At 73.9% G+C, this 451,109-nt stretch carries 440 protein-coding genes and 5 tRNA genes (1 of these 445 running past the window's edge); 236 read left to right on the top strand and 209 right to left on the bottom strand.

Annotation, left to right across the window (positions count from 1 at the left end):
* Positions 1–145: 145 nt before the first annotated feature.
* The 12 genes from LN652_RS12880 to LN652_RS12825 all read left to right on the top strand — a co-directional run bounded on the left by LN652_RS12880 (position 146) and on the right by LN652_RS12825 (position 10,860).
* Positions 146–721 carry a TMEM165/GDT1 family protein gene (locus LN652_RS12880; RefSeq protein WP_230441035.1) on the top strand — a complete coding sequence of 192 codons (576 nt, stop codon included), beginning with the start codon at positions 146–148 and terminating at the stop codon, positions 719–721.
* A gap of 110 nt (positions 722–831) precedes the next feature.
* Positions 832–1,650, top strand: a complete 819-nt coding sequence (locus LN652_RS12875; RefSeq protein WP_230441034.1) for a hypothetical protein — start codon at positions 832–834, stop codon at positions 1,648–1,650.
* Between the two features lie 136 nt (positions 1,651–1,786).
* Entirely contained in the window at positions 1,787–2,362 is a 576-nt protein-coding gene (locus tag LN652_RS12870) for a hypothetical protein (protein WP_230441033.1), read from the top strand.
* A gap of 16 nt (positions 2,363–2,378) precedes the next feature.
* The gene (locus tag LN652_RS12865; protein ID WP_230441032.1) at positions 2,379–3,662 is read left to right on the top strand and encodes a sensor histidine kinase; all 1,284 of its coding nucleotides are present in this window, start codon (positions 2,379–2,381) and stop codon (positions 3,660–3,662) included.
* Positions 3,659–4,294: a response regulator gene (locus LN652_RS12860; protein WP_230441031.1), complete on the top strand. Its 636-nt coding sequence runs from the start codon at positions 3,659–3,661 to the stop codon at positions 4,292–4,294. Before LN652_RS12865 ends, LN652_RS12860 begins: the two co-directional genes overlap by 4 nt.
* Before the next feature lie 10 nt (positions 4,295–4,304).
* A complete protein-coding gene (locus tag LN652_RS12855; RefSeq protein WP_230441030.1) occupies positions 4,305–5,174 on the top strand; it encodes an aldo/keto reductase in 870 nt (289 codons plus the stop codon).
* Positions 5,174–6,154 carry an SDR family NAD(P)-dependent oxidoreductase gene (locus LN652_RS12850; RefSeq protein ID WP_230441029.1) on the top strand — a complete coding sequence of 327 codons (981 nt, stop codon included), beginning with the start codon at positions 5,174–5,176 and terminating at the stop codon, positions 6,152–6,154. The genes LN652_RS12855 and LN652_RS12850 overlap by 1 nt, the downstream gene beginning before the upstream one ends.
* Positions 6,155–6,346: 192 nt before the next feature.
* Complete coding sequence (locus LN652_RS12845; RefSeq protein ID WP_230441028.1) at positions 6,347–6,901, top strand: GNAT family N-acetyltransferase; 555 nt, start codon at positions 6,347–6,349, stop codon at positions 6,899–6,901.
* A 192-nt stretch (positions 6,902–7,093) separates the two neighbouring features.
* A complete protein-coding gene (locus LN652_RS12840) occupies positions 7,094–7,558 on the top strand; it encodes a Fur family transcriptional regulator (protein ID WP_230441027.1) in 465 nt (154 codons plus the stop codon).
* Between the two features lie 11 nt (positions 7,559–7,569).
* Positions 7,570–9,828, top strand: coding sequence for a catalase/peroxidase HPI (gene katG / locus LN652_RS12835; RefSeq protein ID WP_407941496.1), 2,259 nt, complete (start codon positions 7,570–7,572; stop codon positions 9,826–9,828).
* 101 nt (positions 9,829–9,929) lie between these two features.
* The gene (locus LN652_RS12830; protein WP_230441026.1) at positions 9,930–10,481 is read left to right on the top strand and encodes a phosphotransferase; all 552 of its coding nucleotides are present in this window, start codon (positions 9,930–9,932) and stop codon (positions 10,479–10,481) included.
* A 16-nt stretch (positions 10,482–10,497) separates the two neighbouring features.
* Positions 10,498–10,860 (top strand): bleomycin resistance protein, encoded by a 363-nt coding sequence (locus LN652_RS12825; protein WP_230441025.1) that lies wholly within the window; start codon positions 10,498–10,500, stop codon positions 10,858–10,860.
* A gap of 10 nt (positions 10,861–10,870) precedes the next feature.
* Here LN652_RS12825 and LN652_RS12820 read toward each other — a convergent pair whose 3' ends face one another.
* The gene (locus LN652_RS12820) at positions 10,871–11,308 is read right to left on the bottom strand and encodes an MOSC domain-containing protein (RefSeq protein WP_230441024.1); all 438 of its coding nucleotides are present in this window, start codon (positions 11,306–11,308) and stop codon (positions 10,871–10,873) included.
* Between the two features lie 74 nt (positions 11,309–11,382).
* Between LN652_RS12820 and LN652_RS12815 the strand changes: the two genes are divergently transcribed.
* Entirely contained in the window at positions 11,383–12,102 is a 720-nt protein-coding gene (locus LN652_RS12815; protein WP_230441023.1) for a Pr6Pr family membrane protein, read from the top strand.
* A gap of 39 nt (positions 12,103–12,141) precedes the next feature.
* On the opposite strand, the gene LN652_RS12810 is transcribed toward LN652_RS12815, so the two are convergent.
* Positions 12,142–12,582 (bottom strand): MarR family winged helix-turn-helix transcriptional regulator, encoded by a 441-nt coding sequence (locus LN652_RS12810; RefSeq protein ID WP_230441022.1) that lies wholly within the window; start codon positions 12,580–12,582, stop codon positions 12,142–12,144.
* Positions 12,583–12,712: 130 nt separating this feature from the next.
* On the opposite strand from LN652_RS12810, the gene LN652_RS12805 reads away from it, so the two are divergent.
* The 4 genes from LN652_RS12805 (at position 12,713) to LN652_RS12790 (ending at position 18,970) form a co-directional block, all read left to right on the top strand.
* The gene (locus LN652_RS12805; RefSeq protein ID WP_230441021.1) at positions 12,713–13,918 is read left to right on the top strand and encodes an MFS transporter; all 1,206 of its coding nucleotides are present in this window, start codon (positions 12,713–12,715) and stop codon (positions 13,916–13,918) included.
* Between the two features lie 79 nt (positions 13,919–13,997).
* Positions 13,998–14,936 (top strand): homocysteine S-methyltransferase family protein, encoded by a 939-nt coding sequence (locus LN652_RS12800; RefSeq protein WP_230441020.1) that lies wholly within the window; start codon positions 13,998–14,000, stop codon positions 14,934–14,936.
* Between the two features lie 37 nt (positions 14,937–14,973).
* The gene (locus LN652_RS12795; RefSeq protein ID WP_230441019.1) at positions 14,974–16,392 is read left to right on the top strand and encodes an MFS transporter; all 1,419 of its coding nucleotides are present in this window, start codon (positions 14,974–14,976) and stop codon (positions 16,390–16,392) included.
* Between the two features lie 121 nt (positions 16,393–16,513).
* Positions 16,514–18,970 carry an immune inhibitor A domain-containing protein gene (locus LN652_RS12790; protein ID WP_230441018.1) on the top strand — a complete coding sequence of 819 codons (2,457 nt, stop codon included), beginning with the start codon at positions 16,514–16,516 and terminating at the stop codon, positions 18,968–18,970.
* Between the two features lie 74 nt (positions 18,971–19,044).
* On the opposite strand, the gene LN652_RS12785 is transcribed toward LN652_RS12790, so the two are convergent.
* Both LN652_RS12785 and LN652_RS12780 read right to left on the bottom strand, forming a co-directional pair.
* Positions 19,045–19,470 carry a hypothetical protein gene (locus LN652_RS12785; protein ID WP_230441017.1) on the bottom strand — a complete coding sequence of 142 codons (426 nt, stop codon included), beginning with the start codon at positions 19,468–19,470 and terminating at the stop codon, positions 19,045–19,047.
* Between the two features lie 35 nt (positions 19,471–19,505).
* Positions 19,506–20,645, bottom strand: coding sequence for an alpha/beta hydrolase family protein (locus LN652_RS12780; protein WP_230441016.1), 1,140 nt, complete (start codon positions 20,643–20,645; stop codon positions 19,506–19,508).
* Between the two features lie 107 nt (positions 20,646–20,752).
* On the opposite strand from LN652_RS12780, the gene LN652_RS12775 reads away from it, so the two are divergent.
* On the top strand, positions 20,753–21,637 hold the full coding sequence (locus LN652_RS12775) for a sigma-70 family RNA polymerase sigma factor (protein ID WP_230441015.1): 885 nt from the start codon (positions 20,753–20,755) through the stop codon (positions 21,635–21,637).
* Between the two features lie 148 nt (positions 21,638–21,785).
* Entirely contained in the window at positions 21,786–22,022 is a 237-nt protein-coding gene (locus LN652_RS12770; protein WP_230441014.1) for a DUF1059 domain-containing protein, read from the top strand.
* 18 nt (positions 22,023–22,040) lie between these two features.
* Here LN652_RS12770 and LN652_RS12765 read toward each other — a convergent pair whose 3' ends face one another.
* The gene (locus LN652_RS12765) at positions 22,041–22,352 is read right to left on the bottom strand and encodes a hypothetical protein (protein WP_230441013.1); all 312 of its coding nucleotides are present in this window, start codon (positions 22,350–22,352) and stop codon (positions 22,041–22,043) included.
* An 80-nt stretch (positions 22,353–22,432) separates the two neighbouring features.
* On the opposite strand from LN652_RS12765, the gene LN652_RS12760 reads away from it, so the two are divergent.
* A complete protein-coding gene (locus tag LN652_RS12760; RefSeq protein ID WP_230441012.1) occupies positions 22,433–22,726 on the top strand; it encodes a putative quinol monooxygenase in 294 nt (97 codons plus the stop codon).
* Between the two features lies 1 nt (position 22,727).
* Here the strand turns inward: LN652_RS12760 and LN652_RS12755 are convergent, their stop codons facing one another.
* Together LN652_RS12755 and LN652_RS12750 are read right to left on the bottom strand one after the other, a co-directional pair.
* Positions 22,728–22,955, bottom strand: coding sequence for a hypothetical protein (locus LN652_RS12755; RefSeq protein ID WP_230441011.1), 228 nt, complete (start codon positions 22,953–22,955; stop codon positions 22,728–22,730).
* Between the two features lie 35 nt (positions 22,956–22,990).
* Positions 22,991–24,109, bottom strand: a complete 1,119-nt coding sequence (locus tag LN652_RS12750; protein ID WP_230441010.1) for a beta propeller repeat protein — start codon at positions 24,107–24,109, stop codon at positions 22,991–22,993.
* Positions 24,110–24,193: 84 nt separating this feature from the next.
* Here LN652_RS12750 and LN652_RS12745 point away from each other — a divergent pair, with 84 nt between their 5' ends.
* Complete coding sequence (locus LN652_RS12745) at positions 24,194–24,793, top strand: mycothiol transferase (RefSeq protein WP_230441009.1); 600 nt, start codon at positions 24,194–24,196, stop codon at positions 24,791–24,793.
* Positions 24,794–24,797: 4 nt separating this feature from the next.
* Here the strand turns inward: LN652_RS12745 and LN652_RS12740 are convergent, their stop codons facing one another.
* On the bottom strand, positions 24,798–25,007 hold the full coding sequence (locus LN652_RS12740; protein ID WP_230441008.1) for a hypothetical protein: 210 nt from the start codon (positions 25,005–25,007) through the stop codon (positions 24,798–24,800).
* A 107-nt stretch (positions 25,008–25,114) separates the two neighbouring features.
* On the opposite strand from LN652_RS12740, the gene LN652_RS12735 reads away from it, so the two are divergent.
* The gene (locus LN652_RS12735; RefSeq protein WP_230441007.1) at positions 25,115–25,492 is read left to right on the top strand and encodes a DUF1304 domain-containing protein; all 378 of its coding nucleotides are present in this window, start codon (positions 25,115–25,117) and stop codon (positions 25,490–25,492) included.
* Positions 25,493–25,501: 9 nt separating this feature from the next.
* Here LN652_RS12735 and LN652_RS12730 read toward each other — a convergent pair whose 3' ends face one another.
* From LN652_RS12730 to LN652_RS12705, 6 genes are all read right to left on the bottom strand, one after another.
* Positions 25,502–27,160, bottom strand: a complete 1,659-nt coding sequence (locus tag LN652_RS12730) for an FAD-dependent oxidoreductase (protein WP_230441006.1) — start codon at positions 27,158–27,160, stop codon at positions 25,502–25,504.
* A gap of 103 nt (positions 27,161–27,263) precedes the next feature.
* The gene (locus LN652_RS12725; protein ID WP_230441005.1) at positions 27,264–29,108 is read right to left on the bottom strand and encodes a Na+/H+ antiporter; all 1,845 of its coding nucleotides are present in this window, start codon (positions 29,106–29,108) and stop codon (positions 27,264–27,266) included.
* A 48-nt stretch (positions 29,109–29,156) separates the two neighbouring features.
* Positions 29,157–29,720, bottom strand: coding sequence for a dihydrofolate reductase family protein (locus LN652_RS12720; protein WP_230441004.1), 564 nt, complete (start codon positions 29,718–29,720; stop codon positions 29,157–29,159).
* A gap of 39 nt (positions 29,721–29,759) precedes the next feature.
* Positions 29,760–30,257 carry an SRPBCC family protein gene (locus LN652_RS12715; protein ID WP_230441003.1) on the bottom strand — a complete coding sequence of 166 codons (498 nt, stop codon included), beginning with the start codon at positions 30,255–30,257 and terminating at the stop codon, positions 29,760–29,762.
* 3 nt (positions 30,258–30,260) lie between these two features.
* Positions 30,261–30,614 carry an ArsR/SmtB family transcription factor gene (locus LN652_RS12710; protein WP_230441002.1) on the bottom strand — a complete coding sequence of 118 codons (354 nt, stop codon included), beginning with the start codon at positions 30,612–30,614 and terminating at the stop codon, positions 30,261–30,263.
* 152 nt (positions 30,615–30,766) lie between these two features.
* On the bottom strand, positions 30,767–31,447 hold the full coding sequence (locus LN652_RS12705) for an alpha/beta fold hydrolase (RefSeq protein WP_230441001.1): 681 nt from the start codon (positions 31,445–31,447) through the stop codon (positions 30,767–30,769).
* Positions 31,448–31,555: 108 nt separating this feature from the next.
* Here LN652_RS12705 and LN652_RS12700 point away from each other — a divergent pair, with 108 nt between their 5' ends.
* Positions 31,556–32,524, top strand: coding sequence for a helix-turn-helix transcriptional regulator (locus tag LN652_RS12700; protein WP_230441000.1), 969 nt, complete (start codon positions 31,556–31,558; stop codon positions 32,522–32,524).
* Here LN652_RS12700 and LN652_RS12695 read toward each other — a convergent pair.
* Positions 32,514–33,146, bottom strand: coding sequence for a hypothetical protein (locus LN652_RS12695; protein ID WP_230440999.1), 633 nt, complete (start codon positions 33,144–33,146; stop codon positions 32,514–32,516). The two genes, LN652_RS12700 and LN652_RS12695, sit on opposite strands and share 11 nt — an antisense overlap.
* Positions 33,147–33,196: 50 nt before the next feature.
* Here LN652_RS12695 and LN652_RS12690 point away from each other — a divergent pair, with 50 nt between their 5' ends.
* Entirely contained in the window at positions 33,197–33,379 is a 183-nt protein-coding gene (locus LN652_RS12690) for a hypothetical protein (protein ID WP_230440998.1), read from the top strand.
* A 19-nt stretch (positions 33,380–33,398) separates the two neighbouring features.
* On the opposite strand, the gene LN652_RS12685 is transcribed toward LN652_RS12690, so the two are convergent.
* Together LN652_RS12685 and LN652_RS12680 are read right to left on the bottom strand one after the other, a co-directional pair.
* Positions 33,399–33,791, bottom strand: coding sequence for a DUF1801 domain-containing protein (locus LN652_RS12685; protein WP_230440997.1), 393 nt, complete (start codon positions 33,789–33,791; stop codon positions 33,399–33,401).
* Positions 33,792–33,839: 48 nt separating this feature from the next.
* Positions 33,840–34,442 (bottom strand): LysE/ArgO family amino acid transporter, encoded by a 603-nt coding sequence (locus LN652_RS12680; RefSeq protein WP_230440996.1) that lies wholly within the window; start codon positions 34,440–34,442, stop codon positions 33,840–33,842.
* A 97-nt stretch (positions 34,443–34,539) separates the two neighbouring features.
* Here LN652_RS12680 and LN652_RS12675 point away from each other — a divergent pair, with 97 nt between their 5' ends.
* From LN652_RS12675 to LN652_RS12665, 3 genes are all read left to right on the top strand, one after another.
* Positions 34,540–35,319: an ABC transporter ATP-binding protein gene (locus LN652_RS12675; RefSeq protein ID WP_230440995.1), complete on the top strand. Its 780-nt coding sequence runs from the start codon at positions 34,540–34,542 to the stop codon at positions 35,317–35,319.
* The gene (locus tag LN652_RS12670; protein WP_230440994.1) at positions 35,319–37,871 is read left to right on the top strand and encodes an ABC transporter permease; all 2,553 of its coding nucleotides are present in this window, start codon (positions 35,319–35,321) and stop codon (positions 37,869–37,871) included. Before LN652_RS12675 ends, LN652_RS12670 begins: the two co-directional genes overlap by 1 nt.
* 63 nt (positions 37,872–37,934) lie before the next feature.
* Positions 37,935–39,413 (top strand): peptide MFS transporter, encoded by a 1,479-nt coding sequence (locus LN652_RS12665; protein ID WP_230440993.1) that lies wholly within the window; start codon positions 37,935–37,937, stop codon positions 39,411–39,413.
* A 147-nt stretch (positions 39,414–39,560) separates the two neighbouring features.
* On the opposite strand, the gene LN652_RS12660 is transcribed toward LN652_RS12665, so the two are convergent.
* A complete protein-coding gene (locus LN652_RS12660; protein WP_230440992.1) occupies positions 39,561–40,601 on the bottom strand; it encodes a DNA polymerase IV in 1,041 nt (346 codons plus the stop codon).
* 347 nt (positions 40,602–40,948) lie between these two features.
* On the opposite strand from LN652_RS12660, the gene LN652_RS12655 reads away from it, so the two are divergent.
* Both LN652_RS12655 and LN652_RS12650 read left to right on the top strand, forming a co-directional pair.
* Positions 40,949–41,686: an SPFH domain-containing protein gene (locus LN652_RS12655; protein WP_230440991.1), complete on the top strand. Its 738-nt coding sequence runs from the start codon at positions 40,949–40,951 to the stop codon at positions 41,684–41,686.
* A 179-nt stretch (positions 41,687–41,865) separates the two neighbouring features.
* Positions 41,866–42,105, top strand: a complete 240-nt coding sequence (locus tag LN652_RS12650) for a hypothetical protein (protein ID WP_230440990.1) — start codon at positions 41,866–41,868, stop codon at positions 42,103–42,105.
* Here the strand turns inward: LN652_RS12650 and LN652_RS12645 are convergent.
* The 6 genes from LN652_RS12645 to LN652_RS12620 all read right to left on the bottom strand — a co-directional run bounded on the left by LN652_RS12645 (position 42,090) and on the right by LN652_RS12620 (position 47,877).
* A complete protein-coding gene (locus tag LN652_RS12645; RefSeq protein WP_230440989.1) occupies positions 42,090–43,124 on the bottom strand; it encodes a hypothetical protein in 1,035 nt (344 codons plus the stop codon). The genes LN652_RS12650 and LN652_RS12645 overlap by 16 nt on opposite strands.
* A complete protein-coding gene (locus tag LN652_RS12640; RefSeq protein ID WP_230440988.1) occupies positions 43,117–43,461 on the bottom strand; it encodes a PadR family transcriptional regulator in 345 nt (114 codons plus the stop codon). The genes LN652_RS12645 and LN652_RS12640 overlap by 8 nt, the downstream gene beginning before the upstream one ends.
* 125 nt (positions 43,462–43,586) lie before the next feature.
* Complete coding sequence (locus LN652_RS12635; RefSeq protein WP_230440987.1) at positions 43,587–44,783, bottom strand: cysteine desulfurase-like protein; 1,197 nt, start codon at positions 44,781–44,783, stop codon at positions 43,587–43,589.
* Positions 44,784–44,843: 60 nt separating this feature from the next.
* Positions 44,844–45,656: an ATP-binding cassette domain-containing protein gene (locus LN652_RS12630; RefSeq protein WP_230440986.1), complete on the bottom strand. Its 813-nt coding sequence runs from the start codon at positions 45,654–45,656 to the stop codon at positions 44,844–44,846.
* Positions 45,653–46,714, bottom strand: a complete 1,062-nt coding sequence (locus LN652_RS12625; RefSeq protein WP_230440985.1) for an ABC transporter permease — start codon at positions 46,712–46,714, stop codon at positions 45,653–45,655. Before LN652_RS12625 ends, LN652_RS12630 begins: the two co-directional genes overlap by 4 nt.
* 80 nt (positions 46,715–46,794) lie before the next feature.
* Complete coding sequence (locus LN652_RS12620) at positions 46,795–47,877, bottom strand: substrate-binding domain-containing protein (protein WP_230440984.1); 1,083 nt, start codon at positions 47,875–47,877, stop codon at positions 46,795–46,797.
* Positions 47,878–48,064: 187 nt separating this feature from the next.
* On the opposite strand from LN652_RS12620, the gene LN652_RS12615 reads away from it, so the two are divergent.
* Entirely contained in the window at positions 48,065–49,087 is a 1,023-nt protein-coding gene (locus LN652_RS12615) for a LacI family DNA-binding transcriptional regulator (protein ID WP_230440983.1), read from the top strand.
* Between the two features lie 3 nt (positions 49,088–49,090).
* On the opposite strand, the gene LN652_RS12610 is transcribed toward LN652_RS12615, so the two are convergent.
* The 6 genes from LN652_RS12610 to LN652_RS12585 all read right to left on the bottom strand — a co-directional run bounded on the left by LN652_RS12610 (position 49,091) and on the right by LN652_RS12585 (position 55,117).
* Positions 49,091–50,038, bottom strand: coding sequence for a succinylglutamate desuccinylase/aspartoacylase family protein (locus LN652_RS12610; protein ID WP_230440982.1), 948 nt, complete (start codon positions 50,036–50,038; stop codon positions 49,091–49,093).
* 111 nt (positions 50,039–50,149) lie between these two features.
* Positions 50,150–50,650, bottom strand: a complete 501-nt coding sequence (locus tag LN652_RS12605) for a hypothetical protein (protein ID WP_230440981.1) — start codon at positions 50,648–50,650, stop codon at positions 50,150–50,152.
* 45 nt (positions 50,651–50,695) lie between these two features.
* Positions 50,696–52,225 carry a carbohydrate-binding domain-containing protein gene (locus LN652_RS12600; RefSeq protein ID WP_230440980.1) on the bottom strand — a complete coding sequence of 510 codons (1,530 nt, stop codon included), beginning with the start codon at positions 52,223–52,225 and terminating at the stop codon, positions 50,696–50,698.
* Positions 52,226–52,280: 55 nt separating this feature from the next.
* A complete protein-coding gene (locus LN652_RS12595) occupies positions 52,281–53,390 on the bottom strand; it encodes a glycosyltransferase (protein WP_230440979.1) in 1,110 nt (369 codons plus the stop codon).
* A 4-nt stretch (positions 53,391–53,394) separates the two neighbouring features.
* Entirely contained in the window at positions 53,395–54,327 is a 933-nt protein-coding gene (locus tag LN652_RS12590; RefSeq protein ID WP_230440978.1) for a phosphodiester glycosidase family protein, read from the bottom strand.
* 274 nt (positions 54,328–54,601) lie between these two features.
* A complete protein-coding gene (locus tag LN652_RS12585) occupies positions 54,602–55,117 on the bottom strand; it encodes an ATP-dependent zinc protease family protein (protein ID WP_230440977.1) in 516 nt (171 codons plus the stop codon).
* A gap of 61 nt (positions 55,118–55,178) precedes the next feature.
* Between LN652_RS12585 and LN652_RS12580 the strand changes: the two genes are divergently transcribed.
* Positions 55,179–56,369 (top strand): RimK family alpha-L-glutamate ligase, encoded by a 1,191-nt coding sequence (locus tag LN652_RS12580; RefSeq protein ID WP_230440976.1) that lies wholly within the window; start codon positions 55,179–55,181, stop codon positions 56,367–56,369.
* 59 nt (positions 56,370–56,428) lie between these two features.
* Positions 56,429–57,853, top strand: coding sequence for a calcium-binding protein (locus LN652_RS12575; RefSeq protein WP_230440975.1), 1,425 nt, complete (start codon positions 56,429–56,431; stop codon positions 57,851–57,853).
* Between the two features lie 4 nt (positions 57,854–57,857).
* Here LN652_RS12575 and LN652_RS12570 read toward each other — a convergent pair whose 3' ends face one another.
* Positions 57,858–58,280, bottom strand: a complete 423-nt coding sequence (locus LN652_RS12570) for a CHRD domain-containing protein (protein WP_230440974.1) — start codon at positions 58,278–58,280, stop codon at positions 57,858–57,860.
* A 57-nt stretch (positions 58,281–58,337) separates the two neighbouring features.
* On the opposite strand from LN652_RS12570, the gene LN652_RS12565 reads away from it, so the two are divergent.
* Positions 58,338–59,315, top strand: coding sequence for a haloalkane dehalogenase (locus tag LN652_RS12565; protein ID WP_230440973.1), 978 nt, complete (start codon positions 58,338–58,340; stop codon positions 59,313–59,315).
* 140 nt (positions 59,316–59,455) lie between these two features.
* On the opposite strand, the gene LN652_RS12560 is transcribed toward LN652_RS12565, so the two are convergent.
* Complete coding sequence (locus LN652_RS12560) at positions 59,456–59,758, bottom strand: hypothetical protein (RefSeq protein ID WP_230440972.1); 303 nt, start codon at positions 59,756–59,758, stop codon at positions 59,456–59,458.
* A 75-nt stretch (positions 59,759–59,833) separates the two neighbouring features.
* Here LN652_RS12560 and LN652_RS12555 point away from each other — a divergent pair, with 75 nt between their 5' ends.
* Positions 59,834–60,253, top strand: coding sequence for a hypothetical protein (locus tag LN652_RS12555; RefSeq protein ID WP_230440971.1), 420 nt, complete (start codon positions 59,834–59,836; stop codon positions 60,251–60,253).
* On the opposite strand, the gene LN652_RS12550 is transcribed toward LN652_RS12555, so the two are convergent.
* Both LN652_RS12550 and LN652_RS12545 read right to left on the bottom strand, forming a co-directional pair.
* Positions 60,228–60,641 carry a hypothetical protein gene (locus LN652_RS12550; RefSeq protein WP_230440970.1) on the bottom strand — a complete coding sequence of 138 codons (414 nt, stop codon included), beginning with the start codon at positions 60,639–60,641 and terminating at the stop codon, positions 60,228–60,230. The two genes, LN652_RS12555 and LN652_RS12550, sit on opposite strands and share 26 nt — an antisense overlap.
* The gene (locus LN652_RS12545) at positions 60,638–60,997 is read right to left on the bottom strand and encodes a hypothetical protein (RefSeq protein WP_230440969.1); all 360 of its coding nucleotides are present in this window, start codon (positions 60,995–60,997) and stop codon (positions 60,638–60,640) included. Before LN652_RS12545 ends, LN652_RS12550 begins: the two co-directional genes overlap by 4 nt.
* Positions 60,998–61,084: 87 nt before the next feature.
* Here LN652_RS12545 and LN652_RS12540 point away from each other — a divergent pair, with 87 nt between their 5' ends.
* The 3 genes from LN652_RS12540 to LN652_RS12530 are packed head-to-tail and all read left to right on the top strand — an operon-like array spanning position 61,085 to position 63,842.
* The gene (locus tag LN652_RS12540; RefSeq protein WP_230440968.1) at positions 61,085–61,684 is read left to right on the top strand and encodes a DUF4956 domain-containing protein; all 600 of its coding nucleotides are present in this window, start codon (positions 61,085–61,087) and stop codon (positions 61,682–61,684) included.
* Positions 61,681–62,451 (top strand): polyphosphate polymerase domain-containing protein, encoded by a 771-nt coding sequence (locus tag LN652_RS12535; protein ID WP_230440967.1) that lies wholly within the window; start codon positions 61,681–61,683, stop codon positions 62,449–62,451. Before LN652_RS12540 ends, LN652_RS12535 begins: the two co-directional genes overlap by 4 nt.
* A complete protein-coding gene (locus LN652_RS12530) occupies positions 62,448–63,842 on the top strand; it encodes a CotH kinase family protein (RefSeq protein WP_230440966.1) in 1,395 nt (464 codons plus the stop codon). The genes LN652_RS12535 and LN652_RS12530 overlap by 4 nt, the downstream gene beginning before the upstream one ends.
* Before the next feature lie 235 nt (positions 63,843–64,077).
* On the opposite strand, the gene LN652_RS12525 is transcribed toward LN652_RS12530, so the two are convergent.
* The 8 genes from LN652_RS12525 to LN652_RS12490 all read right to left on the bottom strand — a co-directional run bounded on the left by LN652_RS12525 (position 64,078) and on the right by LN652_RS12490 (position 70,973).
* Positions 64,078–64,797, bottom strand: coding sequence for an EcsC family protein (locus LN652_RS12525; protein WP_230440965.1), 720 nt, complete (start codon positions 64,795–64,797; stop codon positions 64,078–64,080).
* A 68-nt stretch (positions 64,798–64,865) separates the two neighbouring features.
* On the bottom strand, positions 64,866–67,196 hold the full coding sequence (locus LN652_RS12520; RefSeq protein ID WP_230440964.1) for a heavy metal translocating P-type ATPase: 2,331 nt from the start codon (positions 67,194–67,196) through the stop codon (positions 64,866–64,868).
* Positions 67,186–68,118: a hypothetical protein gene (locus tag LN652_RS12515; RefSeq protein ID WP_230440963.1), complete on the bottom strand. Its 933-nt coding sequence runs from the start codon at positions 68,116–68,118 to the stop codon at positions 67,186–67,188. The genes LN652_RS12520 and LN652_RS12515 overlap by 11 nt, the downstream gene beginning before the upstream one ends.
* Before the next feature lie 5 nt (positions 68,119–68,123).
* Positions 68,124–68,330 carry a heavy-metal-associated domain-containing protein gene (locus LN652_RS12510; RefSeq protein WP_230440962.1) on the bottom strand — a complete coding sequence of 69 codons (207 nt, stop codon included), beginning with the start codon at positions 68,328–68,330 and terminating at the stop codon, positions 68,124–68,126.
* A gap of 13 nt (positions 68,331–68,343) precedes the next feature.
* Positions 68,344–68,646 (bottom strand): metal-sensitive transcriptional regulator, encoded by a 303-nt coding sequence (locus tag LN652_RS12505; protein WP_230440961.1) that lies wholly within the window; start codon positions 68,644–68,646, stop codon positions 68,344–68,346.
* Between the two features lie 105 nt (positions 68,647–68,751).
* Positions 68,752–69,549, bottom strand: coding sequence for a glycerophosphodiester phosphodiesterase (locus LN652_RS12500; RefSeq protein ID WP_230440960.1), 798 nt, complete (start codon positions 69,547–69,549; stop codon positions 68,752–68,754).
* Between the two features lie 156 nt (positions 69,550–69,705).
* The gene (locus LN652_RS12495) at positions 69,706–70,092 is read right to left on the bottom strand and encodes a tetratricopeptide repeat protein (protein ID WP_230440959.1); all 387 of its coding nucleotides are present in this window, start codon (positions 70,090–70,092) and stop codon (positions 69,706–69,708) included.
* Positions 70,093–70,211: 119 nt separating this feature from the next.
* Positions 70,212–70,973: a hypothetical protein gene (locus LN652_RS12490; RefSeq protein WP_230440958.1), complete on the bottom strand. Its 762-nt coding sequence runs from the start codon at positions 70,971–70,973 to the stop codon at positions 70,212–70,214.
* Positions 70,974–71,095: 122 nt separating this feature from the next.
* On the opposite strand from LN652_RS12490, the gene LN652_RS12485 reads away from it, so the two are divergent.
* The 8 genes from LN652_RS12485 to LN652_RS12450 all read left to right on the top strand — a co-directional run bounded on the left by LN652_RS12485 (position 71,096) and on the right by LN652_RS12450 (position 81,015).
* A complete protein-coding gene (locus LN652_RS12485) occupies positions 71,096–72,238 on the top strand; it encodes an LLM class flavin-dependent oxidoreductase (protein WP_230440957.1) in 1,143 nt (380 codons plus the stop codon).
* Positions 72,235–72,897, top strand: coding sequence for a CE1759 family FMN reductase (locus tag LN652_RS12480; RefSeq protein ID WP_230440956.1), 663 nt, complete (start codon positions 72,235–72,237; stop codon positions 72,895–72,897). Before LN652_RS12485 ends, LN652_RS12480 begins: the two co-directional genes overlap by 4 nt.
* A 35-nt stretch (positions 72,898–72,932) precedes the next feature.
* Positions 72,933–73,100, top strand: coding sequence for a VOC family protein (locus tag LN652_RS12475; RefSeq protein WP_230440955.1), 168 nt, complete (start codon positions 72,933–72,935; stop codon positions 73,098–73,100).
* Between the two features lie 172 nt (positions 73,101–73,272).
* Positions 73,273–73,605, top strand: a complete 333-nt coding sequence (locus tag LN652_RS12470; RefSeq protein ID WP_230440954.1) for a hypothetical protein — start codon at positions 73,273–73,275, stop codon at positions 73,603–73,605.
* A 77-nt stretch (positions 73,606–73,682) separates the two neighbouring features.
* On the top strand, positions 73,683–76,457 hold the full coding sequence (locus LN652_RS12465) for an SWIM zinc finger family protein (RefSeq protein ID WP_230440953.1): 2,775 nt from the start codon (positions 73,683–73,685) through the stop codon (positions 76,455–76,457).
* Complete coding sequence (locus tag LN652_RS12460; protein ID WP_230440952.1) at positions 76,454–77,557, top strand: ATP-binding protein; 1,104 nt, start codon at positions 76,454–76,456, stop codon at positions 77,555–77,557. The genes LN652_RS12465 and LN652_RS12460 overlap by 4 nt, the downstream gene beginning before the upstream one ends.
* A gap of 7 nt (positions 77,558–77,564) precedes the next feature.
* Entirely contained in the window at positions 77,565–79,841 is a 2,277-nt protein-coding gene (locus tag LN652_RS12455) for a DUF5682 family protein (protein ID WP_230440951.1), read from the top strand.
* On the top strand, positions 79,825–81,015 hold the full coding sequence (locus LN652_RS12450) for a VWA domain-containing protein (protein WP_230440950.1): 1,191 nt from the start codon (positions 79,825–79,827) through the stop codon (positions 81,013–81,015). Before LN652_RS12455 ends, LN652_RS12450 begins: the two co-directional genes overlap by 17 nt.
* A gap of 13 nt (positions 81,016–81,028) precedes the next feature.
* Here LN652_RS12450 and LN652_RS12445 read toward each other — a convergent pair whose 3' ends face one another.
* From LN652_RS12445 to LN652_RS12425, 5 genes are read right to left on the bottom strand one after another with little or no spacing between them, the layout of a single operon-like run.
* Complete coding sequence (locus tag LN652_RS12445) at positions 81,029–81,424, bottom strand: VOC family protein (RefSeq protein ID WP_230440949.1); 396 nt, start codon at positions 81,422–81,424, stop codon at positions 81,029–81,031.
* A complete protein-coding gene (locus LN652_RS12440; RefSeq protein ID WP_230440948.1) occupies positions 81,421–82,059 on the bottom strand; it encodes a hypothetical protein in 639 nt (212 codons plus the stop codon). Before LN652_RS12440 ends, LN652_RS12445 begins: the two co-directional genes overlap by 4 nt.
* 29 nt (positions 82,060–82,088) lie before the next feature.
* Entirely contained in the window at positions 82,089–82,976 is an 888-nt protein-coding gene (locus LN652_RS12435) for a hypothetical protein (RefSeq protein WP_230440947.1), read from the bottom strand.
* A 55-nt stretch (positions 82,977–83,031) separates the two neighbouring features.
* Positions 83,032–84,558, bottom strand: a complete 1,527-nt coding sequence (locus tag LN652_RS12430) for an SDR family NAD(P)-dependent oxidoreductase (protein WP_230440946.1) — start codon at positions 84,556–84,558, stop codon at positions 83,032–83,034.
* A gap of 60 nt (positions 84,559–84,618) precedes the next feature.
* Complete coding sequence (locus tag LN652_RS12425; RefSeq protein ID WP_230440945.1) at positions 84,619–85,269, bottom strand: response regulator transcription factor; 651 nt, start codon at positions 85,267–85,269, stop codon at positions 84,619–84,621.
* 59 nt (positions 85,270–85,328) lie between these two features.
* Here LN652_RS12425 and LN652_RS12420 point away from each other — a divergent pair, with 59 nt between their 5' ends.
* The 4 genes from LN652_RS12420 (at position 85,329) to LN652_RS12405 (ending at position 92,430) form a co-directional block, all read left to right on the top strand.
* Positions 85,329–86,216, top strand: coding sequence for an ABC transporter ATP-binding protein (locus LN652_RS12420; RefSeq protein ID WP_230440944.1), 888 nt, complete (start codon positions 85,329–85,331; stop codon positions 86,214–86,216).
* Positions 86,213–86,917 (top strand): ATP-binding cassette domain-containing protein, encoded by a 705-nt coding sequence (locus LN652_RS12415; RefSeq protein WP_230440943.1) that lies wholly within the window; start codon positions 86,213–86,215, stop codon positions 86,915–86,917. The genes LN652_RS12420 and LN652_RS12415 overlap by 4 nt, the downstream gene beginning before the upstream one ends.
* A 10-nt stretch (positions 86,918–86,927) precedes the next feature.
* The gene (locus LN652_RS12410; protein ID WP_230440942.1) at positions 86,928–89,285 is read left to right on the top strand and encodes a hypothetical protein; all 2,358 of its coding nucleotides are present in this window, start codon (positions 86,928–86,930) and stop codon (positions 89,283–89,285) included.
* Positions 89,286–89,349: 64 nt separating this feature from the next.
* Positions 89,350–92,430: an FtsX-like permease family protein gene (locus LN652_RS12405; protein WP_230440941.1), complete on the top strand. Its 3,081-nt coding sequence runs from the start codon at positions 89,350–89,352 to the stop codon at positions 92,428–92,430.
* Between the two features lie 3 nt (positions 92,431–92,433).
* On the opposite strand, the gene LN652_RS12400 is transcribed toward LN652_RS12405, so the two are convergent.
* From LN652_RS12400 to LN652_RS12390, 3 genes are all read right to left on the bottom strand, one after another.
* Entirely contained in the window at positions 92,434–93,207 is a 774-nt protein-coding gene (locus LN652_RS12400; protein ID WP_230440940.1) for a response regulator transcription factor, read from the bottom strand.
* 145 nt (positions 93,208–93,352) lie between these two features.
* A complete protein-coding gene (locus tag LN652_RS12395) occupies positions 93,353–94,177 on the bottom strand; it encodes a response regulator transcription factor (protein WP_230440939.1) in 825 nt (274 codons plus the stop codon).
* Between the two features lie 151 nt (positions 94,178–94,328).
* Positions 94,329–95,285, bottom strand: a complete 957-nt coding sequence (locus LN652_RS12390) for a GNAT family N-acetyltransferase (protein ID WP_230440938.1) — start codon at positions 95,283–95,285, stop codon at positions 94,329–94,331.
* A 105-nt stretch (positions 95,286–95,390) separates the two neighbouring features.
* Between LN652_RS12390 and LN652_RS12385 the strand changes: the two genes are divergently transcribed.
* Positions 95,391–97,139, top strand: coding sequence for a DEAD/DEAH box helicase (locus tag LN652_RS12385; RefSeq protein ID WP_230440937.1), 1,749 nt, complete (start codon positions 95,391–95,393; stop codon positions 97,137–97,139).
* Between the two features lie 166 nt (positions 97,140–97,305).
* On the opposite strand, the gene LN652_RS12380 is transcribed toward LN652_RS12385, so the two are convergent.
* From LN652_RS12380 to LN652_RS21925, 3 genes are all read right to left on the bottom strand, one after another.
* Positions 97,306–97,812: a DoxX family protein gene (locus LN652_RS12380; RefSeq protein ID WP_230440936.1), complete on the bottom strand. Its 507-nt coding sequence runs from the start codon at positions 97,810–97,812 to the stop codon at positions 97,306–97,308.
* 193 nt (positions 97,813–98,005) lie between these two features.
* Positions 98,006–98,575, bottom strand: a complete 570-nt coding sequence (locus LN652_RS12375) for a YceI family protein (protein WP_230440935.1) — start codon at positions 98,573–98,575, stop codon at positions 98,006–98,008.
* 164 nt (positions 98,576–98,739) lie between these two features.
* Positions 98,740–98,865, bottom strand: coding sequence for a hypothetical protein (locus LN652_RS21925; RefSeq protein WP_268932169.1), 126 nt, complete (start codon positions 98,863–98,865; stop codon positions 98,740–98,742).
* 247 nt (positions 98,866–99,112) lie between these two features.
* Between LN652_RS21925 and LN652_RS12370 the strand changes: the two genes are divergently transcribed.
* On the top strand, positions 99,113–99,373 hold the full coding sequence (locus LN652_RS12370) for a hypothetical protein (protein WP_230440934.1): 261 nt from the start codon (positions 99,113–99,115) through the stop codon (positions 99,371–99,373).
* A 9-nt stretch (positions 99,374–99,382) separates the two neighbouring features.
* Positions 99,383–101,206: a glutamine--fructose-6-phosphate transaminase (isomerizing) gene (gene glmS / locus LN652_RS12365; protein ID WP_230440933.1), complete on the top strand. Its 1,824-nt coding sequence runs from the start codon at positions 99,383–99,385 to the stop codon at positions 101,204–101,206.
* Positions 101,207–101,617: 411 nt separating this feature from the next.
* Here the strand turns inward: glmS and LN652_RS12360 are convergent, their stop codons facing one another.
* Entirely contained in the window at positions 101,618–103,159 is a 1,542-nt protein-coding gene (locus LN652_RS12360; protein ID WP_230440932.1) for a glycerol-3-phosphate dehydrogenase/oxidase, read from the bottom strand.
* The gene (locus tag LN652_RS12355) at positions 103,159–103,761 is read right to left on the bottom strand and encodes a TetR/AcrR family transcriptional regulator (RefSeq protein ID WP_230440931.1); all 603 of its coding nucleotides are present in this window, start codon (positions 103,759–103,761) and stop codon (positions 103,159–103,161) included. Before LN652_RS12355 ends, LN652_RS12360 begins: the two co-directional genes overlap by 1 nt.
* A 17-nt stretch (positions 103,762–103,778) precedes the next feature.
* On the opposite strand from LN652_RS12355, the gene LN652_RS12350 reads away from it, so the two are divergent.
* A complete protein-coding gene (locus LN652_RS12350) occupies positions 103,779–105,362 on the top strand; it encodes an FAD-binding oxidoreductase (RefSeq protein ID WP_230440930.1) in 1,584 nt (527 codons plus the stop codon).
* A 340-nt stretch (positions 105,363–105,702) separates the two neighbouring features.
* Here LN652_RS12350 and LN652_RS12345 read toward each other — a convergent pair whose 3' ends face one another.
* On the bottom strand, positions 105,703–106,401 hold the full coding sequence (locus LN652_RS12345) for a pirin family protein (protein ID WP_230440929.1): 699 nt from the start codon (positions 106,399–106,401) through the stop codon (positions 105,703–105,705).
* A gap of 37 nt (positions 106,402–106,438) precedes the next feature.
* Between LN652_RS12345 and LN652_RS12340 the strand changes: the two genes are divergently transcribed.
* From LN652_RS12340 to LN652_RS12310, 7 genes are read left to right on the top strand one after another with little or no spacing between them, the layout of a single operon-like run.
* Complete coding sequence (locus LN652_RS12340; RefSeq protein ID WP_230440928.1) at positions 106,439–107,371, top strand: hypothetical protein; 933 nt, start codon at positions 106,439–106,441, stop codon at positions 107,369–107,371.
* Between the two features lie 60 nt (positions 107,372–107,431).
* On the top strand, positions 107,432–108,781 hold the full coding sequence (locus tag LN652_RS12335; protein ID WP_230440927.1) for a GH1 family beta-glucosidase: 1,350 nt from the start codon (positions 107,432–107,434) through the stop codon (positions 108,779–108,781).
* 21 nt (positions 108,782–108,802) lie between these two features.
* On the top strand, positions 108,803–109,318 hold the full coding sequence (locus LN652_RS12330) for a hypothetical protein (RefSeq protein WP_230440926.1): 516 nt from the start codon (positions 108,803–108,805) through the stop codon (positions 109,316–109,318).
* Between the two features lie 23 nt (positions 109,319–109,341).
* Positions 109,342–110,457, top strand: coding sequence for a sulfotransferase family protein (locus LN652_RS12325; protein ID WP_230440925.1), 1,116 nt, complete (start codon positions 109,342–109,344; stop codon positions 110,455–110,457).
* Entirely contained in the window at positions 110,390–111,328 is a 939-nt protein-coding gene (locus LN652_RS12320; RefSeq protein ID WP_230440924.1) for a glycosyltransferase family 2 protein, read from the top strand. The genes LN652_RS12325 and LN652_RS12320 overlap by 68 nt, the downstream gene beginning before the upstream one ends.
* Positions 111,325–113,139 (top strand): hypothetical protein, encoded by a 1,815-nt coding sequence (locus LN652_RS12315; RefSeq protein ID WP_230440923.1) that lies wholly within the window; start codon positions 111,325–111,327, stop codon positions 113,137–113,139. Before LN652_RS12320 ends, LN652_RS12315 begins: the two co-directional genes overlap by 4 nt.
* A gap of 4 nt (positions 113,140–113,143) precedes the next feature.
* Entirely contained in the window at positions 113,144–114,745 is a 1,602-nt protein-coding gene (locus tag LN652_RS12310; protein WP_230440922.1) for a glycosyltransferase family A protein, read from the top strand.
* Between the two features lie 327 nt (positions 114,746–115,072).
* Here LN652_RS12310 and LN652_RS12305 read toward each other — a convergent pair whose 3' ends face one another.
* The gene (locus LN652_RS12305) at positions 115,073–116,197 is read right to left on the bottom strand and encodes a nucleotide sugar dehydrogenase (protein WP_230444735.1); all 1,125 of its coding nucleotides are present in this window, start codon (positions 116,195–116,197) and stop codon (positions 115,073–115,075) included.
* 135 nt (positions 116,198–116,332) lie between these two features.
* Here LN652_RS12305 and LN652_RS12300 point away from each other — a divergent pair, with 135 nt between their 5' ends.
* Positions 116,333–117,250, top strand: coding sequence for a DUF2510 domain-containing protein (locus tag LN652_RS12300; protein WP_230440921.1), 918 nt, complete (start codon positions 116,333–116,335; stop codon positions 117,248–117,250).
* On the opposite strand, the gene LN652_RS12295 is transcribed toward LN652_RS12300, so the two are convergent.
* From LN652_RS12295 to LN652_RS12280, 4 genes are all read right to left on the bottom strand, one after another.
* Positions 117,247–118,275, bottom strand: a complete 1,029-nt coding sequence (locus LN652_RS12295) for a hypothetical protein (RefSeq protein ID WP_230440920.1) — start codon at positions 118,273–118,275, stop codon at positions 117,247–117,249. The two genes, LN652_RS12300 and LN652_RS12295, sit on opposite strands and share 4 nt — an antisense overlap.
* Complete coding sequence (locus tag LN652_RS12290; RefSeq protein WP_230440919.1) at positions 118,248–119,738, bottom strand: WXG100 family type VII secretion target; 1,491 nt, start codon at positions 119,736–119,738, stop codon at positions 118,248–118,250. Before LN652_RS12290 ends, LN652_RS12295 begins: the two co-directional genes overlap by 28 nt.
* Positions 119,722–120,006, bottom strand: coding sequence for a hypothetical protein (locus LN652_RS12285; RefSeq protein ID WP_230440918.1), 285 nt, complete (start codon positions 120,004–120,006; stop codon positions 119,722–119,724). Before LN652_RS12285 ends, LN652_RS12290 begins: the two co-directional genes overlap by 17 nt.
* A 155-nt stretch (positions 120,007–120,161) precedes the next feature.
* A complete protein-coding gene (locus LN652_RS12280) occupies positions 120,162–120,896 on the bottom strand; it encodes a major capsid protein (protein ID WP_230440917.1) in 735 nt (244 codons plus the stop codon).
* A 118-nt stretch (positions 120,897–121,014) separates the two neighbouring features.
* Here LN652_RS12280 and LN652_RS21920 point away from each other — a divergent pair, with 118 nt between their 5' ends.
* Positions 121,015–121,146 carry a hypothetical protein gene (locus LN652_RS21920; protein ID WP_268932168.1) on the top strand — a complete coding sequence of 44 codons (132 nt, stop codon included), beginning with the start codon at positions 121,015–121,017 and terminating at the stop codon, positions 121,144–121,146.
* Between the two features lie 2 nt (positions 121,147–121,148).
* Here the strand turns inward: LN652_RS21920 and LN652_RS12275 are convergent, their stop codons facing one another.
* On the bottom strand, positions 121,149–121,751 hold the full coding sequence (locus LN652_RS12275; protein WP_230440916.1) for a DUF998 domain-containing protein: 603 nt from the start codon (positions 121,749–121,751) through the stop codon (positions 121,149–121,151).
* A gap of 77 nt (positions 121,752–121,828) precedes the next feature.
* On the opposite strand from LN652_RS12275, the gene LN652_RS21915 reads away from it, so the two are divergent.
* Both LN652_RS21915 and LN652_RS12270 read left to right on the top strand, forming a co-directional pair.
* Positions 121,829–121,957: a hypothetical protein gene (locus tag LN652_RS21915; protein WP_268932167.1), complete on the top strand. Its 129-nt coding sequence runs from the start codon at positions 121,829–121,831 to the stop codon at positions 121,955–121,957.
* A gap of 28 nt (positions 121,958–121,985) precedes the next feature.
* Positions 121,986–122,990, top strand: a complete 1,005-nt coding sequence (locus LN652_RS12270) for a beta-ketoacyl-ACP synthase III (protein ID WP_230440915.1) — start codon at positions 121,986–121,988, stop codon at positions 122,988–122,990.
* A 274-nt stretch (positions 122,991–123,264) separates the two neighbouring features.
* Here the strand turns inward: LN652_RS12270 and ddaH are convergent, their stop codons facing one another.
* Genes ddaH through LN652_RS12250 form a run of 4 tightly spaced genes read right to left on the bottom strand, consistent with a single transcriptional unit; the run spans position 123,265 to position 127,395 of the window.
* The gene (gene ddaH / locus LN652_RS12265) at positions 123,265–124,029 is read right to left on the bottom strand and encodes a dimethylargininase (protein WP_230440914.1); all 765 of its coding nucleotides are present in this window, start codon (positions 124,027–124,029) and stop codon (positions 123,265–123,267) included.
* A 31-nt stretch (positions 124,030–124,060) separates the two neighbouring features.
* On the bottom strand, positions 124,061–124,765 hold the full coding sequence (locus tag LN652_RS12260; RefSeq protein WP_230440913.1) for an alpha/beta fold hydrolase: 705 nt from the start codon (positions 124,763–124,765) through the stop codon (positions 124,061–124,063).
* A gap of 53 nt (positions 124,766–124,818) precedes the next feature.
* Positions 124,819–126,855 (bottom strand): NADPH-dependent 2,4-dienoyl-CoA reductase, encoded by a 2,037-nt coding sequence (locus LN652_RS12255; protein ID WP_230440912.1) that lies wholly within the window; start codon positions 126,853–126,855, stop codon positions 124,819–124,821.
* Positions 126,856–126,858: 3 nt separating this feature from the next.
* Positions 126,859–127,395, bottom strand: coding sequence for a PadR family transcriptional regulator (locus tag LN652_RS12250; protein WP_230440911.1), 537 nt, complete (start codon positions 127,393–127,395; stop codon positions 126,859–126,861).
* Positions 127,396–127,631: 236 nt separating this feature from the next.
* On the opposite strand from LN652_RS12250, the gene LN652_RS12245 reads away from it, so the two are divergent.
* The 7 genes from LN652_RS12245 (at position 127,632) to LN652_RS12215 (ending at position 135,229) form a co-directional block, all read left to right on the top strand.
* Positions 127,632–128,780, top strand: a complete 1,149-nt coding sequence (locus tag LN652_RS12245; protein WP_230440910.1) for a CaiB/BaiF CoA transferase family protein — start codon at positions 127,632–127,634, stop codon at positions 128,778–128,780.
* Positions 128,777–129,511: a glutamine amidotransferase gene (locus LN652_RS12240; RefSeq protein ID WP_230440909.1), complete on the top strand. Its 735-nt coding sequence runs from the start codon at positions 128,777–128,779 to the stop codon at positions 129,509–129,511. Before LN652_RS12245 ends, LN652_RS12240 begins: the two co-directional genes overlap by 4 nt.
* 55 nt (positions 129,512–129,566) lie before the next feature.
* Positions 129,567–130,004 carry a pyridoxamine 5'-phosphate oxidase family protein gene (locus LN652_RS12235; protein ID WP_230440908.1) on the top strand — a complete coding sequence of 146 codons (438 nt, stop codon included), beginning with the start codon at positions 129,567–129,569 and terminating at the stop codon, positions 130,002–130,004.
* Positions 130,005–130,071: 67 nt separating this feature from the next.
* Positions 130,072–131,514 carry a flavin-containing monooxygenase gene (locus LN652_RS12230; RefSeq protein WP_230440907.1) on the top strand — a complete coding sequence of 481 codons (1,443 nt, stop codon included), beginning with the start codon at positions 130,072–130,074 and terminating at the stop codon, positions 131,512–131,514.
* 59 nt (positions 131,515–131,573) lie between these two features.
* Positions 131,574–132,629, top strand: a complete 1,056-nt coding sequence (locus LN652_RS12225; protein WP_230440906.1) for an LLM class flavin-dependent oxidoreductase — start codon at positions 131,574–131,576, stop codon at positions 132,627–132,629.
* Between the two features lie 112 nt (positions 132,630–132,741).
* A complete protein-coding gene (locus LN652_RS12220; protein WP_230440905.1) occupies positions 132,742–134,193 on the top strand; it encodes a GH1 family beta-glucosidase in 1,452 nt (483 codons plus the stop codon).
* Positions 134,194–134,203: 10 nt separating this feature from the next.
* Positions 134,204–135,229: a LacI family DNA-binding transcriptional regulator gene (locus LN652_RS12215; protein WP_230440904.1), complete on the top strand. Its 1,026-nt coding sequence runs from the start codon at positions 134,204–134,206 to the stop codon at positions 135,227–135,229.
* Positions 135,230–135,232: 3 nt separating this feature from the next.
* Here the strand turns inward: LN652_RS12215 and LN652_RS12210 are convergent, their stop codons facing one another.
* The 3 genes from LN652_RS12210 to LN652_RS12200 are packed head-to-tail and all read right to left on the bottom strand — an operon-like array spanning position 135,233 to position 137,060.
* Entirely contained in the window at positions 135,233–135,628 is a 396-nt protein-coding gene (locus LN652_RS12210; RefSeq protein ID WP_230440903.1) for an arsenate reductase ArsC, read from the bottom strand.
* On the bottom strand, positions 135,625–136,656 hold the full coding sequence (gene arsB, locus LN652_RS12205) for an ACR3 family arsenite efflux transporter (RefSeq protein ID WP_230444734.1): 1,032 nt from the start codon (positions 136,654–136,656) through the stop codon (positions 135,625–135,627). The genes LN652_RS12210 and arsB overlap by 4 nt, the downstream gene beginning before the upstream one ends.
* A 47-nt stretch (positions 136,657–136,703) precedes the next feature.
* Complete coding sequence (locus LN652_RS12200) at positions 136,704–137,060, bottom strand: ArsR/SmtB family transcription factor (RefSeq protein ID WP_230440902.1); 357 nt, start codon at positions 137,058–137,060, stop codon at positions 136,704–136,706.
* A gap of 77 nt (positions 137,061–137,137) precedes the next feature.
* On the opposite strand from LN652_RS12200, the gene LN652_RS12195 reads away from it, so the two are divergent.
* The 4 genes from LN652_RS12195 to LN652_RS12180 all read left to right on the top strand — a co-directional run bounded on the left by LN652_RS12195 (position 137,138) and on the right by LN652_RS12180 (position 141,190).
* Positions 137,138–137,542, top strand: a complete 405-nt coding sequence (locus tag LN652_RS12195; protein ID WP_230440901.1) for an ArsI/CadI family heavy metal resistance metalloenzyme — start codon at positions 137,138–137,140, stop codon at positions 137,540–137,542.
* Positions 137,543–137,738: 196 nt separating this feature from the next.
* Positions 137,739–139,286 carry a DEAD/DEAH box helicase gene (locus LN652_RS12190; RefSeq protein WP_230440900.1) on the top strand — a complete coding sequence of 516 codons (1,548 nt, stop codon included), beginning with the start codon at positions 137,739–137,741 and terminating at the stop codon, positions 139,284–139,286.
* 69 nt (positions 139,287–139,355) lie between these two features.
* The gene (locus LN652_RS12185) at positions 139,356–140,486 is read left to right on the top strand and encodes a carboxylate-amine ligase (protein WP_230440899.1); all 1,131 of its coding nucleotides are present in this window, start codon (positions 139,356–139,358) and stop codon (positions 140,484–140,486) included.
* A 20-nt stretch (positions 140,487–140,506) separates the two neighbouring features.
* Entirely contained in the window at positions 140,507–141,190 is a 684-nt protein-coding gene (locus tag LN652_RS12180) for a CPBP family intramembrane glutamic endopeptidase (protein ID WP_230440898.1), read from the top strand.
* A 10-nt stretch (positions 141,191–141,200) separates the two neighbouring features.
* Here the strand turns inward: LN652_RS12180 and LN652_RS12175 are convergent, their stop codons facing one another.
* Genes LN652_RS12175 through LN652_RS12165 form a run of 3 tightly spaced genes read right to left on the bottom strand, consistent with a single transcriptional unit; the run spans position 141,201 to position 144,089 of the window.
* Positions 141,201–142,109 (bottom strand): NAD(P)H-binding protein, encoded by a 909-nt coding sequence (locus LN652_RS12175; RefSeq protein ID WP_230440897.1) that lies wholly within the window; start codon positions 142,107–142,109, stop codon positions 141,201–141,203.
* Between the two features lie 35 nt (positions 142,110–142,144).
* On the bottom strand, positions 142,145–143,467 hold the full coding sequence (locus LN652_RS12170; protein WP_230440896.1) for a cation:proton antiporter: 1,323 nt from the start codon (positions 143,465–143,467) through the stop codon (positions 142,145–142,147).
* 7 nt (positions 143,468–143,474) lie between these two features.
* Positions 143,475–144,089 (bottom strand): helix-turn-helix domain-containing protein, encoded by a 615-nt coding sequence (locus LN652_RS12165; RefSeq protein WP_230440895.1) that lies wholly within the window; start codon positions 144,087–144,089, stop codon positions 143,475–143,477.
* Between the two features lie 100 nt (positions 144,090–144,189).
* On the opposite strand from LN652_RS12165, the gene LN652_RS12160 reads away from it, so the two are divergent.
* The 19 genes from LN652_RS12160 (at position 144,190) to LN652_RS12070 (ending at position 167,534) form a co-directional block, all read left to right on the top strand.
* Positions 144,190–145,401 carry an acetyl-CoA C-acetyltransferase gene (locus tag LN652_RS12160; protein ID WP_230440894.1) on the top strand — a complete coding sequence of 404 codons (1,212 nt, stop codon included), beginning with the start codon at positions 144,190–144,192 and terminating at the stop codon, positions 145,399–145,401.
* Between the two features lie 121 nt (positions 145,402–145,522).
* Entirely contained in the window at positions 145,523–147,748 is a 2,226-nt protein-coding gene (locus LN652_RS12155) for a 3-hydroxyacyl-CoA dehydrogenase NAD-binding domain-containing protein (protein WP_230440893.1), read from the top strand.
* Positions 147,749–147,930: 182 nt separating this feature from the next.
* Complete coding sequence (locus tag LN652_RS12150) at positions 147,931–148,626, top strand: ABC transporter ATP-binding protein (protein WP_230440892.1); 696 nt, start codon at positions 147,931–147,933, stop codon at positions 148,624–148,626.
* Positions 148,610–150,178 (top strand): hypothetical protein, encoded by a 1,569-nt coding sequence (locus LN652_RS12145; RefSeq protein ID WP_230440891.1) that lies wholly within the window; start codon positions 148,610–148,612, stop codon positions 150,176–150,178. Before LN652_RS12150 ends, LN652_RS12145 begins: the two co-directional genes overlap by 17 nt.
* A gap of 120 nt (positions 150,179–150,298) precedes the next feature.
* Positions 150,299–150,919 (top strand): PadR family transcriptional regulator, encoded by a 621-nt coding sequence (locus LN652_RS12140; protein ID WP_230440890.1) that lies wholly within the window; start codon positions 150,299–150,301, stop codon positions 150,917–150,919.
* A complete protein-coding gene (locus tag LN652_RS12135) occupies positions 150,916–151,635 on the top strand; it encodes an ABC transporter ATP-binding protein (protein ID WP_329958428.1) in 720 nt (239 codons plus the stop codon). Before LN652_RS12140 ends, LN652_RS12135 begins: the two co-directional genes overlap by 4 nt.
* Positions 151,632–154,265 (top strand): ABC transporter permease, encoded by a 2,634-nt coding sequence (locus LN652_RS12130; protein WP_230440889.1) that lies wholly within the window; start codon positions 151,632–151,634, stop codon positions 154,263–154,265. The genes LN652_RS12135 and LN652_RS12130 overlap by 4 nt, the downstream gene beginning before the upstream one ends.
* Before the next feature lie 148 nt (positions 154,266–154,413).
* Positions 154,414–155,013, top strand: coding sequence for a TetR/AcrR family transcriptional regulator (locus LN652_RS12125; RefSeq protein WP_329958427.1), 600 nt, complete (start codon positions 154,414–154,416; stop codon positions 155,011–155,013).
* Entirely contained in the window at positions 155,010–155,798 is a 789-nt protein-coding gene (locus tag LN652_RS12120; RefSeq protein WP_230440888.1) for a TIGR03084 family metal-binding protein, read from the top strand. Before LN652_RS12125 ends, LN652_RS12120 begins: the two co-directional genes overlap by 4 nt.
* Positions 155,795–157,558, top strand: a complete 1,764-nt coding sequence (locus LN652_RS12115; RefSeq protein ID WP_230440887.1) for an acyclic terpene utilization AtuA family protein — start codon at positions 155,795–155,797, stop codon at positions 157,556–157,558. Before LN652_RS12120 ends, LN652_RS12115 begins: the two co-directional genes overlap by 4 nt.
* A complete protein-coding gene (locus tag LN652_RS12110) occupies positions 157,555–158,688 on the top strand; it encodes an acyl-CoA dehydrogenase family protein (protein WP_230440886.1) in 1,134 nt (377 codons plus the stop codon). The genes LN652_RS12115 and LN652_RS12110 overlap by 4 nt, the downstream gene beginning before the upstream one ends.
* 55 nt (positions 158,689–158,743) lie before the next feature.
* On the top strand, positions 158,744–159,214 hold the full coding sequence (locus tag LN652_RS12105; protein WP_230440885.1) for an SRPBCC family protein: 471 nt from the start codon (positions 158,744–158,746) through the stop codon (positions 159,212–159,214).
* Positions 159,211–160,854 carry an acyl-CoA carboxylase subunit beta gene (locus tag LN652_RS12100; protein WP_230440884.1) on the top strand — a complete coding sequence of 548 codons (1,644 nt, stop codon included), beginning with the start codon at positions 159,211–159,213 and terminating at the stop codon, positions 160,852–160,854. The genes LN652_RS12105 and LN652_RS12100 overlap by 4 nt, the downstream gene beginning before the upstream one ends.
* Complete coding sequence (locus LN652_RS12095; RefSeq protein ID WP_230440883.1) at positions 160,851–162,836, top strand: acetyl/propionyl/methylcrotonyl-CoA carboxylase subunit alpha; 1,986 nt, start codon at positions 160,851–160,853, stop codon at positions 162,834–162,836. The genes LN652_RS12100 and LN652_RS12095 overlap by 4 nt, the downstream gene beginning before the upstream one ends.
* Positions 162,833–163,993, top strand: a complete 1,161-nt coding sequence (locus LN652_RS12090) for an acyl-CoA dehydrogenase family protein (protein WP_230440882.1) — start codon at positions 162,833–162,835, stop codon at positions 163,991–163,993. Before LN652_RS12095 ends, LN652_RS12090 begins: the two co-directional genes overlap by 4 nt.
* Before the next feature lie 83 nt (positions 163,994–164,076).
* Positions 164,077–165,288, top strand: a complete 1,212-nt coding sequence (locus tag LN652_RS12085) for a ScyD/ScyE family protein (RefSeq protein ID WP_230440881.1) — start codon at positions 164,077–164,079, stop codon at positions 165,286–165,288.
* A 132-nt stretch (positions 165,289–165,420) separates the two neighbouring features.
* Positions 165,421–165,945 carry a hypothetical protein gene (locus tag LN652_RS12080; RefSeq protein ID WP_230440880.1) on the top strand — a complete coding sequence of 175 codons (525 nt, stop codon included), beginning with the start codon at positions 165,421–165,423 and terminating at the stop codon, positions 165,943–165,945.
* Between the two features lie 36 nt (positions 165,946–165,981).
* Positions 165,982–166,365 carry an MmcQ/YjbR family DNA-binding protein gene (locus LN652_RS12075; RefSeq protein WP_230440879.1) on the top strand — a complete coding sequence of 128 codons (384 nt, stop codon included), beginning with the start codon at positions 165,982–165,984 and terminating at the stop codon, positions 166,363–166,365.
* A 32-nt stretch (positions 166,366–166,397) separates the two neighbouring features.
* A complete protein-coding gene (locus LN652_RS12070; RefSeq protein ID WP_230440878.1) occupies positions 166,398–167,534 on the top strand; it encodes a heparan-alpha-glucosaminide N-acetyltransferase domain-containing protein in 1,137 nt (378 codons plus the stop codon).
* An 11-nt stretch (positions 167,535–167,545) separates the two neighbouring features.
* Here LN652_RS12070 and LN652_RS12065 read toward each other — a convergent pair whose 3' ends face one another.
* The 11 genes from LN652_RS12065 to LN652_RS12015 form a co-directional block, all read right to left on the bottom strand.
* Positions 167,546–168,025 carry a cupin domain-containing protein gene (locus LN652_RS12065; RefSeq protein ID WP_230440877.1) on the bottom strand — a complete coding sequence of 160 codons (480 nt, stop codon included), beginning with the start codon at positions 168,023–168,025 and terminating at the stop codon, positions 167,546–167,548.
* Positions 168,022–168,480 carry a VOC family protein gene (locus LN652_RS12060; protein WP_230440876.1) on the bottom strand — a complete coding sequence of 153 codons (459 nt, stop codon included), beginning with the start codon at positions 168,478–168,480 and terminating at the stop codon, positions 168,022–168,024. Before LN652_RS12060 ends, LN652_RS12065 begins: the two co-directional genes overlap by 4 nt.
* A gap of 10 nt (positions 168,481–168,490) precedes the next feature.
* Positions 168,491–168,943 carry a helix-turn-helix domain-containing protein gene (locus LN652_RS12055; RefSeq protein ID WP_230440875.1) on the bottom strand — a complete coding sequence of 151 codons (453 nt, stop codon included), beginning with the start codon at positions 168,941–168,943 and terminating at the stop codon, positions 168,491–168,493.
* A 61-nt stretch (positions 168,944–169,004) separates the two neighbouring features.
* Complete coding sequence (locus LN652_RS12050) at positions 169,005–169,781, bottom strand: DUF1295 domain-containing protein (protein ID WP_230440874.1); 777 nt, start codon at positions 169,779–169,781, stop codon at positions 169,005–169,007.
* A gap of 1 nt (position 169,782) precedes the next feature.
* A complete protein-coding gene (locus LN652_RS12045; protein ID WP_230440873.1) occupies positions 169,783–171,105 on the bottom strand; it encodes an SAM-dependent methyltransferase in 1,323 nt (440 codons plus the stop codon).
* A gap of 8 nt (positions 171,106–171,113) precedes the next feature.
* Positions 171,114–172,463 carry an SAM-dependent methyltransferase gene (locus tag LN652_RS12040; protein ID WP_230440872.1) on the bottom strand — a complete coding sequence of 450 codons (1,350 nt, stop codon included), beginning with the start codon at positions 172,461–172,463 and terminating at the stop codon, positions 171,114–171,116.
* Positions 172,460–174,469 (bottom strand): FAD-dependent oxidoreductase, encoded by a 2,010-nt coding sequence (locus LN652_RS12035; RefSeq protein ID WP_230440871.1) that lies wholly within the window; start codon positions 174,467–174,469, stop codon positions 172,460–172,462. Before LN652_RS12035 ends, LN652_RS12040 begins: the two co-directional genes overlap by 4 nt.
* Complete coding sequence (locus LN652_RS12030; RefSeq protein ID WP_230440870.1) at positions 174,466–175,194, bottom strand: anti-sigma factor; 729 nt, start codon at positions 175,192–175,194, stop codon at positions 174,466–174,468. Before LN652_RS12030 ends, LN652_RS12035 begins: the two co-directional genes overlap by 4 nt.
* A complete protein-coding gene (gene sigK, locus LN652_RS12025) occupies positions 175,191–175,796 on the bottom strand; it encodes an ECF RNA polymerase sigma factor SigK (RefSeq protein ID WP_230440869.1) in 606 nt (201 codons plus the stop codon). Before sigK ends, LN652_RS12030 begins: the two co-directional genes overlap by 4 nt.
* Before the next feature lie 37 nt (positions 175,797–175,833).
* A complete protein-coding gene (locus LN652_RS12020) occupies positions 175,834–176,493 on the bottom strand; it encodes a fasciclin domain-containing protein (protein ID WP_230440868.1) in 660 nt (219 codons plus the stop codon).
* Between the two features lie 223 nt (positions 176,494–176,716).
* Entirely contained in the window at positions 176,717–178,270 is a 1,554-nt protein-coding gene (locus LN652_RS12015; protein WP_230440867.1) for a molybdopterin-dependent oxidoreductase, read from the bottom strand.
* Between the two features lie 65 nt (positions 178,271–178,335).
* On the opposite strand from LN652_RS12015, the gene LN652_RS12010 reads away from it, so the two are divergent.
* The 4 genes from LN652_RS12010 to LN652_RS11995 all read left to right on the top strand — a co-directional run bounded on the left by LN652_RS12010 (position 178,336) and on the right by LN652_RS11995 (position 182,614).
* Positions 178,336–179,094, top strand: a complete 759-nt coding sequence (locus LN652_RS12010) for an enoyl-CoA hydratase-related protein (protein ID WP_230440866.1) — start codon at positions 178,336–178,338, stop codon at positions 179,092–179,094.
* 190 nt (positions 179,095–179,284) lie between these two features.
* Positions 179,285–179,866, top strand: coding sequence for an SDR family NAD(P)-dependent oxidoreductase (locus tag LN652_RS12005; protein WP_407941553.1), 582 nt, complete (start codon positions 179,285–179,287; stop codon positions 179,864–179,866).
* Positions 179,863–180,288 carry a DUF1772 domain-containing protein gene (locus LN652_RS12000; RefSeq protein ID WP_230440865.1) on the top strand — a complete coding sequence of 142 codons (426 nt, stop codon included), beginning with the start codon at positions 179,863–179,865 and terminating at the stop codon, positions 180,286–180,288. Before LN652_RS12005 ends, LN652_RS12000 begins: the two co-directional genes overlap by 4 nt.
* A gap of 148 nt (positions 180,289–180,436) precedes the next feature.
* Entirely contained in the window at positions 180,437–182,614 is a 2,178-nt protein-coding gene (locus tag LN652_RS11995; protein WP_230440864.1) for a HelD family protein, read from the top strand.
* A gap of 31 nt (positions 182,615–182,645) precedes the next feature.
* Here the strand turns inward: LN652_RS11995 and LN652_RS11990 are convergent, their stop codons facing one another.
* The 3 genes from LN652_RS11990 to LN652_RS11980 form a co-directional block, all read right to left on the bottom strand.
* Positions 182,646–183,374, bottom strand: a complete 729-nt coding sequence (locus tag LN652_RS11990) for a polyprenol monophosphomannose synthase (protein WP_230440863.1) — start codon at positions 183,372–183,374, stop codon at positions 182,646–182,648.
* Between the two features lie 191 nt (positions 183,375–183,565).
* A complete protein-coding gene (locus LN652_RS11985; protein WP_230440862.1) occupies positions 183,566–185,362 on the bottom strand; it encodes a glycosyltransferase family 39 protein in 1,797 nt (598 codons plus the stop codon).
* 58 nt (positions 185,363–185,420) lie between these two features.
* A complete protein-coding gene (locus LN652_RS11980) occupies positions 185,421–186,131 on the bottom strand; it encodes a class I SAM-dependent methyltransferase (protein ID WP_230440861.1) in 711 nt (236 codons plus the stop codon).
* A gap of 45 nt (positions 186,132–186,176) precedes the next feature.
* Between LN652_RS11980 and LN652_RS11975 the strand changes: the two genes are divergently transcribed.
* The 3 genes from LN652_RS11975 to LN652_RS11965 all read left to right on the top strand — a co-directional run bounded on the left by LN652_RS11975 (position 186,177) and on the right by LN652_RS11965 (position 190,092).
* The gene (locus LN652_RS11975) at positions 186,177–188,249 is read left to right on the top strand and encodes a glycosyltransferase family 4 protein (RefSeq protein WP_230440860.1); all 2,073 of its coding nucleotides are present in this window, start codon (positions 186,177–186,179) and stop codon (positions 188,247–188,249) included.
* A 35-nt stretch (positions 188,250–188,284) separates the two neighbouring features.
* Entirely contained in the window at positions 188,285–189,160 is an 876-nt protein-coding gene (locus LN652_RS11970; protein ID WP_230440859.1) for an NAD-dependent epimerase/dehydratase family protein, read from the top strand.
* A gap of 119 nt (positions 189,161–189,279) precedes the next feature.
* Complete coding sequence (locus LN652_RS11965) at positions 189,280–190,092, top strand: LamG domain-containing protein (protein WP_230440858.1); 813 nt, start codon at positions 189,280–189,282, stop codon at positions 190,090–190,092.
* On the opposite strand, the gene LN652_RS11960 is transcribed toward LN652_RS11965, so the two are convergent.
* Positions 190,085–191,059: a DMT family transporter gene (locus tag LN652_RS11960; RefSeq protein ID WP_230440857.1), complete on the bottom strand. Its 975-nt coding sequence runs from the start codon at positions 191,057–191,059 to the stop codon at positions 190,085–190,087. The genes LN652_RS11965 and LN652_RS11960 overlap by 8 nt on opposite strands.
* An 81-nt stretch (positions 191,060–191,140) precedes the next feature.
* Here LN652_RS11960 and LN652_RS11955 point away from each other — a divergent pair, with 81 nt between their 5' ends.
* From LN652_RS11955 to LN652_RS11935, 5 genes are all read left to right on the top strand, one after another.
* Complete coding sequence (locus LN652_RS11955) at positions 191,141–192,217, top strand: NAD-dependent epimerase/dehydratase family protein (RefSeq protein WP_230440856.1); 1,077 nt, start codon at positions 191,141–191,143, stop codon at positions 192,215–192,217.
* 44 nt (positions 192,218–192,261) lie between these two features.
* Positions 192,262–194,175 (top strand): anthranilate synthase family protein, encoded by a 1,914-nt coding sequence (locus LN652_RS11950; RefSeq protein WP_230440855.1) that lies wholly within the window; start codon positions 192,262–192,264, stop codon positions 194,173–194,175.
* A gap of 197 nt (positions 194,176–194,372) precedes the next feature.
* A complete protein-coding gene (locus LN652_RS11945; RefSeq protein ID WP_230440854.1) occupies positions 194,373–196,064 on the top strand; it encodes a sulfatase-like hydrolase/transferase in 1,692 nt (563 codons plus the stop codon).
* 15 nt (positions 196,065–196,079) lie between these two features.
* On the top strand, positions 196,080–196,640 hold the full coding sequence (locus LN652_RS11940) for an anthranilate synthase component II (protein ID WP_230440853.1): 561 nt from the start codon (positions 196,080–196,082) through the stop codon (positions 196,638–196,640).
* Entirely contained in the window at positions 196,637–197,914 is a 1,278-nt protein-coding gene (locus LN652_RS11935) for an anthranilate synthase component I family protein (RefSeq protein ID WP_230440852.1), read from the top strand. The genes LN652_RS11940 and LN652_RS11935 overlap by 4 nt, the downstream gene beginning before the upstream one ends.
* Here the strand turns inward: LN652_RS11935 and LN652_RS11930 are convergent.
* From LN652_RS11930 to LN652_RS11910, 5 genes are all read right to left on the bottom strand, one after another.
* Positions 197,911–199,308 carry a sensor histidine kinase gene (locus tag LN652_RS11930; protein WP_230440851.1) on the bottom strand — a complete coding sequence of 466 codons (1,398 nt, stop codon included), beginning with the start codon at positions 199,306–199,308 and terminating at the stop codon, positions 197,911–197,913. The two genes, LN652_RS11935 and LN652_RS11930, sit on opposite strands and share 4 nt — an antisense overlap.
* Before the next feature lie 19 nt (positions 199,309–199,327).
* Complete coding sequence (locus LN652_RS11925) at positions 199,328–200,023, bottom strand: response regulator transcription factor (protein ID WP_230440850.1); 696 nt, start codon at positions 200,021–200,023, stop codon at positions 199,328–199,330.
* 171 nt (positions 200,024–200,194) lie between these two features.
* Entirely contained in the window at positions 200,195–201,058 is an 864-nt protein-coding gene (locus LN652_RS11920; protein WP_230440849.1) for a fructosamine kinase family protein, read from the bottom strand.
* Complete coding sequence (locus LN652_RS11915; protein WP_230440848.1) at positions 201,058–201,564, bottom strand: low molecular weight protein-tyrosine-phosphatase; 507 nt, start codon at positions 201,562–201,564, stop codon at positions 201,058–201,060. Before LN652_RS11915 ends, LN652_RS11920 begins: the two co-directional genes overlap by 1 nt.
* A gap of 4 nt (positions 201,565–201,568) precedes the next feature.
* Positions 201,569–201,958 (bottom strand): phage holin family protein, encoded by a 390-nt coding sequence (locus LN652_RS11910; RefSeq protein ID WP_230440847.1) that lies wholly within the window; start codon positions 201,956–201,958, stop codon positions 201,569–201,571.
* A gap of 148 nt (positions 201,959–202,106) precedes the next feature.
* On the opposite strand from LN652_RS11910, the gene LN652_RS11905 reads away from it, so the two are divergent.
* Positions 202,107–202,682, top strand: a complete 576-nt coding sequence (locus tag LN652_RS11905) for a VanZ family protein (protein WP_230440846.1) — start codon at positions 202,107–202,109, stop codon at positions 202,680–202,682.
* A 10-nt stretch (positions 202,683–202,692) separates the two neighbouring features.
* Positions 202,693–203,772: a histidinol-phosphate transaminase gene (gene hisC / locus LN652_RS11900; RefSeq protein WP_230440845.1), complete on the top strand. Its 1,080-nt coding sequence runs from the start codon at positions 202,693–202,695 to the stop codon at positions 203,770–203,772.
* 133 nt (positions 203,773–203,905) lie between these two features.
* Here the strand turns inward: hisC and LN652_RS11895 are convergent, their stop codons facing one another.
* Together LN652_RS11895 and LN652_RS11890 are read right to left on the bottom strand one after the other, a co-directional pair.
* Positions 203,906–205,168 (bottom strand): MFS transporter, encoded by a 1,263-nt coding sequence (locus LN652_RS11895; protein WP_230440844.1) that lies wholly within the window; start codon positions 205,166–205,168, stop codon positions 203,906–203,908.
* Complete coding sequence (locus LN652_RS11890) at positions 205,165–205,725, bottom strand: ArsR/SmtB family transcription factor (protein WP_230440843.1); 561 nt, start codon at positions 205,723–205,725, stop codon at positions 205,165–205,167. Before LN652_RS11890 ends, LN652_RS11895 begins: the two co-directional genes overlap by 4 nt.
* Before the next feature lie 152 nt (positions 205,726–205,877).
* Between LN652_RS11890 and LN652_RS11885 the strand changes: the two genes are divergently transcribed.
* On the top strand, positions 205,878–206,867 hold the full coding sequence (locus tag LN652_RS11885; RefSeq protein WP_230440842.1) for a glutathione S-transferase family protein: 990 nt from the start codon (positions 205,878–205,880) through the stop codon (positions 206,865–206,867).
* Here LN652_RS11885 and LN652_RS11880 read toward each other — a convergent pair.
* Positions 206,797–207,960, bottom strand: coding sequence for a family 43 glycosylhydrolase (locus LN652_RS11880; protein WP_230440841.1), 1,164 nt, complete (start codon positions 207,958–207,960; stop codon positions 206,797–206,799). The two genes, LN652_RS11885 and LN652_RS11880, sit on opposite strands and share 71 nt — an antisense overlap.
* Positions 207,961–208,213: 253 nt before the next feature.
* On the opposite strand from LN652_RS11880, the gene pdhA reads away from it, so the two are divergent.
* The 7 genes from pdhA (at position 208,214) to LN652_RS11845 (ending at position 216,869) form a co-directional block, all read left to right on the top strand.
* The gene (pdhA, locus tag LN652_RS11875; protein ID WP_230440840.1) at positions 208,214–209,386 is read left to right on the top strand and encodes a pyruvate dehydrogenase (acetyl-transferring) E1 component subunit alpha; all 1,173 of its coding nucleotides are present in this window, start codon (positions 208,214–208,216) and stop codon (positions 209,384–209,386) included.
* Positions 209,386–210,369: an alpha-ketoacid dehydrogenase subunit beta gene (locus LN652_RS11870; protein WP_230440839.1), complete on the top strand. Its 984-nt coding sequence runs from the start codon at positions 209,386–209,388 to the stop codon at positions 210,367–210,369. Before pdhA ends, LN652_RS11870 begins: the two co-directional genes overlap by 1 nt.
* A 64-nt stretch (positions 210,370–210,433) precedes the next feature.
* The gene (locus LN652_RS11865; protein ID WP_230440838.1) at positions 210,434–211,972 is read left to right on the top strand and encodes a dihydrolipoamide acetyltransferase family protein; all 1,539 of its coding nucleotides are present in this window, start codon (positions 210,434–210,436) and stop codon (positions 211,970–211,972) included.
* Positions 211,973–212,194: 222 nt separating this feature from the next.
* The gene (locus LN652_RS11860) at positions 212,195–213,646 is read left to right on the top strand and encodes a GntP family permease (protein WP_230440837.1); all 1,452 of its coding nucleotides are present in this window, start codon (positions 212,195–212,197) and stop codon (positions 213,644–213,646) included.
* Entirely contained in the window at positions 213,634–214,965 is a 1,332-nt protein-coding gene (locus tag LN652_RS11855; protein WP_230440836.1) for a four-carbon acid sugar kinase family protein, read from the top strand. Before LN652_RS11860 ends, LN652_RS11855 begins: the two co-directional genes overlap by 13 nt.
* Positions 214,966–215,010: 45 nt before the next feature.
* Entirely contained in the window at positions 215,011–216,066 is a 1,056-nt protein-coding gene (pdxA, locus tag LN652_RS11850) for a 4-hydroxythreonine-4-phosphate dehydrogenase PdxA (protein ID WP_268932165.1), read from the top strand.
* A 17-nt stretch (positions 216,067–216,083) separates the two neighbouring features.
* Entirely contained in the window at positions 216,084–216,869 is a 786-nt protein-coding gene (locus LN652_RS11845; protein WP_230440835.1) for a DeoR/GlpR family DNA-binding transcription regulator, read from the top strand.
* A 19-nt stretch (positions 216,870–216,888) separates the two neighbouring features.
* Here LN652_RS11845 and LN652_RS11840 read toward each other — a convergent pair whose 3' ends face one another.
* Complete coding sequence (locus tag LN652_RS11840; RefSeq protein WP_230440834.1) at positions 216,889–217,839, bottom strand: NAD-dependent epimerase/dehydratase family protein; 951 nt, start codon at positions 217,837–217,839, stop codon at positions 216,889–216,891.
* 143 nt (positions 217,840–217,982) lie between these two features.
* Here LN652_RS11840 and LN652_RS11835 point away from each other — a divergent pair, with 143 nt between their 5' ends.
* Positions 217,983–219,467 (top strand): hypothetical protein, encoded by a 1,485-nt coding sequence (locus LN652_RS11835; protein ID WP_230440833.1) that lies wholly within the window; start codon positions 217,983–217,985, stop codon positions 219,465–219,467.
* Positions 219,460–220,575: a coiled-coil domain-containing protein gene (locus LN652_RS11830; protein ID WP_230440832.1), complete on the top strand. Its 1,116-nt coding sequence runs from the start codon at positions 219,460–219,462 to the stop codon at positions 220,573–220,575. Before LN652_RS11835 ends, LN652_RS11830 begins: the two co-directional genes overlap by 8 nt.
* Positions 220,576–220,751: 176 nt before the next feature.
* On the opposite strand, the gene LN652_RS11825 is transcribed toward LN652_RS11830, so the two are convergent.
* The 3 genes from LN652_RS11825 to LN652_RS11815 are packed head-to-tail and all read right to left on the bottom strand — an operon-like array spanning position 220,752 to position 224,355.
* Positions 220,752–222,224: an acetyl-CoA carboxylase carboxyltransferase subunit alpha/beta gene (locus LN652_RS11825; protein WP_230440831.1), complete on the bottom strand. Its 1,473-nt coding sequence runs from the start codon at positions 222,222–222,224 to the stop codon at positions 220,752–220,754.
* A 32-nt stretch (positions 222,225–222,256) separates the two neighbouring features.
* The gene (locus LN652_RS11820; protein WP_230440830.1) at positions 222,257–223,780 is read right to left on the bottom strand and encodes a M1 family metallopeptidase; all 1,524 of its coding nucleotides are present in this window, start codon (positions 223,778–223,780) and stop codon (positions 222,257–222,259) included.
* Entirely contained in the window at positions 223,777–224,355 is a 579-nt protein-coding gene (locus tag LN652_RS11815) for an RNA polymerase sigma factor (RefSeq protein ID WP_230440829.1), read from the bottom strand. The genes LN652_RS11820 and LN652_RS11815 overlap by 4 nt, the downstream gene beginning before the upstream one ends.
* Positions 224,356–224,375: 20 nt before the next feature.
* On the opposite strand from LN652_RS11815, the gene LN652_RS11810 reads away from it, so the two are divergent.
* Entirely contained in the window at positions 224,376–225,827 is a 1,452-nt protein-coding gene (locus LN652_RS11810; RefSeq protein WP_230440828.1) for a serine/threonine-protein kinase, read from the top strand.
* Between the two features lie 23 nt (positions 225,828–225,850).
* On the opposite strand, the gene LN652_RS11805 is transcribed toward LN652_RS11810, so the two are convergent.
* On the bottom strand, positions 225,851–226,483 hold the full coding sequence (locus LN652_RS11805) for a hypothetical protein (protein ID WP_230440827.1): 633 nt from the start codon (positions 226,481–226,483) through the stop codon (positions 225,851–225,853).
* 10 nt (positions 226,484–226,493) lie between these two features.
* A complete protein-coding gene (locus LN652_RS11800) occupies positions 226,494–227,147 on the bottom strand; it encodes a hypothetical protein (RefSeq protein WP_230440826.1) in 654 nt (217 codons plus the stop codon).
* A 63-nt stretch (positions 227,148–227,210) separates the two neighbouring features.
* Between LN652_RS11800 and LN652_RS11795 the strand changes: the two genes are divergently transcribed.
* The 5 genes from LN652_RS11795 (at position 227,211) to LN652_RS11775 (ending at position 233,852) form a co-directional block, all read left to right on the top strand.
* Entirely contained in the window at positions 227,211–228,704 is a 1,494-nt protein-coding gene (locus LN652_RS11795; RefSeq protein ID WP_230440825.1) for an amidohydrolase, read from the top strand.
* 117 nt (positions 228,705–228,821) lie between these two features.
* The gene (locus LN652_RS11790) at positions 228,822–230,282 is read left to right on the top strand and encodes a pyridoxal phosphate-dependent decarboxylase family protein (protein ID WP_230440824.1); all 1,461 of its coding nucleotides are present in this window, start codon (positions 228,822–228,824) and stop codon (positions 230,280–230,282) included.
* The gene (locus LN652_RS11785; protein WP_230440823.1) at positions 230,279–231,556 is read left to right on the top strand and encodes a lysine N(6)-hydroxylase/L-ornithine N(5)-oxygenase family protein; all 1,278 of its coding nucleotides are present in this window, start codon (positions 230,279–230,281) and stop codon (positions 231,554–231,556) included. The genes LN652_RS11790 and LN652_RS11785 overlap by 4 nt, the downstream gene beginning before the upstream one ends.
* Positions 231,553–232,110, top strand: a complete 558-nt coding sequence (locus tag LN652_RS11780; protein WP_230440822.1) for a GNAT family N-acetyltransferase — start codon at positions 231,553–231,555, stop codon at positions 232,108–232,110. Before LN652_RS11785 ends, LN652_RS11780 begins: the two co-directional genes overlap by 4 nt.
* Positions 232,098–233,852, top strand: a complete 1,755-nt coding sequence (locus LN652_RS11775; RefSeq protein ID WP_230440821.1) for an IucA/IucC family protein — start codon at positions 232,098–232,100, stop codon at positions 233,850–233,852. The genes LN652_RS11780 and LN652_RS11775 overlap by 13 nt, the downstream gene beginning before the upstream one ends.
* Here the strand turns inward: LN652_RS11775 and LN652_RS11770 are convergent.
* Positions 233,849–235,000, bottom strand: coding sequence for a PucR family transcriptional regulator (locus LN652_RS11770; protein WP_230440820.1), 1,152 nt, complete (start codon positions 234,998–235,000; stop codon positions 233,849–233,851). The two genes, LN652_RS11775 and LN652_RS11770, sit on opposite strands and share 4 nt — an antisense overlap.
* A 135-nt stretch (positions 235,001–235,135) precedes the next feature.
* Here LN652_RS11770 and LN652_RS11765 point away from each other — a divergent pair, with 135 nt between their 5' ends.
* The 4 genes from LN652_RS11765 (at position 235,136) to LN652_RS11750 (ending at position 240,010) form a co-directional block, all read left to right on the top strand.
* The gene (locus LN652_RS11765) at positions 235,136–236,266 is read left to right on the top strand and encodes a ferredoxin reductase (RefSeq protein ID WP_230440819.1); all 1,131 of its coding nucleotides are present in this window, start codon (positions 235,136–235,138) and stop codon (positions 236,264–236,266) included.
* Between the two features lie 34 nt (positions 236,267–236,300).
* Positions 236,301–237,542 (top strand): fatty acid desaturase family protein, encoded by a 1,242-nt coding sequence (locus LN652_RS11760; RefSeq protein ID WP_230440818.1) that lies wholly within the window; start codon positions 236,301–236,303, stop codon positions 237,540–237,542.
* 644 nt (positions 237,543–238,186) lie between these two features.
* Positions 238,187–238,426, top strand: a complete 240-nt coding sequence (locus LN652_RS11755; protein ID WP_230440817.1) for a hypothetical protein — start codon at positions 238,187–238,189, stop codon at positions 238,424–238,426.
* A gap of 90 nt (positions 238,427–238,516) precedes the next feature.
* Entirely contained in the window at positions 238,517–240,010 is a 1,494-nt protein-coding gene (locus LN652_RS11750; RefSeq protein ID WP_230440816.1) for an NHL repeat-containing protein, read from the top strand.
* Positions 240,011–240,023: 13 nt separating this feature from the next.
* Here the strand turns inward: LN652_RS11750 and LN652_RS11745 are convergent, their stop codons facing one another.
* The gene (locus tag LN652_RS11745) at positions 240,024–240,956 is read right to left on the bottom strand and encodes an oxidoreductase (protein ID WP_230440815.1); all 933 of its coding nucleotides are present in this window, start codon (positions 240,954–240,956) and stop codon (positions 240,024–240,026) included.
* Positions 240,953–241,768 (bottom strand): maleylpyruvate isomerase family mycothiol-dependent enzyme, encoded by an 816-nt coding sequence (locus LN652_RS11740; RefSeq protein ID WP_230440814.1) that lies wholly within the window; start codon positions 241,766–241,768, stop codon positions 240,953–240,955. The genes LN652_RS11745 and LN652_RS11740 overlap by 4 nt, the downstream gene beginning before the upstream one ends.
* Before the next feature lie 188 nt (positions 241,769–241,956).
* On the opposite strand from LN652_RS11740, the gene LN652_RS11735 reads away from it, so the two are divergent.
* Complete coding sequence (locus LN652_RS11735) at positions 241,957–243,336, top strand: MSCRAMM family protein (protein WP_230440813.1); 1,380 nt, start codon at positions 241,957–241,959, stop codon at positions 243,334–243,336.
* Positions 243,337–243,445: 109 nt separating this feature from the next.
* The gene (locus tag LN652_RS11730; RefSeq protein ID WP_230440812.1) at positions 243,446–243,658 is read left to right on the top strand and encodes a DUF6458 family protein; all 213 of its coding nucleotides are present in this window, start codon (positions 243,446–243,448) and stop codon (positions 243,656–243,658) included.
* Between the two features lie 9 nt (positions 243,659–243,667).
* Here the strand turns inward: LN652_RS11730 and LN652_RS11725 are convergent, their stop codons facing one another.
* From LN652_RS11725 to LN652_RS11705, 5 genes are all read right to left on the bottom strand, one after another.
* Complete coding sequence (locus tag LN652_RS11725) at positions 243,668–244,273, bottom strand: response regulator transcription factor (RefSeq protein ID WP_230440811.1); 606 nt, start codon at positions 244,271–244,273, stop codon at positions 243,668–243,670.
* Positions 244,270–245,340, bottom strand: coding sequence for a sensor histidine kinase (locus tag LN652_RS11720; protein ID WP_230440810.1), 1,071 nt, complete (start codon positions 245,338–245,340; stop codon positions 244,270–244,272). Before LN652_RS11720 ends, LN652_RS11725 begins: the two co-directional genes overlap by 4 nt.
* Complete coding sequence (locus tag LN652_RS11715; RefSeq protein WP_230440809.1) at positions 245,337–246,152, bottom strand: ABC transporter permease; 816 nt, start codon at positions 246,150–246,152, stop codon at positions 245,337–245,339. The genes LN652_RS11720 and LN652_RS11715 overlap by 4 nt, the downstream gene beginning before the upstream one ends.
* Positions 246,149–247,054 (bottom strand): ABC transporter ATP-binding protein, encoded by a 906-nt coding sequence (locus LN652_RS11710; protein ID WP_230440808.1) that lies wholly within the window; start codon positions 247,052–247,054, stop codon positions 246,149–246,151. The genes LN652_RS11715 and LN652_RS11710 overlap by 4 nt, the downstream gene beginning before the upstream one ends.
* A gap of 280 nt (positions 247,055–247,334) precedes the next feature.
* Positions 247,335–249,209 carry an acyl-CoA dehydrogenase gene (locus LN652_RS11705; RefSeq protein ID WP_230440807.1) on the bottom strand — a complete coding sequence of 625 codons (1,875 nt, stop codon included), beginning with the start codon at positions 249,207–249,209 and terminating at the stop codon, positions 247,335–247,337.
* A gap of 331 nt (positions 249,210–249,540) precedes the next feature.
* Here LN652_RS11705 and LN652_RS11700 point away from each other — a divergent pair, with 331 nt between their 5' ends.
* Entirely contained in the window at positions 249,541–250,443 is a 903-nt protein-coding gene (locus LN652_RS11700) for a sulfite exporter TauE/SafE family protein (RefSeq protein WP_230440806.1), read from the top strand.
* Between the two features lie 119 nt (positions 250,444–250,562).
* Positions 250,563–251,021, top strand: coding sequence for an RrF2 family transcriptional regulator (locus LN652_RS11695; protein WP_230440805.1), 459 nt, complete (start codon positions 250,563–250,565; stop codon positions 251,019–251,021).
* A gap of 15 nt (positions 251,022–251,036) precedes the next feature.
* Here LN652_RS11695 and LN652_RS11690 read toward each other — a convergent pair whose 3' ends face one another.
* Positions 251,037–251,573 carry a hypothetical protein gene (locus LN652_RS11690; RefSeq protein WP_230440804.1) on the bottom strand — a complete coding sequence of 179 codons (537 nt, stop codon included), beginning with the start codon at positions 251,571–251,573 and terminating at the stop codon, positions 251,037–251,039.
* A gap of 155 nt (positions 251,574–251,728) precedes the next feature.
* Here LN652_RS11690 and LN652_RS11685 point away from each other — a divergent pair, with 155 nt between their 5' ends.
* Together LN652_RS11685 and LN652_RS11680 are read left to right on the top strand one after the other, a co-directional pair.
* Positions 251,729–252,235 carry a SigE family RNA polymerase sigma factor gene (locus tag LN652_RS11685; protein ID WP_230440803.1) on the top strand — a complete coding sequence of 169 codons (507 nt, stop codon included), beginning with the start codon at positions 251,729–251,731 and terminating at the stop codon, positions 252,233–252,235.
* A gap of 8 nt (positions 252,236–252,243) precedes the next feature.
* A complete protein-coding gene (locus LN652_RS11680; RefSeq protein WP_230440802.1) occupies positions 252,244–253,023 on the top strand; it encodes a hypothetical protein in 780 nt (259 codons plus the stop codon).
* Here the strand turns inward: LN652_RS11680 and LN652_RS11675 are convergent.
* The 5 genes from LN652_RS11675 to LN652_RS11655 all read right to left on the bottom strand — a co-directional run bounded on the left by LN652_RS11675 (position 253,020) and on the right by LN652_RS11655 (position 257,284).
* The gene (locus tag LN652_RS11675) at positions 253,020–253,658 is read right to left on the bottom strand and encodes a DUF2461 domain-containing protein (protein ID WP_230440801.1); all 639 of its coding nucleotides are present in this window, start codon (positions 253,656–253,658) and stop codon (positions 253,020–253,022) included. The genes LN652_RS11680 and LN652_RS11675 overlap by 4 nt on opposite strands.
* 1 nt (position 253,659) lies before the next feature.
* Positions 253,660–254,760 (bottom strand): hypothetical protein, encoded by a 1,101-nt coding sequence (locus tag LN652_RS11670; protein WP_230440800.1) that lies wholly within the window; start codon positions 254,758–254,760, stop codon positions 253,660–253,662.
* Between the two features lies 1 nt (position 254,761).
* On the bottom strand, positions 254,762–256,015 hold the full coding sequence (locus tag LN652_RS11665; RefSeq protein ID WP_230440799.1) for a hypothetical protein: 1,254 nt from the start codon (positions 256,013–256,015) through the stop codon (positions 254,762–254,764).
* A gap of 389 nt (positions 256,016–256,404) precedes the next feature.
* A tRNA-Gly gene (locus tag LN652_RS11660) sits at positions 256,405–256,480 on the bottom strand.
* Positions 256,481–256,522: 42 nt separating this feature from the next.
* Positions 256,523–257,284 carry an SGNH/GDSL hydrolase family protein gene (locus LN652_RS11655; RefSeq protein WP_230440798.1) on the bottom strand — a complete coding sequence of 254 codons (762 nt, stop codon included), beginning with the start codon at positions 257,282–257,284 and terminating at the stop codon, positions 256,523–256,525.
* A 56-nt stretch (positions 257,285–257,340) separates the two neighbouring features.
* Between LN652_RS11655 and dcd the strand changes: the two genes are divergently transcribed.
* The 6 genes from dcd to LN652_RS11625 all read left to right on the top strand — a co-directional run bounded on the left by dcd (position 257,341) and on the right by LN652_RS11625 (position 263,090).
* Entirely contained in the window at positions 257,341–257,916 is a 576-nt protein-coding gene (gene dcd, locus LN652_RS11650; RefSeq protein ID WP_230440797.1) for a dCTP deaminase, read from the top strand.
* A gap of 252 nt (positions 257,917–258,168) precedes the next feature.
* Positions 258,169–259,206 (top strand): iron-siderophore ABC transporter substrate-binding protein, encoded by a 1,038-nt coding sequence (locus LN652_RS11645; protein ID WP_230440796.1) that lies wholly within the window; start codon positions 258,169–258,171, stop codon positions 259,204–259,206.
* Positions 259,203–260,237, top strand: a complete 1,035-nt coding sequence (locus LN652_RS11640) for a FecCD family ABC transporter permease (RefSeq protein ID WP_230440795.1) — start codon at positions 259,203–259,205, stop codon at positions 260,235–260,237. The genes LN652_RS11645 and LN652_RS11640 overlap by 4 nt, the downstream gene beginning before the upstream one ends.
* Positions 260,238–260,239: 2 nt before the next feature.
* Positions 260,240–261,307, top strand: a complete 1,068-nt coding sequence (locus LN652_RS11635) for a FecCD family ABC transporter permease (protein ID WP_230440794.1) — start codon at positions 260,240–260,242, stop codon at positions 261,305–261,307.
* Entirely contained in the window at positions 261,304–262,155 is an 852-nt protein-coding gene (locus LN652_RS11630) for an ABC transporter ATP-binding protein (RefSeq protein WP_230440793.1), read from the top strand. Before LN652_RS11635 ends, LN652_RS11630 begins: the two co-directional genes overlap by 4 nt.
* A complete protein-coding gene (locus LN652_RS11625) occupies positions 262,152–263,090 on the top strand; it encodes a siderophore-interacting protein (protein ID WP_230440792.1) in 939 nt (312 codons plus the stop codon). The genes LN652_RS11630 and LN652_RS11625 overlap by 4 nt, the downstream gene beginning before the upstream one ends.
* 148 nt (positions 263,091–263,238) lie before the next feature.
* On the opposite strand, the gene LN652_RS11620 is transcribed toward LN652_RS11625, so the two are convergent.
* From LN652_RS11620 to LN652_RS11600, 5 genes are all read right to left on the bottom strand, one after another.
* On the bottom strand, positions 263,239–264,087 hold the full coding sequence (locus LN652_RS11620) for a DUF4097 family beta strand repeat-containing protein (protein WP_230440791.1): 849 nt from the start codon (positions 264,085–264,087) through the stop codon (positions 263,239–263,241).
* Between the two features lie 94 nt (positions 264,088–264,181).
* Positions 264,182–264,727 carry a toxin-antitoxin system HicB family antitoxin gene (locus LN652_RS11615; RefSeq protein WP_230440790.1) on the bottom strand — a complete coding sequence of 182 codons (546 nt, stop codon included), beginning with the start codon at positions 264,725–264,727 and terminating at the stop codon, positions 264,182–264,184.
* Positions 264,728–264,930: 203 nt separating this feature from the next.
* Positions 264,931–268,470 (bottom strand): heterodisulfide reductase-related iron-sulfur binding cluster, encoded by a 3,540-nt coding sequence (locus LN652_RS11610; RefSeq protein WP_230440789.1) that lies wholly within the window; start codon positions 268,468–268,470, stop codon positions 264,931–264,933.
* Between the two features lie 126 nt (positions 268,471–268,596).
* Positions 268,597–268,896, bottom strand: coding sequence for a hypothetical protein (locus LN652_RS11605; RefSeq protein ID WP_230440788.1), 300 nt, complete (start codon positions 268,894–268,896; stop codon positions 268,597–268,599).
* Positions 268,893–269,213: a WXG100 family type VII secretion target gene (locus LN652_RS11600; RefSeq protein WP_230440787.1), complete on the bottom strand. Its 321-nt coding sequence runs from the start codon at positions 269,211–269,213 to the stop codon at positions 268,893–268,895. The genes LN652_RS11605 and LN652_RS11600 overlap by 4 nt, the downstream gene beginning before the upstream one ends.
* A 123-nt stretch (positions 269,214–269,336) precedes the next feature.
* Here LN652_RS11600 and LN652_RS11595 point away from each other — a divergent pair, with 123 nt between their 5' ends.
* The 4 genes from LN652_RS11595 to LN652_RS11580 are packed head-to-tail and all read left to right on the top strand — an operon-like array spanning position 269,337 to position 272,637.
* Entirely contained in the window at positions 269,337–269,660 is a 324-nt protein-coding gene (locus LN652_RS11595; RefSeq protein ID WP_230440786.1) for a hypothetical protein, read from the top strand.
* A 1-nt stretch (position 269,661) separates the two neighbouring features.
* Positions 269,662–271,407 (top strand): putative T7SS-secreted protein, encoded by a 1,746-nt coding sequence (locus tag LN652_RS11590; RefSeq protein ID WP_230440785.1) that lies wholly within the window; start codon positions 269,662–269,664, stop codon positions 271,405–271,407.
* Positions 271,407–271,805, top strand: a complete 399-nt coding sequence (locus tag LN652_RS11585; protein ID WP_230440784.1) for a hypothetical protein — start codon at positions 271,407–271,409, stop codon at positions 271,803–271,805. Before LN652_RS11590 ends, LN652_RS11585 begins: the two co-directional genes overlap by 1 nt.
* Positions 271,798–272,637: a hypothetical protein gene (locus tag LN652_RS11580; protein ID WP_230440783.1), complete on the top strand. Its 840-nt coding sequence runs from the start codon at positions 271,798–271,800 to the stop codon at positions 272,635–272,637. Before LN652_RS11585 ends, LN652_RS11580 begins: the two co-directional genes overlap by 8 nt.
* 25 nt (positions 272,638–272,662) lie before the next feature.
* Here LN652_RS11580 and LN652_RS11575 read toward each other — a convergent pair whose 3' ends face one another.
* From LN652_RS11575 to LN652_RS11560, 4 genes are read right to left on the bottom strand one after another with little or no spacing between them, the layout of a single operon-like run.
* Positions 272,663–275,245, bottom strand: a complete 2,583-nt coding sequence (locus tag LN652_RS11575) for an amidohydrolase family protein (RefSeq protein WP_230440782.1) — start codon at positions 275,243–275,245, stop codon at positions 272,663–272,665.
* 46 nt (positions 275,246–275,291) lie between these two features.
* On the bottom strand, positions 275,292–276,077 hold the full coding sequence (locus LN652_RS11570; protein ID WP_230440781.1) for an IclR family transcriptional regulator: 786 nt from the start codon (positions 276,075–276,077) through the stop codon (positions 275,292–275,294).
* Complete coding sequence (locus LN652_RS11565; protein ID WP_230440780.1) at positions 276,074–276,349, bottom strand: hypothetical protein; 276 nt, start codon at positions 276,347–276,349, stop codon at positions 276,074–276,076. The genes LN652_RS11570 and LN652_RS11565 overlap by 4 nt, the downstream gene beginning before the upstream one ends.
* A gap of 8 nt (positions 276,350–276,357) precedes the next feature.
* A complete protein-coding gene (locus LN652_RS11560) occupies positions 276,358–276,657 on the bottom strand; it encodes a hypothetical protein (RefSeq protein WP_230440779.1) in 300 nt (99 codons plus the stop codon).
* Between the two features lie 149 nt (positions 276,658–276,806).
* On the opposite strand from LN652_RS11560, the gene hutH reads away from it, so the two are divergent.
* The 6 genes from hutH to LN652_RS11530 all read left to right on the top strand — a co-directional run bounded on the left by hutH (position 276,807) and on the right by LN652_RS11530 (position 283,571).
* Positions 276,807–278,369 (top strand): histidine ammonia-lyase, encoded by a 1,563-nt coding sequence (hutH, locus tag LN652_RS11555; RefSeq protein ID WP_230440778.1) that lies wholly within the window; start codon positions 276,807–276,809, stop codon positions 278,367–278,369.
* Positions 278,366–280,105 (top strand): urocanate hydratase, encoded by a 1,740-nt coding sequence (hutU, locus tag LN652_RS11550; RefSeq protein ID WP_407941491.1) that lies wholly within the window; start codon positions 278,366–278,368, stop codon positions 280,103–280,105. The genes hutH and hutU overlap by 4 nt, the downstream gene beginning before the upstream one ends.
* Before the next feature lie 35 nt (positions 280,106–280,140).
* Positions 280,141–280,719 carry a DinB family protein gene (locus tag LN652_RS11545; RefSeq protein ID WP_230440777.1) on the top strand — a complete coding sequence of 193 codons (579 nt, stop codon included), beginning with the start codon at positions 280,141–280,143 and terminating at the stop codon, positions 280,717–280,719.
* Between the two features lie 149 nt (positions 280,720–280,868).
* Positions 280,869–281,897 (top strand): M48 family metallopeptidase, encoded by a 1,029-nt coding sequence (locus LN652_RS11540; RefSeq protein WP_230440776.1) that lies wholly within the window; start codon positions 280,869–280,871, stop codon positions 281,895–281,897.
* A gap of 133 nt (positions 281,898–282,030) precedes the next feature.
* Complete coding sequence (locus tag LN652_RS11535; protein ID WP_230440775.1) at positions 282,031–282,606, top strand: PAS domain-containing protein; 576 nt, start codon at positions 282,031–282,033, stop codon at positions 282,604–282,606.
* Positions 282,603–283,571, top strand: a complete 969-nt coding sequence (locus tag LN652_RS11530; RefSeq protein ID WP_230440774.1) for a methyl-accepting chemotaxis protein — start codon at positions 282,603–282,605, stop codon at positions 283,569–283,571. Before LN652_RS11535 ends, LN652_RS11530 begins: the two co-directional genes overlap by 4 nt.
* 111 nt (positions 283,572–283,682) lie before the next feature.
* On the opposite strand, the gene LN652_RS11525 is transcribed toward LN652_RS11530, so the two are convergent.
* From LN652_RS11525 to LN652_RS11495, 7 genes are all read right to left on the bottom strand, one after another.
* Positions 283,683–283,826 (bottom strand): hypothetical protein, encoded by a 144-nt coding sequence (locus LN652_RS11525; protein WP_230440773.1) that lies wholly within the window; start codon positions 283,824–283,826, stop codon positions 283,683–283,685.
* 120 nt (positions 283,827–283,946) lie between these two features.
* Complete coding sequence (locus LN652_RS11520; RefSeq protein ID WP_230440772.1) at positions 283,947–284,921, bottom strand: hypothetical protein; 975 nt, start codon at positions 284,919–284,921, stop codon at positions 283,947–283,949.
* On the bottom strand, positions 284,921–285,430 hold the full coding sequence (locus tag LN652_RS11515; protein WP_230440771.1) for a hypothetical protein: 510 nt from the start codon (positions 285,428–285,430) through the stop codon (positions 284,921–284,923). Before LN652_RS11515 ends, LN652_RS11520 begins: the two co-directional genes overlap by 1 nt.
* Positions 285,427–286,341, bottom strand: a complete 915-nt coding sequence (locus LN652_RS11510) for a hypothetical protein (protein ID WP_230440770.1) — start codon at positions 286,339–286,341, stop codon at positions 285,427–285,429. The genes LN652_RS11515 and LN652_RS11510 overlap by 4 nt, the downstream gene beginning before the upstream one ends.
* Position 286,342: 1 nt before the next feature.
* Positions 286,343–286,666, bottom strand: a complete 324-nt coding sequence (locus tag LN652_RS11505) for a hypothetical protein (RefSeq protein ID WP_230440769.1) — start codon at positions 286,664–286,666, stop codon at positions 286,343–286,345.
* Positions 286,667–286,751: 85 nt separating this feature from the next.
* Complete coding sequence (locus tag LN652_RS11500) at positions 286,752–287,618, bottom strand: HpcH/HpaI aldolase/citrate lyase family protein (RefSeq protein WP_230440768.1); 867 nt, start codon at positions 287,616–287,618, stop codon at positions 286,752–286,754.
* A 1-nt stretch (position 287,619) separates the two neighbouring features.
* The gene (locus tag LN652_RS11495; protein ID WP_230440767.1) at positions 287,620–288,699 is read right to left on the bottom strand and encodes an HpcH/HpaI aldolase/citrate lyase family protein; all 1,080 of its coding nucleotides are present in this window, start codon (positions 288,697–288,699) and stop codon (positions 287,620–287,622) included.
* A 219-nt stretch (positions 288,700–288,918) separates the two neighbouring features.
* On the opposite strand from LN652_RS11495, the gene LN652_RS11490 reads away from it, so the two are divergent.
* Positions 288,919–289,473: a DinB family protein gene (locus LN652_RS11490; protein WP_230440766.1), complete on the top strand. Its 555-nt coding sequence runs from the start codon at positions 288,919–288,921 to the stop codon at positions 289,471–289,473.
* A 3-nt stretch (positions 289,474–289,476) separates the two neighbouring features.
* On the opposite strand, the gene LN652_RS11485 is transcribed toward LN652_RS11490, so the two are convergent.
* Positions 289,477–290,049 carry a DnaJ family domain-containing protein gene (locus tag LN652_RS11485; RefSeq protein WP_230440765.1) on the bottom strand — a complete coding sequence of 191 codons (573 nt, stop codon included), beginning with the start codon at positions 290,047–290,049 and terminating at the stop codon, positions 289,477–289,479.
* Between the two features lie 148 nt (positions 290,050–290,197).
* Here LN652_RS11485 and LN652_RS11480 point away from each other — a divergent pair, with 148 nt between their 5' ends.
* Positions 290,198–290,452, top strand: coding sequence for a PspC domain-containing protein (locus LN652_RS11480; protein WP_230440764.1), 255 nt, complete (start codon positions 290,198–290,200; stop codon positions 290,450–290,452).
* Positions 290,453–290,530: 78 nt separating this feature from the next.
* Here the strand turns inward: LN652_RS11480 and LN652_RS11475 are convergent, their stop codons facing one another.
* Positions 290,531–291,997, bottom strand: coding sequence for an MFS transporter (locus tag LN652_RS11475; protein WP_230440763.1), 1,467 nt, complete (start codon positions 291,995–291,997; stop codon positions 290,531–290,533).
* Positions 291,994–293,340: a M20/M25/M40 family metallo-hydrolase gene (locus LN652_RS11470; protein ID WP_230440762.1), complete on the bottom strand. Its 1,347-nt coding sequence runs from the start codon at positions 293,338–293,340 to the stop codon at positions 291,994–291,996. The genes LN652_RS11475 and LN652_RS11470 overlap by 4 nt, the downstream gene beginning before the upstream one ends.
* Before the next feature lie 131 nt (positions 293,341–293,471).
* On the opposite strand from LN652_RS11470, the gene LN652_RS11465 reads away from it, so the two are divergent.
* The 3 genes from LN652_RS11465 to LN652_RS11455 all read left to right on the top strand — a co-directional run bounded on the left by LN652_RS11465 (position 293,472) and on the right by LN652_RS11455 (position 296,294).
* Positions 293,472–293,609, top strand: coding sequence for a hypothetical protein (locus LN652_RS11465; RefSeq protein WP_230440761.1), 138 nt, complete (start codon positions 293,472–293,474; stop codon positions 293,607–293,609).
* Positions 293,610–293,700: 91 nt separating this feature from the next.
* Entirely contained in the window at positions 293,701–295,443 is a 1,743-nt protein-coding gene (locus tag LN652_RS11460) for an ABC transporter ATP-binding protein (RefSeq protein WP_230440760.1), read from the top strand.
* A complete protein-coding gene (locus LN652_RS11455; protein WP_230440759.1) occupies positions 295,440–296,294 on the top strand; it encodes a serine/threonine-protein kinase in 855 nt (284 codons plus the stop codon). The genes LN652_RS11460 and LN652_RS11455 overlap by 4 nt, the downstream gene beginning before the upstream one ends.
* On the opposite strand, the gene LN652_RS11450 is transcribed toward LN652_RS11455, so the two are convergent.
* Complete coding sequence (locus tag LN652_RS11450) at positions 296,241–296,837, bottom strand: nitroreductase family protein (protein WP_230440758.1); 597 nt, start codon at positions 296,835–296,837, stop codon at positions 296,241–296,243. The genes LN652_RS11455 and LN652_RS11450 overlap by 54 nt on opposite strands.
* 146 nt (positions 296,838–296,983) lie before the next feature.
* Here LN652_RS11450 and LN652_RS11445 point away from each other — a divergent pair, with 146 nt between their 5' ends.
* The 7 genes from LN652_RS11445 to LN652_RS11415 all read left to right on the top strand — a co-directional run bounded on the left by LN652_RS11445 (position 296,984) and on the right by LN652_RS11415 (position 306,371).
* A complete protein-coding gene (locus LN652_RS11445) occupies positions 296,984–298,207 on the top strand; it encodes an allantoate amidohydrolase (protein WP_230440757.1) in 1,224 nt (407 codons plus the stop codon).
* Entirely contained in the window at positions 298,204–299,508 is a 1,305-nt protein-coding gene (locus LN652_RS11440) for a formimidoylglutamate deiminase (RefSeq protein ID WP_230440756.1), read from the top strand. The genes LN652_RS11445 and LN652_RS11440 overlap by 4 nt, the downstream gene beginning before the upstream one ends.
* Positions 299,505–300,680, top strand: a complete 1,176-nt coding sequence (hutI, locus tag LN652_RS11435) for an imidazolonepropionase (protein ID WP_230440755.1) — start codon at positions 299,505–299,507, stop codon at positions 300,678–300,680. Before LN652_RS11440 ends, hutI begins: the two co-directional genes overlap by 4 nt.
* Positions 300,681–301,098: 418 nt before the next feature.
* Positions 301,099–302,586: an ATP-binding protein gene (locus LN652_RS11430; RefSeq protein ID WP_230440754.1), complete on the top strand. Its 1,488-nt coding sequence runs from the start codon at positions 301,099–301,101 to the stop codon at positions 302,584–302,586.
* 1,195 nt (positions 302,587–303,781) lie between these two features.
* Positions 303,782–304,045, top strand: coding sequence for a response regulator transcription factor (locus tag LN652_RS11425; RefSeq protein ID WP_329958493.1), 264 nt, complete (start codon positions 303,782–303,784; stop codon positions 304,043–304,045).
* A gap of 227 nt (positions 304,046–304,272) precedes the next feature.
* Positions 304,273–305,028, top strand: coding sequence for a sucrase ferredoxin (locus LN652_RS11420; protein ID WP_230440753.1), 756 nt, complete (start codon positions 304,273–304,275; stop codon positions 305,026–305,028).
* A gap of 50 nt (positions 305,029–305,078) precedes the next feature.
* A complete protein-coding gene (locus LN652_RS11415) occupies positions 305,079–306,371 on the top strand; it encodes an MFS transporter (protein WP_230440752.1) in 1,293 nt (430 codons plus the stop codon).
* A 1,022-nt stretch (positions 306,372–307,393) separates the two neighbouring features.
* Here the strand turns inward: LN652_RS11415 and LN652_RS11410 are convergent.
* From LN652_RS11410 to LN652_RS11400, 3 genes are all read right to left on the bottom strand, one after another.
* Entirely contained in the window at positions 307,394–307,714 is a 321-nt protein-coding gene (locus LN652_RS11410; protein WP_230440751.1) for a hypothetical protein, read from the bottom strand.
* 105 nt (positions 307,715–307,819) lie between these two features.
* Positions 307,820–308,329, bottom strand: a complete 510-nt coding sequence (locus tag LN652_RS11405) for a DUF1648 domain-containing protein (protein WP_230440750.1) — start codon at positions 308,327–308,329, stop codon at positions 307,820–307,822.
* Positions 308,326–309,111, bottom strand: coding sequence for a hypothetical protein (locus LN652_RS11400; protein WP_230440749.1), 786 nt, complete (start codon positions 309,109–309,111; stop codon positions 308,326–308,328). The genes LN652_RS11405 and LN652_RS11400 overlap by 4 nt, the downstream gene beginning before the upstream one ends.
* Positions 309,112–309,227: 116 nt before the next feature.
* Between LN652_RS11400 and LN652_RS11395 the strand changes: the two genes are divergently transcribed.
* Entirely contained in the window at positions 309,228–309,758 is a 531-nt protein-coding gene (locus LN652_RS11395) for a hypothetical protein (RefSeq protein WP_230440748.1), read from the top strand.
* Here the strand turns inward: LN652_RS11395 and LN652_RS11390 are convergent.
* Entirely contained in the window at positions 309,745–310,956 is a 1,212-nt protein-coding gene (locus LN652_RS11390) for an MFS transporter (protein WP_230440747.1), read from the bottom strand. The genes LN652_RS11395 and LN652_RS11390 overlap by 14 nt on opposite strands.
* Positions 310,957–311,006: 50 nt before the next feature.
* On the opposite strand from LN652_RS11390, the gene LN652_RS11385 reads away from it, so the two are divergent.
* Positions 311,007–312,233: an FAD-binding domain-containing protein gene (locus LN652_RS11385; protein WP_230440746.1), complete on the top strand. Its 1,227-nt coding sequence runs from the start codon at positions 311,007–311,009 to the stop codon at positions 312,231–312,233.
* 66 nt (positions 312,234–312,299) lie between these two features.
* Complete coding sequence (locus tag LN652_RS11380; protein ID WP_230440745.1) at positions 312,300–314,231, top strand: M3 family metallopeptidase; 1,932 nt, start codon at positions 312,300–312,302, stop codon at positions 314,229–314,231.
* 48 nt (positions 314,232–314,279) lie between these two features.
* On the opposite strand, the gene LN652_RS11375 is transcribed toward LN652_RS11380, so the two are convergent.
* The 3 genes from LN652_RS11375 to LN652_RS11365 all read right to left on the bottom strand — a co-directional run bounded on the left by LN652_RS11375 (position 314,280) and on the right by LN652_RS11365 (position 318,719).
* On the bottom strand, positions 314,280–315,704 hold the full coding sequence (locus LN652_RS11375; RefSeq protein ID WP_230440744.1) for a M28 family metallopeptidase: 1,425 nt from the start codon (positions 315,702–315,704) through the stop codon (positions 314,280–314,282).
* An 85-nt stretch (positions 315,705–315,789) separates the two neighbouring features.
* The gene (locus LN652_RS11370) at positions 315,790–317,808 is read right to left on the bottom strand and encodes a M4 family metallopeptidase (protein WP_230440743.1); all 2,019 of its coding nucleotides are present in this window, start codon (positions 317,806–317,808) and stop codon (positions 315,790–315,792) included.
* Positions 317,809–318,008: 200 nt separating this feature from the next.
* Complete coding sequence (locus tag LN652_RS11365; protein ID WP_230440742.1) at positions 318,009–318,719, bottom strand: SGNH/GDSL hydrolase family protein; 711 nt, start codon at positions 318,717–318,719, stop codon at positions 318,009–318,011.
* Between the two features lie 120 nt (positions 318,720–318,839).
* Between LN652_RS11365 and LN652_RS11360 the strand changes: the two genes are divergently transcribed.
* From LN652_RS11360 to LN652_RS11330, 7 genes are all read left to right on the top strand, one after another.
* Complete coding sequence (locus LN652_RS11360) at positions 318,840–319,625, top strand: GNAT family N-acetyltransferase (RefSeq protein WP_230440741.1); 786 nt, start codon at positions 318,840–318,842, stop codon at positions 319,623–319,625.
* Positions 319,626–319,882: 257 nt separating this feature from the next.
* Positions 319,883–321,745, top strand: a complete 1,863-nt coding sequence (gene dnaK / locus LN652_RS11355) for a molecular chaperone DnaK (protein ID WP_230440740.1) — start codon at positions 319,883–319,885, stop codon at positions 321,743–321,745.
* A complete protein-coding gene (gene grpE / locus LN652_RS11350) occupies positions 321,742–322,395 on the top strand; it encodes a nucleotide exchange factor GrpE (protein ID WP_230440739.1) in 654 nt (217 codons plus the stop codon). Before dnaK ends, grpE begins: the two co-directional genes overlap by 4 nt.
* 33 nt (positions 322,396–322,428) lie before the next feature.
* On the top strand, positions 322,429–323,607 hold the full coding sequence (dnaJ, locus tag LN652_RS11345) for a molecular chaperone DnaJ (RefSeq protein ID WP_230440738.1): 1,179 nt from the start codon (positions 322,429–322,431) through the stop codon (positions 323,605–323,607).
* A gap of 10 nt (positions 323,608–323,617) precedes the next feature.
* Complete coding sequence (locus LN652_RS11340; RefSeq protein WP_230440737.1) at positions 323,618–324,034, top strand: heat shock protein transcriptional repressor HspR; 417 nt, start codon at positions 323,618–323,620, stop codon at positions 324,032–324,034.
* Between the two features lie 241 nt (positions 324,035–324,275).
* Entirely contained in the window at positions 324,276–325,586 is a 1,311-nt protein-coding gene (locus tag LN652_RS11335; RefSeq protein WP_230440736.1) for a reverse transcriptase family protein, read from the top strand.
* A gap of 59 nt (positions 325,587–325,645) precedes the next feature.
* On the top strand, positions 325,646–325,903 hold the full coding sequence (locus tag LN652_RS11330) for a hypothetical protein (RefSeq protein WP_230440735.1): 258 nt from the start codon (positions 325,646–325,648) through the stop codon (positions 325,901–325,903).
* A gap of 6 nt (positions 325,904–325,909) precedes the next feature.
* Here the strand turns inward: LN652_RS11330 and LN652_RS11325 are convergent, their stop codons facing one another.
* The 3 genes from LN652_RS11325 to LN652_RS11315 all read right to left on the bottom strand — a co-directional run bounded on the left by LN652_RS11325 (position 325,910) and on the right by LN652_RS11315 (position 328,298).
* Positions 325,910–326,689, bottom strand: a complete 780-nt coding sequence (locus LN652_RS11325) for a lysophospholipid acyltransferase family protein (protein WP_230440734.1) — start codon at positions 326,687–326,689, stop codon at positions 325,910–325,912.
* Between the two features lie 152 nt (positions 326,690–326,841).
* Positions 326,842–327,687: an aldo/keto reductase gene (locus LN652_RS11320; RefSeq protein ID WP_230440733.1), complete on the bottom strand. Its 846-nt coding sequence runs from the start codon at positions 327,685–327,687 to the stop codon at positions 326,842–326,844.
* A 74-nt stretch (positions 327,688–327,761) separates the two neighbouring features.
* Entirely contained in the window at positions 327,762–328,298 is a 537-nt protein-coding gene (locus LN652_RS11315; RefSeq protein WP_230440732.1) for a pentapeptide repeat-containing protein, read from the bottom strand.
* Positions 328,299–328,803: 505 nt separating this feature from the next.
* On the opposite strand from LN652_RS11315, the gene LN652_RS11310 reads away from it, so the two are divergent.
* Positions 328,804–329,304 carry a general stress protein gene (locus LN652_RS11310; RefSeq protein WP_230440731.1) on the top strand — a complete coding sequence of 167 codons (501 nt, stop codon included), beginning with the start codon at positions 328,804–328,806 and terminating at the stop codon, positions 329,302–329,304.
* A gap of 88 nt (positions 329,305–329,392) precedes the next feature.
* Complete coding sequence (locus tag LN652_RS11305) at positions 329,393–329,668, top strand: Fe-S cluster assembly protein HesB (protein ID WP_230440730.1); 276 nt, start codon at positions 329,393–329,395, stop codon at positions 329,666–329,668.
* A 64-nt stretch (positions 329,669–329,732) separates the two neighbouring features.
* Here LN652_RS11305 and LN652_RS11300 read toward each other — a convergent pair whose 3' ends face one another.
* Complete coding sequence (locus LN652_RS11300) at positions 329,733–330,128, bottom strand: hypothetical protein (protein ID WP_230440729.1); 396 nt, start codon at positions 330,126–330,128, stop codon at positions 329,733–329,735.
* Between the two features lie 154 nt (positions 330,129–330,282).
* Here LN652_RS11300 and LN652_RS11295 point away from each other — a divergent pair, with 154 nt between their 5' ends.
* Both LN652_RS11295 and LN652_RS11290 read left to right on the top strand, forming a co-directional pair.
* Complete coding sequence (locus LN652_RS11295) at positions 330,283–330,927, top strand: response regulator (RefSeq protein WP_230440728.1); 645 nt, start codon at positions 330,283–330,285, stop codon at positions 330,925–330,927.
* A complete protein-coding gene (locus LN652_RS11290; RefSeq protein WP_230440727.1) occupies positions 330,924–332,699 on the top strand; it encodes a sensor histidine kinase in 1,776 nt (591 codons plus the stop codon). Before LN652_RS11295 ends, LN652_RS11290 begins: the two co-directional genes overlap by 4 nt.
* Here LN652_RS11290 and LN652_RS11285 read toward each other — a convergent pair.
* Positions 332,696–333,133: a hypothetical protein gene (locus tag LN652_RS11285; RefSeq protein WP_230440726.1), complete on the bottom strand. Its 438-nt coding sequence runs from the start codon at positions 333,131–333,133 to the stop codon at positions 332,696–332,698. The genes LN652_RS11290 and LN652_RS11285 overlap by 4 nt on opposite strands.
* A 196-nt stretch (positions 333,134–333,329) precedes the next feature.
* On the opposite strand from LN652_RS11285, the gene clpB reads away from it, so the two are divergent.
* The 3 genes from clpB (at position 333,330) to LN652_RS11265 (ending at position 337,945) form a co-directional block, all read left to right on the top strand.
* Positions 333,330–335,915: an ATP-dependent chaperone ClpB gene (gene clpB / locus LN652_RS11280; protein ID WP_230440725.1), complete on the top strand. Its 2,586-nt coding sequence runs from the start codon at positions 333,330–333,332 to the stop codon at positions 335,913–335,915.
* Between the two features lie 151 nt (positions 335,916–336,066).
* Complete coding sequence (locus LN652_RS22150) at positions 336,067–337,044, top strand: peptidoglycan-binding domain-containing protein (RefSeq protein WP_407941490.1); 978 nt, start codon at positions 336,067–336,069, stop codon at positions 337,042–337,044.
* A 64-nt stretch (positions 337,045–337,108) separates the two neighbouring features.
* A complete protein-coding gene (locus tag LN652_RS11265; protein ID WP_230440724.1) occupies positions 337,109–337,945 on the top strand; it encodes a CPBP family intramembrane glutamic endopeptidase in 837 nt (278 codons plus the stop codon).
* A 19-nt stretch (positions 337,946–337,964) separates the two neighbouring features.
* On the opposite strand, the gene LN652_RS11260 is transcribed toward LN652_RS11265, so the two are convergent.
* The 4 genes from LN652_RS11260 to LN652_RS11245 all read right to left on the bottom strand — a co-directional run bounded on the left by LN652_RS11260 (position 337,965) and on the right by LN652_RS11245 (position 342,974).
* Positions 337,965–339,812, bottom strand: coding sequence for a reprolysin-like metallopeptidase (locus tag LN652_RS11260; protein ID WP_230440723.1), 1,848 nt, complete (start codon positions 339,810–339,812; stop codon positions 337,965–337,967).
* A gap of 73 nt (positions 339,813–339,885) precedes the next feature.
* Positions 339,886–341,097 carry an MFS transporter gene (locus LN652_RS11255; protein ID WP_230440722.1) on the bottom strand — a complete coding sequence of 404 codons (1,212 nt, stop codon included), beginning with the start codon at positions 341,095–341,097 and terminating at the stop codon, positions 339,886–339,888.
* A complete protein-coding gene (locus LN652_RS11250; RefSeq protein ID WP_230440721.1) occupies positions 341,094–341,531 on the bottom strand; it encodes a DoxX family protein in 438 nt (145 codons plus the stop codon). The genes LN652_RS11255 and LN652_RS11250 overlap by 4 nt, the downstream gene beginning before the upstream one ends.
* Before the next feature lie 9 nt (positions 341,532–341,540).
* Positions 341,541–342,974: an FAD-binding oxidoreductase gene (locus LN652_RS11245; protein WP_230440720.1), complete on the bottom strand. Its 1,434-nt coding sequence runs from the start codon at positions 342,972–342,974 to the stop codon at positions 341,541–341,543.
* Between the two features lie 192 nt (positions 342,975–343,166).
* Between LN652_RS11245 and LN652_RS11240 the strand changes: the two genes are divergently transcribed.
* Positions 343,167–345,023, top strand: a complete 1,857-nt coding sequence (locus tag LN652_RS11240) for a sensor histidine kinase (protein WP_230440719.1) — start codon at positions 343,167–343,169, stop codon at positions 345,021–345,023.
* On the opposite strand, the gene LN652_RS11235 is transcribed toward LN652_RS11240, so the two are convergent.
* Positions 344,998–345,459, bottom strand: a complete 462-nt coding sequence (locus LN652_RS11235) for a GNAT family N-acetyltransferase (protein WP_230440718.1) — start codon at positions 345,457–345,459, stop codon at positions 344,998–345,000. The genes LN652_RS11240 and LN652_RS11235 overlap by 26 nt on opposite strands.
* 77 nt (positions 345,460–345,536) lie before the next feature.
* On the opposite strand from LN652_RS11235, the gene LN652_RS11230 reads away from it, so the two are divergent.
* Positions 345,537–346,913, top strand: a complete 1,377-nt coding sequence (locus tag LN652_RS11230; RefSeq protein ID WP_230440717.1) for an NAD(P)-binding protein — start codon at positions 345,537–345,539, stop codon at positions 346,911–346,913.
* Positions 346,914–346,925: 12 nt separating this feature from the next.
* Here the strand turns inward: LN652_RS11230 and LN652_RS11225 are convergent, their stop codons facing one another.
* Together LN652_RS11225 and LN652_RS11220 are read right to left on the bottom strand one after the other, a co-directional pair.
* On the bottom strand, positions 346,926–347,354 hold the full coding sequence (locus LN652_RS11225) for a hypothetical protein (RefSeq protein WP_230440716.1): 429 nt from the start codon (positions 347,352–347,354) through the stop codon (positions 346,926–346,928).
* A 56-nt stretch (positions 347,355–347,410) separates the two neighbouring features.
* Positions 347,411–348,220 (bottom strand): Rossmann-fold NAD(P)-binding domain-containing protein, encoded by an 810-nt coding sequence (locus tag LN652_RS11220; RefSeq protein ID WP_230440715.1) that lies wholly within the window; start codon positions 348,218–348,220, stop codon positions 347,411–347,413.
* 134 nt (positions 348,221–348,354) lie between these two features.
* Between LN652_RS11220 and LN652_RS11215 the strand changes: the two genes are divergently transcribed.
* Positions 348,355–348,846, top strand: a complete 492-nt coding sequence (locus LN652_RS11215) for a pyridoxamine 5'-phosphate oxidase family protein (RefSeq protein ID WP_230440714.1) — start codon at positions 348,355–348,357, stop codon at positions 348,844–348,846.
* Positions 348,847–348,955: 109 nt separating this feature from the next.
* On the opposite strand, the gene LN652_RS11210 is transcribed toward LN652_RS11215, so the two are convergent.
* From LN652_RS11210 to LN652_RS11195, 4 genes are all read right to left on the bottom strand, one after another.
* Entirely contained in the window at positions 348,956–349,912 is a 957-nt protein-coding gene (locus LN652_RS11210) for a PfkB family carbohydrate kinase (protein WP_230440713.1), read from the bottom strand.
* Positions 349,909–350,460: a cysteine hydrolase family protein gene (locus tag LN652_RS11205; protein ID WP_230440712.1), complete on the bottom strand. Its 552-nt coding sequence runs from the start codon at positions 350,458–350,460 to the stop codon at positions 349,909–349,911. The genes LN652_RS11210 and LN652_RS11205 overlap by 4 nt, the downstream gene beginning before the upstream one ends.
* A 165-nt stretch (positions 350,461–350,625) precedes the next feature.
* Positions 350,626–351,456, bottom strand: a complete 831-nt coding sequence (locus tag LN652_RS11200; protein ID WP_230440711.1) for an ABC transporter permease — start codon at positions 351,454–351,456, stop codon at positions 350,626–350,628.
* Positions 351,453–352,358, bottom strand: coding sequence for an ABC transporter ATP-binding protein (locus LN652_RS11195; protein WP_230440710.1), 906 nt, complete (start codon positions 352,356–352,358; stop codon positions 351,453–351,455). Before LN652_RS11195 ends, LN652_RS11200 begins: the two co-directional genes overlap by 4 nt.
* Before the next feature lie 580 nt (positions 352,359–352,938).
* Here LN652_RS11195 and LN652_RS11190 point away from each other — a divergent pair.
* A complete protein-coding gene (locus tag LN652_RS11190) occupies positions 352,939–353,583 on the top strand; it encodes a hypothetical protein (RefSeq protein ID WP_230440709.1) in 645 nt (214 codons plus the stop codon).
* A 45-nt stretch (positions 353,584–353,628) separates the two neighbouring features.
* Positions 353,629–354,444: a hypothetical protein gene (locus tag LN652_RS11185; protein WP_230440708.1), complete on the top strand. Its 816-nt coding sequence runs from the start codon at positions 353,629–353,631 to the stop codon at positions 354,442–354,444.
* A 1-nt stretch (position 354,445) separates the two neighbouring features.
* Here LN652_RS11185 and LN652_RS11180 read toward each other — a convergent pair whose 3' ends face one another.
* Positions 354,446–355,639 (bottom strand): pyridoxal phosphate-dependent aminotransferase, encoded by a 1,194-nt coding sequence (locus LN652_RS11180; RefSeq protein ID WP_230440707.1) that lies wholly within the window; start codon positions 355,637–355,639, stop codon positions 354,446–354,448.
* Positions 355,640–355,692: 53 nt separating this feature from the next.
* On the opposite strand from LN652_RS11180, the gene pyrE reads away from it, so the two are divergent.
* Complete coding sequence (pyrE, locus tag LN652_RS11175) at positions 355,693–356,220, top strand: orotate phosphoribosyltransferase (RefSeq protein WP_230440706.1); 528 nt, start codon at positions 355,693–355,695, stop codon at positions 356,218–356,220.
* Between the two features lie 39 nt (positions 356,221–356,259).
* On the opposite strand, the gene LN652_RS11170 is transcribed toward pyrE, so the two are convergent.
* On the bottom strand, positions 356,260–357,006 hold the full coding sequence (locus LN652_RS11170; protein WP_230440705.1) for a DedA family protein: 747 nt from the start codon (positions 357,004–357,006) through the stop codon (positions 356,260–356,262).
* Between the two features lie 92 nt (positions 357,007–357,098).
* Between LN652_RS11170 and LN652_RS11165 the strand changes: the two genes are divergently transcribed.
* Positions 357,099–357,776, top strand: coding sequence for a TrmH family RNA methyltransferase (locus tag LN652_RS11165; protein WP_230440704.1), 678 nt, complete (start codon positions 357,099–357,101; stop codon positions 357,774–357,776).
* Between the two features lie 35 nt (positions 357,777–357,811).
* Here the strand turns inward: LN652_RS11165 and LN652_RS11160 are convergent, their stop codons facing one another.
* From LN652_RS11160 to LN652_RS11150, 3 genes are all read right to left on the bottom strand, one after another.
* A complete protein-coding gene (locus tag LN652_RS11160) occupies positions 357,812–358,552 on the bottom strand; it encodes a septum formation family protein (protein ID WP_230440703.1) in 741 nt (246 codons plus the stop codon).
* A 68-nt stretch (positions 358,553–358,620) separates the two neighbouring features.
* Entirely contained in the window at positions 358,621–359,112 is a 492-nt protein-coding gene (locus tag LN652_RS11155) for a SigE family RNA polymerase sigma factor (protein WP_230440702.1), read from the bottom strand.
* Positions 359,109–360,047 carry a hypothetical protein gene (locus tag LN652_RS11150; RefSeq protein WP_230440701.1) on the bottom strand — a complete coding sequence of 313 codons (939 nt, stop codon included), beginning with the start codon at positions 360,045–360,047 and terminating at the stop codon, positions 359,109–359,111. The genes LN652_RS11155 and LN652_RS11150 overlap by 4 nt, the downstream gene beginning before the upstream one ends.
* Positions 360,048–360,244: 197 nt before the next feature.
* Between LN652_RS11150 and fbaA the strand changes: the two genes are divergently transcribed.
* Positions 360,245–361,279: a class II fructose-bisphosphate aldolase gene (fbaA, locus tag LN652_RS11145; protein ID WP_230440700.1), complete on the top strand. Its 1,035-nt coding sequence runs from the start codon at positions 360,245–360,247 to the stop codon at positions 361,277–361,279.
* 198 nt (positions 361,280–361,477) lie between these two features.
* On the opposite strand, the gene LN652_RS11140 is transcribed toward fbaA, so the two are convergent.
* The 4 genes from LN652_RS11140 to LN652_RS11125 form a co-directional block, all read right to left on the bottom strand.
* Entirely contained in the window at positions 361,478–363,007 is a 1,530-nt protein-coding gene (locus tag LN652_RS11140; protein WP_268932164.1) for a DHA2 family efflux MFS transporter permease subunit, read from the bottom strand.
* 128 nt (positions 363,008–363,135) lie between these two features.
* Positions 363,136–364,854 carry a monocarboxylate uptake permease MctP gene (mctP, locus tag LN652_RS11135; protein ID WP_230440699.1) on the bottom strand — a complete coding sequence of 573 codons (1,719 nt, stop codon included), beginning with the start codon at positions 364,852–364,854 and terminating at the stop codon, positions 363,136–363,138.
* Entirely contained in the window at positions 364,851–365,066 is a 216-nt protein-coding gene (locus LN652_RS11130) for a DUF3311 domain-containing protein (RefSeq protein ID WP_230440698.1), read from the bottom strand. The genes mctP and LN652_RS11130 overlap by 4 nt, the downstream gene beginning before the upstream one ends.
* 153 nt (positions 365,067–365,219) lie before the next feature.
* On the bottom strand, positions 365,220–365,642 hold the full coding sequence (locus LN652_RS11125; RefSeq protein ID WP_230440697.1) for a DUF3151 domain-containing protein: 423 nt from the start codon (positions 365,640–365,642) through the stop codon (positions 365,220–365,222).
* A 50-nt stretch (positions 365,643–365,692) separates the two neighbouring features.
* Here LN652_RS11125 and LN652_RS11120 point away from each other — a divergent pair, with 50 nt between their 5' ends.
* Positions 365,693–366,157: an acyl-CoA thioesterase gene (locus tag LN652_RS11120; RefSeq protein WP_230440696.1), complete on the top strand. Its 465-nt coding sequence runs from the start codon at positions 365,693–365,695 to the stop codon at positions 366,155–366,157.
* 155 nt (positions 366,158–366,312) lie between these two features.
* Here LN652_RS11120 and LN652_RS11115 read toward each other — a convergent pair whose 3' ends face one another.
* Positions 366,313–367,344, bottom strand: coding sequence for a type IV toxin-antitoxin system AbiEi family antitoxin domain-containing protein (locus LN652_RS11115; protein ID WP_230440695.1), 1,032 nt, complete (start codon positions 367,342–367,344; stop codon positions 366,313–366,315).
* A gap of 263 nt (positions 367,345–367,607) precedes the next feature.
* Positions 367,608–369,317 (bottom strand): lysine--tRNA ligase, encoded by a 1,710-nt coding sequence (gene lysS / locus LN652_RS11110; RefSeq protein ID WP_230440694.1) that lies wholly within the window; start codon positions 369,315–369,317, stop codon positions 367,608–367,610.
* A 284-nt stretch (positions 369,318–369,601) separates the two neighbouring features.
* On the opposite strand from lysS, the gene LN652_RS11105 reads away from it, so the two are divergent.
* Positions 369,602–370,582: a helix-turn-helix domain-containing protein gene (locus LN652_RS11105; protein WP_230440693.1), complete on the top strand. Its 981-nt coding sequence runs from the start codon at positions 369,602–369,604 to the stop codon at positions 370,580–370,582.
* Between the two features lie 16 nt (positions 370,583–370,598).
* Here LN652_RS11105 and LN652_RS11100 read toward each other — a convergent pair whose 3' ends face one another.
* On the bottom strand, positions 370,599–371,510 hold the full coding sequence (locus LN652_RS11100; RefSeq protein WP_230440692.1) for a diacylglycerol/lipid kinase family protein: 912 nt from the start codon (positions 371,508–371,510) through the stop codon (positions 370,599–370,601).
* 187 nt (positions 371,511–371,697) lie between these two features.
* Between LN652_RS11100 and LN652_RS11095 the strand changes: the two genes are divergently transcribed.
* Genes LN652_RS11095 through purB form a run of 3 tightly spaced genes read left to right on the top strand, consistent with a single transcriptional unit; the run spans position 371,698 to position 375,738 of the window.
* Positions 371,698–372,981, top strand: coding sequence for an adenylosuccinate synthase (locus LN652_RS11095; RefSeq protein ID WP_230440691.1), 1,284 nt, complete (start codon positions 371,698–371,700; stop codon positions 372,979–372,981).
* Positions 372,978–374,273, top strand: a complete 1,296-nt coding sequence (purD, locus tag LN652_RS11090) for a phosphoribosylamine--glycine ligase (RefSeq protein ID WP_230440690.1) — start codon at positions 372,978–372,980, stop codon at positions 374,271–374,273. The genes LN652_RS11095 and purD overlap by 4 nt, the downstream gene beginning before the upstream one ends.
* A gap of 46 nt (positions 374,274–374,319) precedes the next feature.
* Positions 374,320–375,738, top strand: coding sequence for an adenylosuccinate lyase (gene purB, locus LN652_RS11085; protein ID WP_230440689.1), 1,419 nt, complete (start codon positions 374,320–374,322; stop codon positions 375,736–375,738).
* A 116-nt stretch (positions 375,739–375,854) separates the two neighbouring features.
* Here the strand turns inward: purB and LN652_RS11080 are convergent, their stop codons facing one another.
* Positions 375,855–377,294: an MFS transporter gene (locus LN652_RS11080; protein WP_230440688.1), complete on the bottom strand. Its 1,440-nt coding sequence runs from the start codon at positions 377,292–377,294 to the stop codon at positions 375,855–375,857.
* Between the two features lie 74 nt (positions 377,295–377,368).
* On the opposite strand from LN652_RS11080, the gene LN652_RS11075 reads away from it, so the two are divergent.
* The 8 genes from LN652_RS11075 to LN652_RS11040 all read left to right on the top strand — a co-directional run bounded on the left by LN652_RS11075 (position 377,369) and on the right by LN652_RS11040 (position 384,051).
* Positions 377,369–378,547, top strand: coding sequence for a sensor histidine kinase (locus LN652_RS11075; RefSeq protein ID WP_230440687.1), 1,179 nt, complete (start codon positions 377,369–377,371; stop codon positions 378,545–378,547).
* Entirely contained in the window at positions 378,544–379,233 is a 690-nt protein-coding gene (locus LN652_RS11070) for a response regulator (RefSeq protein WP_230440686.1), read from the top strand. The genes LN652_RS11075 and LN652_RS11070 overlap by 4 nt, the downstream gene beginning before the upstream one ends.
* 109 nt (positions 379,234–379,342) lie before the next feature.
* Positions 379,343–380,287, top strand: coding sequence for an ABC transporter ATP-binding protein (locus LN652_RS11065; protein ID WP_230440685.1), 945 nt, complete (start codon positions 379,343–379,345; stop codon positions 380,285–380,287).
* A complete protein-coding gene (locus LN652_RS11060; RefSeq protein ID WP_230440684.1) occupies positions 380,284–381,141 on the top strand; it encodes a hypothetical protein in 858 nt (285 codons plus the stop codon). Before LN652_RS11065 ends, LN652_RS11060 begins: the two co-directional genes overlap by 4 nt.
* Before the next feature lie 83 nt (positions 381,142–381,224).
* Positions 381,225–381,494, top strand: a complete 270-nt coding sequence (locus tag LN652_RS11055; RefSeq protein WP_230440683.1) for an acylphosphatase — start codon at positions 381,225–381,227, stop codon at positions 381,492–381,494.
* A gap of 64 nt (positions 381,495–381,558) precedes the next feature.
* Positions 381,559–382,125, top strand: a complete 567-nt coding sequence (locus LN652_RS11050; protein WP_230440682.1) for an RNA polymerase sigma factor — start codon at positions 381,559–381,561, stop codon at positions 382,123–382,125.
* Positions 382,122–383,117 carry a hypothetical protein gene (locus LN652_RS11045; protein ID WP_230440681.1) on the top strand — a complete coding sequence of 332 codons (996 nt, stop codon included), beginning with the start codon at positions 382,122–382,124 and terminating at the stop codon, positions 383,115–383,117. Before LN652_RS11050 ends, LN652_RS11045 begins: the two co-directional genes overlap by 4 nt.
* A 55-nt stretch (positions 383,118–383,172) precedes the next feature.
* The gene (locus LN652_RS11040; protein ID WP_230440680.1) at positions 383,173–384,051 is read left to right on the top strand and encodes a hypothetical protein; all 879 of its coding nucleotides are present in this window, start codon (positions 383,173–383,175) and stop codon (positions 384,049–384,051) included.
* Here LN652_RS11040 and LN652_RS11035 read toward each other — a convergent pair.
* Complete coding sequence (locus LN652_RS11035; protein WP_230440679.1) at positions 384,035–385,036, bottom strand: sulfotransferase family protein; 1,002 nt, start codon at positions 385,034–385,036, stop codon at positions 384,035–384,037. The genes LN652_RS11040 and LN652_RS11035 overlap by 17 nt on opposite strands.
* Positions 385,037–385,168: 132 nt before the next feature.
* Here LN652_RS11035 and LN652_RS11030 point away from each other — a divergent pair, with 132 nt between their 5' ends.
* On the top strand, positions 385,169–385,717 hold the full coding sequence (locus LN652_RS11030; RefSeq protein WP_230440678.1) for an antibiotic biosynthesis monooxygenase: 549 nt from the start codon (positions 385,169–385,171) through the stop codon (positions 385,715–385,717).
* Between the two features lie 22 nt (positions 385,718–385,739).
* Here the strand turns inward: LN652_RS11030 and LN652_RS11025 are convergent, their stop codons facing one another.
* Together LN652_RS11025 and LN652_RS11020 are read right to left on the bottom strand one after the other, a co-directional pair.
* Positions 385,740–386,246: a hypothetical protein gene (locus LN652_RS11025; protein ID WP_230440677.1), complete on the bottom strand. Its 507-nt coding sequence runs from the start codon at positions 386,244–386,246 to the stop codon at positions 385,740–385,742.
* The gene (locus LN652_RS11020; RefSeq protein WP_230440676.1) at positions 386,243–386,392 is read right to left on the bottom strand and encodes a hypothetical protein; all 150 of its coding nucleotides are present in this window, start codon (positions 386,390–386,392) and stop codon (positions 386,243–386,245) included. Before LN652_RS11020 ends, LN652_RS11025 begins: the two co-directional genes overlap by 4 nt.
* 124 nt (positions 386,393–386,516) lie before the next feature.
* On the opposite strand from LN652_RS11020, the gene LN652_RS11015 reads away from it, so the two are divergent.
* From LN652_RS11015 to LN652_RS10980, 8 genes are all read left to right on the top strand, one after another.
* On the top strand, positions 386,517–386,657 hold the full coding sequence (locus LN652_RS11015) for a hypothetical protein (protein ID WP_230440675.1): 141 nt from the start codon (positions 386,517–386,519) through the stop codon (positions 386,655–386,657).
* Between the two features lie 9 nt (positions 386,658–386,666).
* The gene (locus LN652_RS11010) at positions 386,667–387,563 is read left to right on the top strand and encodes a phosphoribosylaminoimidazolesuccinocarboxamide synthase (protein ID WP_230440674.1); all 897 of its coding nucleotides are present in this window, start codon (positions 386,667–386,669) and stop codon (positions 387,561–387,563) included.
* Positions 387,452–388,000, top strand: a complete 549-nt coding sequence (locus LN652_RS11005) for an SRPBCC family protein (RefSeq protein WP_329958492.1) — start codon at positions 387,452–387,454, stop codon at positions 387,998–388,000. The genes LN652_RS11010 and LN652_RS11005 overlap by 112 nt, the downstream gene beginning before the upstream one ends.
* A gap of 32 nt (positions 388,001–388,032) precedes the next feature.
* Entirely contained in the window at positions 388,033–389,598 is a 1,566-nt protein-coding gene (locus LN652_RS11000; protein WP_230440673.1) for a long-chain-fatty-acid--CoA ligase, read from the top strand.
* Positions 389,598–389,783, top strand: a complete 186-nt coding sequence (locus LN652_RS10995; RefSeq protein ID WP_230440672.1) for a hypothetical protein — start codon at positions 389,598–389,600, stop codon at positions 389,781–389,783. Before LN652_RS11000 ends, LN652_RS10995 begins: the two co-directional genes overlap by 1 nt.
* 89 nt (positions 389,784–389,872) lie before the next feature.
* Positions 389,873–390,154 carry a phosphoribosylformylglycinamidine synthase subunit PurS gene (gene purS, locus LN652_RS10990; protein ID WP_230440671.1) on the top strand — a complete coding sequence of 94 codons (282 nt, stop codon included), beginning with the start codon at positions 389,873–389,875 and terminating at the stop codon, positions 390,152–390,154.
* Positions 390,154–390,822, top strand: coding sequence for a phosphoribosylformylglycinamidine synthase subunit PurQ (gene purQ / locus LN652_RS10985; protein ID WP_230440670.1), 669 nt, complete (start codon positions 390,154–390,156; stop codon positions 390,820–390,822). Before purS ends, purQ begins: the two co-directional genes overlap by 1 nt.
* Positions 390,819–391,262, top strand: a complete 444-nt coding sequence (locus LN652_RS10980) for a DUF3817 domain-containing protein (protein ID WP_230440669.1) — start codon at positions 390,819–390,821, stop codon at positions 391,260–391,262. The genes purQ and LN652_RS10980 overlap by 4 nt, the downstream gene beginning before the upstream one ends.
* A 117-nt stretch (positions 391,263–391,379) precedes the next feature.
* On the opposite strand, the gene LN652_RS10975 is transcribed toward LN652_RS10980, so the two are convergent.
* The 3 genes from LN652_RS10975 to LN652_RS10965 form a co-directional block, all read right to left on the bottom strand.
* The gene (locus LN652_RS10975) at positions 391,380–392,756 is read right to left on the bottom strand and encodes a glycoside hydrolase domain-containing protein (RefSeq protein ID WP_230440668.1); all 1,377 of its coding nucleotides are present in this window, start codon (positions 392,754–392,756) and stop codon (positions 391,380–391,382) included.
* 125 nt (positions 392,757–392,881) lie between these two features.
* Positions 392,882–393,283 carry a hypothetical protein gene (locus LN652_RS10970; RefSeq protein ID WP_230440667.1) on the bottom strand — a complete coding sequence of 134 codons (402 nt, stop codon included), beginning with the start codon at positions 393,281–393,283 and terminating at the stop codon, positions 392,882–392,884.
* Positions 393,280–394,380 carry a hypothetical protein gene (locus LN652_RS10965; protein ID WP_230440666.1) on the bottom strand — a complete coding sequence of 367 codons (1,101 nt, stop codon included), beginning with the start codon at positions 394,378–394,380 and terminating at the stop codon, positions 393,280–393,282. The genes LN652_RS10970 and LN652_RS10965 overlap by 4 nt, the downstream gene beginning before the upstream one ends.
* Positions 394,381–394,530: 150 nt before the next feature.
* Here LN652_RS10965 and LN652_RS10960 point away from each other — a divergent pair, with 150 nt between their 5' ends.
* The 4 genes from LN652_RS10960 (at position 394,531) to LN652_RS10945 (ending at position 399,554) form a co-directional block, all read left to right on the top strand.
* Entirely contained in the window at positions 394,531–394,905 is a 375-nt protein-coding gene (locus LN652_RS10960; RefSeq protein ID WP_230440665.1) for a hypothetical protein, read from the top strand.
* A gap of 1 nt (position 394,906) precedes the next feature.
* The gene (locus LN652_RS10955) at positions 394,907–396,061 is read left to right on the top strand and encodes a hypothetical protein (RefSeq protein ID WP_230440664.1); all 1,155 of its coding nucleotides are present in this window, start codon (positions 394,907–394,909) and stop codon (positions 396,059–396,061) included.
* A gap of 46 nt (positions 396,062–396,107) precedes the next feature.
* Positions 396,108–398,423, top strand: coding sequence for a phosphoribosylformylglycinamidine synthase subunit PurL (gene purL, locus LN652_RS10950; protein WP_230444726.1), 2,316 nt, complete (start codon positions 396,108–396,110; stop codon positions 398,421–398,423).
* Positions 398,424–398,522: 99 nt separating this feature from the next.
* Positions 398,523–399,554 carry a glycosyl hydrolase family 18 protein gene (locus LN652_RS10945; RefSeq protein ID WP_230440663.1) on the top strand — a complete coding sequence of 344 codons (1,032 nt, stop codon included), beginning with the start codon at positions 398,523–398,525 and terminating at the stop codon, positions 399,552–399,554.
* A gap of 97 nt (positions 399,555–399,651) precedes the next feature.
* Here the strand turns inward: LN652_RS10945 and LN652_RS10940 are convergent, their stop codons facing one another.
* Positions 399,652–400,398 (bottom strand): ABC transporter permease, encoded by a 747-nt coding sequence (locus LN652_RS10940; protein ID WP_230440662.1) that lies wholly within the window; start codon positions 400,396–400,398, stop codon positions 399,652–399,654.
* Entirely contained in the window at positions 400,395–401,435 is a 1,041-nt protein-coding gene (locus tag LN652_RS10935) for an ATP-binding cassette domain-containing protein (protein ID WP_230440661.1), read from the bottom strand. Before LN652_RS10935 ends, LN652_RS10940 begins: the two co-directional genes overlap by 4 nt.
* A 62-nt stretch (positions 401,436–401,497) precedes the next feature.
* On the opposite strand from LN652_RS10935, the gene LN652_RS10930 reads away from it, so the two are divergent.
* On the top strand, positions 401,498–402,454 hold the full coding sequence (locus LN652_RS10930; protein ID WP_230440660.1) for a helix-turn-helix transcriptional regulator: 957 nt from the start codon (positions 401,498–401,500) through the stop codon (positions 402,452–402,454).
* Positions 402,455–402,647: 193 nt separating this feature from the next.
* On the opposite strand, the gene LN652_RS10925 is transcribed toward LN652_RS10930, so the two are convergent.
* Entirely contained in the window at positions 402,648–403,892 is a 1,245-nt protein-coding gene (locus tag LN652_RS10925; RefSeq protein WP_230440659.1) for an MFS transporter, read from the bottom strand.
* A gap of 68 nt (positions 403,893–403,960) precedes the next feature.
* On the opposite strand from LN652_RS10925, the gene LN652_RS10920 reads away from it, so the two are divergent.
* The 8 genes from LN652_RS10920 to LN652_RS10885 all read left to right on the top strand — a co-directional run bounded on the left by LN652_RS10920 (position 403,961) and on the right by LN652_RS10885 (position 410,517).
* Complete coding sequence (locus tag LN652_RS10920; RefSeq protein ID WP_230440658.1) at positions 403,961–404,530, top strand: winged helix-turn-helix domain-containing protein; 570 nt, start codon at positions 403,961–403,963, stop codon at positions 404,528–404,530.
* Entirely contained in the window at positions 404,527–405,366 is an 840-nt protein-coding gene (locus LN652_RS10915) for an alpha/beta hydrolase (RefSeq protein ID WP_230440657.1), read from the top strand. Before LN652_RS10920 ends, LN652_RS10915 begins: the two co-directional genes overlap by 4 nt.
* Before the next feature lie 140 nt (positions 405,367–405,506).
* Positions 405,507–405,836 (top strand): sterol carrier family protein, encoded by a 330-nt coding sequence (locus tag LN652_RS10910; protein ID WP_230440656.1) that lies wholly within the window; start codon positions 405,507–405,509, stop codon positions 405,834–405,836.
* Positions 405,833–406,735, top strand: a complete 903-nt coding sequence (locus LN652_RS10905; RefSeq protein ID WP_230440655.1) for a 2-hydroxyacid dehydrogenase — start codon at positions 405,833–405,835, stop codon at positions 406,733–406,735. Before LN652_RS10910 ends, LN652_RS10905 begins: the two co-directional genes overlap by 4 nt.
* Before the next feature lie 10 nt (positions 406,736–406,745).
* Positions 406,746–407,552 (top strand): GNAT family N-acetyltransferase, encoded by an 807-nt coding sequence (locus LN652_RS10900; protein ID WP_230440654.1) that lies wholly within the window; start codon positions 406,746–406,748, stop codon positions 407,550–407,552.
* A 23-nt stretch (positions 407,553–407,575) separates the two neighbouring features.
* A complete protein-coding gene (locus LN652_RS10895) occupies positions 407,576–408,922 on the top strand; it encodes a dipeptidase (protein WP_230440653.1) in 1,347 nt (448 codons plus the stop codon).
* A 90-nt stretch (positions 408,923–409,012) separates the two neighbouring features.
* Complete coding sequence (locus tag LN652_RS10890) at positions 409,013–409,480, top strand: SRPBCC family protein (protein ID WP_230440652.1); 468 nt, start codon at positions 409,013–409,015, stop codon at positions 409,478–409,480.
* On the top strand, positions 409,480–410,517 hold the full coding sequence (locus LN652_RS10885) for an NAD(P)H-binding protein (RefSeq protein ID WP_230440651.1): 1,038 nt from the start codon (positions 409,480–409,482) through the stop codon (positions 410,515–410,517). Before LN652_RS10890 ends, LN652_RS10885 begins: the two co-directional genes overlap by 1 nt.
* Before the next feature lie 28 nt (positions 410,518–410,545).
* On the opposite strand, the gene LN652_RS10880 is transcribed toward LN652_RS10885, so the two are convergent.
* Positions 410,546–412,309 (bottom strand): ATP-binding protein, encoded by a 1,764-nt coding sequence (locus LN652_RS10880; protein ID WP_230440650.1) that lies wholly within the window; start codon positions 412,307–412,309, stop codon positions 410,546–410,548.
* A gap of 164 nt (positions 412,310–412,473) precedes the next feature.
* Here LN652_RS10880 and LN652_RS10875 point away from each other — a divergent pair, with 164 nt between their 5' ends.
* Genes LN652_RS10875 through LN652_RS22145 form a run of 5 tightly spaced genes read left to right on the top strand, consistent with a single transcriptional unit; the run spans position 412,474 to position 418,321 of the window.
* Entirely contained in the window at positions 412,474–414,807 is a 2,334-nt protein-coding gene (locus tag LN652_RS10875; RefSeq protein WP_230440649.1) for a molybdopterin cofactor-binding domain-containing protein, read from the top strand.
* Positions 414,808–414,817: 10 nt separating this feature from the next.
* Complete coding sequence (locus tag LN652_RS10870) at positions 414,818–415,312, top strand: (2Fe-2S)-binding protein (protein WP_230440648.1); 495 nt, start codon at positions 414,818–414,820, stop codon at positions 415,310–415,312.
* A 24-nt stretch (positions 415,313–415,336) separates the two neighbouring features.
* Positions 415,337–416,881, top strand: a complete 1,545-nt coding sequence (gene purF / locus LN652_RS10865; protein ID WP_230440647.1) for an amidophosphoribosyltransferase — start codon at positions 415,337–415,339, stop codon at positions 416,879–416,881.
* A 28-nt stretch (positions 416,882–416,909) separates the two neighbouring features.
* Positions 416,910–417,983 (top strand): phosphoribosylformylglycinamidine cyclo-ligase, encoded by a 1,074-nt coding sequence (gene purM, locus LN652_RS10860; protein ID WP_230440646.1) that lies wholly within the window; start codon positions 416,910–416,912, stop codon positions 417,981–417,983.
* Complete coding sequence (locus LN652_RS22145) at positions 417,902–418,321, top strand: DUF3073 domain-containing protein (RefSeq protein WP_407941487.1); 420 nt, start codon at positions 417,902–417,904, stop codon at positions 418,319–418,321. Before purM ends, LN652_RS22145 begins: the two co-directional genes overlap by 82 nt.
* Before the next feature lie 205 nt (positions 418,322–418,526).
* Here LN652_RS22145 and LN652_RS10850 read toward each other — a convergent pair whose 3' ends face one another.
* From LN652_RS10850 to LN652_RS10820, 7 genes are all read right to left on the bottom strand, one after another.
* Positions 418,527–419,618, bottom strand: a complete 1,092-nt coding sequence (locus LN652_RS10850; RefSeq protein ID WP_230440645.1) for a Glu/Leu/Phe/Val family dehydrogenase — start codon at positions 419,616–419,618, stop codon at positions 418,527–418,529.
* Positions 419,619–419,745: 127 nt separating this feature from the next.
* On the bottom strand, positions 419,746–420,690 hold the full coding sequence (locus tag LN652_RS10845; protein ID WP_230444667.1) for a hypothetical protein: 945 nt from the start codon (positions 420,688–420,690) through the stop codon (positions 419,746–419,748).
* A gap of 101 nt (positions 420,691–420,791) precedes the next feature.
* The gene (locus LN652_RS10840; protein ID WP_230444666.1) at positions 420,792–421,091 is read right to left on the bottom strand and encodes a hypothetical protein; all 300 of its coding nucleotides are present in this window, start codon (positions 421,089–421,091) and stop codon (positions 420,792–420,794) included.
* Positions 421,092–421,167: 76 nt separating this feature from the next.
* Positions 421,168–421,244, bottom strand: a tRNA-Phe gene (locus tag LN652_RS10835).
* Positions 421,245–421,295: 51 nt separating this feature from the next.
* A complete protein-coding gene (locus LN652_RS10830; RefSeq protein ID WP_230444665.1) occupies positions 421,296–422,624 on the bottom strand; it encodes a sensor histidine kinase in 1,329 nt (442 codons plus the stop codon).
* Complete coding sequence (locus LN652_RS10825) at positions 422,621–423,721, bottom strand: cytochrome P450 (protein ID WP_230444664.1); 1,101 nt, start codon at positions 423,719–423,721, stop codon at positions 422,621–422,623. Before LN652_RS10825 ends, LN652_RS10830 begins: the two co-directional genes overlap by 4 nt.
* Before the next feature lie 238 nt (positions 423,722–423,959).
* Positions 423,960–424,352 (bottom strand): response regulator, encoded by a 393-nt coding sequence (locus LN652_RS10820; protein ID WP_230444663.1) that lies wholly within the window; start codon positions 424,350–424,352, stop codon positions 423,960–423,962.
* A 175-nt stretch (positions 424,353–424,527) separates the two neighbouring features.
* Here LN652_RS10820 and LN652_RS10815 point away from each other — a divergent pair.
* The 3 genes from LN652_RS10815 (at position 424,528) to LN652_RS10805 (ending at position 425,210) form a co-directional block, all read left to right on the top strand.
* Positions 424,528–424,603 (top strand) — tRNA-Glu (locus tag LN652_RS10815).
* An 82-nt stretch (positions 424,604–424,685) separates the two neighbouring features.
* Positions 424,686–424,759, top strand: a tRNA-Asp gene (locus tag LN652_RS10810).
* Between the two features lie 97 nt (positions 424,760–424,856).
* Positions 424,857–425,210: a metallopeptidase family protein gene (locus LN652_RS10805; RefSeq protein ID WP_230444662.1), complete on the top strand. Its 354-nt coding sequence runs from the start codon at positions 424,857–424,859 to the stop codon at positions 425,208–425,210.
* A gap of 4 nt (positions 425,211–425,214) precedes the next feature.
* On the opposite strand, the gene LN652_RS10800 is transcribed toward LN652_RS10805, so the two are convergent.
* The 3 genes from LN652_RS10800 to LN652_RS10790 are packed head-to-tail and all read right to left on the bottom strand — an operon-like array spanning position 425,215 to position 426,889.
* Positions 425,215–425,565 carry a fluoride efflux transporter FluC gene (locus tag LN652_RS10800; protein WP_230444661.1) on the bottom strand — a complete coding sequence of 117 codons (351 nt, stop codon included), beginning with the start codon at positions 425,563–425,565 and terminating at the stop codon, positions 425,215–425,217.
* A complete protein-coding gene (locus LN652_RS10795; RefSeq protein WP_230444660.1) occupies positions 425,562–425,963 on the bottom strand; it encodes a fluoride efflux transporter FluC in 402 nt (133 codons plus the stop codon). Before LN652_RS10795 ends, LN652_RS10800 begins: the two co-directional genes overlap by 4 nt.
* Entirely contained in the window at positions 425,960–426,889 is a 930-nt protein-coding gene (locus tag LN652_RS10790) for an ATP-binding protein (RefSeq protein WP_230444659.1), read from the bottom strand. The genes LN652_RS10795 and LN652_RS10790 overlap by 4 nt, the downstream gene beginning before the upstream one ends.
* A gap of 206 nt (positions 426,890–427,095) precedes the next feature.
* On the opposite strand from LN652_RS10790, the gene LN652_RS10785 reads away from it, so the two are divergent.
* The gene (locus LN652_RS10785; protein WP_230444658.1) at positions 427,096–428,565 is read left to right on the top strand and encodes an NAD(P)/FAD-dependent oxidoreductase; all 1,470 of its coding nucleotides are present in this window, start codon (positions 427,096–427,098) and stop codon (positions 428,563–428,565) included.
* Here LN652_RS10785 and LN652_RS10780 read toward each other — a convergent pair.
* The 5 genes from LN652_RS10780 to LN652_RS10755 all read right to left on the bottom strand — a co-directional run bounded on the left by LN652_RS10780 (position 428,487) and on the right by LN652_RS10755 (position 432,694).
* The gene (locus tag LN652_RS10780) at positions 428,487–429,107 is read right to left on the bottom strand and encodes a copper resistance CopC family protein (protein WP_230444657.1); all 621 of its coding nucleotides are present in this window, start codon (positions 429,105–429,107) and stop codon (positions 428,487–428,489) included. The two genes, LN652_RS10785 and LN652_RS10780, sit on opposite strands and share 79 nt — an antisense overlap.
* A gap of 13 nt (positions 429,108–429,120) precedes the next feature.
* Positions 429,121–429,558: a response regulator gene (locus tag LN652_RS10775; RefSeq protein WP_230444656.1), complete on the bottom strand. Its 438-nt coding sequence runs from the start codon at positions 429,556–429,558 to the stop codon at positions 429,121–429,123.
* Positions 429,559–429,601: 43 nt separating this feature from the next.
* A complete protein-coding gene (locus tag LN652_RS10770; RefSeq protein WP_230444725.1) occupies positions 429,602–431,023 on the bottom strand; it encodes a sensor histidine kinase in 1,422 nt (473 codons plus the stop codon).
* A complete protein-coding gene (locus tag LN652_RS21910) occupies positions 431,020–431,679 on the bottom strand; it encodes a response regulator transcription factor (RefSeq protein WP_268932251.1) in 660 nt (219 codons plus the stop codon). Before LN652_RS21910 ends, LN652_RS10770 begins: the two co-directional genes overlap by 4 nt.
* A gap of 124 nt (positions 431,680–431,803) precedes the next feature.
* Positions 431,804–432,694 carry an AfsR/SARP family transcriptional regulator gene (locus LN652_RS10755; protein WP_230444655.1) on the bottom strand — a complete coding sequence of 297 codons (891 nt, stop codon included), beginning with the start codon at positions 432,692–432,694 and terminating at the stop codon, positions 431,804–431,806.
* A gap of 179 nt (positions 432,695–432,873) precedes the next feature.
* Between LN652_RS10755 and LN652_RS10750 the strand changes: the two genes are divergently transcribed.
* Entirely contained in the window at positions 432,874–434,760 is a 1,887-nt protein-coding gene (locus LN652_RS10750) for a cytochrome c oxidase assembly protein (RefSeq protein ID WP_230444654.1), read from the top strand.
* Here LN652_RS10750 and lepB read toward each other — a convergent pair.
* The 4 genes from lepB to LN652_RS10730 all read right to left on the bottom strand — a co-directional run bounded on the left by lepB (position 434,694) and on the right by LN652_RS10730 (position 440,582).
* Complete coding sequence (gene lepB / locus LN652_RS10745; protein ID WP_230444653.1) at positions 434,694–435,194, bottom strand: signal peptidase I; 501 nt, start codon at positions 435,192–435,194, stop codon at positions 434,694–434,696. The two genes, LN652_RS10750 and lepB, sit on opposite strands and share 67 nt — an antisense overlap.
* A 7-nt stretch (positions 435,195–435,201) precedes the next feature.
* Positions 435,202–436,902 (bottom strand): multicopper oxidase family protein, encoded by a 1,701-nt coding sequence (locus tag LN652_RS10740; RefSeq protein WP_230444652.1) that lies wholly within the window; start codon positions 436,900–436,902, stop codon positions 435,202–435,204.
* A gap of 161 nt (positions 436,903–437,063) precedes the next feature.
* The gene (locus LN652_RS10735; RefSeq protein WP_230444651.1) at positions 437,064–439,289 is read right to left on the bottom strand and encodes a PKD domain-containing protein; all 2,226 of its coding nucleotides are present in this window, start codon (positions 439,287–439,289) and stop codon (positions 437,064–437,066) included.
* Between the two features lie 108 nt (positions 439,290–439,397).
* Positions 439,398–440,582, bottom strand: coding sequence for a phosphatase PAP2 family protein (locus LN652_RS10730; protein ID WP_230444650.1), 1,185 nt, complete (start codon positions 440,580–440,582; stop codon positions 439,398–439,400).
* 223 nt (positions 440,583–440,805) lie between these two features.
* On the opposite strand from LN652_RS10730, the gene LN652_RS10725 reads away from it, so the two are divergent.
* Positions 440,806–441,828 carry an NADPH:quinone reductase gene (locus LN652_RS10725; protein ID WP_230444649.1) on the top strand — a complete coding sequence of 341 codons (1,023 nt, stop codon included), beginning with the start codon at positions 440,806–440,808 and terminating at the stop codon, positions 441,826–441,828.
* Positions 441,829–441,853: 25 nt separating this feature from the next.
* Here the strand turns inward: LN652_RS10725 and LN652_RS10720 are convergent.
* From LN652_RS10720 to LN652_RS10690, 7 genes are all read right to left on the bottom strand, one after another.
* A tRNA-Lys gene (locus LN652_RS10720) sits at positions 441,854–441,926 on the bottom strand.
* Positions 441,889–443,124 (bottom strand): MFS transporter, encoded by a 1,236-nt coding sequence (locus LN652_RS22140; protein WP_407941550.1) that lies wholly within the window; start codon positions 443,122–443,124, stop codon positions 441,889–441,891. Before LN652_RS22140 ends, LN652_RS10720 begins: the two co-directional genes overlap by 38 nt.
* 44 nt (positions 443,125–443,168) lie before the next feature.
* Positions 443,169–444,053: an ATP-grasp domain-containing protein gene (locus LN652_RS10710; RefSeq protein WP_230444647.1), complete on the bottom strand. Its 885-nt coding sequence runs from the start codon at positions 444,051–444,053 to the stop codon at positions 443,169–443,171.
* Complete coding sequence (locus LN652_RS10705) at positions 444,050–444,895, bottom strand: ATP-grasp domain-containing protein (protein ID WP_230444646.1); 846 nt, start codon at positions 444,893–444,895, stop codon at positions 444,050–444,052. The genes LN652_RS10710 and LN652_RS10705 overlap by 4 nt, the downstream gene beginning before the upstream one ends.
* The gene (locus LN652_RS10700) at positions 444,892–445,119 is read right to left on the bottom strand and encodes a hypothetical protein (protein ID WP_230444645.1); all 228 of its coding nucleotides are present in this window, start codon (positions 445,117–445,119) and stop codon (positions 444,892–444,894) included. The genes LN652_RS10705 and LN652_RS10700 overlap by 4 nt, the downstream gene beginning before the upstream one ends.
* A complete protein-coding gene (locus LN652_RS10695) occupies positions 445,116–446,060 on the bottom strand; it encodes a mannitol dehydrogenase family protein (protein WP_230444644.1) in 945 nt (314 codons plus the stop codon). The genes LN652_RS10700 and LN652_RS10695 overlap by 4 nt, the downstream gene beginning before the upstream one ends.
* Entirely contained in the window at positions 446,057–446,968 is a 912-nt protein-coding gene (locus LN652_RS10690) for an ATP-grasp domain-containing protein (protein ID WP_230444643.1), read from the bottom strand. Before LN652_RS10690 ends, LN652_RS10695 begins: the two co-directional genes overlap by 4 nt.
* Positions 446,969–447,069: 101 nt before the next feature.
* Between LN652_RS10690 and LN652_RS10685 the strand changes: the two genes are divergently transcribed.
* Entirely contained in the window at positions 447,070–447,807 is a 738-nt protein-coding gene (locus tag LN652_RS10685) for a copper homeostasis protein CutC (protein WP_230444642.1), read from the top strand.
* Position 447,808: 1 nt separating this feature from the next.
* Here the strand turns inward: LN652_RS10685 and LN652_RS10680 are convergent, their stop codons facing one another.
* On the bottom strand, positions 447,809–449,314 hold the full coding sequence (locus LN652_RS10680) for a M81 family metallopeptidase (protein ID WP_230444641.1): 1,506 nt from the start codon (positions 449,312–449,314) through the stop codon (positions 447,809–447,811).
* Positions 449,315–449,608: 294 nt separating this feature from the next.
* Here LN652_RS10680 and LN652_RS10675 point away from each other — a divergent pair, with 294 nt between their 5' ends.
* Complete coding sequence (locus tag LN652_RS10675) at positions 449,609–449,812, top strand: cold-shock protein (RefSeq protein ID WP_045548871.1); 204 nt, start codon at positions 449,609–449,611, stop codon at positions 449,810–449,812.
* Between the two features lie 192 nt (positions 449,813–450,004).
* Positions 450,005–450,169, top strand: a complete 165-nt coding sequence (locus tag LN652_RS10670; RefSeq protein ID WP_230444640.1) for a hypothetical protein — start codon at positions 450,005–450,007, stop codon at positions 450,167–450,169.
* Between the two features lie 17 nt (positions 450,170–450,186).
* On the opposite strand, the gene LN652_RS10665 is transcribed toward LN652_RS10670, so the two are convergent.
* Positions 450,187–451,109, bottom strand: partial view of a hypothetical protein gene (locus LN652_RS10665; RefSeq protein ID WP_230444639.1) — the 3' portion only. Its footprint extends 124 nt past the window's final position; the window shows 923 of its 1,047 coding nt (coding positions 125–1,047); its start codon lies off the right edge, out of view — the gene reads right to left on this strand; its stop codon occupies positions 450,187–450,189.

Below are 451,109 nucleotides of genomic sequence, written 5' to 3'. Positions count from 1 at the left end.
CGGGTCCGGTGCAGCCGGCCACCGTCACGGTGGCGGACGAGACTTTCGACCAGCACACGACCCTGTTGATGGACGTGCCTGGTCGAAGGCGCGTCCACCCTGGTTCTCCCTGGGACACACCTCCGGCCGGGCCGGAGAGGAACCCATGGATGCGCTGCTCCTGAGCACCGCCGTCATCTTCGTCGCCGAGCTCGGCGACAAGTCCCAGCTCATGGCGATGACGTTCGCCGCCCGCTACCGCGCCCGCGACGTGCTGATCGGCATCACCGTCGCGACCGCGATCGTGCACCTCGCCTCCGTCGGCATCGGCGCGGCGATCGGGTCGGCGTTCGGCGACTACCAGGCCGCGATCAACGTCGTCGCCGGCCTCGCCTTCCTCGGCTTCGCCGCCTGGACCCTGCGCGGCGACGAGCTCACCGAGGAGGAGGCCGACAAGGCGCGCAGCAGCCAGGGTGCGGCGATCCTCGCCGTCAGCGTGGCGTTCTTCCTCGCCGAGCTCGGCGACAAGACCATGCTCGCCACGATCACCCTCGCCACCCACGAGGGCTGGTTCGGCACCTGGATCGGCTCCACCGTCGGCATGGTCGCCGCCGACGCGCTCGCCATCGGCGTCGGCGCCGTCCTCGGTCGCCGGCTGCCGGAGAAGGCGATCCGCTACGGCGCGACCGCGGCCTTCGTCGTCTTCGGCCTGCTGCTGCTGGTGCAGGGCCTCACGGCCTGAGCCCCCCACCTGGTCCGTGGCGTCGGATCGGACAGGTCTGCAGCGCGCGCCGGCGCGCTTGCCTAGTCTTCTCCCACCCGGCACCGAGGCCGGTCCACGAGGGGGACGTCATGATCGCGCGCCAGACCAGCCGAGGCTTCGGCCGACTCACCACCCTGATCGGTGCGGCGGCGGCGTCGACGCTCGTCGTCGGCGCGGCCGCCGCCCCCGCGTCTGCGGTGCCCGTTCCGGAGGCCGAGACCCTCGTGCTCTACGACGTGTCGGCGCAGGAGCTCCTCTCCACGTCGAGCCTCGCGGGCATCCAGTTCTCCCTGCACCCCTTCGGGGGCACCCCGACCACGGTGATGACCAGCGAGACCAAGGACACCACGCTGCGCGCGGTGCTGTCGTCGTGCGGAGAGGTGGTCACCGAGCGCACCTCGACGCTGCGCGGCTTCGACGCCTTCATCTACGTCGGGTTCGGCGAGGACCCGCGCTACGCCACCCATCGCCCGTCCGCGATCAGCGACCGTCTCGGTCCCTCGATCGACTACACGCTCACCGTCACCAAGCCCGGCTACGACCCCTACACCTACACCGGGTCCACCAGCGGGTACACCACCCGCCCCTCCTGTGAGGACCTCGCCGGAGACAACAGCGCACGCATCCCCGTGCAGGCGTGGTCGTACGCGTACGCGCAGCCGACAGCGAAGATCGGCTCGAACCTCACCATCTCCGAGACCCGCGCCGCCGGCACCCACGTCGCGTACGTGTGGACCGTGAAGGCCAAGGGCAAGCCCGCGCAGGTCGTGTCGCGCGGCTATCGCGCCCTCAAGGTCAAGCGCGGCTGGAAGGGCAAGCAGGTCACGGTGACCGTCACCGTCACCAAGGGCACCGGCAAGCGCGCGAAGTCCCTGGCCAGGACCATCCGCTACGGCAAGGCATCCTGAGGCCATGCCCGTCCCGGCTGGCGCGCACGAGCCGCGACCACCGGTCGGGCGCTCCCGGCCGTCGGGGTACTAGCACCATCGGACACCTTCTGCGCCGGGCCGGGCTGCGGCACGCTTGTCCCGACAAGGAGGACCTGTGCTCAACCGACCCCATCTCGCCCGCGCCACGGCGGCCGTCGTCGTGGGTGCCGTCGCGCTCGTGACGCCGCTCGCCGCGCCCGCCTCCGCCCACGGCGGCGGCGACTCCGCCGTGCGGTTCGACCCGGGCGGCGGCGAGGGCGGCGACGACTCGGGCGGCTCGGGAGGGTCGGGCGGTTCGGGCGGGGGCGGCGCGGACGACGGCGTGGACGACAGCGCCTCGGGCGGCTCCGGTGGCGGCTCGACGAGCAGCGGTTCCGGCCGCGCCGGCGACGACCGGGTCGAGGCGCGCGGCTCCTGCCGCGGCGGAGGCACCGAGTGGAAGGTCAAGGTCAAGTCCGACGACGGCAGGCTCGAGGTCGAGGGCGAGGTCGACAGCGGCCGCTCCGGCCAGCAGTGGGACTGGAAGCTGCGCCACAACGGCTCGGTCACCGCGCGCGGCCGGGGGCGTACGTCCGGGCCGAGCGGCTCCTTCGACGTCGAGCGCACGATCGTCGACCTCGCCGGCACCGACAAGGTCGCGTTCCGCGCGACGTACGGGGGACAGGTCTGCCGGGGTGTGGTCCACTACTGACCACACAGGAGGTCGCATGCGCTGGCTCACCCACCCCGTGGTGCAGTTCCTCGCCGCGGGCGTCGTGGTGCTGGTGCTCGTCGGGGTCGCGACCAGCTGGCTGAGCCGCGACGCCGCCGACGAGGAGGCGATCGACGACGCCCGCACCCTCACCCAGGTGCTCGGTCGCTCGGTGGCGCAGCCGGCGGTGCCGCGCGGCCTGGTGAGCGCGGACCCGGCGGCGATCGACCGGCTCGACCGCAAGGTGCTCGACCGGCTCCTGGTCGGCGACGTGCGCCGGATCAAGATCTGGAAGGCCGACGGCACCATCGTCTACAGCGACCGCACCGAGCTGATCGGGTCGGTCTACCCGCTCGACGAGGACGAGCTCGAGGCGCTGCGCGAGGGGCGCACCGACGCCGAGCTGTCCGACCTCTCCAAGCCCGAGAACCGATTCGAGCGCGAGCTCGGCCCCGACCTGCTCGAGGTCTACACCCAGATCTGGTCGCCCGAGGGCGAGCCCCTGCTCTTCGAGGCCTACTTCACCGCCGGCCAGATCGGCCGGCAGCGCGAGGCCGTGCTGGCCCGCTTCCTCCCGATCACCCTCGGGTCGCTCATCGTCCTGCTCGCCCTCACCACCCCGCTCGTGCTGCTGCTCGCGCGGCGCATCGCGCGCGGGGCGCGGGTCCGCGAGGAGCTGCTGCAGGCGGCGGTGCGCGCCTCGGACGCCGAGCGCCTGCGGATCGCGCGCGACCTGCACGACGGCGTCGTGCAGGACCTCGCCGGCTCGTCCTTCGCCCTCTCGACCGTCTCCTCGTCCGGCTCCCTGGCCCCGCAGGTGCGGGGCGAGCTCGACGAGGTGAGCCGGTCGCTGCGCACCAGCATGCGCTCGCTGCGGTCGCTGCTGGTCGAGATCTACCCGCCCGACCTGCACGCGGGCGGGCTGTCCGCCGCGCTGCACGACCTCGCCGCCCCCCTCACCGCGACCGGGACGGCCGTCGACGTCGACGTGTCCGGCGACGACGGCGCCAGCGAGGGCGTCGTCGCGCTCACCTGGCGGGTCGCGCAGGAAGCGGTGCGCAACGTCGTCCACCACGCCTCCGCCACCCGGGTGTCGGTCACGGTGCGCCGCGAGGGCGACACCCTCGTGCTGGAGGTCGTGGACGACGGCCGCGGCTTCGACCCGGACGCCGAGGGACCCGAGGGACACTTCGGCCTGCGCAACCTCGAGGGCCTGGTCCGGGAGTCGGGGGGCACACTGGAGGTCGAGTCGGCTCCGGGGGACGGGACCGCGCTGCGCATGGAGGTGCCGGTCCGATGATCCGAGTGGTGGTGGCCGACGACCACCACGTCGTACGACGTGGGCTCACCGGCCTGATCGACTCCACCGACGACCTCGAGGTCGTCGGCGTGGCGACCAACGGGGCCGAGGCGATCGAGATGGTCCGCGAGCACCGGCCCGACGTGGCGCTGATGGACCTGCAGATGCCGGGCGTCGACGGGGTGGAGGCGACCCGCGCGATCCTCGCCGAGGCGCTCGGCACGGAGGTGCTGGTGCTGACGTCGTTCTCCGACCAGGCGCGCATCCACGCCGCGATCGACGCCGGCGCGGTGGGCTACCTGCTCAAGGACGCCGAGCCCGAGGTGCTGCTCGACGGCATCCGCGCGGTCGCGCGCGGGGAGTCGCCGATCGACCCGCGCGCCGCCCGGCGGTTGCTGGCGGCCCGGGCCGACGCCGCGCCCGACCCCACCGCCGGCCTCTCGCCGCGCGAGACCGAGGTGCTGCGGCTGGTGGTGCAGGGGCTGCTCAACAAGCAGATCGCCCAGCGGCTCGGGGTCACCGAGCGCACCGTGAAGGCCCACCTGACCTCGGCCTACCAGCGCATCGGCGTCGCCGACCGCACCCAGGCGGCGCTTTGGGCCCAGCGCAACGGGTTGGTCGACCCCTCGTAGTCTCGGGGGCATGCAGACACGCACCCTCGGCAGCCACCAGGTCGGCGCGATCGGCCTCGGCCTGATGACCTTCGACCAGACCGGCGCGCAGCCGCGCCAGCAGCTCCTCGACACCGTGACCGCCGCGCTCGACGCGGGCGTCACCCTCTTCGACACCGCCGACGCCTACGGCCCCGGCGAGGAGCTGGGCGCCGACGCCCAGGGCGCCAACGAGCGGCTGATCGCCTCGATCCTCGACGAGCTCGGCGTCCGCGACCGCGTGCTGCTGGCCACCAAGGGCGGCCACGTCCGCACCGAGGGCGGCGGCTGGGGGCTCGACAGCTCCGCCGACCACCTCCGCGGCGCCGTCGACGCCAGCCTCCAGCGCCTCGGCGTCGAGCAGATCGCGCTGTGGCAGCACCACCGTCCCGACCCGGCGGTGCCCTACGACGAGGTGATCGGCACCATCAAGGAGATCGCCGACAGCGGCAAGGTCGCGGGCGTGGGCCTGTCCAACGCCGACCCCGACCAGATCCGCGCGGCACACGCCGTGCTCGGCGACGCGCTCGTCAGCGTGCAGAACCAGTTCAGCCCGAAGTTCCGGTCCAGCAAGCCGGAGATCGACGTGTGCGACGAGCTCGGCATCGCGTTCCTGCCGTGGAGCCCGCTCGGCGGCCTGTCGGACGCCAAGGAGCTGGCCGAGAAGCACCCGGCCTTCGCCGAGGTCGCCTCCGAGCGCGGCGTGAGCGCCCAGCAGGTCGCGCTGGCCTGGGAGCTGGCGCAGTCGCCGGTCGTCATCCCGATCCCCGGCGCCAAGCGGCCGTCCTCGATCACCGACTCGGCCGCGGCGGCCGCCCTCGACCTCACCGCCGACGAGCTCGCGCGGCTCGACGCGAGCTGATGGCCGTGGCGCCTCCGGCGGGCCGTCCGCTGCTCTCGCGCGCCGTCGACTCGGTCCTCGACCGGTCGCTGGTGCTCGGCTACACCACCATCGGCCTCGCCGTGCGCAAGAAGCTGCCCGGCTGGCCGGCCGACCCCGCACCCGGCGTCCTCGCCGGGCGGGACGTGCTGGTCACCGGCGCGAGCTCGGGCCTCGGCATCGCCACCGCGGCCGGGCTGGCCGACCTCGGCGCGACGGTCCACCTGCTGGTGCGCGACGAGACGAAGGGCGAGCGGGCGGCCGACCGGATCCGGACGGAGCAGCCGGCTGCGCAGCTGCGGCTGTGGCGCTGCGACGTCGGCGACCTCGACGACGTGCGCCGCTTCGCCGACGCCTTCGCCGCCGAGGTGCCCGAGCTGCACGCGATCGTCCACAACGCCGGCGTGATGCCGCCCGAGCGCACCGAGTCCGCCCAGGGCCACGAGCTCAGCATGGCCGTGCACGTCCTCGGTCCGGTCGTCATGACCGAGGCGCTGCGCGGCCCGCTCGCCGGCGGACGGGTCGTGCTGGTCAGCAGCGGCGGGATGTACGCCCAGTCGCTGCGGGCCGACGACCCCGGCTACCTCACCGGCGACTACTCGCCCACCACCGCCTACGCCCGTTCCAAGCGAATGCAGGTCGAGCTGGCGCCGCTGCTCGGCGAGCGCTGGGCGGGCGACGGCATCACCGTCGCGGTGATGCACCCCGGCTGGGCCGACACCCCCGGCGTGCAGGAGTCCCTGCCGACGTTCCAGAAGATCACCCGGCGGGTGCTGCGCGACGACGCCCAAGGCGCCGACACCAGCGTCTGGCTCGCCGCCGTCGAGCCCGCGCCGCCCACCGGTCGGTTCTGGCACGACCGGGTCCCGCGCCCGACCAGCCTGCTGCCCACCACCCGCCCCTCGGCCGACGCCCTCGCACGGGCCTGGGCCTGGCTGGAGGACGCCGCCGGGCTGCCGTGACGGCCGGCGGCCGCGGGCGTAGGTCTGGCCGCGGGCGTTCGCCTGGCCCTGCGCGCTCGGGCCCGGGGGTAGTCCAGTGACGGATGGCTGTCCTCGTCGGGTAGTCCAGTGACGGTTGGCTGTCCGTGAGGCCTTCCGACAGCCATCCCTCACTGGACTACCCCGGGGCGGACGTCGCCTAGGGTGGCGCGCGTGCTGAGCCTGCCGATCGACGACGACGTCCACCTCGCCGACCTCGAGCCGTGGCACGCCGAGCAGCTCGCCGGGCTCTTCCGGGCGCACGGCCCGGACTTCTACGACTGGCTGCCGTGGCAGGGCTTCGAGGAGGTCGACGGCGCCCGCGGCTTCGTCGACGGCTTCGTCCGCGGCCGTGCGGACGGCGCGCGGCGGCTGTACGGCGTGTGGGTCGGCGGCGAGCTGATGGGCGGGACCCTCTTCCCGAGCATCAACGCCCGCTCCGGCATCGCCGAGGCCGGCGCCTTCCTCGCCTCGCCGGCGCGCGGTCGCGGGATCGTGACCCGCGCGGTCGCCGCGATGCTCGACTGGGCCTTCGACGAGCGCGGCCTGCACCGCGTCGAGTGGCGCTGCGCGCCGGGCAACCTCGCCAGCCGGCGCGTCGCCGAGCGCCTCGGGCTCACCCACGAGGGCACCCTCCGCGAGGTCTTCCGGGTGGGCGAGGAGCGCCAGGACCTCGAGGTCTGGGCCGTGCTCGCGGGCGACTGGCACGGGCTGCCCGCGCGCCCCTGACCGCGCCGCGCGGACACGCCCGGCAGCCCCGACGGCGTACGCCCCTCGCTCGTCAGACCGTCCGGCGGGGGGTGGTAGTCCAGTGACGGTCGGCTGCCCGTGAGGCCGTCCGACAGCCATCCCTCACTGGACTACACCCGGCCGCCCGAAGAAAACTTGACTCGTTCAAGAAACGCGGGCAGGGTGGTGGCGATGGACGACCACACGACCGAGCCGGGTTTCGACGACCTGCTCCGCGGCGCCGACCTGCGGGTCACCCGCCCGCGCCTGGCCGTCCTGCGTGCCGTCCGCCGCCACCCCCACGCCGACACCGGCACGGTGCTGGCGGCCGTCCGCACCGAGGAGGCGACCGTCTCCCACCAGGCGGTCTACGACGTCCTCGGCGCCCTCACCGACGCGGGCCTCGTCCGCCGGATCCAGCCCGCCGGCTCGGTCGCCCGCTACGAGCTGCGCGTCGGCGACAACCACCACCACGTGGTCTGCCGCTCGTGCGGCACGGTCGCCGACGTCGACTGCGCCGTCGGCCACCGGCCGTGCCTCGACGCGTCCGACGACCACGGCTTCGTCATCGACGAGGCCGAGGTCACCTACTGGGGCCTGTGCCCCGCCTGCGCCAGCACCCCGTCCACCTCCCCCACCACCGCCAACCCCACCTGAAGGGAACCCGCATGTCCGACGACCTGCCCAACGACTCCTCCCGCTCGACCGACACCTCGGCGAGCAACGAGGCCAACGCCGAGGTCGGCGAGATGAACGAGCAGGGCGGCGCCACGTCCTGCCCCGTCCTGCACAGCGGCAACGTCCACCCCACCCAGGGCGACGCCAACAGCGAGTGGTGGCCCGAGCGGCTCAACCTCAAGATCCTCGCGAAGAACCAGCCGGCCATCAACCCGCTCGGCGCCGACTTCGACTACGCCGAGGCGTTCTCCGCCCTCGACCTGCCGGCCCTCAAGGCCGACATCGCCGCGGTCCTCACCGACAGCCAGGACTTCTGGCCGGCCGACTTCGGCCACTACGGCCCGCTGATGATCCGCATGGCGTGGCACAGCGCCGGGACGTACCGCGTCCAGGACGGCCGCGGCGGCGCCGGCACGGGGCAGCAGCGCTTCGCCCCGCTCAACTCCTGGCCCGACAACGGCAACCTCGACAAGGCGCGCCGCCTGCTGTGGCCGGTGAAGAAGAAGTACGGCAACGCGATCTCGTGGGCCGACCTGATGGTGCTGACCGGCAACGTCGCGCTCGAGTCGATGGGCTTCGAGACCTTCGGCTTCGCCGGCGGTCGCGTCGACGCCTGGGAGCCGGACGCCGACGTCTACTGGGGTCCGGAGACCGAGTGGCTCGGTGGCGACCAGGGCGGCGCGCAGCGCTACAAGGGCGACCGCGAGCTCGACAACCCGCTGGCCGCGGTCCAGATGGGCCTGATCTACGTCAACCCCGAGGGCCCGGAGGGCAACCCCGACCCGGTCCTCGCCGCCCACGACATCCGCGACACCTTCGCCCGGATGGCGATGAACGACGAGGAGACCGTCGCGCTGATCGCCGGCGGCCACACCTTCGGCAAGACCCACGGCGCGGCCGACCCGGAGGAGCACGTCGGCCCCGAGCCCGAGGGCGCGCCGATCGAGACCGGCGGCATGGGCTGGCTGTCGACCTACGGCACCGGCGTCGGCAAGGACGCGATCACCTCGGGCCTCGAGGTCACCTGGACCGACGTCCCGACGCAGTGGAGCAACCGCTTCTTCGAGATCCTCTTCCAGTACGAGTGGGAGCTCACGAAGTCGCCGGCCGGCGCCGCGCAGTGGGTGGCCAAGGACGCCGAGGCGATCATCCCGGCGCCCGACGAGGGCGGCGCGAAGCGTCTCCCGACGATGCTCACCACCGACCTCGCGCTGCGGATGGACCCGGCGTACGAGGCCATCTCGCGCCGCTTCCTGGAGAACCCCGACGAGTTCGCCGACGCCTTCGCCCGCGCGTGGTTCAAGCTGACCCACCGCGACATGGGCCCGGTCGCGCGCTACCTCGGCCCCGAGGTCCCGAGCGAGGAGCTGCTCTGGCAGGACCCGATCCCGGCGCCGGCCCACGTGGCCACCGAGGAGACGGTCGCCGCGGTCAAGCAGGCGATCGCCGACGCCGGCCTGACCGTCAGCCAGCTGGTCTCGACCGCCTGGGCCGCCGCGTCGTCGTACCGCCACTCCGACAAGCGTGGCGGCGCCAACGGCGGTCGCATCCGCCTCGAGCCGCAGCGCAGCTGGGAGGCCAACGACCCGCGCCAGCTGGCCGGCGTCGTCACCGTCCTCGAGGGCATCGCCGACGCCCACGACATCACCTTCGCCGACACGGTCGTCCTGGCCGGCAACGTCGGCGTGGAGCAGGCTGCTGCGGCCGCCGGCGTGAGCGTCGAGGTGCCGTTCACCCCGGGTCGCGGCGACGCCACCCAGGAGCAGACCGACGTCGAGTCGTTCGCCTGGCTCGAGCCGCAGGCCGACGGGTTCCGCAACTTCAAGCGGTCCGACGCCAAGCTGCCGGCGGAGTACCTGCTGGTCGACAAGGCCAACCTGCTCAACCTCACGGCGCCGGAGATGACCGTGCTGGTCGGCGGCCTGCGGGTGCTCGGCGCCAACACCGCCGCGTCCACCGACGGGGTCCTCACCGAGCGTCCGGGCCAGCTGACGAACGACTTCTTCGTCAACCTCCTCGACCTCGGCACGGTCTGGAGCCCGGCCGGCTCCAACGACCGCTTCGAGGCGAGCGTCGGCGGCAACGCCTGGACCGGGACGCGCGCGGACCTCGTCTTCGCGTCGAGCTCCGAGCTGCGCGCGGTCGCCGAGGTCTACGCCCAGGACGGCTCCCACGAGCGGTTCGTCCGCGACTTCGTGGCCGCGTGGGCCAAGGTCATGGACAACGACCGCTACGACGTCACGGCCTGACGCCACCGTCGTACGCCCGCGGCCCGGGTCCCCGTCGTGGGGCCCGGGCCGCGGTGCGTCCGGGCGGTGGCACGGCGGCCGCGGGCGGTGATACTGGCCGGGTGGAGGAGGTCGAGGTCGTCGTCGCGCACCGGGAGCGGGCCACGCTCCGCGTCGGCGACGTGTTCGTGAAGGTCGACGCCGACCCGGACCGGTCCGCGCGCGAGGTCGAGGCGATGCGGCTGGCGCCGGTGCCGACGGCGCCGGTGCTGTGGCACACCCCGCCGGTGCTCGCGCTCGGCCGGCTGCCCGCCGACCTGGTCGAGCGCAACCTCGAGGTGGCCCGACCGGCGCTGCGACCCCACGACCCGGTGTTCGCCCACGGAGACCTGCAGACGATGCACGTCTTCGTCGACGGCGACACCGTCACCGGGGTGCTGGACTGGTCGGAGGCCGGCCCGGGCGACGGGGCGTACGACCTCGCCGTGCTGACCCTGGGCCACGAGGACCGGCTCGCCGACGTCGTGTCGGGCTACGGCGGCGGGGTCGACGTCGACGTCGTCACCGGCTGGTGGTCGGCCCGGAGCCTGCTCGCGGCCCGCTGGCTGCTCGAGCACGGCTTCGACCCGGACTCGCCCGGGTGCGAGTTCGACGTGCTGCGCGCACGGATGTGACCTCTAGCGTGGCTCCATGGCCGACCACGCGACGCCCAACCTCCCGTCCCGCGACCTCGACGCGAGCGCCGCGTTCTATGCCGCGCTCGGGTTCGTCGTGACCTACCGCGACCCGGGCTGGATGATCCTCGAGCGCGGCGGCCTGGCCCTCGAGCTGTTCCCCGACCCCTCGGTCGACCCGGCCACGACCGCGGCGGGCTGCTGCCTGCGTGTCGACGACCTCGACGGGTTGTACGCCGCGTGCGTGCGCGCCGGCCTGCCCGAGCGGCGTACCGGCTGGCCGCGGCTGCACGCCCCGACGGTCGAGGCCTCCGGGATGCGGATCGGCTACCTCGTCGACCCCGACGGCACCCTGCTGCGGCTGGTGCAGAACCCCTGATACTCCCGGTCTACTGCCAGGTGGCGGGGTCGCCGACGCGGATCGTGCCGGACGTCAGCAGCCGGAAGACGGTGCCGCCGCGGGGCGACCTGAGCGCGGCCATCGCGCCCTCGCCGAGCCAGTCGTCGAGCAGCCGGCAGGGGGCGGCGATCCGGACCACCTCCAGCTCGACGTCGCCGATCGTCATCCGCTCGCCGGGACGCGTCGGCAGCGGTCCGCGGTCGACGGTGACGTTGCGCCGGGTCAGGCCGGGGTCGATCGGGCGGCCGAGGACCTCGGCGGCGGTCTCGAGGTCGTCGAGCGCCTGCACGGTGACGTGCCGGTGACGGCTGCCGTGGTAGCGGTCGCCGACCAGGCCGGCGCCCGCCTCGGCGTCCACCGAGTCGACCGACTTCGTCGGCAGCCGGCGGCCGGGGGCGACGTGGAGGGCGTGGACGTGCGGGCTCACGGGGAGACGGTACGTCGCCCGGTTTCGGCAGGTCGCGGAGTCCCTCCCGCCCGCCTGAGCGCCATACTCCGACCGTGACCACCACGCCTGCCGCGAGCGAGACCGAGCCGACCACCGCCGCCCGCGCGGCGTACGCCCTCAACGCCGGGGTCGCCTGGCTCGGGGTGGCGGCGACGCTGGTGGTGTCGGCGCTCGACGGCTACGACCGGGTGCCGGTGGAGGCCGGGCTCTACGGCGACACCGCGCGGGGTGCGGCCGGCACCGTCGCGCGGGTGGTCGACACGCTGAGCTACTTCACGATCTGGTCCAACGTCGTGGTCGCGGTGTCGGTGACGCTGCTGCTCGCCCGGCCGCTGCGCGCGACCCGCGTGGTCCGGGTGCTGCGCCTGACCGGCCTGCTGATGATCACGGTGACCGCGATCGTCTACCAGGTGCTGCTGGCGCCGTCGGTCGACGTGACCGGCTGGTCGCTGCTGACCGACCCGGTCCTGCACGTCGTCACGCCGGCCCTCACCGTGCTGGTGTGGGTGGTGTGGGGCCCGCGCGGGTGGATCACGCTGCGGGAGGTGCCCCTGGCGCTGGTGGTCCCGCTGGCGTGGATCGGGTGGATGCTGGCGCGCGGCGCGGTCGTGCACGCCTACCCCTACGGCTTCGCCAACGTCGAGGAGTTCGGCTACGCCTCGGTGTCGGTGACGCTGCTGGTCATCCTGCTCTTCGGCCTCGTCGTCGCGGCCGTGTTCTGGGGCGTCGAGCGTCGCCTGCAGCGCCGGGCTGCGCGACCGACCCTGGACTGAGCCCGTCGCGAGCCCGGCGGGTCCTCGGCCGGCGCCGGCTCAGACGAGCTCGACGACGGTGCGCGCGAGGTCGCTGAGCTCCGGGGTCTCGCCCGCCTCGCGCAGCGCCTCGTCGAGGACCTGGTCGTGGGTGGGCCGGGCGGCCCGGAGCAGTGCCCGGCCGGCGTCGGTCGGCTCGGTGTAGATCCCGCGGCGGTCGTCCTCGCACAGGATGCGGGTGATCAGGCCTCGGCCCTCGAGCCGGTTGACCAGCCGGGTGGTGGCGCTCGGCGAGAGGCCGGTGGCGCGGGCCAGCTGGGCCATCCGGAGGTGCCAGCCGTCCTGGCGCGACAGCGCGTCGAGCACGGTGAACTCGACCACCGACAGCTCGTGCCCGGCCTGCAGCGCGCGCTCGAGCCGCGCCTCGATCAGCTGGTGCAGCGCGGCCAGCCGCCGCCAGCCGCGGGCGCGCACCTCGACGGCGTCGTCGCTGATGCCCATCGGTTCCTCCGTGGTCGGGATGTCGTCGGTGTCACTTTACCAGCGTTTGCAACATGCAGCGTGTGCAACTAACCTCGACCAAGAAGTTGCACACGCCTGTATTTGCACACGCTCACCACTGGAGGACACCATGAAGCCAGGACTGCTGGCACTCGCCGTCGGGGGATTCGGCATCGGCCTGACCGAGTTCGTCATCGCCGGCCTGCTCCCCGAGGTCGCCGCCGACTTCGCCGTCGACGAGGCGACCGCCGGGTGGCTGATCTCGGGCTACGCGCTCGCCGTCGCCATCGGCGCCATCCCGCTCACCGCCGGCGTCACCCGCCTCCCGCGCAAGCAGGTGCTGCTCGGGCTGATGGGCCTCTTCGTCGTCGGCAACGCGCTGAGCGCGCTCGCCCCGACCTACGACGCCATGCTCGTCGGGCGCGTCGTCGCCGCGCTCTGCCACGGCGCGTTCTTCGGCATCGGCTCGGTCGTCGCGGCCGACATGGTGGCTCCGGACAAGAAGGCCGGCGCCATCGCCCTGATGTTCGGCGGGCTGACCCTCGCCAACGTCCTCGGCGTCCCGGCCGGCACGCTCGTCGGCCAGCAGTGGGGCTGGCGTGCGGCGTTCTGGGCGATCACCGTCATCGGCGTCCTCGCGCTGGTCGCGATCGCGGTGCTCGTCCCTGCGCAGCGCGGCGACGCCGGCGCCGACCTCCGCCGCGAGGTCCGGGCGTTCGCCGAGCCGCAGGTCTGGGTCTCGCTGCTGCTCACCGTCCTCGGCTACGGCGGCATGTTCGGCGCCTTCACCTACATCGCCTTCACCCTGACCGGCGTCAGCGGCTTCGCGCCGTCGGCGGTGCCGTGGCTGCTGGTGCTCTTCGGTGTCGGCCTGGTCGCCGGCAACGTCCTCGGCGGGCGTGCCGCCAACCGCTCCGTGCGCGGCACGCTGCTCGTCGCGCTGTCCGCGCTCGTCGTGGTGATGGCGGTCTTCGCGCTCACCGCCTCGAGCCAGGTGATGACCGTGCTCGGTCTGGTGCTGATGGGTGGCTTCGGCTTCGCGACGGTGCCGGCGCTGCAGATGCGGGTGATGACCCACGCCGGCGGCGCACCCACGCTCGCCAGCGGCGCCAACATCGCCGCCTTCAACGTCGGCAACGCGCTCGGCGCCTGGCTCGGCGGCGTGACCATCGCGGCCGGCCTGGGCTACGTCTCCCCGATCTGGGCCGGCGCCGGGCTGACCGCGCTCGCGCTGGTGCTGCTGGTCCTCGCCGACCCGCGCGGGCGCGGCGCCGACGCCTCGCCGGAGGCCGTGCCGGACGAGGGCGCCGTACGCCCCGAGGTGCCGGTGCCGTGACCCCCGGCCACCGGTCCAGACCGCGGTGACGCGCGACGTCGGCGGTGCTAGACCGGGAGGTCGACCCGCGGAGGTGCCCATGACCACGACCTGGAAGCTGCCGGCGACGGACCGGGGCTGGGTGACCGACGGCGGCCTCGAGACCGACCTGCTCTTCCACCACGGGATCGACCTGCCCGACTTCGCGGCGTTCCCCCTCCTCGACGACGCCGACGGTCGCCGGGTCCTCGCCGACTACTACCGGGCCTACGCCGACGTCGCCGCGCGCGCGGGGGCCGGCCTGCTGCTGGAGACCCCTACCTGGCGCGCCAGCACGGACTGGGGGCAGCGGCTGGGCTACGACGCGGACGCGACCGCGCGGGTCAACCGGGACGCCGTCGAGTTCCTGCGCGGCCTGGCCGGCGACGCGGCCGGCGAGGTGGCCGGGATGCTGGTGGGCGGGTCGGTCGGCCCGCGGGGCGACGGCTACACCGCCGGCGACCTCGACGCCGACGCCTACGCCGCCTACCACCGCCACCAGGTCGGCGCGTTCGCGGAGGCGGGCGCGGACCTGGCGACGGCGTACACGCTCACCACGGTCGCGGAGGCCGTCGGCGTGGTGCGCGCGGCGCAGGACGCCGACCTGCCGGTCGCGGTGTCCTTCACCGTCGAGACCGACGCCCGCCTGCCCGACGGGACCCCGCTGGGGGAGGCGGTGGCGGCGCTCGACGCGGCGACCGGCGCGGGCGCCGCCCACCTGCTGGTCAACTGCGCGCACCCCGACCACGTGGCCCCGGCCCTCGACGGCGGGGCGTGGCAGGACCGGGTCGCGGGGCTGCGGGTGAACTCCTCGCGGCTCAGCCACGCCGAGCTCGACGAGGCCGAGGAGCTCGACGAGGGCGACGTGCCCGACCTCACCGCCCGTACCCGCGCCCTCGCCTCGGCGCTCCCGGCGGTCCGGGTGGTCGGCGGCTGCTGCGGCACCGACGCGCGCCACGTCGCGGCGATGTGGGACGGGTGGTCGCCGACCGGAAAGTAGCAGGCGCGGTGTCGGTGGTGACGCCTACGCTCCTCGGGTGCCCCTCGACGACCTCGACCCCATCCCGGCGGACCCGGCCGCGCCGCAGCTCGAGGCTCACCTGCCGCCGGGCGTGACCCGCGGCCCGGAGACGCTCCGTGCGTTCCGCCAGGTCCTCGGCAACACCCTCGTCGCCAACGTCACCTCGAGCTACCTCTGGTTCGCGCTCACGTTCTGGGCCTACCTCGAGACCCGCTCGGTGATGGCCACCGCGATCATCGGCGGCGGCTACATGCTGTTCACGGCCGTCCTCGGCACCTTCTTCGGCACCCTGGTCGACCACCACCGCAAGAAGCAGGTGATGGTCACCTCCTCGACCATCACCCTCGTCGCCTACGCCGCGTCGGGCGGGCTGTGGCTGCTGCTCGGCGAGGACCGGCTCGCCGACTGGGGCAGCGCCTGGTTCTGGCTGTTCACCGCGGTGATCCTCGTCGGTGGCGTGGTCGAGAGCCTGCGCAACATCGCGCTGTCGACGACCGTGACGCTGCTCGTCCCGGAGGACGGTCGCGACAAGGCCAACGGCCTGGTCGGCACCGTCCAGGGCATCGCCTTCATGATCACCAGCGTCTTCAGCGGCCTCAGCGTGGGGCTGCTCGGGATGGGCTGGACCGTCGGCATCGCGGTCGCGCTCACCGGCCTCTCGCTGCTCCACCTGCTCCCCATCGAGATCCCCGAGCTGCCCCCCGACCCGGAGGCCGGCGGCTCGCGCTTCGACGTGCGCGGCGCGGTCGCGGCGATCACCCCGGTGCCCGGACTGGTCGCGCTGATCGCCTTCTCCACGTTCAACAACCTCGTCGGCGGCGTCTACATGGCGCTCATGGACCCCTACGGCCTCGAGCTGTTCAGCGTCGAGGCGTGGGGCCTGGTGCTCGGCGTCACCGGCCTCGGCTTCGTGGTCGGCGGCGGCCTGGTGGCCCGGTTCGGCCTCGGCGCCAACCCGGTCCGCACGCTGCTCCTGGTCAACCTCGGCGTCGCCGTGCTCGGCATGACGTTCACGGTGCGCGAGTGGGCCTCGCTCTACGTCCTGGGCATCTTCGTCTTCATGGCGATCATCCCGGCCGCCGAGTCCGCGGAGCAGACGATCCTGCAGCGGGTGGTGCCGTTCCGCACCCAGGGCCGGGTCTTCGGCTTCGCGCAGAGCGTCGAGGTGGCCGCCAGCCCGTTCTCGGCCTTCCTCATCGGGCCGATCGCGGAGTTCGCCCTCATCCCCTACATGGAGTCCGAGCAGGGCCGCGACGCCTGGGGGTGGCTGGTCGGCGACGGCGACGCCCGCGGCATCGCCCTGGTGTTCATGCTGGCCGGCGCGATCATGTTCGTGACCGTGCTGCTGGCGCTGGCCTCCGCGCCCTACCGCCGGCTGTCGTCGGCCTACGCGGCCGCGCCCCCGCAGCAGGTGGAGGCGCAGCCCGGCGCCTGAGCCGACGAGGGACCGGGACGAGGGTCTGGTCAGTGTCGTAGGTCACGCCTAGGGTTTCGACCGACAGCAGGTTCTCGGGGCGGACCCGCCCGACCGGCTGTCTCTCGGAAAGGAAAGACTCGTGAGATCCACGACCCTCGGGCTGTCCCTTGCCCTGATCACCGGAGCCGGGGCGTTGTCCCTGGCTCCCTCAGCAGCCGCACCGCAGTCGGCTCACCGCAGCGTCGGGGAGGCGCATGCGGCGAACACCGAGCACGTGCTGCCCAACCCGGAGGCGGAGAAGCAGGCCGCGCTGCGCCAGCAGGCCTGGGCCGACGTGCTCAGCGGCGAGGCCTCGCCGCAGACGATCGCCGGCAACCGCGTGCTCAAGGTCGGCAAGGAGCCGGCCGCGGCGGGCAGCACGCAGGCGCGCCGGAAGGCGGCCGCCACCCAGGACCAGTACGTCGAGCTCAGCAACGAGCGCACCGACAAGGTCTTCGTGTTCCTCGTCGACTTCGGCAACCAGCGCCACCCCGACTACCCCGACCGCGACACCGATCCGGCCGTCGCGGGCCCGACCACGTTCGAGGGCCCCGGGTTCAACGAGATCCCGAAGCCGGGGGCCGACGACAACTCCACCCAGTGGCGCCGGACCTACACGAAGAAGTACTACAAGGACCTCTACTTCGGTGACGGCGAGCTGGCCGACTCGCTCAAGAGCTACTACGAGCGCCAGTCCTCGGGCCGCTACAGCGTCGAGGGCATGGTCACCGACTTCACGACCGTCCCCTACAACGAGGCCCGCTACGGCCGCAGCAACGGCTACCCGTGCGCCGGCAACGTCTGCAACAACACCTGGAACCTCGTCTCCGACGGCATGACCCAGTGGGTCGCGGACCAGAAGGCCGCCGGCAAGACCGACGCCCAGATCAAGCGCATCGTGTCGCAGTACGACATCCGCGACCGCTACGACTTCGACGGCGACGGCAACTTCGACGAGCCCGACGGCTACATCGACCGCTTCCAGATCATCCACTCCGGCGGCGACCAGGCCGACGGCGACCCGATCTACGGCGAGGACGCCATCTGGAGCCACCGCTGGAAGGCGTTCCAGGGCACCGGCCAGGGCCCGACGGTCGCCGGCGTGGCCAACCCCGACGGCGGCACCCAGATCGGCAACACCGGCATCTGGGTCGCCGACTACACCGTGCAGCCGGAGAACGGCGGCATCTCGGTGGTCGCCCACGAGTACGGCCACGACCTCGGCCTGCCCGACCACTACGACACCGCCGCCTCGGGCGACAACCCGGTCAGCTGGTGGACACTGATGGCGCAGAGCCGCGTGTCGGCCGCGGGCGACCAGGGCATCGGCACCCGTGCCGCCGACCTCGGCGTCTGGGACAAGCTCCAGCTCGGCTGGCTCGACTACGAGACCGTCGTCGCGGGCCAGGACCGCACCGTCGACCTCGGCCCCCACGAGTACAACTCGGCCAAGGCGCAGGGCGTCGCGGTGGTGCTGCCCGACAAGCAGGTCACCACGAACCTGGTGACCCCGGCCGAGGGCACGAAGCAGTGGTTCTCCGGCTCCGGTGACGGCTACTCCGCCTCGATGTCGCGCGCCGACCTCGCGGTCCCGGCCGGCACCACCACGCTGTCGCTCAAGGCCGCGTGGAACATCGAGGAGGACTACGACTTCGGCTACCTCGAGGTCGAGGCGCCCGCCGGCAGCGGCACCTGGACGCCGCTCGACACCTCCGCGATCGACCCCGACACCGACGGCGACACCAACCCCGCCAACGACCCGGCCAAGGAGGCCGGCATCGACGGCGTCAGCAACGGCTACGTCGCCGCGACCTTCGACCTGTCCGCCTACGCCGGCCAGACGATCGGGCTGCGCGCCCGCTACGTCACCGACGGCGCGGTGCAGGGCCAGGACGCGAGCCTGGGCTGGTCGGGCCTGCTGGTCGACGACATCAAGGTGACCAACGGCGGCACCACGGTCTTCGCCGACGGCGCCGAGACCACGCCCAACGGCTGGACGCTCGACGGCTTCCGCTCGATCGGCGCGGGCTACGACACCGCCTACGACCAGTTCTACCTGGCCAGCAACCGCACCTACACCTCCTACGACCAGTACCTCCAGACCGGGCCGTACAACTTCAGCTTCCCCGACACCCGGCCCGACTTCGTGGAGAAGTTCCCCTACCAGGACGGCCTGGTGGTCAACTACTGGGACTCGTCCTACACCGACAACAACACCAGCCAGCACCCCGGTGGTGGCCTGGTGCTGCCGGTCGACGCCAACCCGCAGGCCCACTACAACCTGCAGGGCACGGCGTGGCGCGGTCGCATCCAGACCTACGACGCGCCGTTCGGCCTGCAGAAGTCGGACTCGTTCTACCTCACCGCCGGTGGCCAGCGCTCCTACGTCCGGGGCCGTGCCGCCAACCCGCTGTTCGACGACAGCGACCCGAACCGGTACTTCCAGCCCTTCGTCGACGCGGGCCTGCCGCGCGTCGGGGTCAAGGTCGCCGGCGTCGGGGTGAAGATCCGGGTGCTGTCCCAGAGCGGCACCGGGATGCGGATCCGCGTGCAGTGACCTGACGCAGACCTGACGCACCACCGGAGGGGTCGGGAGCCGTGGGCTCCCGGCCCCTCCGTCGTGTCCGCGACCTACTCCGGGAGGGGCAGGACCGTGACGCGCGCGACCTCGACGGGCGGCCCACCGCACCCGGTGGCCGCGAGCAGCGGAGTGCCCGTGACCTGGACCTGGTCGTCGAGGACCAGCTCGCGTGCGAGGTCGCCGGTCATCGTCCAGGCCGTCCCGTTGTCGTCGCGCACGACCACGCAGTCACCGACCTCGACGACCTGCCCGACGACGCGCAGCTTCTCCAGGCCCTCGGTCGGCGGCTTGGTCGGGCTGTCGGTCGGGCTGTTGGTCGGGCTGTTGGTCGGGCTGTTGGTCGGGCTGCTGGCGCCGGTCGTCGCCGACGGCGGGGGCCCGTCCGGCTGCAGGACGACGTCACGCGGGTCGTCCCCGCAGCCGGTCGCGCAGGCGAGGACGGAGCAGGCGAGGACGGTCCCGAGGAGGTGGCGCACGGGGATGGGACGTCCGGTGGCGCCGGTCGGCTCCTTCAGGCGGGCATGCGCGCGCGGAGGAAGCGGACCGTGCGGTCCATCGCGGCGACGAACGCCGGCCCGAACGCGTGCCCGTCGTCGTACCACTCCAGCGTGCTGTCGACCCCGGCCGCGGTCAGCGCGCGCTGGGTGGCGCGGGCCCACGGCGGCGGGCAGGTGTCGTCGAAGCGCCCGTGCACCATCAGCACGGGCTCGGTGATGTCGCCGAAGACCGGCCGCGGCGAGACGCCGCGCCAGAAGGCGGGGTCCTCGTCGGGCAGGCCGTGCCGGCCGCGGAACCCGGCGCGCAGGGCGTCGACCGGTGCGTCCGGGCGCTGGAAGTGGTCGAAGTTCTGCCCCTCCAGGCTCGAGACCGAGGCCCAGCCGACACCGGCGGCGAACAGGCCGGGATCGGCCGCCAGCGCCTTGAGCATCACCCCGCCGCCCATCGACCGACCGAAGAGCGCGATCCGGTCGGGGTCGACCCGGACCTCGCGGGACGCGGCGAGGGCGCGGGCCGCGGCGGCCACGTCGGCGGCGTAGCCGAGCCGGACAGCGGTCTCGATGCGCGGGTCGTCGGTCGACTCGGCGTGGTTGCGGTAGTCGACGTGCAGGGCCACGAAGCCGCGCTCGGCGAGGAAGCCGCGCTCGCGGGTCATCCCCTGGCCGCGGACGTAGTAGGCGGGGTCGATGTAGCCGTGCGCGAGCACGACGGCGGGGAAGGGACCGCGCCCGGACGGGACGTTGAGCACCCCGCTGATCCGCAGCGGGGCGGTGCCGGCCCCGGCCGTCGTCGAGCGGAACGTCACGTCGTACGAGGTGTAGGTCGCGGTGCGCTCGCGGACCGCGCCCAGGCGCAGCCCGCCACCGGTGAGGTCGGCCTGGGCGAGCGCGGCCAGCGAGATCGGGCGCGGCTGCTCGGTCGCCTCCTCGGTCGCCTCCTCGGTCGGCTCCTCGGTCGGCTCCTCGGTCGACTCCTCGCTCGGGTCCGGCTCGGCGGGCTCCTCCGACGGCGCCGGGTCGGACGGGGACGAGGACGGTGCGGGTCCGCTCGTCGCCGGGTCGTCGTCCGGGGTCGAGGAGCAGCCCACGAGCAGGACCAGGGCCGTCGCCGCCGAGGCGAGCCGGCCCGCGTCCCTCGCGCGCAGCGTCGTCATCGCTCCAGTGTGCGCGACGATTCCCAGAAATGGGTCGCGGCATCCGGTCACACCGGGTCGCGCCCGTACGTCACAGGGGTGAGGATGCCGGACGAGAGGCGGGGGACATGGAGCACACGGACGACCGGGCGGCGCGCGTCGCGGAGGACTTCGAGTCCGAGCGACCGCGGTTGGTGGGCCTCGCCACGCGGGTGCTCGGCGACCACGCCGAGGCCGAGGACGTCGTGCAGCAGGCCTGGCTCCGGCTGGACCGCGCGCGCCGGAGCGACGCGGACGCGATCGAGAGCCTCCCAGCCTGGCTGACCACCGTGACCACCCGCCTGTGCCTGGACCGGCTGCGCTCGAGGACGCCGGTGCCGGTGGACGACGACGCGCTGGCCGACGCCGCAGCGGTGTCGTCGTCGGTGGACCCCGCCGACGACGTCGCCCTCGCCGACACGGTCGGGATCGCGCTGCAGGCGGTGATCGACCGGCTCACCCCGCGCGAGCGGGTCGCGTTCGTGCTGCACGACAGCTTCGGCTTCGAGTTCCCCACGATCGCCGCCCTCCTCGACACCACCCCGGCCGCCGCCCGCAAGCTCGCCTCGCGGGCCCGGGCCAAGGTCGCCCAGCCTGCCTCCGCCGACGCGCTCGCCGACTGGGAGGTCGTCGACGCCTTCATGGCCGCGGCGCGCGGCGGCGACCTGCCCCGGCTGCTGCAGCTGCTCGCCCCCGACGCGGTCGTCGGCGCCGACGAGGCCGCGGTCCTGGCCGGCACCCCGGCGCGCATCGAGGGTCGCGACGAGGTCGCGGCCTTCTTCAGCGGCAGCGCGCAGTCCGCGTTGCCGGTCCTGGTCGACGAGCGGCCCGCGTCCGCGTGGTTCCTGCGCGGCGAGGCCAGGGTGGTCTTCGACTTCGAGGTCGCCGGCGGCCGGGTCCGCGCGATCACGTTCCGCGCAGCGCCCGACCTGCTGGCCCGCGTCGTGCGCCGCGACGGTCCGGACCGGCGGTGAGGGCCCGCGTCCTGCCCCCGGGGTGGGTCACGTCCGGGGACACCCACCGCCTCGTGGCGACACGGCCCGTGACGCACCAGGCCCCGCGCCGCCCTGGGAGATGGCTCGGGGTGTGACACCACCAGGTTTCACCACAGAAGGAGACACGATGAAGACGATGACCTGCCGCCAGCTCGGCGGCCCGTGCGACCTCGCCCACCGCGGCGAGACCCACGACGACGTGATCAACGCGCAGGACCAGCACCTCAAGCAGGCCGAGAAGGACGGCGACGCCGCCCACCAGCCCGCCCGTGACGAGATGAAGGCTCGCTGGCGCCACCCCCGGAAGTCGCTCGGGTGGTACCGCGACATGAAGGCGGCCTTCGCCGCCCTCCCCGACGACTGAACCGGACGGGCCCGGGGCTCAGGCCCGGCGGTCGGCGAGCGCGTACGCCGCGCCGGCGGCCGCGGCGGTGACGCCGAGCACCGACGGCCAGGTGCCGATCTTCCGGGCCAGCGGGTGCGAGACGCCCATCGCGGCCCAGTAGGCCGCGCTGAGGCCGGCGGTCAGCGGCGCACCGCCGACGGCGTACCACTGCCGCGCGGCGAGGGCGTTCGCGCCGAGCATCGCGGCGCCGCCGAGGGGGCGGACGCCGGTGCGCTGGGCGAGGGTGAAGCCGCCCACCAGGCCGGCGGCGAGCAGGGGGGCGGTGGGGAGACGGGAGAGGTCGGGCACGGTCCGAGCCTAGCCAGCCGGGGGATGGCCCCGGGCGGCCGCGGCGGGCAGACTGGCGGTCCGCCTGCGAGAGGGAACCCATGAGCGAGCTCCACGTCGTTGCCACCATCCCCGTCAAGCCCGAGGCCGTCGACCAGGTCCGGCCGGCGCTCACCGAGCTGGTCGCCGCGACCCGCGGCGAGGAGGGCTGCCTGGCCTACGACCTGTTCGAGTCGGCGGCCGCGCCCGGCACGTTCGTGACCGTCGAGCGGTGGACCGACCAGGCGGCGCTCGACGCGCACATGGCGACGCCGCACGTGGCGGCCGCGTTCGCGGCGGCTGGCGGCGCGCTCGACGGCGAGGTGGCCATCCACCCGCTGCGCCCGGTCGAGTAGGTCAGTCCGGGACCCGCGCGGCGTCACGCACCGCGCAGGTCTGCGCGAGGCCGAGCGCCCAGCAGGTCGGGCAGCCCCGCAGCAGCACCGCAGCCGGCACCGCGAGCAGCAGCGCCAGCGGGCCCCACCACGGCACCAGCACGAACGCGGCCACCATCAGCGGCAGCCCGAGCGCCCCGCGGACGAGGTGCCGCGGGACGCTCCGGCTGGCGAAGAAGGTGTCGGTCACGCGGGTGGTTCGAGGCCCGCGGGGGACCGGATGGGTCAGCCGCGCCCGACCCGGCCCACGCTGCCGGCTGCCCAGCAGACCTTGGCCACGCAGTCGACGACGTGGTAGCCGAGGTCGCTGACCCGCTTCCAGGTGCGCCCGCCGTCGGTGGTGAGGCTGGAGCCGACCGAGCCGTCGTAGTCGCCGGTGGCGAGTGCGACCTTCCAGCCGCGGACGAACGTGACGTCCTCGCCGACGTGCGTCAGGTCGGCGCCGAGGGTCCAGGAGCGGCCGTCGCGGGTATACGCCGTGGTGTCGGCGGTGTCCGACGCGTCGGCGAAGTCGCCGCCGACGACGATGCCGCGGCGGGGCGAGGCGAAGGCACCGGCGAAGCCGCCGGCGGACTCACCCGCCGGGATCCCGGACTCGACGGCCGTCCAGGTGAGGCCGCGGTCGTCGCTGCGCAGGACGCGGCTCTGGGCGCCGCCGGTGACGATGAACGCCGCCTTGCCGGCGGTGACCAGGCAGTCGCCGCTGGCCGCGAAGCCGAACTCGTCGGCGCTGTCGGGCATGCCCGCCGACGGCAGCACCTTCCAGCTGCGGCCGCGGTCACGGGTGGAGAGGATGCGCAGCTTGCCGTCGACCGGGTCGCTGACCGCGAGGCCCCTGCGGCCGCCGGGGTAGAACGCCATGCAGTCGTAGAACGCGTTCTCGTCGTCGTTGCGGAAGGCCTCGGTCCAGCTCCGGCCGCCGTCGGTGGAGCGGTAGATCCGCGACGCCTCGCCGGGTCCGATCGCGAGCACGTGGGCGACCTTCCCGTCCACCTCGACGTCGCGGAACGACAGGCCCTCGGTGTCGGCGGGGGTGACGTCGACCCAGGTCGTCCCGCGGTCGGTCGTGCGGAAGACCTTCGCGGCCGCACCGTCGGTGAGGCTCTCGCCGGTCACCCACGCCTCCTTCCGCGAGACCGCGTCGAGGCCGCGGAAGTTCTGGTCGGCGTCGAGCACCTTCTCCTCCCAGCCGTGCCGGAACGGGTCAGAGGTCTTCGGCCCGTGGCCGTTGCCGTTGCCGTGCCCGTTGCCGGGGCCGGCGGTCGCGGGCACCGCGAGGGCGAGGGCCGGGAGGAGGGCGGAGAGGAGGAGGGCGGGGGTGCGGAGGGGTCCGAGTCGTCGCATCCGGCCAGCCTGCTGGGCCGCGGTGCGGTTGTCCAGAGGTGCCAGCGGAAGCCGATCGTCCGGAACCGGGTGCACGATGGGCCCATGAGCGAGACCGACACCGACCACGCCCCGGACGCCTGGGTGCCGCCCCCGTGGGAGCCCCCGATCGACGGCACCGAGGCCGAGCACCTCACCGGCGCGCTGGGCCGGATGCGCGCCACGCTGCGGTGGAAGGCCGACGGCCTCGACGAGGCCGGCCTGCGCCACCGCATCCCCTCGTCGGCGCTGTCGCTGGGCGGGCTGCTGCTCCACCTCGCGCTCGCCGAGGACTACTACCTGACGACGAAGCTGCGCGGCGAGGAGCTCGTCGAGCCCTGGCGGTCGCTGGGCCACGACGGCACCGACGAGTGGGAGTTCGAGGCCGGCGTCGAGGCCCTCACCGCCGCGGAGACGTACGCGGTCTTCGACGAGGCGGTCGGTCGCAACAACCGCCGGATCGACGAGGCTCTCGCCGAGGGCGGGCTCGACCTCGTCGCCCACGTCGACGACGGCAACGGCAACCACCCGCGGCTGCGGCGCCTGCTGTGCGACCTGCTCGAGGAGTACGCCCGCCACACCGGCCACGCCGACCTGCTCCGCGAGGCCGTCGACGGTCGCGTCGGCGAGGACCCGCCGGCGGACTGGGTGCTGCCCTGGCGGTGAGGCCCTACTGCGACGGCTCGGGGACCTCGACGTCCGGGCAGTCGGTCTTGGGGTTGATCCCGGTGTAGTTGAGCGGGCCGGCGACGATGTTGAGCACGATGTCGCTGGTCTCCGAGCAGTTGGTGTCGGCGTCGTCGAAGTAGCCGCGCTGGTAGGCCGCGAACGCTCCGATCACGAGCCACACGACGAGCAGGATGCCGATCAGTCGTCCCACGCTGGACCTCCTCGATCCTCACGGCGGGGATCGCCGTGCGCCTCACTCTCCGCCCACGGCCGCCGTCGTGCCACCCACGGAGGGGTAGGGCGCCCTAGGGTGCGTCCATGACGATCCTCGCCGAGGTGCTCGCGGCCGGCGCCGCGTTTCTCCACGTCTACATCTGGGTGCTCGAGTCGTTCCGCTGGACCGAGCCCGCGACCCGCAGGACCTTCGGGACGTCCGAGTCGGACGCCGAGATCACGAAGCCGCTGGCCTACAACCAGGGCTTCTACAACCTCTTCCTGGCGGTCATGGTGATCGTCGGCATCCTGGCGGGGGGAGCCGACACCACCGTCGGAGCCACGCTCATCCTCGCCGGGACCGGGTCGATGCTCGCGGCCGCGCTCGTGCTGGTCACCCACGACCGGTCGATGGCCCGGGCCGCGGTCACGCAGGGGACGCTGCCGGCCCTCGCCGTGCTGTTCGTGCTGCTGCAGCTCTGACGGCGGGCCTCACGCCAGCCAGGCGTGCACCGCGGAGACGACCGACGCCCCCTCGCCGGTCGCCGACGCGACCCGCTTCATCGAGCCCGAGCGGATGTCACCGGCCGCGAAGACGCCGGGGACGGTGGTGCCGAGGTCGCTGGGCGGGACGTCGTGGACCCACAGCTCGCGCGGCACGTCGCGGCCGGTGAGCACGAAGCCGCGGGCGTCGCGCAGCACCTCCTCGGGGAGCCAGCTGCACTCGGGCTCGGCGCCGAGCAGCAGGAAGAGCCCGCGCGCCTCGACCCGGTCGCGCTCCCCGGTGAGCTGGTCCTCGACCTCCAGCCATGCGAGGTGGCCCACGTCGTCGGGCCCGCCGTCGACGACGCAGGCCGAGCCGCGCACCTCGATGCGCGGGTTCCACTCGATCTCGTCGATGAGGTAGGACGACATGGTCTCCGCCAGGCCGGGGCGGCGGACCAGGATCGTCACCCGGCTCGCGAACCGGGCGGCGTGGATCGCGGCCTGGCCGGCGGAGTTGCCGCCGCCGACGATCACCACGTGGTCGCCGGCGAGCTCACGGGCGGCGGCCATCGCGGCCCCGTAGAAGACACCCCGCCCGACCATCTCCTCGATCGCCTCGACCCCGAGCCGGCGGTAGTCGACGCCGGTCGAGACCAGGACCGAGCGCGTGTGCACGTCGCCGCCGTCGGTGTGCACGACGTGGTGCCCGCCGTCCTCGCACGGCGAGATCCCGGTGGCCGGCCAGCCGGTGAAGAAGCGGGTGCCGAAGCGCAGTGCCTGACCGCGGGCCCGCTGGGCCAGCCGCATGCCGGAGATACCGCGCGGGAAGCCGAGGTAGTTGCGGATCATCGAGCTCGTGCCGGCCTGGCCGCCGATCGCCTCGGCCTCGAGGCAGATCGTGCGCAGGCCCTCGCTCGAGGCGTACACGCTCGCCGCCAGCCCGGCGGGTCCTGCGCCGACCACCACCAGGTCGACGACCTCGTCGACGTCGATCTCGTCGGGACGTCCGTAGAGCTGGTTGGCCAGCGACCGCACGTCGGGACAGTGCCCGCACCAGCCGGCGAGCGACGAGACGACCGGCCAGCGGCCCTCGTCGTCGGGGCAGTCGGCCATCACCGCGCGCCCGACCTCGCTGTCGGGGTGGTGCACCCCGGCGGGGAGCCCGACCCGGCTGAGGTAGTCGAGCAGCTCGCGGGTGAGGGCGTCCTTCTCGGGGGTGATGATCCGGACGTTCTCGACCACCGGGGCGGCGACGGTGGCGTTCCACTCGTTGAGCAGCTCGCCGACGGCACCGTGGAACTCCTCGTCGCGCGGGCCCTGCGGCATCAGCAGCAGCGCGTCGACCTTGCCGGCGGCCACGGCGTGGCGGAAGGTCGGGTTGTCGGCGCGGAACCGGCTGATGTGCGAGACGAGCAGCCGGCGCGCGGTCGGCACCGCCTTGCGGGTGCCGCCCAACAGCGCGAACAGCATCTGCTCGTCGTGGTCGGTGTCGATCACGAACAGCGCCACCTGGTGCCCGGTGGCCACGAGGTCCTTCGCCGTCTGCTTCGCGCTGGCCTCGTCGCGGACCAGCCGGACGTCGTACTCCCGCTCGTAGCGGGCGAAGGTGTCGGCCAGGACCTCACCGTGGTTCGCCGACGCGACCACGATCGCGGGTGCTCCCATGCCGCCAGCCTAGTGCCGGGTCCCGTCCTGGTATCTACGGACGTTGTGGTGGGTGTTCAGGCCATTTCGCCCACCAGAACGTCCGTAGATACCAGGGACGACGTCAGCCGGTGAGGTTGTGGACGTAGCACCAGCGCCACTGCTCGTCCGGCTCGGCGGACTGCATGACCGGGTGGAGCGTGTCGTGGAAGTGCGCGGTGGCGTGCCTGCCGACCGAGGAGTCGCAGCAGCCGACATGGCCGCAGGTCAGGCACTGGCGCAGCGACACCCAGCGGGTGCCGTCGGCCAGGCAGGACGCGCACGCCGGGTCGGCGACGGTCTCGATGGCCGGCTGCTCGGCGAGGTCGTCGCAGACCCGGCCGGCGGTGAACGCCATCGAGGTGTTGCGCACGCTCGCGCGCGCCTCGGTGCCGGCGTCGAGCATCGACTCCTCGATGTCGAGCATGCCGAGCACCTCGCTGACGACCTCCGAGGCGAGCCTGCCCTTGCTCCGCACCAGCAGCACCTTGGCGCGCTCCGCGGCGATCATCTCCCGGCGCACGCGGGTGTAGAGCTCGGACGGCGTCTCCTCGCCCTCGGCGGTGGAGAGCTGCTCCCAGGCCGCGAACGTGCGCTGGTCGATCCGGGCGCGCACCTGCGCGTCGACGCCGTGGTGGTCGTCGAAGTCCAGCTCCTCGAGCTTGGCCAGGCCGGCGTCGGCCGCCTGCTGCAGCAGCCCGGCACGCGACAGGGCGTCCTCCGCGGGGTCGGGGGCGGGCACCCGCAGCAGCCGGGTCAGCGGCGGCAGGGTGAGCCCCTGGACCAGCAGGGTGCCGGCCACCACGGTGAAGGCGACCAGCAGCAGCACCTCGCGGTGCGGCGCGTCCTCGGGGATGACGAAGGCGGCGGCCAGCGTCACCACGCCGCGCATCCCGGCCCAGCCGATGAGGAACGTCCACGACGCCGGCAGCGGGTCCGAGCCCAGCCGGCGGAAGAGCAGCGTGCCGAACACCCAGGCCATGCGGACGGCGATGACCGTGGCGAAGGTGGCGGCGCAGACGAGGGCGATCCGGGCGCCGGTCAGGGTCGACTCGGCGACGTCGGCGAGGATCCAGTCGAGCTGGAGCCCGATCAGCAGGAAGACGGTGTTCTCCAGGACGAACGCGACCGTGCGCCACGTGATCCGCTCGGTGATCCGCGACTGGGCGGTCTGGATGATCGGCGCCTTGTGGCCCAGCAGCAGGCCGGCCACCACCACCGCGATGACGCCCGAGGCGTGGATCTCCTCGGCCGCGACGAATGCCGCGAACGGGGTCAGGAAGGACAGCGCGGTGTCGAGCAGCGGGTCGGTCAGCCGCTTGCGCAGCCAGGCCACGACCACGAAGAACAGCACGCCGATCGCGGTGCCGCCGCCCGCGGCGAGCAGGAAGTCGAGCCCGACCGCGCCCATCGTGACGCTCCCGCTCAGTGCGGCGGTCGCGGTGCCGAGCGCGACGAGCGCGGTCGCGTCGTTGAGCAGCGACTCGCCCTCGAGGATCGTCACCACGCGGCGGGGGAGCCCGATCCGGCGCGCGACGGCGGTCGCCGCGACCGCGTCCGGCGGCGCGACCACGGCCCCGATCGCGATCGCCGCGGCCCAGCCGATGCCCGGCACCAGCCACTCGACGACCGCCCCGACGACGAGCGAGGTGATCACCACCAGGACGACCGACAGCCGCAGGATCGAGCCGCGGTTGGCGTTGAAGTCGACCAGCGAGGTCTGGATGGCGGCGGCGTAGAGCAGCGGCGGCAGCAGGCCGAGCAGCACCACCTCGGACTCGAGGTGGATGGTCGGGACGCCGGGGACGTACGACGCCACGGCCCCCACCACGACGAGCAGCAGGGGGGCCGGGACGTGCAGGCGGTCGCTCACGGCGGTCGCGGCCAGGACGACGGCCGCCATCGAGACGAGCAGCAGGGCGAGTTCCACCGGACGAGTCTGGCGGGTCGGGCCCTCCTCAGGCGAGGTCGTTCGCGATCAGCGGACGACCTCGAGCACCTGCAGCGTGATCCCGTTGGCGTAGGCCGCGTGCTCGGTGAGCCGCAGCGAGGTCTTCGCGCCGTCGCCGAACAGCTTCTTGCCGCTGCCGAGCAGCAGCGGGAAGACCAGGAGGTGGTAGCGGTCGACGAGGCCGGCCGCGGCGAGGCCCTGCGCCAGCGTGGGGCTGCCGTGGACGTGGATCTCGCCGCCGTCGGACTCGCGCAGGGCGGCCACGTCGTCGAGGGAGCGCAGCACGGAGACCTCGCCGTCGCCCCACGGCGCGGTGTCACCCTCGAGCGTGGTCGACACGACGTACTTGGGCATCGCGTTGTAGGTGGTGAACTCCTCCATCGAGGGCCAGACCGGGGCGAACTCGTCGTAGGACTGCCGCCCGAGCAGCAGGGCGGAGGCCTGCTCGGTCTCGCGGCCCTTGATGTCGTAGGCGGCCTCCTCGAAGGCGACGTCCTTGAAGGTCCAGCCGGCGTGGGGGTGGTCACCTCCGCCGGGGGCCTCGACGATCCCGTCGAGGGTGATGAACTCGGTGACGACGATGGGGCGCATGCGGTGGGTCCTCTCGGTGCAACGGGTGGTGGGGCGGGCTCAGGCGGCGTCGGCCGCGAGCAGGTCGTCGATCTGGTTGATGGCGGCCGTCGATCCTTCGACGACGCCCATGTCCAGCACCTGCTGGAGGTCGTCGGCGCTGGCGTAGGACGTGACGAAGGTGGCGTGGGTGCCGTCGTCGGTCGCGACGAACGCGTAGTCGGCGTGCGACTGCGGCATCGAGGTGTTGGGGGCGAAGGTCTCGTCGAGCGCGAACCCGTCGTCGAAGGTGAACCCGTCCGGCCCCGCGACGCTGGTGACGTCCCAGTAGGCGTAGAAGCGCTGACCCTCCGGGCTGGTCATGTAGTAGGTCGACCGGCTGCCCGGCTCCAGGGCGTGGTCGACGAAGGTGGCGGGGTAGCCCGGCGGCCCCCAGACCCGCTCGAGCTGGCGCGGGTCCTCGTAGATCGCCCACACGCGCTCGGGGGGAGCGGCGAAGTCGGCGGTGATGGTCAGGGTGAGCGCGTCGAGGTCGTGCTGGGTGCTGGTGACGGGCATGGGTCAGTCCTCCTCGGGTCGGTGGTCGGCGGGGTCGAGGGCGAGGAGCTCGTCCATCCGCGAGATCCGGCCGCGCCAGAGGTCCTCGAGCTCGGTGAGCATCACGCCCACCGAGCGCACGGCCTCCACGTCACCGCTCGCGAGCGCCTCGCGGCCCTGCCGACGCTTGGTCAGCAGGCCCGCCCGCTCGAGCACCGCGACGTGCTTCTGGACGGCGGCGAAGCTCATGTCGTAGCTCTGCGCCAGGGTCGAGACCGAGTGCTCCCCGGACAGCACCCGGCGCAGGATGTCGCGCCGGGTGCGGTCGGCGAGCGCGTGGAACCAGGCGTCCGCCCGGTCCTCCGCGTCCTCGATCACGGGACCAACGTACAACCAACTGGTTGTACGTTGTCAACCCCCACGCCATCTGAGGACGTCCTGCAGCCGATCCGGTGGTCCGGAGCTGCAGGACGTCCTCAGATGACCGGGGTCGGGGGGGTGGGGCCCGACCCGATCCGACCCCTCCCGGCTCAGCGGCGGGCGGCCCCGTCGAGCAGCGCGGCCAGCGCGGCCGGCTGGGTCCACATCGGCCAGTGGCCGGAGTCGAGGTCGACCAGCTCGAGGGCGGTGGCCGCGCCCAGCTCGGGCACGTCGCCCGACCCGATCCACTCGCGTGCCTGCTCGGGGCTGAACTCCGGGCACACGAGGGTCAGCGGTACGTCGTGGCGACGCGTGTCGGTCCAGTGCACGACGCCGCGGGTCACCCCGACCGGCACCGCGTGCGCGCCCGCGGCGACGGACGCCTTGAGCTCGGCGGACATGTCGTCGGAGTCCGGTCCCTCGAACGGCTCCCAGCCCGGGAAGGCCATCAGGCCGTCGACCGGCTCGAAGAAGTCGGCGTAGGCGTCGCCCTCGGTCGAGGGGAAGCCGCCGATCAGCGCGACGCCGGTGATCGCGTCGGGCCGCTGGTCCGCCGCCGTCCACGCCAGCGTGCAGGCGGCCGAGTGGCCGACGACCAGCGGCCGGTCGGCCGCGTCGACCGCGGCGAGCACCGCGGCGACCTGGTCGTCGTAGGTCGCGGTGGTGTCGCCGTCGCCCTGGCCGGGCAGCGCGACCGGGATGCCGCGGTGGCCGAGCCGCTCGAGCTCGGGCAGCACCTCGTCCCAGGCCGAGGCGTCCAGCCACATCCCGGCGATCAGCACGATGTCCATCCGTCGTTCTCCCTCGTTCGGTGTCGTTGCGTGTCGTTCGACCCTCGGGCACCACCGTAGGACCGGTTCCGGACGGAAGGCGTCCGGAACCGGTGCGACGATGGATCCATGAGCGAGATCAGCCCGACCGCGCGGGCGCTGCGGGCGCTCGACGTCCTGCAGTCACGACCCGGGGTCACCGCCGCCGAGCTCGCCGCCCGGCTCGGGGTCACCGAGCGCGCCGCCCGGCGCTACGTCGCGATCCTGCGCGAGGCCGACATCCCGGTGGAGTCGACCCGCGGCCCCTACGGCGGCTACACGCTCGGTCGCGGGCTGCGGCTGCCGCCGCTGGTGTTCTCCGCCACCGAGGCGCTCGGGCTGGTGATGGCGGCGCTCGACTCCCAGCACCGGGTCGCCGACCCCGACGACCCGGTCGGCTCTGCGCTCGGCAAGATCCTGCGGGTGCTGCCGACCAACGTCGCGCGGCAGGCGGTCGCGGTCCGCGAGACCGCGCGCACGGTGCCGGAGCGCTTCCCCGCCAAGCCCGACCCGGAGGTCACCAGCTCGCTGGTGGCGGCCGTGGCCGCGCAGCGCCAGGTCCGGATCGGCTACCGCACCGCGGCCGGCAACCCGCGCACGTTCGAGGTCGACCCGTGGTCGGTCGTCGTGCGCTACGGCCGGTGGTACCTGCTGTGCCACTCCCACCACGCCGACGCGCTGCGGACCTTCCGCGTCGACCGGATCACCTCGGTCGAGGAGCTGGAGGGGACGTTCACCGTGCCCGCCGACCTCGACCCGGCCGCAGAGCTCGAGGCCAACCTCGGCAGGGGCTGGGAGCACGACACCCACGTCGTCTTCGACCTCCCGATCGAGGAGGTCCGCCCGTGGATCCGCCCGACCCTCGGCGACCTCCGCCCGCTCCCGGACGGCGGCTGCGAGCTGGTCGGCTCGACCAGCAACCCCCAGGCGTACGCCGGGGAGTGGCTGGCCGGCGTGCCGTTCCCGTTCACGGTGGTGGGTGGACCGGAGCTGCGAGCCGCGGTCGGCGAGGTCGCGGACCGGCTGCGCGCGTCGCTCGAGGCGCCGGTCAGCGGCTGACCGCGACCTCCTTGCCGAGGGTCCAGCCGTCGGAGATGGGCAGGAAGTCGCCGCTCCAGAACTTGCCGGGGTCGTACCAGGTGGCGCGGCGGTCGTCGAGCAGGATGCCCATCTCGATGTAGCAGGTCGCGACGATCTCCGCGCAGAAGGCGGCCTCCGGCGTGACCCGCCGACCGCGCTTCTTGCGCGGGACGTACGCGTCGCGCCCGCGCAGCCAGCGCGACGCGAGCCTGGTCATGCTCGGGAACGAGACGCCGTCGAGGCGGGCGACCGCGCGCAGCATGCCGTCCTCCTCGTCGCGACCGATCTCCGGCTCGAGCTGGCGGAGCCAGGCGTCCTGCTTGTACTCGCCCTGCCAGCGCGCGACCGCCTCGCGCAGGTCGTGCAGCTGGACGCCGCGGTGGTGAGCGCCGGTCCACATGTCCTTCTGCTTCTTGCCGAGCTCGGCGTGGAAGATGAGCGGCGGCAGGTCGTCGACCACGACCGCCATCCCGACGTGGTTGACCGGCGAGTTGGTCACCGCCCGGATCGCGCGGTCGGGCGCGCGCCGTCCGCGGAAGAGCCAGATGTCCCCGCTGCGGGTGAGGTCCACTGCCTCGTCGAGCGTCAGCGCCGGTGCCATGCGCGGAAGTCTGCCGCACCGGCGTGCGCGGCGGGGACTACGCTGCCCGCATGCGCGCGTGGAAGCTGCTCGGACTCGCCGGTGTCCTGGCCGGCGTCGCCACCGGCGCCGCCGTCGCCCGCGACGAGCGCGTCCGCCGCCACTACGACGCCACCGAGATCCGCGAGCGGCTGCACAAGCGGCACGACGAGGCGCTCGCCCGCGCGGCAGCCGCGCCCTCGTCGGACGACTGACCGCCCCGCGGGGAGGTCCTCAGTGGGGTACGTGCTTCTCCCGCCAGGCCCGCGCGACGATCTCGCCGAGCACGGCGGTGTCGATGGCGTCGAGGCGCTTGACGTAGAGGCAGCCCTTGCCGGTGGTGTGGGGTCCGAGCAGGTCGAGGAGCTCGTCGGGACCGTCCTGCAATAGGCCGTAGAAGGTCAGGGCCGCCTTGCGCGGCGAGAGCCCGACGGCGAACCAGTCGTGCACCTTGGCGTCGGCGGTCGTGTACGGCGCGTGGCCGAAGCCGACGATCGACGGTCCCCAGACCCGCGCCTCGGCGCCGGTCGTCCGGGTGATGAGCTCGATCGCGGCGCGGGCATCGTCGCGGCGCCGCTCGTCGGCGGTGGCGGACAGGATCTCGTCGACGGAGGGCAGGTCGCTCATCGGGACATCATCGCCCAGCTGGGTCGGGGTGGGGGGCGACCGCCGGGGTCAGGCGCCGAGCGCGAGCCGCGCCGCGATCGCCAGCATCACGAGCCCGACGGCGACGTCGAGGACCTGCCAGGCGCGGGGGCGCGCCAGGCGCGGCGCGGCCAGCCGCGCGCCGTACCCGAGCCCGGCGAACCACAGCAGGCTCGCGACGCACGCGCCGAGGGCGAACCACCAGCGCCCCGGGTCGCCGTGCGTGCCGGCGACCGAGCCCAGCAGCAGCACGGTGTCGAGGTAGACGTGCGGGTTGAGCCAGGTCAGCGCGACCGCGCGGCCGAGCACGCCGCGGCGTGACTCGACGACGCCGTCGCCCACCGCCAGCGCCTCGGGTCGCCGGGCCCGCAGCAGGGACAGCACGCCGTAGGCGGCGAGGAACGCGACGCCGAGCCAGCGCACCACCTCGACCGCCCACGCGGCCCGGTCCAGCACCACCCCGATGCCCGCGACGCCGGCGAGGATCAGCACGACGTCGGACAGCGCGCACACCGCGACCACCAGCCCGACGTGGCTGCGGCGCAGCCCCTGCCGCAGCACGAACGCGTTCTGCGCACCGATCGCGACGATGAGCGACAGCCCGGTCAGCAGCCCGGCGACGACGTCTCCCACCCGCCCAATCTAGGGCCGACGACCCTGACGGATGTCAGGGGTGACTAGGGGCGATATCCCATGGCAGGCCACTTCGCCGGACTGGGACACTTCCCCCATGACTGAGCAGCCCCGGGAGGGCGTGGCGACCGACGTCGCCGCAAGCGCACGAGACCTGGTGAAGACCTACGGCAAGGGCGAGGCGGAGGTACGCGCGCTGGACGGCGTGTCCGTCGACCTGATGCGCGGCGAGTTCACCGCCGTGATGGGCCCCTCGGGGTCCGGCAAGTCGACGCTGATGCACTGCCTCGCGGCGCTCGACACCCCGAGCGGCGGCGAGGCCGTCGTCGACGGCACCGCGCTGGGCCGGCTCAAGGACAAGGACCTGACGACGCTGCGTCGCGAGCGGATCGGCTTCGTCTTCCAGTCGTTCAACCTGGTGCCGACGCTCAGCGCGGAGGAGAACATCCTGCTGCCGCTGAGCCTGGCCGGGCGCAAGCCCGACCGCGCGTGGTTCGACCAGGTCGTCGACGCCGTCGACCTGCGCCCGCGCCTGGGCCACCGGCCGAGCGAGATGTCCGGCGGCCAGCAGCAGCGCGTCGCCTGCGCCCGCGCGCTGGTCAGCAAGCCGTCGATCGTCTTCGCCGACGAGCCCACCGGCAACCTCGACTCCACCAGCAGCGCCCAGGTGCTCGGGTTCCTGCGCCGCAGCGTCGACGAGTTCGCCCAGACCGTCGTGATGGTGACCCACGACCCGGTCGCGGCGTCCTACACCGACCGGGTGCTCTTCCTCGCCGACGGCAAGATCGTCGACGAGCTGCGCCAGCCCGACCGCGACCAGATCCTCGAGAAGATGGCCCGCCTGCAGGACGTCGCGATCCGCAAGGCGGCCGGCTGATGCTCCGCCTGACCTGGCGCAACCTGCTCGCCCGCAAGGTCCGCCTCCTGATGAGCACGCTCGCGATCGTGCTCGGCATCGGCTTCCTCGCCGGCGTGATGACCTTCAGCACCGGCCTCAACGCCACCTTCGACAACATCGTCAAGGGCTCCACCCCGGACGCGCAGGTCCGCCCCGCCGGCGACGTGCAGGGAGCCAACGCCGGCGTCGGCACCACCGCGCTGGTCACGCCCGCCGACGTCGACAAGCTGGCCGCGCTGCCCGAGGTGGCGCAGGCCGACGGCTCGGTCGACGGGCTGGGGTCGTTCCTGCTCGGCAAGGACGACAAGCTCGTCGGCGGCCAGGGCGCCCCGACGCTGGCCTTCAACTACGCGCCGGGCGAGAACATGCAGGGCGAGCCGGTCCTCGAGCTCAACCAGGGCGGGTGGCCCGAGAAGCCGGGCGAGGTCACGATCGACACCTCGTCGGCCGAGCGCGGGTCGTACGAGGTGGGCGACACCGTGACGATGATCGTGCCCACCGGCGAGCCCCGGCGCACCTTCACCCTCGTCGGCACGGCCGACTTCAACGGCGGCGGCACCGCCGGCGCCACCCTCGTCCTGATGGACACGAAGGAGGCGCAGGAGATCTTCCTCGACGGCCAGGACGGCTTCACCAGCGTCTCGCTAACCGCCGCCGACGGCGTCTCCCAGACCGAGCTCGTCGACGCGGCGAAGGCCGTCACCCCGGAGGGCTTCACGGCCGTCACGGGCGACAAGGTGGTCGAGGAGACCCAGGACCAGATCGGTCAGTTCCTCGACGTCATCTCGATCTTCCTCACCACCTTCGCGGTGATCGCGATCGTCGTGGGCGCGTTCATCATCTTCAACACCTTCTCGATCCTCGTCTCCCAGCGGGTGCGCGAGTCGGCGCTGCTGCGCGCACTCGGCGCCAGCAAGCGCCAGGTCACCCGGGGGGTGCTGGTCGAGGCGTTCCTCATGTCCGTCGTCGGCGCGACCCTCGGGCTGCTGCTCGGCCTCGGCCTGTCGCGCGGTCTGGCCGGGCTGTTCCGCTCCTTCGGCCTCGACATCTCCGGCGACGTGCTGACGCTCACCCCGTTCACGGTCGCGGCGGGCTACGTCGTCGGCATCCTCGTCACGATGGTCGCCGCCTTCGTGCCGGCACGCCGCGCGGCGAAGGTGCCGCCCGTGGCCGCGATGCGCGACGACCTGGTCGTGCAGGAGAAGGGCATGGGTCGGCGCCTGGTCCTGGGCACGATCGCGATGGTGGTCGGCATCGCGCTGGTCGCGGCCGGCCTCGTCGGCGCTCCCGGCACCGACGCGATCTGGATCGGCGCCGGCGCGGTGATCTGGGTGGTCACCACCGCCGTCCTCGCCCCGGTCCTCGGCAAGCCGGTGCTGCTCGCCTGCCGCGGCGTGTTCGGCCGGCTGTTCGGCACGCCCGGGCGGCTGGCCGGCGAGAACGCGCTGCGCAACCCGCGGCGTACGGGCGCGACCGCCTCCGCGCTGATGATCGGCCTCGCCGTCGTCTCCGCGGTCGGCGTCCTCGCCTCGTCGCTCAGCGCCACCCAGGACAAGATCGTCGACGACCAGTTCACCAGCGACTTCCTCGTCCAGCTGCCGACGTTCCAGGGCTTCCCGACGCAGTACGGCGACCAGATGGAGCAGGTCGACGGCGTCGACGTCGTCTCGCGCCAGCAGGGCATCCCGGTGAGCGTCGAGGTCGACGGCAAGCCCGACCAGGCCTTCGCCAACGGCGTCGACGCGGCGTTCACCGACGTCTACACGCTCACGATGCTCGACGGCACCGAGGAGCTCAGCGGCGACCAGGTGCTGCTGAGCCAGGGCCGCGCCGACGACCTGGCCGCGAGCGCGGGCGACACGATCGACGTGGAGTTCCCCGGCGGGAAGACCATCCCGCTCGAGGTCGCCGGCGTCTTCGAGGACACCCCGGTCACGAGCGGCATCACGGTGCCGTTCTCGGTGCTGGAGGAGGCCGGCGTGAAGCGCAGCGACTCCTCGCTGTCCATCAACGTCACCGACGGCGCCGACCTGGGAGCGGTCAAGCAGGACCTCGACGACGTGGTCAAGGACCTGCCGATCCTCTCGGTGCAGGACAAGCAGGAGTTCAAGGAGCTGATCAGCGGGCAGGTCAACCAGCTGCTCTACGTCATCTACGGCCTGCTCGCCCTCGCCGTCGTGATCGCGGTGATCGGCATCGTCAACACCCTCGGCCTGAGCGTCCTCGAGCGGACCCGCGAGATCGGCCTGCTGCGCGCGGTCGGGCTGTCGCGGAGCCGGCTGCGGCGGATGATCACCCTCGAGTCGGTCACCATCGCGCTGCTCGGCGCCGTGCTCGGGATGGTGCTCGGCCTGGTCATCGGCGTGGTGCTGCGCGAGTCGTTGAAGGACGACCTGACCGAGCTCTCGCTGCCGATCAGCAGCCTGCTGGTGTTCCTCGTCGTGGCCGTGATCTTCGGCGTGCTCGCGGCGATCGTCCCCGCCGTCCGCGCGTCGCGGATGAAGGTGCTGGACGCCATCGCCAGCGAGTGAGCCGGGTCACGCCCCAGACCCCCGGGTGGTGACACGCCCGGGGGTCGGTGGCACCGTGACGAGGTGAGCCAGACACCAGACACGACGCAGGCGCCGGCCCGGCGCAGCGACTCCGACACCCGCTTCTTCGGCCAGCCCGGTGTGCTGGCGAACCTGTTCGGCGTGGAGCTGTGGGAGCGGTTCAGCTTCTACGGCATGCAGGGCATCCTGCTGATCTACCTGTACTACTCCGCGGCCCAGGGCGGCCTCGGCATCGACGAGGGCGTCGCCACCGGCATCGTCGGCGCCTACGGCGGTGCGGTCTACCTCTCCACGATCCTCGGGGCCTGGCTGGCCGACCGGCTGATCGGCCCGGAACGGACGCTGTTCTACTCCGCGATCGCCGTGATGGCCGGACACGTCGCCCTCGCCCTGCTGCCCGGCCTGACCGGCGTCGGCGTCGGCCTGGTCCTGATCGCCCTCGGCTCCGGCGGCGTGAAGGCCAACGCGACCTCGCTGGTCGGCTCGCTCTACGACGAGCACGACACCCGCCGCGACGCCGGCTTCTCGCTGTTCTACATGGGCATCAACATCGGCGCGCTGATCGGCCCGCTGCTGACCGGCCTGCTGCAGAAGGAGGCCGGCTTCCACTGGGGCTTCGGCGCCGCGGCGGTCGGCATGGCGCTCGGCCTGACCCAGTACGCGCTGTTCCGCAAGAACCTGCCGGCCGAGACCAACCACGTCGCGAACCCGCTGCCCCAGGGCAAGCTCGCGACCTACGGCATCGCGGCCGCGGTCGTGCTGGTGGTCGTCGGCGTGCTCACCTGGGTCGGCGTCATCACCGCCGACCGCCTCGCCAACATCGTCATCGGCATCAGCGCGGTGGCGGCCGTGGCCTACTTCGCCCTGATCCTCCGCGACCGCGAGGTGCAGGGCGTGGAGCGCAGCCGGATCTTCGCGTTCGTGCCGCTCTTCGTCTGCAACGTCGTGTTCTGGTCGCTCTACCAGCAGCAGTTCACCGTCGTGACGATCTACGCCGACAAGCGCCTCGACCGGGACCTGTTCGGCTGGGAGATGCCGGTGTCGTGGGTGCAGTCGATCAACCCGGTCTTCATCATCGTGCTGGCCGGCGTCTTCGCCGCGCTCTGGACCAAGCTGGGCGACCGCCAGCCGGTCACGCCGTTCAAGTTCGGCGCCGGCACCGCGCTGATGGGCGTCGCGTTCTTCTGCTTCCTGCCCATGCCGGGCGGGGAGAACACCGCGCCGCTGCTCGGCCTCGCCGGCATCCTGCTGGTCTTCACCCTCGCCGAGCTGCTGATCTCGCCGGTCGGCCTGAGCGCCACCACCAAGCTCGCGCCGAAGAAGTACCGCACCCAGATGGTCGCGCTCTACTTCCTCTCGATCGCGCTCGGCACCGCCCTCGCCGGCGTGCTGGCGGGCTACTACGACGACACCAACGAGAGCCCGTTCTTCATCTGGGTGGGTCTCGCCTCGGTCGTCACCGGCGTGGTCGTGATGCTCGCGTCGAAGCCGATCCACAAGCTGATGGCGGGCGTCGACTGACGTGCTCGCGGGCTCGCTGCTCGGCTAGTGAGGAGCCTCGGGGCCCGAGCTGGCTGGCCCTCCAGCCGGTGTCGGCGTGTCGCCGTCCGACACGCCGACGGTGGAGCCTGCGGCCCGACCTAGCGGCCCTGCGCTCCACGGTCGGGCTCAGTAGCCGCCCTCGGGCGGGACCATCTCGCCGCGCACCCCGAGAAGCCGGACCGGACGCTGGTCGTCGAGGGCGAGGAAGAGGTCGAAGGCGGTCTGCGTGATCACCTCGACGTCGAAGGTCGGCTCCGTCAGCTTGCGGACCTTCGTGAAGGTGATGAACGGGGCGAAGCGGACCTTGAGGTGGACCCGCTGCACCGCGCGGTCCTCGCGGCGTACGTCGTCGACGACCCGGGTCGCGAGCTCGGCCAGCGCGGCGCGGACCGCCTCGGCGGTGAGCAGGTCGGCCTGGTAGGTCGTCTCCCGGCCGTGCGCGCGGGCGACCCACGGGGTGTCGTCGGGCCACGCCCGACCGCCGCCGCGGCCGAGCCTGCCGAGGTGGCCGCCGCTGGCCGGACCGAAGGCGGCGACCAGCGCGTCCTCGTCGGCCGCGGCGAGGTCGGCGACCGTACGGATCCCGATCGCCTCGAGCCGGGCACCGATCCGGTTGCCGACGCCCCACAGCGCCGTGGTCGGCCGCGCGCCCATGACCTCCGTCCAGTTGTCGCGGGTGAGCCGGAAGGTGCCCTGGGGCTTGCCGAAGTCGGTGGCGATCTTGGCGCGCACGAGGGTGTCGCCGATGCCGACCGAGCAGTGCAGCGACGTCGCCTCGAGCACGGCCGCCTGGATCGCGTGGGCCGCGGCGAGCGGGTCGTCGGTCTCGACCCCGACGAACGCCTCGTCCCAGCCGAGGACCTCGACGACCGCTCCCGGCATCGCCCGCAGCGTCTCCATCACCCGCGCCGACGCCTCCTCGTAGACCGGGAAGTCGACCGGCAGGAACACCGCGTCGGGGCAGCGCCGCTGGGCGAGCTTGAGCGCGAGGCCGGAGCGTACGCCGTGGGCGCGAGCCTCGTAGGACGCCGTCGACACCACCGCGCGCTCGGTCGGGTCGCCGCGCCCGCCGACCACGACCGGAAGGCCGACCAGCTCGGGCCGGCGCAGCAGCTCGACCGCGACCAGGAACTGGTCCATGTCGACGTGCAGCACCCAGCGGCCCATCCGCCCATTGTGGGGGAGCCCTCCGACAGGCCGGCCGGAAAACCGGGTGCGGCCGGGACCGCGCAGCGCCTACCGTTGTCCGCGGCGGGATCAGCGGCAGGGCCCGGAGTTCCGGGGCCCGGTTCCGCGCGTCGTACCCCGCCACACGCCCTCCACGGCAACGGCATCGGAGCTGTTCACTCCTGTGAGTTCGACTCTCACACCTCACGGGTGGTGGCCGGTGACGGGTCGCACCTGCATGCCCTGAGGCCGGACCGGTCCGCACGACGGTCCGTGTCCCCGCACGCCGGTGCGGTCGCCGACCACCACCCCACACACCCACCCCAGCGACCCGAAGGAGGATCGCCATGACCATGACCACCTACGTCTCCCGCCCCGACCGGCTCGTCACCAGCCGCTCGCTGCGCCACGGCCTGCGCCCCACCTTCGCGGTCCAGCCGTGGCAGGTCGCGCTCGAGCGCCGCGACGGCGAGCCGACCCGCGTCCTGCCGGCCGGCCGGCACGTGCGCCGGACCCGTGCGACCTACCAGGTCGTCGACCTGCGCGAGCGCATCGACGTCGTGCCCGCGCAGGAGGTGCTGACGGCCGACGGCGTCACGGTCAAGGTCTCCGCCGTGTGGACCTGGGCCGTCGCCGACGCGGTCGCCCACACCGAGCGGGTGCACGACCCGGTGCACACCGTCTACGTCGCGGTGCAGCGCGCCCTGCGCGACGCGCTGTCCGGGCTCGAGGCCGAGGCGCTCGTCCGCTCGCCCCGCACGGGGCTGGCGCCCGGCGCGCGGGAGGCGGTGGCCGAGGTCGCCGCCGGGGTCGGCATCCGGCTGCTCGACGTCGTCGTGAAGGACGTCGTGCTGCCCGCCGACCTGCGCGCGGCCCACGCCGAGCTCGTCGTCGGCCGGCACCGGGCGCAGGCGCAGCTCGAGGCGGCGCGCGCCGAGACCGCGGCCCTCCGGTCGCTCGCCAACGGCGCCAAGCTGCTCGACGACCACCCGGCGCTGGCGCAGCTGCGGCTGGTGCAGGCGCTGCCGCCCGGCTCGCGGGTCGAGGTGGTGGCGCCGGGGCGTACGCCCTCGCGCGAGGACTGAACCCGGGTCGGGGTGGCGGACTGCTGTCGTGCGGTCCGCCACCAGTCGGAGACGCGCAGGCATTGGTGTCCGTGCGCCCGGTCCGCCACGCTCGGCGCCCTCGACCGGTCGGAGGAATGCCTGCGCGTCTACCCCTGCGGGCGGGTCGGGCGCCGGTCGTGCGGCGTAGCGTCGATCGCATGACCAGCGACCAGCCCGAGCAGGACGCGTACGCCGAGCACCCCGAGGAGTCGGCCTTCCCGGCGGCCGGCGAGCGGGTCAGCGACGCCGACCGGCAGCGGGCCCTCGACGCCCAGCCCGGCGGCAACGCCTCGGTCGGCGACACGGTCGACACCTCCGACGTCGACTCGCAGGCCGAGGAGGGGACCTCCGGCGAGGAGGTCGCCCAGCAGGCGCGGGGTGCCTACCGTCCGGACTGACCGTCCTCCTTGTCGTCGCGGTGCAGCAGTCGCCACGCGAAGACGAGGCACGCCGTCGCGGCGGTGGCACGGAACCAGTCGAAGTCTCCGAGCAGCCACACGCCCTGCCCGACGGCCATGACCGCCCAGAGCGAGGCCTCGATCCGGCGCTGGCGGGCGTGGTCCGGCACGAAGCCGGCGGCGAAATCCTCGGGCGTGCCGCACTCCTCCTGCACGGTGCGGCCGGCGTCGGCGGCGATCGCGTGCGCGTCACCGATGATCTTCGCCACCCGCGCGTCGGCGAGGTGGTAGCGACCGCGCAGGATGGCGCCGACCTGGCGCGACCACTCGTCGACGTCGGCGATGGCGGGAGCGGGCGTGGGACGCGCGTCGGCCCACCGGCCCGCCGCTGCTGCGAGGAGCGCGCAGGCGGCGGCGAGCCAGAGGTACGACCAGGTGCTGGCCGTGCCGAGCGGGTGGGCCTTCGCCCACTCGTTGGCAAGGGCGAGCGTGGACGCACCGACCACGATCGACGCGAGCGTGCCGGCGACGGCGACGGCCGTGCCCCGGGCGCGCAGCAGCGTGTCCGACGTCGCCCACACGACGGCCTTGAGCACGCCGATCCCGACCGGCAGCAGGACGTAGCCCGCCGTCCAGGTCAGGCTGGTGCGCCCGTCGGCGAGGAGGACCACCATGAAGGCGAGCGACACGAAGGACGCGATGCCGAGCCCCCACGCGGGGACCTCGCGCCACGTCATGCTCGACGCGTCCCACAGGTGCAGCCGGCCCTCGTCGACCCACCGGTCGTAGAGCGCGTCGGAGTGCTCCTCCGGCGTGCCGAAGAGCTCCTCGGGCGACTCCTGCGTCTCCCGCACCAGCGCGAGCGCCTCCTCGAGCCCCTCGCAGACCTGGTGCGGCTCGACGTCGCGGCGCAGCAGCCGCCACGAGACGGCGAATGCCCACGCGCCGTCGCTCTCGTCACCACGCGCCCGGTCGAACTCCTCGTGCAGCGCCGCCAGCGGTGTCGTCTGCTCAGCCATGTCTCGTCGCCCCCGTGCTCATCGTCGTCATCGTGTCCCCGAGCTGCCGCCAGGCAGCCAGGTCGTGTGCCAGCCGTTCGCGGCCCTGCGCGGTCAGCTCGTACGCCTTGCGCCCCGGGCCGCCGTGCCCCTCGACCCACGTCGCCTCGACGTCGCCGCCCTCCTCGAGCCGGCTGAGCACGGGGTAGAGCGAGCCGCCCTTGAGCAGCCCGAACCCGCGCTCCGCGAGCGCCTGCGCGACGGCGTACCCGTGCAGCGGGCCGCCGTCGAGGGTGGCCAGGACCGCCACGTCGAGCGCGGCCCGCACCCACGGTGCGGGCCAGAGGGCGTCGGTCATGGGACTAAGTACAGCACATACCTAGATACGGACGACTGGTCGACCGTCGTGGTCGCTTGTCGCCCGATATGGCGGGCGTCGAGCGGACAGTGGTCCGCTCGACCCCGGCGATGGTCGCGCGGGCCTCAGCCGAGGAACGCCCCGAGCCCGTCCAGCAGCCGGTCGACCTCGGCGTCGTCGTTGTAGGCCGCGAGCCCGATCCGCAGGCCGGAGTCGACGGGGAGGTCGAGGGCGCGGAAGGTCTCCACGGCGTAGAACGTGCCGGGCGGCACCATCACGTCGCGCTCGGCGAGGAAGGCGTGGGCGTCCTTCGGGTCGCGGTCGCGCAGGGTGAGGAACAGCGTCGAGGTCCGGTCGGCGGCGCGCGAGTGGAGCGTGAGGTGGTCGGCCAGGTCGGCCAGGCCGTCCTCGATCCGCTGCCGCAGCCGCAGCTCGTGGTCGGCGATCGCTGCGGCGGCCGAGACCAGCCGCTCCCGGCGCGAGGAGCCGGTCCCGAGGGAGGCGATCAGGTCGACGGCCGCGGTGACGCCGGCGAGCAGCTCGTAGGGCAGCGTCCCGAGCTCGAAGCGCTCGGGCACCGCGTCGGACGACGGCACGAGCTTGTCGGGCCGCAGCGTCTCCAGCAGCGACGGATCGGCGACCAGCGCGCCGCAGTGCGGGCCGAAGAACTTGTAGGGGGAGCAGACCAGCAGGTCCGCGCCCATCGCGGCCAGGTCGGGCGCAGCGTGGGCGGTGTGGTGGACCGCGTCGACGTGGACCAGCGCACCGACCTCGTGGGCGCGGGCCGCGACCGTGGCGACCGGCGGGCGGGTGCCGAGCAGGTTGGAGGCCGCGGTGAGCGCGACCAGCCGGGTCCGGTCGGTGATCGCGTCGAGCGACGACAGGTCGAGCTCGCCGGTCGCCGGGTCGAGGCGCAGCCAGCGCACGGTCACGCCCGCGCGCTCGGCGGCCTGGATCCACGGCCGGACGTTGGAGTCGTGGTCGAGCTCGCAGACGACCACCTCGTCACCCGGCTCCCAGGTCTTCGCCAGCGCCCGCGAGACGTCGTACGTCAGCGCCGTCGCGCTGCGCCCGTGCACCACGCCGCCGGGGACGCCGCCCACCAGGTCGGCGATCGCCGAGCGGAAGCCCGCCACCGCGTCCTCGGCGTTGCGCTGGCTGACCAGGAGCGAGCCGCGCTGCGACAGCGGACCGGTCAGTGTGCGGGCGATCGCCTCGCCGACGACGGCGGGCGTCTGGGTGCCGCCGGGGTTGTCGAAGTGGGCGATGCCGGAGGCCAGGGAGGGGAAGCCGGAGCGGAAGGACGCGACGTCGAACGACATGGCACGAGCCAACCAGACGCCCGGCCGGCGCGCCCCGACCGGGCTCCCGTCAGGCCGTGGTCACGCCGTCGTCACGCCCGGCGTCTGCTCGAGCGTCGTGGCGCCGGTCATGATCGCGACGACGTCGTTCATCGAGTGCGTCTGCGGCGTCACCACGCCGGCGCACCCTCCGAGCCGCTGGATGTGGATGCGGTCGGCGACCTCGAAGACGTGGGGCATGTTGTGGGAGATCAGGATGACCGGCTTGCCGCTGTCGCGGACCTGCTTGATCATCTTGAGGACCTGGTTGCCCTCCTTGACCCCGAGCGCGGCGGTCGGCTCGTCGAGGACGATGAGCTTGTCCGCGAACGCGGCCGCGCGGGCCACGGCCACGGCCTGCCGCTGGCCGCCGCTGAGGGTCTCGACGGCCTGCGACATGTTCTGGATCGTGCCGATGCCGAGCGCCGACAGCGACGAGCGGGCGTCCTCGCGCATGCCCTTGTAGTCGAGCATGCGGAGCACCGATCCCAGCGGGCCGGGCCGACGCCGCTCGCGGCCGAGGAACATGTTGGTCGCGATGTCGAGCGCGGGCGCGACGGCGAGGGTCTGGTAGACGGTCTCGATGCCGGCGTCGCGCGCGTCCTGCGGTCGCTTGAAGCTGATCGGGCTCCCGTCGAGGCGGATCTCGCCCGCGTCGGGCTCGACCGCGCCGGTGAGGCACTTGATGAGCGTCGACTTGCCGGCGCCGTTGTCGCCGACGATCGCGAGCACCTCGCCCGGGTAGAGGTCGACGTCGACACCGTCGAGGCCCACCACCCGGCCGAAGGTCTTGACCAGGCCGCGCGCGGAGAGCACCGCGGTCCTCTGGGTCGTGGGGCTCGTGGGGGCGTTCATGCGCGCACCTTCCTGATCCACTGGTCGATGGACACGGCCACGATGACGAGCACGCCGATGGCCAGGATCCGGTAGTTCTGGTCCACCCCGGCGAGGGACAGGCCGCTGTTGAAGGCGTAGACGATGAGGGCTCCGACGGCGGTCCCGGCGAGGGTGCCGCGGCCGCCGAAGAGGCTGGTCCCGCCGATCACGACGGCGGTGATCGACTCCAGGTTGGCCTGGGGCACGGCGTTGGTGCCGGCGGCGCTGGCGCGGCCGATCATCAGCCAGGCGGTGAGGCCGAACACGAGGCCGGCCACCGCGTAGACGCTGAGCAGCACCCGGTCGACGCTGATGCCGGCGAGCCGCGCGGCCTCCGGGTCGTCGCCCACGGCGTACACGTGGGTGCCCCACCGGGTCTGGGTCAGCGCGAAGTGGAAGGCGAGGTAGAGCACGACCACGATGACGACGCCGTAGGTGATGGTGAAGTCGCCGAAGCGGATGACGTTGCCGGTCCAGAGCATCAGGTCGTCCATGTCGGAGGCCTGGATGCTCTGGCCCTTGGTGTAGAGCAGCGTCAGGGCGGTGAAGACCGACAGCGTGCCGAGGGTCGCGATGAACGGTGGCAGCTTGAGGCGCGTGACCAGCAGGCCGTTGAGGGCGCCGCACGCGGTGCCGATCGCGATGCCGAGCAGGATCGCCACGGGCGCCGGCAGCCCGGACTCGGCGTGGAGGGTGGCCGAGACCATCATCGCCAGCACCATCACCGCGCCCACGGAGAGGTCGATCCCGGCGGTGAGCACGATGAGCGTCTGCCCGATCGCGAGGGCGGCGATGATCGCCGCCTGCTGCAGCACGAGCGAGATCGAGCCCGCCTCGGCGAAGCGCGAGTTGAGGGAGGCGAACACCACCGACGCCATCGCGAGCACCAGCAGCGGGCTCAGCGCCGGGTGGCCGTGCAGGACGTGCTGGATGCGTTGGAGCGGCGTGCGGCCGCGCGCGGCGAAGACGTCCGCCGCCGTGGCCGGCGTGCTGTCGTCGTCGACCGCCGCGGCTTCGGGCGGGGTGGTGGTGCTCACGATGTCCTCCTGGTGTGGGGTGGCCCGACGGGGACCGGTCTGGATCCGGTCCCCGCCGGGTCGTTCGACCTGCGGGGGTGTCAGCCCCAGCAGAGGTCGGCGCCCTCGGTGGTGTCGATGCTCTCGACGCCGTCGGCGGGCGAGTCCGTCACCAGCTTCACGCCGGTGTTGAAGAAGTCCAGGCCCTCGGAGGGGGCCGGAGCCTCCCCGCCGCGCGCGATCGCGGCGATGGCCTCGACGCCCTTCTCGGCCATCACGAGCGGGTACTGCTGGGAGGTCGCACCGATGATGCCGTCGGCCACCTGCTGCACGCCGTCGCAACCGCCGTCGACCGAGACGATGAGGACGCCCTCGGCGCCGCCGGCCTGCTCCAGCGCGGCGTGCGCGCCCACGGCGGCGGGCTCGTTGATCGTGTAGACGACGTTGATGTCGGGGTTCTTGTTGAGGCAGGTCTCCATCGCCGTGCGGCCGCCGTCCTCGGCGCCGTTGGTCGGCTCGTTGCAGACGATCTCGTAGTCGCCGCCCGAGTAGGAGCCGGTCGGCTCCTCGTCGCCGTTGACCTGCTCGTCCGCGACGTCGATGCCCATGCCCTCGAGGAAGCCCTGGTCACGGTTGTAGTCGACCGACACGACCTGGTCGTTGAACAGGTCGAGCAGCGCGATGGTGGCCTTCTCGCCGTCGAGCTGCGCGGCGGTCCACTGGCCGATCAGCCGGCCGGCCTCGACGTTGTCGGTGGCGAACGTGATGTCCGCGGTCTCCGGCGGGTCGGGCGGCGTGTCGAGCGCGATGACGTAGAGCCCCGCCTCGCGGGCCTTGTCGAGCGCCGGGTTGACGTCGGGGCCGCTGGGGGTGATCAGGATCCCGTCGTCACCGCGGTTGACGGCCTCCTCGATCGCGGCGATCTGGCCGGCGGTGTCGCCGTCCTCCTTGCCGGCGGCGGTCGTGATGTCGACGCCCTCGGCCTCGCCGGCCTTCTTCGCGCCGTCGGCCATGGCGACGAAGAAGGGGTTGGAGGTGTTCTTGGTGATCAGGGTGACGGCGATGGTGTCCTCGCCGCCCTCGGAACCGGCGTCCCCGGAGTCGTCGCCGCACGCGGCGAGCCCGAGGGCGAGGAGCGTCGTGATGGAGGCCACCGCGAGCGGGCGGCGCAGACGGTTGGTCAAGGTCTTTCCCTTTCGGACGACAGGCGTCACCGCGCGGCGTTGGCGTGCAGCTGACAACGTTGTCATCCGCCAGAGTGAGCGCCCCGACACAGGTGTGTCAAGGGTCACACGTACCCTTTGACATCGTTGTCTAGTCCGTGGACGAGGTGAGGCTGCGCGATGGCACGCGGTGGTGGAGGATCTGCGCGTGAATGAGGGACGCGCCACCATGCAGCACGTCGCGACGCTCGCCGGGGTGTCGCTGAAGACCGTGTCGCGCGTGGTCAACGGCGAGACCGGGGTGTCCGAACCGCTGGTCGCGCGGGTCCAGGAGGCGGTCGAGCGCCTCGGCTACCGGCACAACCTCACCGCCAGCAACCTGCGACGGGGTCGACGCACGGCGTCGATCGGCATGCTGGTCCAGGACCTCAGCAACGACTACTGCGGCCAGCTGCTCGGGGCGGTGGAGGCGGTGGCCCGCCAGCGTGGGGTGGTGGTGATGTCGGCGAGCCTCGACGAGGAGCCCGAGCGCGAGCGCGAGCTCGTCGCCCGCCTCGTGGCGCGCCGCATCGACGGGCTGATCCTGATGCCGGCCACCGAGGACCAGCGCTACCTGCTGCCCGAGATCATGGCCGGGCTGTCCGTGGTGGTCGTCGACCGGGCGCCGCGGGGCATCGCGCTGGACTCGGTCAGCGTCGACAACCGCACCGGCGCGGCCGACGCGGTGCGCCACCTCGCCGGCTTCGGGCACCGGCGGATCGCCTTCCTGGGCGACGACAGCCACATCAGCACCGCCCTCGACCGGCGCGCGGGCTACCGGTCGGCGCTCGCGGAGCTCGGGCTGGAGCCCGACCCGCACCTCGACCGGCTCGGCATCCGCAACGACGTCGACGCGGAGGAGGCCGCCCGTGCCGTCCTCGCGCTGCCCGAGCCGCCCACGGCGATCTTCACCGGTCGCAACACGATCACGGTCGGCGTGGTCCGCGCCCTGCGCGCGCTCGGCCTGTCCCGCGACGTCGCCCTGGTCGGCTTCGACGACTTCTTCACCGCCGACCTCCTCGAACCCGGCGTGACCTGCGTCCGGCAGGCGGTCCGCGAGCAGGGCGAGACCGCGATCGACCTGCTCCAGTCCCGCCTCGACGGCGAGCAGGGGCCGCCACGCGAGGTGGTGCTGGCCACCACGCTCGTCGCACGCGGGTCCGGTGAGATCAGGGGCCCCCACCCGGCGTGAGGCTCAGCTGGCGATGTGCACCACGGCGTCGCCGGAGTTGACGAGCGGCGCCTCGGTCCGGCCGATCACGATGCCGTCGCGGTTGGCGTAGACCGCGCGCAGGGTCTTGCCGAAGGAGTCGAAGAGGGTGCCGAGCCGCTCGCCGTCGCTGACCTTCTGCCCGAGCTGGACGTCGAGGTGCAGGATGCCGGTGCGGCGGGCCCGGACCCAGCCGCTGGAGCGGCACTCCAGGCTCGGCTCGACCGACGGCTCGTCGACCGGCTCGGTCATCCCGAGCGCGGCCAGCACCCGACGTACGCCCAGCACGCCGGCGTCGACGGCGTAGGCGTCGAAGCGCAGCGGCTCGCCGGCCTCGTAGAGCAGGACCTTGGCGCCCTGCTCGCGCGCGGCGTGCCGCAGCGAGCCGTCGCGGATCTTGGCGTGGAGCATCACCGGGGCGCCGAAGGCGGCGGCGAGGTCGCGGGTGCCGGGGTCGTCGAGGTCGGCGCGCACCTGCGGGAGGTTGCTGCGCCGGTCGGAGCCGGTGTGCAGGTCGATGCCGACCTCGCAGCCCGACACGATCTCGCGCATGAACAGGTGCGCGATCCGGCTGGCCAGCGACCCGCGCGCCGACCCGGGGAACGAGCGGTTGAGGTCGCGGCGGTCGGGGAGGTAGCGGTCGCCGGTCATGAAGCCGAGCACGTTGACGATCGGCACCGCGACGAGCGTGCCGCGGAACGTCTTGGGGTCGAGGCCGGCCATCACCTGGCGCACCACCTCGACGCCGGCGACCTCGTCGCCGTGGATGGCGGCGTCGATCCACACCGCCGGTCCGTCCTCGCGGCCGTGCACCACCCGCACGGGGAGCGTCACGTCGGCGCCGGTCACCAGCCGGGTGATCGGCAGCTCGAGGGCTCGCGCCGAGCCGGACCGGATCCGGACGCCGCCGATCGCGAACGACTCCCGCGCCACTAGCGGGTGCTCCGGGCGGTCGGGGTGCTCACGACCTCAGGGTAGTGGGCACGGGGCCCGCCCCGACGCCTCCCGGGGGATGGGGAGGCGCCGGGGCGGGCGGTCGGGGGGTCAGCTGTTCTGGCTGGAGCCGGAGGCCGAGCCGTCGTCGGTCGACCCGCTGTCGGTGTCGGGCTGGCCGTCGCCGTCGAAGTCGGGCGCCTGGCCGGTGGTGCCGCCCTGGTCGGTGCCGGTGCTGCCGGGCGGGGCGCCCATCTGCCCTCCCATCTGCCCTCCCATCTGGCCGGGCCCGTCGCCGTCGCCGTCCATGTCCCCCATCGGTCCGCCGTGGCCGCCGGGGAAGCCCTGCTGGCCGGTGAGCCCGGTCTGGTCGGTGGTGGACGTGGTCGTGCCGGTGGTGCCGTCGTGGCCCGCGGCGTAGCCGGCTCCGAAGCCGGCGCCGCCGACCGCGAGCCCGGCGACGACCGCCCCGGCCGCGACGAGGCGGCGGCCCTTCGCCACGCGCCAGGAGCGCGAGCGGGCCGGGGTGACGTCGGCGTCGAGGGCGGGCTGGTCGGGGGCGTACGCCGGGGTGGCCGGCGTGGCGTCGGGGTGCGGGGTGCTGCTGCTCATGGTGGTGCCTCTCGTGGGTGGGGTCGGGGTGGGTGAGGGGAGGGGTCAGCCGCCCATCGGGCCTCCCGGGCCGCCGGTGCCCGCGGGGGCCTCTCCGGCGGTGACGGTCGTGGACGTGCCGCCGACGGTGACGGTGTAGGTCGCGCCCTGCTCGAGGTCGGCCGAGGACCAGACGACGGAGGCGTAGTCCTTCTCCGGCGTCCACGACGCGACCTCCGCGCCGTCGGCGTCGGTGACGACGACCTCGGTGCCGGCGGCGGTGGTGCCGAGCGTCGCGGCGATCCAGGCCTGCGCGGAGTCGGTCGAGGGGGCGACCACCATGCCGGCGCTGCCGGTCGCGACGAGGGTGCCGCCGGAGACGTCGAGGGTGCCGTTGACGTCGAGCGCGCCGTTGCCGTCGGAGGTCGGGCCGTAGACGGTGACGTCGCCGCCGGTGATCGTCGCGTCGCCGTTGGAGTCGAGGCCGTCGCCGCTGGCCCACATCTCGAGGGTGCCGCCGTTGACGTAGAGGTGCAGCGAGCTGTCGGCCGCCATCTCCCCGCCGCCCATCCCGGCCTGCCCGTCGGTGGCGGCACTGTCGTCGGACGAGCTGACGTTGACGCCGTCGTCGGCGGAGTGCAGCTCGATCTCGCCGTCGTCGACGACGACCAGGGATCCCTCCATCGCCTCGTTGGAGCCCGAGACCAGCACGGTGCCGCCGGCGACGAGCACCTGGACGCCCTTGATGCCGTCGTCCTGCGAGGCGACGGTGAGCGCGCCGCCCTCGATCAGCACGAAGCCGGCGCCGGCGTCCTCGGTGTTGTCGGACTTGAAGGCGTCGCCCACCGCGTCGACGGTGACGGTGCCGTCGGCGAGGACGAGGTAGTCCTTGCCGATGATCCCGTCGTCGACGGAGGTGACGTCGATGGTGCCGCCGGTGATGACCAGGCCGTCCTTGCCGACGATGCCGTTGTTGCTGCTGCCCGTGACGGTGAGCGAGCCGGTGCCGCCGATGGTGAGGTCGGCGCTCGACCACAGCGCGCCGGTCGGCGCGTCCTCCGACGTGTCGGCGTACGTCGTCGCGTCGGTGAGGGCGTTGTCGCTGCCGTCGGCGAGCACCACGACGACCGACTCGGCGTCGGTGACCGCGATCGCGGCGGAGGTCTCGGACGTGATGGTCGCGTCGTCGAGCACGAGGCGCACGACGCCGTCGCCGGCGCTGTCGACCACCACCTGGCCGGTGAGGTCGCCGGTCAGGACGTAGGTGCCGGCGGCCGAGATCGTCACCGTGCCGTCGGCCGAGGTGACGGCGTCGGAGTCGGAGGTGGCCGACGTGCCGTCGAGGGTGACTGTCGTCGCGGACGCCTCGTCGTAGGACGTGTCCCCGGTCTCGACGGCGAGGTCGTCGGCGAGCACCTCGTCGACGGCGGTGCCGTCGCTGCTCGCGACCGCGCTGGTCGTGGCGCTCGACCCGGACGACGTGGTGGAGGTCGTGTCGCTGGCGACGGAGGCGCCGCAGCCGGCGAGCAGGACGGTGGCGGCGACGCCGGCGACGGCGTGGCGGAGTCGGGGCCAGCGGGACGGGAGGTGGCGCATGGGAGCGGCCTTTCGGTCGGGTCGGGACGGGGTCAGGTCGGGGGGTGGGGCCGGCTCAGCGACCCGGTGCCTCGATCGTGCGGGCCGCGCCTGTCGCGGACGTGGGGTCGTCCTGTCCGTCTCCTGTGAGCCCGCGTCGGGGCGCGAAGACGAACGCCCGCTGCGCCGCGAAGCTCGACGAGACCAGCGCCACCTCGGTCACGAGCTTGGCCGGGAGCAGCGCCAGGCCGGCGGCGTGCAGGGTGCTGAGCAGGAGGTAGTTGGCGCCGAGCAGGACGCTGGCGAGCGCGGCGTAGCGCCAGGCCGCGGTGCGGGTGCGGACGCCCCGTCCGCCGTCGAAGACCAGGCTGCGGTTGACCGCGAAGTTGATCCCCGCGCTGGTGAGGCGGGCGCCGACGACCGACACCAGCAGGTCGCCGGTCAGCGCCTGGAGCGCCAGCAGGGCGGCGGTGTCGATCACGAAGGCGGCGAGCGACGAGCAGAGGAATGCGAGCAGGGGGAGGTAGACCCGCAGCGAGTCGACGACCGGCCGGAAGTGCGACGAGGCGTTGTCGTCGAGGTAGATCGTCGCGATCGGGACCTCCTCGAGCGCGATCCCGGCGCGGGCGGCGCGCAGCAGGACCTGCAGCTCGTACTCGTAGCGCTCGCCCGGCACCGCGCACGCCCAGGCCAGGACGCCCGCCGGGAGGCCGCGCAGCCCGGTCTGGGTGTCGGTGAGGCGCGTACGGGTGGCGGCGGCGAACAGCCAGCGGGTGACCGTGTTGCCGATCCGGCTGCGCAGCGGGACCCGACCGTCGAGGGTGCGGCTGCCGAGCACGATCCGGCGTGCGGCGGGGTCGGCGAGCAGCCGCTCGCCCACCGCGACGACGTCGTCGAGGGCGTGCTGGCCGTCGGCGTCCGCGCACACCACGGGCGAGCCCGGTCGAGTGGCGGCGACGTGGGCGAAGCCGGCCTTGAGGGCCGCGCCCTTGCCGCGGTTGACCGGGAGGGCCAGCACCTCGGCGCCCGCGGCGAGCGCCAGCGCGAAGCGGTCGGCGTACGCCTCTCCCGACCCGTCGTCGACGACGAGCAGGTGCCAGTCGGGGCGGGCCGCGCGGAGGTCGGCGAGGGTCTGCAGGAGCGCCGGTCCGGGCCGGTAGGCCGGGACCAGGACGGTGGGGGCCACCTCGTCAGCCCTTGACGTAGAGGATGTCGGAGGTGCCGCGCTCGCCGCCGTTGCTCGGGCGGTTGACGACCTCGCCGTCGAAGAACATCGTCGAGGAGCCGCCGCCGTCGATGTTGTAGGCGGTGACCGCGCCGAGGCCCTTCATCAGCGTGGCGAGCTCGGTCATCGTCGCGCCGGCGCTGTAGCCGGCGGAACGGCCGTCGACCACGACGAGCAGCAGGTGGTTGTCGGCGATGACGCCGATCGCGGTGCGCGGCTGGTCGCCCTGGATCGAGTGGTTGCCGAAGTTGGTGTCGACCTCGACGTCGTCGATGCCGTCCAGCACCTCGCCGTCGGCGACGAGGGCGGGGCCGAAGGACAGCGTGTTCCAGACGCCCGCGTCGACGAGCGCGTCGGCGCTGGTCGCGGTCTCGTCGTAGAGCTCGACGTGGCCGTCGCGGTAGAACGCCAGCCCCTCACGGGCTCCGGCGTCGCGCCAGGCCACGCCGTTGCGCACGACGATGCCGGTCTCGCGGAAGCCGTAGTAGTCGCCGTTGATCGCGAGGATCGCGCCGTTCTGCGCGGCGATGTCGGAGGTCTCGTCGACGATGTTGGTGCCGAAGGAGTCCTGGGCGAACGCAGACCGCAGCACGGTCGCGTCGCTGAGCACGAGGTCGGCGACGAAGTAGGTCACGGTCGCGTCGCCGCTTCCGGTCGTCACCTTCTTCACGGTGATCGTCGTGCCGTCGGCGCTCCAGCTGTCGTCGGTCACGACGGCGTCGGAGGTGTCGAGCACGGCGCCGTCGCTGCCCTGGCTGGCCTCGTAGGCCGACGCGTCCGCGACCTCCACGTGGTCGACGACGTAGCGGTCGAGCGCCCACGCGCCGCCGCCGGTGGTCAGGGTCAGGGTGGTGAGGCCGCCGAGGAGGACGGCGCGGCGGGAGGGCCTGGTCGGCATGGGGGCTCCAGTCGTCGGGGTCGTCCTCGACGATCGGCGGCCTCGCTGTCCGCGCGCTGTGGTGTGCCTCGGGATCAGGTGTGGGTCGGGTCGTCACCCGGTACGCGCCGGAGAACTGCGGCCGGACGACGACTCGCAGGGCTCCCGGACGGTCGTGCGGCCGCAGTTCTTCCGGGCCGCTCCCTGTCGCCTCCGTCCGCCGACCGTGGCGGCGTACGACATCGGTGGCGGGTGGTCGGGTGTCGTCTGCCGCCACCCTCGGCGGCAGGCTGGCTCAGCGACCCCAGTTGCGGCGGCGTACGGCCCGCTTCGGCCGGCCGCCGGCGTAGGAGAGCGACGCGTCGACGAGGAAGCCGCGCTCGAGCGCCTCGCGCCCGATCAGCATCCGGAAGCCCATCTCGTCGCGGTTGCTGAGCGTCATGACGGTGGTGACGGTGCGCCCGGCGAGGGTGACGTCGAGGGCGACGGCGTAGCGCTGCTCGACCTGGCCGTTGCTGGAGCGGACCTCGCGCCGGTCGAGGACCGCGAGGCTGAGCTCGACGTGGTCGTCGTCGGACTTCTGCCACGGGTGGATCGAGAACCGCACCCACTCCTGGCCGTCGCGCTCAAAGGCCTCGAGGTCGAAGGCGTGGATCGAGGACGAGCGGGCGCCGGTGTCGACCTTGGCCTTCATCCACTCCACGCCGGCCTGCGGCAGCGCCACCCACTCGCGCCAGCCGACGACCACCTTCGGCGCGATCTCCTGCGCGGCGGCGTCGTCCGGGGGCTCGGGCGGCTGGGGCGTGGGCACCTGTCCATCCTGTCAGGAGGGTGGGGTCGGGCCCGGGGTCGAGGTGGTTGTATGGCCCACCATGAAGCTCGCCATCCTCTCCCGGGCGCCCCGGTCCTACAGCACGCAGCGCCTGCGCACCGCGGCGATCGACCGGGGCCACGACGTGAAGGTGCTCAACACGCTGCGCTTCGGCATCGACCTCTCGGGGGACGAGCCCGACCTGCTCTTCCGCGGCAAGCAGCTCTCGACGTACGACGCGGTGCTCCCGAGGATCGGCAACTCGATCACCTACTTCGGCACCGCCGTCGTGCGGCAGTTCGAGCAGATGGACGTCTACACGCCCAACACGAGCTATGGCATCGCCAACAGCCGCGACAAGCTGCGCGCCACGCAGATCCTGTCGCGCCACAAGATCCCGATGCCGGCGACGACGTTCGTGCGCGACCGCGCCGACGTGATCCCGGCCATCGAGCGGGTCGGCGGCGCGCCGGTCGTGATCAAGCTGCTCGAGGGCACCCAGGGCATCGGCGTCATCCTCGCCCCGACCATCAAGGTCGCCGAGGCGATCATCGAGACGCTGCAGAGCACCCGGCAGAACGTGCTGATCCAGCGCTTCGTGAAGGAGAGCAAGGGCCGCGACATCCGCGCCCTCGTCGTCGGTGACCGCGTGGTCGCGGCGATGCGCCGCGTCGCGCAGGGCGACGAGTTCCGCTCCAACGTGCACCGCGGCGGCAGCGTCGAGTCCGTCGAGCTCGACGAGGAGTTCGAGCGCGTCGCGGTCCGGTCGGCGCAGATCATGGGACTGCGCGTCGCCGGTGTCGACATGCTCGAGGGCCGCAACGGCCCGCAGGTGATGGAGGTGAACTCCTCGCCCGGCCTGGAGGGCATCGAGGCCGCCACCAAGCTCGACGTCGCCGGCGCGATCGTCGACTACATGGCCAACCAGGTCGCCTTCCCCGACATCGACGTCCGCCAGCGGCTCACCGTCTCGACCGGCTACGGCGTCGCCGAGATCGTCGTGCACACCGGCTCCGACATGGTCGGCAAGAAGCTCGGCGAGTCCGGACTCGACGATCGCGACATCACCGTCCTCACCCTCCACCGCGGCCCGCAGGTGATCCCCAACCCGCGCAACAAGACCGTGCTCGAGGGCGAGGACCGACTGCTCTGCTTCGGCAAGCTCGAGGAGATGCGCTCGATGATCCCCGACCGCAAGCAGAAGCGGGTCCGCAGGCTGATGAAGAAGCACCTGCCGCCGGAGAGCAGCTGAGCAACTTTTCCCGGGGTGGGCGCGTCCCACCGGCGCCGTCCCGAACCCCAGGAGCCCTCGTGAACCGCCTCCCCGTCCTGTCCGTCCCGCTCGCCGCTCTGCTCGCCGGCAGCGCGCTGGTCGCCGTCGCCGGCACCGCGTCGGCCGACGAACCGACCTGCCAGGGCAGGGCGGCGACGATCGTCGGGCCGACCAACGGCCGCAACACCGACGGGACCGACGGTGACGACGTCGTCGTGACGACGGCCGACGGCTTCGGCGGGACCGGCTACATCCGCACCGGGGCGGGCGACGACCTGCTCTGCATCGTGGCGGGCGACGGCCGGATCCCTGACCCGCGCGTGGACTCGACGTTCTCCGTCTCGACAGGCGCGGGCGACGACAGCGTCGTGGTCGAGGAGGAGCGCAACACCAGCTACCTCCGGGTCGCGCTCGGGGCGGGCGCGGACACGTTCCTCGGCTCGAGCCGCCCGGAGCACGTGTGGGCGGGCGACCAGGAGGTCTACCCGGCCCGGCTCGGGGCCGACGCCGACGTCGACCGGATCAGCACCGGCGACGGCGCCGACACGATCGCCACCGGCTCCCCCGACCCGTCCGTCGTCAACGACGACGTCGTCGACTCGGGCCCCGGCGGCGACACGATCCACGTCGGCGGGACCGGCACCGCGCTCACCAACGGCGGCGCTCCCGGCGAGCTCGGCGACGGCATCTCGCTCCACCGACCCGGCTGGGCGCAGTCCCGGGTGACCATCGACAACGTCGCGCGGCAGGCGTCGGCGGACGCCGGTGTGTTCCTGCGGTGGACCAACGTGAGCGGGTTCTCCGTCGTCGTCGACTCGCCCGTGACCTACGTGGGGTCGGCGGCGAGGGACTTCCTCGACGTCCGCACGACCGTCCCCGTCGGCCTCCTCGACACCGTCCCGGTGGACGTCGCCATGGCAGGTGGCGACGACATGTTCAGCTCCAACGGCGAGCCCGTCGTCGGGCGCGTGGACGGCGGCACCGGCACCGACGAGCTCTACCTCCCCGTGTGCTCCCGCATCGACTACCGGATCGGCGCGACCGTGGACTGCAAGGCGCGTACGTCGTCCGGCGACCTCGTCGCGCACCGCGCCCTCGTGCCGGGCTGGGAGGGCCGGACCTTCGTGCTCGCGAGGAAGTGGGCGTCCGTGACCGGCACGTCCGGCGACGACACGATCACGGTCAAGGCGCCACGCATCCGGGTCTCGGCGCGCGGCGGTGACGACGCCGTCACCGTCGCTCCCGACGCGCACGCGGACGCGGTCCTGCGCGGTGGCGCCGGCCGTGACGTCCTCACGGGCGGCACCCGCAACGACACCTTGGTCGGAGGCCCCGGTCGCGACCGGCTGGTCGGGCTCAAGCGCAGCGATACCCTCATCGGCGGACCGGGCCGCGACGTGGCCCGCGGTGGCACCGGTGGGGACCGGTGCTCCGCCGAGGTCACCCGCAGCTGCGAACGCTGACTCCTCAGCCGTGCAGGGTGCCCTGCACGGCCCCGGCGGGGTACGTCGCGTTGTGCACGTTGACGTAGTAGCGACCCGGGTGTGCCGCGATGCGCTTGATGACCTTCTTCGACGCCGCGGTGCAGCGAGCGCCGCCGGTCACCGCGCCGGTCAGGTCGACCAGGACGAACCCGTCGGACGCGCGGTGGATGTGGGCGGCCGTCGGGTCGCCGATGTTGTTCCAGCTGATGGTCGCGCAGACCTTGCGGGCCTTCGGGCGCAGCGTGACGCGGGCGTTGCCCGATCCGTCGGTGTCACCGCTCGCCTTCAGGCGGGTGGTCAGGACGGTCGGGCCGTCCTCGGGCGCGCTCGCCGTTGCCGCCGGGGCGAGGCAGAGCGTGATCAGGGCTGCGGCGAGGGCTGCCGCCGTGCGGTGGGGGGTGGGCATCCTCCGATGGTGCTCCGCCGCGGCGAGGTTGGGAAGGGGCGCCGAGGACGCCCGGCGATGCCCCACCGCGCCTGGGCGCACCCCCTCCTCGAGACCTGCTGCCAGACTGGCGCGATGGAGGTCTACCGCACCCCGGACCACGCCTTCGACCACGTGCCGGACTTCCCGTGGGAGCCGGCGTACGTCGAGGTGGCCGACCCCGACGGCGGGACGCTGCGGATGGCGTACGTCGATGCGGGGCCAGCGGACGGGCCGGTGGCGCTGCTGCTCCACGGCGAGCCGTCGTGGTCGTTCCTCTACCGGCACGTGATCGAGGTGCTCGTCGACCGCGGGATCAGGTGCGTCGCGCCGGACATGGTCGGGTTCGGGCGCTCCGACAAGCCGCTGTCGGCGGACGACTACTCGTTCGCCCGGCTGGTCGAGTGGACGCGCGAGCTGGCGTTCGACCACCTCGACCTGCGGGAGGTCACGATGGTCGGGCAGGACTGGGGCGGGCTGGTCGGGCTGCGCCTGGTCGCCGAGCACCAGGACCGGTTCAGTCGGGTGGTCGCGGCCAACACCGGGCTGCCGACGGGCGACTTCGACATGCCGGAGGTCTGGTGGCGGTTCCGCCGTGCGGTCGAGACCGCGGAGACCGTCGACGTCGGGCGGCTGGTCGCGGCCGGCTGCGTGCGGCCGATGTCCGACGAGGTGCGGGCGGCGTACGACGCGCCCTTCCCCGAGGAGCGGACCAAGGCGGGCGTCCGCGCCCTGCCCACGCTCGTACCGACGCGTCCCGACGACCCGGCCACGGAGGCCAACCGGGCGGCGTGGGAGGTGCTGTCGAGGAGCGACCTGCCGTTCCTCGTCGCCTTCAGCGACAGCGACCCGATCACGGGCGCGATGGCGCCGATCCTGCGCAAGCTGGTCCCCGGCACGCAGGGCCTCGACCACCCGACGATCCGCGGCGCCGGTCACTTCCTGCAGGAGGACGCCGGCACCGAGCTCGGCCGGATCGTCGCGGACGTCGTGCCCGGCGCGGTCACCCGCGCGTAGGACTCGTCCTCGCTACTGTCGGCCGACGTACGCACCGACGACAGGGGGATCGTGATGGAGCAGCAGCTGCAGTGCCGCCACGTCCTGCACTTCTCCGACGGCCACTCGATCTTCGACTTCGACTGACCGAAAGTTTTCGGTCAGGGCTGGTAGAGCTTGTCCTTGCTGCGCGGGTCGAGGCTCGGATAGCCGGCCTTCGGCACGATGCCCTCCGGCTGCGGCTCGTCGCCGCCCTCGTCCTGCTCCGGCGGTACGTCGTCGGGCGCCTGGACGACGCTGGTGTCGCGCAGGCCGTCGGCCCCGACCTGCCCGGGTCCGGTCGGGCCGACCCACTCGCTGCTCGAGCCCATGCCGCCGGCCGCGCCCTCCGGGCCGTCGGCGTTCGGCGTACCGCGCCGGGCTTCGGTCGCAGGCTTGTCGGTCGTCTCGTCCGGGTCGGTCATGGGCGGGTCCCCTCGTCGGTGGTGGTCCCTTCCCGTTCCCCGGCGGGTGTCACCCATGCGCACTAGCCTGCGCCCATGTCGCCCGAGGACTACTTCGTACCGATCAGCACCGCGTGGATCAGCATGCGGCTCTACCGCGTCGTCGCCGACCACGGGGACCGGGGGAAGATCGTCGAGGTCGACGGCTGGCACGAGGCCAAGCGCGACGCTTGGCGCGGGATCGTGGACGACCTGCCCGAGGGATCGACCTGGGTGAAGGACTACCGCGCCGCGTCGGCCGACTGCTCGCTCGGCGTGACCATCAACGACGTCACCCGCGTGTCAGGGCGACGAGGTTACGGCGGATTCAACGTCAGCTACCCGGCCGACCTGCTGCTCGAGGGCAGCGACAAGGTCGCCTCGATGCGGACGATGATCCTCACGGCGATCGACCGGCACGTCGACCGGTGCGAGCTCGGCGTGCCGCTGCTCAGCGAGGCCTTGAGGGGTGCCTGACCGTCCTCGTGCGCCACAGCCACGCGAGCCCGACGAACGGCAGGACCAGCGGCAGCCAGCCGTACCCGGCGCCGTAGTCCGACCACACGGTCTGGTCGGGGAAGAGCTCGGGGTCGAGGAGGGTGAGGGTGCCGACGGTGAGCACGCCGACGAGCTCGAAGCCGACGGCGGCGACGGCGAGGCGGCGGGGGGAGGGGCCGACTTCGGCGAGTCCGACGGTGGCGGCGATGTAGACCAGCGCGGCGATCGCGGACAACGTGTAGGCCAGCGGCGCCTCGGAGGCCTTGGTGCCGAGCTGGACCAGCGAGCGCGCGGTCGCGGCGAGGGCGAAGACGCCGTAGACCGCGACGAGCGCGCGGCCCGCGCCGGACTTGGTCGACGCGCTCACGAGGGCCACACCTGCTCGACGCGGAGGATGACGAACGCCTGCGCGAGGCCGGCGACCATGAGCACCGCGGTGGCGCCGCGGCTGCGCTCGGCGAGCGACCAGACGAAGCCGATCGGCAGCAGGACGAGCCCGGCGAGCAGGTAGCCAAAGAGCGTGACGGTCGCGCCGCCCGAGAGGTCGACGCCGCCGACCTGGACCGCCGCGACGACCAGCAGGACCAGCGTCGCGGCCTCGATCAGGCCCGCGAACCCGAGCAGGCCCCAGTCGGGCGTGCGGTCGAGCACGACGTAGACCAGCACGACCACCGCGAAGAGAAGCGAGGCGGCGAGCACGACGAGGGGGAGGGGTCCGTCCACGAGGTCTGATTCTCCCAGAGGGCTGCTCATAGACCGGCCACAGGTTCGGTGCAGGTTCGCGACAGGTCCACGCGCGAACCTCGCGGCATGAATCCCACCTACCTGCTCGCCGGCGTCGACCTGCTCGCCGTCCTGGTGCTCGCCCTCGCCGTCTACTACCCGCGCCACCGCCGCGCCGACCTCGTCACCGCGTTCGTCGCGGTCAACGTCGGCGTCCTGTCGGTGACGATCGTGCTGTCCAGCAGCGCGGCCACGGTCGGCCTCGGGCTGGGGCTCTTCGGCGTGCTGTCGATCATCCGGCTGCGCTCGGACGAGCTCGGCCAGCACGAGATCGCCTACTACTTCGCGGCCCTCGCGATCGGCCTGATCGGCGGCCTCGGCACCGGCGACACCGCGCTGTCGATCACGCTGATGGCCGCGCTGGTCGGGGTGCTCGCCGCCGCCGACAGCCGGCTGCTGCACCGCACCGGGCTGCGGCAGGTCGTCGTGCTCGACTCCGCGATCACCGACGAGCCGACCCTCGTCGAGCGCCTCGAGCTGCTCCTGGACGCCCGGGTCACCCGGGTGACCCCGATCCGCGTCGACCTGGTCAACGACACCACGACCGTCGAGGTCCACTACGCGCCCACACCCGCGCCGGCGATGCCCAGCGCCGAGCGCCACGACGCGGCGGTGCTGACCCGATGAACGCCCTCCACGACCTCCCCGCCGTCGGCCTCGACGAGCTCAACGCCGCGGCCGCGCTGCTCACCCGAGTCGACCGGAAGTACGTCGTCCCCGTCGCCGACCTCGACGCCGTCCTCACCGGCATCCCGGGCCTCCGGGCGCTCGAGGTCGAGGGCCGGCGCTGGTCGCGCTACGAGTCGACCTACCTCGACACCGTCGCGCTCGACTCGTGGACCGGCGCCGCTCACGCCCGCCGGCGCCGCTGGAAGGTGCGGACCCGCACCTACGCCGACACCGGCGAGTGCTGGCTGGAGGTGAAGACCCGCGGCCGCCGCGGCGCGACCGTCAAGGAGCGGCTGCCGCACGACGGGACCGACGTCGCCGGCGCCGCCTCCGACTGGGTCTCCGAGCGGCTCGCCGCCGCGCACGTGTTCCACGTGGAACCCCGCGGGCTCGTCCCCACGCTGCACACGGCGTACGCCCGGAGCACCCTGCTGCTCCCCGCCGGCGCCGGCCGCGCCACCGTCGACCGCGACCTGCGCTGGGTGTCCGGGCACGGCACCGCCGAGGTCGCCGACGTCCTCGTCGTCGAGACGAAGTCGGCGTCGATGGCCCCCGGTCCGCTCGACCGCCGGCTCCGCGAGCTCGGGCACCGGCCGGTGCGGATCTCGAAGTACGGCACCGGGCTGGCACTGCTGACGCCCGGGCTGCCCGGCAACCGCTGGCACCGCGTCACCTCGCGGCACCTCGCCGACCACCTCACCCTCGACGCGGGGGTGCTCGCATGAGGCGGCGCACGACCGGCGTCGCCGCGTGGGCGGTCGTCGCCGCGCTCGGCCTCGCCGGGTGCTCCTCGTCGGACCCGACCGCGTCCACCGCCGCGGTCGCGACCGCCGCGAAGGACGTGGCCGACGGCACCGGTGTCTGGGACGAGTCCCGGCTCCACGAGATCGGGATCGAGGTCGACCCGGACGCGGTCGCGACGATGATCGACACCTACCAGCAGTCGGGTGAGAAGGACTGGGTCGAGGCCACGGTCACCATCGACGGCGAGACCTACGAGCGCGTCGGCATCCGGCTCAAGGGCAACTCCTCGCTGCGCGGCGTCTCCGACGACTCCGACCCGGCCGACCTGCCGTGGATGATCCGCCTGGACAAGTTCGTCGACGGGCAGTCGCTCGAGGGTTGGACGTCGTTCGTGGTGCGGTCCAACAGCTCGGAGACCGCGCTCAACGAGGCGGTCGCGCTCGACCTGCTCGCCGAGGCCGGACTGGCCAGCGAGCACGCGATCTCGACGGCGTTCAGCGTCAACGGCTCCGGTGCGCGGCTGCGGCTGGTCGTGCAGGACCTCGACGAGGCGTGGGAGGCGGAGAACTTCTCCACCGACGGCCTGCTCTACAAGTCCGAGGCCGAGGGCGACTGGTCGTGGCGCGGCGACGACCCGGACGCCTACACCGACGTCTTCGACCAGGAGACCGGCGACGACGACCTCACGCCGCTGATCGACCTGCTCGACTTCCTCAACAACAGCAGCGACGCCGACTTCGAGGCCGAGCTCGCCTCGCACCTCGACGTCGAGGCGTTCGCGCGCTACCTCGCCTTCGAGGAGCTCGTCGACAACTTCGACGACATCGACGGGCCGGGCAACAACTCCTACCTGCGCTACGACGCGACGTCCGGAGGGTTCACCGTCGTGGCGTGGGACCACAACCTCGCCTTCGGCGGGGCGCCGGGCGGCGGTCAGGGCGGCGGCCCGGGTGGCGGGGGTCCGGGTGGCTTCCCCGGTGGCCTCCCCGGTGGTGACGGCGAGAGGCCCGAGGGGATGCCCGAGGGGATGCCCGAGGGGATGCCGACCGACCTGCCGAGCGGGATGCCGACCGACCTGCCGAGCGGGATGCCGACCGACGGCGTACGCCCCGAGGGCGGGCCCGGAGGTGGTGCCGGCGGTCCGGGCGGCGGGTCCAACGTGCTCGTCGAGCGGTTCACCGCGGTGGACGCGTGGGCCGACCTCGTCGAGCAGGCGAAGGCCGACCTGACCGCGGAGCTGGTCGACAGCGGCTTCGCCGAGGACGTCCTCGCCGCGCGGGTCGCGGTGCTCACCGAGCAGGCCGGCGACCTGGTCGACGCCGCGACGGTGCAGGAGGAGGCCGACGCGATCCGCTCGACCCTCGGTGGTTGAGGTGCGCACGCGGCCTCGGCCCACCCCGACTCCCCACGACCCCGACTGTCCACACCCCCGCCGATAGTCCGCTGCGAACGGCCGGTCCCAGCCCCGGTCTGACCGGCCGACTGCAGCGGACTACCGGGAGGGGGTGTGGACGGGAGGGGGTGTGGACGGGAGGGGGTGTGGACGGGAGGGGGTGTGGACGGGAGGGGGTGTGGACGGGAGGGGGCGGACGAGCCCGGCGCCGGGGTCAGGCGGGCTGGTCGCCGCCGACGGCCGGGAACTCCTTCATCGCCTGGTCGGCGATCTTCTTCATCATGAAGCCGTCGATGCCGCCGCCGACGACACCGCCGGCGAAGGGGATCCCGCGGCCGAAGCGGGCGAGCACCTTCTCGCTCACGCCGCGCATCAGCCGGAAGCCGACCGCCTTGTTGACCACCATCAGCGCGGCCGGCGGCAGCCCCTTGAGGGCGTACGTCGTCGCGCGGGAGCCAGCCGACGCCATCCCGGCCTTCTTGAGCACCTCGTCGGAGTCGGAGCCGACGAGGGTGAGCAGGACCGCCGTGCGGACCCGCGGCTCGGCGAGGTCGTAGCCGCGGAGCGTGGCGATGGCGCCGACCATACGAGTGGCGAGGAGGTAGAACTCCGCGACGTTGACCGGCAGCGAGACCGGCATCGTCACGAAGCCGCCGACCCCGGTGAGGAACCCGCCGGCCGCGCCGGTCGCGGTGGCACGGCGGGCCAGCGCCGAGATCGCCTTGTCGGTGTCGCCGCCGGCCTTCTCGAGGGCGTCACGCGCGACCTCCTCGGCCGGGCGCAGCGGGCCGCGGCCCTTCAGCCCGGCCTCGACCAGCATCGACACCAGGCGGTCGATGGCGCCCGGGTCGTCCTGCTCCTGCGCCGCCTCGAGCGCGGCGCGGGTCTTCTCGGTCTCCGACGAGCCCGGGGTGATGAGGTCCTTGAGTCCCATGGGCACACAGTAGGAGTCCCGCCCCAGCGACCGTCCCGCCCGCAGCGGTGAGCAGCCCTCCTCGTACGTCAACCAGCGATCGCCGAGCGGAAGCCCCGCAGCCGCAGCGAGTTGGTGACCACGAAGACGCTGGAGAACGCCATCGCGGCGCCGGCGAGCATCGGGTTGAGCAGCCCCGCGGCGGCCAGGGGGAGCGCGGCGACGTTGTAGGCGAACGCCCAGAACAGGTTGCCCTTGATCACCGCGAGCGTGCGCCGCGAGAGCCGGATCGCGTCGACCGCGACCAGCAGGTCACCGCGGACGAGGGTGAGGTCGCTGGCCTCGATCGCGACGTCGGTGCCGGTGCCCATCGCCAGGCCGAGGTCGGCGCGGGCGAGCGCGGCCGCGTCGTTGACGCCGTCGCCGACCATCGCGACGACCTTGCCCGCGGCCTGCAGCCGCTCGACCTCCGCGACCTTGTCGGCCGGCAGCACGTCGGCCACGACCTCGTCGATCCCGACCTGCGTGGCGACGTGGCGCGCGGCGCGCTCGTTGTCGCCGGTGAGCAGCACCGGCGTCAGCCCGAGGTCGCGCAGCCGGGCGACCGCCTCGGCCGACGTCGGCTTCACGGTGTCGCCGACGACGACCACGCCGCGGGCGCGACCGTCCCAGCCGACCGCGACCGGGGTCAGCCCCCCGGCCTGCGCCCGGTCGACGACCGCGGCGAGGTCGGCCGGCAGCGGCTGCGACCAGTCCTCGAGCAGGCTCGGTCGCCCGACGACGACCGCGTGGCCGTCGACGACGCCCTCGACGCCGAGGCCCTCGCGGTTGGTGAACCCCTCGACGGCCGGTAGTCCGGGACGTTCTGGGTGGGAGACGGCGTCCTGGCCACCCGGAACGTCCGTAGATACCGAGGAGGAGGCGGGGGCGGGGACCGTGGCGTACGCCGCGATGGCCCGGCCGATCGGGTGCTCGGAGGCCGACTCGAGCGCGGCTGCGAGGCGGCGTACGTCGTCGACGGACTCGCCCTGCACAGCCACGACCTCGTGGACGGTCATCTCGCCGGTGGTCACGGTGCCGGTCTTGTCGAGCACGATCGCGTCGACGCGGCGGGTCTGCTCCAGCACCTCGGGACCCTTGATCAGGATGCCCAGCTGGGCGCCGCGGCCGGTGCCGACCATCAGCGCCGTCGGCGTCGCGAGGCCGAGCGCGCACGGGCAGGCGATGATCAGCACCGACACGGCGGCGGTGAAGGCAGCGGTCGCGCCGCCGCCCGACCCGAGCCAGAAGCCGAGCGTGGCGACCGCCAGGCCGATCACGACCGGCACGAAGACGCCGGAGACCCGGTCGGCGAGGCGCTGCACCTCGGCCTTGCCGTTCTGGGCGTCCTCGACCAGGCGCGCCATCTGCGCGAGCTGGGTGTCGGCGCCGACGCGGGTCGCGCGGACCAGCAGCCGCCCGCCCGCGTTGACGGTCGCGCCGACGACGTCGTCGCCCGGACCGACCTCGACCGGCACGGACTCGCCGGTGAGCATCGAGGCGTCGACCGCGCTCGTGCCCTCGACGACGGTGCCGTCGGTGGCGACCTTCTCCCCGGGGCGTACGACGAAGGTGTCGCCGACCGCGAGCTGGTCGACCGGGACGCGCGTCTCGCTCTGCCCACCAGAAGCGTCCTCGCGCAGGACCGCGACGTCACGCGCCCCCAGCGACATGAGCGCCCGGAGCGCGGCGCCCGACTGCCGCTTGGAGCGGTGCTCGAGCCAGCGTCCGGCGAGCAGGAAGGTGGTCACGCCCGCGGCGGCCTCGAGGTAGATGTTGCCCGCGCCGTCGGTGCGCTCGACCGAGATCCGGAACGGGTGGGTCATGCCGGGCTCGCCGGCGGTGCCGAGGAACAGCGCCCACAGCGACCAGCCGAACGCGGCGAGCACGCCGACCGACACGAGCGTGTCCATCGTGGTCGCGCCGTGGCGCAGGTTGGTCCAGGCGGCGCGGTGGAAGGGCAGCGCGCCCCAGACCACGACGGGCGCGGCCAGCGCGAGCGAGGCCCACTGCCAGTAGGTGAACTGCCAGGCCGGCACCATCGCGAGCAGCACGACGGGCACGCTGAGCACCGCACTGACGAGGAGCCGCTGGAGCAGCGGGTCGCGCTCGGGGACGTCGTCGGCAGCCTCCTCGGACGCCGGCGGGGTGGGCAGCGCGGCGGCGTAGCCCGCGGCCTCGACCGTGCGCAGCAGGTCGTCGGTGGAGACGGTGCCGGGGTAGGACACCTTCGCCTTCTCGGTGGCGTAGTTGACCGTCGCGGTGACGCCGTCGAGCCTGTTGAGCTTGCGCTCGATCCGGTTCGCGCACGACGCGCAGGTCATGCCGGTGATGGCCAGCTCGACGTCGGTCGTCGGGCCGGGTGCGGTGTCAGTGCTCATGGCCACCCTCCGCGTCGTGGTCGCCCGACGGCGCGCCGCCGGAGACGACGGTGAACGCCGCGGTCCGGACCTTGCCGCCGTGCCTGAAGTCGAGGAACAGCCGGTAGGTCCCCGGCGTCGGGAACGCGGTCGCGAAGTCGATCGGTCCCGGCGCGCCCTCCTCGGGGTGGACGTGCAGGTAGCCCAGGTCGCCGGCGCGGATCGCGACGAGGTGGCCGTAGGCGCCGAGGTAGGGCTCGAGGTCGCTCACCGGGGTGCCGTCGCGCTCGACGCTCGCGGCCAGCACCGTGCTCGCGCCGGGGGCGGTCTCGCCGGCGAGGGTGACGTCGTACGCCCCGACCTCGGCGGTGCGGTCGTCGTCGGGCAGCGCCACCGGGCGGTAGTCGCCGGCCACCGACACGTCGTCGGCGAGCGTGATGCCGTCCCAGCCCTCCGGGGTCAGGTCGGCGATCACGCGCCACACGCCCGGCGTGAGGCGTACGTCGACCGACCAGGTGCCGCTCGCGCGGTCGAGGCGCGGGTGGACGTGCTGGAAGCCGGTGAGGTCGCGGCGCACGACGACGAGGTGCAGGTCCTTCTCGTGCTCGCGGGTGTAGTCGAGCAGCGGGCGGCCGCTGGAGGTGAGCACCCGGAACGCCAGCCGCGTGCGCCCGGCGGGCAGCTCGCGGTCGGCGAGGTCGAGGGTGAAGCCGTCGGTCTGCGCGGTCAGCCCGGTCGCGTCGGCGACCGCCCCGTCGTGGCCGTCGTGGTCGTCTCCGGCGTGGTCGTCACCGCCGGCGTGCGCGGGGTCGGCCATGCCGTCGTGGGCGGCCGGGGCCGGCTCGGCCTCCACCGGCCCGACCACGCGACCGGCCCCCCACGCCACCGCGAAGGCGGCGGCGAGGGCGGCGACGAACGCGACGACGCGGACCGGGGTGCTCATGGTCGTCACGCCAGGGCGTACCCCGCCTCCTCGACGGCGGCGCGGACGGCCGACTCGTCGAGGGGCGTGGCGCTGGTGACGGTGACGGCGCCGGTCTCGACGACGACGTCGACCTGCTCGACGCCGTCGATCTCGGAGATCTCCTCGGTGACCGAGGCGGCGCAGTGGCCGCAGGTCATGCCGGTGACGGTCCAGGTGGTGGTCTCGCTCATGTGCGTCTCCTTCTCACGACCTCACGAGGCGGGCGATCGCCTCGGAGGCCTCCTTGAGCTTCTGCTCCTGCTCGAGCCCGCCCTGGCGGGCGGCGTCGACGAGGCAGTGGGCCATGTGGTCGTCGAGCAGCGACAGCGCGAGGGCCTGCAACGCCTTCGTGGCCGCGGACACCTGGGTGAGGATGTCGATGCAGTACTTCTCGTCCTCGACCATCCGCTGGATGCCGCGGACCTGCCCCTCGATGCGGCGCAGCCGCTTGAGGTGGGCGGCCTTGGCCTCGTCGTTGCCCTCGAGGTGGCCGTGCTGCTCGCTCATGCTCCCGACGATACCCCTAGGGGGTATGCGTTTCAACAGGCCCCTTCAGTAGTCCGCTGCGATCGACCGGCGGATCCCGGCCCGGGACCGGCCGATCGCAGCGGACTACCGGGGGAGGGAGGTGGGGGCTGTGGACGACGGGCCCGGGCGGACCCACTCCTGCCGCGCCACCAGCACCTCGCGCAGCAGGTCGGGCCGGTCGGTGATGATCCCGTCGACCCCGGCGTCGAGCAGCGAGCGCATCGTCGCCGGGTCGTCGACGGTCCACACCACGACCCGGATGCCGAGGTCGTGGGCCCGCGCGATGACCCGCTCGGAGTGGACCGGGAGGCGACCGAGCCGCAGCGGGACGTGCGCGAACGCGCCCGACCGCACGCCGAGCGGGCGTACGCCGCCGCGCGCGCACGCGACCAACGAGGTCAGCGAGCGCCAGCCCAGCGCCGTCGTCACGCCCGGCGCCTCGTCCTGGAGCCGCCGCAGCCACCGGTTCCACGCGCCCGCGACGAGCACCCGGTCGGCCCAGCCCGGTCGCGTGCGCAGCAGCCGGGCCATCGGCGCGATCGCCCGCTCGTCCTTGAGGTCGACCGCGAACCGCGCCTGCGGGAACGCCGCCATCGCCTCGGCCAGCGTCGGCACCGGCTCGCTCCCGTGCACCCGCAGGCGCTGCAGGTCGGCGAGGTCCAGGTCGGCGACCCGGCCCGGGTGCCCGGTCACCCGGGCCAGCGTCGCGTCGTGGAAGCAGACGACGTGGCCGTCCCGGGTGACGTGGACGTCGGTCTCGAGGTGGGTCAGGCCCAGGGCGGTCGAGCGTCCGAAGGCGGCGAGGGTGTTCTCGGGGGCGAGCCCCGCGCCGCCGCGGTGCGCGATGGCGAGGGGTCCCGTGTGGTCGCCGTAGCTGGTCACGGGTCCAGCATCAGCGCCCCGACCGGCCGCTGTCGCGGGTGCTCGCGAGTGTTCACCGGACCGACGGACTAGGACACCCTCGTGGTCGCTGGACGCACGCCATGGCGGGGGTCGAGCGGACATTGGTCCGCTCGACCCCCACCGTGGACGGGGCCCTCAGCTCCGGTAGCCCCCCAGCAGCTCGGCGAGCCGCAGGTGCGGCTGCGCCTCGTCGCGCCGGCCCTTGCGCTGCAGGGCCCGGCCGAGCAGCAGGTGGGCGTAGGGCTCGTTGGGGTCGTGGTCGAGCAGCTCGGTCGCGACCCGGATCGTGCCGTCGAGCTGGGCGGAGTGGAAGAGCGCGCGCGCCAGCAGCAGGCGTACGTCGGTGAGCTCGTGGCGCACGTCGCCCGGGTCGTCGAGCAGCTCGGTCAGCAGCACGGCGGCCTCGCGGTAGGCGCGCTCCTCGAACAGCGCCTGGGCGCGGACCCAGCGGTCGTGGGTCGAGTCCTCGAGCAGGCCCGCGTGTCCGCGGAGCAGCTCCTCGAACGGAGTGAAGTCGGTCATCGTCGCTCCTCTCGCGACTGACGTCGGCCCGGTGCCTTCGATGGTGCCCCTCCCAACACGCCGATCGCGGCAGGCATTCCGCCGGGCGCGTCGCGCCGCTCTCGTGCCCGCGGTGCGGCTCAGCCGGGGAGCTCGCCGCTCCAGCTCGCGCGGAACGGCTTCATCACCAGGCGTACGCCGTCGAGGGCCAGGCGGTAGGTCCGGCGGGCGTCGCGTCGGTCCGCAGCCGTGCTCGCGAGGGCCAGGTCGCGCTCGAGCCGGCGCGCGGCGGCGGCGCGGGTGGCGGGCGTGACGGTGAAGCGCTTCTCCACGCCCTTGCGGAGCCGCAGCGTCAGCGAGGCGGTGGTGCTGGTGTGGGTGAACGTGTAGGGCTGGAGCTGCCACTCGGGCGGGATGCCGGGGAGCGGGGGCATCGTGCCCGACTCGACCGGGACGTAGACGACGGCGCCGAGCACCTCGTCGTCGAATCCGTGGAACGGGCTGCTGCTCCGCGTGCTCCGGCCGATGCCCTGGTGCTCGGTCTCGTCCCGGGTTGTCCCGGCGACGGCGAGCGTGCCCCGCTCCGACAGCTCGGCGTCGTAGCCCTTCATGTCGTGGCCGAACGGCAGCCGGCCGTCCACGGTCACCACGTCGCAGCGCGCGCCGTTGGCGTAGGTGAGCCGGACGCCCGTCACCTCCAGCGAGCCGAGCCGGCGCAGTCGCTCACGCAGCACCGTCGTCGCCGTGGCGGCCCCGGAGGCGACGTCCGCGGCGTCGGCGACGCGGCAGGTCTCGGCCAGCGCGTCGTTGGGCGCCGTGGCGCCGGCAGCGGCCGGGGCGAGGGGCGCGAGGACGGCCAGGGCGGTGGCGGCGGTCAGGGTCGAGAGGGTCGCGGCACGCATGGCAGCGGAGCCTAGGTCGGGACGAGCACCCGGGTGCGCGGAACGCACGGAATACTGGGGGCATCTGCCCCGTTGGAGGTCGTAGAAACTTCAACCAACAGTTGACCTGGGAAGAGGACACCATGCAGTTCGGCATCTTCAGCGTCGGTGACGTCACCACGGACCCGACCACCGGGCGCACGCCGTCCGAGGCCGAGCGGATCGCCTCGATGACGCAGCTCGCGCTCAAGGCCGAGGAGGTCGGCCTCGACGTCTTCGCGACCGGCGAGCACCACAACCCGCCGTTCGTCGTCTCCTCGCCGACCACCCACCTCGGCTACATCGCGGCGAAGACCGAGAAGCTGCTGCTCTCGACGAGCACCACGCTCATCACGACCAACGACCCGGTGAAGATCGCGGAGGACTACGCCTTCCTCCAGCACCTCTCCGGCGGCCGCGTCGACCTGATGATGGGCCGTGGCAACACCGGCCCGGTCTACCCGTGGTTCGGCAAGGACATCCGCGACGGCATCAAGCTCGCGGTCGAGAACTACCACCTGCTGCGCACGCTCTGGCGCGAGCCCGTCGTCAACTGGCAGGGCCAGTTCCGCACCCCGCTGCAGGGCTACACCTCGACGCCCGCGCCGCTCGACGGCACGCCGCCGTTCGTGTGGCACGGCTCGATCCGCAGCACCGAGATCGCCGAGCAGGCGGCCTACTACGGCGACGGCTTCTTCCACAACCACATCTTCTGGAACAAGGAGCACACCGAGGCGATGGTGAAGCTCTACCGCCAGCGCTTCGAGCACTACGGCCACGGCGCCGCCGACCAGGCGTACGTCGGCCTCGGCGGGCAGGTCTTCATGGCCGGCAGCGAGGCCGAGGCCAAGCGGGTCTTCCGTCCCTACTTCGACAACGCCCCGGTCTACGGCCACGGGCCGTCGCTCGAGGACTTCTCGCAGATGACCCCGCTGACCGTCGGCACCGTCGAGCAGGTCATCGAGCGCACGCTCGGGTTCGCCGACTACGTGGGTGACTACCAGCGCCAGCTGTTCCTCGTCGACCACGCGGGCCTCCCGACGTCGCTCGTGCTCGAGCAGGTCGAGATGCTCGGCACCGAGGTCGTGCCCGTGCTCCGTGCGGAGTTCGAGCGTCGCCGCCCGGCCCACGTGCCGAGCGACCCGCCCACCCACGCCTCGCTGGTGGCCGCCGGGCCCGAGGCGCCGCACCACCTCGTCGAGCCCGCCCGGGCACGCGCCGAGGAGCTCGCGGCGGCGCAGGCATGAGCCGTCGCATCGTCGTGGTGACGGCGGGACTGACCGTCCCGTCGTCCACCCGGCTGCTCGCCGACCAGCTCGCCGAGGCCACCTCCGCGCAGGTCACCGCGCGCGGCGAGGCGGTCGACCTCGAGTTCGTCGAGCTGCGCGAGGTGGCCGGCGAGCTCGCCTCCTTCATGGTGACCGGGGGCGTGCCCACCCCGCGGCTGACTGGCCTGCGCGAGCAGGTGGCGTCGGCCGACGGGCTGATCGCCGTGACCCCGGTCTTCAGCGCCAGCTTCAGCGGGCTGTTCAAGATGTTCTTCGACGCCCTCGACCCCGACGCGCTCACCGGCACGCCGGTGCTGGTCGCGGCGACCGCCGGCAGCGCGCGCCACCAGCTGGTCCTCGACCACGCCATGCGCCCGCTCTTCGCCTACCTCCGCGCGGTCGTCGTCCCCACCGGCGTCTTCGCCGCGACGGAGGACTTCGGCAGCCACGGCCTCGCCGACCGGATCACCCGCGCGGCCGCCGAGCTCGCCGCCGCGGTGCTGAGCCAGGGGGCGTACGCCGTGGGCGGGTTCGCGCCCGACCTGGCCGCGCGCCCGCGGCGCTCCTCCGGCACGCGGGTCGAGACCGACGTGACACCGTTCGGCGACCTGCTGCGCGGTCACTCCGGCACGGACTGACGAGCCCCTTCCCGCCGTCGGTGGTCCGTCCTGGCGTGGGCGGGACCACCCGGCGACATGGGCACCGAGGTTCCGCTCGCGTCGCCGAGGGCGGCGAGGTACGCCAGCCGCTCGAGGCGGCGCCGTGGGGCGACGAGTTCGGGATGCTCACCGACCGGTTCGGGATCGGCTGGCTGGTCAACATCGCCGGCGCCGGTTCCTGACACGTCGTGGGTCGGGACCCGGTGCGGGGTGCGCTCTGACCTGGCACGTCGTGTGCCGCAACAGGGCGCTCCGCGTCGCGGGTGGCGGCACACGCCGGGTCATCACGGGTCCCCTGACGTCGTGACGGGGCGAACCTCTGGCGGTGGGCGGCCGGCGGGGCCATACTGAGCCATGCGCACCCTGACGAAGCGACTCGCGCCCCACGCCCGCACGGCGTGGCTCGTCCTGCTCGGGACCGTCGCGGTCGCGGTGGCGGTCGCGGTGGCGACCGTCCTGGCGACCGGGGGTGGCCGGGTCGGCGTCGTGATGACGCTGTTCACCGGCCTGGTCGCGTTCGGCGTCCTGGCCGCTGTCCTCGACGCGATCCTCGTGCCCGGCAACCCCGACGTCCGTCGCAGGCCCGGGGCGGGCATGACCACCGCCGCGTGGGTGGGCATCGGCTCCGGCGGCGCGGTCGGCTCGGGCGGCGGCGACTGCGGTGGCGGGGGCGGCGACTGCGGCTGAGGGCCCGCGACTGACCTCCCGGCCGCTCCGGGATTCCGTCCCGCGGCGTCGGTGCTCCGTGGTGTGATGACCGCGCCATGACCCGTTGGAGCGCCAGCCAGGTGACGGAGGTCGCGCCCGACGCGTCCTCGCTGACGGCCGCGCGCAAGCTCGCCAGGCCCGGTCCCTGGCGCGAGACCGGCTGCAGCGACGTGCTGGTCTGGGGCCAGTGCCAGGGCAGCGGCAAGACGCCCTACCAGGTCAGCGTCGACCTCGTCGGCCCCGCCTACCGGTGCTCGTGCCCCAGCCGGAAGTTCCCGTGCAAGCACGCGCTCGCGCTGCTGATGCTGTGGTCCGAGGGGGTCATCGACGAGTCGGGACAGATCGCGGCGTTCGCCGAGGAGTGGGCGACCCAGCGCGCCGAGCGCGCTGCCGGGCCGGCCCGCGCGGCGACCGAGGCTGCGCCCGACCCGGCGGCCCGGGCCAGGCGCCTCGAGCAGCGCCTCGAGCGGATGGACGCCGGCGTCGAGGACTTCCGGCTCTGGCTCGCGGACCTGGTCCGCGGCGGCCTCGCGGCCGCCCGCACCCAGCCGTACTCCTTCTGGGACACCGCTGCCGCGCGACTGGTCGACGCCCAGCTGCCCGCGCTCGCCGAGCGCGTACGCGAGGCGGGGTCGCAGGTGCACGCGCGCCGCGAGTGGGCGGCGTACCTCCTCGCCGAGGTGGGCCGGTGGTGGTCCGTGACCTGCGCGTGGCAGGCGCGCGAGCAGCTCGACGAGGTGGCGCTGGCGGACGTCCGGGTCACGGTCGGCTGGGCCCAGTCCAGCGAGGACGTGCGCGACGGCGACGACCGGCCCGGACCCTGGACGGTGCTCGGCGCGGTCCGCACCGACGACGGCCGGGTCCAGCAGCAGCGCACCTGGCTGGCCCACGACGACGGCGAGGTCGTCGCGGTGCTCGACTTCGCCGGCTACGGCCAGGCCCTCGCGGTCCCGCAGCTCAGCGGCGCGCCTCGACGTCGTCGTCTCGCGCTACCCCGGCTCGGCGCCGCGGCGCGCGCTCTTCCGCGACCCGCCGACGGGCGCGGTGCGGTCACCGGCCTCCGGTCGGACCACCCTCGCCGCGGTGCACGCGGCGGCGGCCGAGCGCCTCGGCCGCACCCCGTGGCGCGACCTCCACCCGGCCGCCGTCGCTGGCCTCACCGTGGCGCGCGACGGGGAGGAGTGGCGCGTCGGCGACGCGACCGGGTCGATGCCCCTCGCCGACGGCGCGGCCGTGTGGACCCTGCTGGCGCTGGGCGGCGGCGCGCCCGTCGACGTGTTCGGCGAGGTCGAGGCGGGCGCCTTCCGCCCGCTCGCGGTGTGGCTGGACGACCAGGTGGTGGGCCTGTGAGCCGGGCCGAGCGCTGGGTGGCCGACGTGGCCACCGCCGCCCTCGTGGGCACCTCCCGGCGCGACACGCCCGAGGTGCCGGGTGCCCTCGGGCTCCGCGCGGGCGCAGGGCCCGCCGAGCACCGGATGCTGGCCAGCGCTGCCGTGGTGGACGCGCTCTCCCGGGCCGGCACCCCGCTGCCGCCCCCCGTCGACCCGCTCCGGCCGGCCGACGAGGAGGTCCGGCCGCCGCCGTCCGACCGCGCACGCCAGCTGCTCGCGCTGCTCCTCACCCAGCCGCCGGTCTCCCAGGGCTCGCGCGACGAGCTGCTCGCGGAGTGGCTGCGACTCGCCGACCGCGCCGGCCAGCGGGTGCCGTGGTCGCTGCTGCCAGCCCTGCTCGACCTCGCGGTCGGGCGGCGCCGGGTGGTCGCGTCGCTCGGCGGCGTGCTCGGCGAGCGCGGCCGCTGGCTCGCCTCCCTCAACGAGGCGTGGGCCGGGGTGCTCGCCGACGGCGACGCGGCCCCAGCCCCCTCCGACGGCGACGACTGGGCCGAGGACTGGCCGACGATGACGGGCACCGCCGCCGCGGCCGCGTTCGCCCTCGGCCGCCGCACCGACCCCGCCCGGGCGCGCGACCTGCTCGACGAGCACTGGACGACCGCGTCCGCGAAGGTCCGCGCCGACGCGCTGCGCGCGCTGGGCCCCGGCCTCTCCGCCGCCGACGAGCCGCTGCTCGAGCGGGCGCTCGACGACCGCGCGAAGACGGTGCGGGAGGCGGGAGCCGCGATGCTCGACCGGCTGCCCGGCAGCGCCCGCGCGACCCGCATGGCCGAGCGGCTGCGGCGGCTCGTGCAGGTCAGGGGCATCCTCGCCCGCCACCTCGAGGTCGACGTCCCGGACGCCCCCGACGACGCGGCGGTGCGCGACGGCCTGACGCCGCCGGGCGCCGGCGTGACACCGACGGCGTGGCTCGCCCAGGTCGTGCGGGGCGCGCCGCTGTCCACCTGGACCGACGTCACCGGCCGTGGTCCGGCCGCCACCCTCTCGATGGTCCGCGACGCCGACGTGCTCGGCTGGATCGTCGAGGCGGTCGTCGAGCGCCGCGACACGGAGTGGGCGGTGGCCTGCGTCGACCACGGCGTCCGCGACCAGCGTCTGGTCTGGCTGCTGCCCGACGACCGGCGCGCGCGGCTGCTCGCCGAGTGGGTGGAGCGCCCCGCCGGCCGCGACCTGCGCGGCCTGCTCACCGAGGCCCCGCGGCCCTGGCCCGACGACCTCGGCCGCGCCGTGCTCCGCCGCATCCAGGGCGACACCGCCGACCGCGCCCTGGGCCACGCCGCCGCGCCGCTGCTGCCCGTCGCGCTCGGCGCGTCGCTGGCGCCGGAGATCGAGGCGGCGCTGTCCCGCCTGCCCGACGACTCGGCCCACCTGCGCCGCGCCCTCACCGAGACCCTTCAGCTCCACGCGTTCCGCACATCCCTGACGGAGGCCTTCAGATGACCGCCACGACCACCACGCCCGCGCCCGACGTGCTGCGCCAGCACGCCGAGGTCGCCCACGCCGACGAGCTGGCTGCCCTCGCCGCGGTCGACGACCGGCCGCGACCTCCCTCGTGGCAGCTCTCGCCGTGGGCCGTCGCGACCTACGTCCTCGGCGGCGAGCTGCGCGACGGGACCGTGATCACCCCGAAGTACGTCGGCCAGCGCCGGCTCGTCGAGGTCGCCGTCTCCTCGCTCGCCACCGACCGCGCCCTGCTGCTGCTCGGCGTCCCCGGCACCGCCAAGTCCTGGCTGGCCGAGCACCTGGCCGCCGCGATCAGCGGCCGGTCCACGCTCGTCGTGCAGGGCACGGCCGGCACCCAGGAGGAGGCCCTGCGCTACGGCTGGAACTACGCCCGGCTGCTGGCCGAGGGGCCCTCGCGCGACGCGCTCGTCGCGGGTCCGGTGATGCGCGCGATGGAGGCGGGCGCGATCGCCCGCGTCGAGGAGCTCACCCGGATCCCCTCCGACGTGCAGGACTCGCTCATCAGCATCCTGTCGGAGAAGACGCTGCCGGTGCCCGAGCTCGACGAGGAGGTGCAGGCGCGCCCGGGGTTCAACCTGATCGCGACCGCCAACAACCGCGACAAGGGCGTCAACGACCTGTCGTCGGCCCTGCGCCGCCGGTTCAACACCGTCGTGCTGCCGCTGCCGGACTCGCTCGAGCAGGAGGTCGAGATCGTCCGCACCCGGGTCACCGCCCTCGGCGCCTCGCTCGAGCTGCCGGCCGATCTCGCGTCGCTCTCGGAGATCGAGCGCGTCGTCACCGTGATGCGCGAGCTGCGCAGCGGCGTGACCACCGACCAGCGCACCACCATCAAGTCGCCGAGCGCCACCCTGTCCACCGCCGAAGCGATCTCGGTGATGACCAACGGGCTCGCGCTCGCCGCCCACTTCGGTGACGGCACGGTCCGCGCGGAGGACGTCGCGGGCAGCCTGCTCGGCGCGGTCGTCAAGGACCCGGTGCAGGACCGGCTGGTGTGGCAGGAGTACCTCGAGACGGTGGTGCGCAACCGCAAGGAGTGGAGCGACCTCTACCGCGCCTGCCGGGACCTCGGCTGAGCCCGCCGTGCCCGTCGACGTCTACGGCGTACGCCACCACGGCCCCGGCTCGGCCCGGGCCGTGCGCGCCGCCCTCGAGGAGCGGCCGCCCGACCTGGTGCTGATCGAGGGCTGTCCCGAGCTCGACGCGATCGTCGACCTGCTCGGGGAGCCCGACATGGTGCCGCCGGTCGCGGCGCTCGTCCACGCCGCCGACGAGCCGCGACGGGCCGTGTTCTACCCCCTCGCGCACTTCTCGCCCGAGTGGGTCGCGGCCCGCTGGGCGCTCGGGAGGGGCGTCCCGGTCCGGTTCCTCGACCTGCCCGCGGCCCACGCGTTCGCGCTCGAGCAGCAGGAGGAGGCCGGGACCGATCCCGCGCCGAGCGTCCCGGCCGCCCGGCTCGACCCGATCGGCACGCTCGCCGCGACCGCGGGCTACGACGACGCCGAGCGCTGGTGGGAGGACGCGGTCGAGCAGCGCCACGACTCGCCGGCCCAGCGATTCGCGGCGATCAGCGCGGCCATGGCTGCGGTCCGTGACGCCGACGACCGCCCCGCCGACGACCCCGACGTACGCCGCAACGCGCGACGCGAGCAGTGGATGCGCAAGGTGCTGCGCGCCGAGGTCAGGGCAGCGCCCGAGGCGCGGATCGCGGTGGTGTGCGGCGCCTGGCACGCACCGGTGCTGGAGCCGGGTTCCTTCCCGCCCGCCAGCCGCGACACCGACCTGGTGAAGGGGCTGCCCCGCACCAAGGTGGCCGCGGCCTGGACGCCGTGGACCGCCGCGCGGCTGGGCTACGCCTCGGGCTACGGCGCGGGCGTCGCCGCGCCCGGGTGGTACCAGCACCTCTTCGAGCACCTGAGCCGGCCCGACCCGGACCCCCGCGACCTCGCGACGTCCTGGCTGGTGCGCGTGGCGCGGACGCTGCGCGAGGAACGGCTCGACGCCTCGACCGCCTCCGTGGTCGAGGCCGCGCGCCTCGCCGAGACCCTCGCCACGGTGCGCGGTCGGCCCTCCGTCGGGCTGAGCGAGCTCGACGACGCCGCGCAGAGCGTGCTCTGCGAGGGCTCGCGGCTCCCGCTCGACCTCGTCCACCAGCGCCTCGTGGTCGGCGAACAGCTCGGGTCGGTGCCGGATTCGGCGCCGCTCGTGCCGCTCGCGGCCGACCTCGCGCGCCAGCAGCGCACCCTGCGCCTGAAGCCGTCGGCGACGGTCCAGCAGCTCGACCTCGACCTGAGGCGCGAGAGCCAGCTCGCCCGGTCGGTCCTGCTCCACCGCCTCCGGCTGCTCGGCGTGGCCTGGGGCGAGCCCGCCGACACGGGACGCACCACCGGCACCTTCCGGGAGAGCTGGACGCTGGAGTGGCGGCCCGAGCTCGCGGTCGACCTCGTCGAGGCGGGTGTCTGGGGCACGACCGTGGCCGCGGCCGCGGCGGCCCGGGCGGCGGACCGCGCGACGCGCTCGGGCGACCTCGCCGAGCTGGCCGGGCTGGTCAGCACCTGCCTGACGGCCGACCTCCCCGACGGGGTCGAGGCGGTCCTCGACGCGCTGGACGCCCGCGCCGCCGCGCAGCACGACGTACCGGCGCTGCTCTCGACCGTCGAACCACTGGCCCGCACCTGCCGCTACGGCGACGTGCGCGGCGTCGACACCGACCGCGTGCGCCGCGTGCTGGCCGCGACCGTCGTCCGCGCCTGCGTCGGCCTGCCGATGGCCTGCGCGAGCCTGGACGAGGGCGCGGCGGCCGAGATGGTGACGGCGGTCGCGGCCGCCCAGCGCGGGCTGTCCCTGCTCGCCGACCCCGGGCTGGACGACGCGTGGGCCGCGGCCCTGGAGTCCGTCTCGACGCCCGACCACGTCGCCGGCGGGGTCGCCGGTCGCGCGACCCGCATCCTGCTCGACGGGGGGCGGCTCGACTCCGCCGACGCCGCCACCCGGATGGGCCGGCGGCTCTCGCTCGCCGCACCCGCGATCCAGGCAGCGGCGTGGCTCGACGGCTTCCTGGCCGGCGACGCCGTGCTGCTGGTCCACGACGACACGCTCCTCGGGCTCGTCGACACGTGGGTGGCCGAGCTCGACGAGCAGGTCTTCGAGGACCTGCTCCCGCTCGTCCGGCGGACCTTCTCCGCGTTCAGCGCCCCGGAGCGCCGCACCATCGGCGAGCAGCTGTCCCGCCTGGGCCGGTCCGACGCCGCGAGCGGCGCGACCGCCGGCGGCCCCGACCTGGAGCAGGCCGCACCGGCGCTGCGGGCGGTCGCGCGGCTCGTGGGGTGGGAGGTGGTGGAGCATGACGGAGCAGCCTGAGGGACGCGACCGGTTGACGCGGTGGCGCCTGGTCCTCGGCGGCGACGAGGCCGACGGGCTCACCCGGGCCGACGGCGCGGCGATCGGCCTCGGCGAGGACGACACCCGGCGCGACGGTGCGCTCGCCGCGCTCTACGACGGAGGGCGGCGCGGGGGTCTCGGCGGGTCCTCGCCGCGGGTCTCGCGGTGGCTCGGCGACATCAGGACCTACTTCCCGTCCTCGGTCGTGCAGGTGATGCAGGGCGACGCGATGCAGCGCCTGGGGCTGCGCCAGATGCTGCTCGAGCCCGAGACCATGCGCGCCGTGCAGCCCGACATCGCGCTCGTCAGCACCCTGATCGGGCTGGGTCGCGTGATCCCCGAGCACTCCCGCGACACGGCGCGCGCCGTCGTCCGCCAGGTCACCGACGAGCTCGAGGAGCGACTGCGCCAGCGCACCGTGCAGGCGGTCACGGGGGCGCTCGACCGCTCCGCGCGCACCCGCCGCCCGCGCCTGCGCGACGTCGACTGGCGGCGTACGGTCGCCGCCAACCTCAAGCACTACCTGCCCGAGCACCGCACGGTGGTGCCCGAGCGGCTGGTGGGCTACGCCCGGCGCTCGACGCAGGTCGAGCGGGAGATCGTGCTGTGCATCGACCAGTCCGGCTCGATGGCCGAGTCGATCGTGTACAGCTCGGTCTTCGGCGCGGTCCTGGCCTCCATCCGCTCGGTCAGCACCCGGCTCGTCGTCTTCGACACCGAGGTCGTCGACCTCACCGACGAGATCGACGACCCCGTCGACGTGCTGTTCGGGGTCCAGCTCGGCGGGGGCACCGACATCAACCGGGCCATCGCCTACTGCCAGGACCGGATCACGGCGCCGGCCGACACCGTGGTCGTCCTGATCAGCGACCTCTACGAGGGCGGCATCGCCGAGGAGATGGTGCGCCGCGCGCGCTCGATCGTGGAGTCGGGCGCGACGATGATCGCCCTGCTCGCACTCAGCGACTCCGGCCAGCCGTCCTTCGACGCCGACCACGCCGCGGCGCTCGCCGAGGTCGGGGTGCCGTCGTTCGCCTGCACGCCCGACCTGTTCCCGGACCTGATGGCCGCCGCGATCGAGAAGCGCGACATCGGCGAGTGGGCCGCCGCCCACGACGTGGTCACCACCCACGAGACGACCCGCCCGGCCTGACCGGGCGGGCGGGTCAGCGGCGCTGGCAGACCATCAGCGGGTTGCCGTCCGGGTCCTCGAACTGGACGAACGCGACGCTCCCGATGTCCTCCACGTCGCTCGTCACCGTGACCTCGAGGTCACGGAGGTGGCGCAGGGTCGCCTCCATGTCCTCGGTCCAGAAGAAGAAGCGCGGCGGACCCGTGGTGTCGAAGTCGTCGCGGTTCGCGTCGAGGGCGAGCCGGGTCGGGCCGTCGGTCGGGATGTCGGAGATGGTGCCGCCGTGGCTGCTCCCGACCGGCTCGAAGCCGAGCAGGTCGGCGTACCACCGGATCGACGCAGACATGTCGCGCACCGGGATGAACACCTGACCGACGATGCGCTGGATCGGGCTGCTCGAGCCGCGATGACCTCCGGGGTGCACGCTCACGCCTCCCAGGCGGGACCAGATCCGCCGAGCCGCTCGACGAGCGCGCGGCCCACGAACCCGGCGTTCGCGAGGCGTGCGTCGTCGGGCAGGTCGGGGAGGTTCTCCTCCCAGTCCAGGACGCAGGAGCCGCGCAGCTGCGGCATCCGGGTCGGGCGGCCGAAGAAGAACGGGTGCAGGTGGGCGCCGCCGTCGCCGTAGCGCCCGACGTGGCAGCGGCCCACGCTCGGCAGGCTCTCGACGGCGGCGCTGATCGCCACCATCAGCCGGCCCATCTCGGAGGCGAGGTCGTCGGGCAGGTCGGCGAGGTCGTGGTGGGCGCGCGGCTTGAGGATCAGCGTGACCGGCAGCTTCATCCCGGCGTCGGAGACGACCCAGCGCTCGTTGCTCCACACGGTCCGCGCCTCCTGCTCGGGCGTCGCGGGCGAGGCGCACGGGCAGTCGGCCGGGTCCTCGCCGCGCCGGTCGGCCTCGACGTCGGCCAGCGGCTCGAGCGGCTTGACCCGCAGCCCGTCGAGCTCGAACGGGAAGATGTCCCAGCCCGGCATCGCCTCGATCGCGACCGGCAGCCGGCCCTCGTCGTCCGTCGCCGCCGCGACCCGGGCGTAGAAGTCCTCGATGCTCTCCGGCTCGCTCATGGGGTGGAGTCAACCAGTCGACGCGGTGCTCAGGCCGGCGGCAGGGTGCCCTTCACCGTGGCGTCGAAGTCCCGGACGACGAGCCGGACTCCGCGGAGGGCCAGGTGCCGCACCCGGTGCGCAGAGGCGACCGCGTCGCGACGCTCCTTGCGGGCCTCCTGGGTCTCGAACATCTTCCAGCCCAGCGAGCGGTGGCTCGCGTCGATCTCGGCCTTGCGCTCCTCGAAGGCACGCGTGATGCGGGCGACCTTCCGGGCGTACGCCTCGCGCGCCGCGCGGTCGGTCGCGCGCGAGCGGTCGAAGTCGTGGCGCCGCCCCGTGGTGCCCGAGAGGTGCACGTTCCACGTCGAGCCCGTGTGGTCGGTGGCGAGCGTCCGGCCGACCCAGCTCCGTGGGTATCCCCGGCCGGCCTCCACGACCTCGGACGAGTGGGGGTCGAACGGCGTCACGGCCAGCGCCAGGGTGTCCCGCGGGGCGTCCACCCACGAGTTCCTGTAGAGCCGCGACGGGCTGCCGGTGGACGAGCACATCTGGCCGTCGCCCTGCTCCGCGCCGTCGAGCGTGTCGGTGAACGACGCGCACCACTCGTTGCGCGTGACGTCGATGACGGCGTCGCGTGGCAGCCGGCCGTCGACGTAGAACACCTCGCAGGCGACGCCGGAGAAGTCGAGCCGGTCGACGCCGACCAGCACGCCGGGCAGGCCCTCGACCGGGACCCGGTCGCTCGCCACCAGGGTCGACGGGCCGGAGGCCTTGGCCCCCTGCGGCGGACCGTCCCGCCCGAGGTCGGGGACTTGGGTGCAGGCCGTGGCCCGCCAGTCGTCGGCGGGCAGGGTGCCGGTCGGCTCGGCCGCGTGGGCGGCGACGGGCGACAGCAGCGTGGCGGCGACGAGGGCCGTGAGGGTCAGGGTGCGCACCGCGCGGAGTCTAGGCACGCCCGCGCCGCGGGGCGGGGTGAATCGCTCGACCCGCTCACCAGGGCGCGGGCTGGTAGTCCTTGAGGAAGCAGCCGTGGACGTCCTCGCCCTGCTCGCCGCGCACGATCGGGTCGTAGACCCGGGCCGCACCGTCGACGAGGTCGAGCGGCGCGTGCCAGCCCTCGGCGGCGATCCGGAGCTTCTCGTGGTGCGGACGCTCGTCGGTGATCCAGCCGGTGTCGACGGCCGTCATCAGGATGCGGTCGGTCTCGAACAGCTCGCCCGCGGAGGTGCGGGTCATCATGTTGAGCGCCGCCTTGGCCATGTTGGTGTGCGGGTGCCCGGCGCCCTTGTAGCGGCGGCCGCCGAACTGGCCCTCCATCGCGGAGACGTTGACGACGTAGGCCCGACGGGCGCCGGCCTGCACCGCCGCGCGCATCGCCGGGCGCAGCCGGGAGTTGATGAGGAACGGGGCGATCGAGTTGCAGAACTGCACCTCGAGGAGCTCCAGCGGGTCGACCTCGTCGAGGACCTGGGTCCACGAGTTGTTGTCCTGGATGTCGGGGATCAGCCCGCCCGCGTCGATGGCCGTGCCGGCGAGGTGCGCCTCCAGCGACGCGCCGCCCGCCTTGAGGGCGAGGGCGGTCAGCGACGCGGCGTTGTGGGCGGCCAGGGCGTGCTCGGGCGACTCGCCGTCGTGGTGGGCGACCGCGGTGGCGGACAGCGCGCCGGCGATCGCGGCCGGGTGCGCCTCGGAGATCCGGTCGAAGGTGACCATCTCGGGCAGCGCCGGCACCCCGAGCGAGTCGGCGGTCGGCAGCGGGGTGTTCTCGCCGTCGATGAGGTGGGAGTACGCCCCCGGCAGCCGGCGCACGGTCTGGCAGGCGTTGTTGATGATGATGTCGAGCGGTCCGTCGGCCGCGACGTCGTCGGTCAGCGAGATGACCTGGGTCGGGTCGCGCAGGTCGATGCCGACGACCTTGAGCCGGTGCAGCCAGTCGGCCGAGTCCTCCATCGCGGCGAACCGGCGCACGGCGTCGTGCGGGAAGCGGGTGGTGATGGTCGTGTGCGCGCCGTCGCGCAGGAGCCGCAGCGCGATGTACATCCCGATCTTCGCCCGGCCCCCGGTGAGCAGCGCCCGCTTGCCGGTGAGGTCGGTGCGCTGGTCGCGCTTGGCGTGGCTCATCGCGGCGCACGACGGGCACAGCCAGTGGTAGAACGCGTCGACGAGGGTGAAGTCCTGCTTGCAGATGTAGCACCCGCGCGCGGTGATCAGCTCGCCGGCGAAGGCGCCGGGCGCGGTCGAGACCAGCGGGATCCCGGCGGTCTCGTCGTCGATCCGCATCGGAGAGCCGGTCGCGGTCCGGGCGATGATCGCGAGGTCGTGCTGGAGCCGCTCCTGGCGGATCTCGGCGCGGCGCTGCTTCTTGATCAGCTTGTACATGTGCGACGCGGCGCGCTTCATCGTGCGTACGTCGTCGTGCTCGGGCGGCAGGTCCGCCACCTCGCGCAGCACCTCGAGGGCCACCGCCAGCTTGTCGGGATCGATGCCCGCGACGGGGCGGTCCTGCTGCTCGTTCACCGGAGAAGCGTAGGTGCGTGCCGGGGAACCGCGGTCATCCGCGGATCGCTGGGAGGACCGTCACGCCTCCCGCGCGGGCGAGCCGTTGATCCGGACCCGGTCGGCGCGCATGCCGTGCGCGAGCCCCCAGAGGACCGCCTTGGAGCGGGAGTCGACCTCGATCTTGCGGTAGGCCGAGCGGATGTAGGACTTGATGGAGTTGAGCGAGAGGAGCGTGCGGTCGGCGATCTCCTGGTTGCTCAGTCCCATCGTGATCAGCGAGATCACCTCGGCCTCGCGCGCCGTCAGGCCTTCCTCGCGTCCGGGCCAGTCGCCGCCCACGAGCGCGGAGCGTCCGCGCGAGGGCGAGACCACTACCTGTCCGGCGGAGATCGCGGCGAGGGCCTCGACGAGGCGGGAGGCGGGCAGGCTCTTGGACAGGTAACCGCGCACGCCGCGGTCGAGGGTCTCGCGGGTCAGCCAGGGCTGGAAGTTCCAGGTGTAGACCGCCACCCGGCGCACCTGCGGGTTCTCCACCAGCCGGCGCACGGAGTCGCCGTTGCCCTGCCCCATCCCGAAGGTGTCGTAGAGCGCCACGTCGACCGGCTGCGACACCGGTTTGCCTGCGACGAGCTCGACCACCTCGACGCGGTTGCTGTAGCTGCGCAGCATCGCGTCGAGCCCGCGGACGACGACCTCGTCGTCGTTGACGAGCGCGACTCGGATGACCATGCGCTCAACGTACTGCGGTTTATGTATGTTGTTGCCTCTGTTCAGTCGAAGGGGGAGACGTGCAGGACAGCACGGCGGTGGTCGAGGAGACCCGGACGGGCGGGCTCGGCATCCGCTGCGAGGGCGTCGTCCACCTCTACAAGACCTTCGGCGGCCACGACGTGGTCGCCCTGCGAGGCGTCGACCTCACCATCCGACCGGGCGAGCGCGTCGCGTTCCTCGGTCCCAGCGGCTCGGGCAAGTCGACCCTCCTGGCGCTGCTCGGCGGCATCCAGCGCCCCAGCGCCGGACGGATCTTCCTCGGCGACGAGGAGATCTCCCGGATGGGTGAGCGGTTCCTCGCCCGGATCCGCTCGCGCCAGGTCTCGACGATGCTCCAGGGCTCGACCCGCAACCTGCTGCCCTACGCCACGGCGCGGCAGAACATCGCCTTCGCCCGCCTCTCGCTGAGCGGTCGCGAGCGCGCGGACGCCCTCGTCGACACCGAGCTGCTCGACCGGGTCGGGCTCCTCGACCAGGCCGACCAGGTCGTCTCCACGATGTCCGGCGGCCAGCGCCAGCGCCTCGCGCTCGCCTGCGCGGTGTCGACCTCGCCGCGGCTGCTGCTCGCCGACGAGCCCACCAGCCAGCTCAGCCACGCCGACCGCGACCACGTCCTCCACCTCGTCCACTCCCTCGGCGACGACTTCGGCACCACGATCGTGGTGGTGACCCACCAGCCCGAGGTGGCGGCGACGTTCCCGCGCACGGTCACGATGAAGGGCGGGCGGGTCGGCGCCGAGGGCCACGGCGGCTCGGAGTACGCCGTCGTCGGCGAGGACGGCGTGCTCCACCTGCCTGGCCACATCGCCGCCGAGTGGCCGCCCGGCACGCTCGTGCGCTTCGAGGACGACGAGCAGGGCCGGATCGTCGTCACCCGCGCCAGCACCGAGGGGAACCCCGCATGAGCACCTCCGGACCCGGGCCCGGCACCGGCACGCTGGGCGGCTTCAGCGGCCGCCACGCCTCCGCCGCCGGCCTGCACCTCGACTCGGTGACCTACGTCGCCGGGCGCACGCTGCTCGACGACGTCAGCGTGGTGTTCCCCGCCGGCAAGGTCACGGCGCTGTCGGGCCCGAGCGGCTCGGGCAAGACGACGCTGCTCTCCATCGCCGGTGGCCTGCTGCAGGCGACGTCCGGCACGGCCGAGCTCGACGGACGCGAGACCTGGACCGGCGGCGGCGACCCGCTGCCCGAGGTCGCGTTCGTGCTCCAGGTCTACGGCCTGGTCCCGATCCTCTCGGCGCGCGAGAACGTCTCCATCGCCTTGCGCGCCCGCGGCGTCGCGCCGGCCGACGCGGACGAGGCCGCCGAGGCCGCGCTGGCCCGGTTCGGCATCGCCGACCTCGGCGAGCGGCAGGTCGAGGAGCTCTCCGGCGGCCAGATGCAGCGCGTCGCCTGCGCCCGCGGCTTCGTGGTCGGCGCGGCCGTGCTGCTCGCCGACGAGCCCACCTCCGAGCTCGACGAGGGCAACCGCGCCGTCGTGCTGCAGGAGCTGCGCGAGGAGGCGGCCCGCGGCGCCGTCGTCGTGGTCGCGACCCACGACCCGGCGGTCGTCGAGGCCTGCGACCTGCACATCGCCCTCGACGAGGGCCGGGTCCTGCAGTGAGGTCACCCGCGTGAGCCGTGTCCTGCGCGGCGCCTGGAGCCGTCGGGGAGCCCTGACGACCCTGGTGCTGATGACCCTCGTCGTGGTCGGCGGTGCCGTGACGGTGCTGCAGTTCGCCGTCGCCGCCGGCACCTCGCCGTGGCTGACCGCGCCGCTGCTGCTGATCGGGGCCGTGTCGGTCCCGAGCCTCGGCGCGGAGCTCGCCGCCGCGCGCCGCGAGGAGGTCGGCCTGGCCAGGCTGCGCGGCATCCACGGCCTGCGGCTGTGGCGCTTCGTGCTCGTCGAGCCGCTGCTCGCGATCGTCCTCGGCGCCCTGCTCGGCCTCGGCGTCGGCGCCGCCGGCACCGTCCTCGCCACCTCGACCTGGCTCGACGCGGCCGCCGATCCGATCGGTCGGCGGGCGCTGCTCGCCACCCTCGCCATCGCCGGCGTCGGCCTGGTCATCGTCTCGCTCGCCGCCGCGGCGGCCCTGCGCGAGCCGCTCGCCGTCCAGGTCGCGACCAGGCGCCGTCCGCGGCGTGCCACCACGCTCGTGGTCTTCCTGAGCGTGCTGGTCTTCGTGGGCGCGGGCGTCGCGGCCTACCGCAGCCGCGTGGCCGACGGCGAGCCCGACCTCGTGGTGCTCGTCGGCCCCGCGCTCGTCGGTCTGGCCCTCGGCCAGCTCGCGATCTGGGTCGTCCGCGTCGCCGCGCGCGGGCTCACCCCCGCCACCGAGAAGCGCGGGATCGGCGCCTTCCTCGCCGCCCGGCGCCTCGCCCGTGCCGACGACCTCGTCACCCCCGTACGCCTCGTGGTCGCGGCCGCGGTGGTCGGCACGCTCGCGCTCACCGGCGCCGTCGCGGTCGACGACTGGACCGGCGAGCAGTCGGCCGTGCAGGTGCCCGGCGTCCGCACGATCGACGCCACGGACCTCGGCGCGATGGGCGCCGCGGACCTCACCGACCGCGTCGACCCCGAGGGCGAGCACCTGATCGCCACCGCCACGGTCCCCAACGAGACCCGCCTCGCCGAGCGCCGGGCCTACGTCGACGCGGACCGCTGGGACGGCGTCGTCGGCGACTTCTACGACGGCACCCCCGCCGGCCCGGCGTCCACCGCCGTCCACCGGCTGGCCGGCGACGCCGAGCCCCTCCAGGTCTCCGGCAGGCGCCTCACCGTCACCGCCAGCGGGATCGAGGTGCCGCCACCGCGGAGGTTCGTCGGGGGTGGCGGCCAGACGACCACCTCCGGCGGCGGGCCGGCCGAGCTGGTGTTCAGCTACGTCACCTCGACCAACTCCTCCGGGAGCGCGACGGTGCCCTTCCGGGTCACGGCCGACGGCAGCCCGGTCACCCGCTCGGTCAGGCTCGCGGACTGCGTGGACGGGTGCACGGTGACCGGCCTGGGCCTGGGCCGCGACGACCAGTCGTTCTTCGACCGGCGCGACTTCGTGGTGCTGCTGGGCGGCGTGACGGTCGGCGACGTCGACCTCGTCGGCCAGCCGTGGATCCCCGACCCCGCCTCGCTCGAGGCCTCCCTGGCCAACCGGTTCTTCCCGGGCTACCGACCGCCGGACCCGCTGGTGGTCAACCGGCCCGACGGCCTGCAGGTAGCCCTGCTGCCGGACGCGGCGCTCGAGCTCCGCCTCGACCTCGGCGACTCCGCCGTTCCCGTGCTGGCGGCCGGCGAGGACCAGCCGCAGGCCCTCGACCTCGGCGGCGACGACCGCACCACCGAGGTGCTCGCGGAGGCCGACAACCTGCCGCTGGTCGGCAGCGTCGGGACGCTGTCCGACATCCGCACCTCCGCGATCGGCTCCGGACCGACCGTCCCGTCGGCCGAGGTCCAGGTCGTCGCGGCGCAGGGCACGCCGTCGGCGATGCTCGACGCCGTCGCCGAGGCGACCGGGTCGTCCTGGCGCACCCGCGACTCGGTCCGCTCCAGCCTCAGCGACGCCAACGGCGGCGCCCAGGCCGTGGCGTACGCCCTCACCGCCCTCGCCTGCGCGCTCGTCGCGCTGCTCGCGCTCGGCGCCGGCGTCGCCCGGCACGTGCGCGACTACCGCCGCGACGTCGCGGCGCTGCGGGTCGTCGGCATCTCCTCGGGCACCGCCCGCCGGGCCGGGCGTGCCGAGCTCACCGCGCTGACCGCGATCGTGCTGGTCGCCGTGGTCGCGGGCGGCTGGCTCGCCGTGGACCTGCTGCTCGGCGGACTGCCGCTGCTCGACGTCCCGGTCGCCGCGATCCCCCTCGACACTGCGCCCCGCGCGTGGCCGCTGGTCGTGCCGGCCGTCGTCGCGGCCCTCGCGGTGGTGCTGGTCGGCGGCCGCGCCCGCGGGGTGCGCGCCGCGACCACCCGACCCAGCCTGCTGCGGGAGGAGGAGGGATGACCTCACCCCACGACGTCCTCATCCTCCGCTCCGCTCCCCCGAACAACGCCGTAGGGACCCCGAGATGACCCAGCTCTTCGGTGCGATCGTCCGCGGCCTCCGGGCGCGCGCGCTGCTGTCCGCCGGCTCGGTGCTGCTCACCGCGCTCGCGATCGGCTCCGCCGTGCTCGGCCCGGTGTTCTCCGAGGCGGTCACCAACTCCTACGTCGTCACGCGCCTGCAGGAGACGCCCGCCGGCCTCACCGGCCTGAGCCGGGTGTTCACGCCCGACGAGGACTCCGACATCGCGACCGCCGAGGCCGACGCCGTCGCGGCGTCCCGCGGCCTCACCGAGGGCCCGTGGCAGGACCCGGTCACGATCGTGCAGTCCGAGCGGTTCAGCGCCCTGCGCGGCGTCGTGACCTTCTGGGCGCGCGCCGACGCCTGCGACGCGCTCGACGTCGAGGGCCGCTGCCCGGAGAAGCAGGGCGAGGTCCTGATGCTCACCGGCGACCTCGCGAAGACCGGGGCCGAGATCGGGGAGCCGCTGCGGCTGCCGATCTACGAGCCCCCCGGCGTCCAGGACCTCGGCCTGCCACGACCCGGCCTCGACGAGGTGGTCGTCGTCGGCACCTACGACACGCCGTCCGACGACGACGGCTGGCTGATCCCCGGTCGGCTGTCGAGCACCAACGAGCAGACGAGCATCCAGGGCGGCTACCGCCCGTACGCGCCGGGACCCCTCATCACCACCCCCGAGACGGTCGCCGCGACGGGCGACTGGACGGTCCGGGTCGACACCCGCCTCGACGTCGAGCCCGACCTGCTGCCGGCCGACCTCGACGTCGCGGCCCGCTCGGCCGCCGCGGTGCCGAGCGACGCCGCGATCCCGGTCGACGGCGGCACGCTGCGCGCCGACGACACCAACGACCTCACCGGCGTGCTCGACGAGGTGCGCTTCCAGCAGTCCACCGCCCGCAGCTCGATCGCGCCCGCGGTGCTGTCCCTCGTGCTGGTGGCGCTCGCCCTGCTGATGCGCCTGCTCAACGCGGCCAGCGAGCTGAGGGTCCCCGAGCTCGCGCTCGCGTCGCTGCGCGGCGTGACCGCGCGGCGGCTGTGGGGCCTCGGGCTCGCCGAGCCGCTCGTGCTGCTGCTCGTGTCGGCCCCGCTCGGCGCCGCGCTGGGGCTCGGCATGTCGGTGCTGCTGGTGCGGAGCTGGCTGGTCCCCGGGCTCCCGCTGCCGCTCCCGCTCGCCAGCTGGCTCGCGGCCGGACTCGTGCTCGTCGCAGCGTTCGTGGTCGCGTGCGTGGCGGTCGGCCTGGTGGTGCGCGAGTCGCTGGCCTCCCAGCTCTCGGGCGTACGCCGTCCGGTCGCCGCCCGGCGCTGGTCGGTCGTCGCCCAGCTCACCCTCGTGGCGCTGGCCGCCTCCACCCTCGTCAGCAAGCTCTCCGGCGGTTCGCCCGGCGAGCCCGACGCCACCGACCTGGTCCTCCCGGTCCTGCTCGCGGTGGTGGCCGGTCTCGGTGCCACGCGCGCCGCGGCGGCGCTCGCGACGTGGTGGACGCGCCGCTCGCGCGGGCGCTCGCTGAGCGGCTTCGTGTCGTGGCGGGCGATCTCGCGACGCCAGGAGGGCACGCTCGTCATCCTGCCGATCACCGCGGCCATCGCCGTCGCGGTCTTCGGTGCGGGCGTCTACGACTCCGCCGCCACCTGGCGCACCAGCGTCGCCGCCACGGCGTCCCCCGCGACCACGACGTGGTCGACGACGCTGTCGCTGCCCGACGCGGTCGAGCTCACCCGGAGCCTGGACCCCGAGGGGGAGTGGATCATGGCGGCCGCGAGCGTCGCCTACCCCGGCGCGAACTTCTCGGTCGTCGACAGCAGCCGCCTGGAGCGGGTCGCGACCTGGCCGCCGACCTGGACCCCCGGGCGCGACGTCGCCCAGGTCGTCCGCGACATCGAGCCGGACGGCACCGTCCCCACCTTCTCCGGCACCCGGCTCAGCCTCACCATCGACAACGAGGCCGAGGTCGACGGCGGCCTGACCGCCGAGGTGCGCTTCGGCTCCCGGGCCGGCGTGCCGCAGAAGGTCTACCTCGGACCGTTCCGCGCGGGGGAGACCACCCGCACCGCGAAGGTGCCGTTCTGCCGCGAGGGCTGCCCGCTGGAGGGCATGACCCTCGGCGGCGGCGCCGGCACCAACACCGCCATGACCGGCACGCTGCGCGTGGTCGAGGTCGCGGTCGACGGCGCGCCGCTGGCCAGCGCGATCGACGGCGCGGTGTGGCGGCCCACCCCGGACGACGCCGTCCGCTCCTCGATCACCGACCTCCGCGAGGTCGACGGCGGGCTCGAGATGGACGTCGACACCGGCGGCTCGGTCGGCATGGCGCGCCTCACCTCCGGCGGCATCGACCCCCGGCGGCCGACCCTGGCCGGACCCGGCGTCGAGGCCGACGCGGTGCAGAAGCTCAACCAGGACTTCGGGTTCCTCCCCGTCGACCCCATCGGCGGCATCGGCGCGGTCGAGGGCATGCCGTTCACCGGGCCCTCCGGCCTGCTGATCGACTACTCCTCCTTCATCACCGACCGCAAGGTCTCCGACTCGCTGATCACGACCCACGTCCTGGCCCGCGACGGCACCCCGTCCTCGATCACCCGGCAGCTCTCCGAGGCCGGGCTCACGGTCGGCACCACGCTGGCCCAGGAACGCCGCGTGCTCGACCAGAGCGCGTACGCCCTCGCGCTGCGGCTCTACGCCGTGGTCGCCGCGCTGGTCGTGCTGATGGCGCTGGCCGGGCTGTTCGTCAGCGCGGCCGTCCAGCTGCCCGCCCGCCGGCGCGACGCCGCGGCGCTGCGGGTGGTCGGTGTGCCGCGTGGCTCGGTGATGGTGGCCGTGGTGCGCGAGCTCGGGGTGGTCCTCGGCAGCGCGGCGCTCGCGGGCATCCTGGCCGGGTCGCTGGCGCAGTGGGTGGTGCTGCGCACGATCACCCTGGGCTACGCCGACGCCTCCACCACGCCCGCGCTCGTCGCCGCGATCTCCCCGCTGCGCCTGGTCGTGCTGGCGCTGCTCGCCGCCGCCGTCTTCGGCGCCGTCGCCCTGGTCAGCGCGTCGATGACCGTGCGCGGGGCACGCGGGGCGACGCTGCGCGAGTCGGCGCGCTGAGCCTCAGCCGCAGCAGGGGTCGAACCGGAAGCCCACCCCGCGGATCGTGCGGATCCACTCGTGGTCGGCGGCCCCGCGGCGCAGCTTGCGGCGCAGGTTGGCCAGGTGGACGTCGACGACGTGGGTGCTGTCGGGGACGAACTCGGTGGCCCAGACGGCCCGGAGCAGGTCCTCGCGGCCGACCACGACGCCCGGCTTGCTGGCGAGGTGGGCGAGCAGGTCGAACTCGGTCCGGGTGAGGTCGACCTCGCGGCCCCGCACCCGCACCTCGCGGGCGTCGGGGTTGAGCTCGAGGTCCTCGCAGCCCAGCTCGGGGTCGGCGGTGACGGTGCCGCGGATCACGCTGAGCGGCGTACGCGCGACCGCGGCGGCCACCGAGTGCGCCGGGGCGGCCTCGGTGGTGGTCGCGCGCGGGCGTCGGAACAGCGCCGCGACGCGGGCCTGCAGCTCGCGCATGGAGAACGGCTTGACGAGGTAGTCGTCGGCGCCGACCTCGAGCCCGACCAGCCGGTCGACCTCGCCGGTGCGCGCGCTGACCACGATCACGTAGCAGTCGGACAGCAGCCGGATCTGCCGGCAGACCTCGACGCCGTCGATGTCGGGCAGCGACATGTCGAGCGTGACGAGGTCGGGCCGGGTGTCGCGGACGACCGCGAGCGCCTCGACGCCGGTGCGCGCCACGTGGACCTCGAAGCCGACCTGCACCAGCAGGCCGGAGATCAGCTCGCCGACGTCACCGTCGTCCTCGACGACGACTGCCGTTCGTTGGTTGTTCATTCAATTGCCCCTGAGCTCGAGTGTAGGCCGCAGGCTCGCCTGCTGCCAGTGGCGACGCGCCCCGTCGTGGAGACGGGTCTCGCCGGCTCGTCGTCCGCCCCCACGGCGGTCGGCGAGGTGGTGCGCCGAGAGATCGGGTCCGGGCTCAGAAGTCGAGCCCGCGGGCCCAGTCCTCGGAGTCGAACCGCGCCACGAGGTACGGGCCGCCGCCCGTGCGGCGCCCCTCTCCCTCGCGGTCCATCCGGTAGCCGATGCCGCGGATGGTGTGGATCCAGGTGGCGTCGGAGTGCCGGCGCAGCTTGCCGCGCAGGTTGGCCACGTGCACGTCCACGAGGTGGTGGTCGTGGGTGAGGGCGCTGCTCCAGATCGCCAGCACCATCTCCTCGCGGGTGCAGACCCGCGACAGGTGGGTGGCGAGGTACTCCAGCACGTCGTACTCGATGCGGGTCAGCTCGACGATGGTGCCGTCGACCTGCACCTCGCGACGCGCGGAGTTGATCACCAGGCCGGCGCCGCACGCGATCGTCGTCGCCTCGTCGGCCGGCTGCGACGGCGCCGGGACGCGCGGGGCCTGGGCCTGCGCCTCCTCGACGGCGGAGGCCGTGCGCGGGCGGCGGAACAGCGCCGCGACCCGGGCCCGCAGCTCGCGCGGCGAGAACGGCTTGAGCACGAAGTCGTCGGCCCCGACCTCGAGGCCGATCAGCTTGTCGACCTCGTCGGAGCGGGCGGAGACGATGACGATGTAGCAGTCGCTCGCCTCCCGGATGCGCCGGCAGACCTCGATGCCGTCCATGTGCGGCAGGGTGAGGTCGAGCGTCACCAGGTCGGGCGGATCGGCCGCCGCGATGTCCACGGCAGCACGTCCGTCAGGCGCCGAGCTGACCCGGAAACCGGCGCCCTCGAGCGTCTCCACCAGTGCTGAAGAGATGTCCGGATCGTCCTCGACGACCAGAGCATGTAGATCCTGCATGTCGAACCCCCACACCTTTGCTGGGCGGTGACCCCACGTCCCGCCGCGCCTCCCGAACAAGCGTCGTTCGAATGGTAAGGGCACCGTTCCCCGTCACGGGAGATCAATGTCATACGTGGGATCAAGGTCTAGACCACCCACTATCGCGGATTCAATGGAGGTGTGGTAGAGATTCCGCTTTTTCCTTGGTCGCGCCCAGGTCGACGGCGCGATTGACCCAGACGCTGACCTCCTGCATGCCGACACGCCGGTAGAGGCCGAGGGCCCCGGTGCGCGAGTCGGTGCTGAGCTCGGAGGTCGTGGTGCCGTGCTCGCGGGTGCGGGCGAACGCGTCGACGAGCAGGGCCTGGGCCAGCCCCTCGCCGCGCCGGTCGCGGCGCACGGCGAGCCGGTCGACGTAGCCGGTGCGGCCGTCGTCGGAGACGAGCACCACCGCGACGCCGACGACCACCCCGTCGGGGTCGAGCACCACCCGCAGGTTCCACGGCTCGAACCCGGGCCGGCCGGTGGTGACCGCCTCGAAGTCCTCGAAGCTCTCGCGCTCGCGCTCGGACCACTCGAGGAAGGCGTCCTCGAGCACGGCGTGCGCCGCGCGTCGCTCGTCGGGCTCCGCCGCGCGTACGACGTGGCCCGGCGGCAGCGGCCGCTCGGCGATGGTGGCGCCCTCGGGCAGCCGGAGCACCCAGCTGGTCCACCGGACGCGGAAGCCGAGCGCCTCGAGCAGCCGGTCGCCCGGCGACCCCTGCGGGACGGGCATGCCCACGACGCTCGAGCCGAGCGCGCGGGCGCGCTCCTGCAGCCAGTGGGCGAGCCAGGTCCCGATGCCGCGCCCGCGGTGCGACGGCAGCACGGCGGTGTCCGCCCGGTCCGCGCCCATCAGCTCGGCGTAGCCGACGATCGCGGCGCCGTCGAGGACGGCCACCGAGCGCGCGGCGAGGTCGTGGCTCGGGCGCGCCCAGTCGCCGACGATGTCGGCCTCCTCGATCGCCACCTCGCCGGTGTCGGCGAGCTCCTGGGCGGCGATCACCTCGTACACCGCGCGGGCGTCGTCGAGGCGCAGCGGGCGGGTGGTGAGGCCGGCGGGCAGCGTGGGCGGGTTCGCGGGCATGGCAGGAGTGTGCTGCCTCACGTCACGCGTTGTCGCCCGCTTATCCGGGCCCCGGAGGCCCGCCGTGGAATGTCCTGATCGCCCGCGAGGCCCTACCGTTGACGGGTGAGTGACGACCAGCCCGCAGCGCCCGCACAGAACTTCTCCGACCTCGGCCTCGCGCCGGAGGTCCTCAAGGCGCTGGCCGACGTCGGCTACGAGACGCCCTCGCAGATCCAGGCCCTGACCATCCCGCCGCTGCTCGCGGGCCGCCACGTGGTCGGCCTCGCCCAGACCGGCACCGGCAAGACGGCCGCCTTCGCGCTGCCGATCCTGTCGCAGCTCGACCACTCGCAGCAGGGCAAGTCGGGCCGCGCACCGCAGGCGCTCGTCCTCGCGCCCACCCGCGAGCTCGCTCTCCAGGTGTCGGAGGCGTTCGAGAAGTACGCCGCCCACATGAAGGGCGTGCGGGTGCTGCCGATCTACGGCGGCCAGGGCTACGGCGTCCAGCTGTCCGCGCTGCGCCGCGGCGTCGAGGTCGTCGTCGGCACCCCGGGCCGGATCATGGACCACCTCGAGAAGGGCACGCTCGACCTCTCCCAGCTGCGCTTCCTCGTCCTCGACGAGGCCGACGAGATGCTGAAGATGGGCTTCGCCGAGGACGTCGAGACGATCCTGGCCGACACCCCCGACGACAAGCACGTCGCCCTCTTCTCGGCCACCATGCCGGCCCAGATCCGCCGGATCTCCAAGAAGTACCTCGCCGACCCGGTCGAGATCACGGTCAAGAACAAGACGACGACGTCGTCCACGATCACCCAGCGCTACCTGATCGTGTCCTACCCGCAGAAGGTCGACGCGCTCACCCGGATCCTCGAGGTCGAGAACTTCGAGGGGATGATCGTCTTCGTCCGGACCAAGAACGAGACCGAGACGCTCGCCGAGAAGCTGCGCGCCCGCGGCTACTCCGCGATGGCCATCAACGGCGACGTCGCGCAGGTGCAGCGCGAGCGCACGGTCAACCAGCTCAAGGCCGGCAAGCTCGACATCCTCGTCGCCACCGACGTCGCCGCGCGCGGCCTCGACGTCGAGCGGATCAGCCACGTCGTCAACTACGACATCCCCACCGACACCGAGTCCTACGTCCACCGGATCGGCCGCACCGGCCGCGCCGGCCGCACAGGCGACTCGATCGCCTTCGTCACCCCGCGCGAGCGCCACCTGCTGCGCGCCATCGAGAAGGCCACCCGCCAGCCGCTGACGCAGATGCAGCTGCCGACCGTCGACGACGTCAACGCCACGAGGCTCTCGCGCTTCGACGACCAGATCACCGAGGCGCTGACCCAGCCCGAGCGGATCGACTTCTTCCGCGACGTGGTGGCCCACTACGTCGCCGAGCACGACGTGGCCGAGGTCGACGTCGCCGCCGCGCTGGCCGCGGTGATGCACGGCGAGCAGCCGCTGCTGCTCGAGCCCGAGCCCGAGCCGCGGCAGGGCTCCTTCGAGGAGCGCGCGACCCACGCCGGCAAGGCCGGGCGCGGGCCGCGCGAGTCGCGCAGCGGCCAGCCGATGGCGGCGTACCGGATCGAGGTCGGCAAGCGGCACAAGGTCGAGCCGCGCCAGATCGTCGGCGCGCTGGCCAACGAGGGCGGCCTGTCGCGCGGCGACTTCGGCCACATCATGATCAAGCCGGACTTCTCGGTGGTCGAGCTGCCCGCCGAGCTGCCCGCCGGCACCCTCGAGCGCCTCGCCGGCACCCGCATCTCGGGCAAGCTGATCGAGATCAAGCCCGACAACGGGCCGTTCCGCGGGCGTCCGGGCGGCGGCCACCGCAAGGGCGGCGGCGGCTACCAGGGCAAGCGCCCGCGAGACTGACCTTGGCGGGCACCTGTCCCGTCCTGCCTCGAGAGTCCCCGGATATCCGGGGACTCTCGTGCTGTGCACCCGAGATCCCGGGTGCACAGCACGAGCTCCGGGTGCGAAGCCGGCAGCAGGCTCAGGCGGGGACGGCCGCCCGGTCGGTACGCCGCCGGCAGCAGGCTCAGGCGGGGACGGCCGCCCGGTCGGTACGCCGCCGACGGGCGACGAGCGCGTCGACCGACAGCCGACCGGCGCCGGTGGCGGCCAGCACGAGGCCGAGGACGGCGAGAGCCATCACCAGCTCGTAGCCGCCGTCGGAGGCGAAGAACGCGTCACGGTGCACGAACCACCACGCGCCGGCCATGTTGAGCGCCCACAGCACGCCCACCACCGGGGTGAGCGCGCCCAGCAGCAGGAGCACGCCCCCACCGAGCTCGACGGCGAGCGCGAACGCCGCTGCGGCGGTGGGCGCCGGGATGCCCATCGCGGCGAAGCCGTCGGCGGTGCCGGCGAGCCCGCCCTGGTCGAGCTTCTGCAGGCCGTGGGCGATCATCACGCCGCCGAGGGCCAGCCGGCCGACGAGGAGCGCGACGTCGACGAGTGCACGGCGTGCGGCGGGGGCACCGGCCGGGGCGCCGGTGGGGGCGCTGGCGGGGGCGCTGGTGGGAGTGGTCGAGCGGGTGCTCATGGTCGTACCTCCGAGAGATGGTTGACGAAGCAACCACCGTAGGTGCGCCAGGTGAGAGCTTTCTGAGAGCGAGTCGGCGCGCACGTCCCACCGCATGCCAGCGAGCCGGCGCGCGTGTCCACGGGGAGGGACACGCGCGCCGGCTCGGCGGACGCGGGGCGGAGCGCTGGCTCGGCGGCTCCGCGCGGGAGGATCAGGCGTTCTGGATCGCCGAGACGTCGAACTCGAGCTTGATCTTCTCCGAGACGAGCACGCCGCCGGTCTCGAGCGCGGCGTTCCAGGTGAGGCCCCAGTCCTTGCGGTTGATGGTGGTCTCGCCCTCGAAGCCGACGCGCAGGTTGCCGAAGGGGTCCTTGGCGGAGCCGGTCTGCTCGAACTCGATCGTGACGGGCTTGGTGACGTCCTTGATGGTCAGGTCGCCGGTGATGGTCCAGTCCGAGCCGTCGCGCGAGACGTCGGTGGAGGTGAAGGTCATGGTGGGGTAGGTCTCGACGTCGAAGAAGTCGCCGGACTTGAGGTGGCCGTCGCGGTCGGCGCTGCCGGTCTCGACGGAGGCGACCTGGATGGTGAGGTCGACCTTCGAGGCGGCGGGGTTGGCCTCGTCGATGTGGGCGGTGCCCTCGAAGGCGCCGAACTGGCCGCGCACCTTGGTGACCATGGCGTGGCGGGCGACGAAGCCGAGGCGGCTGTGGCTCACGTCGAGCGTGTAGTCGCCGGTGGTGTCGTCGAGGGCGGTGGTGGGGGCGTCGAACGAGCTGGACATGGGGTGCTCCTGCGGTGGAAGACGGTGGTTGGTGAAACTTCAACCACCCTAACGGGCAACGCCCCTGGTTGATTCCCGACGCGAGGAAGGGATTTCCGCGACCCCGGGGACGGCGACGAGCCACGCCTCCGTGCGGGGACGTGGCTCGTGTGGCGTGGGACGGGTCAGGCGGCTGCGACCTGCGCGGCCGACACGACCGTCCAGCGCGCTTCCATGTGGGTGCGGCCCGACGCGTCGGTCACCGCCACCCAGGTGCAGACCGGAGCCCCGGTCATCTCGCGCTTGCTCATGTGACACCTCCCGTTCACCTGCTGTTCACCAAGAGTAGCACCCCTTCACTCGTGCACCACCTTTTCGCTGAAGGCGGGACCAGATGCCCCACCTGGCGGCGCCCAGTGGCCCGAACGGGCCACTGCTCCTCCACCTGGGGCGGATGGTGTGCGCCCGCCGACGCCCCGAGGACGGAAAGACACGGATTCCTGCCCGAATTCGGGCAGGAAGTTGCCGGTGGGCCGTCCGCGCCCGCATGATCTGCGGGTGCCGGACCCCGCCCTCGTCGCCCACGTCGTGGCCACCACCTCCCTCACGCCCGGCGAGGCGGCGCGCGTGGTCGACGACGTCATCGCCTTCCACTCCCAGAGCGTGGAGGACTACGTCCGGGACCGGCACGCCCACCTCAAGACCTACGGCGCGAAGAACCCCGAGATCTTCGCGCGCATCGCCGAGGAGCTGCGCACCCGCGTGGTCGCGGCACCCGAGCTCTCCGAGCGGCAGCTGCGCCGCATCGTCTACGGATAGGAACCCAGCATGTGCGGAATCGTCGGATACATCGGTCGCCAGGACGCGGCCCCGGTCGTGCTGGAGGGACTGACCCGGCTCGAGCACCGCGGCTACGACTCGGCGGGCGTGGCCGTCCTCGGTGCCCGTGGTCTCCGGGTGGCCAAGCGCGCCGGCCGGGTCCGCGACCTCGACGCGGCCCTGCCGAAGCGGTTCGCCGGCACGACCGGCGTCGGCCACACCCGCTGGGCGACCCACGGCCCGGCCACCGACGTCAACGCCCACCCGCACACCGACGAGCTCGGCCGGGTCGCGGTCGTCCACAACGGCATCATCGACAACTCGGCGACGCTGCGCGCCGAGCTCACCGACGCCGGCGTCACGCTCGCCAGCGACACCGACACCGAGGTGCTCGCGCACCTGGTCGCGCGCAGCGGGGCCGACACCCTCGAGGGCAAGGTCCGCGACGCGCTCGGCGCGGTCGTCGGGACCTACGGCCTCGCGGTGCTGCACGCCGACTTCCCCGACCGGATCGTGGTGGCCCGCAACGGCAGCCCGCTGGTGGTCGGCGTCGGCGACAAGGAGATGTACGTCGCCTCCGACCTCGCCGCGATCGTGCGGCACACCACCACCGTCGCGGTGCTCGACGACGGCGAGATGGCGACCGTCACCGCGGCGGGCTTCACGACCATGCGGCACAGCGACCTCGCCGCGACCGGCAAGACGGCCAGCGAGGTCGACGTCGACGCGTCGGCGTACGACGCCGGGGAGCACGAGTCGTACATGCGCAAGGAGATCCTCGAGCAGCCCACCACCGCCCAGGCCGCGCTGCGCGGCCGGCTCGACGAGCGCTTCGGCACCGCCCACCTCGGCGGGCTCGACATGGACGCCCGCGACCTGCGGGCCGTCCGGCGGGTGAAGGTGCTGGGCTGCGGCTCGGCCTACTACGTCGGCCAGATGGGCGCGGCGCTCATCGAGGAGCTGGCGCGCATCCCCGCCGACGCCGAGGCGGCGAGCGAGTTCCGCTACCGCGACCCGGTCATCGAGCCGGACACCCTCTACGTCGCGGTGAGCCAGTCCGGCGAGACCATCGACACGCTGCTCGCGGTGCAGGAGGTGCGCCGCAAGGGCGGGCGCTGCGTCGGACTGGTCAACGTCGTGGGCTCGGCGATCGCGCGCGAGTGCGACGGCGGCATCTACCTCCACGCCGGCCCGGAGGTCGCCGTCGCCAGCACCAAGGCGCTGACGAACATGTTCCTCGGCTTCGCGCTGCTGGCGCTCCAGCTCGGGCGGGTGCGCGACCTGTCCATCGCCGACGGCAAGCGGCTGGTCGCCGGTCTCGAGCGGCTGCCCGCGCAGATCGAGGAGGTGCTGGCGGGGGAGGAGGACCTCGTCGAGGTCGCCCGGTCGCTGGCCGAGGCGCGCAGCCTGTTCTTCATCGGCCGGGTGCGCGGCTTCCCGGTCGCGCGCGAGGGCGCCCAGAAGTTCAAGGAGATCAGCTACTGCCACGCCGAGGCCTACCAGACCTCCGAGCTCAAGCACGGCCCGCTCGCGCTGATCGAGCCGGACGTGCCGACGGTCGCGGTGGTGCCGCACGACGAGCTCACCGAGCGCAACGTCGGCGCGCTCCACGAGATCGCCGCGCGGCAGGGGCCGCTGGTCGTGGTGACGCACGAGGAGGTCGACCTCGGCGAGGTCGGCGCCCGCCGGATCGTCGTCCCGCGCAACGAGCCGGAGCTCGACCCGATCCTGCTCACCATCCCGCTGCAGCTGCTGGCCTACCACGCGGCCCAGCACCTCGGTCACGACATCGACAAGCCGCGCAACCTGGCCAAGTCGGTCACCGTGGAGTGAGGGGCGCTGTGTTGGATGGCTCGCTCCGCTCGCAGCCCTCCTCCTGCACTCCTGGGCACGCCTGGGGACGGAACACCCCCGTGGTCAGCCTGCTGATGCCCCGCGGGGGTCTCGTGACAGGACTTCGTCCTTCCTCGACCAGCGCGGGCGAGCCGCCCGGTGCTCCGCTGGTCGAGGAGGTCGTGCAGCGACCGTCACGAGACCCGGCACCCCGGACGGGCGACTGGAGGACGACGAACGAGCGGGTTACGAGCGCCGCGACACTGCGAGCGGAGCGAGCCATCCGAAATGGACTGGGCGCCCCTTGCCGCATGGGGTCGGCAAGGGACGCGCCGCGAGAACTTTCCCATCCTGCCCCGCGTCCTGTCCGGGGATCGCGGGAAAGACCGAGTGAAAATGGCGTCGTCCCGGTCACAGGGTGCGGAACGCGTGGCGGGCGAGCGCCAAGGCCCGCCGGGCCAGCGGCTCCGCGGCGGCGCGGTCAGCCTCGACGAGGCCCACGCGCGTACGCCGGTCGAGCAGGTCGTCGACGTCGTGGGCGCCCTCGTGGGTGACGGCGAAGACGAGCTCGGCCAGGGTCACCGGCACGGTGGCCGACACCGGGGCGATCAGCTCGTCGTCGGGCAGCCCGGTCACCGCGCGGGCCGTTGACAGGGCCAGGTCGGCGTCCGTCCCGAACCGGCGCACCAGTCGCGGCGGTGCCCCGAGCGCCCGCAGCCCGGCGGCCGGAGCCGCACCGGCGAGGGGCAGGGTCGCGGTGACGCACGGGCCGGCCTCGAGCAGGCCGCGGTCGACGACGTGGTCGAGGACGTCCTCGGCCATCCGGCGGTAGGTCGTGAGCTTGCCGCCGACGACGGTCGTGAGGCCGGTGGAGGAGACGAGGATCGCGTGCCGGCGCGACAGGTCGGCCGTCGCGTCCGTCCCGGCGACCTCGAGGAGGGGGCGCAGGCCGGCGAAGGCGCCGACCACGTCGCCGCGGGTCGGCGGGACCGCGAGGGCGGACCCCACCACGTCGAGGAGGAAGTCCACCTCGGCCTCGCTCGGCACGGGGACGTCGGGCACCGGACCGGTGACCGGCTCGTCGGTCAGCCCGACGTACGTGGTGCCGTCCGGTTGCGGCAGCACCATCGCGAACCGCGCGGTGGTGCCCGGGATCGGCACCATCACCGCGACCCGCGTGTGCGGCAGTGCGGAGGCGCGCAGGACCAGGTGGGTGCCTCGGCTCGGGCGCAGCCGCACCTGCTCGTCGAGGCCGCCGGCCCAGACGCCGGTCGCGTTGACGACGGCCCGCGCGCGGACCTCGTGCACCTCGCCGGTGAGCTCGTCACGGAGCCGTACGCCCGTGCCGGTGGCGGCCGTGACCCGCGCCCGGGTCCGGACGTGGGCGCCGTGGGCCGCCGCGGTGCGGGCGACGGTGGTGACCAGGCGGGCGTCGTCCTCGAGCTGCCCGTCCCAGGCCAGCAGCCCGCCGCGCAGCCCGTCGGGGCGCAGCGACGGCGCGAGGCTGAGGGTCTCGGTGGTGTTGAGCCGGCGCGGTCGCGGGAGCGTACGAGCGGTGGTGTGGGCGGTGCGGCGCAGCAGGTCGCCGGCGTGCAGGCCGCCCCAGGTCAGGGCCGCCTTCGCGGGCGGGACCGCGTCGGTGAGCGGGGTCAGCATCGGCAGCGCGTGGACGAGGTGCGGGGCCGTCACGCCCATCAGGATGCCGCGCTCGACGGCGCTCTCGTGGGCGATCGCGAGCCGGCCCTGGGCGAGGTAGCGCAGCCCGCCGTGGACCAGCTTGGAGGACCAGCGCGAGGTGCCGAAGGCGAGGTCGTGGGCGTCGACCGCCAGCACGGTCAGGCCTCGGGTGGCCGCGTCGAGCGCCACGCCGGCGCCGGTGATGCCCAGGCCCACCACGACCACGTCGACTGCGTCGGGGACGCCGGCGAGGCCGGGGGTGATCCGGCGCTCCATCAGGGCGCCAGGGTCCGGGTGACGAGGTGGACCAGCTCGGCGTCGAGGTCCTCGAGCCCGATCTCCCCGTCGACCATGGTGAGCGCGGAGAACACGAAGCCGTGCCCGGCCAGCAGCAGGCTCCGGGCCAGCAGCACCGGGTCGCCGGAGCGGATCGTCCCCGCGGCCTGCCCGCTCGCGACCTCGGCCGCGAGGATCTCGATCAGGGCCTCCTGCGAGCGTCCGCGCCGGGCGAGGAGGTAGGGCAGCATCAGGTCGGGGTCGAGCTCGACGATCCGGACGAAGAGCTCGTTGTCGCGCAGCGCGCGCACGGTCGACAGCGCCGCCCGGGCGATGCCCGCGGGCGTGCTGGTGTCCTTCGCGGCGACCCGCGTCGCGGCGGCGACGCCGACCCACTCGCGGGTCATCAGGTCGCCGAGCAGCGAGCCCATGTCGGGCCAGGTGCGATACATCGTCATCCGGGAGACGCCCGCGCGACGGGCGACCTCGGTGAGCGTGGTGCGGCGCCAGCCGACGTCGAGGATGCAGTCGCGGGCGGCGTCGAGGTAGCCGTCGATCCGCGGGTCGCGGGGACCGGACTCGGTGTGACGAAGTGACGACATGTGTCACACTGTAACGCATGACGCCCGAGACGCCGACCGTCGAGATGCACCCGCAGCGCTGGGGGGACCCCGCGGCCGCGGCCGACCTGCCCGAGTCGGCGAGGGGCCTGGTGGAGCTCGCGTTCGGCCGCCAGGAGCGGCCCGCGGTCGACGGCGCGGTGCCCCCGCCGGGAGCCCTGGCCGACGACCTGCTCTCGGACCTCCGCAGCCTGGTCGGCGCGGAGCACGTGCTCACCGACGACGCCACCCGCGCGCTGCGCACCCGCGGCAAGTCCACCCCGGACCTGCTCCGTGCCCGCGCCGGCGACCTGTCCGACGCCCCCGACGCCGTGGTCCGGCCCGGCGGTCACGACGACGTCGTCGCCGTCCTGGCGTGGGCCACCGAGCACCGGGTCGCGGTCGTGCCGTTCGGCGGGGGCACCTGCGTGACCGGCGGCCTCGCCGCGCGACGCGACGGCTTCGCCGGGCTGGTCAGCCTCGACCTGCTCCGGATGAAGCGGCTGCTCGCGGTCGACGAGGTGTCGATGACCGCCACGCTCCAGCCCGGGCTCCGGGGGCCCGAGGCCGAGGCGCTGCTCGCCGCGCACGGCCTGACCCTCGGCCACTTCCCGCAGTCGTGGGAGCACGCCTCGATCGGCGGCTTCGCCGCGACCCGGTCCAGCGGCCAGTCGAGCGCCGGCCACGGCCGCTTCGACGCGATGGTCGTCGGCCTCACCGCCGCGACGCCGACCGGCTCGCTCGACCTCGGCTCGGCGCCGGCCACCGCAGCCGGACCCGACCTCCGCCAGCTCCTGCTGGGCTCCGAGGGCGCCTTCGGCGTGATCACCTCGGTGACGGTCCGGGTCCGCCGCGCGCCGGAGGTGACGGCGTACGAGGGGTGGCGCTGGGCGTCGTTCGGCGCCGGCTCCGACGCGATGCGGGTCCTCGCCCAGGAGGGGCTGCTGCCGACGGTGCTGCGGCTCTCCGACGAGGACGAGACCGCGATCAACCTCGCCGACCCCTCCTCCATCGGCGGCGCCGACGACCCGGGTTGCCTGATGGTCACCGGCTACGAGGGCACCGCCGAGCAGGTCGCCACCCGTCGGGCCGCGGTCACCGCCCGGCTCGAGGCGCTCGGCGGCACGCCGCTCGGCACCGAGCCGGGGGAGCGGTGGTCGCACGGCCGGTTCCACGCGCCGTACCTCCGCGACGCGCTGCTCGACCACGGCGTGCTCGTCGAGACCATGGAGACCGCGACCTTCTGGTCGAACCGCGAGCGGCTGCACGCCGAGGTCCGCGCCGCGCTGCGCGGCTCGCTGGGCGAGGGCTCGCTCGTGCTGTGCCACGTCTCGCACGTCTACGAGACCGGCTGCTCGCTCTACTTCACCGTCGCCGCGCGCCAGGACGACGACGCGCTCGGGCAGTGGGCGGCCGCGAAGGCGGCGGCCAGCGACGCGATCATCGCCGCCGGGGCCACCATCACCCACCACCACGCCGTCGGCACCGACCACCTGCCGTGGCTCGCGCAGGAGGTCGGCGAGGTGGGCGTCCGGGTGCTGCGCGCGGTCAAGGCCGAGCTCGACCCCGCCGGGATCCTCAACCCGGGGGTGCTCGTCGGCTGAGCCCGGGTAGTCCAGTGGGGGATGGCTGTGTCCGGGGCCTCCCGGCCGAGCCCGGGTAGTCCAGTGAGGGATGGCTGTGTCCGGGGCCTCCGGCCAGCCATCCCTCACTGGACTACCGCGGCACGGCAGCCAACGCTCACTGGACTACGTCCGGGGTGCGGCCGACGATCCGCTGGTCGAGGAAGGACGAAGTCCTGTCACGAGACCCCTGACCCCAGTCGTCCGTTCGGGGTGAGGGGTCTCGTGACGGTCGCTGCGCGACCTCCTCGACCACCGAAGCTACGGGAGCTGCCCGACGACGGACGGGCGGGCTCGGGCGCCGGGACGCTTCGCCCGAACCTCAACCAGCGAGGGCGGCGAACGACCACACCAGCAGCTCGGTCGCCTCGGTCGCGGTGACCGCGCGGCCGGGCTCGTCGGTGAGACGGACCGCGTCGCCGGCGCCGAGGGTCAGGCCGTCGAGGGTGACCGCGCCGGTGGCGGCGAAGAGGTGCTGGGTCGGGTCGTCGGGCAGCACGACGGAGGAGCCGGGAGCAAGCCGCGCGACCAGCAGCCGCGCGCCCGCGGTGCCGATCGGCAGGCCGTCGCCACCCACCACCTCCACCAGCCCCTCGCCGGGCGCCGGGGCCTCGCCCAGGACGTACGACGGCGCGCCACCGGTCGCGGTGGGCGTCAGCCACGCCTGGACGAACCGGCAGCGCCCCGACGCCGGGTCGGCGACCTCGCTGTGCCGGATGCCCGTGCCGGCCGACAGCACCTGCGCCCGCCCGGCCGGCAGGACGTGGCTCGCGCCGGGACGAGCGGAGTCGGTGTGGACGAGCGCGCCCTCGAGCACCCACGTCACGATCTCGAGCCCGGTGTGGGGGTGGTCGGGATAACCGGCGCCGGGGTCGAGCAGGTCGTCGTTGTGGGAGACGAGGGGCCCGAAGCCGAGGTTGGCGGGGTCGTAGTGCGGTCCGAAGGAGAACGAGTGCCGCGTGAGCCGACCGTCCTCGCTCGACGCCGGCCGCGTCGCGGAGGCACGGACGTCGGCGGTCATGCGCCCCATTGTGGGCGCCGTGTGGAAGGGTCGGGACATGGGCACGGGGGTGCACGGGGGACGGGTCGCGGCCACGGTCGCGCTGGTGCTGGCGGCGGGGGCGTGCTCGGGCGCCGAGGAGCCGACCGGCGAGACGCGCGTCGACGCGGGCGAGCTCGTCACGCTCGACCGTCCGGTGGCGGTCGAGGACCTCGACCCGGAGCCCGCGCTGACGGCGCGGGTGCCGTCGGGGGAGCTGCGCGTGGCCTCCCGCGCCGCCGACGAGGTCGCGGGCGCGCGCCAGCAGGCGGCGGACCTGGAGGCGCCGGACGGGACCGAGCTCGTCGTCGTGGCGTGGGAGCTCGACCTGACCGCGCTCGACGTGCCCGGGGCCGCGGGACCCGCCGCCCTCGGCGCCGACGCCGACGCCGAGGTGGTGCTCACCGCCGGTGACGTCGACGCCGTGCTCGCCTCGGACCCGCTGCCCCTCCAGGGGTCGGCGCTGGTCGCGGTCCCCGACCCCGCCGCGCTGGGGCTGGAGGTCACGTTCGACGGCGTCGTGCAGACCGTGAGCCCGGGTGGTGCGCAGCGCGAGGTGCCGCCCCAGGCCGCCGGTCTCTACGAGGGGTTCGCGTTCGGGAGGACGTCGCTCGACTGTCGACCGGCGAAGCTCGCCGCGACCTGCGTCGCCGAGGCGGCGTGGTTGCCGTGGACCGACGCGGGTGGCTGGGCGCCCGTCGGCCAGGTGTGGCCGGTCGTGCGGGTCGTCGGCTCGGTGCCGGGCGAGACCGGCACCCTCACCGCGACCGTGACCCTCGACGGCGCCGCCCCACTGAGGTCGTACGAGGAGGACGGTGCCCCCGTGGACGGCTTCGCCGGCGTGCACGTCCTCCCGGCCGTCCGGCTCGGGTCGGCGCGGGTCGACGTGCGGGCCGAGACGGAGGCCGGGAGCCTGGTCGGCACCGGCGTGCTCGTCCCGGCCCTCCCGTGAGCGCGCACGACCTCCCCCATCCCGCGTACAGGGCCTGCGTCGGGCCGATATCTTCGCGGGGTGTCCTCCCCCGCAGACTTCCCCCTGCTGCCGCCCGGTTTCAGGTTCGGGACCAGCACGGCCAGCTACCAGATCGAGGGCGCCGCGCGTGAGGGCGGCCGGGGGCCGAGCATCTGGGACACCTTCACCGCCGAGCCTGGCCGGATCGCCGACGGCAGCACCGGCGACGTGGCCTGCGACCACTACCACCGCGTCGACGAGGACGTGGCGCTCATGCAGCAGCTCGGCACGGGCGGCTACCGGTTCTCGATCGCCTGGCCCCGCGTCCAGCCGACGGGGAGCGGGAAGGTCAACGCCGAGGGCCTCGCGTTCTACGACCGCCTCGTCGACACCCTGCTCGCCCACGGCCAGCAGCCGATGGCGACGCTCTACCACTGGGACCTGCCGCAGGCCCTCGAGGACGACGGCGGCTGGCTGAACCGCGCGACCGTCGACCGCTTCGCCGAGTACGCCGCGATCGTCGGTGACAAGCTCGCCGACCGCGTCGAGCACTGGGTGCCGGTCAACGAGCCCAACGTCGCCTCGATCCTCGGCTACGGCATGGGCACCCACGCGCCCGGCAAGGCGATGCTGTTCGGCTGCCTGCCCGCCGCCCACCACCTGCTGATGGCCCACGGTCGCGCGGCCATCGAGCTGCGCCGCGCGGGCGCGACGTCGATCGGCTGCGCCAACAACCACGCGCCGATCTGGCCGGCGAGCGACGACCCGGCCGACGTCGGGATGAGCAAGATCTTCGACGCGCTGTGGAACGGCACGTTCCTCGAGCCGATGCTGCTCGGGCGCTACCCGGCCGACCTGATGCCGCTCTTCGAGGAGTTCATGGCCGACGGCGACCTCGCCACGATCCGCCAGCCGCTCGACTTCTACGGCGTCAACTACTACAACCCGATGCGGATCGCGGCGGCCGACGAGGACTCCGAGATCCCCTTCGACTTCCGCGAGGTCGTGGGCTACCCGACCACCGACTTCGGCTGGCCGATCGTTCCCGACGCGCTGCGCGAGTGGCTGGTCATGTTCCGCGCCCGCTTCCGCGCCGCGCTGCCGCCGATCATCATCACCGAGTCGGGTGCCAGCTATGCCGTCGGGCCGGACGAGCACGGCGTCGTCGACGACCAGGCGCGCATCGACTACCTCCGCGCCCACGTCAACGCCGTGTCCGAGGCCGTCCAGCGCGGCGTCGACGTCCGCGGCTACTACTGCTGGTCGCTGATGGACAACTTCGAGTGGGCCGAGGGCTACACCCAGCGCTTCGGGCTGGTGCACGTCGACTACGAGACGCTCGCGCGCACGCCGAAGAGGTCGTTCCAGTGGTACGCCGACCTGATCAAGGCGCAGCCGCAGCACCTCTGAGGGTTTGGCACACTGCCCGGCATGGCCGAGCGTCCCGTCCCCGAGCGCCCCGACCCGCGCCGGCGTGAGCTCGGCGCGGCCTCGTCCGCGGACCCGACGGCCGGCGCCCACGGGATGACCTGGACGGCGCTCGCGCTGCTGGTGCTGATGATGCTGGTCTGCGGCTACCGGCTCCTCGACGCGTGGGACAGCCGGCAGCCACCGACCGGGGTCGAGGCGCAGGAGGCGACCGTGCTCGGGCTCGAGGAGCTCGACCGGGCGCGCCCGGGAGCCCGGGCGACGGAATACGCCTCGATCGTCTTCGAGCTCCCCGACGGGACGCAGCAGTCGGCGCTCTACGAGCTGCGCTGGCTCGGCGAGGCCGCGAAGGGCGACACCGTCACGGTCTACGAGCGCGACGGCGTGTGGCGCACGACCTCGGAGAAGTCGGTCGGCGGCGCCGTCTGGTGGGCCGCCGGCCTGCTGGTCCTGCTCGTGATGACCTCCGGCTGGTTCCGGGTCCAGGCGCGCGCGAGGCGGGGCTTGCCGGCGCTCTGACCGGGCGCCGATAGGCTCGCGACATGAGCAGCCGCCGCATCGTGTTCGTCGTCGGCTCGGGCCGCAGCGGCACGAGCACCATGGCCGGCACGCTGCGCACCCTCGGCCTGCACGTGCCCCAGCCCGAGGTCGTGGCCGACGCCACCAACCCCAAGGGGTTCGGGGAGCCGCGGTGGGTGGTCGACCTCCACGCCGAGCTGCTGCAGCGCAGCAACGTGCAGGTCTCCGACGCCCGTCCGCGCGCCTGGCTCGACACCGGCACGACCAGCGGTGACCACGCCACCCGCGAGCGGGTGACCGCCTGGCTGGAGGAGCAGTTCGCGATCAGCGACGAGCTGGTCGTCAAGGACCCGCGCGCCGCGTGGTTCCTCGGGCTGTGGCGGGCCGCGGCCGACCGCTGCGGCGCCACGTCGTCGTACGTCACGATGCTGCGGCCGGTGACCGAGGTGGTCGGCTCCAAGCAGGCCTACTACGGACAGATGGGCGCCGGCTCCGACCAGGGCGCGATCACCCGCACCGCCGCGTGGGTCAACATGATGCTCCACACCGAGCGCGCCACCCGCGACCAGCAGCGGGCGTTCGTCCACTACGGCGCGCTGCTCGACGACTGGACGCAGCCGGTGTTCGCGCTGGGCGAGGCCTTCGACCTCGCGGGCGTGAAGACGGCGATGGCCGTCGACATCGCCGAGGTGCACCGCTTCATCGACCCGAGCCTGCGCCGGGTCACCGCGACCTGGGACGACATCGGCGTGCCCGACCGGCTGCGCGAGCTCGCCGACGAGACCTGGCGGACGCTCGAGGACGTCGCCGCCGACGACACCGACGAGGCGCGCCGTCGCTGCGACGAGCTGCGCACGGCCTACGCCGCGCAGTACGCCGAGGCCGAGGCGTTCGCGCACTCCACCGTCGTCGCCCAGCGCCGCACCGCCGCCGCCGAGGCCAGGCGACAGGCCGCCGCCGAGGCCGGCCGCGCTCCGGCGCCGACCGGGTGCCGCACGCCGTACGGGCCATGGTCCCGCCGGCCGCGCGGCAGGCCGTGCGCAGGGCGATGGGCCGGGAGCGACCCGCCTGATGCCGGACATCGCCTCGCTCGAGGGGCTGCCCGACTTCGACGTCACCTGGCCGTGGACGGCGGGTGAGCCGCTCGAGCCCGGCCTGACCTGCGTGTTCCGGGTGCGCAACGAGGCGCGCAACCTGCCGTGGGTGCTGCCGCCGATCCTCTCCGCGGTCCAGCACGTCCTGCTCGTCGACAACGGCTCCGACGACGGCACCGCCGACGTGGCGCGCCGGGTGGCCGACGAGTGCGGGGCGGCCGACCGGCTCACCGTGCTCGACTACCCGCACCGGGTCTCCCGCGCCGGCGGCGAGCACCTCGCCACGCCCGCGACGAGCGTCCACTCCCTCACCCACTTCTACAACTGGTGCTTCTCCCACGTCCGCACCACCTACTCGATGAAGTGGGACGGCGACATGGTGCTGACGCCCGAGGGTGCCGGGATCCTGCGCGACCTCGCCTGGCAGCTGCAGTCGACCCGCGCGATCGTCGCCGTGCCGCGCCACCCGCTCACGGTCGTCGACGAGTCCACCGGCTGGCTCGACCTGTCGCTGCGCTTCCTCGAGCCGTGGGTCTACCCGATGGGCCCGGAGTTCACGTTCGTCAAGGCCTTCGACTGGGAGCTGCGCGAGTTCCCGCCCGGCGTCGAGCGGGTCGTCCTCCAGCAGGGGCTGGTCCTCGAGGTGAAGTGGCTCGACGCCGACGAGTACGCCCACTGGCGCACCGACGGCGTCGACTTCACCAACACCCGGCTCTACCGCAAGCTGCGCGAGTTCGAGGTCGACGAGGCGATCCGCACCGGTCGGGCCGAGGAGCTCGGCGGCCTGGTGAAGGTCGTCGCACCGCCCGGCGTCCACGTCATCGACCACGTCAGCCGGGACTGGCTCTGGCGCCAGCCCCGACCGCTCGTGCAGCACTCGCTGCCCTCGTCCCTCAAGGAACGCGTACGCCCGTGAGCCCCGCACCCACCGCCCCGCACCCGCTCCACGACGTCCGGATGCCCGGTCCGACGCTCGTGCTGGTCGACGACTCCGACAGCCTCGCGCTCGACGCGCTGCACGGCATCGAGGACGTCCCCGGGATCGAGGCCCGCGTCGTCACGCTCGCGGCGCTCGACGGCCCGCTCAAGGGCTGGGGCTCGGTGCTGGTGGTGGCGGCCGACCGCGCGCGCCTGCGCCGGATGGCGAGCGCCGTGCCGCTGCTCGGCCAGTGCCGCGTCGTCGCCTGCTGGCTCACCGACACCCCGACCCCGTGGGTGGTCGTGCCCCGCCCGGAGTGGCCACGGCTGGTCCACCTCGCCGCCCGCGAGGCGGGCGACCGCGGCGTGCTCACCGTCCTGCGCTTCGCCGGCGGCGCCCGCGCCCAGCTCGTCGTCATGGAGATGGCCCGCCAGGCCGCCGGCCCCGGCGACACCACCCACGGCGGGGTCGTCGTGGCCTACGCCGGTCGTCCCGCCGCACCCGGGCTCGACGCGCGCAGCGTGCTGCTGCCCGACGTGGCCGGCGCCGGCGACGCGGAGCGCGACGTGCCGCCGGACGTCGTCGTCGCCAGTCGTGGCGGCCGGGTCGCCGCCCACCACGTGATCGACCGCGCGCCGACGGTCGTCACCGACCCCGGCGTCGACCCGGTCGACGAGCGGATCTTCAACCCGGTGGGCTTCCGCAAGGACTGGGACGCGCCCGTGGCCGACCTCGCCGCGCTCGGCCGCGGCCCCGTGACGGAGGCGGTCGTCGAGGCGGCGCGGGCCCACCAGGGCGTACGCCCCTCCGCCGACACCCACGCGTCCGACCTGCTCGCGCTCGCCGCGTCGGGGGTGCCGCTCGTCGGCGTGGACCCCTCGCGCGCCACCGAGCTCGGCCTGGCCGCGCCGCTCGTCCAGGCGCTGGGCGCCGAGGTCGACCTCGACGACGCGCTGGCCCGCGAGGAGCACAGCCTGGCCGTGCGTCGCGCCGCGTTCGACCACCACTCCACGCTCGCGTGGCGCTCGGCGCTGGCGACGCGCGCCGGCGTCCGCCACACCGGGCTGCCGCCGGTCAGCGCGCTGCTGGCCACCAAGCGGCCGCAGATGCTCGACTTCGCTCTGCGCCAGGTCGCCCGGCAGCGCGGCGCCGAGGTCGAGCTGGTGATCGCCGCCCACGGCTTCGAGCCCGACCGCGACGCCGTGCGCCGGGCGCTCGGCGACCGACCGCACCAGGTGCTGACCTTCGACGACGCGACGTTCTTCGGCGACGTGCTCACCGCCGCCGCGCACGCGGCGTCGAGCGAGGTCGTGCTGAAGGTCGACGACGACGACTGGTACTCGCCCGACGCGGTCCACGACCTGGCGATGGCGCGCCGCTTCTCCGGCGCCGACGTGGTCGGGATGCCGTCGGAGTTCGTCTACCTCCACGCCAACGCCGACCGCGAGGACCTCACGGTCCGCCGCAACCACCCCTCCGAGCTGTTCGCCCGGTTCGTCGCCGGCGGCACGCTGCTCCTCGACCGCGGCCTGCTGGGCTCGCTCGGCGACTTCCGCCGGGTGCGGAAGTTCGTCGACGCCCAGCTGCTCGCGGGGGTCGAGGCCGCCGGCGGCCGGATCTACCGCACCCACGGCCTCGGCTACGTGCTGCGCCGCACCGGCACGGGACACACCTGGCAGCGCGACGACGAGGAGTTCCGCCGACCTGACATCGTGGCCTCCGAGTGGAAGGGTTTCCGACCGAGCCGCGCGCTGGAGGTCGACCCGGTCGACCGCCCGGACGGGGTCGGCACGAACGAGGGGGAGTAGGCAGATGGCCCGGCAACCGGTGGTGCGCCACAACGACTGGGGCACGCTGGCTCCCGCGACGCTCGGCGCGTGGGAGCCCACGCTCGCCGTCACCGTCGTGGTCCCGACCTTCAACTACCAGCACACGCTGCCCTACGTCCTCGCCGGCCTCGCCGCGCAGTCGTACCCCTCCCACCTGCTCGAGGTGCTGGTCGTCGACGACCAGAGCACCCCGGCGCAGGAGCTGCCGGAGGTGCGCCCGGACAACACCCGGCTGCTCCGCGTCGAGGAGGGCTGGGGGCGCGCCAACGCGTGCCACCTCGGCGCGCTCGCCGCCGACGGCGACGTGCTGCACTGGTACGACGCCGACATGCTGGCCCACCGCGAGGAGGTCGAGGCGCACGCCCGCTGGCACCACCTCGTCGACTACGCCGTGCCGGGCGGCTTCAAGCTCTTCGTCGACCCGACCGCGCTGCTCGAGGTCGACCCCGCCGTCGTGCGCGACCGCGTGGCGGCCGGCGGCGCCGCGGACCTCTTCCCCGACCAGGAGCACGAGCCGCACCGCTGGGTCGAGGACTACTGGGCCAAGACCGACGACCTGCGCACGGCCGGACCGCGCGCGCAGCGCTTCCACATCGGCATGACCGGCTCGGTGACGAAGGCGCTCTACCTCGACTCCGCCGGGTTCGACCGGACGCTGCGGCTCGGTGAGGACATGCACCTGGGCCACTCGCTCGCCCAGGCCGGCGGCGTCTTCGTCGTCGACCGGGAGGCCCGCAGCTGGCACCTCGGCCGCTCGCAGGTGCTGCGCCGGGCCGAGCAGGTCAACCGCTACAACGACCCCTACCTCGCCGACCTGGTGCCGACGATGCGGCCCAAGCGCAACAAGCGCGGTCGCGCCTACCAGGTGCCCTACCTCGAGGTGGTGCTCGAGGCCGGTCCCGCCGACGAGACGATCCACGTCGTCGACTCGCTCCTCGACGGCGACGTCCCCGACCTGCGCGTCACCGTCGTCGGCCCGTGGTCGTCGGTGCACGAGGACCGCGTGCAGCCGGTCGAGGACCCGGTGCTCGAGACCCGGCTGGTGCACCGCTCCTACCTCCACGAGCCGCGGGTGCGGCTGGTCGAGGCCCACGACGGCCGGTCCGACGCCGAGTTCCTGCTCACCCTTCCCGACGTCACCCTCGCCCCGCTGCCGGCGACCCTCGCCGCGCTCCTCGACGACCTCGAGCGCACCCACCACGGCGCCCGCCTGCTGGCGTACCCCTCCGGCGGGGTGGCCCGGCTCGAGCGCACCGCCGCGCTCGCGCGGGTCGAGCGGCTCGCCGAGCCCGGCGACGACCGCGACGCGCTGCTCGACGAGTCGTTCGGGACCAAGACCTACCCCGCGACGGCCGTCGGGTTCGTGCCGGTCGACGACCGCGTCGTCGAGCGGTTCACCCTCGGCGCCCGCCCGCCGATGGACCCCGGCAAGTCCGAGAACCGGCTCCACAAGGCGCTGCGCCGGGCCGAGGAGGCCTCGGCCGTACGCCCCCTGCCGGACGCGCCGTCCGGGACCCCCGTCGAGACGCCCGCCGGGACGGCGCCGGAGAACGAGAAGCGCGGGCTCTTCGGCCGCCGCCGCTGAGCGGGAAGCTCGTCGCGCTGGGGTTTAGGCGACCGGGTCGGCTGGTCGGGGTAGTCCAGTGAGGGATGGCTGTGTCCGGGGGCTCGGGGCAGCCATCCCTCACTGGACTATCGCGGCGTGGCAGCCAACGCTCACTGGACTACATCGGGGGGCCGACCGGGTCTCGTGACAGGCGCCAGAGCGCCTTCCTCGACCAGCGGATGGTCGGCCCGGCGCTGATCGACCGACTGGAGGTCGGGGGTTCGTCGCGGCGCGCCGGCTGACCACCGGGTTACGAGCGCAGCGACACCGCGAGCGGAGCGAGCCAATGACTCCGAGCCACATGACTCAGTCGGCGCCGAAGAGGTCGCGGGTGTAGACCTTGTCGGCCACGTCGTGCAGCTCGTCGACCATCCGGTTGGCGACGATCAGGTCGGCGCGCTCCTTGAAGGCAGCCAGGTCGTCGAGCACCTCGGAGCCGAACCAGTGCGCCTCGCCGAGCTCGGGCTCGTAGACCACGACCTCGATGCCCTTGGCCTTGATCCGCTTCATGATCCCCTGCACGGAGGACTCGCGGAAGTTGTCCGACCCCGACTTCATGATCAGCCGGTGGATCCCGACGACCCGCGGCCCGCGGTCGAGGATGTCGAAGGCGATGAAGTCCTTGCGGGTGGTGTTGGCCTCGACGATCGCCGAGATCAGCGTCTGCGGGACGTCGGTGTAGTTGGCCAGCAGCTGCTTGGTGTCCTTGGGCAGGCAGTAGCCGCCGTAGCCGAAGGACGGGTTGTTGTAGTGGGTGCCGATGCGCGGGTCGAGCCCGACGCCGTCGATGATCTGGCGCGAGTCGAGGCCGCGGGAGAGCGCGAAGGAGTCGAGCTCGTTGAAGAACGCCACCCGCATCGCGAGGTAGGTGTTGGCGAAGAGCTTGATCGCCTCGGCCTCGGTGGGCTCGGTGAACAGCACCGGCACGTCCTCGGCCTCGGCGCCCTCGACGAGCAGCGCGGCGAACGCCCGCGCACGCTCGGAGTCCTCGCCGACGACGATGCGCGCGGGGAAGAGGTTGTCGTGCAGCGCCCGGCCCTCGCGCAGGAACTCCGGGGAGAAGATCACCGCGTCGGTGCCGAGCCGCGTGCGGACGTCCTCGACGTAGCCCACCGGCACGGTCGACTTCACCACCATCGTCGCGGCGGGGTTGATCCGCAGCACGTCGCGCATCACCGCCTCGATCGAGGCGGTGTCGAAGTAGTTGGTGACCGGGTCGTAGTTGGTCGGCGTCGCGATCACCACGAAGTCGGCTCCCGCGTGCGCCTCCTCCGCGTCGGTGGTGAAGACGAGGTCGAGGTCCTCCTCGGTGAGGAAGCGGGAGATGTCGTCGTCGTGGATCGGGCTCTCGCCGCGCCGCAGCCGCTCGACGCGGCCGGCGTCGAGGTCGAGGCCGACGACGGTGTGGTGCCGGGCGAGCAGGACGGCCATGGAGAGACCGACGTAGCCGAGGCCGGCGATCGAGATCCGAGTCACGGCGAGGATTGTGCCGTACGCGGGACAACGCGGGTGGTCGTGCCGCACCCTTGACCGGCACCGGTCGCGACGACGGCACCAGGAGGACGGATGGCCCGGCGGAAGAACACGACGACCTTCCCGTGGTTCGTGCTGCTCCTGATCGTGTTCATCGGCTGGCAGGCCAACGGAGCGGCCCTCACCGTGCTGGTCGTGATCGGGATCGTGGCGGTGTTCATCTGGATCGGCAACGTCTACCGCGCCGCGGGCCGGCGCCCCGGCTCGCAGTCCCTCGACGACCGGTTCGTCGCCCCGCAGGACCCCGCGGACCTGCCGCCCGAGGCGGTCGAGCGGTTGCGCCGGCTGGCCGGCGAGATGGTGGTCCCGGGCGGCCGCAGCATGGACGAGGTGATGCGCGAGGCCGCCGAGGTCTACGCGCAGCTGCCGCCGCACGTGCGCGAGCAGCTCGACCGCGCCGCCCCGGACCACGGCCCGGGGGTGCACGTCGAGGTCAGCGGGCCCCTCGGTGACGTCCTGGCCCGCGTGATGGGGTTCGAGCCCGCGCCCACCCGCGGGGCTCCGCCGTCGGCGCCGGTCACCCCGCACGCACCCGCCGCCGCACCGACGGCCGGACGGACGGCTGAGCCCGCGGCAGAGGCCGAAGCAGAACCCGCACCGACCGCCCCGCCCGCACCCACGCCCGCCGCGGCTGCGGCTGCGGCGACCGCGCCGGCGCCGATCACCCCGGCGCCGATCACGCTGGCCCCGATCACCCTGGCCCCGATCACTCCGTCCGCGCCAGTCACCCGCTCCGCGCCGGCCGCCGCGCCGGCCCCCGCGGCCGCGGACCGGCCCGACCAGGACGTCCGGTCGGGCACCACCGCACCCGACGAGCTGACCGGGGCAGAGAACGAGCCGCCGGGCACCCTCGCCGAGGGCTGGTACGTCACCGCCGACGGCGGTCGCGAGCGCTGGTGGAACGGCGCGTCCTGGACCGCCCACGTGCGCTCGCGCGGGGCGCAGTACTAGTCCACGACGCGCGTCAGGGCGTCCGGCAGGACCGCCGGCACGCCCAGGACCTCGAGGAGCGAGTCGTCCGGCTCGGCGCACGCGGTGGCAGGGTCGAGCGGCTCGAGGCCGTCGAGCCAGCCCGGCGCCGGACCGTCGGTGGCCGGCAGCACGACCCGGACCTGCGCGTCCCCGCCGGCCAGTGACACGGAGAGCACGGCCGGTGACCCGTCGAGGTCACGGGCGAACGTGGCGCGCACCGGCCCTCCCGCCCCGCACGCCGCGTAGGTCAGGTCCCACCCGGCGAGCCGCCGCGCGAGCCGGGCGAGCGAGCGGGCCGTCACCGTCGCCTCCGCGGCCGGTGCACGCCGGCGGTTGACGCCCGCCTCGAGCCGCGGCGCGACCACCCGCAGCCCGAGCGCGACGAGTCCGGGATCGGAGGATGCGGCCGCGACGGCACCGTCGTCGGGCCCGTCGTCGGGCCAGGCCGCGGCGTCGGTCCCGACGTCGTCGGCGTCCTCCTCGCCGAGCGGCCGCGACTGCAGGGGTGGCGGCACGAAGCCGGTGGCGCGCCCGTCGAGGCAGGTGTCGGCGACCGGGTCGGGGGCCTCCCAGCCGGTGTCGAGGTGGTGGGGCACCACGACCTGCAGCGCCGCGGTCGCGCTGCCGCCGTCGGGGGTGACGACCAGCTGGGCGAGGGCGTCGTCGGGCCCGACCAGCGCGACCTGGACGGTGGTCCCGCACGTGCTGGACGTCGGTCGCCAGCCGGCGTCGGCGGCCAGGTCGACCTCGGCGCGCGCGGCGACCTCCACCCCGGTGGCGTACGTCGTGGAGCGGCGGCCGACGACCCGCGTCACCTGGCCGTCGCTGCCCAGCGCGGGGCCGGCGACGGTCGCGGACGTGGGCGCGACCCAGGGGTCGGACCACACGGCGGCCGCCGCGTCGAGGTCGCTGCCGTCGGACACGATCCGCGGACCGGCGCTGCAGCCCGCCAGCGCCGGCGCCGCCAGCGCCAGGGTCAGGACGACGGCGTGACCGCGAACCACGGCTCGTCCCATCCGGAGACCCCCAGGTCGCCGCTCGTGAAGTCGTCGCGCGGGATGGTCTGCTCGCGCCCGGAGGCGGGGTCGAAGATCGTGAGCGAGTCACCGTCGCTGCCGGTGACCAGCACGACGTGGCCGGGCCGGGTCGTGTCCCCGACGTAGAGCGGGACGGTGCTGCCGTTCTCCACGGACGCGGCGATCCGGTCGTAGGTGTCGCCGCGGTCGGAGGGCGAGACGGTCTGCACCTCGTAGTCCTGGCCCGGGACCCCGCTGCCGCCCTCGCCCGACATCTCGGCGGCCACCGCCCACGGCTGGGTGCCGGCGGCCTCGGGCCACGGGAACTGGAGGTCGCCGTCGCGGTCGTGCAGCGCGTTGGTGCGCTGGTGCATCGCCAGCGACTCGTCGGCGAAGCGCTGCTCGGGGGTGCGCGGGTCGGTGGTGCCGCTGGCCGCGTCGTAGCCGGTCTCCATCCACAGCGCGTAGGCCGGGTCGTTGAGCATCCGCGACATCACCAGGCTGGAGGACCCGCACGTGGTCTGGTCGGGCTGGGAGTAGCTGCCGTCGGTGGGCGGGTCGAGGTCGTCGAGCTGGGCGGGGGTGAGGGTGTGCAGCCGGGCCACGTAGTTGGCCAGCGCCGCGCCGCTGAGGCCGGACGCGACCCCGGCCACGATCCACGCCCGCTCGGCGTCGCTGCGCGCACCCGCGAGCGCGTCGCGCACGGCCTGCTGCTCGGCCGGGGACAGGGCGGCCAGCGCGGCGTCGTAGTCCTCGAGCTGGCGGCCGGACAGGGGTCCGTCCTCGTCCTCCCAGGCGTTGACCACCGACACCGGGCTCACGCCGGCCGGCAGGTGGTCGGGCAGGGCGACCTCGTCCATCGCCGCCACGACGGCGGCCTTCGCGACGGCGACCGCGTCGGCGGCGTCCTGGTAGGCGCCGATCGCCTCGGTGAGGGCGTGGACGACCCCCGCGACGACGCCGCGCAGGAAGTCGACGAGCTCCCACGGCCACAGGTCGCCCCACGAGAGCTCGAGGTGGTCGCGGAGCAGGTCGTCGGCCTCCCGGTGGCGGGTGCGGGCGGCGGTCATGTCGGCGGCGAGCCGGTCGAGGACGGCCGCGACCTCGCGGGCTGCCGGGGGGACCGTCGCGGTGCGGGTGCGGAGCCGGCCGACCGAGGAGCGGAACGCGTCGCCCGAGGTGCCGTCCCAGACGCTGGTGTCGACGGCCGCGCGGGTCGTGGCGAGGTCGTCGACGCCGGACTCCACCGAGGCCGCGGCACGGCGCCAGGCAGCGGCGGCGTCGGTCAGGGCGCCGGGCTCCGGGGCCGGTGGCTCGGTCAGGATCGCCACGGCTCGGCCGACCGCGTCGACGAGCGTCTGCGCGGCGTCCCACGGCGGCCAGAGGTCGAGGTCCTCGACGGTGGCGAGGACGTCCCTCAGCCGCGCGACGGTCTCATCGAGCAAGCCCATGGAACTCCCCTGCCGAGGTGCCGTCGGTGGCGAGGAAGTCGCGGATGCAGTCCTCGACGCCGCCGTGGTGCTCGTCGATGACCCCCAGCGCCACCCGCAGCACGCCGTCGAGGTCGCTCGCCGCGTCGGCCAGGGTGGCGGCGAGGTCGGCCAGGTCGTGGCCGGCCGCGTCGGGCACCTGTCCCTGGGCCGAGCGGAGCTCGGCGGCGGCGTTGTCGGCGTGGGCCCACCCGGCCCGCACGGCGTCCGGTCTCATCACCACGGTCATGGCGTCGCACCTCCCCTGTCCTGGATCAGGGTTCCCCCACCCCGGGGCCGCAAACAAGGGCGGACCGGACCTGTGGACGGGGCGTGCGTACGACGTGCAACGTCACGCGGGGCGACCGGACGGCGACCGCCCCGCGTGACGCTGGTCGGTGGTGGTCAGCCGCGGTCGGTGGAGTCGCCGGTGACGACGACGTAGAACCGCTTGCGGGTGCCGTCGGTGGTGACGCTGCCGTCGCTGTTGCGGGGGCTCACGACGAGGTGGTTGGTGTTGCCGGTGCCGGGGGGCGCGCAGTTCACGATGCCGGGCTGGCACATCGCGGCGCTGATCTCACCGGAGAACTCCGGGTTGGCGTCCGCCGCGTCGGCGCGGCCGTTGGTGATGCCGTCGCCGTTCTGGTCGACGGTGTTCTGCAGCGCCACGACCGCGAGGACGCCGTTGTTGGCCAGGTTCTCGCCGGCGTTGATGTAGACGTTGCCGTTGGCGCGCAGGCCGGTGGTGTCGGTGCCGGCGGGGGCCAGCGTCGGGTAGGCGGCGGTGACGGTGAAGCCGCCGGACTGGGCGACGATCGCGCCGGTCGCGTCGACGAGCGCCCAGCGACCGACACCCGCAGGTCCGGCCGGGCCCTGCTGTCCCGCGGGCAGCTGGCCGGCCCTGAAGTCACGGGCCCGCAGCGAGCCGTCCTTCACCTGCTTGGCACCGATCGTGCCGTTCTTGACGTCCTTGCCCTGGATCGTCTTGTTCTTGATGTCCTGGGACTGGATGGAGTTGTTCTTGATGTCGTCGGAGCCGATCAGGCCGGCGGCGTACGACGTGCCGGTCGAGGCCACGACGAGGGCCATCACGGAGACGGCCATCGAGGGGGAGGGGCGGCGGATCGAGGGGAGGCGCATGGTTCTGGACCCTTCGGTCGTCGGGCCGCCGTGGACCGGCGGCTTTGACGTGGTTCGGAGTGATCCGCGTCACGGATGGGTCCTGTGTCGATTTGGGTGCCGCTGACACGCTGGGAGCATGGGTATGGGCAAGAAGGTCGCAGCGCTCGGGATCGCGAAGAAGGTCTACGACGAGGCGCGCAAGCCTCACAACCAGGCGAAGATCCGCGCCGCGGTGCAGAAGATGCAGGAGCGTCGCCGCCCGCGCTGAGCTCAGCCGGTCCGGCGCCGCGCGTGCGGCCAGGCGTACGCGGCCAGCGCTCCGAGCACCGGCCACAGCGCGAGCCGCTCGAGCGCGCCGCCCACCTGCTCGTCGCCGGACAGGATGAAGCCGACGGCGGCGGCGCCGGTGACCAGACCCGTCACCAGCAGGCCCTTCGCCAGCACCGGCCGCTCCTCGCGCAGCCGGTGGCCCAGCGCGAGCAGCGCGACCGGCTGCCCGACGAACAGCGGGGTGGCCGCGATCGCGTGGAGCGTGGCGTCCTGGTCGAGCGGCGCGAGGCCGGTCGCCACGGAGCTCGCGCCCGACACCACGAGCAGGCCGGTGACCCACGGTCCGAGCGGTCGGGCGAGCAGCGCCGCACCACCGGCGAGCAGCACGCCGTAGCCGATGAACGAGCCGTTCATCACCGCGTGCTTCGGCGAGCAGTAGTCCGGCGTGCAGCCGACCTCGCCGAGCCTGCTGACCGAGTCGGAGACGAAGCTGTAGCCCCCGCGGGTGGCGGCCGCGGTGACGACCTCGGTGAGGACGTACGTCGGTCGCAGCAGGAACGCGAGGGCTCCGAGCCGCGCGGCGCGGGTGGGGAGGGCGGGCACGGCGTCACCGTAGCCGTCGCCCCCACAGGGGTGGGTCCGGCATTGCCACCGGCGGGGTCGAGGCGTAGGACGGGGGGATGACCACCGCGCCGACCGAGCCCCTGCCCGACCCCGACATCGTCCCGTCGGGCGACCCCGTCGGCCCCGGGACGACCGTGCCGGACGAGCCGCAGCCGCCGACGACGGAGCCCCAGCCCGTGCCGTAGTCCTGCGGTCGCGTGGCATGCTCGCGCCATGACGATCCAGATGCCCACCGACCTCACCCACGCCGCCATGCTGGGGCTCGGCACCTACCGTCCCGAGCGGGTCGTCACCAACGACGAGATCTGCGAGGTGCTGGACTCCACCGACGAGTGGATCCAGACCCGGTCGGGCATCCGGACGCGGCGCTTCGCCGGTGAGGGTGAGACCCTGATCGGGATGTCCACGACCGCCGCGGAGCGTGCCCTCGCGGCCGCCGGCGTCCGCGCCGACCAGGTCGGCTGCGTCATCGTCGCGACGTCGACCCACCCCGAGCACACGCCCGCCTCGGCCCCGCAGGTCGCGACCGCGCTCGGCATCACGGCCGCGGCGTTCGACGTCTCCGCCGGGTGCGCGGGCTTCTGCCACGCGCTCAACCTCGCCGCGTCGATGGTGCGGGCCGGCGCCGAGCAGCACGTCCTCGTCATCGGGGTCGAGCAGCTCAGCCGGTTCATGGACCCGACCGACCGCGGCACCGCGTTCATCTTCGCCGACGGCGCGGGTGCGGTCGTGGTCGGACCGTCCGACGCCGCCGGCATCGGCCCCACCGCCTGGGGCTCCGACGGCTCGCAGGCCCACGTGATCACCCAGACCCCGAGCTGCATGGGCACGCGCGAGCACACCGACGCCGACCACCCGGTCGTCCAGATGGAGGGCACCGCGGTCTTCCGCTGGGCGCCGTTCGCGATGGCGAAGGTCGCCCACGAGGCGCTCGACCTCGCCGGCGTGTCCGTCGACGAGCTGGACGCCTTCATCCCCCACCAGGCCAACCTGCGGATCACCCAGACCCTGGCCAAGAACATCCAGCTCCCCGAGGCCGTCGCCATCGCGACCGACGTCGTCGACTCGGGCAACACGTCCGCCGCGTCCGTGCCGCTCGCGATGGAGGCGATGCTCCGCAAGGAGGAGGCCGCCCCCGGCGACACCGCGCTGCTGATCGCGTTCGGCGCCGGCCTGTCGTACGCCGGCCAGGTCGTCACGCTGCCGCCGCTGGGCTGAGCGTCGGCGCGCCGTCGGCCGACGCAACCAGGTCGCGCGGGCCGCGGCGCGGCGTACGGTCGGGTCCTCGCCCCGCCCCTGGGGCGGCCGGGCTGTCCGGGCCTCGACCCGGGCGGCGACCGGGATCCGTGAACAGTGGTCCGACCACATCGGCAGGGGCTGCCCGGCGGCCGGGTCGCGAGACCCGGCCCGCCGGTGCCGGACGCGCGTACGACGGTGGAGCCGACGGCCCGTAGGTCCGGCCCGGGGCTCCACCGTCGCCGGCAGGCGAGCCTCAGCCGCGCAGCCGCACCGACAGGCAGGTCACGCAGCCCTCGAGCTTCTCGAACTCGCTGACGTCGACGGCGACCACGCGCAGGCCGCGCTCCTCGTAGAGCGCGCGGGTGCGCGGGGCGGCGGACGACATGAGGACCGTCGATCCGTCCAGCAGCACGACGTGGGAGCCCGGCTCCTCGGGGACGGCGAGGTACGACGACCAGACGCCGGGGTCGTCGACGACCTCGTCCCAGCCGACGACGGTGCCGTCGGGGAGCGCGGTGACCGCCGACTTGAGGTGCAGCGCCTTCGTCAGCGGGACCGCGACGACGCGGGCGCCGAGCGGAGCGAGGTGGGCGGCGAGCTGGTCGATGCCCGCCTGGTTGGTACGCCCGCCGAGCCCGACCCAGACCGTGCCGTCGTGCTTGAGCACGTCGCCGCCGTCGAGCGTGCCCGGCGCCTCGATGTGCGCGGTCCGGAAGCCGAGGTCGCGCAGCACCTGCTCGGTGCCGGAGACCTCGGGCTTGCGCTCGTCGGCGCCGGGGCGGGTGAGGACGGCGAGGTCGCCGTACATGACGACCGTGTCCTCGACGAACACCGCGTCCGGGCAGTCGGGCGCCGGCGGCACCTCGACCGTCTCCCAGCCCTCGGCCTCCAGCGCGGCGACGTAGGCCTCCCACTGGCGCTCGGCCAGGTCGAGGTCGACCGGGACGCGGTCGATGTGGGTGAGCAGGCCCTCCGCGAGGCGGGGGCCGGGACGGCGGACGAGGGCGCGACGGTTCACGCCGCGATCCTCGCAGCCCACGGCGTCCCGGTCACCCGGCGCTGCGGGCGAGGCGGTCGGCGACGACCGCCCACACGTCCGGGTCGACGCCCATCCCGATGTGGGTCGAGGCCACCTCGACGTGCTCGGCCCCGGGCGTCCTGCGGTCGAGGCAGGCCTGCCACGCCACCACGCCGTCGCGGCGGGAGTACATCGCCGTCAGCGGCACGCTGATCGGGGACTCGGCGTCGAGGCGTTCGGCCAGCTTCCAGCCCTCGCGGTCGGGCGCGGTCTCGAAGGAGCGCGCCGCCGAGGTGAAGGTGGGCCCGCCGACCACGGGCGTGCCGTAGGTGACGACCCGGCGCACGGCCTCCGGGTGGCGCCGCGCGACCTCGCGGGCGACCACGCCGCCGAGGCTCCAGCCCACCAGCGAGGCGGGTCCGCCGGTCTGCTCCACGAGCTCGAGGAGCCGCGCCGACAGCCGGTCGACGTCGGCGCCGGTGTCGCCCACGTTGGTGCCGAAGCCCCAGCCGCGGGCGTCGTACCCGAGCCGGCGGAGGTACGCCCGCAGCGGGGCGCCGGTGAGCTCGGGGGCACGCCAGCCCGGGATGTCGACGACGAGGTGACCGTCGCCGCGCGGGACGGCCAGCAGCCGGGGCGCGGCAGCCGCGAGGCGGGTCGCGGCCAGCGGCGAGGCCAGCTCACCGACCCGGAGCCGACCGCTGGGCGGACCGGACGGTCGGTCCAGGTCGCGCACGTCCCGCGCCACCGCCCGGGTCCGCAGCCCGGTCGCGGCAAGCAGGCCGGGCCTCACAGCGCGGCCACCACTTCGGTGCCCTGCTTGATCGCGCGCTTGGCGTCGAGCTCGGCGGCCACGTCGGCTCCGCCGATCAGGTGCACCGTGGCGCCACCGGTCAGGTGGGCGCTGCGGTCCAGCTCGTCGTAGAGCCCCCGCACCGAGTCCTGACCGGCGCAGACGACGACCGTGTCGACCTCGACGACGCGCGGCTGGCCGTCGACGGTGAGGTGCAGGCCCTCGTCGTCGATCCGGTCATAGGTCGCGCCGCTGACCTGGGTGACCCTCGACTGCTTGAGCACCGCACGGTGCGCCCAGCCCGACGTCTTGCCCAGGCCGATGCCGATCGGGGTGGTCTTGCGCTGCACCAGCGTCACCTCGCGGGCGGGGGTGCGGGGCTTGGCCTCGGTGAGCCCGCCGGCGGTGAGCGCCGGGTCGCCGACGCCCCAGTGGGCCATCCAGTCCTCGAGGTCCTCGTGCTCGTGGGTGAGGAAGACGCTCACGTCGACGCCGATGCCGCCCGCGCCGATCACCGCGACCCGCCTTCCCGGCACGACCGCGCCGCTCAGCACGTCGGCGTACGACGCCACGGACGGGTGGTCGATCCCGGGGATGTCCGGCATCCGCGGCTCGACGCCCGTCGCGACGACGACCTCGTCGAAGCCGGCGAGGTCGGCGGGCGTGGCCTCGGTCGAGAGGCGCACGTCGACGCCGAGCACCTCGAGGCGGCGGGTGAAGTAGCGCAGCGTGTCGGCGAAGTCCTCCTTGCCGGGGACCGCCATCGCCAGGCGGAACTGGCCGCCGAGCCGGGGCGACTTCTCGAAGAGGGTGACGGCGAAGCCGCGCTCGGCGGCGCTGGTGGCGGCGGCGAGGCCGGCGGGCCCGGCGCCGACGACGGCGACCGTCTGCTTGCGCAGCGTCGGCATCAGCACCAGCTCGGTCTCGTGGCAGGCGCGCGGGTTGACCAGGCAGGAGGCGCGCTCGTTGCTGAAGACGTGGTCGAGGCAGGCCTGGTTGCAGGCGATGCAGGTGTTGATCTCGTCGGCGCGCTCGTCCATCGCCTTGGCCACGAAGGCGGGGTCGGCGAGGAGCGGCCGGGCCATCGAGACCAGGTCCGCGTCGCCGCTGGCGAGGATGTCCTCGGCGAGCTCGGGGGTGTTGATCCGGTTGGACGCGCAGACCGGGACGTCGACGACCTGCTTGAGCCGCGCGGTGTACGAGCGCCACGCGCCGCGCGGGACCTGCGTGATGATCGTCGGGACCCGCGCCTCGTGCCAGCCGATGCCTGTGTTGAAGACGGTGACGCCGGCGGCCTGCAGGTGCAGCGCGAGCTCGGCGGTCTCCTCCCAGGTCTGGCCGCCCTCGACGAGGTCGAGCAGCGAGATCCGGTAGACGATCGGGAAGTCGTCGCCGACCAGCTCGCGCGAGCGGCGTACGACCTCGACGGGGAAGTGCATGCGCCGCGCGGCCGAGCCGCCCCACGCGTCGTCGCGGTCGTTGGTGCGCGCGGCGAGGAACTGGTTGATGAGGTAGCCCTCGGAGCCCATGATCTCGACCGCGTCGTAGCCGGCCTTGCGCGCCAGTGCGACGCTCTTCGCGAAGGCCGTCGCGGTGTGGTCGACCTCCTTGGCCGACATCGCGTGCGGCTTGAACGGCGTGATCGGCGACTTCTTGTCCGACGCGCTCTGCGAGAGCGGGTGGTAGCCGTAGCGACCGGCGTGCAGCACCTGCAGCGCGATCGCGCCGCCGGCCTCGTGCACCTCGCCGGTGACCCGCTGGTGGCGGATCGCGTGGAGCCGGTTGGTCATCTCGGAGGCGAACGGCTTGAGCCAGCCGCGCTTGGTCGGCGCGAACCCGCCGGTGATGATCAGGCCCGTGCCGCCGCGGGCGCGCTCGGCGAAGAACGCGGCGAGCTTGTCGAGGTCCCACGGGTGGTCCTCGAGCCCGGTGTGCATCGAGCCCATGACCACGCGGTTGCGCAGGGTGAGCGCGTCGGGTCCGCTGCCGAGCGTCAGCGGCTCGAGGAGGTGGGGGTAGAGCGGGTGCGTCATGTCTCAGTGCCTCTCGTGTGCCTGCAGGTACTCGGTGATCCAGTCGATCCAGAACCGCTCCAGCCGGATGCCGCCGCGCAGCACCAGCCACTGGTCGCGGCCGGCCTCGTCGAGGGAGCCCGGGTCGGGGAACTGCTCGCGCTCCATCTGCTCGTAGGCCGCCAGCCGGAGCGCGTGGTCGGCCCGGGTGTCGCCCAGGTGGTCGAGCAGCCGCGCCCGGTCGCCGTACGACGCCCCGCGCAGCTTGACCGCGAGCGCGCTGCGGAAGCTCTCGACGGGCATCGGCTCGGCCAGCCAGTCGGCGAGGACGCGGCGGCCCGTCTCGGAAGGGGTGTGCACCCGCTTGTCGGGTCGACCCTCCTGGCCGACGGTCTCGACCGTGACCCAGCCGTCGGCCTCCATCCGTGCCAGCACGCGGTAGATCTGCTGGTGGGTGGCGTGCCAGAAGAAGCCGAGCGACCGCTCGAAGCGCCGGGTCAGCTCGAGCCCGCTCGACGGGCGCTCGCTGAGCGCGACGAGGAGGGCGTGCTCGAGGGCCATGCCGAGGAGTGTGACGTACCTATGCAACGAGTTGCAACAGTGGGGTGCATCACCCGGCGGCTGGGTATCTACGGACGTTCTGGTGGGTGCCAGAGCCGTTTCGCCCACCAGTTTGTCCGTAGATACCGGGAGGGGTCGGGCGGTTGGGCGGTTGGGCGGGTCGGTCGGTCGGGCGGGTCGGGCGGGTCGGGCGGGCGCGCTCGCGACCGTGACAGTTCCGGTGTCATGATCGGCGCATGACGTACGAGCTGGGGCAGGGGACCGGTCCGCTGCGGGGCGTGAAGGTGGTCGAGCTCGCCGGGATCGGGCCGGGCCCGCACGCCTGCATGCTGCTCGCCGACCTCGGGGCCGACGTCGTCCGCATCGACCGTCCGGGGGGCGGGATGTTCGCCACCGGCCGCGCCGACCTGCTCAACCGCGGTCGCCCGAGCGTCGCGCTCGACCTCAAGCAGCCGGCGGCGGTCGCGACCGTGCTCGACCTGGTCGAGCGCGCCGACGTGCTGGTCGAGGGACTGCGCCCCGGTGCGACCGAGCGCCTCGGCCTCGGCCCCGCGGAGTGCCACGCCCGCAACCCGCGGCTGGTCTACGCCCGGATGACCGGCTGGGGCCAGGACGGCCCGTGGAGCCGGGCGGCCGGCCACGACATGAACTACGTCGCGACCAGCGGCGCGCTGCACGGGCTCGGGCAGGACCCCGCCCGCCCGCACTTCCCGTCCAACCTGCTCGGCGACTTCGGCGGCGGCTCGACCTACCTCGTCGTCGGCGTCCTCGCCGCGCTCCTCGAGGCGCGCGCGAGCGGGCAGGGGCAGGTCGTCGACGCGGCGATCGTCGACGGCACCGCCCACCTCAACGCGATCGCGTCGGCGTTCGCGGCGATGGGGCTCGACACCGGCCGCCGCCGCTCCGGCCTGCTCGACGGCGGCACCCCCTGGTACGACCTCTACGAGACCGCCGACGGCGAGCACGTCAGCGTCGGCGCCCTCGAGCCGCAGTTCTGGGCCGAGCTCGTCGCCCGGATCGGTGTCGACCTCCCCGACCGCGACGACCCGGCCAACCACGCGGCCATCCGCGACGCGCTGACCCGCCGCTTCAAGGAGCGCACGCAAGCCGAGTGGGCCGAGGTCTTCGACGGCACCGACGCCTGCGTCGCCCCGGTCGTACGCCTCGCCGACGCGCCGCGCCACCCGCACCTCGCCGCGCGCGGCACCTTCGTCGAGCGCGACGGCGTCACCCAGCCCGCACCCGCGCCGCGCTTCTCCCGCACCGGCGCGACCCTCACGACCCCGCCGGCGCTGCCGGGCGAGCACACCCGCGAGGCCCTCGCGGCCTGGGGGATCGCCGACGTCGACGCGCTCCTCGCGAGCGGTGCCGCGGTGCAGGCGTGAGGCCGTTCCTCTTCCTCGGCACGCGCGCCGAGGACGACGTCGCGCAGCAGGAGTACGACGCCGTGCTCGCCGGCACCGGCCTGCACCCCGACGAGCTGGTCCGGGTCCGCCTCGAGGCCGACCCCCTCGGCGACGTCGACCTGGCCGACTGGTCGGGGATCGTGCTCGGCGGCGGCCCCTTCAACCGGTCCGACCCCGACGACACGAAGTCGCCGACCCAGCGGCGCGCGGAGGCCGAGCTGCACGACCTGGCGCAGCGCGTCGTCGCCGCCGACTTCCCGTTCCTCGGCGCCTGCTACGGCATCGGCGTGCTGGGCAGCCTGGCCGGCGGCGTGGTCGACCGGACCTGGGGCGAGCCGATCGGCGCGCTCCCGGTGCGGCTGACGCCCGAGGGCGTCGCGGACCCGCTCTTCGGCGTCGTGCCGCCGGTCTTCGACGCCTACCTCGGCCACAAGGAGGCGGTCGCCCGGCTGCCCGACGGTGCGGTGCTGCTCGCCTCCACCGAGACCTGCCCGGTCCACGCCTTCCGGATCGGCCGCAACGTCTACGCCACCCAGTTCCACCCCGAGCTCGACGCCGTCGCGATCTGCGACCGGATCGACGCCTACAGCGCGCACGGCTACTACGCGCCGCACGAGCAGGAGGAGCTCAAGGCGGCCGCGCGCGAGGCGATGGTCACCGAGCCCGTGCGACTGCTGGCGCGGTTCGTGGAGCTCCACGCCCGGTCCTGAAGCAGGGGGACGTTCGGCCCTGCCGCGGGCGCCGGCACCGACCTAGCGTCGGAGCATGGACGACCCGACCACCCGCATGGACACCGAGGAGTGCTGGGACTTCCTGCGCCGCCAGGAGCTCGGCCGGATGGCCTACCACCTGCTCGACGAGGTGCACCTCGTCCCGGTCAACTACGCCGTCGACCACGACCCCGTGACCGACCGCCGCTCGATCCTCTTCCGGACCGCCGAGGGCTCCAAGCTGCTCGGCGTGGTGATGAACGCCGACGTCGCCTTCGAGGCCGACGAGCTCGTCGACGAGGTGGCCGCCAGCGTCATCGTGCGCGGGCGCGCCCGCCTGCTCGACGAGCACGAGGAGCACCGTGCCGACAACCTCCCGCTGCGGCCGTGGGTGCCGACCCTGAAGTACAACGTGGTCGAGATCGACGTGACCGACATCAGCGGCCGTCGCTTCGAGCTCGCGCGCCCGTGGCTGCACATGATCCCGGAGTGAGCCGGGCCCGGTCCCCCGTGGTGCAACTCATGGTTACACCTCAGGTCTCCGCGCCTACGCTGGTCCGGTGAGCGACCACGTCGACGTGCTGATCGTCGGGGCCGGGCTGTCCGGCGTCGGCGCCGCGGCCCACCTCGCCAAGGACCTGCCGGGAGTGTCGTACGCCGTGCTGGAGCGGCGTGCGGCCAGCGGGGGGACGTGGGACCTGTTCCGCTATCCCGGCGTGCGCTCCGACTCCGACATGTTCACCCTCGGCTACCGCTTCCGGCCCTGGCGCGGCGAGCAGGCGCTGGCCGACGGCGCGTCGATCCTGCAGTACGTCCGCGACACCGCCGCCGAGTACGGCGTCGACGAGCGGATCCGCTACGGGCACCACGTCGTCGGTGCCGCCTGGGACAGCGCCACCGCGCGCTGGACGGTGACCTCCGTCGTCGACGGCGAGGAGCGGCAGGTCACCGCCGACTTCCTGTGGTCGTGCAGCGGCTACTACGACTACGACCGCGGCCACCGCCCGCACCTCGAGGGCGAGGAGCGCTTCGCCGGCACGCTGGTCCACCCGCAGCACTGGCCCGAGGACCTCGACACCACGGGCAGGCGGGTCGTGGTGATCGGGTCGGGCGCGACCGCGGTGACGCTGGTGCCCGCGCTCGCGGACGCCGGCGCCGCGCACGTCACGATGCTCCAGCGCTCGCCGACGTACGTCCTCCCGCTCGCGGCGCGCGACGGGTTCGCCCGCGCGGCCCGCAGGGTGCTCGGCGAGCGGCGGTCCTACCCGCTCGTCCGCGCCAAGAACGTCGCGGTCTCGACCGCGCTCTACCAGCTCAGCCGCCACCGTCCCGGCCTGGTGCGCCGGCTGGTCCGCAAGGCCAACGTCGCGCTGCTGCCTGCGGGCTACGACGTCGACACCCACTTCCGCCCGACCTACGACCCGTGGGACCAGCGGCTGTGCCTGGTGCCGGACGGCGACCTGTTCCGCGCGATCTCCGACGGCTCCGCGTCGGTCGTCACCGACACGATCCGCACCTTCACCGAGACCGGGATCGAGCTCGCGTCCGGCGAGCACCTCGACGCCGACGTCGTGGTGACCGCCACCGGCCTCGAGCTGCTGCTCTTCGGGGGTGCGGAGCTCAGCGTAGACGGCCGGGTCGTCGAGCCGTCCGAGACGATGGCCTACCGCGCGATGATGCTCTCCGGGGTGCCCAACTTCGCCTTCACCATCGGCTACACCAACGCGTCGTGGACGCTGAAGGCCGACCTCGTCTCGGAGTACGTCGTCCGGGTCCTGCGGCGGATGCGCGCCGAGGGCCGGCGCACCGTCGTCCCGACCCCCGACGACTCGGTGGGACGCGCCCCGCTGATGGACTTCGACGCCGGCTACGTCCGCCGCGCCGCCCACCTGCTGCCCCACCAGGGCACCTCCGCGCCGTGGCGGCTGAAGCAGAACTACCCCTACGACGCGGTGCAGCTGCGGCGCTCGCGCCTCGACGACGGGGTGCTCACCTTCCGCTGACGCGGCCGACCGCTGGTCGAGGGAGCGCCCGGGGAGGCCCCGGGTGGGAGGATCTAGGCATGTCCTACGACGTCCTCGGCACCCGCGAGCACCCCTCGCTGGGCCTCGACACCTTCGGCGACGCACCGCTCGACGGCGCCCCCGCCAACCACGCGGAGACGATCCGGGAGGTGGTCGCGGAGGCGGTGCTGGCCGACCGGGTCGGCGTCGACTACATCGGGCTGGGTGAGCACCACCGCGCCGACTACGCCGTCTCGGCGCCCGACGTGGTGCTCGCCGCCATCGCCGGGCAGACCGAGCGGATCCGGCTCGGCACCGGCGTCACCGTCCTGTCCAGCGACGACCCGATCCGGGTCTACGAGCGGTTCGCGACCCTCGACGCCGTGTCCGGCGGTCGCGCCGAGGTGCAGCTGGGGCGTGGCTCGTTCATCGAGTCGTTCTCCCTGTTCGGCCTCGACCTCGGGGACTACGACCGGCTCTTCGCCGAGAAGCTCGACCTCTTCGCCGCGCTCCAGTCCGAGCAGCCGGTGACGTGGGAGGGCTCGATCCGGCCGCCGGTCGAGGGCAAGCAGGTCTACCCGACGACCGCCGCCGGCCGGCTGCCCGCCTGGATCGCCGTGGGCGGCACGCCGGAGTCGGTCGTGCGCGCCGCCCGCTACGCGATGCCGCTGGTCCTGGCCGTGATCGGCGGGTCGCCGGCGGCGTTCGTCCAGCTCGCCGACCTCCACCGGCGCGCGCTGGCCGAGATGGGCCACCCCGAGCTCCCGATCGGGATGCACTCGCCCGGCCACGTCGCCGCCACCGACGAGGAGGCGCGCGAGCAGCTCTACCCGCACCAGGCCGAGCTCTACACCCGCCTCGGCCGCGAGCGCGGCTGGCCGCCGTACTCCCGGATCCAGTTCGAGCAGGCGGCCTCGCCGCAGGGGGCGCTCTTCGTCGGCTCGCCGGACACCGTCGCGGCCAAGGTGGCGTGGGCGGTGCGGACCCTGGGGCTGTCCCGCTTCCAGCTGAAGTACTCCGTCGGGGCGCTCCCGCACGAGCAGCGGATGGAGTCGGTGCGGCTCTACGGCGAGGAGGTCGTGCCGCGGGTGCGCCGCCTGCTGGCGGCCGGCTGACCCGCGCTGGTGGACGCACTACCGCGGAGTCGTTGACGCGGGAGGCGTGGCGGGGCGAGACTGCTGCCACGCGGGAGTGGAAGCGCTCTCACCAACGGATGGAGCGTAGGCGATGGGCGCGCAGAGCAGGACCGACGAGGTGCGGTTCCCCGACGGTTTCGTGTGGGGCGCGGCCACCGCGGCCTACCAGATCGAGGGAGCCGTCGCCGAGGACGGGCGCACGCCCTCGATCTGGGACACCTTCGCCGCGATCCCCGGTGCCGTCATGGGCGGCGACACCGGCGAGGTCGCCTGCGACCACTACCACCGGATGCCGGCCGACGTGGACCTCCTCGCCGACCTCGGCGCCACGTCGTACCGCTTCTCGGTGTCGTGGCCGCGGGTGCGTCCGGACGCGGGGCCGGTCAACCCGGCCGGCCTCGCGTTCTACGACCGGCTCGTCGACGCACTGCTCGCGCGCGGCATCGCGCCGTGGCTGACGCTCTACCACTGGGACCTGCCGCAGGTCCTCGAGGACGCCGGCGGCTGGACCAACCGCGACACCGCCTTCCGGTTCGTCGAGTACGCCACCGCGGTGCACGACGCGCTCGGCGACCGGGTCCCGACGTGGACCACCCTCAACGAGCCGTGGTGCTCGGCGTTCCTCGGCTACACCGCGGGCCACCACGCGCCCGGACGGCAGGAGGGCGCGGCCGGCCTGGTCGCCGCCCACCACCTGATGCTCGCCCACGGCCTGGCCGTCACCGAGCTGCGCGGCCGCGGCGCCGACCGGCTCGGGCTCAGCCTCAACCTCACCGTCCCCGACCCCAGCGACCCCACGGACCCGGTCGACGTCGACGCCGCCCGCCGCATCGACGGCCTGCACAACCGGCTGTTCCTCGACCCGGTGCTGCTCGGCACGTACCCCGCGGACGTGCTGGAGGACACCGCCGAGCTGACCTTCGCGGGGAGCCCGTGGACCGACGTGGTGCGTGACGGCGACCTCGCCACCATCTCGGCTCCGATCGACGTGCTGGGCGTGAACTACTACCACGGCAACGAGGTCTCCGGGCACCCGCGCACCGACGTCGTCGGCGTCGGCGCGGACCACCCCGAGCGGGTCGCGCTCTCGCCGTTCGTCGGCTCCGAGCACGTCACCTTCCCCAGCCGCGGCCTGCCGGTGACCGCCATGGGGTGGGAGATCCAGCCCGACGGGCTGCGGCGGCTGCTGCTGCGCCTGCACCGCGACCACCCCGGCACCCCGGTCTACCTCACCGAGACCGGAGCGGCCTTCGACGACCGCCCCGACGCCGAGGGCGCGGTGCACGACCCGGACCGGATCGCCTTCCTCGACTCCTACCTCCGGGCGGTGCACGACGCGATCGAGGCCGGCGCCGACGTGCGCGGGTTCTTCCAGTGGTCCCTCATGGACAACTTCGAGTGGGCCTTCGGCTACGCGAAGCGGTTCGGCCTGGTCCACGTCGACTACGCCACCCAGCAGCGGACCCCCAAGTCGAGCGCCCGCTGGTACGCCGAGGTGGCGCGCACCGGCGTCCTGCCCACCTCCGGCCCGACCGCCCACTAGCGTGGCGCGGGTGACCCCGCGCACCTCGAGCACCGGCTCGCCGACCCTCGACGAGGTGGCCCGCGTCGCCGGCGTCTCCCGCGCGACGGCGTCGCGCGCGATCAACGGCGGGCAGAAGGTGAGCGCCCGGGCGCAGTCGGCGGTCGACCTCGCGGTGCGCGAGCTCGGCTACGTCCCCCACCCCGCGGCCCGCAGCCTGGCCACCCGGCGCACGGACTCGATCGCGGTGCTGGTGCCCGAGCCCGACGACCGGGTCTTCTCCGACCCGTTCTTCGCCGGGACCCTGCGCGGGGTCAACCGGGTGCTGAGCGAGCGCGACATCCAGCTCGTGCTGCTCCTGGCCCGCCCGGGCGCCGACACCGAGCGGACGCTGCGCTACCTCACCAACCGCCACGTCGACGGCGCGATCGTCACCTCCCACCACCGCGACGACCGCCTCGCCGAGCACCTCGCCGACATCGGCCTGCCGTGCGTCTTCGGCGGGCGGCCCTGGACCGGCGGCGACCGGATCTCCTACGTCGACGTCGACAACGTCGCGGGGGAGCGGGAGGCGACCGAGGTCCTGCTGGCCCGCGGCTGCACCCGGATCGGCACCGTCGCCGGTCCCGCCGACATGACCGCCGCCGTCGACCGGCTCGCCGGCTGGACGCAGGCGATGACCGCGGCCGGGCTGCCGGTCGACGCCGTCGAGCACGGCGACTTCACCGAGGCCAGCGGCGAGACCGCGTGCCGGGCGCTCCTCGAGCGCCACCCCGACCTCGACGGACTGGTCGTCGCCTCCGACCTGATGGCGGCCGGCGCGATGCGGGTGCTGGCGGCGCTGGGCCGCAAGGTGCCCGACGACGTCGCCGTGATCGGCTTCGACGACCTCGGCGTCGCCGAGCGCACCACGCCGCCGCTCACCACGGTCCGCCAGCCGGTCGAGGAGATGGCCGAGCGCGCCGCCCGGCTGCTGCTCGATCGGGTCGACGCCGGTGACGCCGAGCCGGTGCGCGTCGTCGTCCCGCCGGTGCTCGTGCGCCGCGGCAGCGCCTGAGGCTCAGGCGAGCGAGGTGATGAGCTCCTCGACGCGGCGCTTGATCTCGTCGCGGATCGGACGGACGGCGTCGATGCCCTGCCCGGCGGGGTCGTCGAGCTTCCAGTCCTCGTAGCGCTTGCCGGGGTAGAACGGGCAGGCGTCGCCGCAGCCCATCGTGATGACGACGTCGGAGGTCTGCACGGCGGCGTCGGTGAGCACCTTCGGGCTCGCCGAGGTGATGTCGACGCCGACCTCCGCCATCGCCTCGACGGCGACGGGGTTGATCGTCTCGGCGGGCGCGGACCCGGCCGAGAGCACCTCCACGCGGTCGCCGGCGAGGTGCTGCAGCCAGCCGGCTGCCATCTGGGAGCGGCCGGCGTTGTGGACGCAGACGAACAGGACGGTGGGGTGGCTCATCGGGAGACCTCCTCGTGGGTGGGGGCGGGGTGCGGGAAGCGGTCGCGCAGGGCGAGGCTGACGTAGACCAGCCCGACGAGCACCGGCACCTCGATGAGGGGGCCGACCACCCCGGCCAGCGCCTGGCCGGAGGTGACGCCGAAGGTCGCGATGGCGACCGCGATGGCGAGCTCGAAGTTGTTGCCGGCCGCGGTGAAGGCCAGCGTGGTGGTGCGCTCGTAGGTCATGCCGAGCCCCCGGCCGAGGGCGTAGCCGCCGCCCCACATCAGGGCGAAGTAGGCGAGCAGCGGGAGCGCGATGCGCGCGACGTCGAGCGGGCGGCTGGTGACCTGCTCGCCCTGGAGCGCGAACAGCACGACGATCGTGAAGAGCAGGCCGATCAGTGCCCACGGGCCGACCTTCGGCAGGAACGCCGACTCGTACCACTCGCGCCCGCGCAGCCGCTCGCCCCAGGTGCGGGAGGCCCAGCCGAGCAGCAGCGGCACGCCGAGGAAGACCAGCACCGACTTCGCGATCTGCCACGCGGAGACGTCGAGCGCGGCCGTGTCGAGGCCGAGCCAGCCGGGCAGCACCTCGAGGTAGAACCAGCCGAGGCCCGCGAAGGCGATGACCTGGAAGACCGAGTTGAGGGCGACCAGCACGGCCGCGGCCTCACGGTCGCCGCACGCGAGGTCGTTCCAGATGATCACCATCGCGATGCAGCGGGCCAGGCCGACGATGATCAGCCCGGTGCGGTAGTCGGGGAGGTCGGGCAGCAGCAGCCAGGCCAGCGCGAACATCAGCGCGGGCCCGAGCACCCAGTTGAGGACGAGGGAGGCGACCAGCATGCGGCGGTCGGAGGTGACGGAGTCGAGCCGGTCGTAGCGGACCTTGGCCAGGACCGGGTACATCATCACCAGCAGGCCGAGGGCGATCGGGAGCGAGACCCCGTCGACCTCGACGGCCGAGAGCGCGTCGCCGAGCCCGGGGACGACACGCCCGAGGAGCAGGCCGCCGACCATGGCCAGGCCGATCCAGAGCGGCAGCATCCGGTCGAGGGTGGAGAGCCGCTCCACCACCGGGGCGCCCGGCGCGCTCACCGCTCGCCGCCGATCAGCGCGGCGAGGTCGGCGAGGACCTCGCGGCGCACGGCGTAGTAGACCCACACGCCGCGCTTGGAGCGGTCGAGCAGCCCGGCGTCGTGCAGCACCTTGAGGTGGTGGCTGATCGTCGGCTGGGAGAGGTCGAAGGCGTCGTTGAGGTCGCACACGCACGCCTCGCCGCCCTCGCTCGCGGCCACGATCGACACCAGCCGGAGGCGTACGGGGTCGGCGAGCGCCTTGAGCAGCGGCGCCACGCCCTCGGCGCGCTCGGCGGACAGGGGCTCGCGCAGCAGCGGTGAGCAGCAGGCGGCCGTCTCGACGGGGGTGAGGGTCAGCTCGGACTTCGACACAGATCAATATTGACAGATGTCGATGCCTTCGGCAATCTCGGGACATCGACATCCATCTATGTGAACGGAGCACCACCATGTCCCGCCTCCAGCTGGCCCTCAACGTCGACGACCTCGAGACGTCGATCGCCTTCTACTCCACGCTCTTCGGCACCGGGCCGCACAAGGTGCGTCCGGGCTACGCCAACTTTGCGGTCGCCGAGCCGCCGCTCAAGCTGGTCCTGGTCGAGAACCGCGGGCAGGGCGGGAGCATCAACCACCTCGGCGTCGAGGTCGACACCGTCGACACCGTCGACGCCGAGCTCACCCGGCTCGCGGCGGCCGGCTTCGCCACCACGGAGGAGCGCGACACCACCTGCTGCTACGCCAAGCAGGACAAGTTCTGGGTGCAGGGCACCCCGGACGGCGAGCGCTGGGAGGTCTACACGATCACCGACGACGCCCCGGCCGAGGCGGTCGTGGAGACCACCTGCTGCGTCTGAGGCGCGCGGATCACACCCGGCGCGATTCACGGGAAGGGTGCGCGGGCCGATAGCGTTGGGTCCACAGACGCCCGGCCGGTCTTGCCCCGGGCGCAGGTGGACGCCCCGGCGCCCCCTTCCCCAGACAGGGGCACGTACGCCGCCTGGCCCACGGGCCGCGGCACACGGTGGCGAGACGCCAACCGAAAGCAGTCACATGACCTTCGCCGACCTCGGCGTTCCCTCCTCGCTCGTCCGCGTGCTGGACCAGCAGGGCATCACCACCCCCACCCCGATCCAGGCCGCGACGCTGCCCGACAGCCTCGCCGGCCGCGACGTCCTCGGCCGCGGCCGCACCGGCTCCGGGAAGACCTACGGCTTCCTCCTGCCGCTGGTCGCCCGCCTCGACGCGTCCAAGCTGCCGGCCATGCCGCGCAAGCCGCGCGCGCTGATCCTCGCCCCGACCCGCGAGCTGGTCGGCCAGATCGAGGCCTCCCTCGCGCCGCTGGCCAAGGCCACCGGCCTCACCACCCGCACCGTCTTCGGCGGCGTCGGCCAGAACCCGCAGGTCACCGCGCTCAAGAAGGGCGTCGACATCGTCATCGCCTGCCCCGGCCGGCTCGAGGACCTCATGCAGCAGGGCTACGCCGACCTGTCCGCGGTCGAGATCACCGTCCTCGACGAGGCCGACCACATGGCCGACCTCGGCTTCCTGCCCGGCGTGCGCCGGATCATGGACAAGACCCCGCAGTCGGGCCAGCGGATGCTCTTCTCGGCCACGCTCGACAAGGCGATCGACGTGCTGGTGAAGCGCTTCCTCACCGACGCGGTCACCCACGAGGCCGACTCGGCGCAGTCGCCGGTGGCCACCATGCACCACCACGTGCTGCACCTCTCCCGCGAGCAGCGGGTGCCGGTGCTGGTCGACCTCACCAGCGCCCCCGGGCGCACGGTGGTCTTCACCCGCACCAAGTACGGCGCCAAGGCTCTCGCCCGCCAGCTCAACAAGTCGGGCGTGCCCAGCGTCGAGCTGCACGGCAACCTGTCGCAGAACGCCCGCACCCGCAACATGGAGGCGTTCCACGCGGGCACCGCGACGACGCTGGTCGCCACCGACATCGCGGCGCGCGGCATCCACGTCGACGACGTCTCGCTCGTCGTCCACGCCGACCCGCCGGTCGAGCACAAGGCCTACCTGCACCGCTCGGGCCGTACGGCGCGCGCCGGCAACGAGGGCACCGTCATCACCCTGATGACCGACGAGCAGGTGCGCGACGTGCGCGACCTGACCCGCCAGGCCGGCATCAAGCCGACCACGACCAAGGTCCACGGCACCGACCACCCGGTCCTCGCCCAGCTCGCCCCCGGCGAGCGGACCCTCGTGCCCGGCGGTCTCGTCGTCGAGGCGCCCGCGTCCACCGGTGGTGGCGGCCGCTCCAACGGCGCCAACGCCCAGCGCAAGCGCGCCCGCCGGTCCGGTGCGACCAACGGCCAGTCGCGCCGCGGCAACCCGACCACCTACACGAGCGAGACGCCCGGCTCGGGCGGCTCGAAGGGCGGCTCCAACGGCGGCTCCAACGGCGGCGGCCAGCGCCGCCGCTCGGGCGGCCCGTCCGGCGGTGGCGCCCCCAGCGGCGGCGGCAACCGTCGTCGCCGCAGCGTGGCGGCCAGGGCGGCCAGTCCAGCCAGTCCGGCCAGGGCTCGCGCAGCGGCGGTGGCCACAGCGCCGCGTCGTTCAGCGGTCGCCGCTGAGCGAACCGACTGATCGCACCGGGCCCGACCCGTGCCCCCAGGGATGGGGTGCGGGTGCGGGCCCGGGTGCTTGGATCGACGCATGCGCAGCATGGGGGTCGAGGAGGAGCTGCTCCTCGTCGACGCCAGGACCGGCCGGCCCCGCAACCTCGCCCGCGAGGTGGTCCGCGCCGCGCAGGCGCGTGAGGCCGCGGCCCCCGCGCCGAGCGACGGCCGCGGCGGCTCCCTCGGCCACGAGCTGCACAAGACGCAGGTCGAGACCGACACCCCGCCGCTGGAGAGCCTGCCCGCGCTCGACCACGCCCTGCGCGCCTGGCGCGAGCGGACGCGCACCGCGGCCCTCGAGGTCGGCGCCCGGGTGCTCGCGTCGGGCACGTCCCCGCTCGCCGGGGACAGCTCGGTCGAGCGCAGCGACCGCTACGACGCGATGGCCCACCGCTACGGGCTGATGATGGCCGAGCAGCTGGTGTGCGGCTGCCACGTCCACGTCGACGTGTCCGGGCCCGACGAGGGCGTCGGCGTGCTCGACCGGATCCGGGCGTGGGTGCCGCTCCTCCTCGCGATCAGCGCGAACTCGCCGTGGTCGCAGTCGGTCGACACCGCCCACGAGAGCTATCGCTGGCAGATGCAGATGCGCTGGCCCAGCGCGGGCCCGCTGCCCGTGCTCGGGTCGCCCGACGCCTACCGACGCTACGTCGACGCGATGCTCGCCACGGGCGTGCCGCTCGACGAGGCGATGGTCTACTCCGACGCACGGCTGTCGGCGCTGCACCCGACGGTCGAGATCCGCACCGCCGACGTGTGCCTCGACGTGCGCGACGCGGTGCTGGTCGCGGCCCTGTCGCGCGCCCTGGTCGAGACCGCCGCGCGCGAGTGGGCCGAGGGAGTCGAGCCCCTCGACGTGCCGGCGCCGATCCTGCGGCTGGCCGGCTGGAAGGCCGGGCGGCACGGCCTGGCCGGCGAGCTGGTCGACCCGCCGAGCGGCACGAGCCGCCCCGCGGCCGACGTGCTCGCGACGCTGCTCGACCACGTCGGCGACGCGCTGCACGACACCGGCGACCACGACCACGTGTCGCGCGGCCTCTCCCGGCTGCTCGACGACGGCACCGGCGCGCGGCGCCAGCGCGAGCTGCTCGACGCCGCCGGCCCCGACGACGAGGACGCCCTGTCGCGGGCGGTGGTCCGGCTGAGCCGGATCACGGTGGGCGAGTGAGGCTTCCTAGAGTGGTGCTCATGCGCACCTGGATCCGGCGCTCGCTGTGGGACGTGGTCCCGCGCGACCAGCGCGACAGCGACACGGCGTTCCGCAGGCGGCAGATGGTCGCGGCGGTCGTCGTCCTGGTCGGTGCCGCGATCCTCGGCTGGTCGCTGCGGCTCGAGCCCGGCGGCGGCACCTTCTACGTCGCCGCGGTCGTGCTGGCCGGCGTCTGGGCGGCGGGGGCGTTCCTCTCCGGCCGGCTCCACCTGGGCCGGATCGCCGAGGGGGAGGCGTTCGTGCGCCCGGTGGTCGCGCCGGTCCTGCTCGGCCTGCTGCTCGTGGGGGTGTTCGTCCTCGGCTCGCTCGTGGTGCGCGAGATCGACCCGCTCGCCGACTACGTCAGCTCGGTGCTGGCCTACGCCGACGAGGGCTCGCTCACCGTCCTGGCCGTCATCACCTTCGTCAACGGCATCGCCGAGGAGCTGTTCTTCCGCGGCGCGATGTACGCCGCGATCCCGCGGCACCCGGTGCTGTGGACGACCCTGGCCTACGTCGTCGCGACGCTGGCGACCGGCAACGTGATGCTCGGCTTCGCCGCCATCGTCCTCGGGGCGGTCTGCGGGCTCGAGCGTCGGGCCAGCGGCGGCATCCTCGCGCCGATCCTGACCCACATCACCTGGTCGCTGTCGATGCTCTTCCTGCTGCCGCTGCTGTTCTGACGGCTCCGGCCTAGAGGGTCCCGGCCGCCTGCGCCTCGGCCCGCTCGGCCAGCGCCCGGCGCACGGCCTCGCGGTAGGTCAGCGGGTCGCCCGGCACCACGTCGCGGATCGAGGTGTCCTTCACGACGACCTCGGTCGACATCGAGTCGATCAGGTTGCGGCCGGTGGTGACGTCGACGTCGGTGACCAGCGCCAGCCAGCGCGACGACAAGCCGGGGGTGAGGAGGGGCAGGACGACGATCGGGAGCTTGCGGCCGTTCATCGCCAGCGCCACGCCCTGGAGCATCTCGCGGTAGGTCAGCGTCTCCGGCCCGCCGATCTCGAAGACCCGGCCGTGGGCCTCCTGCTGGCCGACCACGCCTGCGAGGTAGCGGACCACGTCGTCGATGGCGATCGGCTGGGTGCGGGTGCCGACCCACTTCGGGACGACCATGGCGGGGAGGTTCTTCACCAGCTGGCGGGTGAGCTCCCACGAGATGCCGCCGTGGCCGACGACGATCGCCGCGCGCAGCACCGTGACCGGGACCCCGTCGCCGCCCAGCAGGCCCTCGACCTCGCGGCGCGAGCGCAGGTGGGCCGACAGCTCCTCGGAATCGTCGCCCAGTCCGCCCATGTAGACGATCTGCTGGAGACCGGCGTCCGACGCCGCCCTGCTGAAGTTGCGCGCCGCCTCGGCGTCCTTGCGCTCGAAGTCGGGGTCGTCGAGGGAGTGCACGAGGTAGATCGCGACGTCCACGCCCTCCAGTGCCGCGGTCAGCGACGCCGGGTCCATCACGTCGGCGCCGACGGCCTCGCCCGGACCGTCGTAGGACTCCGGGCGGCGCGTCATGGCACGCACGTCGTGGCCGTCCTCGACCAGGGCAGGGACCAGGCGGCGCCCGATGAAGCCGGTGGCGCCGGTGACGAGAACAGTGGGCATGCCACCACTCTCTCAGCCGGGTCCGCAGGACCGCCTCATCCCGACGAGTGCGCCACCCGCCGTCGGGCGTCGAGGCGCGACATGGCCGGGGTCGCCGTCACCCCGTGCAGCAGCACGGAGGCGATGACGGCGAACGCGACGGTGGACCACAGCCAGTCCTCGCCCGGCACGTCCTCGTGGGAGGTGGCGTACGCGAGGTAGTACAGCGAGCCGACGCCGCGGACGCCGAAGAAGGCGACCGCGAGCCGCTCGCCCCGGTCGAGGCCGCCGTCGAGGTGCTCGTCGCGGGCGGCCACGCTCACCGAGAGCCAGCCGACGAGCGGGCGCACGACGAGGAGCAGCGCGAGGGTGAGCACCACCCCGCGCCAGTCGAGGTGCTCCAGCAGGCCCTGGGTCATCGCCATCCCCAGCACGAGCAGCACCAGCAGCGTCATCAGCCGCTCGAGGCGGTCGACCACGGCGTGCATGGCGCGCTGGTAGGCGTGGCCGCGCTCGGAGGCACGCAGGGTGGTCGCGCAGACGAAGACCGCGAGGAAGCCGTAGCCGCCCACGACCTCGGCGCCCCCGTAGGCCGCCATCAGCGCCGCCAGCGCCAGCAGGGGCTCGCCGCGGTCGGCGAGGCGGAGGTTGTCGCTGCGCGCACGGAACGCCTGGCGGCCCAGCAGCCGGCCGGCGACCACGCCGACGAGCACGCCGAGCGCGATCTTGCCGACGACGTACCAGCCGAACCAGGCGCCGGCGTCGGCCAGCGTGAAGCCGCCGGCCAGCAGCAGCAGCGCGAGGTGCACGAACGGGAAGGCGAGCCCGTCGTTCATGCCCGCCTCGGCGGTGAGGGAGAACCGGATGTCGTCGTCCTCCTCCGGCGCGTCCCCGCCCTCGGACGGCTCGAGGTCGTCGGTGAGCGGCTCGCCGACCTGCACGTCGGAGGCGAGGACCGGGTCGGTGGGGGCGAGCACCGCGCCGAGCAGCAGGGCGACCGCGGGCGCGAGGCCGGCGGCCCACCACCCGAGGAGCGCCATCGCGCCGATCGTGAGCGGCATGGTGACGGCGAGCAGCCGCCACACCGGGGACCACTTGCGCCACGACCACCAGGACCCGACGTGGAAGTGCCGGTCGATGGCCAGCCCGACGCCCATCAGCGACACCAGCACGGTGAACTCGGTGACGTGGGTGACGACGGTGCGGTGGTCCTGCGGGTCCAGGCTCACGGTGTCGGCGACCGGCAGCAGCCCGATCAGCATGCCGACGGCCACGAGGACCATCGGCGGGGAGATCGCGATGCGGCGGGTGACCTGCGGGAGGACGATCGCGAGCAGCAGGGCCAGGCCGAGGAGGAGGTAGACGACGCCGGTCGTCATCGGCGGCTCATCGCGTGGGGGCGCGCCTGTCGTAGGCCGCCTGGCTCTCGTCGATGGCCTGCTCGTAGGCCGTCACCAGGCCGGCGATGGTCAGCGGCTTGAGCCGGTGGATGAACTCGCGCAGCTGCTCGGCGGTGTAGCCCGCCTCGCGGAACTGCGGCCAGACCTTGGTGCGGACGATCTCCGAGAGCTCCTCGGCGACCTGCCGCCCGTGCTCGGCGTAGACCTCGGCCACCGCCTCGGCGGCCTCGGGGGAGATGCCCATCCCGGACAGGTCTCCCGAGACGTCAACCTCGCGGTCGCCGGTGACCGGCGCGAGGAGCGAGAGGTGGCGGGCGATGTCGGACGGCGTCGCGGTGGCGGGGATCTGCTCGACGTAGCGCTCGATCGCCGACAGCGTGAACCCGTGGCCCTGCAGCTCGCGGACCAGCTCGAGCCGGGCGACGTGGTCGGGGCCGTAGTAGCCCGAGCGGCCGCGGCGCACGGGCGGGGGCACGAGGCCGCGCGAGGCGTAGAACCGGACGTTGCGGGCGCTCACGCCCGTGCGCTCGGTCAGCTCGTCGAGGCTCAGCAGGTCGACGGCCTCGTCGGGCCGTTCGTCGAGCCCACCTTCGATCGCCACGTACCCATCCTCTCGCCCCGCGCCCACGATCCGCATTCGGGGCGGGTGACGCAGGACACACCTGTTGGACTGTGACAGCAATGCTGTCACAATCGCTGGCATGGCAGAAGCATTCGTCTACGACCACCTCCGCACGCCTCGCGGCCGGGGCAAGGCCACCGGCTCGCTCCACGAGGTGAAGCCGGTCGACCTGGTCGTCGGACTCCTCGACGAGCTCAAGACCCGCAACCCCACGCTCGACCCGGCCCGCGTCGACGACGTCGTGCTCGGGGTCGTGACCCCCATCGGCGACCAGGGCGGCGACATCGCCAAGACCGCCGCCCTCAAGGCCGGCTACCCCGAGACCGTCGCGGGCGTGCAGCTCAACCGCTTCTGCGCCTCCGGCCTGGAGGCCGTCAACCAGGCCGCGCAGCGCGTCCGCTCCGGCTTCGAGGACCTGATCGTCGCCGGCGGCGTCGAGTCGATGAGCCGCGTGCCGATGGGCAGCGACGGCGGCGCCTGGGCGATGGACCCGGCCACCGCGCTCCAGACCGGCTTCGTGCCGCAGGGCATCGGCGCCGACCTGATCGCCACGATCGAGGGTTGGGGCCGCGCCGACGTCGACGCCTACGCCGCCGAGTCCCACCACCGCGCCGCGAAGGCCTGGGCCAACGGCTACTTCGACGACGCCGTCGTGCCGGTGAAGGACCTCAACGGCGTCACCGTCCTCGACCGCGACGAGACCGTCCGCCCCGACACGTCGGTCGAGGGCCTCGCCGGGCTCAAGCCGTCGTTCGCCCAGATCGGCCGCGACGCCGGCTTCGACGACGTGGCGCTGGAGAAGTACCACTGGGTCCCGGCGATCGACCACGTCCACCACGCCGGCAACTCCTCGGGCATCGTCGACGGCGCGGCCGTCATGGCGATCGGCACCGAGGAGGTCGGCGCTGCGCTCGGCCTCACGCCGCGCGCCCGGATCGTGTCGACCGCCGTGTCCGGCGCGGACCCGACGATCATGCTCACCGGGCCCGCGCCCGCCGCCCGCAAGGCGCTGGCCCGCGCCGGCCTCGAGGTCGACGACATCGACCTGTGGGAGATCAACGAGGCCTTCGCGGCCGTGGCGATGCGGTTCATGCGCGACATGGGCATCGGCCACGACGTCACCAACGTCAACGGCGGCGCCATCGCGATGGGCCACCCGCTCGGCGCCACCGGCGCGATGATCCTCGGCACCCTCGTCGACGAGCTCGCCCGCCGCGACCAGAAGCGCGGCCTCGCCACGCTCTGCGTCGGCGGCGGCATGGGCATCGCGACGATCGTCGAGCTGGTCTGACCCTTCCGCCCGTTCCGGGTCGTCGTCCCCGCCGCCGGGGGGTAGTCCAGTGAGATCTGGCTGCCCCCGGGCCCGGATCACGACCGATTCTCACTGGACTACCCCGCCAGACAGGACTCCCATGAGCACCACCACCACCACTGAGACCGCCGTCCGCTACGACCGCGACGCCGACGGAATCGTCACCCTCACGCTCGACGACCCCACCGCCAGCGCCAACACCATGAACGAGCTCTACCAGGCGTCGATGCAGGCGGCCGTCCAGCGGCTGCAGGACGAGGTCGACGACGTCACCGGCGTCGTGCTGGCCAGCGCGAAGAAGACCTTCTTCGCCGGCGGCAACCTCAAGAGCATGGTCACCGCGACCCCGGACGACGCGCCGGAGATCTTCGCGATGAGCGAGGCGGTCAAGGCCAGCCTCCGCGCGCTGGAGACGTACCCCCGCCCCGTCGTCGCGGCCATCAACGGCGCCGCGCTCGGCGGCGGCCTCGAGATCGCGCTGGCCGCCAACCGCCGCATCGCCGTCGACGACCGCTCGGTCAAGATCGGGCTGCCCGAGTCGACCCTCGGCCTGCTGCCCGGCGGCGGCGGGGTCACCCGCGTCGTACGCATGCTCGGACTCCAGTCGGCGCTGATGGACGTGCTGATGCCCGGCACCCAGTTCGACCCGAGGGGCGCGCTGGCGAAGGGCCTGGTCGACGAGCTCGTGGCGACCCGCGAGGAGCTGGTGCCGGCCGCGAAGGCGTGGATCCTCGAGCACCGCGACGACGAGGACGCCGCCCGCAACCCGTGGGACCGCGCCGGCTACAAGATGCCCGGCGGCACCCCGAGGACGCCTGCCCTCGCGCAGTTCCTGCCGGCCTTCCCGGCGCTGCTGCGCAAGCAGACCAAGGGCGCCGTCTATCCCGCGCCCCGCGCGATCATGAGCGCGGCGGTCGAGGGCGCGCAGGTCGACTTCGACACCGCGTCGCGGATCGAGACCCGCTACTTCACCGACCTGGTGGTCAACCAGCAGGCCAAGAACATGATCCAGGCCTTCTTCTTCGACCTCCAGGCGATCAACTCCGGCTCGCTGCGCCCCCAGGGCGTCGAGCGCTGGCAGGCCACGAAGGTCGCGGTCCTCGGCGCCGGGATGATGGGCGCCGGCATCGCGTACTCCTGCGCCCGCGCGGGGATGCAGGTCGTGCTCAAGGACGTCTCCCTGGAGGCGGCGGAGCGCGGCAGGGCGTACACCGAGAAGCTCAACGCCAAGGGCGTGGAGCGCGGGAAGATCACCCAGGACAAGGCCGACGCGCTGCTGGCCCGGATCACGCCGACGGCCGACGCCGCCGACCTGGCCGGCTGCGACCTGGTGATCGAGGCGGTCTTCGAGGACCCGTCGCTCAAGGCGAAGGTGTTCGCCGAGGTCGCCGCGCACGTCGACGCCGACGCACTGCTGTGCTCCAACACCTCGACGCTGCCGATCACCGAGCTCGCCACCGGCGTGGACCGGCCGGCGGACTTCATCGGGCTCCACTTCTTCAGCCCCGTCGACAAGATGCCGCTGGTCGAGATCATCCGCGGCGCGGAGACCTCGGACGCCGCGCTGGCCAAGGCGTACGACGTCGTCCAGCAGATCCGCAAGACCCCGATCGTCGTCAACGACTCGCGCGGTTTCTACACCTCGCGCGTCATCGGCACCCAGATCAACGAGGGCCTCGCGATGCTCGCCGAGGGCGTCCACCCGGTCTCGCTGGAGCGCGCCGCCACCTCGGCCGGCTTCCCGGTCGGGCCGCTGCAGATCAGCGACGAGCTCAACATGGAGCTGATGGCCAAGATCCGCAAGGCCACCGAGGAGGCCGCGGCCCGCGACGGCGTCGACCTCGGCGACTACCCCGCGGGCGACGTCATCGCGACGATGATCGACCTGGGTCGCCCGTCGCGGCTGAAGGGCGCCGGGTTCTACGACTACGACGAGTCCGGGCGGCGTACGACGCTGTGGCCGGGGCTCGCCGAGCACTTCCCGGTCGCCGAGCAGCAGGTCCCGATCCGCGACATGCGCGACCGGATGCTGTTCATCGAGGCGCTCGAGACCGCGAAGTGCTTCGAGGAGGGCGTCATCACCTCCGCGGCCGCGGCCAACATCGGCTCGATCATGGGCATCGGCTTCCCGGCCCTCACCGGCGGTGCGGCGCAGTTCATGACCGGCTGGCAGGCACTGGACGAGCACGGTCGCGGCACCGGCCCGGTCGGGCTGGCGGCGTTCCTGGCCCGGGCCGACGAGCTGGCGGACGTCTACGGCGAGCGGTTCCGCCCGACGGCGTACCTCCGCGACCTGGCCGCCTCCGGGGGCTCCTTCCCCGCCTGACCGAGCGGGCACTTCCTCGCGCTGCGGGGCGCTGACCGGGCACTTCCTCGCGCTGCAACGGCGAGGAAGTGCCCGGTCGGTGCGCGCCAGCGCGAGGAACTGCCCGGTGGACGGGTTCCAGCGCGAGGAACTGCCCGCTCGATTCGGCTGTCAGGATGCGCTCGCTCGGGGAGACTTCTCCGGTGAGCACTCCCGCCGTCGTCGTGCGCGACCTGCATGTCCGCTTCGGTGACGTCGAGGCCGTCTCGGGGGTCGACCTGAGCGCCGCCGCCGGACGGGCGACCGCGCTGCTCGGGCGCAACGGCGCGGGCAAGTCGACGACGATGAAGGTGCTCGCCGGCGTCGTGCCGCCGACCGCCGGCTCGGTCACCGTCGCGGGCCACGACGCCGCCACCGACCCGCTCGGCGTGAAGCGGGCCGTCGGCTACTGCCCCGACGTGGGCGGCCTGGTGCCGCGGGCGACCCCGTGGGAGCACCTCCAGCTCTCCGCCCGGCTGCGGCGGATGGACGACTGGGAGGGACGCGGGCGCGACCTGCTGGAGCGCTTCGAGCTCGGCGACGTCGCCCACCGCGTGGTCGGCGGGTTCAGCCACGGCATGAGCCGGCGGCTCAGCGTCGTGCTGGCCGCGCTCCACGAGCCCTCCGTGCTGCTGCTCGACGAGCCCTTCGACGGCGTCGACCCGATCGGTGTCGACGCGACCCTCGAGGTCGTCGCCGACGCCTGCGCGCGCGGCGCCTGCGTCCTGCTGTCGACCCACCTGCGCGAGCTCGCGCTCGAGGCGTGCGGCGAGGCCGTCGTCCTGCGCGGCGGCAACCGGGTCGCCGCGATGCAGGCCGGCGACCTCACCGGCGAGGCCTACCGTGCGCTCCTCGACTGACGGCTGGCTCGGCGCCGCGACCGACGCGCGGCACCTCGTCGCGTTCCGTGCCCGGACCGTGCGGCGCCGGGTGGCCGCGACGTCCGGCGCGCTCGTCGTGCTCGCCCTCACGGTGGTCTTCGCGACGGTCCCCGCCGCGATCGCGGACGCCTCCCGCGCCGCCGAGGTCCGGGGCGCGGACGGCGACCTCGCGACCGCCTTCGACGACCTGCTGTCGGTGCTGACCGGCAACCTCGGTCCGGCGTTCGTCGGCTTCATGGCCCTGGCGGTGACCGCCGCCGTCGGCAGCGGCGGCGGGCGCGAGCTGCTCTCGCGCAGCGAGGCCGCGATCCACCCGGTCGGTCCGACCACCGAGCACCTCGGCGCGCTGGTGCTCGCCCCCGTCAACCTCGCGTGGCTGGTCCAGATGTGGGGCCTGCTCGCCGTGACGGCGCTGGTCACCCCCGAGGAGCACCTGCTCGGCGCGCAGGTCGTGGTGGTGGCGTGGGTGCTCGCCGCGACCGCGGTGGGGCAGGCGGTCGGCTGGGCCGTCGAGGGCGTACGCCGCACGCCCCGCGGGGTCCTCACGGTCCGGGTCGGCGGCCTGCTGCTCGCGCTCCTCGTGGGCGGCCTCCAGCTCGCGGGATGGCTGCTGCCGGCCGTGAGTGCGCTCCCCACGACCCGGCTCACCGAGGTGATGCAGACGTCCGCCTGGCCGCTCGCGGTCGTCGTCCTGCTGCTCGTCGCCGCGGTCGCCGTCGTGGTGGGGGCCGTCCCCGCCGCCTGGGCCCTCGGCCTCCCGCCGCGCGAGGAGCTGCGCGTCCAGTCGGGCGTCCACGAGGCGCGCCCGGCGCCGCGCCCGCGCTGGGGCACCCCCGAGGCGGCGCTGCTGCGTCGGCTCGACCGCGGGTCGGTGTGGCGCTCGGTCGGGATGCGCCGCGGCCTGCTCGTGCTCGGCATCGGCCCCGGGCTGGTGGCGCTGGTCGCCGGGCTGCAGTGGAGCTCGGTCATGCTGCTGCCGGGACTGACCGCCAGCGGCGCGGCGCTGCTCTTCGGCGTCAACGCGTGGTGCCTGGACGGCAAGGGCATGGTCTGGCGCGAGACCCTGCCGGTGCCGGCCGCGCTCGTCTTCGGCACGCGGGCCCGCGTGGTCGCCGAGTGCCTCGCCGGCGTGTCGGGCGTGACCCTCCTGCTCGCGCTGCTGCGCAACGGCGTACCTCCCCTGGTCACCGGGCTCTCCGTCGCCGCCTGCTGGGCGGTGGTGCTGGTGCAGGTCCTGGCGATCTCGATGAGCTGGTCGGTGCGCTCGCCCTACGCCGCCGACCTCTCGTCCCCGCGCGCCACCCCCGCGCCGCACGCGGCGATGGCCGGGTACGCCGGTCGGCTCTCGCTGGTCACCACGATCACCGCGATGCTCTTCACCGCGGCCGGCGCGCTGCCGTGGGCCTGGCTGCCGCCCGCGCTGGCCGTCCCGTTCCTCGCGTGGTCGACCCGCCGCCTGGTGCGCGCGCGTCGGCGCTGGCTCGCCGACGACGTCCGGGCGCAGGTCGTGCTCACCGTCGCCGCCGTCTGACGTCTCCCGGCACCTTCAGCGATCCCCGGTCGGCCGGGGATCCCGAAAGCCATGCATACGTGGTATACATACCCGGTATCCAGTCGCCGAGGGGGCGGCGGACGGAGCGTGGAGGCGCGGATGTCGATCCGGCAGGCGATGCTGGCGATCCTCGAGCAGGGGCCGATGTACGGCTACCAGCTCCGGGCCGAGTTCGAGCAGCGGACGGGGGAGACCTGGCCGCTCAACATCGGGCAGGTCTACACGACCCTGACCCGGCTCGAGCGCGACGGACTGGTCGAGGTCGTCGGGCACGGGGGTGCCGACGAACCGACCGCCGCGGACGGCTCGGACCGCCAGGTCAGCTATCGCGCCACCGACGCGGGGCGGAGCGAGGTGTCGGAGTGGTTCGCCACCCCGGTGGCTCGCTCCCAGCCCCCGCGCGACGAGCTCGCCATCAAGCTCGCCATCGCCGTGACGCTGCCGGGCGTCGACGTCGGCGCGATCATCCAGCGCCAGCGCAGCGCCACGATGGCCGCGCTCCAGGACTACACGCGGCTGAAGCGGACCGGGCGCGCGGCCAGCCCGGCCGCCCCGGAGGACCTCGCGTGGAGCCTGGTCCTCGACTCGCTGGTCTTCGACGCCGAGGCCGAGGTCCGCTGGCTCGACCACTGCGAGGCGCGCCTGCGCCGCGCGGCCCGCGACGCCCACGCCCCGTCCCAGGGGGCGCCCGCCGCGAGCGCCGAGGAGGCCCGCCGGTGAACGCCGTCCTCCACCTCGCCGCCGTCACCCGCGTCCACGGCGAGGGCGCCACCGAGGTGCACGCCCTGCGCGGGGTCACCTTCCGCGCCCACCCCGGTGAGCTCGTCGCCGTGATGGGACCGTCGGGGTCCGGCAAGTCGACCCTGCTCACCCTCGCCGGCGGCCTCGACGCCCCGACGTCCGGCTCGGTCTGGATCGAGGGCACCGACCTCGCCTCGCTGGACAACGCCGGCCGCGCCCGCATGCGGCGTACGTCCGTGGGCTACGTCTTCCAGGACTTCAACCTGATCCCCGCCCTGACCGCCGCGGAGAACGTCGCCCTGCCGCGCGAGCTCGACGGCGAGAAGGGCAAGGTCGCGCGGCGCCTGGCGCTCACCGCGCTCGAGGAGGTCGGCATCCCCGACCTGGCCGACCGCTTCCCCGACGAGATGTCGGGCGGGCAGCAGCAGCGCGTCGCGATCGCCCGCGCCATCGTCGGCGAGCGGCGCCTCATCCTCGCCGACGAGCCGACCGGCGCGCTCGACACCGACACCGGCGAGGAGATCCTGCGCCTGCTGCGCGCCCGCTGCGACGCGGGCGCCGCCGGCGTGATGGTCACCCACGAGGCCCGGCACGCCGCGTGGGCCGACCGGGTGGTCTTCCTGCGCGACGGCGTCGTGGTCGACGAGACCGGCGCCGACGAGCCCGAGCACCTGCTGGCCGGGGAACGCGCATGACCGGCTGGCGTCCCGCCCTCCTGATCGCCTGGCGCGACGCCCTGCGCCACCGCGGGCGCAGCGCGCTCGTGCTGGTCATGATCAGCCTCCCGGTGCTCGCGGTCACCGCCGCGGCGGTGGTGCTGAAGACCGCCGACGTGACCGGCGCGGAGTCCACCGAGCGGGTGATGGGCGCCGCGGACGCGCGGGTGCGCACGGAGGGTCGTGGCCCGGTGGTCCAGGGGCTCGACCCCAGCGGGGGCGAGTGGGGCCAGGTCGGCGAGATGGACTGGGAGAACCCCCCGACCGAGGCCGACGTCCGCGCCGTGCTCGGGGCAGACGCCCGGCTGGTGCCGTTCTCCACGAGCTGGACCCGGGTCCGCCTCGGCGAGCGGGTCGTCGACGTCACCACCGCCGGGGTCGACCTGGCTGACCCGGTGGCCGCCGGCCTCTTCGACCTCGAGGAGGGTCGCCTCCCGCGGGCGCCCGGCGAGGTCGTGGCGAACCCGCCGATGCTCGAGAAGGGCCTCGCGCTCGGCGACGACCTCGTCATCGGCGACACCACGCTGACCGTCGTCGGCGTCGGGCGCGACGCGACCGCGTACGACCGCCCGGTGCTCCTCGGCGCGGTCGACGACCTGCCCGTCGACGGCGACAACGTCCGCGAGTGGCTCGTCGACAGCGGCCCCGTGACCTGGTCGCAGGTGCGCGAGCTCAACCAGGTCGGGGTGCTGGTCACCTCGCGGGCAGTGCTCGCCGACCCGCCCGACCTCGCCTCGACGGCCGAGCAGATGGGCTACGACACGGGCGCCGACGAGGTCTACGCCGTCATCGCGCTGATCGTCGTGATGGCGCTGATCGAGGTGGTGCTGCTGGCCGGCCCGGCCTTCGCGGTCGGCGCCCGGCGACACGCCCGCACGCTGGCGCTGATCGCCGCGTGCGGGGGTACGCCCGGCCAGGCGCGGCGGGTGATCCTCGCCGGCGGCGTCGTGCTCGGGCTGGTCGCGTCCGGGCTCGGACTGGTGCTCGGCGTGGTCGTCGGGTGGCTGCTGCTGCCGCTGGCGCAGCGGTTCAACGGCGAGTGGTTCGGCCCCTTCGAGCTGCCGTGGCCCTACCTCGCGGCGATCGTGGCCTTCGGCATCGTCTCCGCGCTCCTGGCCGCGGCGGTCCCGGCCTGGCTGGCCAGCCGGCAGGACGTCGTGGCCGTGCTCGCCGGGCGCCGGGGCGACCGCCGACCGCGCGCCTCGACCCCGATCGCCGGGCTGGTGCTCGTCGCGATCGGCACCGCCGCGTCCGCCTACGGCGCCGCGACCTCCGACAACGGGCGGGGAGGGGTGTGGATCGCCGCCTCCGCCGTGGTGTCGGTGCTCGGCATGATCCTCGTGGTGCCCGTCGTGGTGTCGTTCGTGGCCAGGCTCGCGGGGCGGCTGCCGCTGACCGCGAGGTACGCCGCCCGCGACGCGGCGCGGCACCGCACCCGTACGGTCCCGGCCGTCGCCGCCGTGGCGGCCACCGTGGCCGGGGTGGTCGCGCTCGGGATCGCCAACGCCAGCGACCAGCTGGGGAACGAGCGCACCTACCAGCCGCAGGCGGAGATCGGCACCGGGCGGCTGAGCTGGTCGCCGGAGGTGGTGTCGGGGGAGGCGCCGCCGGACGCCGGCGCCACCTGGGACCGGATCGAGGACGTCGTGCGCACCGTCGCGCCCGGCGTCGAGACGCAGCCCATGCGCGGCATGGACGAGTCCGTCACGGGGGAGACCTACACCTCGGCCTACGTCGACACAGGGGCCGACAACGAGGGCCCGGGGGTGTCCTGGTGCTGCACCACCGTCGCGGTGGCCGACTCCGCGCAGGAGGCGGGCGTCAGCGGCGACGCGGCGGCGCTCATGGACTCCGCGCTCGGCGAGGGCCGCGCGGTCGTCTTCGCCGACGCCGAGGCCAGCCTCACCGAGGTCACGCTGCACCGCGAGACGTGGCGCCAGACCGGCACCGAGCCGGAGCGCACGGACGAGGACCGGCTGACGGCGCAGGTCGTCCCGTGGGACACCGACGGCGTCAGCGCGCCCGCCCAGGTGGTGCTGCCGACGCGGCTGGCCGACGACCTCGCGATCCCGGTCGTCGCCACGTCGCTGCGCCTCACCGGCGACCTCGACGAGGCGGCGGAGACGCGCCTGCGGGAGTCGGTCGAGGGCTCCATCGCCGGGTCGTACGTCTACGTCGAGCGCGGCTACCAGCGCCCGGCCGAGGCGGTCGTGACCCTCCTGGTGCTCGGCGTGCTCGGGGGCGTGCTGATGCTCGGGGGGACGCTCACCGCGACCTTCCTCGCCCTGGCCGACGCGCGCCCCGACCTCGCGACCCTCTCCGCCGTCGGCGCGGCCCCCCGCACCCGGCGACGGGTCGCGGCGGCGTACGCCCTCGTGGTGGGCACGGTCGGCGCGCTCCTCGGCGCGGCGATCGGCTTCATCCCGGGCATCGCGATCTCGCGGCCGCTGACGTCGGTGAGCATCATCGGAGCGCCGGAGCAGGGGCCGTTCCTCGACGTGCCGTGGCTGCTTATCGCGGTCATCGTGCTCGCATTGCCGCTGCTGACCGCGGCGGTCGTCGGCCTCACCGCGCGTTCGCGGCTGCCGCTGGTGGCCCGCCTGGACTGAAGCGCAACGGCCGGCCGTTCGGCTGGGTATCTGCGGACGTTCTGGTGGTTGAAGCGGGGGTTTCGCCCACCAGAACGTCCTCAGATACCCAGCCAGCGAACTAAAAGTCAGGCTTGACTGTTTGTTTGTACGACGGCAGGCTGGGCGCGTGACGACCACCCGGACGCCGCAGGCCGACCGCACCCGCGCGATGCGGGCGCGGCTGCTGGAGGCGACGGTCGAGCTGCTGGTGGAGCGCGGGTTCGCCGGGACGTCGACGACGCTGGTGTCCGAGCGGGCCGGGGTCAGCAGGGGTGCGCAGCTGCACCACTTCCCGACCAAGAACGACCTGGTCGTGGCCGCGGTCGAGCACCTCACCGAGCTCCGCGGCGCCGAGCTCGCCGAGGCGGTCCAGGCGCTGCCGCGCGGCCCGCGCCGTACCCGCGCGGTGCTGCGGATGCTGGGCGACCACTTCTCCTCGCCGGTCTTCGCCGCCGCGCTCGAGCTCTGGGTCGCCGCCCGCACCGACGAGGCCCTCCTCGCCGCCGTCGCTCCGCTCGAGCAGCGCGTCGGCCGCGAGACCCACCGGCTCACGGTGGCCGCGCTGGGCGCCGACGAGTCCCGCCCGGGCACGCGCGAGCTCGTGCAGTCGACCCTCGACCTCGTGCGCGGGCTCGGCCTGGCGCAGACGATCACCGACGACACCGCCCGCCGGCGCCGGATCCTCGACGCCTGGGCCGACGTGCTGGACAGGGAGATGGACCGATGACCTCACCCCACGACGTGCTCACCCAGGTGCTCGCCGACCTCGCCGCGGAGGGCGAGCGCCTCGATGCGGTCGTCGCCGGGCTCGACGAGGCCGGCTGGCGGACCCCGACCCCGGCCCCCGGCTGGGACGTCGCCACGCAGGTCGCCCACCTCGCCTGGACCGACGAGGTCGCGCTGAAGGCGGCCACCGACAAGCAGGCGTGGGACGCGGTCGTGCTCGGCGCGATCGCCGACCCCGAGGGCTACGTCGACCAGCAGGCGTCCGAGGTGGCCCGCGACGGCGACCTCCTCGGCCGCTGGCGCCGCAGCCGGGCCGCGCTGCACGCGGCGCTCACCGCCCACCCGCGCGGGCAGAAGATGCCGTGGTTCGGCCCGCCGATGTCCGCGACGTCCATGGCCACCGCGCGGCTGATGGAGACGTGGGCGCACAGCCTCGACGTGCACGAGGGCCTCGGCGTCGCGGTCGAGGACACCGACCGGATCCGCCACGTCGCGCACCTCGGCGTCCGCACGCGCGACTTCGCCTACGCCGTCCACGGCCTCCAGGCCCCGGCCGAGGAGTTCCGCATCGACCTCGTCGCCCCGAGCGGCGACGTCTGGGGCTGGGGACCCGAGGACGCCGCGCAGACCCTCACCGGCAGCGCCAGCGACTTCTGCCGCCTCGTCACCCAGCGCGTCCACCGCGCCGACACCGACCTCGTCGCGACCGGCGCCGACGTCGACCGGTGGCTCGGCATCGCCCAGGCGTTCGCCGGCCAGCCCGGCGAGGGGCGAGCGCCGCGATGACCGCGTGTCGTGACGGTCGCGGGGGGACCTCCTCGACCAGCGGAGTGGTGCGGATCGGCAACTGCTCCGGCTTCTACGGCGACCGCCTCTCCGCGATGCGCGAGATGCTCGAGGGCGCCTCCTCCGACGGGCACGGCCTCGACGTGCTCACCGGCGACTACCTCGCCGAGCTCACCATGCTCATCCTCGGGCGCGACCAGATGAAGGACCCCGCCCTCGGCTACGCCCGCACCTTCGTCCGCCAGCTCGAGGACTGCCTCGGGCTCGCGCTGGAGCGGGGCGTGAGGCTCGTCGCCAACGCCGGCGGGCTCAACCCCGCCGGGCTCGCCGACAAGGTCCGCGAGGTCGCCGCCGGGCTCGGGCTCGACCCGCAGGTCGCCCACGTCGAGGGCGACGACGTCCGCGCGCTGTCGTTCGACGGCGCCCTCACCGCCAACGCCTACCTCGGCGGCTTCGGCATCGCCGCGGCCCTGCGCGCCGGCGCCGACGTCGTGGTCACCGGCCGCGTCACCGACGCCTCGCTCGTCGTCGGGCCGGCGGTCGCCCACCACGGCTGGAGCGACACGGCGTACGACGCGCTGGCCGGGGCGGTCGTCGCCGGCCACGTCGTCGAGTGCGGGGCGCAGGCGACCGGCGGCAACTTCAGCGGCTTCCTCGACCTGCCCCGCCGCGACCTGCCGCTCGGCTTCCCGGTGGCCGAGGTGGCCGCCGACGGCTCGAGCGTGATCACCAAGCACGCCGGCACCGGCGGCGCGGTCACCGTCGACACCGTCACCGCCCAGCTCGTCTACGAGATCCAGTCCACGCGCTACCTCGGGCCCGACGTGACCGTCCACCTCGACTCGCTGCGCCTGGAGCAGCAGGGCGAGGACCGCGTCGCGATCACCGGCGTCGTCGGCGAGGCGCCGCCCGAGCGGCTCAAGGTGTGCGTCAACGAGCTCGGCGGCTGGCGCAACAGCGTCGAGCTGGTCCTCACCGGGCTCGACGTCGAGGCGAAGGCGGCGTGGGTCCGCGACCAGCTGACCCCGCGGCTGACCGCGGCCGAGGTCACCTGGTCGGACGTGACGCCGCCGCCCGTCGACGCCGCCACCGAGGAGGCCGCCTCCACCCTGCTGCGCTGCACGGTCAAGGACCCCTCGCCCGACCCGGTCGGTCGTGCCTTCACCGCGGCCGCCGTCGAGCTGGCGCTGGCGTCCTACCCCGGCTTCACGATGACCGCCCCGCCCGGCCCGGCCACGCCCTACGGCGTCTACCGCGCGGCGTACGTCGACCGCGCCGAGGTCACCCACACCGTCGTCCACGCCGACGGCCGGCGCGAGGTGGTCGCCGACCCGACCGTCTTCACGCCCGCCACCGAGGCGCCCGGCGCCCGCCCCTCGCCCTACCCGGCCCGCCCGGACGTGCTCACCCGCCGGCTGCCGCTCGGCACCTTCGTCCACGCCCGATCCGGCGACAAGGGCGGCGATGCCAACGTCGGGCTCTGGGTCGCCCACGACGGCGTCGACCGGGAGACCTACGACGCCCGCGTGCAGTGGCTGTCCAAGGTGATGTCGCCGCGCGGGATCGGCGCGCTGCTGCCGGAGGCGGCCGACCTCGACGTCGAGGTCTGGCTGCTGCCGCACCTCGGCGCGGTCAACCTCGTCGTCCACGGCCTGCTCGGCCAGGGCGTCGCCGCCTCGACCCGCTTCGACCCGCAGGCCAAGGGACTCGGCGAGTGGCTGCGGTCGCGGATGGTCTCGATCGAGGAGAGCCTGCTGTGAGCACGGAGCGCGAGGCGCTGCGCGACACTGCGACCCGCTTCACCGAGCGCGAGGTCGTCCCGCACCTGCAGGAGTGGGAGGACGCCGGCGAGGTGCCGCGGGCGCTGCACCGCACGGCCGGCGACCTCGGCCTGCTCGGTGTGGCCTTCCCCGAGGAGGTCGGCGGCAGCGGCGGCGACCTGCTCGACTCGGTGGCGATGCAGGAGGCGATGTTCGCCGCGGGCGCGTCGAGCGGGCTGATGGCGGCGCTGTTCACGGCGGGCATCGCGCTGCCCCACGTCTCGGCGACCCGCGACCCGCACCTGGTCGACCGGTTCGTCCGCCCGACGCTGGCCGGCGAGACGATCGGCTCGCTGGCGATCACCGAGCCCGGTGGCGGGTCCGACGTCGCACGGATCACGACCCGCGCCGAGCGCGACGGCGACCACTACGTCGTCAACGGCGCCAAGACGTTCATCACCTCGGGCGTCCGCGCCGACTTCGTCACCACCGCCGTGCGGACCGGCGGCCCCGGGCACGCGGGCCTCTCGCTGCTCGTCGTCGACAAGGGCACGCCCGGCTTCACCGTCTCGCGGTCGCTGCGCAAGATGGGCTGGCACTGCTCCGACACCGCCGAGCTGTCGTTCGTCGACGTGCGCGTGCCGACGACCCACCTCGTCGGGGCGGAGGGCAGCGGGTTCGCCCAGATCGCCGAGCAGTTCGTCGTCGAGCGGATCGCGCTGGCGGTCCACGGCTACGGCATCGCCGCCCGCGCGCTCGACCTGGCCGCGGCCCACGCCCGCGACCGCGCGACGTTCGGCCGCCCGCTCGTGGGCCACCAGAGCGTCCAGCACACGCTGGTCGAGATGCGCCGCCACGTCGAGGTGGCACGGACCTACACCCGCGAGGTCGCGCGACGCCACGTCGCCGGCGAGCTCGTCGTCGCCGAGGCGTGCCTGGCCAAGCAGACCGCCGTCGACTGCGCGGCGTACGTCTGCGACCGCGCCGTCCAGGTCTTCGGCGGCGCCGGATACATGCACGGGAGCGAGGTGGAGCGGCACTACCGCGACGCCCGGCTCCTGCCGATCGGGGGCGGCGCCGACGAGGTCCTGCGCGACCTCACCGCCCGCCTGATGGGCTATGCGACATGAACATCGAGGCTCGCTCCGCTGGCACCTCGATCCCCGAGAGAGATCAGGAGAACCGATGATCAAGCTGCCGTCCCTGGGTGACGAGGTGTCCGTGTGGATGGACGCCACCCCGGCCGAGGTGTGGGCGCTCGTCAGCGACGTGACCCGCATCGGGGAGTTCAGCCCCGAGACCTTCGAGGCGAAGTGGACCCGCGGGTCGACCGGCCCCGAGGTGGGCGCGTACTTCGCCGGTCACGTCAAGCGCAACGGCGTCGGCCCGACGTACTGGTCGCCGTGCCGCGTCACCGCCTGCGAGCCCGAGAAGGTCTTCGAGTTCTCCGTCGGGACCGACGCGATCACGGTCAACAACTGGGGCTACCGGCTCGAGCCGAAGGACGGCGGCACCCTCGTCACGGAGTACTTCCGGATGGAGCCGTCGCTGTTCACCCGCGTCTACTGGACGCTCCTCGGCGCGCTGCGCGGGCGCACCAACCGGCGCGGGATGCGGACCACCCTCGAGCGGATGAAGGCGGTGGTCGAGGCATGAACGACAACAGGACGGCGATGCTCGAGAAGCTCGCCGACCTCGACGCCCAGCACGCGGTCGCCGTGGCCGGCGGCGGGGAGAAGTACGTCGAGCGCCACCACGCGCGCGGCAAGCTCACCGCCCGCGAGCGGATCGAGCTGCTCGTCGACCCGGGGTCGGCGTTCCTCGAGCTCTCCCCGCTCGCCGGCTGGGGGTCCGACTTCACCGTCGGTGCCTCGGTGGTGACCGGCATCGGCGTCGTCGAGGGCGTCGAGTGCCTGATCAGCGCCAACGACCCGACGGTCAAGGGCGGCGCGTCGAACCCGTGGACGGTGAAGAAGATCTTCCGTGCCTCCCAGGTCGCCGAGGAGAACCACCTCCCGACGATCTCGCTGGTCGAGTCGGGCGGCGCCGACCTGCCCACGCAGAAGGAGATCTTCATCCCCGGCGGCAAGCTGTTCCGCGACCTCACCCGCGCCTCGGCGCGCCGGCAGCCGACGATCGCGCTGGTCTTCGGCAACAGCACCGCCGGCGGGGCGTACGTCCCGGGCATGAGCGACTACACCGTCTTCGTCCGCGGCGGCGCGAAGGTGTTCCTCGGCGGCCCGCCGCTGGTGAAGATGGCCACCGGCGAGGAGTCCGACGACGAGTCGCTCGGCGGCGCCGAGATGCACGCACGCGTCTCCGGGCTCGCCGACTACCTCGCCGAGGACGAGCACGACGCGATCCGGATCGGGCGGCGGATCGTCGCCCGGCTGAACCGCGAGAAGCCTTCCGCCCAGGGGCGTGCTCGAGCGGAGACATCTCCGCCTGACGCACGCCATGGCGTGCGTCTAGCGTCGACGAGGGTGTCCCAGTTGCCCTTCGCCGAGCCCGACGAGGACCCCGAGGGCCTGCTCGACCTGGTCCCCACCGACCTCAAGGAGCCGTTCGACCCGCGTGAGGTGATCGTCCGGGTCGTCGACGGCACCAGCGAGCGCAACGGCCGGCCCTTCGACGAGTTCAAGCCGCTCTACGGCTCGTCGCTGGTGACCGGCTGGGCGCAGCTGCACGGCCGCCCGATCGGCATCCTCGCCAACGCCCAGGGCGTGCTGTTCAGCGAGGAGGCGCAGAAGGCGACGCAGTTCATCCAGCTCGCCAACCAGTCGCACACACCCCTGCTGTTCCTGCACAACACCACCGGCTACATGGTCGGCCGCGACTACGAGCAGGGCGGGATCATCAAGCACGGCGCGATGATGATCAACGCGGTCTCCAACAGCACCGTGCCCCACCTGAGCGTGATCATGGGCGCGTCCTACGGGGCCGGCAACTACGGCATGAACGGTCGCGCCTTCGACCCGCGCTTCCTCTTCACCTGGCCGTCCGCGAAGTCCGCGGTGATGGGCCCGGCCCAGCTCGCGGGCGTGCTGTCGATCGTCGCCCGCGCGGCCGCCGAGGCGAAGGGGCAGGCCTACGACGAGGAGGGCGACGCCGGCATGCGAGCGATGGTCGAGCAGATGGTCGAGGAGCAGTCGCTGCCCTACGCGCTGTCGGGGATGCTCTACGACGACGGCGTCATCGACCCCCGCGACACCCGCACGGTGCTCGCGATCTGCCTCAGCGTCATCGAGAACGCGCCGGTCCAGGGCGCCGACGGATTCGGGGTGTTCCGACCGTGACCACGCCCATCCACCTGGTCGCCGTGGCCAACCGCGGGGAGATCGCGAGCCGCGTCTTCGCGACCTGTCGTCGACTCGGCATCGAGACGATGGCGGTCTTCTCCGACCCCGACGCAGACCTGCCGTTCGTCGACGACGCCGACTACGCGGCGCGGCTGCCGGGCAGCACCCCCACCGAGACCTACCTGCGAGGCGACGACATCGTGCGCCTCGTGCGCGCCAGCGGCGGCCACGCGGTGCACCCAGGCTACGGGTTCCTGTCCGAGAGCGCCGACTTCGCCCGCGCCGTCGAGGCGGCCGGGCTCACCTGGATCGGCCCGCCGCCGGACGCCATCGAGGCGATGGGCTCGAAGGTGCGCGCCAAGGAGCTGATGCGCGCCGCCGGCGTGCCGACCCTCGAGGCGCCCGCCGATCCCACCGACGCCGACCTGCCGCTGCTGGTGAAGGCCAGCGCCGGCGGTGGCGGCCGCGGGATGCGGGTCGTACGCCGTCTCGAGGACCTCGCCGGCGAGGTGTCGGCCGCCGAGGCCGAGGCGCGCAGCGCGTTCGGCGACGGCACCGTCTTCGTCGAGCCCTACGTCGAGGCCGGGCGGCACGTGGAGGTGCAGGTCCTCTTCGACGCCCACGGCACCGGTGTCGCGCTCGGCGACCGTGACTGCTCGCTCCAGCGGCGCCACCAGAAGGTGATGGAGGAGGCGCCGGCCCCGGGGTTGTCCGACGAGGTCCGCGCGGCGATGCACCACGCCGCGGTCGAGGCGGGTCGCGCGGTCGGCTACGTCGGCGCCGGCACCGTCGAGTTCCTCTACGACGCGTCGAGCGAGCGGTTCTGGTTCCTCGAGATGAACACCCGGCTGCAGGTGGAGCACCCGGTGACCGAGTGCGTCACGGGGGTCGACCTGGTCGCGCTCCAGATCGGCATCGCGGAGGGGCGGCTGCTCGACGACCTGCTGCCCGGCGGCGTACCGGTCCCGAGCGGGCACGCGGTCGAGGTCCGCCTCTACGCCGAGGACCCGGCGTCCGGCTGGCAGCCGACCGCGGGTCGCCTGTCCCGCTTCGACATCCCCACCGATGCCACCTTCGACCTGCTGGCGCGCCACGGCATCCGCGTCGACGCCGGCTACGGGTCGGGCGACGTCGTCGGCACGCACTACGACGCCATGCTCGCGAAGGTCATCAGCTGGGGTCCCGACCGGAGCTCGGCCATGCGGTCGCTCCGCGGCGCGATCAGGCGTGCGCGGCTCCACGGGATCACGACCAACCGTGACCTGCTGATCGCCGTGCTGGCCGACCGCGACACCGTGGCAGGGACGATGACGACGTCGACGCTCGAGCAGCGGTTGACGCGCGAGTTCTCGGACCCGGGTCCGGCGGGCGACCCCGAGCTCGCGCCGTTCGTGGCCGCGGTCGCGCTCGCCGTGCGCGACGCCGGGCGCCGCGTGGTCCAGCAGCGCGTGCCGATCGGGTGGCGCAACGTCGTCTCCCAGCCGCACCGCACCGCGTTCCTGATCAGCGGTCGGGACGAGCCCGTGGTGGCCGAGTGGTACGCCGGTCGCGACGGCTTCCGCAGCGCGACCGACGAGGACCTCCGGGTGGTCGAGGCGACCCCGGACCGCGTCGTGGTGGAGCGGGGCCGGTTCCGACAGTCGATCGACGTGCACATCGATGCGGCGACGGGCGAGGTGCACCTCGACGACGACTCGATGGTCCGCCAGACCCTGCGCGAGGTCCCGCGCTTCACCGACCCGGCCGACGCGGTGGCGAGCGGCTCGCTGCTCGCGCCGATGCCCGGGACGGTGGTGTCGGTGAAGGTCGAGCAGGGGGCGACGGTGGCGGCAGGTGACGTCGTCCTCGTCCTCGAGGCCATGAAGATGCAGCACAGCGTGACCGCGCCCCACGCAGGCACGGTCACCCAGATCGACGTCGAGCCCGGCGCGCAGGTCGCGTCCGGGGAGGTCCTGGCAGTAGTGGAGGAGCAGGCATGAGCACGTTCACCGAGTCCGAGGAGCGCCAGGAGCTGCGGCGCCAGGTCGCCCGGCTGGCCAAGGGCTACGGCCGCCAGTGGTTCGTCGAGCGCGCCCGCAGCGGCGAGAAGACCACCGAGCTCTGGATGGAGATCGCCAAGGCCGGCTACCTCGGCATCAACATCCCCGAGGAGTACGGCGGCGGCGGGGGCGGCATCGGCGACGTGGCCGCGGTCTGCGAGGAGCTCGCCGCGCAGGGCAGCCCGCTGCTGATGATGGTCGTCAGCCCTGCCATCTGCGGCACCGTGATCGCGCGCTACGGCTCGGAGGAGCAGAAGCAGCGCTGGCTGCCCGGCATCTGCGACGGCACCGGAACGATGGCGTTCGCGATCACCGAGCCCGACGCCGGCACCAACTCCCACAACATCACCACCACCGCGCGCCGTGACGGCGACGGGTGGGTGCTCAACGGGCGCAAGGTCTACATCTCCGGCGTCGACGAGGCCGAGAACGTGCTCGTCGTCGCCCGCACCGAGGACGCCCGCACCGGCAAGCTCAAGCCCTGCCTGTTCGTCGTCCCCACCGACGCGGAGGGCTTCGAGTTCACCGCGATCCCGATGGAGATCGTCAGCCCGGAGCAGCAGTTCCAGGTGTTCATCGACGACGTGCGGCTGCCGGCGGACGCCCTGGTCGGCGACGAGGACGGCGGGCTGGTGCAGCTCTTCGCGGGGCTGAACCCGGAGCGGATCATGGCCGCGTCGTTCTCGACCGGGCTGGCCCGCCACGCCCTCGAGAAGGCCTCGGCGTACGCGAGGGAGCGCACCGTCTTCAAGGAGCCCATCGGCGCCCACCAGGCGGTCGCCCACCCCCTCGCGACGGCCCACATCGAGAACGAGCTGGCCCGGCTGATGACCCAGAAGGCGTCCGCGCTCGTCGACGCCGGCGACGACCTGGCGGCGGGCGAGGCGGCCAACATGGCGAAGTACGCCGCCGCCGAGGCCGCCGTCCACGCGGTTGACGCGGCCGTGCAGACCCACGGCGGCAACGGCATCACGCAGGAGTACGGCATGGCGGGGCTGCTGGTCGCCGCGCGGGCCGGCCGGATCGCGCCCGTGAGCCGGGAGATGATCCTGAACTTCGTCGCGATGCACAGCCTGGGGCTGCCGAAGTCGTACTGACCCCCCCAAGATTCGGGGGTTGCGCCGTCGCGGAGGAGCGGCCAAGTGTGGACGGGACCCATCCCCGACCCCTCGGACCCGCCATGGACCTCACCACCACCCCGAGCCGCGGCCGACGCCACGTCGCCGCCGGATCACTGCTCACCCTCGCCCTGACCGGCGCCCTGACGATCGCGCCCGGCGCGGCCTCGGCGGACGGTCACGGCGGCCACGGCGGTCACCACCCATCGCCGCCGGACGGCCCCGTCGTCGTCGCGACCGGCCTCGACAACCCGCGCCAGCTGTCGTTCGACGACGGCGACCTCTACGTCGCGGAGGCCGGCACCGGCGGCACCGAGGCGTGCCAGCCAGGCCCGGAGGGCGGCGACGTGTGCTTCGGCCAGACCGGCGCCGTGACCCGGGTCGACCGGTGGGGCCAGCGTCGGGTGCTCGAGGGCCTGCCCTCGATCGCCGCCCCCGACGGCAGCGCCGCGATCGGCCCGAGCGACGTGTCGGTCGACGACGGCTGGTACGCCGTGCTGGTCGGCCTCGGAGCCGACCCGTCGGCCCGCACCGCCCCCGGCGCCCCGGCGTACGCCCCGCTGCTCGGCACGCTGCTCGGCGGGCGCCTCGAGGGCGACCACGGCAGGGGCAGCGCCGACCGGCGGCACGACAGCGCCCCGCGCGTGCTCGCCGACGTCTCCGCCCACGAGACGGCGGCCAACCCCGACGGCGCGCAGGTCGACTCCAACCCGGTCGGGCTGTTCCGGGCCCGCGGCGGCTGGATCGTCGCCGACGCCGGCGGCAACGACGTCGTCCGGGTCAACCGCGGCGGACGGGTGGCGACGCTCGGCGTCTTCCCCACCCGGCTGGTGCCGCCCCCGCCGTTCCTGCCGCCGGGCGACATCCCGATGGACGCGGTCCCGACCTCGGCGGTCCGCGGTCCGGACGGCGCGCTCTACGTCAGCCAGCTGACCGGCTTCCCGTTCCCCGCCGGCGGCTCGAACATCTGGCGCCTGGTCCGCGGTGAGGCCCCGACGGTCTACGCCACCGGCCTCACCAACGTCACCGACCTCGGCTGGCGCGGCGGCCGGCTCTACGCCGTGCAGCTCGCCGACGACGGCCTGCTCGCGGTGCCGGAGGACCAGCCGCCATCGGGCTCGCTGCTGCGCATCGACCCCGGCGGCGCGCACGAGGTGGTCGCCGACGACCTGGTCGCGCCCTACGGCCTGGCCTTCGCCGGTCGCAGCGCGTACGTCTCCACGTGCAGCGTCTGCCCCGACGGCGGACAGGTGGTGCGGCTCCCGCTGCGCTGACACCCGTCATCTGAGGACGCCCTGTAGCCGGAACCGGCCCCCGGGTTGCAGGACGTCCTCAGATGTCGACCCGTCGCGGCGATTTCGCGGTTTCCCGTGGTCGCGACGGCGGACGTGCGCTTCACTGCACCCATGACGCGACCGACCGTGCCGATGCGCCTGGGCCACGTCGTGGCCACCGCCCTCGTCCTCCCCGCCCTCCTGGGGACCGGTGCGGCCGCCGGTGCGGCCGCCGCGCCGGCGCCGGTGGACCCGGCCGCCGGCCGGCAGGCGGCGTGTCCCCCGACCAGCGTCGATCCCGCGGACTTCCCGCGGGCGGTGCCGCTGCCGCGGGACGACTACACGGTCCGCGGCTACCTGCGGGTCGATTGCCGTCACCTCCTCGACCTGGCGATGGAGACCGACGACCTCGAGCCCGTGCAGGCCGACCTGGTGCGCCGGCTGCGTGCGAAGGGGTTCCACGGCGTCACCTCGCGCAGCCGCACGGCCGAGGTGCCGACCGGACCCGGCGGCACCGAGCCCGAGGTGCGCGAGGAGTTCGTGGTCCGCGCGAGCGGCCGCGGCCTCCGCGTGAAGGTCGACCTCAGCTTCGTCGGCGTCGCCCCGCGGTGGAGCGGGACCGCGCTGGTCAGGTACGTCGTCCGTCCGCTGCGCTGACGGCCGGCTGTCGGTCCGCGCTGGCAGGATCGGGTCGTGGCCCTGGCTGACCGACCGCTCGTCCCGGAGGAGTGGGTGCTGCGCATCGACGCGGTGCTGGGAGCCCTGCCGCGCTGCGCCCAGGAGCAGGCCTGGACCGGCACCCGGTGGCGCGTCGGCGGCGCGACGGTCGCCCACGTCTTCGGCGGCGAGGACCAGGTCTTCCGGATCACCTTCCGCGGCGAGCCCGACGAGGTCGCGGCCTTCGAGCACCTCGGCCACCCCTACTTCCGCTCCGGCTGGGGCGGCAACGTGATCGGGCTGGTGCTCGACGAGGAGGCCGGGATCGACTGGGACGAGCTGGCCGAGCTGCTCACCGACTCCTACTGCCTCCAGGCGCCCGCGCGCCTCGCCGAGCAGGTCCCGCGTCCCGGCACGTGAGCCCCGCTGGGACGCCCGGGCAGGATGGGGTCATGACGAGCGCGTCCGGCAGCCGCCTCGTCGGGCTCGACGTCGCCCGGTGCCTGGCGCTGCTCGGCATGGTCGCGACCCACGTGCTCGACCCGCGCACGCCCGGCGGGGAGCTCGCCACGCTCCAGTGGCTGGCCGGCGGCCGCGCATCGGCGCTCTTCGCGGTGCTCGCCGGGGTGAGCCTCGCCCTGATGACCCGCGAGCCGCTGCGGGGGCGGCCGCTCGCCCTGCGGTCCGCCGGGATCGTCGCGCGAGCCGCGCTGATCGCCCTCCTCGGGCTGGCGCTCGGCGGCCTCGACACCGGGATCGCGGTGATCCTCACCTACTACGGCGTGCTGTTCGTCCTCGCGCTCCCGTTCACGCTCCTGCCCGTGAGGGTCCTGCTGCCGCTCGCCGTCGCGTGGGTGGTGGTGGCACCGATCGTGTCGCACCTGGTCCGGCCGGACCTGCCCGAGCGCGGCTTCGACAGCCCGAGCTTCGCGCAGCTCGGCGACCCGGGGCAGCTGGCGAGCGAGCTGCTCCTGACGGGCTACTACCCCGCGTTCCCCTGGCTGGCCTACGTCCTCGTCGGCCTGGTCCTGGGCCGCCTCGACCTGCGGGACACGACGCTGCTCGGCGGCCTCGCGCTCGGCGGCCTCGGGACGGCCGTGCTCGCGACCCGCGTCTCGGCCACGTTCGTCGACCCGGCGGTGGCGTCCGAGAACGCCACCGGGATGTACGGCACCACGCCCACCGGTGGCGACTGGAGCTGGCTGCTGGTCGTGGCGCCCCACTCGGCGACGCCGTTCGACCTCGCCCAGACGATCGGCAGCGCGGTCCTCGTCATCTCGGGCTGCCTGCTCCTCGAGCGGGTCCTGCCCCGGGCCGTGACCGCGGTGCTCGCGGTCGTCCTGGGCGCCGGCGCCGCCACGTTGACGCTCTACACGCTCCACGTCGTGATGCGTACGCCGCAGGTGTGGCCGCCCGAGGAGCCGTCGAGCTACGCCCTGCACGTCGCCGTGCTCCTCACCCTCGGCGCGGGCCTGCGGCTGCTCCGGGTGCGGGGCCCGCTCGAGTGGGTCGCCGGGCTGCCGGTGCGGGCGACCCGGCGGGCCGCCCCCACGCCGGAGCCTGCCGGTCGCGGCGACGCCGGGCGCTAGGCCGACGTCCGTCACACCCAGTGGTTGTCGTGCTCGCGCATGAACCGGTCGCGCTGGTCGTCGTCGAAGTCGGCGATGCCCGCCGCGAGCTGCTCGAAGTACGCCTCGCGCGGGGCGCCCGGGGCGAAGTGGAGCAGCATCTCGGCGGCGCCGTCCTCGTTGCGGAACCCGTGGATCCCGCCGGCCGGGACGTGGGCGAAGTCGCCGGCGCGGACCTTCACCCACTGCGTCCCGTCGAAGATCGAGACGGTCCCGTCGAGGACGTAGAACGACTCGGTGATGGTGCGGTGGAAGTGCGGCCCCGGCCCGCTCTCGGGCCCGGCGAACTGCCAGCGGTAGAGCCCGAACGTTCCGGTCGTCTCCGTGCCCCGGGCGAGGTAGAACACCTTGTTGCCGTTGGGGTAGACGACGGCGGGCTCGACGTCTCCACGCACCACGTGCGCGGAGGCCTCGCCCGACTCGCCGTCGTAGATCGGCGGCGGATAGCTCACCGCGCGTTCGCCGCGTCGTAGGCGTCCTGGACCTCGGCGGGTGACGCCGCGTTCGGCTGGCTGATCCGGACGTGGTTGCCGAACGGGTCGCGGATCCCGAAGTCGGTGCCGTACGGCTGCTCGACCGGCTCCTGGGTGACCTCGACGCCGGCGTCGACGAGCGCGGTGTAGGTCGCGTGGACGTCGTCGCTCGTCAGGAAGATGCCGCCGAGGGCGCCCTTGGTGACCAGCTCGCGGACCTGCGCGGCGGTGGCCTCGTCGTGCTGCGGCCCGCCGACGAGCTCGAGGAGGAGCGACGTGTCCTGGCCGGGGACGCCGACGGTGAGCCAGCGCATGAAGCCGAGGTCGATGTCGTCGCGCACCTCGAAGCCGAGGTGGCGGGTGTAGAAGTCGAGTGCCTCGTCCTGGTCGAGGACCGGCACGCTGCGGATGTGGAGGCTGGTGATGTGGGTCATGGGGAGGACGCTAGCCAGCGTCACCGTCCGCGCGCTTCTCCGAAACCGCTGTCCTCGCCGGCCCGGCGGCCTCGCGCGGTCGGGCCCACGCGGCGATGAAGCACGACGGCACCGCGACGGGTGCGTGCCGCGCGCGGAACTGCGACGGCGAGCAGCCGACGACGTTGCTGAAGGTCCGGCTGAAGGTGCCGAGGCTGGCGAACCCGACGTCCCACGCGACGTCGGTGACCGGCCGGTCGGTCTGGCGCAGCAGGGTCATCGCCCGCTCGACGCGACGGCGCTGGAGGTAGCGGTGCGGGGTCTCGCCGTAGACGGAGCGGAACACCCGCCCGAACTGGGAGGGCGAGAGGTGCGCCACCGCTGCGAGGTGCGGGATGTCGAGCGGCTCGGCGTAGAGCCGGTCCATCTCGTCGCGGGCGCGCAGCATCCGCCGGTGGGTGTCCTCCCGTGCGCTCAGCTCCACGGCACGACGCTAGCGCGAGGAACCGCCCGGTCGGCGCGATCCAGCGCGAGGAACCGCCCGGTCAGCGGCGGGGCGGGCGGGGGAAGAACAGCGGCACGCGGGCGGCGTAGTCGGCCCAGCCCTCGCGCTGCGACATGGTCTTCTCGAGCAGCTTGGCGCCGGTGACGTTGCGGATGAAGAAGGTCATCGCGACCGGCGCGAAGATCGTCGCCAGCCCCGGGACCCAGCCGAGCGACAGGGCGCCGGCGATCCACAGGCCCCACCAGACGCAGGCGTCGCCGAAGTAGTTGGGGTGGCGGGTCCAGCCCCACAGGCCGGTGTCGAGGATCTTCGGACGAGACTCGCGCGGCCGGGCCTTGTAGGCCTCGAGCTGGGCGTCGCCGACGACCTCGAAGTAGAGCCCGATCGCCCAGACGACGACCCCGAACCAGACCACGGGCCACCAGCGCACGTCGTAGGCGGCGCCGACGACGAGCGGGAAGGAGATGATCCACGAGACGAGCGCCTGCGTGCCGAAGACGCGGCGCAGCACCTTCGCCGCGCCGGCGTGCCAGCCCGGGCCGCCGAGCATCTTCTCGTAGCGCGGGTCCTCGCCGTGGCCGCGGGAGCGGCGGGCGATGTGGATCGCGAGCCGGCCGCCCCAGACGGCGACGAGCAGCGCGAGCAGCCAGGAGTGGGCGTCCGGCCAGACGAGCGCGAGGGCGACCGCGATCGCCACGAACGACAGGCCCCACGCCACGTCGACGTCGGCCACCCGGTCGCGCCTCTTGCTCACCGCCGCCGTCGACCCCATGACGACGGCGGCGGCGAGGATCGCGACGACCGCCTGGGTCAGCACCTCACCACGTCCGGGTGGCGGGGAGGGTGTGCGGCGCGCCGGGGCGCACCGCGAGGATCTGGTCGACGCCCATCCGGCCGTCGCGGAAGGCCAGCGCACCGCCGACGAGGTAGAGGCGCCACACGCGGACGACCTCCTCGCCGACCAGCGCGCGGATCGCGTCGAGGTTGGCCTCGAAGCGCTCCAGCCAGCCGTGGACGGTGAGGACGTAGTGCTCGCGCAGCGCGTGCACGTCGCGCACCTCGAGGCCGCCGGCCTCGATCAGGTCGACGGTCTCGCCGACCGGGCGCATCGTCATGTCGGGGGCGATGAACGACTCGATGAACGGGCCGCCGCCGGGGTGCTTGCCACCACCGGCTCCCTGGCGCGACATCTGCTGCACCAGCACCCGGCCGCCGGGCTTCACCGCGCGGCGCAGCACCTCGACGTAGGTGTCGTAGTTGAGCGCGCCGACGTGCTCGCCCATCTCGAGCGACCCGACGGCGTCGAAGTGGTCACGCTCGGGGACCTCGCGGTAGTCCTGGAGGCGGATCTCGACGCGGTCCTGGAGGCCGCGCTCGGCGATCCGGGCGTCGATGAACTTCTTCTGCTCCGCGGCGATCGTCACGCCGGTGACCTGCGCGCCGAAGTGCTCGGCGGCGTGCAGCGAGAGCGAGCCCCAGCCGCAGCCGACGTCGAGCATCCGCATGCCCGGTTCGAGGCCCAGCTTGGTGCAGACCAGGTCGAGCTTGGCGCGCTGCGCCTCCTCGAGCGGGGTGTCGGGGGTGGCGTGGTAGCCGCAGGAGTAGGCCATCTGCGGCTCGAGGACGAGGGAGTAGAACTCGTTGGAGAGGTCGTAGTGGTGGCTGATCGACGACCGGTCGCGGGCGAGCGAGTGCAGGCGCCCCTTGATCCGCGCCTGCGACGCGGGTGCGGCCGGCGGGCGCCCGAGGGCGCCGAGGCCGGCGGCGGTGCGGACCGCGTCGACCATGGCGCGCGGCGAGAGGCGTACGCCCGACAGCCCGCGCTCGCGGCCGACCGCGAAGGCGTGGGTCAGCGCGGAGCCGAGGTCCCAGCCGTCCTGCTCGGGCACGTCGAGCTCGCCGGTGACGTAGGCCTGCGCGGCGCCGAGCTCGCCCGGGTGCCACAGCAGCCGGCGCAGGGCGTCGGGGGAGCGGAGCACCACGAGCGGGCCCTCGGTCGGGCCGGCCTCGGAGCCGTCCCACGCCCGCAGGCGCACGGGCAGGTCACCGCCGATGAACGGGCGCACGGCCTCGGCGAGGCGCTCGGCGACGCCGCCGGCGGCCGCGGCGGAGGTGGCGGGGCGGGGGTCGGTCTGGGTCATCGGGTCCCTCACCGGTCCTCTCGGGTGAAGGTCAGCTGGGAGACGTTGATGTAGCCGGCGGCGAACCCGGCCTGGGAGTAGGCGAGGTAGAAGTGCCACACCCGCATGAACAGGTCGTCGAAGCCGAGGGCCAGCACCGCGTCGCGCTGGCCCAGGAAGCGGCGGTCCCAGCGGCGCAGCGTCTCGGCGTAGTGGCTGCCCATCTCGAGCTGGTCGACCAGCCGCAGGGTGGTGTCGCGGCGGGTGATCTCGTCGATCACCTCGACGCTGGGGAGGAAGCCGCCCGGGAAGATGTACTTGTTGATCCAGGTGTGGCTGTCGCGGGTCGCGAGCATCCGGTCGTGGGGCATCGTGATCGCCTGGATCGAGACCCGGCCGCCGGGTGCGAGGACCCGGTCGATGGTCTGGAAGTAGGTGCCCCAGAACTCGTGGCCGACCGCCTCGATCATCTCGACCGACAGGACGGCGTCGTAGGTCCGACCCGCCGTCGCGAGGGCGCGGTAGTCCATCAGCTCGACCTCGACGCGGTCGGCGAAGCCCGCTGCCGCGATCCGCTGCTCGGCCAGCTCGAGCTGCTCGACGGAGAGGGTGATGGTGTGGACGTGCGCGCCGCGGCGGGCGGCGCGGATCGCCAGCTCGCCCCAGCCGGTGCCGATCTCGAGCACGCGGGTGCCGTCGGTGACGCCGGCCTCGTCGAGCATCCGCTCGATCTTGCGGCCCTGGGCCTCGGCCAGGTCGGGGCCGTGGCGGCGCGGGTCGTCGTGGTCGACCGGCTCTGGCGGCGTGGCGAGCTGGTGCTCGGCGACCGATCCCGGGCCCGCCGGGACCGAGGTCACGGAGGTGTCGAAGAGGGCCGAGGAATAGCTCAGCGTCTCGTCGAGGAAGAGGCCGAACAGGTCGTTCGACAGGTCGTAGTGGTGCGAGATGTTGGCCTGGCTGTTGGCCTCGGTGCTCCGCTGGTGGCTGGGCAGGCGCGGCGTCACCAGCGCGCGGGCGCGCTGCAGGGGCCGGGGGATCAGGGTGGCTATCCGGGCCGCGGGAACGGTGAGGAACCCGGCGAGGTCCTCGGCGTCCCAGGCGCCGGTGAGGTAGGCCTCGCCGAAGCCGATCAGGCCGTCGCGGCCCAGCCGGGCGTAGAACTCGTCGGGGCGGTGCAGCCGCATGACCGGGCCGCCGCGACCGAGCCGGCGGCCGGTGGGCTCCTCGACGACGGTGACCTGGAGCTGGGAGAGGGCGGCGTGGAACAGCCGCTTGGCGACCGCGGCGGAGATCGCGGTGCGGGGGCCGGGGGTGATCGGCTCCAGCGGGGGCATGCCCTGGCTGCTGGGCTCGACGGGGCGGTTCTTCTCGAGCGTCACTGCACGCCCTCCTGGCGATGGCTGGGTCGGTTGCGGATGGGCAGGCGGCGCGCCCACAGCCAGGTGCCGTGGGCCCGGATCAGCGCGCTGCCGCGCAGCGCGGCGCCGATGGTCCTGCGGAGGGGCACGTCGCTGCGGCTGCCGGTGAGGCTGGCGCTGAAGGGCGCCGCGTCGCCGGTCTCCTCGTGGGAGTGGCCGCGCAGGGTGACCGCGACGTGGAGGCGGTCGGTCGGGACCGGGACGGCGATCTCGTAGGTGCCGTCGACGCCGTGGAAGGGGGAGACGTACATCGCCTTCCCGGTCGTGGCGCGACCCTGCTCGTCGGGGTGGACGAGGTAGGCGTGCCGGTCGCCGTAGGTGTTGTGCACCTCGATCACGACGCCGGCCTGGGCGCCGGCGTCGTCGAAGCACCAGAACACGCTGATCGGGTTGAAGCAGTAGCCGAGCGACCGCGGCTGGGCGGCCATGAGGATGGTGCCCGCCCGCGCGCCGTCGCCGAGCCGGACCCCGTTGTCGGCGAGGAACGCCTCCACGTTGGCGCGGATCGACCGGTCCGGCGAGCCGAGGTGGTCGCGCGCCTCGAAGCGGGCCAGCCGACCGTGGTCGGGGAGGTCGTCGACGTCGACGAGCCAGGTGGTCGACGTGTGCTCGAACGCGCGCCTGAAGGGCGTGCGCCGGGTGTGCCGGATGGTGGTCTCGAACCGCCCGGGCTCGGGCAGCACGTGGGCGGCGCGGGTCCAGGGCAGGCCGAGCCGGGTGGCGGCGGCCAGCCCGGAGCGGGCGCCGTCCTCGTGGAAGCCCCAGCCGTGGTAGGCCCCGGCGAAGGCGATCCGGTCGGTGTCGATCTCGGGCAGCCGGCGCTGGGCGGCGACCGACGCGGGGGTGTAGAGCGGGTGCTCGTACTCCATCCGGTCGATCACGGTCGCCGGGTCGACGAGGTCCTCGCCGCCGAGGGTGACGAGGTAGTGGGTGTCGGTGGGGAGCCGCTGGAGCCGCGTGAGGTCGTAGGTGACCGTGACCGCGCCGGTCTCGCCGGTGGGACGGAAGAAGTTCCACGACGCCCGCGCGCCGGTGGCGTCCGGCAGCAGCGAGGTGTCGGTGTGCAGCAGCGCGGGGTTGGCGCTGTAGGGCATCGCGGTGAGCAGCTCGCGCTGGAGGGCGGTCGGCTGCTCGAGCATCGCGAGCGCGTGGGAGGGGTGGGTGGCGATGACGACCGCGTCGAACGCCGTCGTGGCGCCGCTGCCGTCGGTCACCTCGACCCCGTCGGCGACCTCGCGCACGGACGTCACCTTGGTCTCCAGGCGGATCTCCTGCAGCCCGGCCGCCACCTTCGCGACGTAGGTGCCGGAGCCGCCGGTGACGGTGCGCCACTCGGGGGAGCCGAAGACGCTCAGCATGCCGTGGTGCTCGAGGAAGGCGAAGAGGTAGCGGGCGGGGTAGTCGAGCGAGGTGGCGGGGTCGCACGACCACACCGCGGCCACGACCGGCTCCATGAAGTGGCGCAGGAAGCCGTCGGAGAAGCCGCCCTCGGCGAGGAAGTCGCGCAGCGTCTGGTCGTCGTCGCCCGCGGTGTCACCGGCGGCGAGCACCGCGCGGGCGCGCCGGTGGAACCGCGGGATCTCCAGCAGCATCCGCCAGTGCTTGCGCGACGTCAGCGACGAGGGCCGCGCGAAGAGGCCCCGCGGTCCCAGGGCGCCGGCCCACTGCACGCCGGTGCCGGCGTCGTTGACCGAGAGCGACATCTCCGACGGCTGGGTCGCGACGCCGAGCTCGGCGAAGAGCCGCAGCAGGGTGGGGTACGTGCGCCGGTTGTGCACGATGAAGCCGGTGTCGATCGCCAGCTCGCCCGCGGGCGTCGGGACGCGGTGGGTGTCGGCGTGGCCACCGAGCCGGTCGTCGGCCTCGAACAGCGTGACGTGGGCGGTGCGGGACGCGACCCACGCCGCCGTCAGCCCGGCCACGCCGGAGCCGACGACGGCGATGCGTCGCGGGGCGGTGCCGCTCATGCGGCCTGCGTCAGGTCGAACACCGCGATCGGGTCGCTGGTGGGCTGCTCGGAGCCCCCGTCGGGCTCCACGGTGATGCCCACCGCGGCCGCGTCGACGGTCGTGCCGTCGAGCACGACGGTCTGGTCCGGCGCGTCCGGCATCAGGCCGGCGGGGGTGAAGCTGCCGTCGGGACCGACGAACCAGAGCTCGTAGTCCTTGCCGTCCGGCGCTCCGACCATGTCCTCGGTGGTGATCACGGCGCGGTCCTGCGACTTCGACCAGGTCACCGTGGCGCGTCCGGCGGCACCGAGGTCGTGGACGACCTTCTTGGCGTCGTCGGCCTGCAGGACCTGCTCGGCCGCGGTCAGGTTGCCGCCCTCGGGACCGGCCCAGGGCTGCGTCACCGCCGCGCCGACGCCGAAGACGAGCGCGAGTGCCGCCGCGACCAGAAAGGGCGCCCACCGTCGCCGCCCACCGTGGGTGTCGTCGGCGGCAGGAGCGGCTGAGGGGACCTCGGGAGGGAGGGGACGGACCTGGGAGATGCCCGCCAGGACGGACGAGCGCAGCGAGGCCGGCGGCTCGACGGCCGTGGTGTCGGCCAGCAGGGCCGCGGTCTCCCGCAGCTCGGCCACCTCGGCACGGCAGTCCTCGCAAGCAGACAGGTGCTGCTCGAATCGTGCGCGCTCGAGCTCGTCGAGGGCATCGACGGCGTACGCGCCCGTGAGCTTGTGCAGGTCGCTCATGAGGCAACTCCCATCAGGTCTCGTAGGCGGATCAGTCCGTCACGTATGCGGGTCTTGGCGGTGCCCAACGGGACGTCGAGCAGGGCGGCCACTTCCGTGTGGGTGTAGCCGCCGAAGTAGGTGAGCTCCACCGCGCGACGCTGCACGTCGGTCAGGGTGGCGACCGCGTTGCGGACCCGCGCCGCCTCCAGGGAGGCGTGTGCGGCCTCGGAGGTCTGGTCGTGGTCGGTGGGTGCGGTCTCCCGGTTCCAGGTCTCGTCCCGGGTGGTGGCGGCCTCGACCGAGCGGACCCGGTCGACGGCCTTGCGGTGCACGATCGTGAGCAGCCAGCCGGCCGCACTGCCGCGTCCCACGTCGTAGCGGGCGCTGGAGCGCCACGCGTCGAGGAACGCCTCCTGGGTGACCTCCTCGGCGTGGGCCGGGTTGCGCACGACCCTCAGCGCCAGGCCGTAGGCCCGGGCCGAGGTGGCGTCGTAGAACTCGGCGAAGGCCGCCTCGTCACCCAGGGCCGAGCGCCGGAGCAGGTCGGCCAGCCGGGCTGCATCGCCCCCGGACGGGGTGCCCGAGGGCACCCCGTCCGGTACGGGCTTCACGTGGTTCACGTGCTCATCCTTGCGTAGTGCTCGTCGAGGGACGAGATCACATCTGCGGCATCAGGACCTGGTCGACCACGTAGACGGTCGCGTTGGCGGTCTGGACGTTGCCGCACACGACGGAGGCGTCACCGATGGTGAAGTCCTCGCCGGAGCCCTCGACGGTCAGCATGTCCTTGGCCAGGGTCTCGTGCTCGCCGGCCACGTCGGCGGGGCTGAGGCGCTCGCCGATGACGTGGTGGGTGAGGACCTTGGTCAGGGCCTCCTTGTCGGCGAGGAGCGCGTTGAGGTCCTTCTTCGGGATCGCGGCGAACGCGTCGTCGGTCGGGGCGAAGACGGTCAGGTTCTCGGCCGAGTTGAGGGTGTCGACCAGACCGGCCTCGGTCACCGCGGCGACGAGCGTCTTGAGCAGCGGGTTGTTGGAGGCGGCGGTGGCGACCGGGTCGTCGGCCATGCCCTCGACCGAGCCCTCGCCCGAGGTGGGGACGCCGGCGCAGCCGGGACCGAACGGCGCGTCAGAGGCCGGCTCGGCGGACTCGGACTCCATCGGCGACTCCGACTCCATCGGCGACTCGGAGGTGGTCTCGGAGCTGGTGTCCGAGGCGGTGCTGGCCTCGTCCTCGCTGCCACAGGCGGCGAGGCCCATGGACGCGGTCAGGGCGAGGGCGGCGAGGCCCATCGAGCGGGTGCGGAGCTTGGTGTTCATGGGGTGTCCCTTTCGGAGGTGGAACCGGGCTAGTGGGCCGTGGAGGCCCGCTGTCGGGAGGTGTTCGGCGCCCCTGCCGGGGCGGATGGGTGCTTCTTCGAAAAACTTTGGACAATCCTTGGACAGCACGACACAGCGCCGGCGGGCGGAGCGTGGCGCAGGTCCCGGAGGCTCAGGACCTGCGCCACGCACCGCCCGCCGGCACCGGGGGCGTACGAGCTGCTCAGCCGACGTTGACGGAGATCTCCTGGAGCCCGCTGGAGCCCTCGGGGAACGGCGTCATCCGGACGTCCGACTGCACGTCACCGTCCTTGTTGACCGCACGGCAGGCCAGGAAGTGCTGGCCGGGGGTGGCGTCCCACTCGAAGTACCACTGGCGCCAGTAGTCGTCGGTGACCTGCGGGCCGAGCGTGGCCGGCTTCCAGGCCTCGCCGTCGATGCGGACCTCGACGCGCTCGATGCCGACGTTCTGGGCCCAGGCGATGCCGCCGACGACGACCGTCCCGGCCTTGCTGTCCGACAGCGGCTTGGGGGTGTCGATCCGGCTGGACAGCTTGATCGGGGCGTCGATCGCCCAGTCGCGCTCGGTCCAGTAGGCCTGCTGCTCGTCGTAGGTGGTGAGGGTCATCCGGGTGATCCACTTGCACGCGCTGACGAAGCCGTAGAGCCCGGGCACGACCATCCGCGCCGGGAAGCCGTTGGCCCGCGGGAGCGAGGACCCGTTCATCCCGATCGCAATCATCGCGTCGCGGCCGTCGATGGCCACGTCGAGCGGCGTCGAGATGGTCATGCCGTCGACGTCCGTGGAGAGGATCTGGTCGGCCTTGGTCGCGTCGATCCCGGCCAGGTCGAGAATGTCCTTGAGCGGCACGCCCAGCCAGCGGGCACCGCCGACGTAGGGGCCGCCCACCTCGTTGGACACGCAGGTCAGGGTGATGTCGCGCTCGATCGTGCGCATCTTCGCCAGGTCGTCGAAGGTGAGGGTCACCTCCTTCTCCACGTCGCCGTCGATGGTGAGGGTCCACGAGTCGACGTCGACCGTCGGCAGCGTGAGCCGGGTGTCAACCCGGTAGAAGTCGGCAGTGGGCGTCTGGAGCGGGCTGATGCCCGGGTAGGTCGCCTCCAGCCCCTTCGGGAGGGGCGACGCGGGGTCGGTCGGCGTGGGCAGGGCGACGTCCGTCCCGCCGAGGCGGTAGGACGTCACCCAGCGACCGACACCCCCCATGGCCACGGCCGCGGCCGCGAGGCCGCCGCTCGCCAGCACGACCCCGCGCCGGCTCGGACCGCCGGACCCGACCGGCGATCCCTCGGAGCCCCGGTCGTCAACGCGGTGCAGCCACCACAGCGAGGCGGCGCCCACGATCGCGGCGACCAGGGCGGGCAGGAGGTCCAGCGGGCCGGCCGAGGGCCGGAGCACCGCCAGCACGCCGGCGACGCCGGCGAGGGCCACGACGACGAGCAGGCCGAGCGTCGGGCGGCGCGCGGTGAGCACGCCGGCCAGCGCGGCCAGCAGCAGCACGACCACGGTCACCGAGCCGACCAGCACCAGCTTGTCGGCGCTGCCGAACTGCCGGATCGCCCACTCCTTGAGCGGGGTGGGCGTGAGGTCGATGACCGTCGAGCCGACCGCGAGGACCGGCGAGGCCGCCGGCACGGTGACCGCGGCCACCAGGTGGGCGGCCGCCAGGCCGACGAGGGTGGCGAGCACGCCGTACGCCGCGTGGCGCAGGCGCTGCCGTCCCGGCTCGGGCGCGGTGGTCGTCGCGGTGTGGTCCATGTCGGGTGTTCGGAGCGCCCACGCTCCTCAGATGGGTCGGTGTCGCGGTGCGGCAGGATGGCGCCATGACCGACGCCCCCACCGAGCTGGTCCACTACGCCGTCTCCGACGCCGTCGCGACCCTCACCCTCGACAGCCCGGCCAACCGCAACGCGCTCAGCAGGCAGCTGGTCACCGAGCTGTACGCCCACCTCGAGCGCGCCGGCGCCGACGACGCCGTGCGCGCGGTGCTGATCGAGAGCTCGGGCAAGGTCTTCTGCTCCGGGGCCGACCTCTCCGAGGCGACCACCGAGGGGATGGAGGTCGGCGCGCGCCGCATCGTCGACCTGCAGCGGCTGATCGTCACCCTGGAGAAGCCGGTCGTCACCAAGAACCTCGGTGCGGTGCGCGCCGGCGGCATCGGGATCGTCGCGGCCGCCGACATCGCGGTCAGCGCCGACGACGCCACCTTCGCCCTCACCGAGGTCAAGCTCGGGCTGGCCGCCGCGATCATCAGCCTCACCGTCCACCACCGGATGAACCCCCGGGCGGCGTCGCTCACCACGCTCGGCGGAGAGGTCTTCACCGGCGCTGAGGCCGCGGCGTACGGCCTGGTCACGAAGGCGGTGCCGGCCGACCGGCTCGACGAGGAGGTCGCCGCGATCTGCGCGAGCCTGGCGACCGGGGCGCCGCAGGGCCTGCGGGAGTCCAAGCGGATCCTCAACGGCGACCTGGTCGCGCGCATCGACGTGCTGGGCGACGAGATGGCCACGACGAGCGCCCGGCTCTTCGCCAGCGACGAGGCCCGCGAGGCGATGACGGCGTTCCTCTCGCGCAAGAAGTAGCCGCCGACCGCATCCGCGCGGGCCCTCGGGGGAGAGAAGGTCGTAGGACCCCCCGAGAGGAGACGATGGTGGCGATCGGCGGACTGGGCGCGGCGACGCGCGACCTCGACGGCGCGCGGGTGGCCGTCGTCGGAGCGACCGGCGCCCTCGGCTCCCTCGTCGCGGCCGAGCTCGGCGCCGCGGCGCCCGCCTGCTGCTGGTCGGACGCGACGCCGACCGCCTGGCCGCGACCGGGCTCGGCGTGCCGGTCGTCGCCGACCTCGGCGACGCCGGGGCGGGCGACGCGGTCGTGGCCGCGGCCCGCGAGCACCTCGGCGGTCTCGATGGGCTGGTCAACGCCGCCGGCGTCGTCGCCTTCGGCTCCCTGGTCGACACCCCCGACGAGGTGGTCGAGGAGCTCTTCCTCACCAACGTGGTCGGCCCGATCTTCCTGCTGCGGCGGGTGCTGCCGCTGCTGGAGGAGTCGCAGGGCTTCGTGCTCCAGCTCTCCGCCGTGGTCGCGGAGCGACCGATGCCGGGCATGGCGGCCTACTCCGCCAGCAAGGCCGCGCTGAGCGCGGTGGACGCCGCGCTGCGCACCGAGCTGCGCCGCTCCCGGGTGTCGGTCGTCGACGTGCGTCCCCCGCACACCGAGACCGGCCTCGCCGGCCGCCCGCTCGCGGGCACCGCGCCGCGGCTGCCGCAGGGGCTCGACCCGGCCGACGTCGCCCGCCGCGTGGTGGACGCCCTCGCCGCCGGCGAGACCGAGGTCGCGGCCGGGGACTTCGGGTGAGCCTCGGCGACCCGCTGCCCTGGCTGCTCGTCGTGGCCGCCGCCCACCTCGGCTTCCAGCTGACCGTCGACCTCGTCGTCTACCCCGCGCTCGGCGAGATGCCCGACGAGCGGTGGGCGCACGCCCACCAGCGGCACTCGTCGCGGATCACCCCGGTCGTCGCGGCGGTCTACCCGCCGCTCGTCGGGGTCCTCGCGTGGGCCGTCGTGTCGCGCCCGGACGACCCGGCCACCTGGCTCGCGGTGGCCGGCGGGGCGCTGTCGGTCCTCACGACGGCGGCGGTCGCCGCTCCCACCCACGGTCGCCTGTCGGGCGTCGGACCCGACGAGCGTGCGCCCCTGCTGCGTCGCCTCGACCGCGCCGACCGGGTGCGGACCCTCGGAGCCGCGGCGTGCCTGGTCGGCGCGCTGCTCGCGCTGTGACCCGCGCGGACGGCGGTGGTCGGACGGGGCGAGCACTCTCCCCGTACCACCGTTCGCCGACAACTCGGTGGTCGTCGGTCCGCACCGGTACGCTTGCCGGTCTGCCCGAGGGAGCGGGCAGTGGTCTCGGGGGAATGAGGAGCAGAGGGTGAGCGAGGAGCTCGAGGCGCGGGAGATCGCGCTGGAGCAGGACTACGTCGACGAGGTCTACGTCCAGCTGGAGGCGTCCACGGCGAGCGCGCGGGCGCTGGCCGCCGAGGGGCACCAGCGCGGACGGCTGGAGCACGAGGGCGGGCTGGTCGAGCGCGACGCGATGGTCTTCCAGGCCGCCAAGCGCATCGCGCAGCTCGACGCCGCCCACGAGGGCCTGGTGTTCGGGCGGCTCGACCTCGACCCGGAGATCGACGCGCAGCCGCGCTACATCGGGCGCATCGGCGTCCGCAACGCCGACCGCGACGTGCTGCTCATCGACTGGCGCGCGCCGGCCGCCGGCGTCTTCTACCAGGCCACCGCCGCCACACCGCAGGGCGTGGTGCGCCGCCGGGTGCTGCGCTCGCAGCACCGCACCGTGATCGGCGTCGAGGACGAGCTCCTCGACCAGGAGGCCGAGACGGACCTCCCGGTCGTCGGCGAGGGCGCGCTGATGGCGCAGCTCTCCCGGGCCCGCGACCGCTCGATGCACTCGATCGTCGCCACCATCCAGGCCGAGCAGGACAAGGCGATCCGCGCGCCCGGCAAGGGCGTCGTGTCGATCTCCGGCGGACCCGGCACCGGCAAGACCGTCGTCGCGCTGCACCGCGCCGCGTTCCTCCTCTACTCCGACCGCCGCCGCTACGAGGGCGGAGGCGTCCTGGTCGTCGGCCCGAGCGGCGTGTTCATGCGCTACATCGAGCGGGTCCTGCCCAGCCTCGGCGAGACCGCCGTCGCGCTGCGCTCGCTCGGCGAGGTCGTCGGCGGCATCCGCGCGACCCGCCACGACGAGCCGGCCGTCGCCGACGTCAAGGGCACGACCCGGATGGCCGAGCTGATGCGCCGCACCGCACGCCAGCACGCCCCCGGCGCCCCCACCAGCTTCCGCATCTACTGGCGCGACGACACCCTCGTCCTCGACCCCGGCCTGCTCGGCCGGTTGCGCCGCCAGCTGATGTCCCAGGGCCGGCGCAACCGCCAGCTCCCCCGGGTGGCCAAGACGCTCCTCGACGCGATGTGGCGCCAGGTCACCGGCGAGCGCGGCAAGGAGCGCGGGCGCGAGGCCTTCGAGGACGACATGCTCGGCCACGCCGGGTTCGTGGAGTTCGCGTCGGCCTGGTGGCCGCCGCTCGACGCCACGACCGTCTTCTCCTGGCTGCGCGACCCCGAGTTCCTCGCCCGCGTCGGCGAGGGCGTGGTGAGCCGCGAGGAGCAGCTGCTGCTCACCAAGTCGTGGGCGTCCGGCAGCCTGTCGATCGAGGACGTCCCGCTGCTCGACGAGCTGCGCTACGCGATCGGCGACGTCCCGCAGCGCACCGACGACGAGCGCGACCTCGACGAGACCGGCCTGCTCGAGGGCGGCGTCGACCTCCAGGAGCTGACCACGATCTCCGAGCGCGAGTACGCCCCCGGCGGGCTCGCCTGGTCGGCACCGACCCACCGCATCGAGGACGACGGCTACGCCCACGTCCTCATCGACGAGGCGCAGGACCTCACGCCGATGCAGTGGCGGATGGTCGGGCGCCGCGGCCGCACGGCCAGCTGGACGATCGTCGGCGACCCGGCGCAGTCGTCGTGGCCCGACGCCCCCGAGGCCGCCTCCGCGCGCGCGGAGGCGCTGCAGGGCAAGGAGATCCACGAGTTCCACCTGTCCACCAACTACCGCAACTCCGCCGAGATCTACGCCTTCGCCGCCGACTACGCCCGGCGGGTCGGCCTCGACGCCGACCTCCCCGACGCGGTGCGCCGCACCGGCGAGGAGCCGCGCGTGGTGTCGCACGTGCCCGACCTCGAGGCCGCCGTCCGCGAGGCCGTGACGTCGACCGCCGAGCGGGTCCAGGGCACCGTCGGCATCGTGGTGCCGGTCGCCCGCCGCTCGGAGGTCAACGCCTGGCTGGCGTCGTGGCCCGAGCACGCCGACGACGCCGCCGGGGCGCGTGCCGCGGTCGACTCGACCGTCACGCCCAGCGGCGAGGACCGGATCGTGGTGCTCACCGGCCTCGACACCAAGGGCCTCGAGTTCGACGGCATCGTGGTGGTCGCCCCGCAGGAGATCGAGGACGAGTCCGCCACCGGCCGCGCCACGCTCTACGTCGTGCTCACCCGCGCCACGCAGCTGCTCACCACGGTCGGCTGAGACGGGCGCGGGACCGTGCCGGCGGGGCCGGTCAGGCCCGCCGACGCATGCGCCACACCGCGACCATCGCCTCCGAGGCGATCCTGCGGGTCATCTTGGAGGTGCCGAGCACCCGCTCCTTGAAGTGGATCGGCACCTCGACCACCCGGGCTCCGGCGCGGATGGCCTGCAGCGTGGTCTGGATCTGGAAGGCGTAGCCCTGCGCGTCGGCCGACGCGAGGTCGATGCCGCCGAGGGTCTCGGCGTCCCAGGCCTTGAACCCGCCGGTGCAGTCCTTGACGGGCAGCCGCAGGATCGACCGGGCGTAGAGGTTGCCGCCGCGTGAGATCGCCCGACGCGACCAGGGCCAGTCCTCGTCGAGGCTCCCCCCGGGGACGTAGCGCGACCCCAGCACGAGCCCGGCGCCCCCGCGGACCTGTCCCACCATCTCCGGGATCCGGTCGACCGGGTGCGAGCCGTCGGCGTCCATCTGGATGACCACGCCCGCCTTGGTCTGCAGGGCCCGCGCGAAGCCCACGCGGTACGCGCCGCCCAGGCCGTCCTTGACGGCGCGGGTCAGCAGCTCGACCCGTCCGGGGTGGCGCGCGGCCACCTCGAGCGCCCGGGCGGCGGTGCCGTCGGGGGACGAGTCGTCCACGACGAGCACGCCGTAGTCCGTCCCCAGCCGCAGCACCGACTCGACCGCTGCGGCGACGTTGTCCACCTCGTTGTAGGTGGGGAGCACCACCAGCTGGTGGACGTCGTCGGTCAGGGTGTTCATGGGCAGGTTGCCTCTCTCTTCCAGACGTTGATGTGCCGTGGGCCCGGGAGCTCCCACCGCTCGCCGCTCGGGCGGAAGCGCGGCGTCGCGCCCGGACCTGATGGTCGGTCACCCGATGCGATGTGGTGATCCGGGTGAGCTGGACCCGCGACATTGCCGCAGCTGCCGCAACAGTGCAGTCCAGGTCGCGGTCAGCAGCCTAAGGCGTCGCGCTCCCAGACCTGGACCTCGCGGCCGTCCGGGAGGCGGACGGAGTCGCCCTTGATGAATCCGACGCTGACCGCCGCGGCTCGCAACGCTGGCGTCCCTGGGAGCGGGGTGAGCTCGTTGACGAACCCCGGGGCGATCAGTAGCTGGCAGCTGGACCCGGCGGGTCCAGTCGTGAGCCATTCGGTGTAGTCGGACGTCGACCTACCCCATTCCGTCGGGTCGACCTGCGCGACCGGTATCCCGTAGCCGAGACGCTCGAGAACCTCGAGCTGCACGCTGTTGACGTTGGCGAATCGATCCCGGAAGCCGAACGCGACGTCGGGTCGCGCTGTGGATCCGTCGAGGACCTCTGCGGTGAGTGCGTCGACCGCTTCGCTCCAGTCGTCGCCCCATTCGCTCTCGTTGACGAGGTCCCCCACGCGGGGCGAGGCCTGCCTCGTGGGCTGGAACACGTATGCCGGATCAGAGGTCGCGCCATCCGTGATCGTGATCGACGTGGAGCCAGCGATGATGAACCGTTGCTCTGCAAGCGGACTGGTGCTGTCGAAACGCGGCCACGTCAGGACAACCGCGGAAACCGCGATGAGCGCTACGACGAGGGGCGCCGACCAAGTCCGTCGCGAGGCTCGTGCTGCGCGAAGCACGACCACCACGGCCAGCACTGCGGTCGGGGCGATGAGCGGGACGGTGAAGCCGAACCCCACGTTCTTCGAGCTCATCAGTGCAACGGCGGCCCCGATGACGAATGCGGCGCACGCAAGGAGGGGGCTGCTCGCGGCCTCAACGAGGCCTGGTCGCGAGAAGAGGCGGACCGAGGACGTGCGGCGGCGCCAGATCGCGATCAGGCAGGCGACCACGACGAACACGAGAATAGGTGCGTGGAAGTCGCGCGACGCAGCCGTGAGGAGGCGGAGCGGGGGGATCGCGACCTCGACCGTGTAGTCAGCCGCGTGCTTGCCGTAGCCGTAGCCGGTGAGGTAGTCGAAGACCAATCGTCCGCTGGGCACTAACCAGGTCGCCCCGACACCCGTGGCCACGGCGGCTGCTACAGCGCCGTTGGCGATGCGCCGCCGGCCTGCGGAGCGCTCTCGAACCCACGTGGCAGTGGCGTTGACGGCGACCACAGCCACGATGACCGGTACGAACGCGATCATCAACGTGCGCGTCAGCGGCATCAAGCCGACCGCGACCCCCAGTGCGATTGCCCAGCGAGTTCGGTCCAACCCCTCCGTGCGTACGAGGAAGTAGAGGGCGGCGACCGTCACCGCGGCCGCAGGTACTGCGAAGATGAAGTTGCGCCCCAGCTCGGCGAAGCCCGGTGCGGCAAGCAGAACCAGACAGCTGCAGATCATCGCCCCGCGTACGCGAAAGTGGGCGGCGAGCAGGACGGCGAAGACGGTCGTGACGACCGAGAAGCCGAGGACCGTGGCGAAGGCCGCAGTCCGCGGCTCCATGCCCATCACGACGCCGATCGAGGCTGTGGCCGGCGTCAGCGGGGCATGCACGCTTGGCGCCAGGACCGTGTCGAGCCACCCCGGAGGTCCGCCTCGCTCCCATCCGCCGGCGTAGTTGAGCGCGATACCCAGGTAGCCAGCCTCGTCGATGTTGAGTGGCTGACCCGACCTGTGACGGACCAGCCAGACGACGCTGAGTGACACCCACGTCACGATCGCGAGTCCGCACAGCACGGCCTCGACGAGGAAGGCGCGGGAGCGGTGGGTCAGTGCGACGGAGCGATCGTCGATGGCGTGCTCGTCGACATCCGCATCCCCAGGCACGAGAGTCGACTATAGGTATGCCACAGCGGCACACCGAATCGTGCTGTCGCCGGTCGAGTCAGTCTGCGGGCTTGCGCGCGACGGCCGAGAAACTGATCGGGAGCCACCACTGCGTGTCGAGGTCGCCGAAGTCCTGGACGACGTCGGCGAGCTGGTCGGCTACCTGCCCGGCCATGAAGCGCCGCGGGTCGTGACCGTCGTCATGACGCCCGAGCAGGTAGCCCAGGTGTCGCAGGAGCTGGGCGATCGTGGTGGGTGAGTCGTTCATCGGCCGGATCTCGAGGTCGGTGAATCCGGAGGAGCCGATGAGGTGCGAAAGCCCGAAGGACGTGTAGCGGTAGTAGTCGTGGGGCATCTCGTGCAGGTACCACGTCAGCGGAGTCGTGACCCACAGCCAGCCACCCGGCCTGAGGAGGCGGTAGAACTCGGCGAGCGCCGCTCGTGGGTCCGGAACGTGCTCCAGCACCTGCGTGCAGACCAGGCCGTCCAGAGAGTCGGTCTCCAGCGGCAGGTCGTGTGCCGGACCGACGATGTCGGGCGCGGTCTCGGGCGTGTACTGAGTGCCTTCCCAGTCGCTCGTGAGGTAGGTGTGCTGGCTGAAGAGCTCTCGATAGGGAGCCTCGCCGGAACCCACGTCCAGGACGCGCGATCCAGCGGGGAGCGACCCGGCGGCCGCCACCAGGAAGTCGAGGTGAGGCTTGCGAGCAGCGGGCGCCTCGTCGACGAAGCGCTTCAGTTCTGAAGAGATCTGCACGTCGGTCGACTCCACAGGTAGGAACCTAGCCAACCGAGCACCGTTGATACAGTCCGCGCCATGGGGTTGAGGGTCTCGAAATCGTCAGAACGTCCTCAAGGCCCGACGGACCAAGCGCCTGGAGCAGATGCGGGGCGCTCGCTGCCCCGGATCGAGGGCTCCATCGACGAGCCTTCGCCGATCCACGGCGCGGTGCCCGGACAGGTGCAGGTCCGTGGGTGGGTGGCTCATCGCCGGCGCGATGTCTTGGGCGTCGTGGTCATGGTCGATGGTGCAGTCGTCGGCGGCTGTGAGGTTTCGGGGGAGAGGCCTGACGTAGCGGCTGCCCACCCGGCCCTGCGACGTGCGGGAAGCTCAGGCTGGTCGACCGTCGTCGACCTCAGCGGGGTCAAGGGCCCTGATCTGCGCATCGACGTCTTTGCGATCCTCGCGCCCCGGTCGGACACGCCGTCGGAGGCCGACGCGGATCGCTCGTTCGGTCAACCGGTGCACTTCTCCTCCGTGACCGTCGGAGTCAGGCGCGCCGGCGACGCCGTCGTGCGGGGCGGCTGCTTCGTGGTGCGCGACGACCTGACGAGCGGCCTGCACAAGATCTACGGCCTCGCTGAAGCGCCCGGGGGGGTGAGCCGCGTCGAGGTGTTCTGCGAGGGCGTGTCGGCTGGCCTCGCCCGAACTGCCCTGCCGGGACGGTTCGAGGGCGCTCAGCAAGGTCCCGACAGCGCGGTCGCGCTGTTCGAGCGTGTCGTGGACGTGCCGGGTGGTCGTGATCGTGTGTCGATGACGGCTGTCGTCACTCCGTGCGAGGGCGAGCCGTTCGAGATCCGTCCGTGGACCGCGCGGGTGGAGGAGGACCTCGTCGATGCGTGGTCGCCTGAACGTCTGGAGGTCGTGAGGCGCCGAACCGACGAGACGATTCGGATGATCTCGCAGCGCGCGCCTCGGGAGGACCGGTCGGACGCTGCCCCGCGGGTGCTGGTCGTCACCCACGACCTGGGCCTTGGTGGCGGCCAGCTCTACCTCCAGGAGCTGCTCAAGCGGCTTTCGCGCCGCGGTGTCGAGTGCTTCGTTGCGAGTCCGCGCGGGGGGAGGCTCGTCGCTGAGCTGGAAGAGCACGGCATCCCGGTGCTCGTCACCGGTACCTTCGATCCCCACGACGCCGAGTCGTACGAAGCACAGGTCCGCCAGATCGCGCTCTGGGCAGCCGAGCAGGGATGTGACGTCGCTCTTGCCAACACCATGAGCGCCTTCCCTGGTGTGGACGCAGCGCATCGGCTCGGGCTGGAGGTCGTCTGGGCCATCCACGAGAGCTTCCCCGTCCCCCAGTTCCTGAGTGAGGCCTTCCCGCCGCCTCGGCCGACGTACATCGAGGAGCGCTCGACCGACGCGCTGCGGCGCACCCGACGCGCAGTGTTCGAGGCCGCTGCGACACTCGACCTCTACGCACCGTGGCTCGCCCCCGATGCCGGCGAGGTGGTCCCCTACGGTGTCGACTTCTCGGAGATCGACGACTACCGCGCTCGTGTGGACCGGTCACGACTGCGAGCCGAGCTCGGGTTCTCCGAGGAGACGCTGGTGCTCCTCGTCCTGGGGACCATCGAGCCTCGCAAGGCGCAGGTCAACATCACCCAGGCGTTCGCCGGCTCGGCTGCGCTCGCCGGTCGCGACGTGAGCCTCGTGCTCGTCGGCGCCAAGGAGGGCAGCCCGTATGTCGAGGCCATCGAGGACTACCTCAAGGCGTCGGGGGAGTCACGGGTGCGCGTGGAACCCGTCCAGCCAGACACCTACAAGTGGTACCACGCCGCAGATGTGCTGCTCAGTGGCTCGGACGTCGAGTCGCTCCCGCGCTCGATGCTCGAGGCGATGGCGTTCGACCGTCCGATCGCCTCGACGAGCGTCTTCGGCATCCCCGAGCTGGTGAGTGACGGCGTGGACGGGTTCCTCTGCGAGAGTCGCGACCTGCTGTCGCTGCGCGCCATGCTCGAGCGGGTCGCGTCGACACCGCGTGAGCAGCTGGCGTCCATGGGTGCCCGCGCACGGGCGAAGGTCCTCGAGCGTCACGATCCCGAGATCTACACGGCGCACTACGACGCCCTCCTGACCGCCATGGCGTCCGGATCGGCGGCCCGCCGATGACGTCGGAGACGCGACCGCCCAAGAGGCACGGGACCATGGCGGTGCTCGGCTACGGGTTCATCGGGCGTCGCGTGGCTCGAACCGCCGGAAGCTCGGGCTGGAGCGTACGGGCGCTCGCGCGGCGAGATGGCGCGCCTCCCGAGGCGCCCGACCATGACGTGTTCACGGGGGACGCCTCCGATCCCGCGGTCCTCGACCGCATCCTCTCCGGCGTCGACCACGTGGTCTACGCCGCCGGCACGGTGAAGCCCGCGGAGTCCGACGAGCACCCGCTCGAAGAGGTCGCCGCCAATCTCGGTCCGATCATCGCAACTCTTCAGGCGATGGAGCGTCATGGCGTCCCGAGCATGACGTTCCTGTCCTCCGCCGGGACGGTCTACGGTCCCGGTGCGCCGGCGCCGACACCCGAGGATGCTCCGCTCTGGCCGATCAGCACCTACGGAGTGCTGAAGGTCGCTGCCGAGCGCTACATCAACCTGCACGCGCACCAGCACGGTTTCGCTGCCGACATCCTCCGCTGTGCCAACGTCTACGGCCCTGGTGAGCCCGAGGTCGGCTCGCAGGGGCTCATCGGGATCACCCGGCGGGCGCTCGCGGATGGCCGTCCGGTCGTCCTCTTCGGCGATGGGGGTGCGCGACGGGACTTCGTCCATGTCGATGACCTTGCCGGGGCAGTGGAGCGCTTGGCTCGTGACCCGTTGGGCGTCCGCGTGCTGAACGTCGGTTCGGGGCGTTCCGAGGCCGTCAAGGAGATCGTCGAGATGGTCGCCGAGTCGATCGGGGTCGAGCCGACGTTCGACAGGCGGCCGGCGCGGGCGACAGACGCGCCTCTGGTCCAGCTCGACATCCGACGGATCCAGAGCCTGATCCCCTTCACGCCTCGCGACGTTCGCGAGGGACTGAGCTACTGATCCACGGCGCCGGAGACCGCCCCGACTGGCTCGCGTCAGTGCCGCCGCGTACCGTTCTCCTCTCGGACCATCGGTCCCACGGTCAGTCAGCCAGCCACGCTCCAGGGGGAGGTCGATCCTTGCTCGCGCGCGCCCTCGTCGCCGTCGCCACGGTGCTCGTCCCGCTCCTCGTCGCGACCGCCGCGCCCGCGCGGGCGGGCCTGGCCCCGGGCGACACCGTCGACTCCGACCCGGCGCCGACCTGGGGCTGGGAGACGGTCTTCCGCGACGACTTCGACGGGCCCGCGGGCGCCTGGCCCGAGCAGTGGCACTACATCCCCGGGTGGAACACCGCGGCGCAGAACGGCGCGGGCCAGCTCGACGTCGCGCGCCTCTCGCAGATCCGCACCAACCCCGGCTGGACCCTGCCGACCGGCAGCCAGGTCCGGGTGACGGCGAGCATCTGGATGCCCGACACGGGCGCCAACTACTCCGCCCTCTGGATCCAGCACCCCAGCCCGACTGACCCGCGCGAGATCGACGTCATCGAGAGCTACGGGCCGCTCAAGACCACGGGAGCCCAGCTCGGCTCCCACATCTGCTACGACGGCATCGACGACAGCGTCGACGGGGCGTGCGCGGCCGCCGGCATGCCGGCCGACCTCGCGCCCGTCGGGCACCTGTTCGCGGACAGGCCCAAGCCCTGGGAGGCCTACTGGGTCTACGGCGCGGAGTTCACCGTCGGCGGCGACACCGTGCGCTACTTCGCGCAGGACGCCTACGGCAACGAGGTCTACTCGATCACATCGACGCCCGACCTGCGCCGCGTCCCGGGCAACGTCGCGCCGATCCACCTGCGGCTGTCCAACAAGGACGTCCTGCCGCAGTACGTCGTCGACGGCGGCACCCGCGCCAGCATGCTGGTCGACTGGGTCAACGTCGACGTCAAGTGACCCCTCGCCCGGGTCCGGGTCCGGGCTCCGGCAGCACCGGGCCGGCGGCCGCCGCCGGACGGCCGAGCCCGGCCACCGCCGCGAGCACCAGCACTATTCCGGCGACGGCAGTCGGCCCCAGCGGCTCCGCGAGCACGACGGCGGCCACGACGGCCGCCGTGACCGGCTCGACGAGGCTGGCCGTGACGGCGGTGCTCGGCGCGACCACCCGCAGCCCGGAGTAGAGCAGGACGTAGGCCAGCGCCATCGTCAGCAGCCCGAGGTAGGCCAGCCACAGCAGCGCCACCGGGTCGCCGGTCGTCCGTGGTCCGTCGACCAGCGCCAGGCAGGGCAGCAGCACCGCCGCGCCCACCAGCGTCATGCCGCCGGTCAGCACCAGCGGGTCCGCGTCCTTCGAGACCGACCCGCCCGCGACGGTCGTGAGGGCGTACGTCGTCCCGCTCGCGACGGCGAGCAGCACCCCGGTGACCGGTGCCGGCCCGGTCGCCGCGTCAGTGCCGGCCAGGCTGACCAGCAGCAGGCCCACCAGGGCCGCGCCGAGCACCGCGAGCCGCGACGGGGCCGGGACGCGGCGCCCGTGCGCGGCCTCCGCGACGGTGAGCAGGACGGGCGCGAGCCCCAGGCTGACCACGGTCGACACGGCGACGCCGACCTGGGTGACGGACACGAAGTAGAGGCCCTGGTACGCCGCGGTGCCGACGCCGACGGCCAGCAGCTGGCGCGGGCGGGCGCGGGCGAGCGCGAGCAGCCGGGGGCCGCGCCCGGTCACCAGCAGGGCGCCGAGCAGCACGGCCGCGGCGAGGGCCATCCGCCAGGCGCTGACGGTGACGGGGGAGAGCGGGGCGTGCTCGCGGACCAGCTGGACCGCGAGGCCGCCGGTGCCCCACAGGACGCTGGCGGCGGCGACCTCGACGAGGCCGCGCAGGTGGGACGGCGCGGGACGACGCAGGCCGGTCTGCGTCGTCATGGGCCGAGTGTGCCAGCGCCGGGGCGACCGGGCACCCGCGTTTCCGGCTGGTGGCCACCCGGGGACATCTAGGGTGAGGCCGTGGCTTCCTCGCAGACCGTCGGACGCGTCCTCGTCACCGGCGGTGCCGGGTTCATCGGCACGACCCTCGCCCGTGCGCTCGCCGACGGGGCCGAGCGATGGGTCGTGCTCGACAACCTGCACCCGCAGGTCCACCCCGGCTCGGTCCCGCCGGCCGACCTGCCGGGCTCGGTCGACCTGCACGTCGGCGACGTCACCGTCGCCGCCGACCTCGACGCGGTGGTCGCGGACCTCCGGCCCGACACGGTGGTCCACCTCGCCGCGGAGACCGGCACCGCGCAGTCGCTCTCTGAGAGCACCCGCCACGGCCTGGTCAACGTCGTCGGCACCACCCAGCTCGTCGACGCGTTCACCCGCGCCGGCCACGTCCCGGCGCACGTCGTGCTGACCAGCTCGCGCGCGGTCTACGGCGAGGGCGTGTGGCGCAACCCCGACGGCTCCACCTTCCAGCCCGGCCTGCGCACCCACGCCCAGCTCGAGGCCGGCCGCTGGGACCACGGCGACGGCGCGGTCCACGTCCCCAACTCGGTCGCCGGCACCCATCCCAGCCCGATCAACGTCTACGGCGCCACCAAGCTCGCCCAGGAGCAGGTCCTGTCGGCGTGGACCGGCTCCCACGACACCCGGCTGTCGGTGCTGCGGCTGCAGAACGTCTACGGCCCGCGCCAGTCGCTGTCGAACCCCTACACCGGCATCGTCTCCCTCTTCTCGCGCCTGGCCCGCGAGGGCGGCTCGATCCCGCTCTACGAGGACGGCGACATCACCCGCGACTTCGTCCACATCGACGACGTCGTGAGCGCGCTGGTGGCGGCGATGGCCGCCCCGCCGGAGGGTCACCTGCGCACGGTCGACGTCGGCAGCGGGGTCCGCACCACCATCGGCGACCTCGCCCGCGAGATCGCCGCCTACCACTCCGCGCCCGAGCCGCACGTCACCGGCCAGTACCGCGACGGCGACGTCCGGCACGCGTCCTGCACCGTCGACGACACCGTCCGCGAGCTCGACTGGTCGCCCCGCGTCGGGCTGCGCGAGGGCGTCGCCGGGCTGCAGGAGTGGATCGCCACCCAGCTGGACTGAGACACCCCGGTGGGCCGCCGCACCCCGGTCGTAGGGTTTCCGCCATGACCGAGAAGCCCGCCGTCACCGACCTCCTGGAGCAGATCCAGGGGTACGGCGCGTGGGCGGTCATCCGGCGCAAGGCCGCCCCGACCGCGGGCCTGGTCGGCGGCACCCCGCACGAGGTCGCCTCCCTGCTCGACATCCCGCTCGAGACCGGCGCGCCCGAGCCGGGCCGCAGCGCCGACCGGCTGGTCGCGGTGCCGTTCCGGCAGGTCGCCGAGCGCGGGTTCGCGGCGATCGACGACGGCGCCCCGCTGACCGTCGTCGACATCGAGGCCGAGCACGAGGTGTCGGTCGACGACCTGCTCGCCGCGCTCCCCGACGTACCGGTCGAGCTCGCCGACCGCGGCGGGTTCGCCACCGGCGACGACGACTACGGCCGGGTCGTCGAGTCGATCATCCGCGACGAGATCGGCCAGGGCGAGGGCGCCAACCTCGTCATCGGCCGGCACTACCGCGCCGTGCTCGCCGACTGGGACGCCACCAGGGCGCTCACCGTCCTGCGGCGGCTGCTGGAGCGCGAGCGCGGGGCGTACTGGACGTTCTGCTTCTTCACCGGCGAGCGGTTCCTCATCGGCGCCTCGCCGGAGCGGCACGTGTCGGTGCGCTCGGGCGACGTCCGGATGAACCCGATCTCCGGGACCTTCCGCGTCGGCGGCCTCGCCGGGGAGGAGCTCAAGGCCGGGCTGCTGGAGTTCCTCGCCGACGAGAAGGAGGTCTTCGAGCTCTTCATGGTCGTCGACGAGGAGCTCAAGATGATGTGCGAGGTCTGCCACGAGGGCGGGCAGGTCCTCGGGCCGTTCCTCAAGCCGATGACGCACCTGATCCACACCGAGTACCTCCTCGCCGGCCGCTCGCACCGCGACCACCGCGAGATCCTGCGCGACACGATGTTCGCCGCCACCGTCACCGGTGCGCCGGTGGAGAACGCGTGCCGGCTGATCGCCGACTACGAGCCGGAGGGCCGCGGCTACTACGGCGCCGCGCTGGCGCTGTTCGGCCGTGCGCCCGACGGCACCCCGACGATGGACAGCCCGATCCTGATCCGCACCGCCGACGTGTCGCCGGCCGGCGAGCTCAAGGTCACCGCTGGCGCGACGCTGGTGCGCGACTCCGACGCGGCCTACGAGGTCGCCGAGACGCGCGCGAAGGCCGGCGGGATCCTCAGCGCGTTCGGCCTCGCGCCCGCCGCGACCACCGACGGCACCGACATCGCCGACCTCGCCCGCGACGAGGACGTCGTGCTCGCGCTCGGCTCCCGCAACCAGCGGCTGTCCCGCTTCTGGCTCACCGACCAGGCCGGTGAGCCCGCCGACCCGGCGCTGTCGGGGCGTACGGCCGTGATCCTCCACGGCGAGGACGACTTCGTGAACATGCTGGTCCACGTGCTCGGGACGTTCGGGATGACCTCGACCGTCGTGCGGCACGAGGACTACGCGACCGGCGCCTTCGACGGCGCCGACCTGGTCGTCGTCGGCCCCGGCCCCGGCGACCCGCGCGAGGGCGACCACCCCAAGATCGCCGCGTTCCGCCGGGCGGTCGACGACCTGCTCGCCGCCGGGCAGCCGTTCCTCGCGGTCTGCCTCGGCCACCAGACGCTGTGCCAGCGCCTCGGCCTCGACCTGGCCTACAAGGACGTCGTCTTCCAGGGCACCCAGTCGCCGGTGCGCCTCGACGGCCGCACCGAGCGGGTCGGGTTCTACAACACGTTCGTCGGCCGGGTGCCGGCCGCGGGCCTGCCCGAGGGCGTACGCGTCGAGGCCGACGAGGCCACCGGCGACGTGCACGCGATCGCCGGCCCGCACTTCCGCGGCATCCAGTTCCACGCCGAGTCGATCCTCACCGAGAACGGCCGCGACCTGATCCACGCGGCCGTCCGCGACCTGCTGATCGCTCGCACCTCGACCACCGGGTGACGGAGGACGACCTCCCGACATCTGAGGACGTGGTGCAGCCCGACGGGGCCGAGACGACTGCAGGGTGTCCTCAGATGACCGGGTGGCCGGCGGGCTATTGTCTATCCATCGACTAGACATTCATTCGGCGTGGCAGGCAACGCAACCGCGCCGGTGGACGTCACTCTGGGTAGCCGAGCGGGGACGACGGGGGACAGGTGCACCACTTCAGGAGGGTCTGGGCGGGCGTGTGCCTGCTCGCGCTGGTGGCGTGCGGCGCCCCCGGGACGTCGACGACCACGACCGAGCCGCCGCGGACGCCGCGCCACGGCGCCACCCCGCGACCCGTCGCTGAGCTCGCGCCGGCCGCCCGGTCGGGCCAGCCCAACATCGTCGTGGTGATGCTCGACGACTTCTCCACCGACCTGGTGCAGACGATGCGGTCGGTGCAGCAGATGCGCCGCACGGGCGCGAGCTACCCGTACACCTTCGTCACCGACTCGCTGTGCTGCGTGTCGCGCTCGAGCTTCTTCACCGGCCAGTACCCCCACCAGACCGGCGTCCGCACCAACACCTCCCACCAGGGCACCTCGATGCTCGGCGGCTGGCCGGCCTACGACACCCACGGCAACCCCGAGCGCGCCTTCAACGTGCGCCTGCAGGAGGCCGGCTACACGACGTCGTTCGTCGGCAAGTTCCTCAACGAGTACGAGTGGGTGCCGGGTCGCGCGCTGCCGCCGGTGGTGCCGGGCTGGTCGTCCTTCCACGCCGTCTTCGGCTCGGCCTACGACGGCTGGGACTTCGCGAGCACCACGGTCGTCGACCAGCGGATGCGGGTCGTCGAGCACCCCGCCCCGCCGGCCTCGGCGTCCGCCGCGGAGAAGGACCGGGCCTACGCCGGCACCGTCGTCGGGGACCTGGCGATGGACGCCGTGCGCCGCGGCGAGCGCGGTGACGCGCCCTACTTCCTCGAGGTCTCGGTCTACGCCCCGCACAACCGCACCCAGCCGCAGGGCTACTACCCCGACGACCCGCTGTTCCCGCCGGCCTTCCGCGACCGCACCGGCGAGCGCTCCTGCGGCCGGGTCGCCTGCAGCAAGCTCACCGTCGACGACCTGCCCGGCTTCGGCGACCCGGCCCGCGACAACCGTCCGCGGGCGGCCGACGGGTCCCGGGCGCGGGCGTGGAACACGGTGCCGACCCTCTCGGCCGCCGTGGCCGAGCGCGACCTGCGCGACCGCGCGCGGATGGCGCAGTCGGCCGACCGGCTGGTGCGCCGGATCCTGCGCACGGTCGGCCCCGACACCTACGTCGTGCTCACCTCCGACAACGGCTTCCACCTCGGTCAGAACGGCCTGGGCCGCGGGAAGGGCACGCCCTACGACACCGACGTGCGGGTGCCCCTGCTCGTCACCGGCCCCGGGGTCGTCCCGGGCAAGCGCCGCGAGGTCACCAGCAACATCGACCTCGCGCCCACCTTCGAGGAGCTCGCGGGCCTCACGCCGCCGGCCTACCGCAGCGGCCTGTCGCTGGTCCCGACGCTGACCCAGCCGCGGCTGGTGCGCCAGTCGTACGCCTTCCTCGAGCACACCCAGCAGACGCTCGGCGGCGGCGACCCCGACGCCGCGTTCACCGGCGCCGAGCTCGACCGGATCCCGTCGTTCACGGCCGTGCGCAGCCGCACCGCGCTGCTCGCCCGCTTCGACCTCGACCCCCGCCGCGGCCGTACGACGTGGGGCTACGAGTTCTACGACTACCGCCGCGACCCCTTCGAGCGGCGCAACACCTTCGCCGCGCCCCGCAGCCAGGCGCAGGTCGCGGAGCTGATGGCGAGGCTCGCCGCCTTCGACTCCTGCACCGAGCGTGGCGACCAACCGCTCACGGACGGGTGCCGGACGGTGCGGCAGTAGCACTAACCTCGCTGCGTGCAGCCGGACGTGATCGTGGTCGACCACCACGACTCCTACACGTGGAACCTGGTGCACTTGGTGGCGGGCGTGACCGGGCGGCTGCCCCGGGTGGTGCAGCACGACGAGGCCACGGCGGACGACGTGCTGGCCCACACGCACGTCGTGCTGTCGCCCGGGCCGGGCCACCCCGCGTCGGTCGCCGACTTCGCGGTCGGCCGCGAGGTGCTGCTCGCGGCCACCCGTCCGGTGCTGGGCGTGTGCCTGGGCATGCAGGGTCTCGTGACGGCCTACGGCGGCACGGTCGCGCGGGTGCGGCCGGCCCACGGCGAGGTCGCCACGATCACCCACGACGGGGCGGGCGTGCTCGCCGGGCTGCCGCAGGGGTTCGCCGCGGTGCGCTACCACTCGCTGGCCGCGGTCGACCTGCCCGACTGCCTGGTCGCGACGGCGTGGAGCGAGGACGGCGTCGTGATGGGCGTACGCCACCGCGAGCTGCCGCTCGAGGGCGTGCAGTTCCACCCGGAGTCGGTGCTGTCCACGCACGGCGACGCGATCGTGCGGGGCTTCCTCTCGTGAGCAGCGACCCCGTCGACTTCTTCACCTCCGTCGCCGCCGCGCACCGGCGCTGCTTCTGGCTCGACGGCGGCGGCGCCCGCGAGTGGTCGGGCCGGCGCTCGATCATCGGCTGGCTCGACGACGACGACGTGTCGCTGTCGTTCTCGGCGGCGCGGGGCGAGGTCACCCGCCACGTCGGGGCCACCTCCGAGGTCGTCGGCGACGACGTCTTCGCCGTGCTTGAGTCCGAGCTCCGCCCGGGCGAGCAGTGGTTCGGCTACCTCGGCCACGCCTCGCGCACCGACCTCCCCGCCGCCCCCGACCCGCTCCTGCCCGACGCCGTCTGGATGCGTCCGCGCGGGGTGCGGGTCTTCGACCACCCGGTGGGTGGGGGGCCGTCCGGGTCCGTTCAGCGATCCCCGGCTGACCGGGGATCGCTGAACTTGTCAGGCAGTGCAAGGCCTGACAAGTTCAGCGAGAGGCCGACAACCCAGTACGCCGCCGCGTTCGCGCGCGTCCAGGAGCACCTGCACGCCGGCAACTCCTACGAGGTCAACCTCACGCACCGGGTCGCGGTGGAGGACGACCTCGACCCCGTGACGGCGTACCTGCGCCTGCGCGCGCTCAACCCCGCGCCGTACGCCGGCTTCCTCCAGCACGACGTGGACGGGGCGCGGGCGTGGCTGCTGTCGAGCTCGCCCGAGCGGTACGCGCTCGTCACCCCCGACCGGCACCTCGAGACCAAGCCGATCAAGGGCACCACCCCGCGCGGCGCAACCCCGGCGGAGGACCGGGCCGAGCGCGAGCGGCTCGCGACGGACCCCAAGACGCGCGCCGAGAACCTGATGATCGTCGACCTGCTGCGCAACGACCTGTCGCTGGTCTGCGAGGTCGGGACGGTCGCGGTGCCGGCGCTGATGCAGGTGGAGTCCTACGAGTCGGTGCACCAGCTGGTGTCGACCGTGCGCGGCCGGCTGCGCGACGACGTCTCGACCGTCGCCGCCCTGCGCGCGCTCTTCCCGGCCGGCTCGATGACCGGGGCGCCGAAGCTGCGCACGATGGAGATCATCGAGGAGGTCGAGTCGACGCCGCGCGGGGTCTACGCCGGCGCGTTCGGCTGGATCAGCGGCGACGGTCCCGCCGACCTGGGCGTCGTCATCCGCTCGCTGGTGACCGACGGCAGCGGGACCTGGTGCCTCGGCACGGGCGGCGGCATCACCGTGCGCTCCGACGTCGACGAGGAGTGGGCCGAGGCCGGCTGGAAGGCCGAGCGGCTGCTCCGCGTCTTCGACTAGCCCGCGGTCGTCGCCGCCGCGACCCCCGGCAGCCACAGCGCGAAGCGCGCGCCGCCCCCGGGCGCCTCGGTGACGTCGACCCGCCCGCCGTGGCGGTCGACGACCTGGCGCACGATGGCGAGGCCGAGGCCCGAGCCGGGCATCGCGCGCGACTCCTCGGCCCGGTAGAACCGCTCGAACACGTGCGGCCGGTCCGCCTCCGCGACGCCCTCGCCCTGGTCGTCGACCGTGAGCACGCCCTGCTCGAGGCGCACCGTCACGGTGCCCTCGGTCGGGCTCCACTTGGCGGCGTTGTCGAGCAGGTTGGTCACCGCGCGCTCGAGGCCGCTGGCGTCACCGACCACGCGCCACGGCGCGAGCCGGACGTCGAACGCGATGCCCTGCGCGCGACGGCGTACGCGGGTCACGGCCCGCTCCACGACCGCCGCGAGGTCGACCTCGGCGACCGTGCGCGTCATGGGCTCGTCGCGCGCCAGCTCGACCAGATCGCCGACCAGCGCGCTCAGCTCCTCGATCTGGCCGCGGACGTCGTCGAGCAGCTCCAGGCGCGCCTCCGCAGGCAGGGCGGTGTTGCCCTCGGCCTGGCGCAGCAGGTCGAGGTTGGTGCGCAGCGACGTGAGCGGGGTGCGCAGCTCGTGGCTGGCGTCGGCCACCAGCCGGCGCTGCCGGTCGCGCGAGGCCCCGAGCGCGAGGAGCATCTGGTTGAAGGCGGTCGCCAGCCGGGCGACCTCGTCGTCGCCCTCGACCCGCAGCGGCGTGAGGTCCTCGGTCACGGCGATCCGCTCGACGCTGGTGGTGAGCCGGCGCACCGGCCGCAGCCCGTTGCGCGCCACCAGCCATCCCGCGAGCAGGGCGGCGAGGACGCCGAGGGCACCGAAGACGAACAGGACGCCGCCGAGCTTCTCCAGCGTCCGGTCGTTGGGGGCCAGCGGCTGCGCGAGGATCAGCGCCTCCCGGCGCCCGGCCTGCACCGTCGCGACGCGGTAGCGCTCGCCCTCCTCGGTGACGAGGGTCCGCACCGCCGACTCCTTCCGCCCGGTGACGACGTCGTACTCCGGCTGGCCGAGGGTGAAGTGCGGCGGGTCGGCGCCCGACATGCCCTGGCCGTCGGCGGTGATGAAGATGACCCGCACGTCGGCCGCGCCGAGCATCCACGGCGGGACGCCCTGGGCGGTGATCCGCGACAGGGTGGTGTTGGCGGTGGCCTTGTGCGCGCGGTCGAGCAGCGACTGGTCGAGCGAGCTCATCAGCTGCTGGCGCATGACGAGGAACGCGGTCAGCGCCATGACCGCGATCGAGACCCCCAGCGCCGTCGTGGTCAGCACCGCGACGCGGGACGCGAGCGAGCGGCGGTAGTGCCAGCGCCCGTCGGGCCAGGCGGTGGCCGACCTCATCGGTGTCCCCCCGTGGTGTTCATGCTTCCTTCAGCACGTAGCCGACGCCGCGGACGGTCTGGATCAGGCGTGGCTCGCCCTCCGCCTCGGTCTTGCGACGGAGGTAGCCGACGTAGACCTCGAGGGAGTTCGCCGAGGTCGGGAAGTCGTAGCCCCACACCTCCTCGAGGATGAACGAGCGGTCCAGCACCCGGCGCGGGCGGCGCAGGAACATCTCCAGCAGGGTGAACTCCGTGCGGGTCAGCTCGATCGGCCGGTCGCCGCGGGTGACGTCGCGGCTCGCGACGTCCATGGTGAGGTCGGCGAAGGTCAGCACCTCGCCCTCCTCGCCGTCGTCGGGTACGACGCGGCGCAGCAGCGCGCGGATCCGGGCCAGCAGCTCCTCCAGCGCGAACGGCTTGGTGAGGTAGTCGTCGGCGCCGGCGTCGAGCCCCTCGACGCGGTCGCCGACCGCGTCGCGCGCGGTGAGCACGAGGACCGGCACGTCGTTGCCGGAGGCGCGCAGCGCGCGGGTCGTCTCGATCCCGTCGAGGCGGGGCATCATCACGTCGATGACCACCACGTCGGGGTGCTGGGCACCGACGGCGACCAGTGCCTCGGCGCCGTCGGCCGCGAGCACCACCTCGTAGCCGTTGAACTCCAGGGAGCGCCGCAGCGAGTCACGCACGGCGCGGTCGTCGTCGACGACCAGCACGCGGGGCTTGGAGTCGGTCACGCGCCAAGGATGCCACCGGGCCCTGAGCGGACGCTGAAGATCGGCGCCGGTCGAGGAAGGACGAAGTCCTGTCACGAGACCGCTGACCGGGTCTCGTGACCCTTCGAGACGGCGCCCGGGGGCGCCTCCTCAGGGCGGCGCGGTCCGGCGACCTCCTCGACCAGCGACTTCCTAGGCGTAGCGCGCCGCGACGGTGCCGGCCCGGGCGCCGTAGCCGCCGCCGAACATGCAGGCGTGGACCAGCAGCGGGAACAGCTGGTGCACCCCGAGCCGGTCCTCCCAGCCGTCGGCCAGCGGGCTCGCCTCGTGGTAGGCCGCCATCACCCGCGGCAGGTGGGTGAGCCCGAAGAGGTGCAGCATGGCGAGGTCGACCTCGCGGTGGCCGCCGTAGGCGGCCGGGTCGATGACGTGGATCGCGAGGTCCTGGCCCCACAGGCAGTTGCCGTTCCAGAGGTCGCCGTGCAGCCGGGAGGGCGTCTCGTCGGGCAGCAGGTCGGTGAGCCGGCCGACGACCGCCTCGACCGCGGTGGCGTCCGTCTCCGAGATCGCACCGCGGTCGCGGGCGAGCTTGAGGTACGGGAGCAGCCGGCGCACCGCGTAGAACTCCGGCCACGACCCGGCCGTCCGGTTGGGCAGCGGCAGCCGCCCGATGAACCCGTCGTGGTCGAGGCCCCAGCCGTCGGCGCCGGCGGCGTGGGTGGCGGCGAGCTGCTGGCCGAACGCGGCGGCCGCCTCGACGGGCGTCTTCGGGCTCTGCTCGACCCACGCGAGGATCACGCAGTCGTCGGCCGCGGCCAGCACCTCCGGCAGCGGCACCCCGCCGTCGACCTCCGCGAGCCAGCGCAGCCCCGCGGCCTCGGCCTCGAAGAAGCCCGCGGGCGCGTGCGGCAGCGTCTTCATCAGCGCGGTCTGGCCGCTGGAGAGCCGCAGCCGGGTCGCGGTCGCGATGTCGCCTCCCGCGACCGGTGCGGTCGCGACGACGGACGCGCCGAGGAGCTCCTCGGCGCGACGGGCCACCAGCGGCTGGCGTGGCATCAGGCAGGGTCCTCCAGCGCGGCTGCCAGCTCGGCCGTGACCGCGTCGCTCGTGCGCTCGACCATCGCCAGCACCTCCTCGAACCCGTCGTCCCCACCGTAGTACGGGTCCGGTACCTCGCTCCCGGGATCGACCGGATCGAGGTCGCGGAACAGCCCGACGCGGTCGGTGCGGCCACCGACGTCGTCGAGGTTGGTGGCGTCCATCACCAGCACCACGTCGTACGCCTCGGGCCAGGCGCGGTCGTACTGCTGCGCGCGGTGGCGGCTGGGGTCGTAGCCGGCGGCGGACAGGGTCGCGGCGGCGCGGCGGTCCATCGGGTCGCCGACGTGCCAGCCGCCGGTGCCGGCGGAGACCACCTCGACGCGGTCGTCGAGCCCGGCGTCGGCCAGCCGGCTCTCCAGGACCACGTGGGCCATCGGGGAGCGGCAGATGTTGCCGAGGCAGACGAGGGCGACCCGGTAGCGGCCGGGCGTGCGGGGAGCGGGCAGGCGGGACGACGCCACGGGCTCAGTCCCGGGCGGGCAGCGCCGTCCGGACGCCCCAGCCGACGACGGTGATGACCAGCGAGCCGGCCAGCGCGTTCCAGAAGCCGTCGACGGTGAAGCCGACGCCGAACGCGTCCGCCAGCCGCGCGGTGAGCAGCAGCATCAGCGCGTTGATGACCAGCAGCAGGAAGCCGAGCGTGAGGATGATGAAGGGCAGCGACAGCAGCTTGATGACCGGCTCGATGAAGGTCGACACCAGACCGAGGATCAGCGCGACGACCAGCACCGGGACGACCTTGTCCTGCAGCTCGGCCTGCCCGTTCCTCGCCCCCTCGAACGAGATCCCGTCGAGCAGCCAGGCGGCCACGGCCAGCCCGGCGGCGTAGGTCAGCAACCAGGTCACGAAGCGCATGTCACGACACTAGCCGGGAGCGACGAAGTCGCGCGCGGCGTGTGGCGGGAGGTTGAGCAGGCCCGCGGCCGAGCGTGCGAGGACGCGACGGGCGCGTAGAAACCCGCGTGGACCGGCGAGCCCGGGGCCCGCGACTACCCTCGCGGGCGTGGTGACGATCGGCGGGACGGGCGTGATGGTGCTGGGCGGGCTGGTCGCCGCCGTGGTGGCCGGGATGCTCGCCCTCGCGCTCCGCCGGGTCGTGGGCACCCCCACGGCGGTCGCGGCCGCCGGCCTGCTGTGGTCGCTGGTCGCGATCGCGCTGGTCACCCTGGTGCCGACCCGACCGGACGTCGGCGTCGTCCCCGCCGAGACCCGCAGCGACTCCTGCTCGTGGGACTACGGCGGCCCGTCCGGCACGACGTTCGAGGTGCTCGGCCTCGACCAGCGCACCCTCAACGTCCTGCTCTTCGTGCCCGCCGGGATGTTCCTGGTGCTCGCGGTGGGGCGCTGGTGGGCCGGGGTGGTGCTCGCGCCGCTCGGGCTCGGGCTGCTGGCGGCGTACAGCCTCGGCATCGAGCTCGTCCAGCTCCTGCTCGCCCGCATCGACCGGGCGTGCGACGTCACCGACATGGTCGACAACGTCCTCGGCGCCGGGATCGGCTTCCTGATCGGCCTGCTCCTGCTGCCGGTCGTGCGGCCGTGGCGGGGCCGCGGCTCGGCGCGGGAGCCGGTCGCTCACTAGGGTGCGAGGCATGTCCTCCACGCCCCAGCCCCGGCCCAACGTGCTCGCCATCCCCGCGTACGTCGCCGGCAAGCCGCCCGTCGCCCGCGAGGGGCTGACGTCGTACAAGCTGTCGTCGAACGAGAACCCGTACCCGCCGCTCCCCGGCGTGCTCGAGGCCGCGACCGAGGCCGCGGCGCAGATGAACCGCTACCCCGACATGGGCAGCACCGCCCTCTACGCCGCGCTCGCCGACGCGATCGGGGTGCCCGTCGAGGACCTCGCCGCAGCCACCGGCTCGGTCGCGCTGATCTACCAGCTCGTCAACGCCTTCTGCGAGCCCGGCGACGAGGTCGTCTACGCCTGGCGCTCCTTCGAGGCGTACCCGATCGCCGTCACGGCCGGCGGCGCGACGAGCGTGCAGGTCCCGGTGACCGCCGACGGGCGCCACGACCTCGACGCGATGGCGGCCGCGGTCACCGACCGCACCAAGGTCGTCATCGTCTGCACCCCCAACAACCCGACCGGCCCGGCCGTCACGCAGGCCGAGCTCGACGCCTTCGTCGCGAAGGTGCCGTCGCACGTCGTCGTGGTGGTCGACGAGGCCTACCTCGAGTTCGTCCGGATGGACGACGCGATCGACGGCGTCGCGACCTACCGCCGCCACGACAACGTGGTCCTGACCCGCACCTTCTCCAAGGCCTACGGCCTGGCCGGCTTCCGGGTCGGCTACGCCGTCGCGCCCGCGCCGCTGGCCGCCGCGCTGCGGGCGGTGTCGCTGCCGTTCGGCGTCAGCCACGTCGCGCAGGCCGCGGCCATCGCCTCGCTGGAGGCGCAGGACGAGCTGTTCGCCCGGGTCGACGACCTGGTCGCGCGGCGCACCGACCTGGTCGCACGGCTGCGCGAGGTGGGCTGGGACCTGCCCGACGCGCAGGGCAACTTCGTGTGGTTCCCGCTCGGCGACCGGGCGCTCGACTTCGCCGCCGCCTGCGGCGAGGTCGGCATCTCGGTGCGCCCCTTCGCCGGCGACGGCGTCCGGGTCAGCATCGGCGAGGCCGAGGCGTTCGACCGCGTGGTCGAGGTCGCGGCCCGCTTCGCGCCGGGGGCGTAGGTCCTGCCTCTTCAGCGATCCCCGGCTGACCGGGGATCGCTGAACTTGTCAGGCCGTGCACGCCCTGACAAGTTCAGCGAGAGCCTGACAGGTCGGGGTCGGCCCGCCCGGTCGGCGGCGACGACCCGCCGACTCAGCGCGCCGGGGTGACAGCTCCTGCCGACTCGGCGGGCGCCCGGTCCATCGCCCGGAACGACGGCACCCGCGCCGGCGCCATCGTGGTGACGAGGTAGACGGTGCCGGCGACGAGCAGCGCGGGTGACAGCCCCAGGCCGGTGACGGCGAGGCCGCCGAGGATCCCGCCGAGCGGCATCAGCGACCAGCAGATCGCGGTGTTGAGCGACGAGACCCGTCCCATCAGCGGCGCCGGGATCCGCTCCAGGATCACCGCGCCGAGGATCGGGTTGAGGAAGCCCGACGCGACGCCCGCGACCGCGACCACCACGAAGACCGTCCACACCGGCGAGTCCAGCGCCATCACCACGAACCGCGGCGCCCCGGCGACGAGGAACGCGAGGACGTACGTCCGGAAGCGCGGCAGGCGCTCGCCCCACCTCGCCGCGACCAGCGCGCCGACGACCGACGCGCCGCTCATCACCGCGAACAGCGTGCCGAGGACGGCGACGCCGGCGCCCGAGTCCTTCGCCCAGACGGGCGCGAGCACCGCGCTCCACGCCTGGTCGACGAGGTTGGTCACCGCGACCATCACGCACACCGCGACCAGCACCGGCTCGGTGCGCAGGAAGTCCCAGCCCTGCCTCAGCTCGGTGGCGTACGACGTGGCGTCGGCTCCGTCCTCCGCCGGGACCGGCCGGCCGAGGCCGGTCGTGGCGACCGCGAAGACGACGAACGAGACGAGGAAGGAGGCGGCGTCGACGTAGAGCGCGTTGGCCGCGCCGATCGAGGCGACCAGCAGGCCGGCCAGCGCGGCGCCGGCCATCGTCGAGGTCCGCTCGACCGCGGCCGCGAGCCCGGTGACGCGCTCGAGCGACCAGCCGCCGACCCGGGCGATCTCCGGGCTCATCGCGGACTTGCCGGCGTCACCGGGGCCGCGGAGCGCCCCCGCGACCGCGACCAGGACCAGCAGCGTCGGGAAGGCCAGCAGGTCGAGGTGGTGCAGCAGCGGGATCGCCGCGACCACGACGCTCGAGAGCAGGTCGCAGGTCAGCGTCACCCGGCGCGGACCGACCCGGTCGAGCAGCGGGCCGCCGAGCGCCTTGGTGAGCACCAGCGGCGCGATCTCGGCGGCCGCCACCAGGCCGGTCTGCGTGGCCGAGCCCGTCGTGGACAGCACGAACCACGGGATCGCGATCATCGAGACGCGGGTGCCGACGAAGGACACGCCCTCGGCGACCAGCGCCCCGACGAGCGGGGCGCGGCGGGTCTCGGCGCTCACCGTTCGTCCCGCTGCTGCCCGGGGCGCAGGAACGCGTTGATGTTGACGGCGAACGGCGCCGCGTCCTCGTCGTCGCAGGACGGGGTCTCCTCGACGATCCGGGCCAGCTCGCGGACCAGGGCGTCGGCCTGCGCCGGGGTCAGCCGGACCTCCCAGTCGCTCAGCGTCCCGACGGACCGCCACTCCTCGGGCAGGAACGGCAGCTCGGCGACCGCGGCGCGCAACCGGTCGGCGTAGAGCTGTGCGACCGTCGCGAGGTAGGCCTCGACGTCCTCGCCGCCGATCCCACCGCTGTGGACGTCGGTGCGGGTGGCCTCGTGCGAGGCGCGCCACCAGCGGTCGCGGGCGTTGCCGCGCTCGGCGTCCTCCTCGATGAAGCCGTGCTGCGCGAGCTGGCGCAGGTGGTACGACGTCGCGCCGGTGTTGAGGTCGAGCCGGCGCGCCAGCGTGGTGGCGGTCGCCGGTCCCTCGGTGCGCAGGAGGCCGAGCATCCGCAGCCGGACCGGGTGGCTCAGGGCCCGCAGTCCCGCGACGTCGGGGGTGATGGAGGAGGCCATGGCGGCAGCGTAGGACTGCAAAGATTCATTTGCAAACACTTCTTTGCGATTCCCGGTAGTCCAGTGGGGGATGGCTGGCCCGAGGGCCTCCGGGCAGCCATTCGTCACTGGACTACCCCGGCGGGGGTGGCGGCTCCCCGTAAGGTTGAACCGTGAACGACACCGCGACCTACACGAAGAAGGGCGAGCCCTTCGAGCGCGACATGTCCTACCTCCCCGACCGCGTCCTCGCGGGGGAGCGCTCGGCCGACCCGCTCGACGAGCAGTTCCCCAGCGGCTCCAAGGACAGCCCGCGCGACGTCCCGGTGTGGGCGGCCGAGCCCGGCCGCTACCGCCTCGTCGCCGCCCGGGCGTGCCCGTGGGCGCACCGCTCGATCATCGTGCGGCGCCTGCTGGGCCTCGAGGACGTCATCTCCTGGGGCGCGCCTGGGCCGACCCACGACGCCCGCAGCTGGACGTTCGACCTCGACCCCGACGGCAAGGACCCGGTGCTCGGCATCGAGCGGCTGCAGGAGGCGTACTTCGCGCGCGAGCCCGACTACCCGCGCGGCATCACCGTTCCCGCGGTCGTCGAGGTGGAGTCCGGCAAGGTCGTCACCAACGACTTCCCGCAGATCACCCACGACCTGTTCTTCGAGTGGCGCGAGCACCACCGCGACGACGCCCCCGACCTGTGGCCCGCCGACCTCCGCGAGGAGATGGAGGAGGTCATGAAGCGGGTCTTCACCGAGATCAACAACGGCGTCTACCGCTGCGGCTTCGCCGGCTCCCAGGAGGCCTACGAGGACGCCTACGAGCGGCTGTGGACCGCGATGGACTGGGTCGAGGAGCGCCTCGCCGACCGCCGCTACCTCATGGGCGACGCGATCACCGAGGCCGACGTGCGGCTCTTCACCACCCTGGTCCGCTTCGACGCGGTCTACCACGGGCACTTCAAGTGCAACCGCAACAAGCTGACCGAGATGCCGAACCTCTGGGGCTACGCCCGCGACCTGTTCCAGACGCCGGGCTTCGCCGACGAGGTCGACTTCGACCAGATCAAGCAGCACTACTACGTCGTGCACACCGACATCAACCCGACGCAGATCGTCCCGGTCGGCCCGGACCCGGCGGTCTGGCGGACGCCACACGGTCGCGGTTGAGCGGACCCGGCGGGGTCCACGCCGGCCCCTGGGTGAAGCGGGTGACCACCGGGCCGTCGCGGGTCCACGCCAGCCGCGCGACGTAGAGCACCCGGCGCCCGCGCTGCAGCGGGTCGTCGTGGGAGGAGTACGTCGCCTCGCACGGGCCGTTGACCCCGTCGCAGACCCAGCCGTGGACGAACAGCCGCCCGGCCGCGTCGTCGGAGTGGTCGGCGCCGCCGGGGCCGCAGATGCCGGTGCCCTCGTGGTCGAGCAGCACGTGCTCGGCGGCCCGCTCCCAGCCCTTGCGGACCGACGCGGACGCGCGCCACACCGTGCGGTAGCCGCAGCGCCCGAAGTCGCCCCGGCTCATCAGGAGGTGGTGGGTCCCGCGGGCGTCGACCATCTCGGGGTTCTCCAGCACGCCCGGGTCGCGGAGGATCTCCCGGCTCGGGCCGGCGGCCCGCAGGCCGCTGCGGGTCAGCCGCACCATCCGGATCGACGACGGCGTGCCCTGGGTCCGGTAGAGCAGGAACCGGCGGCCGTCGGGGGCGAGGTAGGACGACGGGTCGATCACCCCGCGCAGCGGCAGGCCGCCGCCGCGCTCGAGGTCGTCGCTCGCCGGGACCGGCGCCGCGCCGGTGGGACAGGCGAGCGGCTGGGAGTGCAGTGGCGTGAACGGCGTCTCCAGGTCGGGTGAGGTCGCCACCCCGATGCACCGGTCGTCGTGGCGCGGCAGCCCGCTGACCGGCACCGAGTAGTAGGCCAGCCAGGTGCCGTCGGCGGCACGGACCAGCTCGGGGGCCCACACGTCGCCGTTGCGCGCCCACGCGGGGCGGGCGTCGAGCAGGGGTGCGCCCGGCACCCAGCCGACCGACGCGCGCACGCTGCCGCTGGTCGCGCCGCGCCAGCCCGTGCCGGCGGCGAACCACCGGCTCCCGTCGTGGACGACCGACGGGTCGGCGAGCGGCTGCTCCCAGAACAGCGGCCGCGGCGGCAGCGTGTCCGGCGCGGCTGACGCAGGAGGTGGCACGAGCGCGAGCGGCCCGACGGTGGCGGCGAGCAGCGCCGCGACGAGCCGGCGTACGCCGCGCCGGGTGCCCGTGGACCCCACCTGTGCCACCCCTGCCCACCCCCTGTGCGTCGCTCGGATGCGGCAAGGCTACGGCGGTCGGCGGCCCCGCGGGGCGAGGCCGCGGCGAGGCGCGTCGACCCCGCCGGAGGGGGTGCCGGATTGGTGCTGGCAGGCGCCGCCGGATACGTTGAGCCCACCATGTGGTCGGGGTCACACACGCCGGCGACCACGCTGTAGAGCCGCCGGCGTCCGGTGATCCCGCGACCGCCGCTAGCTGTAGAAGGAGAGTGCGTTGTCCGACCCTGCCTCCGCCCGGAGCGACACCTTCGGCCCCGACCTCGCGGAGGTCTTCGGGCCCTCGCAGTCCGACGGCGGCCCCGACCTCGTCCAGCTGCTGACTCCCGAGGGTGAGCGCGTCCACCACCCCGAGTTCGACCACGACTTCTCCGCCGAGGAGCTGCGCGGCCTCTACCGCGACATGGTGCTGACCCGGCGCATCGACGTCGAGGCCACCGCGCTCCAGCGCCACGGCGAGCTCGGCATCTGGGCCCAGCTGCTCGGCCAGGAGGCCGCGCAGATCGGCGCCGGTCGTGCGCTGCGCCCCCAGGACTACGTCTTCCCGACCTACCGCGAGCACGGCGTGGCCTACTGCAAGGGCGTCGACCCGCTGCGGCTGCTCGGCCTGTTCCGCGGCGTCGACCAGGGCGGCTGGGACCCCAACGAGAACAACTTCGGGCTCTACACGATCGTCATCGGCGCGCAGACCCTCCACGCCACCGGCTACGCGATGGGCATGCAGCGCGACGGCGTCGTCGGCACCGGCGACCCCGAGCGCGACGCGGCCGTGATCGCCCACTTCGGCGACGGCGCGTCCTCGCAGGGCGACGTCAACGAGGCGTTCATCTTCGCCGCCTCCTACAACGCCCCGGTCGTGTTCTTCTGCCAGAACAACCAGTGGGCCATCTCCGAGCCGATCGAGCGCCAGACCCGCATCCCGCTCTACCAGCGGGCGCTGGGCTTCGGCTTCCCGGGCATCCGGGTCGACGGCAACGACGTCCTCGCGACGTACGCCGTCACGAAGGCCGCGCTCCAGCGCGCCCGCGAGGGCAACGGCCCGTCGTTCGTCGAGGCGTACACGTACCGCATGGGCGCGCACACCACCACCGACGACCCGACCCGCTACCGCCTCAACGACGAGCTCGAGCACTGGAAGCTCAAGGACCCGATCGAGCGGCTCAAGGTCTACCTGCGCCGCAACGGCCTGGTCGACCAGGAGTTCTTCGACGACCTCGACGCCGAGGCCAAGGAGATGGGCCACCACCTCCGCGAGGGCTGCAAGGCGCTGCCCGACCCGAAGCCGCTCGACCAGTTCGGCTACGTCTTCAGCGAGATGACCGACGAGATCGCCGCCCAGCGCGACGAGTTCGCGGCCTACCTCGCGTCCTTCGAGGGGAGCCACTCCTGATGACCCACCAGAAGATCACCCTCGCCAAGGGCCTCAACATGGGCCTGCGCAAGGCCATGGAGGCCGACGACAAGGTCCTGCTCATGGGTGAGGACGTCGGCAAGCTCGGCGGCGTCTTCCGCATCACCGACGGCCTGCAGAAGGACTTCGGCGAGGACCGCGTCATCGACAGCCCGCTCGCGGAGTCCGGCATCGTCGGCACCGCGGTCGGCATGGCGCTGCGCGGCTACCGCCCCGTCATCGAGATCCAGTTCGACGGCTTCGTCTACCCCGCCTACGACCAGATCGTGTGCCAGGTCGCGAAGTACACCTACCGCTCGCAGGGCAAGGTGAAGATGCCGATCGTGATCCGCATCCCCTTCGGCGGCGGCATCGGCGCGGTCGAGCACCACTCCGAGAGCCCGGAGGCGCAGTTCGCGCACACCCCGGGCCTCAAGGTGGTCGCCTGCTCCAACCCGGTCGACGGCTACTGGATGATCCAGCAGGCGATCGCCCACGACGACCCGGTGATCTTCCTCGAGCCCAAGCGGCAGTACCACGCCGACAAGGCCGAGCTCGACGAGTCCGCGACGCCCGAGCCGCTGTTCACCTCGCGCGTCGTGCGCGCCGGCACGGACGCCACCGTGCTGGCCTACGGCCCGACCGTGAAGACCGCGCTCAAGGCCGCGGAGGCCGCCGAGACCGAGGGCCGCAACCTCGAGGTCATCGACCTGCGGACGCTGTCCCCGCTCGACATGGCGCCGGTGCTCGAGTCCGTGCGCCGCACCGGTCGCTGCGTGGTCACCCACGAGGCGCACGTCAACCTCGGCATGGGTGCCGAGCTCGCCGCGCGCATCACCGAGGAGTGCTTCTACTCCCTCGAGGCCCCGGTCCTGCGCGTCGGCGCGTTCGACATGCCCTACCCGCCGTCGCGGATCGAGGAGGAGTACCTCCCCGACCTCGACCGGGTGCTGGACGCCGTCGACCGCACCTTCGCCTTCTGACCCCACCGCTGGTCGAGGAGGTCGCGCAGCGACCGTCACGAGACCCGGTTCCGAAAGGATCCTGATGTCCGAGTTCCTCCTCCCCGACGTCGGGGAAGGCCTCACCGAGGCCGAGATCGTCGCCTGGAAGGTCAAGGTCGGCGACACCATCGAGATCAACGACGTCATCGTCGAGATCGAGACCGCGAAGTCGCTCGTCGAGCTGCCCTCGCCGTTCGAGGGCACCGTCCTCGCGCTGCTCGTGCCCGAGGGCGAGACGGTCCCGGTCGGCACGCCGATCATCTCGGTCGGCGCCCCCGGCGAGGAGCCGGCCCCGGCCGCGTCGGCCCCCACCGAGCAGACCGAGTCCGACCCCTACCTCGGGATGGCCGAGAAGGCGGGCGCCGCCGAGGCGGCCGCCCAGGTCGACCCGGCCGACATCGACCTGTCCAACCCGGCGGCGTCCGGCTCGATGGAGGGCGCGTCCCTCGTCGGACGGATCAAGGCCGAGCGCGGCCCGATGCGCCGGGCCCGCCGCGGCTCGGCCTCGCCGAGCACCGACGCCGGCGCGCAGACCCAGATGCAGGTCCAGGGGGCGTTCGCCCCCGGCGGCGCGCAGTCCGACGAGGTGATGCCCGCCGACGAGTCGCCGGTGCCCGCCACCGACCAGCGCGCGGCCCAGCCGGCCGAGGCGCTCGTGCCGGCCGCGGCGCAGCAGCCCGGCGGAGTGCGCGCCCTGGCCAAGCCGCCGGTCCGCAAGCTCGCCAAGGACCTCGGCGTCGACCTGACCACGCTGACCGGCTCGGGCCCGTCGGGCTCGATCACCCGCGACGACGTGCAGTCCGCCGCCTCGGGCTCGGCGGCGCGTACGCCCGCGACGGCCGAGGTCGTCGCGCCGCAGGCGTCCCGGGCGCCCGGCGAGCGCGAGACCCGCGAGCCGATCAAGGGCGTGCGCAAGATGATGGCGACGGCGATGAGCCAGTCGGCCTTCACCAGCCCGCACGTCACCGAGTGGATCACCGTCGACGTCACCGCCACGATGCAGCTCGTCGAGCGGCTCAAGGCGCGCCGCGACCTCAAGGACGTCCGGATCAGCCCGCTGCTCGTGCTCTCGCGCGCGGTGCTGATGGCGATGAGGCGGACCCCGGAGATCAACTCGTTCTGGGACGAGGCCGCCCAGGAGGTCGTCTACAAGCACTACGTCAACCTCGGCATCGCGGCCGCCACCCCGCGCGGCCTGGTGGTGCCCAACGTCAAGGACGCAGACGCGTTGTCGATGGTCGAGCTGGCCGGTGCGCTCGGCGAGCTCACCGCCACCGCCCGCGACGGGAAGACGCAGCCGGCCGAGATGTCCGGCGGCACGTTCACGATCACCAACGTGGGCGTCTTCGGCGTCGACGCCGGCACGCCGATCATCAACCCGGGCGAGTCCGCGATCCTGTGCTTCGGCGCGATCAACAAGCGGCCGTGGGTCGACGAGGCCACCGGCGAGATCGTGGTCCGCGACGTCACCACGCTGGCGCTGTCGTTCGACCACCGCCACATCGACGGCGAGAAGGGCTCGCGCTTCCTCGCCGACGTCGCCGGCATCCTGCAGGACCCGGGCACCGCGCTGCTCTTCTGAGCGACCGGGCAGCTCCTCGCGCTAGATCACGTCGACCGGGCAGTTCCTCGCGCTGCAGCGCGAGGAGCTGCCCGGTCAGTGCTTTCCAGCGGGAGGAAGTGCCCGCTCATGCCGTGTCACGCACCCGGTAATTGCGCGAACTGCGCAATTACATGAGTGCAAGTGGTTGATGTGTGCAGGTTCGTCTGGCAGGGTGACGGCGGTCACCTTCAGGAGGAACACATGGACCTGCAGCTGCTGCTCGCCCTCGTCGTGGGCATCGCCACCATCGTGGTGCTGGTGCTGCGCACCCGGCTCGACGCCTTCGCGGCGTTGCTGGTCGCCGCGCTCGTCACCGGCTCGATCGCGGGCTCCGCCCCGAGCGACACGATCGCGTCGATCACCGCCGGCTTCGGCACGACCCTCGGCAACATCGGCATCGTCATCGGCCTCGGCGTCGCGGTCGGGAAGATCCTCGAGGTCTCCGGCGCCGCCGACACCCTCGCGCGGGCCTTCCTCCGCGCGTTCGGCAAGGGCCGCGAGCCGTGGGCGATGGGCTCCACGGGCGCGCTCGTGTCGATCCCGGTCTTCTGCGACTCCGGCTACGTGATCATGAACCCGCTCGCCCGCTCGATCGCCCGGGTGAAGCAGGGCGGCTACGTCACGCTCGCGCTCGCGCTGGGCTGCGGCATGACCCTCACCCACCACCTCGTCCCGCCGACCCCCGGCCCGCTCGGCGTCGCCGGGATCCTCGGCGCCAACCTCGGCGGCCTGATCCTCGTGGGCCTGCTGTTCTCCGTCCTGCTCCTGCCGGTCGTCGTGGCCTACGCCCGCTGGATGGGCCCGCAGCTCGAGTCCGAGGTCAACGAGGAGGTCCGCCAGGCGGTCTACGCCGACGCCGCGGTGGCGGCCGGGCCGGGTCCGTCGGGCGGCAGCGCCGTCGCCGACGGCGGCAGCGCTGCACCGGACGACCAGGACGACGCGCGTCCCGACCGCAAGCCGCTGGGCGCCCTGGTGGCCTCGCTGCCGCTGCTGGCCCCGCTGCTCCTGATCGTGCTCAACACCGGCGCCACCGCGCTCGACCGCAGCAACCAGGGCGTGCTCGGCCCGGAGGACGACTACACCCCCGCCGCGTGGGCGTCCGCGCTCGCCTTCATCGGCCACCCCGTGGTCGCGCTGCTGATCGGCCTGGTGCTCGCCGTCTACGTGCTCCTCCCGCGCTGGACCACCCGCGAGAAGGTGAGCGGCTGGCTGGCCGAGGCCGCCGCGTCCGCCGGCCTGATCCTGCTGATCACCGGCGCCGGCGGCGCGCTCGGGCAGGTGCTGCGCGACTCGGGCGTCGGTGACGCCCTCGCCGACGCCATCGCCGGCACCGGCCTGCCCGGCGTGCTGGTGCCGTTCCTCGTCGCCAGCCTCGTGCGCGTCGCGCAGGGCTCCGGCACCGTCGCGATGATCACCGCCGCCTCGGTCTCCGCGCCCCTGGTGGTCGGCCTCGGCCTGTCGCCGCTGGCCGCTGCCCTGGCCTGCTGCGCCGGGTCGATGGTGTTCAGCTACTTCAACGACTCCTACTTCTGGGTCGTCACCCGGTTCGCCGGGCTCGACGGGATCGCGGCCATCAAGGGCTGGTCGGGCATCACCACCGCCGCCTGGCTCGGCTCCATCCCGCTCGTGCTCGTCGCCGGGTGGGTGCTGTGACCGGTCCCGAGCGTCCGCGCCGGGTGCTGGTCGTCGCCGACGACCTCACCGGCGCCAACGCCACCGCGGCGGGCCTCGCCCGCGCGGGACTCCGGTCGGTCACCGTCGCCGACGCCGGCCACCCCGAGCTGGTGGCGGAGTTCGCGGGGCGCTTCGACGCCGTCGTGGTCTCCGCCGACAACCGGCACGCGGAGCCGGCCGACGCGGCCCGCGACGTACGACGTGCGCTGCGGGCCGGGTGGCCGGCGGCCGTCGTCGCCAACCGCATCGACTCCACCCTGCGCGGCAACGTCGGCGCCACGACCGAGGCGATGCTCGCCGAGCTCGTCGACCTGACCGGCGGCCCGGTGGTGGCCCTCTGCGTCCCGGCGCACCCCGAGGCGCAGCGCCAGACCGTCGGCGGCGTGCAGCTCCTCGGCGGGCGGCGGCTGGAGGAGACCGAGCTGGCCGACGACCCACGCTCGCCGATGACCCGCTCGGAGGTGGCCGGGCTGCTCGCCGAGCAGACCGACCTCCCCGTCCGCAGCGTCCCGCTCGAGACGGTCACCGGCCCGCTCGAGGACCTCACCGCGGCCCTGGCCGCGGCGGCGGCCGCCGGCACCGGGATCGTGGTGGCCGACGCCCTCACCCTCGACCACGTCGAGCGGGTGGCGGGCGCCGCGGCCGCGGTCGAGGGCGTCATCTGGCTCTGCGTCGACCCCGGGCCGGGGACGGTCGCGATGGCCCGCGCCCTCGGCATGGGCGGCGGCGCCGACGCGGCTCCGTACCTCGCCGTCAGCGGCAGCGCCACCGACCTCACCCGGCGTCAGCTCGCCCGGCTCTGCGCGGCCCGCCCGGTGCGGGTGGTGCGCGTCGCCCTCGACGCCGACGGCCACCCGGACGCCGACGCCACCACGGCCGCGCTCCACGACGCGCTCGGGTCCGCCGACCCGGGCGACCTCGTGCTGGTCGCCTCGTCGCTCGAGCCGGGCGACCTGCTCGGCCCCGAGGCGCGTACGTCCGTGCCGTCCGTGCTGGCCCGCGCCACCCGGCGGGTGCTGGAGTCCGAGCGCGTCGACGGGCTCTACCTCACCGGGGGCGACATCGCCGCGGCCTGCCTCGCCGAGCTCGCCGCCGACGGCCTCGACGTGGCCGACGAGGTGGTGCCGCTGGCCGTCGCGGGCAGCCTCGTCGGCGGCCCCTGGTCCGGCCTGCCGGTCGTCACCAAGGGCGGGCTGATCGGCGACGAGGACACCGCGGTCGCCTGCGTCGCCTTCCTCGAGCAGTCCGCCCGCGCCCGCCGCAGGCACGTCCCCCCCGCCCGCACCCGCGTGCCCTGACCACCCCCGACCCGACCGCACCACCACCGTCACCTGGAGGAACCCGTGACCACCCCGACCCGCACCACCCCCGTCCTCGCCCTCACCGTCGGCGACCCCGTCGGCATCGGCCCCGAGATCACCGTCCGCACGCTCGCCGAGCAGGCCGGCGAGCACGGCCACCACGGCGTCGCGGTCGGTGACGCGGGGGCGGTGCGCCGCGCCGTCGCCGCCACCGGGCTCGACGTCGAGGTCCGCGAGGTGAGCGGCTTCGACACGCCGCCGGCGGGCGAGGGCGTCATCGACGTCCTCGACATCGGCGTGCTCGAGGGTGCCGAGCCCGCGTGGGGCGAGGTGGACGCCCAGGCCGGACGGGCTGCCGTGACGGCGATCGAGGTCGCCACGAGGGCCGCGATGGAGGGCCGGGTCGACGGGGTGGTCACCGGCCCGATCAACAAGGAGGCGATCTGGGCCAGCGGCAGCGAGCACCTGGGCCACACGGAGATGCTCGGCGAGCTCACCGGGGTCACCCAGCAGGACACGATGTTCGTGGTGCGCTCGCGGCACCGGCCCGACCACCACCTGCGGATCTTCTTCGCCACGCGCCACGTCTCGCTGCGCAAGGCCCTCGACCAGCTGACCCGAGAGCGGCAGGTCGACTCCATCCGACGGGCCCTGCAGGCCCTCGAGGTCTACGGCGTCGACTCCCCGAGCCTCGCGGTCGCCGCGGTCAACCCGCACGGCGGCGAGAACGGCGCCTTCGGTCGCGAGGAGCTCGACGAGATCATCCCCGCCTGCGAGGACCTGCGCGCCGAGGGGCTCGCCGTGCACGGCCCGATCCCCGCCGACTCGGTGTTCCACCAGGGCCTCGAGGGCCGCTTCGAGGGCGTGCTCTCGCAGTACCACGACCAGGGCCACATCGCGGCCAAGACCTACGACTTCGACGGCACCATCTCGGTCACCGTCGGCCTGCCGATCCTGCGCACGTCGGTCGACCACGGCACCGCCTTCGACATCGCCGGCACCGGGCGGGCCGACCACGGCACCATGCGGTCGGCCTACCTCGCCGCGGTCGACTACGCGCCCTACGTGCCCCGCATGCGCGCGGCCTACGGCAGCTGAGCCGTACGGTTCGTCGCATGACCGAACCCGCCACCACCAGGTCCGCCACGCGGGCCCGGCACGCCGCGCTCCTCCGGCTCGTGCGCGAGGGCGTGACGTCGGTGGAGGACCTCTCCGCGCGGACCGGGGTGTCGGCCTCGACGGTGCGCCGCGACCTCGCCCGGCTCCGCGCGGACGGGGTGGTCGCCCGCACCTACGGCGGCGCGCTCCCGACGGCACCGTTCCACGAGCGGTCGGTGGGCGACAGCGCACGCGTGCGGGTGGAGGCCAAGCAGCGGATCGCCCGGGCGGCACTGCCGCTGGTGCCGGCGGGCGGGAGGGTCTTCCTCGACGCCGGCACGACGTGCGGCGCGCTCGCCCGGCTGGTCGCGGAGGACACCACGGTGGGCCCGCTCACCGTCGTCACCCGCGGGCTGGAGACTGCCCTGGTGCTGGCCGACGCCGAGCACGTCGAGCTCGAGCTCGTCGGGGGGCGGCTGCGCCGGCTGAGCCACGGCCTGGTCGGTCCGCTGGCCGCCCTCGCCCTCGACCGGATGTCGTTCGACGTCGCCTTCCTCGGCGCGGACGCGGTCGACGTACGCCGTGGGGTGGGGGAACCGACCGTCGAGGAGACCTCGCTCAAGGAGCAGGTCGCCGGGACCGCCCGCCGCACGGTGGTGCTGGCCGACGCCACCAAGCTCGACGCCGCCGCGCCCGCCTGGACCCGCATGCCTGGAGCCTGGACGCTCGTCACCGACGAGGTCACGCCCGAGCTCGAGGCGGCGTGCGCGGGGACCGCCGCCGAGCTGCTGCCCGCCCCCTGAGCCGTCCCCGGCCCGTCCCTCAGCGGGCGTGCCAGGCCGCCAGCACCTCCGCCTCGCGCTCCGGCGACAGCGCCGTCACGGGGTCGTCGAGGCACGCGGGTGCGGTCGCGGTCGGCGGTCGCAGCCGCAGGCCGACGGCCTCCGCCGGTGCGGGGTCGTGGCGGAGCATGCCGTCGTAGGCGGGGTGGGGCAGCCACAGCGGCAGCGAGCCCTCGCCCGCCCAGGGCTCGACGCCGTGGGCCTCGAGGAACGCCGCGTCGACCCAGGTGAGGCGCGGGTCCCGCGCGCCGACGCCCTCGGCGACGCCCGCCAGCAGGTCGCCGAACGGCGTCGGGGTGCCGACGGCGTCGTAGGTCCCGGTGGTCCGCTGCTCGGCCAGGACCAGCAGCCAGTCCGCGAGGTCGCGCACGTCGATCACCTGCACCACGTCCTCCGGGCGCCCCGGCGCCAGCACCTCCCCGCCGCGGGCCAGCCGCTGCGGCCAGTACGCGAACCGGCCGGTCGGGTCGCCCGGTCCGACGATGAGCCCGGGGCGTACGACCGCCGCGGAGGCGGCCGTCGCCGTGACCGCCTGCTCGCACGCCACCTTCATGCCGCCGTAGGCCTCCGGGTCGACGGCGAGGTCGACGTCGTCGGTGATCGGGTCGAGCAGCGGCTCCATCGCCGGTGAGGCGTTGTCGGCGTAGACGCTGACCGTCGACACGAACACCCAGTGCGCGTCGGGGGTCGCGGCGACGGCGGTGCTGACCTGCGAGGGGAGCCGGCCGACGTCGACCACCGCGTCCCAGCCCCCGTCGACCACCTCGGCCGGCGGCGGGTCGGCGCGGTCCCAGCGCAGGTGGCGGGCACCCTCGGGCACCGGGCCCGACGTGCCGCGGCAGGCGCACGTGACGTCCCAGCCGCGGCCGACCGCGCGGGTCGCGACCTCGCGCGAGAGGAACCGGGTGCCACCGAGGACGAGGAGCTTCATGGCCCCACTCCAGCGGGGTCGCCGTCCCCGGGCAAGGGACGTTCGCTGTGGGCGCACACCGGGTCCCGGACGGCCCCTTTGTCACCCCGGCGGGTGGGCTGCGAGGATGAGACGGTCGGACCCGGACGAGAGGAGTGGGGCGGATGGCCCTCGACGCCGCCACGGCCTCGTCCGGCGAGCCGACCACCGCCTCGGTGCTCGCCCGCGCCCAGCAGGTCGCCGACCAGCTGCAGAGCGAGGCGCGGGCCGAGGCCGAGCGCCTCACCGCCGACCTCGCGCGGCTGCGCGAGGAGGCCCGCAGCCTGATGGCCGAGGCCGAGCGCGACCGCGCCGAGGCGGCTCGCGCCCGCCGCCAGGCCGAGCAGGTCCTCGCGGGCGCGTCGGAGGAGGCCGCGACCATCGTGGTCGACGCCAACGAGCAGGCCGCGCTGCTGATGGGCGCCGCCGAGGGCGCGCGCGACCACCAGGTCGCGCTGGCGCGGACCGAGGCCGACGACCTGCGCGCCCGGGCCGAGGCCGACGCCGGAGCGCTGCGGGCCACCGCCCAGGAGCTCCACGACACCGCCGCCGTGGCGCGCGCCGACCTGCTCGACGCCGCCCACGCCGAGGCCGAGGCCACCCTCACCGGTGCCCGCGAGACCGCGACCCGGCTCGTCGAGGAGGCGCGGGCCAGCAGCCAGCACCACCTCGAGGCTGCGACCGCGGAGACCGAGTCGCTGCGCGCGAGCGCCTCGACCGAGTCGGCCCGGATGCGCGACGAGGCCGCCGTCCACGCCGAGGACGTACGCCGCAGCGCCGGCGCCGAGGCCGAGCGGCTGCGCCGGGAGGCCGAGGAGGTGCTCTCCGAGGCCCGCGCCGAGAGCGAGGAGCAGCTCCGTCGCGCCGCGGAGCAGACCGCGTGGGCGACCCGGACGGTCGAGTCGGTGCTGGCCGGTGCCGCGTCGGAGGCCGACGCCATCCGCGCGGCCGCCCACGCGCGGGCCGCCGGGCACGTCCGCGACGTCCGTCGCCGGCTCGAGGACGTCATCGCCCGGCTCTCGGAGCGGATGGCCGCCGAGGTCGCCGCGTCCCGCGAGCGCGCCAGCGACATCACCCAGGTCGCCGCGCTCGCCGCGGGCGAGATGGAGAGCGAGGCGCGCGCCGTGCGCGAGCGGGCCGACGCCGAGGCCGCGCGCGTGGTCGCCGACGCCACCGACGAGGCCGAGCGGGCCGTCGAGCGGCTCGAGCGTCGGCGTGCCGAGGCCGAGTCGGGCGCGGCCAGCCTGCGGGCGCTGGTGGCCGAGGAGGTCACCCGCACCCGCGCCGAGGCCGCCGAGGACCGGCGCCGGGCGCGCGAGGAGGCGATCGCCACCGTCGCCGAGGGGCGCGCCGAGTCCGACCGGCTGCGCGACAGCGCCCGCCAGGCGCTCGAGCGGGCGCGCGCGGAGGTGGCCCAGCTGCAGCAGCGCCGCGACACCATCGCCGCCGAGCTCGGCCAGTGGTCGGGCGTCATCGAGGCGCTGTCGGTGCCCGAGTCCGAGCCCTCGCGCCCGCCGCTGCCGACCCGCGACGCCGGATCGTCCACCCCTGACCCCCACCCGGACCCCCACCCGGACCCCCACCCCGAGCAGGAGACCCCCGATGCATGACGAGATGTTCACGACCGTGCGTCGCGGCTACGACCCGGCCGAGGTCGAGCGCGCCGTCGAGGGCGCCCGCACCGAGGTCGCCGAGCTGCGCGCCCGCCTCGCCGCGGCCGAGGGTGCGGCGGAGCAGGCGCGGACCGAGGCCGACGAGGCGCGCACCGGGCTCGACCAGGCCCGCTCCGAGGCGTCGGCTGCCCGCGAGGCGCTCGTCGCGCGGGAGGCGCAGCAGCCCGAGCAGCCGACCTTCGCCCACCTCGGCGAGCGGGTCGGCCAGATCCTCAGCCTGGCCGAGGCCGAGGCCGCCGAGGTGCGGGACCGGGTCGTCGGCGAGGTCGAGGCGCTCCGCAAGGACGCCGAGGCCGACGTGGCGTCGCTGCGCGCGGACGCCGACCGGTACGCCGAGGAGACCCGCCGCGACGCCGACGCGGAGGCCGCCCGCCTCGTCGCCGACGCCCGTACCGCCGCCGAGTCCGAGCGCGACGCCGCCGAGCGCGACGCGTCCGCCCGTCGCGCCGAGGCGGAGGCGCTCCACGAGGACCAGCGCGCGAAGGCCGCCCAGGCGGCCGCCGACTTCGAGACCACGCTCGCCGAGCGCCGGCAGAAGGCCACGTCGGAGTTCCAGGCCCAGCAGGCCGCCACCCAGGCCGAGCTCGACGCGATGACCGCCCGCAACCGCGACGCCGAGGCCGCGATGGAGCGCAGCCGGGCCGAGGCCGAGGCCCGGATCGCCCGGATGCTCGCCGACGCCGAGGAGCGCTCGACCACGATGGTCGCCGAGGCCCGCGCCACCGCCGACCGGGTCCGCGCCGAGTCCGAGCGCGAGCTCGCCGCCGCCGCCCAGCGCCGCGACAGCATCAACGCCCAGCTCTCCAACGTCCGCCAGATGCTCGCCACCCTCACCGGCACCGTGCCCGGCGTGGTGCTCCCCGAGCCCGCGAGGGCCGAGCCCGTCGTGGAGGCCACCACCGAGGAGCCGGCCGGGGAGCGGCCCGCCGACTCGGACGCGGCGGACGGCGCCGTGACCGAGGCGGAGGTCGTCGAGGCCCAGGAGGAGGCGGCCGCCGAGGCCGCCGAGCACGCGGGCGAGGAGCCGGCCGAGCCTCGTACCTGAGTCTCCGGGCGACTCAGTGCCGAGGAGCGGTGAGCCAGCCACATTCCGGCGCCCCAGAATGTGGCTCACGCACCGCTCGCGGGGACGACACGCGGAAGCCGCCCGAGGAGCGGTGAGCCACCCACGTTCCGGCGCCCCAGAATGTGGCTCACGCACCGCCGCCGGGCGAGGGCGGGTCAGGCGTACCGGCGCGCCCGGCTCTCGGCGGAGCCCGGACCCGCGGCGAGGAGCGCGCTGAGCTCGTGCTCGAGGACGGCGGCGATGCGGCGGCAGAACTCCTCGGGCTCGTCGGCGGCGTCGGGCTTCTCGGCCACGATCCGGTCGACCACGCCGCGACGGTGGAGGTCGAGGGCGCGTACGTGCTGGGTGCGGGCCATCTCGGCGGCGTGGTCGAGGTCGCGGTGCACGATCGCCGATGCTCCCTCGGGCGGTAGCGGCGAGAGCCACGCGTGCTGGGCGGCGACCACGCGGTCGGCCGGGAGCAGGGCCAGCGCCCCGCCGCCGTTGCCCTCGCCCAGCATCAGGCACAGCGTCGGCGCGTCGAGCGTGACCAGGTCGGCGAGCGAGCGGGCGATCTCGCCGGCGAGGCCGCCGTTCTCCGCGTCGGCCGACAGGGCGGCGCCCTGGGTGTCGATGACCGTGACCAGCGGCAGGCCGAGCTCGGAGGCGAGCCGCATCCCGCGCCGGGCCTCGCGCAGCGCCTCCGGCCCCATCGGGTGGTCGGTGGTCTGGCCGCGCCGGTCCTGGCCGAGGAACACGCACGGAGCCTCCCCGAAGCGCGCGAGCGCGATCAGCAGGCCGGGGTCCGACTCGCCCTGCCCGGTGCCGTTGAGCGGGACGACGTCGCGGGCGCCGTAGCGCAGCAGGCGCCGGACCCCGGGGCGGTCCGGGCGCCGGGACCGGGTCACGCAGTCCCACGCGTCGACGTCGGGGACGGGCTCCTGGCCGGGGTCCGCCACCGGCGCGACGCCCTCGCGGGCCGCCATCAGGATGCGCAGGGCGCGGTCCAGGATCTCGGCGATCTCCTCCGGCGGCAGGACCGCGTCGATGATGCCGTGCGCGTAGAGGTTCTCCGAGGTCTGCACGCCCTCGGGGAACGGCCGGCCGTAGAGCGCCTCGTAGACCCGGGGGCCGAGGAAGCCGACGAGCGCGCCCGGCTCGGCGACGGTCACGTGCCCGAGCGAGCCCCACGACGCCATCACGCCGCCGGTGGTCGGGTGGCGCAGGTAGACCAGGTACGGCAGGCCCGCGCCGCGGTGGGCGGCGACGGCTGCGGAGATGCGGACCATCTGGACGAAGGCGGGCGTCCCCTCCTGCATCCGGGTTCCCCCGCTGACGGGGGCCGCGACCAGCGGCAGCCCCTCGCGGGTGGCCCGCTCGATGCCGGCCACGATGCGGTCGGCGGCCGCGCGGCCGATGGAGCCGGCCAGGAAGCCGAACTCGCCGACCAGCACCCCGATCCGACGCCCGCGCAGGCGGGCCTCGCCGGTGAGCACCGACTCGTCGACGCCCGACCGCTCGGCGGCGGCGACCAGCTCGGCGGCGTACGCCTCGTCGAGGCCCTCGCGCACCGGCGGCGTGTCCCACGAGGTCCACGACCCGGGGTCGAGGACCAGGTCGATGAGGTCGTGCGCGCTGAGGCGGGTCATCGCGCGAGGGTATCCCTGTCCCAGCGGGGACCTCAGGTGCCGGGGACACCGCGGGCCGGCGTGGTGGTGCCGGTGATCCAGGCGTCGAAGAAGTCGGAGAGCTCGAGCCCGGTCTCGGACTCCCAGTGCTCGAAGAGCTGCTCGCGGCCGACCGAGGCTCCGTCGTGGTCGGCCAGCCAGGACCGCGCGACCCGGAAGAACTCGTCGTCGCCGAGCGCCACGCGCAGCTCGTTCCACATGAGCGCGGGCGAGTAGTAGATGTTCGACCCGCCGAACTGCTCGGGGTCGTAGGCGCCGGGCGGTCCGTAGGCGTCGCGCAGCCCCTGGTCGGCGTTGCGGGCGGCGCCGAGCGTGTTGCGCAGCGGCGCGATGTCGTGCTCGTCCTCGTAGAGCCACTGCATCAGCATCGTCATGCCCTCGTTGAGCCACACGTCGCGCCAGTCGTTCGGCGAGACCTGGTCGCCGTACCACTGGTGGACCAGCTCGTGGGCGACCACCTGCGGCGACAGCACGTAGTCGTTGGTGCCGAGCGTGACCATCGTCTGGGTCTCCATCGCGCTCATCGAGTCGGTGACGACCATGCCGAGGGTGTCGAACGGGTACGGCCCGAGGCGGGCCTCGATCCAGTCGACCGTCGCCGCCGCGGTCTGGACCTGGTCGAGCCGCTGCACCATCCCGCGCGGCGTCCAGTAGTCGACGCGCAGCCCGCCGTCGGTGGTGTTGCTGCGGTGGGTGTAGTCGCCGATCGCGAGGGTGACCAGGTAGGACGACGCCGGCTCGGTGAGCTGCCACGACGTGGTGGTCACGCCGTCCTCGGTCCCGAGCGCGGTGAGCCGCCCGTTGGAGACGCCCGTCCACGGCGCCGGGGCGTGCACCGTGACGTCGTAGAGCGCCTTGTCGGCCGGCTGGTCGTTGACCGGGTACCAGGTGAACGCGCCGTACGGCTCCTGCATCGTCCAGACCGCGCCCGAGCCGGTGACGGTGAAGCCGGTCGTCGAGAAGTCGCCGCGGGTCGTCGGCGCGGGGGTCGGGCGCGGCGTACCGGCGTAGTCGAGCGACAGCTCGTAGCGCCGGTCCGCCCGGACCGGCGCCCGGACCACCAGGTCCTTGCCCCGCCGGGCGAACCGCACCGGCTCGCCGTCGAGGCGGAGGTCGCCGACGGTGAGCCCCGGTGCGAGGTCGAGCTGGAACGCGGGTGCGCGGCGGGTGGCCCGGAAGGTCACGACCGCCCGGGCGTCGAGGCGCCGCTCCTCGGGCGACCAGGTGAGGTCGAGGTCGTAGAGCAGGGTGTCGACCCGCGGGTCGCCGACGTCGGGGTAGACGCTGTCCTCGCGCGGGGTCGACAGCGCGAGGTCGAGGTCCTGCTCGACCGGGTCGGAGAGCGGCGCCGGCGAGGTGGCGACGACGCCGTCCCGGTCGCCGTCGGCGGTCCGGGTGGGCGTGCCGGGGCGGAGGTCGTCGGTGGTGGGCTCCTCGCTCGAGCAGCCGGACAGCAGCCCCGCGACCACCAGCACGGCCGCGAGCGCGGCCCGCCGGTGGCGGCGGGGCGGTCTCACCGCTCGCCCCGCAGCAGCGGCCTGGCGAGCTTGCGACCGTGGTGGATCTGCGCCTTCACGGTGCCGAGCGGGGCGTCGACGAGCGTCGCGATCTCGTCGTAGGGCAGGCCGTAGACGTCGCGCAGCAGCAGCGGCTCGACGTACTGCGGGTGGTCGCGCTCGATGCTCTCCATCGCCTCGAGCAGGTCGAGGCGGGTGCCGGCGATGACCGACGTGGTGCGCGGGTCGGGGCGGTCGTGCGAGCCGTCCTCGAAGTCGGTGGGGACGGCGAGGTTCTTCAGCCGCCGGTAGGTCGTGCGGGCGCTGTTGACGGCGACGACGTGCAGCCACGTGGTGAAGCGTCCGCGCCCGCCCCAGCCACCGATCCGGGTGGCGATGTTGAGCATCGCCTCCTGGCACGCGTCCTCCGCGTCACCGGAGTACGGGAGCACCCCGCGGCAGATGTTGAGGACCCGTGGACGCACCTCGCCGAGCAACGACTCGAGCGCGTCACGGTCGCCGTCCTGGGCGCGACGCGCCAGCTCGTCGATGTCGTCCGGCGCCAACGCGGGCCCGTGGTCCCCAGGAATGCTCACGTCTGCACGATAATGCCCGCGTGTCCGCTCCCACTCGCCTCGGTCGGTACCCGGTGCGCCGCCGCATCGGGTCGGGAGCCTTCGCGACCGTCTGGCTCGCCCACGACGAGCACCTCGACTCGCCCGTGGCGATCAAGGTCCTGGCCGACAACTGGGCCGGTGACCTGCACACCCGGCAGCGGTTCCTCGAGGAGGGACGCTTCCTCCGCAAGGTCGAGTCACCCCACGTCGTGACCGTCTACGACGCCGGCGAGCTCGACGACGAGCGGCCCTACCTGGTCATGGCGTTCGCCGACCAGGGCACGCTCGCCGACCGGCTCGAGCGCGGCCCGATCACGACCGGCCAGGCCCTGTCGGTGCTGAGCCAGGTCGGCGAGGGCCTCACGGCGCTGCACGACCGCGGCGTGCTGCACCGCGACGTGAAGCCGGCCAACGTGCTGTTCCGCACGGTCGAGACCGCGCGCGGCGCCCGGGTGCTGGCGATGCTCGGCGACCTCGGCCTCGGCAAGGCCATGGACATGTCCTCGCGGCTCACGATGGTCGGCGGCACCCCCACCTACGTCGCCCCCGAGCAGGCGCTCGGCGAGGCGCTGGACCCGCGCGCCGACCAGTTCTCCCTGGCCGCGCTCGCCTACCACCTGCTGGCCGGGCGCCAGCCCTACCAGCACACCACCCTGGCGGCCGCCGAGGACCCGGCGCCGCCGCCGCCGATGGAGATCGACAACCCCGAGGCCGAGGCCGTGGTGCGGCGCGGACTGGCCAAGGACCGCGAGGACCGCTTCCCCGACGTCGCCGCCTTCACCGACGCGCTCGTGGCGGCCCACGACGGCCGGGTCGACGACGCGCCGGTCGCCTGGACGCCCGTCGACGCCGAGCTGACCCAGGCCACGCGCCGGCCCGGCTCGACCGCCGGCACCGGCGAGCTGGTGCCGTCCGAGCCCGACCGGCCCCGCAGGTCGTGGCGGTGGCTGGGCGCCGCGGCGCTGGCGCTGGCGGTCGGCGCGACGTCCGGCTGGGCGGTCGAGCGTGCCTCGACCTCCGAGCGCACGCTGGAGGACAGCACCGGCAGCATCGAGGTGACGGTGCCGGAGGGCTGGACCGCGCAGGTCGACCCGGAGCAGTGGACCCCCCTCGACGACGCCGAGCAGCCCGCGATCGCGGTCGGCTCGCGGGCCGGCTGGAACACCGTGGACGACCCGGCGCCCGGGGTGTTCGTCGGCATCCTGCCCGGCGACAAGCTCCCCACCCGGGTCCCGCAGCACCCCGACTGCGACACCGTCGGCGGCGACATCCTCGACCAGGTCGACGACGACAACTCCGTGACCGTGTTCTTCACCGGCTGCGAGGGCACCGACGTCATCGTCGAGCGGGTGGTGCAGGTGACCTCCAACCGCCTGCTGTGGGTGCAGGTCCGCAGCGACGACCGGCGCGAGGCCAACCAGGTGCTGGAGTCGGTCAGCACCTTCTACTGATCGCGCCCCGATGCGTCGGCGGGTCAGCCCAGCCGGGTGCCGGCCGCGATCCGCGCGATCAGCTCGGCCATGCCGTCCTGGTCGCGGGCCCGCCCGCTGACCGCGATCTCGACCTGCGCGTTGTCGGAGCCGGTGAGGTCGAGCCAGGTGAGGTAGCCGTGGCGCAGGTGGTTGCTGGTGACGTAGGTGTAGTGCAGGGTCGCGTCGGTCCGGCCGACGACGCGGACGTTCTGCTCGTCCTCGTCGAGCTCCTCGATGCGTCGCTCGAGGGTCCAGGCGATGGAGCGGCGGTTGCTCACCACCTGCTCGACCCGCATCAGGTAGCCGAAGGCCGGCTGGTCCGGAGGACGCCACTGCCACTCGTTGAGCGAGTTCTCCGAGAGCCGCCAGCCGCGCGGCGCCGGGACGGACATCCGGAAGTCGCCCACGCCGACGGTCTGCCGCACGAGGGGGAGCGTCCCGGACAGCGGCGCGAAGTCGGGGTCGTCCAGCAGGTCGGGGACGGGGTCGACCGGCAGGCTCGGCGACCGGGCGGCGACCGGTGCGGCCGCGCCGCCGTCTGAGGGGTGCTCGGCCACGGCGAGCGACAGGGCGAAGCCGCCGACGAGACCGACGGCCAGCAGCACCGCCAGCACGACCGGCCCCCGCCACCTCACGGCGCCGACTCTAGGGCACGACCGAGCCGGTGGCGCCGCGCATGCCGCCGGCCACGCGACCGATCAGGTCCTCCGCGCCCTCGGCGTCCCGCTCGCGTCCGTGCACCACGATCTCCACGTCGGCCTGCCCGCTCGCGTCGAGGTCGAGCCAGCGCATGAAGCTGTGGCGGAAGGTGTCCTCGTTGCTGCGGTAGGTGTACTCCAGCGACGAGCTCTGGCGGTCGAGGATGCGTACGTCGTCCTGCTCGGCGCGCAGTCGCTCGACCCGGATGTCGATCGCGTCCTCGATGGTGATGTCCTGGCTGTCGATCTGCTCGATGCGCATCACGTAGGTGTTGTTGGACGTGCCGGGCTGCTTCCACTTCCACTCGTTGGTGGCGTTGGCGTTGGTGCTCCAGCCCTTCGGCGCGGGGAAGGTGATCTCGAACTTCCCGGTCCCGACCGTGGCCGGGACCATCGGGATCCCGGGCTCGAGCGGCGGGTCCTCGGGGTCGGGGCGGTAGGGGCGCTCGGCCTCGACCGGCATCTCGGGACCGTCGGCGGCCACCGGCGCCGCGGTGCCGCGGCCGATGGAGGTGTCGCGGGTCTGTGCGGACGCGGCCCAGCCGCCCCCGGCCCCGATCGCCAGGAGCGCCACCAGCACTGCCGGCCCCCGCCACTCCACGGGGGACAACCTACCGGTGGGTGGCCCGCGGGCCGTCGCCGTGCACCTCCTACGGTGGGGCCCATGCTGCTGCGCGACGCCCACCTCGTGGCCCTCACCGACCCCGCCCCCGACGGCCCCGTCGACGTGCGGGTGGCGGACGGACGGGTCGTGGAGGTCGGCCCCGGGCTCGCGTCCCGTCCCGGCGAGCCCGCCTACGACCTCGGCGGGGGCTGGCTGATGCCCGGGCTCTGGGACCAGCACGTCCACCTCGGCCAGTGGACGCTGGCGTCGGCCCGGCTCGACCTCGGGCCGGCGCGCTCGTCGGCCGAGGCCGTCGCGATGGTGCGCGAGCGGCTCGAGCAGTGGCCCGACGTGCCGGTCATCGGCTGGGGCCACCGCCCCACGGCGTGGCCCGAGGTGCCGGTCGTGTCCGACCTCGACGCGATCGAGACCGACCAGCCGATCGTGCTGATCGCCGGCGACGGGCACCACGGCTGGCTCAACACCACCGCCCTCCACGTGCTGGCCCTGCCGACCCGGGAGGACGTGGTCACCGAGGGCGAGTGGTTCATGGCCTACGGGCGGCTCGCCACGGTGCTCGGTACCGACGGCACCGGCCCCGACGCCTACCGCCGCTCGATGGAGGCCGCGGTCGCGCAGGGCGTGGTCGGCCTGGTCGACCTGGAGTTCAGCGGCGGCGTCGCCGACTGGGTGGAGCGCTGGGACGGCGGCGCCGACCTGCTCCGCATCCGCCACGCCTGCTACGCCGACGGCCTCGACGACGTGCTGGCCCGCGGGCTGCGCTCGGGCGACCCGCTCGGCGACGACCCGCGGCTGACGATGGGGCCGCTCAAGATCATCAGCGACGGCTCCCTCAACACCCGGACCGCCTGGTGCTGCGAGCCGTACGCCGAGAAGGCGGTCGCCGGCTTCGAGGAGGGCCAGCCCAACCAGACCCCCGAAGAGCTGCGCGCGCTGCTCGCCCGGGCCGCGGCCGGCGGCCTCGACGTCGCGGTGCACGCGATCGGCGACCGCGCCGTCACCGAGGCGCTGGCCGCCTTCGCCGACACGGGCGCCCGGGGCGGGATCGAGCACGTCCAGCTCACCACGCGCGACGACGTACGCCGGATGGCCGCGCTCGGCGTCCGGGCGAGCGTCCAGCCGGCCCACCTGCTCGACGACCGCGACGTCACCGAGCGGCTGTGGCCCGGCCGCGCGGAGCGCTGCTTCCCGCTGCGCTGGATGCTGGACGACGGGGTCGAGGTGGCGCTCGGCTCCGACGCGCCGGTCTCCCCGCTCGACCCGTGGCTGGCGGTCGCCGCCGCCGTGCACCGCTCGGGCGACGAGCGCGAGCCGTGGCACCCCGAGCAGTCGATCACCGCGCGCGAGGCGCTCGCCGCCTCGACCGACGGCTGGGGCACCGTCGCGGTCGGCCACCCGGCCGACCTGGTCTGGCTCGCCACCGACCCGCTCGCCGGCACGTCCGACCGCGCCCACGCCGAGGCCCTGCGCGGCTTCGCCGACCACGTCCGCGCCGTGTGGGTCGCGGGGGAGCGGGTCCACGTAGCCGGTTGAGCGGCCACAGGTCCGCTCGACCCCACGGCTGGTCGGGGGTGAGCGGGGTCACGTCGCACCCTGGCGGGTGATGAGTAAGGTAAGCCTTACCTAACCCCCGACTCGGAGGAGCGCATCGTGGGCGCACCCAGCCAGCACCTGTTCCACCCGGCCAACGCCGGCGACTACCGCCGCGAGGTCGGCGCCGCCGTCGACCACCTCGTCGACCACCTGGTCGCCACCGCCGGGCGTCCGCTGACCGGCGTGACGCCGGCCGACGCGGCCCGCCGGGTCGCCGCGGTCGACCTCGACCGGCCGCTCGGGCGCACCGACGACGCCCTGGCCGAGCTCTCCCGCGTCTGGCTCGACGACGCGATCTGGTTCCACGAGCCGGCCGCCGCGGCCCACCTCAACTGCCCGGTCGTCATCCCGGCCCTGGTCGCCGAGGTGTTCGTCAGCGGCGTCAACGCCAGCCTCGACACCTTCGACCAGAGCGCCGGCGCGACCTTCGTGGAGCGACACCTCGTCGACTGGACCAGCGCGCGGATCGGCTGGGGCCCGGGCGCCGACGGCGTCTTCACCACCGGCGGCACGCAGTCCAACCTGCAGGCGCTGCTGCTCGCCCGCGGCCGCGCCGGCGCCCCGGCGGATCGGCTGCGGGTCCTCGCCGGTGCCGACGGCCACTTCTCGGTGCAGAAGGCGGCGCGCCTGCTCGGCCTCGGGGAGGACGCGGTGATCCCGGTCGCGGTGGACGCGTCGCGCCGGATGGACCCCGCCGCGCTCGCGCAGGCGCTCAGCGGCTGCGTCGGCCGGGGCGAGGTGCCGATGGCCGTGGTCGCCACGGCCGGCACGACCGACTTCGGCGCGATCGACCCGCTGCCCGAGGTCGCCGCGCTGGCCCGCTCGTACGGTGCGTGGTTCCACGTCGACGCGGCCTACGGCGGCGGCCTGCTGGCGTCCCGCCGCCGGCGCCACCGGCTGGAGGGGATCGACCTGGCCGACTCGGTCGCGCTCGACTTCCACAAGACGTGGTTCCAGCCGGTCTCCTGCAGCGCGCTGCTGGTCCGCGACGGCGCCAGCCTGGGCCACGTCACCTGGCACGCCGACTACCTCAACCCCCAGGACTCCGCCCACCCCAACCAGGTCGACAAGAGCCTGCAGACCACCCGCCGCTTCGAGGCGCTCAAGCTCTGGATGACGCTGCGGGTGATGGGCGCCGACGCGATCGGCGACCACCTCGACGCGGTCATCGACCTCGCCGATACGGTCGCCGCCGAGCTCGCCGCGATGCCCGACGTCGAGCTCGCGGCCGCGCCCCAGCTGAGCACGATCGTCTTCCGCTGGCTCCCCGACGACGCGGACGAGGACGAGGTCGCGCGGCTCAACGAGGCCGTGCGGGCCGAGCTGTTCGACGCCGGGCGGGCGCTCGTGGCGGCGACCCGGGTCGACGGTCGTCGCTTCCTCAAGCTCACCCTGCTCAACCCGGCCGCCACGCCGGCCGACGTGCTCGCGGTCGTCGACGACGTACGCCGCACCGGCCGGCGGCTCGCGGCCGCCGCGGCGCCGGGCGCCCCGCGGGACCTGGCGGTGGCCCGATGACCCACGTCCACGACCTCCTCGGGATCGGGCTCGGCCCGTTCAACCTCGGCCTGGCCTGCCTCGCCGACCCGCTCGACGACCTCGACGCGGTGTTCCTCGACGGCGCCGACGGCTTCTCGTGGCACCCGGGGATGCTGCTGCCCGACGCGACGATGCAGGTGCCGTTCCTGGCCGACCTGGTGACCCTCGCCGACCCGACGTCCCGCTTCTCCTACCTCGCCTTCCTCAAGGACGTCGGCCGGATCTACCCGTTCTACGTCCGCGAGAGCTTCTACCCCCTGCGCCGCGAGTACGACGACTACTGCCGGTGGGCGGCCGACCGGCTCGGCTCCGTGCGCTGGGGCGAGCAGGTGGTCGCGGTCGAGCACGACGGCGAGTCCTACGTCGTCCGCTCCGCGACCGGCCGCACCTGGCGCGCCCGCCACCTCGTGCTCGGCACCGGGACGGCGCCGCGGCTGCCGTTCGAGGTCGAGGGACCGGCCCTGCACTCGGCCGACTACCTCGCCCGCCGCGACGACCTCCTCGCCAGCCGCTCGATCACCGTCGTCGGCAGCGGCCAGAGCGCGGCCGAGGTCTACGCCGACCTGCTCGCCGAGCAGGAGCGGCACGGCTTCGAGCTCGGCTGGGTGACCCGCTCGCCGCGGTTCTTCCCGCTGGAGTACACCAAGCTGACCCTGGAGATGACCTCGCCGGAGTGGTCGGCGTACTTCCAGGCGCTCCCCGCGCCGCGGCGCGCCGAGGTGCAGAGCGGCCAGGCCGCGCTGTCCAAGGGCATCAGCGCCGGGACCGTCGACGCGATCTTCGACGAGCTCTACCGCCGCTCGGCGACCGGCGGGGTCGACACCACCCTGCTCACCGCCACCGAGGTGACCGCCGCGCGCTGGGACGGGTCGGCGTACACCCTCGACCTGCGCCACACCGAGCAGGACACGACCGGTCGCCTGCGCACCGAGTCGCTCGTCCTCGCCACCGGCTACGCCCCGCGGGTCCCGGACTTCCTCGACCCGGTCCGCGACCGGCTGCGGTGGGACGACCGGGGCCGGCTGCTCGCCGGAGCGACGTTCGCCGTCGACCACGCCGACGCCGAGGTCTTCGTGCAGAACGCCGAGGAGCACACCCACGGCTTCGTCGCCCCCGACCTCGGGATGGGCGCCATGCGCAGCTCGGTCATCCTCGCGCAGGTGCTGGGCCGCGAGCCCTACCCGGTGGAGAAGCGGATCGCCTTCCAGGAGTGGGGCATCCCCGACCGGCTCCGCCACCCGGTCGCCCGATGAGGCTCACGACCGAGCCCCTCGACCTCGACCGCGACCTCGCCGCGCTGCACGCCTGGGTCACCCACCCGCGCTCGGTGTTCTGGGGGATGCAGGACGCCACCGTCCAGCAGGTCCACGACGAGTACGCCCGGATCGCCGACGACCCCCACCACGAGGCGCTGCTCGGCCGCGCAGACGGCCGGCCGGCGTTCCTCGCCGAGCTCTACGACCCCGCCCACTCACCCCTGACGGGGCTGCCCGAGCTCGCGCCCGGCGACCTCGGGATGCACCTCCTCGTCGCCCCGACCGACGCCCCGGTGCACGGCTTCACCCGCCGGGTCATGGGCGCGGTGCTCGCGCGCTGCTTCGCCGACCCCGCCGTGCGCCGGGTCGTGGTCGAGCCCGACGTCCGCAACGACCGGATCGCCGTGCTCAACACGGCGGCCGGCTTCGTGGTCGCCCGCCACGTCGACCTGCCCGACAAGACCGCGGCGCTGAGCTTCTGCACCCGCGCCGACCACGCCACGTCCGCCCTCGCCACGTCCGCCCCCGGAGGAGACCGATGGACCCGCTGACCGACCACCTCACGCCCGCGACGATGGCCCGCGCCCACCGCGCGCTGGTCGCGAAGGCGGTCGCCGAGTACGCCCACGAGAGGCTCCTGGCCCCGCAGCCCGACGGCGACGGGCGCTGGCGGCTCGACCTCGGCCCGGCGACGTACGCCTTCGCCGCACGCCGCCACCCGCTCGAGCACTGGGTCGTCGACCCCACCTCGATCCGGCGCACGGTCGACGGGACCGAGCGGCCGGTGGACGCGCAGGACTTCGTCGTCGACGCCCACACCCTGCTCGGCATCCCCGACCACCTGCTCGCGCTCTACGTCGAGGAGGTCGCCAGCACGCTCGCGTCGGCGGCCTGGAAGCTCACCCACCACCGGCTGTCGTCCGCCGACCTCGTCCACGCGAGCCACCAGGAGGTCGAGGCCGCGATGACCGAGGGGCACCCCGGCTTCGTCGCCTGCAACGGCCGGATCGGGTTCGGCGTCGACGACTTCGCGCGCTACGCCCCGGAGACGGGGGCCGACGTACGCCTGCACTGGCTCGCCGTGCGCCGCGACGAGGCGCGCCTCTCGCTCGCCGCCGGGCTGACCGAGGAGGAGCACTACCGCGCCGAGCTCGGCGACGACGGCCTGGCGGCGCTGGAGAAGCGGCTGCGCGACCTCGGACTCGACCCCGCCGACCACCTCTACCTCCCGGTCCACCCGTGGCAGTGGACCAACCGGATCGCGATCACGTTCGCCCCCGACGTCGCCCGCGGGGCGCTGGTGCACCTCGGCGAGGTCGAGGGCGCGCACCGGGCCCAGCAGTCGATCCGGACGTTCTTCCCCGTCGACCACCCCGAGCGGTCCTACGTGAAGGTCGCGCTCGCGATCCAGAACATGGGGTTCGTCCGGGGGCTGTCGCCGGCCTACATGGAGGCGACGCCCGCGATCAACGACTGGGTCGCCGCCCTGGTCGACGACGACGAGGAGCTGTGCTCGCTCGGGTTCACGGTGCTGCGCGAGCACGCGGCGATCGGCTGGACCGGCGACGCCTACCACCGGCTCCCGGTCGCCTCGGCGCACCGCAAGATGGTCGCCGCGCTCTGGCGCGAGAGCCCGGTGCCGCGGCTCGCGGAGGGCGAGCGGCTGGCCACGATGGCCGCGCTGCTGCACCGCGACGCCGACGGGGTGCCGTACGTCGCCGAGCTGGTCGCGGCCTCCGGGCTCCCCGCGGACGCGTGGGTCGCGACCTACCTGCGCGCCTACCTCCGGCCCCTCGTGCACTGCCTGCTCGCGCACGACCTCGCCTTCATGCCGCACGGCGAGAACCTGGTCATGGTGCTGCGCGACCACGTCCCGGTGCGGATGGTCATGAAGGACATCGGCGAGGAGGTCGCCGTCGTCTCCGACCGGCCGCTGCCCGCGGCCGTCGAGCGGATCCGCTCGGTCGTGGGTCCCGACCTGGCCGCGCTGGCGATCCACACCGACGTCATGGACGGCTTCCTGCGCCACCTCGGCGCGATCCTGTCCGGCGCGGGCCTGCTGGCCGACCACGCCTTCTGGGCGCTGGTCCGCGACTGCATCGCCGGCCACGCCGCCGACCACCCCGGGCTGGCGGGGGCCGCGGCGACGTACGACCTGCTGCGACCGGCGTTCGCGCACAGCTGCCTCAACCGGCTCCAGCTGCGCAACACCCTGCAGATGGTCGACCTCGCCGACCAGGCCGACTCGCTGGTGTTCGCCGGGACGCTGGCCAACCCGGCGGCCCGCCCCTAGGCCAGCGCGAGCGTCGCGTCGAGCACGAACGCCGGGTCCTCGAGCCGGTCGCCGTAGACCTCGCGCAGCTGCTGCACGCGGTAGCGCACGGTCTGGGCGTGGACGAAGAGCTCCTCGGCGACCGCCTCGCGGCGCCCGTGGTGCAGCAGCCAGCTGCGGAGCGTCTCGGTGAGCTTCTCGGCGGTCGAGGGCCGGAGGTCGGCCAGCGGCGCGAGCACCCGGGCGCGCAGGTCGGCGCGGGCGTCCGGATCGGCCGCGAGCAGGAGCGCGGCGAGGTGCTCCTCGGAGTCGACGAGGCCGGTCTCGCCGAGCGCGGCGCACCGCACCGCGCGCCGGTGCGACGCAGCCACCTCGAGCCACGGGGACGCCGGGCCGACGACCGCGTCGGTGCCCCGCAGTGCGCGCAGGAGCGTACGCCGCGCCGCCGGCGAGCCGGGGCCGGGCACGAGCAGCGACGCGTGCCCCTCGGGCAGGTCGGGCACCTCGTCGGTGGGGTGCAGCGTGCCCGGGTCGAGGGCGGTGAGGGCGTGCGAGACCTGGGACTCCGGCAGCACCACCGCGATCAGCGCGCCCGGCGGCTCCCAGTCGGCGCGCTCGGCCGCCGCCGCCGCCGCGTCGGGAGTGGCGCCGGTCAGCAGTGCCCGCGCCAGCCGCTCGAGGTTGCGCTGCCGCACCCGGCCGCTGCTCTCGAGCTCGTCGGTGTGGCCGGCGACCGAGGAGGCCGAGAGCTCGTCGATGTAGGCGAAGACCAGCTCGGCGAAGCGGGCGAGCTGCTCGGCGCCGATGCCCGCCGCCACCGCCGCGTCGGCCATGTCGCGCCACGACGTGCGTGCGCCGACGCGGTAGGCCGCGAGCAGCGCCTCGACCGTGCGGCCGCTGCGCGCCTCGCCGCGGCCGAGCTGGTAGGCGCCCTCGATGGCGGGCGCCTTGGGCGGGGCCTTGCCGTCCTGCCGGGTGGCGAGGGTGAGGAACCCGCCGAGCGCGAGCTGCACCGCGTTGCGGATCACCTCGCCCATCCGCCCGCTGAAGGCACCGGCATAGCTCGGCACCTCGTCGATGATGGTCAGCACCACCCGGTCCGCGACCTCGGGCAGCCGTGCGCGCAGCGCCTCGGCCACCTGGGGGTCCAGGCCCACGACGGTCTGCATTTGTGTGGCCGGACGCACACCTCGGGTAGTCATGGCGCTCCTGACGTGGGCAATTGTTCGCAGCGAACAACATCCTAGCCCCGATTCACGTGCGGAGGGCAGGAAGCAGCGGCCCGGAACAGGGAGAGTGTTCCCATGACGACCTTCCTCGATCCGGGTGCGGGCACCAGCGCCCGTGGCTCCCGGCTCCGCGACCGCGCGATGCGCGTCGCCGAGGCCGCCACCACCCCCTACCTCCCGTCCGACTTCCTGGACCTCTTCGCGCCGCTGCGCTCCGGCGCCGACCTGCGCGGTCGCATCGAGTCGGTCCACCCCGAGACCGCCGACGCCGCGACGATCGTGATCCGTCCCGGCGCCGACTGGGCCGGCCACGTGCCCGGTCAGTACCTCCGCATCGGCATCGACGTCGACGGCGTACGCCAGTGGCGGGCGTACTCGCTCACCCACGGCCCGCGCCGCGACGGCCGGATCTCGATCACCGTCAAGGCGGTGCCCGACGGCCTGGTCAGCAACCACCTCGTCCACGAGGCCCGCCCCGGCACCCTGGTCCACCTCGAGCAGGCGGCCGGCGAGTTCGTGCTGCCGCCCGAAGGTGGCCGGTTCCTCATGGTCACCGCCGGGTCCGGCATCACGCCGGTCATCGGGATGCTGCGCAACCTGTTCCCCAGCACCGACGACGGCGTGCTCCGTCCGGCCCGCAGCGCGGTCCACGACATCGTCGTGGTCCACGTGGCCCCCACCCGGCCCGACTCGATCTTCATCCGCGACCTCGAGGCGCTCGACGCCGCCGGCGCGATCCGGCTCGTCGCGCGCTACGACGACCAGCACGGCGTGCTCTCCGTCGACGACCTCGCCGACCTGGTCCCCGACCTGGCCGAGCGCCGGACCCTCGCCTGCGGCCCGGCCGGGCTGCTCGACGCCCTCGCCGAGCACCACGACGCCGCCGGCATCACCCTCACGACCGAGCAGTTCCGCACCGCGCGGGTCGAGCCCGGCGACGGCGGGACCGTGACCTTCTCCTCCGGCACCACCCTCGACCTCGACGGCGCCACGCCGATCCTCGACGCCGCGGAGGACGCCGGGATGCTCATGCCGAGCGGGTGCCGGATGGGCATCTGCATGGGCTGCGTGATCCCGCTGCGCGAGGGCAGCGTGCGCGACCTGCGCAACGGCGCCATCACCACCGCCGTCCCCGGCGAGACGGGCGACATCAAGGTGCAGACCTGCATCAACGCCGCCGCCGGCCCCTGCCACATCGACCACTGACGCCAGACCTCCACGACACCCCCAGGAGATCGACATGACCACCGTCCAGAAGAAGGCCGTCCTCGGCCAGACCAACCCGATCGCCCACCTCACCGAGGCCGACATCGAGCAGATCGGCATCGAGCTCGACGCGATCCGCCAGGAGGTCATCGACTCCCGTGGCGCCAAGGACGCGGCGTACATCCGCCGGGTCATCGACACCCAGCGCAAGCTCGAGCTCGGCTCGCGCGCGGTGCTGCTCTTCAGCGCGTTCCCGCCGGCGTGGGTCCTCGGCACCCTCGGCCTCAGCGTCTCCAAGATCCTCGACAACATGGAGATCGGCCACAACGTCCTGCACGGCCAGTGGGACTGGATGCGCGACCCCAAGATCCACTCCAGCACCTGGGAGTGGGACATGGCCTCGCCGGCCGAGCAGTGGAAGCACAGCCACAACGAGCTGCACCACACCTACACCAACGTCATCGGCAAGGACAACGACCTCGGCTACGGCATCATGCGCGTCGACGAGGACCAGCCCTGGACCCCGTCCTCGCTCGCCCAGCCGGTCTTCTGCTTCATCAACGCCGTCTTCTTCGAGTACGGCATCGCCGCCTACGACCTCGAGCTCGGCTCGGTCATCGCCAAGAAGCAGACCAAGGACCCCGACTTCCGCCGCCGCGCCAAGCAGGTCCTGCGCAAGATCCGCAAGCAGGCCACCAAGGACTACGTCGTCCACCCGGCGCTGTCGATCCCGACCGGCTCCTTCCTGCCGACCCTGGCGGCCAACTTCACCGCCAACATCGTGCGCAACCTCTGGTCCAACTCCGTCATCCTGTGCGGCCACTTCCCGGAGGGCGTCGAGACCTTCGAGAAGCGCTCGATCGACGGCGAGACCAAGGGCGAGTGGTACGTCCGCCAGATGCTCGGCAGCGCCAACATCTCCGGCTCGAAGGCGCTCCACCTGATGACCGGCAACCTGTCGCACCAGGTCGAGCACCACCTGTTCCCCGACCTGCCGTCCAACCGCTACGGCGAGATCGCGCCCAAGGTGAAGGCGCTGTTCGACAAGTACGACCTCACCTACTGCACGCGCCCGATGCCGCAGCAGGTCTACTCGGCCTGGCACAAGGTCGTCCGGCTCTCGCTGCCCAACGGCTGGTTGGCGACCACCAACGCCAAGAACGCGCCGCAGCAGCTGGCCGTCCTCTACAAGATGGCGACCGGCGACCGCCGCACCCGCCGCCTGCTCGGGCGCAAGCTCGAGAGCGAGGCCCGGGCGATGGCCAAGGCCGCCTGACCCACCCCCGCGCCCACGGACCCCACCGGACCCCCGTTCCGGTGGGGTCCGTTGCGCGTACGCGTCCTCGCCGGCGGCGACCATCGGCGGGCGCGGGCCGACAGTGGGGATGATCGCTCGCGGTATGTCGCGGCGATCGTCCCCACTGGTTGCGGATTCACCCGTCTTGGGGTGTATCAGGACGGGCCCTCGCTCCTCTTGACTGGGTGAGGGACGGGGGAGACCCCCCCGGGGGACCAGCACCAACGAGCACGAGTCAGCACACGGGGAGGCACGATGATCCGCATCGGGGCGGTAGGAGACAGGACGACGACCTTCGAGGACGTCGTCGAGACGCGGATACCGCGTCCGCGGGGGTCGGTGGGGGCCGGCCCGTCCGCGCGACCGGACGCCTGAGCGATCCGGTCACCGAGTGCCCCGCCCTTCACCGGGCGGGGCACTTCCGCGTCCGGCGACGGCGGCGGCGTCCCGCGCGACGCCTCAAGGTCGGGTCAACGCCACGCCTGCGAGTACCGGGGTGGTCCAGTCCCGCCTCAAGACTCCCCGGAGGCTGCCTCTACCACGTTCCACGCCCCGCCGGGCGCTCCTAGCCTTCTCACAAGCGGTCCGTGGGGGACCGCACCGGGGGAGGAGGGAGTCGCGACATGTCCGACCACACCATGGAGCACCAGGGCCTGACCGCCCGGCTCAAGGAGCTCGAGCAGCTCAACGGGACGCTCGCCCGCCGCACGCCGGAGGTCGTCGCCGACCTCCCCGAGCCGGCGCCGCGCGGGCTGGTGCCGGTGCCCCGGCGCTCGCGCATCTTCCTGCGGCACGGCGGAGGGCACGGCACGTTCGCCGAGGTCACCATCACCGCTCCGCGGATGCGCCACACCACCGAGTGACCGCGTCCGCGGGCGGGGTGTGACGCACTCCTGCCCGCGGACCCGTGGCGCCTCCGCCGCCGCGCCGGGACGCTCACCTAGAGTCGCCCGGTGGTCTGGCTGGTGGGGGCGATCGTGCTGCTGTGGCTGGCCCGGGGGCCGGTCGTGCTGCTCGTGGCCGCACTGGCGCTGTGCGTCCCGCGGGTCCGCTGGTGGGTGCAGGACAGGGTCCACGTCAGCCGCCGCGCCGCCGCCTGGAGCGCCGGCCTCACCGCCGCCGTGTGCGGCCTCGTGCTGCTGGTCCCCGACGGGTGGCTCCCGGTGCCACCGGCCCCGGGCGCCCTGGCCGGACCGGCATACGTCGGTCGGCCGGCGTCCGCGCACCCCGTGCCGACCGAGGCACCGCAGAACCCGCACCGGGTCGCCGGCACCGCCTCCGCGCGGCCCGGCCCGCTGGGGCTGCAGCCCGAGGTCGACACCTCCTGGTTCGGCCTGCAGCGCTGCGGCCGGCTGGAGGTGGCGTCGTCCGGGCTGGTGGTCGCGTCGTGCACCGCGCGCGGCGGCCCCGCCCTGCGCCTGGTCGACCCGACCGACCTGCGGCCGGTCGCGACCCGCGAGCTCCCGTCCGACGACACCTGCGCGGGCGACGCGTTCTACCTCGACGACCGCGACCGGGCCGTCGTCGCCACCGCGGACCGCGAGGTCGTCGCCCTGCGGACGTCGACCGACGGCGAGGCCGACCTCGCCGACGACACGCGGTGGGACCTCAAGCCCTACGTCCCGTTCCGCGACTGCCTGGTCGACCTCGCGCCCGACTGGTCCGGACGGATCTGGTGGGTGTCGGCGCACGGGCTCGTCGGCACGGTCGACCCGTCCACGGGAGCCGTCGGCGTCCACGACCTCGGCGAGCCCGTCCGACACGGGCTGGCCGTCGACCCCGACGGCGGGGTCTACGTCGCCACCGACGAGGCCGTCCACCGCCTGTCGGCGGGTCCGGACGGCACGCCGGCCGTCGGCTGGACCACGCCCACCGACCACGCCAGCGGGTCGGCGCCCGTCCTGCTGGACGGCGGCACCCTCGCCGTCACCGACGAGGTCGACGACCGGCTGCAGGTGGTGGTGCTCCAGCGAGGCAGCGGCGAGCAGGTCTGCCGCCAGCCGGTCTTCGGCGAGGGCGACGGCGCCACCTCGAGCCCGCTCGCGCCGCTCGGCACGTCGGTGGTGGTCACCAACAACCACGGCTACTCCTCGCCCCGCAGCGCGCTGCTCGGGTTCACCACCAGCCCGGGCATCGCGCGGGTCGACGTGGTCGACGGCGCCTGCCGCGAGCGGTGGAGCAGCGACCAGGTCTCCCCGGCCTCGGGTGCGGTCGCGAGCTGGCCGAACGGGCTGCTCTACGCGTGGACCAAGCGACCCTCCCTCACCGGGGTGAGCGCGTGGTACCTCACCGCCCTCGACGCCTCCACCGGGCGCAGCATGTGGAGCGTGCGCACCGGCACCGGCGTGCTGGCCGGCAGCGACGGGTCGGAGGTCACCGTCGGCACCGACGGCACCGTCTGGGTCGGCACGCTGTCCGGGCTGGTGCGGGTGCGCGACCGGGAGTGAGGGCTCCGGCCGGTCACGGCCAGGCCAGCCCCACCGTCTCCTCGCTGCGCTCCCACAGCCGACGCTGGGCGACCTGGTCGCGGGCCAGGGACGACGTGCCGACGACCTGCGGCCGACCCCCGGCCTGGCCCGGCCCGCCCGGACCGACGTACGTCGCGCCCGGCAGGTCGTCGGTCGCAGCCATCAGCGTCGGCCAGGCGCCGGCCGCGGCCGGCTGGGAGACCGCCCGCACGGCGGCGTCCATGATCGCGGCCCGTCGCCCCTCGGTGCCACCGAGCTGGCCGTTGACGGCGAGGTGGGTGCCGGCGAAGCCCGGGTGCGCGGCGAGCGCCGTGACCGGGAGGCCGGCGCGGCGCAGGCGCCGGTCGAGCTCGAACGTGAAGAGCAGGTTGGCGAGCTTGGTCTGCCCGTAGACCCGCCAGCGGCGGTAGCGGCGCCGCTCGCGCGGGTCGCCGGTCGGCGCCGAGCGCGCCACCCGGTGCATCTGCGAGGACAGGGTGACGACCCGGCCGGCGCCGGACGCGACGAGCTGGTCGAGCAGCAGGCCGGTCAGCAGGAACGGGCCGAAGTGGTTGGTCGCCATCTGCGACTCGAGGCCGTCGGCGGTGCGGCGGTAGGGACTCGCCATCACCCCGGCGTTGTTGACCAGCAGGTCGAGCGGACCGAGACGTGCCGCCTCCCCGCCGGCGGCGCGCACGGACGCCAGGTCGGCCAGGTCGACGACGAGGTGGTCGAGGTCGGCGCCGGGCACCTCGGCGCGGACCGCGTCCGCCGCCGCGTCGAGCTTGTCCGGCGTACGCCCGGCGAGGACCACGCGGGCGCCGTGCCGGGCCAGCTCGAGGCAGGTGTGGAAGCCGAGCCCGCCGACGGTCGGGCCCGTGACCAGTGCCGTGCGGCCGGTGAGGTCGCCGATCCGGTCGGTGGTCCACGCGGTCGAGGTGGTCACGGCGTCACCGCCATCGCGCCCAGCACCCGGGCCGCGAGGTCGGCGTCACCGTCGACCCGCACCGCGCCCGGGGCGGGTGCCCGTCGCCCGCCGGCGAGGAGCACGAACGTCTCCCGGTCCGTGCCGAGGGTCAGGGTCGGCTCGCCGTCGGCCGCGTCGCCGCGCCGGCCCCGGCCGTCCGTGCCCACGACGGCCGTCACCGGTGCGTGCCCGTCGACCGCGACGCGCACGACGGTCCCGGCCGGTGCCGCTGCGCGCTTGGCGACCACCATCGGCAGGCTCTCGAGGAGCTGGTCGGTCGTGTGCACGGCGGCGGCCGAGTCGAGGTTGCCCGGCCTCTCCAGCGCGCGCCGGACGTCCTGCTCGTGCATCCACACGTCGAGCGGCCGGTTGCGCAGCAGCGTGAGGGTCGACCACCCGATCGCGCCGAACAGCCCCGGCGCCGGCGCGTCCGGGTCGATCGGCGGGTCGGCGAGCAGCCGCGTGTGCCGCGCGGTCGCCGCCTCGCGGATCTCGGCGATCAGGTCGCCCGGGACGCGACCGTGGCGGGCCACCACGCCCTGCTCGGTGAAGCGACCCATCGCGCCGCGGGCGTGGCCGACCTCGCCGACCTCGATGTCGTCGTGCGCCCGCCCGGCGAGCAGCCCCTCGAGGTGGGCGGTGTGCGCCGCGACCGCGTGGACGTCCCAGCCTGGCAGGTCGGTGGGGGTCTGCCACTCGTCGTCGCCGACGCGCTCGAGCAGGCGGGTGAAGGAGTCGACCGCCTCCCACCACACCGAGACGAGGCCGGACATGGACTCCTGGTCGGTCATGGGGAGAGCGTAGGGCCCGGGTCGGACCCGGTCCGGTCTGCCCAATTGTGGGGATGGCGGTGCAGGCGTCCTGGCCGTGCCGGAGCCGGTCCTAGCGTTCGGCCCGGGCGACCGGCCCGATACGCGGCGCCGGCCCGGGGCCGGGGGGTGTGATGCAGGGACGCGCTCGGCGGTCGGTGGCGATCGCGGTGGCCACCGCATCGGTGCTCGCCGTGGGCGGCCTGCCGCCCGCCAGCGGCGCCGTGATGGGGGACGCGGTGTCCGGCACCGTCTCGACCGCCGACGTGCTCGACACCACCGACCTGCGGGTCGTGGCCTACCTCCCCGGCCCCGCCGGCACGTGGGAGCCCGCCGGCACCACCACCCCGGACGAGGGCGGCGCCTGGTCGCTCGACCTCGAGCGCGGCACCTACCGGATCGCCTTCGAGAGCCCGCGCGGCACCTACGTCGAGGAGGCCTACGACAACCGGCCAGACCTCGCCTCCGCCCTGCCCGTCGCGGTCGTCGACCGGCCGGTGACCGAGGTCGACGCCTTCGTCGAACCCGCCGGCTCGGTCGTCGGCCTCGTCGAGGGGGGCGGACGGCCCCTGCCCGGCGCGACCGTCCGCGCCTACGCCGTCGACACCGACGGCACGACCTGGGAGCCGGTCGGCCGACCCGCGACCAGCGGCGCCGACGGGGCGTACGCGCTGAGCGGGCTGGCGCCCGGGACCTACCGGGTGGGCGTCTCCGCACCCGGCCACCTGCCCGAGTTCTTCGAGGACGTCGCGACGGTCGACGAGGGCACCGACGTCGTGGTCGACGCCGGGCTCGGGTCGGCGCTGCCGCCGCTCGACCTCACCGCGACCGCCGCGATCGCCGGACGCGTCGTCGACGCCGCCGGCGCCCCGCTCCCCGGCGCGGAGGTCACCGCGTACGACCCCGAGGAGCAGGAGGTCGTGACCGTGACCGTCGGCCCGGACGGGTCCTACGTCATCGACGACCTGCCGCCGGCCGGCTACGTCCTCCGGTTCTACAGCTCCCAGGAGGAGGGGGACCTCTCCGAGTACTACCGCGACGCCGACACGTGGGCGGACGCGACGCCGGTCGTGCTCGCCCCGGGGGAGTCCCGCGGCGACGTCGACGCGCGGATGGGGATCCACGGCGACCCCGCGCCGCCCCCGACGCCGACCCCCACCCCGACACCCACCCCGACACCCAGCCCCACGCCCAGCCCGACACCGAGCCCCGCTCCGAGCCCGAGCCCGCCTCCGGCGCCGACGCCCGCCCCATCGCCGGCCGTGGACGTACCCGCCGGCCTCGCCGCCGTCGTCGCGGGCCTCGACGTCACCGGGAAGCCGCGGGTCGGGCGGACCCTGCGGGTCGCCGGCCTCGACCGGCTGCTGCGCGCGACCGCGGTGACCTACCGCTTCCAGTGGTACGCCGGGACCGCGAAGGTGCGCCGGGCCACCCTCCCGCGGCTGAGGCTCCTGGCCCCGATGCGGGGCCGCGCGGTCTCCGTCCGCGTCGTCGTGGCCGCCGGCGGCACCACCCGCTCGGTCACGCTGCGTGCCGGGAAGGTGCGCTGACGCCGCCACCCCCACGGGTGTGCGGGAGCGGTGGAGCCGCCCGCCGACGTCCTACGCTGCCCGGGACGGTCCGGTCCCGAGCCGGCCGCACTGCGACGAAGGAGTCGTCATGGGAATCGGCATCGGCATCCTGCTGCTGGTCATCGGCCTGATCCTGCTGTTCGCGATCAAGGAGTTCCCCGCGTCCGTCCAGGACGTCGTCGACCCCGGCACGGTCGGGTGGATCCTGGTCGTCGCCGGCGTGCTGTCGCTCGTCCTCGCCCTCGTGATGAACAACCAGCGCTCCCGGACGACCCACGTGGAGGAGCGCCGCGAGATGTGAGCCGCCGCCTCACAACCAGCCGCGGTCCTGGGCGATCCGTGCCGCCTCGCTGCGGGTGCTCGCCCCGGTCTTGCCGATCGCGGCGGACAGGTGGTTGCGGACCGTGCCCTCGGACAGGTGCACCCCGGCGGCGATGGTCGAGACCGTCGACCCGTCGAGCGCGAGCGTCAGCAGCTGGCGCTCGCGGTCGGTGAGCGGGCTCGACCCGTCCATCAGCGACTCGGCGGCCAGGTCGGGGTCGATGACCCGCAGCCCGGCGTGCACCCGGCGCACGGCGTCGGCGAGCTGGCGCGCCGGGGTGTCCTTGACGACGAAGCCGGACGCGCCGGCCTCGATCGCGCGGCGGACGTAGCCGGGGCGTCCGAAGGTCGTCACCACGAGCGACCGGACGCCGGGCAGCGCGCCGCGGAGCGCGGCCGCGGCGTCGATCCCGGTCATGCCGGGCATCTCGATGTCGAGCAGGCACACCTCCGCGCCCGACTCGCGGGCGGCGTCGACCACCTCGTCGCCCCGCCCCACCTGGGCGACCACCTCGAGGTCCGGCTCGAGGTCGAGCAGCGCGGCGAGCGCCCCGCGCACCAGCGCCTGGTCGTCGGCCAGCAGCAGCCTGATCACGGCAGTCCCACCTCCACTCGCGTCCCGGGCGTCGCCGGGGTCACGGTCAGCGTGCCACCCGCGCCCTGCACCCGCTCCCGCATCCCGCGCAGGCCGTTGCCCTCGGGGCCGGTCGGGCCCGCGCCGTCGTCGGTGATCGCGATGCCGTGGGCGCCGAGCTCGATCCGGACGGATCCCGCGCCGGAGTGGCGTACGACGTTGGTGACCGACTCCCGCAGCACCCAGGCCAGCAGCGCCCGGTGGCGCGGGTCGGTGTCGGCGACCTCGCCGACGACCTCGGTCGTGACGCCCGCGTCGGCGAGCACGCGCGGAGCCGCGGTCACCTCGGCGTCGAGGTTGGCGGCGCGCAGCCCACCGACGGTCGCCCGCACCTCGGCCAGCGCCGAGCGGGCGGTCTCCTGGATCGACTCCAGCTCGGCCTTCGCGCGCTCGGGGTCGAGGTCGATGAGCCGCGCGGCGAGCTCGGCCTTCACCGAGAGCGCCGTCAGCGAGTGCCCGAGCACGTCGTGGACGTCGCGGGCGACCCGCTCGCGCTCGGCGACCAGGGCGAGGGACTGGCGGGTGGCGTCCGCCTTCACCTCGGCGTCGGTCAGCAGCCGGACGATGGTGCAGCCGCCGATGATCGGCCACACCAGGATGAAGAAGAAGACGGGGAAGTCGTCGCTGCCGAAGAGCGACAGGACCGGCACCGCGGCGATCGCCGGGGTGGTCCAGCGCCACTGCGGGGCCGGCACCTGGAGCGCCGAGTACGCGCCGAGGTACGGCGTCACGCCGAGGGCGTCGACCCCCAGCACGGGGACGAGGGCGGCGGTCAGCGTCACCAGCCCGGCGAGGACGAGGAGGGCGTGCTGCGACCAGACCGTGTAGCCGAGGACGTAGAGGACCGCGAAGACGGCGATCGCCGCAAGGGTGGCGGTCGTCGCGAGGGGCGGGGCGTCGGACTGCAGGGCGCTCGCGACCGGGAAGAAGAGGAAGCCCAGCCAGATGACGGCCATCGCCCAGCCCCAGCGCTGCCAGGGGCTGGACGGGTCCTCGGCGGTCGACGCGGGCCCGTGCAGGTGGCTCACGCTCGCGCCCGGCTGCGGCGCAGGCCCCACATCGCCACCAGGGAGAAGATCACGGTCCACGCGAGCACGTTAGCGACCGGCAGCCACAGCGGGTCGTGGCCGCCCATCGGGAGGTGGCCCTCGGTGAGCGGGTAGCGGGCCAGCGCGGCGTAGCCGTAGAGCGGGGTGAAGCGGCCGAGGTCGAGCATGAAGCCGTCCATCGGCGTGAAGACGTTGCCCAGGAAGGCCAGCACCACGATCACCCCGGAGGCGATGCCGGGTGCGTTGGGGCTGCGGACGGCGAGGCAGACCGCGAGCCCGTAGAGGGCGAAGAGCGCCGAGCCGAGCCAGGTGAGCGCCGCGGCGAGGGTCCAGTCGGTCCAGTCGCCGCGGGCGCCGGTGACCGCGCCGATGGCGAAGATCGCGGCGACCGGCACGGCCGCGACGACCATCGCGATGCCCGCCTTGGTGAGGACGAAGGCGAGGGGCCGCATCGGGGTCAGGCCGATCTGCCGGCCCCACCCCATCACCTGCTCGGCGGCGGCGCTGCCCGCGACGCTCGTCGTGGCGGTGACCGCGCCGTAGGAGGCCATCGAGATCATCACGTACATCGCGACGTTGCCGGAGCCGACCGTGTCGTCGGTCCCGAGGCCGAAGACGAGGTACATGAAGGTCGGCAGCCCGACCACGAAGAACATCGCGAACCGGTCGCGCAGCTGGCGGCGCAGGTCGAGCCGGGCATAGGTGGTCATCGACGGCCGCGGCGTGGGGCGTACGCCGCCCGGCGCGGTCACGGTGGGCTGGGCGGGGGCGGTGGCGAGCTGGTCGGTCATCGGGTGGCTCCGGTTCCTGCGAGGGCGGCGTCGGTGGTCGGGCGGGCGTCGGCGGCGGGGGTGCTGGTGAGCGCGAGGAACGCGGCCTCGAGGCTCGCGGCGGAGACCTCGAGCCCGGTCACCCCGAGCGGCTCGAGGGCGCGCTCGACCTGGGCGAGCCAGTCGGCGTCGATGCCGTCGGCGCCGACCACCGCGGCGGGCGGGCGGAAGGTGACGGTGCGCCCGCCGTACGCCGCGCGGACGTCGGTGGTGGGGGCGTCGTGGACGATCCGGCCCCCGGCCATCAGGACCGTGCGCTCGGCGAACTCGTCGGCCTCGGCGAGGTAGTGGGTGGCGAAGACGATGGTGCGGCCCTGCGCCGCGTCCTCGCGCATCGCGGCCCAGAACTCCTGGCGCGCGGCGACGTCCATGCCGGTCGTGGGCTCGTCGAGGACCACCAGGTCGGGGTCGGGGACGAGGGCGAGGGCGAACTTGAGCCGCTGCTGCTCGCCGCCCGAGCAGGCCTGGACGCGTCGCCCGGCGAGCTCGCCGAGCCGGGCCCGTTCGATGACGGCGGCGACCCGGTCCAGCCGGCCGTGCAGCGCGGCGATCGCGCGCACCGTCTCCTCGACGGTGAAGTCCGGCAGCAGGCCGCCGGTCTGCATGACGGCCGACACCCGGCCGGCGCGGACCGCGGCGCCCGGCTCGAGGCCGTACACCTCGACGGTCCCGGCGTCGGGCCGGGTCAGGCCGAGCAGCATGTCGACGGTCGTCGTCTTGCCGGCGCCGTTGGGGCCGAGGAAGGCGACGATCTCGCCGGGCTGGACGGTGAGGTCGACGTCGTCGACCGCGAGGACCGGGGTGCCGTCAGCCTGGCGGAACTGCTTGCGCAGCCCGGTGGCGCGGATCGCTGGAGTGCTCATGCGTCCAGCCTGTCCGCGCGGCGCCCCCGGCCCCTCGGGGAGTTGTCACGACCTCACCGTGACACCTGTCATCGGCGCGCGCGGGGGGTTCGCTGCCGCTCGAGGGTGGCGGCACACGACATCGGATCCGCGGCCCGTGAGGTCGTACGCCGCCACGGTCGCTGCAGTCGGCGGGTGCTGTGCACCCGAGGTTCGTGCTGTGCACCCGAGATCTCGGGTGCACAGCACGAAAGTCCCCGGATATCCGGGGACTTTCGGGCAGGGATGCGTCAGCGGACGATCAGAAGGCCGACTCGTCGAGGTCCATCAGGTCGAGGGTGGTCGCCTCGGCGATGGCGCGCTCGGAGCTGATCTTGGGCAGGTTGGTCTGCGCGAAGAACTGCGCCGCGGCGACCTTGCCCTCGTAGAAGACCTTGTCCTTGGCCGAGACCTCGCCGGCCAGCTTGGCGAGCGCCACGTCGGCCTGGCGCAGCAGCAGCCAGGCGCAGACCACGTCACCGAGCACCATCAGCAGGCGCGAGGTGTTGAGGCCGACCTTGTAGATGTTGCGCTGGTCGTCCTGCGACGACATCAGGTCGTTGATCATGTGGCCGACGATCGCGTTGGCGTCCTCGAGGGCGGTGGCGAGCAGCGCGCGCTCGTTCTTGAGCCGGCCGTTGCCCGCCTCGGAGGTGATGAAGCCCTCGATCTCCTTCGCCAGGTGGCCGAGCGCGCGGCCCTGGTCCTTGACGATCTTGCGGAAGAAGAAGTCCTGGCCCTGGATCGCGGTGGTGCCCTCGTAGAGGGTGTCGATCTTGGCGTCGCGGACGTACTGCTCGATCGGGTACTCCTGCAGGAAGCCGGAGCCGCCGAAGGTCTGCAGCGACTCGGTGCCGAGCAGGACCCACGAGCGCTCGGAGCCGTAGCCCTTGACGATCGGGAGCAGCAGGTCGTTGACGGCGGCGGCGAGGCGCGCCTCGTCGGAGTCCGCGGTGCCGGCGTGCTCGGCGACCATGACCTGGTCCTGCCACGTCGCGGTGTAGAGCACCAGCGCCCGCATCGCCTCGGCGAACGACTTCTGCGTCATGAGCGAGCGGCGTACGTCGGGGTGGTGGGTGATCGTGACGCGCGGGGCGGTCTTGTCGGCCGCCTGGGTCAGGTCGGCGCCCTGGACGCGCTCCTTGGCGAACTCGAGCGCGTTGAGGTAGCCGGTGGAGAGGGTGGCGATGGCCTTGGTGCCGACCATCATCCGGGCGTTCTCGATGACCTGGAACATCTGCGCGATGCCGTCGTGGACCTCGCCGAGCAGCCAGCCCTTGGCGGGCTCGCCGCCGCCGACCTGCGGGTCGCCGAAGGTGACCTCGCACGTGTTGGAGACCTTGATGCCCATCTTGTGCTCGACGTTGGTGACGTAGACGCCGTTCCGCTCGCCGGTCAGCTCGCCGGTCTCGAGGTCGAAGTGGTGCTCGGGCATCCAGAAGAGCGAGAGGCCCTTCGTGCCCGGGCCGCCGACGCCCTCGACGCCCTCGGGGCGCGCGAGCACGAGGTGCATGATGTTCTCGCTCATGTCGTGGGTCGCGCTGGTGATGAAGCGCTTGACGCCCGTGATGTTCCATGAGCCGTCGTCGTTGGGCGTCGCCTTGGTGCGGCCGGCGCCGACGTCGGAGCCCGCGTCGGGCTCGGTGAGCACCATGGTGCAGCCCCACTGGCGGTCGACCATGTGCTGGGCGACGGCCTGGTCGCGCTCGTTGCCGTTGCGGTGCACCACGTTGGCGAAGGCGGGGCCGGCGGCGTACATCCAGATCGGGGCGTTCGCGCCGAGGACCATCTCGCCGATCGCCCAGATCAGCGAGGACGGCGCGGGCGTGCCACCCATCTCCTCGAAGACCTGCAGGCGCCAGAACTCGGCGTCCATCCACGCCTGGTAGGACGTCTTGAACGACGCGGGCACCGGCGCGGTGTGGGTGGCGGGGTCGAAGACGGGCGGGGTGCGGTCGCTCTCCTCGTAGGACGCGGCGAGGTCCTCGCGGGAGAGGCGCTCGACCTCGCGCAGGATCTCGCGGGCGCTCTCGCCGTCGACGTCACCGAAGGGACCGGTGCCGAGCACCTCGTCCCGGCCGAGCACCTCGAAGAGGTTGAACTCGATGTCGCGGAGGTTGGTCTTGTAGTGGCTCACGGGGCTTCCACCTGTTTCCGGTCGTGGCGTTCTCGGGGGCGGGCAGCGCTGCTACTCGCCGGTAACAAAATGATGCCTCGCCGGCGGGCACGGCGCAACACGAATGGCAGATGTCGGGAGTCACACGTGCCCGGATCCCTCCCCACGGGATGGGTGGCCGGTCCCCGATTCCGGGTAGATCGGGCGTGGAAGGACACGCCGCTGCCTAGATTGGTTTTGTCTATCACCGAAAGTATGTCTACTCTTTCACCCGACAAACAACGTGGTGCACCGTGCTCGGTCGAGCGCCACCCGATCCGACACCCGGACCTGATGGAAAGGAGCTCGCCCGATGCGCAAGCTCATCGTTCTCGGCTTCGTGGGCCTCATCGCCCAGCTCATCGACGGCTCGCTCGGCATGGCCTACGGCGTCACGTCCTCGACGCTGCTGCTCGCCGCGGGCGTCGCTCCGGCCGCCGCCTCCGCCGCCGTCCACTTCTCGGAGCTCGGCACCTCGCTGGTCTCCGGCGCCTCGCACCACAAGTTCGGCAACGTCGACTGGCGCACCGTCTCGATCCTGGCGCTGCCCGGGTTCGTCGGCGCCTTCGCCGGTGCGACGCTCCTGTCGAACCTCGACGCCGCCGTCGCCAAGCCGGTCGTCGCGGTGATCCTGCTCAGCCTCGGCTTCTACGTCGTCTACCGCTTCCTCAAGCTCGGCGGCGCGCGCCCGACCTTCAAGGGCCACCCCTCCGCGTGGTTCCTCGCCCCGATGGGCCTCGTCGCCGGCACCCTCGACGCCGTCGGCGGCGGCGGCTGGGGCCCGGTCGGCACCACCTCGTTGCTCTCCAGCGGCCGCCTCGAGCCCCGCAAGGTGGTCGGCTCGATCGACACCTCCGAGTTCGTGGTCGCCGTCGGCGCCTCGCTCGGCTTCCTCCTCGGCCTCGGCTCGGCCGGGATCAACTGGGGCTACGCCGGTGCGCTGCTCGTCGGCGGTGTGATCGCCGCCCCGATCGCCGCCTGGCTGGTCAAGCACCTCGCCGCCCGCGTCCTCGGTGTCGCCGCCGGTGGCCTGATCATCCTCACCAACTCCAAGACCCTGCTCGAGGCCGTCGGCGTGCCCGGCGTCGGCATCGCGGTCGTCGCCGCCGTCGTCTTCGTGCTCTGGGTCACCGGCATCACCTGGGCGGTCCGCCAGGAGCGCGCCGCCCGTGCGCAGGGCCTCGACGACCCTGACCTGGAGCCCGTCTCCGCCTGACCTGCGTCCCGCACGCGCGCCGCCGCCTCCCGCCCCTGCGGGGTGGCGGCGTACGTGTGTGGAGGACCGGTGGAGCCAACGAGCACTGTCTGGACCGACACATCTGACAAACTGGCCTTATGCGCGTCTCCGCCAAAGCCGACTACGCCCTCAGGGCCCTCATCGAGATCGCGGTGCGCGCGGACGGTGCCGCCGTCAGCGCCGAGCAGCTCGGCCGTGCCCAGGGCATCCCGCACGGCTTCCTCCAGGCGATCCTCGCCGACCTCCGACGCGCCGACGTCGTGGTGTCGCAGCGCGGCCAGTCCGGCGGCTGGCGCTTCGCCCGCAAGCCCGAGTCGGTGACCGTCGCCGACGTCATCCGCGCCGTCGACGGCCCGCTGGTGTCGGTCTACGGCCTGCGCCCCGAGGCGGTCGAGTACGACCAGTCCGCCGAGGTCCTCCAGCACGTCTGGATCGCCGCGCGCAGCTCGCTGCGCTCGGTGTTCGAGCAGGTCACCATCCAGGACCTCGCCGACGGCACGCTGCCGCAGGGCGTGAAGGCGCTCACCGAGGACGAGGACGCCTGGCAGCCGCACTGACGGGTGCGGCGCACCTCAGGCGGCGAGTCGCCGCGTGAGCTGCTTGCGCCGGCGACCGACTCGGGCGAGGCGCTTGTCGAGGCGCGCCTCCTGCTCGATCAGCGCGATCCGCGCGACCTGGGCGGCGAGCTGCTCGTCGGTGAGCCGTGCGGGGAGCACGTGCGTCCGCGCGGTGTCGACCTGCGAGGTCCACGCCTCGGGCGGCGCGGAGGAGAACCCGCTCGTCACGACCAGCACGACCCGCAGGCCGGCCAGCCCGTCGAGCGCCAGCGCGACCTGCTCGGGCGTGGCGTCGACGAGCTCCGGGACGCTCACGAAGCAGTCGGCGCGCGACTTCCAGGCACGCCGGCACACCCGCGCCCAGGCGCCCTCGACCTGCTTGCGCCTGAGGCCCGCTGCCTTGTGCGTCCGGGTCAGCTCGAGGCCGGCGTGGTGCAGCGTCACCGGGCTGACGTCGGGCACCGCCACCGCGCCCAGGGCGAGCGTGCCCGCCATGGCGCGGACGTCGACGGGGCCGGGGCCGATGTGCAGGAGGAGCAGTCGCTTGGCCATGCGGTGAGCGTGCGCCGGCGGCGCGACGGGCGGGTGAACGCGCGCCCACGCCCGGTCGAACTCCGCGCGGCGACGCCGCCCGTGCCTACGGTGGTGTGACGCGACGGCGCTCCCGTGCGTCTCATCGTTGACGCCGGAACAACCCAGGGAGAGACATGCCCCGCTCGACGGAGGAGTTCGAGGAGTTCGCCATCGCGCGCACCCCCCAGCTCTACCGCGCCGCGTGGCTGATGTGCGGCGACGCCCACCGGGCCGAGGACCTCGTCCAGGAGACGCTGGCCAAGGTCTACGTCCGGTGGCACCGTCGCCTGGGCGGCCCGATCGAGCACCCGGTCGCCTACGCACACACGACGTTGACGCGCACCTTCATCAGCGCCCAGCGCCGTCGCAGCAACCACGAGACACCGACCGAGACGCTGCCGGAGACCGTGGAGCAGGGTGGGGACGCCGCCACCTCGCTCGCCCTCCGCGACGCGCTCGCCCAGCTGGCACCCCTGGACCGCGCGGTCCTGGTGCTGCGCTACCTCGAGGACGTGTCGGTCGCCGACACCGCGGACGCCCTCGGGGTGAGTCCGGGTGCCGTGCGCAACCGGACGCTCCGCGCCCTCGAGCGTCTCCGTGCCGTGCTGGGCCCGTCCCTCCGAGACCTGCTCGAGATCTAGGAGATCCCATGCCCACCGACGAATCCGGCGTCACCGAGCTCCTCCGCCGTGCCAGTGACGGCCTCACCCCCGACGTCGACCGCCTGGTCGGCGGCGGCATCACCCGCGGTCGCGCCAGGCAGCGCCGCGCCAGGATCGGTACGACGGTCGCCTCGCTGGCCGTGATCGGCGTCATCGGCACGCTGGCGGCCGTCGTACCCCAGCTCGGCGACCCCGACGGGCGCGGCGCCGAGACCGAGGTCGCCGACCGGCGCGACGCCGTCACCACCCGCGCCGCCAATCCCGACCGCCCGCCACCCGCCGACGAGCTGCGCCCCCTGGTGCCACCGCAGCAGATGGCCGACGCCCTCCGCGAGATGACCGGCGCCACCGAGGTGCGCTCCGTCGAGGTCGACCAGTCCGGCCAGGACCTGCCGCGGCTCTACTACGCGACGGTCGAGGGCGCGCAGGTCTCGTTCAGGATCCGCTGGTACAACAACCCGGTCGTCGTCCTGGACGGTGGCGAGCCGCTCGCGCCGAGCGTCGTCTGCGAGCCGGCGCCCGACGTCGACTGCACCACGCTGCCCGACGGCTCGCGGCTGCTGCGCCAGGAGGCGTACGCCAGCGGCGGCGGGTCGCCCGCCTACCAGGAGCGGACCGTCACGCTCGGCACCGCCGACGGCTGGCAGATCGACGTGATCGCCCGCAACACCGCGGTCGAGAAGGAGGGCGAGGTGGTCGCCGACGCCCCCGTCCTCACCATCGAGCAGCTCGAGGCGCTCGCCACCAGCGAGGCCTGGTACGCCTAGTAGCGGTCGACCTGCACGGCCGACAGCCAGGTCAGCAGCGGCCGCAGTGCCCGCCAGTCTTCGCGGACCCGGTCGACGAGCCCCGCGTCGAGCGCGTCGGCCTCGAAGCCGTAGGACCGACCGACGAAGAGCTGCTTGTGGCGCAGCAGGTGGATGCGCGGGTGGTCGGCGGGGTAGCCGCGCGGCGAGGTCTTGAGCTGCTCGCCGCCGACCTCGAAGCCGCCCTTCTCCAGTCGCCGCAGCAGCCGGTCGAGCGCCTTCCCGGTCTTCTCGTCGGCCATCGCCTCGCGGACCGCGGCGAGCCGCGGCCCGTCGGCGTCGTAGAACCCGCCGCCGACGCGGGTGCCGCGCGGCGAGATCTCGAAGTACCACCCGGTCGCCGGCGCCACGCCGACGAACGCACCCTGGTGGGTCTTGTAGGGCGTCTTGTCCTTGGCGAAGCGCACGTCGCGGTAGGGGCGGAACACCTTGGCGCTGCCGAACTCCGGCTCCAGTGCGGCCATCAGCGCCTTCATCGGCGCCTGCACCGACTCCTGCCAGACGTGCTTGTGCGCCTCCCAGAACGACTTGGTGTTGTCGACCTCGAGGTCGTCGTAGAAGTCGAGCGCGGCGACGGGGAATCCGGTGAAGCTCACGTCACCCGACGCTAGCCCAGACCTGCTCGTCCCCCTGCTCCCCGAACGACGAGAGGGTCACCACACCGCCCCCGCAGACCGGCTCGCCGAGGAACGCGTTGCCGGTCGACGCGGACTCGTAGGCCACCTCGAGCGTGTGGTCGGGAGTCCAGCGCATCAGCCGCGCGGGCTCGTCGGCACCTTGCGGGTCGCGGACGAAGAACACCGAGCCGCCGCACGGCAGCGCGCTGCCCGTCGTGCCGGGGCCGAGGTCGAGGAAGGAGCCGTCGACCGAGGCGTAGAGGTGGGCCTCCTCCTGCCGGCGCGGCTTCGGGACCTCCGACCACACGACGCCGTCGGGGGTGGCCGCGACGTCCCAGCCGAGGCACTCGGTGGGGCCCTCGACGGGCTGCGGCAGGCCGCTGCCGTCGAGGAGGTTGAGGGTGCGGCAGGCGACGGGACGGGCGTCGTCGAAGGTCATGATCCCGACGCCGTCCGCGCTCGCGGTCAGGCCCGAGAAGCCCGACCGGTCGGGGGCGCACCAGCCGTCCTCGCCGTTGCTGTCGGCGAGCGCGACGGTCGCGAGGCAGTACGCCCGGTCGTCGCCGTAGGTCGGGAAGTAGAGGTCGCCCGCGGTGAGCGCCCACGAGCCGCCGCTGGCCGCGGCGGGGGAGACGACCTCGCGCTGCTCGCCGGTGGCGAGGTCGACCGCGACCACCTGGCTGGGCGCGGTCTCGGCCGTGTCCTGCTTGACGACGACCGCCCAGTCCTCGCTCAGCAGGACCTCGGAGATCGTGCGGCCACTGCCCGCGGCGACGTCGACGGACGTGCCGTCGCGCCGGATCTCGACGCGGGTGTCGCCCTCGTCGGCGAGCGCCTCCCACTCGGGTCCCCTGACGAGGCCGACACCGGCCGGGACGCCGGTGTCCTGCCAGTCGAGCAGCGCCTCGGTGGGCTCGACGAGCGTCGGGTCGTCACGGGTCCCGCCGACCGGTCCGCTGCCGGGGTCGTCCGCCGGTGCGCTGCTCGACGACTCACCCGGTCGTCCGGGCGTCGGCTCGGCGTCGGTGCCGCAGGCCGTGAGGGCGAGCAGCAGGGCGAGCGCGAGGGTCGTACGCCGCACCTCAGACGCCGACGTTGTGCTGGAAGTGGGCGAGGTTGGCGCGGTAGGACCGGTACGCGTTGCGCCACTGGACGCGGCCGATCGCGGGCTCGCTCGGGTCGAACTTCGACTGGTCCCACGGCTCGAAGTAGCCGAGCTGCGGGTTGCCGCCGGGGTTCTGGTCGAAGCCGCGGCCGACCTGGAAGTGCCCGCTCGCGTCGTCGTCGAGGTAGGGGTAGAACTGCTTGAGCAGGACCGGGTGCAGCACGACCGGCGCCCGGTAGTCGTGCACGTGGCGCATCATCAGCCGGTACCACTGCTTGAACGTGAGGTCGCTGATGTCGAGGGCGATGTAGGGCCCGGCGTGGGACTCGTCGTCGTAGCCGGTCTTGTCGTTGACCACGCGCACCATGTCGGTGATCGCGGTGCCGGCGGTCGTGGTGCCGAGTCGGCGCGCCCAGTAGGACTGGCTCCTGCGCTTCCGGTCGTCGGCCCAGCCGATCGCCTGCATGGTCGCGGGGCCGCACCAGTACGTCTGGTTCTGGGCCCGGGCGACCTTGCTGGTGAGGATCTTCGAGCGCTCGGGGTAGGACCCGCCGAAGCCACCGCGCGCCTGCGGGTCGGTCGCGGCGGCGACCTCGGGGTGCCGGGCGGCGAAGTCCGCGGGCAGCTCCACGCCCTGGATCTCGTGGCGCAGCATCCAGACCTTGCCGACGGCCTGCGCGGCGGCCGTGAGCTCGGCGCGGTCGGCTTCCGCTCGTGCGGTGGTGCCGAGGCCGGCGCTGCGGGCCACCAGGGCGGCGGCGTCGAGGTCGCCGGTGCGCTCGCGGCCGAGCACGGGACGCGCCTGCAGCCGGGCGGCGAGCGCCTCGCGGGACTGGTTGGTCCAGCCGAAGCCGAGGCAGTAGCGCTGCCCCTCGAAGCTCGCGCACCGCACCGCGGCGAGCGCCCGGGCGGTGCGGCCGTTGGCGCGGTCGAGCAGGGCGCCCTCCGCGACGACACGGTCGATCTCCGCCTGCATCTCCGGCGTGACGGTGCCGCGACCGACGGCGCCGGGCGAGCCGGTGGACTCCGCGCTGGGCACGATCGCGCCCTGCTCGGCGTCGCCGTCGGGCAGGAACGGCACGGCGCCCAGGGTGAGCGCGAGGGCGGCAGCGGCGATGCCGGCGGGGTGGCGCCACAGCGGGCGGCGCGCGTCGTCCGAGGCGATCCGGTGGGCGAGCGCGCGGGCGGCGGGCCGGGGCAGGAGGCGGGGGAGGGGCGGGGGAAGACGCATGGGGAAGGAACCTCGATCCGGTGAAGCGGACGTCCCACTGTCCCCTCTGGTCACACGAGGTGCAAGTCGCACCAGGAGTTACATCGCAGTAGTTCGCCCAGCCCGATAGTCCGTGTCGAACGGCGCCTCCGGGCGCACCGACGAGGCGCCTGTTGATACGGACTAACGCGAGGCGCGAGGGCGCGGCCGGGGCGGGGGCGGCGGGCGCGGGCGAGGCGGCCGGGGCGGGCGCGCAGGGGCGGCCGGGACGGCCGGGGGCGGGCGCGCGGGGCGTACGCCTGTGGACGCCCAGGGGTAGTCCGCTGCGATCGGCCGGTCGACGGGCCCGCCGGACCGGCCGACTGCAGCGGACTACCGCAGCGGCCTGTGGACGAGCCGCGAGGGACACGTGGAGCGGATGACGAGACTCGAACTCGCGACATCGACCTTGGGAAGGTCGCGCTCTACCAACTGAGCTACATCCGCAGTGCCGTCCGGGGACGGCGGGCCGAACACTACCCGACGGGGTCAGCGCACGCTCGAGAAGCCCGGGTGCTTGGGGGTGACCGTGTCGCCCGACGAGCGCCCCGTGATCCGGCGGTGCACCCACGGGACGAGGAACTCGCGGGTCCACTGCGCGTTGGCGCGCCACTGCTCGCGGCGGGCCAGCACCGGGAGCGGCTCGACCACGACGGGCTCGCGGCCGTGCTCGACGCCGATCGCCTCGAGGACGGCGTGGGCCATGTAGGCGTGGCCCGAGGAGTTGAGGTGCATCCGGTCGGTGTCCATCGCGCCGTCGATCTCGACGTCGCGCATCCGCCACATGTCGACCACGGTCGCGCCGTGGCGGTCGGCGATCTCGCGCACCCACTCGTTGAAGATCGCCATCCGGCCGCGCACCGGGCCGTAGATGCCGCCGCCGCCCGGGTCGAAGATGGTGAACATGACGACCCGCGCGCCGGTGGCGCTCAGCCGGGAGATGGCGCCGTCGTACGTCCGGGCGAGCGCGTCGAGGTCGACCCGCGGGCGGAGCACGTCGTTGCCGCCGCCGTGGATCGTGACCAGGTCGGGCTCGAGCGCGATCGCGGCGTCGACCTGCTCGGCCACGATGGGGGCGAGCTTGCGGCCGCGGATGGCGAGGTTGGCGTAGCCGAAGTCGTCGGTCTGCTCCGCCAGCACCTCGGCGACGCGGTCGGCCCAGCCGCGCAGCCCGTTGGGGCGGGAGGGGTCGGGGTCGCCGACGCCTTCGGTGAACGAGTCGCCCAGGGCGACGTAGCGGTGGAAGGTCACCGATCCATTGTGGCGACCCCTCCTCGCGGCTCGAAAGGTGCCCTAGTGTCGGCTGCGTGCTGCTCTCCGACCGTGACATCAGTGCCGAGATCGACGCCGGGCGGATCGGCCTGCACCCGTGGGACCCCGCGATGATGCAGCCGTCCAGCATCGACGTGCGCCTCGACCGCTACTTCCGGGTCTTCGAGAACCACCGCTACCCCGACATCGACCCGATGGCCGACCAGTCGGACCTGACCCGCGAGGTCGAGCCCGGGGGCGACGAGCCGTTCATCCTGCACCCCGGCGAGTTCGTGCTCGGCTCGACCTACGAGATCGTCACGCTGCCCGACGACATCGCCGCGCGCGTCGAGGGCAAGTCGTCGCTCGGTCGCCTCGGCCTGCTCACCCACGCCACCGCCGGCTTCGTGGACCCGGGCTTCTCCGGCCACGTCACGCTCGAGCTGGCCAACGTCGCCACCCTCCCGATCAAGCTCTACCCCGGGATGAAGATCGGCCAGTTCTGCTTCTTCCGGCTGTCCTCTGCCAGCGAGCACCCGTACGGCTCCGAGAAGTACGGCTCGCGCTACCAGGGCCAGCGCGGCCCGACCCCGAGCCGGTCCTACCAGAACTTCCACCGCACGCAGGTCTGACGCCTACCTCCGCGCGCACGACGGCAAGCCCCGCCCGGCCGCCCATCCACACCCCCCGCGGTAGTCCGCTGCGATCGGCCGGTCCTCGGCCTGCGCGCACCGGCCGATCGCAGCGGACTACTGGTGGGGGCTGTGGAGGGCCCGCGCGTCCGGATCGTGGATTAGGTCATGCCCGCGTGACGTAATTGGCGCCGAGTGTGATTAGGCTGTCCTTAGTTAGGTCAGCCTCACCTCATCACGCACGGAGCCCCCATGAAGCGAACGCTCGCCGCGCCCCTGGCCGCGGCCACCCTCCTGGTCGCCGCCCTCACCGGCTGCAGCACCGGGTCCACCAGCGCCACCGACACCGCGGCGGAGCCGACCGCGACCACCTCGGCGGACCCGGACGCCTTCCCGGTCACCATCGAGCACGCGCTCGGCAGCACGACCATCGAGTCCGAGCCCACCCGCGTCGCGACGCTCGGCTGGACCGACCAGGACCACGCGCTCGCGCTCGGCGTCGTGCCGGTGGGCGCGACCGCGATCACGTGGGGCGGCAACGAGGGCCAGTCCACCGACTGGTTCGACGCGGCGGTCGAGGAGGCCGGCGCCGAGGCGCCCGTACGCTACGACGACGCCGACGGCGCGCCGATCGACGAGGTCGCCGAGCTCGCACCCGACCTGATCCTCGCCACCAACTCCGGCATCACCCAGGCCGAGTACGACAAGCTCTCCAAGATCGCGCCGGTCGTCGCCTACCCCGACGCGCCGTGGACCACCAGCTGGCAGGACTCGCTCGAGCTGGTCGGGGAGGCCCTCGGGCGCACCGAGCTCGCCGCGCAGGTCGAGGCGGACACCGAGGCCACCATCGAGCAGGCCAAGGAGGACAACCCCGACCTCCAGGGCGCCTCGCTGATCTACGGCTACCTCACCACCACCGACCTGTCGACGGTCGGGATCTACGCCCCGCAGGACCCGCGCGTCTCGATCCTGCGCGACCTCGGCATGGTCGACGCCCCGGCCGTCGCCGACGCGATCAAGCCCGGCGAGTTCTACGGCACCGTCTCGGCGGAGAAGGCGGCTGACCTCGACTCCGACGTGTTCGTGACCTGGGTCGACTCCGCGGACGCGGTCGACACGATCCGCGACGACAAGCTGGTCGGGGAGATCCCGGCGGTCGCCGACGGCCACTGGTACGCCGAGACCGACAAGCAGAAGGCGATGGCCTCGACCAACCCCACGCCGCTGTCGATCCCGGTGATCATCAGCGACTTCCTGCCCCAGGTCGTGAAGGCCGTCCAGGGCGCGTGACCACGCTGACCCCCGCCCGCGACGTCGCGGGCCCCGCCGCGCACGGCCGGGGCCCGCGGCGTCGCGGCCTGCCCGCCGCCGTCGCGGTCGCCCTCGTGGTGGTCGTGGCGGCCGGCGCGCTGTCGGTGCTGGTCGGCGCGCGGACGGTGCCGCTCGCGGCGGTCTGGGACGCCGACCACCCGCTCCACGCCGTGGTCGAGGCGCGCGTCGACCGGACCCTGCTCGGGCTCGCCGTCGGCGCGGCGCTAGGGCTGGCGGGCGCCCTGATGCAGGGCCTGACCCGCAACCCGCTGGCCGACCCGGGCATCCTCGGCGTCAACGCCGGCGCCACCTTCGCGATGGTCGTCGGGATGACCGCGTTCGGCGCGGCGACGATGGCGCAGTTCCTGCCGCTCGCCTTCCTCGGCGCCGCGGTCGCCGCCGTCCTGGTGCAAACCGTCGCCTCGCTCGGCCGCGACGGCGCCACCCCGATGAAGCTCGCCGTCACCGGCGCGGCCCTCAGCGCCGGGCTGGCCAGCTGGACCACCGGGTTGCTGCTCGCTGACCGCAAGACCATGGAGAGCTTCCGGTTCTGGCAGGTCGGGACCGTCGCCGGCCGCGGCGTCGACGTGCTGCTCACGGGTCTGCCGTTTCTCGTCGTCGGGGCGCTGCTCGCGCTGGCGGGCGCGCGGGTGCTCAACACCCTCGCGCTGGGCGACGACCTCGCCCGCGGGCTCGGACGTCGTACGACCCGCGACAGGCTCGTCGTCGCGCTCGCGATCGTGCTGCTGGCCGGCACCGCGACGGCACTCGCGGGACCGGTCGCGTTCGTCGGGCTCGTGGTCCCGCACGTGGTGCGGGTGTTCGTCGGCCCCGACCATGGGCGCGTGCTGCCCTTCTCGATGCTCGCGGGCGCGGCCCTCGTCGTGCTCGCCGACACCGCCGGCCGCGTCGTCCTCCCGCCCGCCGAGGTGCAGGTCGGCATCATGGCCGCCGTCGTCGGCGTGCCGGTGTTCGTCGCCCTCGTACGCCGCACGGGGAGGGCCCTGTGACCGTGACGACCTCTCGCCCGACCGCCCCGCCGCGCGCCGCGGCCGACGCCCTCGACGTGGTGCGCCGGGCGCGCCGGGGACCGCGGCGCCACCACCGCCGGGTCGTCGGCGGACTGCTGCTCGCCGTCGTCGGCGCCTTCGCCGTCCGGGTGCTGCTGGGCGACTACACCGTGACGATCCCCGACTTCGTGCGGATCCTGTCCGGCGAGCAGATCCCCGGCGCCACCTACATCGTGATGGAGTCCAAGCTGCCGCGGGCCGTGCTCGCGGTGCTGGTCGGCCTCGCCTTCGGCGTCGGCGGCGCGATCTTCCAGACCACGCTGCGCAACCCGCTCGCCAGCCCCGACGTGGTCGGGGTCAGCCTCGGCGCCAGCGCGGCCGCCGTCTCCGCGATTGCCCTGGCCGGCTGGTCGGGCGGCGCCGTGTCGCTCGCCGCGGTCGGCGGCGCGCTCGCGGTCGCGCTGCTCGTACGCCTCGTCGCCGGCGACCACTCCGGCTTCCGTCTCGTCCTGGCCGGCATCGGGCTCGCCGCCGCGATGCAGTCGGTCATCCAGTACGTCTTCACCCGGGTCGACGAGTGGGACGTGCAGCTGGTGCTGCGCTGGCTCACCGGCAGCGTCAACGGTGTCGCCTGGTCGACGATCGGCCAGCTCGCGCTGGCGCTCGTCGTGCTGCTGCCGGTCACGGCGTGGGTCGCCCGGTCGCTGCGCGCCACCGAGCTGGGCGAGGACACCGCGACGGGCCTCGGCGTCGGGCGTGGCCGCACGGACCTGCTGATGCTGCTCGCCACCCTGCTGGTCGGGGTGGGCGTGGCGGCGGCCGGTCCGGTGGCGTTCGTCGCCTTCGTGTCCGGGCCGATCGCCCGCGCGCTCAACCGCGGACGCACCACCCTGCTCGCCTCGGGGCTGGTCGGCGCCCTCGTCGTGCTCGTCGCCGACCACGCCGGGGCGTACGCCCTCGACATCAACCTGCCGGTGGGCGTCGTGACCGGCGCGTTCGGCGCCCCGTTCCTGCTCTGGCTGCTCGCCCGCGGCCCCGTCACCGCACAGCGCGGAAGGAGGGCGGCATGACCGCCACGCACGAGACCCACCGGCTCGAGGCCCGCGGCTTGACGCTGGGCTACGCCGACACCGCCGTCGTCGACGACCTCGACCTCGCGGTGCCGCCCGGCGAGGTCACCGTCATCGTCGGCGCCAACGCGTGCGGCAAGTCGACCCTGCTGCGCGGGCTGGCCCGGCTGCTGAAGCCGCGCGGCGGCAGCGTGCTGCTCGACGGCGAGGTGCTCCACCGGCTGCCGACCCGCCGGGTCGCGCGCACCCTCGGCCTGCTGCCGCAGAACCCGATCGCGCCCGAGGGCGTGACCGTCTCCGACCTCGTCGGCCGCGGGCGCCACCCGCACCACGGCCCGTTCGGCCGCTGGACCGCCGCCGACGAGCAGGCGGTCGCCGAGGCGCTGGTGCTCACCGACACCCTCGAGCTCGCCGACCGGGTGGTCGACGAGCTCTCCGGCGGTCAGCGGCAGCGGGTGTGGATCGCGATGGCGCTGGCCCAGGGCACCGACCTGCTGCTCCTCGACGAGCCGACCACCTACCTCGACGTCGCCCACCAGGTCGAGATGCTCGACCTGCTCGCCGACCTCAACGCCCGCCGTGGCACCACCATCGTGATGGTCCTGCACGACCTCAACCTCGCCGCGCGCTACGCCGACCACCTGGTCGCGCTGCGCCACGGGCGGGTCGTCGCCTCCGGCACGCCCGCCGAGGTCGTCACCGAGGACGTGGTGCGGACCGTCTTCGGACTGGACAACCGCGTCGTCGAGGACCCCGTCTCGCACACCCCGCTGGTGGTCCCCGTGGGCCGCCACCGCCCGCGCGCCCGCCCCGTCCCGACCGGCCCGTCCACCCAGGAGACCCGATGACCGTGACCGCCGCACCGCTGCCCCTGCTCTTCACCGAGGTCGAGGTGGTCCGGGTCGAACGGCTCTCGCCGAGCTTCGTCCGGGTCGGTCTCGGCGGCGCCGGGCTGGCCGACTTCGGCGTCGACGGCCCGCGCTGGGACCAGCGGATCAAGCTGGTCTTCCCCGACCCCGTGACCGGCGGCATCACCTCGACCGAGGGCGTCGACGACTCGTGGTACGCGACCTGGTCGCAGCAGTCCCCGGCCGAGCGCGGCCACATGCGGACCTACACGGTCCGTGACGTCCTCGGCTCCGGCGAGGAGACCGTCCTGGTCGTGGACCTGGTGCTCCACCTGGAGGGCGACCTGGTCGGACCGGGCTCCACGTGGGCCTCGACCGCCTCCGTCGGCGACCGGATCGTGGTCCTCGCCCCGCGCCGTGGCTTCCCCTACGGCGGCATCGAGTTCACCCCCGCGCCCGGCGCGGACCTGCTCCTGGTCGGCGACGAGACGGCCGTGCCGGCGATCTGCACGGTGCTCGAGCAGCTGCCGGACGACGCGGTCGGCACCGCGTTCCTCGAGGTGCCGGTCACCGGCGACGTGCAGGACGTACGCCGTCCCGCCGGGGTCGACGTCGTCTGGCTGCCGCGCCAGGGTCGCGAGCACGGGGTCGCCCTGCACGAGGCCGTGGTGGCCCACCTCGGGATCGCGGGCGCCCCCGTCGAGGTGGCTCCCGACGAGGTCGACCCCGACCTGTGGGAGACGCCGTCCTACTCCTCCTCCGGCGAGGAGGTGCCGGCCGAGGTCGGCGGTGTCGGCGGGACGTACGCCTGGATCGCGGGCGAGTCGAAGGTGGTCACCGGGCTGCGGCGACACCTCGTCGGTGAGCTGGGCTTCGACCGGCGGCAGGTCGCCTTCATGGGCTACTGGCGCCGCGGGGTCGCGATGAGGTCCTGACCCGCGGCGCCCGGCGCCTGCGTCAGCGGCGCTTGGGGGAGCGGGGGGAGTAGCGCACCCGCTCGGCGATGCGGTGGCGAGCGATGAGCTCGAGGTCGGTGAACGTGTCGTGCATGGCCGTGCTCCTTTCGGTGTCGTGACCCGGGGGTCAGCTTTGGTGGAGGGTGACGTCGCCCGAGGCCGTGGTCGCGCGGACCTCGAGGTAGGGCTGGTCGGGGGCGGGCTCGCCCGTGCGGGGCAGCGAGGACGAGAGCCGGCCGCTGGCGGTGCGGACGTCGGTCCACACCGGCGTCCCGGCGACCACGCCGATCCGGACGTCGCCGCTCGCGGTTTTGGCGGTGACCCGCCCGGGGCCGGCCTCGGCGACCACCAGGTCGCCGGAACCGGTCGTGAAGACGGCCTCGCCGACCAGCGAGCCGATCGCGGCGTCGCCCGACCCGGTCTTGACAGCGAGGTCGTCGCCCGCGGCGTCGACGCGTACGTCGCCGCTGCCGGTGGACACGACCAGCGAGGACGCGGCGCTGCGGACGACCACGTCGCCCGAGCCGGTCTTGATCCGGGCGTCGCCAGCGAGGTGGTGGGCCTCGAGGTCGCCGGAGCCGGACTGCACGAGCGTGGAGCCGTCGACGACGTCGAGCGTGACGTCGCCCGAGCCGGTCTCGACGCGCGTGTCGTCGAGGCGTCCGCGGGTCCGGACGTCGCTGCTGCCGACCTTGGCGGTGAGCGCGCTCGCGACGGGCACCTCGACGACGATGTCGGTGCGCGGGTCGCGACCGAGGAAGCCGCCGCTGCGCTGGGGCGCGAGGATCGCGATGCGTCGCGACCCGGTCCCGTCCTCGAGGTCGCGGACCTCGAACTCCTCCGCGCGCTCGCCGGTGATCCGGACGCTGGTCACGGTCGTGCCGCTCGCGGTCACCTCGACCAGCCCGCGGCCGTTCTCGACGTACAGCTCGATCGGCTCCGGGGTGTCGAAGGTGTGGTCCTGGTGGTTGCTCATGGGGTGTCTCCAACCTGCGTGAGGGTGTGGTCGGCCGACGGGCCGGCCGGTGCCGGTCCGCGTGGTGCGAGGGAGGGTCGGTGGTGCGGGGCGCTCAGGCCCAGCCGGTCATCCGGCGGTTGTTGCCCTGCTTCCGGGTGGAGGCGAACGGGTCGTAGCCCACGAAGGGCACGCTGCTGAGGTCGATGTCGACGTTGATCGCGTGGTCGCTGGTCGCGCTGCGGACCACGCCGACGAGCCAGGTGTTGAGGCTCTGGCCGGCGGCCGCGGCCTTCTCCTCCGCGCGCGCCTTGACGGCCTCGGGGATGCGGAGGGTGATCCGCGCGAGGTCGCCGTCCGGCTCCTCGGGCGGGGCGGGGGGCGCCGGCGGCGCGGGCGGCTCGGGCATCGCGGCCGGCGGCGCGACCTCGACCACGAAGTCGAGCTCGCGCCCCACCAGCCGGACGTCGACGTTGCCCTCGGGCAGCTCGGCGGTGATCTCGGCCGCCGCGTGGGAGATGGCCTCCATCAGCGCGAGGCGGGCGCTCGGGTCGAGGGCGTAGGCCAGCCGCTCGGCGGCCTGCTTGAGCTCGTCGCTCCCCGCCTCGGCCGCGGCGACGAGGTCGCGACGGAGGGAGTCGACGTACGGCGTGATGTCCATGCGCACCACTCTGACATCAGTGTGATGTCACGTCAACCCCTTGGTGACATCAGATGGTGTCATCGGTGATGTCAGGCTGCCGTCGCCTCGTCCACAGCCTCTCCAGTAGTCCGCTGCGATCGGCCGGTCGCGGAGTGGTTGTGACCGGTCGACTGCAGCGGACTACCGAGGAGGGGTGTGGAGAAGGACGGCGGGGAGGACCGTCAGAGGTCGAAGAGCGAACCCGACCCGCTGATGTCGACGTCCGTGCGCGGGGTGTGCGTCGGCGCGTCGGACGACGAGGCCTGCGGCTCCTCGGCCTGCGGCTCCTCGGCCTGCGGCTCCTCGGTGGCCGTCGACTCGTCCGGGACCTTCGCGACCGGCTCCGTGGTCGCCGGCTGGGCCGGCAGGTCCTCGGGGTCACGGAACGTCGCCGCCTGACTCAGGTCCGCGCCGCTCGGCGGGGCGGCCGCCGTCTCGGGCTCGGGCTGGGGCTCGGGCTCCGTCGCCTCGGCCGTCACGTCCGCCGCCGGGGCGGCCTCGGTCGGTGCCTCGGTCGGGGCTGCCGCGGCCGGCTCGGCGGACGCCGGCGCCGGGTGGACGCCGCGCCCGCCGTGGTCGCGGTCGTCGTCTCGGGTGCCTCGAGGTCGAAGAGCGAGCCGAGGCTGCCCAGGTCGACGTCGGTCGTCGGCGTCGAGACGCTGGCGGTCGACGACGGCGCGCAGGCTCCGGCTCGGGCTCCGCAGCCGCCGGAGCGGCCTCGGCCTCCCCGGCCGCGGGCTCGGGGAGGGCTCGGGCGCCCGGGCTGCCGGCGCCTCAGCCGTCGGCTCCGCGGCTGCCGGCGCCTCGAGGTCGAACAGCGACCCGAGTCCGGCGATGTCCGCCGTGGGCGTCGGCGCGGACTGCGGGGCGCCGGTGGGAGCTGAGTCGCTGGGAGACTCAGCCGCCACGGCGGGCTCGGGCTCGGGGGCCTTGGTCGGAGCTGAGTCGCTGGGAGACTCAGCCGCCACGGCGGGCTCGGGCTCGGGGGCCTTGGTCGGAGCTGAGTCGCTGGGAGACTCAGCCGCTACGGCAGGCGCGGCCGGTGCCGGGTCCGGGGCGGCGATGTCGAACAACGAGCCCCCGCTGCCGAGGTCGGTCGTCGGCGACACGGTCGGCGCAGGCGCCGGGGTCGGGGCGGGCTGGGCGGTGGCCTGCGGCTCGGGCTCCGCGGCGGGCTCCGGCTCGGGCGTACCGAGGTCGAAGAGCGAGCCACCCGAGCCGAGGTCGGTCGAGGCGGCCGGCGCCGCCGCGGGCTTGGCATCGGCCTCGGCCGCGGGCTGCTCCGCCTTCGGCTCGGCCGCGGCGGGTGCCTCGGGGGCGGGGGTGTCGAACAGCGACCCGCCCGACGCGGGCTTCTCGTCGGCAGGGGTGTCGAAGAGCGAGGTCCCGCCGGAGGCCTTCGCGGCCGGACCGGCGTCCGCGGTCTCGGTGACCGTGTCTTCGGTGACGGTGACGTCGCCGGTCTCCGGCTCGTCCTTGGTCGCCACGTCGGTGGTGGCGGCGGCCGCGGACGCGGCGGGCGCGGCCGCAGCGGCCGAGCCGGGTGCGGCCTTGGTGGCCTGCTCGCCCTTCACCGACGCGAGCAGCATCTGCGCGACGTCGAGGACCTCGACCTCCTCGCGGGCCTCGCCCTTGGCCTGCTGCGAGGTCAGCCCGTCGGAGAGCATCACGCGGCAGAACGGGCAGCCGACGGCGATCTGGTCGGCGCCGGTGCCGACGGCCTCCTTCGTGCGGTTCATGTTGATCCGCTCGCCGAGGTTCTCCTCCATCCACATGCGCGCGCCGCCGGCGCCGCAGCAGAAGGACCGCTCGGAGTTGCGCTCCATCTCGACGAGCTCGGCGCCCGGCAGGATCTGCAGCAGCTCGCGCGGCGGGGAGTAGACCTGGTTGTGGCGGCCGAGGTAGCACGGGTCGTGGTAGGTGATCGAGCGCTTCGCGGCGCCCGCGCCCTCCTTGACCGGGGTCAGCTTGCCCTCGCGCACCAGGCGGTTGAGCAGCTGGGTGTGGTGGACGACCTCGAGCTCGATGCCGAAGTCCTTGTACTCGTTCTTGAGCGTGTTGAAGCAGTGGGCGCAGGTCGAGACGACCTTCTTGACCTTGTACTCCTTGAACGTCTCCACGTTCTGCTGGGCCAGGCCCTGGAAGACGAACTCGTTGCCGGCGCGGCGGGCCGGGTCGCCGGTGCAGGTCTCGCCGTTGCCGAGCACGCCGAAGGAGATGCCGGCCATGTCGAGCAGCTCGGCGACGGCACGCGTGGTCTTCTTCGCGCGGTCCTCGTAGGCGCCGGCGCAGCCGACCCAGAACAGCCAGTCGACCGACTCGAGGGACTCCAGGTCCTCCCCGACGACGGGCACGTCGAACTCCAGGCCCTTGGCCCAGTCCATGCGGGCCGTGGCCGACATGTTCCATGGGTTGCCCTTGTTCTCCAGGCCCTTGAAGAGCTGGTTGAGCTCGGCCGGGAAGTTCGACTCCACGAGCAGCTGGTAGCGGCGCATGTCCATGATGTGGTCGACGTGCTCGATGTCGACCGGGCACTGCTGGACGCAGGCGCCGCACGAGGTGCAGCTCCACAGCACGTCCTCGTCGATGACGAAGTCGCCGTCGGCCGGGTTGTAGAACCAGTCGAGGACGTCCTCGCCGGAGCCGGCGGTCTCGCCCTTGGAGCCGACGCCGACCAGCTGGCGCTCGCGGTGGGCCTCGTCGCCGTCGTGCTTGGCGTACGCGTGGTCGCGCAGGCTGGTGATCAGCAGCTTGGGCGACAGCGGCTTCTCGGTGTTCCACGCCGGGCACTGCGACTGGCACCGGCCGCACTCGGTGCACGTGGTGAAGTCGAGGATGCCCTTCCAGGAGAAGTCCTCGACCGTGCCGACGCCGAGGGTGGAGTCCTCGTCGAGGTCGTCGATGTCGTCGAGCGTGACGGCCTTGCCGTCGGAGGTCAGCGGCTTCATCGCGCCGAGCGCGGTGCTGCCGTCCTCCTCGCGCTTGTAGTAGATGTTGAACCAGGCGGTGAACCGGTGCCACGCGATGCCCATGGTGATGTTGCGGGCGATCACCATCAGCCAGATCATCGCGAGCGCGATCTTGAAGGCGGCGATGGCGTAGATGACGTTCTCGAGCGTGCCGGGGTCGTTCGAGTAGAACGCGTCGCCGATCCACGAGGCGATCGGGTAGTGCGAGCGCCCCGCGTCCTCGTCGAGCTTCCACTCCGCCGCGCGGACGAAGAGGATCGCCGCGCCCTCGAGCAGGGCGAGCGCCTCGACGAAGTAGGCCTGCCAGAACGTCGAGCCGAAGAAGCGGCTGCGGCGGCCCTCGGAGCGCGGGTGGTGCTTCTGGCGGTAGACGATGAGGTAGACGATGCCGACGGTGCTGAGTAGCCCGATCAGCTCGCTGAACCACTCGTACGGGTACCAGTGGCCGATCAGCGGCCACGCGAAGCTCGGCGAGAAGAGCTGGAAGTAGGCCGCCAGCACGGCCGTGCTGAGGAACAGGAACGCCGCGTAGACGAACCAGTGCATGACGCCGACCCAGTGCCACTGCAGCATCCGGGTGTGGAGGAACGTCTCCTTCAGCATCGTCACGGCGCGCCCCGAGGGGTTGCCGTTGCGCCCCGGAGCCGGCTGGCCCGAGCGGATCACGCCCAGCATCCGACGTACGGCCGGCACCAGGAGGGCGACGGCGGCGACGGTCAGTGCGAACGAGACGACGATCGCGAAGATCTGCATGTAGGACTGCTCCTCGGTCGGGGCGTACGAGCCGGAGCATAGGGCCGCGTGCGGCGCCGACGGCAGGCTCGTAGGAGTGAGAAGGATCCTACCCGCAGGTAACTTCAGCGGGGTGTGGCGTCGCCCTCAGTTGACGATCGCGACGTTCTCGACCTCGATCTCGCGCGCGTCCTCGCGGTAGGTCGCGACCTTGCCGCGGACCTGGTCGAGCGCCTCGGTGAGCTTCGTGACGCCGTCGCGCAGCTTCCGCTGGTGCTCGAGGTGCGCCAGGTGCGACTCGCTCGACTCCTCCCAGCCGGGGGTGAGCGCCTCGACCTGCTCGAGCAGCTCGGTGACCTGCGTGCTGATCGCCGTGGTGGCGTCGCCGAGCGCCGTCTCGATCGCGGACAGCGCGCCCTGGTGGACGACCAGGCTGCGCTCGCTCATCGCGGGCCCCCGCCGAGCCGGTCGGCGAGCTGGCCGGCGCGCTCGGCCTGCGCGACGTCGTTGGTGGCGTGCTCCTGGGCGAGGTAGGTCAGGCTCTGCGCGTAGCCCTCGAGGATCGGGCCGAGGGTCGCCGCGACGCGGAACCACTCGTTGACCGCCTCGCCGAACCCGGCGGCCGCCTGGCCCCGGAAGCCGGCGCCCGCCTCGGTCTCGAGGGTCGCGCCGAGGTCCTGCAGCGTCTTCTGCAGCGGGTCGACCGCGTCGGCGACCGCCTGCGCGGCTGCCTGCATCTCGGAGTAGACGAGTCCGACGGCCACGGGCCGCCCCCTTCCTGGTCGGTCGAGCGCTCGGGTGTCTCGCGGACCTTCCTACCCCGCGCGGCCCCACTTCACACACCGCCCGTCGGTTTGACCGGGGCGAGGCGGGGGAAGATCGCTGCCATGGCGTCGTACGACTTCGAGGTCGACCTCGAGAGCATGGGCAAGGCCGCCCAGGGCCTCAACGAGGCCCTCCAGCTGTTCAAGGACAAGGACGTCGAGGACCTCGTCCCGTCCAAGGGCGACGTGGGGCACGAGGCGGTCTGGGACGCGCTCGACGAGTTCCAGGGCCGCTGGGAGGAGGGCGTCAACAACCTCTGCCAGGACGTCGAGGAGATGGCCGGCCGGCTCGGCAAGATCGCGATGAACTACTTCGAGACCGACAAGGCCGGCCAGGAGTCCTTGTCCGCCCTCAAGGGCACGATCGCCGCGATCAAGGTGATGTGAGGTGCCGGACTTCGAGGTCGAGGGCAACCCGGGCAACGTCCGTGCGAAGGCCCTCACGATGGAGCAGAAGGGCCAGCTCTTCTACGACACCGGGGACGCTCTCGCCAAGATCGACGTCTCGGGATGGACCGGCCGGGCCGCCGACGAGTTCCGCGAGGCCCACGACCTGGAGCCGGACCGCTGGATCAAGTCCGGCAACGGGTTCAAGAAGGCGGCGGCCGGCCTGACGACGTACGCCGGTGCGCTCGAGGACGCGCAGCGCCGGGCCGCCGAGGCCGAGGCGGAGTACGAGCGCGGGCAGCGCGAGTCGGAGAGCGCCCGCACGCAGTACGACTCCTACATGGGTCGGATGCGCAGCTACTGGGCCAGCGGCGGCACCGACCAGGCGGAGCCGTTCGTCGACTGGGGCGACCCGATCCAGCAGGAGGCGCTGCGGACCATGCAGGCCGTCCGCTCCGACCTCGACCAGGCCGCGCACACGTGCGCGGGCCAGGTGCGGGCCGGCTGCGCGGACGCCCCCGAGGAGCCCAACTGGCTCGAGTCGGGACTGAAGTTCGTCGGCGGCATCCTCGAGGGCGCCGGCGAGGCGGTCTGGGACCTGCTCACGATGGTGCCGTTCAGCCCGGTCAACCTCGTGATCGACGGCTACAAGCTGGCCTCGGGCGACCTCACGCCCGAGGAGCTGGCGAAGAAGTACGAGCTGTCGGTGGAGAACGCGGTCGACATGGCCCAGGGGATCTACACCGGCCTGACCACCGACCCGGTGGGCTTCGGGAAGAACCTCGGCAAGAGCCTGCTCGACTGGGACACGTGGGCCGACGACCCGGCGCGCGCGATCGGCCACCTCGTGCCCGACGCGATCGCAGCCGCCGCGACCGCCGGCGCCGGAGCGCTCGCCACCCGCGGCGGCAGGTTCGCGATGGACGGCCTCGACGCCCTCAGCGACATGGGCAGGTTGCGCCACCTCGACGACCTCGCGGACCTCGGCGACCTCCGCCACCTCGACGACCTCGGCGACGGCTCGCGGATCTACTCGATGATGGACGACGTCCCGCACCGCACGTCGTTCTCGCCCGACCAGCTCAACGCCTCGCGCGTCGACGACGTGCTCGCCCGGCACGACATCTCGCGCAGCGAGCTCAACGACCTCGTCAACAAGCCGGCGGCGGACCTCACGCCCTCCGAGCGCGCGACGCTCAACGCGGTCCGCGACGACTTCCCCGCGCCCGACAGCAGCACCGTGATGCAGAAGGTCATCGACCAGCCCTACTTCGACGAGAAGACCGGCGAGCTCAGGCTGGGCGGTGCCGACAACTACATCCACGACCACTACGCCGCCGACGAGGTGCGCGGCGCGGTCACGGTGGCCGACGACACCTCGCACCTCGGGACCCCGCGGTCGATCAACGAGGACCTGCGCCTCGACTACGACGGCACGCACCACTCCACCGGCGACGCCTCGACGCACGTGATCCGGTTCCAGACCGACCAGCCCAACTTCGACATCCCGCGCAACAGCGACATGACCGGTTCGCCGACCCGGTTCGACAGCTGGAGCGACCCGTTCACGGGCAATGGCTTCACGAAGTCCGGTGATGACATCATCCCCGAGTACGTCACCGACGGTCCGACCGTGATCCGCGAGGGAGCCGAGATGTGGGAGGTCACCGACTCCGGGACCCAGCGCCTCGTCGCGGTCCTGCGCTCGATCGACGGTGAGCCGGCGTGGATCCCGCAGGGCAACTGATGGCGCTGCCCGAGCCCGGGACGTTCGCCGTCCACGGCGGCACCACCTACCCCGTCGCGTCCGCAGCCGCCGAGACCGTCACGCTGCGGGTGCCGCGCGACGCCGGTCCGCTCCCCGGCCAGGTCGAGGGTGGGACGCGCCGGGACGGCGACCTCTGGGCGAAGGTCCGCAAGGTCGACCTCGAGCGCTACTTCTCGCGCCGGGTCACCGTGCAGTGGCAGGGCGAGGAGGTCGGGCTCGGCCGGGTCGACGGCGACGCGGCGGAGATCCACGCGAGCTCGCCGGTGGTGGCTGACAGGCTGGGCCTCGAGGGCGACCAGTACAACGGCTTCCGCGCGACCGTCCCGGTCGACGAGCTGAGCGTGGTCGACGTGCGCGAGGAGGAGATCGATGTCTGAGTCCGAGGTGCCGGCCCGCCCGGTGCTGCAGAAGCTGCTCACCCACGGCCTGGGGTCGGCGATCGTCGAGGACGGCTACGACCAGGTCGGCGGCGTCGTGGTGCTGGCCGGTGACGCCCGCCCGCTCGACACCCCCGAGAAGCTGCTCCGCGCCCACGGGTTCGACGCCCCCGGTGCGGAGTACGTCGACGTCGTCCGCTTCGAGCTGCCCCCGGCGGCCCGGTTGACCAACCCGGCCGCTCCCGGCTCCGGACGTACGCCGCTCCACCCGACCGGCTTCCTGCGGGCCGAGGCCGTGGTGCCGGTGTGGGAGCTCGACCGCACCCGCTACTCCTACGGCGCGGAGTACTGGCGGATCCGGGCCGACGGCGAGCAGCGTTGCCTGTCGGCCTACCAGGGCGCAGCCCGCGGGTGGCGCGGCGCGAAGGGCTGGCGTCCGTGGACCCCGCTCGTCGGCACCCGTGCCCGGTGGCGCGGCTCCGAGCTCGTCGCCGACCTGGTCGGCGACAGCGTGCTCCTCGCGATGCGTGCCGACACCGGCGTCGAGGGCTGGGAGGAGGTCCGGCCGCAGACGTGGGCCACGGCCGTCCCGGCGACCGACTGCGAGCTCTTCGAGGTCGTCATGCGCGCGACGTGGCGCGGCCTCCCCGTCCGTCTCCTCGCCTCCGGTCCCGAGCAGGCCCACGTGCAGGTGCTGGTCGACGACGAGGAGCAGGCGCACGCCGTCGGCGCCGAGACCGTGGAGCCCGGCGTGTTCGAGGCGACCGTCGCCCGCAGCGAGCTCAGCGAGGTCGGAGGCGTGACCAACGAGGTCGCGCCCGTCGCGGGTTGAGGCCGGGCGCGACTCGTCGACGAGGTCACCGCGCTCGGGAGGTCACGCGGCGTACGCCGACCACCTTCCCGGTCCGCGACAGCTCGACCGTCATCGGCACCCGCGCCCTCCCCGGTCGCTGCGCGCAGTAGGTGAAGGTGCGCCCCAGGCGCTGCCACGGCTGGCCGACCCGGCGCATGAGCGCGCGGGTGCCGAGCCCGGGCACGGCCGCGCGGGTGAAGGACCGCACCGACCGTCGCAGGCCGGGGTTGCGGCACGAGTCGGGCGCGACGCCCCACGCCCGCTCCCACGTCTGGAGGTACGCCTCCGCGCCGCGCGCGAGGTCGTCGGCCAGCGCGGGCCCGTCGGCGCCGGCGACGTGCTGGGCGTCCTCCACCCAGTCGGGGTAGAGGCCGTAGTGGGCGACGCCGTCGGTGTTGACGTCGAAGACCCGCTCCCCGCTGCGCTGTCGGTCGACGGTGACGCCGCCGAGGCCGGTGAACGGGTACGTCACCGGGTCGGGCGCGTCGGCGCCGCGCGGGTCGCCCTGGGCGCCGAAGCCGTTCATGTCGGAGCCGAAGCCGAACCCGAAGTAGAAGCGCGGGTCGGCCCACCCGAGGTGCTGGCGCCACTTGTCGACGAACCCGGTCGAGTCACCGGCGTAGGGCGCGACGAAGCCGCCGAGGCGGTAGATCCGCGGGTAGGCGTCGGGGGTCGACCACGAGTGCGACGACACGACGCCGACCGCCCGGCCCGCGGCCTGCTGCTGCTCGAGGTAGTCGAGCGCGGCGGTGCGGCCGGCGACGCTCATGTGGTCGGGGTCGACGAGAATCCGCCGGTCGACCATCGCGGAGAGCAGCCGCTCGCCCATCGGGCTCAGGCCCAGCTCGTTGCAGTGCGGACCGGCCGGGTAGAGCGGGCCCGGCTGGATGCCGGTGTCGCCGAAGAGCTTCCAGATCGCGCCGAAGATCGCGTCCTGGCCGGGCTGCGGCTGCGGGCCACCGGGCAGGTCGCCGAGGTTGGGCGACTGCAGGCGGTCCTCGACGCCGGGCGGGTTGGTCGACGGGCAGGTCCGCATCCGGAGGAACGAGCCGGTGTTGAGGAAGTTGGCGGCGTTGGTGAGCGTGCCCGTGCTGCCGGCGTCGCCGGCCACGCCGGTGAAGGCGTTGTCGAACTTGTTGGTCAGCTCCATCTGGCTCACCCCGAGCCGGCGCATCTCGTCGAGCTCGGTGAGCATCTGCTCCTCGGTGCAGGTGGGCCGACCGAGCTGCACGTTGCAGCCGAGCGGGACCGACGTCTCCATCCCCATCACCACGGCGAGCTTGCCCTCGTTGATCACCCGGCGGGCCTCGAAGGGGTCGGTGACGATCCGGTACCACCCGCGCCCGGGCCCGCCGTGCTGCGCGTCGATGTAGTCCTGCATGGCGCGCATGTCCTTCGCCTGGAGGCGCACGGCGTCGCGGTCGTCGCAGGAGTTCTTCTTGAGCGGGTAGATCTCGCACAGCACGTTGTTCTCGGTGAGCAGGCTGGTGTGGATCCGCAGCCCGGCGCGCCACGAGCGCTCCAGCCACCGGTAGTAGACCTGCTGGTGGGTCAGGGAGTGCGGGTTCGGCCAGTACGAGAACGTGGGCCAGCCGACCGGGTCGTGGCCGGTGCCGGGGGTGTTGCCGGAGAGCACGTCCTCGAGCAGCGCCCCGCGGCCGTCGGCGACCTGGTGGTCGGGGCAGTCGACGAGCGCGGACGGTGCGCCGTAGCGGTGGAACGGCGGGCTGCAGATCACCCGTCCGCCGAGGAACTCGTGGGTCTGGCCGTGCACGTGCGGGTCGACGTAGCCCCTCACCTCCTGGAACGGCGTCGCCCCGCCGAAAGGTCGGCCGCGGACGTTGGTCCCCACCTCGGGGAAGGCCGTGCAGCCGGTCGTGCGCCGCAGCCGCAGCGGCTCGGGGGTGCCGGTGGCGAAGCCGGTGCCGGAGCGGCGCAGCCCGCGGCCGTCGGCGAGCGCGAAGGTGAAGCGGCCGCGGCCCGCGCCGCGCACGGTCCAGTCGGCGTCGGGCGACGGCTCGGTCGCCCACGTCGTGGCGCCGGACCCGGCGGCGGCGAGGAAGGTGCGACCGGCGGAGTAGAGCAGGTAGCTGCCGAGGCCGGTCGCCTGGAAGGTGACCGGCTGGCCGCGGAGGCGGTAGCAGCCGCCGGCCATCGCGTACCTGCTCTCCGGCACCCGTCGGCGCGGCTCGCGCAGCGGCACCCGGACCAGGCGCGGCTCGGCCAGCGTGCGCTGGGCCGCGACGGACGCCCGGTGGGCCGCTCGCTCCCGGGCCGTGGTCGGGTCGGGCGCCGCGGCCGCCTCGCCGCTGCGGCTGACCGCGTTCTTGGTGGCCGGGTCGTGGACGTGCCCGTGCCCGTCGCCGGCCCCGACCGCGACGACGTCGCGCGCCAGACCGGGGTGGGCGTGCGGGCGCGCCTCCGCGGCGTCCGCGGTCCGCTGGCGCACGTCGGCGTCGTACGCCGCCGCGAGGCCGCGGGAGCCGGGACCACCGGGCGTCGCGTGCAGCACGCCGCCGGTGACCAGCGCGGCGGCGGCGACCACGGAGAGGAGGATGCGCTGGGCGGGACGGGGCGTCGGGGTCACGGCGGCTCCTTGTCGTCACGGGTCCAACGACGGCGGAGCGACCGGGCTACGTCGTCGGGTCGGGCCGACGACCCGCCGGACCGCTGACGCGCCGGGTCAGCAGCGCGGCGGTGGCGGTGACCGCCCGCGCGACGGCCGCGACCTCGGTGGGTCCCGCGCCCTCGCTCGGGAAGGTCACCGCGACCCCCGCGACCGGGTGCGCGTTGTGGTCGAGGACGGCCGCGGCGACGCTCTGCAGGCCGGGGGTGACCTCGCCGTCCTCGTCGGCGTGGCCACGCTGGCGGGTGTCGGTGAGGATCGCGCGGAGCGCGCTCAGCGACGTGGGCCCGTGGCCGTGCCGGTCGACGAAGGCGCTGCGGTCGGGGTAGAGCGCGCGCACCTGGCTCGCGGGGAGCATCGCGAGGATCGCCCGGCCGGACGCGGTGAGGTGGGCCGGCAGGCGCACGCCGACGTCGGTGACGAGCGGCGGTCGTCCGGGCGCCCGCTCCTCCACGACGTAGAGCACGTCGCGCCCGTGCAGGACGGCGAGGTGCGCGCCGTGCCCGGTGCGGTCGACCAGCTCGGCGAGCGGCCGGCGGGCGAGCCGGGCGAGCGGCTCCTGGCGGGTGAAGCCGCTGCCCACCTCGAACGCGGCCACCCCGAGGCCGTAGCGGTGCTCCTCGGCGAGGTGCACCACGAAGCCCTCGTCGATCATCGTGTTGAGGAGGTGGTAGGCCGTGCTCCGCGGCAGGTCGCAGGCGCGCATGACCCGGTCGAGCGGGACGGGGTCGGCCTGGGTGGCGAGGAAGCGCAGCACCCGCAGGGCGCGGGTGGCGGCCGGGACCTGGCTCACGGTGCGGCCGGGGGCTCCTTGCGGGTGAACCAGCCGCCACCGCCGTCGGTCTGCTCGATCGGCTTGCCGGGCATGTCGTTGCTGCCCGGCGTGCGGCGCGGCAGCAGCGGCTTGCCCTCGGACGCGGGCTCGGCGGGCTCGGCGGCGGGCTCGGCGGGCTCGGCCGGCTGCTCGGCGGCGGGTGGGGAGCCGGGTCGGCCTCCGACGGCGGGGTCGGCTGCTGGTCGACGGTCCCGGCGACCTGGCGCGTAGTCGTCGGCCCGGTGGTCCATGCGCGCGGTCAGCCGGCCGCGCGGACCTGCGCCTGGTGCTCGGCCTCGACCCGGCTGGCCTCCAGCCGCGCCTGCTCGGCCTCCGCCTCGGCCCGGTCGGCGACCTCGCGCGCCTCCTCGGCCCGCTCCTCGGCGACGGCGGCACGCTCCTGGGCGGGCGCGATCGTGGCCTGGGCGGTGCCGGCGGCCCGCGCCCTGAGCTCGTCGGCGCGGGTGGCGTTGGCCTCCCGGTTGCGCGAGCGGACCACGAGCGCCGCGACCGCGACGACGACGGCGACGATGACGACCAGGGTGATGAAGAGGGTCACGGGAGTCCTCACTCCGGGGAACAGGGTCGCCGTCAGTCTGGCACCCCTCGGCCCGGTGTCCAGCGGTTCGGCGCAACCCGTCCTCCTGTCTCGGATGCGAGACGTCCCGCGGCGCGCACCTCTGGCGGTGGGTGCGCGGCGCGCGTTTCATGGAACCCATGAAGACCATCCACGTCGGGGTCGGCCCCGTCTCCTTCGAGGACCTCGTGAGCGTCGCCCGCGACGGTGCACCCGTCGCCCTGACCGACGAGGCCCTGGCCGCCGTCGACCGGGCCCGCGGCGTCGTCGAGGCGCTGGCCGCCGCCGAGACCCCGACCTACGGCGTGAGCACCGGCTTCGGTGCGCTCGCCACCCGACACATCCCCACCGAGATGCGCGCCCAGCTCCAGCGCTCGCTCGTGCGCTCGCACGCCGCCGGCTCGGGCCCCGAGGTCGAGCGCGAGGTCGTGCGCGCGCTGATGCTGCTGCGCCTGTCGACGCTCGCGACCGGGCACACCGGCGTACGCCGCGAGACCGCGCAGCTGATGGCCGACCTGCTCAGCCACGGCATCACGCCGGTGGTGCGGGAGCACGGCTCGCTCGGCTGCTCCGGCGACCTCGCACCGCTCTCGCACTGCGCGCTGGCGCTGATGGGGGAGGGCGAGGTCCGCGACGCGTCCGGGACGCTCCTCCCCGCGGCCGAGGCGCTCGCCGCCGCGGGACTCGCCCCCGTCGAGCTCGCCGCCAAGGAGGGCCTCGCCCTCATCAACGGCACCGACGGCATGCTCGGCATGCTGGTCATGGCGATCACCGACCTGCGGATGCTGCTGCGCACGGCCGACGTCGCCGCCGCGATGAGCGTGGAGGGCCAGCTCGGCACCGACCGCGTCTTCGCGCCCGAGCTCCAGGCGATCCGCCCGCACCCCGGGCAGGCGCTGTCCGCGGCCAACCTCACCTCCCTGATGGCCGGCTCCGCGATCGTCGCGTCGCACCGCACCGGTCCGGACAACTCGGTGGAGTGCAACAAGGTGCAGGACGCGTACTCGCTGCGCTGCTCCCCGCAGGTCCACGGCGCCGCGCGCGACACCGTCGAGCACGCCGCCACCGTCGCCGGTCGCGAGCTCGCGAGCGCGATCGACAACCCGGTCGTCATCGGCGACCGCGTCGAGTCCAACGGCAACTTCCACGGCGCCCCGGTGGCCTACGTCCTCGACTTCCTCGCGATCGTCGCCGCCGACGTCGCCTCGATCAGCGAGCGCCGCACCGACCGGTTCCTCGACCGCGCCCGAAGCCACGGCCTGCCGCCGTTCCTCGCCTCGGACCCCGGCGTCGACAGCGGCCACATGATCGCCCAGTACACCCAGGCCGCGATCGTCTCCGAGCTCAAGCGCCTGGCCGTGCCGGCCTCCGTCGACTCCATCCCCTCCAGCGCGATGCAGGAGGACCACGTGTCGATGGGCTGGGGCGCCGCGCGCAAGCTGCGCCGCGCGGTCGACGGACTCTCGCGCGTCGTCGCCGTCGAGGTGCTCACCGCCGCCCGGGCGCTCGACCTGCGCGCCCCGCTCGCCCCGTCGCCCGCGACGGCCGCGGTCGTGGCGCTGCTGCGCCGGTCCGGCATCGACGGCCCCGGCCCCGACCGCCACCTCTCGCCCGAGATCGAGACCGCCGTCTCGCTCGTCCAGTCCGGCGCGGTCCTCGCCGCCGCCGAGTCCGTGATCGGAGAACTGCAGTGACCGAGACCAACCCCCGCCTGCCGACTCGTGCTGAGGAGGGCGCCCAGCGCCCGTCACGAAGCATCCACGCGGCCACCGGCACCGACCTGACCGCGAAGTCGTGGCAGACCGAGGCGCCGCTGCGGATGCTGATGAACAACCTCGATCCCGACAACGCCGAGCGTCCCGAGGACCTCGTGGTCTACGGCGGGACCGGCAAGGCGGCGCGCAGCTGGGAGGCGTACGACGCCATCGTCCGCTCCCTGCGCGACCTCGAGGACGACGAGACGCTGCTCGTGCAGTCGGGCAAGCCGGTCGGCATCATGCGCACCCACACCTGGGCGCCGCGGGTGCTGATCGCCAACTCCAACCTCGTCGGCGACTGGGCCGACTGGGAGGAGTTCCGCCGGCTCGAGGACCTCGGCCTGACGATGTACGGCCAGATGACCGCCGGGTCGTGGATCTACATCGGGACGCAGGGCATCCTGCAGGGCACCTTCGAGACGTTCGCCGCCATCGCGGACAAGAAGTTCGGCGGGACCCTGGCCGGGACCATCACCGTCACCGCCGGCCTCGGCGGCATGGGCGGCGCGCAGCCGCTCGCCGTGACGATGAACGACGGCGTCGCGATCTGCGTCGAGTGCGACCAGCACCGCATCGACCGGCGCCTCGAGACCCGCTACCTCGACGTCCAGGCCCGCGACCTCGACCACGCGATCGAGCTCGCCCTCGAGGCGCGCGACGAGCGCCGCGGGCTGTCGATCGGGCTGCTCGGCAACGCCGCCGACGTGCTCCCCGAGCTGCTCGAGCGGCACCTCGACGGGAGCGTGCGCATCGACGTCGTCACCGACCAGACCTCCGCCCACGACCCGCTGTTCTACCTCCCGTCCGGGACCTCCGCCGAGGACTGGGAGCGCGAGCGCACGGAGGACCCGCGCGGCTTCACCAAGCGCAGCCAGGAGTCGATGGCCCGCCACGTCCGCGCGATGGTCGAGCTCCAGGACGCCGGTGCCGAGGTCTTCGACTACGGCAACTCGATCCGCGACGAGGCCCGCAAGGGCGGCTACGACCGTGCGTTCGAGTTCCCCGGGTTCGTGCCGGCCTACATCCGCCCGCTCTTCTGCGAGGGCAAGGGCCCGTTCCGCTGGGCTGCGCTGTCGGGTGACCCCGAGGACATCTACGCCACCGACCGCGCGATCAAGGAGCTGTTCCCGGCCGAGGACAAGCCGGAGTACGCCCGGCTCCACCGCTGGCTCGACATGGCGGCCGAGCGGGTGCAGTTCCAGGGCCTGCCGGCGCGCATCTGCTGGCTGGGCTACGGCGACCGCGCGAAGGCGGGCGCGCGCTTCAACGAGATGGTCGCGAGCGGTGAGCTCTCCGCCCCGATCGTGATCGGTCGCGACCACCTCGACTGCGGCTCGGTCGCCTCGCCCTACCGCGAGACCGAGGCGATGCTCGACGGCTCCGACGCCATCGCCGACTGGGCGATCCTCAACGCCCTCGTCAACACCGCCTCCGGCGCCACCTGGGTGTCCTTCCACCACGGCGGCGGCGTCGGCATCGGCCGGTCGCTGCACGCCGGGCAGGTCACCGTCGCCGACGGCACCGACCTCGCGGCGCAGAAGATCGAGCGGGTCCTCACCAACGACCCCGGCATGGGCGTCATCCGCCACGTCGACGCGGGCTACGCGCGCGCCGTCGAGGTCGCCGACGAGCGCGGCGTGCGGGTGCCGGTGGAGCCGGTCGTCCGCGACTGACGGCGCCCGTCCAGCCCGGGTGCGAGGGTGGTCCCATGGACGACTCGGCGGCCAAGACCAACCTCCACACCTACCTCCGGCACGAGCGCGAGGCCGTGCTCGCCAAGCTCGACGGCCTGTCGGACTACGACGTACGCCGTCCGCTGACCGCCTCCGGGACCAACCTGCTCGGTCTGGTCAAGCACCTGGCGACGTGGGAGGCGCGGTACCTCGGCGAGGTGTTCGCCCGGCCGTTCCCCGAGCCGCTGTCGCGGTGGGACGTCGAGGAGGAGCGGCTGGCCGACATGTGGGCCACCGAGCACGAGTCGCGCGCCGACGTCGTCGACCGCTACCGGCGCGTGTGGGCCCACGCCGACGCCACCATCGAGGCGCTCGACCTCACGTCGACCGGGCGCGTCGAGTGGTGGGGTGACGCGGAGGTCCCGCTGTTCAACGTGCTCGTCCACGTGCTCGCCGAGACCAGCAGACACGCCGGCCACGCCGACATCCTGCGCGAGGAGATCGACGGCGCGGTCGGCACCGACGCCGAGGCGATGGCGGCCGGCGGGCACGACGCCGCCTTCTGGGCCGAGCGGCGCGCCCGGATCGAGGCGGCCGCACGGTCCACGCGCTGACCGCCCGAGGGGCCGGAGCGTCCCTGGTGCCGGCACGACACGCCGTACGCCGCTCGCGACACGCCGCCGCACACCGCCCGGGTCGCCACGTCCCGGGCCGGTGCCGCGAACGGCTGACTTTTGCGGCGGCGTACGACAGGATTCCGTCCATGGCAACGGGGGAGAAGAAGCCGGCGCGCTCGCGCACGGTCCTGACCGACATCAGCTCGCGCGCGTGGGAGCACCCCGCCGACCGGGGCGCGCTGGTCGCGCTGCGGCGGCTCAAGGGCTTCGACGTGCTGCTCAAGACCATGTCCGGGGTGTTCCGCGAACGCGCGTGGCGGCTGACGCTGCTCGGCTCGGCGGTGCGCGTCGACGAGCGCCAGTTCGCCCGGCTGCACCGGCTGCTGGCCGAGGTGGGCCAGAGCCTGGACGCCACGGACCTGCCCGAGATGTACGTCCAGGCCGACCCGACGCTCAACGCCCAGACGATCGGGATGGACAAGCCGATCATCGTGCTGTCGTCCGGTCTGGTGCACCACCTCGACGACGACGAGCTGCGCTTCGTGATCGGCCACGAGCTCGGCCACGCGATCAGCGGGCACGCCGTCTACCGCACGCTGCTGCTGCGGCTGCTCGGGCTCGGCGGGCTCCTCAACGCGATCCCGGGCGGCGCCCTCGGCATCCGGATGGTGACCGTCGGGCTGCTCGAGTGGTCGCGCAAGGCCGAGCTGTCGGCCGACCGCGCGGGCCTGCTCGCCAGCCAGGACCCGACGGCCGCGCTGCGCACCCACATGAAGACCGCGAGCGGCGGCACCCTCGAGGAGCTCGACGTCACGTCGTTCCTCCAGCAGGGCGCGGAGTACGACGAGGGCGGCGACGTGCGCGAGTCCCTCATCAAGCTCTCGCTGCTCCAGCAGCAGAGCCACCCGTTCGCCGTCGTGCGGGCCACCGAGCTGCGCCGGTGGATCGACTCCGGCGCCTACACCGCGATCCTCGGCGGCGCCTACCCGCTCCGCAGCGAGGACGCGGACGCGTCCGTGAGCGCCGCCGCGCAGGAGGCGGCGGCCAGCTACTCGGACGTCTTCGAGCGCACCCAGGACACCCTCGGCAAGCTGGTCCACGACCTCGCCGGCTGGATGGGCACGGCCAGCGGCTGGCTGGGCGACCGGTTCCGCCGGGGCGGCGACACCGCCTGACGTCGGGACCAACGTCCCCGGTCCCGGGGACCAAGGTCCCGACCTGACCGCTTCGGCTCAGGCGCGCCGCCACCCGGACGATCTGTCACGCGACCGCCGGGGACGTCCCGGCCGCTCGTCCGGAAGGCGCTCCATGTCCGACTTCGACAGCCTCGCCGCTGCCACCCAGGCCGCCCGCACCGTGCGGCCGACGGGCGTGGAGCGGTCCTTCGGCCAGGACGAGGTGATCGTCACCAAGACCGACCTCAAGGGCCGCATCACCTACGCCAACGACGTGTTCTGCCGGGTGTCGGCGATCGAGGAGGGCGAGCTGCTCGGCCGCCCGCACAGCATCATCCGGCACCCCGAGATGCCCAAGGCGGTCTTCCAGCTGCTCTGGGACACCCTCAAGGACCGCCGCGAGCTGTTCGCGTACGTCGTGAACCTCGCCGGCGACGGCGCCCACTACTGGGTGCTCGCCCACGTCACCCCGAGCATCGGCCCCAACGGCGAGGTGCTCGGCTACCACTCCAACCGCCGGCTCCCCGACCCGCGCGCGATCCGGGAGATCGAGCCGATCTACCGCTCGCTGATCGCCGAGGAGCGCCGCCACGGTCGCGCCGCCGACGCGGCGCGCGCCGGCTGCGACCTGCTGCACCAGATGCTGGCCGAGCGCAGCACCGACTACGACCGGTTCGTCTGGTCCCTCACGAACGGAGCGGCGGCATGAGCTGGCTGCGAGCGGTGACGCCGGACACCCGCACCGACGAGGGCGAGGTCTACCGCGCGGTCGTGCAGGAGTGGCTCACGGCCTGCCAGGCCGCGGCCTCCGGCGACCTCGAGGCCCGGGCCATGTTCGTGCCGGGCAGCGAGGGCATGGAGGACGTCGCCGCGCTCCGCGCCGCGCTCAACCTCATCCTCGACCGCACCGACGCCTACGTCCGGGAGTCCGCGGCCTCGCTCGAGGCCGCCAGCGAGGGCCGGTTCCACCGTCGCTTCCTGCTGAGCGGCATGAGCGGGTCGTTCCGCACCGGGGCGACCACGATCAACCGGGCGACCGAGCACATGGCCGAGGCCCAGCACCACCTCGACATCGCCGCCGGCGCCCGCCAGGAGCTCGCGAACCGGCTCGAGGACACCGTGATGTCGGTGGCCGAGCAGGTGGCCGCGGCCGCCACCGAGCTCAGCGCGACCGCCGCGGGCCTCTCCGACTCCGCCCACCACGCGGTCACGCAGGCCGACGAGGCCGGCACCACCGGGCGTCGTCTCGACGGAGCGGCCCAGGAGATCCAGGACGTGGTCCGGGTGATCTCCCAGATCGCCGCCCAGACCCAGCTCCTCGCGCTCAACGCCACCATCGAGGCGGCCCGCGCGGGCGAGTCGGGCCGCGGCTTCGCCGTCGTCGCGACGGAGGTCAAGTCGCTCGCCGACACCACCGCCAAGTCGACCGAGCGCATCGTCGGGCAGGTGCAGACCATGCAGGAGGTGGTCAGCGCCAGCACGGTCGCGATGGGCAGCGTCGAGGGCACGGTCCGCGAGATGTCGCCGATGGTCGACGCCGTCCGCACGGCCGTCGACGGCGAGTTCCGCGGCGGCCTCGAGGGCTTCGACTCCCCGGTCAACGGGCTGGCCCAGATGGCCGAGCTGCTCCGCGAGGAGGTCGGCTCCTTCCTGGCGGTCATGCGCCAGCAGTGACGGGCCCAGCGCCCACCTGATCGTTCCGCGCCATCCCCCGTCGCGGACGTGCGAGGGCCCCGGACACCACCTGGTGTCCGGGGCCCTTCGTGTCGTGCGGTGCGCCGCTGCTCAGAAGACCCGTCGGCTGCTGCCACCGATCGGCACGAAGTTGAGCACCAGGCCGACCACGATGAGGATCAGTCCGATCGTGGTCAGGATGCTCTGCGGGAGCAGGATTCCGAGGATGAGCAGGATCAGTCCGAGGACAACCATGGTTTTTGCCTCCTTCAGCTGCGGCCCCGGGTGGGCAGCGGCCGGACCACTGTGCTCCGACGGCGCCCGCTTGGAAAGTCCGGCCCACTCCTGGGGGTGGGCCATCGCCGCGCGCGTCGCTCAGCCTCCCGCGACGGTCCCGCCTCCGCTGAGCACCACCCGGCGGCCGTCGAGCGGTCCCCGGCCGACCCGGCTGCGCAGGTCGAACCCGGCCTCCACGTCCCACGTGACCGGGAGGTCGACGTCGGTCGCCTCGAGGCGGACCGAGAACGACCCGGCGCCGCCGAGGCCCTCCTCGAACGGCGCCCCCTCGACGTCCGCACCCGCGACCCGCGCCGTGCCCTCGGCGAACGACGCGCGGTAGTCCGCACCCGCGGGGTCCGTGACGGTGGAGAGCGTGAGGTCGGGCGCGACCACGACGTGGGTCGAGCCCTCGTCGGACCATCCCACCCCGGGGAGGTACGGCAGGGTCCAGGCACGCACGGTGCAGGTCAGGTCGAGGTCGGCGCCGGGCGAGGCCTCCCAGCCCTGCGAGCAGTCCTGCGGCTCGCCGTCGGCCGCCGGTGCGTAGAGCTCCTCGGCGCCCCCGGCGTCGCGGCTGCCGTCGAGGCCGAGCACCTGCTCCAGGCCGTCGTAGGTCGCCGAGACGCCGTCGACCGCGGCCGTCCCGTCGATCGCCACCACCCGGCTGTCGGTCGCCGGCGTGGCGGCGTCGGTGATCGTCGTCAGCGGCGTCGCGTCGTCGCCGACGAGGACCGCGAGCTCGGTCTCCGCGTCGAAGCCGGTCACGCCGGAGGTCTGGTAGCGCTCGAGCGACCACGAGACCGGCACCAGCGCGCCGCCGTCCGGTGCGGTGAGCTCGCGGGACCCGGAGGTGATCTGCTCGACGGGCGCCCCGACGGTCACGGTGATGGTGCCGCTCGGCACCCGCACCTCGACGGCCGTCCCCGTCACGCCACCCGGTCCGGCGGCGGACTCGCCGGGCTCGAGGCTCGACGCGCCGTCGCCGCACGCCGTCAGCGCGCCGAGCAGGAGGACCGCGACCGCCGCGGCCGGCAGGGCGTGCGTGCGTCGGTCCGGCGCCGTCCGGGCCATCAGTGTCCGGCCTGCTTGAGCTCGTACATCTTCGCGAACTGGTCGCGCAGCAGCGCGTTGCCGGCTTCCTCGAGCCCACGCTCCACCGCGCCGCGGTCGCGGGCGGCCCACAGGTCGGGGTCGACGGTGACCACGAAGCGACGCAGCCCGACCGCGGTGATCGACACCCGTCCGTCGGCGGAGCCGCCCTCCACGAGGAGCGAGTCGCGCCGGTCGACGAACGTCTGGAGGTGGGGGTTGCGACTGCCGTCGATCGGGGTCACCACGTGACCGGTCACCATCTCGCGGTGGCGGTTGTAGGTCTGCGTGCGCTGCACGAGCGCGAGCCGGAAGGTCCGGGTGAGCTGGTCGGTGAAGTCGGTGAGGGTGCTGCGGTGGAACCACGTGTCGTCGCAGGTGAGCCGGACGTCGCGGTCGCCCTGCAGGGTGAGGTGGACGCAGCCGTTGGGTGAGGTGGCCCGCACCACGACGTCGTTCCAGCTCCGTCGGAACAGCTCGTGGCGGCTCACGCCTCGCCTCCCCACGTGCCGAGGCCCTCGTAGGCGCCCATGTGGTCGCGGTGCACGGACGTGAGCGTGGGCGGCGGCTGGCAGAACTCCGACCAGGCGCCGTCGATGACGCCGTTGTTGGTGTCGAGCTGCTCGGCGATCTTCTCCTCGGCGTCGCGGACGGCGGTCCGGACCTTGGAGACGCCGTCCATCAGGTCGGCGAGGACGTCGCGCGGGCAGCAGGTGGCGAACTTCTGCGAGTCGGTCCGGGCACCGGCGTAGAGGTCCATGCCGGTGCTCGCGACGGTCACCCCGGCGCCGACGGCGGTGAGGATGGACAACGAGGCGCCGGCGGTCGGGACCGCCGCGGCCACGGCCACGACGGCACCGACGACCTTGAGCGTGGTGGTGATGTCGCCGGCGCCGGTGTCGAACTCGTCGTCCGCCGCCTCGAGCGCCTCGTAGGCGGCCTCGCCGAGGTTCTTGAGGTCGTCGAGCGCGGCGGTCCAGATCGCGGCCTCTGCGTGCAGCAGCTGGCGCAGCACGCTGACCGCGGCGAACTGGTTGCTGATGCCGGTCTTCCAGCTCTGCGACCAGGTGAAGAACCCGTCGGCCGCCTGCCCGGTCCAGTCGTCGAGCTCGATGCCGGCGGTCGAGACCATGTCGAGGACGGAGTTGCCGTTGGCGGTCACCGGCTGGCCCGAGTCGTCGCTGGTGCTGGTGTCGAACCCGCCCGGGGCGAGCTTCTTCAGCGTCTCCAGCAGGGCGGTCGTGTAGTCGCCGAAGTCGGCAGGGTCGGGCACGTCGGTGAAGTCGTCGAAGCACGAGCCGAACTGCGACGGGTCCTCGGGGAAGCCGGAGCCCCACGACCCGGAGTCGTAGCGGGCCATCAGCTGGTCCTGGAGGGTGGCGAGCTCCTGTGGCGTGGTCACGTCAGTCCACCCGCGCCTTCTCGCGCTCGTACGCGTCGCGCGCCGCCTGGTCGGTGAGCTGGTAGTCCTCGGCCGCCCAGACGAGCGCGGTGCCGCAGTCGCGGATCGCGTCCTCGGAGTCGCGCAGCGCCCTGCGGATGCTGCCGCGCAGGTCCTCGAACCGGCCGCTGACGTCCACCCCGACGCCCGAGGACCTCGACAGCAGTCCGCTGAGCGAGCTCTCGACGCCGCCCCGGGCGCCGGCGAGCGTGTCGGCCACCTCCGGCATCCGCTTGGCGCCGGCGCGCCACACCCGTCCGACCTCGACCCCCAGTGCCTCGCCCATGCCTCGTCTCCCCCTCGTCGTCGCGTGTGCGGTGTGCCCCCTCCCTACCCGGTGGGGCGCACCGCAAACGCCGGGTCGCCCGTGGTCAGGAGCCGAGCGCCCGGATCGCCTCGTGGATGTCGAGGGTGCGCCGGGCCGACTCGACGTGGAGGTTCTCCACCATCTTGCCGTGGTAGGTCACCACACCGGCGCCCTTCCCGGCCTCCCAGGCAGCGATCAGGCCGCGGGCGCCCTCGACGGCCTGCTCGCTCGGGGCGAAGGCGGTGTTGGCGCCCTCGACCTGTCCGGGGTGGATGAGGGTCTTGCCGTCGAAGCCCATCTGGCGGCCCTGCTCGCACTCGGCGAGGAAGCCCTCCGCGTCCTTGACGTCGTTGTAGACGCCGTCGATGACCGCGAGGCCGGCGGCCCTGCCGGCGAGGAGCGCGGTGTGCAGGCTGGGCAGGATCGGCGCCCGGCCCGGGACGTGCTCGGCGTAGAGCTCCTTGACGAGGTCGTTGGTGCCGAGGACGAACGCGCCGAGCCGCTCGGAGGACCGCGCGATCGCGAGCGCGTCGAGGATCGCGCCGGGCGTCTCGACCATCGCCCACAGGCGGGTGTGGTCGGGGGCGCCGGCGCGCTCCATCGCGTCCACGAGCCGGTGCACCTCGTCGGCGCTGCCGACCTTCGGGACCACGATCGCGGCCGGTCCGGCCTGGCTGGCGGCGACGATGTCGGCGTCGTGCCACTCGGTGCCGATGCCGTTGACGCGGACGGTGACCGTGCGACGGCCGTAGTCGCCGCTGGCCGCCGCGGTCGCCGCAGCCTCGCGGGCGGCCGGCTTGGCGTCGGGGGCGACCGCGTCCTCGAGGTCGAGGATCAGGCCGTCGCAGGCGATCGACTTCGCCTTCTCCAGCGCCCGCTCGTTGGAGGCGGGCATGTAGAGGACGGAGCGGAGGGGGGTGAAGTCGCTCATCTCAGGCCCCCAGCTCGATGGCGTCGTACTGCTTCTTCAGCTCTGGGTCGATCGCGGCGAGCTCGTCGGCGAGCCGCACCATCACCTGGCACTGCTTGACCGAGGCGTCGTCCTCCATCTTCCCGTCGATCATGACCGCGCCGGTCCCGTCGCCCATCGCGGCGATCACGCGGCGGGCGTGGGCGACGTCCTCGACGCTGGGGGAGAAGACCCGGTTCGCGATGGCGATCTGGGCCGGGTGCAGCGACCAGGCGCCGACGCAGCCGAGCAGGAACGCGTTGCGGAACTGGTCCTCGCAGGCGACGGTGTCCTTGATGTCCCCGAACGGCCCGTAGTAGGGGTAGATCCCGTGCATCGCGCACGCGTCGACCATCCGCGCGATCGTGTAGTGCCACAGGTCCTGCTGGTACGTCGTGCGCTCGGCGTCGTACTGCGTCGCGCCGTCGACGCGCGGCGCGTCCTGGCGGACCAGGTAGCCGGGGTGGCCGCCGCCGACGCGGGTGGTCTTCATCCGGCGGTCCGCGGCGAGGTCGGCCGGGCCGAGGGACAGGCCCTGCATGCGCGGGCTGGCCGCGCAGATCTCCTCGATGTTGGCCACGCCGCGGGCGGTCTCGAGGATCGCGTGGACGAGGATCGGGCGCTCGAGGCCCGCCTTCGCCTCGAGCTGGGCGAGCAGCCGGTCGACGTAGTGGATGTCCTCGGCGCCCTGCACCTTCGGCACCATGATGACGTCGAGCTTGTCGCCGATCTCGGTCACGAGGGTGACCAGGTCGTCGAGGCCCCACGGGCTGTCGAGGGAGTTGACGCGGGTCCACAGCTGGGTGGGACCGAAGTCGGTGCTGCGGGCGATGTCGACCAGGCCCTGCCGGGACTTCTCCTTGTTCTCGGCCTTGACCGCGTCCTCGAGGTTGCCGAGCAGCACGTCGACCGTGCCGACCATGGCCGGCACCTTCGCCGCCATCTTCTCGTTGCCCGGGTCGAAGAAGTGGATCGCGCGGCTCGGGCGGGCCGGGATCTCCCGCAGCGGCGCGGGCGCCCCGACGGCGAGCGGGGCGAAGAAGTCCTTGGCGGTACGCGTCATGCGCGCAAACTACCGCCGCGTAGCCACGCGCGGATATGACGCATGTCTCGCCGTCGCTCCTCCTGGAGTCCCCGGATATCCGGGGACTCTCGTGCTGTGCACCCGAGATCTCGGGTGCACAGCACGAGGTCCGGGTGCGAGGTCCCGGCCCCTTCCCGTTGTCGGTGGTCACGGCCATGCTCGGGGGACACCACGACACGTCCACCACAGGGAGGCACCATGACCGGCACCGACCCGGAGCGCGACAACCTGCTGGCCACCCTCGCCGACCGTCGGGCCTTCCTGCGCGGCAGCGCCGAGGGACTGAGCGACGAGCAGGCACGCGCGACGCCGACGGTCAGCACGCTGAGCATCGGCGGGCTGGTCAAGCACGTGACCGCGACCGAGCGGCAGTGGATGCGGTTCGTCGAGCACGGGGCCGGGTCCGACGACGCCGACTACACCATCGACTGGGAGTCGCTCGACTGGTCAGACCCGTCGTCGATCCCGGAGTGGGTGCTGCGCCGGCGGGACGAGTTCGTGCTGCGCGAGGACCAGACCCTCGCCGGGCTGCTCGACGACTACGCCGCGTGCGCGCAGGAGACCGAGGCGCTGGTGCGCGGGCTCGACGACCTCGGCGTCAGCCACGAGCTCGCGCCGGCGCCGTGGAACGAGCCGGGCGCGGCGATGTCGGCCCGGCAGGTGCTGGCCCACCTGATCGGCGAGACCGCGCAGCACGCGGGCCACGCCGACCTCGTCCGCGAGACGATCGACGGCCGCAAGGCGATGGGCTGATCCTCAGCGCCCCCGACGCCGGCGCCACCACGACGGCCGGTCGGCTGCCTGCTCGGTCGCCGCAGCCCGTGCGGCCGCGCGCTGCGCCTCGACGCGGGCTTCACGTCGCTCGTGCCACGCGGCCACCTCGGCCTCGACGTCGCGCAGCGCGGTGACCACGGGCGGACCGCCCTCGAGCTGGCGCCGGGTCTCGACGATCCTCCGGTTGAAGTCGTCGAGCTCGCGGCGCACCTCGCGCTCGAGGGTGATCCTGTCCAGCCGGGCGTCGAGCTCGGCGTCCTCCTTGCGCAGCGCGATCGCCGGCGGCAGCAGGGCGATGTTCTCCCGCTCGACGAGCTTCTTCAGCCACCAGTCGGGGTCGTGCTCGACGCCGAGGTCCTCGATCGGCTTGCCCTGGCCGGGCAGGTCGTCGAACTCGCCGCGCTCCATCGCCAGCCGCACCTGCTGGTCGACCCAGCTGGCCTGGTGCTGGATGCGGGCTGCCGCGGCCGAGCGACCGGTGCGGTCGTCGCGCTCGGCCCCGCGGCGTACGGGCTCCACCCCACGGTCCTCGGGGGTCGGCTCCAGGTCTGACATGGGATCACCTCCGGTGCCCCCAGCCTAGGCGCCCGGGCCCACCCCGGGGCCCGCTCCGGACGTCGACGCCGACGGCCGGGGCCGGACCGGGGTCGGACCGGGGTCGATCCCGATGGTCCGCGGCGCCCGGGCGGCGCACGCTGGAGTCATGGAAACGATCCGCACCTCCCTCGCCCGCCAGGGCCTCGTCCGCTCGACCGACCGCGCGATCATCGGCGGCGTCTGCGCCGGGGTCGGCCGCCGCCTCGGGCTCACGCCGTGGGTGACCCGCGCGCTGTTCGTCCTCACGCTGTTCCTGGTCCCCGGCAGCCAGATCCTCGTCTACCCGCTGCTGTGGTTCCTGATGCCGTCGGAGGACAGCGTCGAGGCCGCGACCGCCCGCGCCTCCTTCGGCGCCCGATGACCCGGTGCCGGGCGTTCGGTCAGGCTCTCGCTGAACTTGTCAGGCCGTGCATGCCCTGACAAGTTCAGCGATCCCCGGTCAGCCGGGGATCGCTGAAGGAGCCGCCGGCGCGTCGCTGAAGGCGTGCTTCGGCGCGGCGAGGAGCGCGAGCGCGGCGAGGAACGCCGCGCCCGAGCAGACGGCCCAGACCGTGAGGTAGCCGCTGAGCGGGGCGACCTTCTCGGCCGTCGCGTCCAGCGAGCCGGTGGCGGTCAGCGCGATCGCGAAGATCGCCGAGGCGATGGCGCCGCCGACGGTCTTGGTGCCGTTGGTCATGCCGGTCGCGATGCCGGTGCGCTCCGGCGGTGCGGCGGCGGCTGCCGCGGCGGGGAGCGCGGCGACCAGTGCACCCGAGCCGAGGCCCGCGACGCCCATGTTGAGCAGCGCCTGCCAGGTCTCGTCGTGGAACGGGATCCAGAGCAGGTAGCCGACGCCCACCAGGACGCAGGCCACGACGAGCGCGCGACGTACGCCGCCGAGCAGCCGCGTCGTGAGCGGCAGCGTGAAGGCGCCGATCGCCAGCGTGACGACGTAGAGCCCGATCAGCGTGGAGATGAAGGCCGGCTCGGCGCCGAGGCCGTAGCCGCGCTCGGCGGGGTCGGCCTGCGCGTAGGTCGACAGCGGGATCTGCCCGCCGAGGACCGGGATGCCGAACAGGAACGCGGTGACCTGCACCGGCCACTGTGCGGGGCTGGACAGCAGTCGCACGTCGACGATCGGCTCGGGGTGGCGCTGCTCGAAGCGCCAGAACACCGCGAAGGCACCGACCGCGACGACGATGGTGAGCCAGCCGCGCAGCGAGCCGGGCCCGTCGAGGCGGAGCCAGACGAGCCCGCCCATCAGCACGCCGAGCGCGACGGTGACCAGCGCCAGGCCGGCCCAGTCGATGCCGCCGGAGTCCTCGCCCGGTGCCTGCTCGATGCCGACGAGGATGACGAAGAAGACGGCCGTGACGACGACGGCCGGGAGTGCGAGCAGGACGTTCATGTCGAGCGCGTCGACCAGCAGGCCGCTGGACAGGGCACCGATGATCACCGCGAGCTCGAGCGAGCCGACGAGGACCGCCGCGCCGCGCCGGGTCAGCAGCTCCTGGCGACCCGAGTCACGGGTGCGGCGGTGGATGATCGCGATCTCCAGCGGCAGCCACACGACGTAGGCGCCCTGGATCGCCCAGCCCAGCAGGAACGAGGTGAAGCCGGGCGCGAAGGCCAGCCACCACGACCCGAGGGCGGTCACGGCGGTCGAGACCAGCAGCACCTTCTTGTGCCCGACCAGGTCGCCGAGCCGCGCCAGGAGCGGGATGCAGAGCGCGCTGACGATGAGCTGCGCCGCCTCGAACCAGTTGATGTCGCCCTCGTGGATCGACAGGTGCTCGGCGATCTGCGGGTAGATCGGCGTGTAGTAGCCCTGCAGGATGCCGCTGGCGAGCTCGACCATCACCAGGAAGCCGACGATCGCGGCGAGGCCCTTCACGGCCGTCGGGGCGCTGGGGGTCGCGGTGCTCATGCGGGGAGCCTCTCGATCAGCAGGCCGTACCACCGGGCGCCGTCGACGAGGTCGGCGATGCCGATGTGCTCGTCGTAGGAGTGGATCGCCTGGCGCTGGGCCCTGGTCATCCGGAAGGGGGCGAAGCGGTAGACGTGCTCGCTGATCGCGGTGAAGTGCCGCGAGTCGGTGGCCGCCATCATCACGTACGGCGTCGCGACCGCCTCGGGGAACACCTCGCCGATGCAGGCCTCGAGCAGCTCGAACGGCTCGTCCATGGGCGAGATCGGCGACGCCTCGCCCGACTCGACCACGTCGATGCGGATCGAGTCGTCGGCGACCGCGCGCCGGACGTGCTCGACGACGCCCGCGACGGTGTCGCCGACCATGACCCGGATGTTGAGGCCCGCCCGGGCGGTCGAGGCGATCACGTTGAGCGCGGGGGAGCCGCTCAGCGTGGTCGTCGCGACCGTCGTGCGGGTCATCGCGGCGGCCTCCGGCCCGGCGGCCAGCAGCGCCCGCGTCACCACGGGTCCGAGCCGGTCGGCGCGTCCCAGCAGGGGGCCGAGGACCGGGCGCAGGGGGAGCGGCAGGTGGGGAGCGAGCCGCCTCATCAGCTCCAGCGTCGGGGCCGGCGCGCTGGCCGGGAACGGTGACCTCTCGACGTTGAGGATCGCCCGGGCGAGCCGCGCGGTCGGGCCGTTGCGGGCAGGGGTGGAGGCGTGGCCACCGCGGCCCTCGGCGACCAGCTCGAGGGAGGTGGTGCCCTTCTCGGTGACGCCGATGACGCCCAGCGGGGCCTTCACGCCGGGGAACGCGCCGCCGGCGATCGCTCCGCCCTCGTCGAGCACCAGCCAGGGCGTGACCCCGCGGCCGCGGAGCACCTCGACGGCCTCGACCGCCGCCGTGCCGCTGACCTCCTCGTCGCAGCCGAAGGACAGCCAGACGTCCTGCGCCGGCACGTGCCCGGCCTCGAGGAGCGTCTCGACGGCGTCGCAGATCGCGGCGACGCAGCCCTTGTCGTCGAGGGTGCCGCGGCCCCAGACCGCCGGGCCGCCGTCGGAGTCGTGGACCTCGCCGCCGAACGGGTCGTGGCGCCACGGCGCCTCGGGGTCGACCGGCACGACGTCGAGGTGGGCCATCAGCACCACCGGGCGTACGTCGCTGGCGCCGGCCCAGCGGAACAGCAGCCCGTGGGTGCCGACGCGGGTCAGCTCCAGCCGCCCGTGCAGCAGCGGGAACTGCGCGGCGAGCTCGACCAGCAGCCGGTCGAAGGCGTCGGTGTCGACGCGCGCGGGGTCGCGGTCGGAGACCGTCGGGATCCGGACGAGCGCCTGCAGGGCGGACACCACGCGGTCGGTCATGGGGTGACCGTAGTGCCCCGGGGATCGATGAGGGCGCTCTCACCGGGAACTCATGGAGGCGTCATGCGCCGCGACCAGAGTCGTCCTCGTCAGCCGGGAAGTCCCGGGTACCGAAACCGAAGGAGGCCGTCATGGCCCGCTCCGGAATCCTCACCGCCCTCGCGCCGGCCGTCCAGGCTCGTCGAGGCAGCTCCTCCAGCGACGACGGGCGCCGGCGTCGCCGCCGTCGTCGCCGCAACCGCAGCCGGTCGCGCTCGCGCACGAACTGACTGCGCCCCACCACGACGGGTGGGCGGCCTCCCCCGGCCGCCCGCCCGTCCTCCCGTCCCGCCCCTCCGCCGACCCCCCCGGGAGTGCCCGATGTCCCTCCGCAGCCGTCTCGACGGAGCCCTGCGCGCGGCCCCCGAGCAGTCGGCGCTCGTCGACGTCGCCGCCTCCCTGCGGCTCGTCGACATCGGCCGCCGGTTCTGGCCGCGGCTGCGCCCCCTGCGCGGCTGGCTGGTCGTCGGGCTGCTCCTCCTGGCGGCCGCTCCCGTCATCTCCGTCGCGGAGGCGATGCTCTACCAGCGCCTCGTCGACGACGTGCTCGTCCCCGCGGCGTTCGAGCCGCTGCTCGTCCTGGCCCTGCTCTACGTCGGGCTCAACCTCGCGAGCGGCGTCGTCTCGGGCGCCGACGACTACCTCGCGACGTACGTCTCGCAGCGCTTCCTCGTCGACCTGCGCCGCGACGTCTTCGCGCACGTGCTCTCCCTGCCGTCGACCACCCAGGACCGTCGTCGCCTGGGTGACACCCTCACCCGGCTGACCACCGACGTCGCCGCGGTCGAGCGGTTCATGGTGAGCCAGGTCAGCGAGGGCGTCGGCGCCCTGGTCCGCCTGGTCGTGCTGGTCGGCGCGCTCCTGTGGATGGACTGGCAGCTCGCGCTCGCCTCGCTCGTGGTGGCGCCGCTCTTCTGGTGGGCCTCGACCCGCTTCGCCCGGCTCACCCGGGACGTCTCCCGCGAGCGCCGCCGGCGCGGCGGCTCGCTCGGCAGCGTCACCGAGGAGGCGCTCGGCAACGCCGCGCTCGTGCAGTCCTACGGCCGCGAGGACCGTGCCGTCGCCGCCTACGACGGGCACAGCCGCGCGATCGCCGGCGCGGAGCTCGCTGCCAGCCGGATCCGGGCGCTCTTCCTGCCGCTCGTCGACCTCGCCGAGCTGCTCGGCGTCCTCGTCGTCGTCGGGCTCGGTGTCTGGTCGCTCACCACGGACCGCCTCACCCTCGGTGGCCTGCTCGCCTTCCTGGCCCTCCTCATGCAGTGCTTCGGCCCCGTCCGCACGCTCGCCGACCTGCTGCCCGACCTCTACTCCGCGAGCGCCGGCGTCGAGCGGGTCGTGGAGCTCCTCGACGAGCCCGCGGGCGGCGACCGCGCCGACGCCACCCCGCTGCCGCGCGGGCCGGGTGCGCTCTCCGTGCGGGAGGCGACGTACGCCTATCCCGGCACGTCGCGGCCGGCGCTCGACCGGCTCTCGCTCGAGGTCGCCGCCGGGGAGGTCGTCGCGGTCGTCGGGCCGAGCGGGTCCGGCAAGTCCACCCTCGGACGGTTGCTGTCGCGCCAGCTCGTGGCCGACTCGGGCGTCGTCGCGATCGACGGCCACGACGTCGCCAAGCGCACCGCCGCGTCGGTGCGCGACGTGGTGACCGTCGTCCACCAGGAGCAGCTGATGCTCGACGCGTCGGTGCACGACAACCTGGCGCTCGGGCGCCCCGACGCCACGCGCGCCGAGGTGCGCGCCGCCGCCCGCGACGCGGGGGCGCACGACTTCGTGGAGGCCCTGCCGCACGGCTACGACACCCGCATCGGCCAACGCGGGCGCAGCCTGTCCGGCGGCCAGCGGCAGCGGCTCGCGGTCGCGCGGGCGCTGCTGCGGCCGGGCCGGGTGCTCGTGCTCGACGAGCCGACGACCGGGCTCGACGCCGATGCCGCGCGGCGGCTGATGGAGGCGTTGACGACCGGTCCGCGGGACCGGACGATCCTCGTCCTCACCCACGACCCGCTCGTGCTCGAGCACGTCGACCGCGTCGTGCGGCTCGACCGCACGCTGCTGGAGGTTCCGGCGTGACCCGCAGGCGTACGCCCTCCGGCGACCTCCCGCCGGGCTACCGACCGCTCGCGCTGCTCGCCGACGGCCGACGGCTCGAGACGTGGGACGCCTTCGACGAGGCCCGCGGCACCCGCTGCGTGGTCAAGCTGCTGCGGGCCGAGCGGCGCCACGAGCCGCGCGTGCGGCAGGCGGTCCTGCTCGAGGGGCACCTCGCCACGACCCTCGCCCATCCGCACCTCGTGCGCGGCTACGACGTGCACGACGACCCGCCGGCCGTCGTGCTCGAGACCCTGCGCGGAGCGACCCTCGCCGCGCTGGTCGACGAGGAGCCGCTCGGGCTGGCCGACGTCGCCGAGCTCGGCTGCCAGCTGGCCTCGGTCCTCGGCTACCTCCACCGCCACGACTGGCTGCACCTCGACCTCAAGCCGGACAACGTCGTCGTCGACCACGGCAAGGCCGTCCTCATCGACCTCAGCCTCGCCGGCCGTCCCGGCGCGGGACGCCCGGGTGCGGGGACGCGCGGCTACCTCGCGCCCGAGCAGGCCACCGGCCGCGGCCTGTCGGCGGCCACGGACGTGTGGGGGCTCGGGATGACGCTGATCGAGGCGCTCGCCCGCACCGCGCCGTACGGCGACGAGGCCACCTGGGAGAGCCGCCGCCGGTGGCCGCTGGTCCACCGCCGGATGCCGCGCGCACCGGAGGGCCTCGACGACCTGCCCGAGGAGGTCCGCGCGCTGCTGGCCGCCTGCGTCAGCGTCGATCCGGCGGGGCGGCCGCTGCTCGCCGAGGTGCGGTCGGCCCTGGAGCCGCTGCGCTCACCAGCGACCCCGGTGGACGACGTCCTCGCGCCGCTCGCGCCTCGCCGGTGAGCCCGTCGTCGCGGTGTCCGCGACCCGGTGGCCGACGGTGACCGCACCGACCGGCGCGTGGTCCTCGGGAACGCCGAACGCCGCGCGGAACGACGTGAGGTGCTCGGCGGGGATCCCGAAGAAGCAGGCGCCGAGGCCCTCGTCGACCGCGGTCTGCAGGACGAGCAGGGCGGCCATGCCGGTGTCGACGAACCAGTACGGCACCGGCCAGCGCGCCTCGTCGCGGTCGGTCCAGCCCTTGTCGGGCTCGGCGTAGCGCTCGAGGTAGGCCGCCTTCGACGCCAGCGGCACGATCACCACCGGAGCGGTGCGCATCCCGTCGAGCCAGTCGTTGTGCCGGTCCGGGTCCGCGCCGGTCGACTCCCAGAACAGCGCGACGTCGTCCGGGGTGTCCAGCACCAGGAACGCCCAGCCCTGGGTGAAGCCGGCGTTGGGTGCGCGCTGGGCGTGCGCCAGCATCCGGTCGACGACGACCGGGTCGACCGGCTCGTCGGTGTAGCGACGCACCATCCGGCGCCGGCGGACGACCTCGCGGAACTCCATGCCCCGATCATGCCGAGTCGGCAGGGAGTTCGCGCCGAGTCGTCGGTGCGTCGAGGGAGCTCGCGCCGGGTCGGCGGTCTGGGATCCGAGACGACTTGCCGGGGGTGCTCGTTGACCGGCCCCGGCGCGACCGGTGGACTGGTCGCATGCCGAGCACCCGGGGTTTCGAGGAGATGTGGCGCGACCTCGCGCCCGTGGGCCGGTCCGGGGCGTCGGGCGGCTACTTCCGTCAGCCGTGGACCTCCGCGGAGGGTGAGCTGCGGGCGTGGTTCGAGGCGGAGTGCGCTGCGCGCGGGCTCACCGTCGAGACCGACGGGATCGGCAACCAGGTCGCCTGGTGGGAGCCGGCCGACGGCACCGGTGCGCCCGGGGTGCTCACCGGCTCGCACCTCGACTCGGTCCTCGACGGCGGCGCGTACGACGGCCCGCTGGGCGTCGCCTCGGCCCTGGCCGCGGTCGACGCGCTGCGCGACCGAGGGTTCGCACCGGCGCGCCCGCTCGGCCTCGGCGTCTTCGTCGAGGAGGAGGGCTCACGGTTCGGCCGGGCCTGCCTCGGCTCGCGGCTCGTCACCGGCGCCACCACGTGGGACCAGGCGCGCGAGCTGCGCGACCGGGACGGGGTGTTCCTCGCCGACGCGGTCGCCGCGTCCGGGCTCGACCCGTCCGCCGGGCTGCTCTCCCTGGACCGGGTCGGCACCTTCGTCGAGCTGCACGTCGAGCAGGGCCGCGACCTCGTCGACCGGGACGTCGCCGTCGGCCTCGCCAGCGAGATCTGGCCGCACGGACGCTGGCGCTTCGACTTCGCCGGCCAGGCCAACCACGCCGGGACGACCCGGATGGAGGACCGGCACGACCCGATGCTGACCTACGCGATGACCGCGCTGGCGGCCAACAAGCAGGCCCGCCTCTCCGCGCAGCGCGCGACCTTCGGCCGGGTCGCGGTCGAGCCCAACGGCACCAACGCCGTGCCGTCCCTCGTCACCGCCTGGCTCGACGCCCGCGCGTCCTCCGACGACGCCCTCGCCGAGCTGGTCGCCGCCATCGCGCGCCAGGCCGAGGACCGCGCCGGGCGCGACGGCACCGCCCTGACGGTGACCGCGGAGTCGGTGTCGGGCTCGGTCGCCTTCGACCCCGACCTGGCCGGGCGTCTCGCCGGCCTCCACGGCTGGCCCGTCATCGCGACCCAGGCCGGTCACGACGCCGGCATCCTGTCCGACGCCGGCATCCCGACCGCGATGGTCTTCGTCCGCAACCCGACCGGCGTCTCGCACTCGCCCGACGAGCACGCCGAGACCGCCGACTGCCTGGCCGGCGTCGACGCGCTCGCCGACGTGCTGGCCGAGCTGGCGGGCCCCGGGTTGCTCGCATGACGGCGTACCTCCTGGAGCGCGCGTGGGTCGACGGCGCGGTCCGCGACGACGTGCTGGTCGAGGTCGAGGACGGCCGCTTCACCTCCGTGGTGCCCGACAGCGACCCGCCGCGCGCGGTGCCGGTGCGCGGGCTGGTGGTGCCCGGCCTGGCCAACACCCACAGCCACGCCTTCCACCGCGCGCTGCGCGGTCGCACCCAGCGCGGGCGCGGCAGCTTCTGGACCTGGCGCGACCAGATGTACGCCGTCGCGGCCCCGCTCGACCCGGAGACGTACGTCGCGCTCGCGCGGGCCACCTACCGCGAGATGGCGGCGGCCGGGATCACGTGCGTCGGGGAGTTCCACTACCTGCACCACCAGCCCGACGGCACGCCCTACGCCGACCCCAACGAGATGGGTCACGCGCTCGTCCACGCCGCGCGCGAGGCCGGGATCCGGGTCACCCTGCTCGACACGCTCTACCTCTCCTCCGGCTTCGGCGCGCCGCCCGAGGGTGCACAGGTCCGCTACAGCGACGGGTCGGTCGACGCGTGGACCGCCCGGGCGGGCGCACTCGTCCCGGGACCGCACGCGCGCGTCGGGGCAGCCGTCCACTCCGTGCGGGCCGTGCCCGCGGACGACCTGGGAGCCGTGGCGGACCGGGTCGGTGAGCGGCCCTTCCACGTCCACCTCTCCGAGCAGGTCGCCGAGAACGACGGGTGCCGCGCGGCGTACGGCGTGACGCCCGCGCGGCTGCTCGACGACCACGGGCTGCTGCGGTCCACCACGTCGCTGGTGCACGCCACCCACCTCACCGACGACGACGTCGCGCTGATCGGGCGCGCCGGGGCGTACGCCTCGTTCTGCCCGACGACCGAGCGCGACCTCGGTGACGGCATCGGGCCCTCGCGGGCGCTCCACGACGCCGGCGCCCGGCTCACGCTGGGCTCCGACAGCCACGCGGTCGTCGACCTCTTCGAGGAGATGCGCGCGGTCGAGCTCGACGAGCGGCTGGCCACCCAGCGGCGCGGCCACTGGACCGCGGGCGAGCTGCTCGCCGCCGCGACCGTCGACGGGCACGCCTCCCTGGGCTGGGACGACGCGGGTGCGATCGCGGTCGGGCAGCGCGCCGACCTCGTCGTGCTCGACCCGGCGACGCCGCGCACGGCCGGCACCGGCCGCGACGAGAACACCGTCGTCTTCGCCGCCGTCGCCGAGGACGTGCGCCGGGTGATGGTCGACGGCCGCTGGGTCGTCGAGGACGGCGACCGCGCCGCGATCGGGCGCGAGCTCGACGAGGTCATCGAGAGGATCTGGGCATGACGACGACGGTCATCACGAACATCGCCGAGCTGGCCACCAACGACCAGGCCCGCGCCGAGGAGGGTGGTCTGCTCGGGCTGGTCCGCGACGCCGCGGTCGTGCTCGAGGGCGGGCGCGTGGCGTGGGTCGGCCCGGCCGCGCAGGCGCCCGCGGCCGACGTGCAGGTCGACGCGGGCGGGCGCGCGGTCGTCCCCGGCTTCGTCGACTCCCACAGCCACCTCGTCTTCGCCGGCGACCGCTCGGCGGAGTTCGAGGCCCGGATGACCGGCGAGCCCTACTCGGCCGGCGGCATCCGCACCACCGTCGCCCGCACCCGGGCCGCGACGGACGAGCAGCTCACCGCAGCAGTCGCGCGGCTGGTCGCGGAGATGCGGGCCCAGGGCACGACGACGGTGGAGATCAAGAGCGGCTACGGGTTGTCGGTCCACGACGAGGCGCGGAGCCTCGCGGTCGCGAGCCAGTTCACCGACGAGACCACCTTCCTCGGCGCCCACGTGGTGCCCGCCGGGACGACGCCCGAGGACTACGTCGAGCTGGTCACCGGCCCCATGCTCGCCGCCGCCGCGCCGCACGCCCGGTGGATCGACGTGTTCTGCGAGGACGGCGCCTTCGACGTCGACCAGGCACGCACCATCCTCGCCGCGGGGTCCGGCAGCGGCCTGCGCGGACGGCTCCACGCCAACCAGCTGACGTACGGCGGCGGGGTGCGGCTGGCCTGCGAGCTCGGCCTGGTCGCGGTCGACCACTGCACCTTCCTCGCCGACGCCGACGTGGCCGCCCTCGCCGACAGCGGCACCGTCGCGACCCTGCTGCCGGGCGTCGAGTTCTCCACCCGCCAGCCCTACCCCGACGCGCGCGGGCTCCTCGACGCCGGCGTCCGCGTCGCGCTCGCCAGCGACTGCAACCCGGGCTCCTGCTTCACCTCCTCGATGGCGCTCTGCATCGCGCTCGCGGTCCGGGAGATGCGGATGAGCCCGGCCGAGGCGCTGCACGCCGCCACCGCCACGGGTGCCGCCGCCCTCGACCGCGACGACGTCGGCGTGCTCGCCCCCGGCAAGGTCGCCGACCTCGTCCTGCTCGACGCGCCGTCGTACGTCCACCTCGCCTACCGCCCGGGCGTCCCGCTCGTGGCCGGGGTGTGGCAGTCCGGCCGCCCCGTCGTCTCCCGCTGACCCGGCCTGTCCACAGCCTCCCGCCCCCTCCCCCAGTAGTCCGCTGCGGTCGGCCGGTGTTCGGGGCCCGTCGACCGGCCGAACGCAGCGGACTACCCGGCGAGGCTGTGGAGACGGGCGGGCGCTACCTCAGACCGGTGCCGTACGCCCTCGACGCGCGCATCTGAGGTAGCCGGGCGCTCGCGGATAGGGCACCCGCCCGATGTCGCGGCCTACCTCACCGACGGACTCTCTTCCCACGGTCCAGCCAGGACCGTGGAGCAGAGGAGAAGGCCATGTTCACCACCGACAGCTTCCTGGGTGCCGAGATCGCCTACCGACAGGACAGGATCCGCAAGGACTACGGCGTGCGCCGCTGGACCCGGGTCCGGGCGAGCGACCCGACGACGAAGTGACCCGCAGCGCCGTCGAGCCGCAGATGTCGGACCTGCACGACACAATGTCGTGCGTGCCGGCGCTGCGGACCACCGACCTGATCGGACGCGATGCCGAGCTGGAGCAGCTGAGTGCCCAGCTCGGCATCCGTGCGTCCGGGGGTGACCCCACCGTCCGCGCGATGCTCGTGGCCGGCGAGGCGGGGGTCGGCAAGACCCGCGTGCTGATGTCGCTGCGCGACGCCGCCCTCGACGCCGGCTGGCAGGTCGTCGCGGGCCACTGCCTCGACCTCGCCGACAGCTCCCTGCCCTACCTCCCCTTCTCCGAGATCCTCGGCCGGGTGATGGCCGACGAGCCCGCGGTGGCCTCCCGCGTCCTCGACCAGCACCCCACCCTCGCGCGGCTCCAGCCCGGCCGCCGGGTCCGCAGCAGCGAGACCGCGTCGGGCGACCAGGCCCTCGACCGCGGCAACGTCTACGACGCGGTCAGCGACCTCCTCGCGGCGCTCGCCGAGCAGGCGCCGGTGCTCGTCGTCGTCGAGGACGCCCACTGGGCCGACGAGTCGACGCGCGACATGCTCAGCTTCCTCTTCTCCCGGCCGGTGCCCGGCGTCGCGCTCGTCGTGTCCTACCGCTCCGACGACCTCCACCGCCGCCACCCGCTGCGCCGCCAGGCCGCGGAGTGGATGCGGCTTCGCGGGGTCGACCGGCTGGCCCTCGAGCCGCTCCCCGACGACGACGTGCGCGAGCTGGTCCGGGCGCTGCGCCCCGGCACGTTCTCCGAGGCGGAGTACGTCTCCATCGTCGACCGCGCCGAGGGCAACCCGTTCTTCGTCGAGGAGCTCGTCGGCGCCGCCTGGTCGGGGTCGGTGCCGGGCGAGCTCGCCGACGTGCTGCTGGTCCACCTCGACCGGCTCGACGACACCACCCGCCAGGTCGTGCGGATCGTGTCGGTCGCCGGCCGCCAGGTCAGCCACGACCTCCTCGCCGCCGTCTCCGACCTGCCCACCGCCGAGCTCGAGGGGGCGCTCCGCTCGGCCGTCGAGGCCAACGTGCTGGTCGCCTCCCGCGGCGGCACCTACGCCTTCCGCCACGCGCTGCTCGGCGAGGCGGTCTACGACGACCTGCTGCCCGGCGAGCGGGCGCGGCTGCACGCAGACTTCGTCGCCGCGCTCGGCGAGGGCCGCGCGCGCGGCACCGCCGCCGAGCTCGCCCAGCACGCCCGCCGCGCCGACGACCCGCCCGGTCGCGATCCGCGCGCCGATCGAGGCGGGGAGGAGGCGATGGCGGTCGGCGGCCGGCCGAGGCAGCCACCCACTTCCTCGATGCCCTCGAGCTCGTCGACACCTCCCGCACCCCGCCCGCCGACCTCGACTCACTCGCCCTGGTCCGCCGCTGCGCCGAGGCGCTGGTCGCCTCCGGCCGGGTGCCGAAGGCGGTCAAGGTGCTGCGGGCGCGGCTCGCGACGCTGCCCGCCGGGGTCGCGCCCGTCGACCGCGGCCAGCTGCTCACCGCGCTCGCCTCCGCCCTGATGCTCACCGACACGACCGAGTCGCCCGGCGACGTCGCGGCCGAGGCCGTCGAGCTGCTCCGCGACGGGCCGCCCAAGCTGCTCGCCCGCGCCCTGTTCGTCCACGCCGAGACCCTCGGCAACTGGCACGCCGACGAGGCCCGCACCGCGGCGCTCGAGGCCCTCGAGCTCGCCGAGCGCAACGACCTGACCAGCCTGGCCGTCGAGCTCCACACCACCCTCGCCGGGCTCGACCCGGCCGGTGGTGCCGACGCGGGGGCCGGCTGGCGGGCCGCGGCCGAGCGGGCGCGGGCGGCCGGCCTCCTCGAGCCGGAGCTGCGCGCCCTCTACTTCCTCGGCCGGCTCCTCCACGACCGCGGCGACCTCGACGGCGCCTGCGACGTCTACCGCGAGCTGCTCGACCGCAGCGAGGTCGGCGGCCTGGCGTGGTCGCCGTTCCCGGCCGAGGCGCGGCTGATGATGGCCGTCGCGCTGACCCACCGCGGCCGGCTGAGCGACGCGTGGCGGCTGCTCGACGTCAGCGGCCAGCACCCGCCGGTCGTCTACGAGTGGCTCTACTTCGCCCAGCAGGTGCTGATCCAGTACGGCCTGCGCGCGAGGCCCCACAGCGACAACGCGCTCGCGCGCCTGCGCGACCACTGGGGCTCCGACGGCCTCACCGCGATCACGGCCGGCTCGGCCGAGATCCTCCAGGCGGCGGCAGCGGGCGACCCCGGGGCGGCGCTCGCCACCTACGACGACGTCGTGGCCAGCGTCGTGCCGCTGTGGCACGAGTGGTTCCAGGCGCGGCTGCGCCTCGCGACGCTGGTCGTCGGCTGCTTCGCGAGCGCCGCCGTGCACCGCTCGGCCGACGAGCGGGCCGCCGACCGGGCGGCGGTCGAGCGGCTGGTCTCCGACGGCGGCCGGGTGATGGACTTCTACGCCCGCTACGAGGCCAGCCGTGGCCCGGAGTACCGGATGTGGGTCGCCCGCCGCAGCGCCGAGCACCTGCGGTGGCGGTGGCTGGCGCAGGTCGACCCGCCGTCGGCCGACGAGCTGGTCGCCGCCTGGCGGGCGGCCGAGGAGGCGGCCGTCGCCTACGGCAGCGTGCCCGAGCTCGCGCAGGTCCGGGTCCGGCTCTCCGGGGTGCTGCGCGCCACGGGCGACACGGCGGGCGCCCGTACGGTCGGCGACCTCGCCGCGCGGCCGCCCAGGCGATGCGGGCCCGCCCGATGCTCGACGAGCTCACCGCGCTCGGGTCGGCGCCCGCGCCCGCGACCGCGGACGCGGCGTCCCTCACCCCGCGCGAGACCGAGATCCTCGCGCTGGTCGCCGAGGGCCGCAGCAACGGCGAGATCGGCAAGCAGCTGTTCATCAGCACCAAGACGGTGTCGGTGCACGTCTCGAACATCCTCGCCAAGCTCGACGCCGCGTCCCGCACCGAGGCCGCCGCCGTCGCCCGCCGCCGCGGCCTGCTCTGAGCCACGCCGCCGGCCCGGCCGTCCGGCGTCGCGGATCCACAGCCCAGCGCCCCGCCCCGAGGTAGTCCGCTGCGATCGGCCGGTCCCGAACGCCCCGCGACCGGCCGATCGCAGCGGACTACCGGGGGTGGGTGTGGACGGCGACCCCGGGGGTGGGTGTGGACAGCGACCGCCACCGCGGGGGTACGACGGCGCGCGCCGGCAGGCCGTCGGGGAGACTGGCGCGCGTGACTGACTTCCGGTGCGCGCTCGCGAGCCTGACCGACGGCGAGCCGATGGCCGGCACCGCCCCCACCGACCGCGACGTCCTGCTGGTCGAGGCGCCCGGGCCGTGGGGACGCGACGCCGTGGCCGACAACCGGCTCCCCGACGTCGTACGCACCCACCTCGCGTCCCTCGACCTGTTGGTGCTCCTCCTGCGCCGGCCCGACGGGGGCGCCGGTCCCGGCACCCACGTCTACCGCGCCACCGCCACCCCCGACGGCTTCCTCGTCCGCGGCACCGTCGTCGGGCGTCCCGAGGACCTCGTCGACCTCGACCTCGACGCCCTCCCGGCCCACGACGGCCCGCTCTGGCTGGTCTGCACCAACGGCAAGCGCGACCGCTGCTGCGCCGAGCTCGGCCGCCCGGTCGCCGCCCTGCTCGCCGACCGCTGGCCCGACGGCACCTGGGAGACGACCCACCTCGGCGGCCACCGCTTCTCCGCCACCCTGCTCGCCCTCCCCAGCGGGCTCACCCTCGGCCGGCTGTCGACCGCGGACGCGCTCGCGGCCTGCGAGTCCGTGGTCCGCGGCGACGTCCCGCTGGAGTGGACCCGCGGACGCGCCGGACGCCCCGGGATCGAGCAGGCCCGCGAGCTGCACCGGCTGGCCGGCGGCGACCCCGACGCCGCGCTGGTGGCCGTGCCGGGACCGGTCCGCCGGCAGTCGTGCGGTGACGACAAGGTCAAGGGCACCACCCGCTACGAGGTCGCGGACGACTGAGCCCGAAACCCGGTGCGCGCCGCACGGACCGGGTGCGAGACTGGCCCGTCGTGAGCTGGAGAGAACGCCTGCGTGCCCTGCGGATGGACACCTCGCCGCTGCGCGACTCCCGCGACTTCCGGCTGCTGTTCACCGCCGGAAGCGTGTTCTACCTCGGCAGCATGGTCGCCTACGTCGCCGTGCCGTTCACGATCTACGACCTCACCGGGTCCAACCTCCTCGTCGGCCTGGTCGGCCTCGTCGAGCTGGGACCGCTCGTCGTGTTCGGTCTCTACGGCGGCGCGCTCGCCGACCACGTCGACCGCCGGCGGCTGCTGGTCTGGTCGGGCGTCGCGCAGGTGGGGCTGATGGGCGTGTTCGCCTGGAACGCCTTCCTGCCCGACCCGCAGGTATGGCTGGTCTTCGTGCTCGCCGGGCTCTACGCCGCGACCAGCTCGCTGCAGCGCCCGTCGCGCGAGGCCCTCGAGCCCCGCACCGTGCGCCACGACCAGATCGCCGCAGCCAATGCCCTCAGCAGCTTCGCGATGCAGCTCGGCGTCCTGCTGGGCCCGCTCCTCGGCGGCCTGCTCGTCGCCTACGCCGGCGCGGGCTGGTGCTTCCTCGCGGCCATGGTCGGCTACGTCGTCGCGTCGCTGCTCTTCGCCGCGATGCGACCCCACCCGCACGACGGCGAGACCACGCCGCCGAGCCTGCGCGGCATCGGGGAGGGGTTGACCTACGCGCTGCGTCGCCGCGACCTGCTCGGGACGTACGTCGTCGACATCGCGGCGATGGTGCTCGCGATCCCGGTCGTGCTGTTCCCGGCCCTCGCCGAGGAGGTGTTCTCACGGCCCGAGCTGCTGGGGCTGCTCTACTCGGCCGAGACGGTCGGCGCGATGGTCGCCACCGGACTGAGCGGCTGGGTCGGCCGGGTGCACCACCACGGCCGCGCGATCGTGGTGGCGGCCAGCGCCTACGGCGCGATGATCGCGCTCGCCGGGCTGATGCCGTCGTTCTGGCTGGCGTGCGTGTTCCTGGCGCTCGCGGGCGCCGCCGACATGGTCTCCGGGGTCTTCCGCGCGACCGTGTGGAACCAGACCATCCCCGACACCATGCGCGGGCGGCTGGCGGGCATCGAGATGCTGTCCTACTCCGTCGGCCCGATGGCCGGGGCGACGCGCGCCGGGTTCGTGGCCGACGCCTGGTCGGTCCGGGGCGCGGTCGTCAGCGGCGGCGTGGCCTGCGTCGGCGGGGTGCTGCTCACCGCCGCCGCGTTGCGCGACTTCTGGTCCTACGACGCGCGCACCGACCCGCACGCCGTCGCCGAGCGGGCGCGGCGGGCAGCCGCCGCGGAGCCGTCCTAGCCGGACCCCGGGCCGGCCTCGCTCAGCCGAGCCGGTCGCGCAGGTCGCCCGGCCGGACCTCACCCACGGCGGGCTCTGCGACGAGGCGCGGACGGCCGTCCTCGGCGGCCGCGAGCGACCGCGCGGCCCGATTGGCCTCCGCCTGCTCGCGGTCAGCGTGGCCGCGGCCTCGCTGGCCTCGGCGCGCGCCTGCGCGAGCTCGCGGTGCAGCGCGGCGACCTTCTCGGCCTGCGCGTTGACCTCCTCCGGCGGACGGTCGGCGGTGACGAGCTCCTCGAGGGTGCCGAGGGCGCCCTGCTCGCGACGCCTGAGCACCTCGACGGTGTGGCGCGCGGCCTCCGCCGCGTCGCCCGCCTGCACGGCCTCGAGCGCCTCCTCGGCGGCGGCGCGGCGCAGCTCGCCGAACTCGACCTGCTGGGCGTTGGCCGCGACGAGGGTGGCGCGGTCCTCGTCGGGGTGGACGTCGGCGAACTCCGCGAGCGCCCGGACCAGGTCTCGGGTGCCGGCGCGGCGGGCGTCGCGCAGCTCGATCCTCGCCTCGAAGCAGGCCTGGTAGGACTTCCAGTCCGCCTCCCAGGCGTCGGCCTGCTTCTGGGTGGCGTCACCCGGCAGGGTCTCCACCGGGGGCCAGATCGTGGCTCCCCGCACGTCGAGGCCCCGCCCGACCGCGTACGTGCGCAGCTGCTCCAGGCCGTCGCGGTGGCGGCGCAGCGCGTCGGAGTAGGCGTTGACGGCGCGTCCGAGGCCGCGCAGGTTGTCGCGCACCAGCGCGGACTCCTCGTGGCGCTTGCCCGCACGGTGGCGCAGCGTGTCGGCGGCCTCGCCCGCGAACACCTCCTCCGACAGCCCGGCCGTGCGCTCGAACGCGTCGACCGCGAGCTCCACCCTCGAGGCGAGCCGTCGCACGGAGTCGCCGTAGGCGTCGACCTCGTCGGGCTCGGTCCAGTGGTAGCCGCAGCCGATCGGGTCGCCGAACGCGAGCCCGTCCTCGACCGCCTCGAGCCGGTCGGCCTGCACGCGGGTCATCGCGGTCCCACCACGTCGTGCCCGCCGACCTGGTCGAGCTGGGCGGCGAAGGTCGCCGCCTGGCCGACCATCACGTCGAGCTCGTCGAAGTCGAGCACCGAGTCGTCGATCGCGGCCGCGAGGGTCCGGCACTTCCGGGCGACCTGCTCGGCGTCCTCGACCAGGCTGCGCACGCCCTCGACGAGCAGGTCCCGCTGGGGGAAGTCGTCGGCGGGGTGCTGGACGTCGCCGAGCGCGGCACGGAGGTCCTCCCTCGCGGAGGAGAGCTCCTCCCGGGCGGCCCGCAGCGCCCGCTGGTTGATCGCGATCGGCCTCATGGCGGTCTCATGCCCCGGTGGACGGGGTCGAAACCAGGAGTGGTGAAGTTGTGAACGACCTCGCACCCGCGGTCCGGACCGCCGGACGTTGCGGGACGTCCCCTGTCAGTCCGGCGGCGGCTGGTAGCGCCGCAGCAGGGCGACCGTCCAGCCCGCGGTCAGCAGGAGGTACGCGGCCAGGCCGGCCACGAACGTCCACCACGGTGCGCCGTCGCGGCCGGTCGCGCCCACCCAGGTCGTGACGGCGAGCGCGGCGAGGAGCAGCCCGCCGGTGAGCGCGGCGAAGACCTCCATGTCTTCGCCGAAGCGCGAGCGGAGCTCGGGGCGCCGCTCCGGGGCGAACCAGTAGTCCTTCGAGCGCTGCGGCATGTTGACCCACGTCCCGTCGCCCGAGACCGCGAGGCGGGTCACGGCCGGGATCCCGACGAGCACCACGACGCCCACCGCCACCCAGAAGGCGAGCATCGCGGTGCGCGACGTCCGGTCGTCGACGCGCCCGGCGGCGTCGAAGTGCGACGGCACCTGGTCGGGCAGGACCAGGGCCGCCACCACGAGGCCGACGACGTACGCGACCGCGACCGCGAGCAGCGCGGCCCGGCCCGGACGTGCGCTCACACGTGCCCGCAGAGCTGGGCCATCCGCAGCTCGAGGCGGCCGAGCAGGTCGGTGCAGTCCTTGTCGGTCATCGCCGACCGCTTCCCGGCGCCCTGGGCGCAGACCGGGAGCACGTCGATCGACAGCTTGGCGCCGCCCGCGAGGGCTCGCAGCTCGTCGAGCCTGTCGCCGAAGGGGGAGCCGCTGCCGGGGGAGTAGTAGCGCACGGCGGCGTCGACGTCGTCGGCGAACAGGTCGGCCTTGGTCACGGCGATGACCAGCCAGGTCGGGCGGTCGCGGCGCACGGCCATGCTGGCGATCCGGTGAGCGGTGATCGACCAGTCCTCGAGCTCGGCGGCGAGCTGCTCGTCCCGGGTGGCGTCGGCGCTGCCGGTGGTCCCGGCGGTCCGGCGCGGGGTGGCGTGGCCGTACGCCACGACGTGCAGCACCCCGTCGACCGGCTCGTCGTGGAACACCTCGTCGAGGGCGCCGAGGCGGGTGGCGGCGTTCTCGCCCGGAACCACGCGGAAGCGGTAGCCGCGCAGCCGGGCGTTGCGCCGGGTGCGGCGCTCCATCACGGCCGAGCCGACGTCCGGGCCGTCGGCCTGCGCGCTCGCCCGCCGGGTGAGGCGGTCCGCGAGGCGGGTCTTGCCGACGCCCGTCATCCCCGTCACGGCCACGGTCGGGTAGCGGCGGCGGAGCAGGTGGGACGCACGCTCGGGCGCCTGGGACAGCGCGGCCAGGGCCCCTCCGGCGAGGGTCGTGCCGAGGGCGGCCTTGCCGTGTCGCAACGGTGACTGCATGTCCCCATCCTGCAGGCTGCCCCTGACGTGGCGCGCCCCGTGGGCCGCCGGTTGGCCATGCCACCACCCGTCTTGGACAATGGCGGGGCATCCCTGCCTCCGGTGGAAAGGTCCCCATGGACACCGAGAACCGTCCCGTCCTGACCGGGCTCGTCGCCCTGGTCGGCGTCGCCGTGGTCATCGGGCTGCTGGGCGGGCTCGCCGTCCTGGTGGGGGTCAGGGCCACCGGCATCGGCGAGGACTCCGGCGCCAGCAGCGGCGGCGGCGCGTCCGCGACCTTCAACCTCCCGCGCCCCACCGACACCAGCAGCATCGCCCCGTCCCCCGCCGACACCGGCAGCCCCACCGAGACCGGCAGCGAGACGCCGAGCCCGGCCCAGGGGATCTCGCTGACGGCCCCGCAGCAGTCGGTGAGCCCGATGCAGCAGATCGACCTCACCGGCACCTATCAGGGCGGCGAGGGCGCGATCTTGCAGGTGCAGCGCTTCGAGGACGGCGCGTGGTCGGACTTCCCGGTGACCGTGTCGGTCAGCGGCGGCACCTTCTCGACGTACCTCCTGACCGGCCGCACCGGACCGAACCGGTTCCGGGTGATCGACACCGACACCGACGCGGCGTCCAACGAGGTCACCGTCACGGTCGGCTGAGCGCGGCCCGCTCCCGGTCCACCCGACCGGTCCAGTGGGCCACCCAGCCCGTGCCGACGAGGGCCAGCCCGCCGACCACCAGGCACGCCGTGGCCAGCGGCGCGACGGCGGCGACGGCGCTGACCAGCAGCGGCCCGCCGCTGTTGCCGATGTCGCCGCAGAGCCGCCACGCGCCCAGGAACTGCGGACGTCCGTCGCTCGGCGCGGCGTCCGCCCCGAGGGTCATGACGATGCCGGACCCCAGCCCGTTGCCGCAGGCGATGAGGGCCATCACCAGCGCCACCGACGCGGCCGAGGTCGCGAGCGGCAGCACGAGGCAGGCGATCGCCATCGACAGCACGACCGGCACCGCGACCACCCGTCGGCCGCGGGTGTCCATCAACCAACCGCCCGGCCACATGAACGCGACGTCGAGCGCGGCGGCGCCCGCGAAGATCAGCGACGTGGTGGAGGCGGAGAGCCCGACGTGGTCGGCCCAGAGCGGCAGCAGGCTCTGGCGCAGCGAGCGGCTCATGCCGAGGATCACGACGGCGCTGCCGAGCGTGGCGAGGACGCGTCCGTGCGCGCGGATCACGGTCCACACGCCGAGGTGGCCGGACGCGCGGGCCGCGGCGCGCTTCTCCTCACCGAGGTCCGGCATCGTGGCGGCGAGCAGCGCCGCGCAGACCGACATCGCCGCGCCGAGCCAGAACACGCTGGTCAGGTCGGTGAGCGCGATCAGACCGGCGCCGAGCAGCGGCCCGACGAGCACGCCCACCCGGTAGGACCCGCCCAGCAGCGACATCCCGCGCGCCCGGTGCGACGCCGGGACCACGTCGATCATGAATCCCTGCCGGCTGATCAGGAAGAGCGTCCAGCACACCCCGCTGAGCAGGACGCCGGCCGCGAGCCCGACCACCGACCCGGTGAGGGCCGCGAAGACCATCGCGCAGGCGTCGACGACGCCCGCCGCCATCAGCGCGCGGCGCTCCCCGATCCGGGCGACCAGCGCCCCGGCGGGCAGGCTGCCGAGCAGCTGGCCGACACCGAGCAGCGCGACCACGGCGGCCGCGGTGCTCACGTCGGCGCCGAGGTCGCGGGCACGCAGCGCCAGCACGGGCATGATCGCGCCGTGCCCGACGGCAGAGACGACCGAGGGACCGTAGGCGACGAGCGCGATGTCGCGGAAGCGGAACGCGACGTCCCCCGAGGTGGTCACCCGCACACGCTACGCGGGCCGGTGTCGCACCCCGTGGCTAGTCTCACCGCATGCCCCAGCTGCCCCCGCCCCCGGCGCCGGGCGAGGGTGCCACGACCGACGACGTCGTCGCCTGGGTCGCCCGCCACCTCGGCGACCTGACCCTCGAGGGCCCCGACGGCGTGCGGGCCGGTGGGCTGCGCGGCGGGCAGCCGGCGGCCGACGCCGCGCTGGCGCAGGTCGACGTCCGGGGCTACGCCCGCTCCCGCAGCCAGGTGCTGCCGCGCTCGCGGCAGGGCGCGACCCGGATGTCGCCCTACGTCCGCCACGGCCTCGTGCTGCTGCCCGACCTCTGGGACGCCGTCGCCGACGCCCCGGCGCCCGACCGCCGCAAGTACCGCGACGAGCTGCTCTGGCAGGAGTACGCCCGCCACCTCTACGCCCGCGTCGGGCCCGCCCTCGGCCGCGACCTGCGCCGCGCACAGCCCCGGACCCCGCAGCCGTGGACCGAGCCGTGGCCGCGGGAGATGGCGTGCCTCGACCACGTCGTCGGCGCGCTCCAGGACGACGGCTGGCTGGTCAACCAGACCCGGATGTGGCTGGCCTCGCAGTGGGCCGTGCGCGCCGGGCACGACTGGTGGCGCGGCGAGGACGAGATGTTCACCCACCTGCTCGACGGCTCCCGCGCGGCCAACCGGCTGGGCTGGCAGTGGACGGTCGGCACCGGCAGCGGCAAGCCCTACGGCTTCAGCCGCTGGCAGGTCGAGAAGCGCGCGCCCGGGCTGTGCCGCGCCTGCCCGCTCGCCGACCGCTGCCCGATCCAGGACTGGCCCGACGCGACCGCGGGCCCGGCCGCCGACGGACCCGACCTCGGGTCCGGTCCGGTCCCGGCCGGTCCGGCCGAGCCCGAGGGCGCCGGCGGCGAGGTCGTCTGGCTGACCGCCGAGTCGCTCGGCGACTCCGATCCCGCGCTCGCCGCCGATCCCGCCCGCCCTGCCGTCTTCGTGTTCGACGAGCCGCTCCTGGCCCGGCTGCGGCTGTCGGGCAAGCGGCTGGTCTTCCTCGCCGAGACCCTCGGCGAGCTCGCGGCGACCCGCCCGGTCGAGGTCCGGCGCGGCGACGTGGTCGCCGAGCTCGACGACCGGCCGCTGGCCGCCACGTGGACACCCGTGCCCGGCTGGGCCCGTCGCGAGCGGCGGCTCCAGGTGGTCGAGCAGCACCCGTGGCCGTGGCTGGTGCGCCCGCGCCCGTCGTCGGTGCGGTCGTTCAGCGCGTGGCGCAAGGGCTCCGGTCGCTGACCCGTCCCCAGGACCCGACCTTCGTCGGGTGCCGGGCGTGGGTGCCGGGTCGTAGGCTCGCCGACCGTGACCCCCGAACTCCACGCCGACGCCCCCGCCCCGCTCGAGCTCCCCGTCGCCGGTGACTGGCTCGGCTGGGTGGCCGACCGGTGCGAGGGCTCGCTCGCCGAGGCGGCGCGGCACGTCGAGCGGGTCAAGGCCGGCGGCGACGCCGCCACGGTCCTCGCCGCCTGGAACGACGCGGAGACCGCGATCGCCAACGCCGGCACCGTGTCGCTCTGGTCGGAGGTCCACCCCGACCAGGCGGTCCGCGACCGCGCCGACGACCTCGGCCAGCAGGTGCAGCGCTACGTCACCGAGCTCGGCCAGGACCGCGACCTCTTCGCGGTGCTCGACACGCTGCCGGCCGACGGCCTCGACGACGACGCCCGCCGGGTCCTCGAGCACAGCCTGCGCGACTTCCGCCGGGCCGGCGTCGACCGCGACGACGCCACCCGCGACCGGCTCCGCGAGCTGAGCGAGCGCGCGGTGCTGCTGTCGCAGGACTTCGGTCGCACGATCCGCGACGACGTCCGCTCGGTCCGGCTGGCCCCCGAGCGGCTGGCGGGCCTGCCCGACGACTACCGCGAGGCCCACCCGGCCGACGACGACGGCCTGGTCACGATCACGACCGACTACCCCGACCTCGTCCCGTTCATGACCTTCGGCGCCGACGGCGACGCCCGCCGCGAGCTGGCGCTGGCCCAGACCAACGTCGGCTGGCCGGCCAACGACCAGGTCCTGCAGGACCTGTTCGCGGTCCGCCGGGAGACGGCCGCGCTGCTCGGCCACGACTCGTGGCCCGACTTCGACACCGAGGTGAAGATGGTCGGCTCGGGCGCGGCCGTGGCGGAGTTCATCGAGCGGATCAGCTCGCTGGCCGCCGAGCGCGCCGCGGTCGAGAAGGACGTGCTGCTGCAGCGCAAGCGCGTCGACGACCCGTCCGCGGACGAGGTCGAGACCTACGACTACCGCTACTACTCCGAGCTGGTGCGGCGCGAGCAGTACGACGTCGACGGCCAGGTCGTGCGGACGTACTTCCCCTTCGAGCAGGTGCGCCAGGGGCTGCTCGACGTCACGGGCCGGCTCTTCGGCCTCGAGTGGACGCCGGTGACGCCGGTCGACGCGGGCGCCTGGCACGAGGAGGTCGCGAGCTACGACGTGCACCTCGACGGCCGGCGGATCGGCCGGATCCACCTCGACCTGCACCCGCGCGAGGGCAAGTACAAGCACGCCGCGCAGTTCGACCTGGTCACCGGCGTCGCCGGCGCCCAGCTCCCGGAGGGCGTGCTGGTGTGCAACTTCAGCCGCGGCCTGATGGAGCACGACGAGGTCGTGACGCTGTTCCACGAGTTCGGCCACCTCGTCCACCACGTGCTCGGCGGCCAGGGCGCGTGGGCGCGCTTCTCCGGGGTCGCCACCGAGTGGGACTTCGTCGAGGCGCCCAGCCAGATGCTCGAGGAGTGGGCCTGGGACGCCGACGTGCTCGCCACGTTCGCGCGCGACGCGTCCGGCGCCACCATCCCGGCCGACCTGGTCGCGGCGATGCGGCGCGCCGACGACTTCGGCAAGGGCACCGACGCGGCCCAGCAGATGTCCTACGCCGCCCGGTCCTACTTCTTCCATGCCGAGCAGCGCGACGACCTCACCGCCTACGGCGACGAGCTGCAGCGCCGCTACTCCGTCTTCCCGCCGCTCGCGGGCGCGCACATGCACTGCTCCTTCGGGCACCTCGACGGGTACTCCTCGGGCTACTACACCTACATGTGGTCGCTGGTCATCGCGAAGGACCTGTTCTCCGCCTTCGACCCCGACGACCTGTTCGCCCCCGAGGTCGCGCTCGCCTACCGCGACCGGGTGCTCGCGATGGGCGGGCGCAAGGACGCCGCCGACCTGGTCGCCGACTTCCTGGGCCGGCCCTACTCCTTCGACTCGTGGGCGACGTGGCTCGCCGAGTGAGCCCGGAGCAGGACCGGCCCGGTCCCCCTGGAGAGGGTCTGGTGCGACTCAGCTCGTCGTGACGGCGGTGTCGTCGACGACGAAGCTGGTCTGCAGCGAGGAGTCCTCGGTCGCGAGGAACTTCACCGTGACCGTCTTCCCCGCGTAGGCCGCGAGGCTGTGGCTGAACTGGGCGTACGTCGTGCTGGTGCCGACGTTGCTGAAGGTCCGCAGCGTCGTCGTGGTGCTGCCGCTGACGACCTGCACCCTGAGCGTGTCGTACGCCGTGGTGCCGCTCTCGGCGGTGTCGCTGCGCAGCCAGTAGCTGAGCCTCGCCGCGGTGGCCCCCGCCGGGACGGTGACCTGCTGGGAGATCGTCTCGGTCGAGGTGCTGCCGTTGCCGCCCAGCCACGCCTTCCACGAGCCGGTGCGCGCCGGGCGACCGGTGCTGCTCGTGATCGGGCCGGCGGTGCCGGTCCAGACGGTCGCGCCCGACTCGAAGCCCGGGTTGCCCAGCAGGTTGGCGCCGGTCGGCGGCAGCGTGGTGCCGTAGTCCTTGTCGGCGTAGAGCCACACCATGTGGCCGATCATGTCGAGGTTGCGGTCGAGCGCCGTGGTGTTGACGTTGGCCATCGTGTCGCAGGAGCGGTGGTAGCAGGGGTCGAACGCCTGGCCCGCCGTGCCGCCCCACTTCGACGCCTGCGCGGAGGTCTTGATGGTCTCGCCACCGGAGTACATGCCCGTGGTGGGGATGCCGTAGCTGCGGAAGGACGCGTGGTCGGAGCGGCCCTGCACGTCGATGTACTCCCAGGGGATGCCCTTCGACGTGTAGTAGGCGGTCATCGCGTCGCGGGCGCCGTTGCCGGCCGGGTTGTCGTCGTAGACGAAGTAGCCCGGGTTGGGCGAGCCGACCATGTCGTAGTTCATGTAGAGGTCGATGCGGTCCTTGTCGGCCGTCGGCAGGTTGCGCATGTAGTGGTTCGAGCCGAGCAGGCCCTGCTCCTCGGCGCCCCACCACGCGAAGCGGAGGTGGTTGCGCGGGGTGTTGCCGCTCGCTGCCCAGGCCAGCGCGGCCTCGAGGACCGCGGCCGAGCCGGTGCCGTTGTCGTTGATGCCGGGCCCGGACGACACGCTGTCGAGGTGGGCGCCGGTCATGACGACGTGCTCGGCGTCCCCGCCCGGCCAGTCCGCGACGAGGTTGTAGGACGTGCCCGACGAGGTCGAGAACGTCTGGACCTGGGTGGTGTAGCCGACGGCGTCGAGCCTCGCCTTCACCCAGTCCAGCGAGGCCTTGTAGCCCGGGCGGCCGGTGGCGCGGTTGCCGCCGTTGGCGGTGGCGATGTCCTGGAGCTTCTGCAGGTGGGCGGTCACGTTGGTGACGCTGAGGTCGGGGGACGGCGCCGCGGTGGCGGGGCCGCCGGTGCCGACGAGGGTCGAGGCGACGACGGCGCCCGCGGCGAGGGCCGACAGGGCGGTCGTACGGAGGGTGCGCATGGGGATCTCCCGTGGGTCGGTGGTGCGGGAACGGGGACGGGGCGGGGCAGCATCGCTGCCCCGCCCCGTCAGGAGCGACGAGACGTCAGGAGACGTTCAGCGCGGTGTCGTCGACCACGAAGCTGGTCTGGAGCGAGGAGTCCTCGGTGGCGGTGAACCGGATGGTCACCGTCTTCCCCTTGTAGGCCAGCAGCGAGCTGCTGAACTGCGTGTAGGTCGCGTTGGTGCCGACGTTGCTGAAGGTCCTGAGCGTCGTCACCGTGGCGCCGTCGACGACCTGGACCCGCATGGTGTCGTAGGCCGTCGTGCCGCTCTCGGCGGTGTCGGTGCGGATGTAGTACGACAGCGTCGCCGCGGTCGCGCTGGCCGGGATCGTGACCGACTGGTTGACGGTCTCGGTGCCGGCGGTGCCGTTGCCACCGAGCCACAGCTTCCACGAGCCGGTGCGGGCCGCACGGCCGGTGTTGTTGGTGATCGGGCCGGCGGTGCCGGTCCAGACGGTCGCGCCGGACTCGAAGCCCGGGTTGCCCAGCAGGTTGCCGCCGGTGGGCGGGGGAGTGGTGGGCGGCGTCGTGGTGCCACCGCAGGTCGGGTCGCCGGTCTGGGCGGGGACGTTGACGGCGTCCCAGGCGTTCTTGACGGCGTTGAACTGGGCGCAGGTGCTGTCCAGGTTCTTGGCCGCGGTGAGCGTCCACGTGCGGTACTTCAGGTAGTTCGACGACGAGGTCTTCATCAGCATCGCGTTGTAGAGGACCTTGATGGCCGCCTGCTCGCCGATGCCGGTGACGCTCGTGCCGTCGCACTTCGACACGCCGCCGCGCGAGAGCAGGTAGAACCAGTGGTCGCCGGGACCGGCGGCCGCGTGCACCTCCGCGGTCGGGATCGAGCTGGTGTAGCACGACGGGTCGCCGACGTTGCCCGGGTTCGAGCCGTCACGGATCGGCCCCTGGCCGACGAGGTTCACCTCCTCGCCGATGGTGTGGTCGGGACCGTCGTAGGACGCGGACTGGTTGTCGAAGTACTCCGTCGCGGTGGCGAGGGCGTCGCCGATGAACTCCTGCGTGCCGCCGCCGGAGATGCCGCCGGGGGTCTTGTCGTCGACACCGTGGCCGAACTCGTGGGCCACCACGTCCATCGAGGCGATCCAGGCGCCGGCCTGGTTCTTGCCGATCTGGACCTGCGTGCCGTCGTAGTAGGCGTTGATGTCGTTGAGCCCGACCCGGATCGGCACCCAGCCGCCGGTGCCGTTCATGCCGTTGCGGCCGAGCCAGGACGACATCATCGACTTCATCTGCTGCGCGGCGTAGAGCGCGTCGACGCAGCCGGTCTCGCGGTTGGTCGCGACGCCGTTGCCCCACGCGTCGTCGGTCCCGGTGAACGTGGTGTTGTTCGCGGCGTCCTGGCACCTCAGGGTGGTCGCCGTCGGGTCGGTCATGCTGAAGCTGCTGCCCGAGCCGCTCGTCGCGATGGGGAGCGGGTTGGGACCGGAGTACGCCGCGGTGCCCGTGCCGTGGGCGATCTGCTCGCGCGACTCCAGCACCTTGCCGGTCATCGCGTCGACCCACGCGCGCTGCCAGGACACCTCGCCGTCGTGGGTGCCGCGCACCTCGACCTCGTAGGCCAGCTTGGTGCCGGCCTCGCGGTGCCAGATGACGAGCTCCGGCGAGGAGATCTCCGCACCCGCGTCGGCGAGCTTCTGCGCGGCGGCGGTGGCGCGGGCGGTGCTGATCCTCGGGGTGGTGCTGGCGATCTGGACCGGGGTCTCCTGCGCCACCGAGGTCCCGACGACCTGCCCGTCGGAGTCGGCCAGCACGACGAAGTCGCCACCGACCACGCGCAGGCCCTCGTGGGTCCGCTCGTAGGCCACCGAGTAGATGCCGTTGTCACCGGCGTAGGTGTTGCTGCGCACGAAGGAGTCCTGCGACGCGCGCTCGAGCGCGCCGTCGTGGCCCTTCACCCAGGCGCTGGCCGCCTGCTGGGCCTCGAGGCGGGGGTTGGCCACCGAGGGGGCGGCATCGGCCGGGGTGGCGGTCGGTGCCAGGAAGGACGCGGCGACCGCGGTCGCTGCGAGACCGGCCAGGACGGCCAGACGGGGATTTTTCACTGGGTTGTCCAATCATGAGTTCGGGCCCGACGGGCACCGAGGATGGATTGGGTGATGCAGACCAGTGCACAAGTTCGCAATCGGCGGATCCGGCGTCAATGGACGACGATCTGCAGGTTCGTGCAACGCGAGAACATGCACGACCCGAGGCCGGACGTCCGGTATCCGGCCATTCGGCAGGAATCCGTCGCAGTGAGGGGTCAGTCGAGGAGAACCGCTGGCCGCGCGGGCGTCGCGGCGGCGATTCGGTCGGCGACGGCGTCGCCGAACTCCACGTGGCCGTCGGCGGTCAGGTGGAGGTCGTCGTCGAGGTAGTCCAGGGCGAGGTCACTGGTCTGGACATACGGCACGCCGTACTCGCCGCTCAGGCCCGCCAGCAGCCCGTCGACCCGGGGCACCGCCGTGGCCCGCGCGGGTGCGCTGGCCGGGCCGACGACCACGACGTGCTGACCGGCCAGGTCGGCCATGAGGGCACGGAAGCCCGCCTCGATCGCGGCCGGCGACTGGTCGAAGTCGTTGAGCCCGCCCTCGACCACCACCAGCGACGGGCGGACGCCGAGGGCGGTGGGGGCGCGGTCGTGGAACGACACGGCGCCGCACGTGCTCGCGCGGGCGCTGAACCCGGAGCCGGAGAAGCCGGCCACGTGCACCTCACCCTCGAGACGGGCGGGCCACGAGCGCGCGAGGTCGTCCTGGCCGAGGCCGACCGACCACGAGTCGCCGATGACGAGCACGGGCGCGCCGGTGCCGGTGACGATCGCGGCGCGGGCGCGCGAGTCGGAGCGGTGGTCGCGGCAGCGGGTCTGGCCGGCGTCGGCCGTGTCGGCGACGTAGAAGGCCATGAGGGCAGCGAGCACCACGGTGACGACTGAGGCGCCGACGACCCGGCGCAGGTTCCCCCGATGGAGCACGGGTCAATTGTGGGGTGCCGGACGCCTCCTGGTCACCGGATCGACCCTGAGATTTCCCCGACATCGGGTGCGGGCCGGATCGGCGCGCGCCGGGACGCTCCGCCGCCCTACGCTCGCGGCATGACGAGCGACCTGCTGGCGGCCTACGACGAGCAGCTCCGGCGCGAGGGCGAGATCGGCCGCGCCGACGACGTGCGCGAGCACGGCCCCCTGCTGTGGGCGGTCTTCGACCACGGCGGGTTCGTCACCTACCGCGACCTCGGCGGGGCCGAGGGCGACGCCGTCGACTCCCTCGTCGAGGCCACCGTCGCGCACTTCCGCGACGACACGGACGTGGCGTCGTTCGAGTGGAAGACGCGCGGCCACGACCTGCCCGCCGACCTCGGCGAGCGGCTAGAGGCCCACGGCCTGGTCCCCGAGCCGCGCGAGACGGTGATGGTCGGCGAGGCCGCGCTGCTCGCGGTCGACGTCGAGGTGCCGCCCGGCGTCGTCGTACGCCGCATCGAGCCCGGCCCGGGTGCCGCGGCCGACGTGGCGCGGATGCTCGAGGCGCAGGAGTCGGTGTTCGGCACCGGACGGGGGCCGTCGGTGGACTCGTCGCTGGCCGAGCTGGAGGCCGGCAGCTCGGAGCTCTGGATCGCCGAGGTCGACGGCCGGGTCGTCAGCGGCGGGCGGCTCACCCCGGTCGTCGGCACCGCCTTCGCCGGCATCTGGGGCGGCTCGACGCTGCCGGAGCTCCGCGGCCGCGGCATCTACCGCGCCCTCGTCGCCGCCCGCGCCCGCTCCGCCCTCGAGCGGGGGATCCGCCTGATCCACTCCGACTGCACCGACATGTCGCGCCCGATCCTCGAGCGCTCGGGCCTCGTCGCCGTCACCACCACCACGCCGTACGTCTGGACCCGCTGACCCCTGCCCCGGCGTCCGAGGACGCGGCGGGGACCGGAACGGGGGGCCGTGGGCACTGCGGGAGAAATACCCGGCCCCGGTGGGAACATCCCGCGCCGCCATGCGTTGAACCCAGTGATGAGAGTTGAGCCAGATCGACTCAACTGTTTTGCCAGATCGGACGACAGTCGTCAGGATGGGTCTCATCGGCGGGTGCCCCGCACCCGTTCCCCAGACATCGACCCCGGATCCACCGGGGCGCAGCAGGAGGTAGACACATGGCACGAGCGGTCGGCATCGACCTCGGCACGACGAACTCCGTCGTCGCCGTCCTCGAGGGTGGCGAACCCACCGTCATCGCGAACGCCGAGGGCGCGCGGACGACCCCGTCCGTGGTGGCCTTCACCAAGTCGGGCGAGGTCCTCGTCGGTGAGGTCGCCAAGCGCCAGGCGGTCACCAACGTCGACCGCACCATCCGGTCCGTCAAGCGCCACATGGGCGAGGACTGGAAGGTCGACATCGACGACAAGACCTTCACCCCCCAGCAGATCAGCGCCTTCGTGCTGCAGAAGCTCAAGCGCGACGCCGAGGCCTACCTCGGCGAGACCGTGACCGACGCGGTCATCACCGTGCCGGCCTACTTCTCCGACGCGCAGCGCCAGGCCACCAAGGAGGCCGGCGAGATCGCGGGCCTCAACGTGAGCCGCATCGTCAACGAGCCCACCGCGGCCGCGCTGGCCTACGGCCTCGACAAGGGCGAGGACCAGACCATCCTCGTCTTCGACCTCGGCGGCGGCACGTTCGACGTGTCCCTGCTCGAGATCGGCGAGGGCGTCGTCGAGGTCAAGGCGACCTCCGGCGACAACAACCTCGGTGGCGACGACTGGGACAACCGCGTCGTGGAGTGGATGGTCAAGACGTTCAAGTCCAACTTCGGCGTCGACCTCGGTGCCGACAAGATCGCCAAGCAGCGCCTCCAGGAGGCCGCGGAGAAGGCGAAGATCGAGCTGTCCTCGAGCTCCGAGACCACGATCCACCTGCCCTACATCACCCACGGCGAGGGCGGCCCGCTCCACTTCGAGGAGAAGCTCACCCGCAGCGAGTTCCAGAAGATGACGGCCGACCTGCTCGACCGCACCAAGGCGCCCTTCCAGTCCGTGCTCAAGGACGGCGGCGTCGCGGTCTCCAACATCGACCACGTGGTCCTCGTCGGCGGCTCGACCCGCATGCCGGCCGTGACCGACGTCGTCAAGGAGCTGCTCGGCGGCAAGGAGCCCAACAAGGGCGTCAACCCGGACGAGGTCGTCGCCGTCGGCGCGGCCCTGCAGGCCGGCGTCCTCAAGGGCGAGGTCAAGGACGTGCTGCTCCTCGACGTCACCCCGCTGTCCCTCGGCATCGAGACCAAGGGCGGCGTGATGACCACGCTCATCGAGCGCAACACCACGATCCCGACCAAGCGCTCGGAGATCTTCACGACCGCGGACGACAACCAGCCGTCGGTCGAGATCAAGGTCGCCCAGGGCGAGCGCCAGATGTGGTCGCAGAACCAGCCCCTCGGCAACTTCGAGCTCACCGGCCTCCCGCCGGCCCCGCGCGGCGTGCCGAAGATCGAGGTCACCTTCGACATCGACGCCAACGGCATCGTCCACGTCTCCGCCAAGGACCAGGCGTCCGGCCGCGAGCAGTCGATGACCATCTCCGGCGGCTCCGCCCTCGGCAAGGACGAGATCGACCGCATGGTCAAGGAGGCCGAGCAGTACGCCGAGGAGGACGCCAAGCGGCGCGAGGCCGTCGAGGCCCGCAACCAGGGCGACCAGCTCGTCTACACCACCGAGAAGTTCCTCGCCGACAACGGCGACAAGCTCCCCGACGACGTGAAGACCGAGGTCCAGGCGGACGTCGACGCGCTCAAGGAGACGCTCGCCAAGGAGGACGCCACCTCCGAGGAGATCACCGCGGGGATCACCAAGCTCGGTGAGTCCAGCCAGAAGATGGGCGCCGCGATGTACGCCGCCGCCGAGGCCGACCAGGCCGCCGCGGGTGGTGCCACCGGCGCGACGGGCGAGGCCGACGACGACGTCGTCGACGCCGAGATCGTCGACGAGGCCGACGAGGCCGGCCCGGAGGGTGAGTCCAAGTGACCAGCCCCGGCAGCGAGTCCTTCGGGGACGCGGCCGGCGAGATGGCCAACGAGACCGAGGTCGAGGCGCCCGTGGAGGGCGCCTCGGCCCCGGCCGGCCAGCCGGACGCCGACGCCACGCCCGACGACCACGCCGAGGAGATCAGCGGCGTGGACAACTGGCTGGAGGAGGGCGGCCCGCTCGAGCCGCAGGACGTCGCGGAGACCGAGCAGGTCGCCGCGTCCGCGGAGGTGCAGCTCGCCGAGCGCACCGCCGACCTGCAGCGGCTCCAGGCCGAGTACGCCAACTACCGCAAGCGCGTCGACCGCGACCGCCAGGTGGTGGCCGAGAACGCCACCTTCCGGGTGCTCGCGCCGATCATCGAGGTGCTCGACACCATCGACCGGGCCCGCGAGCACGGTGAGGTCGAGGGCGGCTTCAAGGCTGTCGCCGACCAGCTCGAGGGCGTGGTGGCCAACCTCGGCCTCACCCGTTTCGGGACCCCCGGCGACGCGTTCGACCCCAACCTGCACGAGGCCCTGAGCCACCTCGGCACCGACGCCGACGTGACCGTGCCGACCTGCAAGCACATCGCCAAGGCGGGCTACAAGATCGGTGACCGGGTGGTGCGTGCCGCCCAGGTGCTGGTCGTCGACCCCGCCGACGCCTGACCGACCACCCACCGACGGAGAGGAGGTTCACCCGTGGCAGACACCGACGGCTTCCGCAACGACTGGGCGACCAAGGACTTCTACCAGGTCCTCGGCGTCACGCAGGGTGCCAGCGCGGCCGACATCAAGAAGGCCTACCGCAAGCTGGCGCGGGAGAACCACCCCGACTCCAACCCGGGTGACAACGCCAAGCACGACCGGTTCAAGGCGGTCGCCGAGGCCTACGACGTCATCGGCGACGAGGCCAAGCGGGCCAAGTACGACGAGTTCCGAACGCTGCAGTCGCGCGGGGGCTTCGGCCCCGGCATGGGCGGCGGCACCGGCGGCGGTTTCGGCGGGGGCGGCTTCAACCTCGACGACCTGCTCCGCGAGCGGGGCGGCGGCGGTGGCGGGCTCGGCGACATGTTCGGCGACCTCTTCGGCGGCGGTGGCGGCCGCGCGCGGACCCAGTCCCGCGCGCGCCGCGGCCCCGACGTGGAGAGCACCGCGACGATCGGCTTCACCGACGCCCTCGACGGCGTCACGGTCTCGCTCCGGCTGACCTCCGACGCTCCCTGCCCGACGTGCCAGGGCACCGGGGGCAAGCCGGGCACGAGGCCCCACGTCTGCCCGCAGTGCGAGGGCGCCGGCTTCGTCGTCGCCGGCAGCGGTGGCGCGTTCTCGATCAACGAGACCTGCCCCGGCTGCGGTGGTCGCCAGCTGGTCTACGACGAGGCGTGCCCGACCTGCCACGGCAGCGGGCGCGGCACCTCGGCGCGCACCATCCAGGCCCGGATCCCGGCCGGGGTGAAGGACGGCGCCCGGATCCGGCTGAGGGGCAAGGGCGGCGCCGGCGAGGGCGGCGGGCCGGCCGGTGACCTCTTCGTCACCGTCAAGGTCACCCCGCACCGCGTCTTCGGCCGCTCCGGCGACAACCTCACCCTCGAGGTGCCGGTCTCCTTCGACGAGGCCGCGCTCGGCGGCGAGGTGAAGATCCCGACGCTCGGCGGCGCACCGGTCACGCTCCGGCTACCGCCGGGGACGCCCAACGGGCGTACGTTCCGGGTGCGCGGCAAGGGCGCGACCCGCCGCGACGGCAGCAAGGGCGACCTGCTGGCGACCGTCGAGGTGCAGGTCCCGGCCCAGCTCGACCCGACCGCACGGGAGGCCGTCGAGGCCTACCGGGCGGCGATGGCCGGCAAGCCGCTGCGCAGCGGTCTCTTCGAGGCGTGAGGACGAGCCGATGACGTCGACGCCGTTCACCCCGGACCCCGACGCCGCCGTGTTCGTCATCAGCGTGGCGGCCGAGCTCACCGGCCTGCACCCGCAGACCCTGCGCGCCTACGAGCGGATGGGGCTGATCGCCCCGGGCCGCACCGGCGGTGGCGGTCGGCGCTACTCCCACCGCGACCTCGAGCGGCTGCGCGAGATCGCCGACCTCACCAGCTCCGGCATCGGCATCGAGGGCGTGCGCCGGATCATGGCGCTGGAGCACCAGGTCGACGCGCTCCGGGCGCGCAACGACGAGCTGGTCGCAGAGGTCGACGCCCTGCGCCGCCTGCTGGCCGCCCGTTCGGCCCCCGGCCAGACGGCCAACAAGCTGCCGGTCCTGCACCAAGCGGTCGGCCAGTCGATGGTGGTCTGGCGCCGGGGACGCTGACGCGCCAGCGGACCGCGGTCGGACCCGGCGGCTAGGGTTCCCGCGTGCGGCAGCGCGAGCTCGAGACGGCGGACCGGTGCGCGTCATCGGTCGGCCTCCCCGGGGCTACCCCGGGGACCACCGGTACGTCCGGGCTCAGCACCGCGCGCGACGCGCTGCGCTTCGCTGCAGGAGATCGCGCGCACGACGGGACAGGTCGAGGCGCGCTGCCGCACCTCGCCGGGTCGGTCCCGGCCCGCTCGTGAGTCCCGACCTCGCGCGCGCCCTCGCGGCCGCCTTCCTGGGCGGGGAGTGGACCGAGCCGGGGCTGGTGGCGAGCGGTGCCGGCCTGCTGGGACGACGCCCCGCGTGGCTGCGCCCGCTGGCGCGCCAGACCCTCGCGCTCTACCCCCGCCCGCCGCTCGACCGGCCCCGTGAGCTGGCGACCAACGTCGCGTCGCGCCCCGCCGCCGCCCGCGCCGGGGCGGCCGCGCCTCTGGCCCAGCCGGTCGCGCAGACCCGGATGGTGGCGAACCGCTGGCGGCTGCCGGAGCTCGACACCCTCGCCGACCTCGCCGGCTTCCTCGGCCTGACCGCGACCGAGCTCGACTGGTTCTCCGACCCCCGCAGGCTCGCCCGCGACGCGTCCGCCGTGCCCCTGCAGCACTACCGGATCAGCCACCGCCCGGCTCCCAGCGGCGCGATCCGGGTCCTCGAGGCGCCGAAGCCGCGCCTCAAGGCCCTCCAGCGTCGGCTGCTGCGCGAGCTGGCCGGCCGGATCCCACCCCACGACGCGGCCCGCGGCTTCCGCCCCGGCGGGTCCGTGCGGTCGTACGCCGCGCCCCACGCCGGACGCAGCGTGGTCCTGCGCCTGGACCTCGAGGCGTTCTTCGCGAGCGTGACGGTCTCGCGGGTCTACGGCATCTGGCGCTCCGCCGGCTATCCCGAGCCCGTCGCGCACGCCCTGGCCGGGCTGGTGACCACCGTGCTGCCGCGCGCGGCCTGGCGGTCGGTCCCGCGGCCCGCCGACGACTCGCTGCTCGACGCCCACTGGCGGCTCGGCCGGAGGCTCGCGGCCCCCCACCTGCCCCAGGGAGCCCCGACGTCGCCGGCGATGGCCAACCTCGCGGCGTTCGGCCTCGACGTACGGCTCACGGCGCTGGCGCGCTCGTGGGGTGGCCGCTACACCCGCTACGCCGACGACCTGGCCTTCTCGGGAGAGCGGGGCTGGGGCACGGGGACGTCGCGGCTGCTCGACGCGGTCGAGGTGGTCGTGCGCGACGAGGGCTTCCGGCTCAACCCGCGCAAGACCGGCGTCATGCCCCGGGCCGGGCGCCAGCGGCTCGCCGGGCTCGTGGTCAACGACGCGCCGCGCGTCGCCCGGGAGGAGGTCGACCTGCTGCGCGCGATCCTGCACAACTGCGCCCGCTTCGGCCCGAGCACGCAGAACCGCGCGGGCGTGGTCGCCTTCGAGGACCACCTCCGCGGCCGGATCGTGTGGGTCGCCCAGCACGACCCGGTGCGCGGCGCCCGGCTGCTGGAGGCCCACCGCGCGGTCGACTGGAGCCGGTGAAGCCGGGCTGCCGACGCGGCTGTCGGTGCGGCCGCCTAGGGTCGAGGGGTGAGTGAGCGATGAGCAAGGAGAACGCCCTGCGCGCGATGCGCGAGGCCCGCTACGCCGAGGCCCAGAAGCGAGCGGCTCAGGCGCCCGCGCGGCGGCCGGCCCCGGTCTCGCCCCCGGCGGAGCGGACGCCGGCGGCTCGGGCCAAGCCTGCCGCCGCGCCCGCGGCCGCCGAGGCGACGGACGAGCTGTGCGGCCACCGCAACATGAGCGGCCGCACCTGCACCCGCGAGAAGGGCCACGCGGCGAAGAGCCACCGCTACTCGTGAGCCGACTCAGGCGCTGAGCGCCTCCTCCGGCACACCGGTCGGGTGGGGCGCGGCCTCTCCGCGCAGCTCGGCGACCTGCGCCACCAGCAGCGCCATCACCTCGTCTGCGACCCGACGCACCGTCGCGTCGTCGACGGGCTGGTCGCCTGCCCGGTCGTCGTTCAGGCCGGCCAGGCGGCGTACGTCGACGGGCTCGCCGACGGCGACCGTGACCCGCGGTCGCAGGACGGTGTTGCGCAGCAGCCGGGTGACGATGCCGGTGCGGTCGACGACCCGCTCCGCCCCGACCATCGCGACCGGGACGAGCGGGGCGCCGGTCCGCAGCGCGAGGCGCACGGCGCCGGTCCTGGACCGCTCGGGCCAGCGCTGCGGGTCGCGGGTGATCCGGCCCTCGGGGAACAGCCCGACGGCCTCGCCCGCGGCGAGCGCGTCGGCCGCGGCGTCCAGCGCGCCGGCGGCGGCAGCGGTGCCGCGCTGGACGGGGATGAAGCCGAGCCGGCGCACGACCGGTCCGACGAGGCCGGAGCGGAAGACGCCGCCGGTGGCCATCAGCCTCAGCGAGCGGCCGAGCCGACGGCCCACGAGGGCGAGCAGGATGCCGTCGGCGAAGCTGGTGTGGTTGGCGACCACGATGAGCGGGCCGTCCGGCAGGTCGCGCTGGGGGACGGCGCGGCGGGTGAGCTCGAGGCGGCTGACCGCGGAGACGACGGTGCCGAGCAGACCGGCGGCGAAGGCGTACAGGAGTGCGGCGCGGAGACCGGGCCGCTGCCAGGTGCTGGTGTCCATGCGACGGAGTCTGGGCCACCGACCGGCCGCCGCGCGTGCGTATGCGCACTCAGGTCGCGTTGCGCGGGTGAGCCATCACCGGTGGGTCAGGACGGCCGAAGGGCCCGGCCCCCAGGGGGACCGGGCCCTTCGCGGGTCCGCGCTGACCGGCGTCAGTCGGGGATGTAGTCGAACGTGTCGGGGTTCGGGCCGGTGCGGCCGGCCTCGCCCTTGTCGAGAGCGGAGATCCGGGCGACCTCGTCGTCGGTGAGGGAGAAGTCGAAGAGGTCGAAGTTGTCCTCCACGCGGCTGCGGGTGACCGACTTCGGGAAGACGATGTCGCCGCGCTCGATGTGCCAGCGCAGGGTGACCTGCGCGGTCGACTTGCCCTTGGCCTCGGCGATCTCGGAGATCACCGGGTCGTCGAGGACGCCGCCCTGCGCGATCGGCGACCACGCCTCGGTGGCGATGCCGTGCTCGGCGTTGGCCGCGCGCACCTCCTCGTTGGTGAAGTAGGGGTGCACCTCGACCTGGTTGATCACCGGCACGACGCCGGTCTCGTCGACGATCCGCTGCAGGTGGGCGGGCTGGAAGTTGGAGACGCCGACCGACGCGGCGCGGCCGTCCTCGACGAAGGAGGCCATGGTGCGCCAGGTGGAGACGAAGTCGCCGTCGTAGCGGGTGGGCAGCGGCCAGTGGACGAGGAACAGGTCGATCTTGTCCAGGCCGAGGTCGGAGAGCGTCTTCTCGAACGCGCGCTCGGCGTCCTCGGGGCGGTGGAAGCCGTTGTTGAGCTTGGAGGTCACGTAGACCTCCTCGCGCGCGATCCCGGAGGAGCGCAGCGCCTCGCCGACCTCCTTCTCGTTACCGTACATCTCCGCGGTGTCGATGTGGCGGTAGCCGACCTCGAGGGCCGTGGTCACGGCCTCGACGGTGTCGGCGGGGTCGATCTGGAACACGCCGAAGCCGAGCTGCGGGATCGTCGTGCCGTCGTTGAGCTTGATGCTGGGAACGGTCATGCCAGGCACAGCACGACACGCCGGGGGCGTTATTCCGGCCGGTCCGCGAGTCCCGCCCGCAGGGGTGGCGGACCTCACGCCCGCCAGTGGCGCGGGCGGGTGAGGTGGTCCGGGAGCTGCGTACGGCCGTCGCCGCGGGCGGCGTTGAGCTGGGGCTGGGTGAGGAACAGTGCGGTGGACAGGTCGGCGCCGCGGACGTCGGCGTCGCGCAGGTCGGCGCCGAGGACGTCGGCGAGCCGGAGGTCGGCGTCGCGCAGATCGGCCGCGATCGGCAGCGCCCGCGGAACGACCAGCCCCGCCGGTCGCCGCGCAGGTCGCGGCCGGCGAGGTCGGCGTGGGTGCGGTCGGCGGCGCCGGGGATCCCCTCCGCAGGCGGGCGCTGGCGGCGCCGAGCAGGGCGCGCGACGCGCAGGTGGAGCCCGTCGAGGTCGAAGGTGAGGAGGTCGACCGGCGCGGCCGCGGTGAGCGCCTCGACCTCGGTGGCCGCCCGGGCGGCGTCCGCGTCGGGGGAGCGTCGGGCGACCTCCGCCAGGTGGACGAGGACCTCGTGGAGCTGGCGCATCACCGACAAGGTGGCCGCCATCTCGCCGAGGTTGTCCTGCTCGCGCCACGAGACGCCGTCGTAGGTCACCTGGGAGACCTGCTGCCCGGCGCCGAAGCACTCGAAGACCGTGCAGCCCGGCCAGCCGTCCTCACGCAGCGTGGCGTGGATCGAGCACGAGTCGTCGGAGGCGAGGTTGAGGCACGGGGTGCCGCTGGGCTTGTCGACCCCGAACCCGGACGACGCGGCGAACGGCATCAGCACGCAGCACAGCCCGAAGCAGCGCGAGCAGTCGGAGGTCAGCTCGGGAGGCGGCACCCGCCGGATGCTGCCACGTCGCGCCGACAGCGACTGCGGCGGCTCAGTAGAAGCCGTACTGGATCGCGAGCGCGTTGACGACGCAGAGCGCGACGAACAGCGCCCCGATGACCCGGTTGTCGAACACGTACTTCCCCATCCGTCCACTGTCGGGCGCGGACCGCCGGCGGTCTCCGTGGCTGGCGTCAAGGTTGCTGCTGGATTCCGGCAAGGTCGCGCGCGGGGTCACGGCGTGTGCCTGGTCGTATCGTGGTCCCATGTCGACCCCGGGCCTGAACCCCGCCTCCCCGCTCAAGCTGCAGTTCCCGCAGTCGCTGGCGGTCTACGACGACTACGCCAAGGCGCAGAAGAGCGTCGACTTCCTCGCGGACGCGGACTTCCCCGTCGACCAGGTGATGATCGTCGGCACCGACCTCAAGCGGATCGAGCGGATCACGGGCCGGCTGACCTGGTCGAAGGTCGCGGTCGGCGGGATCCTGTCGGGCCTGTGGCTCGGCGTCTTCATCGGCCTGGTCTTCGTGCTGTTCACCAACGAGGCGCTGCTGGCGGTGCTGCTGAGCACCGCCCTCATGGGTGCGTCCTTCGGCCTGGTGTGGGCGCTCATCGGCTACGCCTTCACCCGCGGCCAGCGCGACTTCTCCTCGGTCACCCAGGTGGTGGCCACCCGGTACGAGGTGCTGGTGGAGAACAAGCACGTCGCGCAGGCGCGCGAGCTCCTGGCCGGCCTCCCGGGCGCGCTGCCCGACCCGTTCGCCTGACCACCTCGCGGCGGGTGCCCGGTTTGATCCCTGCGGCGGTCCGCGCGATGGTGGAGGGGACACATCCGCCATGTCGGAAGGAGAGCCGATGCTTGCTCTCACCGAGAACGTGACCGAGATCGTCAAGCAGCTGACCCAGGAGGTGCCGGAGATCTCGGCGCTCCGGATCGCCGCCGAGCCCGACGGGCAGGGACTCTCCGTCTCGCCCGCCGACCAGGCCGTCGCCGACGACCAGGTCATCGAGCAGGACGGCGCGACCGTCTTCGTCGACCAGACGGCGTCCGCGCTGCTGGACGACAAGGTGCTCGACGGCACCGTCGACGCGGAGGGCAACATCCAGTTCGCCCTCGGCCAGCAGGCCTGACGCACGAACGCCCCACGCCGGAGCCCCGGACCCTCCCCACGGAGGTCCGGGGCTCCGGCGCGTGTCAGCCCCGCTTGGCGGGCGAGAGGACCAGCACGCTGAACAGCAGCGTGAACACCACGCCGGCGGCCACGAGGATCTTGATCGCGGCCGGTACGTCGACGAAGAACGCGGGCAGCGAGGTCAGCGTCACCACCACGAGGCTGCCGACGGCCAACCGAGCGGCGGCCCGGTTGCCGGTGCGCCACGCGACGACGCAGGCGACGAGGGCGATCGCCGACAGGACGGTGCAGACCCAGAGGATCGCCATCGGCGGGCCGGCCTGGTCGCCGGTGTCGGGCGGCATGAAGGCGGCCGGGAGGTTCGTGACGGCGTAGAAGAGCGCGAGGCCGAGCCCCACCTTGTTCTTCGTGCTCCAGGTCGCGGGGGCGGAGGCGGTCGGTGCGGCGGTGGCGGTCATGGTCGGACTCCTTCTCGGGTGGTGGTGCCTCCAGAGTCGTGCCGTGCGCGCCGCCCGGGATCGGCGTACGTTCCCCATCATCAGGGAGGAATCCTGGTTCGGGTAGGAGCAGGATACCGGGTCAAGGACACCCTCCAGGCAGGACGATGAGGCCATGGACCCGATCCGCGTCGTGCTGGTCGACGACCACCCGGTCGTGCTGGGCGGCCTGCGCGCGCTGCTGGACTCGCTGCCCGACTTCGAGGTCGTGGGCGAGGCCGTCGACGGGGAGGCGGGGGTGCGGGAGGTGGTGCTGACCCGCCCGGACGTGGTGCTGATGGACATCCGGATGCCCGGCATCGACGGGCTGGAGGCGACGCGTCGGATCCGTGAGGCGGCCGAGGGCGTCGCGGTGCTGGTGCTGACGATGTTCGACGACGACGACACCGTCTTCGGGGCGATGCGTGCCGGCGCCCAGGGCTACCTCCTCAAGGGCGCGTCCCAGGCCGAGATCGACCGGGCGATCCGCGCCGTCGTCGCCGGGGAGGCGATCTTCAGCCCCGGCGTCGCGCAGCGCGTCCTCGGCTACTTCGCGGCGCCGCCGCCGGTCGCGGAGCCCTTCCCCGAGCTGACCGCGCGCGAGCGGCAGGTCCTCGACCTGATGGCCGCCGGCGAGCGCAACCAGGCGATCGCCGACCGGCTCTTCCTCTCCCCGAAGACGGTCGCCAACCACATCTCGTCGATCTTCGTGAAGCTCGCGGTCGCCGACCGTTCCGCCGCGATCGTCCGGGCGAGGCGGGAAGGGCTGGGTGGGTCGTGACGGCGGTGCTCGCTGCCGCCGTGCTCCTCGGGGTCGTGACGACGGTCGCCGGCTGGATGGTCTGGCAGGCGGGGCGCTCGCGCGCCTCCGCCTGCTGCCTCGTGCTCGGTGGCGTCGCGGTCCTGCTCGGCTGCGCGGCGGTCCTCCTCGACCTCGACGGTGCTGCGCCGCCGGTCTTCCGGCTCGCTGCCTTCCTCCTGCTGCCGCTGGCCGTGCTGGCCTACCCCCGCCTCTCGTGGCGAGAGCCCGTGTCGTTCGTGCTGCTCGTCACGGTGGGGGCGGCCGGCGTCCTCAGCGTGGTGTGGGACCGGGCGGCCGACCCGATGGCGTACGTGCTCGTCGTCTCGCTGCTGCTGCACGCCTGGTGGGCCTACGAGCAGGGCGACGCCGAGGACCGGCGGGCGCTGGCATGGTGCTCGCTGGCCTGGATCGGCGTCGGCGTGGTGGTCGCGGCCGCGGGGCTGCTCGCCGAGTCGGCCGGTGCCGGGAGCTTCGCAGCGCTCGGCGTGGTCTTCCTGGTGCTCGTGGTGGTGGGGCCGGTCGCGATGGTGGTCGGGGTGGTGCGACCGGACCTCGTCGACGTCCGCGGCCTGGTCACGCGGGCGGTGGTCGCCGCCAGCGTGGTCGTGGTGAACCTGTCCGTGGCGCTCGGCCTCACCTCGACCGCGGAGGCGCTGCAGGGCGAGCCGCTCGCCGTGACGCCCGTCGTGGTGCTGTGCGCCCTGCTGGCCTTCGGGGTGCGGCCTCTGCAGGTGCTGCTGCGCGGGGTGGTCGACCGGCTCCTCTTCGGCGACCGGCCCGACCCGCTGGCCGCGGCGACCTCGCTCGCGGACCGGATCGGCGACGACCCGACGCTCGCGCTCGCTGCCGTGCGGGAGGCGCTCGTGCTGCCGTACGCCAGCATCCGCTCGGGCGGCGCCGAGCTCGCGTCGTCGGGCACCGAGGTGACCCACACGCGGGTGCTGCCGCTGCGCCTCGGCGCCGACGAGGTGGGCGAGGTCGTCGTCGGCCTGCGCGCCGGCGACCTGGCGCTGTCGGCCGCCGACGAGGACGTGCTGCGGATCGTCGCCCCGCTGCTGGCCCAGACGCTGCGGGCGCAGCAGATGACCCACGACCTCCAGCGCTCGCGGGAGGCGGTCGTGTCGGCGGTCGAGGAGGAGCGCCGCCGGCTGCGGCGCGACCTGCACGACGGCCTCGGCCCGACGCTCAGCGGTGTCGCGTTCGCGACCGACGCCGCGCGCAACCAGGTGCGCTCCGACCCGGACCGCGCCGAGGAGCTGCTCACCCAGCTGCGCGCGACGACCGCGGACGCGATCACCGAGATCCGGCGCCTGGTCGAGGGACTGCGCCCGCCGGCGCTCGACGAGCTCGGGCTCGAGGGGGCGATCCGGCAGCACGCCGCGACGCTCCACTCGGCCTCGGGCGTGCCGCTGCCGGTGACCGTCGACGTGCCGGCGCCGCTCCCGAGGCTGTCCGCGGCGACCGAGGTCGCGGCCTACCGGATCGTGGTCGAGGCGCTGACCAACGTCGTGCGCCACGCGGCCGCGTCCCGTGCCGCGGTGTCGATCCGCGTCGATGCCGGACGCCTGACGCTGGACGTGCGGGACGACGGCCCGTCGGCGGCAGGGTGGGTGCCCGGGGTGGGGCTGGCGTCGATGCGCGAACGCTCGGCGCAGGTCGGTGGGACGCTGACCGCGGGGGCGACGGCGCACGGCGGGGCGGTCGAGGCGTCGATCCCGCTGGGCGACGGTGGAGCGGAGCGACCGACCTAGCGGCCCGCCGCTCCAGTGACCTTGCGGCCCCGCCGCCCCAGCCACCGGATGAGCGCGACGAGCCCGAGGCCGGTGATCGCGACGCCGAGCGGCACGACGTACACGAGGACCTCCAGGCCGTCGCCCCAGCCGGACTCGGCGTAGCGCCGGACGCACACGGAGGCTCCCCACGTCAGTGCGCCCACGCTGGCGAGCAGACCGGCGACAGCCCAGCGCCAGGACCACGCCGCTATCACTGCGACGAGCCCGAGGGAGAGCAGTGCTGCCGCGAGGTAGAACGGGCCGTCGATGAACTCGGTGTCGTAGGTGTCGCCCCCGAGCAGGGTGACGCCCGGGGCGACGACGAGCGCGGCGGCGGTGCCGGACCACGCGACGAGGGCGGCGGCGGCGGCGAGAGCGGCGGTCCAGACGGACCGGCCGGGGAGGGTGGTCATGCCCCGAACCTAGGCATCGTCGGGACCGAGACGGGTGAGCACGGGTGCTCAACCCGCCGGCCGGGCGCGACGACACCACCTCCTCGAAGTTGAGGGGAATCGACTCAACTTCTCGCGCGTTGGACCAGATGGGACCAGAGTGGACCCGGACGGGGGCGCGAGCGCCGTCCGTCGCAGCAGACACGGAGGAGTTGAGTTGAGCACGTTCGGTGCCGAGAAGTTCACGACCCGCAGCCGCGAGGTCGTCGAGGCGGCGCAGCTCGCCGCGACCACGGGTGGCAACACCCACACCGAGCCGATCCACCTGCTCGTCGCCCTGCTCAAGCAGGAGGACGGCGCGACCCGGAGCCTGGTGCAGAAGGCGGGGATCGACCCGACCGTGCTGCTGGCCCAGGCCGAGCGCGTCCAGCAGCAGCTCCCGCGGGCGACCGGCTCCACCGTCCAGCAGCCCAGCGGTTCCGCGTCGCTCACCCGCGTGCTCGCCTCCTCGCTCGACCTCGCCGGGTCGATGAAGGACGAGTTCGTGGCGACCGACCACCTCCTCGTCGCGATCGCGACCGTCGAGTCCCCCGCCCAGAAGGTGCTCACCGACGCCGGCCTCTCCGCCGACGGGTTGCGCGAGGCGATCACCGCCGTCCGCGGCAACCGGCGCGTCACCAGCGAGAGCGCGGAGGCGTCGTACGAGTCGCTCGAGAAGTTCTCCGTCGACCTGACGAAGGCGGCCGAGGACGGGCGGCTCGACCCCGTCATCGGACGCGACGCGGAGATCCGCCGCGTCATCCAGGTGCTGTCGCGCCGCACCAAGAACAACCCCGTGCTCATCGGCGAGCCCGGCGTCGGCAAGACCGCGGTCGTGGAGGGCCTCGCCCAGCGCGTGGTCACCGGCGACGTGCCCGACTCGCTCAAGGGCCGGCGCGTGCTGTCGCTGGACCTCGCCGCGATGGTGGCCGGAGCGAAGTACCGCGGCGAGTTCGAGGAGCGGCTCAAGGCCGTGCTGGAGGAGATCAAGGACGCCGGCGGCCAGGTCATCACCTTCATCGACGAGCTGCACACGGTCGTCGGGGCGGGGGCCGGCGGCGACTCCGCGATGGACGCCGGCAACATGCTCAAGCCGATGCTGGCGCGCGGCGAGCTGCACATGATCGGCGCGACCACGCTCGACGAGTACCGCGAGCGGATCGAGAAGGACCCCGCGCTCGAGCGCCGCTTCCAGCAGGTCTTCGTCGGCGAGCCGAGCGTCGAGGACACCATCCAGATCCTGCGCGGCATCCAGGAGAAGTACGAGGCCCACCACGGCGTCCGGATCACCGACGCCGCGCTGGTGGCGGCCGCCACCTTGTCCGACCGCTACATCACCGGCCGCCAGCTGCCCGACAAGGCCATCGACCTGATCGACGAGGCCGCGTCCCGCCTGCGGATGGAGCACGAGTCCTCTCCGGAGGAGATCGACCAGCTCCGTCGCCGCGTCGAGCGGCTCAAGATGGAGGAGTTCGCGCTGGCCAAGGAGACCGACGACGCGTCGGTCGAGCGGCTCGAGGCGCTGCGCAAGGACCTCGCCGACAAGGGGGAGGAGCTCCGCGGCCTCGAGACCCGCTGGGAGCGGGAGAAGGACCAGCTCCAGGGCGAGGGCGAGCTGCGCCGCCAGCTCGACGCGCTCAAGGTCGAGGCCGACAAGCGGCTGCGCGAGGGCGACCTGGCCGGCGCGTCGGAGATCAACTACGCCAGGATCCCCGCGCTCGAGAAGCAGATCGCGGAGGTCGAGCAGGCCGAGGCCGTCGACCTCGAGCCGCTGGTCGGCGAGGAGGTCGGCGCCGAGCAGATCGCCGACGTCGTCGAGGCATGGACCGGCATCCCCACCGGCAAGATGCTCCAGGGGGAGACCGCCAAGCTGCTCGAGATGGAGTCCGTCATCGGCGAGCGGCTGATCGGCCAGCGCGACGCGGTCGCCGCGGTCAGCGACGCCGTACGCCGCTCGCGCGCCGGCATCGCCGACCCGAACCGGCCCACCGGCTCGTTCCTCTTCCTCGGCCCCACCGGCACCGGCAAGACCGAGCTCGCCAAGTCGCTCGCGGACTTCCTGTTCGACGACGAGCGCGCGATCGTGCGCATCGACATGAGCGAGTACGGCGAGAAGCACTCCGTCTCGCGGCTGGTCGGCGCCCCTCCCGGCTACGTCGGCTACGACGAGGGCGGCCAGCTCACCGAGGCCGTCCGCCGCCGCCCCTACAGCGTCGTGCTGCTCGACGAGGTGGAGAAGGCGCACCCCGAGGTCTTCGACGTCCTGCTGCAGGTCCTCGACGACGGCCGGCTGACCGACGGCCAGGGCCGTACGGTCGACTTCCGCAACACCCTGCTGATCCTCACCTCCAACCTCGGCTCGACCTTCCTGGTCGACCCGCTGCTGGAGCCGGAGGTGAAGAAGGAGTCCGTGATGGGGGTCGTGCGCTCGCACTTCAAGCCCGAGTTCCTCAACCGGCTCGACGAGGTCGTCATGTTCGACGCGCTGTCGAAGGACGACCTGGCCCACATCGTCGACCTCCAGCTCGCGCTGCTCGAGAAGCGGCTGGCGGTGCGGCGGATCACCATCTCGGTGACCGAGGCGGCGCGGTCCTGGCTGGCCGAGACCGGCTTCGACCCGGCCTACGGTGCGCGCCCCCTGCGCCGGCTGATCCAGTCGGCCATCGGCGACCCGCTGGCGCGGCTGCTGATCGCCGGTGACGTCACCGACGGCGGCGCGGTCACGGTGGACGTGGGCGAGGACGGGCTGGCGCTGACGGTCTGACCGCATGCCCGGAGCTCAGGCTGTAACGCCGGGTTGCCGGTTGTACCCACCACGTGTACCGGGGTGCGTGCCGCGCGTAACCCGGCGTTACAGTCGGTCCACGCGCCCGGCCGCTCGGGATGGTCGGGCACCTTCTCTCGGGAGTACCACGATGCATCGTCCGACCCTGCCCGCGCGCGCCCGCGCCGGGCGTACGCCGCTCGCCGCCCTCGTCGCCCTGCTGCTCGCCGCGGCCCTGGTGCTGGGCGCCGCCCCCGCCCAGGCCGCCAGCGCGTGGCCGGTGACGAAGGCCGGCCAGGCCCGCAACAACAACGCGATGGCGCTGCAGTACCTGCTGACCTCGCGCGGCTACGCCACCACCGCCGACGGCGCCTTCGGCAGCGGCACGACGGCGAACCTCAAGGCCTTCCAGTCCGCGGCCGGGATCAGCCCGGCCGACGGGATCGCCGGCAGCGGCACCTGGCCGCGGCTGGTCGTCACCGTCGGCCAGGGCTCGACCGACACCAACGCGGTGAAGGCGGCGCAGACCCAGCTCAACAAGTACGGCGCGAACCTGGTCGTCGACGGGGTCTTCGGCTCCGGGACGCGCGCGGCGGTCGTCAGCTTCCAGGCCGGGCACGGGCTGTCCCAGACCGGGACCGTCGACACCGCCACCTGGCAGGAGCTGCTCGGCTACAGCCAGGCCGGCGACCAGACGCTCTGCTACTCCACCGGCGGCACCACCGCGTCGAGCCTCTCGTCGGCGCAGGTCACCAACGTGCGCTCGATCCTCGCCACCACCCGCAGCGCCGGCGGCAACCGCAACGCGCAGGTCATCGCGCTGATGACGGCCATGCAGGAGTCGAAGCTGTGCAACATCCAGTTCGGCGACCGCGACTCGCTCGGGCTGTTCCAGCAGCGCCCGAGCCAGGGGTGGTGCTCCGGTGGCACCGCCTGCGTGAACCCGACCTACGCGACGCAGGGCTTCCTCGGCGTGTCGGCGTACACGACCAACCGTGGCCTCTTCGACGTCTCCGGCTGGGAGTCGATGAGCAAGACCCTCGCGGCCGACGCGGTGCAGCGCTCCTGCTGCCCGAACGCCTACGCGCAGTGGGAGTCGCTGGCTGGCACGCTGGCCGACACCTACTGATCACTGCCTGACTTCTGCGGCATCCCTCAGCCGGTGCTCAGCCGGTTGGGGGATGCTGTGGCAGGTGACCTCGACGACGACCGACGCAGCCCGCCCGTGGTGGCGGCTGCGCGACACCCCCGTGCCGGGCGGGATCCCGGAGCTGGCGAGGGCCCTGCTGTGGACCGAGCTCGCGCTCGTCCTGCTGGTGTCGCTCGGCCGGTCCGCGATCTACTCCGTGGTGAGCATCGTCTCCGCGCTCACCGCCCCCGGACCCCTGTCGTCGCAGGCGGCCAACCTCAACAACAGCCTCGCCCCGGACCGGCCGTGGCTGGACCTGACCTACCAGCTGCTGCGGATCGCCTTCGCGCTCGTGCCGGTCGCGCTCGCCGGCTACCTGCTGGTCCGCTCCGGGACCCGGCTGCAGGAGGTGTGGGCCCGGGGCGGACGCTGGGCCTCGTGGCGCGACCTCGGCAACGGCGCCTGGCTGGCGGCCGGCGTCGGGTCGGTCGGCGTGGTGTTCTACCTCGCGACCTTCGCCCTCGGCACCAACCTCACCGTGGTCGCGCAGTCGCTGCCGGGCGAGTGGTGGCAGGTGCCGGTCCTGGTGCTGTCGGCCGCGCAGAACGCGGTGCTCGAGGAGTACGTCGTCCTCGGCTTCGTGCTGGTGCGGCTGCGCCAGCTCGGCTTCGGCGACACCGCGGCGATCGGCCTCGCGGCGCTGCTGCGCGGGAGCTACCACCTCTACCAGGGGCTCGGTGGCTTCGTCGGCAACCTCGCGATGGGGCTGCTGTTCGGCTGGCTCTACCGCCGCTGGGGGCGCGTGATGCCGTTCGTGGTGGCCCACACGCTGCTCGACGTGGGCGCCTTCGTGGGCTACGCCGTGCTCGCCGGGCGGGTCGACTGGCTGCCGACCCTGTGACCCGCCCGGCGAGGCGCGGTCAGCGGCGGACCTTGACCTTCTTCGACGACCGCTTGGTCGTCGCGTAGCCCTTCTTCTTCACCTTGACCACGACGGAGATCTTCTTCCCGCGGTCCTTGGCCCGGAGGCGGTAGGTGGCCTTCTTGGCCCCCTTGATCTTCTTGCCGTTCTTCATCCACTGGTAGCGGACCTTGACGCTCTTCGTGGCCGGCTTGGGCTTCCAGCCCTTGAGCGTCACCGACAGCACGCGCCCGGCCCGCGGCACGCCGCGGAGCTTGGGCTTGCGGGTCTTGAACTGCGCCTTGCCGACCACGACCGGGGCGGTGCCGGCGATGACGGTGGCGTAGTTCGGCGCCGAGCCGAAGACCTGCAGGCTCAGGGTCTTGCCGATCGACTTGCGGCCGAGCTTGAAGGTGCTCGAGGTCGCGCCGGAGACCGGGGCGCCGTCGAGGAACCACTGGTAGCCGAACGTGACCGCCGGCGCCCAGCTGCCGGTGACCGCCCTGGCCTTGCCCTTCCAGCGGGCAGCACCACCGATCGCCACCGCGCCGGGGTAGATCTGCGACTGGCGGTAGTTGGCCGCGAGCGGGACCTGCTCGTTGATCGCCTGGGCGTTGAACGTGTTGACCGGCGCCGTGGTGCCCTGCGGGCGCCCGTTGACGAGCAGGTTGGGGTTGGAGAAGTTGAGCGTGCGGACGCAGGTGTCGCACGTCGTGGGGTAGGCCATGATCGTCAGCGTGTTGCCGGGGACGTCGACGTAGCCGCGGGCGTAGGGCTTGCCCTGCGGGGCCTCCGAGGCGCCCGCGTCGTGGCCGGCGCTCAGGTTGTGGCCGACCTCGTGGGCGAAGGTGAGGTTCGAGGTCGCGCACCCGTCGACGTAGAGCGCGGTGAAGGCGTTGGCCGCGTCGTTCTCGGCGTCGCCGCTCCCGCCGAGGAAGCCGATGCCGCACGTCGCCCGCGCCGGGTCGCTGCCGGAGAGCCACATGCTGACGAGGTCGGCGTGGACCACGTCGCGGTAGCCCGCGATCTCGTCGTAGAGCCCGTCGTCGGGGTCCTGCATGGCGAACAGGACCGAGCGGACGCTGGACAGCTGCGGCTGCGCGAGCTGGCGGGTGCCGACCAGGCGCAGCTGGGTCGCGACGCCCGACGTGGTGAACGCCTGGTTGGCCTGGGCGATGCCCTGGGCGAACTGGGCCTGCATCGGGCCCTCGCCGAGCTGGGCGGGCAGCGAGGCGGGGTAGACGATCGCGATGTCGACGGTCGTGGACGCGTCGCTCGCGACGGCGGCTGCGCCGTCGGAGGTGCTCCCGGAGGAGGGGCGCGCCTGCACCGCGTCTCCGGCCTCGTGGGCGTGGTCGGCGTGGCTGTCGCGCGGGGCGACCACGTCCTTGCCCTCGGCGACCGTCGGGCCGGCCTCGGTGACGACGTAGTCGCCGTCCTTGGTGCTGGCGACCTCGTAGGTGCCGTCCTCGGCGGAGGAGACGGTGATGTGGCGGAACCCGCCCACCTCGACGGCGCTGAAGGTGCCCTTCTCGCCCTCGAGCCGGCCGGCCCAGGCGGTGACGCCGCCGGAGGAGGTGCGGCGGTCGACGACCGCGGTGACCGCGGCGTCCTCGAAGAGCGCGAACCCGAGCCGGTCGCCGGCACGGGCGGCGTCGAGCGCCGCGTCGTCGAGCGTCGTCGGGCGCGAGCGGACCGCGCCGTTCGGGATGGCGCTGCGGGCGTCGATCGACGAGCCCCCGCTGAGCAGCTGGACCGGACGGTCGGCGCCGGTGGGCGCGGCGACGGCCACCGGCGGTGGCGTCGTGGCGGCCAGCGCGACCGCGCAGATGCCGGCGACGCCGGCGAGCTTCCTGTTGATGGACATGTGGGAGTCCCCCTTCTCTCCTGAGCCCTCCTCCCCGTGGGCGGAGGGCGCAAACCCCTTCGGTGCGCCTGATTCAACCCGAGGTGGCCGACATCGCGCCCGGCCGCGTCTCAGGGGCGGTCAGCCAGAGGGGCACGGCGAGCAGGCTGACGAGGGCGGTGGTGGCGAACGCCCACCCGAAGCCGGCGGCGTCGGCCACCAGCCCGACCAGCACCGGACCGAGGATCGCGCCCGCGTCCTGCGACATCTGGAAGCTGCTCAGCACGGTGCCGCCGCTGCGACCGCTGCCCACCACGTCGGCGACGCTGGCCTGCTGGCCGGGGTTGACCAGCCCGGCCCCGACACCCGACAGGACCGAGAGCACGAGCAGCACCGTCAGGGATGAGCTGAGCCCCAACGGGCCCAGCGAGAGCGCGGTGACCACGAGACCGACCACCACCAGCGGGCGGCGGCCGACCGAGTCGGCGATCCGCCCCGAGACCTGGAGGGTGAGCGCGGTGCCGGCGGCGGCCAGCGCGAGCGCGACACCGGCGACCCACGCGTCGTCGTGCACGGCCACGGCCAGCTGCGGCAGCACCGCGACCCGGACCCCGAAGTTGCACCACCCGTTGGCGAAGCCCGACCCCAGCGCGGCGACGTAGGTCCGGTGGGCGAGCGCCTCGCGCAGCCGCATCGGCGGTGCTGCCGGACCGCCCGTCGACGCCGGGCGCAGCCGGGTGCCGCCGAGGCGGACCCCGACGAGGGCGGCCGCGACGACGAGCGCCACGGCATAGACCACGAACGGTGTCCGCAGCCCGAAGCCGGCGAGCGCGCCGCCGAGCACCGGGCCGACCATGCCGCCGACGAGGAACGCGCTGGCGTAGGCCGACGACACCCGGCCCCGCATGTCCGGCGGCGCGAGCCGCACCAGCAGGGCCATCGCGGAGACGGTGAACATCGTCGACCCGATGCCGCCGAGCCCGCGCAGCACCAGCAGCTGGACGTAGGACTGGGCGAACGCGGTCGCCAGCGAGGACGCCGCGACGACGAGCAGGCCGACGAGGTAGACCGGGCGCTCGCCGAGCCGCTGCACCAGCGCACCACCGGCGGGTGCGAACACGAGGCGGAAGAAGGCGAAGGCCGAGACCACGACCGACGCGGCCGCCACGCCGACGTCGAAGCTGCGGGCGTAGGCCGGGAGGACGGGCGAGACGAGGCCGTAGCCGACCGCGATCAGGAAGGCGGCGACCAGCAGGACGCGGATCTCCGCCGGCAGCGCGGGGGCGCTGCGGGTGGAGCGGCTCACTCCCCGGTCTCTACCTCTTCGCGCTGCTGCTCCTCGGCGACGGCCGGACGGCGGCGACCGAGCAGCCCGCCGGCCCACAGCGCCACCAGGACCAGCACCGGCTGGAAGAACAGCCGGGTGAGCCGCGCGCGGTCGGTGTCGAGGCCGAACGCGTCGGTGCCCTCGACGTACTGCGCGATGTTGCCGGGGAAGATCGCCACGAAGAACGCGGCGAGCAGCGCGCCGACGGTGCGCCGGTGCTTCGGGAGCGCGACGAACGCCGCGCCGAGCCCGATCTCGACGACGCCGGACGCCACGACGGTGAGGTCCTCGTCGACCGGGAACCAGTCGGGGACCTGGGCCTGGAACTCCTGGCGCTGGGTGGTGAGGTGCAGGACGCCGGCGGTGACCATGAAGCCACCGAGCACGATGCGACCGAGGGTCTGGGCCTTCATGCCCCCAGCCTAGGACCCCGCCCGAGGGGGCAGCAGGACGCCCGGGTTGAGCAGCCCGTCGGGGTCGAGGGCGTGCTTCACCGCGCGCATGAGGTCGACCTCGACGTCGGACTTGTACGCCGCCGCGGCGGCCGCCTTCGTGCGGCCGAGGCCGTGCTCGGCGCTGATCGAGCCGTGCTCGGCGGCGACCGCGTCGTGGATCGCGGTCGACAGGTCCGTGGCCGCGGCGCGGAGGTCGTCGTCGCGGCTCGCGCCGTCGGGGCTGGGCGCGTTGAGGTTGTAGTGCAGGTTGCCGTCGCCGACGTGGCCGTAGGTGACCGGCCGCACGCCGGGGAGGACCTCCTGCAGCCGGTGGCCCATCGCCTCGGTCCAGTCGGCGAGCCGGGCGATGGGCAGCGTGACGTCGTGCTTGAGCGTCGCCCCCTCGACCTTCTGCACCTCCGAGATGCCCTCGCGCAGCGCCCAGAGCGCGTCGCGCCGGGCCGGGCCGGTCGCGACGGCTGCGTCGGTGACGGCACCGGCGTCGACCCCGAGGGACAGCAGCCGCTCGAGCGCGTCGTCGAGGCCGTCGTCGGTGGCGGTGCCGGCGAGCTCGACCAGGACGTACCAGTCGCTGGGTGCCTCGAGGGGGTCGACCGCCCCGGGCAGGTGGGCCAGGACGAGGTCGAGCGCCTGCCGGTTGGCGATCTCGAACGTGGTGAGGTGGGCGCCCGCCTCCCGCTGCGCGAGCGCGAGCAGCGACACCGCGTCCCGGACCGACGGGACCGCGACCCACGCCGTCGCGTGCCGCGGGGTCGCCGGGAAGAGCCGCAGCACCGCGCCCGTGATCACCCCGAGGGTGCCCTCGGAGCCGACGAAGAGCTGGGTCAGGTCGTAGCCGGTGTTGTCCTTGCGCAGCCCGCGCAGACCGTCCCACACCCGCCCGTCGGGAAGCACCACCTCGAGCCCGAGGACCAGCTCGCGGGTCATGCCGTAGCGCAGCACGGCCGTGCCGCCGGCGTTGGTGGCGAGGTTGCCGCCGATGGTGCAGCTGCCCTCCGACCCGAGCGACATCGGGAACAGCCGGCCGGCCGCGGCCGCCGCGGCCTGCACGTCGGCGAGCACGACGCCGGCATCGACGGTGATCGTCCCGGCGACCGGGTCGACGTCGCGCACCGTCCGCATCCGGGTGAGCGACAGCACCACCGCGGTGCCGGAGCCGTCGGGCACGCCACCCCCGACCAGCCCGGTGTTGCCGCCCTGCGGGACCACGGGCGTACGCGCCGCGGCGCACGCGCGCACCACCTCGGCCACCTCGGCGGTCGAGGCGGGCCGCACCACCGCCAGCGCCCGGCCTCGGTGCACACCGGTCCAGTCCACCTCGTGGGCCGCGACGTCCGCGTCGTCGGTGAGCACGTGCGCGGCACCGACGACGTCGCGCAGGCGGTCGAGCAGGTCGGACACGGTGTCTCCTCGGGGTTCGGGGGCCCCAGCCTCGCACCCGGACGGCGGGTCGGACGCGGCCGCCCAGTGCCGACGTCCGGGCCATGTCATCCAATACTTGACAGATTTGTGTGAGCGGCCCCACAACTCGTCAACTCCTGAGAGGCTGTCCCCGCACGTCAGTCACACGAGCCGACCTGGGGGGACGGGCAGGTGCACACGACAGCCACCAACGACCACGCGTCGGCCACGGACCAGCCGTGGTCCGACGAGCAGACCAGACAGCACCTCCAGGTGCTCGTCGAGGGCGTCGCGGTGCTCGCCGGCTTCGAGCAGTCCGCCATCAGCCTGCGCCGCGGCGACGAGTTCGAGGTCGTCGCCGGAGCCGGCGAAGGGGTCGTGGAGAACATCGTCGGCCGCCGCCTGCCCCACCACGTCGTCGAGGGCGAGCTCGCCAAGGCCGACCACTGGGACGCCTGGCGCTTCGTGCCGCACGACCGGGTCGGCGACGAGGTCCTCGAGTACAGCCACGTCCCCGCCGCCGGTGAGCTCGACGCGCCCGACGCCTGGCACCCGCTCGACCTGCTGACCGCCCCGGTCTACGACGACGACGGCGTGCTGCGCGGCCTGCTGTCCGTCGACGGCCCCCGCGACGGCCGGCGCCCCGGTGCCGACCAGCTCGCGCTGCTCCAGAAGTACGCCGGCCTGGCCCGCACGTCGGTCCTGCTCGCGCTCGAGCGCGAGGACCTGTCCCGCCGGGTCCGGCTGGCCGACGAGGCGCGGCAGATCGTGCGCCGCGCGCTCGGTGAGCCGACCCTCGACCAGGTGCTGGCGGCCTGCCGCTCGGCCGTCACGGAGTGCTTCGGCGCGGTCGGCATGTGGTTGACCGCGTTCGACGAGGACGGCGGCGACACGACCGCCTGGTACGCCGTCGGCACCGACGCCCAGCCGGTCTTCTCCGACATCGACGACGTCGTGCTGCGCCTGGCCCACCGCTACTGGGCCGACCAGCACGTCGCCCACTTCTCCCGCGCGCGGAGCACGCAGCCCGGCCTGCCGTCGGCCGACGCCGAGCGGCTGCTGACGTTCCTCGAGGGGATCGGCGTGGGCTCGGTGCTGTTCGTGCCGATGGGCGCCGGGCCTCAGTGCCTGGGCTTCCTCGCGCTGTCGCGGGTCTCCGACACCCCGGCCTGGACCGACATGGAGAAGGAGGCCGCGCTCGACATCGGTCGCGACCTCGGCCACGCCGTCGCCAACGCCCGCGCGCTCGACGCCGAGCGTGCGCTCGTCGAGGAGCTGCGCCGCCTCGACGGCTACCGGGTCTCGCTGGTCAACACGCTCGCCCACGAGCTGCGCACGCCGCTGTTCTCGATCAGCGCGAACCTCGAGCTGGTCGAGTCCGACCAGCTCGGCGAGGAGGACCGCCGCTGCGTCGCCGCTGCCGTCCGCGGCACGACCCGGATGCGCTCGGTCGTCGACGACCTGCTCACCATGGCCGCCATCGCCGACCCGCAGCGCGAGTTCGTCCCCGAGCAGGTCGACCTGCGCCAGGTGCTGCTCGAGGTGGCCGAGGAGTGCCAACCGGCCGCGCAGGCGCGCTCGCAGAACTGCCGCCTCGACGTGCCGGAGACGCCGGTCCTCGTCGCCGGGCGGCCCGAGGAGCTGCACCGGATGTTCTCCAACCTGTCGAGCAACGCCATCAAGTACTCCGACGACGGCGCCGACATCGACGTGCGCCTCGTCGAGGACTCGGGCGAGGTACGGATCAGCGTCACCGACTCCGGGCTCGGCATCTCCGAGGAGGACCAGGCGCGGCTGTTCCAGGAGTTCTTCCGCTCCACCAACCCCGATGCCACGTCGCGTCCGGGCACCGGGCTCGGCCTGGCCATCGTCGAGCGGATCGTGCGCCGTCACTCCGGGCGGATCGACATCGAGTCCAAGCTCGGGATCGGGACGACGATGACCGTGGTCCTGCCCCGGGGGACCGACACCGACGTCCTCGCGGACGACACCCCGGACCTGGCCGCCGGCACGCCCGAGACCGTCACGGAGCCAGCTCCCGCGTCATGAAGGTGCTGTTCGGGTCGTCGACGTAGGAGCCGAACGGGCCGCACGGCACGAACCCCGCCCCGGCGTAGAACGCCCTCGCCGGCGCGAAGAACGCCATGCTCCCGGTCTCCAGCGAGATCCGCTCGACGCCGCGCGAGCGCGCGTCGGCCAGCACGTGGTCGAGCAGCCGCGAGGCGACGCCGCGCCCGCGCACGCGGGGCTCGGTCCGCATGCTCTTGAGCTCCTCGTGGCGCGGCTCGAGGGCGGCGAGCGCCGCGGTGCCCACGAGCGCGTCGGCGTCGGTGGCCACCCACAGGCGTACGCCCGGGCCGCGCAGCGCGGTGAGGTCGAGCGCGTGCCGGCTCTCGGGAGGTGCGGTGGGCTCCATGTCGTCGAGGTGCGCCTGCAGGAAGGCCGCGAGGCGGGGATCGGCGAAGTCGGCACGGGAGATCTGCACCGTCCCATGGTGCGGTGCAGGTGTTTCCGATGTGTGTCGACGTGGACGCCGGGTGCGTGCAGTGAAACCGTGTGCCCGTGACGGACAAGCTGGACGTGGACTACCTCGTGGTCGGAGCGGGCGCGATGGGGATGGCCTTCGCCGACGCGCTGGTCGACCACTCCGACGCGCGGGTGGCGCTGGTGGACCGACGCCACGGCGTCGGCGGCCACTGGCTCGAGGCGTACCCGTTCGTCCGGCTGCACCAGGCGTCCTGCTTCTACGGCGTGCCGTCGACGCTGCTCGGCGGTGGTCGGCTCCAGGAGAGCGGCCCCGAGGCGGGACTGCAGATCCGGGCCGCGCAGCCCGAGGTCGTCGCCTACTACGCCGCGGTGGCGCAGCGGCTCCAGGACACCGGCCGCGTGGAGGTGCTGACGAACGCCGACGTGGTCGGGCGCGAGGTCGTCTCCCGCGTCTCCGGGCGGCGTGTCGAGGTGCCCGACTCCTGCCGCCTCGTCGACGGGCGCTACCTCGCGCCCGGCATCCCCGTGGAGACGCCGCCGCCCTTCGCGGTCGGCGAGGGCGCCCGCGTGCTCCCCGTCAACGACCTGGTGCGGCTGGAGGAGGCGCCCAGCCAGTACGTCGTCGTCGGCTCGGGCAAGACCGCCACCGACGCCTGCGTGTGGCTGCTGGGCCGCGGGGTCGACCCCGACGCCATCTGCTGGGTCCGCCCGCGCGACCCCTGGATGCTCAACCGCGCGCTCATCCAGCCCGACCCGGAGGTGTTCCTCGGGGTGCCCGCGGAGATCTTCGAGGCCGCCGCGGCGTCGCGGACCCTCGACGAGGTGTTCCTGCGGCTCGAGGACGCCGGCGTGATGCTGCGCATCGACCGGACCGTGACGCCGACGATGGCCAAGGCCCCGACGCTCGGCGAGTGGGAGCTCGCGCTGCTGCGCACCGTCGAGGACGTCGTGCGCCACGGGCACCTCGCGGCCGTCGAGCGCGGCCGGCTGGTCTTCGCCGACGGCACGGTCGTCCGGGTCGCCGACGACGCCGTCGTGGTGCACTGCGCCGCCGACGCGCTGCGGAACCCGCCGCTGGTCCCGGTCTGGAGTCCCGTGACGATCACCCTCCAGCCGGTGCGCGCCGGGTTCCCGTGCTTCGGCGCAGCGCTGACCGGCTACGTCGAGGCGACCCGCGCCGACGACGCGGAGAAGAACCGGCTGTGCCCGCCCTCGCGCTACGGCAACTCGCTGGCGCAGTGGGCCGACATGAACGTCCGCGGCACCCGCGCGGCGCAGGCCTTCGGGGCGGAGCCGGACATCGCGGCGTGGGCGCACGGCGTCGCGCTCAACCCGGCCCGGATCCCGCCCGAGCACCCCGGCTCGCCCGCGCTCGACGCCGTCCGCGAGCGGCTCGCCGCCGCGACGGCCCCGGGCCTGGCCGCGCTCGAGCGGCTGGCGGCGACGGGCTGACGTCGGCGCTCGTCAGTCCAGCAGCCAGACCACCAGCTCGGCGTGCAGCGGGGTGAGGGTCCAGCCGACGGTGGCGACCGAGACGACGAGGGCGGCGACGGTCACGGCGCGGGCGCCGGCCACGGCGCGCGTCGTCCAGAGGCGGTGCACGGACCACGCGGCGACGGCGACGGCGGCGAACGGCGCGACCGCCAGCGCCCACATCGCCAGCAGGCCGACCGCGCCGCCGAACGGAGAGTCGTAGGGCCAGAGCCCGGAGAGCTCGTGCTCGTAGAGGGGCTCGCCCGCGGGTCGCTGGTCGAGGGAGGCGGCGTAGTAGGGCAGGACCAGCGCGACGACGTACGACGTCGCCCCGACCAGGGCGAGGGCGAGGGCGACCCAGGCGGCGCGCGGCGTGCGCGTGGTCGGCGCTCCGAGCGCCGGGGAGTCGAGGACGGCCATGCCCCAGTGTCGAGCCCCGGGTGCCGTCGCGTCCATCACCAGGATCGGGGACCGGGTCAGACCCCGGCGTAGCCCTCCCGGAAGGTCGGCAGGGTCGGCGCCCAGCCGGTGGCGCGCAGCCGCGCGTTCGACAGGCGCTTGCCGTGGCCCTGCGCGGGGTCGGCCGGCGGGGGAGCGGGCGCCTCGAGGCGTGCCGCGAGGAAGGCCGCCACGTCGCCCATCTGCGCGGGCTCGTCGTCGGTGCCGAGGTAGAGCGGCTCCGGTGTGGCCGGCATCGTCAGCAGGTGCACCACCGCGGTGGCGGCATCGGTGCGGTGGATCCGGTTGGTCCAGCGGTGGGGGTCGGTGACCCGGCCCTCGCGGACCTGGTCGACCAGGCGCGTGCTGTCGCCGCCGTAGAGGCCCGACAGCCGCAGCACCGTCCCGTGCGGGAGACGCGCGTGGAACGCCTCCTCGGCCGCGAGCAGCATCCGTCCCGGCCCGTCCGACGGGGCGGCGGAGACGCTCTCGTCCTCGAGGTCGGGGCGGTCGCCGCTCGGGTGCACCGCGGTCGACGACACCAGCACCGCCCGTTCGGGGGCGACCTCGAGCGCGTCGAGCGCGCGCGCCATGCCGTCGACGTAGACCGCCCGGTAGGCCTCCTCGGTGCGCGGCCGCGCGGTCAGCGCGACGACGACGAGGCGGGGGCGTACGCCGGCCAGGTCGGGCGCGTCGCGGGTCAGGTCGACCGACCGCCCGACCAGCGGTGCCGGCACGGCAGCGGCGTTGCGGCGCAGCGCGAGCACGTCGTGGCCGAGGTCTGCGAGCCGCAGCCCGACGGCCGCGCCGAGGTCGCCGGCGCCGACGAGCAGGACGTCTGGGGTCATGGCGGCAACGTACTGCGGGCCCGGCTGGGCCTTCGACCCCGAGCGCCCCTGCCTCGTCCGCTGAGCCGCCGAATGGCGCAGGCCCCGTGGGGTACGGGACCGCATCCCGCACCCCGACACACAGGAGGACGAACGTGGCGCACGACGAGGGAGCAGCGAAGGTCGCCGAGCTGGTGGACGACGCACGGATCTGCATGATGACGACGATGACGTCCGACGGCCGGCACGTGAGCCGTCCGATGGGGCTGCAGGAGGCCGAGTTCGACGGCGACCTGTGGTTCTTCACCTACGACGACTCCGACAAGGCGCGGCAGATCGCCGAGCACGACCAGGTCAACGTCGGCTTCTCCGACCAGAAGCAGAGCGCCTGGACCTCGGTGTCGGGCCGCGCGGAGGTGGTGCACGACCGGCAGAAGGCCGAGGAGCTGTGGTCGCCGATGCTGAAGGCCTGGTTCCCCGACGGCCTCGAGACGCCGGGGCTGGCGCTGATCAAGGTGCACGCCGACTCCGCGGAGTACTGGGAGAGCTCGTCGAGCAAGGTGGTCCGGCTGATCGGCCTCGCGCGCGCCGCCGCCACGGGTGACCCCGACAAGTTCCCCGCGACGAACGAGACCGTCGAGCTCTAGGCACCAGCCCGCCCGCCCGCCTGCCTGCCTCGGGTATCTGCGGACGATCTGGTGGGTCAGATCGCCGTTTCGCCCACCAGAACGTCCCCAGATACCGGGGGCGCTGGTCCTAGATGGACGGGGCCTCGGGCAGCGAGGCCAGGAAGTCGTCGACCTCGGCCGCCGTGGGCGCCGACTGCGTCCCGCGACGGGTCACCTTGATCGCTGCGGCCGCGTTGGCGCGCCGGCAGCCCTCCACCCAGCCCGTGCCGGCGGCGAACTCCGCGAGCAGCGCGCCGGTGTGGGTGTCGCCCGCGCCGTTGGTGTCGACCGGCGGCTGCGGGAACCCCGGGACGTACGTCGTCCCCTCCGCGGTGTGGACGGCGCAGCCCTGCGGGCCGTCGCGGACGATCGCGACCGCGTCGCCGCGCAGCAGCGGGGCGATCGCCGTGGTGAGGTCGGCGAGGTCGGCGGGAGCGTCCTGGCCGACCTCGCGGAGCAGGTCCTCGGCCTCCTCGGCGTTGCTCGACCACACGTCGGTGACCTCGAGCATCGCCGCCCGCACCTCCTCGGGCAGGGTGGCGAAGGCCGCGCCGGGGTCGAGGACCACGACGACGTCGGGGTGGAGGGTCGGGAGCCAGGCGAGCAGGGGGTCGCGGGTGCGGTCGAGCGCGAGCGAGAAGCCGGTGACGCAAACCAGGTCGCCCGGCCGGGGGTCGGACGTGGCGAGCGACTCCTCGGTGATGTGCCGCTCCGCGCCGAGGGTGGTGACGAAGGTGCGCTCGGCGCTGGGCTCGACCATCACCACGCAGATGCCCGTGTCGAGGTCGGGCACGGCCGGGGCGGAGGCGTGGATCCCCTCGCGGTCGAGGGAGGCCCGGATCAGGTCGCCGTGGGGTCCGGTGCCGATGGCGCCGGCGTGGACGCACTCGGCGTCGAACCGGGCCGCCGCGAGCAGGACGGTGACCGCGCCACCGGCGTAGTCGGTCGCCGAGGACGCCATCACGTTCTGGCCGCGCACGGGCAGGTCGGGCACCTCGACGACGACGTCGACCAGCGCCTGGCCGGTGTGGACGACGCGGCTCACGCGACCGGCCCGAGCAGGTCCGCCGTCGTCGCGAGGGTGATCTGCGGCGGGTAGAGCGCCATCACGTCGAGCGCCGCCCGCTGGTTCTGCGGCGACGACCCGGCGCACGCGTCGGTCACGACCGTGACGGTGGCCCCGGCGTCGGCGGCGGCGAGCGCGGTGGAGACCACGCAGCAGTCGGTGGCGACCCCGGTGAGGACGAGGTGGGGCGTCGGCCCGGTGACCGCCTCCAGGTCGGGGCCCCACTTGCCGAAGGTCGGCAGCGAGACGACGTGCCGCCCGAGGTCCGCCGCGTCGGGGACCAGGTCGAGCAGCGGGTCGTCGGCCGCGACGTCGGCGAACGGCCACGCGTCGAGGTAGGACCGCCAGCTCCCCTGCGGGTCGGCTGCGGGCACCCAGCGGGTGACGACGGTGCGCTCGCCCGCCGCGGCGGCGAGACGGCGTACGGGCTCGACGATGTCGGCGAACATCGGCGAGCCCCACGGGCTCACCGGGTCGGCGAAGATCCGCTGCGGGTCGACGACGACCAGCCAGGCGTCCGGGTGCATGGCGCCACCCTGTCAGACCGGCGGCGGGCCGGCGCGCACCCGCGGGCGGGGCTTCGCACCCGGAGCTCGTGCTTCGCACCCCGGGTCTCGGGTGCACAGCACGAGAGTCCCCGGATATCCGGGGACTCTCGGGCCGAGGGCGGCAAGCGGCCGAGGCAGCGTGGGCTACTTGACCTCGGCGCGCAGGACCGCGCGCAGCCCGAGGGCCAGCGGGATCCAGAGCCAGACCAGCGTGGTGACGCCGAGCTGCTGCCAGTACTCGGTGGTCATCGACTGGTCGAAGAGCCGGGTGATGGCGAACTGCACGTCCACCCACGGCTGCAGGTCGGCGAACCAGGACTGGAGCGCCGCGAGGGTGCCGAAGGCGATCGGCAGCACGAGGGAGTAGACGAAGTAGCCGACGATCGCGCCCGGGGTGGAGCGGAAGAGCACACCGAGCATGAAGCCCATCAGCATGCCGAGCACGTTGGCCAGCACGATGTTGGCGAACTCGGTCACGGTGACGCTCCACACCGGGTCGATCCCGGTGATCGCCGCCCCGACGAGGTTGCCGACCGCGCCGATGGCGAGCGCGAGGAACATCGAGGCGACGCCGATGCCCAGCGTGACCAGCAGCTTGGCGGTGATCACGCGCCCGCGCCACGGCACGAGGGTGTAGGTCGTGAGGCCGGTGCGCTGGCTGTACTCCCCGGTCACGGACATGATCGCGATGATCGGCAGCACCACCGAGAGCGGCATCCCGATCGCGGACGCGAACGTCTCGAGGTCGATCGCGCCGTCGGGGGCCCACAGGATCACCGCCGCCGTGGCGAGCACCGAGACGATGCCGACGCTGGCCATCAGCCAGAAGCCGGCCCGGGTGTCGAACATCTTGCGCAGCTCGACCTTCGCCAGGCGGGCCGTCGGGATCGGGCGTACGGCGCGGGGAGTGGCGTCCGCGCCCGCGGGGGTGGCGACGGGTGCGGCCGCCGTCGGGGTGTGGGTCGTGGTGGTCATGCTGCTGCTCCTTCGCGGGCGGTCTCGGCGGTGAGCTCGAGGAACATCTCCTCCAGGCCGGCGCCGTCGGCGGCGCGCAGCTCGCGCAGGACGACGCCGGCACGGTGTGCCGTCTCGCCCACGAGCCCGGGGTCGGCGTCGGCCCGCAGGCCGCCGTCGATCGAGGTGGTGACGACCGCGGCCTCGTGCAGCGCACGGGCGAGGCGGTCGTGCTGGGTGGGGTCGGCGGCGCGGACGAGGGTCCCGGCGGCCGCGAGCAGCTCGGACTTCGAGCCCTGCGCGACGATCGCGCCCTGGCCGATCACCACGAGGTCGTCGGCGATCACCTCGATCTCGTGCAGCAGGTGCGAGGACAGCAGCACGGTGCCGCCGTCGTCGGCGAAGCCACGGAGCAGGTCGCGCATCCACCGGATGCCGGCCGGGTCGAGGCCGTTGGCGGGCTCGTCGAGGATCAGCACCTGCGGGTCGCCGATGAGGGCGGTCGCGATGCCGAGGCGCTGGCGCATGCCGAGGGAGTAGTCGCGGACGCGGCGGCCCGCCTCGTCGTCGGTGAGGCCGACCCGGGCGAGGGTCTCGGCGACCCGGGCCCTCGGCAGGCCCATCGTCTGCTGGGCGATGGTGAGGATCTCGCGGCCGGTGCGTCCGGCGTGCTGCGCGGACGCGTCGAGCAGGACGCCGACCTCGAGGCCCGGGTTGACCAGGTCGCGGTAGTCGCGGCCGGTGATGGTGACCGTCCCGGAGGTGGCACGGGTCAGCCCGACCATGACGCGCATGGTGGTGGACTTGCCGGCACCGTTGGGACCGAGGAATCCGGTGACGCGGCCGGTCGCCGCGGTGAAGGACACGTGGTCGACGGCCGTGAACGGGCCGTACTGCTTGGTGAGGGACTCGACGCTGATCATGGGTCAACCCTCGCGGCGCCGGCGCCCCGCCCACATCGGGGAGCGGACCCGGTCGCGCCCTGAGGACGACCCTGAGCCCACCCCGGGACGGGCCCCCTACGCGGCCTCCGGGGGGCCTGCGGTGCGCGGCGGTTGGGCGCGGTTTGGGAGACTGGCCCGGTGAGCGAGCCGATCAAGACGCGTCCGCCCCAGGTCACCCTGGCCTCGGGGCTGGTCATCGCGTCCTCGCTCGTGGTCCTGGTCTCGTCGTGGGGACAGGTCGCCGCGCTCGGCTCGCTCGACACGCAGGAGGCGATCACGGCCGCGCTGTCCGAGCCGCCCGTCTCCTCGCTCGGCCTCGACGCCGACGGGCTCACCGGCCTGGTCCGGGTCCTGGCGCTCGTGGCCGCCGCCTGCGCGTGCGCGACCGGCATCCTCGGTTGGTACGTCCGGCGACCCGACAAGGGCGCCCGGCTCGGCCTCACGGTCTTCGCGGTGCTGGTCTTCCTGTCCGGGCTGCCCGGTGCCTGGCTGCCGTCCGGCTCCATCGCCGGGTCGTTCGTCGCCGCCGGTGCGGCGATGCTGTGGATGGTGCCGGCGCGTGAGTGGTTCGCCACCGGCCGCTGGACGCCCCCGCCGCCGCGCGAGCCCGCCCCGGCCCGTACGCCGCGGAGCGCGGTGGCCCGCGCCGTCGCCCCGCCGCAGCAGGGGCCGTCGGTTCGCCGCGGCCGGACGGCCCTACGGCGAGCACCCGCCACAGCCCTGGCAGCCGCCGCAGGCGCAGCGACCGCTGGCGCGCCCCGTCCCGCTGCTGCGCCCGGGCGCGGTCGTCACCGCGTTCGTGCTCACCGTGGTGATGGCCGGCGGCCTGCTCGCGCTGTCGGTGATGTGGATCGCGATGGTGGGCCTCTCGCCCGACCTGGTGACGCGGTTGATCGACGAGCAGCAGCCCGAGCTCGCCGAGGCCGGGCTGAGCGCCGCCGACGTGCGCGGCATGATGCTCGCCCTCGCCGGTGGGTTCGTCCTGTGGTGCTCGGTCGCGCTGGTCCTGGCCGGGTTCTTGATGGCCCGCCGCGACTGGGCCAGGCGCGGCCTGATGGTCGTGGCCGCCCTGAGCGCGGGTGCCAGCCTGGCCCTGCTCGGGAGCACGACGCTGGTCCTCGTCCCGGCCGTCGCGGCCCTCGTCACGGTGGCGCTGCTGCGCCGTGTCGAGGTGCGCCGCTGGTTCTCCCTCGAGCAGCACTGAGCGTCGTTCGCCGCGCGGTCACCGGTGGCATGGTGAGATGACCCCATGAGCGAGCAGGATCCCGGCCCCACCCACACGCCCTACGGCCAGCCGAACCCGTCGGGCCAGCAGCCCTACGGCCAGTCGCCGTACGGCCAGCAGCCCCAGTACGGCCAGCAGCCCTACGGCCAGCAGCCCTACGGCCAGCAGGGCTACGGCGCGGTCGACCCGGACCGTCGACCCACCACCGTGACGGTGGCCGCGTGGATCACGATCGTGTTCTCCGGCCTCACCGCGGCGCTGTTCGGCGTGATCGCGCTGATCTTCGTGGTCGCGCGCGACGAGTTCGTCGCAGGGTTCGACCGGGAGATGGAGTCGAGCGTCGGCACGACCGACGTGAACATCGACGCCGACTCGCTGGCCGGCGTGATCGTGGCGGTCTTCCTCGTCTTCGCCGTCTGGGCGCTCATCGCGATCGTGCTCGCGGTCTTCGTCCTGCGTCGCTCCAACGTGGCGCGCATCCTGCTGGTGATCTCCAGCAGCGTCACGGCGCTGCTCTCCCTGATCGGTATCGGCAGCGGCGTGTCCGTCGTCCCGCTGGTCGCGGCGGTGGCGGTGATCGTGCTGCTCTTCGTCGGCGGTGCCGGCGACTGGTTCAAGGGCCGGAGCGCGGCGCTCGCCGGCCACGACTCCTACGGCTCCTACGGCTCCACCGGCGGGCAGTACCCGACGTACGGGACCCAGCAGTCCGGCCCCTACGGCTCGCAGCCCGGGACCGACGCACCCACCTACCCGGCACCGTCGCAGGACCCCTACGGCCAGCCGCCCGCCGACGGCGGTACCGGCTCGTCGACGGACTACCCGAACGACCCCAACCGCTGACTCACCGGGCCAGGTCGGCGGCGGCGAGGCGTCGTACGCCCTCGCCGATCACGCCCGGCTCCTTGCAGAACGCCCACCGCACCAGCTGTCGGCCGGCGTCGGCGTCGTCGTAGAACCCCTGGGTGGGGATCGCGACGACGCCGGCCCGCTCGGGCAGCGCGAGGCAGAACGCGCGCCCGTCCTCCCAGCCGAGGTGGCTGATGTCGGTGGTCGCGAAGTAGGTGCCCTCGGGCCGCCGTGCCGGCAGCCCGGCCTCGGCCAGCCCCGCGCACAGCAGGTCGCGCCGCGCCTGCAGGTCCTTCGCCAGGGCGGCCGGCCACGCGGCCTCGTGGTCGAGGGCGTGCGCGACGGCGGGCTGCAGCGGGGCGCCCGAGGTGAAGGTCAGCCACTGCTTCGCGGCGAGCACGGCCTGCACGAGGTGGGCGGGTCCGGTCGCCCAGCCGACCTTCCACCCGGTGAACGACCAGCTCTTGCCGACGCTCGACAGCGTCAGCGTGCGCTCCCACATGCCCGGCAGCGTGGCGATCGGGACGTGCCCCTCCGCGGAGCGGGCGTCGTCGAAGACGAGGTGCTCGTAGACCTCGTCGGTGACCACGACGACGTCGTTCTCGATCGCGAGGTCGGCGACCAGCTGCAGCTCCTCGCGGGTGAGGACCGTGCCCGTCGGGTTGTGCGGGGTGTTGAGCAGCACCAGCTTCGTCGCCGGCGTGATCGCGGCGCGCAGGTCGTCGGGGTCGGGCCGGAAGGCCGGCGCCCGCAGGGTGACCGGCCGCCGCCGGGCGCCGCACATGTCGAGCATCGCGGTGTAGGAGTCGTAGTAGGGCTCGAGCACCACGACCTCGTCGCCCGGGTCGACCAGGCCGAGCAGCGCGCCGGCGATCGCCTCGGTGCACCCGGTGGTCACGACCACCTCGGAGTCGGGGTCGGGGGTGAGCCCGTAGTGCCGCTCCTGGTGCCGCGCGATCGCGGCGCGCAGCGCCGGCACGCCGATGCCGGGGGCGTACTGGTTGGCGCCCTCGCGCATCGCCTGCTCGGCCGCGGCGACCACCGACGCGGGGCCGTCGACGTCGGGGAAGCCCTGCCCGAGGTTGAGCGCGCCGGTGCGGACCGCCAGCGCCGACATCTCGGAGAAGACGGTCGGCGGGATCTGCGCCACCCGGGCGGAGAGGGCGGGGCGGACAGGTGTGGCAGGCATGCCCGCGAGACTAGTCCGGGCGCCGTCGCCCGGTCGTGGCTAGGCTGCGGGCCGTGGTTGACGAGACGCTCGCACGCGACATCGACGCGGCCTGCCGCCTGACCGGGGAGTTCACCCTGCGGTCCGGCCAGGTCGCCGACACCTACTTCGACAAGTACCTCTTCGAGGCCCAGCCGGCGCTGCTCGACCGCGTCGCGACCCGGATGCTGGACCTGCTGCCCGACGGCACCGAGCTGCTCGGCGGCCTGGAGCTGGGCGGCATCCCGATCGCCACGATGGTGTCGGCGAAGACCGGGCTGCCCGCGCTCTTCGTGCGCAAGAAGGCCAAGGAGTACGGCACCTGCAAGCTGGCCGAGGGCCCGGACGTGGCCGGCCGCCGGGTCACGATCATCGAGGACGTGATCACGACCGGGGGCGCGGTGCGCGACGCGACCCGCGAGCTGCGCGCAGCCGGGGCGACCGTCGAGGTCGTGGTCTGCGCGATCGACCGCTCGCCGGCGGGGGAGAACCCCCTCGCCGACGTGGGGCTCGAGGTGCGGTCGGTCCTGACCCGCGCCGAGCTCGACGCGGCGCAGGGCTGACCGGGCCGGGGCCCAGGCGCTGCCGGACCCGGCCGGGTCTCAGTCGAGGTCGCGGCCGCTGATGTCCCGGTCGGGGCCACCGTCGTGGCCCCCGACCTCGGCGCCGGCGGCGTTGGTGCGCTTGTGGCGCCACCACTCGAAGACGATCGGGATCACCGAGAAGGCGACGATCACGATGACCAGCTTGTCGATGCTCTCGCCGAGGTGCGGGAACGCGTCGCCGAGGAAGAAGCCGAGCAGCGTGATCAGCGCGACCCAGAGCACGGCGCCGACGGCGCTCCACAGGAAGAACCGGTGGCGCTCCATGCGCGTCACACCGGCCACGACCGTGATGTAGGTGCGGACGAACGGCACGAAGCGCCCGATCACCAGGGCCTTGTTGCCGTGGCGGTCGAAGAACGCGGTCGTCTGGTCGAAGTACTTGCGCTTGATGATCCGGCCGTCGCGCTCGTAGAGCGGTGGGCCGATCCTCCGCCCGATCTCGTAGCCGACGACGTTGCCGAGGAAGGCGGCGCCGGTCAGCGCCGCCATCGCGATCAGCGCCTCCACGAACGGCGGTCCCGGGAACAGGTCGAGCTGACCGGTCGCGATGAACAGGCCCAGCGCGAAGAGCAGGGTGTCGCCCGGCAGGATCGGGAAGAACAGGCCGCACTCGACGAAGACGATGACCAGGCTGATCCAGAACAGCTCGGTACCGAACCGGTCGAGCAGCCAGTTCGGGTCCATCCAGTCGATCCCCAGCAGGAGCGGGGTCAGCATCCCGGCGGGATCGGGGAGAGAGATCACCCGCGCACAGTAGTCGTCGCGGGTGACGGCGGGAGAAACCGCGACGGCGGTCGGCGGGCGGTCGGCGGGCGGCCGGTGCCTAGGGTGGCGCCATGCAGGACGAGCGTGCGCCGTACGACCCGATGCCCCACGGCCCGCCCGAGGTCGGGGTCGGCCCGTGGCCCGGGGAGTGGCCCGACGGCAGCCACTGGGACCCCGACCTGCTGCGCGAGGGCGACCGGCGCAACGTCGTCGACCGCTACCGCTACTGGAGCCTCGAGGCGATCGTCGCCGACCTCGACACCCGGCGCCACGACTTCCACGTCGCGATCGAGAACTGGCAGCACGACTTCAACATCGGCACGATCGTGCGCTCGGCCAACGCCTTCCTCGCCGCCGAGGTGCACATCGTCGGCAACCGGCGGTGGAACCGCCGGGGCGCGATGGTCACCGACCGCTACCAGCACGTCCGGCACCACCCGGACGCCGAGGCGCTGGCGGCGTACCTGCACGACCACGCCGGCGGGCCGGTGCGGCTGCTCGGCATCGACAACCTGCCCGGGTCGGCGCACCTGGAGACGATGGAGGTGCCGCGCCGGGTGTGCTTCCTCTTCGGCCAGGAGGGGCCGGGGCTGTCCGCGGGCGCGCGGGAGGCGTGCGACGGCACCTTCTCGATCGCCCAGTTCGGCTCGACGCGGTCCATCAACGCCAGCGCGGCCGCCGCGATCGCGATGCACTCCTGGGTGCGGGCGCACGCCGACCTCACCGGCGACGGCGCCTGGCGCGGCTGACCCCGCCGCCCGGTGCGGGCGACGGGGTCGCGTGCTCAGCGGCGGGTCTGGGTGTAGCAGACCAGCGAGCGGTCGCCGACCTTCCAGCTCACCTTCGAGGGCCAGCTGAAGCGGTACGTGCGCGAGCGGGTGACGTCGCGGCAGCGCTCGGTGCCGAGCTCCGTCCAGGCCTTCTTGCTTCGGTAGGCCTTGCCCTTCACCTTCAGCGCGGCGGTGGCGCGGAAGGTGTGCTTCTCCGAGCAGACCGTGACGTGGAAGTCGCGTCCGGCCAGGCAGCGGGAGACGCCCTTGGCGTACGGCTTGCGGCCGAGGTCGAGCTTCGCCGGCAGCGGCAGCAAGGTGTCGTCCGAGCGCAGCACCAGGTCGCAGCGCAGCCAGCGGGCGCCCGCCGCCTGCTGCTCGGCGGTGGGGCCGAAGTAGGCCAGGTCGTAGGCGGTCAGCCGCACGCCGGCGAGCTTCGAGCCGAGGACCTCCTTCTGCGCCGGGTAGCAGGTCTCGAGGGCGAAGCGGGCCAGGCCCTTGTCCTCGTAGGCCAGGTCGGCCGGCATCTGCGCCACCGCGATCACCTGGGCGGTGTGCTCGGCGGCGCAGTCCACCGGCGCCCCGGTATAGCTCGGCAGCTCGATCTCGGGAGCGGTGACGGCCGAGCACTGGCCGACCGCCGGCGCACCGAAGGCCGGGTCGGCGGCCCCCGCGGCCGTCGACGTGGCGAGGGTGGTCAGGGCTGTCGTGAGGAGCGCAGCGGCGATGGCACCGGCCCCGAGTCGTCGTGTCATGGCCCGCAACCTAGGTGGCCGCGGGCGGCCGCGCCACCACCTCGCTGGTCGTGGCGCGGCCCGCTCGCTCAGCGCTGGCGGGCCAGCACCTGCTCCAGGGCGGCGAGGCCGCGACTGCTGTGGCTTTTGACCGTGCCCTCGCCGATGCCGAGCTCGTGGGCGGTCTCGCGCACCGACAGGCCGAGCCAGTGGCGCAGCACCACGACCTTGCGCTGCTGCTCGGGCAGGTCCTGGAGCGCGTCGAAGAGGGCCGAGCGCTCCTCGACCGGCGCCGGGTCGGCGGCAGCGACGTCGGGCAGCGCGTCGCTGGGGCGCTCACGCCGCCACGGTCGGCGTGACTCGTCGATGTTGGCGCGCACCATGATCTGGCGGCAGTACGCCTCCTCGCCGCCCTCGTGCCGGATCCGCGGCCAGGCGACGTAGAGCTTGGTCAGCGCGGTCTGCAGGAGGTCGTCGGCCCGGTGCCAGTCGCCGCACAGGGCGTACGCGACGCGGCGCAGGTGGCGCTGCCGGGCGGCGACGAAGTCGGTGAACGCTGCGTCGCGGTCCGCGCGCCTCATCGCACGCCCTCGCCGGACTCGGCCTGCGCGGCGAGGTGGCGCAGGAACGCCGCCATGGTGGGGGCGTCCAGGACGGCCGGCTCGACGGTGAGCGAGTCCTCGGCGCGGGCGAGCACGAAGAGCACCGTGCCGTCGGCGAGGCGCACCTTCGCCGCCACCGCCTCCGCGACCGGCCCGTACGCGGCGGCCTGCTCCGGGTGCGCGACGGCCTCGATCACCTCGAGGTCGGTGTCGGCCACGAAGCGCCCGCCCTCGGTGTGGGCGACGGACGGCGGCACGTCACCCTGCTCGAGCGCCTGCATCTGGGCGATCCAGGTGTCGAGGTCGGCCGTCGACTTCCCGGCCGGGTCGGAGGACGCGGAGATGCCGCCGTCGAGGCGCCAGGTCACCAGGACCCAGGTGTCCTCGTCGGGACTCGCCTCCGGCGAGACGACGAGCCCCCACTGCCGCATCTCGTCCACCCCGTCGCGGGTCGTGCGAGCCACCACCTCCACGCTCTCGACGACCCACCCGCGCTGGACGACCAGGCTGCCGTCGGCCATCGCGGTCGCCGGGACCGGACCCGCCACCTCGTCGCGCTGGGCTGCGGTGGCGGTGCTGACGTCGGCGGGCCGGGTGGGGAGCGCGGCCACGGTCGGGCTGCTCATCGGCTCCGCCGTGGCCGAGGTCGGGCTGCTCGTCGGGATGCTCGTCGGGTCGAGCGCCGGGGGCTGGGTCGCGACCGGGACCCCGTCGCTGCGTGCGGCGTCGCCGGGGGCGAGCGACCACACCACGCCACCGACGACCACCGCGGCCGCGAGCCCCGCCACCGAGACGGCCGCGCGGCGGCGGCGTACGGCCCGGTGGCCCTCCCCGAGGTAGTCGGCGACCGTGCCGTCCGGTCCGTGGCCGAAGGAGGAGTCGAGCTCCTCGCGCCAGTCGATCTGCGTGTCCATGCTGGGTCCTTCCCCCGTGGTGAGTCTCGCACCGGTGGACACGGATCCGGGCGCCGTTCGGTTGTCCTCCCGAGTGACCGCGGAGCAGTTCGGCCCGAGGGCGACCGGCCGGTAGCCACTAGGGTGGGCGGCGTCGGGTGGCAGCCGTTGCGCCACCTCGCCGACCACTCGTCGCACCGCTTCAGAGGAGAGCCCCGATGCCCATCGCCACCCCCGAGGTGTACGCACAGATGCTGGACGCCGCGAAGGAGAAGTCCTTCGCCTACCCGGCCATCAACGTGTCGTCCTCGCAGACCCTCAACGCCGCGCTCAAGGGCTTCGCCGACGCGGGCTCCGACGGCATCATCCAGGTCTCGACCGGCGGCGCGGAGTACCTCTCCGGCCCGTCGGTGAAGGACATGGTGACGGGTTCCGTCGCCTTCGCGGCCTACGCCGCCGAGGTCGCGAAGAACTACCCCGTCAACATCGCGCTGCACACCGACCACTGCCCGAAGGACAAGCTCGACGGCTTCGTCCGGCCGCTGCTCGACATCTCCGCCGAGCGCGTGGCCCGTGGCGAGGCGCCGCTGTTCCAGTCGCACATGTGGGACGGCTCGTCCGTGCCGCTGGAGGAGAACCTCCAGATCGCCGAGGAGCTGCTCGCCAAGTGCGCCGCGGCCCACATCATCCTCGAGATCGAGGTGGGCGTCGTCGGCGGCGAGGAGGACGGCGTCGCCAACGAGATCAACGACCAGCTCTACACCACGCCCGAGGACGCCATCGCGACCATCAAGGCGCTCGGTGGCGGCGACAAGGGCCGCTACATGACCGCCCTGACCTTCGGCAACGTGCACGGCGTCTACAAGCCCGGCAACGTCAAGCTCCGCCCGGAGATCCTCAAGGCCGCCCAGGAGGCCGCCGCCTCCGAGCTCGGCCTCGGCTCCGACGCCCGCCCGTTCGACCTGGTCTTCCACGGCGGCTCGGGCTCGACCGCCCAGGAGATCAGCGACGCGGTCGACTTCGGCGTGGTGAAGATGAACGTCGACACCGACACCCAGTACGCCTTCACCCGCCCGGTCGCGGCCCACATGTTCGCCAACTACGACGGCGTGCTGAAGATCGACGGCGAGGTCGGCAACAAGAAGCAGTACGACCCCCGCGCCTGGGGCAAGGCCGCGGAGGCCGGCATGGCCGAGCGCATCGTCGAGGCCTGCCAGAACCTGCGCTCCGCGGGCACCTCGCTCGCCGGCTGACATCCCCGGAGCGGTGTCCCACCCACCTTTTGCCGCGGCGGAAGGTGGGTCACGCACCGCCCACCGGCGTGCCCCGCGCCGACGCACGTACGAGCGGTGTCTCACCCACATTCACGGAGGCCAGAGTGTGGGTGGGGCACCGCTCGCGTGCGTCGGGGCACGGCTCGCCAGCGGGCGGGGGTACGCCCCGGGGCGGGCTCAGGCGGGGTCGGCGGCAGCGCCGGCCGGTACGCCCTCGCGCGCGGGCGCGGCGCCGAAGTGGCGCGGGCGCTCGAAGAGCAGCACGGCGAGCAGGCCGAGCAGCAGCACCGCCGGGAGCAGGAGCAGCGACTGGGCCATCGCGTCGGTGAACGGCCCCGCGACCTGGGCGGGCAGCGACGTGCCGCCCGAGGCCTCCGAGGGGGAGAACTCCAGCCCGTTGGCCGACAGCCGGGCGTCGATGAGGACGGCGATCGCGGCCGAGCCCAGCACCGCTCCGACCTGGCGGGTGGCGTTGTAGACGCCCGACCCGGCGCCCGCGCGCTGGGGCGGCAGGTTGCGGTTGGCGGTGGTGGCCAGCGGACCCCACAGGAACGAGCTGCCGAGCCCGACGAGGCCGAAGACGAGCACCAGCTGCCACAGCGGTGTGTCGGGGGCGAGGACCTGGCTGAGCAGCACGAAGGAGGCGCCGAGGGCCGCGAAGCCGCCGAGCGTCAGCGCCCGCGGGTGGACCCGGTCGGTGAGCCGCCCGGCGACCGGCGCGGCGAGGATCGAGGTGATCGCCATCGGCGCCAGCAGCAGCCCGGCCTGGGTGGGGGAGTAGCCGCGCACCAGCTGGGCCCAGAGCATCAGCGGGAAGCCCATCGCGGTGAACGCGAAGGACACGGTCGTGATCGCGAGGTTGGAGACCGAGAAGTTGCGGTCGCGGAAGAGGCTGAGCGGCACGAGCGGCTCGTTGCGGTTGCGCGCCTGCCACCACACGAAGAGCGCCAGCACCACCAGCCCGGCGACGATCAGCCGCCACACCGTGATCGGTCCGGTGATGGTCGACCAGTCGTACTGCTCGCCCTCCTGGATGCCGAAGACCAGCAGGAACATGCCGACGCCGCTGAGCGCGACGCCCAGCCAGTCGAAGCGGTGGTGGTTGGTCTCCAGGCTGGGGACGAGGCGCCACGCCAGCACGAACGCGACGATCCCGACCGGGACGTTGACGAAGAAGATCCACTCCCAGCCCAGGCCGTCGACCAGCACGCCGCCGGCGATCGGGCCGACCAGCGTGGCGACGCCGGCGACCGCGCCCCAGAGCGCCATCGCCGAGCCGCGACGCGCGGCGGGGAACACCCGGGTGATGACCGCCATCGTCTGCGGCGTCATCATCGACGCGCCGAGGCCCTGGGCGACCCGGGCGACGATCAGTCCCTCGATGGTGGTGGTGAGCCCGCAGGCCAGCGAGGCGCCGGTGAAGACGACGAGGCCGACGAGGTAGAGGTTCTTGGGGCCGTAGCGGTCGCCGAGCCGGCCGGTGATCAGGACCGGGACGGCGTAGGCGAGGAGGTAGGCCGAGGTCACCCAGACCACCTGGTTCACGTCGGCCTGCAGGTCCTCGATGATCGCCGGCGTCGCGACCGTCACGATCGTGGTGTCGACCAGGATCATGAAGAACCCGATGCACAGCGCCCACAGGGCGGGCCACGGGTCGGGCTGGTCGGGCTGGTCGGTCGGGACGTGCTGGTCCGGTGTCGCGGTCACGGTCCCAGTGAACACCCGGGGTCCGACATCGATTCCCCCCGGAAACCACCGCGGGCGGTGCGTGAGGAGGATGTCCCGGGCCGGGAATCCTCCTCACACACCGCCCTGAGGCGGACGGCGTACGCCCGTCAGCGCGCCGGCGCGTTGCCCGGGATGTCGTCCGGGTCGCCGTAGGGCTCGCCGTGCGAGGAGTGCTCGGCGAGGTCCTTCTGCACGCGCGGGTCGTCGGCGTCGGCGAAGTAGTCGAACGGGATCGTCTCGTCCGACCCGTTCGGGACCTTGGCCGCGTTGAGGATTGCGCTGAGGACCACGGCGATGACCAGGTTGATCGCGAAGGCGGTCATCGCGATGTAGCCCATCTCGTCGAGGCCCGGCACCATCGCCAGCGAGCCGCCGAAGTGCTTGCCGGTGACCGGGTTGATCACCTGGTAGGCCTCGATGGTGCCGTAGACCATGGACACCGCCCAGCCCGCCAGCAGCGCCCACCGGTGGAACCACCGGGTGAAGAGGCTGAACACCACGGCCGGGAAGGTCTGCAGGATCCAGATGCCGCCGAGGAGCTGGAAGTTGATCGCGTTCTGCTTGTCGAGCGTCAGCACGAAGATCAGCGCGAACGCCTTGACCAGCAGCGACATCAGCTTGGAGACCTTGGCCTCCTGCTTCGGGGTGGCGTCGGGCTTGAGCCACTCCTTGTAGATGTTGCGGCTGAAGGTGTTGGCAGCGGCGATCGACATGATGGCGGCCGGCACGAGGGCGCCGATCGCGATCGCGGCGAACGCCACCCCGGCGAACCAGGCCGGGAACATGTCCTCGAACAGCTGCGGGATGACGAGCTGGGCGTTCGGCTCGCCGTCGAGCCCGATCGGCTGCGTCCCGGCGGCGATCGCGACCCAGCCGAGCAGGGCCAGCAGGCCGAGCACGAAGGAGTACGCCGGCAGGATCGCGGCGTTGCGACGGATCGTGTTGCGCGAGCTCGACGACAGCGACGCGGTCACCGAGTGCGGGTACATGAACAGCGCCATCGCCGACCCGAGCGCGAGGGTGGCGTAGGCCCAGCCCTGGCCGACGCCGGGCAGGAACGAGCCCGTCGGCTTGCCGGTGGCCTCGTTGACCGTCGCCATCTTCTCCTGCGCGGAGCCGAAGATGTTGTCCCACCCGCCGACCTGGCCGGGCAGGTAGATCACCGCGACGATGATCACGAGGTAGATCAGGATGTCCTTCACGAACGCGATCACCGCGGGGGCGCGCAGGCCGCTGGAATAGGTGAACGCCGCCAGCACCGCGAACGCGATGAACAGCGGCGCGTCCTTGGCGACGATGTTGTCGCCGCCGCCCACGCCGGCCACCTCGAGCACGGCCTGGATGCCGACGAGCTGGAGCGCGATGTAGGGCATCGTGGCGACGAAGCCGGTGACGGCCACGGCGAGCGAGAGGCCGCGGCTGTCGTAGCGGCCGCGGACGAAGTCGGCGGTCGTGACGTAGCCGTGGCGGTGGCTCACCGACCACAGCCGCGCCATGAAGATGAAGATGATCGGGTAGAGCACGATCGTGTAGGGCACGGCGAAGAAGCCGGCGACCGCGCCGGTCGCGAACATCGCCGCCGGCACCGCCACGAACGTGTACGCCGTGTAGAGGTCGCCGCCGAGCAGGAACCAGGTGATCCAGGTGCCGAACTTGCGGCCGCCCAGGCCCCACTCGTCGAGCGACTCGAGCGACTCGCCCCGCTTGAAGCGCGAGGCCATGAAGCCGGCGACGCTGACCAGCAGGAACAGCGCGATCAGCACGGCCAGCGCGACACCGTTGACCCCGCCGGTGTCGGTGGCCAGCACGGTGGTGTGCGCGGTCATCGGCCCTCACCCGCCTTGTGGGAGGTCAGCCCGCGGGCCGAGAGGGTGAGCTTGTAGGCGGCCCAGGTCAGCGCCGAGCAGATGAAGACCCAGAGGAACTGGTACCAGAAGAAGAACGGGAAGCCCCAGAGCTCGGGCTCGTCCCTGGCGTACGACGGCACCCACAGCAGGGCGACGATCGGGATGACGAGCAGGACGGCGGCGATGGCCATCTTCGTCTTGTCGGTCGGAGGTGGCCCCTGCTCGGGGCGCGACGGAGGAGGTGTGTTCCCGGGATTCACCCGCGCGACCTTACCCCCGGGGTGACGGCCGTCACCCACCCCGCGCGGTGGCGAGACCAGCGGGCGGGGTGGTGCGCCGAACGGTCAGAGCAGCTCGTCGGCCGCCGCGGGGCTCGAGTCGCGCAGGAAGGTCGAGCAGCGCTCCCACTCGTCGGTCTCGCCGATGGCACGCGCGGACAGCGCGAGCAGCGCGAGGGCGCGGAGGAAGCCGCGGTTGGGCTCGTGCTCCCACGGCACCGGGCCGTGGCCCTTCCAGCCGTTGCGGCGCAACATGTCGAGCGAGCGGTGGTAGCCGACCCGGGCGTAGGCGTAGACCGTCACGTCGTCGGCGCCCTGCTCCTTCGCGTGCGCGGCGAGCGCGGCCCACGCGGCCGGCGACGCCGGGTGCTGCCGGACGACGGCGGCGGGCTGCTCGCCCCCGGCGAGGGCGGCGTCGGCGGGGTCGGCGGGCAGGTGGGTGGGCGGGGGACCTGCCATCAGGTCACCGCCGAAGGGTCCGGAGGTCATGGCCCCACCCTAGGGCCCGGTCCGCAGCCGCCGTCCGGGAGGATTCCCGCATGGGCCAGACCTTCACGACCGAGATCCAGGCACGCTTCCGCGACATCAACCTCGCGGGGCACGTCGACAACGTCGAGGCCGTCCGGGTGCTCGACGAGGCCCGCTACGAGTTCCTGCGCTTCGCCCGGCTCCCCGGCCTCCCCGACGGCGCGACCGGGCTGCTGCACGGCGTCGACGCCGGGGTCTCCGAGCTGGTCGCCTCGCAGACCATCGAGTACCACGCCGAGATGCGCTTCGTGCCCTACCAGCCGTTCCTGGCCTCGCTCTGGGTCTCCCGGGTGGGCTCGTCCTCCTTCACCGTCTCCGCGGAGCTCCGCGTCGAGGCGGGCGGGCGCCCGGCCGCCGTGTGGGAGTGCGTCAACGTGCTGTGGGACCACCACGCCGCGTCCGCGTGGACGATCAGCGACGCCGTCCGCGCCGACCTGGAGGCGTACGCCGGCGATCCGGTGGCCCTGCGTCGCTGATGGCGCGCCGCGAGGCGCGCCCGCGGCGCCGGCGTCAGCGTCAACGTCAACGTCAGCGTCAACGTCTCGACTCGAGCGGAGATATCTCCGCCTGACGCACGCCATAGCGTGCGCCTAGCGTCAACGGCTGTGTCCTAGTTCGACCCGCTATGGCGTCACGCCGCGGCAGTGAGCTCGGGAGTCCAGAGGGTCGCGGGGCGGCGTCGCGGATGGTTCGCGGCGAACTCGAGCTGCTCGGGGGTGGGGGTCCGGCCGAAGCGCGCCACTGTGACGGCGTACTCGCGACGCAGCCGCTCGCGCGCCCGTTCCCAGCCGGGCTCGAAGCAGTCCGCCCACACGATGCGGGACATGCCGAAGCCCTCGGCGCAGACATCCGTACGTCGGGCCTGCTGCTTCCACAGCACGTCCTCGGGCGGCTCCTCGGCCACGCCACCTCGCGAGACCGGCACCAGCTTCAGCTTCCCCTCGCACTCGAAGAAGTGGCAGCCGACCCGGATGTCGCACCACACCACGCGGTCGCCGACGATGCGTACGGCGAACTGCGTCTCGACGTCGCCGATGTCCAGCGACGCGACGAGCTCGCGCCCCAGCGTCTCCAGCACCGAGTCGGCCCCGGGATTCGAGTCGGCCAGCGCGGCCTTCGCCCTCGCGATGTGGGGGTGCTGTCGCATGCGCTCGAGCTCGGCCTCGAGGTCGGACCGCGGTACGCCGAGCCGGCGCACGGCATCGATGGCGACCACCCCGTGGCGATAGCCGTGCCATCTCGCGATGTCGATCGCGGTCCGCGCGTACGACGTGGTGAGGACACCGTCGACGCACTCGACGCACAGTGGCAGCTGGTCCCGGTGTCGGGTGAGCCCGCCGTTGGTACGACTGCCGCGCGGCCCGAAGAGCGTGAGATGGCTCGCAGGGGCGGACGTGTCGAGGGTGTCGATGCGCAGCAGACGCGCGGCCGAGTCGTGGCTGGCTGTGGCGGGCCGGCGCGACGACAGCACGGCCGCGTGGTCCTTCAGCAACCACTTCGACCGCAGGTCGAGGGGAGTGACCAGTGAGCGCTCGCAGTAGACCCCGAGCCGCACCACAGCCCACTGCCCGTCAGGCCTGGTGAGCGCCGCCACCTCGCGTTCGGTGTAGCCAGATCGGATCGCCTGGGCGCGCGTGAAGATCCCGTGCTGCCGGGCTGCCACTGCATGAAGGGCTGGTCTCATGCGAGTGACCATCGCGGCTCTCGCACGCGTACGCGACCGGCACTGCGCGACAGCTGTGGACAGGTGCTCGAGAGCGCACGCTGTGGACGTCCGCTGGCCCGTCCCGTGGCCGCAATCCGGGACTAGGAACACTCCGTTGACGCCTGACGCACGCCATGGCGTGCGTCAGGCGGAGAATCCTCCGCTCGACCGCGCTCGTCGAGGCCGGGCCCCCGCGCCGGGCCGCGCCCCCCGGCCCGGCGTCAGCCGCCCAGCAGCCGGCGCACCCGCTCGTGGCCGAGGGCCAGGACGAGGGTGGGGAGCCGGGGACCGCGGTCGGCGTCGACCAGCAGGTTGTAGAGCAGCCGGAAGAAGTCCTTCTGGTCCGCCTTGACCTGCTCGGTCGGGGCGTCGTCGAAGCCGAGGCCGCGGGCGACCTTCGGGGTTCCGTAGACCACGGCCGTCACGGACTCGAGGTCGCCGTCCTCGGGCAGCCGGTCGAGGAAGATCCGCAGCCACAGCTCCTCGTCCTCGGTGAGCGCGGCGAGGCGGTCGGTGTCGGGCGTCTCGCGGACGGTGGTGCGCTCGTCGGCCGGGACGTGCTCGGCGGTCCACTGCATCGCCTTCGACAGCCGCGGCTGGAGGTCGTCCACGGAGTCGTGCGGGAAGCCCGACGACTCGATGATCCGGGAGATCAGGTCGGCCGAGCCGGCGGTGACGTCCGCGACCGACGACAGCGTGCGGAACGGGACCGGGACGGCCGAGGTGGGCAGCGTGCCGGCGGCGGCCGTCGACGACGCACGGTGCCAGGCGAGGGTGGCGACGTCGGCCTTTGCGGGGTCGGCGGCCTTGCGGCCCAGCGCGTCCCACTCGTCGTAGAGCCGCACGACGGCGGGGCCGAAGTCGATGTCGAACGCCTGGGTCGGGGCGCGGCGGACGTAGAGCCAGCGCAGCATCGGCGACTCGAGGACCCGCAGCGCGTCGGTCGCGGTCGGGACGCCGCCGGCCGAGGACGACATCTTCTGCACGCCGGCGAAGCCCACGAAGGCGTAGATCACCCGGGCCGGGGCGCGCCAGTCGAAGATGGACGGCGCGATCTCGGTGCCGACGGTGTAGGACGAGCCGGGCGTCATGTGGTCGCGACCGGCGGGCTCGAAGTTGACCTTCTCGTAGGCCCAGCGCATCGGCCAGTCGACCTTCCACACCAGCTTGCCGTCGGTGTCGGTCGACAGGTCGGTCGTATCCTCGAAGCCGCACGAGGAGCAGGTGTAGGACAGCGTCGTGGTGGCGTCGTCGTAGGCCGTCGTGGTGACGGTGTCGCGGCCGCACTGGCGGCAGTACGGCCGGTAGGGGAAGCGCGCCATCGCGTCGGCGGACTCCGCGGCGCCGGCGTCCTCGTTGGCGACGGAGTCGGCGAGGTCGGCCGCCTCCTGCTCGGACGCGTCCTCGCCCGCGGTGACCTTCTTGGTGCGGTGCTTGGCCAGCACCGCCTCGATGTCCGCGCGGCGGGACACCGCGAGCAGCACCTGGTCGCGGTAGGCGCCGGAGGTGTACATCTCCGTCTGGGAGACCTCCTCCATCTCCACGCCGAGCTCGGCGAGGGCCTCCTGCAGCGGCGCCTTGAAGTGCTCGGCCCAGCTCGCGTGGCACTCCCAGGGGTCGGGCACGGCGGTCAGCGGGCGCCCGATGTGCTCGGCCCACTCGGCCGGGACGCCGGCCGGGACCTTGCGGAAGCGGTCGTAGTCGTCCCAGGAGTGCAGGTGGCGCACCGCGACGCCGCGGCGGCGCAGCTCCTCGGCGACGAAGTGCGGGGTGATGAACTCGCGCAGGTTGCCCAGGTGGATCGGGCCGCTGGGGGAGGCGCCGGAGGCCACCGTGACGAGGTTGCCCTCGCCGGCGTGGCGCACGGCGTCGTCCGCCGCCCGCGTCACCCAGTCGACGGGATCACCCTTCTGCTGCCCACCTCGCGCCATGCGGGAGAGGTTATCGGGGCCGGGCGCCGCGCCCGCGGGCGGTGCGGGCCGTGGGACGCGCGACCGGGCGAACGAGATCGGCGTCGGAGCCGCGGTGCCGAGGGGCGTCGGAGCCGTCCCCCGTGGCGGCTCCGACGCCACCACTCGTTGGTCCGTTCTCGGACAAGTCCACGCAGTCACCCCCGCGTCCGCGTGGAACTCCCCGAGTGGTTCGGCCAGATTGTGCCACTCGGAGGGGTCGGATCAGTGTCCAGAAGTGGCCGATGACACTAAGATGCCAGACTGTGGCGCGCGCGGAGGACGGCCGGCTGGTGGCGGCCTTCGGCCTGCCCGAGCGCGTCGAGCCGCTCTACCGCCGCATCCTCCCGGGCTCGGGCCAGGCCCTCGAGCAGGTCGCCGCCAGCCTGCTGCTGCCCGTCGAGGAGCTGCTCGCCCGCCTGCAACCCCTCGTGGCGCTCAGCATCGCGAGCGTCGAGGACGGGGTGCTGCACGTCGTCGACCCCGCCACCGCGACCAGCCGGGCCCTGGCCCAGCAGGCCGAGAAGCTGCTGGTCGCCAGCCGCGAGCTCAACCGCATCGCCGACGTGCTGCCCGGGCTGACGGAGGTCCGCGACGAGCACGTGCACCACGAGCAGCTCGTCGACGGCGACGTCTCCGCGATGAGCGACGTGCCGTCCCTGATCGCGCAGTGGGTGCGCGAGAACCGCGGCGACCTGAGCTTCCTGCGGCCCGACCAGTGGCGCTTCCCGAGCGAGTCCGAGATGGCCGTCGCGGTGGGCAACGCGGTGCGGTCGGGTCGACGGGTCCGGGCCATCTACCCCGCCCGGGCGCTGTCGGAGGCGCCGGAGGTGCTGCGCACCCGCGCCGCGATCGGTGAGGAGATCCGGGTGGTGCCGAGCGTGCTGACCCGGCTGGTCGTGGTCGGCCCGCGCCGCGCGATCGTCCCCGAGCCGCTGGGGGTCGGCGCCGAGCGCCGCGTGGTGGTCCGCCAGCCGGCCGTGGTCGGGATGTTCCAGGCCTACTTCGACCTGCTGTGGGAGTCCGCCGGCCGGGTCGACGCGCGCGTGGGTCGGCTGCCGGAGCACGACCAGCGCCGGCTGCTGCTCGCCGAGCTCGCCGACGGCGTCAAGGACGAGCAGATCGCGCGCAACCTCGACATCAGCCTGCGCACCGTGCGCCGGCGGGTCGCGGCGCTGATGGACGAGCTCGACGTCGACACCCGCTTCCAGGCCGGCGTCGAGGCCGCCCACCGCGGCTGGCTCTAGGGGGCGGCCGTGCCGGTCAGGGCAGGATCATCCGGTACGCGCCCGACTCCAGCCGCCAGCTGCGGCTGCGCTCCGGGCCGGAGATCTCGCCGTCGGCCGACAGCCAGAACTCGTCGCCGCTGACCTTCACCGAGCGCCCGCGCAGCGTGACGACGTCGTCGCGCTCGTCGTGGCGGCCGCGGCTGAGCCCCACGACGTAGCCGACCTTGGCGGTCGGTCGCACGGCCCGGCTGATCATGACGTCGAGCCGGCCGTCCTCGGTGTCGGCGTCCGGGTTGAGCTCGGTCCCGCCGCCGACGTTGGCGCCATTGCCGATGGCGACCATCAGCACGGGCCGGTCGACGTCGTTGACGACCTCGCCGTCGACCTCGACGCGCAGGCGCCAGCTCGGCGGGTGGAAGGCGGACAGCGCGGCGCCGATCGGGTAGCCGAGCTTGCCGAGGTTGACCTTGCCGACGCCGATCGAGCCGAGCCGGCCCTTCCACTTCGCGCCCTTGCGGCTGGCCTGCGCGCCGACGCCGACGTGCACGTTGTTGACGACCACGTTGCCGGTCTCGTCGAGCAGCAGGTCGACCGGGCGCGGCTCGCCGGTCAGCACCAGGCGGGCCGCCTCGGCGATGTCGAGCGGGATGTCGTTGCCGCGGGCGAAGTCGTTGCCGGTGCCCATCGGGAGCAGCGCGAGCGTGGCTCCCGACAGCTCGCGGCGCTTGTGCAGCGCGGTGACGACCGCGTGCATGCTGCCGTCGCCGCCGGCGACCACGACCGTACGCCCGCCCGCGCGGTGCAGCACGCCGTCGAGCTCGCCCGGGTTGGAGGTGCGCGCCACCTCGACCGACGCCTCCTCGCGCAGGACCGCCAGCGCCGTGGCGAGGTTCTCCTCGTCCGAGGTGCCGGCGCCCGCGTTGGTGATGACCAGCAGAGAGCGCACGGGCGGACCCTAGCCGACCTGCCCCCACCGCGCCGCCTGCCTCGGGGTGGGGGTGCCCACCGCACCCGCGCGGGGATGGCGGGGCCGGCCGGGTGCGGTAGCGTGTGGCCGCAAGAGCCCCGGCGCCTTGTGCCGGGGCTGTTGTCATTTCGTACGCATTCGCCGCAATGTCTTGAGGAGGGCTGAGATGCCCGCAATCGTCGTGCTCGGTGCCCAGTGGGGTGACGAGGGCAAGGGCAAGGCCACCGACCTGCTCGCCACCACCGACCCGATCGACTTCGTCGTCCGCACCAGCGGCGGCCACAACGCCGGCCACACCATCGTCGTCAACGGCGAGAAGTACGCCACGCACCTGCTGCCGAGCGGGATCCTGACGCCGGGTGCGACGTCGGTGATCGCGGGCGGCGTGGTCGTCTCCCCGGAGGCGCTGTTCCGCGAGCTCGACGGGCTCGTCGCGCGCGGCGTCGAGGTGGCCGACCTCAAGGTGAGCGCCAACGCCCACGTCATCGCCAGCTATCACGCCACCATCGACAAGGTCACCGAGCGCTTCCTCGGCAAGAACCAGATCGGCACCACCGGCCGCGGCATCGGCCCGGCGTACGCCGACAAGATCAACCGCGTCGGCGTGCGGATCGCGGACCTCTTCGACGAGAAGATCCTGGCCCAGAAGGTGGAGGCCGCGCTCGACCTGCGCAACCACCTGCTGACCAAGGTCTACAACCGCCGCGCCATCGAGGTCGAGGCGGTCGTCGAGGAGCTCACGTCCTACGCCGAGCGGCTGCGACCGATGGTGTGCGACACGTCGCTGCTGCTCAACAAGGCGCTGGACGCCGGCCAGACGGTCCTCTTCGAGGGCGCCCAGGCCACGATGCTCGACGTCGACCACGGGACGTACCCCTTCGTCACGTCGTCCAACCCGGTCGCCGGCGGCGTCTGCGTCGGCGCGGGCATCGGCCCGACCCGGATCGACCGGGTCATCGGCGTGATCAAGGCGTACACGACCCGCGTCGGCTCCGGCCCGTTCCCCACCGAGCTCTTCGACGAGGACGGCGTCCAGCTCCAGCAGCTCGGCGGCGAGATCGGCGTCTCGACCGGTCGCACCCGCCGGTGCGGCTGGTACGACGCGGTCGTCGCCCGCTACGCCAGCCGGGTCAACGGCCTCACCGAGTTCTTCCTCACCAAGCTCGACATCCTCGGCGCGTGGGAGCGGATCCCGGTCTGCGTCGCCTACGAGATCGACGGCCAGCGCGTCGACGAGATGCCGATGACCCAGACCGAGTTCCACCACGCCACGCCGGTCTACGAGTACTTCGAGGGCTGGGGCTCCGACATCTCCGGCTGCCGCAGCTTCGACGAGCTCCCGAAGAACGCCCAGGTCTACGTCAAGGCGCTCGAGGAGATGTCCGGCGCGAAGTTCTGGGGCGTCGGGGTCGGGCCCGGCCGTGAGCAGACCCTGGTGGTGAACGGGTGAAGGTGCTCGTCGTCGGCACCGGCGGCCGGGAGCACGCGCTCGCCCTGTCCCTCTCGCTCGACCCGGCCGTGCAGGAGGTGCACGCCGCCCCTGGCAACCCCGGAATCGCCGAGGTCGCCACGCTGCACGCCGTCGACCCGATGGACGGCGCGGCCGTCGCGGCGCTGGCCGCCACGATCGGCGCCGACCTGGTCGTCGTCGGCCCCGAGGCGCCGCTCGTCGCGGGCGTCGCCGACGCCGTGCGGGAGGCCGGCATCGCGGTCTTCGGCCCGTCGCGGGCCGCGGCCCGCCTCGAGGGCTCGAAGGCCTTCTCCAAGGACGTGATGGCGCGCGCCGGCGTGCCGACCGCGGGCTCGCGGACCTGCACCACCGCCGAGGAGGTCGCGGCCGCGCTCGACGCGTTCGGTGCGCCCCACGTCGTCAAGGACGACGCGCTGGCCGCCGGCAAGGGCGTCGTGGTCACCACCGACCGCGACGAGGCGCTCGCCCACGCCGCCGGCTGCGATCGCGTCGTGGTCGAGGAGTTCCTCGACGGGCCCGAGTTCTCGCTGTTCGTCGTCTGCGACGGCGAGGTCGGCCGTCCGCTCCAGCCCGCCCAGGACTTCAAGCGGATCCACGACGGCGGTCGCGGACCCAACACCGGCGGCATGGGGTCGTACTCCCCGCTCCCGTGGCTGCCCGCGGGCACCGTCGACCTGGTCATGGAGCAGGTGGTCGCGCCCACCCTCGCCGAGATGCGCCGGCTCGGCGCGCCGTTCGTCGGCTGCCTCTACGTCGGCCTGGCGCTGACCGCCGACGGGCCGCGGGTGATCGAGTTCAACTGCCGCTTCGGCGACCCCGACGTGCAGCCGGTGCTGGCGCTGCTCACCTCGCCGCTGGGCGTGCTGCTGAAGGCGGCGGCCGACGGCGACCTCGCCGGCGCTCCGGAGCCGACCTTCGCCGACGGCGCCGCGGTGTCGGTGGTGCTGGCGAGCGCGGGCTACCCCGAGACCTCGTCGAAGGGCGACGTCGTCCGCGGCGTGGGCCGCGCCAACGGCGTCCACGACGTCGACGTGATCCACGCCGGCACGGCGCTCGTCGACGCGCCCGAGGCCGGCGACCCCGACCACCGCCACCTCGTCACCGCCGGCGGGCGGGTGCTGGCCGTGCGCGCCGTCGGCTACGACGTCGCCGACGCCCGCGCCCGGGCGTACGCCGCCGCCGACCTGATCTCCTTCGACGGCCAGCAGCGCCGCTCCGACATCGCCGCGGAGCCGCTGGGCGTCGTGGAGGGCGCCGCGTCCCGCGGCTGAGGTGCGACGTCGGGGCCCGGCGTCCGAGGTGGGAGGATGGGTGCCCGTGAGCGTCCCCAACGTCCTGGCCACCCGTTACGCCGGCGCCGACCTCGCCGAGATCTGGTCGCCCGAGCACAAGATCGTCCTCGAGCGACAGCTCTGGATCGCGGTGCTGAAGGCGCAGCGCGACCTCGGCATCGACGTGCCGGACGGCGTCGTCGAGGCCTACGAAGCCGTCGTCGACCGGGTCGACCTGGCCTCCATCGCGGCGCGCGAGCGGATCACCCGCCACGACGTGAAGGCGCGGATCGAGGAGTTCTCGGCCCTGGCCGGGCACGAGCACATCCACAAGGGGATGACCTCGCGCGACCTCACCGAGAACGTCGAGCAGCTGCAGGTGCGCCGCTCGCTCGAGCTGGTCCGCGACCGCGCGGTCGCCGCGCTGGTCCGCCTCGGCCGGCTCGCCGCCGAGCACGAGGCCACCGTGATGGCCGGCCGCTCCCACAACGTCGCCGCCCAGGCCACCACCCTCGGCAAGCGCTTCGCCACGGTCGCCGACGAGATGCTGATCGGCGTCCAGCGCGTCGAGGAGCTGCTCGCGCGCTACCCGCTGCGCGGCATCAAGGGCCCGATGGGCACCTCGCAGGACATGCTCGACCTCCTCGACGGCGACGCGTCGCGCCTCGACGAGCTCGAGGAGCGGGTCGCCGCCCACCTCGGCTTCGAGCAGGTGCTGACCAGCGTCGGCCAGGTCTACCCCCGCTCGCTCGACTTCGACGTCGTCGCCGCGCTCGTCCAGCTGGTCAGCGGCCCGTCCAACCTCGCGACGACCGTGCGCCTGATGGCCGGCCACGAGCTGGTCACCGAGGGCTTCAAGGAGGGCCAGGTCGGCTCGTCGGCGATGCCGCACAAGATGAACACCCGCTCCTGCGAGCGGGTCAACGGCCTCGCCGTCATCCTGCGCGGCCACCTCTCGATGGTCAGCGAGCTCGCCGGCGACCAGTGGAACGAGGGCGACGTCTCCTGCTCCGTCGTCCGCCGGGTCGCGCTGCCCGACGCGTTCTTCGCCACCGACGGGCTCTTCCAGACCTTCCTCACCGTGCTCGACGAGTTCGGTGCCTTCCCCGCGGTGATCCAGCGCGAGCTCGACCGCTACCTCCCGTTCCTCACCACCACCAAGGTGCTGATGGCGGCGGTCCGCAACGGCGTCGGCCGCGAGGCCGCGCACGAGGCGATCAAGGAGGCCGCCGTCGGCACCGCGCTCGCGATGCGCGCCGGCCAGGCCGACAACGACGTCTTCGCGAAGCTCGCCGCCGACGAGCGGCTCGGCCTCACGCGCGAGCAGATCGACGCGCTCGTCGCCGACCCGATCGAGTTCACCGGCGCCGCCGTCGCCCAGACCCGCGCGGTCGTCGCCCGGGTCGAGGCGCTGGCGGCCCGCTTCCCCGACGCGGCGGCGTACGTCCCCGGCGCGATCCTGTAGCGCCGGTCGGTCAGGCTCTCGCTGAACTTGTCAGGGCATGCACGGCCTGACAAGTTCAGCGATCCCCGGTCAGCCGGGGATCGCTGAAAGGGCGGCAGGGGCCGCACGGCCGGTCGTCAGTCGCCCAGCCGCCACGAGCGGATCGCGGCGGCAAACGCGACGGCGAGCACCGCGAGCGCGGCGAGGAGCGCCGAGCGCGCGGCGACCGGGGCGGACGCCACGGTGCCGACGGCCTGGTAGACCGTCATCAGCAGGGCGGCGCCGAGCGCCGACCCGATCCGCTGGCCGGTCTGGAGCGCGCCGCCCGCCGCGCCGCCCATCTCGGGCGGCACCTCCGCGAGGCTGAGGGTGAAGTTCGGCGAGATCACCCCGCCGCCGCCGACGCCGGCGAGGAGCATCGCCGGCGCGAGGGTCCACCACAGGGTGTCGGACGGCGAGGTCACCAGCCACGCGGCGAGCGCCGTGCCGGTCATCATCACCGCGAGGGCGACCAGCGTGACCCGGCGACCGAGCCGCCCGACCAGCCGCCCGGCCAGGGGCGACGTGGCCGCGGAGCCGACCGCGAACGGCGTCATCAGCAGCGCCGCGTGCAGCGGCGAGAACCCCTCGCCCTCCTGCAGGTGGACCGACAGGACGAGGAAGATGCCGGTGAAGCCGGTGAAGTAGAGGGTGCCGACGAGCAGGCCGTTGGCGTAGCCCGGGAGCCCGCGCAGCAGCGACACGTCGAGCAGCGGGGGACGGTCCAGCCGTACGGTCCGTCGCTCCCACCGCACGAACGCCCAGGCGAGCGGCGGGAAGGCGAGCAGCAGCACCAGCGGCAGCCCGGCGCCGCCCTCCAGGCTGACCAGCGGGTAGAGCACCGCCAGCACCGCGACGCCGAGCAGCACCGCGCCGACGACGTCGATGCGCTGGTCGTCGGTGCTCGACGCCGCGTCGTTGTCGGGCACCATCCGCCGGATCAGCACGAGCGCGACCAGCCCGATCGGGACGTTGACCAGGAAGAGCGAGCGCCAGCCGTTCTCCTCGCCGAGCAGGCCGATCAGCGCTCCGCCGATCAGCGGACCGGTGGCCGAGGCGACGGCCACCGTGAAGCCGAACATGCCGAACGCACGCCCGCGCTCCTCGCCGCGGAACAGCTGCTGGATCAGCCCCGAGTTCTGCGGCGTCAGCAGCCCGGCGCTCGCCCCCTGCGCCAGCCGGGCCAGCACGATCGCCGCCGCGTTGGGCGCCAGGCCGACCGCGGCGCTCGAGACCACGAAGCCGATCAGCCCGATCGTCATCATCCGTCGCCGCCCGTGCGCGTCCCCGAGCCGGCCACCGGCCACCAGCGTCATGCCGAAGGCGAGCGCGTAGCCCGAGACGACCCACTGCACGGTCGCGGCGGAGGTGTCGAGGCCCGCGCGGATCGAGGGGACGGCGACGTTGACGATGGTGACGTCGAGCAGCGACATGAACCCGACGACCAGCGACACCGCGAGCACCCGCCACCGGCGGGGGTCGGGCTCGTACGCCGCGTGGTCCTCGGCGCGCTCCGCCGTCCGCTCCTCCTGGGTCACCACCCCAGCGTGGCACCGCGCCGGTCGCATCCGTCCACCCTTCGGTGGGGGCCGCTCCGGGCTATCGTCCGGGTGTGACGGTGGAGCAGACGGTCGCGAGCCACGAGGAGGCGACGCTGCTGGCGCGCCACCCGCGCCTCGTGGACGTCGGGATCGCGCTGCTCTGCGTCCCCGCCGTGCTCGCACCGGGCATCGGCGACGGTGGTGCTGCGACGCCCGGGCTCCTGGCCCCGCTCGACGGGCCGGGGCAGCTGCTGGCCCTCGTGGCCTGCGCCGTCCTCCTGCTGCGACAGCGGCTCCCGTGGGGCGTGCTCGGCGTGACGGTGCTGCTGGCGCTCGTCTCGCTCACCCGCCTCCCCGACGCCGCCCAGGTCACGCTGCCCTCGCTCTTCGCGACCTACACGGTCGCGTCCCGCTCGACGCTGCGGACCACGGTCACAGTCGCCGTGGCGGTCCCGTCCGCCGTCGTGGGCGCGCTGCTGCTCGCCGGGCTGCCGGCAGGGGAGGCCCTCCAGCGCGGCGTCCTGCCCTGGACGGTGCTGGCCGCCGCGCTCGGGATCGCCGCCCGGTCCCAGCGCCTGGCCCTCGACGCTGCCCGGCTGCGGGCCCGGCAGGCGGAGTCGACCCGCGACGAGGAGGCGCAGCGCCGCGTCGCCGAGGAGCGGCTGCGGATCGCCCGCGACCTCCACGACGTGGTGGCCCACCAGATCGCGGTCGTCAACGTGCAGGCCGGGGTGGCCCGCCACCTCCTCGACGGCGAGCCCGCAGACACCGCCGGTGCGCGGGAGGCGCTCGGCCACGTGCGCGAGGCGAGCGGCGCGGTGATGCGCGAGCTGCCGGCGTTCCTGGGCGTGCTCCGCGCAGGGGACGAGACCGCGCCCGCCCCGACGGCGGCCGAGGTCGAGGAGCTGATCGCCGCGGCCCGCCGCAGCGGCCTCGACGTCCGGGCGCGCGTCAGCGGCGACCCGCACCGGCTCGACCGCGGTGCCGCGCTCGCCACCTACCGGGTGCTGCAGGAGGCGTTGACCAATGCCGCCCGGCACGGCGACGGGTCGGCCGACGTGGAGGTGGCGCACGGCCCGGGGAGCACGGTCGTCGAGGTCGTCAACGTCGTCCGGCCGGGCGCCCCCGCCGGCGGCGGGCACGGGCTGGTCGGCATGCGGGAGCGGGTCGCGACCCACGGTGGCACGCTCGAGGCCGGTGCCGACGGTGACCGGTGGCGGGTCCGGGCCGAGATCCCGGTGCGCGCGTGAGCGATCCCTCGACGCCGGTCCGCGTGCTCCTCGCGGACGACCAGGCCCTCATCCGCACCGGCTTCGCGGCGCTGGTCGCCAGCGCTCCCGACCTCGAGGTCGTGGCGCAGGCCGAGGACGGGGTGCAGGCCCTCGCGCTGGTGCGCGAGCACCGGCCCGACGTGGTCGTGATGGACGTCCGCATGCCCCGGCTCGACGGCCTGGGCGCGACGCGCGAGATCAGCGCGGACCCCGAGCTGGCGGGTGTCCACGTGCTCGTCCTCACCACCTTCGAGACCGACGCCCACGTCGCGGAGGCCGTGCGCGCCGGCGCCGCGGGGTTCCTCGGCAAGGACGTCGAGCCGGCCGACTTCCTCGACGCGATCCGGACCGTCGCCGCGGGGGAGGCGCTGCTCTCGCCGAGCGCCACCCGGTCGCTGATCCGCCGCTACCTCGCCGCTCCCGACACCGAGGCGTACGTCCCGCGCGGGGTCCGCGAGTCCGAGCTCACCCCGCGCGAGCTCGAGGTCGTGTCGCTGGTCGCGCTGGGCCTCGACAACGCCGAGATCGCCGAGCGGCTCGTCGTCTCCCCGCTGACCGCCAAGACCCACGTCACCCGTGCGATGGGCAAGCTCGGCGCCCGCGACCGCGCCCAGGTCGTCGTCTGGGCCTACCGCTCGGGGCTGGTGCCGCCGACCGAGGGATGAGCCGGCGTACTCCCCCGGGAGTACGCCAGGTGTCGCCACGCGTACGACGCGCGGGGCGCCGCCGCGGACGAGGCTGGAGGAGTCCACCACCAGTCCGAGGAGAACCACCATGATCGAGGTCCGAGGGCTCACCAAGGCCTACGGCGAGCAGCTCGCCGTCGACGACGTGAGCTTCACCGTGCAGCCCGGCCGGGTGACCGGCTTCCTGGGTCCCAACGGGGCCGGCAAGTCCACCACCATGCGGATGGTCGCCGGGCTCGACCGTCCGACCGCCGGCACCGCCACCGTCGCGGGACGGCCCTACCGCGACCACGAGCACCCGATGCGGACCCTGGGCGTGCTGCTCGACGCGAAGGCGGCCGACCCGGGCCGCACGGCCCGTGCCCACCTCCGGGTCGTGGCGGCGGCCGGCGGCGTGCCGCGCCGGCGCGTCGACGAGGTCCTGGGGCTGGTCGGCCTGGCCGACGTCGCCGACCGCCGCCTCGGCTCCTTCTCGCTCGGCATGGGCCAGCGGCTCGGCATCGCCGTCGCCCTGCTCGGCGACCCCGCCGCGGTGATGCTCGACGAGCCGGTCAACGGCCTCGACGTCGACGGCATCCAGTGGATCCGCCGCCTGCTCGCCGAGCTGGCCGCGGAGGGCCGCACCGTGCTGCTCTCCAGCCACCTGATGAGCGAGCTGGAGCTCGTGGCCGACCACCTCGTGGTGATCGGTCGGGGCCGCGTCCTCGCGGACACGTCGATGGCGGACTTCCTCTCCGGGTCGTCGCGGCGCCACGTGCTGGTGCGCTCGCCCGACGCGGCCCGTCTTGCGGCCCTCGTCGCCGGCGACGACGTCGTCGTGGAGTCGGCAGCGGCCGACGAGCTCGCCGTCGTGGGACTCGAGGCGCCCGCCATCGGTCGCCTCGCCGCCCAGCACGGGATCGAGCTCCACCAGCTCACCCCCCGCGAGGCGACCCTGGAGGAGGCCTACTCCGCGCTCACCCAGGACGCCGTCACCTACTCCGGCGCCACCGCCGCGAAGACCCCCACCGACTCCCCGAGGAGCGCAGCATGAGCACCATCACCGACGACGCCGGGCAGCTGCCCGGCCGGGCCACCCTCGACACCGTGCCGGTCGACGCCCGCGTCCCCGGCCCCGGCGCCGCCCTCCGCTCGCAGTGGCTGTCCTTCGCCACCCTCCGCACGAACTGGTACGTCCTCGGCGCGGCCGCGGTCGTGATGGTCCTCGTCGGCACGGTGGCCGCCGCCGCGGTCGGCAGCGACGCCCCGGCGCCTGGCGGCCCCAGCTTCGCCAGCGGCGACCCGCTGCAGACCGTGCTGACCGGCGCGAACTTCTCCGTGCTGCTGGTGGGCGTGCTCGGGTGCCTCGTCGGCGCCCGCGAGCACGGCTCCCGGATGGTGGTGACCACCTTCGTCGCGACCCCGCACCGGGGCCGGGTGCTGCTCGCCCGTGCGGTGGTCCTGGCCGGCGTCGTCGTGCCGACCAGCCTCGTCGCCACGGTGGGGGCGTTCCTCGCCGGCAACGCCGTGCTCGACGCGCGCGGCGAGCCCTCGCTCACCCTGTCCTCCGACGGCGTGCTCGGCCAGCTCCTGGGCATGACCGGCTGGCTCACCGCCGTCGCCCTGCTCGGCATGGGCCTGGGCCTGCTGACGCGCACCATCGCCTCGAGCGTCGGCGCACTGATGGCGGTCGTCCTCATCGCGCCGCCGATCGTCGGCGCCCTGCTCCCCGACTCGGCCGACGAGGTGCTGCAGGTGCTTCCGAGCAACGCGGCGGCGGCGATCACGACGGTCCAGGCGAGCGGCGACATCACCATCGACGGTGCCACCGGGAGCGCGATCCTCGTCGCGTGGGTGGTGGTCGTCCTCGGGCTCGCGGCCCGGTCGGTGGTGCGGCGCGACGTCTGACCCCGACGCCCCGGACGGCCGCCCCGGCCGTCCGGGGTCCTGCCGTCCCTGCGGGCGCGGAGCTCGCGGGGCATGATCGGGGCATGAAGGCGGTGCAGGCACGGGTCACGGGGCGGGTCCAGGGCGTGGCGTTCCGGTGGCACACCGAGCAACGCGCCCGCGAGCTCGGGGTCGCCGGCTGGGTGCGCAACGAGGTCGACGGCTCGGTGCTGCTGCACGCCGAGGGCGAGGGCTCGGCCGTCGACGCGCTCGTCGAGTGGTGTCGCACCGGTCCGCCCTCCGCGCGCGTGGAGCACGTCGCGGTCCGTGACGACGCGCCCACCGGCGCGGCCTCCTTCGAGACCACCGGCTGAGGTCACGGCCAGAAAGGTCGGCGGCGGCTGCAACGATCGTCGGGCTGCCGGACACGGGGGAGGCATGGACAACTCGGGGGACGAGCGCGACCGGCGCTTCCGTGGGCTCTACGCCGCGCACTTCGACGGCGTGCTGGGCTACGCGCTGAGGCGCTGCGAGCGCGTCGAGGACGCGGCCGACGTCACGGCCGAGACCTTCCTGGTGGCGTGGCGACGGCTGGCCCACGTGCCGGACGGCGACGGCGAGCGGCCGTGGCTCTACGCCGTCGCGCGCCGCCAGCTCGCCAACCACCGCCGCGGCGACCTGCGCCGCCGCCGGCTCGGCGACCGGCTGCGGCACGACCTGCGCCTCGTCGTGCCCGACTTCAGCGACCGGGTCGTCCAGGACGCCGCCGTCGACGCGGCGATGGCCCGTTTGAGCGCGCGGGACGAGGAGGTCCTCCAGCTGCACCTCTGGGAGGGGCTCGAGTCGCGCGAGATCGCGGAGGTCCTCGGGCTCCCGGCGAGCGTGGTCCGCCCGCGGCTCTCCCGGGCGCGGGCCAGGTTGCGCGACCTGCTCGGCAACGATCCGCCGGCGGGCGGACATGTCCAGGGCAAGCAACCGATCCCCAGCCGAGAGGAGGAGCGATGACTCCGCGACTGACCGACGACGAGGTCTCCGGGCTGCCGCTCGCCGCGGCGAGGGCCGAGCTCCTGGAGGAGATCATGTCCACGTCGCTCGACGAGCGCACCGCCCCGTCCCCCGCCGACACCTCCCCGCGCCACCTGCGCCGCTGGGCGGCGACGCTCGTCGCCGCGGCGGCCGCGGCCGCGCTCGTCGCCGTGCCGAGCTGGCTGCTGTCGCGCGACGAGCCGACGTCGGTCTACGCCGCACCGCAGGCCCTCGAGCGCGTCGTGCTGGACGCCCCGGGGTGGACGATCACCGACGTCTCGGAGCCGGGCGGCCCGGAGAGCGAGGTCGAGTGGTCCGACGGCTCGGCCACCCTCACCGTCCACCTCCGCGCGTCCGACACCCGCGCCGGCTACGTCCGCGACCGCGAGCACATCGACCACCCGCAGGTCGACCGCGGCACCCCGACCGGGCTGCTCGGCGCCGACGCACGCTGGTGGGCGTACTCGGCCAGCGACCGGACCGCGATCGGTGCGGTCGCCGGCGACGTCTTCCCCGAGGTCCGGGGCGAGGGCATGGACCGCGCGGCCTACCTCGACCTCCTGGCGCGTCTCGACTGGGCCGACCAGGAGACCTTCGAGGCGGCGCTCCCCGAGGAGTTCGTCACGAGCGGCGAGGCCGACGCGGCGATCGTCGACATGCTCCGCGGCGTCCCCCTCGCTCCCGGGGCCGCCGTCCCGTCCTCCGACGAGAGCGACCCCTACCACCTCGGCGCGGACGTGGCAGCCCAGGTCGCCTGCCCCTGGATCGACCAGTTCGCCGACGCGACCGAGGAAGGCGACGACGCGGCCGCGCGCCAGGCGCAGGCGGCGCTCGCGGGCAGCCACGACTGGGCGTTCCTCCACGTCATGGACGCCGAGGGCGACTACCCCGACGTGCTGTGGGAGATCGCCGACGAGGTCGTCGCCGGTCGCGTCCCGGCGGAGTACGGGCAGGGGCTCGGCTGCGAGTGAGGCCGGCGGCGGTCGCGTCCGATTCTGCAGTGTCCTTGTCGACTATCGTGTCGGCATGACCGCGACCGCCACCGCTCCGCCGACCTACGACGACGTGCAGGTCGTCGTGCCCGCTCCCGGTCCCGGCGCCGGCAACTGGTCCGGCGCCGCGAGCGCAGTCCTCGTCGACGGCGTCTTCTGGCTCACCTGGCGGGTCCGTCGCCCGCTCACCGACGGGCGCGGCGTCTCGGTCGTGGTCGCGCGCTCGGACGACGGGGTGGCGTTCGAGCCGGTCGCCGAGGTGTCGCGCGAGGCGTTCGGCGCGGAGTCCTTCGAGCGCCCGGTCCTCGTGCCGCTGCTCGGGGGCGGCTGGCGGCTCTACCTCTCGTGCGCCACGCCGGGCTCGAAGCACTGGTGGGTCGACAGCCTGACCGCCGACACCGTCGAGGGCCTGCCGCAGGGCGTACGGCAGCGGGTGCACGAGGGCGACCGCGACACCGGGGTCAAGGACCCGGTGATCACGGTCGGGGACGACGGCTACGAGATGTGGCTGTGCTGCCACCCGCTCGACGAGCCCGGCCACGAGGACCGGATGACCACGCGCCGCCTCACCAGCGCCGACGGCCTCGACTGGGTCGACCGCGGCGAGGTGCTCGCCGGCCGGCCGGGCGAGTGGGACGCACGTGGCGCCCGGGTCAGCGCGGTCCTCCCCGACGGCACCGTGCTCTACGACGGGCGCCCCGACGCCGAGTCCAACTGGTTCGAGACCACCGGCGTCGCCACCTGGGACGGCACCGCGCTCACCCGCACCGCCCAGCCGCCGATCCGCTCGCCGCACTCCGACGGCGCCTTCCGCTACGCCACCGCGGTCCCGCTGCCGGACGGCCGGGTGCGCTACTACGTCGAGGCGGCCGGCCCCGACGGCTCGCACGACCTGGTCACCTGCGTGCGCTGACCCCGCGGTCGACGAGGCGGGTCACGGTCGCCGACCGCTCGGCGTAGGAGCCGCGGCTCTCGGGCGAGAGCCAGTCCTCGAAGTCCTGGCCGGTGAGCTCGCTCAGCAGGCCGATGTCGTCGGCGTAGGTGTCGACCAGGCGCTGGCGGCACACCGCGTCGAGCCGCGGTCGCGCGGCCTCGCTGCGGTCGCTGAGCAGGCCGATCGTCAGCGGGTGCACGCGGCGCCAGACCTGCGGTGGCGCGAACTGGCCCAGGCGCGCACCGCCCCGCACGACCGGACCGAAGACCCGCGGGCGCCAGCCCGGGGGCACGAACGCGCGCGAGTTGTCGCGCGGGATGGTGTCGACCTGGCCCTCGCGGATCCCGAGGAACCGGCTGACCCGGTCGACCGTCGCGGCCGGCTCGTCGACGAGGTCGCGGTAGCGCACGACGAGGATCCGCGCCGGGTCGACGTGGCGGTGCAGGTGCTGGAGCTGCTCGCCGTAGCGGCCCAGCTCGCGGTAGCGCCAGAACGGCGCCCAGCCGGCCCGGACCCGCTCGTCCTCGCGGCCGAACGCGGTGACGAAGTCCGACTCGGGCTCGAGCCCGTCGGACCACAGGTGCATCCAGTTGCTGTAGGCGCGGTCGATCGGGTCGCGGACCACGGCGACCAGCCGCACGCGGGGGAGGTCCTCGGCGATCCGGCGGTGGGCGCTGCGGCTCCACAGGTAGAAGGGCGTGCTCTCGCCGCGGACCTGGTGCTCGGCGGCGGGCTCGAAGAGCGGGAAGTACTGCTCGGCCCGCCAGATCCACTCCTGCTGGGAGTGCTTGTCGCCCGGCCCGCACCACGCCGGTGGCGGCGCGCCGTCGCACAGCCAGTACTTCGGCTCCTTGGGGTCGCAGACGTAGACGTCGGGGTGCTGGGCGAGGGCCGCGTGCAGGGCGGTGGTGCCGGCCTTGGGTGCGCCGATCACGAGGAAGTCGGGGCGTGGTGCTCGGGTCACGGGTCCTCCCGGGGTGGTCCTTGACCTAAGTACACTAAGTCAGTCGACAATGTGGCGCCAGTGGTCCGAGTGGCCGGGATCTCGTCGCCGTCGGCTTCACCGCACGCGCCCGCACGCCCGACACTGAGGGTCATGAGCGCCCCCGTCACCGTCTCCGTCACGCGCCACGTCGACCCGTCGCACACCACGCAGATGCTGGCCTGGATGCAGGCGGGCACCTCGATGGCCGAGCGGTTCGAGGGGTTCCTCGGCTCGGGCTGGGTGCGCCCGAGCGCGGACTCGGAGGAGTGGCACATGCTCTACCGCTTCGCCGACGCCGAGTCCCTGGCCGCCTGGGAGGCGTCGCCGCAGCGCGCGTGGTGGCTCGAGGCCGCCCAGGGGAGCGTCGAGGAGAAGCGGCGCGAGCGGCGTACGGGCATCGAGGGCTGGTTCGACGAGCCGGCCTCGGTCGAGTCGCTCAGCGCCGCGCCGCCCGCGCCGCCGCGCTGGAAGCAGATGGTCACCATCTTCATGGTCTTCCTGCCGCTCAGCCTGCTGGCCAACTGGACGGCCTCGCACCTGATCGCCGACTGGGCCCTGGTGCCGCGGGTCGTGCTGGTGACGAGCGTGATGACGCCGCTGATGACCTACGTCTTCCTGCCGTGGATCACCCGCCGGATGAGCTGGTGGCTGCACCGCTGAGCGGTGCCGCGGCGCCCGGTCGCTAGCGCTGCCGGCCCTTGCGGGCGAGCCGGCGCCGGTCGCGCTCCTCGCGCTGCTTGGCCTCCCAGCGCTCGGGTCGGGCCGTGCGCTCCACCCACTCCCACGCCTTGAGCAGCGCGAAGATCCACGGCAGCAGCAGTACCGCGCTGAACCCCAGCGTGCGCAGCCAGGAGAAGTCCTCGCTGACCGTCCAGTCGCCCGCCGAGGTCTCGTGGACGTGGATGGTGTCGCCCTCGTCGGGCCACCAGAACCACCGGCTCTCCGTGGCCGCTGCGTGCTCGGACCCGTCCTCGAGGCGGAACGAGATGGTGCGGCCGTCGCGGTTGTTGCCCGTCGGCGCCCGGGTCCCGGGGCCCGAGACGTCGGTGATCGTGGCCGGCCGGTCGTCGGCCGTGACGTGGTCGACCGCGCCGACGGCGAACCACCCCAGCAGCGCGGCGCTCCCCGCCAGCACGGCCAGCGAGCACACCCAGATGACGAGCCGGTCCGAACGGCGGTTGCGGCTCATCGACCGTCGGTGTCGCGCAGCCGCTCGAGCTCGGCGTTGCGCAGGTCGAGGGTGGCCTCCTCGCGCTCGCTGCGCCGGCCGGCGTGGTCGGCCTGGCCGCAGGGTGCGGCGGCGCTGCCGAGCGTCGGGAACGAGATGGGCAGCACGGTGCGGTAACCCCCTGGTGACGTGTCTGCCTGTCACTACCCCGCGGGACGCTCCCGAAACCAGGCGACGCCCGAGGACAGGTCGTCCGGGCAGGGGTCGAAGCGGTCTTGCTCGGATGGGCGCGTGGACCTCGGCCTCGCCCCCGGCGACACCTTCGCAACCCCGAACCTCGAGCGGCCGCTGCGCGACGCCCTGCGCGACGCGATCGCCGCCCGCGCGCGTCCGGACGGTGAGCGGCGCCGCTGGTGGTCCCCGCGCCGCTAGGCTCGTGCCGTGGCCGATATCGACATCCCCACCGCCCCTGCGATCGACGGCACCACCCACGTGCACTCCGGGAAGGTCCGCGACCTCTACCGGATCGACGCCGGTGAGCACGAGGGACGGCTGCTGATGGTCGCCAGCGACCGGACCTCGGCCTACGACTTCGTGCTCGACTCCACGATCCCGGACAAGGGCGAGATCCTCACCCGGATGTCGCTGTGGTGGTTCGACCAGCTCGCCGAGCTGGTCGGCAACCACGTGGTGTCCACCGAGGTCCCCGCCACCGTCGCCGGGCGCGCGGTCGTGTGCGAGCGGCTCGACATGTTCCCCGTCGAGTGCGTCGCCCGCGGCTACCTCACCGGCTCGGGGCTGCTCGACTACCACCGCACCAACGAGGTCTGCGGCATCCCGCTCCCGGCCGGCCTGCAGGACGGCAGCCGTCTCCCGGAGCCGATCTTCACGCCGGCCACGAAGGCCGAGCTCGGCGACCACGACGAGAACGTCGACTACGAGGCCGTGGTCGAGGCGGTCGGCGACGACGCCGCGGCCGAGCTGCGGATGCTGACCATGGAGGTCTACGGCAAGGCCCATGGCCTCGCCCGTGAGCGCGGCATCATCCTGGCCGACACGAAGCTGGAGTTCGGCCGGCGGCCCGACGGCACCACGATCCTCGCCGACGAGGTCCTCACGCCCGACTCGAGCCGGTTCTGGCCGGCCAACGACTGGCAGCCCGGCCGCGCCCAGGAGTCCTACGACAAGCAGATCGTCCGCAACTGGCTCACGTCCGCGGAGTCCGGCTGGGACCGCACGTCCGGGGAGGCTCCTCCGCCGCTGCCCGACGAGGTCGTCGAGCGGACCCGCCGCCGTTACGTCGAGGCCTACGAGCTGCTCACCGGGGAGCGGTTCTGACCACCCGGCGGTTCTCGGCGAGCGTCGAGCTGACGGCCACGCCCGAGCAGGCCTTCACCTACCTCGTCGACCCGCGCAACCGCCCGAAGTGGCAGTCCAGCCTGCTGTCGGTCGACGTGCCCGACGACGAGGAGCCGCACCTCGGCCAGGCGTGGAGCGAGCTGACGGCCGTCGGCGTACGCCCCCATCTCGTCGTCACCGAGTTCGTCCCCTACCGGGTCTGGGCCGAGAGCGGGACCTGGCGTGGCGTGCGGGCCGACCTGCGGCTGCGCTTCACCGCCCGCGGCACCGGCTGCCGGGTGCAGGCCGAGGGCGAGGTCAGCGGCTCGGGGCTCTACGCCGCCGCAGCGCTGAGCTCGGGCCTGGTCGCCGGGCGGGCCATCGGCGCCGACCTCCGCAAGGCCGGCCGGCTCATCGCCGCGCAGCACGGCGGGTGACGTGGCTCACGACCGCTGAGTAGGTTGTTCGCATGCCGAACCTCTCCTCGCTGCTCGAAGGGTCCGCCCAGGCCCACCCGGACCGTACGGCCGTCGTGCTCGGCGACACCCGCCTGACCTATGCGCAGGTCGACGCGGGCGCCAGCCAGGTCGCCAACCTGCTGGTCTCGCGCGGCATCGAGCCGGGCGACAAGGTCGCGCTGAGCTGCCCGAACCTGCCGTACTTCCCGATCGTCTACTACGGGATCCTCAAGGCCGGTGCGACGGTCGTCCCGCTCAACGTGCTGCTCAAGGGTCGGGAGGTGGCCTACCACCTCGACGACTCCGACGCGAAGGCGTACTTCTGCTTCCAGGGCACGCCCGAGCTGCCGATCGGCACCGAGGGCCACGCCGGCTTCGAGCAGACCGAGGGCTGCGAGCACTTCTTCCTGATCACGGCCGACCCGGCGGCGGAGTCGCCGATCGAGGGCGCGCAGACCCTCGGCCAGGCCCTGAAGGGCCAGTCGCCGGTCTTCGAGACCCGGGAGGTCGGCGCCGACGACACCGCCGTCATCCTCTACACCTCCGGCACCACGGGCCAGCCCAAGGGTGCGGAGCTGATGCACCGCAACATGATCTCGAACGCGCTCGCCAGCGACGCCCTCTTCGGCGCGGACGCCGACAACCCCGACACGCTCCTGTGCGTGCTGCCGCTGTTCCACTCGTTCGGCCAGACGGTGATCATGAACGCCGGCTTCGCCTTCGGCGGCACCGTCGTGCTGCTGCCGCGCTTCGAGGCCGGGCCCGCGCTGGCGCTGATGGACCGCGAGGACGTCACCTTCTTCGCCGGCGTCCCGACGATGTACTGGGGGCTGCTCGGCGCGCTCGACGACTCCGGCGTCGACGTGAAGAAGCTGGCCGGGACGCTGCGCGTGGCCGCGGCCGGGGGCTCGGCGCTGCCGGTCGAGGTCCACAAGGAGTTCGAGCGCCGCTTCGGCGTCACCATCCTCGAGGGCTACGGGCTCTCCGAGACCTCGCCCGTCTCGAGCTTCTCGGTGTGGGGCGAGCCCGCCCGCGTGGGCTCGATCGGCAAGCCGATCCCGGGCGTGGAGATGAAGCTGATCAGCCCCGAGCCGGGGGTGCGCGAGGACGTCGAGGACGCCGAGGACGCGATCGGCGAGATCGCGATCAAGGGCCCCAACATCATGAAGGGCTACTACGGCCGCCCCGACGCGACGGCCGAGGCGATCGTCGACGGCTGGTTCCGCTCCGGCGACCTCGGGCGCAAGGACGCCGACGGCTGGTACTACATCGTCGACCGGTCCAAGGACATGATCATCCGCGGCGGCTACAACGTGTACCCGCGTGAGGTCGAGGAGGTCCTGCTCACCCATCCCGACGTCTCGCTCGCCGCCGTCATCGGCGTGCCGCACGACAGCCACGGCGAGGAGGTCAAGGCCGTCGTGATCCGCAAGGACGGCGCGACCGTGACCGAGGACGAGCTCGTGGCGTGGGGCAAGGAGCAGATGGCGGGCTACAAGTACCCCCGCATCGTGCAGTTCGTCGACGCGCTCCCGATGACCGCGACCGGCAAGATCCTCAAGCGCGAGCTGAGCTGATGCGCGCCCTGCTCGTCGCCCTCGGCGTGCTGATGGTCCTCGCCGGCGCGGTGTGGACCGGCCAGGGCCTCGGCTACATCGGCGGCAGCCCGATGACCGACCAGACCACCTGGGCGATCATCGGCCCGCTCGTGGCCGGGCTGGGCGTCGCGCTGGTGGTGACCGCGGCCCGACGCCGGGAGTGAGGCCCGCGCGCGAGCCCGGGGCGTACGGCTCGGGGGAGGCTCACTAGACTCGGGACCGCCCCGTCATCGTCCTGCACCAGGAGCCTCCCGTGGCCAGAGTCGTCGTCGACGTCATGCCCAAGCCCGAGATCCTCGACCCCCAGGGCAAGGCAGTGCTCGGCGCGCTGCCCCGCCTCGGCTTCGCCGGCGTCACCGACGTCCGGCAGGGCAAGCGGTTCGAGCTCGAGATCGACGGCGAGATCACCGACGAGGTGCTCGCCGCGGTCGACGAGATGGCCGAGACGCTCCTGTCGAACCCCGTGATCGAGAACTACGAGGTCCACGTCGAGGACCGCTCCGTGGCCGAGGTCGCGGCCGAGGCCGGTCGCTGATGCGCGTCGGCGTCGTCACCTTCCCGGGCTCCCTCGACGACGGCGACGCCCGCCGCGCCGTCACCATCGGCGGCAACGAGGCGGTGGCGCTGTGGCACGGCGACGACGACCTCCGCGGCGTCGACGCGGTCGTCCTCCCCGGCGGCTTCTCCTACGGCGACTACCTGCGCTGCGGCGCCATCTCCCGCTTCGCGCCGGTGATGACGGCGGTCGTCGAGGCGGCCGGCAAGGGACTTCCGGTGCTCGGCATCTGCAACGGCTTCCAGATCCTCTGCGAGTCCCACCTGCTGCCCGGCGCGCTGATCCGCAACGACCACCGCAAGTTCGTCTGCCGCGACCAGCGGCTCCGCATCGAGCGCGTCGACACCCCGTGGACCTCGGCGTACGCCCCGGGCGCGGAGGTGACGATCGTGCTCAAGAACGGCGAGGGCGGCTTCGTCGCCGACGAGGCGACCCTCGACCGGCTCGAGGGGGAGGGTCGCGTGGTCGCCCGCTACCTCGACGACAACCCGAACGGCTCGCTGCGCGACATCGCCGGCATCTCCAACGAGCGCGGCAACGTCGTCGGCCTGATGCCCCACCCCGAGCACGCGGTCGAGGACCTCACCGGTCCCGGGACCGACGGGCTCGGCTTCTTCACCTCGCTCGTGGAGCGTTCCTTCGCATGAGCCCCACCCGTCTCTACCGCCTGGTCGCCCGCGCCGAGGCCGTCACCTGGGCGCTGCTGCTGACCGGCATGTTCCTCAAGTACGTCACCGAGACGACCGAGCTCGGCGTCCAGGTCTTCGGCATGGTCCACGGCGTCGTCTTCATCGCCTACTGCCTGACCACGGTGCTGCTGTGGGTCGACCAGTCGTGGTCGACCGGACGCCTGGTCGCCGGCCTCGCCGCGGCGGTCCCGCCGTTCGCGACGATCCCCTTCGAGCTCAGCGCCGAGCGCCGGAGCCTGCTCGGCGACAGCTGGCGGCTGCGCAGCCAGGCGCCGCACGGCCTCGTCGAGCGGCTCGCCGCGTGGCTGGTGCGCCGCCCCGCGCAGGGTGCGCTCGCCGGCGTGGTCGCCGTCGCCGGGCTGACCGCCGTCGCGCTGGTCCTCGGCCCGCCTGCCTGACCTCGTTCAGCGATCCCCGGTCAGCCGGGGATCGCTGAACTTGTCAGGCGTTGCACGGCCTGACAAGTTCAGGAAGAGCCGGTCAGCCGGGGATCGCTGAAGAGGCGCCGGGGACGCTCAGAGCCCGCGCTGCAGCTTGTTCCAGGTCTGGGGCGTCGCGACGCCGGAGACGGTGATCCGCAGCCGCTTCTGGTACGCACGCAGCGCGGCCTCGGTCTTCGCGTCGAGCACGCCGGTGGCGCGGAACCTCCCGGCGCCGGCGGCGTTGAGCGCACGCTGGAGGCGGTGGACCGACTCGTCGGTGGAGCCGCGCTTCACCGTCGTCCGCGCGCCGGCCGAGAGCAGCGCGACCCAGTGTCGCTTCTCGAAGGTGTCGGTGGGCGTGAACTTCCGGGTCGCCTGCCACGCCCGGGCGGCGGCGACGGTCGCGGCGTCGTAGCTGCCGTTGATCGCGCCGGCGTAGGTGCCCTGCTCGGTGAGCAGGCACTGCAGCACCTTCACGCGGGCGACCTTCGCGGCGCCCGGGGTGAGGGTGGGGTACTTCCAGAAGTCGAGCCGGGTGCCGGGGCAGCGGCCCTCCGGGACGGGCTGCGAGCCGGCGCCGAGGTCGATGAAGTTGCTGTCGATGTTGATCGTGACGCCGCCCCAGGTCTCGTTGTGACCGCCGCGGTACTGCTTCATCCGGCCGCCCGGGCGCCAGCCCTCCTCGGGGATGTAGGTGGTCGAGGTGTCGGCGTTGCCGTCCCACCGCGCGATCCAGATCCGGTCGGGCAGCGCGAACTGGCCGGGCCGCTGGGTGCGGGCGTCGTCGAGCATCTTGATGCCCGAGCTCGCGCTGGAGTAGAACCCTGCGACGTAGCCCTGCTGCTTGATCCGCGTCACCCAGCTCGACACGAAGACGAGCGCGGACTCGCGGCAGGCGGTGTTGGTGAGGTCGAAGCCCTCGAGGTCGTACCAGATGGTGCTGCCCGGCCCGATGCCGTACGCCACCGCGTCGGCGGCGTTCTTGTCGGCCTCGGCGGCACCCTGAGCCGCGGCCGTCGCGTAGCCGCCCGCGGGCTTGTTGGAGATCTTGAAGTCGTCCTTGTAGCGCGGGAAGCGCGGCTGGCAGGACGCCTGCGGGCCGAGCGCGATCGGCAGGAGGCGCCAGCCGCGGGCGACCTGCGTGGCGACCCACGTGGCGCTGAGGTTCGGCTGGCTGCGGCAGGCCCGCGAGTCGCCGGAGATGTAGATGCCGACGGCGGTGAACGGCGACTTCTTCCACCAGGCGTCCATCGCGGACTGGGTCGGCGCGAGGCACTGGTCGAAGCCGTGCCCGGTGAAGTCGCCCGGTGTCGCGAGCGCGATCTGCTGGGCGCTCGCGAGGCGCGGGGTCGCGGAGCGCTCGGCGTGGGCGGACCCGGTCGGCGCGAGGGCGACGAGCGGCGCGGCGACGGTCAGCGCGAGGGCGGCCAGGAGCGAGCGCGCGGCGCTCGTCGGGCGGTGGCGAGGCATGGTGACTCCAGCGGGCGGGGAAGGTCAGACGGGGCGGCCAGCGTGGTGGCGCACGTCAGACAATCACACGAGTCACACGAGTCACAGGGGTTCCCGTGAACTACAGGCCTGTAGTTCGCCGCGGCTCAGGAGTCGCGGACGGGGACCTCGTCGAGCAGGAAGTTGCCGGCCGCCTCCTCGCGCTCGACGAGCTCCTCGAACGCCAGCGCGAGGTCGTCCTGGTGCTCGTCGACCAGCCGGGTGAGGTGCCCCTGCAGGAGCGTCGCGTTCGGCGACTCTCCCGCGAACACCTGCTCCCAGGTGTCCTCCCCGCCGCGGATCTTCTCCACCAGCGTCTTCATGTCCTCGCCCAACGCGCCGGACTCCGCCTGCTCCTCGAGGGCCTCGCGCTCCTCGTCGGTCAGCAGCGGTCGGGCGTTCATCTCCTCGACCGTGACGCGGAGGTCGGCCAGCGAGGCGCCGAGCTCCTCGCGCGCGGCCGCGATCTCGGCCAGCAGCTCGGCCTGGCTGCGCACCTCGCCGCTCACGCGGTCGCCGCCACGGGAGCGGCAGGTGCGACGGGTGCGGCCGGTGCGTGCTGCCCGATCGTGGGCGTCGCGACGGTGCGGGGGTCGCGGGTGGTGCTGCCGGGGGCGCCGGTCGCGGTCGGCGCGGTCGGCGTCGAGACGGGCGCCTTGTCACCGTCGAAGAAGTTCTTCACCGTCTCGATGAAGGACTTCACCTTCTGGAGGATGCCGATCAGCTTCATGATCGCGTGGTAGGCCTTCATCACCGCCTGGAACGCCTGCCAGACCGCCTGCACGACACGGGCCCACCCGACGCCGGGGATGCTCATCGTGGCCAGCGCCGACGACACCGTCTGCACGGCCGACTTCACGCACTGGACGACGGCCTGCGCGGTCTGCCACGCATCGCGGCAGATCTGCACGACGTTCTGCCCCATCTGCACCAGCTGGCCCGCCTGGGTGTCGAGCGAGCCGACCCACGTCCCGATCTGCTTCACCGCCGCGTCGGACGCGCCGCCCTGCCAGGTCTGGGAGATGGTGCGGCTGCCGCTCTCGAGGTTGGCGGCGACACCGCGCATCGAGGTGCCGAGCGCACCGAGGGACGAGCCCTGCGTCGAGGCCCCGACGACGTCGCCGCCGATCTTCTCGGCGAGCTCGGCGCGGATGTCGAAGCCGGTCAGCATCCGGACCAGGTCGCACACGGTGTCGTAGGGGAAGCCGAAGCTGATCCGGGGCAGGCTGGTCTCGGTGGGAGCGGCCCGGCGGATCGTGGTGTCGGCGACGTCCCAGAACTGGGAGGACCCGTCGCGGCCGTCGACGCCCTGCGCCTGGTGGCGGCGTACGACGCCGTCCTCGGTCAGCGTGAAGTCGCGGGCGGTGGCCTTCAGCGCCTCCGCGTGGTCGCGCATCCCGGTGCCGTTGTCGTCGAGCGACTGGTGGATCGAGGGGAGCAGCGCGTGGTAGGCGCCCATCATCGTCTCGAGGATCGGCCCGAAGTCGGTCTGCACGAGGCTGTGGCCGCCGTTGCGGGCGATGCCGGTGAGGTCGTCGCTGGCTCGCTGGACCTGGGCGGACCAGGCGTCGAGCTCCGAGAGGTCGACGGTCATCACGGCGTTCATCGCGGCTCCTGGGGGACGGGAACGGGCACGGGGTGTGCCGGGTCACGTTCCCCGTTCGCCGCGCGACCAAACCGGCGCCCCGCCGGATTCCTGCGTCCACAGCTCGCGATCGCGGTGTTTGGGCTCGCGTCGCACGGGTATCCCGCAGGGGTGAGCGGACGCGGACGCACCTCCTCGATGCAGGTCGAGCCCCACCGGCTGGTGGAGCTCGCCGCGTCCTCGGAGACCCTCCTCGCCGACATGCTCGCCGACTGGGAGGCCGCGACCGACGAGCTCTCCACCGCGTGCGCCGGCCTGGGCGACGCCACCGGCACGGCCAACCTCACCTCGGCCTACGGCGACGCGCTCACCGAGGCGGGCGAGGTCGTCACGTCGATCACCCGGAGCCTCGGTCTCGGCATCGAGGGGCTCGTGGCGGCGGCGTCCGACGCCGTGAAGGCCGACGAGACGGTCGCCGCCGAGCTCGGCCGCGCCACGCGCCAGGTCGACGGCTTCGGCGGCCAGCGCGGTCGAGGGGGGCACTGACGTGCCGGCCAACCCGTGGGAGCTGCGCGCCGACACGCGACCGCTCGAGCTGGCCGCGCAGCGCTGGACCGAGCTCGCGGACCTGATGGCCCACCGGGCCGAGGAGCTCGTCGTCGCCGCGCGCCGCGCCACCGACGGCTGGGAGGCCGCGGCGGCCGAGAGCTACGACACCCACCGGCGCGAGGTGCTGGTCAACCTCGACCGCTTCACCTCGCTCGCCCAGCAGGTCGCGAGCTCCCTGCGCGCCGTCGTCGAGGTCCTCGGTGCCAGCCAGGCCGAGCTCGACCAGGCGTGGACCGCCGTGGCGCTGGTGCCCCACGAGGTGGTGGGCGAGTCCCGCTACCTCGTGTTCCGCCCCGACCGCGACGAGGACCGGTCGCTGGTGAGCCGGGCACAGACCGGCGCCGAGGAGATCCGCGGACGGCTGAGGATCGCGCTCGACCAGGAGAGCGAGCGGCTGCGCGTGACCCGGGCGGACCTGGTCCGCGTCAGGTCCGCTCTCGTCACGCTGAGCGGCAGCGGGTTCCCCGCGGCGCTCGGCGCCCCGGGCGACTACTCCGGTGTCGAGATGGTCGCGACCGGTTCCACCTCCGTCCCGGGCAGCGCCCAGGCCGGTGTCGCCGCGGCCGGGCTGGCACCGATCGGTCCGATCGACGTCGACATGCCCCACCTGAGCGGCCTCTCCGGCCTGTCCGGCGGCGACGTCGGGGCCCTCGGTGCGGCTGCGGCCGGCGGGCTGCTGGGCGCCGCGCGGCGTCGTGGCTCGAGCGCCGCGACGCCGCCGATCGGCGGGATGGGTGCGGGCGCAATGGGTGCCCGCGCCGGCACGATGTCGCGCGGCATGGCCAGCGGCCGCGCCGGCGCCCGCCGACTCGCCACGCCGCGGCTCGAGGGGCCCGAGGGCGACGAGGCCCGCGCCGCGCGGGAGAAGGCCGCGGCGAAGGAGGCCAAGCAGGCCGCGCTGGAGGAGAAGCGCGCCGAGCGGGCCGCCCGCAAGGCCGAGCGTGCCGCCCGTCGTGAGGAGCGCGAGGCCGAGGACCGGCCCGGCGACGAGACCCCCGGCGAGGCGACCGACGAGACCCCCGACGAGACCCCCGCCCGGACCACGGTGGTCGAGCACGTGCCCGGGGAGACCGCGCAGGAGCCGCGCCGGTAGATTGGCCGTCGTGCCCGACACGAGCGCCGCCCCTCAGTCCGCCTCCCTGACGACGTCCGGCGCGACCGGCACCCTCGACACGGTCTCGGCGGCGTCCACCGACGCCGACCGCGAGCAGCCGTGGGCCGAGCTCGGCCTGAAGGCCGACGAGTACGCCCGGATCCGCGAGATCCTCGGCCGGCGGCCCACCAGCTCGGAGCTGGCGATGTACTCGGTGATGTGGAGCGAGCACTGCTCCTACAAGTCCACCAAGGTGCACCTCAAGCAGTTCGGCGCCACGGCCGAAGGCCACCTGCAGCACGGTCCGCAGGAGACGCCGGTGGGGCCGGGACGGTTGCTCGCGGGCATCGGCGAGAACGCCGGCGTCATCGACATCGGCCAGGGCTACGCCGTCACGTTCAAGGTCGAGAGCCACAACCACCCGTCGTTCGTCGAGCCCTACCAGGGCGCCGCGACCGGCGTCGGCGGCATCGTCCGCGACATCCTCGCGATGGGCGCCCGCCCGGTCGCGGTGATGGACCCGCTGCGCTTCGGCCCGCTCGACGCCCCCGACACCGCGCGCGTGCTGCCGGGGATCGTGGCCGGCGTCGGCGGCTACGGCAACTGCCTGGGCCTGCCCAACATCGGTGGCGAGGTGGTCTTCGACGCGACCTACGCCGGCAACCCGCTGGTCAACGCGCTCTGCGTCGGCGTCCTGCGCCACGAGGACCTCCACCTCGCGAAGGCGTCGGGCGTCGGCAACCAGGTCGTCCTCTACGGCGCCCGCACCGGCGGCGACGGCATCGGCGGCGTCTCGGTGCTGGCCTCGGAGACCTTCGACGCCGACGGGCCGGCCAAGCGCCCGAGCGTCCAGGTCGGCGACCCGTTCATGGAGAAGCTGCTCATCGAGTGCACCCTCGAGCTCTTCGCCGCCGGCGTCATCGCCGGCATCCAGGACCTCGGCGGGGCCGGGCTGTCCTGCGCCACCTCCGAGCTGGCGTCGGCCGGCGACGGCGGCATGCACGTCGAGCTCGACCGGGTCCCGCTGCGCGACTCCACGCTCGCCCCCGAGGAGATCCTCATGAGCGAGTCGCAGGAGCGGATGATGGCCGTCGTCGAGCCCGGCGACGTCGACGCCTTCATGGCGATCTGCGAGAAGTGGGACGTCGAGGCCGTGGTCGTCGGCGAGGTCACCGACACCGGCCGGCTGCACATCGACTGGCACGGCGAGCGCGTCGTCGACGTGCCCCCGCGCTCGGTCGCCCACGACGGCCCGACCTACCAGCGTCCGTTCGCCCGGCCCGACTGGCAGGACGGGCTCCAGGCAGACGACGCCTCGCGCCTGGCGCGACCGACGACCGGGGAGGAGCTGCGCGACACGGTGCTCCGGATGGTCGCCTCGCCCAACCTGTGCGACACGTCCTGGGTCACCGACCAGTACGACCGCTACGTCCAGGGCAACACCGTCCTGGCGCAGCCGGCCGACTCCGGCATGGTGCGGGTCGACGCGGAGACCAACCTGGGTGTGTCGGTGTCGACCGACTGCAACGGTCGCTTCGCCAAGCTCGACCCCTACACCGGCGCCCAGCACGCGCTGGCCGAGTCGTTCCGCAACGTCGCCACCGGCGGCGCCCGCCCGCTCGCGGTCTCGGACTGCCTCAACTTCGGCTCGCCCGAGGACCCGGACGTGATGTGGCAGTTCGCCGAGGCCTGCCGCGGCCTGAAGGACGCCTGCCTCGAGCTCGGCATCCCGGTGACCGGCGGCAACGTCAGCCTCTACAACCAGACGGGCGACACGGCGATCCTCCCGACGCCCGTGGTGGCCGTCCTCGGCGTCATCGACGACGTCACCCGGCGTACGCCGACCGGCTTCGGCGCCGCAGGCGAGCGGGTCTTCCTGCTCGGCGAGACCCGCGACGAGCTGTCCGGCTCGGAGTGGGCCCACGTCGTCCACGGCCACCTCGGCGGACTGCCGCCGGTCCTCGACCTCGCCGCCGAGCAGGCGCTCGCCTCGCTGCTCCAGGACGCCTCGCGCGACCGCGTCCTGACCAGCGCCCACGACCTGTCCGAGGGCGGGCTCGCCCAGGCCCTCGCCGAGTCCACCTTCCACCGCGGTGTCGGTGCGTCGGTCTCGCTGGCCTCCGTCGCCGGCGGCGACGCCTTCGTCGCGCTGTTCTCCGAGTCCGCGGCCCGCGCGCTGGTGACGGTCACCGACGAGCAGGCCGACGCGCTGGTCGCGCTCGCCGAGCGCCACGGGGTGCCGCTCACCCCGCTCGGCCGCACCGGCGGCGACACGCTCTCGGTCGAGGGTGCGTTCGACCTCCCCGTCGCCGAGGCGCGCGACGCCTGGCGCGCGACGCTCCCGGCCGCCCTCGGCTCCTGAGGCTGAAGTCCCCGGATATCCGGGGACTCTCGTGCTGTGCACCCGAGATCGCGGGTGCACAGCACGAGTTCCGGCCACGAAGTCGGGCAGACTCGCGGCGTGCGTACGAAGACCGCCGCCCTCGCCCTCGCGTTGCTCGCGCCGCTGGCGGCCGGCGCGCCCGCAACCGCCGGCCCGCCTGACCACGGGCGCCGCGAGGCCGACGGCCTGGTCGTCACCGGCTACGCGCTGCCGAGCACCCCGACCGAGGTGGTCGGCCGCGACGCCGCAGCGCTCACCACGGTGACCGTCGCCGCTGTCTCGCTCCGTCCCGACGGTGCGTCCCTGACCCGGCCCGACGCCCGGGTCGCGGCCCTCGTCGAGGCGGCCCACGCGGTCGGCCTGCGCGCCGAGCTGCTCGTCGGCAACTACAGCGACCGGCTCGGTGACTTCGACCCCGGAGCGGCATCCGCCCTCTTCGGCGACCCGGCGAAGGTCGACGCCGTCGCGGACCGGCTGGCCCGCCTCGTCGCGGCCGGCCGGTGGGACGGCGTCAACGTCGACCTCGAGCGCGTACGCCGCCGCGACGGCCACGGCCTGGTCGCGTTCGTGACCGCCCTGCGCGAGCGGATCCCCGCGTCCGCGTCGGTGACGATCGACGTGTCGGCCCGCACCAGCCGCTCGGCCTACCGCGCCGGTGGCTACCGGCTGGCCGAGCTGGCGGCCGTGGTCGACGCGGTGCAGCTGATGGCCTACGACCAGCACGGCCCCGGGTGGTCGGGCCCGGGACCGATCGGCGGCCTGCCGTGGGTCCGCGACGCCGTGGCCGCGGCCCTCGAGGAGGTGCCGGCCGAGCGGCTCGACCTGGGCGTCGCGGGCTACGGCTACCTCTGGCGGTCGGACGGCACCGGCCGGACGCTCACGGTGCGAGCCGCGCGGCGCCTGGTCGAGCGGGCGGGTGCCGCGCCCGCTGGCGCCCCGGCGCCGGGGAGTGGTCCGCGCGGCTGCCCGGCGGGCGCCGGGTGTGGTGGTCGACGCCCGCTCCGCGGCGTACGCGCCGACCTCGCGCGCGACCTCGGCCTCCGCGGCCTCGCGGTGTGGCGGCTCGGGTCGGCCGGCCCCCTCGCCCCACCGGCCCCACCGTCCTCATGAATCCCCGGCTGACCGGCTCTCGCTGAACTTGTCAGGCGTTGCACGGGCCGACAAGTTCAGTGATCCCCGGCTGACCGGGGATCACTGAAGAAGGGCCTCAGCTCGAGCGACGCATCGCCCGCACCCCGACGACCAGCCCGAGCACGGCGACGAAGCCGGCCCCGGCGACGCCCTGCAGGACGACGTCGGCCGGGAACGTCCCGGCGAAGAGCGCGCGCACCGCGTCGACGACGTACGTCATCGGGTTGAGCATCGAGACCACCTCGAGCCAGCGCGGCGCACCGTCCACCGGCAGCAGCACGCCCGCGGTCAGCAGGGCCGGGAAGAGGAGGGTCTGCTGGATCGTCCAGAACATCCAGTCCTCGCCCTTCGACGCCAGTGCGAGCGCGAAGGAGAGCGCACCCACACCGATGCTGAAGACCGACAGCACCACCGCCGCGGCCAGCGCGCCGCCGAGGTGCAGGTCGAAGCTGAACGGGGTCACGACGGCGACGATGATCGCGACCTGCATCAGCATCGGCACCACCTCCTTGAGCGCCCGGCCCACGAGCAGTGCGGGACGCCCGAGCGGCGAGACCAGCTGACGCTCGTGCGAGCCCGTCTGCATCTCCTCCATCAGGTTCGAGCCGGTGAAGGACGCGCCCATGAGCGCGGTCATCGCGACGATGCCGGGCACGAACCACTGCAGCGCCGCGCCGTCGGCCATCTCGGGCAGCAGCGGGGCGAACAGCCCGAGGAAGACCAGGGGCTGGATCATCGCGAAGACGACCGCCATCGGCTCGCGCCAGACCGGGCGCAGCTCGCGGTTCATCACGTTCAGGGTGTCGCTGACGAAGGTGCTCATGCGGCGACCTCGCTCTCGGTCTCGGTGGGCTGGGCGTCGGTGGTGAGGGATTGGTCGGTCTGCTGCGTCTCGCGCAGGCTGCGACCGGTGAGGTCGAGGAAGACGTCGTCGAGGGTGGGCCGGGCGACCTCGACCCGCGTCGGGGGTACGCCGACGGCGGCCAGGTCGGCGAGCAGCTCGCCGACCATCGTGGAGCCGTCCTTGACGCGCAGGTCGACGACGTCCGGGCCGGCCTCCACCCGGGCGTCCGGCACCCGGTCGAGGCGGGCCGCGGCGCGGGCGACCACGTCGGGGCCGGTGAACCCGAGCCGGACCAGGTCGCCGAGCCCGCTCTTGAGCCGGGCGGCGGTGTCGTCGGCGATGACGCGGCCGTGGTCGACCACGACCACGCGCCCGGCGAGGGCGTCGGCCTCCTCGAGGTAGTGGGTGGTGAGCACGACCGTGCTCCCGCTCTCGGCGTGCAGCCGCTGGACCAGCCCCTGGAGGTTGGCGCGGTTCTGCGGGTCGAGGCCGGTCGACGGCTCGTCGAGGAACAGCACGCGGGGCAGGTGCACCAGCCCCATCGCGATGTCGAGGCGACGGCGCTGGCCGCCGGAGAGCGAGGACACCTTGCGGTCGGCGACCGCGGACAGGTCGAGGTCCTCGACCAGCTCGTCGGCCCGGCGTCGGGCGTCGGCCCGGGACAGGCCGTGCGCGCGGCCCTGGCTGACCAGCTCGTCGCGGCCGAGCTGGCGGTGGCCGGCGCCGTTGCCCTGGCCGACGAACCCGATCGCGCGGCGTACGTCGCGCTGCCCGGTGACGACGTCGTGGCCGGCGACGGTCGCCGTGCCGGCCGTGGGTGGGATGAGGGTGGTGAGCATCCGCAGCGTCGTCGACTTCCCCGCCCCGTTGGGGCCGAGGAAGGCGACGAGCTCGCCCTGCCCGATCTCGAGGTCGAGGCCCTGGACGGCCTCGATGGTCTGCTTGCGCGAGGTGAAGTGGCGGGTGAGGCCACGGGTCACGATCGCGGGTCCGGTTGCTTCGTGGTGGTGGGTCATGCCGACGACGCTAGGGAACTATCAGGTCAGTTACTGTCCGCATTCGGATCTATTCTGGTGCCATGAGCACGAGCGAGCGGATGCTGCGGCTGCTGTCGCTGCTCCAGACCCACCGGTACTGGCCGGGGCCGGAGCTGTCGGACCGGCTGGAGGTCAGCGCGCGGACGTTGCGCCGCGACGTCGACCGGCTCCGCGACCTCGGCTACCAGGTGGACGCCGTGCGGGGTGCCGCCGGCGGCTACCAGCTGCGGGCGGGCGCGGCGCTGCCGCCGCTGCTGCTCGAGGACGAGGAGGCGGTGGCGATCGCCGTGGGGCTGCGGTCCGCCGCGGTCGGCGCGGTCGCCGGCGTGGACGGCTGGTCGGTGCAGGCGCTGTCGAAGGTGCTCGCGCTGATGCCCCCGCGGCTGCGTCGCCAGATGGACGCCGTCGCGTCGCAGACGGAGGCGCCCGGGCCCTGGGAGGGGGCGCCGGCGTTCGACGCCGCGGTCCTGACGACCCTCGCGCAGGCGTGCCGGGACGCCGAGCTGGTCCGCTTCGACTACGCCGCACGGGCGGCGGAGGTGACCCACCGCCGGGTCGAGCCGCTGCGCCTGGTGTCCCTCGGCCGCCGGTGGTACCTCGTCGCCTGGGACCGCGACCGGGCCGACTGGCGCAGCTTCCGACTCGACCGGATCTCCGACCCGGAGCCCACCGGCCAGCGGTTCCGGCCGCGCGACCTCCCGGCCGAGGACGCGCTGACCTTCGTCCAGCAGGGGATCCGCCGGATGCCCCAGCGCTACGCCGTACGCGTCCGGCTCGCCGCGCCGGCCGACGAGGTCGCGCCGCGGGTCGGGCGCTGGGGCACCGTCACGCCCGTCGGCGGGGGCTGCGTGCTGGAGATGAACGTCGACGACCTGGACTGGCCGCTCATGGTGCTGGCCGGGTCGGGCGCGGAGTTCTCCGTCGAGTCGCCGCCGGAGCTGGCCGCGAAGGTCGCCGAGGTGGGCGCGCGGTTCGCGCGTACGGCCGGGCGGGCCTAGCGGGCGGGCTCGGGTGCAGTCGGCCGGGGCCCTCGGGCCGGCCGGGGTAGTCCAGTGAGATCTGGTGGTGCCGGGAGCCCCGGGACGACCATCCGTCACTGGACTACCGGCCCGGGCAGTCAACCGTCACTGGACTACCGCGAGGAGAAGGCCCGGGGCGGCCGATCCAGGGCCGGCGCCTGCGCCCGGGGCGTCAGGCGACGGGCGCCGGCACGGGCTCGAGCACCCACTCCGACGGCCGCGGGACCGAGCGGATCGAGCGGCTCGAGGTCAGCAGGACCGCGAGCAGCGCGGAGGCGACGACCAGGGCGCCGATCGCGACGGTGCCGCCCTGGTGCTCGAGCAGCCACCCGCCGAGGAGCGGGGCGAGCGGCATGACCGACATCGACACGAACTGGCTGGTCGAGCCGACGCGACCCTGGAGGTGGTCGGGGGTGACGGCCATCCGGTACGAGCTGATCCCGGCGTTGCCGACCGGGTTGAGCAGCAGCAGGAAGAAGGTGCTGGCGCACGCCGTCCACGGTCTGGCGGAGAACGCGAGCGGCACCAGCGGGACGCAGCACGCCCAGCCGACCAGCACGGTCAGGCGTCCCGTGGGCAGGCGGTGGATCAGGGTCGGCGCGAGGGCGGCCCCGAGCAGCCCGCCGACGCCGGCGGCGGTCGACACCAGCCCGATCTGGGCGGCCGGCACCTCCGCCTGCACCATCCGCAGCACGACGACGAAGAACAGCGCGTTGACCACCAGGTTGGTCATCGACGACCAGGCCAGCAGGGTGCGGAAGAACGGGCGGGCCCACATGAAGCCGAAGCCCTCGGTGAGCTGGCGACGCAGCGGCTCGTGCCGGCGGTGCGGGGCGCTCAGGTCGGTGCGTACGCGCGACACGGTCAGGCAGGCGATCGCGAACGACACCGCGTCGACGGCGAACGGCAGCCACCGCGTGACGGCGTAGAGCGTCCCGCCGAGCGGGCCGCCGAGCAGCGACGCGACGTGCTGGCGGGCCTGGTTCTGGCTGAGCGCGGTCGGGAGGTCCTCGGTGGTGACGACCGACCGGATCGCCGAGGTCTGGGCGGGGTTGAACGCCCCCGCCGCGACGCCGGTCACCAGCGCGACGACGACGAGGTGGGGGAGCGTGAGGCGGCCGGTGGCGCCGGCCAGCGCCAGTGACGTGTAGGCGACGCAGCCGGTCGCGCTCGACACGAGCATGATCCGCCGGCGGTCGACCCGGTCGGCCAGCACGCCGGCCGGCAGCAGGGTGGCGCACAGCCCGCCGAGGTAGGCGGCCTCGACGACCGCGGCGGTGAGCGCGGAGCCGCTGAGGGCGTACGCGATGAGCGGGAACACGAACATCGACAGCGCGCTGCCGAGCTCGCTGACGGTGTCGCCGATCCAGAGCACGGTGAAGTCGCGGTTGTGCGAGAGCTGTCGGTATCCGGGCATGTCCGCACCATATGATGCGCAATAAGTGTTGCGCAATAGTGCGTGCGCAACTCGGGTAGGCTCCGGCCATGGCAGAACCCCGACGTCTGAGCGACCCGCGCGTGCTGCGCGCGATCGCCCACCCGGTCCGTACGCGCATCCTCGAGGAGCTCTCGGCCAGCGGCCCGGTGCGGGCCGCCGACGTGGCCCGCGACCTCGGGATCCCCGCCAACCAGGCGAGCTTCCACCTGCGCCAGCTCGCGAAGTACGGCCTGGTCGAGGAGGCGCCCGAGGAGGCGCGCGACAAGCGCGACCGGGTGTGGCGGGCGGTCGCCGCCGAGGGCTACACGGTCAACCTCAAGGAGATGAAGGAGCTGCCCGGCGGGCAGGCGGCGGTCGACGTCTTCCGCGCCCGCAAGCTGGCCGCGCTCCACGAGATGGTCGACAACGTCTTCGTCCTCGACCGACCCACGGGGAGCGGTCACTTCTCGGCGTCCGACCACTCGGTCAGGCTCACCGACGACGAGGCCGCCCAGCTCCGCCGGGAGATCGACGAGCTCATCGAGTCCTGGACCGCGCGGACCAAGGGCCGCGACCCCGAGCGGCGGACCTACCACGTGCTCCACGTCGTCCAGCCCCGCGACGCGGAGCAGGCGTGACCCCGACCCGACGCGCCCTGCTCGCGACCCCGGTCGCCGTCGGCGTGGCAGCGGCCCTCGCCGCCTGCGCCGACGAGCGGTCCGGCACAGTGGGGCGCGTGAGCGACGAGGCGACGGCCGAGACCGAGCGGATCACCTACGGCGACGACCCCAGCCAGTGGGTCGACCTGCACACCCCCGCGGGCACCAGCCGCGGGCTGGTGGTGGTGATCCACGGCGGCTTCTGGAAGGCCCAGTACGGCGCGGACTACGGCGCCCCGCTGGCCAAGGACCTGGTCGCGCGGGGGTGGACCGCGGCCAACGTGGAGTACCGCCGGGTCGGCAACGGCGGCGGCTTCCCCGAGACCCTCGACGACGTGCACGCCGCGATCGGCGCGGTCGCCGAGGGCGCCGCCGGCCCGGTCGTCACGCTCGGCCACTCCGCGGGCGGCCACCTCGCCACCTGGGCCGCCGCGCGCGGCCGCTTCGAGCGGTGGGCGGGCGGCCCGGCGCTGACCCACGTCGTGAGCCAGGCCGGCGTCGTCGACCTGCGCGCCGCGGTCCGCGACCACCTCGGCACCGACGCGGCACTCGGCTTCCTCGGCGAGCCGAGCGAGGAGGCGTACGAGCAGGCCGACCCGATGACCCAGGTGCCGCTCGAGGTCCCGGTCTGGGCGGTCCACGCCCGCGACGACGACACGGTGCCGTTCAGCCAGTCCGAGGACTACGTCGCGGCGGCGACCGACGCCGGCGCCGAGGCGAGCCTCGTCGAGGTCGAGGGCGGCCACTTCGGGGTGATCGACCCCGACAGCAGCGCCTGGGCCGCCTGCGTCGAGGTGCTCGACGGCATCGGCTGACCGGTGACATCCCCACCCCCGTCCCCACCCCCTCGGGATAGTCCGCTGCGATCGACCGGTCAGCGGGCCCCGGAGACCGGCCGATCGCAGCGGACTACCGGGGAGGCTGTGGACGGTCCGGCCCTGTCTAGGCTGGTCGGGTGCCCGCCCGACTCAAGGTCCTGACCGCCGCCGAGCTGGAGGGCGCCGACACGAAGGCGCTCGTCAAGCACTACCTCGCCGTGCTCGAGACCCGCGCCCCCGGGAAGTCGGTGGAGGTCCGGGTCCCGCCCTACGCCGCGGTGCAGGCGATCCCCGGCGTCCGCCACACCCGCGGCACCCCGCCGGCGGTCGTCGAGACCGACGCCGAGACGTGGCTCGACCTCGCCACCGGGCGTACGACGTGGCACGAGGCGGTCGACGCGGGCCGGGTGTCGGCGAGCGGCGAGCGCACCGACCTCACCCCCTGGCTCCCGCTGGGGCCGGCATGAAGGCGGTGCTGTCCAGCCGCACGCTGGCCGAGGCCGTCGGACCGGTCGACGGCGTCGACATCGAGGTCTGGAACGGCGACGGCCCGGCGCCCGACGGCGACGTCGACCTCTGGGTGCCGCACTACGCCACCAGCCCCGACGTCATCGACCAGGGCCACCGGCTGCGCGGCCTGCAGGTCGTCCAGCTCCAGAGCGCCGGCTACGACGGCGTGGCCGAGCGGCTCCCGTCGGGCGTCACCCTCTGCAACGCCGCCGGCGTCCACGACGACGCGACCGCCGAGCACGCGGTCGGCCTCGTGCTCGCCAGCCTGCGCGGCATCCCCGAGGCGGTCCGGCAGCACGGCCACTGGGAGCGGCTGCCCGGGCGCCGGTCGCTGGCCGACTCCCGCGTCCTGGTCCTGGGGTACGGCTCGATCGGGCGGGCGCTGGCCGAGCGGCTCCTGCCGATGAAGGCGCAGGTCGCCGCCGTGGCGTCCCGCTCCCGCGACGACGACCTCGTCGGGCGGGTCCACGGCATCGACGACCTCGCCGCGCTGCTCCCCGAGCAGGACGTCGTGGTCGCCCTCGTCCCGCTCAGCGACGCGACCCGCGGGCTGCTCGGCGAGGAGACCCTGGGCCTGCTCCCCGACGGCGCCCTCGTGGTCAACGTCGCCCGCGGCGCGGTCGTCGACACCGACGCGGTGCTGCGCCACGCCGGTCGGCTCCGCTTCGCGCTCGACGTCACGGACCCCGAGCCGCTCCCCGACGGCCACCCGCTCTGGGAGGCGCCCGACGTGCTCGTCACCCCCCACGTCGCCGGCGGCACCACCGCGATGCTCCCGCGCATCTCGGCGCTGGTGCGCGACCAGCTGCGCCGCCGGGTCGCCGGCGAGGCGCTGGTCAACGTCGTCATGCCCTAGCCTCCGGCTCATGCACGTCACGTCCCTGGGATTCCGCACCGACCTGGCCCTGCTCACCTCCGCCGGGAGCGTCGTGGAGGACCGCGGCACCCACCTCGTCGTCCGCACGCCCGACAACCCGTCGTACTTCTGGGGCAACTTCATCCTGCTCGCCGAGCCGCCGGTGCCCGGCGGCGAGCGCGAGGTCGTCGGCGCGTTCCACACCGAGTTCCCCGCGGCCGACCACGTCAGCATCGGCATCGACGGCGACGGCCTGCCCGACCAGAGCCGCACGGCCTTCGAGGCCGCCGGGCTCGAGGTCGACGTCGCGACCGTGCTCACCGCCTCCGACCTGGTCGCGCCGCGCGACGTCGAGGCGGAGGTCCGCGCGCTCACCACCGACGACGACTGGGAGGCGCGCGCCCGGCTCAGCCACGGGCTCTACCCGAGCACGTCGGAGGAGCGGTTCATGGCCTTCGCCCGCGGCAAGAACGTCCAGGAGCGCCGCCTCGTCGACGCCGGGCGCGGCAGCCGCTACGGCGCGTTCGTCGACGGCGAGCTGGTCTCGACCGCGGCCGCGTACGTCACCGAGGCCGGCACGGCGCGCTTCCAGAGCGTCGAGACCCACCCCGACCACCGCCGCCGGGGGCTGGCCGCCGCGGTGGTCCACGCGGCCGGCCGGCACGCCCTCGACCACCTCGGCGTGGGCACCCTCGTGATCGTCGCCGACACCGACGGCGAGGCGATCGGGATCTACCGCCGCCTCGGCCTCGCGGACGCCGAACGACAGGTGATGATGGAGAGGCGCACGGGGGAGTGGGCGACGACCGGCGCCTGACAGGGGCGTCCTAGGCTTCGGTCATGACTGTCGACATCCCCGCCCGCCTCGCCGAGGTCATGCCCGGAATCCGCCGCGACCTCGAGGACCTGGTCCGCATCCAGTCGGTCTCGGCCGACCCCGCCCGCGCCGGTGAGGTCGAGCGCAGCGCCGAGGCGACCCGTGACCTGTTCGCGGCCGAGGGGTTCGAGACCGAGATCGTGCGCGCCCACGACGGGGCGCCGCCGGCCGTCATCGCCCGCAAGGCCGGGCCCGAGGGCGCGCCGACCGTCCTGCTCTACGCCCACCACGACGTCCAGCCCGAGAACGACCACGCCGACTGGGACTCCCCGCCGTGGGAGCCGACCGAGCGCGGCGACCGGCTCTACGGCCGCGGCGCGGCCGACGACAAGGCCGGCATCGCCGCCCACCTCGGCGCCGTCCGGATCTTCGGCGACGACCTGCCGGTCAACCTGGTGATGTTCATCGAGGGCGAGGAGGAGGTCGGCTCCGACACCCTCGTCGAGCTGCTCGAGGCCCACCAGGAGCGCCTCGCCGCCGACGTCATCGTGATCGCCGACTCCGGCAACTGGGACATCGGCGAGCCCGCGCTGACCACGAGCCTGCGCGGCCTGGTCCGGATGGACGTCGAGGTCCGCACCCTCACCCACGCCGTCCACAGCGGGATGTGGGGCGGTCTCGTCCCCGACTCGATCCTCGCCCTGAGCAAGGTCATCGCCACGCTCACCGACGACGCGGGCGCCGTCGCCGTCGAGGGGCTGCACTCCGGCCCCGCCGCCGACGTCGAGTACCCCGAGGCCCGCCTGCGCGCCGAGTCCGGCGCCGCCGAGGGCATCGAGTGGATCGGTCGCGGCAGCATCGTCGAGCGGCTCTGGACCCAGCCGTCCATCAGCATCACCGGCTTCGACGCCCCGAAGGTCGAGGGCGCCTCCAACACCCTCGTCCCGGCCGCGCGCTGCCGGATCAGCATGCGCATCGCCCCCGGCGACACCACCGACAACGCCGTCGCCCGCCTGCAGGCCCACCTCGAGAAGCACACGCCGTGGGGCGCGACGCTGACCACCACGGTCGTCGACACCGGCGAGGCGACGCAGATCGACGCCAGCGGACCGGCGTACGACGCCGCGCGCGCCGCGTTCGCCGAGGCCTGGGACGGCACCGCGCCGGTCGACATGGGCGTCGGCGGCTCGATCCCGTTCATCGCCGAGTTCCTCGAGGCGTTCCCCGAGGCCAGCGTGCTGGTGACCGGCGTCGAGGACCCCGACACCCGCGCCCACGGCGCCAACGAGGGCCTGCACCTCGCCGAGTTCGAGAAGGTCGTCAAGGCCGAGGCGCTGCTGCTGCGCAACCTGGGCGAGCTGCGCGGCTGACCCGGCGCCGGTCGGTCGTCGGCGGGCTGCCCCGCCCCGCGGGGTGGCTCGTCCGACCGGGATCCGCCTGCCCACCGGTAGCCTCGCGCCATGGCGACGTTCCGGGCCCGTGACCGATCCTCGGCGGTCCTGCAGAGCGACCGGAGCGAGGTCTGGGCGGCGCTGACCGATGCCGACCTGATGGCCCGGTTCACGCCGTACGTCACCGCCATCGACGTCGACGGCGACCGCTGGACCTGGCGGATGGGCACCATCCCGGTCCTCGGCACCTCCGTCGCCCCGACCTTCACCGAGGTCATGGAGCTGCACCCGGAGGAGCGCATCGACTTCCGGCACGACCCCGACCGGCCGCACGAGATGACGGCCGTGGAGGGCAGCTACCTCCTCGCCGACAACGAGGGCGGCGGCACCGAGGTCAGCATCGACCTGGAGATCGCCGCCACCCTCCCGCTGCCCGGCCTCGCGCGCCCGGCGGTCGAGCGGGTGATGAAGGGCGTGGTCAAGCACATGGGCGCGGTCTTCTCCCGCAACCTGCTCGCCCACCTCGGGGAGGCCTGATGCGCGTCCTGGTCCTCGGCGCCACCGGCTACGTCGGCTCCCGCCTCGTCCCGCACCTGCTCGCCCTGGGCCACGAGGTCGTCGCGGCGTCCTCGTCCCCGCCCGCGCCCGCCCGCTTCGGCTGGCGCGAGGGCGTGCGCGCCGTCCAGTGCGACGTCACCGACGCGGCGGCCGTCGCGCGCACCCTCGACGGCGTCGACGCGGTCGTCTACCTGGTCCACTCCCTCGACCGCACCGACTTCGGCGACCGCGACCGGCTCGCCGCCGAGACCGTGGCCCGGGCGGTCGCCGACAGCGGCGTACGCCGTCTCGTCTACCTCTCCGGCCTGGTGCCGCAGGTGCCCGAGCGCGACCTCTCGCGCCACATCGCCTCCCGGCTCGAGGTGGAGCGGATCCTGCTCGGCAGCGGCACCAGCGCCGTCGCGCTGCGGGCGGGGGTGGTGCTCGGCGCCGGGTCGACCTCCTTCGAGGTCGTCCGGCAGGTCGCGACCCTCTTCGTGGTGCAGCCGGTCCCGCGCTGGATGCGCCACGACGTCCAGCCGGTCGCCGTCTCCGACGTGCTGCGGGCGGTGGCGGAGATGGTCGAGGGCGACGAGGAGGGTGCCGTCGACGTCGGCGGCCCGGACGTGCTGTCCTACCCCGACCTGATGGCCGCCTGCTCCCGCGGCGGCGGGCTCGCGCGGCTGCGGCTCCCGGCCCCGGTCGCCCCGCCGGCGCTCGTCGGCCTGGCGACGGCGCTCGCGACGACGGCGCCGTTCCACACCGTCACCGCGCTCATCGAGTCGCTGCACCACGACATGGTCTGCCGGGACGCCCACACCTGGGTGCCGGCCGACGGGACGCCGCTGCTCGGGGTCGCGGAGGCCGTGCGCCTCGCCTCCGACCCGCTCACGACGACCGCCGAGGGGCCTCTGCCGTCGGACCCCGCGTGGGCGCGCCGCGGCGGCGCCCTCGACGCCCTCCCGGTGCCGGCCACGACCCGGCAGGCGATCCGGCTGGCCGTGCACCGCGCCCTCGCCGTCCTCCCCGGCACCTGAGCCGGACCTCCAGCGCTCCGGCAAGCCCTCAGGCGGCAGGGAGGCGGACGCGGAAGGTGCTGCCGCGACCGAGCTCGGACTCGATCTCGAGCCGCCCGTGGTGACGGTCGACGATGCGTCGCACGATGGCCAGCCCGAGGCCCGTCCCGGACTGGGCGACCGCCTCGGGGTTGGTGGAGCGGAAGAACTCCGTCCCGATCCGCTCCTGGTCCTCGGCCGAGATGCCGATGCCCTGGTCGGAGCAGGTCAGCACCGCCTCGGAGCCGGTCCGCCCGAGGTGCACGGTGACCTGCCCGCCCTCGCGCGTGTACTTCACCGCGTTGCTCAGCAGGTTGAGGCACACCCGGTCGATCTCGTCGGTGTCCCCGAGCGCCATCACGGGCTGCTCCGGCAGGTCGACGTGCAGCGCGACCTGCTTCCGGCTCGCCGCGAGGCCCACGACGTCGACCACGTCGGTGACCACCCGGCAGAGGTCGACCGGCTGCGCCAGCAGGGGTGCGCCGGCCTCGCCCACCCGGGCGAGCAGGAGCAGGTCGTCGACGACCTTCCCCATCCGCTGCGCTCCGCGGTCCACGGCGGCGAGCCACGCGAGCGACTCCTCGGAGAGGTCGGGCGCCAGCTCGAGCAGGTCGAGGTGGCCGCGCACGGACGCGAGCGGGTTCTTCAGCTCGTGGGCGACGGTCGCGATCAGCTGGCCCTTGTAGGCGTCGAGCGCCCGGAGCTCCTCGACCAGCTGGTGCTCGCGCTCGAAGGTCCGCGCGTTGAGGATGACCCGTCCGAGGTCGTGGCCGACGTCGAGCGCCGTCGCGGTCTCCCTGTCGGTCCAGTCCGGCGCTCCCGGCCGGCGGGTGAGCGCGAGGTGGCCGACGCAGTCGGGGCCCGCGCCGAGCGGCACGAAGAGCACCGAGGCCACGCCGATCGTGCGGAGGTAGTCGGAGATCATCGCGCTGTGGTCGGCCGGGACCGGCAGGTCCCGGCCGGCGTCGAGCACCACGACCTGCTGGCGGCGCCACGCCTCGCGGGCCATCGGTGCGACGGCGGCCACCAGGTCGGGGTGGACCGGCACGGGCGGTCCGGTGCTCGAGTGGAGGTGGCTGGTCTCCTCGCCGGGGCCGCCGATCGTCTGCAGCCACATCCCGGCCGCGCGGAAGCCCTCCACGAGGGCCACGGTCGAGTCCTGCAGGACGCGCTCGATGCTCAGCTGCGACGACGCCTCCCGCACGATCCGCCGGGCCGCGTCCGAGACCCGCACCTGCTCGGCGAGGCGCTCGCGCTCCAGGGCGAGGACGACCGCTCGCTCGGCCTGCTCGGCATGCACGTTGAGCAGGACGCGCTGCGCCTCGTCCGGTCGTCGACCGTCGGTCGGCACGTCGACGGACAAGATGCCCACCAGCGCCCCGTCGGCGTCGAGGAGGGGAGCGGCGAGGTAGTCGTACGGATCCCAGGCGCCCTCGACCGCGAGGCGCTCCATGTCGGGGACCCAGCCCCAGTCCTCGCGGTCGGGGTCGATGCGCTCGACGGGCACGAACCTGAGCCGGTCCCAGACGTCGGCGTGCACCAGGTCGGCCCGGATGCGCTCCATCGGGATGAGCACGTCCTCGAGGTCGCGGCGGGCCTCGTCGCTGCCGGCGATGGCCACCACCTGGAGCATGTCGTCACCGCGGACCAGGCCGATGGTCACCACCTCGAAGCCGGCGATCCTCGCGATCCCCTCCGCGATGAGCTGGAGTGTCTCGCGGGAGGCGGGGTCGGACCACGAGTAGCGGCTTCCGGCGATCGGCGTGTCGGGCATCGTCCCTCACTGGTGTGACCGAGGTCACGATCGTAGTGGAGGAGCACGCACGCCGCAGGCGATCCGGCTTGAATCGTGACACCGACGCTGTCAGGGTGGGAGTGGTTCCTGGGGAGGGACCTCCGCCCGGGAGGCTGCCGGGCACGACAGATCGGGTGACTCGGATGACCCCCTCCATCGACCCCTGCGCAGCCCCGGCGGACCCCGTCTCGCCGTACGCGATCGACCGCCGCCGGTTCGTCGGCTACGTCGTCGCGGGCGCCACGCTGGTCGCCGCCGCCGACCTCGGGCTCGCCCCGGAGGCCGGTGCGGCGGTCCCGACGCCGCCGCAGGTGGCCGAGCTCTACGACCTCAACGACCTGCTCACCGACGCCGCGCGCCCCACGGCCAACCTGGTCACGGTGACGATCCACGAGGACGGCACCGCGAGCTTCGAGCTGCCGCGGATGGAGGTCGGCCAGGGCATCACCACCTCGACCGCGATGCTGATCGCCGAGGAGCTCGACCTGCCGGTCGACCGGGTCCGGGTGACGCTCGCGCCGGCCCGCCCCGAGCTGGTCTTCAACCAGCTCACCGGTGGCTCCAACACCACCATCTCGACCTTCACGCCGATCCGGGTCGCCGCCGCCGTGGCCCGGCTGGCGCTCCTCGAGGCCGCCGCGACGCTGCTCGGCGACACCGTCGCCGGGCTCGTCACGAAGGGCGGCGTCATCACCGCGGCGAGCGGTCGCTCCGTCAGCTACGGCGAGCTCGCCGTGAAGGCGTCGGTGACGCAGCCGCGTGCGGTCGAGGTCGAGCTGAAGAGCACCCGCGACTTCACCGTCGTCGGCACGCCCACCAACCGGGTCGACGCGCTCGCGGCCGTGACGGGCGCGAAGGACTTCACCACCGACCTCGACGTGCCCGGCGCGCTTCCCACGATGGTCTGCCGGGCGCCCACGCTCAACGGCACCCCCGTCGCGATCCGCAACCGTGCGGCCGTCGAGGCGATGCCCGGCGTCACCCACGTCGCCCAGGTCAGCACCGGCGTCGCCGTCCGTGCCGCCACCTTCGGCCAGTGCATCGACGCGGTCCGCGCCCTCGACGTCCAGTGGAAGGACGGCCCGGTCGCCGGCGAGAGCGACGCGACGGTCCTGCGCAGGGTCCGCCGCGCCCAGCTGCCGATGCCCCGGCTTCCCGACACCCCGCTCGCCAGGACCATCTCGGGCGACTTCACCTTCTGGTTCCGCAGCAACTCCGCGATGGACACCAACAGCGCGATCGCCGACGTCCGGCCCGACCGCGCCGAGATCTGGTCCGGGCTCAAGTCGCCGATCGTGGCGCAGGAGCAGATCGCGCTCAGGCTCGGGATGCGGCCCGACCAGGTGAAGGTCAACGTCGTCACCGCCGGCGGCTCCTTCGGCCGGCGGCTCTTCTTCGACGCCGCCCTCGAGGCCGCCGAGATCTCGAAGGCGATGGGCGTCCCGGTCCGGCTGATGTGGCACCGGGCCGACGACGCGCGGGTGGGGCGTACGCACCCGCTCGGCACGTGCCGCGTGCAGGCAACCGTCCTCGGGCAGCAGGTGCTGGCCTTCAACCAGTCGCTCACCTGCGTCGAGACCGACTTCCGCCACGGACTCGGCGAGATCATCACCGCGGCGGCGGCCGACCTGCCCGCCGGCGTCGGCAACCTCGGGTTCGCCCAGACGATCTTCGCCCTCACCCAGGAGGTCCCCTACGACTTCGGCGCGGTCGTGCAGACCCTCGTCGAGACCGACGACCGGTTCAACACCGGCTCGATGCGCAACATCTACTCACCCGACGTGCGGGTCGCCAGCGAGCTCGTCGTCGACCAGATCGCGGCCGCCATGCGGATGGACCCCTACCGGTTCCGCCGGAAGTTCCAGCGCAACCCGCGCGTGCTGAAGGTGCTCGACGCGGTCGCCAGCGCCGGCGAGTGGGGCCGCCCGATGCCCGCCGGCACCGCCCAGGGCATCGCGGTCCACAAGGAGTACAAGGGCGCCTCGGCCTGCCTGGTCGAGATCGACACCCGCCCGGAGACGACCGGCCGCCAGGTCCGCGACGCGGTCACCGGCCCGCGGGTCACCCGGGTGACCTTCGCCATCGACGCCGGGCTGGTGGTCAACCCGCGCGGCCTCGAGGCGCAGATGCAGGGCGGCATCAACGACGGCATCGCGCTGGCCCTCACCTCCAGCCTCCACCTGCGCGACGGCCACTTCCTCGAGGCCAGCTGGGACAACTACTTCTACACGCGCCAGTGGAACACCCCGCCCGACGTGCGGGTGATCGTGATGCCGTCCGACGAGCCGCTGCCCGGCGGAGCGGGGGAGGCCGGCGTCGCCGCGTCGTTCGCCGCCGTCGCGTGCGCGTACGCCCGGGCGACCGGCACCGTCCCGACCGAGTTCCCGATCAACCACCAGCAGCTGTCCTTCGAGCCCAAGTCCTTCGTCCCCCCGATCCCGGCGTCGCCGACCAACGGCCTCGACCTGATCTCCTGAGGAGCCCCCCGTGCCTGAACAGACCTTCCTCGTCAACGGCGAGCGCGTGACGGTCGACGTCGAGGACGACGTCCGGCTGCTGTGGGTGCTGCGCGACCTGCTCGGCGTCACCGGCCCGAAGTACGGCTGCGGCATCAACGTGTGCAAGGCGTGCACGTCCCACCTCAACGGCAAGGCGGTCAACCCGTGCGCCGTGCCGGTCGGCCGGCTCGGCGCCGACGACGAGGTGACCACCATCGAGGGGCTCCCGGACCGGGTCGAGGAGTCCCGGCGCGGCCCGAACGGCCTCCACCCGATGCAGGAGGCGTGGCTCGACCGTGACGTCGCCCAGTGCGGCTACTGCCAGCCCGGGCAGATCATGGCGGCGGTCGCGCTCGTCGAGCGGGTCGCCGCGGAGGGAGGTCAGGTCACCGACGCCGACCTCGACGGCATCCGCAACATCTGCCGGTGCGGGACCTACACCCGGATCCGCGAGGCGATTCGGGACGGGGCGTCGAGGATGTGACGTCGCGCCCGTAGACTGCGGGTCGTGCCCTACCAGACGAGCAGGCGGACGGGCGGCGACGGCCGTCTGACCACGGCACTCGACCCCCACGACCAGGGCCCCCAGGACGCGTGCGGCGTCTTCGGCGTCTGGGCGCCGGGCGAGGACGTCGCCAAGCTGACCTACTTCGGGCTCTACGCGCTGCAGCACCGCGGCCAGGAGTCCGCCGGCATCGCGGTCAGCAACGGCCGCCAGATCCTGGTCTACAAGGACATGGGGCTGGTCTCGCAGGTCTTCGACGAGTCGACGCTCGAGTCGCTCAAGGGCCACCTCGCGATCGGCCACTCCCGCTACTCCACCACCGGCGCGTCGACCTGGCAGAACGCCCAGCCGACCTTCCGCCCGACCCCGGACGGCTCGATCGCGCTCGGCCACAACGGCAACCTGATCAACACCCACGAGCTGCGCGAGATGGTCGCCGACCTGCCCGGTCCCGACGACGAGCTCGAGCTGCACACCCGCCCCGGCGAGGAGTCGACCAACGACACCAGCCTGGTCACCGCCCTGCTCGCCCACCACCCCGACACCTCGCTCGAGCAGCGCGCCCTCGACGTGCTGCCGAAGGTGCGCGGCGCGTTCTGCTTCGTGTGGATGAACGAGGGCACCCTCTACGCCGCCCGCGACCCGCAGGGCATCCGCCCACTGGTCCTCGGTCGCCTCGACCGCGGCTGGGTCGTGGCCAGCGAGGACGCCGCGCTCGCCACGATCGGCGCGTCGGTCGTCCGCGAGGTGGAGCCGGGCGAGATGGTCGTCATCGACGAGAACGGCCTGCGCTCGCACCGCTTCGCCGAGGCGGACCGCAAGGGCTGCGTCTTCGAGTACGTCTACCTCGCCCGCCCCGACGCCACCATCAGCGGCCGCAGCGTCCACGAGTCGCGGGTCGAGATGGGCCGCCAGCTCGCCCGCGAGTTCCCCGTCGAGGCCGACCTCGTCATCCCGGTGCCCGAGTCGGGCACGCCCGCCGCCGCCGGCTACGCCGAGGAGTCCGGGATCCCGTTCGGCCAGGGGTTCGTCAAGAACGCCTACGTCGGGCGCACGTTCATCCAGCCCAGCCAGACGCTGCGCCAGCTCGGCATCCGGCTCAAGCTCAACGCGCTCGAGCACATGATCCGCGGCAAGCGGATCGTCGTCGTCGACGACTCGATCGTGCGCGGCAACACCCAGCGCGCGCAGGTGCGGATGCTCCGCGAGGCGGGTGCCCTCGAGGTGCACGTCAGGATCTCGAGCCCGCCGGTGAAGTGGCCGTGCTTCTACGGCATCGACTTCGCCACCCGCGCCGAGCTGATCGCCAACGGCCTCACGCCGGACGAGATCGCCGCCAGCGTCGGGGCCGACACCCTGGGCTACATCTCCCTCGACGGGATGGTCGACGCGACGAAGCAGTCGCGCCAGACCCTGTGCACCGCCTGCTTCACCGGCGAGTACCCGATCGAGCTGCCCGACGAGAGCCTGCTCGGCAAGCACCTGCTCGAGGCGACGCTCCAGTCGCCCACCATGGGCCGGGCGCTGCCGGTCCTCAACAACCCCTGACCGCACGCCGCACCACCCGAGGAGCCACGTGTCCGACGCCGCTGACAACGCCTACGCCGCCGCCGGGGTCTCGATCGAGGCGGCCGACCGCGCGATCGACCTGATGAAGGGCTGGGTGGAGAAGGCGCGCCGCCCCGAGATGATCGGCGGCCTCGGCGGGTTCGCCGGCCTCTTCGACGCCTCCGCCCTGACCCGCTACGAGCGGCCGCTGCTCGCCACCTCGACCGACGGTGTCGGCACCAAGGTCGCGATCGCGCAGCTGATGGACGTCCACGACACGATCGGCTTCGACCTGGTCGGCATGGTCGTCGACGACCTGGTCGTCTGCGGCGCCGAGCCGCTCTTCATGACCGACTACATCGCCTGCGGACGGGTCGTCCCCGAGCGGATCGCGGCGATCGTCAAGGGCATCGCCGAGGCGTGCGTCGTGGCCGGCTGCGCGCTCATCGGCGGCGAGACCGCCGAGCACCCCGGCCTGCTCGACCCCGACGACTACGACGTCGCCGGCGCCACCACCGGCGTCGTCGAGGCCAGCAAGCTGCTCGGACCCGGGCGCGTACGCCCCGGCGACGTGGTGATCGCGATGGAGGCCAGCGGCCTGCACTCCAACGGCTACTCCCTCGTGCGCCACGTCCTGCTCCAGCAGGCGGGCTGGACGGTCGAGCGCCACGTCGACGACTTCGGCCGCACCCTCGGCGAGGAGCTCCTCGAGCCGACCCGGATCTACGCCAAGGCCTGCCTCGACCTCGCCGACCGCACCGAGACCCACGCAATGTCCCACGTCACCGGCGGTGGTCTCGCTGCCAACCTCGAGCGCGTGCTGCCCGAGGAGCTGTCGGTGCGCATCGACCGCTCCACCTGGACCCCGCAGCCCGTCTTCGACGTCGTGCGCCGCGAGGGTCGGGTGTCGCAGGCCGACCTCGAGGCCACCCTCAACTGCGGCGTCGGCATGGTCTCGCTGACCGCCCCGGAGTCCGTCGACACGGCCATCGCGGTGCTCGCCGGGCACGGCGTGCGGGCATGGGTCGCGGGCGAGGTGCGCGCCGACGCGGAGGCCGGCGGGACGGTCACCCTGGAGGGCCAGCACCCCGGCTGGGAGTGAGATTCAGAACTCTGCGGGTGAAAAGCGCGGTTCTGGTGTGCGGGAACACCCACCGCTCAGGTAGCGTTGTCCCCACGATATGTGACCGATCAGACCGGGCGCGTCGAGTGCTCCTCGGCAGCCCCGGCCAAGTGTGCGAGGGGGTCGACCCTATGGGGCGCGGCCGAGCGAAGGCGAAGCAGACGAAGGTTGCCCGCGACCTGAAGTACCGGACTCACGAGACGGACTTCGGCGCGCTGGCGAAGGAGCTGCACGGAGAAGATCCTCACTCCTCGAGTGAGGTCGAGCCCGATGACGAGTGGTCGGACTACGCCGACCCGCGTCGTCGCGCGGACTGACTGATCGCACCTGCGCCTCGTCGTCCGGTCCGCCGGGCGCGCGAGGGCGTACGAGCGCGCCCACCGGGCAGTTCGTCGCGCTGCGAGGTGCTGACCGGGCAGTTCCTCGCGCTGGGAAGCAGCGAGCGGGCACTTCCTCGCGACAGGCAGCGCGAGGAAGTGCCCGCTCGACCGCTTCCAGCGCGAGGAAGTGCCCGCTCGACCGTCAGCCGAGGTAGAGGCCGCGCAGGCGACCGACCTCGCGCATCCGGCGCTCGGCGACCCGGTCGGCGGCCTCGGCGGTCGTGACGCCCTCCGCCCTGGCCAGCTCGAAGACGGCGCGGGTGGTCTCGAAGATCCCCGTGGCACGCTGCTGGGCGCGCTCGAAGGAGAAGCCCTCGAGCTCGTCGGCGACCTGGATGACGCCGCCGGAGTTCACGCAGTAGTCGGGGGCGTAGAGGATGCCGCGCTCCTCGACCTGCTTCTCGATGCCGGCGTGGGCGAGCTGGTTGTTGGCCGCGCCGCAGATGACCTTGGCCCGCAGGACCTCGAGCACCTCGTCGTTGATCGCGCCGCCCATCGCGCACGGGGCGTAGACGTCGATCTCGCTTGCGACCAGCTCGTCGGTGGTGGCGACGGCCTGCACCTGCGGGAACTCGGCGCGGATCGCCTCGACCGAGGGGGCGTGGACGTCGGTGACGACGACGGAGGCGCCGTCCTCGATCAGGTGGCGGACCAGGTGGCGCCCGACCTTGCCGACGCCGGCGATGCCGACGGTGCGACCGGCGAGCGTCGGCTCGCCCCACACCTGCTCGGCCGCGGCGCGCATGCCCTGGAAGGTGCCGAAGGCGGTGAGGACCGAGCTGTCGCCGGCGCCGCCGTGGGCGACGGTGCGACCGGTGACGAAGTCGCACTCGCGGGCGATGTGGTCCATGTCCTCCGAGAACGTGCCCACGTCGCAGGCCGTGAAGTAGCGCCCGTTGAGCGACTGCACGAAGCGGCCGTAGGCCCGCAGCAGCGCCTCGGTCTTCAACTCGGCCGGGTCGCCGATGATGACGGCCTTGCCGCCGCCGAGGTCGAGGCCGGCGAGCGCGTTCTTGTAGGACATGCCGCGCGAGAGGTTGAGCACGTCGACGATCGCGTCGTCGGTGCTGGCGTAGGGGTAGAACCGCGTCCCGCCCAGGGCCGGGCCCAGCGCCGTGGAGTGGATGGCGACGATGGCCCTCAGGCCGGTGGCGCGGTCGTTGCAGAAGACGACCTGCTCGTGCTCGGCTCCGAGGTCGAAGACGTCGACGCCGCTCGTGGGTGCTCCGGACATGCTCGTGGATCCTTTTCTGGTGGGTGCGGCCGCGGGGTGTGCGGGCCTGGTCAGCGCGGTCGAGGGGTGGTGACCGCCGTCACCCTCAGGGTAGTCCCGGCCGGCCGCGCGCACCGCATCAACCGGCTCACCCGGACCGCATCACCACCAGGTCGCCGTGGGTGCCGTAGCCGAGCAGCTCGCCGCCGGCCCGGCGGCCGTTGAACGTCGCCATCAGCCAGGTCCCGTCCACCCGCGCGAGCGAGGGCCACGGGAGGTTCGTCGGGTACGGCGCGTCCAGCAGCCCGACCTCGGTCATCGTCGTGTCGAGGACCGGGAAGCGGGCCCGCTGGCCGCGTCGCGACTCGCGCCCGTCGCTGGCCAGGACGAGCACGCGCCCGTCGACCTCGAGGAGGGTGGTGCCCTCCGTCGAGCGCCGGTCGGTGGCGGCGCCGAGGAGCGCCAGGTCGTCGAGCGAGGTGCCGCCGGCGAGCGCGGGGTGGAAGTCGAAGAAGCGGCGCGCGCTGACGAACCCGACCAGCCACCGGCCGTCGCGACGCAGGAGGTGCGGGTCCCACGTGGCGACCGACCCCAGGCCGTCCGTGGGCAGCGGCAGCTCGCGGGTGTCGAGCACGTGCGTCCCGCGCAGCAGGTCGGCCTCCGAGGCCGAGAGCGTGACCCTCAGGCCGGCGGGCGTACGCCGTCCGGCGCGCGTCCCCGGCACCTCGAAGTCGCCCCACGTGCTGGTCGCGACGAGCCACCCGCCCTCCGAGCGGACCAGGTGGGTGGCGTGGTCGCCGAAGACGCCGGGCCGGTCCGGCCGGCGGAAGAACAGGTCGGCGGCGTGCGCCAGGTCGTACGTCGTCGGGTCGAGGCTCCACACGCTCGTGTGCGCGGTGTCGAAGAAGCCGGGGCCGGCGGACGTCGCCGTGAGCCACAGCAGCCCGCCGTCGCGCACCGGGGTGCCGTCCTCGGCGGTCACGAACCGCACGTCGCGCAGCCCGAGCTGGCCGAACGGCCCGGCCGCGCCGCCCCACGACGGCAGCTCGACCTCCAGGCCCTCGAGCAGCGCCTCGTCGCGGACGTCGGGCACGAGGACCGACGTGTCGTCGGCGTCGCGCAGGTCGTGCCGCGCGCGGGCGACCCATCCACCGGCCTCGTGCGCCCACGCGGTGAGGTGCGTGCCGGTGAGGCTCAGCCCGAGCTCCGTCGGTCCGTCGGCGCGGTGGAAGCGCCGGCTGCGCAGCGCGCGCGCGCGGTGCCGTCGTCGACGGTGAGCGACACCGACCCGTCGACCAGGCCGGCCGCGAACCGGTGGCCGCCGAGGTGCAGCGCCACCGCGGCGCCGTCGCGGGCCGCCGTCGTCGCCGCGACGTACGGGGCCACGCAGGGGAGGGCCGCGAGGCCGCCCTCGGCGCGGGTGAGCGCGGGTCGTCCGCCGGCCAGCAGGTCGACCGGCCGCAGCCGGCGCACGATGTCGAGGCGGGGGAGCACGGGCCCATCCTCTCGGGGCGTGGCCCCGGGGACGCCACAGGGCCCCGATCGGGACGTGATCGGGGCCCTGCGGTGGTGGTGGCCAGGGGCGGGGTCGAACCGCCGACCTACCGATTTTCAGTCGGTCGCTCGTACCAACTGAGCTACCTGGCCAACGCGGAGGAGACTACAACAGCCGCGCGTGCCCCGGGGAATCGGCTCGCGTCACGGACGCTGGGCCGCCGCGCGCGGCAGCTCGAGCCAGAACGACGTCCCCACGCCCGGGGTCGACTCGCCCTGCACGGCGCCGCCGTCACGCTCGGCGATCGTCCGGCTGATCGACAGCCCGAGCCCGCTGCCCTTGGTCCCGGGGCCGGCAAAGCGGACGAACGGCTCGAAGACGTGCAGCATCTGGTCGGGTGCCAGGCCCGGCCCGTCGTCGCGGACGATCACCCGGACCATCGGGCGGCCGCTCTCCCCGAGCAGGGAGGTGGCGGTGAGGTGGACGGTGCCGCCCTCGGGGCGGTGGTGGGCGATCGCGTTGCCGACCAGGTTGGTCAGCACCTGGCGCACACCCGCCTCGTGCGCCCACGCCGTGAGGGCCTGGTCGATGTCGGCGCTCAGCGCCACGCCGGCGTTGCGAGCCGGGGTCCGGTGCCAGTGCAGGACGTCGGCCACCGCGTCCGCGACGCACACGTCCTGGCGCTGCTCGTCGGCCGCGATGGTGCGGCCGGCGCCGAGCAGGCTGTCGACGACCGCGACCAGCTGGTCGCAGGCGCGCAGGATCACGGGCCCGTCGCGCAGGAGCGCCGCGGACACCGGGTCCTGGGGCTGCTCGGCCGCGTCGTCCATCAGCACCTCGGTGTAGCCGACGATGGCGGCGAGCGGCGTGCGGAGCTCGTGGCCGACCGCGCCGAAGAACTGCTGGTAGGCGAGCTGTGCCTCGGTGCCGGTGTCGATCGCCTCGGCCAGCGCGCGGCGGGAGTGCTCGAGGGTGATCCGCGAGGAGATCGCGGCGCTGAGCAGGCGTACGTCCTCGACGATCTCCTCGGGCCAGGGTCCCGTCTCGAGGCTGATCGCCGACAGGCTGCCGAACATCTCGCCGCGCGAGAGCAGGGTCGAGGCGACCAGGCTGCGCACCCCGAACCGGCTCAGCTCGGAACGGTCGACGTCCGCCTCGGGCGGGAGCAGCTCGCGGTCCACGATCACGACGGTGTCCTTGCGGGCGAGGCCCGACAGCCACGGCATGCTGAGGGCGGCCTCGGGCCCCGCGTCCGGGGGCGGCAGCGCGGAGAACCCCGAGCCCGGACGCGCCCACTCCCGGATCCAGGCGCGCCCCCCGAGCTGCACCCAGCCCGATCGGTCGTCGGGGGCGAAGACGGTGAGAGCGCCGACCACGACCTCGACGCGGGGGTCGGTGAGGAGGTGCCGGGCCACCATCTCGAGGGACTCCGCGACGCTGCCGTCCCCGTCGAGGATCCGACGCGCAAGAGCGGCGCCGTCGCCGGAGACGGGCGCGCCGGAGACGACCTGGAGCGCAGGGTGCTCGATCACGGCGACACCTCCCTCCGCGCGACGTCGATACGGAACGGTACCGGGGCGATGCCCCGGCTCTGGTCGATTCTCACGGGCTCGCGCAGGGTGATCTCGTGCCGGACGCCCCAGCCCGCCAGCCGGACGAGCATCGCGAGCCCCAGGTTGCGGCCCGGGCACGCGTGCGGACCGGCGCCGAACGGGAGCCAGGCGCCGGGTCGCCGCGACGGGTCGTCCCAGCGCTCGGGGACGAAGCGGGACAGGTCGTCGGCCGCCCCGGGCACCAGGTCGGGTCGTCGGCCGAGCAGCAACGGGCTGACCATCACGAGACCGCCTGCGGGGACGCGCTGCCCGTCGAGCTCGCAGTCGCGGACCGCCTGCCGCGCGGTCACCCAGGTGGGGGGCGTCAGGCGCACGGTCTCCCACGCGGCGTGGACGGGGTCGACCAGGCCGGTCGGGTGGTCGGCGAGCCAGGCCAGCAGCCACGCGCCGGCCGCGATCGGGACCTGGATGCCGGCGGCCAGCATGGTGGCGACCTGCTGGGGGGTCCCCACGAGGCCGGGGACACCCAGCAGCGTGTCGTCGAGCGCGTGGCGGGCGCGCTCCTCGGCGCGCCGTACGCGGCTCCAGCGCGAGGGCGGGCGTCGGGCCGCGATCACCGGGCCGAGGGCGTCGATCCACGCCAGGACCCGGTCGGCCACGACCCGCCGCTGCGCGTCGGAGGCCTCCGGCAGCACGGCAGCGCAGGTCGCGAGCGCGACCGGCAGGCGCAGCATGACCATCGCGTCGTAGGCGGAGCCGGGCGCGGTGCGCTCGTGGTCGGCGCAGGCGGCGTCCCACTCGGTGGTGAAGAGCGCCGCGCCGCGCGCGACCGCGTCCGCGTCCAGCGGTGCGAAGCCGAGGTGGCCCGAACGGGTGTCGCCGCGGCTCGCGGAGAGGTCCCCGCTGCGGCTCACGTCCCCGGGGAAGTCGAAGGCGTCCGGCTCGGTCAGCACCCGCTTGGCGAGTGCGGGCGTGGTGGCCACCCACGGTCCGTGCGGACCGAGCGCCGCGAGCCCGGAACGAGGCAGGGCGAGGACAGCGCCGAGCCGGCCACCGGCCGACTCGGCGCTGCCCACGTGCGTCACGGTGCGGGCCCCACGGGGTGGGGCCTCACGTCGTCGATCAGCGCGGGGGCGCGGGACGCCACACGTAGACCGCCTGCATCTGGGTGGCGGCGCGCTTGGTGTCGAGGTGGGTGCGGATGCGCTTCATCATGGTGTTCTCCAGGGGTTGGGTTGGTGCACACCTGCGGGTGCCGGCGTGCGATTGCCGCCACGCTGAAGTCTCTGGCCCGGACGAGCGTTCAGGGATGGGTCAGGAATCCACCGTGCGTAGCGTCTCGGTGATGAGGTCGGTCAGCTGCTGGATGCGCAGTGGCTTCTGCATCACGTTGTCCACACCGAGCTCTTGCAGGGTGGCTCGGTGCTCGCCGGCCCAGGCGCTGATCACCACGACCTTCATGGTCGGGGCGACCGCAGGGTGCTCCCGGAGCCAGCGGACGACCTCCACGCCGTTCATGCGCGGCATGGTGAGGTCGAGGAGCATGACGTCGAAGCTCTCCTCCTGGAGACGCTCGACGGCAGCCTGTCCGTCCTCGGCGGTCGCGGCGGCGTGGCCGGCGCGCTCCACCAGGCGGGAGAACACGTCACGAATGTCCTCGTTGTCGTCGACGACGAGGAAGTGCAACTGCCGAGACGCGCTGCTCACGTGGTGAAGGCTAGTCATGTCAGGGGGTGTCTGGGGGGTCAATCCGGACAACTGGTCGAAATCTTCTCCCTTCCCCCGCCCCGCCGGGCGGGGGCACGAGCGGGGGTTTGGTTGGGACGTCCCACCCCGCAACCCCTATGCTGGGCGCGTCCGACCGGGTCTCCCGGGCGGGCTGGCCCCCATCGTCTAGCGGCCCAGGACCCCGCCCTTTCACGGCGGTAGCGCCGGTTCGAATCCGGTTGGGGGTGCCACCCGGACCGGGTGTCGACCCCGATTTGGTGGTCGGCCGCGAGCATGGGTTACAGTTCCACCGCTTCGCAGGAAGCACAACCTGGCCCCGTAGCGCAGTTGGTTAGCGCGCCGCCCTGTCACGGCGGAGGCCGCGGGTTCGAGTCCCGTCGGGGTCGCAGAGTCATGAAGAGGGAGAGCCGCCAGGCTCTCCCTCTCCTGCGTTCCGGGGTCGGTGCGCGGCCCTGGTTCGGGGGCGCTCCCTAGGCTGGAGGCATGCCGGTCGACCTCGATGCCGCCTCCTTCGACGCGATGGTCGAGCGTGCGCTCGACGAGCTGCCCGACGAGCTGGCGCGGCTGGTGGAGAACGTCGTGGTGCTGGTCGAGCCCGATGCGCCGGCCGACGACCCGGACCTCCTCGGCCTCTACGACGGGCTCGCCCTCACCGAGCGGCCCGCCAACCACGCGGGGTTCCTGCCCGACCGGATCCTGCTCTTCCGTGCCCCGCTGCTCGACGTCGCCGACTCCGTCGAGGAGCTCGAGGAGGAGGTGCGGATCACGGTGGTGCACGAGGTCGCGCACCACTTCGGCCTCGACGACGCCCGCCTGCACGCCCTCGGCTGGGGATGAGGTCTCAGCCGGTCAGGGCGCTGCCGACGATCCATCCGGCGGAGCACGCGGCGAGGGCGAGCACGGTCGTCGCGACGACGTAGCCGGCGGCCTCCCGCACGGGCCGGTCGACGGCCTGTACCGCGAAGGAGGAGAACGTCGTGAACCCGCCGCAGAACCCGGTGCCGAGGAGGGCCCAGGCCGCGTCACCGAGGGACAGCGCGGCGAACAGCCCGAACAGCCCGGAGCCGACGGTGTTGACCAACAGCGTGCCGCGCGGCCACGCCCGGTCGAGCACGTGGGCGCACGCGTAGCGCAGGGGCGCGCCGACCGCCGCGCCCAGGGCCACCAGCAGGGCCGTCGTCGCCTCGCTCATCCGAGGGCCTCCTCGGGCTCGGCCCGGCGCGAGACCCGGCGCCCGAGGTGCGCCGCCGCGAGGCCGGCGCCGAGCGTCAGCGCGAGGTAGAGGCCGGCCGTCGCGCCGTGGCCGGAGGCGGCGAGCTCGCGTGTCTGGCCGGCCCACGCGGACACGGTGGTGAACCCGCCGAGGACGCCCGGGCCGAGCATCGCGGCGAGCCGGGGCGAACGGCGTACGGCTGCGAGCAGCGGCAGCGCCCCGAGGGCGAACGCCCCGACGACGTTGATGGCCAGGGTCGGCCACGGGAACGTCCCGTGGGCCGCTGCGACGTCGACGGCGTGGCGCAGGAGTGCGCCGAGGGCACCGCCGGCCGCGACGAGCAGCAGGAGGTCGGGGCGCGGGCGCTGGCCGCTCACCCGACCTGGCTCGCGGAGTGGTCTGCGGTGGCGGCACCGCCCCAGGGGTGCGCGTCGCCGCCGGCGAGCTGGCCGATCAGCTCGCCGAGCAGCCAGTTGTGGAAGGCCCGCTGGTCCGCGGTGCGGGCGAGCGACAGCAGCCGCTCGGCGCGACAGAAGGCGTCGGCGACGTCGAACATCTCGGTCATCGTGACGAAGATCGGGGACGCCTCGCGGACCATGGGGAAGGTGAGGTCGACGCGCGGCGCGCCCTGGGCGGCCGCGCCGTTGACCTGGGAGTAGAAGGTGTCGGGGAACTGCCGCTCGAAGCTGGCGAACATCGACGTGAGGTCCCCGGCGAGCGGGTAGTCGCTCTGGTGGGACAGCGAGAGCAGCCGCAGCTCGCGGCGCAGCTCGGCGTACTGGCGGGCGAGGGACTGGTAGAGCGGGATGTCGACCGACAGCAGCCGCACCTCGAGGGCCGCCTCGCTGCGCGGCTCCGGGGCGGTCCGGTCCTGGTGGTCGACGACCCACGCGGCGTCGGCGCTCTCGTGCATCTCCGCGGCCGGCTCGAACCAGACGATCTTGCCGTCGTCCTCGATGGTCGCGCCCCACGCGGCGGCGCACTGCGCCACGATCCCCAGCCCGCGGCCGAAGGTCAGCAGCAGGTCGAGGTCGTCCCCGGTGACCGGCGCGGGCGGCACGGGAGGGCTCGTCGAGCCGTCGGCCACCTCGATGCGCGGGTGGCTGGCGGTGCCGCGCACCCGCACCTTGTAGGGCGAGCGGGCGTGGATGAGCGCGTTGGCCACCAGCTCGGAGACGCCCAGCTCGGCGCACTCGACCAGGTCCTCGCGGTCCAGGCGTCGGCAGATGTCCGCCACCCAGCGCCGGGCGTCGGCCGCGGCGCGCGGCGACGACGCCAGGGTCAGCTCGGAGGTCAGCGGCACTGGGACTTCTTTCAGGGGGTGTGGGTAGTCCAGTGGGCATTGGCTACCCGTCCTACGGGTGGTTCAAACCTCGAACACACCATAGTTTCCTTCGCGGATGGGGACAGGGTGTGAGCAAGCAGACGCGTCCACCATTTCGCCACCGGGGGGTCCCCGGGAGGACAATGGTCGTCGTCCTGACCGCACCTACGACCCTAGGAGCACTCGTGACCCAGACACAGGCAACGCGCCACAAGGTCGTGGTGATCGGCTCGGGATTCGGTGGACTCTTCGGCACCAAGGCGTTGCGCCGTGCCGACGTCGACGTCACCGTCGTCGCCAAGACCACCCACCACCTCTTCCAGCCCCTGCTCTACCAGGTGGCGACCGGCATCCTGTCCGAGGGCGAGATCGCCCCGCCGACCCGCGAGGTGCTCAGCAGCCAGGACAACGCCAAGGTGCTCCTCGGCGAGGTCGTCGACATCGACCTCGAGGCCCGGACCGTCACCTCGCGCGTGCTGGGCCGCGACACGGTGACGTCGTACGACTCGCTGCTCGTCGCCGCGGGCGCCAGCCAGTCCTACTTCGGCAACGACCACTTCGCCGAGTTCGCCCCCGGCATGAAGAGCATCGACGACGCGCTCGAGCTCCGCGGCCGGATCTTCGGCGCCTTCGAGATGGCCGAGCTCGGCGCCAGCCGCGGCGACGACGTCGACCACCTGCTGACCTTCGTGGTCGTGGGCGCCGGCCCGACCGGCGTCGAGATGGCCGGCCAGATCGCCGAGCTCGCGCACCACACGCTCCGCAAGGACTTCCGGGCGATCAACACCCGCCAGGCCCGCGTCGTGCTCGTCGACGCCGCCCCGCAGGTGCTGCCGCCGTTCGGCGCCAAGCTCGGCGAGAGGGCCCGGCGCGAGCTGGAGAAGCTCGGCGTCGAGGTGATGCTCGGCGGCATGGTCACCGAGGTCGACGAGCGCGGCCTCGAGGTCAAGTTCAAGGACGGCCGGGTCGAGCGGATCAACTCCGTCGCCAAGATCTGGGCCGCCGGCGTGCAGGCCAACCCGCTCGGCAAGACCCTGTCGGAGCAGACCGGCGCCCCGCTGGACCGGGCCGGCCGGATCGCGGTCAACCCCGACCTCACGCTCCCCGGCCACCCCGAGGTCTTCGTCGTCGGCGACATGATCGCCCTCGACAACCTCCCCGGCGTCGCGCAGGTCGCGATCCAGGGTGCGAAGTACGCCGCCAAGGAGATCCGCAACCGGGTCGAGAACAAGCCGCCGCAGGCGCCGTTCAAGTACTTCGACAAGGGCTCGATGGCGATCATCAGCCGCTTCCGGGCCGTCGCCATGGTCGGCAAGCTGCGGATCACGGGCATCGCGGCCTGGCTGATGTGGCTCGGCGTGCACCTCGTCTACCTCACCGGCTTCAAGAACCAGGTCTCCGCGCTGATGCGCTGGGCGATCACCTTCGTGAGCAACAACCGCTCCGAGCGCACCACGACCGAGCAGCAGATCTTCGCCCGGGCCGCGCTCGCGCGGCTGCGGCGCGGTGCGGCCGACCTGGTCTCCGACCCCGGGATGTACGACGCCACGCGGGCGATGATGGAGGAGACCCGTCGTCAGGAGCTCGAGGCGGCGGCGGCCCGGGAGGCCGAGCTGACCGACTCCGGCGTGCGCGGAGTGCCCGCGGACCACTGACCCGACCTCCGGCGCCGGGCGGTGTGCAGCCCGGCGAGGAGCGCGAGCAGCGCGCCGGTGCCCGCCAGCCACGGGAGCGGCCCGGGACCGGCCGGGTCCGGGTCCGTCCGCGGCACGGCCGGCACGACGGTGGGGGCGCTCCCGCCCGACGACGTCACCCCGAACCGCAGGTCGCCGGTGACGACGTGCCCGTCGGCGGCCACCACCCGGTAGGACACGACGTGCTCGCCGGTCGCCGCGAGCCGGACGCCGACCCGCACCAGCGCGCCGTCGACCGTCGGCGGGCCCTGCGTCGCCTGCCGTCCGCCGGGGCCGACGACCGAGACCGCGGCGGTCCCGGGGACCACCTCGTCGGCGAAGGACAGCATCAGCTCCTCGGTGTCCGCGGAGACCTCCTCGCCCGCGGCGGGCGAGCTGCCGAGCAGGTCGGTGTGGGCGTGGGCGGGCCCGGCCACCAGCACGAGGCCCAGGAGGACGACCAGGAGGACGACCGGGAGGACGACCGACCGCGGGGCGGTGAGGGTGGCGGTGCGGAGCGTCATGGCCGGTCCTTCCTCATCCCTCGAGGAGCGTCCGGGCGGCGGCCGCGAGGGGGCGCCGCCCCTCGCGGACCGCGCGGATGCTCGCGAGCAGCTGGTCGAGCGGGTCCTCCTTGAGGAGGTAGCCCCACGCCCCGGCGTCCAGCGCGGCCACCACCAGGCCGCGCGAGCACGAGGCGGTGAGCACCACCACCCGCACCAGCGGGTGCCGCCGGGACATCTGGCGGGTCGCCTCGATGCCGTCCATCCCGGGCAGGTCGAGGTCCATCAGCACGAGGTCGGGGAGCAGGGCCGCGACCGCGGGCAGCGCCGACTCGGCGTCGGCCGAGGCCCCGACCACCCGGAGGTCGGGCTCGGCGTCGAGGGCGAGCTCGAGCACCTGGCGCAGGATCTGGTGGTCGTCGACCAGCAGCACCCGCAGCATCACGTCGTCCTGGTCGAGGGTGGCCGGCATGCGAGGAGGGTGTCGCGGCCACCTTGGGGAATGCTCGGGCCGCTCAGCCGGCGCCCGGGAGGGGGAGCCGGGCGGTCAGGACGGTGCCGTACGCCCCGCCGATCTCCAGGTCGAGCCGTCCTCCGGCGTCAGCCACCGCGTCCGCCAGCAGCCGCAGCCCCAGGTGCCCGTCCCTGGAGGGGATGGTGGCGGTGCCGTTGGCGGTGCGGTGGGCGGTGCCGTGGGTGGTGCTGTGGGTGGTGCCGTGGGTGGTCGCACCGGTGCCGTCGTCGCGGACCCGCACCTCGAGCGTCGACGCGACGACCGACACGTCGACCCACAGGTGGGTGGCGCGGGCGTGCTTGACGACGTTGCGGACGCCTTCGCGGGTCACCCGGTAGGCGAGTCGGGCCGTCTGGGGCGGGAGCAGCAGGCCGGGCGGCACCGCGACCTCGACGGCCAGCCCGGCCGTCGCGCCGTCGATCGCCGCGAGCTCGCGCAGCGCGTCGCCGAAGCCCTCGCCCTCGAGGTCCGGGGGATAGAGGTCGGTCATCATCGTGCGCAGCGAGGCCACGTCGCCGCGCAGGACCGTGCCGGCGCGGTCGAGCATCGTCCGGGCGCGGTCGAGGTCGCCGTCGGACCGGAGCTCCTTGCGCACCGTCGGGATCAGGTAGCCGACGCCCGACAGGTCCTGGATGACGCCGTCGTGGAGGTCGTGCGCGATCCGGCGGCGCTCGAGGTCGGCCGCCTCGAGCGCGTGCTGGACCAGCACGGTGCGCTCGGCCTGCGCCCGCTCGACGCGTCGGGCGAGGGAGTACGCGAGCGGGAGCACGACGAGGAGGAAGACGAGCAGCGTGCCGAGCACGAGCGGCACGAACGACCGGGCGATCTCCTGTGCGTGCTCGTGCATGTCGGCCGTGGTGAGGTACGACTCGACGACCACCGGTCGGCCGTCGGCGTCCGTGGCGCCGGCGTAGACCTCCAGCATCTCGTCGACCGACTGCTCGGTGACGTTCTCGGCGCGGTCGAGGTCGGACACCTCGGCCCACGCCTCGTGGGTGCCGAAGAGCGCCGCGAGCTGCGGCTCCATCTCGAACGTCCGGCCGACCAGGTCGCCGGTGTCGTCCCAGATGATCCGTCCGTCCTGGTCCCAGATCTTCACGCGCTGCAGGCTGCCGTCGCGCATCCGGTTGTCCATCACCGTGTCGAGCAGGTCTGCCGCCCCCGGCTCACCGGCGCGCACCGCCTCGTCGACCATCGGTGCGGCCAGCCGGTTGGCGAGGTTGGCCGCCTGCCGCCGGCCGTCCTCGAGCGCCCGGTGCCGGGCGATCTGGTCGGCCACGAGGAGCGTCGTCAGCGAGAGCACGACCACCGCGAGGACCGCCGACACGGTGAAGCGGACCAGCGCCCGGCGCAGCACCCCGGAGGGCGGTGCGGAGCCCAGCGCGACGGATGCTGCGGTGGGGCGCGTGGTCCGGCCCCTCACGGGACGATCCCCGCGGCGCGTGCGACCGCCACCGCCTCGAGCTGGGAGTGGGCGTGCAGCTTGTGCAGCAGGCTCTTCACGTATCCCCGGCAGGTGTGGACGGAGATGTTCAGGTCGTGGGAGATGGCCCGGACGTCGCGTCCCGCGGCGAGGAGCCGGATCACGCGCTCCTCCTGCGGGGTCAGGGCGGGGCGCTCGACGGGGGCAGCGCCGCCGGAGGTGTCGAGGACCAGCGTGCGCAGCAGGGCGGGCGCGACCACCAGGCCGTCGCCGGGCGGGCCCACCAGCACCTCGCGGAGGTCCTCGAAGGCGCCGTCCTTCGGCAGCAGGGCGCTGGCCCCGGCAGCGGCGGCGCTGCGCAGCACCGAGGGTCCCGGCTCCGCGGTCAGCACCACGACCCGCAGCAGCGGGTGCCGCTGGACGAGCTCGCGGGTGAGGCTCAGGCCGTCGTCGTTGCCGAGGCGGACGTCCATGATGACGATGTCGGGCCGGAGCTGGTCGGTCATCGCCCGGGCGCCCTCGGCGTCGTGGGCGGCGCCGAGGCACTCGAGGCCCTCCTCCGCCGCGATCGCCATGCAGACCAGGTCGGTGAAGGTGCGGTGGTCGTCGACGACCAGCACCCGGGTGCGGCGTCCTGTCCCCTCCACCTCGAACATCGGCCGGCTCCCCCGTGCGCGGGGCGGCGACAATCCGGGCCGAGAGCCACCCGAGATCCCACGGTAGGGCCAGGACGAGGCCCGCGTCTGCGCCTTTTCCTCGCGATGCCCAAAACTGAGGACGTCACCCGGTGGGGGCGAGCTCGGCGGCGAACTCGTCCAGCGCCCGCGTCGCCCGGTCGCGCGCGCGGATCGGCATCCCGCCGACCGCCTGCCGCAGCAGGTCGACCAGCGTCGCGACCTCGGCGGTGAGGTCCGGCGCGTCGGCGGGGCCGTCGTCCGCGCGCAGCATCGCGACGTAGAGGTCGCGGCTCTCCGCGGACGGGCTGGAGCCGAGCTCGCGCTCGAGCGACTCGCGCAGCCCCAGGTAGCAGCGCAGCGCCTCGCCGCGCCGTCCCTCGGCCTGCAGCGCCCGCATCAGCACCCGGCAGGCGGTCTCGCCGAGGTCGTCCTGCGCGACGGCGAGCCTGGCGTGGCCGACCGCGTCGGCGGGACGACCGAGCGCGAGGGCGTGCTCGGCGGCCCGGGTCGCCACGCTCGCGAGCTCGACCCGGAAGGCGTCGCGGGCCTCGGCGGCCCACCCGGCGTAGGCCTCGCTGGCGAGGAGCTCGCCCCGCACGAGGGCGGTCGCCCGGCCCAGGAGGACGAGGGCGTCCTCGGTCGAGGCGTCGGCTGCGGCCGCGGTGAGGGTCCGGAAGCGTCGGACGTCGACGTCGACGACCTCGGGGTCGAGGACGTAGCCGTGCATCACCGTGCGGATCGCCGCCCGGTCGCCGGTGACGTGCGCCAGCGCCCGGCGCAGCACGCAGACGTAGCTCTCGAGCGTGCTGAGGTAGGAGCGCGGCGGGTGGTCCTCCCACAGCAGTCCGGCGAGCCGGTCCTTGGAGACCGGGCCGGTGCTCAGGGCGAGGATGGCGAGGATCTGCCGCGGCTTCACGCCACCGAGGTCGGCGCCGAGAGGCGCTCCCCCGGCGGTGCGGAGCGAGGTCTCGCCGAAGAGGTCGAGCTGGATCATGAGTGTCCCCCACGGACGTCTCTGCGGGAACGAGGTGGCTCCCGGCGATGCCATCGTCGTCGTGGTGGCCTCCGCCCGGCAGCCGCCGTTGAGGGGGCGGCACACCCCCACGGGTGAGGGGGTGCGCTAGACCGCCCCGGCCCCAGATTTCCCCAAGCCCGGCACCGGAGGCTCGCCCCGTGGATGCGCGCGAGCCCCGGCACCAGCGCCGCGCCCCGCTCGTGGGCGGGCTGGCGGCGCTCCTCGTCGGCGCGCTCGTGCTCGGCTCGGTCGCCAGCGGTGCGGGACCGGTCCCGGCGCCGCCGGGCATCCCGGACGCGGGCGCGTGGACCGGCTGGGCGCTGCGCCTCGCGGACGCGGCCGCCCTGCTGGTCGCGGTGCTGACGACCGGGTCGCTGCTGGTGGCCGCGGTGCTGCTCGCCCCCGACGGCGACGGTGACCACGAGGTGCGGGACGCACGGCGGCGGGCGACCCGGGCCGCGGCCGGCGGAGCCGCGGCCTGGCTCGTGGTGTCGGTCGCGACCGCGGTGCTGGTCGTCGCCGACACCCGCGCCGTCCCGGTCTCCCGGCTGGTCTCCCGGCTGCTGTCCGGCGACGAGCCGTGGCGCGGGCTCGTCGGCTCGGTGCCCGGGACGGCCCGCGGCCACCTGCTGGCGGCAGCCGCCGCGGCGGTCGTCCTCGTCCTCGCCGCGCGGCCCGCAGCCGCCGGGGTGCCGCCGCTGCGCTGGCCGCCGCGCTCCTCGGCCTGCTCCGCCCAGCTGGCGGGCCACGCCGGAGCGGTCGCCGACCAGGACGTCGTCGCCACCGGCATCGTCGTCCACGTGGCCGCGGCGGCGATCTGGGTGGGCGGCCTGGTCGGCGTGCTGGTCCACCTGCGCCGCGCGCCCGCCCTCCGCGCCGCCGCGCTCGAGCGGTTCAGCCCGCTCGCGGGAGGCGCCTACCTCGCGCTCGCGGTGTCGGGGGCCGCCTCGGCGAGCGTGCACCTGGCGACCTGGTCGGCGTGGTCCAGCGGCTACGCCGCGCTGGTGCTGGCCAAGGTCGTGCTGCTCGCGCTGCTGGGCTGGTGCGGTGCCCTGCACCGCCGCCGCCTCCGACGCGACCTGGCCTACGGCGGCCGCGCCGTCTTCACCCGCCTGGCGGTGGCGGAGGTGGCGCTGATGGCCGTCGCGGGCGGCCTCGCCGGCGCCCTCTCGCGCACCCCGCTGCCGGTCGTCGCGGTCGCACCCGAGCACGGCAGCAGCCATCCCGGCCTGCCGGCCGTCGTGCAGCCGGTGTCGGCCTGGCTGCTGCTGGGAGCGGTCCGGCCCAACGCGCTGGCGCTGCTGGTCGTCGGCGGCCTGCTCGTCGCCTACCGGCTCGCGGTGCACCGCGTCGTCGCGGCGGGCGGGTCGTGGCCCGAGCAGCGCCTGCACGCGGCCACGGCGGCCGCCGTGCTCGCGGTGGTCGTGCTCTGCTCCGGCCTGGCGACCTACGCACCCGCCATGCTCAGCGTCCAGGTCCTGCAGCTGCTGCTGATGCTGCTCGTCGTCCCCGCGGTGGTCGTCCGCGCCGCGGCGGCGCGCCTGTGGCGCCGGCCGGTCGACCCCGTCGTGGGTGCCGTCGCGGTCGGCGGCCTGCTCGTCCTCGTCTACCGCACCCCGCTGCTCGAGGCCTCGCAGCGCTCGCACTGGGTGCACCTGACCCTGCTCCTCGCCGCCACTGCGGCCGGCACGTACCACCTGTCGGCCCTTGCCCCCCACGGAGGCGGCGGGGAGCAGGCCCCACGGCAGGTCGCGGGGGGCGCGGCGCGGCTCGCGTCGCTCCTGCCCGCGGCCTGCCTCGGCGTGCTCGGTGCCCAGCTGCTGCTCGGCGACCGGCTGGTGGCGGGCCGGTGGTTCCTCGAGCTCCGCTGGGGATGGGTCGATCCGGCCGCCGACCAGCGGCTCGCCGGGCTGCTCGCCCTGGTCGCTGCCGCCGGGATGCTCCTGGCCGTCGTCGCGGTCCGGCCCGGCGCCGTCGCTCAGGACACCGGCCAGATCCGCACCAGCACCTCGCCGAGCAGGTCGTCGGCCGGCACCGGGCCGTAGTCGCGGGAGTCGATCGAGTTGGCGCGGTTGTCGCCCATCACGAGCACCGCGTCGTCGGGGACCTCGAAGGTGCGGGTGTAGGAGCCGTCCACCCAGCGGGGGTCGACGTACGCCTCCGGCACCGCGAGGCCGTCGACGTGCAGCACCCCGTCGAGGACGACCACGCTCTCGCCGGGCAGGCCCACGACCCTCTTGATCGCCCGGGTGCCGTCGCCCGGCATCGCGAAGACGACGAGGTCGCCCCGCCTGAGCGACCCGGGGTCGGGGGCGTGGCGCGAGACCAGGACCACGTCGCCCGCGCGCAGCGTGGGCGACATGCTGGAGGAGTCGATCCGCACCGGCTCGACGACCGTGGCGCGGACGACCCCCACCCCGACCACCACGCAGAGCGTGGCGGCCGCGAGGGCGGAGGTGCGTGCGGACGGCCCGCGCACGGGTCGCTCAGACCGCCGGTGCGGCGGCGAACGGGTGGTTGACGCCCGTGAGGCTCAGGTCGGCGTCGCCGACGGCCGGCGCCACGAGGAACTGGCCCATCATGTCGTTGTCCTCGTGGGCGAGGTTGTGGCAGTGGATCATGTAGCGCCCGCCCTGGTTCGCGGTCGCACCGGCCTGGCCGGTGGAGCGGCCGTCGGGGTAGGTGGCGGGCGCCATCGCGTAGTGCACCAGCACCTCGACGGTCTCGCCCTCGCCGACGTAGACCACGTCCTTCGGCCCCATCTCCCACGCGGCGACCTTGCCGAGGCCGCCCTTGCGGGACAGCACGCGGAAGTCGACGAGGTGGATGTGCAGCGGGTGGAACCAGCCGCCCGACTTGTTCTCGATCTTCCACACCTCGTAGTCGCCGGGGCGCGGCGGCGGGCCGTCGGCGGTGAAGAGGTTCCAGTTGCCGGCCTGGATGTCGTGCCAGGACATGCCGTTGATGAGGTACTCGTTGGTGACGTCGTCGTGCTCGAGGTCGATGTTCCGGGTGCGTCGCGAGAGCGTGCGGGGCGCCGTCATCACCTCGTTGACCTCCGACGCCGGCGGCGTGACCACACGGTTGGCGACCGTGCTGCGCGCCGCCGAGGTGACCCGCAGCTGCAGCACCTTGTTGGTGTGGACCCAGTCGACGTTGTTCTTGTTGCTGGCGTTGCGCAGCTCGACGGTGTCGCCGATCCGGCAGCCGGAGAAGTCGACCATCACCTCGTAGCGCTCGGCGCCCCCGTGGCGCCACGTCGTGACCTTCTGCGGCACCATCAGCCCGCCGTCGGTCGCGACGACGTACGTCGGGAGCACCGCGCCGGTGCGGGTGTTGACCATCGAGAAGGTGAAGGAGCGCGACAGCGTCGCGACCAGAACCCGGAAGCGGTACCACCGCTGCTCGACCTCGTGGAAGGGCCACGGGACGCCGTTGACGGTGATCACGTCGCCGTAGAGGCCGGCGTGGTCGCGGTCCATGTAGGCCAGAGCGCCGTTGGAGTCGAACATCGCGTCGCTCACCGTCAGCGGGACGTCGTACGGCCCCTGGGGGAGGTTGGCCTTCTCCCACGCGTTCTGCAGGTGGTACTGCGCGACGAGGCCGCTGTAGACGTTCTGCGCCGTGTGGTGGACGGCGTGGTCGTGGTACCAGAGCGTGCGGGGGCCCTGGTGGTTCGGGTACCAGTACGCCTTCCAGTGCCCGGGCTGGGTGAGGTCGTCGGCGTAGCCGTCGTACTGCGGCAGCGACGCCGATCCGTGCAGGTGGGTCGAGGTGGCCGCGGGGTAGCCCCAGACCGGGTGGACCGGCGGCAGCTGGTTGCGGACCTTGAGGCACACCCGCGTGTGCTGGTCGACCTTGATCAGCGGGCCCGGCACCGACGGCGCGCCGCCGTGCGGGCCGTACGCCAGCACCGTCGTGGTCGGGGCGCCGGGGTCGAGCACCTGCGCCTGCACGGCCGTCTCGGTGACCTCGTAGAGGTGGTAGTCGCCGTACTCGTCGGTGAGCACCGTCGGCACGAGCGGCTGCGGCACCGGCATCCGGCGGGTGAAGCGCACCGGCTTGGGCGCGGTGCTGATCCAGTCCTTCGTGCTGGCCGACTGGCCGAGCGGGAGCGTCACGCCGGCGACGGCGACGGTCCCCAGGCCCATCGTCGCCAGCACGTTGCGTCGGGTCGCTGATGCCATGGTGCGTCCTCCTCCGTACGAGCTGACCGGTCCAGCGTTCGCCTGCGACCTTGGGCATTCCTTGTGCGGTCAGTCCGGCTCCGGACGGGCCGGTGCCCGGTGGTCACACGGGACCACCGGGCACCGGCGTCAGCTGCTCCCGCCCTCCGCGGGAGCGGTCGTCACTGCAGGGCGAACCCGGACGGGCCGGACTCCGCTCCGTAGGCCGAGCGCACGGTGACCGTGCCGGCTGCGGTGGGCCGCAGCGCGGTGGGCGTGTTCTTCAGCCGGAAGTCGAAGTCGCAGACCCCGAGGGCCAGGGCGGGCGTCGCCGTCCCGAGGAGCACCGGCGCGGCGGCGGGCTTGTTCCAGTAGATGCTCATCAGGTTGCTCGCCGAGCAGTGCTTGGCGCTTCCCCTGACCCGCCACTCCTGGTTGCCGCGCTTGTAGGACGCGCTCGCCACGCTCACCGTGCCCGGGTCGGTGACGACCCGCACCGCGTCGGTGGCGGTGGTGCCGTTGACGTCGGTGATGGTGAGGGTGAAGGTGAGCGTCAGCGGCTGGGTCGAGGCGGGCACCACGAACGTCGGGTTGGCGGTCCCCGGGTTCTTCAGCGTCACCTGGACCGGGTCGGTCCCGGCCTGCGTCCACGCGTACGCCGAGGCGTACTGCGACGCCGTGCCGTCCAGCGCGACCGTCGAGGTCGGGATCGCCCCGGCCAGGTCGGTCCCGGCGTCGGCCACGGGCGCGACGTTGGGCGACGCCACGGTGATCGTCGTCCTTGCGGTGCTGGTGCTGGACCTGCCGGAGACGGTCAGTGCGACCTCGTAGGTCCCTGCCGCCGTGGCCACGAAGGTCACCGAGGAGCCGTTGGCCCCGACCGGGGTCAAGCGGGCGCCGGTGGCCGGCGTGACGCTCCAGGCGTAGCTCGACACCGTTCCCGCGGAGGCGAGGCCGTCGAGGGTCAGCGTCTGGTTGGTCTGGACCTGCGTGGCGTCGGAGGTGATCACCGCGGTGACGTCGAGCGCGGTGTCCTCGCCGCCGGTGACGACCACGTCGTCCGAGTCGGACCCGCCCTCGGCGGACGTGACGGTGACCTCGGGCGGCGGGACCGCCAGGTTCGGGATCGTCCAGGTCGTCCGCCCCTGCGCCACCGTCGGGGTGACCCGGGGCAGGTCGCCGCGGAGGCTCAGCGTCGCGCCGTCGGCACCCGACTCGGCGACGATCGTCAGGGTCCGGGTGTCGTTGTCGTAGACCGCGCTGGCGACGTGGACCTTGTCGCCGAAGAGCGACGGGGCGATGTGGTCGACCGTCGCCGGGGAGTCCGACACGTTCGTGACCACCAGGTCGGACGGGGGCGGACCGTCGGTGAGGACACGTGCGTAGTACCTGCCCGGCCGGGAGGCGTCCTCACGCATCCGGGTCTGCGGCACGCCGCTGCCCTTCACCACGATCTGCTGCCCGGTCTCGCTGGTGGCGAAGATGTCGAGCATCTGGCCCGCACCGGAGGTGGAGTACGACGCCTGGGTGGCCTGCACGCCCATGCGGGTCGCGAGCTTGCCCTGCACGAAGAAGGTGTTGGTCTGGATGCAGTCGTCGAGGGCGACGGGGTCGTTGCCGAGGCCAGGGTCCTGGCAGAGCTGGGTCGACCCGGTGAACGAGCCGCGCGGTCCCTCCACCCGGAAGAAGTTGGTGTTGTAGGGGCTGCCGACGACGGCGTGCTCCTGCGTGACGTCACCCAGGTAGCCGGCCGGCGCGGCCGGTGCGACCGCCGGGTCCCACTTGAGGAACGGGCCGGGGCGGCTGCCGAGGGTCTGGTCGAAGACGCCGTCCGGCGTGAGTGCCCCGATGTCCTCGGTCATGTTGATGCCCTTGAAGGCGCCCGGCTCGGCCGTCAGGCGGTCGACGCCGAACGGGTGGGTGAGGGTGTACTCGGCGTTGTCGACGAGGCCCGAGGCCCGCAGCCGGATCCGGCCGAAGCTGACCTGGTCGCCGGCCTTGGCGGGTCCGCCGGCGAACGCCGCCTCGACCGCCGTGACGAGCTGGGCGGTGCCGGAGCCGTAGTCGATGGACGTCTCGGCCGCCGACCAGAAGGCCTCGTCCGGGAAGTTGTCGGGGAACGACACCGGCTTCGTCGGGTCGGGGACGTCGCCCATGATGCAGTTCGAGTCGTTGGGGTCGAGGCAGAGCTCGAGCTTGACGTTGTTGGTGTCCTTGTACCAGAGCGGGAAGCCGTTGGCCTCGTCGATCGGTCCGACCTGCTTGAGGCCGACGGTGCCCTGCTGGTGCGCCGGCGGCGGGGAGATCGCGGAGGCGACGAAGCCGGCCCCCACGACCGTCAGGGTGAGGGCGACGACGGCGACGAGAAGTGTCCTTCCGCGCCGTCCTGTGCCGGTGGTGGTGTTCATCTGAGCTCCGTCCGCGAGTACGTGCGAGGGGTGTCCTGATCGTCGACACCCTCCGCGGTCGCGGTTGGGGAAACCTTGAGGGCCGGCCGGCGGCGCTCGAGGCGTGGCTCAGGGAGCGGCGGGCACCTCGCGGTGCTCGCGGCCGGGCTCGCCGTCGGGGTCGCGGCGTCGCCGGAGTCGGTGCCCGGTCGCCCAGGCGCCGACGCGGAAGGCGACCACCGCGATCACCGCACCGGCGACGTCGTCGGCGATGTAGTGCCACCCGAAGTAGAGGGTGGCGACGACGGTCAGGGCGAAGTTGACCCAGAAGATCCGCTGGACGAGCCGGCTGCGGACGGTGTGCCGGGCCATCAGCGCCCAGAGCAGGGCGATCGCGGTGTGCAGGCTCGCGAAGCCGGCGACGCCCTGGTAGTCGCCGTCGCCCCAGAGGAACCCGTGGCGGGACGCGACGAGGGAGTCCATGAGGTCGGAGGTGCCGTTCGGCACCAGGTCGCTGGCCAGCCAGGGGTACATGATCCCGGGGCCGAGGGTCGGCAGCAGGTAGTACGACACGGTGCCGAGGGTCCACGCGACGCCCTGGGCGGTGACGAACCACCAGCCGTAGCCGATGTTGCGCGACCAGACCAGCCACACCGTCACCAGGATCGCGACGAGCGGGATGTAGGTGAGGTAGACGGTGGAGAGGACGTGGGCCGAGAGGTCGCGGCCCAGCAGGTCCTGCAGGACGGTGGCCGGGTCGTGGCCGAGGAACAGCAGCCGGTCCATCCGCCACAGCTCGCTGTCGAACTTGTCCTCGCGGATGAGCGGCAGCAGCGACTTGAGGTTCCGGTAGGCGACGTAGACGACGTAGAAGCAGGAGATGCCGACGGTCACCAGCAGCAGCCGGGCGCCGGTCCAGTGCGTGCGCAGCCGCTCGCGCGCCGCCTCGACGCAGCGGGCCGGGTGGAGGCGCCCCACCCACAGGGCGCGCGGCAGCAGGTCGGCGACGATCGCCGCGAGGCACAGCACCGGCAGGCGGACCCACGAGGGGCCGAGGAAGCTGCCCTCGGGGTCGGCGACCGGGCGGTCGAGCGCGTGGCTGGCGAGGAAGGTGGTCACGCCCATCAGCACCGCGTTGGCGACGAGGAACGTCCAGGGGCGACGGAGCAGCCGCGGGACCGTCGTGGTCGTCGCGCTGGGCACGGTCGCGGGCCCGGCGGTCGCGGGCTCGCTCGGGCCTGTCGTCGTCGGGGCGGGCGCGGCCGGGTGGGCGTTGGCCGGCGTCGGCGCAGGGGTCGGCGTCGGGGAGGGCACGGGGTTCTCCGGGGTGGTGCGGGCGTGACGTGGGCCCTGACATTCTCCCGGTTCACCCAAAATTCACCTAGCCGAGGACGTGGTGCGCCGGAACCTCCGGTCCCGGTGGCACCCCGTCCTCGGCTGACGGGAACAGGGGAGGCGGGGGCAGGGGTTGTCATCGACGACCGACGGACCCCCGGAACGAGCCCGGGACGACATCGAGACGACGGAAGAGGACGACATGCGAGCTGTGGTCTACACCGAGAGCGGCGACGCCGACGTGCTGGAGCTGGTCGAGCGCGAGGCCGCCGAGCCGGGGCCGGGCGAGGTCCGGGTCCGGGTCGTGCGGGCGGGGGTGAACCCGACGGACTGGAAGTTCCGCGCCGGCGGGATGGGCACCCTCGCCTTCCCCGAGATCGTCCCCGGCCAGGACGGTGCGGGCGTCGTCGAGGCACTGGGCCCGGACGTCACCTCGCTCGCCGTCGGCGACCGGGTGTGGACGATGCTGGCCCAGCACCAGCGCCCCGGCGGCACGGCGCAGGAGCAGGTCGTGCTGCCGGTCGACCGGCTGACAGTCCTGCCGGACGGGGCGTCGTACGACCTCGGCGCCTCGCTCGGCGTCCCGGCCGTCACCGCCCACCGGGCGCTCACCACCTCCGAGGACGGCCCGACCCGGCTCGCGCCCGGAGCGCTCGACGGCACGACGGTGCTGGTGGCCGGCGGGGCGGGAGCCGTGGGCAACGCGGCCATCCAGCTGGCCCGGTGGGCGGGCGCGACCGTCGTCGCCACCGTCAGCAGCGCCGGGAAGGGTGCGCTGGCGACCGCGGCGGGCGCGCACCACGTCGTCAACTACCGCGAGGGCGACCTCGTCGAGCAGGTCCGCGCGATCGCCCCCGACGGTGTCGACCTCGTCGTCGAGGTGGCGCCCGCGCAGAACCTGCGCACCGACCTCCGGCTGATCCGCCCGCGAGGCACGATCGCGATCTACGCCAACAACGGCGGCGACGAGGTCACGCTGGGCGTGCGTGAGACGTTCTCCACCAATGCGCGCCTCCAGTGGGTGCTGCTCTACACCGTCGGGTCGGCGGCGCTGCGCGCCGCGGCCGAGGACATCACCGCCGCGGTCGCCGACGGCGCGTTCGGGGTCGGCGAGGAGCACGGCCTGCCGCTGCACCACCACCCGCTGGAGGAGACCGCCCGGGCGCACGCCGCCGTCGAGGACGGGGCCGTGGGCAAGGTGCTGATCGACGTCGCGGAGGGCTGAGCGGACTGCTGCGGTCGGGAGCGGGTAGGCCTCCAGGGACTCGAACCCTGAACGAACAGATTAAAAGTCTGCTGCTCTGCCAATTGAGCTAGAGGCCCGGGCCCTGCCGCCGTCGGCGGTGGGGTCCGGGTGCAGCCTAGTTGTGGGTCGGGCCGCCCGCTCGAGCCGGGCGGCGTAGACCTCGGTGACGACGGCGGCGACCATCCGCGCGACCAGCAGCGCGGGGACGCCCCAGGCCGTCCAGATCAGCCCGGCCACGACCGGGGCGACGACGTCGCCGGCGTCCTCGCCGGACGTCAGGTAGGCCATGGTGCGGGCGCGGGTGCGCGGGTCGCGGTCGGAGACCTCGGCCATCAGCGATCCCCAGGCCGGGCGGAACGCCGCCTTGCCGATGTCGTCGAGGCTCTTGCCGACCCACATGCCGACCAGCCCCGGGAACAGCAGGTAGAGCGCCGCGGAGCAGATGTTGGAGACGCTGCGCACCGCGAGGACCAGGCGCCGGGAGACGTGGTCGGCGACCCATCCCCACAGCGGGCCGGTGAACGCGAAGGCGGGGGTGAGCAGGTAGAGCAGGCCCGCCTGCGCGGTCGTGAGCCCGGCGTACTCCACCGCCAGGACCGGGAAGAGCGCGGTGAGCATCGCGGACGTGCCGGCGACGAGGAAGCCGAGCCCGGCGTACGCCGCGAGGCCGCGGGCGGGCGGGACCGACGCGACGGTCGGGCCCGGGGGAGGCGGGGGAGGCGCGGGCGGGTCGGCCGACCGGGGGTGCGCGCTGCCGCGCGGGACCAGCACCCACACCGCGAGCAGCGGCAGCAGGGACAGCGCGAACGCCGTCGCGAAGGTGAGCGTGAAGCCGCCAGCCGTGGCCAGCAGCAGTCCCGCGACGCTCTTGCCGACGGCACCCGCGGTCGTCTTCGCCGTCTGGTACCACGCGAAGGTGGTGGCGATCGCCTTCTTGCCGCCGTTCTCCGCGATCAGGGCGTGGACCGCCGGGTCGCGCACGGCGTCCGAGACCCCGTGCACGCCGCGGACCCCGAACAGCTGCCACGGGGCGGCGGTCGCGACGTAGGCGAGGCACACGACGGCGCGCAGCGCCAGGGTGCCGAGCAGGGAACGGCGCAGGCCCCACCGGTCGGCCCACGGCCCGAGCACCGGCTTGAGCAGCATCGACACGACGACCGAGGCGGACGTCAGCAGGCCGATCTGCGTGAGCGACATGCCCATCCGGTGGGCGTAGAGCGGCAGCGCGAAGGTGAGCAGCCCGAAGGCGAGGCGGGAGAAGAAGCCCTCGACCACCAGCGCCGTCGCCGGTGTCGCGCGCACGGTCCTCGCCCGGTGCCTCACCGCGACCCTGCCGGGACGAGCGCGGGCCCGCGCGCCGGGGCGTGGGGAGCCGGCGACAGCGGCGGCAGGGGCGGCGGCGCGAGGTCGCCGACCGCGATGCGGTGGACGTGGTCGGCCATCGGGCCGGCGACCTCCTCGCAGCCCTTGTAGCCCGGGAAGTAGTTGAGGTCGACGACCGTGGGACCGTCCGGGCCCTCGATCACGTCGATCCCGAACAGGTCGAGCCCGCTGACCCGGCCGACCCGCCGGGCCAGGTCCTCGACCTCCGCCGTCACCGGCACCGGCTCGCCGGGGCGGGTGAAGCTGGTCGCGTCGAACGGCTTGCGGACCGCCCACACCCGCGACCCCACGACGTAGACCTTGAGGTCGTGCCCCGGGCCGTCGACGTGGCGCTGGACCACGACGGGCCCGCCCGGGTCCGGCAGCCGGTCGAGCTGGCGCGGGGTGCGGACCACGTGCACCCCCGCGCCGCGGTGGCCCCGGACCGGCTTCACGACCAGCGGGCCGTCGTCGAGCAGGTGGCGGCAGGTCCCGGGCGACCCGGTCACCCAGGTCTCGGGCACCCGCACCCCGGCCGCGGCGAGCCGCTGGTTGGCCAGCACCTTGTCCTGCGCGGCCGCGCAGGCGGGATAGGGGTTGAAGACCCGCGCCCCGCGCGCGTGCAGCGCGGCCGCGTGGCTCAGGGCGGTCTCGGTGTGCGACTTCAGCAGGAACATCACGTCGTCGTCGACCGCGCGGGGGTCGGCCGGCAGCAGCACGTCCTCGACGATGGCGCCCGACACCGTGTGCCCCCTGCGGCGCAGCCGGGACACCACCTCGCGCAGCAGCGGGCTGGGCCGGTCGGGCACCCGGCGCACCAGCAGGAAGCGGATGTCGGTCACGGCGTCACCGCCGTCACCCGGGCGTGCGACGCCTGCGGCGCGTCGTCGCGCAGCCGGTCGACGACGACGTCGGCGATCCGGCGCCCGGCCTCGGGGACACCCTTGAAGCCGGGGAACGCGGACATGTCGACCACCCACAGCCGGCCCTGGTGGCGCACGACGTCGACGCCGTAGACGTCGATCCCGAACGCGTCGCCGCAGCGCCGCACGATGGCCTCCAGCTCGGCGGTGACCGGCAGCAGCCGGCCGCGCTTCTCGCGGAGCGTGCGGGCCGGGAACGGCCGCTCGACGCAGAAGATCTCCTCACCGATCCGGTAGAGCTTGAGGTCCGGCCCCTCGGGCGGGTGGTAGCGCATGACCAGCCACGGCTCCTGGTCGAGGTCGGCGAGGCCGGCGCGCTCGTGCAGGACGTGGAGGCCGCGCCCGCGGGAGCCGCGCGGGTCCTTGACGATCAGCGGCCCGTCGACGAGGTGCGGCGCGACCTGGATCGGGTCGGTGACCAGCCAGCTCTGCGGCACCGGGACGCCGGCTGCCGCGAGCGCCCGCGTCTGGACGATCTTGTCGCGGCAGGCGGCGGCCACCGGGTAGGGGTTGACGATCCGCGCACCCACGGCGTCGAGCGCGCCGGCGAGGGACAGCGCGGTCGGCGTCCCGGACTTCAGCACGTACAGGTCGGCCAGAGGGGTCGGCGCGCTGAGGTCGTGGGCGTGCTGGTCCGGGTCCTCCACCACGGCGGTGACGCGGTGGTGCGCGAGCCGGTCGACGAGGTCGCGGACGAGTCGCGCGCGGGGCGAGCCGGCCGGGTGGTGGGTGGCGAGCACGCAGACGAGCGGGGCGGTCATCGGCGCACCTCCACGGCGACGGCGTGGGCCGCGTCGAGGGCGTCGAGCGGCGACCCGCCCGTCGCCAGCACCGCGTGGGCGCGTTCGGTGAGGGCCAGGAACGGGTGCCGCGGCGCGAGCCCGGTCAGCTGGGCGAGGACGCCCCGGACCCCCAGGCGGCGCAGCGGTCGCTGCAGCGTCGGGTCGAGCGTGGTGCCCCAGGTGAGGGCGGCCGCCGCCGTCACGCGCGAGGCCCGCCGGGACCGTGCCGCCGGCGAGGGCCGCGAGCGCCGGGCCGCAGACCCGGTCGCCGCGCGCGAGCTTGCGACGCGGGTCGCGACCGACCCGCTGCCGCGGGGTCCGCGAGCGCGGGGCACCGGAACCGCTCGAGGGTCCGGTCGAGGTCGTCGTCGGTGCCGCCGAGCTCGTCGCCGAACAGGGCCGCGACGCCCTCGCGGCCCTCCCGCAGCACCTCGCGGACCACCGTCCGGACGACGGGGTCCGCGAGCGCCGCCGGGAGCGTGGCGTGCCCGGCGAGGCCGCCGACGTAGGCCGCGCTGGCGTGCCCGGCGCTGAAGACGAACTTCTTGCGGGTCAGGTGGGCGGTGAAGTCGTCGACCCCGTCGAGGCCGCGCAGGACCGGCACCTGTCCGCCGAGCGCCGCCCGGTCGACCCGGAGGGCGCCGCGGGCCTCCACGACCACGTGGTCCGGCTCCGGGCCGGGACGGTTGGCGATCCGGTCGACCAGGACCCCCGCGAACCGGTGGGGCGCGACCGGACCCACCGTGTGCTCGGCGACCAGGGCCCGGAGCACCTCCGCGGCGCCCGGCCGGTTGTCGCAGACCAGCACCGAGGCGGGCGTACGCCGTCCCGCGAGGGCACGGGCGAGGTCGGGCGCGACGGTGCGCGCCTGGCCGCTCCCGACGGTGACGAACAGCATCGGCGCGGCGCCGACCAGCCGGCGCAGGCGCACGTCGTCGAGGGCGAGCACCAGCGACGGGTGCAGCACGCTCGACCGGTCCTGCCCGACGTGACGGACGCGGGCGGGCGACCGGGACAGCCGACGGGCGGCCTCCTCGGTCCGGGCGACCAGGGCGTACGGGTGGCCGCCGGCCTCCAGCGTCGCGGCGACCACGCCGCACCCGACGCTCCCGGGGCCGATGACGACCGCCGGCGCCGTGCTCATCGCGCGACCGCCAGCGCGGACCGGGCGCCGACGGACGGCTCGGTCCGTGGTGCGGGCACCTGCGGGGCAGTGGCGGCCACCGCGTCGAGCACCACCTCGCACAGGAAGTCGTCGGCGTCGCACGCCAGGCCGCGGTAGTTCGGGTACTCGTTGACCTCGACGACCATCAGCTCGCCGTCGACCTCGACGCAGTCGACGCCGAACAGCGACAGCCCGAAGACCTCGGCGCACGCGCTCGCGATCCGGACCATCTCGTCGGTCACCGGGACCTCGTGGCCCGGGTCGGGGTCCGCCCGCACGGAGCCGTCGACGTCGATCGGGGACGGCCGGCGCACCGCCCACACCCCGCCGCCGGCGACGTAGAGCTTGATGTCGTGCCCGTCGCCGCGGTGGAACGGCTGCGCCAGCGCGACCGGCTCGGGCCACGCCAGCCCCGCGAGGTCGGCGACGTCGGTGACGACCTCGATGCCTCGCGCGTTGTCGCCGTAGAGCGGCTTCAGCAGCAGCGGGAACGGCACGTCGGCCAGCGTCTGCAGCTCGGCCACGGTGGCCAGCCAGGTCCGCGGCGTCGGGATGCCCGCGCGCCACAGCGCCGCGGACATCGCCGCCTTGTCGACGACCGCGGCGATCGCGGCCGCGTCGTGGAGCACCGCGACGCCGTTGGTCTCGAGCGTCCGCAGCAGCGAGAGCAGGCGCGGGCTGCGTCCGCGCGCCACCACGAAGTCGACCTCGCCGACCATCGTCGGGTGGCCCAGGTCGGTGGGGAGCCGGTCGGCCACGTGGACCACGACCTCCACTCCCCGTTGCTGCAACCGGGCGACCAGCCCGGCGGGCTGGGCCTGCGCCAGGTAGCGGTCCTCCACGAGGACCCCGACCCGGGGTCCTGTCGACCAACGCGAAGTGAACATCGCACGACCTCCTGTTGAGGCTTCAACGATGCGCCCGGCCGCGCGGGCCGGTACAGGTGGCCGATGGTGCTAGTACCCCTCCGGGACCTACGGTGGTGAGCGTGCCGGCGCCCGCGACCCTCGTCGAGATCTGCCTGGAGGACGTCGGCGGCGCGGCGCTCGCGGCGGCCGCCGGGGCCGACGCGCTGGAGGTCTGCGCCGGGCTCGTCGAGGGCGGCACCACCCCGACCCCCGGGTTCGTGCGGCACTGCGCGGAGCAGGCGCCGGGCCTCGAGGTGCGCGTGCTGGTCCGTCCGCGCGGCGGCGACTTCGTGCACTCCACGGCCGAGGTCGACGTCATGGTCACCGACGTCGAGGTCCTGCGCGACGCGGTGCCGCACGGGACCCGGCTGGGCTTCGTGGTCGGCACGCTCACGCCCGACGGCGAGGTCGACGCCGAGGTCGTACGCCGCCTGGTCGCCGCCTGCGGCCCCGCCCCGGTCACCTTCCACAAGGCGTTCGACTCGGTGCCCGACCAGCGGGCCGCGCTCGCGCTGCTGCGCGACCTCGGCGTGACCCGGGTGCTGACGTCGGGGGGTCCCGGCACGGCCGTCGACCACCTCCCTGCGCTCGCCGACCTGGTCCGGGCCGCCGGCGACGACGTCCGGGTCGCGGTCGGCGGCGGCGTACGCCCCGGCAACGTGGCGCGGGTCGTGGCCGCCACGGGGGCGCGCGAGGTGCACCTGCGCGCGCCGGGAGCGGTCGCGTCGGCGGGCAGGTCGGCGGGCTACGACGACGGTGGCCGCAGCGTCACCGACCCCGGCGTGCTGGCCGAGGTGATGGCGGCGCTCGGCCGCTGAGTCACGCGCGCGCGGTGTCGCCCGGGAACAGGACCGCCCGGGCGAGCGGGTCGACGCCCGACACGTCGTCGAGCGGGAACACCGGCCGCTCGACCCGGCGGTGGCCGAGCCGGACGAGGTCCTGGTCGACCCCGCCGGGCGTGAGCGCGAGCATCCAGTCGGCGGCCAGGTCGAACAGCTCGGGCTCGAGGTAGCCGATCTTGACGACCACGACGTCGGCGCGGCGCGGGTCGAGCCCGAGCCGGGTGAAGTCGGACTCGAGGTGGTAGGGCCGGCGCCGCCGGGTGACCACGACGTCGATCGACGGGGTGCGGACCACGACCTCGAGGTTGTCGTCGGTCGGCACCACGGCGACGACCTCGCCGCTGAGCTCGACCGGGGGCGCGGTCCGCGCGTCGATGCGGGCGCCGACGGTGAGCCGCACGTGCGCGCCGACCCCGGCCTCGGCGGCCGCCAGCGCGCCGACCGCGTCCGGGATCGACGCGTAGATCGCGCGCTTGCCGCTCGCGGCGAGGTCCTCGCTGGCGAGCAGCCGGGCCAGCGTCCAGGTCACGTCGCCGGCGCCGCCGGCGGTCGGGTTGTCGCCCGAGTCGGACACGACGTAGGGCGCGACCGGTGACGCGAGCGCCGCGGCCAGCACCTCGTCGAGGGTCCCGGTCGGCGCGACGAAGCCGAACTCCTCGCGCCGCTCCCACAGCTCGGTGGCGAGCGACGACGCCTCCCGGAGGGCGAGGTCGGCGTCGTCGCCGACGACCATCACGACGGCGCCGTTGCGCGGCTCGTCGGCCCACGGGTAGCCGATCCAGATGCCGGCGTCGAGGACGCCGTCGAGCGCCTCGATCTCCGGCACCCGGGCGTAGAGGCTCGCGGCCGGCTCCTGGCGGGTGCTGGTCATCTCGCCCGGCAGCAGGATCGGCACCGGCACCCACGCCTTCGCGGGCCGGCGCTCGCCCGGCGGGAGCGCGAGCCGGTCGACGAGGTTGCGCGCCGCGCGCTCCTTGGTCTCCTGCCAGTCCACGTGCGGGGCGGTGCGGTAGGTCGTCAGCAGGTCGACCGTCGCGGCGAGGGTGCGCGAGACGTTGCCGTGCAGGTCCATCCCGCTGCTGACCAGGCAGTCCGGCCCGACCACCGCGCGCACGGCGAGCGCGAGGTCGCCCTCCATGTCGTCGAGGCCGACCACGCTCGCCGCGCCGTGGACGTCGAGGACGAGACCGTCGAGCGGGGCCTGCGCGACCGCGGCGACGAGCCCCGCGAGGATCTCGGCCTTGAGCAGGGCGTAGTCGTCCGCCGGGATCGCCCCGCCGGCGATGCTGCGGGCCTGGAGGACGCCGACCCACTCGGCCCGGTCGGCGAGCGCGCCGCCGTCGCGCCAGAAGTCCCAGGCGTCGAGGACCTCGCGGCCGCGCCGCGGCGCGAGCATCGCGGCCGTGGTCAGCGCCGGGGAGAAGGTGGAGGCCTCGAGGCTGATGCCGCAGACGGCCACGCGCGGCAGGGCTGGTCCGGTCACCCGCTCATGCTGTCAGCCCGGTCGCCGGGAGCCCCGGCCAACCCCTCCGGGTGGTCGGTTCGCCGAGTGTTCACCACGCTGTGGATGGGGAGGGGTGACGCCGGCGATTTTGTTGATAGTGTCTGGCGTGCAACAGGTGCAAGTTCCAGCAGGTCGACGCCCGCGGAGTTTGTGATCCAACGGCGTTTGAACTTCGGGCCCTGCCAGCTCGTGAGTCGCAAGCGGCGTGTCACCGCATCTGGTGCGGGTCGCCGAAGTGGCGGCTCACGCCCCGACAAAGGAGTAACGAGCATCATGGCTCAGGGCACCGTTAAGTGGTTCAACGCCGAGAAGGGTTTCGGCTTCATCGCGCAGGAGGACGGCGGCGACGACGTCTTCGTGCACTACTCGGCCATCCAGACCAACGGCTACAAGTCGCTGGACGAGAACCAGAAGGTCGAGTTCGACGTCACCCAGGGCCCGAAGGGCCCGCAGGCGGAGAACGTCCGCCCGCTCTGATCGGCTGAGCTGGAAGCACCTTCCAGATCTGCTCAAGAGTCCGGCCCCATTCCCTTCAGGGGGGTGGGGCCGGGCTTCATTTCGAGCCAAACTAGTGACTCGTTCGGGTCATTTCCTCCGGCCGCGCCGGTCAGGGAGACTTGTCCCGAACGCCTACAGTCGATCACGGGGCCGAGAGAAGAGGAGGGTGACGTGCACGATCAGTTCGACGTGACCCTCGAGGACGGTGACCTCCTCGGCGAGGTGGAGCTGACCACCACGCTGATCATCGCCGCGAGCGAGTCCGAGGACCACCTCTCCCAGGAGGAGATCGACCGCCTGCTCGGCGTCACGCCGCGGCGGCCGTCCGAGGACTGACCGCCCGCCGTCGCCCCTCAGCAGGTGGCGAACAGCACCGGCCCGCTGGTCAGGTCCGACAGCACGTACTGCCCCGCCACGGGTCGCAGGTCGAGCACGACGTCGCGCCCCTGCGCACCGGCCTGCTCGACGCTGAAGCGGTCGCCGAAGTCGCCGCCCTGACCCGGCGCGGGTCCGCTGGCGAGCAGCGCGCGTGCCTCCGCCTCGTCCGGCGCGTCGTCGGCGTCCTCCACCTGCAGCACCGCGCGTACGGCTCCGTCCGGCTGCAGCCCCATCGCGAAGCCGGTGAGCGGGTGCACGCCCCCGGCGGCCTCGACGAGCTGGTCGGCCTCGGCCTGCGCGTCGTCGTCGGCCTGCGCCATCGCCAGCTTCTCGCAGGCGTACGCGCCGTCGTAGGTCGCGGCCGCGAGCGGGTCGTCGAGCGCACCCGCGACGTCGGCGAGGTCGGAGGCGCCGTCGCGGTCGCCGCGGACCACGTCGAGCGCCTCCTCGAGGTAGGCCGCCTGGTCGGACGTCAGCACCAGCCCCTCGTCGGCCAGCAGCGCGACGTGCTGGAGCTCCGGGGTCAGCGAGCCGACGCCGGAGAGCACGTCCGGGCCGCCGACCCACACGCCGTCGTCCTCGTCGGGCTCGGTCCAGCCGAGGGAGCCGAGCCGGTCGGCGACGTCGTCGAGGTCGACGTCCTCGCCGACCCCGAGCACCTCGACGGCGCCGTCACCGGACTGGGCCAGCAGCTCCCACGACACGGTCGCGGGGGAGAAGCCCAGCTCCTCCTGCATGACGCCCGCCGAGGTGCCGAGCGCCGACATCGAGGACAGGTCGCGGGGGAAGGCCTCGGCCAGGAACGCGTCGACCTGCTCGGCGCTCGAGCCCGGGCCGACGTCGGCGCCGACCTCGCGGCGCACGGCCGCCCAGTCGGTCCACGACGCGCGGCTGGTGC

The sequence above is a fragment of the Nocardioides okcheonensis genome (assembly GCF_020991065.1).
GTDB classification, from domain to species: Bacteria; Actinomycetota; Actinomycetes; order Propionibacteriales; family Nocardioidaceae; genus Nocardioides; species Nocardioides okcheonensis.
Note: the sequence above shows the minus strand (reverse complement) of the source record. Positions and strands in the feature narration are given on the sequence as shown.

Excerpts from the sequence above, each read along its gene's own strand:
- LN652_RS12760 (WP_230441012.1), top strand. The coding sequence starts at position 22,433 with ATGAGCGAGCTCCACGTCGTTGCCACCATCCCCGTCAAGCCCGAGGCC.
- LN652_RS10740 (WP_230444652.1), bottom strand. The coding sequence starts at position 436,902 with ATGGCATCAGCGACCCGACGCAACGTGCTGGCGACGATGGGCCTGGGG.
- LN652_RS11030 (WP_230440678.1), top strand. The coding sequence starts at position 385,169 with ATGAGCGCCCCCGTCACCGTCTCCGTCACGCGCCACGTCGACCCGTCG.
- LN652_RS10900 (WP_230440654.1), top strand. The coding sequence starts at position 406,746 with ATGCACGTCACGTCCCTGGGATTCCGCACCGACCTGGCCCTGCTCACC.
- LN652_RS12700 (WP_230441000.1), top strand. The coding sequence starts at position 31,556 with ATGAGCGAGATCAGCCCGACCGCGCGGGCGCTGCGGGCGCTCGACGTC.
- LN652_RS11195 (WP_230440710.1), bottom strand. The coding sequence starts at position 352,358 with ATGATCAGCGTCGAGTCCCTCACCAAGCAGTACGGCCCGTTCACGGCC.
- LN652_RS11330 (WP_230440735.1), top strand. The coding sequence starts at position 325,646 with ATGAGCAAGGAGAACGCCCTGCGCGCGATGCGCGAGGCCCGCTACGCC.
- LN652_RS12635 (WP_230440987.1), bottom strand. The coding sequence starts at position 44,783 with ATGTCGTTCGACGTCGCGTCCTTCCGCTCCGGCTTCCCCTCCCTGGCC.
- LN652_RS12060 (WP_230440876.1), bottom strand. The coding sequence starts at position 168,480 with ATGACCCACATCACCAGCCTCCACATCCGCAGCGTGCCGGTCCTCGAC.
- LN652_RS12490 (WP_230440958.1), bottom strand. The coding sequence starts at position 70,973 with ATGCGTGCCGCGACCCTCTCGACCCTGACCGCCGCCACCGCCCTGGCC.
- LN652_RS11130 (WP_230440698.1), bottom strand. The coding sequence starts at position 365,066 with ATGGCCATCGCCGCCGTCCTGCTCGTCATCCCGATCGTCGCCCTGCTG.
- LN652_RS12180 (WP_230440898.1), top strand. The coding sequence starts at position 140,507 with ATGCGCACCTGGATCCGGCGCTCGCTGTGGGACGTGGTCCCGCGCGAC.
- hutH (WP_230440778.1), top strand. The coding sequence starts at position 276,807 with ATGGAACCCATGAAGACCATCCACGTCGGGGTCGGCCCCGTCTCCTTC.
- LN652_RS10755 (WP_230444655.1), bottom strand. The coding sequence starts at position 432,694 with ATGATCCAGCTCGACCTCTTCGGCGAGACCTCGCTCCGCACCGCCGGG.
- LN652_RS12565 (WP_230440973.1), top strand. The coding sequence starts at position 58,338 with ATGCCCCACCGCGCCTGGGCGCACCCCCTCCTCGAGACCTGCTGCCAG.
- LN652_RS11770 (WP_230440820.1), bottom strand. The coding sequence starts at position 235,000 with ATGCAGACCGTCGTGGGCCTGGACCCCCAGGTGGCCGAGGCGCTGCGC.
- LN652_RS10885 (WP_230440651.1), top strand. The coding sequence starts at position 409,480 with ATGCGCGTCCTGGTCCTCGGCGCCACCGGCTACGTCGGCTCCCGCCTC.
- LN652_RS12015 (WP_230440867.1), bottom strand. The coding sequence starts at position 178,270 with ATGGACCACACCGCGACGACCACCGCGCCCGAGCCGGGACGGCAGCGC.
- LN652_RS12045 (WP_230440873.1), bottom strand. The coding sequence starts at position 171,105 with ATGACCCAGACCGACCCCCGCCCCGCCACCTCCGCCGCGGCCGCCGGC.
- LN652_RS12450 (WP_230440950.1), top strand. The coding sequence starts at position 79,825 with ATGACGGAGCAGCCTGAGGGACGCGACCGGTTGACGCGGTGGCGCCTG.
- LN652_RS12605 (WP_230440981.1), bottom strand. The coding sequence starts at position 50,650 with ATGAGCAGCAGCACCCCGCACCCCGACGCCACGCCGGCCACCCCGGCG.
- LN652_RS11310 (WP_230440731.1), top strand. The coding sequence starts at position 328,804 with ATGTCGACCCCGGGCCTGAACCCCGCCTCCCCGCTCAAGCTGCAGTTC.
- LN652_RS11095 (WP_230440691.1), top strand. The coding sequence starts at position 371,698 with ATGCCCGCAATCGTCGTGCTCGGTGCCCAGTGGGGTGACGAGGGCAAG.
- LN652_RS12590 (WP_230440978.1), bottom strand. The coding sequence starts at position 54,327 with ATGCCGACCAGGCCCTCCCGCCGCGCCGTCCTCCTCGGCGGCCTCACC.
- LN652_RS10935 (WP_230440661.1), bottom strand. The coding sequence starts at position 401,435 with ATGACCCACCACCACGAAGCAACCGGACCCGCGATCGTGACCCGTGGC.
- LN652_RS11920 (WP_230440849.1), bottom strand. The coding sequence starts at position 201,058 with ATGCCACGCCAGCCGCTGGTGGCCCGTCGCGCCGAGGAGCTCCTCGGC.
- LN652_RS10775 (WP_230444656.1), bottom strand. The coding sequence starts at position 429,558 with ATGCCGGCCACCCTCGACCAGGACGACGTGATGCTGCGGGTGCTGCTG.
- LN652_RS11220 (WP_230440715.1), bottom strand. The coding sequence starts at position 348,220 with ATGACCCCAGACGTCCTGCTCGTCGGCGCCGGCGACCTCGGCGCGGCC.
- LN652_RS12085 (WP_230440881.1), top strand. The coding sequence starts at position 164,077 with ATGGACCTCACCACCACCCCGAGCCGCGGCCGACGCCACGTCGCCGCC.
- LN652_RS11795 (WP_230440825.1), top strand. The coding sequence starts at position 227,211 with ATGCTGCTGCGCGACGCCCACCTCGTGGCCCTCACCGACCCCGCCCCC.
- LN652_RS10805 (WP_230444662.1), top strand. The coding sequence starts at position 424,857 with ATGCCGGTCGACCTCGATGCCGCCTCCTTCGACGCGATGGTCGAGCGT.
- LN652_RS11050 (WP_230440682.1), top strand. The coding sequence starts at position 381,559 with ATGGACAACTCGGGGGACGAGCGCGACCGGCGCTTCCGTGGGCTCTAC.
- LN652_RS12130 (WP_230440889.1), top strand. The coding sequence starts at position 151,632 with ATGACCGGCTGGCGTCCCGCCCTCCTGATCGCCTGGCGCGACGCCCTG.
- LN652_RS12320 (WP_230440924.1), top strand. The coding sequence starts at position 110,390 with ATGCCGGACATCGCCTCGCTCGAGGGGCTGCCCGACTTCGACGTCACC.
- LN652_RS12770 (WP_230441014.1), top strand. The coding sequence starts at position 21,786 with ATGAAGACGATGACCTGCCGCCAGCTCGGCGGCCCGTGCGACCTCGCC.
- LN652_RS10895 (WP_230440653.1), top strand. The coding sequence starts at position 407,576 with ATGACTGTCGACATCCCCGCCCGCCTCGCCGAGGTCATGCCCGGAATC.
- LN652_RS11990 (WP_230440863.1), bottom strand. The coding sequence starts at position 183,374 with ATGAACACCCTGACCGACGACGTCCACCAGCTGGTGGTGCTCCCCACC.
- LN652_RS11295 (WP_230440728.1), top strand. The coding sequence starts at position 330,283 with ATGGACCCGATCCGCGTCGTGCTGGTCGACGACCACCCGGTCGTGCTG.
- LN652_RS12070 (WP_230440878.1), top strand. The coding sequence starts at position 166,398 with ATGACGAGCGCGTCCGGCAGCCGCCTCGTCGGGCTCGACGTCGCCCGG.
- LN652_RS10980 (WP_230440669.1), top strand. The coding sequence starts at position 390,819 with ATGAGCCCCACCCGTCTCTACCGCCTGGTCGCCCGCGCCGAGGCCGTC.
- LN652_RS12865 (WP_230441032.1), top strand. The coding sequence starts at position 2,379 with ATGCGCTGGCTCACCCACCCCGTGGTGCAGTTCCTCGCCGCGGGCGTC.
- LN652_RS12330 (WP_230440926.1), top strand. The coding sequence starts at position 108,803 with ATGGCCGAGCGTCCCGTCCCCGAGCGCCCCGACCCGCGCCGGCGTGAG.
- LN652_RS12800 (WP_230441020.1), top strand. The coding sequence starts at position 13,998 with ATGACCACGACCTGGAAGCTGCCGGCGACGGACCGGGGCTGGGTGACC.
- LN652_RS12325 (WP_230440925.1), top strand. The coding sequence starts at position 109,342 with ATGAGCAGCCGCCGCATCGTGTTCGTCGTCGGCTCGGGCCGCAGCGGC.
- LN652_RS12810 (WP_230441022.1), bottom strand. The coding sequence starts at position 12,582 with ATGGGCATCAGCGACGACGCCGTCGAGGTGCGCGCCCGCGGCTGGCGG.
- LN652_RS12225 (WP_230440906.1), top strand. The coding sequence starts at position 131,574 with ATGTCCTACGACGTCCTCGGCACCCGCGAGCACCCCTCGCTGGGCCTC.
- LN652_RS12140 (WP_230440890.1), top strand. The coding sequence starts at position 150,299 with ATGTCGATCCGGCAGGCGATGCTGGCGATCCTCGAGCAGGGGCCGATG.
- LN652_RS11260 (WP_230440723.1), bottom strand. The coding sequence starts at position 339,812 with ATGTCCATCAACAGGAAGCTCGCCGGCGTCGCCGGCATCTGCGCGGTC.
- LN652_RS11530 (WP_230440774.1), top strand. The coding sequence starts at position 282,603 with ATGAGCTGGCTGCGAGCGGTGACGCCGGACACCCGCACCGACGAGGGC.
- LN652_RS10930 (WP_230440660.1), top strand. The coding sequence starts at position 401,498 with ATGAGCACGAGCGAGCGGATGCTGCGGCTGCTGTCGCTGCTCCAGACC.
- LN652_RS10695 (WP_230444644.1), bottom strand. The coding sequence starts at position 446,060 with ATGAGCACGGCGCCGGCGGTCGTCATCGGCCCCGGGAGCGTCGGGTGC.
- LN652_RS11440 (WP_230440756.1), top strand. The coding sequence starts at position 298,204 with ATGACGGCGTACCTCCTGGAGCGCGCGTGGGTCGACGGCGCGGTCCGC.
- LN652_RS12655 (WP_230440991.1), top strand. The coding sequence starts at position 40,949 with ATGACCATGACCACCTACGTCTCCCGCCCCGACCGGCTCGTCACCAGC.
- LN652_RS11860 (WP_230440837.1), top strand. The coding sequence starts at position 212,195 with ATGGACCTGCAGCTGCTGCTCGCCCTCGTCGTGGGCATCGCCACCATC.
- LN652_RS11535 (WP_230440775.1), top strand. The coding sequence starts at position 282,031 with ATGTCCGACTTCGACAGCCTCGCCGCTGCCACCCAGGCCGCCCGCACC.
- LN652_RS12400 (WP_230440940.1), bottom strand. The coding sequence starts at position 93,207 with ATGAACAACCAACGAACGGCAGTCGTCGTCGAGGACGACGGTGACGTC.
- LN652_RS11765 (WP_230440819.1), top strand. The coding sequence starts at position 235,136 with ATGACGACCTTCCTCGATCCGGGTGCGGGCACCAGCGCCCGTGGCTCC.
- LN652_RS11825 (WP_230440831.1), bottom strand. The coding sequence starts at position 222,224 with ATGACCCGCCTCAGCGCGCACGACCTCATCGACCTGGTCCTCGACCCC.
- LN652_RS12720 (WP_230441004.1), bottom strand. The coding sequence starts at position 29,720 with ATGCGCCCCATCGTCGTCACCGAGTTCATCACCCTCGACGGGATCGTC.
- LN652_RS21920 (WP_268932168.1), top strand. The coding sequence starts at position 121,015 with ATGGGTATGGGCAAGAAGGTCGCAGCGCTCGGGATCGCGAAGAAGGTC.
- purQ (WP_230440670.1), top strand. The coding sequence starts at position 390,154 with ATGCGCGTCGGCGTCGTCACCTTCCCGGGCTCCCTCGACGACGGCGAC.
- LN652_RS12530 (WP_230440966.1), top strand. The coding sequence starts at position 62,448 with ATGAGGCGGCGCACGACCGGCGTCGCCGCGTGGGCGGTCGTCGCCGCG.
- LN652_RS11475 (WP_230440763.1), bottom strand. The coding sequence starts at position 291,997 with ATGAGCACCGCGACCCCCAGCGCCCCGACGGCCGTGAAGGGCCTCGCC.
- LN652_RS11500 (WP_230440768.1), bottom strand. The coding sequence starts at position 287,618 with ATGAGCGACTTCACCCCCCTCCGCTCCGTCCTCTACATGCCCGCCTCC.
- LN652_RS12375 (WP_230440935.1), bottom strand. The coding sequence starts at position 98,575 with ATGTCCAGCTCGTTCGACGCCCCCACCACCGCCCTCGACGACACCACC.
- LN652_RS11975 (WP_230440860.1), top strand. The coding sequence starts at position 186,177 with ATGGGGTTGAGGGTCTCGAAATCGTCAGAACGTCCTCAAGGCCCGACG.
- LN652_RS22150 (WP_407941490.1), top strand. The coding sequence starts at position 336,067 with ATGCATCGTCCGACCCTGCCCGCGCGCGCCCGCGCCGGGCGTACGCCG.
- LN652_RS12185 (WP_230440899.1), top strand. The coding sequence starts at position 139,356 with ATGCGCAGCATGGGGGTCGAGGAGGAGCTGCTCCTCGTCGACGCCAGG.
- LN652_RS11620 (WP_230440791.1), bottom strand. The coding sequence starts at position 264,087 with ATGAGCAACCACCAGGACCACACCTTCGACACCCCGGAGCCGATCGAG.
- LN652_RS11565 (WP_230440780.1), bottom strand. The coding sequence starts at position 276,349 with ATGGACCACCGGGCCGACGACTACGCGCCAGGTCGCCGGGACCGTCGA.
- LN652_RS10735 (WP_230444651.1), bottom strand. The coding sequence starts at position 439,289 with ATGAACACCACCACCGGCACAGGACGGCGCGGAAGGACACTTCTCGTC.
- LN652_RS11595 (WP_230440786.1), top strand. The coding sequence starts at position 269,337 with ATGGCGTCGTACGACTTCGAGGTCGACCTCGAGAGCATGGGCAAGGCC.
- LN652_RS11715 (WP_230440809.1), bottom strand. The coding sequence starts at position 246,152 with ATGACCGACCAGCTCGCCACCGCCCCCGCCCAGCCCACCGTGACCGCG.
- LN652_RS11845 (WP_230440835.1), top strand. The coding sequence starts at position 216,084 with ATGACCGAACCCGCCACCACCAGGTCCGCCACGCGGGCCCGGCACGCC.
- LN652_RS12850 (WP_230441029.1), top strand. The coding sequence starts at position 5,174 with ATGGCCGTGGCGCCTCCGGCGGGCCGTCCGCTGCTCTCGCGCGCCGTC.
- LN652_RS12390 (WP_230440938.1), bottom strand. The coding sequence starts at position 95,285 with ATGCCCGCGAACCCGCCCACGCTGCCCGCCGGCCTCACCACCCGCCCG.
- LN652_RS11155 (WP_230440702.1), bottom strand. The coding sequence starts at position 359,112 with ATGAGGCGCGCGGACCGCGACGCAGCGTTCACCGACTTCGTCGCCGCC.
- LN652_RS12855 (WP_230441030.1), top strand. The coding sequence starts at position 4,305 with ATGCAGACACGCACCCTCGGCAGCCACCAGGTCGGCGCGATCGGCCTC.
- LN652_RS11000 (WP_230440673.1), top strand. The coding sequence starts at position 388,033 with ATGCCGAACCTCTCCTCGCTGCTCGAAGGGTCCGCCCAGGCCCACCCG.
- LN652_RS12570 (WP_230440974.1), bottom strand. The coding sequence starts at position 58,280 with ATGCCCACCCCCCACCGCACGGCGGCAGCCCTCGCCGCAGCCCTGATC.
- LN652_RS12705 (WP_230441001.1), bottom strand. The coding sequence starts at position 31,447 with ATGGACATCGTGCTGATCGCCGGGATGTGGCTGGACGCCTCGGCCTGG.
- arsB (WP_230444734.1), bottom strand. The coding sequence starts at position 136,656 with ATGCTGCCGCTCTGGATCGGCCTGGCCATGGTCGGCGGCCTGCTCCTC.
- LN652_RS12345 (WP_230440929.1), bottom strand. The coding sequence starts at position 106,401 with ATGACCGCCGACGTCCGTGCCTCCGCGACGCGGCCGGCGTCGAGCGAG.
- LN652_RS12120 (WP_230440888.1), top strand. The coding sequence starts at position 155,010 with ATGACCTCACCCCACGACGTGCTCACCCAGGTGCTCGCCGACCTCGCC.
- LN652_RS11395 (WP_230440748.1), top strand. The coding sequence starts at position 309,228 with ATGGACACCGAGAACCGTCCCGTCCTGACCGGGCTCGTCGCCCTGGTC.
- LN652_RS11480 (WP_230440764.1), top strand. The coding sequence starts at position 290,198 with ATGGAAACGATCCGCACCTCCCTCGCCCGCCAGGGCCTCGTCCGCTCG.
- LN652_RS12780 (WP_230441016.1), bottom strand. The coding sequence starts at position 20,645 with ATGACGACGCTGCGCGCGAGGGACGCGGGCCGGCTCGCCTCGGCGGCG.
- LN652_RS11930 (WP_230440851.1), bottom strand. The coding sequence starts at position 199,308 with ATGAGGTCGGCCACCGCCTGGCCCGACGGGCGCTGGCACTACCGCCGC.
- LN652_RS12580 (WP_230440976.1), top strand. The coding sequence starts at position 55,179 with ATGAAGCTCGCCATCCTCTCCCGGGCGCCCCGGTCCTACAGCACGCAG.
- hisC (WP_230440845.1), top strand. The coding sequence starts at position 202,693 with ATGTCCTCCACGCCCCAGCCCCGGCCCAACGTGCTCGCCATCCCCGCG.
- LN652_RS12175 (WP_230440897.1), bottom strand. The coding sequence starts at position 142,109 with ATGCCCACTGTTCTCGTCACCGGCGCCACCGGCTTCATCGGGCGCCGC.
- LN652_RS11615 (WP_230440790.1), bottom strand. The coding sequence starts at position 264,727 with ATGGACATCACGCCGTACGTCGACTCCCTCCGTCGCGACCTCGTCGCC.
- LN652_RS12155 (WP_230440893.1), top strand. The coding sequence starts at position 145,523 with ATGAGCACCACCACCACCACTGAGACCGCCGTCCGCTACGACCGCGAC.
- LN652_RS21915 (WP_268932167.1), top strand. The coding sequence starts at position 121,829 with ATGACCACCGCGCCGACCGAGCCCCTGCCCGACCCCGACATCGTCCCG.
- LN652_RS11775 (WP_230440821.1), top strand. The coding sequence starts at position 232,098 with ATGGACCCGCTGACCGACCACCTCACGCCCGCGACGATGGCCCGCGCC.
- LN652_RS12270 (WP_230440915.1), top strand. The coding sequence starts at position 121,986 with ATGACGATCCAGATGCCCACCGACCTCACCCACGCCGCCATGCTGGGG.
- LN652_RS10925 (WP_230440659.1), bottom strand. The coding sequence starts at position 403,892 with ATGCCCGGATACCGACAGCTCTCGCACAACCGCGACTTCACCGTGCTC.
- LN652_RS12160 (WP_230440894.1), top strand. The coding sequence starts at position 144,190 with ATGGCAGAAGCATTCGTCTACGACCACCTCCGCACGCCTCGCGGCCGG.
- LN652_RS11040 (WP_230440680.1), top strand. The coding sequence starts at position 383,173 with ATGACCGCGACCGCCACCGCTCCGCCGACCTACGACGACGTGCAGGTC.
- LN652_RS12535 (WP_230440967.1), top strand. The coding sequence starts at position 61,681 with ATGAACGCCCTCCACGACCTCCCCGCCGTCGGCCTCGACGAGCTCAAC.
- LN652_RS11695 (WP_230440805.1), top strand. The coding sequence starts at position 250,563 with ATGCGCGTCTCCGCCAAAGCCGACTACGCCCTCAGGGCCCTCATCGAG.
- LN652_RS11160 (WP_230440703.1), bottom strand. The coding sequence starts at position 358,552 with ATGACACGACGACTCGGGGCCGGTGCCATCGCCGCTGCGCTCCTCACG.
- glmS (WP_230440933.1), top strand. The coding sequence starts at position 99,383 with ATGTGCGGAATCGTCGGATACATCGGTCGCCAGGACGCGGCCCCGGTC.
- LN652_RS10875 (WP_230440649.1), top strand. The coding sequence starts at position 412,474 with ATGACCCCCTCCATCGACCCCTGCGCAGCCCCGGCGGACCCCGTCTCG.
- LN652_RS11375 (WP_230440744.1), bottom strand. The coding sequence starts at position 315,704 with ATGCGCACCCTCCGTACGACCGCCCTGTCGGCCCTCGCCGCGGGCGCC.
- LN652_RS12285 (WP_230440918.1), bottom strand. The coding sequence starts at position 120,006 with ATGACCGTGGTGATGAGACCGGACGCCGTGCGGGCCGGGTGGGCCCAC.
- LN652_RS12775 (WP_230441015.1), top strand. The coding sequence starts at position 20,753 with ATGGAGCACACGGACGACCGGGCGGCGCGCGTCGCGGAGGACTTCGAG.
- LN652_RS11325 (WP_230440734.1), bottom strand. The coding sequence starts at position 326,689 with ATGGACACCAGCACCTGGCAGCGGCCCGGTCTCCGCGCCGCACTCCTG.
- LN652_RS11970 (WP_230440859.1), top strand. The coding sequence starts at position 188,285 with ATGGCGGTGCTCGGCTACGGGTTCATCGGGCGTCGCGTGGCTCGAACC.
- LN652_RS11630 (WP_230440793.1), top strand. The coding sequence starts at position 261,304 with ATGACCGCCACGCACGAGACCCACCGGCTCGAGGCCCGCGGCTTGACG.
- LN652_RS11180 (WP_230440707.1), bottom strand. The coding sequence starts at position 355,639 with ATGCCTGCCACACCTGTCCGCCCCGCCCTCTCCGCCCGGGTGGCGCAG.
- LN652_RS11665 (WP_230440799.1), bottom strand. The coding sequence starts at position 256,015 with ATGCGTCTTCCCCCGCCCCTCCCCCGCCTCCTGCCCCGGCCCGCCGCC.
- LN652_RS11025 (WP_230440677.1), bottom strand. The coding sequence starts at position 386,246 with ATGAGCCGCAACCGCCGTTCGGACCGGCTCGTCATCTGGGTGTGCTCG.
- LN652_RS11495 (WP_230440767.1), bottom strand. The coding sequence starts at position 288,699 with ATGACGCGTACCGCCAAGGACTTCTTCGCCCCGCTCGCCGTCGGGGCG.
- LN652_RS12290 (WP_230440919.1), bottom strand. The coding sequence starts at position 119,738 with ATGGGCTTGCTCGATGAGACCGTCGCGCGGCTGAGGGACGTCCTCGCC.
- LN652_RS11305 (WP_230440730.1), top strand. The coding sequence starts at position 329,393 with ATGCTTGCTCTCACCGAGAACGTGACCGAGATCGTCAAGCAGCTGACC.
- LN652_RS12105 (WP_230440885.1), top strand. The coding sequence starts at position 158,744 with ATGATCAAGCTGCCGTCCCTGGGTGACGAGGTGTCCGTGTGGATGGAC.
- LN652_RS22145 (WP_407941487.1), top strand. The coding sequence starts at position 417,902 with ATGGGTCGCGGGCGAGGTGCGCGCCGACGCGGAGGCCGGCGGGACGGT.
- dnaK (WP_230440740.1), top strand. The coding sequence starts at position 319,883 with ATGGCACGAGCGGTCGGCATCGACCTCGGCACGACGAACTCCGTCGTC.
- LN652_RS12195 (WP_230440901.1), top strand. The coding sequence starts at position 137,138 with ATGTCCCGCCTCCAGCTGGCCCTCAACGTCGACGACCTCGAGACGTCG.
- LN652_RS12115 (WP_230440887.1), top strand. The coding sequence starts at position 155,795 with ATGACCGCGTGTCGTGACGGTCGCGGGGGGACCTCCTCGACCAGCGGA.
- LN652_RS12340 (WP_230440928.1), top strand. The coding sequence starts at position 106,439 with ATGGGCACGGGGGTGCACGGGGGACGGGTCGCGGCCACGGTCGCGCTG.
- LN652_RS21925 (WP_268932169.1), bottom strand. The coding sequence starts at position 98,865 with ATGAGCAAGCGCGAGATGACCGGGGCTCCGGTCTGCACCTGGGTGGCG.
- LN652_RS12405 (WP_230440941.1), top strand. The coding sequence starts at position 89,350 with ATGACCCAGCTCTTCGGTGCGATCGTCCGCGGCCTCCGGGCGCGCGCG.
- LN652_RS11680 (WP_230440802.1), top strand. The coding sequence starts at position 252,244 with ATGCCCACCGACGAATCCGGCGTCACCGAGCTCCTCCGCCGTGCCAGT.
- LN652_RS12840 (WP_230441027.1), top strand. The coding sequence starts at position 7,094 with ATGGACGACCACACGACCGAGCCGGGTTTCGACGACCTGCTCCGCGGC.
- LN652_RS11285 (WP_230440726.1), bottom strand. The coding sequence starts at position 333,133 with ATGACCACCCTCCCCGGCCGGTCCGTCTGGACCGCCGCTCTCGCCGCC.
- LN652_RS12360 (WP_230440932.1), bottom strand. The coding sequence starts at position 103,159 with ATGGAGCGCCGGATCACCCCCGGCCTCGCCGGCGTCCCCGACGCAGTC.
- LN652_RS11605 (WP_230440788.1), bottom strand. The coding sequence starts at position 268,896 with ATGAGCGAGCGCAGCCTGGTCGTCCACCAGGGCGCGCTGTCCGCGATC.
- LN652_RS12395 (WP_230440939.1), bottom strand. The coding sequence starts at position 94,177 with ATGCAGGATCTACATGCTCTGGTCGTCGAGGACGATCCGGACATCTCT.
- LN652_RS11060 (WP_230440684.1), top strand. The coding sequence starts at position 380,284 with ATGAGCACCATCACCGACGACGCCGGGCAGCTGCCCGGCCGGGCCACC.
- LN652_RS11360 (WP_230440741.1), top strand. The coding sequence starts at position 318,840 with ATGACGAGCGACCTGCTGGCGGCCTACGACGAGCAGCTCCGGCGCGAG.
- LN652_RS12685 (WP_230440997.1), bottom strand. The coding sequence starts at position 33,791 with ATGAGCGACCTGCCCTCCGTCGACGAGATCCTGTCCGCCACCGCCGAC.
- LN652_RS10675 (WP_045548871.1), top strand. The coding sequence starts at position 449,609 with ATGGCTCAGGGCACCGTTAAGTGGTTCAACGCCGAGAAGGGTTTCGGC.
- LN652_RS11755 (WP_230440817.1), top strand. The coding sequence starts at position 238,187 with ATGTCCGACCACACCATGGAGCACCAGGGCCTGACCGCCCGGCTCAAG.
- LN652_RS11465 (WP_230440761.1), top strand. The coding sequence starts at position 293,472 with ATGGCCCGCTCCGGAATCCTCACCGCCCTCGCGCCGGCCGTCCAGGCT.
- LN652_RS10800 (WP_230444661.1), bottom strand. The coding sequence starts at position 425,565 with ATGAGCGAGGCGACGACGGCCCTGCTGGTGGCCCTGGGCGCGGCGGTC.
- LN652_RS11320 (WP_230440733.1), bottom strand. The coding sequence starts at position 327,687 with ATGACCGTTCCCAGCATCAAGCTCAACGACGGCACGACGATCCCGCAG.
- LN652_RS10780 (WP_230444657.1), bottom strand. The coding sequence starts at position 429,107 with ATGACGCTCCGCACCGCCACCCTCACCGCCCCGCGGTCGGTCGTCCTC.
- LN652_RS12630 (WP_230440986.1), bottom strand. The coding sequence starts at position 45,656 with ATGAACGCCCCCACGAGCCCCACGACCCAGAGGACCGCGGTGCTCTCC.
- LN652_RS12310 (WP_230440922.1), top strand. The coding sequence starts at position 113,144 with ATGGCCCGGCAACCGGTGGTGCGCCACAACGACTGGGGCACGCTGGCT.
- LN652_RS12880 (WP_230441035.1), top strand. The coding sequence starts at position 146 with ATGGATGCGCTGCTCCTGAGCACCGCCGTCATCTTCGTCGCCGAGCTC.
- LN652_RS12875 (WP_230441034.1), top strand. The coding sequence starts at position 832 with ATGATCGCGCGCCAGACCAGCCGAGGCTTCGGCCGACTCACCACCCTG.
- LN652_RS12300 (WP_230440921.1), top strand. The coding sequence starts at position 116,333 with ATGGCCCGGCGGAAGAACACGACGACCTTCCCGTGGTTCGTGCTGCTC.
- LN652_RS12695 (WP_230440999.1), bottom strand. The coding sequence starts at position 33,146 with ATGGCACCGGCGCTGACGCTCGACGAGGCAGTGGACCTCACCCGCAGC.
- LN652_RS12640 (WP_230440988.1), bottom strand. The coding sequence starts at position 43,461 with ATGACCGACGCCCTCTGGCCCGCACCGTGGGTGCGGGCCGCGCTCGAC.
- LN652_RS11610 (WP_230440789.1), bottom strand. The coding sequence starts at position 268,470 with ATGCAGATCTTCGCGATCGTCGTCTCGTTCGCACTGACCGTCGCCGCC.
- LN652_RS11250 (WP_230440721.1), bottom strand. The coding sequence starts at position 341,531 with ATGAAGGCCCAGACCCTCGGTCGCATCGTGCTCGGTGGCTTCATGGTC.
- LN652_RS10995 (WP_230440672.1), top strand. The coding sequence starts at position 389,598 with ATGCGCGCCCTGCTCGTCGCCCTCGGCGTGCTGATGGTCCTCGCCGGC.
- LN652_RS12245 (WP_230440910.1), top strand. The coding sequence starts at position 127,632 with ATGACGTACGAGCTGGGGCAGGGGACCGGTCCGCTGCGGGGCGTGAAG.
- LN652_RS12465 (WP_230440953.1), top strand. The coding sequence starts at position 73,683 with ATGACCCGTTGGAGCGCCAGCCAGGTGACGGAGGTCGCGCCCGACGCG.
- LN652_RS12735 (WP_230441007.1), top strand. The coding sequence starts at position 25,115 with ATGACGATCCTCGCCGAGGTGCTCGCGGCCGGCGCCGCGTTTCTCCAC.
- LN652_RS12210 (WP_230440903.1), bottom strand. The coding sequence starts at position 135,628 with ATGAGCCACCCCACCGTCCTGTTCGTCTGCGTCCACAACGCCGGCCGC.
- LN652_RS11545 (WP_230440777.1), top strand. The coding sequence starts at position 280,141 with ATGGACGACTCGGCGGCCAAGACCAACCTCCACACCTACCTCCGGCAC.
- LN652_RS10940 (WP_230440662.1), bottom strand. The coding sequence starts at position 400,398 with ATGAGCACCTTCGTCAGCGACACCCTGAACGTGATGAACCGCGAGCTG.
- LN652_RS11645 (WP_230440796.1), top strand. The coding sequence starts at position 258,169 with ATGAAGCGAACGCTCGCCGCGCCCCTGGCCGCGGCCACCCTCCTGGTC.
- LN652_RS11525 (WP_230440773.1), bottom strand. The coding sequence starts at position 283,826 with ATGGTTGTCCTCGGACTGATCCTGCTCATCCTCGGAATCCTGCTCCCG.
- LN652_RS12090 (WP_230440882.1), top strand. The coding sequence starts at position 162,833 with ATGAGCACGTTCACCGAGTCCGAGGAGCGCCAGGAGCTGCGGCGCCAG.
- LN652_RS11470 (WP_230440762.1), bottom strand. The coding sequence starts at position 293,340 with ATGACCGACCGCGTGGTGTCCGCCCTGCAGGCGCTCGTCCGGATCCCG.
- LN652_RS12255 (WP_230440912.1), bottom strand. The coding sequence starts at position 126,855 with ATGACGCACCCGCTCTACCCCCACCTCCTCGAGCCGCTGACGCTCGGC.
- LN652_RS11065 (WP_230440685.1), top strand. The coding sequence starts at position 379,343 with ATGATCGAGGTCCGAGGGCTCACCAAGGCCTACGGCGAGCAGCTCGCC.
- LN652_RS12480 (WP_230440956.1), top strand. The coding sequence starts at position 72,235 with ATGAGCCGTCGCATCGTCGTGGTGACGGCGGGACTGACCGTCCCGTCG.
- LN652_RS11340 (WP_230440737.1), top strand. The coding sequence starts at position 323,618 with ATGACGTCGACGCCGTTCACCCCGGACCCCGACGCCGCCGTGTTCGTC.
- LN652_RS11760 (WP_230440818.1), top strand. The coding sequence starts at position 236,301 with ATGACCACCGTCCAGAAGAAGGCCGTCCTCGGCCAGACCAACCCGATC.
- LN652_RS12525 (WP_230440965.1), bottom strand. The coding sequence starts at position 64,797 with ATGGGACTCAAGGACCTCATCACCCCGGGCTCGTCGGAGACCGAGAAG.
- LN652_RS11460 (WP_230440760.1), top strand. The coding sequence starts at position 293,701 with ATGTCCCTCCGCAGCCGTCTCGACGGAGCCCTGCGCGCGGCCCCCGAG.
- LN652_RS12190 (WP_230440900.1), top strand. The coding sequence starts at position 137,739 with ATGACCTTCGCCGACCTCGGCGTTCCCTCCTCGCTCGTCCGCGTGCTG.
- LN652_RS12425 (WP_230440945.1), bottom strand. The coding sequence starts at position 85,269 with ATGGTCATCCGAGTCGCGCTCGTCAACGACGACGAGGTCGTCGTCCGC.
- LN652_RS10850 (WP_230440645.1), bottom strand. The coding sequence starts at position 419,618 with ATGTCCGGAGCACCCACGAGCGGCGTCGACGTCTTCGACCTCGGAGCC.
- LN652_RS12520 (WP_230440964.1), bottom strand. The coding sequence starts at position 67,196 with ATGAGCACTGACACCGCACCCGGCCCGACGACCGACGTCGAGCTGGCC.
- LN652_RS10880 (WP_230440650.1), bottom strand. The coding sequence starts at position 412,309 with ATGCCCGACACGCCGATCGCCGGAAGCCGCTACTCGTGGTCCGACCCC.
- hutI (WP_230440755.1), top strand. The coding sequence starts at position 299,505 with ATGACGACGACGGTCATCACGAACATCGCCGAGCTGGCCACCAACGAC.
- LN652_RS12730 (WP_230441006.1), bottom strand. The coding sequence starts at position 27,160 with ATGGGAGCACCCGCGATCGTGGTCGCGTCGGCGAACCACGGTGAGGTC.
- LN652_RS11625 (WP_230440792.1), top strand. The coding sequence starts at position 262,152 with ATGACCGTGACCGCCGCACCGCTGCCCCTGCTCTTCACCGAGGTCGAG.
- LN652_RS12600 (WP_230440980.1), bottom strand. The coding sequence starts at position 52,225 with ATGCGCCACCTCCCGTCCCGCTGGCCCCGACTCCGCCACGCCGTCGCC.
- LN652_RS11125 (WP_230440697.1), bottom strand. The coding sequence starts at position 365,642 with ATGACCTCCGGACCCTTCGGCGGTGACCTGATGGCAGGTCCCCCGCCC.
- LN652_RS12510 (WP_230440962.1), bottom strand. The coding sequence starts at position 68,330 with ATGAGCGAGACCACCACCTGGACCGTCACCGGCATGACCTGCGGCCAC.
- LN652_RS11490 (WP_230440766.1), top strand. The coding sequence starts at position 288,919 with ATGACCGGCACCGACCCGGAGCGCGACAACCTGCTGGCCACCCTCGCC.
- LN652_RS11300 (WP_230440729.1), bottom strand. The coding sequence starts at position 330,128 with ATGACCGCCACCGCCGCACCGACCGCCTCCGCCCCCGCGACCTGGAGC.
- mctP (WP_230440699.1), bottom strand. The coding sequence starts at position 364,854 with ATGACCGCGCACACCACCGTGCTGGCCACCGACACCGGCGGGGTCAAC.
- LN652_RS11045 (WP_230440681.1), top strand. The coding sequence starts at position 382,122 with ATGACTCCGCGACTGACCGACGACGAGGTCTCCGGGCTGCCGCTCGCC.
- LN652_RS10965 (WP_230440666.1), bottom strand. The coding sequence starts at position 394,380 with ATGAACGCCGTGATGACCGTCGACCTCTCGGAGCTCGACGCCTGGTCC.
- LN652_RS10690 (WP_230444643.1), bottom strand. The coding sequence starts at position 446,968 with ATGTTCACTTCGCGTTGGTCGACAGGACCCCGGGTCGGGGTCCTCGTG.
- LN652_RS12080 (WP_230440880.1), top strand. The coding sequence starts at position 165,421 with ATGACGCGACCGACCGTGCCGATGCGCCTGGGCCACGTCGTGGCCACC.
- LN652_RS11700 (WP_230440806.1), top strand. The coding sequence starts at position 249,541 with ATGCGCAAGCTCATCGTTCTCGGCTTCGTGGGCCTCATCGCCCAGCTC.
- LN652_RS12010 (WP_230440866.1), top strand. The coding sequence starts at position 178,336 with ATGACCGACGCCCCCACCGAGCTGGTCCACTACGCCGTCTCCGACGCC.
- LN652_RS12860 (WP_230441031.1), top strand. The coding sequence starts at position 3,659 with ATGATCCGAGTGGTGGTGGCCGACGACCACCACGTCGTACGACGTGGG.
- LN652_RS12750 (WP_230441010.1), bottom strand. The coding sequence starts at position 24,109 with ATGCGACGACTCGGACCCCTCCGCACCCCCGCCCTCCTCCTCTCCGCC.
- LN652_RS10920 (WP_230440658.1), top strand. The coding sequence starts at position 403,961 with ATGGCAGAACCCCGACGTCTGAGCGACCCGCGCGTGCTGCGCGCGATC.
- LN652_RS11200 (WP_230440711.1), bottom strand. The coding sequence starts at position 351,456 with ATGACCACCACGACCCACACCCCGACGGCGGCCGCACCCGTCGCCACC.
- LN652_RS12100 (WP_230440884.1), top strand. The coding sequence starts at position 159,211 with ATGAACGACAACAGGACGGCGATGCTCGAGAAGCTCGCCGACCTCGAC.
- LN652_RS12805 (WP_230441021.1), top strand. The coding sequence starts at position 12,713 with ATGAAGCCAGGACTGCTGGCACTCGCCGTCGGGGGATTCGGCATCGGC.
- LN652_RS11785 (WP_230440823.1), top strand. The coding sequence starts at position 230,279 with ATGACCCACGTCCACGACCTCCTCGGGATCGGGCTCGGCCCGTTCAAC.
- LN652_RS11400 (WP_230440749.1), bottom strand. The coding sequence starts at position 309,111 with ATGCAGTCACCGTTGCGACACGGCAAGGCCGCCCTCGGCACGACCCTC.
- LN652_RS11185 (WP_230440708.1), top strand. The coding sequence starts at position 353,629 with ATGAGCGAGCAGGATCCCGGCCCCACCCACACGCCCTACGGCCAGCCG.
- LN652_RS11120 (WP_230440696.1), top strand. The coding sequence starts at position 365,693 with ATGGGCCAGACCTTCACGACCGAGATCCAGGCACGCTTCCGCGACATC.
- LN652_RS11950 (WP_230440855.1), top strand. The coding sequence starts at position 192,262 with ATGACCGAGAAGCCCGCCGTCACCGACCTCCTGGAGCAGATCCAGGGG.
- LN652_RS12415 (WP_230440943.1), top strand. The coding sequence starts at position 86,213 with ATGAGCACCTCCGGACCCGGGCCCGGCACCGGCACGCTGGGCGGCTTC.
- LN652_RS11910 (WP_230440847.1), bottom strand. The coding sequence starts at position 201,958 with ATGCGCTTCGTGACCTGGTTGCTGACCTACGCCGCCGGGCTGGCCGTG.
- LN652_RS12170 (WP_230440896.1), bottom strand. The coding sequence starts at position 143,467 with ATGACGACCGGCGTCGTCTACCTCCTCCTCGGCCTGGCCCTGCTGCTC.
- LN652_RS12485 (WP_230440957.1), top strand. The coding sequence starts at position 71,096 with ATGCAGTTCGGCATCTTCAGCGTCGGTGACGTCACCACGGACCCGACC.
- LN652_RS10890 (WP_230440652.1), top strand. The coding sequence starts at position 409,013 with ATGGCGACGTTCCGGGCCCGTGACCGATCCTCGGCGGTCCTGCAGAGC.
- LN652_RS11585 (WP_230440784.1), top strand. The coding sequence starts at position 271,407 with ATGGCGCTGCCCGAGCCCGGGACGTTCGCCGTCCACGGCGGCACCACC.
- LN652_RS11685 (WP_230440803.1), top strand. The coding sequence starts at position 251,729 with ATGCCCCGCTCGACGGAGGAGTTCGAGGAGTTCGCCATCGCGCGCACC.
- LN652_RS11505 (WP_230440769.1), bottom strand. The coding sequence starts at position 286,666 with ATGGGCGAGGCACTGGGGGTCGAGGTCGGACGGGTGTGGCGCGCCGGC.
- LN652_RS12440 (WP_230440948.1), bottom strand. The coding sequence starts at position 82,059 with ATGAGCGAGCCGGAGAGCATCGAGGACTTCTACGCCCGGGTCGCGGCG.
- LN652_RS12355 (WP_230440931.1), bottom strand. The coding sequence starts at position 103,761 with ATGTCGTCACTTCGTCACACCGAGTCCGGTCCCCGCGACCCGCGGATC.
- LN652_RS11205 (WP_230440712.1), bottom strand. The coding sequence starts at position 350,460 with ATGCACCCGGACGCCTGGCTGGTCGTCGTCGACCCGCAGCGGATCTTC.
- LN652_RS11870 (WP_230440839.1), top strand. The coding sequence starts at position 209,386 with ATGACCCACCAGAAGATCACCCTCGCCAAGGGCCTCAACATGGGCCTG.
- LN652_RS11225 (WP_230440716.1), bottom strand. The coding sequence starts at position 347,354 with ATGGCCGTCCTCGACTCCCCGGCGCTCGGAGCGCCGACCACGCGCACG.
- LN652_RS12305 (WP_230444735.1), bottom strand. The coding sequence starts at position 116,197 with ATGGCCGTCCTGCTCGCCCGGCACCACACCGTCGTCGGCCTCGACCTC.
- LN652_RS12280 (WP_230440917.1), bottom strand. The coding sequence starts at position 120,896 with ATGCGCCTCCCCTCGATCCGCCGCCCCTCCCCCTCGATGGCCGTCTCC.
- LN652_RS11840 (WP_230440834.1), bottom strand. The coding sequence starts at position 217,839 with ATGAAGCTCCTCGTCCTCGGTGGCACCCGGTTCCTCTCGCGCGAGGTC.
- LN652_RS21910 (WP_268932251.1), bottom strand. The coding sequence starts at position 431,679 with ATGTTCGAGGTGGAGGGGACAGGACGCCGCACCCGGGTGCTGGTCGTC.
- LN652_RS11890 (WP_230440843.1), bottom strand. The coding sequence starts at position 205,725 with ATGGCCTCCTCCATCACCCCCGACGTCGCGGGACTGCGGGCCCTGAGC.
- LN652_RS11580 (WP_230440783.1), top strand. The coding sequence starts at position 271,798 with ATGTCTGAGTCCGAGGTGCCGGCCCGCCCGGTGCTGCAGAAGCTGCTC.
- LN652_RS12515 (WP_230440963.1), bottom strand. The coding sequence starts at position 68,118 with ATGAGCACCCCGGTCCGCGTCGTCGCGTTCGTCGCCGCCCTCGCCGCC.
- LN652_RS11425 (WP_329958493.1), top strand. The coding sequence starts at position 303,782 with ATGCGGGCCCGCCCGATGCTCGACGAGCTCACCGCGCTCGGGTCGGCG.
- LN652_RS11450 (WP_230440758.1), bottom strand. The coding sequence starts at position 296,837 with ATGGAGTTCCGCGAGGTCGTCCGCCGGCGCCGGATGGTGCGTCGCTAC.
- LN652_RS12555 (WP_230440971.1), top strand. The coding sequence starts at position 59,834 with ATGTCGCCCGAGGACTACTTCGTACCGATCAGCACCGCGTGGATCAGC.
- LN652_RS12350 (WP_230440930.1), top strand. The coding sequence starts at position 103,779 with ATGACGCCCGAGACGCCGACCGTCGAGATGCACCCGCAGCGCTGGGGG.
- LN652_RS12460 (WP_230440952.1), top strand. The coding sequence starts at position 76,454 with ATGACCGCCACGACCACCACGCCCGCGCCCGACGTGCTGCGCCAGCAC.
- LN652_RS12660 (WP_230440992.1), bottom strand. The coding sequence starts at position 40,601 with ATGGGCCGCTGGGTGCTGCACGTCGACATGGACCAGTTCCTGGTCGCG.
- LN652_RS11690 (WP_230440804.1), bottom strand. The coding sequence starts at position 251,573 with ATGGCCAAGCGACTGCTCCTCCTGCACATCGGCCCCGGCCCCGTCGAC.
- LN652_RS10705 (WP_230444646.1), bottom strand. The coding sequence starts at position 444,895 with ATGACCGCCCCGCTCGTCTGCGTGCTCGCCACCCACCACCCGGCCGGC.
- LN652_RS11485 (WP_230440765.1), bottom strand. The coding sequence starts at position 290,049 with ATGTCAGACCTGGAGCCGACCCCCGAGGACCGTGGGGTGGAGCCCGTA.
- LN652_RS12035 (WP_230440871.1), bottom strand. The coding sequence starts at position 174,469 with ATGAGCGGCACCGCCCCGCGACGCATCGCCGTCGTCGGCTCCGGCGTG.
- LN652_RS11830 (WP_230440832.1), top strand. The coding sequence starts at position 219,460 with ATGCATGACGAGATGTTCACGACCGTGCGTCGCGGCTACGACCCGGCC.
- LN652_RS11835 (WP_230440833.1), top strand. The coding sequence starts at position 217,983 with ATGGCCCTCGACGCCGCCACGGCCTCGTCCGGCGAGCCGACCACCGCC.
- LN652_RS12235 (WP_230440908.1), top strand. The coding sequence starts at position 129,567 with ATGGACGACCCGACCACCCGCATGGACACCGAGGAGTGCTGGGACTTC.
- LN652_RS11430 (WP_230440754.1), top strand. The coding sequence starts at position 301,099 with ATGTCGGACCTGCACGACACAATGTCGTGCGTGCCGGCGCTGCGGACC.
- LN652_RS11730 (WP_230440812.1), top strand. The coding sequence starts at position 243,446 with ATGGGAATCGGCATCGGCATCCTGCTGCTGGTCATCGGCCTGATCCTG.
- LN652_RS11865 (WP_230440838.1), top strand. The coding sequence starts at position 210,434 with ATGTCCGAGTTCCTCCTCCCCGACGTCGGGGAAGGCCTCACCGAGGCC.
- LN652_RS10725 (WP_230444649.1), top strand. The coding sequence starts at position 440,806 with ATGCGAGCTGTGGTCTACACCGAGAGCGGCGACGCCGACGTGCTGGAG.
- LN652_RS11410 (WP_230440751.1), bottom strand. The coding sequence starts at position 307,714 with ATGAGGCCGATCGCGATCAACCAGCGGGCGCTGCGGGCCGCCCGGGAG.
- LN652_RS12250 (WP_230440911.1), bottom strand. The coding sequence starts at position 127,395 with ATGGCCCTCGAGCACGCCCTCCTCGTCGCGCTCAGCGAGCGCCCGTCG.
- LN652_RS12715 (WP_230441003.1), bottom strand. The coding sequence starts at position 30,257 with ATGCCCGTCACCAGCACCCAGCACGACCTCGACGCGCTCACCCTGACC.
- LN652_RS11520 (WP_230440772.1), bottom strand. The coding sequence starts at position 284,921 with ATGGCCCGGACGGCGCCGGACCGACGCACGCACGCCCTGCCGGCCGCG.
- LN652_RS12505 (WP_230440961.1), bottom strand. The coding sequence starts at position 68,646 with ATGAGCGAGCAGCACGGCCACCTCGAGGGCAACGACGAGGCCAAGGCC.
- LN652_RS10975 (WP_230440668.1), bottom strand. The coding sequence starts at position 392,756 with ATGCCTCGCCACCGCCCGACGAGCGCCGCGCGCTCGCTCCTGGCCGCC.
- LN652_RS11055 (WP_230440683.1), top strand. The coding sequence starts at position 381,225 with ATGAAGGCGGTGCAGGCACGGGTCACGGGGCGGGTCCAGGGCGTGGCG.
- LN652_RS12825 (WP_230441025.1), top strand. The coding sequence starts at position 10,498 with ATGGCCGACCACGCGACGCCCAACCTCCCGTCCCGCGACCTCGACGCG.
- LN652_RS11385 (WP_230440746.1), top strand. The coding sequence starts at position 311,007 with ATGCCCCAGCTGCCCCCGCCCCCGGCGCCGGGCGAGGGTGCCACGACC.
- LN652_RS12540 (WP_230440968.1), top strand. The coding sequence starts at position 61,085 with ATGAATCCCACCTACCTGCTCGCCGGCGTCGACCTGCTCGCCGTCCTG.
- LN652_RS12670 (WP_230440994.1), top strand. The coding sequence starts at position 35,319 with ATGCTCCGCCTGACCTGGCGCAACCTGCTCGCCCGCAAGGTCCGCCTC.
- LN652_RS11710 (WP_230440808.1), bottom strand. The coding sequence starts at position 247,054 with ATGAGCACTCCAGCGATCCGCGCCACCGGGCTGCGCAAGCAGTTCCGC.
- lysS (WP_230440694.1), bottom strand. The coding sequence starts at position 369,317 with ATGGCGCGAGGTGGGCAGCAGAAGGGTGATCCCGTCGACTGGGTGACG.
- LN652_RS11165 (WP_230440704.1), top strand. The coding sequence starts at position 357,099 with ATGCAGGACGAGCGTGCGCCGTACGACCCGATGCCCCACGGCCCGCCC.
- LN652_RS12380 (WP_230440936.1), bottom strand. The coding sequence starts at position 97,812 with ATGAGCACCCGCTCGACCACTCCCACCAGCGCCCCCGCCAGCGCCCCC.
- katG (WP_407941496.1), top strand. The coding sequence starts at position 7,570 with ATGTCCGACGACCTGCCCAACGACTCCTCCCGCTCGACCGACACCTCG.
- LN652_RS11960 (WP_230440857.1), bottom strand. The coding sequence starts at position 191,059 with ATGACGACGCAGACCGGCCTGCGTCGTCCCGCGCCGTCCCACCTGCGC.
- LN652_RS11780 (WP_230440822.1), top strand. The coding sequence starts at position 231,553 with ATGAGGCTCACGACCGAGCCCCTCGACCTCGACCGCGACCTCGCCGCG.
- LN652_RS12690 (WP_230440998.1), top strand. The coding sequence starts at position 33,197 with ATGCGCGCGTGGAAGCTGCTCGGACTCGCCGGTGTCCTGGCCGGCGTC.
- LN652_RS12560 (WP_230440972.1), bottom strand. The coding sequence starts at position 59,758 with ATGACCGACCCGGACGAGACGACCGACAAGCCTGCGACCGAAGCCCGG.
- LN652_RS12645 (WP_230440989.1), bottom strand. The coding sequence starts at position 43,124 with ATGGCTGAGCAGACGACACCGCTGGCGGCGCTGCACGAGGAGTTCGAC.
- LN652_RS12650 (WP_230440990.1), top strand. The coding sequence starts at position 41,866 with ATGACCAGCGACCAGCCCGAGCAGGACGCGTACGCCGAGCACCCCGAG.
- LN652_RS10905 (WP_230440655.1), top strand. The coding sequence starts at position 405,833 with ATGAAGGCGGTGCTGTCCAGCCGCACGCTGGCCGAGGCCGTCGGACCG.
- LN652_RS12220 (WP_230440905.1), top strand. The coding sequence starts at position 132,742 with ATGGGCGCGCAGAGCAGGACCGACGAGGTGCGGTTCCCCGACGGTTTC.
- LN652_RS12030 (WP_230440870.1), bottom strand. The coding sequence starts at position 175,194 with ATGAGCGACCTGCACAAGCTCACGGGCGCGTACGCCGTCGATGCCCTC.
- LN652_RS12020 (WP_230440868.1), bottom strand. The coding sequence starts at position 176,493 with ATGAACACCAAGCTCCGCACCCGCTCGATGGGCCTCGCCGCCCTCGCC.
- LN652_RS12675 (WP_230440995.1), top strand. The coding sequence starts at position 34,540 with ATGACTGAGCAGCCCCGGGAGGGCGTGGCGACCGACGTCGCCGCAAGC.
- LN652_RS12745 (WP_230441009.1), top strand. The coding sequence starts at position 24,194 with ATGAGCGAGACCGACACCGACCACGCCCCGGACGCCTGGGTGCCGCCC.
- LN652_RS11445 (WP_230440757.1), top strand. The coding sequence starts at position 296,984 with ATGCCGAGCACCCGGGGTTTCGAGGAGATGTGGCGCGACCTCGCGCCC.
- LN652_RS12495 (WP_230440959.1), bottom strand. The coding sequence starts at position 70,092 with ATGACCGACTTCACTCCGTTCGAGGAGCTGCTCCGCGGACACGCGGGC.
- LN652_RS11150 (WP_230440701.1), bottom strand. The coding sequence starts at position 360,047 with ATGGACACGCAGATCGACTGGCGCGAGGAGCTCGACTCCTCCTTCGGC.
- LN652_RS12470 (WP_230440954.1), top strand. The coding sequence starts at position 73,273 with ATGCGCACCCTGACGAAGCGACTCGCGCCCCACGCCCGCACGGCGTGG.
- LN652_RS11740 (WP_230440814.1), bottom strand. The coding sequence starts at position 241,768 with ATGACCGACCAGGAGTCCATGTCCGGCCTCGTCTCGGTGTGGTGGGAG.
- LN652_RS11540 (WP_230440776.1), top strand. The coding sequence starts at position 280,869 with ATGGCAACGGGGGAGAAGAAGCCGGCGCGCTCGCGCACGGTCCTGACC.
- fbaA (WP_230440700.1), top strand. The coding sequence starts at position 360,245 with ATGCCCATCGCCACCCCCGAGGTGTACGCACAGATGCTGGACGCCGCG.